This is a genomic window from Paenibacillus agilis (assembly GCF_007786455.1).
Classification (GTDB): domain Bacteria; phylum Bacillota; class Bacilli; order Paenibacillales; family Paenibacillaceae; genus Paenibacillus_B; species Paenibacillus_B agilis.
This window is the reverse complement of record NZ_VNJK01000001.1, coordinates 1,426,431-1,887,803: the sequence shown is the minus strand read 5'-3', so window position 1 is coordinate 1,887,803 and position 461,373 is coordinate 1,426,431. Positions and strand designations below refer to the sequence as shown.

At 43.0% G+C, this 461,373-nt stretch carries 457 protein-coding genes, 1 pseudogene, 2 riboswitches and 1 other annotated feature (2 of these 461 running past the window's edge); of the genes and pseudogenes, 78 read left to right on the top strand and 380 right to left on the bottom strand.

What is annotated here, in order from left to right:
- The 25 genes from FPZ44_RS08575 to metH all read right to left on the bottom strand — a co-directional run.
- Window positions 1–498 carry the 5' portion of a thiazole synthase gene (locus FPZ44_RS08575; protein ID WP_144989272.1) on the bottom strand. 276 nt of this gene lie to the left of the window's left edge, so 498 of the gene's 774 nt are visible here — the first part of the coding sequence; its start codon is at window positions 496–498; its stop codon lies beyond the left edge, outside the window.
- 5 nt (window positions 499–503) lie between these two features.
- The gene (thiS, locus tag FPZ44_RS08570; protein WP_144989270.1) at window positions 504–707 is read right to left on the bottom strand and encodes a sulfur carrier protein ThiS; all 204 of its coding nucleotides are present in this window, start codon (window positions 705–707) and stop codon (window positions 504–506) included.
- Between the two features lie 60 nt (window positions 708–767).
- The gene (gene thiO / locus FPZ44_RS08565; protein ID WP_144989268.1) at window positions 768–1,922 is read right to left on the bottom strand and encodes a glycine oxidase ThiO; all 1,155 of its coding nucleotides are present in this window, start codon (window positions 1,920–1,922) and stop codon (window positions 768–770) included.
- A 20-nt stretch (window positions 1,923–1,942) separates the two neighbouring features.
- Window positions 1,943–2,593, bottom strand: a complete 651-nt coding sequence (locus FPZ44_RS08560; RefSeq protein WP_144989266.1) for a thiamine phosphate synthase — start codon at window positions 2,591–2,593, stop codon at window positions 1,943–1,945.
- Window positions 2,594–2,925: 332 nt separating this feature from the next.
- Window positions 2,926–3,032, bottom strand: a riboswitch (TPP riboswitch).
- Window positions 3,033–3,136: 104 nt separating this feature from the next.
- Window positions 3,137–4,108, bottom strand: a complete 972-nt coding sequence (locus FPZ44_RS08555; RefSeq protein WP_144989264.1) for a hypothetical protein — start codon at window positions 4,106–4,108, stop codon at window positions 3,137–3,139.
- On the bottom strand, window positions 4,095–4,646 hold the full coding sequence (locus FPZ44_RS08550) for a hypothetical protein (RefSeq protein WP_144989262.1): 552 nt from the start codon (window positions 4,644–4,646) through the stop codon (window positions 4,095–4,097). Before FPZ44_RS08550 ends, FPZ44_RS08555 begins: the two co-directional genes overlap by 14 nt.
- Window positions 4,647–4,657: 11 nt before the next feature.
- Window positions 4,658–5,038, bottom strand: a complete 381-nt coding sequence (locus FPZ44_RS08545; protein ID WP_144989260.1) for a hypothetical protein — start codon at window positions 5,036–5,038, stop codon at window positions 4,658–4,660.
- Window positions 5,039–5,094: 56 nt separating this feature from the next.
- Window positions 5,095–5,565: an ABC transporter permease gene (locus FPZ44_RS08540; RefSeq protein WP_144989258.1), complete on the bottom strand. Its 471-nt coding sequence runs from the start codon at window positions 5,563–5,565 to the stop codon at window positions 5,095–5,097.
- A 51-nt stretch (window positions 5,566–5,616) separates the two neighbouring features.
- A complete protein-coding gene (locus FPZ44_RS08535) occupies window positions 5,617–7,713 on the bottom strand; it encodes a GTPase SAR1 (protein ID WP_144989256.1) in 2,097 nt (698 codons plus the stop codon).
- On the bottom strand, window positions 7,700–9,652 hold the full coding sequence (locus FPZ44_RS08530) for an ATPase, T2SS/T4P/T4SS family (protein ID WP_261378253.1): 1,953 nt from the start codon (window positions 9,650–9,652) through the stop codon (window positions 7,700–7,702). The genes FPZ44_RS08535 and FPZ44_RS08530 overlap by 14 nt, the downstream gene beginning before the upstream one ends.
- Complete coding sequence (locus FPZ44_RS08525) at window positions 9,640–10,569, bottom strand: hypothetical protein (RefSeq protein ID WP_144989254.1); 930 nt, start codon at window positions 10,567–10,569, stop codon at window positions 9,640–9,642. The genes FPZ44_RS08530 and FPZ44_RS08525 overlap by 13 nt, the downstream gene beginning before the upstream one ends.
- Window positions 10,556–11,290 (bottom strand): MinD/ParA family ATP-binding protein, encoded by a 735-nt coding sequence (locus FPZ44_RS08520; protein WP_144989252.1) that lies wholly within the window; start codon window positions 11,288–11,290, stop codon window positions 10,556–10,558. The genes FPZ44_RS08525 and FPZ44_RS08520 overlap by 14 nt, the downstream gene beginning before the upstream one ends.
- An 18-nt stretch (window positions 11,291–11,308) precedes the next feature.
- A complete protein-coding gene (locus tag FPZ44_RS08515) occupies window positions 11,309–12,556 on the bottom strand; it encodes an RcpC/CpaB family pilus assembly protein (protein WP_144989250.1) in 1,248 nt (415 codons plus the stop codon).
- A 39-nt stretch (window positions 12,557–12,595) separates the two neighbouring features.
- Window positions 12,596–14,119 (bottom strand): serine/threonine-protein kinase, encoded by a 1,524-nt coding sequence (locus tag FPZ44_RS08510; protein WP_144989248.1) that lies wholly within the window; start codon window positions 14,117–14,119, stop codon window positions 12,596–12,598.
- Between the two features lie 199 nt (window positions 14,120–14,318).
- On the bottom strand, window positions 14,319–15,413 hold the full coding sequence (locus tag FPZ44_RS08505) for an SAM-dependent methyltransferase (RefSeq protein ID WP_144989246.1): 1,095 nt from the start codon (window positions 15,411–15,413) through the stop codon (window positions 14,319–14,321).
- Between the two features lie 22 nt (window positions 15,414–15,435).
- Window positions 15,436–16,203, bottom strand: a complete 768-nt coding sequence (locus FPZ44_RS08500) for an ABC transporter ATP-binding protein (RefSeq protein ID WP_144989244.1) — start codon at window positions 16,201–16,203, stop codon at window positions 15,436–15,438.
- Complete coding sequence (locus FPZ44_RS08495; RefSeq protein ID WP_261378252.1) at window positions 16,187–16,567, bottom strand: thioredoxin family protein; 381 nt, start codon at window positions 16,565–16,567, stop codon at window positions 16,187–16,189. The genes FPZ44_RS08500 and FPZ44_RS08495 overlap by 17 nt, the downstream gene beginning before the upstream one ends.
- Window positions 16,568–16,903, bottom strand: a complete 336-nt coding sequence (locus tag FPZ44_RS08490; protein ID WP_144989242.1) for a cyclic-phosphate processing receiver domain-containing protein — start codon at window positions 16,901–16,903, stop codon at window positions 16,568–16,570. It abuts the gene before it with no gap.
- A gap of 103 nt (window positions 16,904–17,006) precedes the next feature.
- A complete protein-coding gene (locus FPZ44_RS08485; protein WP_186785968.1) occupies window positions 17,007–17,885 on the bottom strand; it encodes a deoxyribonuclease IV in 879 nt (292 codons plus the stop codon).
- Window positions 17,878–18,720 (bottom strand): DNA-formamidopyrimidine glycosylase family protein, encoded by an 843-nt coding sequence (locus FPZ44_RS08480; RefSeq protein ID WP_144989238.1) that lies wholly within the window; start codon window positions 18,718–18,720, stop codon window positions 17,878–17,880. Before FPZ44_RS08480 ends, FPZ44_RS08485 begins: the two co-directional genes overlap by 8 nt.
- Entirely contained in the window at window positions 18,721–19,578 is an 858-nt protein-coding gene (locus FPZ44_RS08475; RefSeq protein ID WP_144989236.1) for an HAD-IIA family hydrolase, read from the bottom strand.
- The gene (locus tag FPZ44_RS08470) at window positions 19,538–20,473 is read right to left on the bottom strand and encodes a DMT family transporter (protein WP_144989234.1); all 936 of its coding nucleotides are present in this window, start codon (window positions 20,471–20,473) and stop codon (window positions 19,538–19,540) included. Before FPZ44_RS08470 ends, FPZ44_RS08475 begins: the two co-directional genes overlap by 41 nt.
- A 33-nt stretch (window positions 20,474–20,506) precedes the next feature.
- On the bottom strand, window positions 20,507–21,598 hold the full coding sequence (locus FPZ44_RS08465; RefSeq protein WP_144989232.1) for a Gfo/Idh/MocA family protein: 1,092 nt from the start codon (window positions 21,596–21,598) through the stop codon (window positions 20,507–20,509).
- Between the two features lie 265 nt (window positions 21,599–21,863).
- Window positions 21,864–22,805 (bottom strand): ribonuclease Z, encoded by a 942-nt coding sequence (gene rnz / locus FPZ44_RS08460; protein WP_144989230.1) that lies wholly within the window; start codon window positions 22,803–22,805, stop codon window positions 21,864–21,866.
- Window positions 22,806–22,954: 149 nt separating this feature from the next.
- Window positions 22,955–26,392, bottom strand: coding sequence for a methionine synthase (metH, locus tag FPZ44_RS08455; protein WP_144989228.1), 3,438 nt, complete (start codon window positions 26,390–26,392; stop codon window positions 22,955–22,957).
- 177 nt (window positions 26,393–26,569) lie between these two features.
- Here metH and FPZ44_RS08450 point away from each other — a divergent pair, with 177 nt between their 5' ends.
- Entirely contained in the window at window positions 26,570–27,109 is a 540-nt protein-coding gene (locus FPZ44_RS08450; RefSeq protein WP_144989226.1) for a 1,2-dihydroxy-3-keto-5-methylthiopentene dioxygenase, read from the top strand.
- An 81-nt stretch (window positions 27,110–27,190) separates the two neighbouring features.
- Here the strand turns inward: FPZ44_RS08450 and FPZ44_RS08445 are convergent, their stop codons facing one another.
- From FPZ44_RS08445 to FPZ44_RS08425, 5 genes are all read right to left on the bottom strand, one after another.
- Window positions 27,191–27,622, bottom strand: a complete 432-nt coding sequence (locus FPZ44_RS08445; RefSeq protein WP_261378251.1) for a FixH family protein — start codon at window positions 27,620–27,622, stop codon at window positions 27,191–27,193.
- A gap of 242 nt (window positions 27,623–27,864) precedes the next feature.
- Entirely contained in the window at window positions 27,865–28,680 is an 816-nt protein-coding gene (locus FPZ44_RS08440; RefSeq protein ID WP_144989224.1) for an HAD family hydrolase, read from the bottom strand.
- A 14-nt stretch (window positions 28,681–28,694) separates the two neighbouring features.
- Window positions 28,695–29,210 (bottom strand): methyltransferase, encoded by a 516-nt coding sequence (locus FPZ44_RS08435; RefSeq protein WP_144989222.1) that lies wholly within the window; start codon window positions 29,208–29,210, stop codon window positions 28,695–28,697.
- A gap of 74 nt (window positions 29,211–29,284) precedes the next feature.
- Window positions 29,285–29,500: a DUF896 domain-containing protein gene (locus tag FPZ44_RS08430; protein WP_144989220.1), complete on the bottom strand. Its 216-nt coding sequence runs from the start codon at window positions 29,498–29,500 to the stop codon at window positions 29,285–29,287.
- A gap of 122 nt (window positions 29,501–29,622) precedes the next feature.
- Entirely contained in the window at window positions 29,623–29,985 is a 363-nt protein-coding gene (locus tag FPZ44_RS08425) for a LysM peptidoglycan-binding domain-containing protein (RefSeq protein ID WP_144989218.1), read from the bottom strand.
- 236 nt (window positions 29,986–30,221) lie between these two features.
- Between FPZ44_RS08425 and lexA the strand changes: the two genes are divergently transcribed.
- Entirely contained in the window at window positions 30,222–30,851 is a 630-nt protein-coding gene (lexA, locus tag FPZ44_RS08420; protein ID WP_144989216.1) for a transcriptional repressor LexA, read from the top strand.
- Window positions 30,852–30,956: 105 nt separating this feature from the next.
- Here the strand turns inward: lexA and FPZ44_RS08415 are convergent, their stop codons facing one another.
- Window positions 30,957–31,439 (bottom strand): hypothetical protein, encoded by a 483-nt coding sequence (locus tag FPZ44_RS08415; protein WP_144989214.1) that lies wholly within the window; start codon window positions 31,437–31,439, stop codon window positions 30,957–30,959.
- Between the two features lie 317 nt (window positions 31,440–31,756).
- Between FPZ44_RS08415 and FPZ44_RS08410 the strand changes: the two genes are divergently transcribed.
- Both FPZ44_RS08410 and FPZ44_RS08405 read left to right on the top strand, forming a co-directional pair.
- Complete coding sequence (locus tag FPZ44_RS08410; RefSeq protein ID WP_186785967.1) at window positions 31,757–32,332, top strand: DUF4352 domain-containing protein; 576 nt, start codon at window positions 31,757–31,759, stop codon at window positions 32,330–32,332.
- A 274-nt stretch (window positions 32,333–32,606) separates the two neighbouring features.
- Entirely contained in the window at window positions 32,607–32,894 is a 288-nt protein-coding gene (locus tag FPZ44_RS08405; RefSeq protein WP_144989210.1) for a phosphatidylinositol kinase, read from the top strand.
- Window positions 32,895–33,247: 353 nt separating this feature from the next.
- On the opposite strand, the gene FPZ44_RS27085 is transcribed toward FPZ44_RS08405, so the two are convergent.
- The 5 genes and pseudogenes from FPZ44_RS27085 to FPZ44_RS08380 all read right to left on the bottom strand — a co-directional run bounded on the left by FPZ44_RS27085 (window position 33,248) and on the right by FPZ44_RS08380 (window position 35,170).
- The gene (locus FPZ44_RS27085; RefSeq protein WP_418789171.1) at window positions 33,248–33,331 is read right to left on the bottom strand and encodes a hypothetical protein; all 84 of its coding nucleotides are present in this window, start codon (window positions 33,329–33,331) and stop codon (window positions 33,248–33,250) included.
- A gap of 430 nt (window positions 33,332–33,761) precedes the next feature.
- Window positions 33,762–34,127 carry a hypothetical protein gene (locus tag FPZ44_RS26810; protein ID WP_261378250.1) on the bottom strand — a complete coding sequence of 122 codons (366 nt, stop codon included), beginning with the start codon at window positions 34,125–34,127 and terminating at the stop codon, window positions 33,762–33,764.
- Between the two features lie 73 nt (window positions 34,128–34,200).
- A pseudogene (locus FPZ44_RS26805) lies at window positions 34,201–34,311 on the bottom strand (helix-turn-helix domain-containing protein); the annotation flags it as partial.
- 178 nt (window positions 34,312–34,489) lie between these two features.
- Entirely contained in the window at window positions 34,490–34,867 is a 378-nt protein-coding gene (locus FPZ44_RS08385; protein WP_144989204.1) for a hypothetical protein, read from the bottom strand.
- A 120-nt stretch (window positions 34,868–34,987) separates the two neighbouring features.
- Window positions 34,988–35,170, bottom strand: a complete 183-nt coding sequence (locus tag FPZ44_RS08380) for a hypothetical protein (protein WP_144989202.1) — start codon at window positions 35,168–35,170, stop codon at window positions 34,988–34,990.
- A 335-nt stretch (window positions 35,171–35,505) separates the two neighbouring features.
- On the opposite strand from FPZ44_RS08380, the gene FPZ44_RS27190 reads away from it, so the two are divergent.
- Window positions 35,506–35,697 carry a DUF6199 family natural product biosynthesis protein gene (locus FPZ44_RS27190; protein ID WP_472795734.1) on the top strand — a complete coding sequence of 64 codons (192 nt, stop codon included), beginning with the start codon at window positions 35,506–35,508 and terminating at the stop codon, window positions 35,695–35,697.
- Window positions 35,698–36,370: 673 nt separating this feature from the next.
- On the opposite strand, the gene FPZ44_RS08375 is transcribed toward FPZ44_RS27190, so the two are convergent.
- Complete coding sequence (locus FPZ44_RS08375; RefSeq protein WP_144989200.1) at window positions 36,371–36,628, bottom strand: hypothetical protein; 258 nt, start codon at window positions 36,626–36,628, stop codon at window positions 36,371–36,373.
- Between the two features lie 108 nt (window positions 36,629–36,736).
- On the opposite strand from FPZ44_RS08375, the gene FPZ44_RS08370 reads away from it, so the two are divergent.
- Window positions 36,737–36,961 (top strand): helix-turn-helix domain-containing protein, encoded by a 225-nt coding sequence (locus tag FPZ44_RS08370; protein WP_144989199.1) that lies wholly within the window; start codon window positions 36,737–36,739, stop codon window positions 36,959–36,961.
- 492 nt (window positions 36,962–37,453) lie between these two features.
- Here the strand turns inward: FPZ44_RS08370 and FPZ44_RS08365 are convergent, their stop codons facing one another.
- Genes FPZ44_RS08365 through FPZ44_RS08355 form a run of 4 tightly spaced genes read right to left on the bottom strand, consistent with a single transcriptional unit; the run spans window position 37,454 to window position 39,486 of the window.
- Window positions 37,454–38,164 carry a hypothetical protein gene (locus FPZ44_RS08365; protein WP_144989197.1) on the bottom strand — a complete coding sequence of 237 codons (711 nt, stop codon included), beginning with the start codon at window positions 38,162–38,164 and terminating at the stop codon, window positions 37,454–37,456.
- A 4-nt stretch (window positions 38,165–38,168) separates the two neighbouring features.
- Window positions 38,169–38,306, bottom strand: a complete 138-nt coding sequence (locus FPZ44_RS26425; RefSeq protein ID WP_186785966.1) for a hypothetical protein — start codon at window positions 38,304–38,306, stop codon at window positions 38,169–38,171.
- A 6-nt stretch (window positions 38,307–38,312) separates the two neighbouring features.
- Window positions 38,313–38,822: an accessory gene regulator B family protein gene (locus FPZ44_RS27080; RefSeq protein ID WP_144989195.1), complete on the bottom strand. Its 510-nt coding sequence runs from the start codon at window positions 38,820–38,822 to the stop codon at window positions 38,313–38,315.
- Window positions 38,779–39,486, bottom strand: a complete 708-nt coding sequence (locus tag FPZ44_RS08355) for a hypothetical protein (protein ID WP_144989193.1) — start codon at window positions 39,484–39,486, stop codon at window positions 38,779–38,781. Before FPZ44_RS08355 ends, FPZ44_RS27080 begins: the two co-directional genes overlap by 44 nt.
- Before the next feature lie 175 nt (window positions 39,487–39,661).
- On the opposite strand from FPZ44_RS08355, the gene FPZ44_RS26670 reads away from it, so the two are divergent.
- The 3 genes from FPZ44_RS26670 to FPZ44_RS08340 all read left to right on the top strand — a co-directional run bounded on the left by FPZ44_RS26670 (window position 39,662) and on the right by FPZ44_RS08340 (window position 41,607).
- Window positions 39,662–40,135, top strand: coding sequence for an excalibur calcium-binding domain-containing protein (locus FPZ44_RS26670; protein WP_222429796.1), 474 nt, complete (start codon window positions 39,662–39,664; stop codon window positions 40,133–40,135).
- A 72-nt stretch (window positions 40,136–40,207) separates the two neighbouring features.
- The gene (locus tag FPZ44_RS08345) at window positions 40,208–40,849 is read left to right on the top strand and encodes a hypothetical protein (protein ID WP_144989191.1); all 642 of its coding nucleotides are present in this window, start codon (window positions 40,208–40,210) and stop codon (window positions 40,847–40,849) included.
- A 23-nt stretch (window positions 40,850–40,872) separates the two neighbouring features.
- Window positions 40,873–41,607: a thermonuclease family protein gene (locus tag FPZ44_RS08340; RefSeq protein WP_144991744.1), complete on the top strand. Its 735-nt coding sequence runs from the start codon at window positions 40,873–40,875 to the stop codon at window positions 41,605–41,607.
- A gap of 83 nt (window positions 41,608–41,690) precedes the next feature.
- Here FPZ44_RS08340 and FPZ44_RS08335 read toward each other — a convergent pair whose 3' ends face one another.
- Together FPZ44_RS08335 and FPZ44_RS08330 are read right to left on the bottom strand one after the other, a co-directional pair.
- Window positions 41,691–42,836: a helix-turn-helix domain-containing protein gene (locus FPZ44_RS08335; RefSeq protein WP_144989189.1), complete on the bottom strand. Its 1,146-nt coding sequence runs from the start codon at window positions 42,834–42,836 to the stop codon at window positions 41,691–41,693.
- Window positions 42,823–43,482, bottom strand: a complete 660-nt coding sequence (locus tag FPZ44_RS08330; protein WP_144989187.1) for a hypothetical protein — start codon at window positions 43,480–43,482, stop codon at window positions 42,823–42,825. Before FPZ44_RS08330 ends, FPZ44_RS08335 begins: the two co-directional genes overlap by 14 nt.
- Window positions 43,483–43,964: 482 nt before the next feature.
- On the opposite strand from FPZ44_RS08330, the gene FPZ44_RS08325 reads away from it, so the two are divergent.
- Window positions 43,965–44,507, top strand: a complete 543-nt coding sequence (locus FPZ44_RS08325) for a hypothetical protein (protein ID WP_144989185.1) — start codon at window positions 43,965–43,967, stop codon at window positions 44,505–44,507.
- A gap of 31 nt (window positions 44,508–44,538) precedes the next feature.
- Here the strand turns inward: FPZ44_RS08325 and FPZ44_RS08320 are convergent, their stop codons facing one another.
- Window positions 44,539–44,760 (bottom strand): transcriptional regulator, encoded by a 222-nt coding sequence (locus FPZ44_RS08320; RefSeq protein ID WP_144989183.1) that lies wholly within the window; start codon window positions 44,758–44,760, stop codon window positions 44,539–44,541.
- Between the two features lie 155 nt (window positions 44,761–44,915).
- Here FPZ44_RS08320 and FPZ44_RS08315 point away from each other — a divergent pair, with 155 nt between their 5' ends.
- From FPZ44_RS08315 to FPZ44_RS08300, 5 genes are all read left to right on the top strand, one after another.
- On the top strand, window positions 44,916–45,131 hold the full coding sequence (locus FPZ44_RS08315) for a hypothetical protein (protein ID WP_144989181.1): 216 nt from the start codon (window positions 44,916–44,918) through the stop codon (window positions 45,129–45,131).
- 167 nt (window positions 45,132–45,298) lie between these two features.
- On the top strand, window positions 45,299–45,472 hold the full coding sequence (locus FPZ44_RS26420; RefSeq protein WP_186785965.1) for a hypothetical protein: 174 nt from the start codon (window positions 45,299–45,301) through the stop codon (window positions 45,470–45,472).
- An 89-nt stretch (window positions 45,473–45,561) separates the two neighbouring features.
- Window positions 45,562–45,753, top strand: coding sequence for a hypothetical protein (locus FPZ44_RS08310; RefSeq protein ID WP_144989179.1), 192 nt, complete (start codon window positions 45,562–45,564; stop codon window positions 45,751–45,753).
- A 79-nt stretch (window positions 45,754–45,832) separates the two neighbouring features.
- Window positions 45,833–46,405: a recombinase family protein gene (locus FPZ44_RS08305; RefSeq protein ID WP_144989177.1), complete on the top strand. Its 573-nt coding sequence runs from the start codon at window positions 45,833–45,835 to the stop codon at window positions 46,403–46,405.
- Between the two features lie 154 nt (window positions 46,406–46,559).
- Window positions 46,560–47,786, top strand: coding sequence for a hypothetical protein (locus FPZ44_RS08300; protein ID WP_144989175.1), 1,227 nt, complete (start codon window positions 46,560–46,562; stop codon window positions 47,784–47,786).
- Window positions 47,787–47,909: 123 nt separating this feature from the next.
- Here the strand turns inward: FPZ44_RS08300 and FPZ44_RS08295 are convergent, their stop codons facing one another.
- The 30 genes from FPZ44_RS08295 to FPZ44_RS08165 all read right to left on the bottom strand — a co-directional run bounded on the left by FPZ44_RS08295 (window position 47,910) and on the right by FPZ44_RS08165 (window position 72,586).
- On the bottom strand, window positions 47,910–49,028 hold the full coding sequence (locus FPZ44_RS08295; protein ID WP_144989173.1) for a GDSL-type esterase/lipase family protein: 1,119 nt from the start codon (window positions 49,026–49,028) through the stop codon (window positions 47,910–47,912).
- Entirely contained in the window at window positions 49,013–49,174 is a 162-nt protein-coding gene (locus FPZ44_RS26415; protein ID WP_186785964.1) for a hypothetical protein, read from the bottom strand. The genes FPZ44_RS08295 and FPZ44_RS26415 overlap by 16 nt, the downstream gene beginning before the upstream one ends.
- A gap of 5 nt (window positions 49,175–49,179) precedes the next feature.
- Complete coding sequence (locus tag FPZ44_RS08290) at window positions 49,180–49,881, bottom strand: N-acetylmuramoyl-L-alanine amidase (RefSeq protein WP_144989171.1); 702 nt, start codon at window positions 49,879–49,881, stop codon at window positions 49,180–49,182.
- A complete protein-coding gene (locus FPZ44_RS08285; protein ID WP_144989169.1) occupies window positions 49,878–50,327 on the bottom strand; it encodes a phage holin family protein in 450 nt (149 codons plus the stop codon). Before FPZ44_RS08285 ends, FPZ44_RS08290 begins: the two co-directional genes overlap by 4 nt.
- A gap of 173 nt (window positions 50,328–50,500) precedes the next feature.
- Window positions 50,501–52,012 carry a phage tail-collar fiber domain-containing protein gene (locus FPZ44_RS08280; RefSeq protein WP_144989168.1) on the bottom strand — a complete coding sequence of 504 codons (1,512 nt, stop codon included), beginning with the start codon at window positions 52,010–52,012 and terminating at the stop codon, window positions 50,501–50,503.
- Window positions 52,012–52,575, bottom strand: a complete 564-nt coding sequence (locus FPZ44_RS08275) for a phage tail protein I (RefSeq protein ID WP_144989166.1) — start codon at window positions 52,573–52,575, stop codon at window positions 52,012–52,014. Before FPZ44_RS08275 ends, FPZ44_RS08280 begins: the two co-directional genes overlap by 1 nt.
- A complete protein-coding gene (locus FPZ44_RS08270) occupies window positions 52,568–53,698 on the bottom strand; it encodes a baseplate assembly protein (protein ID WP_144989164.1) in 1,131 nt (376 codons plus the stop codon). The genes FPZ44_RS08275 and FPZ44_RS08270 overlap by 8 nt, the downstream gene beginning before the upstream one ends.
- On the bottom strand, window positions 53,682–53,981 hold the full coding sequence (locus tag FPZ44_RS08265) for a GPW/gp25 family protein (protein WP_144989162.1): 300 nt from the start codon (window positions 53,979–53,981) through the stop codon (window positions 53,682–53,684). Before FPZ44_RS08265 ends, FPZ44_RS08270 begins: the two co-directional genes overlap by 17 nt.
- Window positions 53,978–54,370: a phage tail protein gene (locus FPZ44_RS08260; protein ID WP_144989160.1), complete on the bottom strand. Its 393-nt coding sequence runs from the start codon at window positions 54,368–54,370 to the stop codon at window positions 53,978–53,980. The genes FPZ44_RS08265 and FPZ44_RS08260 overlap by 4 nt, the downstream gene beginning before the upstream one ends.
- Window positions 54,371–54,382: 12 nt before the next feature.
- On the bottom strand, window positions 54,383–55,942 hold the full coding sequence (locus FPZ44_RS08255; RefSeq protein WP_144989158.1) for a hypothetical protein: 1,560 nt from the start codon (window positions 55,940–55,942) through the stop codon (window positions 54,383–54,385).
- 55 nt (window positions 55,943–55,997) lie between these two features.
- Window positions 55,998–57,011: a phage late control D family protein gene (locus FPZ44_RS08250; protein WP_144989156.1), complete on the bottom strand. Its 1,014-nt coding sequence runs from the start codon at window positions 57,009–57,011 to the stop codon at window positions 55,998–56,000.
- Between the two features lie 3 nt (window positions 57,012–57,014).
- Window positions 57,015–57,221 (bottom strand): tail protein X, encoded by a 207-nt coding sequence (locus FPZ44_RS08245; protein ID WP_144989154.1) that lies wholly within the window; start codon window positions 57,219–57,221, stop codon window positions 57,015–57,017.
- Complete coding sequence (locus FPZ44_RS08240) at window positions 57,208–60,270, bottom strand: phage tail tape measure protein (RefSeq protein ID WP_144989152.1); 3,063 nt, start codon at window positions 60,268–60,270, stop codon at window positions 57,208–57,210. Before FPZ44_RS08240 ends, FPZ44_RS08245 begins: the two co-directional genes overlap by 14 nt.
- A 145-nt stretch (window positions 60,271–60,415) precedes the next feature.
- Window positions 60,416–60,721, bottom strand: a complete 306-nt coding sequence (locus tag FPZ44_RS08235) for a hypothetical protein (protein ID WP_144989150.1) — start codon at window positions 60,719–60,721, stop codon at window positions 60,416–60,418.
- 12 nt (window positions 60,722–60,733) lie between these two features.
- The gene (locus FPZ44_RS08230; protein WP_144989148.1) at window positions 60,734–61,261 is read right to left on the bottom strand and encodes a phage major tail tube protein; all 528 of its coding nucleotides are present in this window, start codon (window positions 61,259–61,261) and stop codon (window positions 60,734–60,736) included.
- A gap of 15 nt (window positions 61,262–61,276) precedes the next feature.
- A complete protein-coding gene (locus tag FPZ44_RS08225; RefSeq protein ID WP_144989146.1) occupies window positions 61,277–62,704 on the bottom strand; it encodes a phage tail sheath family protein in 1,428 nt (475 codons plus the stop codon).
- Window positions 62,694–63,218, bottom strand: a complete 525-nt coding sequence (locus FPZ44_RS08220; RefSeq protein ID WP_144989144.1) for a hypothetical protein — start codon at window positions 63,216–63,218, stop codon at window positions 62,694–62,696. The genes FPZ44_RS08225 and FPZ44_RS08220 overlap by 11 nt, the downstream gene beginning before the upstream one ends.
- Window position 63,219: 1 nt before the next feature.
- Complete coding sequence (locus tag FPZ44_RS08215; RefSeq protein WP_144989142.1) at window positions 63,220–63,786, bottom strand: phage tail protein; 567 nt, start codon at window positions 63,784–63,786, stop codon at window positions 63,220–63,222.
- On the bottom strand, window positions 63,783–64,115 hold the full coding sequence (locus FPZ44_RS08210) for a hypothetical protein (RefSeq protein ID WP_144989140.1): 333 nt from the start codon (window positions 64,113–64,115) through the stop codon (window positions 63,783–63,785). The genes FPZ44_RS08215 and FPZ44_RS08210 overlap by 4 nt, the downstream gene beginning before the upstream one ends.
- Entirely contained in the window at window positions 64,108–64,413 is a 306-nt protein-coding gene (locus FPZ44_RS08205) for a hypothetical protein (RefSeq protein WP_144989138.1), read from the bottom strand. The genes FPZ44_RS08210 and FPZ44_RS08205 overlap by 8 nt, the downstream gene beginning before the upstream one ends.
- A gap of 13 nt (window positions 64,414–64,426) precedes the next feature.
- Window positions 64,427–65,461, bottom strand: coding sequence for a major capsid protein (locus tag FPZ44_RS08200; protein WP_144989136.1), 1,035 nt, complete (start codon window positions 65,459–65,461; stop codon window positions 64,427–64,429).
- Window positions 65,462–65,473: 12 nt separating this feature from the next.
- A complete protein-coding gene (locus tag FPZ44_RS08195) occupies window positions 65,474–65,857 on the bottom strand; it encodes a head decoration protein (RefSeq protein WP_144989134.1) in 384 nt (127 codons plus the stop codon).
- Window positions 65,857–67,023, bottom strand: a complete 1,167-nt coding sequence (locus FPZ44_RS08190; protein WP_144989132.1) for a head maturation protease, ClpP-related — start codon at window positions 67,021–67,023, stop codon at window positions 65,857–65,859. Before FPZ44_RS08190 ends, FPZ44_RS08195 begins: the two co-directional genes overlap by 1 nt.
- On the bottom strand, window positions 67,001–68,446 hold the full coding sequence (locus FPZ44_RS08185) for a phage portal protein (protein WP_261378249.1): 1,446 nt from the start codon (window positions 68,444–68,446) through the stop codon (window positions 67,001–67,003). The genes FPZ44_RS08190 and FPZ44_RS08185 overlap by 23 nt, the downstream gene beginning before the upstream one ends.
- 149 nt (window positions 68,447–68,595) lie before the next feature.
- A complete protein-coding gene (locus tag FPZ44_RS08180) occupies window positions 68,596–68,820 on the bottom strand; it encodes a DUF6148 family protein (RefSeq protein WP_144989128.1) in 225 nt (74 codons plus the stop codon).
- A 23-nt stretch (window positions 68,821–68,843) separates the two neighbouring features.
- A complete protein-coding gene (locus FPZ44_RS08175; protein ID WP_186785963.1) occupies window positions 68,844–70,682 on the bottom strand; it encodes a phage terminase large subunit family protein in 1,839 nt (612 codons plus the stop codon).
- On the bottom strand, window positions 70,660–71,187 hold the full coding sequence (locus FPZ44_RS26410; protein WP_186785962.1) for a hypothetical protein: 528 nt from the start codon (window positions 71,185–71,187) through the stop codon (window positions 70,660–70,662). Before FPZ44_RS26410 ends, FPZ44_RS08175 begins: the two co-directional genes overlap by 23 nt.
- Window positions 71,188–71,450: 263 nt before the next feature.
- Window positions 71,451–71,771 (bottom strand): FmdB family zinc ribbon protein, encoded by a 321-nt coding sequence (locus FPZ44_RS08170; RefSeq protein WP_144989124.1) that lies wholly within the window; start codon window positions 71,769–71,771, stop codon window positions 71,451–71,453.
- Window positions 71,772–71,790: 19 nt separating this feature from the next.
- Window positions 71,791–71,925 carry a hypothetical protein gene (locus tag FPZ44_RS26800; RefSeq protein ID WP_261378248.1) on the bottom strand — a complete coding sequence of 45 codons (135 nt, stop codon included), beginning with the start codon at window positions 71,923–71,925 and terminating at the stop codon, window positions 71,791–71,793.
- 475 nt (window positions 71,926–72,400) lie between these two features.
- A complete protein-coding gene (locus tag FPZ44_RS08165; RefSeq protein WP_144989122.1) occupies window positions 72,401–72,586 on the bottom strand; it encodes a hypothetical protein in 186 nt (61 codons plus the stop codon).
- A gap of 645 nt (window positions 72,587–73,231) precedes the next feature.
- Here FPZ44_RS08165 and FPZ44_RS08160 point away from each other — a divergent pair.
- Window positions 73,232–73,996, top strand: coding sequence for a hypothetical protein (locus FPZ44_RS08160; protein WP_144989120.1), 765 nt, complete (start codon window positions 73,232–73,234; stop codon window positions 73,994–73,996).
- A 426-nt stretch (window positions 73,997–74,422) separates the two neighbouring features.
- Here FPZ44_RS08160 and FPZ44_RS08155 read toward each other — a convergent pair whose 3' ends face one another.
- The 30 genes from FPZ44_RS08155 to FPZ44_RS08015 all read right to left on the bottom strand — a co-directional run bounded on the left by FPZ44_RS08155 (window position 74,423) and on the right by FPZ44_RS08015 (window position 90,448).
- Complete coding sequence (locus tag FPZ44_RS08155; RefSeq protein WP_144989118.1) at window positions 74,423–75,253, bottom strand: hypothetical protein; 831 nt, start codon at window positions 75,251–75,253, stop codon at window positions 74,423–74,425.
- A 266-nt stretch (window positions 75,254–75,519) separates the two neighbouring features.
- Entirely contained in the window at window positions 75,520–76,008 is a 489-nt protein-coding gene (locus tag FPZ44_RS08150; RefSeq protein WP_144989116.1) for a hypothetical protein, read from the bottom strand.
- Between the two features lie 117 nt (window positions 76,009–76,125).
- A complete protein-coding gene (locus FPZ44_RS08145) occupies window positions 76,126–76,488 on the bottom strand; it encodes a hypothetical protein (protein WP_144989114.1) in 363 nt (120 codons plus the stop codon).
- A 5-nt stretch (window positions 76,489–76,493) separates the two neighbouring features.
- Entirely contained in the window at window positions 76,494–76,763 is a 270-nt protein-coding gene (locus FPZ44_RS08140; protein WP_144989112.1) for a hypothetical protein, read from the bottom strand.
- A 5-nt stretch (window positions 76,764–76,768) separates the two neighbouring features.
- A complete protein-coding gene (locus FPZ44_RS08135; RefSeq protein ID WP_144989110.1) occupies window positions 76,769–76,951 on the bottom strand; it encodes a hypothetical protein in 183 nt (60 codons plus the stop codon).
- Complete coding sequence (locus FPZ44_RS08130; RefSeq protein WP_144989108.1) at window positions 76,948–77,562, bottom strand: HNH endonuclease signature motif containing protein; 615 nt, start codon at window positions 77,560–77,562, stop codon at window positions 76,948–76,950. Before FPZ44_RS08130 ends, FPZ44_RS08135 begins: the two co-directional genes overlap by 4 nt.
- Window positions 77,563–77,564: 2 nt before the next feature.
- Window positions 77,565–77,795, bottom strand: a complete 231-nt coding sequence (locus FPZ44_RS08125) for a hypothetical protein (protein ID WP_144989106.1) — start codon at window positions 77,793–77,795, stop codon at window positions 77,565–77,567.
- Window positions 77,792–78,196 (bottom strand): hypothetical protein, encoded by a 405-nt coding sequence (locus FPZ44_RS08120; RefSeq protein ID WP_144989104.1) that lies wholly within the window; start codon window positions 78,194–78,196, stop codon window positions 77,792–77,794. Before FPZ44_RS08120 ends, FPZ44_RS08125 begins: the two co-directional genes overlap by 4 nt.
- 5 nt (window positions 78,197–78,201) lie before the next feature.
- Window positions 78,202–78,828, bottom strand: coding sequence for a hypothetical protein (locus FPZ44_RS08115; protein WP_144989102.1), 627 nt, complete (start codon window positions 78,826–78,828; stop codon window positions 78,202–78,204).
- 94 nt (window positions 78,829–78,922) lie between these two features.
- Entirely contained in the window at window positions 78,923–79,873 is a 951-nt protein-coding gene (locus FPZ44_RS26405; RefSeq protein ID WP_186785961.1) for a hypothetical protein, read from the bottom strand.
- A gap of 1 nt (window position 79,874) precedes the next feature.
- Window positions 79,875–80,408, bottom strand: coding sequence for a crossover junction endodeoxyribonuclease RuvC (locus tag FPZ44_RS08105; protein WP_261378247.1), 534 nt, complete (start codon window positions 80,406–80,408; stop codon window positions 79,875–79,877).
- Window positions 80,405–80,587, bottom strand: coding sequence for a hypothetical protein (locus tag FPZ44_RS08100; RefSeq protein ID WP_144989100.1), 183 nt, complete (start codon window positions 80,585–80,587; stop codon window positions 80,405–80,407). Before FPZ44_RS08100 ends, FPZ44_RS08105 begins: the two co-directional genes overlap by 4 nt.
- Window positions 80,584–80,745, bottom strand: a complete 162-nt coding sequence (locus tag FPZ44_RS26400) for a DUF6906 family protein (protein WP_186785960.1) — start codon at window positions 80,743–80,745, stop codon at window positions 80,584–80,586. Before FPZ44_RS26400 ends, FPZ44_RS08100 begins: the two co-directional genes overlap by 4 nt.
- Entirely contained in the window at window positions 80,742–82,199 is a 1,458-nt protein-coding gene (gene dnaB / locus FPZ44_RS08095) for a replicative DNA helicase (RefSeq protein ID WP_144989098.1), read from the bottom strand. The genes FPZ44_RS26400 and dnaB overlap by 4 nt, the downstream gene beginning before the upstream one ends.
- Entirely contained in the window at window positions 82,192–82,539 is a 348-nt protein-coding gene (locus tag FPZ44_RS08090) for a replicative helicase loader/inhibitor (RefSeq protein ID WP_144989096.1), read from the bottom strand. Before FPZ44_RS08090 ends, dnaB begins: the two co-directional genes overlap by 8 nt.
- Window positions 82,526–83,392 (bottom strand): helix-turn-helix domain-containing protein, encoded by an 867-nt coding sequence (locus tag FPZ44_RS08085; RefSeq protein WP_144989094.1) that lies wholly within the window; start codon window positions 83,390–83,392, stop codon window positions 82,526–82,528. Before FPZ44_RS08085 ends, FPZ44_RS08090 begins: the two co-directional genes overlap by 14 nt.
- Before the next feature lie 16 nt (window positions 83,393–83,408).
- The gene (locus FPZ44_RS08080) at window positions 83,409–83,606 is read right to left on the bottom strand and encodes a hypothetical protein (RefSeq protein WP_144989092.1); all 198 of its coding nucleotides are present in this window, start codon (window positions 83,604–83,606) and stop codon (window positions 83,409–83,411) included.
- Window positions 83,603–83,794: a hypothetical protein gene (locus FPZ44_RS08075; RefSeq protein ID WP_144989090.1), complete on the bottom strand. Its 192-nt coding sequence runs from the start codon at window positions 83,792–83,794 to the stop codon at window positions 83,603–83,605. The genes FPZ44_RS08080 and FPZ44_RS08075 overlap by 4 nt, the downstream gene beginning before the upstream one ends.
- A 7-nt stretch (window positions 83,795–83,801) precedes the next feature.
- Window positions 83,802–84,509, bottom strand: a complete 708-nt coding sequence (locus FPZ44_RS08070; protein ID WP_144989088.1) for an MBL fold metallo-hydrolase — start codon at window positions 84,507–84,509, stop codon at window positions 83,802–83,804.
- Entirely contained in the window at window positions 84,509–85,387 is an 879-nt protein-coding gene (locus tag FPZ44_RS08065; protein WP_144989086.1) for a recombinase RecT, read from the bottom strand. The genes FPZ44_RS08070 and FPZ44_RS08065 overlap by 1 nt, the downstream gene beginning before the upstream one ends.
- The gene (locus FPZ44_RS08060) at window positions 85,380–87,359 is read right to left on the bottom strand and encodes an AAA family ATPase (protein ID WP_144989084.1); all 1,980 of its coding nucleotides are present in this window, start codon (window positions 87,357–87,359) and stop codon (window positions 85,380–85,382) included. The genes FPZ44_RS08065 and FPZ44_RS08060 overlap by 8 nt, the downstream gene beginning before the upstream one ends.
- Window positions 87,346–87,555 (bottom strand): hypothetical protein, encoded by a 210-nt coding sequence (locus FPZ44_RS08055; protein WP_144989082.1) that lies wholly within the window; start codon window positions 87,553–87,555, stop codon window positions 87,346–87,348. The genes FPZ44_RS08060 and FPZ44_RS08055 overlap by 14 nt, the downstream gene beginning before the upstream one ends.
- Window positions 87,556–87,569: 14 nt before the next feature.
- On the bottom strand, window positions 87,570–87,842 hold the full coding sequence (locus tag FPZ44_RS08050; RefSeq protein ID WP_144989080.1) for an AbrB/MazE/SpoVT family DNA-binding domain-containing protein: 273 nt from the start codon (window positions 87,840–87,842) through the stop codon (window positions 87,570–87,572).
- A gap of 105 nt (window positions 87,843–87,947) precedes the next feature.
- Window positions 87,948–88,175: a hypothetical protein gene (locus FPZ44_RS08045; protein WP_144989078.1), complete on the bottom strand. Its 228-nt coding sequence runs from the start codon at window positions 88,173–88,175 to the stop codon at window positions 87,948–87,950.
- Window positions 88,176–88,195: 20 nt separating this feature from the next.
- Entirely contained in the window at window positions 88,196–88,378 is a 183-nt protein-coding gene (locus FPZ44_RS08040; protein WP_144989076.1) for a hypothetical protein, read from the bottom strand.
- 266 nt (window positions 88,379–88,644) lie between these two features.
- The gene (locus FPZ44_RS26395) at window positions 88,645–88,794 is read right to left on the bottom strand and encodes a hypothetical protein (RefSeq protein ID WP_186785959.1); all 150 of its coding nucleotides are present in this window, start codon (window positions 88,792–88,794) and stop codon (window positions 88,645–88,647) included.
- Window positions 88,779–88,940, bottom strand: a complete 162-nt coding sequence (locus FPZ44_RS26390; RefSeq protein WP_186785958.1) for a hypothetical protein — start codon at window positions 88,938–88,940, stop codon at window positions 88,779–88,781. The genes FPZ44_RS26395 and FPZ44_RS26390 overlap by 16 nt, the downstream gene beginning before the upstream one ends.
- Before the next feature lie 294 nt (window positions 88,941–89,234).
- Window positions 89,235–89,432: a hypothetical protein gene (locus FPZ44_RS08030; RefSeq protein ID WP_144989072.1), complete on the bottom strand. Its 198-nt coding sequence runs from the start codon at window positions 89,430–89,432 to the stop codon at window positions 89,235–89,237.
- A gap of 67 nt (window positions 89,433–89,499) precedes the next feature.
- Window positions 89,500–89,745: a hypothetical protein gene (locus tag FPZ44_RS08025; RefSeq protein WP_144989070.1), complete on the bottom strand. Its 246-nt coding sequence runs from the start codon at window positions 89,743–89,745 to the stop codon at window positions 89,500–89,502.
- Between the two features lie 451 nt (window positions 89,746–90,196).
- A complete protein-coding gene (locus FPZ44_RS08015) occupies window positions 90,197–90,448 on the bottom strand; it encodes a helix-turn-helix domain-containing protein (protein WP_261378246.1) in 252 nt (83 codons plus the stop codon).
- A gap of 182 nt (window positions 90,449–90,630) precedes the next feature.
- Between FPZ44_RS08015 and FPZ44_RS08010 the strand changes: the two genes are divergently transcribed.
- Together FPZ44_RS08010 and FPZ44_RS08005 are read left to right on the top strand one after the other, a co-directional pair.
- Window positions 90,631–91,047 carry a helix-turn-helix domain-containing protein gene (locus FPZ44_RS08010; RefSeq protein WP_186785957.1) on the top strand — a complete coding sequence of 139 codons (417 nt, stop codon included), beginning with the start codon at window positions 90,631–90,633 and terminating at the stop codon, window positions 91,045–91,047.
- 86 nt (window positions 91,048–91,133) lie between these two features.
- Window positions 91,134–92,285, top strand: a complete 1,152-nt coding sequence (locus FPZ44_RS08005; protein WP_144991741.1) for a tyrosine-type recombinase/integrase — start codon at window positions 91,134–91,136, stop codon at window positions 92,283–92,285.
- Window positions 92,286–92,386: 101 nt separating this feature from the next.
- On the opposite strand, the gene glnA is transcribed toward FPZ44_RS08005, so the two are convergent.
- The 21 genes from glnA to FPZ44_RS07900 all read right to left on the bottom strand — a co-directional run bounded on the left by glnA (window position 92,387) and on the right by FPZ44_RS07900 (window position 119,769).
- Window positions 92,387–93,715: a type I glutamate--ammonia ligase gene (gene glnA, locus FPZ44_RS08000; RefSeq protein ID WP_144989064.1), complete on the bottom strand. Its 1,329-nt coding sequence runs from the start codon at window positions 93,713–93,715 to the stop codon at window positions 92,387–92,389.
- Window positions 93,716–93,742: 27 nt separating this feature from the next.
- Window positions 93,743–94,153, bottom strand: a complete 411-nt coding sequence (locus tag FPZ44_RS07995) for a MerR family transcriptional regulator (RefSeq protein WP_144989062.1) — start codon at window positions 94,151–94,153, stop codon at window positions 93,743–93,745.
- A 152-nt stretch (window positions 94,154–94,305) separates the two neighbouring features.
- A complete protein-coding gene (locus FPZ44_RS07990; protein WP_144989060.1) occupies window positions 94,306–95,565 on the bottom strand; it encodes a methionine gamma-lyase family protein in 1,260 nt (419 codons plus the stop codon).
- Between the two features lie 141 nt (window positions 95,566–95,706).
- Window positions 95,707–96,996 (bottom strand): GTPase HflX, encoded by a 1,290-nt coding sequence (hflX, locus tag FPZ44_RS07985; RefSeq protein ID WP_144989058.1) that lies wholly within the window; start codon window positions 96,994–96,996, stop codon window positions 95,707–95,709.
- A gap of 52 nt (window positions 96,997–97,048) precedes the next feature.
- Window positions 97,049–98,041: an AAA family ATPase gene (locus FPZ44_RS07980; protein ID WP_144991740.1), complete on the bottom strand. Its 993-nt coding sequence runs from the start codon at window positions 98,039–98,041 to the stop codon at window positions 97,049–97,051.
- Between the two features lie 115 nt (window positions 98,042–98,156).
- A complete protein-coding gene (locus tag FPZ44_RS07975; RefSeq protein ID WP_261378245.1) occupies window positions 98,157–98,792 on the bottom strand; it encodes a YdcF family protein in 636 nt (211 codons plus the stop codon).
- Between the two features lie 135 nt (window positions 98,793–98,927).
- A complete protein-coding gene (locus FPZ44_RS07970; RefSeq protein WP_144989056.1) occupies window positions 98,928–101,633 on the bottom strand; it encodes a PBP1A family penicillin-binding protein in 2,706 nt (901 codons plus the stop codon).
- A 359-nt stretch (window positions 101,634–101,992) separates the two neighbouring features.
- On the bottom strand, window positions 101,993–102,232 hold the full coding sequence (hfq, locus tag FPZ44_RS07965; protein ID WP_028593637.1) for an RNA chaperone Hfq: 240 nt from the start codon (window positions 102,230–102,232) through the stop codon (window positions 101,993–101,995).
- A 52-nt stretch (window positions 102,233–102,284) separates the two neighbouring features.
- Entirely contained in the window at window positions 102,285–103,238 is a 954-nt protein-coding gene (miaA, locus tag FPZ44_RS07960; protein ID WP_144989054.1) for a tRNA (adenosine(37)-N6)-dimethylallyltransferase MiaA, read from the bottom strand.
- The gene (locus tag FPZ44_RS07955) at window positions 103,222–104,007 is read right to left on the bottom strand and encodes a class I SAM-dependent methyltransferase (RefSeq protein WP_144989052.1); all 786 of its coding nucleotides are present in this window, start codon (window positions 104,005–104,007) and stop codon (window positions 103,222–103,224) included. The genes miaA and FPZ44_RS07955 overlap by 17 nt, the downstream gene beginning before the upstream one ends.
- Before the next feature lie 79 nt (window positions 104,008–104,086).
- Window positions 104,087–106,243 carry a DNA mismatch repair endonuclease MutL gene (mutL, locus tag FPZ44_RS07950; protein WP_144989050.1) on the bottom strand — a complete coding sequence of 719 codons (2,157 nt, stop codon included), beginning with the start codon at window positions 106,241–106,243 and terminating at the stop codon, window positions 104,087–104,089.
- A gap of 97 nt (window positions 106,244–106,340) precedes the next feature.
- Window positions 106,341–109,148: a DNA mismatch repair protein MutS gene (mutS, locus tag FPZ44_RS07945; protein WP_144989048.1), complete on the bottom strand. Its 2,808-nt coding sequence runs from the start codon at window positions 109,146–109,148 to the stop codon at window positions 106,341–106,343.
- A gap of 132 nt (window positions 109,149–109,280) precedes the next feature.
- Window positions 109,281–110,819: a putative amidoligase domain-containing protein gene (locus FPZ44_RS07940; protein ID WP_144989046.1), complete on the bottom strand. Its 1,539-nt coding sequence runs from the start codon at window positions 110,817–110,819 to the stop codon at window positions 109,281–109,283.
- A 156-nt stretch (window positions 110,820–110,975) separates the two neighbouring features.
- Window positions 110,976–111,542 carry an outer spore coat protein CotE gene (locus FPZ44_RS07935; RefSeq protein ID WP_144989044.1) on the bottom strand — a complete coding sequence of 189 codons (567 nt, stop codon included), beginning with the start codon at window positions 111,540–111,542 and terminating at the stop codon, window positions 110,976–110,978.
- 310 nt (window positions 111,543–111,852) lie between these two features.
- Window positions 111,853–112,839: an aromatic acid exporter family protein gene (locus FPZ44_RS07930; protein WP_144989042.1), complete on the bottom strand. Its 987-nt coding sequence runs from the start codon at window positions 112,837–112,839 to the stop codon at window positions 111,853–111,855.
- Between the two features lie 286 nt (window positions 112,840–113,125).
- Window positions 113,126–113,752 carry a 50S ribosomal protein L25 gene (locus FPZ44_RS07925; protein ID WP_186785956.1) on the bottom strand — a complete coding sequence of 209 codons (627 nt, stop codon included), beginning with the start codon at window positions 113,750–113,752 and terminating at the stop codon, window positions 113,126–113,128.
- A gap of 191 nt (window positions 113,753–113,943) precedes the next feature.
- The gene (locus FPZ44_RS07920; protein WP_418789170.1) at window positions 113,944–114,741 is read right to left on the bottom strand and encodes an ABC transporter permease; all 798 of its coding nucleotides are present in this window, start codon (window positions 114,739–114,741) and stop codon (window positions 113,944–113,946) included.
- A 62-nt stretch (window positions 114,742–114,803) separates the two neighbouring features.
- Window positions 114,804–115,589 carry an ABC transporter ATP-binding protein gene (locus FPZ44_RS07915; RefSeq protein WP_144989036.1) on the bottom strand — a complete coding sequence of 262 codons (786 nt, stop codon included), beginning with the start codon at window positions 115,587–115,589 and terminating at the stop codon, window positions 114,804–114,806.
- A 40-nt stretch (window positions 115,590–115,629) separates the two neighbouring features.
- Window positions 115,630–116,640 carry an ABC transporter substrate-binding protein gene (locus FPZ44_RS07910; protein WP_144989035.1) on the bottom strand — a complete coding sequence of 337 codons (1,011 nt, stop codon included), beginning with the start codon at window positions 116,638–116,640 and terminating at the stop codon, window positions 115,630–115,632.
- A 225-nt stretch (window positions 116,641–116,865) separates the two neighbouring features.
- Window positions 116,866–117,126, bottom strand: coding sequence for a metal-sensitive transcriptional regulator (locus FPZ44_RS07905; RefSeq protein ID WP_144989033.1), 261 nt, complete (start codon window positions 117,124–117,126; stop codon window positions 116,866–116,868).
- Window positions 117,127–117,162: 36 nt separating this feature from the next.
- Complete coding sequence (locus FPZ44_RS07900; protein ID WP_144989031.1) at window positions 117,163–119,769, bottom strand: CoA-disulfide reductase; 2,607 nt, start codon at window positions 119,767–119,769, stop codon at window positions 117,163–117,165.
- A gap of 242 nt (window positions 119,770–120,011) precedes the next feature.
- Between FPZ44_RS07900 and FPZ44_RS07895 the strand changes: the two genes are divergently transcribed.
- Window positions 120,012–121,130, top strand: coding sequence for a nitric oxide synthase oxygenase (locus FPZ44_RS07895; RefSeq protein ID WP_144989029.1), 1,119 nt, complete (start codon window positions 120,012–120,014; stop codon window positions 121,128–121,130).
- Between the two features lie 130 nt (window positions 121,131–121,260).
- Entirely contained in the window at window positions 121,261–121,794 is a 534-nt protein-coding gene (locus tag FPZ44_RS07890) for a hypothetical protein (RefSeq protein WP_144989027.1), read from the top strand.
- A 122-nt stretch (window positions 121,795–121,916) separates the two neighbouring features.
- Here the strand turns inward: FPZ44_RS07890 and FPZ44_RS07885 are convergent, their stop codons facing one another.
- Window positions 121,917–123,431 (bottom strand): carboxypeptidase M32, encoded by a 1,515-nt coding sequence (locus FPZ44_RS07885; RefSeq protein ID WP_186785955.1) that lies wholly within the window; start codon window positions 123,429–123,431, stop codon window positions 121,917–121,919.
- Between the two features lie 170 nt (window positions 123,432–123,601).
- Here FPZ44_RS07885 and FPZ44_RS07880 point away from each other — a divergent pair, with 170 nt between their 5' ends.
- The 4 genes from FPZ44_RS07880 to FPZ44_RS07865 all read left to right on the top strand — a co-directional run bounded on the left by FPZ44_RS07880 (window position 123,602) and on the right by FPZ44_RS07865 (window position 126,913).
- Window positions 123,602–123,937, top strand: coding sequence for an iron-sulfur cluster biosynthesis family protein (locus FPZ44_RS07880; RefSeq protein ID WP_144989023.1), 336 nt, complete (start codon window positions 123,602–123,604; stop codon window positions 123,935–123,937).
- 18 nt (window positions 123,938–123,955) lie between these two features.
- Window positions 123,956–124,627: a beta-class carbonic anhydrase gene (locus FPZ44_RS07875; RefSeq protein ID WP_144989022.1), complete on the top strand. Its 672-nt coding sequence runs from the start codon at window positions 123,956–123,958 to the stop codon at window positions 124,625–124,627.
- Between the two features lie 104 nt (window positions 124,628–124,731).
- Window positions 124,732–125,784, top strand: coding sequence for a permease (locus FPZ44_RS07870; RefSeq protein ID WP_144989020.1), 1,053 nt, complete (start codon window positions 124,732–124,734; stop codon window positions 125,782–125,784).
- A 73-nt stretch (window positions 125,785–125,857) separates the two neighbouring features.
- A complete protein-coding gene (locus FPZ44_RS07865) occupies window positions 125,858–126,913 on the top strand; it encodes a TIGR03943 family putative permease subunit (RefSeq protein ID WP_144989018.1) in 1,056 nt (351 codons plus the stop codon).
- A gap of 57 nt (window positions 126,914–126,970) precedes the next feature.
- Here the strand turns inward: FPZ44_RS07865 and FPZ44_RS07860 are convergent, their stop codons facing one another.
- The gene (locus FPZ44_RS07860; RefSeq protein WP_186785954.1) at window positions 126,971–128,053 is read right to left on the bottom strand and encodes a CobW family GTP-binding protein; all 1,083 of its coding nucleotides are present in this window, start codon (window positions 128,051–128,053) and stop codon (window positions 126,971–126,973) included.
- Window positions 128,054–128,109: 56 nt separating this feature from the next.
- On the bottom strand, window positions 128,110–129,465 hold the full coding sequence (locus tag FPZ44_RS07855; RefSeq protein WP_261378244.1) for an MFS transporter: 1,356 nt from the start codon (window positions 129,463–129,465) through the stop codon (window positions 128,110–128,112).
- A gap of 219 nt (window positions 129,466–129,684) precedes the next feature.
- On the opposite strand from FPZ44_RS07855, the gene FPZ44_RS07850 reads away from it, so the two are divergent.
- Window positions 129,685–130,236 carry a PadR family transcriptional regulator gene (locus FPZ44_RS07850; RefSeq protein WP_144989014.1) on the top strand — a complete coding sequence of 184 codons (552 nt, stop codon included), beginning with the start codon at window positions 129,685–129,687 and terminating at the stop codon, window positions 130,234–130,236.
- Between the two features lie 49 nt (window positions 130,237–130,285).
- Here FPZ44_RS07850 and FPZ44_RS07845 read toward each other — a convergent pair whose 3' ends face one another.
- The gene (locus FPZ44_RS07845; protein WP_144989012.1) at window positions 130,286–130,825 is read right to left on the bottom strand and encodes a DUF309 domain-containing protein; all 540 of its coding nucleotides are present in this window, start codon (window positions 130,823–130,825) and stop codon (window positions 130,286–130,288) included.
- Window positions 130,826–130,982: 157 nt separating this feature from the next.
- Between FPZ44_RS07845 and FPZ44_RS07840 the strand changes: the two genes are divergently transcribed.
- From FPZ44_RS07840 to FPZ44_RS07830, 3 genes are all read left to right on the top strand, one after another.
- Complete coding sequence (locus FPZ44_RS07840; RefSeq protein WP_144989010.1) at window positions 130,983–131,423, top strand: hypothetical protein; 441 nt, start codon at window positions 130,983–130,985, stop codon at window positions 131,421–131,423.
- Window positions 131,423–131,716: a YxcD family protein gene (locus tag FPZ44_RS07835; RefSeq protein WP_144989008.1), complete on the top strand. Its 294-nt coding sequence runs from the start codon at window positions 131,423–131,425 to the stop codon at window positions 131,714–131,716. The genes FPZ44_RS07840 and FPZ44_RS07835 overlap by 1 nt, the downstream gene beginning before the upstream one ends.
- A 240-nt stretch (window positions 131,717–131,956) precedes the next feature.
- A complete protein-coding gene (locus tag FPZ44_RS07830) occupies window positions 131,957–132,196 on the top strand; it encodes a 3-dehydroquinate dehydratase (protein WP_144989006.1) in 240 nt (79 codons plus the stop codon).
- A gap of 70 nt (window positions 132,197–132,266) precedes the next feature.
- On the opposite strand, the gene FPZ44_RS07825 is transcribed toward FPZ44_RS07830, so the two are convergent.
- The 3 genes from FPZ44_RS07825 to FPZ44_RS07815 form a co-directional block, all read right to left on the bottom strand.
- On the bottom strand, window positions 132,267–133,190 hold the full coding sequence (locus tag FPZ44_RS07825) for a YncE family protein (RefSeq protein WP_144989004.1): 924 nt from the start codon (window positions 133,188–133,190) through the stop codon (window positions 132,267–132,269).
- Window positions 133,191–133,248: 58 nt separating this feature from the next.
- A complete protein-coding gene (locus FPZ44_RS07820; RefSeq protein WP_186785952.1) occupies window positions 133,249–133,872 on the bottom strand; it encodes a DUF1796 family putative cysteine peptidase in 624 nt (207 codons plus the stop codon).
- Window positions 133,873–134,010: 138 nt separating this feature from the next.
- Window positions 134,011–134,424, bottom strand: a complete 414-nt coding sequence (locus tag FPZ44_RS07815) for a hypothetical protein (RefSeq protein WP_144989000.1) — start codon at window positions 134,422–134,424, stop codon at window positions 134,011–134,013.
- A 181-nt stretch (window positions 134,425–134,605) separates the two neighbouring features.
- On the opposite strand from FPZ44_RS07815, the gene FPZ44_RS07810 reads away from it, so the two are divergent.
- Window positions 134,606–134,926 carry a helix-turn-helix domain-containing protein gene (locus tag FPZ44_RS07810; protein ID WP_144988999.1) on the top strand — a complete coding sequence of 107 codons (321 nt, stop codon included), beginning with the start codon at window positions 134,606–134,608 and terminating at the stop codon, window positions 134,924–134,926.
- Here FPZ44_RS07810 and FPZ44_RS07805 read toward each other — a convergent pair.
- A complete protein-coding gene (locus FPZ44_RS07805) occupies window positions 134,921–136,876 on the bottom strand; it encodes a sensor histidine kinase (protein WP_261378243.1) in 1,956 nt (651 codons plus the stop codon). The genes FPZ44_RS07810 and FPZ44_RS07805 overlap by 6 nt on opposite strands.
- A gap of 262 nt (window positions 136,877–137,138) precedes the next feature.
- Between FPZ44_RS07805 and FPZ44_RS07800 the strand changes: the two genes are divergently transcribed.
- The 3 genes from FPZ44_RS07800 to FPZ44_RS07790 all read left to right on the top strand — a co-directional run bounded on the left by FPZ44_RS07800 (window position 137,139) and on the right by FPZ44_RS07790 (window position 139,515).
- A complete protein-coding gene (locus FPZ44_RS07800) occupies window positions 137,139–137,837 on the top strand; it encodes a response regulator transcription factor (RefSeq protein ID WP_144988996.1) in 699 nt (232 codons plus the stop codon).
- 110 nt (window positions 137,838–137,947) lie between these two features.
- Window positions 137,948–138,817 (top strand): class I SAM-dependent methyltransferase, encoded by an 870-nt coding sequence (locus tag FPZ44_RS07795; protein WP_144988993.1) that lies wholly within the window; start codon window positions 137,948–137,950, stop codon window positions 138,815–138,817.
- Window positions 138,817–139,515 (top strand): RluA family pseudouridine synthase, encoded by a 699-nt coding sequence (locus FPZ44_RS07790; RefSeq protein ID WP_144988991.1) that lies wholly within the window; start codon window positions 138,817–138,819, stop codon window positions 139,513–139,515. The genes FPZ44_RS07795 and FPZ44_RS07790 overlap by 1 nt, the downstream gene beginning before the upstream one ends.
- Window positions 139,516–139,793: 278 nt before the next feature.
- On the opposite strand, the gene FPZ44_RS07785 is transcribed toward FPZ44_RS07790, so the two are convergent.
- Window positions 139,794–140,291 (bottom strand): MarR family winged helix-turn-helix transcriptional regulator, encoded by a 498-nt coding sequence (locus FPZ44_RS07785; protein WP_144988988.1) that lies wholly within the window; start codon window positions 140,289–140,291, stop codon window positions 139,794–139,796.
- A gap of 219 nt (window positions 140,292–140,510) precedes the next feature.
- On the opposite strand from FPZ44_RS07785, the gene FPZ44_RS26385 reads away from it, so the two are divergent.
- Window positions 140,511–140,678, top strand: coding sequence for a hypothetical protein (locus FPZ44_RS26385; RefSeq protein ID WP_169449346.1), 168 nt, complete (start codon window positions 140,511–140,513; stop codon window positions 140,676–140,678).
- Between the two features lie 12 nt (window positions 140,679–140,690).
- On the opposite strand, the gene parC is transcribed toward FPZ44_RS26385, so the two are convergent.
- The 5 genes from parC to FPZ44_RS07760 form a co-directional block, all read right to left on the bottom strand.
- Window positions 140,691–143,141, bottom strand: a complete 2,451-nt coding sequence (gene parC / locus FPZ44_RS07780) for a DNA topoisomerase IV subunit A (protein WP_144988985.1) — start codon at window positions 143,139–143,141, stop codon at window positions 140,691–140,693.
- A 14-nt stretch (window positions 143,142–143,155) separates the two neighbouring features.
- Entirely contained in the window at window positions 143,156–145,141 is a 1,986-nt protein-coding gene (gene parE, locus FPZ44_RS07775; protein WP_144988982.1) for a DNA topoisomerase IV subunit B, read from the bottom strand.
- Window positions 145,142–145,288: 147 nt separating this feature from the next.
- Window positions 145,289–146,269 (bottom strand): ABC transporter permease, encoded by a 981-nt coding sequence (locus FPZ44_RS07770; protein ID WP_144988978.1) that lies wholly within the window; start codon window positions 146,267–146,269, stop codon window positions 145,289–145,291.
- Between the two features lies 1 nt (window position 146,270).
- Window positions 146,271–147,236: an ABC transporter ATP-binding protein gene (locus FPZ44_RS07765; protein ID WP_144988976.1), complete on the bottom strand. Its 966-nt coding sequence runs from the start codon at window positions 147,234–147,236 to the stop codon at window positions 146,271–146,273.
- Window positions 147,237–147,300: 64 nt separating this feature from the next.
- Window positions 147,301–148,113, bottom strand: a complete 813-nt coding sequence (locus FPZ44_RS07760) for a GDSL-type esterase/lipase family protein (RefSeq protein WP_261378242.1) — start codon at window positions 148,111–148,113, stop codon at window positions 147,301–147,303.
- Window positions 148,114–148,556: 443 nt separating this feature from the next.
- Here FPZ44_RS07760 and FPZ44_RS27020 point away from each other — a divergent pair, with 443 nt between their 5' ends.
- Both FPZ44_RS27020 and FPZ44_RS07750 read left to right on the top strand, forming a co-directional pair.
- Window positions 148,557–153,071, top strand: coding sequence for a S8 family serine peptidase (locus FPZ44_RS27020; protein ID WP_144988973.1), 4,515 nt, complete (start codon window positions 148,557–148,559; stop codon window positions 153,069–153,071).
- 359 nt (window positions 153,072–153,430) lie between these two features.
- On the top strand, window positions 153,431–155,698 hold the full coding sequence (locus FPZ44_RS07750; RefSeq protein WP_144988969.1) for a S8 family serine peptidase: 2,268 nt from the start codon (window positions 153,431–153,433) through the stop codon (window positions 155,696–155,698).
- A gap of 139 nt (window positions 155,699–155,837) precedes the next feature.
- Here the strand turns inward: FPZ44_RS07750 and FPZ44_RS07745 are convergent, their stop codons facing one another.
- The 13 genes from FPZ44_RS07745 to leuC all read right to left on the bottom strand — a co-directional run bounded on the left by FPZ44_RS07745 (window position 155,838) and on the right by leuC (window position 174,746).
- Window positions 155,838–157,700, bottom strand: a complete 1,863-nt coding sequence (locus FPZ44_RS07745; protein WP_144988966.1) for an ABC transporter ATP-binding protein — start codon at window positions 157,698–157,700, stop codon at window positions 155,838–155,840.
- On the bottom strand, window positions 157,697–159,469 hold the full coding sequence (locus tag FPZ44_RS07740; RefSeq protein ID WP_144988963.1) for an ABC transporter ATP-binding protein: 1,773 nt from the start codon (window positions 159,467–159,469) through the stop codon (window positions 157,697–157,699). The genes FPZ44_RS07745 and FPZ44_RS07740 overlap by 4 nt, the downstream gene beginning before the upstream one ends.
- 272 nt (window positions 159,470–159,741) lie before the next feature.
- Window positions 159,742–163,536, bottom strand: coding sequence for a dynamin family protein (locus FPZ44_RS07735; RefSeq protein WP_186785951.1), 3,795 nt, complete (start codon window positions 163,534–163,536; stop codon window positions 159,742–159,744).
- Between the two features lie 117 nt (window positions 163,537–163,653).
- Complete coding sequence (locus FPZ44_RS07730; protein ID WP_144988957.1) at window positions 163,654–163,926, bottom strand: NAD/NADP transhydrogenase alpha subunit; 273 nt, start codon at window positions 163,924–163,926, stop codon at window positions 163,654–163,656.
- 32 nt (window positions 163,927–163,958) lie between these two features.
- Window positions 163,959–164,624 carry an endonuclease III gene (nth, locus tag FPZ44_RS07725; RefSeq protein WP_144988954.1) on the bottom strand — a complete coding sequence of 222 codons (666 nt, stop codon included), beginning with the start codon at window positions 164,622–164,624 and terminating at the stop codon, window positions 163,959–163,961.
- A gap of 140 nt (window positions 164,625–164,764) precedes the next feature.
- Window positions 164,765–167,512 (bottom strand): S-layer homology domain-containing protein, encoded by a 2,748-nt coding sequence (locus FPZ44_RS07720; RefSeq protein ID WP_144988952.1) that lies wholly within the window; start codon window positions 167,510–167,512, stop codon window positions 164,765–164,767.
- A gap of 125 nt (window positions 167,513–167,637) precedes the next feature.
- Window positions 167,638–168,225, bottom strand: a complete 588-nt coding sequence (locus tag FPZ44_RS07715) for a GerMN domain-containing protein (RefSeq protein ID WP_144988949.1) — start codon at window positions 168,223–168,225, stop codon at window positions 167,638–167,640.
- A gap of 72 nt (window positions 168,226–168,297) precedes the next feature.
- Window positions 168,298–169,812 (bottom strand): N-acetylmuramoyl-L-alanine amidase family protein, encoded by a 1,515-nt coding sequence (locus FPZ44_RS07710; protein ID WP_144988945.1) that lies wholly within the window; start codon window positions 169,810–169,812, stop codon window positions 168,298–168,300.
- Between the two features lie 348 nt (window positions 169,813–170,160).
- Window positions 170,161–171,018: a TIGR02452 family protein gene (locus FPZ44_RS07705; RefSeq protein ID WP_144988942.1), complete on the bottom strand. Its 858-nt coding sequence runs from the start codon at window positions 171,016–171,018 to the stop codon at window positions 170,161–170,163.
- Entirely contained in the window at window positions 171,015–171,581 is a 567-nt protein-coding gene (locus tag FPZ44_RS07700; protein ID WP_144991735.1) for an NADAR family protein, read from the bottom strand. The genes FPZ44_RS07705 and FPZ44_RS07700 overlap by 4 nt, the downstream gene beginning before the upstream one ends.
- Window positions 171,581–172,471 (bottom strand): NUDIX hydrolase, encoded by an 891-nt coding sequence (locus FPZ44_RS07695; RefSeq protein WP_144988939.1) that lies wholly within the window; start codon window positions 172,469–172,471, stop codon window positions 171,581–171,583. The genes FPZ44_RS07700 and FPZ44_RS07695 overlap by 1 nt, the downstream gene beginning before the upstream one ends.
- A gap of 221 nt (window positions 172,472–172,692) precedes the next feature.
- Window positions 172,693–173,307, bottom strand: coding sequence for a 3-isopropylmalate dehydratase small subunit (gene leuD / locus FPZ44_RS07690; RefSeq protein ID WP_144988936.1), 615 nt, complete (start codon window positions 173,305–173,307; stop codon window positions 172,693–172,695).
- Window positions 173,308–173,324: 17 nt separating this feature from the next.
- Window positions 173,325–174,746 (bottom strand): 3-isopropylmalate dehydratase large subunit, encoded by a 1,422-nt coding sequence (leuC, locus tag FPZ44_RS07685; RefSeq protein ID WP_144988934.1) that lies wholly within the window; start codon window positions 174,744–174,746, stop codon window positions 173,325–173,327.
- Between the two features lie 192 nt (window positions 174,747–174,938).
- Between leuC and FPZ44_RS07680 the strand changes: the two genes are divergently transcribed.
- On the top strand, window positions 174,939–175,892 hold the full coding sequence (locus tag FPZ44_RS07680; protein ID WP_144988931.1) for a LysR family transcriptional regulator: 954 nt from the start codon (window positions 174,939–174,941) through the stop codon (window positions 175,890–175,892).
- A gap of 167 nt (window positions 175,893–176,059) precedes the next feature.
- Here FPZ44_RS07680 and FPZ44_RS07675 read toward each other — a convergent pair whose 3' ends face one another.
- Window positions 176,060–176,878 (bottom strand): carbon-nitrogen family hydrolase, encoded by an 819-nt coding sequence (locus FPZ44_RS07675; RefSeq protein ID WP_144988930.1) that lies wholly within the window; start codon window positions 176,876–176,878, stop codon window positions 176,060–176,062.
- A gap of 151 nt (window positions 176,879–177,029) precedes the next feature.
- Between FPZ44_RS07675 and FPZ44_RS07670 the strand changes: the two genes are divergently transcribed.
- From FPZ44_RS07670 to mtnB, 8 genes are all read left to right on the top strand, one after another.
- Window positions 177,030–177,566 (top strand): type IV secretion system protein VirB6, encoded by a 537-nt coding sequence (locus tag FPZ44_RS07670; protein WP_144988926.1) that lies wholly within the window; start codon window positions 177,030–177,032, stop codon window positions 177,564–177,566.
- Window positions 177,567–177,757: 191 nt separating this feature from the next.
- Window positions 177,758–178,954, top strand: a complete 1,197-nt coding sequence (locus tag FPZ44_RS07665; protein WP_144988923.1) for a pyridoxal phosphate-dependent aminotransferase — start codon at window positions 177,758–177,760, stop codon at window positions 178,952–178,954.
- Between the two features lie 648 nt (window positions 178,955–179,602).
- Complete coding sequence (proB, locus tag FPZ44_RS07660) at window positions 179,603–180,703, top strand: glutamate 5-kinase (RefSeq protein ID WP_144988920.1); 1,101 nt, start codon at window positions 179,603–179,605, stop codon at window positions 180,701–180,703.
- Between the two features lie 84 nt (window positions 180,704–180,787).
- Window positions 180,788–182,035 (top strand): glutamate-5-semialdehyde dehydrogenase, encoded by a 1,248-nt coding sequence (locus tag FPZ44_RS07655; protein ID WP_144988917.1) that lies wholly within the window; start codon window positions 180,788–180,790, stop codon window positions 182,033–182,035.
- A gap of 135 nt (window positions 182,036–182,170) precedes the next feature.
- On the top strand, window positions 182,171–183,043 hold the full coding sequence (gene proC, locus FPZ44_RS07650) for a pyrroline-5-carboxylate reductase (protein WP_144988915.1): 873 nt from the start codon (window positions 182,171–182,173) through the stop codon (window positions 183,041–183,043).
- Window positions 183,040–184,257, top strand: a complete 1,218-nt coding sequence (locus FPZ44_RS07645; protein ID WP_144988912.1) for a 2,3-diketo-5-methylthiopentyl-1-phosphate enolase — start codon at window positions 183,040–183,042, stop codon at window positions 184,255–184,257. Before proC ends, FPZ44_RS07645 begins: the two co-directional genes overlap by 4 nt.
- 5 nt (window positions 184,258–184,262) lie before the next feature.
- A complete protein-coding gene (locus tag FPZ44_RS07640; RefSeq protein WP_418789169.1) occupies window positions 184,263–184,931 on the top strand; it encodes a 2-hydroxy-3-keto-5-methylthiopentenyl-1-phosphate phosphatase in 669 nt (222 codons plus the stop codon).
- A 32-nt stretch (window positions 184,932–184,963) separates the two neighbouring features.
- Window positions 184,964–185,602 (top strand): methylthioribulose 1-phosphate dehydratase, encoded by a 639-nt coding sequence (mtnB, locus tag FPZ44_RS07635; RefSeq protein ID WP_144988907.1) that lies wholly within the window; start codon window positions 184,964–184,966, stop codon window positions 185,600–185,602.
- 139 nt (window positions 185,603–185,741) lie between these two features.
- Here mtnB and FPZ44_RS07630 read toward each other — a convergent pair whose 3' ends face one another.
- On the bottom strand, window positions 185,742–187,727 hold the full coding sequence (locus tag FPZ44_RS07630; RefSeq protein ID WP_144988904.1) for a DUF11 domain-containing protein: 1,986 nt from the start codon (window positions 187,725–187,727) through the stop codon (window positions 185,742–185,744).
- 77 nt (window positions 187,728–187,804) lie between these two features.
- Complete coding sequence (locus tag FPZ44_RS07625) at window positions 187,805–196,441, bottom strand: DUF11 domain-containing protein (RefSeq protein ID WP_144988901.1); 8,637 nt, start codon at window positions 196,439–196,441, stop codon at window positions 187,805–187,807.
- Window positions 196,442–196,624: 183 nt separating this feature from the next.
- Here FPZ44_RS07625 and FPZ44_RS07620 point away from each other — a divergent pair, with 183 nt between their 5' ends.
- Window positions 196,625–196,822, top strand: a complete 198-nt coding sequence (locus FPZ44_RS07620; protein WP_144988898.1) for a hypothetical protein — start codon at window positions 196,625–196,627, stop codon at window positions 196,820–196,822.
- A 36-nt stretch (window positions 196,823–196,858) separates the two neighbouring features.
- On the opposite strand, the gene FPZ44_RS07615 is transcribed toward FPZ44_RS07620, so the two are convergent.
- The 6 genes from FPZ44_RS07615 to FPZ44_RS07590 form a co-directional block, all read right to left on the bottom strand.
- A complete protein-coding gene (locus tag FPZ44_RS07615; RefSeq protein WP_144988895.1) occupies window positions 196,859–197,545 on the bottom strand; it encodes a DnaD domain-containing protein in 687 nt (228 codons plus the stop codon).
- Window positions 197,546–197,719: 174 nt separating this feature from the next.
- On the bottom strand, window positions 197,720–199,015 hold the full coding sequence (gene asnS, locus FPZ44_RS07610; protein ID WP_144988892.1) for an asparagine--tRNA ligase: 1,296 nt from the start codon (window positions 199,013–199,015) through the stop codon (window positions 197,720–197,722).
- A 42-nt stretch (window positions 199,016–199,057) separates the two neighbouring features.
- Window positions 199,058–200,263: an acetate/propionate family kinase gene (locus FPZ44_RS07605; RefSeq protein WP_144988890.1), complete on the bottom strand. Its 1,206-nt coding sequence runs from the start codon at window positions 200,261–200,263 to the stop codon at window positions 199,058–199,060.
- Window positions 200,260–201,132: a 3-hydroxyacyl-CoA dehydrogenase family protein gene (locus FPZ44_RS07600; RefSeq protein ID WP_144988887.1), complete on the bottom strand. Its 873-nt coding sequence runs from the start codon at window positions 201,130–201,132 to the stop codon at window positions 200,260–200,262. The genes FPZ44_RS07605 and FPZ44_RS07600 overlap by 4 nt, the downstream gene beginning before the upstream one ends.
- Window positions 201,133–201,272: 140 nt before the next feature.
- A complete protein-coding gene (locus FPZ44_RS07595) occupies window positions 201,273–202,793 on the bottom strand; it encodes an AAA family ATPase (RefSeq protein WP_144988885.1) in 1,521 nt (506 codons plus the stop codon).
- Window positions 202,765–203,328 carry a quinolinate synthase gene (locus FPZ44_RS07590; RefSeq protein ID WP_144988882.1) on the bottom strand — a complete coding sequence of 188 codons (564 nt, stop codon included), beginning with the start codon at window positions 203,326–203,328 and terminating at the stop codon, window positions 202,765–202,767. Before FPZ44_RS07590 ends, FPZ44_RS07595 begins: the two co-directional genes overlap by 29 nt.
- 547 nt (window positions 203,329–203,875) lie before the next feature.
- On the opposite strand from FPZ44_RS07590, the gene FPZ44_RS07585 reads away from it, so the two are divergent.
- Window positions 203,876–205,240 (top strand): lytic polysaccharide monooxygenase, encoded by a 1,365-nt coding sequence (locus FPZ44_RS07585; RefSeq protein ID WP_144988880.1) that lies wholly within the window; start codon window positions 203,876–203,878, stop codon window positions 205,238–205,240.
- A gap of 102 nt (window positions 205,241–205,342) precedes the next feature.
- On the opposite strand, the gene FPZ44_RS07580 is transcribed toward FPZ44_RS07585, so the two are convergent.
- The 53 genes from FPZ44_RS07580 to FPZ44_RS07320 all read right to left on the bottom strand — a co-directional run bounded on the left by FPZ44_RS07580 (window position 205,343) and on the right by FPZ44_RS07320 (window position 253,214).
- Entirely contained in the window at window positions 205,343–205,882 is a 540-nt protein-coding gene (locus FPZ44_RS07580; protein ID WP_144988877.1) for a cell wall elongation regulator TseB-like domain-containing protein, read from the bottom strand.
- 10 nt (window positions 205,883–205,892) lie between these two features.
- Window positions 205,893–207,203: an amidohydrolase gene (locus tag FPZ44_RS07575; protein WP_144988875.1), complete on the bottom strand. Its 1,311-nt coding sequence runs from the start codon at window positions 207,201–207,203 to the stop codon at window positions 205,893–205,895.
- On the bottom strand, window positions 207,178–207,846 hold the full coding sequence (locus tag FPZ44_RS07570; protein ID WP_144988870.1) for a redox-sensing transcriptional repressor Rex: 669 nt from the start codon (window positions 207,844–207,846) through the stop codon (window positions 207,178–207,180). The genes FPZ44_RS07575 and FPZ44_RS07570 overlap by 26 nt, the downstream gene beginning before the upstream one ends.
- 75 nt (window positions 207,847–207,921) lie before the next feature.
- Window positions 207,922–210,777, bottom strand: a complete 2,856-nt coding sequence (dinG, locus tag FPZ44_RS07565; protein ID WP_144991734.1) for an ATP-dependent DNA helicase DinG — start codon at window positions 210,775–210,777, stop codon at window positions 207,922–207,924.
- A 112-nt stretch (window positions 210,778–210,889) separates the two neighbouring features.
- Window positions 210,890–211,570: a tetratricopeptide repeat protein gene (locus FPZ44_RS07560; protein WP_144988868.1), complete on the bottom strand. Its 681-nt coding sequence runs from the start codon at window positions 211,568–211,570 to the stop codon at window positions 210,890–210,892.
- A 118-nt stretch (window positions 211,571–211,688) separates the two neighbouring features.
- The gene (panD, locus tag FPZ44_RS07555; protein ID WP_028593565.1) at window positions 211,689–212,072 is read right to left on the bottom strand and encodes an aspartate 1-decarboxylase; all 384 of its coding nucleotides are present in this window, start codon (window positions 212,070–212,072) and stop codon (window positions 211,689–211,691) included.
- A 46-nt stretch (window positions 212,073–212,118) separates the two neighbouring features.
- Window positions 212,119–212,997, bottom strand: coding sequence for a pantoate--beta-alanine ligase (gene panC / locus FPZ44_RS07550; RefSeq protein ID WP_144988864.1), 879 nt, complete (start codon window positions 212,995–212,997; stop codon window positions 212,119–212,121).
- A complete protein-coding gene (gene panB / locus FPZ44_RS07545) occupies window positions 212,994–213,866 on the bottom strand; it encodes a 3-methyl-2-oxobutanoate hydroxymethyltransferase (protein WP_144988861.1) in 873 nt (290 codons plus the stop codon). Before panB ends, panC begins: the two co-directional genes overlap by 4 nt.
- 253 nt (window positions 213,867–214,119) lie before the next feature.
- Complete coding sequence (locus FPZ44_RS07540; protein ID WP_144988857.1) at window positions 214,120–215,091, bottom strand: biotin--[acetyl-CoA-carboxylase] ligase; 972 nt, start codon at window positions 215,089–215,091, stop codon at window positions 214,120–214,122.
- Window positions 215,088–216,548: a CCA tRNA nucleotidyltransferase gene (locus tag FPZ44_RS07535; RefSeq protein WP_144988854.1), complete on the bottom strand. Its 1,461-nt coding sequence runs from the start codon at window positions 216,546–216,548 to the stop codon at window positions 215,088–215,090. Before FPZ44_RS07535 ends, FPZ44_RS07540 begins: the two co-directional genes overlap by 4 nt.
- A gap of 70 nt (window positions 216,549–216,618) precedes the next feature.
- Window positions 216,619–217,785 carry an N-acetyl-alpha-D-glucosaminyl L-malate synthase BshA gene (gene bshA, locus FPZ44_RS07530; protein WP_144988852.1) on the bottom strand — a complete coding sequence of 389 codons (1,167 nt, stop codon included), beginning with the start codon at window positions 217,783–217,785 and terminating at the stop codon, window positions 216,619–216,621.
- Between the two features lie 93 nt (window positions 217,786–217,878).
- Window positions 217,879–218,589 (bottom strand): bacillithiol biosynthesis deacetylase BshB1, encoded by a 711-nt coding sequence (gene bshB1 / locus FPZ44_RS07525; protein ID WP_144988849.1) that lies wholly within the window; start codon window positions 218,587–218,589, stop codon window positions 217,879–217,881.
- Entirely contained in the window at window positions 218,589–219,014 is a 426-nt protein-coding gene (locus FPZ44_RS07520) for a methylglyoxal synthase (RefSeq protein WP_144988847.1), read from the bottom strand. Before FPZ44_RS07520 ends, bshB1 begins: the two co-directional genes overlap by 1 nt.
- A 73-nt stretch (window positions 219,015–219,087) precedes the next feature.
- On the bottom strand, window positions 219,088–219,888 hold the full coding sequence (gene dapB, locus FPZ44_RS07515) for a 4-hydroxy-tetrahydrodipicolinate reductase (RefSeq protein ID WP_144988844.1): 801 nt from the start codon (window positions 219,886–219,888) through the stop codon (window positions 219,088–219,090).
- Window positions 219,888–220,295 (bottom strand): nucleotide pyrophosphohydrolase, encoded by a 408-nt coding sequence (locus tag FPZ44_RS07510; RefSeq protein ID WP_144988841.1) that lies wholly within the window; start codon window positions 220,293–220,295, stop codon window positions 219,888–219,890. The genes dapB and FPZ44_RS07510 overlap by 1 nt, the downstream gene beginning before the upstream one ends.
- Window positions 220,296–220,501: 206 nt before the next feature.
- Entirely contained in the window at window positions 220,502–221,332 is an 831-nt protein-coding gene (locus FPZ44_RS07505) for a sporulation protein YpjB (RefSeq protein WP_144988838.1), read from the bottom strand.
- A gap of 65 nt (window positions 221,333–221,397) precedes the next feature.
- Window positions 221,398–222,153 carry a class I SAM-dependent methyltransferase gene (locus FPZ44_RS07500; protein WP_186785949.1) on the bottom strand — a complete coding sequence of 252 codons (756 nt, stop codon included), beginning with the start codon at window positions 222,151–222,153 and terminating at the stop codon, window positions 221,398–221,400.
- Between the two features lie 30 nt (window positions 222,154–222,183).
- Window positions 222,184–222,834, bottom strand: coding sequence for a DUF1405 domain-containing protein (locus FPZ44_RS07495; RefSeq protein WP_144988833.1), 651 nt, complete (start codon window positions 222,832–222,834; stop codon window positions 222,184–222,186).
- A gap of 81 nt (window positions 222,835–222,915) precedes the next feature.
- On the bottom strand, window positions 222,916–223,785 hold the full coding sequence (locus FPZ44_RS07490) for a menaquinol-cytochrome c reductase cytochrome b/c subunit (protein ID WP_144988831.1): 870 nt from the start codon (window positions 223,783–223,785) through the stop codon (window positions 222,916–222,918).
- A 16-nt stretch (window positions 223,786–223,801) separates the two neighbouring features.
- Window positions 223,802–224,473 (bottom strand): menaquinol-cytochrome c reductase cytochrome b subunit, encoded by a 672-nt coding sequence (gene qcrB, locus FPZ44_RS07485; RefSeq protein WP_028593553.1) that lies wholly within the window; start codon window positions 224,471–224,473, stop codon window positions 223,802–223,804.
- Window positions 224,474–224,489: 16 nt separating this feature from the next.
- On the bottom strand, window positions 224,490–225,026 hold the full coding sequence (locus FPZ44_RS07480) for a ubiquinol-cytochrome c reductase iron-sulfur subunit (RefSeq protein WP_144988828.1): 537 nt from the start codon (window positions 225,024–225,026) through the stop codon (window positions 224,490–224,492).
- Between the two features lie 164 nt (window positions 225,027–225,190).
- Window positions 225,191–225,649 carry a DUF2487 family protein gene (locus tag FPZ44_RS07475; protein WP_144988826.1) on the bottom strand — a complete coding sequence of 153 codons (459 nt, stop codon included), beginning with the start codon at window positions 225,647–225,649 and terminating at the stop codon, window positions 225,191–225,193.
- Between the two features lie 84 nt (window positions 225,650–225,733).
- Window positions 225,734–225,913 (bottom strand): IDEAL domain-containing protein, encoded by a 180-nt coding sequence (locus FPZ44_RS07470; protein ID WP_028593550.1) that lies wholly within the window; start codon window positions 225,911–225,913, stop codon window positions 225,734–225,736.
- Between the two features lie 24 nt (window positions 225,914–225,937).
- Window positions 225,938–226,444, bottom strand: a complete 507-nt coding sequence (locus FPZ44_RS07465) for a gamma carbonic anhydrase family protein (RefSeq protein WP_144988823.1) — start codon at window positions 226,442–226,444, stop codon at window positions 225,938–225,940.
- Between the two features lie 86 nt (window positions 226,445–226,530).
- Window positions 226,531–227,652, bottom strand: coding sequence for a hypothetical protein (locus tag FPZ44_RS07460; protein ID WP_144988821.1), 1,122 nt, complete (start codon window positions 227,650–227,652; stop codon window positions 226,531–226,533).
- A gap of 233 nt (window positions 227,653–227,885) precedes the next feature.
- Window positions 227,886–228,503, bottom strand: a complete 618-nt coding sequence (locus FPZ44_RS07455; protein ID WP_144988818.1) for a histidine phosphatase family protein — start codon at window positions 228,501–228,503, stop codon at window positions 227,886–227,888.
- 44 nt (window positions 228,504–228,547) lie between these two features.
- Window positions 228,548–229,156 (bottom strand): anti-sigma factor, encoded by a 609-nt coding sequence (locus FPZ44_RS07450; RefSeq protein ID WP_144988816.1) that lies wholly within the window; start codon window positions 229,154–229,156, stop codon window positions 228,548–228,550.
- Between the two features lie 7 nt (window positions 229,157–229,163).
- On the bottom strand, window positions 229,164–229,739 hold the full coding sequence (locus FPZ44_RS07445) for an RNA polymerase sigma factor (protein WP_144988814.1): 576 nt from the start codon (window positions 229,737–229,739) through the stop codon (window positions 229,164–229,166).
- Window positions 229,740–230,511: 772 nt separating this feature from the next.
- Window positions 230,512–231,612: a prephenate dehydrogenase gene (locus tag FPZ44_RS07440; RefSeq protein ID WP_144988811.1), complete on the bottom strand. Its 1,101-nt coding sequence runs from the start codon at window positions 231,610–231,612 to the stop codon at window positions 230,512–230,514.
- Complete coding sequence (gene hisC / locus FPZ44_RS07435; protein ID WP_418789168.1) at window positions 231,609–232,706, bottom strand: histidinol-phosphate transaminase; 1,098 nt, start codon at window positions 232,704–232,706, stop codon at window positions 231,609–231,611. The genes FPZ44_RS07440 and hisC overlap by 4 nt, the downstream gene beginning before the upstream one ends.
- A gap of 47 nt (window positions 232,707–232,753) precedes the next feature.
- Window positions 232,754–233,575, bottom strand: coding sequence for a tryptophan synthase subunit alpha (trpA, locus tag FPZ44_RS07430; protein WP_261378241.1), 822 nt, complete (start codon window positions 233,573–233,575; stop codon window positions 232,754–232,756).
- Window positions 233,568–234,785 (bottom strand): tryptophan synthase subunit beta, encoded by a 1,218-nt coding sequence (trpB, locus tag FPZ44_RS07425; RefSeq protein ID WP_144988806.1) that lies wholly within the window; start codon window positions 234,783–234,785, stop codon window positions 233,568–233,570. The genes trpA and trpB overlap by 8 nt, the downstream gene beginning before the upstream one ends.
- Window positions 234,751–235,458 carry a phosphoribosylanthranilate isomerase gene (locus FPZ44_RS07420; protein ID WP_144988804.1) on the bottom strand — a complete coding sequence of 236 codons (708 nt, stop codon included), beginning with the start codon at window positions 235,456–235,458 and terminating at the stop codon, window positions 234,751–234,753. Before FPZ44_RS07420 ends, trpB begins: the two co-directional genes overlap by 35 nt.
- Window positions 235,455–236,279 carry an indole-3-glycerol phosphate synthase TrpC gene (gene trpC / locus FPZ44_RS07415; protein WP_144988801.1) on the bottom strand — a complete coding sequence of 275 codons (825 nt, stop codon included), beginning with the start codon at window positions 236,277–236,279 and terminating at the stop codon, window positions 235,455–235,457. The genes FPZ44_RS07420 and trpC overlap by 4 nt, the downstream gene beginning before the upstream one ends.
- The gene (trpD, locus tag FPZ44_RS07410) at window positions 236,269–237,309 is read right to left on the bottom strand and encodes an anthranilate phosphoribosyltransferase (RefSeq protein ID WP_144988799.1); all 1,041 of its coding nucleotides are present in this window, start codon (window positions 237,307–237,309) and stop codon (window positions 236,269–236,271) included. The genes trpC and trpD overlap by 11 nt, the downstream gene beginning before the upstream one ends.
- A gap of 680 nt (window positions 237,310–237,989) precedes the next feature.
- On the bottom strand, window positions 237,990–238,364 hold the full coding sequence (gene aroH / locus FPZ44_RS07405; RefSeq protein ID WP_144988796.1) for a chorismate mutase: 375 nt from the start codon (window positions 238,362–238,364) through the stop codon (window positions 237,990–237,992).
- A 2-nt stretch (window positions 238,365–238,366) separates the two neighbouring features.
- Window positions 238,367–239,488 (bottom strand): 3-dehydroquinate synthase, encoded by a 1,122-nt coding sequence (gene aroB, locus FPZ44_RS07400; protein ID WP_144988794.1) that lies wholly within the window; start codon window positions 239,486–239,488, stop codon window positions 238,367–238,369.
- 10 nt (window positions 239,489–239,498) lie between these two features.
- The gene (gene aroC, locus FPZ44_RS07395) at window positions 239,499–240,668 is read right to left on the bottom strand and encodes a chorismate synthase (protein WP_144988791.1); all 1,170 of its coding nucleotides are present in this window, start codon (window positions 240,666–240,668) and stop codon (window positions 239,499–239,501) included.
- Window positions 240,669–240,865: 197 nt separating this feature from the next.
- Window positions 240,866–241,732 (bottom strand): CheR family methyltransferase, encoded by an 867-nt coding sequence (locus FPZ44_RS07390; protein ID WP_144988789.1) that lies wholly within the window; start codon window positions 241,730–241,732, stop codon window positions 240,866–240,868.
- A 134-nt stretch (window positions 241,733–241,866) separates the two neighbouring features.
- Complete coding sequence (ndk, locus tag FPZ44_RS07385) at window positions 241,867–242,310, bottom strand: nucleoside-diphosphate kinase (protein WP_144988787.1); 444 nt, start codon at window positions 242,308–242,310, stop codon at window positions 241,867–241,869.
- A 142-nt stretch (window positions 242,311–242,452) separates the two neighbouring features.
- The gene (hepT, locus tag FPZ44_RS07380) at window positions 242,453–243,427 is read right to left on the bottom strand and encodes a heptaprenyl diphosphate synthase component II (RefSeq protein ID WP_144988785.1); all 975 of its coding nucleotides are present in this window, start codon (window positions 243,425–243,427) and stop codon (window positions 242,453–242,455) included.
- 8 nt (window positions 243,428–243,435) lie between these two features.
- Window positions 243,436–244,308 (bottom strand): menaquinone biosynthetic enzyme MqnA/MqnD family protein, encoded by an 873-nt coding sequence (locus tag FPZ44_RS07375; protein WP_186785948.1) that lies wholly within the window; start codon window positions 244,306–244,308, stop codon window positions 243,436–243,438.
- On the bottom strand, window positions 244,256–244,906 hold the full coding sequence (locus FPZ44_RS07370; RefSeq protein WP_144988783.1) for a UbiX family flavin prenyltransferase: 651 nt from the start codon (window positions 244,904–244,906) through the stop codon (window positions 244,256–244,258). The genes FPZ44_RS07375 and FPZ44_RS07370 overlap by 53 nt, the downstream gene beginning before the upstream one ends.
- Entirely contained in the window at window positions 244,903–245,775 is an 873-nt protein-coding gene (locus tag FPZ44_RS07365) for a UbiA-like polyprenyltransferase (protein ID WP_144988781.1), read from the bottom strand. The genes FPZ44_RS07370 and FPZ44_RS07365 overlap by 4 nt, the downstream gene beginning before the upstream one ends.
- On the bottom strand, window positions 245,768–246,502 hold the full coding sequence (locus tag FPZ44_RS07360; RefSeq protein WP_144988779.1) for a demethylmenaquinone methyltransferase: 735 nt from the start codon (window positions 246,500–246,502) through the stop codon (window positions 245,768–245,770). Before FPZ44_RS07360 ends, FPZ44_RS07365 begins: the two co-directional genes overlap by 8 nt.
- Window positions 246,503–246,593: 91 nt before the next feature.
- Entirely contained in the window at window positions 246,594–247,424 is an 831-nt protein-coding gene (locus FPZ44_RS07355) for a heptaprenyl diphosphate synthase component 1 (protein ID WP_186785947.1), read from the bottom strand.
- 84 nt (window positions 247,425–247,508) lie between these two features.
- Complete coding sequence (locus FPZ44_RS07350) at window positions 247,509–248,075, bottom strand: hypothetical protein (protein ID WP_144988775.1); 567 nt, start codon at window positions 248,073–248,075, stop codon at window positions 247,509–247,511.
- Window positions 248,076–248,195: 120 nt separating this feature from the next.
- Window positions 248,196–248,417 (bottom strand): trp RNA-binding attenuation protein MtrB, encoded by a 222-nt coding sequence (gene mtrB / locus FPZ44_RS07345; protein WP_144988773.1) that lies wholly within the window; start codon window positions 248,415–248,417, stop codon window positions 248,196–248,198.
- 88 nt (window positions 248,418–248,505) lie between these two features.
- Complete coding sequence (locus FPZ44_RS07340) at window positions 248,506–248,778, bottom strand: HU family DNA-binding protein (protein WP_144988771.1); 273 nt, start codon at window positions 248,776–248,778, stop codon at window positions 248,506–248,508.
- Between the two features lie 179 nt (window positions 248,779–248,957).
- Window positions 248,958–249,965 carry an ABC transporter permease gene (locus tag FPZ44_RS07335; RefSeq protein ID WP_144991731.1) on the bottom strand — a complete coding sequence of 336 codons (1,008 nt, stop codon included), beginning with the start codon at window positions 249,963–249,965 and terminating at the stop codon, window positions 248,958–248,960.
- A 14-nt stretch (window positions 249,966–249,979) separates the two neighbouring features.
- The gene (locus tag FPZ44_RS07330; RefSeq protein WP_144991730.1) at window positions 249,980–251,500 is read right to left on the bottom strand and encodes a sugar ABC transporter ATP-binding protein; all 1,521 of its coding nucleotides are present in this window, start codon (window positions 251,498–251,500) and stop codon (window positions 249,980–249,982) included.
- Window positions 251,501–251,605: 105 nt separating this feature from the next.
- Window positions 251,606–252,745 (bottom strand): sugar ABC transporter substrate-binding protein, encoded by a 1,140-nt coding sequence (locus FPZ44_RS07325; protein WP_144988769.1) that lies wholly within the window; start codon window positions 252,743–252,745, stop codon window positions 251,606–251,608.
- A gap of 187 nt (window positions 252,746–252,932) precedes the next feature.
- Window positions 252,933–253,214 carry a hypothetical protein gene (locus tag FPZ44_RS07320; RefSeq protein WP_144988767.1) on the bottom strand — a complete coding sequence of 94 codons (282 nt, stop codon included), beginning with the start codon at window positions 253,212–253,214 and terminating at the stop codon, window positions 252,933–252,935.
- A 176-nt stretch (window positions 253,215–253,390) separates the two neighbouring features.
- Here FPZ44_RS07320 and FPZ44_RS26380 point away from each other — a divergent pair, with 176 nt between their 5' ends.
- From FPZ44_RS26380 to FPZ44_RS07310, 3 genes are all read left to right on the top strand, one after another.
- Window positions 253,391–253,561 (top strand): hypothetical protein, encoded by a 171-nt coding sequence (locus FPZ44_RS26380; protein ID WP_186785946.1) that lies wholly within the window; start codon window positions 253,391–253,393, stop codon window positions 253,559–253,561.
- A gap of 158 nt (window positions 253,562–253,719) precedes the next feature.
- Window positions 253,720–254,766, top strand: a complete 1,047-nt coding sequence (locus FPZ44_RS07315; RefSeq protein WP_261378370.1) for an ArsR/SmtB family transcription factor — start codon at window positions 253,720–253,722, stop codon at window positions 254,764–254,766.
- Window positions 254,767–254,857: 91 nt separating this feature from the next.
- On the top strand, window positions 254,858–256,129 hold the full coding sequence (locus tag FPZ44_RS07310) for an MFS transporter (RefSeq protein WP_144988763.1): 1,272 nt from the start codon (window positions 254,858–254,860) through the stop codon (window positions 256,127–256,129).
- 167 nt (window positions 256,130–256,296) lie between these two features.
- Here FPZ44_RS07310 and spoIVA read toward each other — a convergent pair whose 3' ends face one another.
- The 23 genes from spoIVA to FPZ44_RS07195 form a co-directional block, all read right to left on the bottom strand.
- On the bottom strand, window positions 256,297–257,775 hold the full coding sequence (gene spoIVA / locus FPZ44_RS07305; RefSeq protein WP_144988761.1) for a stage IV sporulation protein A: 1,479 nt from the start codon (window positions 257,773–257,775) through the stop codon (window positions 256,297–256,299).
- A gap of 449 nt (window positions 257,776–258,224) precedes the next feature.
- A complete protein-coding gene (locus tag FPZ44_RS07300; protein WP_144988758.1) occupies window positions 258,225–258,941 on the bottom strand; it encodes a hypothetical protein in 717 nt (238 codons plus the stop codon).
- 19 nt (window positions 258,942–258,960) lie between these two features.
- A complete protein-coding gene (locus tag FPZ44_RS07295) occupies window positions 258,961–259,320 on the bottom strand; it encodes a 2Fe-2S iron-sulfur cluster-binding protein (RefSeq protein WP_144988756.1) in 360 nt (119 codons plus the stop codon).
- 63 nt (window positions 259,321–259,383) lie between these two features.
- The gene (locus tag FPZ44_RS07290; RefSeq protein ID WP_144988754.1) at window positions 259,384–260,007 is read right to left on the bottom strand and encodes a nucleotidyltransferase family protein; all 624 of its coding nucleotides are present in this window, start codon (window positions 260,005–260,007) and stop codon (window positions 259,384–259,386) included.
- A 22-nt stretch (window positions 260,008–260,029) separates the two neighbouring features.
- Entirely contained in the window at window positions 260,030–260,314 is a 285-nt protein-coding gene (locus FPZ44_RS07285; RefSeq protein WP_261378240.1) for a 2Fe-2S iron-sulfur cluster-binding protein, read from the bottom strand.
- Window positions 260,315–260,344: 30 nt separating this feature from the next.
- On the bottom strand, window positions 260,345–260,524 hold the full coding sequence (locus FPZ44_RS07280; RefSeq protein ID WP_144988750.1) for a DUF2768 family protein: 180 nt from the start codon (window positions 260,522–260,524) through the stop codon (window positions 260,345–260,347).
- A gap of 114 nt (window positions 260,525–260,638) precedes the next feature.
- Window positions 260,639–260,917: a stage VI sporulation protein F gene (locus FPZ44_RS07275; protein ID WP_144988748.1), complete on the bottom strand. Its 279-nt coding sequence runs from the start codon at window positions 260,915–260,917 to the stop codon at window positions 260,639–260,641.
- A 96-nt stretch (window positions 260,918–261,013) separates the two neighbouring features.
- Entirely contained in the window at window positions 261,014–262,036 is a 1,023-nt protein-coding gene (locus FPZ44_RS07270; RefSeq protein ID WP_144988746.1) for an NAD(P)H-dependent glycerol-3-phosphate dehydrogenase, read from the bottom strand.
- Window positions 262,026–262,640, bottom strand: a complete 615-nt coding sequence (gene plsY, locus FPZ44_RS07265) for a glycerol-3-phosphate 1-O-acyltransferase PlsY (protein WP_144988744.1) — start codon at window positions 262,638–262,640, stop codon at window positions 262,026–262,028. Before plsY ends, FPZ44_RS07270 begins: the two co-directional genes overlap by 11 nt.
- A gap of 12 nt (window positions 262,641–262,652) precedes the next feature.
- Window positions 262,653–263,975: a ribosome biogenesis GTPase Der gene (gene der / locus FPZ44_RS07260; RefSeq protein ID WP_144988742.1), complete on the bottom strand. Its 1,323-nt coding sequence runs from the start codon at window positions 263,973–263,975 to the stop codon at window positions 262,653–262,655.
- A 73-nt stretch (window positions 263,976–264,048) separates the two neighbouring features.
- Window positions 264,049–264,675, bottom strand: coding sequence for a hypothetical protein (locus FPZ44_RS07255; protein ID WP_144988740.1), 627 nt, complete (start codon window positions 264,673–264,675; stop codon window positions 264,049–264,051).
- A gap of 87 nt (window positions 264,676–264,762) precedes the next feature.
- Window positions 264,763–265,977 (bottom strand): 30S ribosomal protein S1, encoded by a 1,215-nt coding sequence (rpsA, locus tag FPZ44_RS07250; RefSeq protein WP_144988738.1) that lies wholly within the window; start codon window positions 265,975–265,977, stop codon window positions 264,763–264,765.
- A gap of 138 nt (window positions 265,978–266,115) precedes the next feature.
- Window positions 266,116–266,706, bottom strand: coding sequence for a lysophospholipid acyltransferase family protein (locus FPZ44_RS07245; protein ID WP_144988736.1), 591 nt, complete (start codon window positions 266,704–266,706; stop codon window positions 266,116–266,118).
- A gap of 7 nt (window positions 266,707–266,713) precedes the next feature.
- Window positions 266,714–267,412: a (d)CMP kinase gene (gene cmk / locus FPZ44_RS07240; RefSeq protein ID WP_144988734.1), complete on the bottom strand. Its 699-nt coding sequence runs from the start codon at window positions 267,410–267,412 to the stop codon at window positions 266,714–266,716.
- 180 nt (window positions 267,413–267,592) lie between these two features.
- Window positions 267,593–267,838 (bottom strand): hypothetical protein, encoded by a 246-nt coding sequence (locus tag FPZ44_RS07235; RefSeq protein WP_144988732.1) that lies wholly within the window; start codon window positions 267,836–267,838, stop codon window positions 267,593–267,595.
- Between the two features lie 106 nt (window positions 267,839–267,944).
- Window positions 267,945–268,598, bottom strand: a complete 654-nt coding sequence (locus FPZ44_RS07230) for a flagellar brake protein (protein ID WP_144988730.1) — start codon at window positions 268,596–268,598, stop codon at window positions 267,945–267,947.
- A 150-nt stretch (window positions 268,599–268,748) separates the two neighbouring features.
- Window positions 268,749–270,083 (bottom strand): germination protein YpeB, encoded by a 1,335-nt coding sequence (gene ypeB / locus FPZ44_RS07225; RefSeq protein ID WP_144988728.1) that lies wholly within the window; start codon window positions 270,081–270,083, stop codon window positions 268,749–268,751.
- Between the two features lie 301 nt (window positions 270,084–270,384).
- Window positions 270,385–271,110: a glutamic-type intramembrane protease PrsW gene (gene prsW, locus FPZ44_RS07220; RefSeq protein ID WP_144991729.1), complete on the bottom strand. Its 726-nt coding sequence runs from the start codon at window positions 271,108–271,110 to the stop codon at window positions 270,385–270,387.
- Window positions 271,111–271,329: 219 nt separating this feature from the next.
- The gene (locus tag FPZ44_RS07215; protein ID WP_144988726.1) at window positions 271,330–271,944 is read right to left on the bottom strand and encodes a genetic competence negative regulator; all 615 of its coding nucleotides are present in this window, start codon (window positions 271,942–271,944) and stop codon (window positions 271,330–271,332) included.
- Window positions 271,945–272,229: 285 nt separating this feature from the next.
- Window positions 272,230–272,685 (bottom strand): DNA-directed RNA polymerase, encoded by a 456-nt coding sequence (locus FPZ44_RS07210; RefSeq protein ID WP_144988724.1) that lies wholly within the window; start codon window positions 272,683–272,685, stop codon window positions 272,230–272,232.
- An 82-nt stretch (window positions 272,686–272,767) separates the two neighbouring features.
- Complete coding sequence (locus tag FPZ44_RS07205; RefSeq protein WP_144988722.1) at window positions 272,768–273,619, bottom strand: metallophosphoesterase; 852 nt, start codon at window positions 273,617–273,619, stop codon at window positions 272,768–272,770.
- 3 nt (window positions 273,620–273,622) lie between these two features.
- Complete coding sequence (locus FPZ44_RS07200) at window positions 273,623–273,988, bottom strand: hypothetical protein (protein WP_144988720.1); 366 nt, start codon at window positions 273,986–273,988, stop codon at window positions 273,623–273,625.
- A complete protein-coding gene (locus tag FPZ44_RS07195; RefSeq protein ID WP_144988718.1) occupies window positions 273,985–274,575 on the bottom strand; it encodes a CPBP family intramembrane glutamic endopeptidase in 591 nt (196 codons plus the stop codon). The genes FPZ44_RS07200 and FPZ44_RS07195 overlap by 4 nt, the downstream gene beginning before the upstream one ends.
- A gap of 195 nt (window positions 274,576–274,770) precedes the next feature.
- Window positions 274,771–275,020: a binding site (T-box leader), on the top strand.
- Between the two features lie 76 nt (window positions 275,021–275,096).
- Here FPZ44_RS07195 and serA point away from each other — a divergent pair.
- On the top strand, window positions 275,097–276,686 hold the full coding sequence (gene serA / locus FPZ44_RS07190; RefSeq protein WP_144988716.1) for a phosphoglycerate dehydrogenase: 1,590 nt from the start codon (window positions 275,097–275,099) through the stop codon (window positions 276,684–276,686).
- 303 nt (window positions 276,687–276,989) lie between these two features.
- Here the strand turns inward: serA and FPZ44_RS07185 are convergent, their stop codons facing one another.
- The 26 genes from FPZ44_RS07185 to FPZ44_RS07060 form a co-directional block, all read right to left on the bottom strand.
- Window positions 276,990–278,417: an ATP-binding protein gene (locus FPZ44_RS07185; protein WP_144988714.1), complete on the bottom strand. Its 1,428-nt coding sequence runs from the start codon at window positions 278,415–278,417 to the stop codon at window positions 276,990–276,992.
- On the bottom strand, window positions 278,418–279,134 hold the full coding sequence (locus FPZ44_RS07180; protein WP_028593496.1) for a response regulator: 717 nt from the start codon (window positions 279,132–279,134) through the stop codon (window positions 278,418–278,420).
- A gap of 67 nt (window positions 279,135–279,201) precedes the next feature.
- Window positions 279,202–280,455: a cytochrome c biogenesis protein CcsA gene (gene ccsA / locus FPZ44_RS07175; protein ID WP_144988712.1), complete on the bottom strand. Its 1,254-nt coding sequence runs from the start codon at window positions 280,453–280,455 to the stop codon at window positions 279,202–279,204.
- Window positions 280,452–282,122 (bottom strand): cytochrome c biogenesis protein ResB, encoded by a 1,671-nt coding sequence (resB, locus tag FPZ44_RS07170; protein WP_186785945.1) that lies wholly within the window; start codon window positions 282,120–282,122, stop codon window positions 280,452–280,454. The genes ccsA and resB overlap by 4 nt, the downstream gene beginning before the upstream one ends.
- 30 nt (window positions 282,123–282,152) lie before the next feature.
- Window positions 282,153–282,674 carry a thiol-disulfide oxidoreductase ResA gene (resA, locus tag FPZ44_RS07165; protein WP_144988710.1) on the bottom strand — a complete coding sequence of 174 codons (522 nt, stop codon included), beginning with the start codon at window positions 282,672–282,674 and terminating at the stop codon, window positions 282,153–282,155.
- Window positions 282,675–282,878: 204 nt separating this feature from the next.
- Window positions 282,879–283,622 carry a pseudouridine synthase gene (locus FPZ44_RS07160; protein ID WP_144988708.1) on the bottom strand — a complete coding sequence of 248 codons (744 nt, stop codon included), beginning with the start codon at window positions 283,620–283,622 and terminating at the stop codon, window positions 282,879–282,881.
- A 158-nt stretch (window positions 283,623–283,780) separates the two neighbouring features.
- Window positions 283,781–284,314 (bottom strand): spore maturation protein, encoded by a 534-nt coding sequence (locus FPZ44_RS07155; RefSeq protein ID WP_028593491.1) that lies wholly within the window; start codon window positions 284,312–284,314, stop codon window positions 283,781–283,783.
- 53 nt (window positions 284,315–284,367) lie between these two features.
- Complete coding sequence (locus tag FPZ44_RS07150; protein ID WP_144988706.1) at window positions 284,368–284,997, bottom strand: nucleoside recognition domain-containing protein; 630 nt, start codon at window positions 284,995–284,997, stop codon at window positions 284,368–284,370.
- 97 nt (window positions 284,998–285,094) lie between these two features.
- Window positions 285,095–286,264 (bottom strand): D-alanyl-D-alanine carboxypeptidase family protein, encoded by a 1,170-nt coding sequence (locus FPZ44_RS07145; protein WP_261378239.1) that lies wholly within the window; start codon window positions 286,262–286,264, stop codon window positions 285,095–285,097.
- Between the two features lie 240 nt (window positions 286,265–286,504).
- Window positions 286,505–286,969: a GerW family sporulation protein gene (gene ytfJ / locus FPZ44_RS07140; RefSeq protein ID WP_144988704.1), complete on the bottom strand. Its 465-nt coding sequence runs from the start codon at window positions 286,967–286,969 to the stop codon at window positions 286,505–286,507.
- Window positions 286,942–287,634 (bottom strand): DUF2953 domain-containing protein, encoded by a 693-nt coding sequence (locus tag FPZ44_RS07135; RefSeq protein ID WP_144988702.1) that lies wholly within the window; start codon window positions 287,632–287,634, stop codon window positions 286,942–286,944. The genes ytfJ and FPZ44_RS07135 overlap by 28 nt, the downstream gene beginning before the upstream one ends.
- Window positions 287,635–287,815: 181 nt before the next feature.
- Window positions 287,816–288,520 carry a metal-dependent hydrolase gene (locus FPZ44_RS07130; RefSeq protein ID WP_144988700.1) on the bottom strand — a complete coding sequence of 235 codons (705 nt, stop codon included), beginning with the start codon at window positions 288,518–288,520 and terminating at the stop codon, window positions 287,816–287,818.
- On the bottom strand, window positions 288,510–289,130 hold the full coding sequence (scpB, locus tag FPZ44_RS07125) for an SMC-Scp complex subunit ScpB (RefSeq protein ID WP_144988698.1): 621 nt from the start codon (window positions 289,128–289,130) through the stop codon (window positions 288,510–288,512). Before scpB ends, FPZ44_RS07130 begins: the two co-directional genes overlap by 11 nt.
- Window positions 289,099–289,890, bottom strand: a complete 792-nt coding sequence (locus FPZ44_RS07120) for a segregation and condensation protein A (protein ID WP_144988696.1) — start codon at window positions 289,888–289,890, stop codon at window positions 289,099–289,101. Before FPZ44_RS07120 ends, scpB begins: the two co-directional genes overlap by 32 nt.
- A 67-nt stretch (window positions 289,891–289,957) precedes the next feature.
- On the bottom strand, window positions 289,958–290,425 hold the full coding sequence (ribH, locus tag FPZ44_RS07115) for a 6,7-dimethyl-8-ribityllumazine synthase (protein ID WP_144988694.1): 468 nt from the start codon (window positions 290,423–290,425) through the stop codon (window positions 289,958–289,960).
- 52 nt (window positions 290,426–290,477) lie between these two features.
- Entirely contained in the window at window positions 290,478–291,692 is a 1,215-nt protein-coding gene (locus tag FPZ44_RS07110) for a bifunctional 3,4-dihydroxy-2-butanone-4-phosphate synthase/GTP cyclohydrolase II (RefSeq protein WP_261378238.1), read from the bottom strand.
- A 29-nt stretch (window positions 291,693–291,721) separates the two neighbouring features.
- Entirely contained in the window at window positions 291,722–292,411 is a 690-nt protein-coding gene (ribE, locus tag FPZ44_RS07105) for a riboflavin synthase (RefSeq protein ID WP_144988690.1), read from the bottom strand.
- Window positions 292,396–293,553 (bottom strand): bifunctional diaminohydroxyphosphoribosylaminopyrimidine deaminase/5-amino-6-(5-phosphoribosylamino)uracil reductase RibD, encoded by a 1,158-nt coding sequence (ribD, locus tag FPZ44_RS07100; RefSeq protein WP_144988688.1) that lies wholly within the window; start codon window positions 293,551–293,553, stop codon window positions 292,396–292,398. The genes ribE and ribD overlap by 16 nt, the downstream gene beginning before the upstream one ends.
- Before the next feature lie 390 nt (window positions 293,554–293,943).
- A riboswitch (FMN riboswitch) is annotated at window positions 293,944–294,110 on the bottom strand.
- 264 nt (window positions 294,111–294,374) lie between these two features.
- Complete coding sequence (locus tag FPZ44_RS07095; protein WP_144988686.1) at window positions 294,375–294,803, bottom strand: peptidylprolyl isomerase; 429 nt, start codon at window positions 294,801–294,803, stop codon at window positions 294,375–294,377.
- A gap of 219 nt (window positions 294,804–295,022) precedes the next feature.
- A complete protein-coding gene (gene lysA, locus FPZ44_RS07090; RefSeq protein WP_144991726.1) occupies window positions 295,023–296,357 on the bottom strand; it encodes a diaminopimelate decarboxylase in 1,335 nt (444 codons plus the stop codon).
- Window positions 296,358–296,470: 113 nt separating this feature from the next.
- On the bottom strand, window positions 296,471–298,210 hold the full coding sequence (locus FPZ44_RS07085) for a spore germination protein (protein ID WP_418789129.1): 1,740 nt from the start codon (window positions 298,208–298,210) through the stop codon (window positions 296,471–296,473).
- A 219-nt stretch (window positions 298,211–298,429) separates the two neighbouring features.
- The gene (sigF, locus tag FPZ44_RS07080; protein WP_144988684.1) at window positions 298,430–299,185 is read right to left on the bottom strand and encodes an RNA polymerase sporulation sigma factor SigF; all 756 of its coding nucleotides are present in this window, start codon (window positions 299,183–299,185) and stop codon (window positions 298,430–298,432) included.
- Window positions 299,186–299,196: 11 nt separating this feature from the next.
- A complete protein-coding gene (spoIIAB, locus tag FPZ44_RS07075; protein ID WP_144988682.1) occupies window positions 299,197–299,661 on the bottom strand; it encodes an anti-sigma F factor in 465 nt (154 codons plus the stop codon).
- On the bottom strand, window positions 299,658–300,011 hold the full coding sequence (gene spoIIAA / locus FPZ44_RS07070) for an anti-sigma F factor antagonist (protein WP_144988680.1): 354 nt from the start codon (window positions 300,009–300,011) through the stop codon (window positions 299,658–299,660). The genes spoIIAB and spoIIAA overlap by 4 nt, the downstream gene beginning before the upstream one ends.
- 85 nt (window positions 300,012–300,096) lie before the next feature.
- Complete coding sequence (locus FPZ44_RS07065) at window positions 300,097–301,332, bottom strand: D-alanyl-D-alanine carboxypeptidase family protein (protein WP_144991724.1); 1,236 nt, start codon at window positions 301,330–301,332, stop codon at window positions 300,097–300,099.
- A gap of 244 nt (window positions 301,333–301,576) precedes the next feature.
- Entirely contained in the window at window positions 301,577–301,999 is a 423-nt protein-coding gene (locus FPZ44_RS07060; protein ID WP_144988678.1) for a hypothetical protein, read from the bottom strand.
- A gap of 471 nt (window positions 302,000–302,470) precedes the next feature.
- Here FPZ44_RS07060 and FPZ44_RS07055 point away from each other — a divergent pair, with 471 nt between their 5' ends.
- Entirely contained in the window at window positions 302,471–303,739 is a 1,269-nt protein-coding gene (locus FPZ44_RS07055) for a Glu/Leu/Phe/Val family dehydrogenase (RefSeq protein ID WP_144988676.1), read from the top strand.
- Window positions 303,740–303,827: 88 nt separating this feature from the next.
- Here the strand turns inward: FPZ44_RS07055 and FPZ44_RS07050 are convergent, their stop codons facing one another.
- The 5 genes from FPZ44_RS07050 to FPZ44_RS07030 form a co-directional block, all read right to left on the bottom strand.
- Window positions 303,828–305,156 (bottom strand): pyrimidine-nucleoside phosphorylase, encoded by a 1,329-nt coding sequence (locus FPZ44_RS07050; protein WP_144988674.1) that lies wholly within the window; start codon window positions 305,154–305,156, stop codon window positions 303,828–303,830.
- A gap of 67 nt (window positions 305,157–305,223) precedes the next feature.
- Complete coding sequence (locus tag FPZ44_RS07045; protein WP_144988672.1) at window positions 305,224–306,051, bottom strand: purine-nucleoside phosphorylase; 828 nt, start codon at window positions 306,049–306,051, stop codon at window positions 305,224–305,226.
- 60 nt (window positions 306,052–306,111) lie between these two features.
- The gene (gene deoB, locus FPZ44_RS07040) at window positions 306,112–307,290 is read right to left on the bottom strand and encodes a phosphopentomutase (RefSeq protein WP_144988670.1); all 1,179 of its coding nucleotides are present in this window, start codon (window positions 307,288–307,290) and stop codon (window positions 306,112–306,114) included.
- A gap of 69 nt (window positions 307,291–307,359) precedes the next feature.
- The gene (locus tag FPZ44_RS07035; RefSeq protein ID WP_144988668.1) at window positions 307,360–308,289 is read right to left on the bottom strand and encodes a tyrosine recombinase; all 930 of its coding nucleotides are present in this window, start codon (window positions 308,287–308,289) and stop codon (window positions 307,360–307,362) included.
- Window positions 308,290–308,368: 79 nt separating this feature from the next.
- Window positions 308,369–308,605, bottom strand: coding sequence for a DUF4227 family protein (locus FPZ44_RS07030; RefSeq protein WP_144988666.1), 237 nt, complete (start codon window positions 308,603–308,605; stop codon window positions 308,369–308,371).
- A 200-nt stretch (window positions 308,606–308,805) separates the two neighbouring features.
- On the opposite strand from FPZ44_RS07030, the gene FPZ44_RS07025 reads away from it, so the two are divergent.
- Window positions 308,806–310,359: a S8 family peptidase gene (locus tag FPZ44_RS07025; RefSeq protein WP_144988664.1), complete on the top strand. Its 1,554-nt coding sequence runs from the start codon at window positions 308,806–308,808 to the stop codon at window positions 310,357–310,359.
- 122 nt (window positions 310,360–310,481) lie between these two features.
- Here FPZ44_RS07025 and fur read toward each other — a convergent pair whose 3' ends face one another.
- The 4 genes from fur to FPZ44_RS07005 form a co-directional block, all read right to left on the bottom strand.
- Window positions 310,482–310,940 carry a ferric iron uptake transcriptional regulator gene (gene fur, locus FPZ44_RS07020; RefSeq protein WP_144988662.1) on the bottom strand — a complete coding sequence of 153 codons (459 nt, stop codon included), beginning with the start codon at window positions 310,938–310,940 and terminating at the stop codon, window positions 310,482–310,484.
- Window positions 310,941–311,020: 80 nt separating this feature from the next.
- Window positions 311,021–311,662, bottom strand: coding sequence for a stage II sporulation protein M (gene spoIIM, locus FPZ44_RS07015; protein WP_261378236.1), 642 nt, complete (start codon window positions 311,660–311,662; stop codon window positions 311,021–311,023).
- A 97-nt stretch (window positions 311,663–311,759) separates the two neighbouring features.
- Window positions 311,760–312,968, bottom strand: coding sequence for an endonuclease Q family protein (locus FPZ44_RS07010; protein WP_144991722.1), 1,209 nt, complete (start codon window positions 312,966–312,968; stop codon window positions 311,760–311,762).
- Between the two features lie 8 nt (window positions 312,969–312,976).
- Window positions 312,977–313,558: an NUDIX hydrolase gene (locus tag FPZ44_RS07005; RefSeq protein ID WP_144988660.1), complete on the bottom strand. Its 582-nt coding sequence runs from the start codon at window positions 313,556–313,558 to the stop codon at window positions 312,977–312,979.
- A gap of 135 nt (window positions 313,559–313,693) precedes the next feature.
- On the opposite strand from FPZ44_RS07005, the gene FPZ44_RS26375 reads away from it, so the two are divergent.
- From FPZ44_RS26375 to FPZ44_RS06995, 3 genes are all read left to right on the top strand, one after another.
- Window positions 313,694–313,834, top strand: a complete 141-nt coding sequence (locus tag FPZ44_RS26375) for a hypothetical protein (RefSeq protein ID WP_186785944.1) — start codon at window positions 313,694–313,696, stop codon at window positions 313,832–313,834.
- A gap of 111 nt (window positions 313,835–313,945) precedes the next feature.
- Window positions 313,946–314,539: a TetR/AcrR family transcriptional regulator gene (locus tag FPZ44_RS07000; protein WP_144988658.1), complete on the top strand. Its 594-nt coding sequence runs from the start codon at window positions 313,946–313,948 to the stop codon at window positions 314,537–314,539.
- Between the two features lie 97 nt (window positions 314,540–314,636).
- The gene (locus tag FPZ44_RS06995) at window positions 314,637–315,917 is read left to right on the top strand and encodes an MFS transporter (RefSeq protein ID WP_144988656.1); all 1,281 of its coding nucleotides are present in this window, start codon (window positions 314,637–314,639) and stop codon (window positions 315,915–315,917) included.
- Window positions 315,918–316,096: 179 nt separating this feature from the next.
- Here the strand turns inward: FPZ44_RS06995 and FPZ44_RS06990 are convergent, their stop codons facing one another.
- Window positions 316,097–317,227 carry a M20/M25/M40 family metallo-hydrolase gene (locus FPZ44_RS06990; RefSeq protein ID WP_144988654.1) on the bottom strand — a complete coding sequence of 377 codons (1,131 nt, stop codon included), beginning with the start codon at window positions 317,225–317,227 and terminating at the stop codon, window positions 316,097–316,099.
- A 77-nt stretch (window positions 317,228–317,304) separates the two neighbouring features.
- Here FPZ44_RS06990 and prli42 point away from each other — a divergent pair, with 77 nt between their 5' ends.
- Window positions 317,305–317,409 carry a stressosome-associated protein Prli42 gene (prli42, locus tag FPZ44_RS06985; RefSeq protein WP_144988652.1) on the top strand — a complete coding sequence of 35 codons (105 nt, stop codon included), beginning with the start codon at window positions 317,305–317,307 and terminating at the stop codon, window positions 317,407–317,409.
- Between the two features lie 149 nt (window positions 317,410–317,558).
- On the opposite strand, the gene lipB is transcribed toward prli42, so the two are convergent.
- From lipB to lpdA, 5 genes are all read right to left on the bottom strand, one after another.
- Window positions 317,559–318,290: a lipoyl(octanoyl) transferase LipB gene (gene lipB / locus FPZ44_RS06980; RefSeq protein ID WP_261378235.1), complete on the bottom strand. Its 732-nt coding sequence runs from the start codon at window positions 318,288–318,290 to the stop codon at window positions 317,559–317,561.
- Window positions 318,291–318,345: 55 nt separating this feature from the next.
- A complete protein-coding gene (locus tag FPZ44_RS06975; RefSeq protein WP_144988650.1) occupies window positions 318,346–319,869 on the bottom strand; it encodes a dihydrolipoamide acetyltransferase family protein in 1,524 nt (507 codons plus the stop codon).
- Window positions 319,870–319,905: 36 nt separating this feature from the next.
- Complete coding sequence (locus tag FPZ44_RS06970; protein WP_144988648.1) at window positions 319,906–320,889, bottom strand: alpha-ketoacid dehydrogenase subunit beta; 984 nt, start codon at window positions 320,887–320,889, stop codon at window positions 319,906–319,908.
- Window positions 320,876–321,916 carry a thiamine pyrophosphate-dependent dehydrogenase E1 component subunit alpha gene (locus FPZ44_RS06965; RefSeq protein WP_144988646.1) on the bottom strand — a complete coding sequence of 347 codons (1,041 nt, stop codon included), beginning with the start codon at window positions 321,914–321,916 and terminating at the stop codon, window positions 320,876–320,878. Before FPZ44_RS06965 ends, FPZ44_RS06970 begins: the two co-directional genes overlap by 14 nt.
- Window positions 321,917–322,167: 251 nt before the next feature.
- Entirely contained in the window at window positions 322,168–323,589 is a 1,422-nt protein-coding gene (gene lpdA, locus FPZ44_RS06960; RefSeq protein ID WP_144988644.1) for a dihydrolipoyl dehydrogenase, read from the bottom strand.
- 211 nt (window positions 323,590–323,800) lie between these two features.
- Here lpdA and FPZ44_RS06955 point away from each other — a divergent pair, with 211 nt between their 5' ends.
- Complete coding sequence (locus tag FPZ44_RS06955; RefSeq protein WP_144988642.1) at window positions 323,801–324,178, top strand: DUF2627 domain-containing protein; 378 nt, start codon at window positions 323,801–323,803, stop codon at window positions 324,176–324,178.
- 126 nt (window positions 324,179–324,304) lie between these two features.
- On the opposite strand, the gene FPZ44_RS06950 is transcribed toward FPZ44_RS06955, so the two are convergent.
- From FPZ44_RS06950 to FPZ44_RS06930, 5 genes are all read right to left on the bottom strand, one after another.
- Window positions 324,305–324,724 carry a hypothetical protein gene (locus FPZ44_RS06950; RefSeq protein ID WP_144988640.1) on the bottom strand — a complete coding sequence of 140 codons (420 nt, stop codon included), beginning with the start codon at window positions 324,722–324,724 and terminating at the stop codon, window positions 324,305–324,307.
- 96 nt (window positions 324,725–324,820) lie between these two features.
- Window positions 324,821–326,014, bottom strand: coding sequence for a VanZ family protein (locus tag FPZ44_RS06945; RefSeq protein ID WP_144988638.1), 1,194 nt, complete (start codon window positions 326,012–326,014; stop codon window positions 324,821–324,823).
- Window positions 326,015–326,383: 369 nt separating this feature from the next.
- Window positions 326,384–327,166 carry an ABC transporter permease gene (locus tag FPZ44_RS06940; protein ID WP_144988636.1) on the bottom strand — a complete coding sequence of 261 codons (783 nt, stop codon included), beginning with the start codon at window positions 327,164–327,166 and terminating at the stop codon, window positions 326,384–326,386.
- Between the two features lie 15 nt (window positions 327,167–327,181).
- Window positions 327,182–327,961 (bottom strand): ABC transporter permease, encoded by a 780-nt coding sequence (locus FPZ44_RS06935; RefSeq protein ID WP_186785943.1) that lies wholly within the window; start codon window positions 327,959–327,961, stop codon window positions 327,182–327,184.
- A gap of 5 nt (window positions 327,962–327,966) precedes the next feature.
- Window positions 327,967–328,980: an ABC transporter ATP-binding protein gene (locus FPZ44_RS06930; RefSeq protein WP_144988632.1), complete on the bottom strand. Its 1,014-nt coding sequence runs from the start codon at window positions 328,978–328,980 to the stop codon at window positions 327,967–327,969.
- A gap of 734 nt (window positions 328,981–329,714) precedes the next feature.
- Between FPZ44_RS06930 and FPZ44_RS06925 the strand changes: the two genes are divergently transcribed.
- Complete coding sequence (locus tag FPZ44_RS06925) at window positions 329,715–331,028, top strand: amidohydrolase family protein (RefSeq protein WP_144988630.1); 1,314 nt, start codon at window positions 329,715–329,717, stop codon at window positions 331,026–331,028.
- A gap of 114 nt (window positions 331,029–331,142) precedes the next feature.
- Here the strand turns inward: FPZ44_RS06925 and FPZ44_RS06920 are convergent, their stop codons facing one another.
- A complete protein-coding gene (locus FPZ44_RS06920) occupies window positions 331,143–331,313 on the bottom strand; it encodes a nitroreductase family protein (protein WP_186785942.1) in 171 nt (56 codons plus the stop codon).
- 135 nt (window positions 331,314–331,448) lie between these two features.
- Here FPZ44_RS06920 and FPZ44_RS06915 point away from each other — a divergent pair, with 135 nt between their 5' ends.
- Window positions 331,449–331,808, top strand: a complete 360-nt coding sequence (locus FPZ44_RS06915; protein WP_144988628.1) for a winged helix-turn-helix transcriptional regulator — start codon at window positions 331,449–331,451, stop codon at window positions 331,806–331,808.
- 324 nt (window positions 331,809–332,132) lie between these two features.
- Here the strand turns inward: FPZ44_RS06915 and spo0A are convergent, their stop codons facing one another.
- The 25 genes from spo0A to spoIIIAA form a co-directional block, all read right to left on the bottom strand.
- Window positions 332,133–332,945 carry a sporulation transcription factor Spo0A gene (gene spo0A / locus FPZ44_RS06910; protein ID WP_144988626.1) on the bottom strand — a complete coding sequence of 271 codons (813 nt, stop codon included), beginning with the start codon at window positions 332,943–332,945 and terminating at the stop codon, window positions 332,133–332,135.
- A gap of 242 nt (window positions 332,946–333,187) precedes the next feature.
- A complete protein-coding gene (gene spoIVB, locus FPZ44_RS06905; protein WP_261378234.1) occupies window positions 333,188–334,528 on the bottom strand; it encodes a SpoIVB peptidase in 1,341 nt (446 codons plus the stop codon).
- 121 nt (window positions 334,529–334,649) lie between these two features.
- Window positions 334,650–336,371: a DNA repair protein RecN gene (gene recN, locus FPZ44_RS06900; protein WP_144988622.1), complete on the bottom strand. Its 1,722-nt coding sequence runs from the start codon at window positions 336,369–336,371 to the stop codon at window positions 334,650–334,652.
- A gap of 100 nt (window positions 336,372–336,471) precedes the next feature.
- The gene (gene ahrC / locus FPZ44_RS06895) at window positions 336,472–336,921 is read right to left on the bottom strand and encodes a transcriptional regulator AhrC/ArgR (RefSeq protein ID WP_144988620.1); all 450 of its coding nucleotides are present in this window, start codon (window positions 336,919–336,921) and stop codon (window positions 336,472–336,474) included.
- Window positions 336,922–336,964: 43 nt separating this feature from the next.
- Window positions 336,965–337,432 carry a DNA-binding protein gene (locus tag FPZ44_RS06890; protein ID WP_144988618.1) on the bottom strand — a complete coding sequence of 156 codons (468 nt, stop codon included), beginning with the start codon at window positions 337,430–337,432 and terminating at the stop codon, window positions 336,965–336,967.
- Between the two features lie 97 nt (window positions 337,433–337,529).
- On the bottom strand, window positions 337,530–338,363 hold the full coding sequence (locus tag FPZ44_RS06885; RefSeq protein WP_144988616.1) for a TlyA family RNA methyltransferase: 834 nt from the start codon (window positions 338,361–338,363) through the stop codon (window positions 337,530–337,532).
- Between the two features lie 19 nt (window positions 338,364–338,382).
- Entirely contained in the window at window positions 338,383–340,314 is a 1,932-nt protein-coding gene (gene dxs, locus FPZ44_RS06880; RefSeq protein ID WP_261378233.1) for a 1-deoxy-D-xylulose-5-phosphate synthase, read from the bottom strand.
- A gap of 319 nt (window positions 340,315–340,633) precedes the next feature.
- On the bottom strand, window positions 340,634–341,548 hold the full coding sequence (locus FPZ44_RS06875) for a polyprenyl synthetase family protein (protein WP_261378232.1): 915 nt from the start codon (window positions 341,546–341,548) through the stop codon (window positions 340,634–340,636).
- A complete protein-coding gene (xseB, locus tag FPZ44_RS06870) occupies window positions 341,541–341,801 on the bottom strand; it encodes an exodeoxyribonuclease VII small subunit (RefSeq protein ID WP_144988612.1) in 261 nt (86 codons plus the stop codon). Before xseB ends, FPZ44_RS06875 begins: the two co-directional genes overlap by 8 nt.
- Entirely contained in the window at window positions 341,794–343,176 is a 1,383-nt protein-coding gene (gene xseA, locus FPZ44_RS06865; protein WP_186785941.1) for an exodeoxyribonuclease VII large subunit, read from the bottom strand. Before xseA ends, xseB begins: the two co-directional genes overlap by 8 nt.
- A 68-nt stretch (window positions 343,177–343,244) precedes the next feature.
- Entirely contained in the window at window positions 343,245–344,102 is an 858-nt protein-coding gene (gene folD, locus FPZ44_RS06860; RefSeq protein WP_144988608.1) for a bifunctional methylenetetrahydrofolate dehydrogenase/methenyltetrahydrofolate cyclohydrolase FolD, read from the bottom strand.
- A gap of 135 nt (window positions 344,103–344,237) precedes the next feature.
- A complete protein-coding gene (gene nusB / locus FPZ44_RS06855; protein ID WP_144988607.1) occupies window positions 344,238–344,702 on the bottom strand; it encodes a transcription antitermination factor NusB in 465 nt (154 codons plus the stop codon).
- Between the two features lie 154 nt (window positions 344,703–344,856).
- A complete protein-coding gene (locus FPZ44_RS06850; protein WP_144988605.1) occupies window positions 344,857–345,087 on the bottom strand; it encodes a DUF2273 domain-containing protein in 231 nt (76 codons plus the stop codon).
- 15 nt (window positions 345,088–345,102) lie between these two features.
- Window positions 345,103–345,654 carry an alkaline shock response membrane anchor protein AmaP gene (amaP, locus tag FPZ44_RS06845; protein WP_144988603.1) on the bottom strand — a complete coding sequence of 184 codons (552 nt, stop codon included), beginning with the start codon at window positions 345,652–345,654 and terminating at the stop codon, window positions 345,103–345,105.
- A gap of 71 nt (window positions 345,655–345,725) precedes the next feature.
- Entirely contained in the window at window positions 345,726–346,133 is a 408-nt protein-coding gene (locus FPZ44_RS06840; RefSeq protein ID WP_144988601.1) for an Asp23/Gls24 family envelope stress response protein, read from the bottom strand.
- 114 nt (window positions 346,134–346,247) lie between these two features.
- Window positions 346,248–347,591, bottom strand: coding sequence for an acetyl-CoA carboxylase biotin carboxylase subunit (gene accC, locus FPZ44_RS06835; protein ID WP_144988599.1), 1,344 nt, complete (start codon window positions 347,589–347,591; stop codon window positions 346,248–346,250).
- A gap of 48 nt (window positions 347,592–347,639) precedes the next feature.
- The gene (accB, locus tag FPZ44_RS06830) at window positions 347,640–348,134 is read right to left on the bottom strand and encodes an acetyl-CoA carboxylase biotin carboxyl carrier protein (RefSeq protein ID WP_144988597.1); all 495 of its coding nucleotides are present in this window, start codon (window positions 348,132–348,134) and stop codon (window positions 347,640–347,642) included.
- A gap of 159 nt (window positions 348,135–348,293) precedes the next feature.
- A complete protein-coding gene (locus FPZ44_RS06825) occupies window positions 348,294–349,049 on the bottom strand; it encodes a SpoIIIAH-like family protein (RefSeq protein ID WP_144988595.1) in 756 nt (251 codons plus the stop codon).
- Window positions 349,050–349,092: 43 nt separating this feature from the next.
- Complete coding sequence (gene spoIIIAG / locus FPZ44_RS06820) at window positions 349,093–349,767, bottom strand: stage III sporulation protein AG (RefSeq protein ID WP_144988593.1); 675 nt, start codon at window positions 349,765–349,767, stop codon at window positions 349,093–349,095.
- A gap of 127 nt (window positions 349,768–349,894) precedes the next feature.
- Window positions 349,895–350,662: a stage III sporulation protein AF gene (gene spoIIIAF / locus FPZ44_RS06815; protein WP_144988591.1), complete on the bottom strand. Its 768-nt coding sequence runs from the start codon at window positions 350,660–350,662 to the stop codon at window positions 349,895–349,897.
- A 27-nt stretch (window positions 350,663–350,689) separates the two neighbouring features.
- Entirely contained in the window at window positions 350,690–351,982 is a 1,293-nt protein-coding gene (spoIIIAE, locus tag FPZ44_RS06810; protein WP_261378369.1) for a stage III sporulation protein AE, read from the bottom strand.
- Between the two features lie 23 nt (window positions 351,983–352,005).
- Window positions 352,006–352,395: a stage III sporulation protein AD gene (spoIIIAD, locus tag FPZ44_RS06805; protein ID WP_144988589.1), complete on the bottom strand. Its 390-nt coding sequence runs from the start codon at window positions 352,393–352,395 to the stop codon at window positions 352,006–352,008.
- A gap of 9 nt (window positions 352,396–352,404) precedes the next feature.
- Window positions 352,405–352,608, bottom strand: a complete 204-nt coding sequence (spoIIIAC, locus tag FPZ44_RS06800; protein ID WP_005546700.1) for a stage III sporulation protein AC — start codon at window positions 352,606–352,608, stop codon at window positions 352,405–352,407.
- An 11-nt stretch (window positions 352,609–352,619) separates the two neighbouring features.
- Window positions 352,620–353,135, bottom strand: coding sequence for a stage III sporulation protein SpoIIIAB (gene spoIIIAB, locus FPZ44_RS06795; RefSeq protein ID WP_261378231.1), 516 nt, complete (start codon window positions 353,133–353,135; stop codon window positions 352,620–352,622).
- Between the two features lies 1 nt (window position 353,136).
- On the bottom strand, window positions 353,137–354,153 hold the full coding sequence (gene spoIIIAA / locus FPZ44_RS06790; RefSeq protein ID WP_144988585.1) for a stage III sporulation protein AA: 1,017 nt from the start codon (window positions 354,151–354,153) through the stop codon (window positions 353,137–353,139).
- A gap of 570 nt (window positions 354,154–354,723) precedes the next feature.
- Here spoIIIAA and FPZ44_RS06785 point away from each other — a divergent pair.
- Window positions 354,724–355,455, top strand: coding sequence for a 2-phosphosulfolactate phosphatase (locus FPZ44_RS06785; protein ID WP_144988583.1), 732 nt, complete (start codon window positions 354,724–354,726; stop codon window positions 355,453–355,455).
- Window positions 355,456–355,622: 167 nt separating this feature from the next.
- Here FPZ44_RS06785 and FPZ44_RS06780 read toward each other — a convergent pair whose 3' ends face one another.
- From FPZ44_RS06780 to FPZ44_RS06760, 5 genes are all read right to left on the bottom strand, one after another.
- Complete coding sequence (locus FPZ44_RS06780) at window positions 355,623–356,876, bottom strand: aspartate kinase (RefSeq protein ID WP_144988581.1); 1,254 nt, start codon at window positions 356,874–356,876, stop codon at window positions 355,623–355,625.
- Between the two features lie 181 nt (window positions 356,877–357,057).
- Window positions 357,058–357,615, bottom strand: coding sequence for an elongation factor P (efp, locus tag FPZ44_RS06775; protein ID WP_144988579.1), 558 nt, complete (start codon window positions 357,613–357,615; stop codon window positions 357,058–357,060).
- 42 nt (window positions 357,616–357,657) lie between these two features.
- Window positions 357,658–358,728: a M24 family metallopeptidase gene (locus tag FPZ44_RS06770; protein WP_144988577.1), complete on the bottom strand. Its 1,071-nt coding sequence runs from the start codon at window positions 358,726–358,728 to the stop codon at window positions 357,658–357,660.
- A 35-nt stretch (window positions 358,729–358,763) separates the two neighbouring features.
- Window positions 358,764–359,213, bottom strand: a complete 450-nt coding sequence (gene aroQ / locus FPZ44_RS06765) for a type II 3-dehydroquinate dehydratase (protein ID WP_144988575.1) — start codon at window positions 359,211–359,213, stop codon at window positions 358,764–358,766.
- A gap of 136 nt (window positions 359,214–359,349) precedes the next feature.
- Window positions 359,350–359,910, bottom strand: a complete 561-nt coding sequence (locus tag FPZ44_RS06760; RefSeq protein ID WP_144988573.1) for a YqhR family membrane protein — start codon at window positions 359,908–359,910, stop codon at window positions 359,350–359,352.
- Window positions 359,911–360,134: 224 nt separating this feature from the next.
- Between FPZ44_RS06760 and FPZ44_RS06755 the strand changes: the two genes are divergently transcribed.
- The 3 genes from FPZ44_RS06755 (at window position 360,135) to FPZ44_RS06745 (ending at window position 361,947) form a co-directional block, all read left to right on the top strand.
- Window positions 360,135–361,088 (top strand): DUF1385 domain-containing protein, encoded by a 954-nt coding sequence (locus FPZ44_RS06755; RefSeq protein ID WP_144988571.1) that lies wholly within the window; start codon window positions 360,135–360,137, stop codon window positions 361,086–361,088.
- Window positions 361,089–361,114: 26 nt separating this feature from the next.
- Complete coding sequence (locus FPZ44_RS06750) at window positions 361,115–361,477, top strand: hypothetical protein (protein ID WP_144988569.1); 363 nt, start codon at window positions 361,115–361,117, stop codon at window positions 361,475–361,477.
- 125 nt (window positions 361,478–361,602) lie between these two features.
- Entirely contained in the window at window positions 361,603–361,947 is a 345-nt protein-coding gene (locus tag FPZ44_RS06745) for an MmcQ/YjbR family DNA-binding protein (protein WP_144988567.1), read from the top strand.
- Window positions 361,948–362,126: 179 nt separating this feature from the next.
- Here FPZ44_RS06745 and FPZ44_RS06740 read toward each other — a convergent pair whose 3' ends face one another.
- From FPZ44_RS06740 to adhE, 34 genes are all read right to left on the bottom strand, one after another.
- A complete protein-coding gene (locus FPZ44_RS06740; RefSeq protein ID WP_261378230.1) occupies window positions 362,127–362,747 on the bottom strand; it encodes a GNAT family N-acetyltransferase in 621 nt (206 codons plus the stop codon).
- 219 nt (window positions 362,748–362,966) lie between these two features.
- A complete protein-coding gene (locus tag FPZ44_RS06735; protein ID WP_144988565.1) occupies window positions 362,967–363,932 on the bottom strand; it encodes a patatin-like phospholipase family protein in 966 nt (321 codons plus the stop codon).
- A gap of 335 nt (window positions 363,933–364,267) precedes the next feature.
- Window positions 364,268–365,866: a family 10 glycosylhydrolase gene (locus FPZ44_RS06730; protein ID WP_144988563.1), complete on the bottom strand. Its 1,599-nt coding sequence runs from the start codon at window positions 365,864–365,866 to the stop codon at window positions 364,268–364,270.
- Window positions 365,867–365,953: 87 nt separating this feature from the next.
- The gene (gene mntR / locus FPZ44_RS06725) at window positions 365,954–366,379 is read right to left on the bottom strand and encodes a transcriptional regulator MntR (RefSeq protein WP_144991717.1); all 426 of its coding nucleotides are present in this window, start codon (window positions 366,377–366,379) and stop codon (window positions 365,954–365,956) included.
- Between the two features lie 223 nt (window positions 366,380–366,602).
- Complete coding sequence (locus tag FPZ44_RS06720) at window positions 366,603–367,319, bottom strand: cytochrome c biogenesis CcdA family protein (protein WP_144988561.1); 717 nt, start codon at window positions 367,317–367,319, stop codon at window positions 366,603–366,605.
- Between the two features lie 47 nt (window positions 367,320–367,366).
- The gene (locus tag FPZ44_RS06715; RefSeq protein ID WP_144988559.1) at window positions 367,367–368,176 is read right to left on the bottom strand and encodes a metal ABC transporter permease; all 810 of its coding nucleotides are present in this window, start codon (window positions 368,174–368,176) and stop codon (window positions 367,367–367,369) included.
- Between the two features lie 34 nt (window positions 368,177–368,210).
- Entirely contained in the window at window positions 368,211–368,957 is a 747-nt protein-coding gene (locus tag FPZ44_RS06710; RefSeq protein WP_144988557.1) for a metal ABC transporter ATP-binding protein, read from the bottom strand.
- 83 nt (window positions 368,958–369,040) lie between these two features.
- The gene (locus FPZ44_RS06705) at window positions 369,041–370,036 is read right to left on the bottom strand and encodes a metal ABC transporter substrate-binding protein (RefSeq protein WP_144988555.1); all 996 of its coding nucleotides are present in this window, start codon (window positions 370,034–370,036) and stop codon (window positions 369,041–369,043) included.
- A gap of 272 nt (window positions 370,037–370,308) precedes the next feature.
- Window positions 370,309–372,309 carry a methionine--tRNA ligase gene (metG, locus tag FPZ44_RS06700; protein ID WP_144988553.1) on the bottom strand — a complete coding sequence of 667 codons (2,001 nt, stop codon included), beginning with the start codon at window positions 372,307–372,309 and terminating at the stop codon, window positions 370,309–370,311.
- 506 nt (window positions 372,310–372,815) lie between these two features.
- Window positions 372,816–373,133, bottom strand: a complete 318-nt coding sequence (yidD, locus tag FPZ44_RS06695; RefSeq protein WP_144988551.1) for a membrane protein insertion efficiency factor YidD — start codon at window positions 373,131–373,133, stop codon at window positions 372,816–372,818.
- Between the two features lie 6 nt (window positions 373,134–373,139).
- A complete protein-coding gene (locus FPZ44_RS06690) occupies window positions 373,140–373,571 on the bottom strand; it encodes a Fur family transcriptional regulator (RefSeq protein ID WP_144988549.1) in 432 nt (143 codons plus the stop codon).
- 186 nt (window positions 373,572–373,757) lie between these two features.
- A complete protein-coding gene (locus tag FPZ44_RS06685; RefSeq protein ID WP_186785940.1) occupies window positions 373,758–376,037 on the bottom strand; it encodes a copper amine oxidase N-terminal domain-containing protein in 2,280 nt (759 codons plus the stop codon).
- Window positions 376,038–376,333: 296 nt separating this feature from the next.
- Window positions 376,334–377,974 carry a beta-N-acetylhexosaminidase gene (gene nagZ, locus FPZ44_RS06680; protein ID WP_144988545.1) on the bottom strand — a complete coding sequence of 547 codons (1,641 nt, stop codon included), beginning with the start codon at window positions 377,972–377,974 and terminating at the stop codon, window positions 376,334–376,336.
- 37 nt (window positions 377,975–378,011) lie between these two features.
- Window positions 378,012–379,619, bottom strand: coding sequence for a response regulator (locus FPZ44_RS06675; protein WP_144988543.1), 1,608 nt, complete (start codon window positions 379,617–379,619; stop codon window positions 378,012–378,014).
- A complete protein-coding gene (locus FPZ44_RS06670) occupies window positions 379,616–381,547 on the bottom strand; it encodes a sensor histidine kinase (RefSeq protein WP_144988541.1) in 1,932 nt (643 codons plus the stop codon). Before FPZ44_RS06670 ends, FPZ44_RS06675 begins: the two co-directional genes overlap by 4 nt.
- Window positions 381,548–381,652: 105 nt before the next feature.
- A complete protein-coding gene (locus FPZ44_RS06665; protein WP_144988539.1) occupies window positions 381,653–382,483 on the bottom strand; it encodes a carbohydrate ABC transporter permease in 831 nt (276 codons plus the stop codon).
- Window positions 382,483–383,364 (bottom strand): carbohydrate ABC transporter permease, encoded by an 882-nt coding sequence (locus FPZ44_RS06660; RefSeq protein ID WP_144988537.1) that lies wholly within the window; start codon window positions 383,362–383,364, stop codon window positions 382,483–382,485. Before FPZ44_RS06660 ends, FPZ44_RS06665 begins: the two co-directional genes overlap by 1 nt.
- Before the next feature lie 132 nt (window positions 383,365–383,496).
- Window positions 383,497–384,870, bottom strand: coding sequence for an ABC transporter substrate-binding protein (locus FPZ44_RS06655; protein ID WP_144988535.1), 1,374 nt, complete (start codon window positions 384,868–384,870; stop codon window positions 383,497–383,499).
- A gap of 261 nt (window positions 384,871–385,131) precedes the next feature.
- The gene (locus FPZ44_RS06650) at window positions 385,132–386,679 is read right to left on the bottom strand and encodes a class I adenylate-forming enzyme family protein (RefSeq protein WP_144988533.1); all 1,548 of its coding nucleotides are present in this window, start codon (window positions 386,677–386,679) and stop codon (window positions 385,132–385,134) included.
- Entirely contained in the window at window positions 386,676–387,932 is a 1,257-nt protein-coding gene (locus FPZ44_RS06645) for an alanine racemase (RefSeq protein ID WP_144988531.1), read from the bottom strand. The genes FPZ44_RS06650 and FPZ44_RS06645 overlap by 4 nt, the downstream gene beginning before the upstream one ends.
- A 95-nt stretch (window positions 387,933–388,027) precedes the next feature.
- Window positions 388,028–388,852 (bottom strand): sugar phosphate isomerase/epimerase family protein, encoded by an 825-nt coding sequence (locus FPZ44_RS06640; protein ID WP_144988529.1) that lies wholly within the window; start codon window positions 388,850–388,852, stop codon window positions 388,028–388,030.
- Entirely contained in the window at window positions 388,849–389,808 is a 960-nt protein-coding gene (locus tag FPZ44_RS06635) for a C39 family peptidase (protein ID WP_144988527.1), read from the bottom strand. Before FPZ44_RS06635 ends, FPZ44_RS06640 begins: the two co-directional genes overlap by 4 nt.
- Window positions 389,805–390,965: a phenylacetate--CoA ligase family protein gene (locus FPZ44_RS06630; RefSeq protein WP_144988525.1), complete on the bottom strand. Its 1,161-nt coding sequence runs from the start codon at window positions 390,963–390,965 to the stop codon at window positions 389,805–389,807. The genes FPZ44_RS06635 and FPZ44_RS06630 overlap by 4 nt, the downstream gene beginning before the upstream one ends.
- On the bottom strand, window positions 390,962–391,222 hold the full coding sequence (locus FPZ44_RS06625) for a phosphopantetheine-binding protein (protein WP_144988523.1): 261 nt from the start codon (window positions 391,220–391,222) through the stop codon (window positions 390,962–390,964). Before FPZ44_RS06625 ends, FPZ44_RS06630 begins: the two co-directional genes overlap by 4 nt.
- Entirely contained in the window at window positions 391,203–392,759 is a 1,557-nt protein-coding gene (locus FPZ44_RS06620) for a class I adenylate-forming enzyme family protein (protein WP_144988521.1), read from the bottom strand. Before FPZ44_RS06620 ends, FPZ44_RS06625 begins: the two co-directional genes overlap by 20 nt.
- On the bottom strand, window positions 392,759–394,534 hold the full coding sequence (locus FPZ44_RS06615; RefSeq protein WP_144988519.1) for an ABC transporter ATP-binding protein: 1,776 nt from the start codon (window positions 394,532–394,534) through the stop codon (window positions 392,759–392,761). Before FPZ44_RS06615 ends, FPZ44_RS06620 begins: the two co-directional genes overlap by 1 nt.
- Window positions 394,531–395,940: a glycosyltransferase family 4 protein gene (locus tag FPZ44_RS06610; RefSeq protein WP_186785939.1), complete on the bottom strand. Its 1,410-nt coding sequence runs from the start codon at window positions 395,938–395,940 to the stop codon at window positions 394,531–394,533. The genes FPZ44_RS06615 and FPZ44_RS06610 overlap by 4 nt, the downstream gene beginning before the upstream one ends.
- Complete coding sequence (locus FPZ44_RS06605; protein ID WP_222429795.1) at window positions 395,933–396,904, bottom strand: DUF6005 family protein; 972 nt, start codon at window positions 396,902–396,904, stop codon at window positions 395,933–395,935. The genes FPZ44_RS06610 and FPZ44_RS06605 overlap by 8 nt, the downstream gene beginning before the upstream one ends.
- A gap of 8 nt (window positions 396,905–396,912) precedes the next feature.
- Window positions 396,913–397,173, bottom strand: a complete 261-nt coding sequence (locus FPZ44_RS06600; protein WP_144988513.1) for an acyl carrier protein — start codon at window positions 397,171–397,173, stop codon at window positions 396,913–396,915.
- 64 nt (window positions 397,174–397,237) lie between these two features.
- The gene (locus tag FPZ44_RS06595) at window positions 397,238–397,510 is read right to left on the bottom strand and encodes a phosphopantetheine-binding protein (RefSeq protein WP_144988511.1); all 273 of its coding nucleotides are present in this window, start codon (window positions 397,508–397,510) and stop codon (window positions 397,238–397,240) included.
- A 1-nt stretch (window position 397,511) separates the two neighbouring features.
- Complete coding sequence (locus tag FPZ44_RS06590; RefSeq protein WP_144988509.1) at window positions 397,512–398,753, bottom strand: AMP-binding protein; 1,242 nt, start codon at window positions 398,751–398,753, stop codon at window positions 397,512–397,514.
- Between the two features lie 525 nt (window positions 398,754–399,278).
- Window positions 399,279–400,052 carry a pyruvate formate-lyase-activating protein gene (pflA, locus tag FPZ44_RS06585; RefSeq protein ID WP_144988507.1) on the bottom strand — a complete coding sequence of 258 codons (774 nt, stop codon included), beginning with the start codon at window positions 400,050–400,052 and terminating at the stop codon, window positions 399,279–399,281.
- Between the two features lie 191 nt (window positions 400,053–400,243).
- The gene (pflB, locus tag FPZ44_RS06580) at window positions 400,244–402,511 is read right to left on the bottom strand and encodes a formate C-acetyltransferase (protein ID WP_144988505.1); all 2,268 of its coding nucleotides are present in this window, start codon (window positions 402,509–402,511) and stop codon (window positions 400,244–400,246) included.
- Between the two features lie 258 nt (window positions 402,512–402,769).
- On the bottom strand, window positions 402,770–405,391 hold the full coding sequence (gene adhE, locus FPZ44_RS06575) for a bifunctional acetaldehyde-CoA/alcohol dehydrogenase (RefSeq protein WP_144988504.1): 2,622 nt from the start codon (window positions 405,389–405,391) through the stop codon (window positions 402,770–402,772).
- A gap of 459 nt (window positions 405,392–405,850) precedes the next feature.
- On the opposite strand from adhE, the gene FPZ44_RS06570 reads away from it, so the two are divergent.
- Window positions 405,851–406,567, top strand: coding sequence for a Crp/Fnr family transcriptional regulator (locus tag FPZ44_RS06570; protein ID WP_144988502.1), 717 nt, complete (start codon window positions 405,851–405,853; stop codon window positions 406,565–406,567).
- A gap of 82 nt (window positions 406,568–406,649) precedes the next feature.
- Here FPZ44_RS06570 and FPZ44_RS06565 read toward each other — a convergent pair whose 3' ends face one another.
- The 5 genes from FPZ44_RS06565 to FPZ44_RS06545 form a co-directional block, all read right to left on the bottom strand.
- Window positions 406,650–407,405, bottom strand: coding sequence for a hypothetical protein (locus FPZ44_RS06565; protein ID WP_144988500.1), 756 nt, complete (start codon window positions 407,403–407,405; stop codon window positions 406,650–406,652).
- Window positions 407,406–407,579: 174 nt separating this feature from the next.
- Complete coding sequence (locus FPZ44_RS06560) at window positions 407,580–409,517, bottom strand: ABC transporter permease (protein ID WP_144988498.1); 1,938 nt, start codon at window positions 409,515–409,517, stop codon at window positions 407,580–407,582.
- The gene (locus tag FPZ44_RS06555) at window positions 409,489–410,271 is read right to left on the bottom strand and encodes an ABC transporter ATP-binding protein (protein WP_144988496.1); all 783 of its coding nucleotides are present in this window, start codon (window positions 410,269–410,271) and stop codon (window positions 409,489–409,491) included. The genes FPZ44_RS06560 and FPZ44_RS06555 overlap by 29 nt, the downstream gene beginning before the upstream one ends.
- 36 nt (window positions 410,272–410,307) lie before the next feature.
- A complete protein-coding gene (locus FPZ44_RS06550; RefSeq protein ID WP_144988494.1) occupies window positions 410,308–411,369 on the bottom strand; it encodes a sensor histidine kinase in 1,062 nt (353 codons plus the stop codon).
- Window positions 411,366–412,082: a response regulator transcription factor gene (locus FPZ44_RS06545; protein ID WP_144988492.1), complete on the bottom strand. Its 717-nt coding sequence runs from the start codon at window positions 412,080–412,082 to the stop codon at window positions 411,366–411,368. Before FPZ44_RS06545 ends, FPZ44_RS06550 begins: the two co-directional genes overlap by 4 nt.
- Before the next feature lie 292 nt (window positions 412,083–412,374).
- Between FPZ44_RS06545 and FPZ44_RS06540 the strand changes: the two genes are divergently transcribed.
- The 3 genes from FPZ44_RS06540 to FPZ44_RS06530 all read left to right on the top strand — a co-directional run bounded on the left by FPZ44_RS06540 (window position 412,375) and on the right by FPZ44_RS06530 (window position 415,402).
- Window positions 412,375–412,686, top strand: coding sequence for a DUF485 domain-containing protein (locus FPZ44_RS06540; protein WP_144988490.1), 312 nt, complete (start codon window positions 412,375–412,377; stop codon window positions 412,684–412,686).
- Window positions 412,683–414,227 carry a solute symporter family protein gene (locus tag FPZ44_RS06535; RefSeq protein ID WP_144988488.1) on the top strand — a complete coding sequence of 515 codons (1,545 nt, stop codon included), beginning with the start codon at window positions 412,683–412,685 and terminating at the stop codon, window positions 414,225–414,227. The genes FPZ44_RS06540 and FPZ44_RS06535 overlap by 4 nt, the downstream gene beginning before the upstream one ends.
- Window positions 414,228–414,502: 275 nt before the next feature.
- Window positions 414,503–415,402, top strand: coding sequence for a LysR family transcriptional regulator (locus FPZ44_RS06530; protein ID WP_144988486.1), 900 nt, complete (start codon window positions 414,503–414,505; stop codon window positions 415,400–415,402).
- A gap of 203 nt (window positions 415,403–415,605) precedes the next feature.
- On the opposite strand, the gene FPZ44_RS06525 is transcribed toward FPZ44_RS06530, so the two are convergent.
- The 11 genes from FPZ44_RS06525 to FPZ44_RS06475 all read right to left on the bottom strand — a co-directional run bounded on the left by FPZ44_RS06525 (window position 415,606) and on the right by FPZ44_RS06475 (window position 426,201).
- Window positions 415,606–416,736 carry an alpha/beta fold hydrolase gene (locus tag FPZ44_RS06525; protein ID WP_144991716.1) on the bottom strand — a complete coding sequence of 377 codons (1,131 nt, stop codon included), beginning with the start codon at window positions 416,734–416,736 and terminating at the stop codon, window positions 415,606–415,608.
- A 57-nt stretch (window positions 416,737–416,793) separates the two neighbouring features.
- Complete coding sequence (locus tag FPZ44_RS06520; protein ID WP_144988484.1) at window positions 416,794–418,029, bottom strand: MFS transporter; 1,236 nt, start codon at window positions 418,027–418,029, stop codon at window positions 416,794–416,796.
- A gap of 46 nt (window positions 418,030–418,075) precedes the next feature.
- Complete coding sequence (locus FPZ44_RS06515; RefSeq protein ID WP_144988482.1) at window positions 418,076–419,704, bottom strand: acyl CoA:acetate/3-ketoacid CoA transferase; 1,629 nt, start codon at window positions 419,702–419,704, stop codon at window positions 418,076–418,078.
- Window positions 419,705–419,762: 58 nt separating this feature from the next.
- Window positions 419,763–420,977, bottom strand: a complete 1,215-nt coding sequence (locus FPZ44_RS06510; protein WP_144988480.1) for an acetyl-CoA C-acetyltransferase — start codon at window positions 420,975–420,977, stop codon at window positions 419,763–419,765.
- A gap of 14 nt (window positions 420,978–420,991) precedes the next feature.
- Window positions 420,992–421,717, bottom strand: coding sequence for a 3-oxoacyl-ACP reductase FabG (gene fabG, locus FPZ44_RS06505; protein WP_144988478.1), 726 nt, complete (start codon window positions 421,715–421,717; stop codon window positions 420,992–420,994).
- Window positions 421,718–421,954: 237 nt separating this feature from the next.
- Entirely contained in the window at window positions 421,955–422,824 is an 870-nt protein-coding gene (locus tag FPZ44_RS06500; RefSeq protein ID WP_144988476.1) for a DegV family protein, read from the bottom strand.
- Window positions 422,825–422,949: 125 nt separating this feature from the next.
- Window positions 422,950–423,363 carry a DUF350 domain-containing protein gene (locus tag FPZ44_RS06495; RefSeq protein WP_144988474.1) on the bottom strand — a complete coding sequence of 138 codons (414 nt, stop codon included), beginning with the start codon at window positions 423,361–423,363 and terminating at the stop codon, window positions 422,950–422,952.
- A gap of 31 nt (window positions 423,364–423,394) precedes the next feature.
- Window positions 423,395–424,783, bottom strand: a complete 1,389-nt coding sequence (locus FPZ44_RS06490; RefSeq protein WP_144988472.1) for a glutathionylspermidine synthase family protein — start codon at window positions 424,781–424,783, stop codon at window positions 423,395–423,397.
- Between the two features lie 2 nt (window positions 424,784–424,785).
- Complete coding sequence (locus FPZ44_RS06485; RefSeq protein ID WP_144988470.1) at window positions 424,786–425,124, bottom strand: hypothetical protein; 339 nt, start codon at window positions 425,122–425,124, stop codon at window positions 424,786–424,788.
- A gap of 58 nt (window positions 425,125–425,182) precedes the next feature.
- Complete coding sequence (locus FPZ44_RS06480; protein WP_144988468.1) at window positions 425,183–425,674, bottom strand: hypothetical protein; 492 nt, start codon at window positions 425,672–425,674, stop codon at window positions 425,183–425,185.
- Window positions 425,675–425,841: 167 nt separating this feature from the next.
- Window positions 425,842–426,201, bottom strand: a complete 360-nt coding sequence (locus tag FPZ44_RS06475) for a winged helix-turn-helix transcriptional regulator (RefSeq protein WP_144988466.1) — start codon at window positions 426,199–426,201, stop codon at window positions 425,842–425,844.
- Window positions 426,202–426,359: 158 nt separating this feature from the next.
- On the opposite strand from FPZ44_RS06475, the gene rbsK reads away from it, so the two are divergent.
- Both rbsK and FPZ44_RS06465 read left to right on the top strand, forming a co-directional pair.
- On the top strand, window positions 426,360–427,313 hold the full coding sequence (gene rbsK / locus FPZ44_RS06470) for a ribokinase (protein ID WP_144988464.1): 954 nt from the start codon (window positions 426,360–426,362) through the stop codon (window positions 427,311–427,313).
- A gap of 115 nt (window positions 427,314–427,428) precedes the next feature.
- Entirely contained in the window at window positions 427,429–428,463 is a 1,035-nt protein-coding gene (locus tag FPZ44_RS06465; RefSeq protein WP_144988462.1) for a LacI family DNA-binding transcriptional regulator, read from the top strand.
- Between the two features lie 235 nt (window positions 428,464–428,698).
- On the opposite strand, the gene FPZ44_RS06460 is transcribed toward FPZ44_RS06465, so the two are convergent.
- From FPZ44_RS06460 to FPZ44_RS06440, 5 genes are all read right to left on the bottom strand, one after another.
- Complete coding sequence (locus FPZ44_RS06460) at window positions 428,699–429,574, bottom strand: carbohydrate ABC transporter permease (RefSeq protein ID WP_144988459.1); 876 nt, start codon at window positions 429,572–429,574, stop codon at window positions 428,699–428,701.
- Window positions 429,575–429,624: 50 nt separating this feature from the next.
- A complete protein-coding gene (locus tag FPZ44_RS06455) occupies window positions 429,625–430,500 on the bottom strand; it encodes a carbohydrate ABC transporter permease (protein ID WP_144988457.1) in 876 nt (291 codons plus the stop codon).
- A 92-nt stretch (window positions 430,501–430,592) separates the two neighbouring features.
- Window positions 430,593–431,909: an extracellular solute-binding protein gene (locus tag FPZ44_RS06450; protein WP_144988455.1), complete on the bottom strand. Its 1,317-nt coding sequence runs from the start codon at window positions 431,907–431,909 to the stop codon at window positions 430,593–430,595.
- 125 nt (window positions 431,910–432,034) lie between these two features.
- Entirely contained in the window at window positions 432,035–433,603 is a 1,569-nt protein-coding gene (locus FPZ44_RS06445) for a response regulator transcription factor (RefSeq protein WP_144988453.1), read from the bottom strand.
- A gap of 77 nt (window positions 433,604–433,680) precedes the next feature.
- Window positions 433,681–435,483: a cache domain-containing sensor histidine kinase gene (locus FPZ44_RS06440; protein ID WP_144988451.1), complete on the bottom strand. Its 1,803-nt coding sequence runs from the start codon at window positions 435,481–435,483 to the stop codon at window positions 433,681–433,683.
- 175 nt (window positions 435,484–435,658) lie between these two features.
- Between FPZ44_RS06440 and FPZ44_RS06435 the strand changes: the two genes are divergently transcribed.
- From FPZ44_RS06435 to nhaC, 5 genes are all read left to right on the top strand, one after another.
- Window positions 435,659–436,309: a helix-turn-helix transcriptional regulator gene (locus tag FPZ44_RS06435; protein ID WP_144988449.1), complete on the top strand. Its 651-nt coding sequence runs from the start codon at window positions 435,659–435,661 to the stop codon at window positions 436,307–436,309.
- Between the two features lie 2 nt (window positions 436,310–436,311).
- On the top strand, window positions 436,312–437,484 hold the full coding sequence (locus FPZ44_RS06430) for an alanine racemase (protein ID WP_144988447.1): 1,173 nt from the start codon (window positions 436,312–436,314) through the stop codon (window positions 437,482–437,484).
- 71 nt (window positions 437,485–437,555) lie between these two features.
- Window positions 437,556–439,184: an N-acyl-D-amino-acid deacylase family protein gene (locus tag FPZ44_RS06425; RefSeq protein ID WP_144988445.1), complete on the top strand. Its 1,629-nt coding sequence runs from the start codon at window positions 437,556–437,558 to the stop codon at window positions 439,182–439,184.
- An 81-nt stretch (window positions 439,185–439,265) separates the two neighbouring features.
- The gene (locus FPZ44_RS06420; protein WP_144988443.1) at window positions 439,266–439,733 is read left to right on the top strand and encodes a RidA family protein; all 468 of its coding nucleotides are present in this window, start codon (window positions 439,266–439,268) and stop codon (window positions 439,731–439,733) included.
- A gap of 286 nt (window positions 439,734–440,019) precedes the next feature.
- Window positions 440,020–441,423 (top strand): Na+/H+ antiporter NhaC, encoded by a 1,404-nt coding sequence (gene nhaC, locus FPZ44_RS06415; RefSeq protein ID WP_144988441.1) that lies wholly within the window; start codon window positions 440,020–440,022, stop codon window positions 441,421–441,423.
- 194 nt (window positions 441,424–441,617) lie between these two features.
- Here the strand turns inward: nhaC and FPZ44_RS06410 are convergent, their stop codons facing one another.
- Entirely contained in the window at window positions 441,618–442,328 is a 711-nt protein-coding gene (locus tag FPZ44_RS06410) for a TerC family protein (protein ID WP_144988439.1), read from the bottom strand.
- Window positions 442,329–442,721: 393 nt separating this feature from the next.
- Here FPZ44_RS06410 and msrA point away from each other — a divergent pair, with 393 nt between their 5' ends.
- The gene (gene msrA / locus FPZ44_RS06405; protein WP_418789127.1) at window positions 442,722–443,696 is read left to right on the top strand and encodes a peptide-methionine (S)-S-oxide reductase MsrA; all 975 of its coding nucleotides are present in this window, start codon (window positions 442,722–442,724) and stop codon (window positions 443,694–443,696) included.
- 158 nt (window positions 443,697–443,854) lie between these two features.
- Here msrA and FPZ44_RS06400 read toward each other — a convergent pair whose 3' ends face one another.
- Together FPZ44_RS06400 and FPZ44_RS06395 are read right to left on the bottom strand one after the other, a co-directional pair.
- Entirely contained in the window at window positions 443,855–444,097 is a 243-nt protein-coding gene (locus FPZ44_RS06400; RefSeq protein ID WP_144988437.1) for an acyl carrier protein, read from the bottom strand.
- 37 nt (window positions 444,098–444,134) lie between these two features.
- Window positions 444,135–445,127: a hypothetical protein gene (locus tag FPZ44_RS06395; RefSeq protein ID WP_144988435.1), complete on the bottom strand. Its 993-nt coding sequence runs from the start codon at window positions 445,125–445,127 to the stop codon at window positions 444,135–444,137.
- Between the two features lie 721 nt (window positions 445,128–445,848).
- Here FPZ44_RS06395 and FPZ44_RS06390 point away from each other — a divergent pair.
- Window positions 445,849–446,745 (top strand): glycosyltransferase, encoded by an 897-nt coding sequence (locus tag FPZ44_RS06390; RefSeq protein ID WP_186785938.1) that lies wholly within the window; start codon window positions 445,849–445,851, stop codon window positions 446,743–446,745.
- Between the two features lie 79 nt (window positions 446,746–446,824).
- Here the strand turns inward: FPZ44_RS06390 and FPZ44_RS06385 are convergent, their stop codons facing one another.
- Entirely contained in the window at window positions 446,825–447,871 is a 1,047-nt protein-coding gene (locus FPZ44_RS06385; RefSeq protein WP_144988431.1) for an SGNH/GDSL hydrolase family protein, read from the bottom strand.
- Window positions 447,872–448,107: 236 nt separating this feature from the next.
- Here FPZ44_RS06385 and FPZ44_RS06380 point away from each other — a divergent pair, with 236 nt between their 5' ends.
- A complete protein-coding gene (locus FPZ44_RS06380) occupies window positions 448,108–449,736 on the top strand; it encodes a glycoside hydrolase family 9 protein (RefSeq protein WP_144988429.1) in 1,629 nt (542 codons plus the stop codon).
- 81 nt (window positions 449,737–449,817) lie between these two features.
- Here FPZ44_RS06380 and FPZ44_RS06375 read toward each other — a convergent pair whose 3' ends face one another.
- Entirely contained in the window at window positions 449,818–451,512 is a 1,695-nt protein-coding gene (locus FPZ44_RS06375; protein WP_144988427.1) for a discoidin domain-containing protein, read from the bottom strand.
- Between the two features lie 235 nt (window positions 451,513–451,747).
- On the bottom strand, window positions 451,748–452,314 hold the full coding sequence (locus FPZ44_RS06370) for a hypothetical protein (RefSeq protein ID WP_144988425.1): 567 nt from the start codon (window positions 452,312–452,314) through the stop codon (window positions 451,748–451,750).
- Window positions 452,315–452,626: 312 nt separating this feature from the next.
- On the opposite strand from FPZ44_RS06370, the gene FPZ44_RS06365 reads away from it, so the two are divergent.
- The gene (locus tag FPZ44_RS06365; protein ID WP_144988423.1) at window positions 452,627–453,484 is read left to right on the top strand and encodes a DegV family protein; all 858 of its coding nucleotides are present in this window, start codon (window positions 452,627–452,629) and stop codon (window positions 453,482–453,484) included.
- Between the two features lie 97 nt (window positions 453,485–453,581).
- Here the strand turns inward: FPZ44_RS06365 and FPZ44_RS06360 are convergent, their stop codons facing one another.
- From FPZ44_RS06360 to FPZ44_RS06340, 5 genes are all read right to left on the bottom strand, one after another.
- Entirely contained in the window at window positions 453,582–454,172 is a 591-nt protein-coding gene (locus FPZ44_RS06360) for a GNAT family N-acetyltransferase (protein WP_144988421.1), read from the bottom strand.
- A gap of 79 nt (window positions 454,173–454,251) precedes the next feature.
- Window positions 454,252–456,396: a penicillin-binding transpeptidase domain-containing protein gene (locus FPZ44_RS06355; RefSeq protein WP_144988419.1), complete on the bottom strand. Its 2,145-nt coding sequence runs from the start codon at window positions 456,394–456,396 to the stop codon at window positions 454,252–454,254.
- 191 nt (window positions 456,397–456,587) lie between these two features.
- Window positions 456,588–458,336, bottom strand: coding sequence for a cache domain-containing sensor histidine kinase (locus tag FPZ44_RS06350; RefSeq protein WP_144988417.1), 1,749 nt, complete (start codon window positions 458,334–458,336; stop codon window positions 456,588–456,590).
- Window positions 458,337–458,349: 13 nt separating this feature from the next.
- Window positions 458,350–459,936 (bottom strand): response regulator, encoded by a 1,587-nt coding sequence (locus FPZ44_RS06345; protein ID WP_144988415.1) that lies wholly within the window; start codon window positions 459,934–459,936, stop codon window positions 458,350–458,352.
- A gap of 216 nt (window positions 459,937–460,152) precedes the next feature.
- On the bottom strand, window positions 460,153–461,373 hold the 3' portion of the coding sequence (locus tag FPZ44_RS06340; RefSeq protein WP_144988413.1) for an extracellular solute-binding protein. It continues 438 nt past the right edge of the window; only the last 1,221 of its 1,659 coding nucleotides appear in the window; the start codon falls outside the window, past its right edge; its stop codon occupies window positions 460,153–460,155.

Below are 461,373 nucleotides of genomic sequence, written 5' to 3'. Positions count from 1 at the left end.
TAGCAATCCGAGTCCTGTTCCAATCGGAGATGCACCAGGCATTACGGCGTGTACACCAAGTTCTTGCAATCTTCTAGCCAAAATCACATCATCTGATATGTATGGCAGTACGATAAAGCCTTCATCCAACAAAATCTCACAAGCACGATAGGTTTCTAATGGATCAGGCAAAAGGGTTTTAGCATCACCGATGACTTCTACTTTGATCATATCGCATAGTTCGGACGCCTTCGCCAGACGAGCAATACGTACAGCTTCTTCAGCTGTAGATGCACCTGCTGTATTTGGCAAAAGTGTGTATTTATTTAGATCTAAGCTCTCTAGAAAATTAGGTTGGGTTGGCTCAAATACATTCATTCTTCTAATAGCAAACGTTAATATTTCCGTCTTGGACACTTCCACTGCTTTACGCTGAATATCAAAGTCAGGGAACTTTCCAGTTCCTAATAGCAATCTCGATTCAAATGTATGCGGTCCGATACGTAAAGGTGATTTCATTATTTTTATCCCCCTCCAACAAAATGTACAATTTCGATCCGATCCTCATCGGACAATAGCGTTGTTTCATATGCTGACTTGGAAATGATATTTCCATTAAGCTCCACAATCACGATTCGCTGTTCCATTTGTAAATGACAAAGCAACTGATAGATGTGACCTTGTTGCTCAGGAAAAACAATCGATTCTCCGTTTATAATAAGTTTCAATTTCATCCAACCTTTCTAACTGCCTAACGATGATAATACCTCACCTATACCACCACATTTTCAATGAACAACCTGCGGCATTACCGTATGACGAAGCGGATCAAAAGCGTTCATCCAGGCCCACGGCATCTTACCTGAATGAATCCAAGAAGCAACACCAATCCCAGTTGCTGCACTTAGTAGTATGCCATTGCGGTAATGGCCTGCCGCCAACCATAGTCCTTTAATATGGGAGACCGGCCCAATATAGGGAAGACCATCAGAAGTGGCTGGCCTGAGACCGGCCCATGCAGTAACAAGTTCTGCTTCATACAAACTTGGAATGTACGAAATCGCGCTCTGAATCAAGTTGGTGATTGATCCCACGTTTACTTTCCGATCATAACGGTGCGGATGAGAAGTGGCACCTATGTATATATGACCACCACTTTTCGGGACTATATATGTTCCATTACCATACAGGATCGAATCAAACACATAGTCCGTGCGTACAACCGCCAACTCTCCTTTAACAGGGAAAAAATTGGTGCGAATATCCGTCTGCTCATTAAAGCTGTCGCTGTTTACGCCAGCACATATAATTACATGCTCTGCGCTCCATGTCCCCTCAGCTGTTTGGACACCACGAATGACACTATTTTCATAAATGATTTTCTTTACTTCCTGATACTCCTTAAACTGAACGCCTCTTTTTCGCGAACCAGCTATTAATGCTTCCATCAACTTCACAGGTGACACATGTCCTTCGTGAGGTACTTCATATACTCCGTATACCGTAGGAGTGATATATGGATACATTCCCGCTTCAGCAAGTAAGTTACGCCACTGTATATGTCCGCTTGCTCCTGTCTCTGCAACTTCCGCAGCAATTTGAAGTTCTGTACCGACTAGAGTCTGTTCCTGTTGTGAATGCACAGGAATAAGCAGACCCTTCCGTCTAAGCTCCAAGTCCACTCCACTATCCAACCATAGTTGTTCTGCCCAACCGGAAAAAAGATCTAGACTGGTATAAGCAAAATGTGCAAGGTCTTTATTCTCAAATCGTTCAGCAGTTGGTGCCAACATACCAGCCGCAGCTCTAGAAGTTCCATGACTCAATACATCTCGTTCTAGTACAGTTACCCTCATCCCAAGCTTCGCACATTCATAAGCTACCGAGCACCCAATAACACTACCGCCCACTACCAAAACATCTGAATGTCTTGAAAGGTCCATATCTCCCCACCCCTTCCATGCTACTCCCTTGAATAACTTCTTTCATGAACCGCATATTGCGCGCTGCTCAGCACTGCTTCCCGATAGGCACGAGCAGCTAATCCAGGTGATTCTGCGTTCCAAATACCTGACATAACTGCGACGCCTGAACCGCCAGCTAGAACGACTTTCATAATATGATTCGGCGTAATGCCTCCTATCGCAATGATAGGAACATCAACTACCTCTCGGCATGCCTGCAGACCACCTAAACCACGCCCTGGAACCCCTGATTTGCAAGAAGTTTCAAACAAATGACCATATAATAAATAATCAGCGCCATCTTGTTCCGCAATTGCAGCCTCATTTTCGTTATGCACAGATACTCCTACAGATAATTGCGGGTACATCCGTCTAACAACTCTACACGGTAATGAATGATAGGCGAGTTGAACCCCTTTTACTTGAGTCGATGCCGCAACATCACATCTGTCATTGATGATCCATTTTTGTGTAGGTATGCCGGAGTGCCTGCAGCTTGCAATTACCTCCCACAACTTTCTTGCTGACCATTCTTTCTGCCGGAGGTGTATGAAATCTACATTGTCTGCTATCTCAATAGCTATACGTATGACCTCATCTACCTTTTGCACTGGTGGGGTTATTACATGTAGCCAAGGTACAATCATCATTCGTTATGCCTCCTCAACCAACGATAATTCTCTTTCTGTGTGAAGGAATTCGAGGAAGTGATGATGAAAATCCAAGACAAAAAGGACCACTCTATAGAAAGAGTGGTCCTTGGTCTGAGCAATCCGATAGCTATAACGCAATAAATTCACGTAATAGGCACATGTCATCCGCTCACGATAACGTATCTACTGGCTACGTATGTCGTGCAACTTATCGTAAGGGCATATTTACGATATATACGCTTAGATCAGCATATTGTTACAATCAAGCTAGTAAGCTGTATGCTGAGCAAAGGGTACACGTGCCCTTTAGTTAGACATGCCGGTCTTCATCATCCCAATCCACACTTCCCTACGCTGGTATAATCCAGATCAGGTCGTTAAGAGTCCGAAGCCTATGCTTCATCTCAGCCGATAACCGGCCCCCCTAGTGTTGGATAGTTCTGGTATGTTTTTGCACCGTAAGTGTACCATGAATAAGATGTTTTGGAAAGAGAGGAATGACATCATCGATCACCACTTCAAATCATATGATGCTCCCCCTCAATAACATCTCTTCACATAATATCCTTTGCTGGCAGCATCACGATCACTCGAAAAAGTTTCAATGTACTTTGAAGGCGCACAACGTTCTGGATAAGCGACCTTGACATTGTTTTGAATCGAAGCATACCATGTATCACGCTGCAAAATCCGTGAACCTCCCAGCGCATAGTGATTATAAGTAAATGCACCAACCGACATCCCTTGTATAAATGACATAATACTTATATCGTTAATCGTATTATTCCACTGCTCGGTTGGTATGGTTGGCATCGTAAAAAGATATGACACTCCATTACGCCGCGCCCACTCATTATGCCGATTTATATAGTGCTCAAGTTTTTGTTGAATTGTTTGAATAATCGTCATTCGCCGTACATCATCGAATCGCACATCATCTTGAAGAAGAGAAAGACTTGAGCGGAGCTTCAGCTCATGCTGATAACCACTTATCCATTTACGTGCCGATGAATCATACACTGTTACATAATCATCCAATGTGAACGTGTACACGTTACCATGTTGATCTACATAAGAATAAGGGTGCACAGGTTTCCATACATGTTCGATTCTCTCAGACCCTTGCATTGTCGAAAAGCGTTCATTTACATAGAAGTAAGCGCCATCGTAACCAACTATAGTGATTGCAGGGATATAAAAAAATAAGGCCTGTTGAGCAACTACGTCGTCTTCGATATTCAAATTAACGTAAATAGAATGAAGTAAAGTAGTTACCGCATGCTGTTTATTAAGAATTAGCTGTTTGTTCGATTCATAGGAGTCATCGGTTGCTTTCCAAGCAGCTGTTTCTTTTAATACTTGTGCTGCATCATCCACCGCTGTGTTCATCCATCGATTATACTGCTCTTCTACAATAAGTTTATGGCGATACTCCTTAACTTGCTGCCGATGCGTCCAACTAAATGGAAGTATGATGCAAGCGAAAAAGATTGCCCACTTAATGAGTCTCATTTCGCACCATTCCTCCTATTGGTATACTGAAAGCAGCAACAGGATCTGCATCAAACGTCAACCACCGAGTTAATCTACTCGAACGAGTTTCATCAAGCCTGTTTAGTGTAACTTGAAAATAGTCCCCTGCCTTTAAGTGATACAGACGAGAAGAGTCAGAAATACCAATCGATGTATTAGGAAATAGTTTATTCATCATGTCCTTATGATGGACCAATTGATAGTGCGTCATAAACTCATTTTGAAAGGAATTGTGCTGTACCGGATCATTATATATAGGAACATAATATTTCTCGTAATGCTCCATCTCAATGTCATAAACGTAACCTGTTCGATAAAGATCCTCTATTAACGAATTCCACATTTGAGGAGTAATTACACCTTTATCTCGAATAGCATCCACGTACGCAGTGGCAACCTTCATTGCAACTAACTCACTCATCTCATCATGTCGCTGAAAAGTATCCCGTAATGGAAATATGAACAACAACAACATGACCAACATTAAAGCGAGCCAAACTCGCATGGCATCTACCATATACTCACCTCTTATCTGTATTGAATCCGAAGCAAGCGGCCAGATGCATCACGGTTATGCTCAGGCACATACATTCGATTAACATTTATAAAAGAAACCGGCATATCCTCAAGCTCCATCTCTGGAAGAAAAGAGTAACCATCCACTTCAATGGCTACATTAGAATCTTTCAAGTGTGTCAACATAGAAACAATATCAGCTCCTTTTATCGTAGGTGGAGCAGTGATTTCAAAGTTCTCATGGATTGTCCGATCTTGCCTCCTTGTATCTAGCACCAATGCGTTCAACAACCCAGCAGAGCTCTGGTAGTAGTTGACGGCCATACTTAAAGCACCTACAAATATAAGGATAGCGCAGGAAAAGGCGATAAGTTCTCGAACATTTTCGTTCATATTGTTTAGTCAACTCCTGCGCATTTTTATATATCCATAAACGATTGCCCATCTTATTACTGCTGTTCGAACACAATCGCTCTCGTCACATTAGAAGAATCTACAATTAATTTGGCAAGAAACTTTCCACTCGGATTTACATAAGTATCTAAAGCTTCCTGCATCGCCAATTCAATTTTATCATTACGAGTATTATTGGATATCTTTCCGTCTGAATCAACATTAGCTCCATAGAACATTCCAGCACTATTCGCTGACTTGTCCTTACCTGTTTTCACCCAAATTCCAAACTGGTCCTTTTGATGGAACTTGCGAATCGCATTTATAACTTGAGAGCCACTTACCGTTGTGTTGTCGTACACGGTGAAGGATGCTTTGCTTAACTCCGTCTGAATAGATGAAAACTCATTCTGTGCCGTTTTGGTTGCCTCTTGAGCGGATACAAATAGAAGAACAACAATTGTAATTAGAGCAATGGTTAGAAATATACCTGCAGCTACCTTTAACGCGGATTGAGCATTATTCATTGAACATATCTCCTTTTATAAATAAGTTGAAGTTAAAAGTACTGAATATTATTACAGCCTCTGAATTTGGCTAAATGAGTGAGTCATTTGTTGCGCGCTAAGCCAAACCAAAGGAATGACAAGATACAAAAATACAATGGCATACATAGGAGCAAATCCAAACCACCGCCCCCAGACAGCTTTTGATTCTATTATTTTTTCTTCTTCTTGCTTACGCATATCTTGCTCAAACCACCATGATTGCTCAGCATCATCAAATGCTTGCTTGATCGGAATTTGATCAAACCCCAGTTCCAACTGATCAACGAAACGTACAAAATCAGGGTATGGTATATCCTCTCTCAATTGCTGTAAAGATTGCTCAGGACCACTGTCCCAATGAAGCAAACATCGGTGAATAGCTTCTTTGCAGCAAACAGAGCTTCGCATCATCCAATCAAGCATCTGCTCAGAGGTCATTCGCTCAAACGCACGGAGCAGAAGCGCCAAAGAATAAAAATGGCTTAATTCAAGTCGTATTTCCATATTCCGTAATCTCTTTTTAAAAATCATCATACCCAATGGGGTATAGTACGCTAAAACACTCAGCGCAAAAGCCACCAGCAACTCCCACCACCATAGCAAGCCTATTTCCTGCTCATAAGCTAGATTTAGCAAATGCTTGCTTAATTGCAACACCCGCTCCTGCGACCAGCTTGGATATTTTAGTGAAGCTAGCTCTTGTATTAATAGTTCTTGTTCTTCACGGTTCGAGCTTTTTGTTAGAACATCACCCACCCATTTCTTATGAAGCTCAGCCTGTTCAGTGTTCCATTCAGAGCTTGTTGGCTGGCTATAAGAAGAGCCGTCCCATTGTACTGTGCTTTTTGCATCACCTCTTGGCAATACTCCCCAGAGTGGAGAAAATGACTGCTGTTGCTGTATGACGACATGGATAATAATTGCCATGCTAATCGATATCAGCATTGTTACAGACGCATATACTAATCTTTTCGCATACCATCGCTCTAGAGATAACGGCTCGTTGGCATCTTTAAGGAGATATGCGTTTGCACTTAATCGTGATGCAGATATACCTCTCATCCAGCGGTAAACAATAGAACGGACGAACTTTAAACGTAAAATATCGATATGTTTCCTCGCCTCTTCGTTTTTCGATTTTTCAGCAATACTTTTTCTCCATTGAAGCTGCTCTAATAGCCAGTGACTCACAATAACAGTCAAAAGAACAATTACTTGTACATACCATCCGATTCGACTATCGTAGAACCGTGCCATATCAGGGAAATATGCTCTCCCCCATTGTTCGATAGGATTCGCAAATAAGATTGGAATGACTGCGATAATTTTTAATCCCTTTAAGAAAGTATCCAGCTTCATTCGCATTAGATGCTCTGACTGCATATCACGAATCATCATTGACAACCCCTGTAGAAATGAAGAGCGATTATCCTCTTTAGGGTCACCATACTCTGCTACTAATCGAGCTAGTCGTGCAAATAAGCGGTAATGACGATTCGGTGCTGCATCATCATACTTCACAAGGGCTGCATCCGTATCATACTCATATATACAAGCTAGCAATCTTGTCAGATGAGGCCTTATTAATGGCGAAGACCGTTCCAGCGCTTCTTCAACAGCGAGCTCAACCATTTGATGACGTTGATAAGCATGTCTAATCGTAGAAAAAGCTTGTGCTGATTGGCTAAGAACCTTTAACTCGGCTTGCTGAGCGAACATCTGTATACATAAGTCATCTGCTACGCGAAGTACGAGTATAAGCATGAGGAGAGAAACCCAATCTTGTTTAAAACTGATAAATACGAGTAATATTCCACTTAGAACAATAATGATAGCCCATATTACTGTAGCAACCTTCTCTCGTAACAATCGTTCATCATACCCATATATCACTAATAATTGTTGATAAACCTTTGCTCGCTTGTGCTTCAGCCCAATAATTCGACCGAACCAATAGTAACTGCGCTGTAAAAATATTTTAATTATATTTGTTTGTTGGTTTCTGCTCTTAAAAACGAGTTTGTTCATCCACGGCTGACGCATCATACGCTCGGATAGCTTCCATAATAGCAGCCCAATAAGCGCGAAAATAATTGCTGCTGACAGTAACGAATTAAGCGACAACATACTCCCCCCTCGATGCCATCCATCCTCTAAATGACTCTTGATCATAGTCTGTCATCTGCGAGAGCATCGCTTGCATATGTACGTCGGAAATTTCATTTACCCACACGTATCTACCATTTTGAAACTCGATAATGTTTTTGTACGTATAAGAGCTACTGTTAATTTGATCATCATAATATTGAATAGCTGCATTTCTGTAGTCCATCCAAGAGTTTGACGAAGGAATTGACACGTCCTGTTGATTCATATCCTCCCTTACTAACAGTCCCTTGTGTGATTGAATGCCTTTTGTCATTTCTGAGGGAACACATTCTGTAATCCGTTCAATATAACGTGTCCCATTTGCATTTTTATTTAAATGAATATTAAAATGTATCACTTGCACCACCTGTTGCTCTGCAATACGTTCATTATGAAACATACCCGTCTTCAACAAGGAATTGCGCAAGGCACCAATCAAATCAGGAAACGTCTTAGCGTGATGTGTAAATATCGTAAATAGACTCGCCACTTGCGCCATTTGAATCATCCACGCTGCTACTGGATCAGTTGCCACTTCCCCAAGAATATGAACAACTCCATCAGTCTTCTTCTGCACATCCAAACCTGATTGCCCAGAAATGCTTTCTGTTTCTCTCAAGGTTAAAATATTTCGATGTGGATACAGCTGCCTTAAATGCAGCTCGAATGCCTGCTCCTGAACTCGCAAAGGATAAAAAGCATAGATGGATTGAACTAACGCCATTAAAAGCGTCGTCTTGCCAGACCCTTGTGCGCCAGTAACAGCGGTAATGCGGGCTCCTTTCATTAAAAATTGGAGCAGACGAATTACATCTTCAGCACCATTAGCTGTAATAAGACGCGATAACGAAGGCTGCTCACGCTCAAACTTTCGTACAAAAAATGCCCAAGACTCTGAAAATGGCGGTCGCATAACAACTACGCGCGAACCATCCTTCATGTCATTAACACGATAACCATCTACTTCTGTCAACGGCCCTGGTGCACCATGTTTGTAAATGGTTTGACATACACGCTTCAGCTCTCTTTCACTATCGAAGCTAAGAAATCCGAGTCGTATAGACTTACCTTGATAAAACATCCATACACTGTCATACGAGTGTGGCACTTTTGAAGCTTGAACCGCATTTCTTGAAGCTCCGTAATACGAGCCTGCAGATGAACCGGTAGGCACGAGCGGAGTAGCTTGGATCAAGCCATTCACCCCTCCTGATACCCCCTCAATTCTCATATCACGCAATTCATCGATAACAGACAATCCTTTATATCGCTCATAGATACGTTGAGCAATGATTCTAATCCGCTCTTCATGCTTCACAACGGGACGTTCTTGGCGATAAGCTTGACTGATATCATCCTCGTCTACGGCATAACTTTGCTCCTGTTCACCTTCTGAACCAAACTGATCCTTTAATTGATCCCAACCGTAACGCTGTACGATTTCATGCATAGCTTCTAAACCATAGCGTTGGAAATAAATATATAGTAAAATATCGAACTTATCTTTTGCCGAAAGCTGAATGGGATCATCGAATGGGATAAGCATCTTCCAACAGTCATTGGAAGGTTTCAAAAATGGTCGTATAATCTCTACAATAATGTCCTTCACATATTCCTTTTGTAAGCGATCCCCGCTATGACAGGAGCGCAGTGATTGTCTGATCATTGATCGCCTCATTAGCTCCCTGCGATATGGTTCGTCATTTGCGAAGTGATCCAAATAAGGGTCAGATGTCCATTTTTGTAGCTGATCACGAACGATCTGATCGATCTCCTCCCAAGTCAGTGCAGATGGCACAGCTGCTTCCACGATAGATTTTTGTTTTAAACGAAGCCTATACAGCATCCCTAATGCAAAAAGCAACACAACACCCGTCGACATCAATAACTGTATAGAGTATTCACTTATCCATTCCATCTTCTTCCCCCTTCATTTGCTTTGCGATTAGGGAGAACTGCCTCCGATAATAATTGTTCTGCAAGCTGATCAACATAATTCAGTAACCTTGAAGCTCCATGCTTGTTATTACGGTACTGCTGTTGGAGGACGTAATGAACAAGATGGCCTTCATTGGCGTAATGTCTCAGCTGCGCATCGTATGGCACTGCATATATCAACATTCCTCGCATATGCTTTTTCAGGTTGGCTAGATTTAAATGCGCCTCTGGATCATAAGAAGATACAACCCAAATCTTCTTTTGCTCGAACCCATTATTTCCATGCCGGCACTTGGGATCACGCCATAAATTCACGTCTCTAAGATCTTGAGTAAGTAATGTAATGGTTCCAGTACTATAGGCTTGCTCCTGTTCATGATCGTGCATTTCCGTCTTTCTATCACTTTGCAGCTCTAATCTGGTGTCCTGCCGTGGAAGTGGTCGATTCCAATCCCAAAGAACAACATCATAGGCATTAGCGGAATACTGCATAAGTGTACGCACATCACGTTCAGAGCTGAATCGTTCATGTGTTGCTCCTCGTTCAATTCTATTCTCACAACTATCTGTTACACGAAGCACGTCTAGTCCAGGAATTATCGGTGAGGTACAAGCCACAAACATAGGTATATCCATCAATTCATTTTGAACGAGTCTTTTATATTCTCCCCAACCATCCGGCACTGACAGTTGAGCTAGCCTTTCATCACTGCTTCCTGTATGCATAGAAGAACGAATGAAATATTCAATACCATCCCCCTCGTCATCCTGGTGAATAAGCAGCACCTTAAGTCCAAAACGTGTAACTAATTCGATACCAAGCAGTACCGTCGTTAATGATGATCCTAATGCCCGTCGCGAACCGTTTTTTATTAACCAATGTTTACATGGCTTCATGCCACCATCGCCCTTTCTTATCGCTTCGCAGCAGTTTTCGCCAATTACGATCAGATATTGGTCCGCAACTACGTTCTAGCCATATACGCCATACAGTACGTGCTATTTTCGTATACTTAGACAAATCCGTCCTCTCATTCACTTCGTTATAGAGATATGCTGCCCAATTTTCTTCGTCAAATGGTATGAACGTAGCTTCTTCTTTAGGAGTGACATATATAGATTGCAAATGCTCCATGATATAAGCGACTTCTTTAACATGATCGACTGTATTTAAAATAAGTAGTCGTATTTCACGGTTTAAATCTACATCATGAAGCAGGCGAAATGACTTTATCCATTCCATATTTCGATGGATGGCATAGGCCTCTACCGTTTGTACCATGACACGTTCACGAGCACTCATAAAGGTAGTGGCATCGCAGAATGTAAGTCGATCTGTATCTATCAATACGTCATCATATGAATCAAGATCAATTTCTTGCTGTCGGCTAATTTGGATCAATTCTTCCCAATGAAGGATGCCTGATATAGTGTCCATTCCATTCCAACGACACCATTTCTCCTTATTAATCCAAGTTTGATTTCGATAAGTTAACCATGGCATGTTCATCGCATCAACAAGTAGTACACGTCTTCCAGCCCGCGAAAGTAGAGTAGCTAATCCAAGTACGAAATCTTGCTTACTACATGAGCCTATGAAAAAGCTAATATTAGACATCTTAAATCACCCCTTGATTCACGGTGCAACCGGCAAATCGGACCTCTCATTCTGATAACCTTCAACTTCAACCAGTTCTTTATATGCTGAGGTATTGCTTTGATTGATACTTGGATTTGTGTAGTTACTGTTTGAATCAATGCCATTCATTGATTTCACAGGAGGTTCATTTTGCTTAGCAGCTCCTTCTTTGTTATTGGAAGGATGCTGATTATGTACTCCCTGCTTCTCTGCCTGCTGTCCTTGTTGATCCCGTTCCGTCTGCCCTACCTGTTCTGCAGGAGTAGGTTGTCCAACAAATGGAGCTTCACGGTTCGGAGACTTACTTTGTCCAGTAAAAGGAGATAAGTTTGAAGAGGTGGTGCCAGCTCCATTACCGCCATTTGATACTGCTGTGCTATTTGTCCCATTAGTTGAAGGCAACGCTCTTAAATCAGTGTCTATACTAGAAATCGATTGGGCTTGGCTATGCTTAACTAAGTCTCCCTCCAAACGCTTTCTCGCTTGTGCGGACATTACGATGTTCGCATCCTTGATCAAATTTGGATTATTGTTTATTAATTGTGTTACATGTTGATTTACTGGATAATTAACGATTGCTTGCTCCTGTACATAGGCATCGACATAACGAACAGCGTATATTTGCCCGCCGTTCAAGTAAGCATCTACACAAGCGCTGGACATCGTTAACAATTCATGCTCTGACATATGAAACCAAACTGTAGTGCCTTGAATACGGTGTACTTTCTTATGAGACAGGACAACATAGTCTTGTCCATCAGGGTAGCGAATCCGTACATCAATCACCTGATCGGGTTCAAGTGCGAGCGGCAGTTGAATGACTGAGGTTTCAATCCAACGAATATCCTGACCGGTCGAACCTTCACTGCCTATCATAGAATCTATTAAAGGTATATTAGCCGCCAAGTCTATTTTTGCAATGGTTCCTTTCAAATCTTTAGGTTCGAGCACGTGCTTCGGAATTAACCTTTTCGGCAACTCTATTTGTCTTAAATCCGATGTATGCAGTCTTGAACCTGCAACTTTGGATTTAGCAAGTACCCAAACTTGCTGTTTCTCTTCTTTCCCATACCCCTGAATGATTTGTTCACTTAACTGAGCTTTCTTAATCCAATCTTCTCGCTCGATTTGCCAATTACGTTCAATCCAAAAAATATAACCTCCACTAACTGTTGCCATGATGGAAGCTGTAATTACTACACCAACTGCAACCTGTTTCGTTCGCCTTGACCATCTGCCAATCAAGCAAGAGCCCCCTCTCAATGAATCCCACGGTTAATCTTTTTATTTCCTTTTGCGCCAAGAGAACCATTTTCGCTTCTGTTCATGTACCTTCATCCAAGATTGCATCCATTCTTCTATATCCGCTGTACCCTTAAATGGGTTAGAACAGGTTGGAACCGAGATAATGCTATGGCATTTCATCTGCAAACGAGGAGAGCGTAATTCTTCCTCTTTAGCATGTGGCAGTGCAAAAATCCATTGTTGATAATTTAATTCAAGCAGATTGTTCAATGCTGCTTTGATGTCATCATCCCTCCAAGGGGCAGTTGAACCTATTAGCAAGCTATATGAAGCACGAACAAATTCCTCATCTAATCTGCGCTTTGCTCCAATTACGCCTAAATCCATGATAATAAAGTCATATTCCATCTGTAGCTGTGTTACCGAGGATGTTGTAAGCCCTCTAGAGTGTTCGCCTAATTCAATGTAGGAGACCCCTTGCCACTGCCAAACTTTGTTATTCCAATCTTCCGCACAATTTCCTTCAACTGATGAAAGGATAGAATGGACTACAGAGCGGTTCGACTCCGCATTAGATACATAAGCAACCTTTCCACGGTTACTTCTTGCCAGTCGATGTGCAATCATTAAGCTCATATGAGTGCATCCTAATCCTGAAGCTATCCCAGTAACTGCAATCGTGACCGCACGCTGCAAACCATTATTGGCATTACCGTGTTGATTACGTTGTCCTTTATCCATAAATTCATAGGCTGCAGGAAGCACCTCACTATTGGCGTGCACTATTAGCGCTCTTTTTAATTCGTCTGCAGATTGATATCTTGCATTAGGATTTACTTCCATCAACTTGGTGAGAATACCATAAAATGATTTAGGAACATCCTCATTAAGCATCTGTGTGCGAAATGGTTCCATCCCACGCCAGCGCCCTTCAGTCAACACGTATGCTAACAATGCACCTATACCGTATAAATCAGTACGCGCGTCACTTTGCTTGCCTTCATGCTGTTCAGGTGCAGCAAAGCCAACTGTTCCTAACTTCATCGTATCTGCTAACTCAGAAGGCTTTACTTGCCTAGCAATTCCAAAGTCAATCAACTTTATTCGATGCTGCTCAGCTAACATAACATTAGAGGGCTTCATATCACGGTATATAATCGGCGGTGTACATCCATGCAAGTAACTTAATGCGTCACACAGCTGGAGACTGTACGCAATCGTCTCATCAAATGAGATAGGAGTTCGCTTCAATTTCTCAGCTATCGTTTCTCCTTCGATGTATTCCATGACCAAATAGGCATGCCCATCTTCATCAGGTGAAAAAAAATCGACGATAAGAGGGAGGTTAGGATGTCTAAGCTCAATGAGCCATTGGGCCTCCCTAATGAGATGTTCACGATCATGAGCAAGAGGGATTGATTCTTTAATCGCCCAGTACTTTCCCATCAATCGCTCATCTTGCGCCAAGTACACATAACTCATTCCGCCAACACCAATCAAACGCTTAATTCGATAACGCTCGTGCAACAATGCACCAGCCATTAACTTCGTAGGAGCACGCACTCCACAAACCTCCTTGAAGTAGCCGTTGTGAGATGAATGAACTCGACAGATTAGTTCCGAAACGCAAAAAACCCGAATACAGCCGTATAGGCGTATTCGGGATGCTTTCCCTGAAAAGGTTACGTTTATGTTGTTATTGATGTCATTATAGATTTAATTCCATCATTTGTCTATAGCTTGTTTGTAAAAATAATACGGTTTAATTTTTAAGCATATACAGCGTGATTTCATCACGGTTATGGAACAATTGCTTCGCACGAACGATCGTTGCATGCTTCTCAAACATCTCCATACAATCACGTATCGTTTGCAGCGGCTTCTTGTGCATAAGTTTTACAGTAACAATCAAAGTACCACCATAAACAAGAGAATCAAGCAATTGAATCACTAGCTGTGCAGTATGCTTCGGGCTCCAACTCATATCACATACAATTAAATCAAACTCATTTGGTTCAAAAACAACCTCAGCTGCATTTCGCCCATAATAAGTAAAGTTCGGGTGATCCATGAGAGAAGGATGCATTTTAGCCGGATCCACTGCTGTTACATGAATTCCACGCTCAAGTAACAAACTGCTCCAGCCCCCTGGTGCTGCACCTACATCCAAACCATTTCGATATGCAGAGAAGTCCAATCCAAATACCTGCTCTGCTTCTAACAGCTTAAATTTTGCACGAGAAATTTGTCCATCTTCACGGCGGAAACGGATGGCTCCACCTGGCCAATCCGATTGTTGATCGGCGAAAGCTGCTAATCCTACGTACACTTGTTGCTCATGCTCAAATAAAGTTAAGATGAAATCCGGTTGTTGAACGGCCGCAGTAATATTTTGCTTTGACCACACTAATTGAATAGCAGAGCGCCATTGGAATACAGCTTCTTTATCACTAGCATCTTCTGTCTTCACTTTTTTAGGCGATGTTCGTACATGAACAGCCCCTGACGATTTACCTTCTAAAGACAAACCACTTCTCTCTAAAAGCTCACCCCATAATTGCTCGGCATCTTCTTCACTAGAGACAGCATCGACGGGTAGAATAATATGAACTGGATAGGCATCACGAATAAAAATAGCTGGTTCACGACGAAGAAGATCCCACACCGCTCCTTCTGATTCAGGAAGTTCCATGAAAGCAACTTCACCAGAAACAAGAATCGTACTCTTCAAATAATTATATTTCCGGCGCAATTCTTCCTGCGCATATGGGATATAGCCATGATTAGCTGTAACGATCCAATGGGATCCTAGTTCATAATTACGTGTTGGGTGTATTTCATTACTAATAACTGACAACTTATTTTTCCTCCAAGCATTACTACGACTTTATGCGCGCCCAAGGCCGGCCGTCCATCCAATTTACTGCAATAGGCAGATCAAAAGTTTTGGAGAGCTTTTCTGGAGACAGCACTTCTTCTTTAGGACCAGCGGCTACAAGTTTTCCTTTGTGCAGCAAAGCTACATGTGTAAATAACGGTACAATTTCTTCAAGATGATGCGTAACATGAACGAGATGTACATCATTTGCGAGTAAATTTGACAGGTCTGTAAGCCACATCTCTCTTTCATAGAGATCGAGTCCTGCACAAGCTTCATCCATAACGAGCAACTTAGGATTATTCATCATGACACGAGCCAGCAGAATCTTCTTGCGTTCCCCTTGCGAGCACAACCCAAAAGACTGTTCTGCCAAATGAGCAAGTCTAACCATACGAAGTTGTTCTACTGCTCTTTCCTTCAGGATATCTGTTTCCTTATCAAACAAACGCAAATGTGCTTGCATGCCTGTAGCGACGATCTCCCACACAGGATCACGCATTGTTAATTTTTCCACAAGTGATTGACTTATATAACCAATCTGTTTTCGAATTTCCCGAACGTCACAACGACCATATGTATGACCTAGAACACGAACTTTACCTGAGGTAGGAAAATGGTATCCTAGAATCATTTCAAGCAGCGTTGATTTGCCAGAACCATTTCTGCCAAGAATCGTCCAGTGTTCTCCAGCTTTCATTTGCCACTGTAACGGATAAATGATTGTGCGATCTTGACGTTCAAATGTTACATCATCGAGATGAATCATCCATGCCGCCTCCTCTTAGCCGCTCATACAGATATGGGATAGAATGAAAAGCATATATTTTCTGAGGATACACGAAGACATTGTGCGAAATCAAATCTTGTTGATTTCGTTTCACTTCAATTGTACGCCAAATCAAAAGACAAGGCACACTTTCAACTTGATACGCCTGAGCCAGATCAGGCACTTCATTAACATTCAAACGTTCAAATCGCAGTTCGGGCAGTAAATGCTCAACAACATCCAGCATCCGACTAGCTACATTGCATGTTCCACACAATGGACTATACAAATATAAAAGATCGATATCAGACGGAACTTGTCCATTCATTATGGCTTCACGTAGTTGTTGAATAACAATGCTCATTTAACTTAGGCTCCGAACTTGCTCGAGTAAATGAAGAGGCATAGGCCCATTATGCAGTTCAACATCATTCGGCTTGTTCATATACAGCATCTCATACATACGACGGCGCCCTCTATCACAGGACGTATGCAAATAAATCTGTTTTGCATATAAACCACGATTGACCATCTCTGCCACTAACTCTGTACCTGTCGGTTCATCAGGCCCCAAATCGTGATCCAGCGATAAAATATCAACTTCTGCACCTTCAAGGAGCAATATGCATTCCTCCATATTCCGCGCTAGTACAAATCCATCCGGGCATTTGCGCCAATCATCAAGATACACATGGATCATCTTCGCACCCTCTCTATATTACAACGTTTTTCAATATTTCGTATAATTAATTAACACCATTAATTATACGAGGCAAATTGATTGTGAATATCATACATACAGCTTAATTCGAATAATGCAGCTGCCTCAAGATTTCCCATTCCGGCTGATGAAATGACACATCACTTGCAGGTGTCTCCAATACATTCATCACTCCGTGTAGCTGCGACGCAGATAGCAGCTCTTTCATCGCCGCCAATGATATATGCCCTGTGCCAAGCTGAGCATGACGGTCTCTCATAGAGCCAAACGGTTCTGCTGCATCATTCACATGAACGACTTCTACATCATCCCAGTAGCCCAATCGATCTCCATCTCGTAAAAGTTGTTCCGTACCTAATTGATTATCCGCATGCCATAAGCCACTCACATAGGCATGACATGTATCAAAGCAAAATCCAACCCGTTCCGGGTCGATACATAATTGCTTGATTTGAACATGTTCTTCGAATGTTGAGCCAATACCACCATACAGGCCCGCTTGGTTTTCCAATAAAATAAGCGCTGGCCCCTTATACATAGCCAGCACGGTATTTAATGTGGTTAATATATCTTGATAGCCTGCCAGACGGTTAGATTTCTTTGCAACTCCAAAATGTACAACGACTCCAATTGCACCTGTTACCTCGGCAATTTCCAGGTCATTACACAAGCTTTGAATATGTTGTATGGCCGCCTCAGGTTGATCATGAATCGATATCGCCAAGTTCAAAGGATAGGCAGAATGAATAACCGAGCGCAATCGGTAATGTTCCATCAATTGACGACAACGCTCGGCCTCTGCTGTTACAAATTGCTTCACCTGCAAACTGCGTGGGTTCTTTGCAAAAAACTGAAAGCTCGAACAGCCTTCCTGTTCATACAGAGCGATTGCCCTTTCTGCCATGCGAACATAACCGCCACTTAACTTAATGTGGCAGCCATAGCTAAGCTCATTAGCCATGTGTACAGACAGCTTCAGGAGCATGTTCATGCTGACAGGAAGAACAGTATACAGAAACTTTTCCACTTATCAGTACATCAGACAACTCCGTCCGACATTTACTACATGCCTCACCTTGTCGACCGCTAACTGCATAAGTAGGAGCTCCTGGCTGTTCAATAGCTTCTTGAAGCCATTGAACCATGCTTGTGTATATCGCTTCCCAATCGCAGGACGATAACGTCTCTGTTTTTACAGTCGGCATAATACCTGCTCCAAAACAAATCTCATCAGCAATTGCAGGAGAAATACCAGCAATCAAAGCTTGATTCGTGAGAGCTGTGCGAAGTGCTGTCCGCCTCTTTGCAAATCGACTTTGGAACAAAGCTGCATTTAAATTGCGACTAAGCGGCTCAAGTCCCCATTCTTTCGCAATATCATCCATTTCTTTGGCACTCAGCCACTGGAGTGAAAGAGTACGCGCGCCAGTCACATTCCAGCTTCCTTGATCAAATGAAATAAGCAATTGTGGTTGAACAGTAACACTTGCGATTGCATCTATAGAGTCAGCACTATCAGTCATACCAGCTTCTGTATCTGCTGAAGTTGTTGTATGGAACAGCGCTCCATTCCCTACTGTTAATAATAATCTTCTGCCATCGTCTAAATGAAATACAATTCCTTTAGCACGACGCTCTACGTATAACAGCTGTCTTCCTACTAATCCTTGCTCTAATTGCTCAATGGATACATTCGCCCAAGATTCCTTCAACAGTGAAATCGCTCTAAATCGTTGCCCTACAAACAACTGATTCATCTTTTTACGCTCTCGCTCTAATTCAGGTAGTTCTGCCATCTATTCCAACGCCCTCTCTGTATCATTATTTTCATAATTCTGCTCGAACAGCAGCCTAACTTGCTCAAGATTATCAAATACATAATCCGGAAGGTCATTACTGTTCTCTCTATACGATGCATAAGATGACTTTGAGGTCACTCCTGTAAGCACTAATGCCGTAAGACATTTTGCTCGAATACCCGCCTGGATGTCTGTTAACAAATTATCTCCAACCACGATCGCCTCAGATGCTGTGCACTCAAGTTGTTTAAGCGCCACTTGCATAATAATCGCTTCTGGCTTTCCGATACAAACAGGTTCTACGCCTGAAGCAGCCTGTATAGCCGCAGCAATTGTGCCTGCACCAGGAGAAATTCCTTTATCTGAAGGCAGCTGTACATCTGGATTCGTCACAATAGAAGCTGCGCCTTTACGAATTGCAATCGAAGCAACTTCCAGTTTATTATAAGTAAATTGTCGATCAAGTCCTTGAACGACAACATCAATTTGCTTCTGTTCTGCTATTGAAGGATCACTTGTCCATCGAATATTACAATCCGATAACGCCTGCTGTAATCCCTCTTCACCAATCATAAAGACAAATGGATCTTTATAATGATCTCGAATAAACATGGCCGCCGCCTGCGCAGAAGTCAGTACATCCTCTGTTCTTGCTTGAATGCCCATTTTCTCCATTAGCGCTGCTATTTGCTGCGGGGTACGAGTAGAGTTATTGGTCACAAACAAATAAGGCACTTTCCACTCTTGCAAGCACTCAATTAAACGATCAGCTCCATCTATAGCTTGAGATCCGTGAAACATCGTCCCGTCCAAGTCAATGAACGCATGAAGCTTGTTCGGCATTGTTTTGCTCATGGCGTCTTTGTTCCTCTCTAGTTGTTTTTATTCCGATAATGGTAAAAGCAAATACCCCACAAAGTACAATAATTGCACCGATCCATTGCTGCATTGTCATCTGCTCATTCAATATCAAGTACGCAAACACCCCGGTAAATATTGGGTTTAAATTTAGAAACATTCCTGCTTGTGTTCCTCCTACACGCTGTACTCCAATGTTCCAGAACATCATAGCTGCAACTGTAGCACCAACACTTGTATAGGCAATACCTATCCAGAACCAGGTATCCCCTGTCGTTGAGATCAAGTTTCGCCACTCCAACGGAAGCATGAACAGTACACCGATAATACCTCCCCAGAACGTGGACAAAAACGGTGATATATACATCATAGCCCATTTTGATGCAATTGAATATATGCCCCAAATGAGAACGGAGCCTAGCATCCATAGATCTCCAATATTAAATGACATTAACCATAAACGTGATAAATCACCTTGTAGGATGAAATAAATAACCCCGCTAAAAGAAACACACATGGCAACGATTTGCAGCGTATGTAAACGATCACGATAAATGATAAAGCTCAAAAGAGCAATCATAATAGGATTTAAGGCTGAAATTAAACCTGTATTCGTAGCTGTTGTGTGCTCCAGTGCATAGAACATGCATACATTGAACAGCAACACTCCTGTAAGCCCCATTAACAGAAGCGGCAGCCAAGCAGCACGAGGAGGAAGTATTTTCCTCTCTTTTTTCAATACAATAGGCAGCCATACGATAATCGCTATTCCCCATCGAAATAAGACTAGAGTCAGCGGCTCCGCATGATCGACAAGTAATTTACTCGCTACAAAATTGCCTCCCCACAACATGCTTGTAAGGATAAGAAGTGTGTAGATGAATCCTTTCATACGTTTCCTTCTCTCTTAGTCGTATACCGAACCTTATTGGTCCGTTTGTTTGGAAGAAGCGATTACTTTATCCACCCAGCGTTCAACAGCATATCCATCTGACAAGGTCGGTGCAATATCAGCCCAACGATTATCTCCCGTCATTCTCAAAATAAAATGATGAAGAGCGGCAAAATGGCTGTCCTGAAACACACCAAGTGTAGCCTTCTCATCCGGCAGCAGTTCTAGGCTATCTGGTATTGGTAGGCTTGGCACAACACCACTTATTAAATGTACATCGGGCATCCGATCTTTTTCCAAATCACATGTCATACTTCCTTTAGTACCGACGATATGAATACGGAAAGCATCTGATCCGTAAGCAATGCGAGATACTTCTATAGAGCCACGTATACCCGTTTCTGTTTCTATATGCATCGAAGCCCAGTCATCTACATGCACTTCAACTTGTTCCGTAGAATGCACAGATACAGGTCTATTTTTAACAAACGTATGTGTACGACCATCTACTTGTTTAAAATTCCCAAACCAATGACGAACTAGATCAAGCGCGTGGACACCTATATCCGTAATCGCCCCACCACCAGATAATTCATCACTTAATCGCCAACTGAATGGACGGTCTGCATTCAAATAACCTGAACGCATGTACGCAATGTTGCACTGTAGCACATCACCGATGATTCCTTCCTTAAGACACTCACGTATTCGCATCACGGCTGGATGATATCGGAATGTAAAAGCTAGTTGTTGCGGGTAGTGTGCTGGTACAGTAGCCAATAACTTAGCTGTTTGCTCAGCTGACTCTGTTACAGGCTTCTCGCAATACACGGCTTGATTGAAACTCATTGCAGTCTTTACCTGCTCAGCGTGAAGTGCATTAGGTGTACAAATACTTACTGCCTGTGATTGACCACGTTCTAACGCAGTTTCCAGTTTATCTGTCACAAAATGAAAGCCAATTTGCTTCGCTTGTTCCGCCAAAGCCTCTGGTCTTCTCGTTACTAATGAATCCAATACGGGAGTGACCGGCAATCGTTTAATGATAGGCAATGTACGTAGCGCTACAAGATGTGTCTTTGCAATCGTACCAAACCCAACAATCGTAAAACCAATATGATGCATGGTGTGTGTCCACCTTTCTTTTCTAAACCATATGTAACTTAACTTTAGCTCGTTGATGGCCTCATGTTGTAAGTTGCTTCATTTATTGTAAATAACGCAAAGCAGCGTTGCAAGCACGTTCTATATCCAATCCTTCGACATCATGAGATATAGCAACCTGTCGAAATGGTGCACGCGGTTATTTATTCAGTCGCTTTTTCATCTAACTGTCATATCCTGCGCTTTCCCGGAAAATAATTCGTATTTGCGATATGAAAAAAACGGCTTACGCCGTTCCTTCCGCGCCTTCTGCAATTGTAACAACATGATGTTCCAATGCAAGTACCGTGTTGGGAAATACACTCTGTGCCTCCGTTAGAAGCTCATCCATCTGTTCCCCTTCTTTATATCTGGAACTGAAGTGGTTCAGCGCAAGCTTCTTCGCACCAGCTTCCCTTGCAATTTCTGCAGCTTGCTGTGCCGTACTATGACCATATTCATTCGCATTATCAGCCTTGTCATGCATATAAGTAGCCTCATGGACAAGTAAATCAGCGTTCCGAGCTAAACGTACTGCATTATCACAAGGTTTCGTATCTCCCAAAATAGCAACCGTTCGACCTGGTAATGGTTCTCCCAACACGGAGGTAGCAAACAATAACTCCCCATTCGGCAACTGCACATCTTTACCTTGTTTAAGCTGACCATATACTGGTCCTGGTGGAATCCCTTTATCACGCAACAATTCGAACTTTAGTTTACCAGGACGATCCTTCTCCACAATACGATAACCAAGTGTAGGAATTCGATGCGAGAGCTGCATCGCGGTTACAATGAATTGATCATCTTCCCATACGACTCCTGGTTCAATCTCCTTGATAAGCAGCGGATAGGAAACCTCGGTTCGGCTTACTCCGAAACAGACTTTCATGTAATCGCCAATACCTTTAGGCCCAAATACCGTTAATGGAGTCTGTCCTCCTTGATATGAGCGGCTTGAAAGAAATCCCGGTAGCCCAAATAGATGGTCACCATGTAAATGCGTAATAAATATAAATTCACATTTGCTCATTTTTAATGGCGAATGCAGAAGTTGATGCTGGGTACCTTCGCCACAGTCAAACAACCAAAATGTTCCTCTCTCCTCTGTCAAGCGAAGTGCGAGGCTGCTAACATTCCGCGTTGTCGATGGCATACCTGCCCCTGTCCCCAGAAAATAAATGTCCACACTAACACCCCTCTCAAACTTATGAGTCTCATTGCGTATACGTTTTCTGACCCACTTGTAGACGATAAATATATTGAGCTTGTAATAAAGCCCCTGCACCGTAATGACGGACAGAGGCTTCTTATCCTAATACTATTATGATTCCTATATCACGCTTTATCTACATTAAAATATTGAGCTTGCGGATGCGCAAACACCATAGCACTAACAGATGCTTCTGGCTCCATCATAAATCCTTCAGTTAGTAGGACACCTATATCTTCCGGCATCATAAGCTTGAACAATGGCTCCTGGTCTTCTAGATCCGGACAAGCTGGATAGCCAAAGGAAACTCGAATACCTTGATAGCGGGCGCCAAAGCGCTCCTTCATAGTCATCGTATCAGGATCTGGATAGCCCCATACTTCCCGCATCATATGATGAATCCGCTCTGCCAATGCTTCCGCCAATTCTAATGCTAAGGATTGCAAAGCATGTGAACGCAGATATTGTCCCTCTTGCTTCCACAGCTCAGCTTGATCCCGGATTCCTTCACCTGCAGTAACTACAAGGAAACCAACATAATCCATAACACCACTTTCTTTCGAACGAAGGAAGTCCGAAAGACACAAATACGGTGCTACTTTCTGACGAGGGAAAGTAAATGTATGGAGTACTTCCTCTAGACGATCTGGATTGTAGATATGAATCGAGTTCCCTTCAGATTGCGCTGGGAAGAAACGATACATAGCATTAGCACGCAATTGCCCCGTTTGTTCACCATGTATAAGAAGTTCATCAATCGTCGCCTTTAATTCCACTGCCTTTGGATCTTTAGCAGCCAAGAGCTTGTCTATTGTTCCCTTTAGACCCAAATGATGACCTAATAACATTTGCATATTCACATAAGGTACAAGCTGCTTTGTTGGAATGTCACGAATAACGTGACGGTTCAAGTCAGGTGGCAAATACACCTGCGCCTCACCAATAGCAGATCGTTCCACTCTCGTTAATTCAGGCAGTACCTGTTCTTCTTCCGTCTCACGAGCTAACCTTTCCTTATGTGCTCTTAGTTCTTCCACCAATATAGACCGTTCATTCGCATCCATTAGTTTATTAGCCAAGTCCAATCCATCCATTGCATCTTTTGCATAGAGAACAAGACCATCGTATTCTGGACTAATGCGATTTTTCGTGAACTTCCGTGTCAATGCAGCTCCGCCCACTAAAATAGGAACATCGATTCCTGCACTGCGCATATCTTGAGCTGTGATAACCATCTGTTGTGCTGATTTTACAAGCAAACCAGATAGCCCGATTGCATCCGGCTTCTCCTTGCGATACGCTTCGATCAGCTGATCAGGCGGGACTTTGATACCTAGATTCACAATCTGATATCCATTATTAGATAGTATGATTTCCACTAGATTTTTACCAATATCATGTACATCGCCTTTTACAGTCGCCAACAAGATTTTACCCTTTACAGCACTCTCGTTCTTCTCCATAAAGTTTTCTAGATGAGCAACAGAGGCTTTCATGACTTCAGCACTTTGCAATACTTCCGCAACGATAAGCTCGTTGTTGTTGAATAATCGGCCTACCTCTTCCATGCCTTTCATCAACGGCCCGTTAATAATCTCAAGCGGCATATATTTTTCCAAGGCCAATGTTAGATCAGGTATGAGTCCTTCTTTTGTTCCTTCTACAACGTAAGATGCAAGACGTTCTTCCAATGTAAGATTGCTTATCTTTTCTTTCTTTTCAACCTTACGATTACGAAATGCTGCTACGAACTCTGCTAAAGTCGCATCATTTGTGTTATACAGCAGCTCTTCAGACAGCTTGCGTTCATGCTCAGGGATCGATGCATAACGCTCAAGCTTTTCTGTATTTACGATTGCGTAATCCAGCCCTGCCTTTGTACATTCATATAAAAATACGGAGTTAAGCACCTCACGACCAGCCTCTGGAAGACCGAAGGAAATGTTACTAACTCCCAATATAATTTGACATTTTGGCAACGCTTGTTTAATTAATCGGATACCTTCAATTGTTTCTTTGGCAGACCCAATATACTGTTCATCACCAGTACCTACCGGGAACACAAGTGGATCAAAAATAATATCTTCGGATTGTATTCCAAAATCATTTACTAGAATGTCGTGAGACCTCTTCGCTACTTCTAATTTATCTTCTCGTGTAATAGCTTGTCCACGTTCATCGATCGTACCAACAACTAATGCTCCCCCATACCGATGGACGATCGGCACTACTTGCTCGAATTTTTCCAAGCCATCTTCAAGATTAATGGAGTTAATTATCGCTTTACCTTGTGTATGCTTCAGAGACATCTCGATTACTTTCGCATCGGTCGTATCTATAACTAGAGGCACTTTTACTTTCTTAACAACTTCTTGTAAAAAGGCAGCCATATCTGTTGCTTCATCCCGATCAGGATCCTGCAAACAAACATCGATGACATGCGCCCCATTCTTAACTTGCGCACGGGCAACTTCAGCAGCTTCTTCAATTTTGCCTTCGGAAATTAATCGCTTGAACTTGCGTGAACCTAATACATTTGTTCGCTCTCCAACCATATAAGGGCGACCGCTATCTTCTATGTACACTGTCTCAATACCCGATACAGCTGGGGGATGATCACCATAGACTCTTCTCGGTTCATACTTTGATAACGTCTCTGCAAGCACACGAATATGCTCCGGAGTCGTACCGCAGCACCCTCCAGCTACGTTAAGCCAGCCTTGTTCAGCAAAGGCAGCAATTTTTCGTGCAAGAGATTCAGGAGATTCATGATACAAACCATTTTCGTCGGGTAAGCCCGCATTTGGATAACAGCTAATTGCCGTCTTTCCAATTCCCGCTAACGTTCTTATATGATCGCGCATAAATTCTGGACCAGTTGCACAGTTCAAACCTACCATTATTGGTTGCAAATGCTCAAGAGATATGTAGAAGGACTCTATATTCTGCCCTGCTAACGTCGTACCCATTGGCTCAATCGTACCAGATATCATTAACGGCAGCTTTTTCCCTGTTGCCTCCATAGCACGCTGGATACCAATAGATCCCGCCTTAACATTCAATGTGTCCTGTGATGTCTCTAACAACATGACATCAACACCTGCTTCAATTAACGCCAGCGCCTGATCATAATACGTTTCGATTAGCTCATCGAACGTAACGCCACCAGTAACGGATAACGTCTTTGTCGTTGGTCCCATAGCACCAATAACATAACGAGGATGTTCAGGAGTCGAATATTTCTCCGCCGCCTCAACTGCTAATCGAGCAGCTTCTAAGTTCAACTCTCTTGCACGATCTTGAATATCATACTCCGCTAATACAAGACTTGTAGAACCAAACGTATTCGTTGATATCAAGTCTGCACCCGCAGCCAAGTATTGTTCATGAATATCTCGAATGACATCAGGACGAGTAACAACTAATATTTCATTACAACCGTCCAAATGCTCTCCACCAAAATCTTCAGCAATCAAATCAGCTTGTTGAATCATAGTGCCCATTGCACCATCTAGTATAAGAATGCGCTCTTGCATACGCGCGGTTAATAATGGTTTCGTCATCCGCCTGCCCACCTCTGTCTCAAAACGTTAGAACTAAGTGTAGCAGAAGTCCAACCAATAGGAAAGAATAGGTTTTCGGGTGTGAATAAAAATGTTTCTTGCCCAATCATTTCCTCTGTACTATAATACCAAGTAAACCTAATGGAATAATACAATTGGAGAAGCGAGGGATCGGCTATGGCACAAATTCGAATCCGTAACACGAATGAAACGATAACTGGAGTAGAGCCAATACGGGAGTATTTGAATAGTGTTGGAGTTTTGTATGAACATTGGGAAGGAGATAAACTTCCTGCTGCACTTAAGGAAAAGTTTATTCTCTCTGATGAAGAGAAACAACAAATTCTATCCGTGTACGACGAGGAAATTCGCGATTTAGCATCCCGTCGTGGCTATTTAACCTGGGATATAGTCGCATTGTCTGATGCTACTCCCAATATCGAAGAACTATTAAAGAAATTTGAACAGGTTCATACTCACACAGAGGATGAGGTTCGTGCCATAACAGCAGGCGAAGGTTATTTCATTATTAAAGCATCTGAAGAGATCGGTTATATTGATGTGCTAGTGGAATTAGGAGATGTCATTTCTGTACCTGAAAATATTCCTCATTTCTTTACATTATCAGATAAACGTCAAATTGTAGCTGTTCGTCTATTTATTGAGACAGAAGGATGGATTGCTCATCCTTATGCGGACCCTGCATTTGTAAAATAAAAATAATCAGCAGCCCCTAATACCCTCGTGGTACAGGGGCTTTTCTATCTAATATAGAGGTAGATTTTTTTATCTCACCTATTACTTAACCTTAAATTGTTTTTTAGGCATAGAATGAAGATCTCTTGCATCAACGTGAGAAATGACAGTATACGCTCCAGGCTTATCGAAAGTGTGTGTAAACTCATACTTTCCATCTTCGCCCCATTTCCCTTCATTGCGTTGATGCTCTTCTCCATCTAACCACCATTCAAACACAACCTTCGCATCATCAACGGCTGCTTCCTTTTGCGTAACACGAGCAATAATAGTTACTTCTTTATTTGCCGTCACGGTTTCAGGTACTGTAAGATCTACTTGTATCGGAATAAGCTGAGCTGCTGGCGCTGATGAGTCTGCTTGCTGCTTTGCATGAGCATTGTGTCCCTTGCCAGCTCCATCGTCATTGCTACAACCTGCTAGCAATGTCATTGCAAAGATAAGTAAAGCCATAACTTTACGCAAAAGATACACCTTCCTTGTTCTACAATATCCATTCATATGTAATTACGTTAACACACCCTACTATAACAAAATATGGATAACTCGATACAGCTACTTCTGAGCACATATGTGAACAGTTTATGACATAAATTAGATTAACCAATGAATGAAATTAACCAGCAAGCATGAAGCAGGCCTGTACTTTACGGCAAGCATAATTAATATTAGTAAAACTTGTAACAAAAAAAGCCCGCCATATGACGGACTTCCCCTTAATTAACGATCTCCTGTTGCTTGTTAATGGATTCAATTACTTCAAACAAGTCATGCAAAGATTGTATAGAATACTCGGGTCTAATTTCCCCCGTCAATGGCTTATCATTTCGATTCAACCATGCGTTATGCATTCCTATACTAACAGATCCTTGAATGTCCGTCGTTAGCTTATCTCCCACCATCAAACCTTCATGAGGACGTATATTTAATAACTTCATAGCATGTTCAAACACGATTCTCGACGGCTTCCCTTCAGAAAAACGCCCCGAGATAACCACATGATCAAAGTAGCTCGATATAGCGGGTACGCCATCCAACTTTTCTTGTTGTAAACACGGAGCACCATTTGTTAGTAACAAGAGTGGATAATTGGCTTTGAGCTTCTTCAGAACCTCGAAAGTATCCTCATAAACATATGGTCTTTTTCGACGCTCTTCCATAAATCTCTCGGCACAAGCTTGTCCTAATTTCTCGTTATCAACACCTAGGTTTCTAAGCCCTTCTGTCCAAGCCGCTACACGATACTGTGGTGCCAACTTTTGTAGAATACGGAATTCTTCATGCTCACCGCCAGTGAAATGAGCCCACAAAGCTTCAAATGGATTAATTCCAATATTCTGAGTGAATGCATATGTCTCATAAGTAGCATATAATTGCCGAGCAGCAGCACGAACGGCTTCTTCCAACTGCTTCGGGTCTACACCTGACTGTTCATTTGCATACTGACACGTTGCATCAAATGCTTCTTCTACACTGCGTTCATCCCACAATAACGTATCGTCTAAATCAAACAATACCGCCTTAATCGTCATCGTTCCCAACTCCATTACTTCGACAATTTTTCGTATGCGATACCATGCTGCTCAGCAAATTTAATTAAACGCTCACCCATTGCGTCTGTATCATACCGATTCATAACGCGCGAGAATACCCAATTTGCGCCTTTCTTCTCAGGCCAAATTACAATATAACCAGGTTGAATCGTAATTTTCTTAATATCCTTAGCTGAAAGGACACGAAGTCGATTCCACTTTGGAGTAGAAAGATAGTCTTTCGCTACTTTTAAATACGGTCGACGCACAAACAAAATAATCCCGAGTGCGACATAGGCTATAACGGTCACCCAATATAATGTAGGAGACTGAGCCATTGCCACTGCGTTACCAAGGAATGCATATAATAAAGATACAAAGATCAGAGTAGACGGTAAAATAAAGTTACGACCCTTGAACTCATCGTATTGTTCGCTACCTACTTTAATCTCTTTCTGGCCTGATTTTTGACGCTGCTTGTTGAGTGCAGAGCTATTTTTACGTACTTTTCGTTCCCAACTGCGAGACATTGCGGTCCGACCTCCTACTATAATCACTATAGCATATCAACATAAACTGATTCTTCAATTAAGGACGTAAATAATTAATGTACGATATCTGATGAGGAGCCATTACCATTTTCCTCTTCATCTTCTACCCATTTTACAGTATCCAAATTGTTGCGAACCTGTTGACGGAATAGTACCAAGTATTCTTCGCGCAATTTCGCACGCTCAGCAGTTTCTTCTTCATTCAAACCAATTGTCTTATGTTTGCGAGCCAACTCATTAATGCGCGCAATCATGTCATCGATGTTCATTGTATTACCTCCGTCTTTACTAGCATATCCTTTACTTTGACACGGTAGCTGGTTAATGTCAAGCAAACTGAGGCTAATAAAAGGAGTGCCACAACCATACATTGTGGCACTCAACGATTGATTCAACGATCTAATGAAGAAACGAATGGAATTTCAATTACTTCCCCCACTTGCAGGTGCCTTCCAACTAAATTGTTATGCTGTAAGATATCATATACATGCTGTCTAATATCATCCCCATCATTTATGTATTCCTTAGCTAGATCCCATACCGTATCCCCCGGCTGAACAATTACTTGCAACATATTTTCTTGACTTCCCGCTCCCCCCGACCAAGCCTGAACAATAGAGCCAAAAGCTACAGATAATACAAGAACTAATACAGTAAATAATCCAAGCCTCTTTCCATTAAGAAAATGACGTCTCTTTGGTGTATGTAAATGAGTCTCACGTTGATTATAAATGGATTGATAAGTTGTGCGCATACGAACTCCTCCAAACGCTTGTTCTTATTTTCAGCCAATAATGTAACACGAACATTTGTTTGAGTCAATGCTTTTCAAGAACCTATGTTCCCTTTATTTTGATTATGAAGGTATGATCACTACTCGATCTTCTATTTATTTATTGAAACAGACTATTTTTTAGAACTTACGTTTGTACGAACGGTAGTTCTATGGTATAATTTCTGACAAAAGTGTACTCATTGGAGTTGATAACTTTGTCAAAAATATCGAGCCGTCAACAAGCGATACTCGAATTCATAAGAAATGAAGTCCGTCTTAAAGGATATCCACCTTCCGTAAGAGAGATTGGAGAGGCTGTAGGTTTAGCATCTAGCTCAACTGTACACGGTCATCTTGATCGCCTTGAGAAGAAAGGATTCATTCGCAGAGACCCAACTAAACCTCGCGCTATTGAATTGCTCAGTCATGAACAATCTGAGCGTATGCATGATTTCTCGAACACCATCGCTCGAGTTCCAGTAGTTGGAAAGGTAACTGCCGGTGAGCCTATCACAGCAACTGAAAATATTGAAGATTATTTCCCGTTACCTATTCATATGGTAGGAGACGATTCAAATACGTTTATGTTGACTGTTTCAGGTAGCTCGATGATCGAAGCAGGCATACATAACGGAGACTATGTCATCGTTCGCCAACAGCAAACCGCTTCTAACGGGGATATCGTTGTTGCTATGACGGAAGATAACGAAGCGACTGTGAAAACCTTCTACAAGGAGAAGGATCATATACGCCTTCAACCGGAGAACTCCAGCATGGAGGCTATCCGTCTTAAACATGTTACGATCCTAGGCAAGGTAGTTGGCCTATTCCGTGATTTCCATTAATAAAACTATCATTTACACATCAGCTATGTGAACAAATTACAACAATTACAAATAGAAAAAGGAGCTTTCCACAATTGGGTTTCAGCCAATGGGAAGCTCCTTTTTCTATTGGTTTACATCAAATGGTGGAGGTGTAGTTTCGTGAACGCTTGTTGTATATAGTTCATTTATGTCTGTTCCTGAATTATGGGGAATCACATTCCACAAAAACGTTGCCCCAGGATTTATAGCTACTCTTTGAAGACCCTCAGCTTTACCAGGTCCTGCATCATGTAAATAAAATGCTGGAGTGTACGATCCATTGGCATCACGAAACATATACTGAAAATCTACATTTAATGTTGAGGAGGAACTCGGATATACAGTGAAAGCAATGTACATCATTTCCGACGTTTCATTCTTTACCGCGTACCAATCATTATCATTGGCCCCTAGATAAGTCTGCCACGAACTGTTTAAAGGAATATGAAATGGTGTAAGATGGCTATCTGCAAATCCCGGTTCTGCTGCTACTGGGTTAGAAAAACCAGAGAAACCAAATACAGTTACAGCAGTTACAACTGCCACTAAAACTTTTTTCAATTTCACACTATCATCTCCTATTAATTGTATTTACAAGAGTATAATACCATAAAATTCCTGTAAATTAAACTTCAAGAGATGGTCTCTATTTACACATCACAGCTGATTTTTTTTAAGCATATCCATTCTTTTTACTACATCAAAAAATATCAAGCAAGGAATTACAATGTGCAGCCTAAACTTTATTAGAACTATATCCAATCAACTCTACCGATTAATCAATTAGTCCTATGAACCAAAAGTCCCAGTTTTTTCATGGTACTGTTTGTAACATTCTGATATTATACAGGCTGTATGTAAATATAACCAAAGGGGAGTATTCCATGAAAAAGCCGTTCTACAAAAAATGGTGGGTATGGTTGCTAGTTATTTTTATTGCAGCTGGTATCGCAGGACAACAAGGTGGTAGCAATACTACAGGAACCGCAGCACCAGATACAAGTGGAAAAGGAAGCTCAGATGTTAAAGCAGCAGAGAGCCAACAAGAAAAACAGCCTCAACTTAAAGCTATAGGCGAAGAGCTTCAAGTGGGAGATGTTGTATTTAAAGTAAATAAAGTGTCCACTACTAAAGAGATTAAAGACGGCCAATTCTTGAGTTATAAACCTGACTCGGATGGCAGCGTATATTACATAGTTAATGTAACTGTTAAAAATGCAGGGAATGAAATGATTAATACAGACTCATCATTTTTCCAACTTAAGAAGGGCGAAGTAACTTATGCCCCTTCAATCTTAATTACTACGTCCAAGGACTTCTTCATGTTTGAAGGTATAAATCCAGGACTAGCTAAGACTGGTAATGTCGCTTTTGAAGTGCCAAAAGACGCTAAAGATTTTGTCTTGAACGTTCAAACTGGCTTTTTCGGAACAGAGCAAGGTCAAATTAAATTGAAGTAATTTCAGAAAAAGAGTCTAGGAGCTAATCCTGTGGCTCTTTTTTATTAACTTCAAGACTTATTTCTTACCTCCACATCTTTGCGATATGGTAAGGACTTAAGCTTTTTTCCAACTGGAGCCTACCACCTCTGCCTTAATCTCATTTGTGTGCCCTTTATTTATCCACTGTGAGCCACGAGGGAATAATATCATTTTCACCAATGGGCAAATACCGTGAGCATAATAGGTAATAACCCCATAGACTAATGTAGATTATACGTTTAGGAGGACTAGAATGGATCAGAACTTTTTAAAGCAAGCCTGTTGGAACAGTATGAACAAATATGTTGGTATTCAGACAAATGACGGTCAATCACATGATGGTTTTATTGCTCATGTCGATGAAAACTACGTTACCTTGGCTATACCTACTAATGAGGTCCTAACTGGTAAGCCCACAGAAAATTCAGCAAACAGACAATTTGGCTTCCATCCCGGCTTTTTCCCTAGACGTCGCTTCTTCTTCCGCCGCTTTCCATTCCCCTTTGTTACATCTTTATTTTTGTTACCGTTTTTCATCTAATAAATTCATCGAGAATCATGGAGTATGATGCATTCTTATCCTTACACTATTAGTAAAGATTGTTGTGCGTCACCTGAGAATTAATACAGTAGAAGCTCTAGATTGCTCTAGGGCTTTTGTTGTTTTCAGGAAATGTTGAAAGACTATTTTAAATCCATCGGATGTAATGACCTACGCTGCAATATGAATTGGCAGAATCAGAATAAACTCATATTAAAATAATGTAGATAAGATCGTAATTATATATCCAAGCCTTCGCTATTCAACGCATACTCTAAAATATTAAAATGAGCTGAACCTCCACTACTCCCAATACACTACTTCGATACCCTTGAATAGCTTTAAATAAAGCCCTATCTTGCAAGCTGATTCCGGTACTTGACCGGAGCCAGCTTGTTTAGTTTTCTCTGTGGTGAATTATGATTATAAAAATGGATGTATTCTTCAATTCTGCTTTGTGCTTCTTAGATTGATTGGATAAGGATAGAATGCTTCTGTCTTTAGATGGGAGAAAAAGCTCTCCATTGAGGCGTTATCATAACAATTCCCTCGACGAGACATGCTGATTTGGGCGCCAACTTTTGGCAGCATGTCGTGGTAATCGAAGGACGTGTACGGAGTCCCCTGCTCCCTGTGAACGATCAGTCCAGTCACGTCTTTCTTTTTTTCCAAATGCCTTTGCGAATGTCTGAAGTACAAGTTCCTTATCATTGCGTAAGCTCATGTTGTATGCCACGATTGCGTTTTGGCACAAGTCTTTGATCGCAGAGAGATACAACCATGTTTCGCCCACGTTATACTATATAATGTCTATTACCCATTTTTGATTAGGGACATCTGCCTTGAAATCGCGATTCAAGAGGTTTCTTACGGCTCTGTCACCATGATTCCATTCACTATGATAACGGAATTTACGGCGAATTTTAGCTCGTAGCCCCAGCTCTTGCATGAGATGGTGTACCTTTTGTGATTCATCCATATCCCGTGATCTTGATACATAAACAATTGAATTTGTCGACCTCCATATATTCCTTTGTAGCGTTCATAAGTAGTATGAAGCATCTCTTTGAAAAACTGATCCTTAGCTACAGCTTTTCGTTTGAGATAAGCATAGAATCCACTTCTGGCTAGACCGACCTCTTTGCACAGCTCTGCAACGGTAAAATACTCTCGCAGCTCTTCGACGAGCCAACATTTCTCTGGTACACCCCCGCTTTCGTAATGGCCAACCACTTTTTAGGACCGCATTCTCCATTTCGAGCCGCTTCACATAGCGATTCTCATCGATGTATTCTTTTCGCTTTCCACGCGTGTCTGTAAGTCCGGAATCTCCCATCTGGTTGTAACGACGCATCCAGACTTTTAAGCGTCCCACATCGGCAATACCTAATTCCCTAGCTACCTTCTCTTTTGTCATACCTTGTAGTCGTATCTCAATTGCTATCTTTATCGTTTCAAAAAAAACTGTACGTTAGATACTTTCGTCATAACGAAAAGCACCCCCTATAGTTTTCATCGGTATAAACACTAGGGTGTTTTTCCAATGTCCACTATAAGGGGTGCGCTTTACTTTTTGTGAGATGCATTTTGTTCAATTATGGTGAAATTGTGGGATCATCTTGATTTTTCATACTCTCTTCTATTCTCTTCATGAGTTCATTTATATCAGTTTCATCTTCTGGTTCTTCAATTACTTCTACTAAGGTATCTGGTGTCATTTTTATATAGGATTCAGCCTCAACGCCTTCTGAAACATCTTTTTCATAAACGATTTCTTGTTCTTGTGAGAAACCTAAAAAGTCGTTCAGAACTAATAAATTATCCATGTACAACTCACCATTTTTCGTAATGTCTAAAGTTCCACTTGGTGAATCATATGTTAGTCCCTGGAATCCCGGGCTACTAACTAAAACAATATCATATTTAGATACATGCTTTATTAAACTACCAGTTGATTCTGCAACTACCCTCAAAGGAATACCCTTTAGGTCACGATCCGCCCGGAGAAGGAGGAAAGTATAGTTTAGTAAGCTGTTATTTTCGTAGACTTGTGTAAGAGTCTATATATATAAGTGGCTTTCGTAAGGGGAAAACTATGCAACCCTATACACTATTTTTCCGTCGATTTCTTTTTCTTTTATGTGCACTTTCCCAACACGGACAAAATCAAATAAAATTGTGATTGTTTCTGATATAGTAATACCTTCCTTTACTTTCAAAAATACTTTTTGTGCTTCAACTTCATTAAAGTGATTTTCCTCAAAAGAACTCTCCATAAGTACTAGAAACACCTTCTGTTTTTTACCAATCAATACAGTCCGCCCGTGAGAGGTTAGTTGATTTCTAAACATAAATAATTTCGTGTCATTTTCTGTATAGATTTTCTATTTCTTATCTTTTAACTGTTCAGCATGTTCTTTGAACTGTTTCTTGATATCATTTAACGTTTCTGGTTCTAAACCATCTACGGTTTTAGTACTTTCTTCTATTTTCTTCGCGGCAGTTTCTAACTGAATTTCCTCCTTGCATTGTGGAACATTTTGTAGTTATTAGCGTACCTATCTCTATAGGAGTTGATACTGTGTTCAATTTCATCCTGATAAGTGTATTGATGATTTTGATAGGTTTGTTTGCCATTAAAAATCCAGAATCATGGTGGTTTAAGAAAATAGGAGATGATTCCGAGCCTAATGATGAATATCTTGCCTCAATACGCTTTAGAGGAAAGTTATTCATTGGACTTTCCCTTCTTATCATCGCAACATTTCTTTGTTTGATCTTGTCCACCCTTATAGGGCCATAAGGCCTTTAGCCATCATATTTTTTTATCCCTGATATGTTTATGTAATTTAGATATTCCATTTCCCATCGCCGTACCCACTCTTGTTTGCACTGTTCGACATATGTTCCTTTACGTATCAGGCCGAACAATTGGTGATCTGCCATTCGCTTGATGACATAATTAATATCTCGTACATTGGCGGTTATGTTTGTCTCTCCTTATAAGGACATAAGCTCCACAAAATAAGTATATATGTTCGTTTTAAGTATTGTAAAAGCCCGTTCCAGCATGGGTTGTAGTGAAGTATGATAAATATAAGGACAAGCTCAATACATTCTTTGTTGGCTATCAGAAAAAGTAATTGGGCATTTGTTGGACATTGCGCAATCAACAGCTTCAAACCCAAAAACGTCCAACAACATAAAAACCCCCAAAGCCTTACGGCTCTAGGGGTTGAGATGATTAATATAAGGTCATGTATTGATCGCGTTCCCATTGGTGAACTTGAGTTCTGTTAATGAACCACCTTTAAATATCGTTAAATAAAGTTCGTAAATATGCACTAGATATGCTTTTCTTCTACCGACCTTCAATAGTTGATAATAGTCTGTAATGGAAAGTTGGGCATTTATTGGGCAGATAGTTGGGTATTATTTAAAAGGCAAGAGAACTCATTTAATTGGGTGCTCTTGTCTTATTTGTATATCGACAACGCTAGATCAAAAGCTTCATTAAATGCCCGATTGTATACTTCAGTAGCAATGTTCTCACTTTGATAGTTAAGCAACTCTTCAAGTTCCAATAGTAAAGCATTAGCCTCTTTACAATCCAATTTTTCTTTTAATAGATTCATGTTTTGAGTAAATTTATCATATGTTTCTTTTGATTCACATTCTGCTGCTATTTCTTCTGATCTCATTTTTACCCATGGCACTAAACATTCTTTCAACATCAGGCTCATCCCCTTGTCTAGTTGTGTACATTTTAACAAGAATGCCTAAACATCCACACAAAACATGATATAATTGCACTAAACTTGCTTATCCCCGAAGGAGATCTCATGTTTAAGATCACTAGGGGGCGCTGTCTGTTAAAAATGCGAATTAGTGATGCTAAAACCACTCAAGCTAAATTGGCGCGAAAAACTGGATATTCGGAACAAAGAATTTCTAATTGGGCAAATGGCCGTGAACCAATCCCATACGATGTAATCGTACTTTTCGCGCACATCCTTGAATGTCACGCCGAAGATTTCTATAAGTGGACCATCACTGAGGAAGCCTAAACAGGCGCCCCTCTAGTTAAAAACTATAGATATATCTATAGTACAACCAGTCACTTCCCCCTTATTTCCACCACCCTGTGTGTAATGTAAATTCACGTACTTTGCTATCGATACTCAATAACATCGGATCGTATGTTTGTATTCAAGGTTAAAAATCCCCGTTATAGATGACTTATCACCTACATAAATCACAATATTAATGCATCACCACCTAGCTATTGAATGCTGCTATGCAGCTTAAATTATGGATCATTGGCTGACTGTTGCTTTTTAATTTGGAAAGTCAAAATGAGAAGAATTTAAATCGAGTGGAGCTGAGGTATATTGGGGCATCACTCCCTGTTGTGTGTATGTGTTTGCATATAGATCATACCAAAAAGGAAAGGAATATTTTGTCGAATTCCGACGATTAGTTTTTTTTGCGCTAGGGGGGGTTGAAAATTCTTGACAATAGACAAATCCTGTGTTAATCAAAAAGACTCGCTATTTTATTTAGCGAGTCTCAATTATGGGTACGATGCCTCGAAAACGTTTCGCCATCGTTTTACCTATTGAAGTTGTATATTCACTGTCATAGAAGTGTACTACTTGACCGTATGGGGTTATTTCGATCTGTTTAATGTTTTCTACATTCGCTAATACTCCACTATCTATTTGCGTTAAAAAAGGAAAAACATCTTTACACTGCCTTAATGTAAGACCGGGCTCATACAAACCTAAATGAGTTAGAAAACTTGGGACTCGATATCCATTTTTAGTATCGAACAATTCAATTACACATACATCTTTGAGTGCTAAAACGACAACTTTTCTAGTTTCTACTTCTACGGCAAATACATGTCTCGTTTCCTCAGTTGTGTTAACTAAATCGATGATCTCATATTTAGCATTAGAAATGCTTATCTTTAAATCAATGCTCTTAAACGAAATCATATGTCCATAATTTTCTGACTCAATCTTAGCTATTAAAGCCTTGTTTACAAGATGCCAGGGTTGCACAAGTTCAAAGCTCTGTAACCCCTCGTCGCAATTCTCCAAAGATAACGGAACGGTATATAAGCCCTTTTTGGTAAAGTATCTTGGAACCTCGACCTTTTTAAATGGATTCCAGTTCTGCACGAATAACAGGTCATTAACTGTGAATGAAAAATCATCGTTACCTTCATCGAGAGGGACGGAAAAATAAGATTTCATGTAATGCATAGCTTTATTTAGCCTTCTCTATTAGCTGCTTTAAAGAATGCGGAACTGCCAGTGCTCCAAATACGCTCTTTTTCCTTTTGGCTTGGTTTACTGCCTCTTTTTCGGAGCTTTTAATAATTAATTTAGAAAGTTTAATATTCATCGTCTCTCACCTCCTCCACTTAATAATGGTTAGACCTTGAACGAAAAAAATGATTGTTAAAATACTTGATTGGAAATAGAAATTGCTCGCTACAACTAAACTCGAGAATAATTTTAATTGGTCGTCATTTCGCTCAACAACTAATTCTTCATACACATTTGGAGCCCACACTATATACATAAATAATGATAGAGCCGTAAAAATAATTTTAATTTCCATTTCTAGTTGAACTAACGGTAACAATCCACAAAACAATGATGTCACGATTGCACAAACTGTAAGGGATTTAAAATGAACCCCTCCTGATAATGTTCTTATCACTTTCAATGCTACAAGCGCAAATAAAGCTTCTAAAATGTGACCCAGCAAAAAACCTATTAGAAACGTGAATAAATTTATTGTGTACCTGCATAAGCGATTTGTAAGACCGTATGTAATAACCTCAAGATCGGCCTCACTATCTGCAGAATTATTAATAGCTTTTATTGCGATACTGCGCGATAGCCTTTCTAGCATTCTCGGCCTCACTCCGATCAGAGAAATAATATGCAGTCACAAAGGTCACTAAGGACAGTACCATAATTCCAATATAGAGTTGCGCAAACAACAGCGCCAGAGTTACAAAAATCGTCACTGTCGATATTGCTGCACTAATAATAGCAACTCTATTACCATACTCAGCGTAGTTCTCCTTGAAAAAGAAGTCATGTGGTGGCACTAATATAAATGAGAATCCTCTACCTGTAACCCATAAGAATAAGCTTATTAATAGTGCAACAGTAATTGAAGATATTTGGATAATGTATACTGATAACCCTGCAGTATCGAAAATAACCGTATTATTAGAAAGACCAGCCCATGATGTTAAATGATAAATAATCATTTGGAGAGATATATAAGCTGACCACCCTGAACCAAGTATGAACGCCGATAAGTGCATTCTATATTTGAGTGTATACCTATAGAAAAGCAGAAATAGAACGAATTGAATAGGAAGGTCCCACTCAGGTTGGCCGACTGCTATTCGCATAGTGAATGAGACAATTGCAATAATGCCGCAGAATATTAGTATCTGAAATATATATTTTCTGACTGGAAGACGGTACAGCTTGAGAATCAGCAAGTTTACTGCAAGCGCATCCAAAACACTTAAACCTATGTATGATAAAGTCGGGTCCACATGTACACCACCCTATTAGTATATAAATCCATTATAATGTGTGATTGAAAATATTACATGAGAAATTGATAGATTAGTCCTACACAAACAAAAGACCCAAAATTTTCATGGTACAATTAGTAACATTTTGGTAACCTACTCAAGTACATATTATAAAAAAGGGGCTAGAACATCTATGAATTGGGTTTTTCTTAGTTTAGGCGTTGTATGTTTAATAGGTACATTTTTCTTCACTATTGCATCACTAATATCTGCAGTAAAAAGAGATGGCAGAGCCAAAAAGAAATTCAAACAATCAGTTATATCTACTCTAGTGGCTACTCTGCTAATAACAGTCGCAGCTTTACTGACTCCACCCCTTCCGAAACAGGAAGAGCCAGTGGTTGCTGAAAAACAAGAAAAGCCTGTAACTAAACAAGATGAAGAATCAGATGATAATGACGAAGACACCAAACCAAAAAAGCCTGCACCCAAACCGCAGCCAAAACCTGAACCTAAGCCAGAACCGAAAGAAGAACCAAAACAAGAATTTGTATATTATAAAAACTGTAAAGCCGCTAAAGCAGCAGGAGCTGCGCCGTTGTACGCAGGAGATCCGGGATACAGCTCGAAATTGGATCGAGATGGCGATGGCGTAGCATGCGAGTAATTACAGCAAAAGCCCCTTAACCGGGGCTGCCTTTTCATACGATCATCAAATATATATAAAGGGGTCCTACACATGCAAAAGAAGAAAAAACCTATTTTTAAACGCTGGTGGTTTTGGATAATCATCGCTCCTATTGGTATACGTATTATGCTTGATATTAATGAAGATTTAAAAGGTGGAACTGATCAAGCAGCTAAATCAACAAGTACAATTCAAGAGAACAAACAGAATAAAAGTACATCACCCTTGTCAATAGGCATGATACAGGATGAATTTGTAAAAGCATTTAATTCAAAGGTTAAAGAACTAGACTCGAATAATCTCAGGATTGAGAATTTAAAAGTGAAAAAAGGCACTGAAAATGACACTTTCCAGCACAGCTTTACTAAGACCTTTTTTATCGAGGGGACAGTACATAAAAAAACTGGAGAAATTCGTGACTTGATGTTAGTAGGCTCTGGGGACGGAACACTTACATCCGTTGCTGACATTTTTGTTTCCATTGGCGCTATTGTGGCAGTAACAAATCCTGAACTCAAAAAAGAAGAACGAGGCGATGTATTAAATGAAATAGGATTAACTGATCCAAACGCTGATATTATCGGCCTTAAAAGTGCATCTATTCGCAACGGAATCAAATATAGTATAAATGCAGCTACTGAATTAGGTATAGTTTTCATAGTCGCACATGAAAATCAGAGATATTCTAAATAACCAAATGAGGTGCTTAGGTTAGCATGAAAAATAGGGTTTGGATTTGGCTAGTAGCATTGGCTCTTATCACTGCCGGGTGTACTACTGATAAAACGCAAACCGTAACCGCCAGCAAGCCAGTTGCAGCAACTAAACAAGAGCATGAAAATAAGAACCGCATCAAAGCCAAGGTGACAAAAGTTTCTGACGGGGACACAATCAAAGTCGATCTAAATGGGAAGATTGAGGATGTGCGTTTATTGCTAGTAGATACTCCCGAGACTCAGCACCCTGGCAAGCCTGTGCAGCCATTCGGTCCAGAGGCTTCCGAATTTTCCAAAAAGACACTTGATGGTAAAGAAATTGAACTTGAGCTTGACGTGAGCGAACGAGAAAAGTACGGCAGGCTGCTTGCTTACGTATGGATTGGCGATAAAATGTTTAACGAGATGTTATTAGAAGAAGGTTTGGCACGGGTTGCTTATGTCTACCCGCCTAACATTAAGTACGTTGACCATTTTCGCGAGGTCCAAGACAAAGCACGTAAAGCTGAGATAGGTATATGGAGCATCGAGAACTACGCGACCGATGCGGGCTTTGATGATACGGTAGCAGAGAATCAGACAAACTCCTACACAGAGACCATGACGACCGTTTACACCGTGAACTACAAGAACTGCAAGGCTGCCAAAGATGATGGCGCTGCTCCATTACGAAAAGGCGATCCAGGATACAGTAGCCAGTTGGATCGGGACGGAGACGGCGTAGCGTGTGAATAGATATAACAAAAGCCCCTACATACAGGGGCTCATTTAAATCCATTCATTAAACAAAAAGCATAGGATTAATCCCGTGCCAAAGTTTACTGTTTAAACCTAATTGGAATCACTTTTGCCGATTCATTTTGAAGTAAGTAGCCACTATAGAGATTTGCGATAGCTTCAATCTCTTCTCTGTGTATACCTACATCACTAACAAAATCTTGTTTTGTTTTGATGCGATTATCAATCACTGCTTCTATAGCTTGCTTCAACAATACAGGTTCTTCAAATGGAAGTTCATCATCTAATGGTTCTTTTGTCAGCCATTTATTTTTTGCCATTTTACTTCTCATGTTAATGTACTGATAATCACTAAAAATGTCTAAATCTTTGGATCTATAAGACATAGCTCCAATAGATACCTTCCAACGCTTTTTTAGTGAGATAAAGTGTTCTAAGGAGGTCGACAAAACTTCCGTTCCGAAGCTAGGTGAAGGCAATAAAAATGCTCCTGCAAAACGATGAGCTTCATTCTCTATTGCTTTGTAGTTCTCTTTGTTATTGAATTCCGTCTGACTGATTTTTGAATGTAGCACAAGATGTGCAAGTTCATGCGCAACATCAAAACGAGACCGCGCAGCTGTCTTATCATTGCTTAACAACATAATAGGCCTCTCATCATCTATCCAGAAAGAACAAGCATCAATACTATAATCAGAAAAAGATGAGCGCCCCACAATCACACCCATCTTCTCTAGTAGTAAGACAACGTTACTAATAGGGCCATTACCAAGCCCCCATAATTCACGTACTTTTAATGCCATCTCATCAATCTCAGTATAATCTGTGGGAATATACCGTTCTCTAGTTATAAACCTAGGGATATTAACCTGCGGAAGTTCTAGAAATTGTTCAAGGTAATCAGCAATTTCTTTTATCCACTTTATTTTGTGAGAATGTACTTTTTTAGACTTAACAGTAGCTGCTGATTTACTTCTAAAAAATACAACTGAGTCATTACCTTCAACTTGTGGCTTATAAAAGAAAGTCGCAGGTAATTCTAATGCAGTTGAAATACTCTCAAGTGTATCAAATGTAGGAACGGCGCCCTCATTCTCATACTTGGAAACAGATTGTTGTGAAACCCCAATGAGTTTTGCCAACTCCGTTGTGGTCATTCCTCTAATTTCTCTTGCTTCAATCAATCGGCTTGCAACAAATTTGGTGAATCGATTACTTACCTCCACCTTCTTCCACCTCTTTTACAAACTGTTTTAGACCAATAAGGTTCTCTTGTTGAATAACTTCTTCTTTATCGATGTCTTGGCCATCAATTTGAACCAAATGAGGTTCAGAGAGTAAATTCACCTTTTCAATCCATGCATCTTTTCCTGGCATTCCAATATTGATAAATCTTGGTGTTTCTCCACCAGAGCTATAAGTCAACAACATATAATACTCTGGGCTATCATTCAAAATCATTTCCTCATTAAAAAGATTGAAGCGAATTTGATTTGTTTCTTGCAGCTTATCTCTAAAAAAAGCTGGCCTAGCCACTGACTTACTTGTACTGGTTTGACTTAGTGTCATTTTCACATTTCCTTTTTGGAACACTAAGTATTTATGACTCTTATTCTTATTAAATTCGTACGAGTAAGACAACGGAAGAAGATTCTGCTCTATATCTTTTTTAAAGAGATAGTTAATTGCTAACGGCCTAAGATATCCTTCATGTCTCTTTCCTAGATCCCAATTTAAAAATGATACATGACGAGTAGCCTCATTAGCAAGTATGTATCCCTGTTCGACTAGCTTGATAATTCTGGAACGAACACTTCGACTATACTCAAGTTTTATGATTTCAGCAGCATCTACTGGAACTATTAAATTCACACTCAATCCCCCTTGAAAATTATTCCTTACAACCATTTTACTAAAAAACTTAGAATTTTACAACCGAAACAAATCATCAAAACGGATTAACAACAGCACAGGATTATTCCCGTGGCTTTTCTTTGCTTGCTCATTTCGAAAAAGATCTGCTATCTGCTGGCTTATCTCAGCATGTGAGCACCATAAAGCATAGAGTGCACACATATGCTCTTTCAATCCTTTCAGACCTGTTTTGCAGTGGCACAAATTAATATTATCCCGCTTAGACTTCTTCTTTCCCTCCGTATAGATTTATTCCGGCCATTCACTCATTTCACACCAACCAGAAGAGATCATTAGTTCTTATTTCATCCAGTTAGTTTATTTTTAGAATTCCAATTCTTAATCCAAGAAAACTCTATCCTGATGCTCAATAAAGAGGATGAGAGAAAAACATGTTGAATAGTAATTCAAACAACTATGTAAGCGAAGGATGATTTCTAATGGAAGTATGGATAGGTTTAATAGGTGCTCTTATTGGAGGAGTAGCAACATATTTAGGAGCACGATATCAAGCTAAAAATCAATTCAAGATTTTAGAACTACAAGAAAATTCAAAAATTTCTGAAGAAAAAGAAAAAGCAAACGATATTATTAAGGTGTTCTTAGAAAACGAAATCGTGCTTAATTCGAATAAGTTAATGTATTTGAAGGAATACTTGATAGTCGGTTATGATGCATTTCATGCATCTGGTGATATAATCACACTGCAAAATGATTTACAAATAAATGAATACAACTCAGCAAAATACGATCTACTAAAAGTCAATACACTCTCATCAATCATGACAATTGAGTTGTATCAATCATTCTTACTTGTTATGAGATATGAGGGAGGGCTTCTAAGTGAATTATCTAGGGATGAATTTAATTTTCTAAAATCCAAAGTAAAGGATTGGGAAAAAGCGATTGAGAATTCTTATAAAACTAGCTATCTAGTACAAAGATTTAAGGAAGTTGAAGAACGAAACAAGAAACAAACATAATCTTAATATATACATAATAAAAGAGCCCAGACTATTCCTGTGGCTCTTTTTTATTGCACTTATTTTCATCACGTTCAATTTTTTCTTCTATTGATTTAATTATATATTCATTCAGACTATATCCAGCTTTCGTAGCCGCAGCTTCATACACTTCTTTTCTTCCCTTTGGGGCGTAAGGATACAAACGATCATAATTTGCAGCGTTGTATTTATTTTTAGCGCGGGTTGCAGGTGTACCCTTCTTTTCGTCCATACTCATCTTTCCTTTCTTACTACAATCTTATCACTCAAGGTTTCCTCACGCAAGTATATGAAACACCCGAAAAATATACTAGCGCAAGTATAAATACTTATTGACTATGTACTCACGCAAGTATATTATAGAAAATGTAGAGAGGAGGTGAAACGATGGCAAAGCGAAAACACAAGAAACATAGACCTGAGCAAGCACAGGTAAAGGAATTAGTAGAACCACATACTGAGGAAGAACAGCCAGAGCAACAACAAACACAGCAAAAAGACGACCGATCCAAGATCAAAGAGATAATCCCACTTCTCACGGCGATGATTAATCTCTTGATTGCAGTGATCACCCTAGTCATTTTCTTATTAAAAGAAAAATGATTAGAAAGTGCTTGCCCCTTCGGGGGCAGGCACCCAAGGTCGGTCGTCTTATCCACAGTATATCATAACTAGGAGGTTTTTATGATGAGCAAGATGCAACGAGCAACATTTGCCGTAATGCTATCCACCACCCTTGTCCTTCTAGCATTGCTTTGGGTGGTAGTAAAATGAGCACATTAGAGGGCGCCTTTGAAAAGAAGATAAAACGACATGTAATGAGTATTAAGTTTTGGATGCGCGAGGATAATCTAACTGTAGATGAAGCAATCAGCCGCGTACGTGCCGGCAGCTGTTTGGGTGCTACTACGTGGGATGAAATAGAAAGACGTGTTAAACAATAGAGGGGCTTCGGTCCCTCAATATTTTTAAGACCGCACCTACTCCATAATCGATCCACACAATGCGGTTAGATATGGGAGGAATTAAGTATATGCGTATAGATGTTTTACAAACGTCTTGCCAATTATGTTGGCAGCCGTTTCACGATATTGTTTTAATCGATACAAAAAAATGTCCCCACTGCCTTGCAAGCACGGAAAACTGTCAGTTTGAACGTATTGCTGCAACCTACAGCTTAGATATAAACCATATTACTGGAGATTTAACATTGACAAAATTATAAATTAATTCATTTCCTTATCACCTTCTCCGATGTTAAACTTTGGTTATGAAAATAGTAAAAATATTAAGGAGAGTGTTGTATGAAAGCAGTTATCTACGCACGTGCTCGAGATTTAATTTCTGTTCAGAAACAAATAGAGTTGTGCAATAACTTTGCAAAAGTAACTGAATATGAAGTTATTGAAATATTCCAAGACGTTAACGTAAACGTTTCTGACAAACATTCTTCTTTCAACAAGATGAAAACCTTGATTGATCAACATAAAGAGCTTGTAGTGATTTGTGCTAGCTTGGATAGATTGTATAGAGATTCATTAAAAGTAGCCGAGTTTATTCACTTCCTAGAGAAAAATAACTCGGTAATCAAATCAGCTAGTTATCCGCTGGGTCATGATCATTTGAAAAAGATGTTCAGCCTAGCGAACTTTGTGCGCGAAGCAACAGAAGAGGCCGTGGTGCGACATGGCTTCGAATTTCCTGAGCAAGGTACGGAAGTAGGATCAAAAGTACTAGTTAGCTTTAACGGCAAGCCGCAGATTGAATACCATGGCACTATCGTAAGATCCGATGACGTGGAGCCGTTTAATACAATCATCAAATTAGATGATGGCCGATATATACTCGACACTGAGTGTGCGTTCGAATTAATTTAACTTTTAAATGTAGCCTTCGAAAAAAGTTTGTGCATGGAGTATCGAAACAGCCCCAATGGATGTAGTGCCGTGGGGCTGTTTTATATGGCATAACATGTAACATTTTGGTATCATTCTAGATATCTAACGAAACCAAAACAAATGGGGCGTTTAAATGGAGATTACCTTTTGTACACATGATTTGGAGAAAAAATTCAATGAGATTAAAGAGTTTTGCGATGAATACGGAATCTTGATTTCGTATGATAATAAGGAGAAATTCTATAATGAATTTATAAAAATTAGTAAGGAGACGGAACTAGTGGTTCTTCTACCAGGAGAAAGTGCTATTTTTTCTCTTACTGAACGTACTAACTTCCTAGAATTCCATAACCTAATTAACGATGCGAAAAACGGGAAAATAGTTAATGATTCCAAATTTATTAGTTCGAATCGAGTTCTAGTCTATACTGACTGTCATGAGAAATATGAACTTGACTTTATACCTGTAGATGAGTTGAAAATTACTGATATATGGAATTCAAAAAAAATAACAGTGTCCTTAAGAAATGGATTAAATTGTTATAGCCTGCGTCTAACTATGGATCGGCTTTATGATAAATATTTCCCTCCACTACTAGAGTCAGATCTTTTTATAGAAATCACATCATCCGAAACAATAGAAGAAGAATCAATCGACGCTATTGTCCAGGCTTTCATTTTTGAATTAGGAACTAGTTTGGGATTAAATCTATACACCCCCAACAGACAAAATTTCATAGGGGAAGATATTGAGGAAGATGAGTTTAACGATGACCCGATTAGATTAAGACCTTTGTTACAAGGAAAGGGGCTATCTGATGTTATTAACATTTACAATTCCGCTAATGAGATTCGTGATCCTGAATTTCTAATCCTTATGTACACTAAAGTCATTGAATATGTATCCCAAACGGTTTTACGTAAAGAAATGGTCGATTCAATTACTAAAAAACTTCATAGTCCTACCTCACTAAAACCAGACGCTAATTTCATACTTGAGCTTGAAAAATTATATGATGAACATAAACTTAGAACTAAAGATAGCCAAGCAATTAAATTGACTATTGAAACATGCTGTGACATTATGGATTTGGTATCATTCGCTCCCCCATTTTTAAAGAAAATTAAAAAATTCGATTTAAGCAGTAGCAAAGAAGAAAGATCAAAATGTCTTGAAGAATTAGCCTCAGCAATTTCAGATACAAGGAACAGGATTGCTCATGCAAAAACTAATTATAGGTTAAAGGGGTATGAATGCCCTGAAGATCAATTAGGTGACTTTGCTACCTGCCTTAAAACAGTGGCCAGTCAAATAATTCGTTGGTTTGCTAGACAATCTGAAGAAAGTAGAATTATTTGATATGTATTTCAAATAGAAAAAGAGCCGCTAGGGACAAATCCCTTGCGGCTCTTTTTAATGCCGAAAGTGTATGGAACAAGATTATCACCTAATCGTTGTAATGTCTATGTTTAATTACTTACCTTAGAGATTTTCAACAATACGTGGATTGGCTATTCGCAGCGTGAATGAATCAACGGATTGGCCGAAGGTTATCCACTCCGTGCTAACCGTTCCAGCAGGCACAGCAATATCAGCCGTGACTCTCAGCCTGTCTATTCTCCTAAGCGTTGGAGACCTAAGCAGATACACAGCTCCATTTAGCACCACGCCCGCTGCACTCTTGAACTGGAAATATGAAGTGCATACGGAGTCCAAGTTGCTCCTAAAGTCCATGTCCATTTCCACTCTGTATGACCTATTTTCGACCAGGCTTGATGGAAGCTTGACTTGGAAGCCGCCCGTTTGCAATGCGTTGCCTATATCCTTCTCAACTGTCTGCCAACCGTCTGCTCGATTAAACTTTAGCAGATTCCCCGCGCTGCCGTACTTCCCCCAACCCGCTGCTACTTCGTGGGTACCAGTTGCAAAGAGTGGATTAGGCACAGTTGTCGAAGTGTCTCCTTTTGCTACTACTGGAAGCAACTTGGTTGTTGGCAAATGCGCGGCAATAGTCTCGGCAATAACTCTCATTCCGAGCTGCGTCGGGTGTAGCTTGTCTGTCAGCAAATAGCCTGGCTTAGGCAATCCTTTTTCATCAGCAAACACGGAAAATAAATCAATAAATATAAAACCTTGCTGCAGACAAAATGTTTGCAGCCATTCATTCAAGCGATATATGAATGGCATGATTGCTAGGTTGTCATCTCGCGGCAGAACTGAACAAATTATCGGATCAATGTTATTGGCGACAAGTTTGGCTGTAATGGCTTTGAAGTCTGCTGCAACTGCTTGCAATGGCCGTCCACTGTTTCCGTCATTGGTTCCACCGCAGATTATACAACTACCTGGGCGATGAGCAATCACGTCTATATCCAGCCTAGCAAGCATTTGATCTAATCTATTTCCGTTTACCCCTGCATTGATAACCATACTGTTGGTTGCCCATGATAACCATGTTGGATACTGGCGGACATTTGCTTCATTGCCAAACGTTATCGAGTCCCCGAGCGCCACCTTCTTCGAGCTACGAATCTGTGGCTTCTGGTATCTCATAACCATAGACTTAGCTACCGCTGCTACCATGCCTAAATTCTGTGCCATTCACCCTCACCCCAACGGAATACTTCGCCAGTGTCAAGTATTAAGGCTTCGCTTCCATCGTTGTGATCTTTCAAATCTGGTAGTTTATCAAAGCTCTTCGCTTGAATTTCAACTTTACTTGAAGGCGTTATAAATTTTACGGCCATGCTCCTCAACCCTCCCGAGGAGTTAATTTGACCGTCTTGTTCTTCTCGTTCCAATCTACCACCGCGCCCAAAGCTTCCCCCACTACTCGGACGGGAACGTAGGTTATGCCGTTGACTAATAGTCCTTCCCCAACTTTTTTGCCGTTAACATCAACCTTTACTTTTTCCAACATTTCTTCTTCCCCTTTCAATACTTGATATAGTCTATCCCACGGAAACCTAGGACCAGGGCAGCTTGCTTTTCGAATCGGATCGATGTGACAATGTCCGATAACGTGCCGAGCGTCGAGTTTGATAATTTTGCCCCATATCCGTTTAACTTCTGCTTGGATATGACCGTGAAGCCAAACAGATGCTGTGAACTGTGCTTCGGTTAGATTTCCGTCTGTGCCTTCGTGCTCAATGCTGATTGTGTATAAGTTCGGATTGACCTTCATTTCTTTAACAACAATGGATGGAGCATTAGGAATAGCCGCTGCCTTTAAACCATTAGCCCAAGCAGCAAGCTTGATATCGACATACTGGTGTACGCGTCCGTCTTTGGACACACCGAAATGAGCAGATGAAACCTCGTTCCCGCTGCTGCGGAACCAGTTATCCATACTGCTCATAGTGCTTGAACTTATGTGATTTACAATTACAAACGGAACATGCCCCTTACGGCTGCTAGAATTGGTATGCTCATTTCCCATCTGGGCGATTTTCATCGTTTACCACCTTCCTTGTCCTTCAAGATTTCTATTGCCTTTCGGATGACAGATGGAACAGGAACGCCCATACGACCTGCATTCTCGATAATGGAGAGTAGTTCGTTAGCCATGTAGAAGAAAATCGTCGCGTCTCGTATCATGTGCTGATCACCTAGCACAAGATCTACTTGGTGAGCTATGGCAACAATAAGAAAAATGAGTATCTTTCTAGCGATACCAATAAATCCAATTCCGCTGCGTAAAGTTCCTGTCAATCCTGCTGCAGTAATTCCAGATACATAATCGATGATGACCATCATAAGTAACACCTGCAGCAATGTTGGCCATCCTCCAAACATATAAGCGGCCATTGTTCCGAACGCCCCGACCGTTGCTGTTGCTGCTACTTGCTCCGTTGTCTTAAAGCCGATCGTTTCAGCAATTAATTTCGTAAATTGATTCATGTCATTTCCCCCGATTTTCATATTCCTGATCGGCTCAGGAGCAACTAAAACTTGAGAACACAAAAATAACGCTCATGCTCTGCATGGCGCTTTACTGAATTAATGAAATAGGTAGAGTTGCCAACCCGAACCCCATAGAAATCAATTATCCTTTTTGCTCCATTTTCACCCTCCTATTCATAGAATGTCATATTGACCGCTCGTTCACCCCATGCGTTGCCAGGTGTAAAAATCGCTGGACCATATAGCTTAATATACACACGACCGGGATTAGTACCGAACGGTATGGATATAGATGTCTCAAAGATTGTACGTCCATAGTTAGAAAGATAATTTGTATTCCTATTATTTAGTAGGTTTAAATTTATGATGTCTCCCGTAGAGCCTCCAAAATACCCATTTAACTCCGTGATTACAAGAGACGGTACGAATGGAACCTCTGCCGCAGTAAATTCCGCCCATACAAAACCGTCCTCGGGAACAATCTCTGATCTTGTGAGTATCCTACGTTCCACTCGGGCTGTTCGTCGTCCCGGTTGCAATGTACCTTTAACTCCTTTTAAGACTTCTATACCCGCTCGGACATGTTGAGCTTTAAGGTTAGGTGCATCTATGGTAAACTCACCGTTCGTGCTGTACGCCCCCGCTCTGGGTTGGACATAGATCTTATATCCCTCTTCCACTCTGTAAGATAAAGGAGACCAAAGACCTCCAGCTCTGAAGTCGGGGAACGTGCCTACTTGCGGAACTCCACTGTCATTGGTAAAAGTCTTATCTTGCAGTACGTCGTGAACCTGAGCATTACCAGAGCCTCTTACGACATTGGCTATTTTCCCGAACAAAGCTGTGATCGATTCAGTTGCACTTGCCGATACATTTTTATCGATAAGATTCCTAGCCCCTAAAGCTTTTGCATCATTAATAACCTTCGCCAATTGGTCGCCTGTGTCATTAGCTCCAGCAGGAGCACCAATAGCAACAGCGACCTTTTGCTTGATGCTATTGGCAAGCGACTTTAAACCACGAAGTACTCCCATCAACGTTGTTTCTCCTGGGAAGTCCGCATCGGAGACAGTAATGATGGTCGCTGGATGCGTTGGAGGATGAGTGTAGTTATTTGCGCTAGCCGCTACACCAGCAAGCTTCAGCTTTTCTGCGGTCGTATAGTCCTCGGTGGAGAGCTGCCTGCCAGGAACCTTGTCCACTTTAGTTGCGAGCTCAGTATGAGTTGCCCAGACAAGAGAGTTATCGATTGTCGCGGTGATATTCGTCGCCTGATCAACAATGACTCCCGTATCGATAGCTTTCTCAATGATGTCTGCCCCACCCCTCGGAGGGATAAATTCCGCATTTACGCCTGCATTACCATAGCAGTATAGGATTTCGCCTTCCTGCGGGTCCGTCGCAAAGATACCCAGCTCTCTAAAGAAAAAACCAACCGTAACATCTTGATTGGAAAGATTAGCTCCTACTACGGCCTTGCCTTGAGATTGCATAATCAGCTTAATAACAGGCAGCGATTTTTTCTCGCTAATAAGTGCGTTAAGTGTAGGAATTGTCTGGCCGTTAGCAAGTTGGCCGTCCCCGATTGCTACTCTCGTAAACTTCAGTTGCACACCTGTCTGTGCTTTGGCTAATAGGTTAAGACCTTTGGCCGTGAACTGTAAACCTCCGAATCCTGCCATTATCTCACCATCTCTACTGTCATTTTTTCACCCATGTGTAATACAGCCGCGTACATGATTTGCATGCTTTCGGTTTGGTTGATGATCACCCGCTCCAGCTTGGCAGAAGCTCGTTTTACGGAGTCCACTGCGTCAATGAAGTCTTGAGCTCGTTCGGCGGTAACGCCAGGATTATTGGTGACAACTCGAAAGTGGTGAGGCTGCCCACCATATTCGAACCATTCTTCTACTTTCCCATCCCCGAATAGAGTTACAACCAGTTCCTCGACCGCAACTGGTGTACCCTTTTGCCTGTGCCATTTAATTGCGTTGCGTACAAGCTCTCTGCGCTGGGGTAGTGGTAATGATGGATCGTAGAAGTCCACATGAAATTGCCATGCAAGCTCATTCGTCTCATCATTCGTCCACTGGTCTGAGTGTTTAAATATAGAAAGTCGCTGCACCATCTCAGTTATGCCTTGAAGCTCTTTGTCAATCGCTTTAGCTGCTGCAACTACTGAATCATCCCCGCGCAGGCTGTGCGGCAATATATCTAAGAGGCTTAAGTTAATTAACTCAGTCATCTACAAGCCCCCCGAATGTAATCGTGACTGTTGCGTCCTGTGCTACCTGCAGCGAGCTTACATCCGTAAATACTGGTGAGGTTACATTCAACCGAAAAGCTCCGGCGGTCATAACACGTGAAATAAGCTCGGATGGATTGATATCCCTTCCGAGCTTCGACTTTTGCCATAATCGGTATTTATCAACTGCCGCAGAAACAGCAGACTGAATACTAATTGATTCTGCTGCCCTTGTTCTATTGATGTAGTATGTCAGCGCGATATTATACGATATCGTCGTCGGGGCAATAGCTGACACCTTATCAGTCAGGGGCCGTATTCGGCGGTCGTGACAAGCAAGGAGCACTGCGTCCAATACATCTTGAGTTGGTAAGGCTCCGTCCGCCATCAATGGCACAAGTGTGATTACACCGGGGCTGGGAGAATCAACACCCACATCCACAATTCCTGATCCTGCTGTCAATGCCCAGAAACGATACGCTTCAAACGGGCCCGCTGTTGAAAATGATTCAGGAGCTGCCCGTATTCGTTCGCGAAAAGCGTCATCTGATTCGATTTCTGCGCCGCCCGAGCTGGCTGTCGTGTTATTGACACTAAGTACAAATGGTATCGGATCGATCAGCACATTGAGTTGTCCAGGAATAAAACCATTGCCACCGATACCAGTCACAGAGCATTCGGCCAACACTTTTCCTGTTAGTTCCCCTGGCTTAATCTCTAACACTTCAGTTGTCGCGAAGTAGATAGCACCACCGCCGCCCTGTGCTCCAATCCGTGTACCAATTGGAATAATTGTTGCAGATGTGCGAGGGAGGGAAAGAGTAAATTCCATTGTCACTCTAGCGGCATCCGCAGGCAATCGCTTCACATTGAACATTTCTCCGATGAAATCAATAATCTCACCCCTAGCGAAACGAAGGAATACTTCTTTGGCCGTCTGATTAATGAGCACTCGCTGCTGACTCAATATTGAGGCAATAGCCAACAAAAAGAGGCGCACAGGATCAGCTGGATACAGCTTACGGCCTGATAGCGCCTCGTAGGTAGTGATTAAGTTTGAAACAGTCTTGTTAACATCTTCGTCAACAAAGCTGATGTCCGGGAGATCATTCAGTGTCCTCACCCTCTTCCACCATTACATATTTAACTTTGGGCTTTATCTTGCCATCCTCGCCTGCCGGGAAATAAACCTCCGTGACTTGGACTCGCGGTTCATGCTCTTGGATTGCAGTTATGACTTTATTAGTCATTCGAGCCTCAATTAAATTATCCAACGAATCTACATCCGTCTTGTCTAAGCCAAAGCCACGCGCAAGAGGCGCAGTTCCTTGGATCGTTTCTAAGATGCAGTCAATGTTCTGTTCGATTTCTTCACGTAAGCTTGTAGGAGCAAAGTTAACCTTCATCGTGCATACTCCTTTAGTCGGACACTGACATCCGCGGAAAGAATAAGACCTTTATTACTCACTGCGACATGCTTTTCCTCAAATCCAACGAGCACCCACTTGTATGTGCCAATTGCCTTCTTGCCGATTGTTAAGACGAACGGTTTCCCGCTTCGCTGCATGTTAACCAATCTATCAATTTCATAGCGTGGATCGATCCCGAGTGATAGACGGAAAGACATCGAGAATGATATCTCGTCTAAGCCTGGTCCGATAAATTGTGAAACTGGCTTTTTGCCGATTACCTCATGATCTGCCCAGCGCGGCGAACACGTTCGAACAAAGTCGTCATAGGTTCGGATTTTCTCGTTTGTCACTAGGAAATTCACTTCTCCAAATGCACCGATCATATTCCATCACTCCTAACACCGATCCAACACGATTTTTGCCGATACATACTCGTTTGAGCCTAACGCACCATAGACCCCGCTTGGAGTAATGGTAGCGTTAATTGTAAGCTGCCGACTACTACCGTCTGCTAGTTTTCCGATCACGGCCAGAATTACGGTGTTATCTGGAGTCCATGTATTATCAGGGAAATTAACATTGAAATCTGTTGAGCCCGCCAAGAAGTCAACTTTCAAAGTCGTCTTCTTATAAATTGATTTTCCATCAACAGAAATACCCTTCCGCGGATGAATCTCCATCTCGGTTTTTTTTAGTTTACGGATAGTCACTTTTACATTTCTGTAGTACGTGAAATTCAGCTTGATACGCAAACCTTCTACAGTCCAACGATGTTCCCTGTCCTTTAGAGGCTCATCGTAATAGTCTGTCTTGCCTTGTAAAAATACTACCTCCATATTGCTCTTATTCCAGGTTGCATCAGGAAACGGAATAATGATAAAGTCCTGAGCCTGTGGATTGATGTCGAGAGTCTTTCTTTCTAACTCCTCAAATGATGCTAGTGTTGTAACACCGTCTTGATTAATGCGAAGCAACGACTGCCAATTCTCCACATATGGACGGACGAAACTTCCCAAGCGCTTGAATACAAACTCGCACTTGTCTAAATCCGCTCTATTGCTCCACGGATCGAAGGTGCCATGTGCGAAATAGTTAATCGGACTTTGCATCCCATAGTAATAGCCAGGTAGTTGGTCCTCATCCTTATTCCACAATCCATGTTGGGTATTCCATAACATTGCATTGTACAAGTAGCCATACTCCTGCACAGGTCTATCAGGGTTTTCACTCTTGCCGCTAAAGCGCCCCAACGATACACGATTAAACGGCGAAATCCCTGCACCGTCAATTTCAAAGCCAGCTCCACCGATGGTCATCCCACCGTAGGAATCGCACATGAAGTGGTTATTCCACCCTAACATGACGCCATATTCACGCCATGTACCATCTGGGAGCTGCACCCCAATATCCTCACCCGTTTGATCGCGCATCGGATCACCGACAGCGTATGCCTTTTTCCCATTCGCTTTCCACAAATTCACACCCTGATTGATGAAGTCACCGATCGTCTCCTCGCCGGGGTAAGTGCCGCCGCCCTGGAGTTGCCATCCAAAGCTGAAGTTATCGACATTTACGCGTTTAAAGCGCTTGGTATCGTAGTCATACCAGGCGTTGACTAAAATCCATATCTCGGTGTATTCAACTCCGCCGCGCTGCCCCTCCACTACTGCGAAATTATAGGGCGCATTTTTTTGATTACTATTAGGCGCCCGAAATCCAATCGTGCTGTTAATCATGGGATTATCAAGCCAAGTCGCTTGCGATCCGTCTTTACTAAGCGGTTTTGTTTCGCTTGCCACGTAGTAAGTTCCAACACAAAAACCACTATTGGAATTGGGCAAAAATAAACATAAAACGCTGTCCCCAACTGATGGGAGCGAATATGTTCCGTGCTGCACCAATACGGGCAGCATATCACTTACCATATCGTCACGTCCCGCGAATGTAACACGCACGGCAGCCTGCTCGGGATGCACCGATGATACTACGCCCACCCGTATTGCGCTCATACTACCACCCCAATATTTTTCTCAAATCCATTCTAGTATTGTAGCCGCCGCCACCAACTGTATGGTTAGCCTTGTCCACAATATACTTGCCGTCAAATCTACCAAAACCTTTAATAGTTATAATTACGCCAGCAGCAATACGAACGTCACCGACAATCGTCATGGTTGCTAGATTTGCCTGCTTGTTTTTTTCGCGCAGCCGGTTCTTGCCGATACGGAGAGCGTCCGCTTGTGACTTGGCACTTTCCTGGACACGCAAAACAGGCCCGGTCGATGGTGCGCCGGGCGGTGTATATGTTGCTTTGCTGGTCTTCTTTTTATCGACTTCCTCGTAAGTAACCTCGCAAGCTCGATACGCACAATTTGCTGCAGACCACGAAAAGCTATAATCAAGAATGTTGGACTTTCCTCGTTCGAATGTAGCCACTGATTTGCCTCGTTCAAACTTGGATTCATCGAAGAGAACAAGCTGCCCGCTTACCACCTTGCAAGCAATTCCTTCTTGCTTAGTCAGCTCCAGCAAGAACGAGAAGTCAGACTTGTCCATTTGCTCAATCCTGTCGTAAGAAGGGTCAATGTCCACCTCGTTAGCGAGTTTAAGCTTCGCACGCCGCGCGATCTCTCCCGCTATCGTGGAGAGCTTCACCTTTTCCCATACCTTTGTTCGCCGCTCCTGGCGCGCAGTCGAAGACACCGGGAATGAAGCAGCTCGCACACTCACTTCGTCGGGGACGCCAGAGAAAGTAAGCTCATCCACATGAAAGCTGCCACAATTGTACTTCTTCGATTGCCCCTCTCGCTGCCAGTCAAACACTTCTATGGCGGCGCTGATGACATCACCCTCAGCAGGCATCCATGAAGCCTGGAACTTACGATCCTTATCCGATAAACGAAGCGATAAATCATCGAGCTCACCACTACCCGAGTCTGTGTAAGAAAAGTCTAAAACGTGGTCCATAAAACTCTTGTCCATTTTCTTTCCATTGTAGTTAACATGAAGCATAACTCGCCTCATAATTCACCTCTTCCACGGCGGCAAGTCTTCCGAAATCTCTTCAGGAGCTGCCGGAACAAACAAGGTAACTCCCGCGTCAAACCTGACCTTTGTTGCATGCTGGGGATTCGCGTTAATCAGCAAGGGAAACAAAGACTCGTTTCCATATTGCTTGTACGCAATGATATCCCATGTATCTCCTTGGACGGTTGTGTAATTAGCTCGATCCATTGAAACTCAACCTCGCTTGCTGCCTATAAACATCGGCCATTATTTTTGGGAGTTGGCTATATATCCGTTCCGCTTCCTGCTTCACTGCATCCTTTATGGCCGCCACTGTATTGCTATCTGCATTTCCTTGCACGACTACAGTTGGGTTGCTCTCAATCTTGACGACAATTGGCTCAGTTCCGGATCCTGAAGAAGCTGCACCAGAAGGTGTAGCTGTGTATCCCATCATCTTGTTTGTCTGCTGGAGCAAGGCATGAGAACGCGGTTTATTATTGATCGGGATAAATGCTTCGGGTCCTGCTTCGCCGTAAATACCAAAGTGCGCTCCGCTGACAATATCGCCTTTTGCGTATTTAGTAACGCCAGGCATTTTTAATTTTGGAATGAATCCGTTGTATTGTTCCAGATTCGGCATCGGCTTGCCTATTTCTTGATATACAAACTGGATATCAACCTTTTTCTCGGTAGGAATCAATTCCATCTCGACATTAAGCCGAGCGAGCTTTTCAAGCGATTCATCAAAAAGCTTTTTTTGTTCGTCCGTCATATTTTTATATTTTTTTGCCTGCTCCTCAATAGATCCTCCGAGGTTAAGCTCAATCAATTCCACCTGTTTGTCATACAGACTTTGAATTCCAGATTCCGCTTTCCCCAGTTCCTCTTCTGTTTTCAGGAGCATCTTATGGTTGTACTCAAGTTTTTCTTTAGTGCTGGCAACTGTTTTCTCCAACTGCCCCCACTTGTCATAACCGGAGAATTTTTTGCCTGTCTCGTTCTCAATCTCGTTACTAAGAGCATCTAGCTTTGCTTTCTTCTGCTCATCACTGAGACTCGGATCCTCCGAAATTGATTTTTGACGACTTGAATAATCATTGAATTTAACATAAGAGTCTTTATATCGGTAGTAGGATCTGTTGTAAAACTCTTTATCCCCACCGAGTTTCTCGTATTCACTTTGCAGCTCGGGCAACTTTTCTTTTTCGTTTATGATCGTATGCTCTAGATCACGCTTAGCTGACTCTAACTTGGTACTCTTTAGTTTTTCAGCCAGTTCTATTTGCTCGCGGAACTTCCCGCTCTTCGCATCTTCAGCTTTCAAAATCTCAGGATTTAATTCTATTAATTGCTGTTCAACTACCTTTAGCTTCCGTCGTGCTTCAGTCAACTCATTTGCAGGGGTCTTGGAATCATTAATTTTGCCAGTTAATCGATCGTACTCAGCGGCTAACTCCTTCGTTTCTTTAGCTTGTCTTTCGACATCCTGATAATTGGAGAAGGCAGTTTCGAGCGTCTCTTTCATGTTCAAAAGTTCTTGTCTAGCTTTTTCTTGGGCACGACTATATGTGTATAACCCCGCCCCCAGTAACCCAACTGCCCCCACTGCGAGTCCGATTGGATTAGTTAAAAATGCGGCAGCTCTACCTAGCATTCCAATTCCGTCAGTCGCACCCGTGCCGGCTACCGTCACCTGCTTAAGACCTTTGGCGAATTCTACAGTACTGCTTATTGCACTTACGATTTTGAACCCTGCGAAAGCAGACGCAGCTGCCATTGCTAGTTCAGGAAGTGCCTCAAGGATAGGCATTATTACTTCGCCCCACGCCTTAGCTTGGTCAGTATCGAGCCATTTTTTGAAATCTTCCGCTGCTTCTGCGGCTGCGAGTGCCGTCTTTTTGATCAATGGAAGCGTTGGCTCTAACAATGCGATCTGCAATGTCTCCATCGCACCATTAAACTGTTCAAGCGCACCCTTAGCATTGTCCATTTTGGCTTTTGCGACATCCAACGCCGTAACCTTGGACATCTCGCCATTAAATTTCTTAACGCCTTCGGCACCTTCCTTGTAAAGAATGTTTGCCGCACGAATCGCATCTGTACCAAACATTATTTCCAATGCCATCTGCCTCTGGGCATCATTCAAACCAGTCAGACTCTTCTTAAGAGTTCCAGCAATAACGTCCAAGTTATGAAGCGAGCCTTTGGCATCATAAAACGCAGATGACATTGCTCCCGTTTGCATGGCAAGCTTGGTATACTCGTCATGCGCTTTGTCTGATCCTAACTTAGCTCCCGCTTGCGTGGCGGCATATTGTCGTAACGCCTTGTCGACATCTTCAAACGACTTCGATGCAACCTTGACCCCATTTTTACTCAAGTACTGCATGGCTTTGTTGGTGTCGTATGTCATCAAACCGAGTCGTTCAAACTCGTTGTATTGAGCCTTTGTTGATGGCAGTAAGTTAAGAAGCATTGTTTTCAGGGAAGTACCAGCATCGGAACCTTTAAGGCCATTATTGGCAAATAGCCCGATTGCGATGTTCGTATCTCGAAACGACTGTCCCACACCAGAAGCAACCGCGGAGACCGCAGAGAGTGAGTATCGCATCTCCTGGACACTGGTTGCCGATGCGTTGGCCGTTCCCGCTAATATGTTGGATGCCTCTGCGGCTGACATAGCATCTCGCTTATATGCATTCATTGCAGTGCTCATTATTTCAGCAGCTTCAGCCAATTCTAGGCCGCCAGCTGTTGCCAAATTAAGTGATGCTTCTAATCCTCCGCCCATCACTTGGTCGACGGTCATCCCCGCTTTTATTAGCTCTTCCATACCCGCGGCTGCTTCTAAAGCAGAGTACTTAGTCTGAGAACCCATTTGCATCGCCAAGTCATTAATTTTTTTCATTTCATGACTAGCGAGCCCACCCAAGGCTTGTATTGAATCAAGCTGCGCTTCGAAGTTCATTGACTTTTTAAAGGAATCAAGCGCAAGCGCTCCAGCACCTAAACCCACCGAGAGAGGAAGGAAGGTACGACCAAGCGCCCCTTGCATCTGACCAAATATTCCATTCGTTTCGCGCATCTCTTTTTGAGTGCGTATCAAGTCATCTCTGACAGATCGCGTAGTTTTTGCTGGACCAGGACTCTGATGTAATTTCTTTGCGTCATTATACAAATCACGCATGTCGTTAGAAGCTCCGGTTATAGTTCGTTTAAACGTAGATTCCAACACGCCTGACAGCTTAAACTCAACTTCGTATTCCCTTGTCATTCAACCCCCCTCCCCTCTTTGATGACCTCATGCCAGTCGGAAAGCTCCCTAATGGTGAGCCCGAGAAAGAATGTTGCAGGTGTGTAAGTCTCCCTACACAAAAAAGCGACAGCTCTCATGAGCTGCCGCGCGTTTAAACCTATACCTATCCTAAAAAAAAATTCTGAGCATTTACTGTTAGTACTACAAAATCCTTGCCCTTGACTTTATCAGCAAATTCAAACGGCAATCCTGCTGCTCTCGCTGCTGTAAGTATTTGATAATGCTTTGAATACTCCCTCACAGCAAGTGCCTGATCTATGGTGGTAGATTCATTGGCTCTAGTAAATATGTTGTCGATTTCAATTAAATCAGCAGCCGTCAATGAATCAAAATCAAGGCTTACTTTTTCAATCCTTTCTCCATTAAGCTTAACAGGAGAACGGAGGTCATAATTTATTACTGTACTCATCAAATCAGCCCCCTATAAGCCCAAAATGCTGCGACGACGGGCAAGATAATCTTTGCCATTGACATTGTAAATAGAATTGAGCTGGTCTATTTCGTATAGCACGCGGCTGTCTTCCTCGTTTTTGAGGTAACTACAGGACATAACAGTATTTCCATCCATTGCTGAAGCTCCTTCAACTTTACCAAGAGCATGGCTTATAGTAGTTGCTCGGAATGTAACTGTTTTACCGACTTCTAGCGTCTCCTGTGCAACCTTATCGAAAACTTGAATGGCCGCTCTAAGCACAATGAAATGCGAATTAGGTGCTAGTAACCTTGTCGCCTCTTGTGTTGACGTTGTACGCCAGTTCATTGTAAGTGTCATAGGTTCAAAATACCCAGGTGTGGTGGATTCAATTACACCAGCAATTCCGGCCCCTTTTAGACTTTCCGTTGGCATCTTAATTTCTGGTAATTGCACAAGTGCTGTCCCCAGATGCGTATTCCCATTCAACCAAACGGTATACTGAATTACTTTTTCATCGATCCGTGTAAGACTCATGATTTCCTCTCCTTTCTATGCCGCCAATTCAAGCGCTTGGATATACGCTGTGTCAAATTCAAAATCAAATTGAATATTTTCACCGATACCAGGGAAGCCGACTCTTACATGGAAACGAATCTTGCCTTCGATAATTTGTGACGCCGGATTGCTATCAGTACTAAACGTGCATTCTCCGCCAATAATTGCCCCCATGGAAACGAGGCTGTTGAAATACATGTTGTGCTTGGAGACCACCATCTCAATAAAACGACGAGTGATGTTCGCGTCCACATTTGCCCAAGTCTCAGTTATAAGACGGTTTCCAATCCAAAACATCATCCGCTTTGCGTGGATGAAGACATCTTTCATGCTTGTTACATTTGAGTCCGGGAAAATAGATGTGCGATTACCCCACGCTCTCTGGCCGCCAATGAACGACAACATCGTCGAGATGCCCGCTCCGTTAAGCTCGTTGGCTTCGTCAATCCCGAGATCTACAGGCGTTCCATCTGCAAGCACAAGTCCATCAATATTGGCGCTTCTATTTGATGGCGAAGTGTACGGAATTCCTTGGTTGCTCAAGTCCATCTGACTAATTACACCCGCCATATGGGTGCTCATATGATATATGAGACCGCTCTTCATGACTTTCGGCCAGTACAACAATTGTCCTGGGTCTCCGACTGGCTTGGACTCAATAGCCTTTTGACGTGTCTTAATTGTTTTGGAGTCAACGTCTACAAGCGTTATGGCCTTAAAAAGACCGTTGATCTTTTGCGATTTTACTCTCATCGCCGTTGCGACGGCTGCATCTACAGAAAACTTAGGAGCCAGCACCACGCTAGGAACAAGGTGTAATTTCGGAACGATCGTATCGAATAATTCAAAGCCAGTACGCTTGCCCGTTGTGGCATCCACGGCACCAATAAAGTCAGTACCTTTAACTTTTGTCGGATCAAACACGTCATAAGACAGTGCAAGGCCCGTCGTTGGAAGAGTGACGGAACTGCCCGCAAGAATCGTAATGACAAGCTTTCCGTCCTTGTTGAGTTCAGCTGAATAGTCGGTACCTTTCACAAGATCGGCTGTACCTTTCTTGATTTTTACGCTTTCGATGTTCGGGTACTCGATATCAGTAACCGTTACATTTTCAGCTATATCCAAGGTGCCTGTCGTAGCTTTTTTATGCACTGCTTTATCAGCTACGTTTATGAAGATAGCGTGCGATTGCCCATATAACCCAAAGTGAGATTGCAAGCACTCTGACACCGTATAAGTTTCAAAGTCCTTCGAATAACCAAACACCTTTACGCCTTCATCAAAGGACTTTATTACCACTGGCGTCTGCACTGGACCCAACGGAGCTGTTACATAAAAGACCGTTACAGATGACTTCAAACTATTCTGTACGGTCTGTTTTACTTCCAATTCGTTTACATACACACCATGTTTAAATGCCATGAATTATCTCAACTCCTCGTTCTGGAATTACGCCTTGACAATTCCATGTAGTGAACGCTTGTCCGAACCACATTGGATAAGCTTGTTCGTCTGGAATTTCCCATTTATACGGCATGCTTAGTTCATATCGTCTATCGATAATCCCCTGCCTAAGTAGAGCTATTTTTACACGTTCCATTAAATTGATAAGGTCATATGCTCCGTCGGCAGATAGCTGCGAGGATTTGTCATCCGATATGCTGTATACACCGAAAGTAATCAGCACATCGATTTTAGATGATAGAATGCCTGCTTCTGGACCGCTTTCAATTCCGCTCAATGCCCGGACAAACACATACGGAAAGTCGTCCTTTTTCACGTTGGCTGGGTCGGGCTTAGGATCTTTGAAAGGCGTTGACCAATCAAAGATGTTGGGCGGTTTGAATGTGCCGTCTTTGCCTTGAACGGCAGCATAATTAGATAATTCCAATCGAAGATAATCGTTCAGTGCCTTTACTAACAATGGCGCTGTCATTCTACTTCATCCTTTCAAAAACCCGCTTCATCTCATGATCTAGGCGTTCACCCATTCTACGCTTTGATTCATCCTGCATATGCTCGACAACTCCTGGCTCCCCTAACATACTAGGGATTGATGGACCATGAAGCTGCTCAACTTTCGCACGACGAGCCGGGCCTGTTCTAATAAAAACACCTGGTGCATACTTGCCGAGATTCGCGACAAATGCACCAGGTACATTCTTCATTCCACCTCGTTTAACAGCCGCTCTCAACATACGCGGCTGTTTTCGCGGGGGCTTGCCGGGTGTAGTTTTAAACTGTATCAGGGGGATGTTTCTTCCGCTTGCATGGAGAATCGCTGTTAATCTCGTAGGATTCGCTTTGATGACGCGAATCTCACGAAGTACTGTGCCATACTTGATGTTGTAAGTCTCTTTGATCTTCCTAGCAGCCTCTGTTCGTACCCCCGGCGCAGTTCGATTTAAGGCAGCAGAAAAAGCCCTCGGCACAGCTTTCTCAACGCGCTTCAGGCTTTTGGTTACTCCTATTAAATCATCAAAGGTTTGTGTTAAACGGATCATGACTGATTACAATCAAGCATAACCTCGACTATGCCCACGTTTGGAATTACCTTTCTCACGGTACAAAGCAGCCCGTCAAATTCCATCGGTTGGTTTTCAACTGGTATATAACCGAGATCGATTTCCTTAATAAAGAATGTAATATTGGTCAGATACACCCCGTGAGCATCAAAATCATTACTACCCGATGTGGAGAGTGATGGCCGCTCATGGATAATCTCGTTATCAACGACGACTGTGTAAATCTTGCCATCTATGTTGTGGGGCTCGCCAAATTCGTCGGGATTGATAAAGACGGCCATGTCTGCAGCAACGATATTCTTAAACATCGCTGTTCAGCCAATCCTCGTATTGCTTCACGCGATCTTCTGCTTTTCCTGCTGGTTCCATGCCACGAAGCTCAAGGTATTTCTTCTGATCAGGAGCTCCCAAGCCAGCAAACTCCTCCACAGTCACATCGACATCATCAGTGATGTCGATGATATCCAAATCAAGTCGCTCGGCTGCGCCCACATCAATCAAACGCTGAGCTTCTTCTTCTGTTAAATTCCTAATTGGCTCGCCGGGAGCACTTTTCTTACCATTATGAGAAACTATAAATTTAGCTTTTAATGTTGTTGTGGTCATTAGATACCCTCCCCTATAGGACTTTGGCTACTACCCATCCGTCCACATTGGCCGGAACAGCTAATGGACGCGACAGCATCTGTAACCAACGTTGTGCTGGCTCAATTGTCACCCAAGTTTGCGGCGTGATTTTACCCATGACTCGCATGAATTCCTCCGTTTTCTTATCCATAATAATATTTGCACCATAATGGATAGAAAACTTCTCTTGACTAGAAAGCATTGCAAGTGTTCCTGCTGGAATGAATGGTACCTCTTTATTCTCATCGTTTGTGTACTTGCCAGTGTAACTGTAAATATGAACCCCCACATCTCGTAAGTATCCATGATAAGTGACACCTCTAGGCAACAATGTAGTGTCAATTTTACCAATATCAAGCCCATCATTTTTAGCAAGTTCAAGGATTTTAGGATGACGAACGATAGATACCGCAGTGTTATAGTCAGTTAATACAACGTCTGGCGTCGATGCTTCTTTATCTACAATCATTTGACGCCATTCTGTTAAAAACTTAATTGGATCGGAGGCTGGATTACTGAACAAATCAGTACCAGAGAGTGTAACAAAGTTAGTGAAGTCATAGTCAATTACTTGGCTAACACCTTCACCGATTTGTGTTACTTTACCAGTAAACATTAATTCCGCAGCTTGCTGTATCAATCGACGCGTGATTGCATCTCTCAAATCGATAATATCTTTCGCCAACAACCTACGGGCACGAACTTCTGGAGGAATAGGGTTAATTAGACTTTCGCCCGCGCTTCGTGTTCGCAAGTCAATGGACGTTATTGGTATAGCTGGTTTGATCAATGCTGGTTTATATTGATTTGCTGTAAATCCTGTGCGCAGAATAACTTTACCTGGTTGTAGTTCAGAAACATACGGCGCTATCGATTTACTACCCTTTACAGTTTGAACTTCTACATATTCAGTTTCAAACTCTTCGCCATCTTGAAAAAATGTATCAAGTATATAAGTATTGGGTGATGGGAGTGCCCCGATTACTTTTAATAGTGTAGGAAAAGAGTAAATATCTTTGATACCCATGTAAAACCCTCCTTATTTTACGACCCGCTTCGTATAGATTTTTGCATTGTTAAGTGCTGCCTCATGGATTGCGATTGAATCCGTACCCCCAAATTTCAGCGCTTCACGGTTAAACTCACCTGATGTATAAGCCGTTGCACGCTGCTTTGTTAATGTGGCGTCAACCTCTACGTCAGCCAATACCCCAACAGGCACTTTTGCTTCAGCTGCCGTCGCGGCAGAATTAACAATCGTACATATCCATGTACCATCAACTTCAAAACCTGTGCGAGCCAACACCGTTCCTCGGTCATACTTCGCCCCTGCCGCTTGGTTAATAACGATAGACTGAGTGACTATCGGTTGAACCATACCCGCGATTAAATTATCATAAGGTACGCTTTGATATGCTGGCATTACTTACGACCTCCTAACATATTATCGATTTCACTTTTGATAGCTTCGGCTTCAGCATCAGAAACAGCATCTTGATTTTGATCCAAAGGTGCCTCATCTGATTCGACTTGATGAGCTCCGCTATTTTGTGAGTCTTTCAGGCGCTTATCTCCTTGCTCCGTAACTCTTGCCGCTGAAGCTTGTACGATCTTGATAGCCGCTTCACCCGCTGTTGTCCCATTCTCGATTGCTGCGGCTACTATTTCAGCAGCTCCCGGCGAATTAGCTAGTGCGTTCAGAGCAGTGATTCGAGAGCGTTCTGCATCTTGTCCCTCTTTAAATGCTGCGTTGAAGATATCGGGGTACTGTGCTTTTAATTGATCCAAATCCATATTCTTCGGTTCCTCCTTCGTTTCCGGTTCTTGATCGGAATTGCATTCCTCAATACTGTTCGTTAATTGAGTTAAATCTGTTATGTTTGGAAAAATTGCGGACAAATCTAAGCCTTCGAACGGATTTTTCTCTCCATTACTACCACTCTTGACATCAACTCCACCCTTAAGCATTGCTGAAATCACTACGTCACGGAGTTTTGCTTCTACATCAGGCGGAATTTCACCGCTAGTCAGGCTGTTGGAAACAGCAATGAGTGAGTTAGTTTCATCGAAAAGGATTCCATCAGCAAAGCCTAACTCAACTGCCATTTGTGGATTCATCCAAGTTGTTTTATTCATCAAATCAAGTAATTCATCTGTACTCTTGCCTGTTTTAAGTCGATATGCATTGGTTATTGCAACATCTGTGCTTTTTAACATTTCAACATTACTGGAATGAGTATTTTTATCCCCTTCAGTCCATGTACTAGCATTGTGAATCATCAACTGCGATGTCGGCGACATCATAAGAACGTCAACACCCATTAAAAAAAATGAAGCAGCACTAGCCGCAAAACCCGTAACTTTTCCCGTCTTCTTTCCTGTATACTCTTTCAATATTGTATAGACTTCGGAGCCGGCAGACACAGAGCCCCCTGGAGAATTGACATAGAGTTCAACATCTTCTCCACGCGCATCATCTAACTCTTTTGAAAGCTTAGACGCACTAATACAAGGCATCCCGAGCCAGTCATACAACCAAGTGCTGCCGTCGCCAATTACGGGTCCGTTAAGTTTGATCTTCTTCGGCATTTTCTTCTTCACCCCCCTCCGCGATGTTCTTGTCAACGGTTAATCCATATTGCTCACGCAAGTCCTTCTCATAAGCAAGCTGGCGTACGTTGGATTCGTACTCTGTTCCTGTCAGCTCAGCAGCTTCACGCTGCCTTGTACTAAATCCATTTTCAACACGAATAACAGCCGCATTAGCTTCCTTGACTGGATCAAGCTGCCCTTGAGATGGACCGTGCCATTCCGCCTGAGTGTAAGCTTTAAAGATGATAGGATCATCGAAGAAGCCCGGCGCATCGATGCGCCCCTTGATTACTGCTTCTGCAAACCATTCCTCATAAATCGGCTGACAAAAGTCCCACGCCATCCAAGCTCGGCGCATGCGGAACATCTTCCAGGCTTCGAGCAAGGCTGCGCGAGATGCGGAGTATGAAGCCGTGAAGTGCTTAAGTAGCAACTCATACGGAACTTCTAGTGACGCCCCAACTTGCCGAAGTATCGACGTTACAAATGGATCAAACTGAGCATTTGGACGACCAGGATTAGCTATGTTCACCTTCTCGCCAGGGCGCAAAATTTGGACAGCGCCATTACCTAGGCGCAGCTCATCGTCGCTAGTTGGTATTGGTTCACCAGTCGGATTATCTGTTGGAGGGACAGCGAACTCATCAGGATCATCAGTTTCAGACTCAATAAATACTGTAAACATCCCGCTAATGACAGCTGCCATCAACTCCGCTTCCGTGTACCGCTCTAATTGCTTCAAAGACTCGATAACGGGAGCAAGAATTGGAACACCCCGGCGTTGCTCTGGTCGTTCTGCCTCCATCAAATGCAGCACGTTTCTGCGTCCACTCTCTTTGCCTACCACTTCTACCCGCTGCCACTTCATCGGCTTCAGGTTATACGATCCCGGATGCTTGTCTGAAAACCAATAAGCAGAGACCATGCCGTCTTTATCGACTTCAACACCATTGCTGATACGACCGTATTTGCTAACATCCAGATTTCGAGGATTACTGCATCGGTCAGCCTCAAGAATGCGTACACGAAGGTCATACAAAGCGTGTTTCCGTGGTAGCAAAGGAAGTAAGGCGAACACGTCACCGCTCATCATCTTGGACAAGAAAGCCAGTTGCTGTAACTCGTAGAAATTGTGCATGCCTGCAGCATCACAATCCTTCGATTCAGCCCATAGAGCAAATTCACGCTCTATCTGACGCTTCAACTTCTTAGCATCTTCCTCACTTAGACGCAAAAAATCGGCATCAAAGGATGGCTTTAAACGCAACCCCGTGCCGATAACATTTGTTCTTAGTGTTTTTAATGCCCCGTTCGATAAAGCACCACCCATAAATAGATCACGTGCTCGCGGTCTGAGCGCTTCAAGGTTTTCGTGAATATCAGCTTCTGCATCACCAGCACTAGGATTCCATGCTTTCATGGACTTCTTGCTCCTGCTTGCTCCGTGATCTCCATAGCCTTGATTGACAATCTGTAGTAGTTTTTGATTTTGATAAGCCTCTAAGCGAGCCCGCTCCCTTTTGGCTGCCCATCTTGGCGATACAGCGCTAATTGCACTTTCTATCCAATTCATGAATCGATAGGAACATAGCGTCTCATCCTGCTTTTGCGCCTGCCACTTGCAAGATTCACTTGATTCTGCCAGTAGCTAATTTGTCGTCTGACTTCACCAACATTCGCACGTGTTAGCATATGTGTCCCTATTTTGTAAGACTGAGATGTTGAAAGTGCTAAGTCAGCCGCAAGCCATGCGTCCAAGTGCTTCTGTGCTACCTCTTTCGTATATAGTGCCATTCCTTTTTCACCCCCATTGTAGGTTAAACGCTGCTAGAAGTGCCGCGGCGTCGATTTGAAGACCTTGCTACTACCTGGCGCTGTGGATCGAAACAATACGGAGCCATTCTATTCAAGTCAAATTTCAAAAGCTCGATTACACCACGATTATAGACGGCTAAGTCAAACGGCTCGTTCCGGTCCCTTATTTGTACCCAAGTCCTATACTCGACTCCGTCCATTCGCTTTTTCTTCTGAACTTCTGAGAGCAAGCCAAGAAAATATTCGTGCGTATAGCCCTTTTCCTCTCGCGGGAAATGACAATATAACGGTCCCGGTTCTTCAACTTTCAAACTGTCCATAACTTTTGTTTTTCCGTCGTCAACTCCGAGGGATATCAACGTAGCTTTCTGCAACTGAGTTTTCGAGTGGCCTGCTATAAACGGTATGTACTTGGCCGTCTTAGGTCCTATTCCTCGGCCTTTAATTGCAAAAATCTTTCTTGAATTACGAGGTGCCGTGAACTCATAGACCTCTTTCGTGAAGTGTCCGCCCGAATCTATGAATGCTCCCACTATCGGAAATTCTTTGCCATCGAAGCCTGTCCATCTACGCTTTAGGTACTCATCTAACTCATTCCATGCAGTATCTTGGTGTAAGTCCCCATAGATACGGTGGTATTCGATGCGCCAAGATTCTTTTCCAGCGCCCCACCCAATAACTTCAACTTCAAAACGGTCATTTTGTGTATCGACTGCTGCTGTGAGCACTTTTACACCTTCAGGCACATCGTATTCATAGGTTTCCTGACGATTCATCAAGACAGTTTCATCGATTTTGGTTTTGTTTTCTTCCCAAGGCTCGCCTAAAACGGTGTTGATGAAAACTTTTAACTTGTCCACGCCTTCGCGTTTCGCAATCAAGAATTTCTTTGCTACCTCACGCCAGTCAGACCAGGGGCTCGCTAATTGGTTGATATGAAAGCCCCGCCGCTTTGTGTGTATTTTTGCCGCAATCCATGCGCCTTGGCCCCGCTTCCAATCCTTCTCGCTGCCTAATAATCCACAAAATTCACATCGGCACTCTGCTTTAGTTACAACAATTTCGCCACTTTCAGATTCGTAATGCTCAAACACAATTCGATCTTTAAATTTTAGCGGCTGTAACTCACCACAATGAGGACAAGGCAAGTTCCACTGCTCCATTGAGCTGTCCTTGTATAGCTCATAAATGCGTGATGTTTCTGCATCAACGGGAGTTGAAACGAACAAATGACGCCGCTTGTGTTTAAATGTTGTCGTCCGTGCGATAGCTAGTGAAATCGGGTCTCCTTCTTTTCCTGATGAAACAGGGAACCTGTCCACCTCATCACAAAGGACAACTTGAACTGGTCGTGAGGATAGGTCAGCAGGTACGTTCGCTCCAACGATGGTTACATACCCACCTGGGAACGACTTATCCTCTATGGTGTTGCTACTATCTCGCGACTTAGATACCCCGACCTTCGCCCGTAATGCATCACTGCTATTAATCATTGGTGTAAGACGTTTTTTTGAGTAAGCTTGAATCAAGGAATCGTTCGGCAAAACATGCATTATTGGACAAGGATCCTGATCGATGTACGAACCTGTCACATTTAACAGAAATTCTGTTTTCCCGACTTGAGCCGATGCCATAATAGCGACTTCTTCCCACGTTTCAATCGAATCCATGATTTCTCGTTGATAGGGCGCACGGTCAGTTCTCCACGGTCCTGCTTCCGCGCTGCTCTCGGTAGTCAAGATGCGGTTAGCATCAGCCCACTGGGACACTGTTAATCTACGCTTAGGCTCCCAGTCCTTATTTGCTTGTGCAAATAGTTCAATTGTCTTTTGAGATACCATCGCCAATTTCGCCCCCAATCTTGTCCGGGGTGTACTTCGCCAAAGAAGACAGCGCAACCTCGATATCTCGTCGAACAATCGCTTCAACCACATCAGCAGTTTCATTTTCACACTCCGTTGCAATTCTACTAGGCACGCCTAACAATCTTGATTTTGTAGTCAAGATCAGATCAGCCAGCAACGCTTCAACGTCAGAAGCAACATGCAATTCATTTTTTAACCTTAAGAGTTCGAGTTCTGCCTTCTCAGCCTTTGTCTTTTCTAGTGCCGTCTTAAAATCAATAAGGCGTGGCTTCTCGTCTTCTTCTTTTCCACCCGCTACATGTTCGCAATAAGCTTGGATAGATTCGCCTAGCAAATACTTTCCACGACCATACTTTTTCAACACCCCATCCCGCGTAAGCTGGCGTATCCACTGAGGAGTTTTTCCGACGATAGCAGCTAATTCAGACGTTTGCACTTCCGTATCAACGATGTTTTCCACTTTCGCTTTTTCCTTGGACACTTTTCCCGCCTCACTTTCGCTTTTGAATGGATTTTAGTTATGTTGAAAATCGGTGCATTAGATGAAGAAAAAATTAAAAAAGCCTTCGATCTGAGCTGCCCTAAACGAAAGCGAAAGTGAAAATTTTCAACTAAAACTAGCGGCATTTCGGGGTCGCACGCACCCGCACCTATTTTGAGACCCCCAAAGGACCCGTCTTTTGCCCCTATTTGCCCCGCTGATGGGTGGTGTAATGGTGCAGATCATCCAGATACATCAACGCCTTACGTACGCTTCTGATTGATCGTTTGCTTAAGCTCTTCCATCATCTTACCAAGCTGTTCCTTTGCTTCATCGATGCGCTTGTTCAGTTCGTCCAATGCATCCATGGTCTTTGTTCTTGGCAGCCTAGCATATAAAGCTCTCAACTTACGCTGCTGCTCTCTAATAGATGGATCGCTATAACAAACGTTGAACTCTCCACCACAATGAGGACAAATGAAATACGTCTCCTCTATGTTAGAGTCATCTTCCAACCGACGCGTAAGAGCATTGACTTCGAACTCTTCCTTACAACTACTACAATCTACTATCCTATCCTTCATGAGCCTGAATCCAGTAATGTTAATCACCCCAAGTATCCAAGTGTACAAGTACTGCTACAACTATAAGAACGATTACCAACCATAATGGCCAGTAATATATGAGCTTCTGCCCTTCTGTCATATGGATCATGTCATGAATGAACGTTTCGATCATTTCCATTCACCTCTAATACAGCGCGGTATCTTACATATCTGCTTATAACCCAACCATTCGCCCCATACGCATCCTTTACATAAAACAGGCTGCTGCTGCTTTTGCTTTTGAGGGGATGCTTTATTTCTGTTTTTCTTACGCTGCTTACTCATATGACTGCTCCTTTCGTGGCAATAAAAAAACCACCCCGTTATGGAGTGGTTAGAACGTGCTATATGTGATTTAAGAGATTTAAAGATTTAAGGTCAAAGGCTTGCGTCCGTAAACGTCCGCTGCAAAATTGCTGCGCTCTTTGCTTTAAAAGCATACGTACTTTGTAACTATGGAGTAAGTACAAGACTATTTTACAAAGCCCCGAAAATACGAGTCAAGTTGGTGTAATTGCACCCTTTGTTAAATAGTCAATAAAATCATTCATTTGTTGCTGATAGCTCGTTAATTCGATACAAACGATTACTTGCAACGAACCATAACCCTACCTTTGCATTTCTGAAATAAGAGCTGCCATTTGCGTTCCATTGAATCCGCGTTGGGACATGACAACTGCTACGGCCTTTAGAATTGCAATGGCATCATCGTGACATATTGGATAGTCATTTAATAATCTGGCGTATTCATCTGCCTGTCCTTCAGATAAAACCATATCTGCTAAACCTTCCATTATGTTCACCCTCTATTAATTTATTTTTCTAAATAGAGTCACAATTCAAAACATTTATCGATATTTGATCTACGTAAACAGCTCGCCACAAAATGAACCCCTATTTCGATATCTAGGGTGAGAGGACTGCAGGCTTCTCACAAGTGGTGTAGCTAAATCCAAATTCGATAAAGGTGGTAATTTATATGTTTGAAGAAATCATCATGCAATTCATCAGCTTTGTTTCAAGCCTACTATTGTGGTGCATTGAGAACCCTGACAAAATCTACTATGCCGTCAGCTTTGCATTTCTGTTCAAAAGAAAACGAAAGGATGATGATCAGCCAAAGACGTAGTTTTGATTGAATGAAAAAGGCGAGATGAGTAACGCCCCGGTTAACACTGCTGGTAGCAGCCGTGCGTGTCAATCTCGCCTAATTCGATGTCTACAATATAACATGGGAAATGCACCATGTGGTCGTCAACAATCCCTCTTATTTATCATCCTTTCATCAAAAAAACAGATTACGTATTCACGCTTAACCGACAAAAGGCGCCATATTGCGATAAATCCATTTTAAACCTTTTGAACCATGGATCACCATTAGATGAAAAGATATACTTCTCTATGCAATGAATATATCTAATTTGAGAGGAATGGTATTTTTGAAGAAGTCACTATCTCGTGTTTTGTCATTACTTTTAGTAGTATGCATTGTGTTGGCCGCAGTACCAGTTTCAGCAGCAGCGTCTAGCAACGGTAACACACATGTAGTTTACAAGGACTATACTGACCTCGACGGGAACATAGTCGGTAAACAGAAAAAAGAGTTTACTATTGGCTCTCCTGTTATCGATTCCAACGGAACAAAACACACAACAGTTAATGAAACTATATCCTATGAACTAAATGATAATTTCGACTTGAAAGATAAATTTACTACTACAACTCGTACAACTATCTTTTCCCAAGATGCACAAGGAAATAATTACATCAATAACGAGATAGTTAAACCTCTTGAAGTAAACGATCAAGTTTCTCCTCTTGACACTGGAGGTCATTGGAAATATACTTCCTATGATTGTGATTCTCCAACCCAATGCTACTTATACACTGGATCTGCGGTATCATTCGATTTAAAAGATGTCACTAATGCTTATAAAGCTAAATATGTACTTAAAAACACCACGAACAATCCTATGATATCTGACTTCAAACTCTACGCAACACAAGCCAATAATGCGGTTGGCGCATACTATACTGCCGGAACTGCTTACGCACTTGCTATTGCCGGAATAGCAGCTTTACCATTTGCAGGTGCTATTGGGGTGATAGTTGCTGGTGGAGGAGCTATAGCTTCTGCGTATCAAGGTTATAGTGCATGGAAAGACTTGAACGATGCAATGGCAAATGCTTATTCAATACTCTAATACAAAAAGAATGAAGTCCTTGCACTGTCGAGGACTTCATTCTTTAACTAAAATGTGAGGTGACATCGTTATATGTTTTTGCTTGCCCAATTTATTGCATCCGCAGGGATAGCCGTTAGCATCTACAGTATAATTGATTCAATCTCTGATGGTAGATCATATGGCTTACATATTTTAAATTTAATCTTATGGGTTGTGTATATCCTCTCTCTCTACACACCTTCACAAAAAAAGAAACGAGAACAACTCAAGGCTGATGAAGAAAAGTAACTATCTTATTATCAGCCCTGCTTTTACCTATTACTTGTATTTTGCCTTTCAAAAAAAGCCACGGGATTTGCTTCAAGTGTTCGTCATAAAAATTCATTCATTCCCACAGTATACTCAAAAATTTTTACTGTAAGTACAGGGAGGTCTGTATTTGTTTTAATCAAGTTCTTCTATAAAATCTTTAACAAGGTAGACGTAATTTATAAAAAAGGACATCAGGGTCGTATTATCACCCGAGCCAACTTCAACATTTGTATCACGTTGAAGAGTATTTCCTAGCAGACAAATTAATTCTCCGTCCCTAACAATATAGAGGGATTTCCCAGAACCCGCTAAAACTGTAGTGCCATCCCAATCTCCGGTCTTGTCATCCATTTCTAGAGGAAATTCTTTCATCCTAATGAGTTCACCATTTCGAAAAAGATAGACATACGAATCACCAGGTGCTGTTAATAAAGTAGCATCTGTCCATCCAGTGTCTTTTCCCTCTTCTATGTTAGTTATGGCATTCATCCGAATTAATTCATCACCTCTTACAATATAGAGGTGTTGTCCCGAACCATCCATAAGTTTTGCATCTTCCCAACGTGAACCATCTGGATCATTAGGATCATCGGGAAGAGGAACAGTTTCAAGTTCAAAGTTCAATTTAATAAGCTTACCATCTTTAATCACAAAAATATGCTGACCATCAGCACCAGCAATAAGTTTAGTGTCCCTATAACCTGGAACTGTTTTAAGTATTTCGAGTTCAGGGACAGTTTCTAATTTGTATAGATTATCCCCCACAACCAAAAAAACATATCGGTAATAAGCTAGTAGTGCAGTTGTGGTGTCATCTGAATTCTGTGTGTCATCCGGCACTGGGATACTTTGAATAATATTTCTAAGGTTATTTTGGTCTATTTTATATAAAATCTCATTTCGTCTTGGTTCAGGTATTAGACCTGTTGAATCATTTGGACTTATTGAATCTTTTTTATACATATGTCTATACAACTCCAGTCATTTATATTGCGTATTATCAACAGCAACATTTTATTCAGCTTCAAAACAATGACTAATACGGCCTCCGTTAGAATATCTTGTTTTCACAAAAATATTCGTCTCAAAACCGAAGTCAGTAAAATTTAGCCTATAAAAAGGACCTCATCCTCCATTTGGCGGTGGAATTTGAGGTCCTTTCGTTCATAGATTGCAATGTTCCCATTTCATGCGAACACTTTTGGGAGATCCTCTTTCAACTCTTATTTCTATACATTTTCTCGTTCGAAAAATCCCCACGTTTTCAACGTATTCGCTATAGCCTCAATACCTTTTTCAACTCTTCTATCTACCGTGCTGTCACTGTACCCGTCGGATTTGATTTTAGAAATAGCTTCCCCTCGACTCAGACCATGTATGTAGCGAAATTCAATTGCCTTTCTCGCCTCTGGAGTCCGTATAATACCTATAGCTCGTTTTAGAGTCATAGTGTAGAATACATATTCTTTGTAGACCCAACGCTGCTTTTCCATCAAAAGAACAGCATTTGAACTTTTGTCTGCATACAGGTCTTCTTGATCAATCCTTCGAGCTACCTCGCCATCGATTCCAACTTGCTGCAGTTCTTTTTCATATATTTCGAAGTCCTGTATCAATGAAACCATATCTATATACTTTTCGAGTAGGAACTTCGTGCGAGCTATCTCTTCTTTATTTGCCACAGCAAAAAGTTCACCTTGTCCCCACACCATCGCCATTCCCCTCATTCCTCTCGATATGTTAATATACATGAGAGGAAATCTCGCGCAACCCACCCTGTAGCCCGGCCAAGGATCAGCGGGGTGGGTTGCTTCTTTCTATAGCTAGGTGACGCTTCATTGCTTCCGTTCCCCGTAACGAGCCATCCTAGCAACAAAATGCGCCTTAGCAGCTTCGGTGTATGCTTCACTGCCCTTCGTGATGTTCATAATTTCTTCTAGCGCCTTATTCAATCTATTCAACTCTCCTTCCAAGACTGGCGCTTTCTCACATCGTTCCTTCTTCATCCTTTCAACAACCACATCCATTTGATCAAAATTGACATGTTGGAGAATAGTAGAGCTGGACGAAATAATCTCGGCCGCTACCGGGATTCCGTAGCCGTTTCTCTTAATATTGAAACTCTTAAGTTCCAAACTCTTAAGTTCCAAACTAACAACCTGTCCACTACGCAAATAAAAATCATACATTTTCGCCATCTGTATCAGCTCCTACTATTTTTTTGTCGTACCGCTGTCCTTAAAGACGAGAGTTCACAAAACCATTCTTCGTCGTTGGTGCTTAAAGCTAAATCAACAAGAAACGGATCGTACTCTCTTTGTGTACTGCTCAATAATTTTAAATGTCTGACTTTAGCTGTCCCCGAACAATCAGCATCTACGAAAAAGACCCTTGCGAGCTCTTCATCTGGAAGCATTTCTAAGACAAATCCATTTCCGAAACGTTCATATTCAACCCAATCGCCTACCTCCATTCAATCTAACCTCCGATTCTATTGTTCAAGATATCTAGCGCTTCACGATCAGTAAGACCGTGCTTGTCCCTAATTTCTTTGCCCAACTCTTTAAATTCTCCTATGGTCTTTATGGATTCCCTACGATGTTGATAGTCGGTAACTTGTTCCAAAGTGATATTTTTAAAGCCGTCACTTCTGTTCATCATCTCTTTTCTCTCCCTTTGCCCGACTTGGTCTTTCTTTTTCTCGCACTTCCAATACTCCGATAGATATCTGCTATAATGATGCCCGTTCTAGTCAGCTCCGCATTTTTCTGAATCAAGCCGTTCTTATTCATTACAGCGAGCTGCTGTCTGGATACTAAAATTAAATTACTTAGCTCGAAGTTGCGTCGATTTCCATCCCCAAAGATGACAATGTGACCTTTCGGAACTGCACCATTGTGTTGCTCCCAAATCAGAATGTGTTTACTTTTCCACTTGTTTGGGTCCGCTACTTTCACATCCACATAATCATCACCATTTACTCTTTCGGATCCCACTGGCCTGTAATTATGCGGTCTATGCCCCTTTTTAAATTGAGTGGCTTCACCGCCCTTATAAAGCCCTTTTGTACCTTTATTTGCAGGCTCATGACCTTTATTAAACCTTGCATCGATACCACTCTTAAGTCCATGATTCCTAATAAACGCTCTAATATGACTATTTTTACGAGTGGTACCAAACTGTACATTGAACAAATCAGTAAGCTCATTGACGTAACGCCCACTAACATTGTTGGTGATAAACTTAATCATCTCAGTTGTATAGCGGAACATGGTTATCCCTCCAACATCTTAGGCACAACGGTATCGGCATTCATCCTGTCATCCGCAAGTTTCTTCGCTTCCAGCACCAATGCCCCATTTGCTATAATTTGAGATGCAACACTTGTTACGGCCTTCGCTCTGTTAATCTCTTCTGCAAGTTTTTCACTAGTAAGGTCTTCTTCAGACAAGCGCTCCAGTTGAGCAAACAAATGGTTGTTTAAATCACCGAGTGTATTTTTCATGTCGAACTCGCCCCTTCTTCATCAAGCGGCTCTACTCGGAACCGCTTGCCTAGTATTTGAATCACATCGCCGCTTTTCGCTCCGTACAATTGCGCTTCTATAAACGTTAATTCGTTCAAATATTGCTCAGCCAATTTAGGCTCGGGAGCTTCCTGTATTTTGCGCCCAAGAGTTACTCCGTCCCACAATTCTCGTATCTCATCGACTTTGTGTAACACCTGGCCGAGCATCGGCTTCGATATTCTTGGATGACAACTGATAGCATCAATGAAGTGAGTCATTGCTGTTCCATATCCACAAGAGATATAGAAGTTTGCCCGGTCTATAAACTGCTCCAGCGTCATCCATTTGATATCCTGAAATTCTCTGACAATCATGCGTTCTTGCTTTTCTTTATCCATCCGAATCACCCTCCAGCTAAACGGTCAGCGACAAAGAAGTTGCCCCACTCATCACGTTCGAGATGAACATCTGTTGCTTGGCGAACTTTCATGAATTGGCCGCAATCGTAGCATTCGACATATGTCTCGCTAGGCGTTATATAGTGCTGTCCTTTTTTCTTGTTGCAACTCTTGTTTTTGCAAAAGTAAACGCAGCGATAATGAGGAACCCCATCTTTGTACTTGATCCCCGTTTTGTACCATTTAGGCTCTTCGCCGTTTTCTTCAACAGCTGCAGCAAGCTTTTCACCGACCGTCACGCCCAAGGTTCTCTCTGAGTTAATTAACGGGGGCTTAATTTTGCCGCCAGTAACCTCAATGGCCGTCAGTACATCTTTCATAGACATAGATAATTCGTTTCGCAATGAGATAGGAATATTGTTGATAGGAATAACGCGCTCTTCGGATAAAGCAGTAGCAGAAGCAGCATTGTTTACTACTATCATTGTTGGTTCTTTTAATTGTTCAGTTGGATTTTCAAATACACTGAACAATTTTGAGACAATTCCGCGTACATCTTCAGGCGTTGCACCCTTCATCTCGACTTCGCCCCGCGCTTTTCCTGTATTGACCTTTACTTTAATCCAGTTCATTTTCGTTCCTCATTTCCCCATGAGATGATAAAAATAAGATCGTACGTTCTGGATCAGGGCCGCAAAGGTTCCAACTCGCGGCCCCAAAACCCCGTTACTCGGATTTATTGATTATGAGTTTAGCAACTTCCTCTTTGTATTTGTTCCAACCTTTGCTGAGTTTGGAACTTGAAAGACCTAAGCCCTTACCGATCTCCATCCAAGTTACTTTGTTTTTTCGCTTAGTGAAGCACTCAGCCCAATCGATCGTCTTCCCGTCTACATCCGTACCTTCGATGACAGGCTTGTGCTCCAGGATGTAAGCTTCGATTTCTTCATCAGGGACTTCAATCTTATCGGCTGCATGTTCGGTTTCAGCTTCAGGAGTCGCTTGCTGCTGGCTATCAGTTTCCTCAGACGTTTCAGCCTGCTGTTCATCTTCTTGCTCATTCTGATTTTCATCAGGTGATTCAGTGGCTTCGGTTTTTGCAACTGCTTGTCCCTGACCTTGTCGCCATTCATCCCATGGCACCGCTAGTGGAGCGACACGCTTCCGGTACTCATCAAAGATGTCTGCAACCTTGCTCGCATCTACTCCTATTTCTTCGGCGAAGCTCATGTAAGTCTCTCCTCGACGTAAACGTTGAACCAAGGATGGGAAATAGTAAGGCATATCTTCGTAAGTTGTTGCCATACCTTCAGCGATAAAATCATCAACGATTTCCTTATCTATCTCGTGCTGCTCTTGCTTGATTTTTGTCTTGCCTTTAGGAGCGCCTTCAAGTTCCAATTCCAACTGTTCACCATCAGGCTTAACCTCAGACACAACCCCTGTATTATCAACCGTGTACGTTTTAATAGGCTTGTTCGTTTGGGCATTTACCGGAACGCTATAGCGGACAATAGTCGGATCCACACTCACCCGAACTTCGATGCCTAACATTTCATTCAAACGTTCAAATTGCCCTCTCAGCTCAGCACCTTCAACATTCAGAACAATCTCAACATCCCCATCTGGCTTCATCGTTGCCTTCTTTGTTAATGCTACGAAATCAATGTATCCCATTTTAAACAGCTCCTCTTAATTTATCGTTGTAAGCGCAGCATAGTGCTAATGCATCGGATGGGTCGAAGAGCCGATCTTTAACTTCGCCCTTCCTGCCTTTCTTACTGTCAACCTTGTACAAGACAGGAACCGCAAGTTCGTCATAATCAAGACCGAAGCGCATTTGCATCTCTTGAGCAACAACATCTTTGTCTGCATTCCCTTTGCCCGTAAGATTTTTAATGTCGGTTGGTCTGAGGTGCTCAATACGTATGTTTAAGTCCAACGCAGCCATTGTTACGCTAGTAAACGCACCCACTAAAGCTATTACTGAGTTAGCATTTTGAAAATGTACAGGCCGTTCAAGCACCAGCACATCGGGTTTTTCCTGCTCTAGAAGCCTGAAAGTATCTGTGTATATCTCAGTAAGGACAAACGGCATATCAATTTGTGTAAAATCCTTTATTCCGATGTCAATTGGCTTTCCGTTTCGCATCGTCGCCCATCCAGCAAAGTTCGTTCCGTGGTCGTATCCCATGATCTTTATGTTCTTCATCGTTGTCCCCCTATGCCAAGAAGAGCTTCAAATTCCGCGATTCCTTCATCCAGCTCTTCTTTTTCGATCCCCTCAAATTCTTGCTCCAGCTCATCACGCTCCGGTATGTTGCCAGCAAGACGATAACGATTTTTCATATATTCGAAGACAGTCCAGCGACTGCAAGCACGCCCGTTCATACTGCCCTCTTGATGGTGCGAGTTGTTTTATCCGAGAAGCGATGCTTCAGGACCATCGCTTCTGTCGTGGTACGTTCAACAAACCAATTTTCAGGATTGAGCCCGTTCTGTTTAATCTCATCCATTTGCTTCCGTGTCGGTCGTTTCCCCTGCTTCATTCGTCCTCATCCTTCCTACGCCGATTGTTCTTATTAAAACGATTGCCGCCGTTCCATGGCGGTCGCGATTGTTTAGGAGGCTGCTTTTCCTCCGGTGGAGCGATTTGTTCCTGGTGCTTCCGATCGATGTTTGCGAACTTGTTGAAGTTCTTCAGGAATGCAAGCTCGACCGTTCCAACTGCTCCGTTACGCTGCTTTGCTATGATGATTTCGATAATGTTTTTCTTATCTGATTCCTTGTCGTAGTAATCATCGCGATACAAGAAAGCAACGATATCGGCATCCTGTTCGATGGAACCCGATTCACGAAGGTCGGACATCATCGGACGCTTGTCCTGGCGTTGCTCTACTCCCCGGCTGAGTTGTGACAGTGCGATAACTGGCACTTCAAGTTCACGTGCAAGTTGTTTTAGTAGGCGAGATATCTCTGAAACTTCCTGCTGACGGTTCTCGCCAGCCTTACCGCGACCTGAAATTAGCTGCAAGTAATCTATCACGATCATTCCTAATCCATGTTCCTTCTTCAAACGGCGACACTTGGAACGAATATCGTATACGTTTATACCTGCTGTATCATCGATGAAGATATTTGTTTCACCGAGGATGCCAATCCCCGTCGTTAAGTTGGTCCAGTCTGAATCCTCTAGATATCCCGTTCGCATTCGGTTAGCGTCGACCATCGACTCTGCGCAGATCATACGTTGTACAAGTTGAGCCGCAGACATCTCTAGACTGAAGATAGCAACAGGTGCTTTAGAACGAATACCGACATTCTGTGCTACATTCAGCGCGAAAGCTGTCTTACCGACTGAGGGGCGAGCTGCCACTATAATCAAGTCGCTTTTCTGGAAACCGGAGGTCATCTTGTCCAAGTCTACAAATCCAGATGCAAGCCCCGTTATCCCTTGATTTACCTCGCGATTCTCGTAACGCTTCTCAGTTTCCTCGTAGACGTCTACCACTACATTAAGGATCTTTTTGAAGTCCTGAGTTGGCGCTGCTATGTCTGACAATCTGTTAGCAGTTAATTGCAATTTTGTAATGACTTCAGTCGGGTCGTTTGAAGCTGCGGCTTGCTGAATCAGCGCCATGCTTTGCTTCATGCTCTCTCGAAGCAAGTACTTGTTCTTAACGATGTCTACATACTGGTCGAGGTTGGCTGTGCTTGGGACGCTACCTGCAAGCCTTGAAAGGTATGACACTCCACCTATCTTCTCGATTTCGTTGTGTTGGTTCAGCTTGTCGCTTAAGGTCACAATGTCGATAGGTTCCTCGTCACTTGCCATCTCACACATCCGCTTGAAGATGGTTACATGTGACTTGTTGTCGAACTCTTCACCGCGCAACTTCTCGCGGACCGTGTCTACTAATTCAGTATCTAGTAATAACGATCCTAGTATTGCTTGTTCCGCTGCTAGATCGATGGGCAGCTCAATGCCGAACACGTTATCCATCGCTGCCGTCAACTCCTAGCATTCGTTTGATTTTTTCAAGATTGCCCGGCGGAGGCGGTGCAGCGTTTAAACGTGCCACTTCAAGTTGTGCAAAGTAGTCTTCTGTTGCCTCCTGTGCTCTCTTACGCTCCAGTTGCTCTCCTAGCTTGCCGCGAATGTTTGCTATCTTCGGCGGAAACTCGTCCGTTAGAATGTGCCGCCGGATATTTTCCATTGCTGCATCTAACGGGAAATCTTGTAGGAACGAGTAGTAACGTTCAGCCTCTTCATCGCTAGTATCAAAGTTGGGATAATTCGCTTTTATCTCAATCATTAATTCAAACACTTCAGCCCTGTTCACGCTTTCTTGCCTCCTCAGCTCTTCGGCGTAAATCGTCAAGCTCTCGCTGTTTCTTGCTGCGTACTTCACGTTGCGGGGAAGGAGAGCCAAGGGCGACTGTCCCCTTCGAGGGACTAGTTATGGCCTTCTCCGTTTCCCAAGCTTCCAAAATTGCGTCTCTGTAATAACTGAAGGCGCGAGCCTTTCCACCGCGTTCTTGGTAAATGGTCTCCATAACCCGAATGATTAGGGAGGTCGGCACTCCCAGGGCGATCATCTGTTGCATAGCAGTTACGTCCAAAGCTTTAACGTGAATATCTAATTTGCCATGTATCCTGCAATATGCCTGGAATACATTTTCGAATCGTTCTGTTTCAGATTCAGTCGAATCAGTAGTAGTAGTATTGTGTATCCTTGTAATATCTTTATTGGATCGGAAGTTTTCTTCCGATCTCTCGGAAAAATTTTTCCGATCACTACCTTTCTGATCGGTAATTTTCTTCCGATCACCGTCGACTGATCGGAAGTTTTCTTCCGATGACTCAGGTTGCTTATTCCGGAATTTCTTCGAATTTCGAACTGTGAAAATTAAACCTTGAGGAGCCCTGGTCACACGAATGTATTCATGTTCTTCAAGCGTCTTAATCCAAGTCCTCACCGTTCGCTCAGTCACTCCGAATTTTTCAACTATTTCTGGTATCTTGATAGGTTTGTTACCAAGCACTACGCCCCATGTCGTGCCGTCCCTCTCGATGTCTTTGGTCGTGGAGCTGACGAACCAGAGGAACAGCCATATCGCAGTGCCTATTTGCTTATAGTGCTTTGGCTCCAGCAGACCTGAATAAGTTGGGAACGGGTAACTCTTATCGGGCATAAGCTTCATCCCCTAATCATATTGCGCGTTCAGCTTTCGTTTTCTCTTGCCATGCTTTATCCCATGTACAACGTTTGGCACTTATCTCGAAGTGCCGTCGTCCTAGTACGAATGATACGAATTTATTAGTGCTTTTCTCGTAGTACATGCCGTTAAGCTCAGGTGGTGGATCTGCTGCAGGTTCGAATAGGTCCATCTGAATCCACTCGTTCACATACCATTCCTCCTATCGTCACGGAGGTAAACAAGAGGATACTTCACTTTAACAACTGTCCAACCTGGATAACCGCGAGCGAAGTAATTTGTCACCTCATGCTTGAATGCTTCAGTATCCGAATCTTTCAACATCCAAATTCGCATCGATACAGTACTTTTCATAATGACTTCATTTGCTAGAGTCATATGTTCATCACCTTTGAGCCACGATTACATGCTTGCCAGTCAACTCTTGTATCTTTCGCTTGAACAATTCCTCATCGCTATTGCTATCAGACAAGTGCAGGAGCCAAATCTCTTGAACTCGCCTCAGATCATTTGCCCGGAGAAAGTCTTTCATGTTCTCAAGGCTGAAATGTGACCGCAACAAGCGACTCTTCATTATGCTGGGCGTCCTGCCGGAGATAATATTTTCATTCAGGATCTCGAGCGAATAGTTGCACTCGACCATGATGTGAGTCAGGCCCTTGAAGCGATACCTAATGTAATAGGTGTCTGTTGCAAACAGCAACTTGTCCCCGTCCTGGTTAGCGAGCAGGAAACCCAATGGCTCATCAACATCATGCTCAACCTCGAAGGGCAATATGGTCCACGAACCAATCTGGAACTCCTTGCGGGCTTCGATCACCTTCACACGATGCCCTGAGAGCCCCAAGGCTTCCGCCGTCCCTTCTGAGGTGTAAATACTCACTCCTGCCCTCATAACGTCCTTAGTTGCCTTGCTGTGATCTCCGTGATCGTGTGTGATGAGGCAGCCTGCTATCTCCGTCATGCGAAAGTGTAAAGCTTGTTGCAACTGTCTGTATGGCAAGCCTGCTTCGATGAGTAAAGCGGTTCGCCCATCAGATACCCGATAGGCGTTTCCCTCGCTGCTTGATCCTAAAGCTTCAATTTCAATCATTAGAAGCCGCGTTCCGACTTGGTGTCGTGAAGAACACCTTGGAAGTCAATTTCATCTTGCGAAATATTTGATGTTTTCTCAGGCTCGCTTGCATTCTGAGGGGTAACATCGATCACTTCACCATTTGCATACTCTGAAAGCTCTTCTTCGAGTTCAGCTTCCGTCACTGAATCATCCTGTCGGTTAAAGGTCTGCATAATTAAGCTGCCGTCATCCGAAGTGTTCATATAGGATTTGCAAGTGCGGTTGATTACTGTTCGCTTCGCCATCTCGCCAGGAAACTCGTTATGCGTGCTTCCTTCTTTATCTGGATTTTGCTTCGACTTTTTCCAAGCTTGTCGAATCTCTTTCGCTGTCATGACTTCTGAATACTCTTTACCGTCTTCCCAGTAAATTGTGCAGTAGGCGCCTGCGATCTTGTTGTCATCAATATTTTTAAAGTGGGACTTGTGTTTAGTAATCTTCTTACGCCCGCGCACTACTTCAAACTCGAATTCATCATCTTCATAAATGACCTGGGCATCGATTTCTTGAGCCCCGGTTACTCTTTTCGTGACAGCCATTGTGCCGAAGTAGCTTCTTTGGAAACTCAGGGTATTTCCATATACGATAAAGTAACCTTGTTTCTTTGCTGGGTTCAGGCCTTGAACTACCATGTCCAGCAAAGCGTTGGCAATACTATCACGAGTACAAACCTCTAAAGCAGGCTTTTGATTTCTGTCCTTAGTAGTCTGCATAATAAGCCACGCAGACTTCATTGCATTTTCAGGACTGTAGTTTGCAGGGAAGTTAATCTGACCTTTCTCTTGAAACTCCCTGATCTTGCTAGCAACCACATCCACTGTATCTTTCTTTAAAACCGCTAATTGATTACTCATATTGACCTCCTGCTACAACTCGAAGTTTTTTATCCGGTTCGCTAACAACCAGCCTTATAATCTGTGCTTTTGTTTCTATTAGTTCTGTGACTGCTTCAGCGTTATCTATAAAGATTGGAGCTGAGAAGCCATAGTGCTCGGATAAGGTGTTGATGATATCGAGACCTACATTGATCCGCGCAGCGTTATTAAGCCCACTGTCATACGCAATACCGTTGTATAGTGTGTCGCAAACCTCTTCCAGTCCGCCGTTGATCTGTGGCTTAAACAGTCGGAATCTAGCATATTTGAATTTTGAGTTAATCTTGGATTCTAGCAGCGTAACTTTCGTTCGCACGAACTCTTCCATCAAGAACATTTGTTGTTCGAGCTGTTCGTACTCACTGGCAAGCTTCCGTTCTTGTTCCTCAAGCTCTGCGACGCGATTGTTGGCCGCTTTAGCTTGTTCTATCTTTGCGTAGTCAGATTCAAGTGAAGCAACTTCTCTACGAATCTCTTCAATCTCTCGCATTACTTTGTTGATAGATTCGATTGCAGATGAACGCAGTAACTCAAGTTCACGTTGAACCTGACCCTTTTCATTACTGAACTGCTTGTATGCAGGGTCTGTTGTTGGTTCTTGAACTTCCGATCTCAAGCGTTCAAGAACTGCTTCTGTTTCTTTCAAGGCTTCTTGTTTTTCATTGAGTTGAGGAGCCAGCGCTTCAAGTTCTACATTGTTCCTCTTAACTGAGGCATTCAAGTCATCGAGTTCCCCTCTCGCTAACTTTCCTCTATTGGATATCTCAGTCAGTTTGCAAGACTTATCTCCGTTAAATGCTGTGAACGCCTTGTTTCTTGCTACTTGTATCTGATCGTCCGGCAGCTCTTGTCCACATGAAGGACAATTTTCTTCGTGAATATGGTCTGGAAATTCAATGGAATTAATCGAGTCCCATTCTGATCGTAGACGTTCTACCTCTGCTTCTTTCGCCTGTATTAACCGCATTCCATGCTTGATTTTGAAATCAAGGTCATCGATTTTACGAGTTAAATAATCAATCTCTCGATGGATGCTATCTACTTGCCGCCGTGCATCTGTAACCCGGTCAAGTGCTGTCGATTGTAATCGTGTCTTGATCTCCAACAACTCTGAATCGATTTCTCGAAGAAGTTTTTCCTTCACACTGACTTCGCCACCGCTTTGGATGCGCGACAACTCCGCTTCCTTTGCTGATATTCGTTCGCGCAGCGTTTGGATATCCTCTTGAAGCATTTCACCGTCAAGCTCTGATGCATCAGGTGCATTACGCCTTGCTTCATCGATACGGATCGGGATGTTGTTCATTTCTTTATTGATGAGCTTCTTCCGCTCCGCTAGATATGCACGGTGTTTTTCAATGGTGCGACCCTCAATAATTTCTTTAAATCGATCCAACTCTTTGTTGCTATGAATAACTTCGTCGTCCGATATATCGCCCGCTACATCAAGCAGGATTTTCCGTCGCTCCTCTTTTTTGAGTTGTTCATTGAAATATGCCGGGTTAGTGAGTAGCTTGAAAATGTCCTCTTTGATAATCGCGTTTACTTCTGCAGCAAACTCAGTTTGTTTGACTGGCACGTCATCCACGTAATAGCTAGTAGTATGGCCGTGAAGTTCCTCTGTCGCCTTCCCTCGGGTCTTGACCCATTTCTCTGCATAGACACGCTTCAAGGTCTTGCACCTGCCGTTCACGATGAATCGTCCCGAAACCTCATGGCTAAGTCCGTGCTGTGCAACCCGCCCCATCCCATCAAGCTCTTTAATATCGAAGCTAGAACGATTGCTGCTGTCCTTTCCAAACAGCAACCATATGAAGCCATCAAACAAAGTTGTCTTGCCAGTACCGTTATTACCGTATACATCAACGTTCCCACCCTGCGTGCTAAGGGTGAAGGAACGAAGTCCTTTAAAGTAACTGAACGTAAGGCGCTCAAGTTCAATCCGTGTCATGTGCAACCTCCTGAGTTGAATATTTAACTGAATCAAGATGTTGTTTTATTGCATGCTCAATTTCGGCCAGTTGATCGTCATCCGCTTGGATTTCTACTATCCCTGTTGCTGTTCTTACCGAGAGTATGGAAGGCGTATAGTTCATCTTTGGAGTCACTACTACCTCTATCTGCTCTCTCGTGACGTTAAGCGACATCGCTGCTCCCATACTTAGTTACCAGCGAGAAGCTTGTCTTGATCACGAACGATGATACCAATACATGCTGTGCAAATACGTTGTTCTGGAAAAAGTGTTTTCAAAGGTCGATCAACACTTGAACATAACGTGCAACCAGGCTTGTATTTTTTAAGAAAAACACCATTGTTTGATGAAAAGATTTCGATTGGATCGCCATCTTTAATATCTAACGTTTTGCGAAGTTCCTTCGGAATTACAACACGTCCTAATTCATCGATGCGACGTACAATACCAGTAGCTTTCATAAGTACCTCCATGATTTCCGATTGCATGAATCGGTTGATAGTGTTAAACTGACCGTGAATATTGTTTTAAATGCGCTTGGATGACCCGCGGCAACGGGTCATTTTTCATTCCATGGTAAGTCGACCACCACACAAGCCGAGCGATAGATACTCATCGGTGACACGATTCTCCACAACAAGATAGTCGTCATTTTGAATATCAGGACCACTGTCTTCGTCATCAGCCCAATACGGGGCTAGAACAGCTTCTTTTGCATCTTTCGTGAATCCTATACAGATGTAACTTACTTCATCGTGGACATAGCCCACATTCTTCACGAAACCTTCTGTCACGGTTGTTCCTCCCTACTTTATTAATCAAGCGAAATAAGTTCATCTTCCATAGAGGTCCAGTACTCATTGCCCATGTTGTCTCTGATTCTGATTTCAACACTCCCGCCCTCATATTCCCTAGCACCGATAATTTCAAAGTTGCGAGTAATGCTTCCAGTTTGACCGATCAAATCATCGCGTTTCTTAAAAGTAGCAGCCGTCATGTCGTCTCTCCTTTCAATTTATTGATGCGTCAGCCGCATCTCTCGAAGCCAGGCACCATAGCGAGGAGGTGCTGAAGGAACCCGACTCCGAGAGACAAGGCCGACAACCTTGTCATGATATGCTGTTGTCCTTTGCTTTAGCTTGTCTCATAAGCTTGCGATACTCGTTATAGGTACAGTTCGAAGCGAATCTGAACTGTGGTGACTTTCCTATTGGATAAACAGTCTCGCCTCCTACCGCAATCAAGCAACGCATAGCCGTCGGATCATCTACTGCCTTTACGCGAACAGATAGCCTCATATGCCTTATCCTCATATTTGTTAGTAGCCATCGCGGCCCCGAGTATAAATCCAACCGAACCGCTTAGTGATATCAAACCTAAGCCGATAATGACTAGAATCAGCACGCCATCCATAAGGTTATTTCCTCCCCATACATCTCACGTTCGATCTGAGCTATCTCGCCACTTAACCAATCGTATGCAGCTTCTAAGATGTGTGGGCTTTGGCGCATTCGTCTAAGCTCAGACAAGTACTGTTCTATCAAGTGCTTGTCCTTCATTTCAATTCCTCGTTTCTTGTTATTGTCTGGAAATCAATCCTCCTAGCCGATAGAATGAAAGTGTCCAGCTTGTCATTCCACGAAGAAAGGAGGTGTAAATTTGAACACATGCGGCCTAAGTGAATCTGATGTGAAAGTATTATTAAAACAAAGCCTTAATGAACGTTTATCTACTGTCAGTGAAGATGATTTAACTGTCATAATTAATGCCATCTCCAAGGTCATTGTGAAAAACAACCGAAGAGTTAGCAGTGATCTAGATGCAGAATTAAGGAATAGAATCCAAAGAGGTTATTAGAACTCTGAAAAATGATATCTTTGAACAACTTGTGCTGAAGAAGAAACGATTCTTTCTAAGAGCATCGTTTCTTCTTTGTTCAAAGCTTCCTTACTTTGAAGCCGTTCGATCGCCCAGCGTTGTGCAACCAACAACACCTCTTCAGATGATTCAGCAATCTCTTGCGTTGACGAACCCTTTTTGATTTCAGTCATTTTTTTACCTCACTTTCTAACGTGTGTTTTTCTATTTGGTATTGCCCCTCGGACAGTTACTTGTCCATCATGACCATTCTTGGATTTGATGATCGAGCATAGCGACTAATATTTTTGCTGTTTTTTCAGTAAGCTTTATAGCCGTTTGCCCTACTTCTACAGGGCAAAGAATCATTGTGTGGGTTAGATCGTCGGGTATTATAGCAAACAAGACTCCAAGCTCTTCCGGGCTGACCGCCATTGGTGCTTCATTGGTGGTCACTTCTTTTTTTACTTCCAGCTGCTTAACTATATGGGAATTTGTCGGATTCATTTTCTATCCCCTTTCTACTGTCCCTTCTCATTTTTTTCTTTCTCCTGCTTTGCGCGGTTTGCTTTAATTTCTTTTGCTAGCATTTTTATTGCCTGCAACTCGTATTTGGTAAGCTTGATATTCTCATTCATGGTCATCCCTCCTTTCATGCACTTGCTCCTTTCAAGAGGTACTTTGTTCTGATAACCAAACTAATAGAAAATCTCTAGTTTCTTTTGCAGGAAAAAGCCACTTAGTTCCGACTTTGAATTTAGAAAACCTTGGGTCATAAAAAAACTTTTGCTGAATAAAAGGCCAGCTCATACACGTTCTGCGTTCAAGTTCATTTCGATCCCAGAACACATAATCAGATTCAACTTCTTGAATTAGAGCCGATATTCGTTCTCTGCAAAGCTCCTTTACTTTTGCTTCATCGATATTGATGGAAAGCAATTTAACTCCCCCATCCCTATTAAGCCGTATGTAGTTTCGAATTCGAAACCTGAGGGTTTAAAAAATATTCATCCGCACTAATCTTATATTTAATGCAAATAGTCCGTACCTCAGATAAAGAAAAATCTCCACCTGTACCATTTAAATTCTGATTTAGAGCGGAATTAGACTTACCAAGTAATTTTGCTACTTCACTTTGTTTAACACCTTTTTCGTTTAAGAAAGCTTTAAACTTTGTGTATGGTGTATGCCTTCGGTTCAAGGATTTCACAGTTATCACCTCCTTGATGACTTGATGGTATCGAATTCGAAACCCTGTGAGACGAGTATATCCCCCTCTAGGTTTCGAAGTCAATAACTTTTTTTCTGTTTTACTGAAAATATATTGCGGTTTCGAAACTGATATAGTACTATACTGTTTAGATGGATCTAAATGTGAGGGAGATATGTAGAATGTACTCATTCGGAGAAAAATTAAGAGAATTAAGAACAAAAACTGAACTATCTCAAGGGGAATTAGCGAAAGTTCTTAATACAGAGTATGGAACATCAATGAATAAAGGAATGATATCAAAGTGGGAAAATGAGCGCGAAGAGCCGCGTATGGATACAATTCGAATTCTTGCTGCTTTTTTCAATGTAACGTTGGATGAATTAATGGGACTCAATATTGATGAGACTAATGACCTACCAAAAGAAAGCCCCGTTGATATTGCTGACGAACTAGAGAAGTTAATTAATCATCTTAAGTCAGATGAAGTTTTATATTTTCAAGGATTAGACATGAACAAGAATATTAAAGATACACTCAAGGTGTCACTTGATAATCTAATGTTGTTGACAAAGCAAATAACCAATTCTAGCGAGTAACATCTGCCATAAATTAACCTCTCAAATTCCCAGCTATAAAGCTGTTTATATAAATATCTTAATGAATTTATAAAGGAGTGATATTTATCGCAACATTTACAAAGCACAGTACGGGTTGGGAATATCGCTATGTTTACAAAGATCCTATTACCAAGAAGAAACGTGAAAAATCAAAAAGGGGCTTTGCCAGGAAAGCAGATGCAGAAAATGACCTAGTTGAATTTAAACGACAATTAGCGATCGGTATAGAAGTAATAGATATGCCATTGAAAGATTACTTGGCTAGCTGGTTAAACGATTATAAAAAAGGGACCGTTAGAAAAAACACACTACTCTCACACCAAAACAACATTAATACACATATAATTCCCTATTTCAAAAACATCTTGCTCAAAGAAATCAAACCTATTATGTATCAAAAATTTATCAACAGTCTTTTAGAAAACGAGTATAGCCGCCGTACTGTCGAAATAGTCCATAGCACTATGCATAATGATCTTGAAAAAGCAGTTACAATTGGAAAATTGGAAAAGAACCCTTGTAACGGTGTAGAGATCAAGGGCCCAAGAAAGAAAAAGGGAGAAATTAAATTCATCGACTCTGACAAAGTTCCTGATCTTTTAAAAGCCGCTTATGAATACGGTTATATTTACTGGATTTTCATAAAAGTATTATTAGAAACTGGAATGAGAAAAGGAGAAGCAGCAGCGCTGCAATGGACTGATATTAACTTAAAGGAAATGACAATAGACATTAATAAAACCCTTGATTTCTCAGCAGATGAAGACGAGGAGCTATTTGGCGACACCAAAACATTTAACTCCCCGAGAATAATAAAAATTAGCCAATCTCTAGTAAATGATCTAAAGGATCATATAAAATATCAAAACCGAAATAAATTAAACATGAATGATAATTATCACCATGAGTTAAATCTAGTACTGTGTAGAGATAATGGTAATTTCATGCCTAAATCAAGCCTATTCAACGCATTTGAGCGAATATTGAAGCGTGCAGATTTGCCTTCAGTACCAATTCACGGGCTTAGACATACACACGCAGTAATAATGCTTGAGGCTGAAGTGGATATGAAGTACCTTCAAGAGAGACTTGGACATGGGAGTATGCGAATCACTTCAGATGTATATTTGCACATTTCTAAAAAGTTAGAAGCGAGGAACATGGATAAATATGAGGACAAGCTCAATACACTCTTTGTTGGCTCTCAGAAAAAGTAGTTGGGCATTTGTTGGGCATTTAGAAACAAACTCCTTTATCCCCGTAAACGCCCAACAACATAAAAACCCCCAAAGCCTTGCGGCTCTAGGGGCTGGAATGATTAATATAAGGTCATGTATTGATCGCGTTCCCATTGGTGAACTTGGGTTCTGTACATATCCCACTCGATTTCTTTCAGTTCGAAGAAATGTTGTGTCGCATGTTCGCCAAGCGCGCTGGTAATCACTTCGTCTTTCAACATTTCATTCAAAGCTTCCTTCAAGTTTGCAGGCAAGCTAGGAATGCCTTCCGCTATACGCTCTTCTTCTGTCATCACATAAATGTTACGGTCAGTAGGAGCTGGAAGCTTCGTATTTTTCGTAATACCGTCAAGACCAGCTTTCAAAATAACTGCCAAAGCCAAGTATGGGTTAGCAGACGGGTCTGGATTACGTACTTCTACACGTGTACTCAAGCCACGTGAAGCAGGGATACGAATCATCGGACTACGGTTGCTCGCAGACCATGCAACGTAACAAGGAGCTTCGTAACCAGGTACGAGACGCTTGTAGGAGTTAACTGTAGGATTCGTGATCGCTGCAAAGCCGCGTGCGTGTTCAATTACACCAGCCATGAAGGAACGAGCATCTTTGCTCAAGCCAAGCACATCTGATTCATCTACGAACGCATTTTCTTGTCCATTGAACAAGGAGATGTTGCAGTGCATACCAGAACCATTTACACCGAATAGTGGCTTAGCCATAAACGTTGCATGCAAGCCATGTTGACGAGCAATCGTCTTAACAACAAGCTTGAACGTTTGAATTTGGTCTGCTGCTTTAATTGCATTTGCATATTTGAAATCAATCTCATGCTGACCAGGAGCAACTTCATGGTGAGAAGCTTCAATTTCGAAGCCCATCTCTTCAAGCTTCAACACGATCTCACGGCGACAGTTCTCACCAAGATCAGTAGGCGCAAGGTCGAAGTAACCACCTTGGTCATTCAGTTCCATCGTTGGATTGCCTTTTTCATCCGTTTTGAACAAGAAGAATTCTGGCTCAGGACCAACATTCATAGCTGTGTAGCCTAATTGTTCTGCTTCTTTAAGCGCACGCTTCAAAATACCGCGTGGACAACCAGCAAATGGAGTTCCATCTGGCATATAAACATCACAGATTAGACGCGCTACACGGTCTTCTTGTACCCAAGGGAAGATAACCCATGTATCCAAATCTGGCACGAGATACATATCGGATTCTTCAATACGCACATAACCTTCGATAGAAGAACCATCAAACATCATCTTATTATCCAATGCTTTTGGAAGCTGGCTTACTGGAATCTCAACGTTCTTGATAGTCCCAAGCAAGTCTGTGAATTGAAGACGAATGAAACGAACATTTTGTTCTTTAGCAATCTGTAAAATATCTTCTCTTGAATAACCCACGTGGAACCTCTCCTTCACCTATACATTTTATTTCCTAAAGAAACGGGACAACTCGCCTTGAATAAGTGATACCTGTCCCGGTCTCTTGCCGGCTAATAATTGCTGTTTCAGCATCCGATGTAATTGTAGATCTGACATTTCTTTGCGTTTAGATTCAGAATCTTCACTTAGTACAGTTGCTTCATCTGAGCCCTTGGACATCGGATTCAAAACTTGTTTAATTCCTGCGATATTGACGCCCTTCTCTATCAACGCCTTAATTTCAAGCAAACGCTCTACATCATTAAACGAAAAAAGACGTTGGTTGCCTGATGTACGTGCTGGCATTATCAACTCATGTTGTTCATAGTAACGAACCTGACGTGCCGTCAAATCCGTCAACTTCATGACGATACCGATTGGGAACAACGCCATATTTCTGCGAATTTCATCGCCCATCGCTCATCAACCTTCCTCATTCATTCATCACGAATTACCTTTATTTTACCGTTGGGAAGCAAATGTGTCAATCGATGTTAGCAAAACTAACAAAGAAATTTTATACATATGTCTCCGCCTCTATTTTAGCCGTTATTAAATAGCATAAACAACTACTCAATTGTGAGTAAGTTACGATCAATCATCGTTTGTACCGCGATCAAAGCACCAAGTTTGGCATGTGCATAAGTCAAGCCACCTTGCATGTACGCTGTATAAGGTTCACGGATTGGCGCATCCGCCGATAACTCGAGACTTCCACCTTGCATAAATGTACCCGCTGCCATAATAACTGGATGCTCATAACCAGGCATGTCCCAAGGCTCTGGCACAACATGAGCATCTACTGCGGAAGCTTTTTGAATACCTTGAACGAATGCAATCAAGTGATCAGCGGAATGGAAACGAATCGCTTGAATGAGATCCGTGCGAGGAGCAGTCCACTTTGGCGATGTAAGGAATCCAAGCTTTTCAAACAACGCCGCCGCAAATACACTTCCTCGTACTGCTTGTCCAACAATACTAGGTGCAAGGAATAGACCTTGATAAATAGAACGAGTTGTTCCAAGCATTGCGCCAACCTCACTGCCGATACCCGGTGCCGTTAAGCGCTGTGCTGCTTTATCGACGTAACACTTTTTACCTACAATATAGCCGCCCGTTGCAACAATACCACCGCCAGGGTTTTTAATTAATGATCCTGCCATGATATCAACACCGTGCTCAGTAGGCTCTGACTGCTCGGTAAATTCACCATAGCAATTGTCTACAAACACAATAACATCAGGTTTAATTTGCTTAACCCGCTTAACCATCTCAGCAATCTGTTCTACCGTAAAGGATGCGCGCCACCCATACCCGCGAGAGCGTTGGGTTCCTATCACTTTTGTTTCAGGACGAATGGCCTTCTCTACTGCTTCCCAATCAATATTATCTTGATCATTAAGTGCTACTTCATCATAGAGAATACCCCAGTCACGCAGCGAACCTGCTCCATCTCCTTCTTTGCCTATTACCTTGTGTAAGGTATCGTACGGCGTTCCGCTAATATATAATAACTGCTCCCCTGGTCTAAGCACGGCAAATAGCGCCGTAGCAATGGTGTGCGTTCCTGACACAAAGTGCGGCCGCACCAATCCTGCCTCAGCGCCAAAGACATCAGCATATACTTCATCCAATACTTCTCTGCCTCGATCATTGTATCCATAACCTGTTGAGCCTGCAAAATGATAATCGCTTACTCGATGCTTTTGAAACGCCTGAATAACTTTCCACTGATTACGCTCAGCAATCTTCTCTATTCCGCGAACTTCTACTGCTATTTGATCTTCTACTAGCTGTTCATAATGTTGTAACTGTGATGACAATTGCATAACATAATTTCCCCTTGTTATCATTTAAACTAATTCATATATAAACATAATACGGAGCACATATGCGCTGTGCACCATTCATCAAGTATTTCGATTTCTCATTGTGTTTCAGATATATGTTATACATGAGCTATCGCCAGTTTACCTATGAATAACATAAGATGCAAGCTTATGCCCCTGAACTTCTGCATCTGCTTTGTCCAATCGAACACGAAGACGAACTCCATCTTCATCATGATCCTGTTCCAGCACTTCACCTAGACGATATGCAAGAGCTATCAAATCACCACGTTCCGGAGGAATGTAATAGGTAACCGTCTTCCCTACTAGCTGCTCTTGAACAGCTAATGCTACACGCTCTAGATCCTTCTTATCAAGCGCACTGATCAGCATGTGCGTGCGGTCTTGGTGCAGCAATTGCAATCGTTCCTCCGAACAGAGATCCCGCTTATTATATAAAATAATTTCTTGTTTAGAGCCAGCCCCCAGTTGTTGCAAAATATCATTTACAACACCCATTTGATCTTCTCTCATCTCACTAGAGGCATCTACAATATGTAAAATCAAATCCGCCTCGTTCACTTCCTCTAAAGTCGCCCGGAACGCCGCAACCAGATCATGAGGCAGATTTTGAATGAAGCCAACGGTATCGGTCAGCACAATTTCCTTCCCATTGGGCAACCGCCAATTTCTTGAGGTTGGGTCCAACGTAGCAAACAACTGATTCTCTACATACACATCAGCCGCTGTCAATTCGCGCAGAAGTGTGGACTTGCCAGCATTCGTATATCCGACCAAAGCCACTTGAATTACACCACTCTTCTTCCTCCGCTCACGATGAAGCGTGCGATGTCGTACAACCTCTTTAAGCTGGCGCTTCAGATCAGTAATTCGATTACGGATATGTCTGCGATCAGTTTCAAGCTTCGATTCACCCGGCCCTCTCGTACCGATTCCACCACCAAGGCGCGAGAGGTTTTTTCCATGTCCAGATAGACGAGGTAGCAAGTAAGATAGCTGTGCCAATTCAACTTGAATGATACCTTCTCTTGTTTTCGCGCGCTGGGCAAAAATGTCCAATATGAGTTGGGTACGATCAATAATTTTTGCGTCTAATATTTCTTCCAAGTTTCGTACTTGCGCACCCGATAAATCCTGATCAAAAATAGCGGTGTTAGCCCCAAGCTCATCCATAACTGCCCTAAGCTCTTGCACTTTCCCCTTCCCGATGAACCACTTAGGATCTCTCGTGTCTTTTGATTGCGTCATCGTCGTAACTACGTCTACACCAGCAGTCTCTGCCAATTGCACAAGCTCTTCTAGCGAGTAAAATGGATCAATGCCGCTTCGCTTCACTTCATCCGTTATAAGACTTACAAGTACAGCGCGATGTAAAGTCGTCGTTTGCGTATCATGAGTCGTTGTTCGCATTCGTATAAGGATTCTCCTTTTGACGTCAGAATCGATTAGTAATCAGTATACCTTATTTTCGCTCAACCATTAAATCATCGATCCTTAACGTCATTAGTTCTTGCTTGCTAGGAGACTTAACCGGATACTGCTGCAGCAGTCTGACCGCTTGATTGCGCATCGCCTTTTCCATTACATTGCGCACATATCGAGCATTACTAAAAATATGAGAAGATTGTATTTTTTCTGTAATGATCATTTCCTTCAACTGTTCCAATGCCTGGGGCATGAGCACATAATCTTGTTCTTTTGAGATGGATTCAGCAATTTGAATTAATTGATCAACCTGATAATCTGGAAAGTCGATTTGAATCGGAAACCGAGAAGGTAACCCTGAATTTGTCTGCATAAACCAATCCATTTCATCGCAGTACCCAGCCAATATAAGCACAAACTGATTTTTATGATCTTCCATCGCTTTTACGAGACAATCAATACACTCTTTGCCAAAATCTTTTTCCCCACCGCGAGCTAAACTATAGGCTTCGTCAATAAACAATACGCCGCCCATCGCCTTTTTAATTAAATCCCTTGTCTTTTGTGCAGAATGCCCGATATATTCCCCGACTAAGTCAGCACGCTCCACCTCAAGCAGATGACCCTTGCTCAATATACCAAGCTTTTGGAACATCTTTGCCATAATGCGCGCAACCGAAGTTTTACCTGTTCCTGGATTTCCTTTAAAAAGCATGTGATAGACATGGGACGGGCTAAGCAGCCCTGCTTCCTGCCGCCTTTGATTCATTTGAATGACAGCGTACAGCTCGAATGCAATATCTTTAATATGCTGCAATCCGATAAGACGATCGAATTCTTGACGCACTTCGCCAAAAGCACTGTGTTGAGACTGAGTGAGTATTGCCGCTTCAGCAAGCTCTGTTGTAGCAGCCGCAGATTCTGTTCGAGGAGCTGACGCCTGCTCGTTTGGTCGCAATACAATATTAATTTGGCGTGAAGGACGCGATTTAGCCATCGCCATCTGAGACGCTGAAGATACATTACCCATCTGCACCCTATTCACCTCATTGTTAAATGTTCAATTCGGTATCGACCACTAATTGTATGTATACAAGCGGTCACGTACTCAGCTTATTCGGCTAAACATGTCCATATGTTTGTCACTACAACCACAACCTGTCCCATTTCCATTTCGTATAGGCTAAGCTTTCTCGCAAAGGATGCCATACCGGTGATAACACCTTACTTTCGATGGTTTCAACTTCTATTTCAGCATACTGTAGTGTTTCTGCTATTTCACGCGCTCTTGTACCATGGAAATCGTGAGTAATAATCGTAATGCTATCCCATTGATTATTCGAAATGATCGTCTTGGAATACAACAAATTTTCTAAAGTACTAGTGGACTTGTCCTCTTCTAGCACACGTTCTTTCGGTATCCCTTGTTTAACTAAATAACGCTTACTACCCTCTGCCTCAGAATACAAATCTTGCGAGCCGCCTTTCCCTCCTGTAACGAGAATATAGCCAAACCTTCCCTCTTGATATAATTTCACAGCTAAATCCAGCCGTTCTCTTAGCCCAGGGCTAGGGTTAGCACCCCACATTGACGCGCCAAGGACGATACCTACATCCGTTTTCTCACCAGTTGACACTCCGCCTGCTTGCCCAATTTTAAATTGCGTATAACCGAACCACACACAGCCTAATAGTAAAAAAATGGTGAGTAGAATTATGATTCGTTTAAGCGCTGTTCTCCACAGACTTGACCGTTTGCTCGAATGCCTTGATTTCATCATATATCCTCCTGTTAATTCGTCGGTTAAAGGTACAGACAAAAAAAGAGACACGCAGCATTTCATTTGTGCGTGTCTCTGTAAGCTTACTCATTTCAATTGTTACCTGTTCAATAAAATGAACTTACAATATTGTAATTAGGCAACAAATCTCTCATTCATTCTATTCATACCTGTTGTACCTGGAACTGATGGAGTTCCTTCAGTCGGCGGTTGTTCCGGAATCATTTGCCCATCGGTAGAATTCGTACTTGGTGTCCCCCCGCCTTCTATAGGGTCAGTAACCTCACTGGAACCACCGTTTGGACCACCATTACCGTTTCCATTACCGTTATTACCTTGGCCATTTCCATTATTCCCGCCGTTATTGCCGTTTCCGTTGCCATTTCCATTGTTTTGCCCATTATTCTGCCCGTTGTTATTTCCACTATTGTTGCCGTTGTTAGTGCCATCACCTTCGCCTGTTCCTGGCTCATTTCCTTCTCCACCTGTACCCGGTTGCTCTGGAACTTCCGGCACAGTGGGATCAACAGGCGGTTGGATTGGATCCACCGGCGGTTCAATTGGTTGCTCTTCAACAGCAATTGCAACAGAAACCTCGCTAGACTTCGCTTCACCTTCTATTTTGCTTGAAGTCGCTACTACGTAATACGTGTACGTTTCGCCTGGGAACACGCCGATATCTTCAACATTCGTTGTTTTTAAATCGCCTAGCAATTTCACGAACTGCTGCTCTTTACTAGACTTGCGATACAGTTGATAAACAACATCATCGCCTGGCAGAGCACTCCAATTCAACGACACCGTCTTCGTATTCTCCGAGTATGCAGCAGTTAAGCCTGTAACTGTAGCCGGCGGCTTAGGAGGCTCGGGACGCTTCACATTATCAGGCCTGTGGAACGATCCTGCATCTGTACCTTGAAGCGCCTTACTCATTACTTCAGAGAATAGTTTGGCAGGCTGTGAAGAACTTCCGCGCAATACATGATCACGGTCAGTTCGGTCATAACCCATCCATACAGATGCTGTCCATTGTGGTGTATAACCAACAAACCAAAAGTCACGAGCACCTGGTCCATCATAGCCTGGAATACCATGCTGAGAAGAACCTGTTTTACCTGCTACAGGTCGACTCATTTGTGCAGCAGTACCTGTACCACTGTTTACTACTTCCTGCATCATTTGCGTCATATAGTAAGAAGTTTGCTCACTCATTACCTGTTCGGCTTGAACCTTAAGCTTATAAACATCTTTGCCTTTGCCGTCCTTAACGAGCTTAATCGTATAGCCATCATAGTATTTACCGCCATTTGCAAATGCATTGTATGCCCGCGTCATTTCCAGCGGAGACGTACCATGCGTCATACCACCCAACGTCAAGGCCAAAGAATAATCATCTTTATGCAAATCAATACCTAGTTTTTGAGCGAACTCATAGCCTTGTTTCAAGCCAATTTCATTCAACAACCATACGGAAGGCAAGTTCGTTGAACGCTTCACTGCTGTCGTCATATCAATCGCGCCAACATATTTGTTGCGGCCGAGGTCAGTTGGACAATAGTTACCGAAGCATTGTTTGTCATCACGCAATGTCGACCATGGATACCAGTCTCCAGTATCAACAGCAGGGCCATAGGTCGCAATCGGCTTCATTGTCGAGCCCGGTTGACGCTTATCCGTTACACGGTTGCGGCCTTTCTTTTCGTAATCACGACCACCCATCATCGCCATAATAGCACCATTGGAATGGTCAGTAATAATCATTGCTGCTTGCGATTGGATTTCATCTTTACTCTTTTCAAAGTTGCTATCATCATTGAATTCATCATACATAACTTGCTGCGCATGAGCATCCATCGTCGTGTATATGGTATAGCCACCACGATACAATTGATCCTCTGTAAGACCAGTTACCGTTTCCGCTTCTTGAACCATGTAATCAAGATAAGATTGGTATGCTGGATTCGTCTTCGACTTCTCTTGATTCTGCTTACCTACACTAGGATCATAATCAACAGCTGCAGCTTCCTTCATCTGTTCATCCGTGATGTAGTTCTCATCTCGCATTAATTTCAAGACGACCTGTCTGCGCTGTTTCGATTGCTCCGGCTTCGATATCGGATTGTAATGGGATGGCGCCTTAGGTATAGCTGCTAAGGTAGCAATTTCCCATAGCTTGAGATCATTCAGATTGTCTTTGCCAAAGTACGTCTTTGCCGCTGATTTGACACCATAAGCCCCTTTACCGAAGTAAATTCGGTTCAAATACATCGTCAATATTTCTTCCTTCGTGTAATGATTCTCCAAGGATACTGCTATCGATACTTCCGTTGCTTTACGGAAAAACGTTTTGTCACTTGTTAAGAACATGTTTTTAGCAAGCTGCTGAGTTATCGTACTACCACCCTCAACGAGACTACCTGCCATAACATCTCGCACCATCGCACGACCGATCGACCACAAATCCACACCCTGGTGGTTCATAAATCGCTTATCTTCCGTTGCAATAAAAGCTTGGGCTAGCAGGTCAGGTATATCCTTGCTCTCCACTACTTCACGGTTGCTAACCTGATGACCTAGTTTAGCAATTTGTTTCCCGTTACGGTCCAATACGACAGAAGCTTCTGCCATTTTAAACATATCAGCTTCTTTATATTCCTTCATTAGCCGTTCACCATTTAACATGATAAACAAATATCCACCAACCGCACAAAAGATCGCGAAAGCAGTCGTGAAGAAGAACAACCACCACGTTTTCTTCCACGTCCACGATTTCTTTTTGCTTGCCGTCGGCTTTGGCTTTCTCGGTGATTGCATTCGAGATAGTTTATCTTGATTTGCCATTTCTTCCGACTCCCCTTACATCATTCTTGCGTCTCCAGCATACAGTAGGTCTGAAGCGCAACTTTATGTCTTTACCCTTACATCAATTGTCTAGAAACATCTTACACAAGCACAGCAGACAATAATTTGACGACAGACGAATACAAGTTCCCTTCATTGAAACATAATACACGAAAATAAACGTACTGTATAATCACCTGAAAATGATAAATACCTGCTTTATCGTTCACTCACAGCCCATTCGCCCCAGTAATGAAAAGAACAACCCGTTGGGGTTGTTCTTAAGCACTACTATACATATGACGTACTGTGCCTTTAAAAAGTTTCATTTCAAATGCTAGATCCGATATCTGACAATATTAATTGTCATTTTGTTGATCTTGCATTAGGGATACGTTACGCAGCGGCGTAAATGTTGAGATAGCATGCTTGTATACCATCTGCTGGCGACCGTCGCTGTCAATAACGATTGTGAAGTTGTCAAATGCACGAATTACACCGCGAATTTGGAACCCGTTCGTTAAGTACACCGTTACAGGTATGCTTTCTTTGCGAAGCTGATTTAGGAATGTATCTTGGATATTGATGGATTTGTTCATCGTCCGTACCCCCATATCATGAGATTGATTGTGTTGAAATATATTCAACCTGTTATCGAAACTTTCCTGCTAACAAACTGCAAATTTCTAAGAAATGTTCTTCTGCTTGATTTCCATCTGTCACATCTACCCAATGAATATCTTTCATTCGGCGGAACCATGACAATTGGCGTTTAGCAAAGTGGCGCGTGTCTCTCTTCAACAATTCCACTGCCGATTCGTAGGACCGTTCACCAGCTAAATACGAAGCTATTTCTTTGTAGCCTAAACCTTGCATAGCAACAAGTGAACGCTCATAGCCTGCTTGCAGCAGACTTTCTACTTCCTGGACAAGTCCTTGTTCCAGCATTTCATCAACACGTGCCTCTATACGTTTATATAGCAGTGCCCTATCCATTGTCAAACCTATTATACATAATTCATAGGGAGAAACACGTTGCTGCCCCTCCAATTGCTCGGACATTGTGCGCCCAGTCATGTGAAATACTTCCAAAGCTCTTATCACTCTTCGCGTATCGTTTGGGTGCAGACGCGCAGAAGAAGATGGATCAATTGCTGCTAAACGGTCATGCAGTGCCTGTGCGCCAAACTGTTCGGCGTACGCTGCCATTTCCGTCCGAAAAGACTCATCTCCGCCACTCTCCGAAAATTCAAAACCATACGCGACAGATTCGACATACAGTCCAGTTCCGCCAACGATAAACGGAAGCTTATTTCGTGATGAAATATCTTCGATTAAAGAAGTGCATCGCGTTTGGAATTCAGCAACAGAGAAGGACTCATCCGGATTGTGAATATCCATCATATGATGCGGGATTCCTTCACGATCATTCACTGCCAGCTTCGCTGTTCCGATGTCCATCCCTCGATATACCTGCATACTGTCTCCAGATATAATCTCTGCATCAAACTTCTTGGCGATATCCAAGCTCAATCGGGTCTTACCTACAGCTGTTGGTCCGACTAATACAAGAAGAGGTGTTCGAGTATTACTTGTCGTTGTCAATTGCAATCACTCCATACGCCAGTTTAGAGCCGGTTTGTACCGTTTCTTCGAATCCGAGTCTCTTGAATTCACCGCTATATTTCAACTCTTTCAAGACAATAGAGCGGCGCGCTACTCGTTTCGCCTCTTCGATAACTTCCTCGTGAAGAGCCTCATGATTCGCTACATTTCGCAGCGGATCAATAGCTGCCGAAGTACGAACAGGCTTCCGGAACATCGGATCAAAATATACGACGTCCACTGAACGCTCTGGAAGGGACTTGAGCAAGTCCAAGTGATTACTATGAATCATTTCAATACGACGCATCGCTTCGTTGACTACTTCCATTTCCGTCGTATAAGTTTGCAAACCCTCTCGTACAAGTGCATACATGGCCAACTCACTCTCACAAGCGATTACCCGGCCCGAAGCTCCTGCTGCGACCGCAAATACAAGCGCGTCTGAGCCTAGCCCAGCGGTACAGTCAAGGATTGTGTCACCTGCTTGTACCTTCGCCGCTCGAATCATGACATCTTCTATCCCACTAAGATGCCGCTTAATTCGCAAATAGGCCATGCTCGGATGATAGAATAAATCTGTTTTGCCAACCTGTGTGAAACGCACTTCATCATCGGTAAGGACAATGAATTGATCATCGCCAAGCCTCTTCATCATGCGAGGCAAAGACTGTTTTCTGCGTTCGACAAATGGGACTTCAATATGCTTCGCCAACTGCTTTGCCCGTTCTACCAAGGCATCCGAAGTCATATCCCCTGTCGTAATAATCATAGGTTCCTCCTCATTATAAACGGTTTTGAAACATAAACACAAATGATCATGCTGTTTGAAGAACCTAACTTCAACGCTATTACATAATTCGCTTGAACATTTTTTCCAAATCCGTAGTTGTAAATTTAATAATTATTGGTCGTCCGTGTGGACATGTATACGGCTGTATACATGCACCAAGTTGAGCTAATAAAGCATTTACTTCAAGCTCTGTAATACGCTGATTTGCCTTAATCGAGGCTTTACAAGAACACATAATAGCCGCAGCTTCACGAATTTTACCAATGTCAATCGCTTTCTCTTCAAGTACCCAGTCGATCATTTCTTGAATAATAGCTTCCTCTTCCCCTTGCGGGAACCAGTAAGGGTGCGAACGCACTAAAAATGTTTGTTGACCAAAGGGCTCAAGGCCTATTCCGACTTGTTCTAGCAAGGGCATTTTTTCGAGAATCCGTTTGGCCTCATTCGGCGTAAACTCAATCGTCAACGGGATTAACAGCTCTTGTGATGCATCTGCCGGTTTCGCGAATTTTTCGCGGAAGCGTTCATAATTCACACGTTCATGAGCAGCATGCTGATCAATAATATATAAGCCCTCTTCATTACTGCATAATAAATATGTGCCGTGTACTTGGCCTACATATTGAAGTGCTGGGAATGCCGGCAAAGTCACCTCATCAGCTGGCAGCTGTGAGACAGCCTGATTCCAACTAGCAGTCGGTGTACGATAAGCCTCTTTCGAGCCTAGCGATGTTCCATTCCTATTAGACTGCTTATTCGAAGCACGAGCAGTGTTTCGATTATACTCAGAACTCCCCCGTGACTCTCGCCACGTTTCAGGCGGAGACGGTATAGGCGAATCATTCGCTGTTGATCGCGGACGCTGCTCATCATAATGGGACTTATTGGACTTGTTTGCATGTAGCCGTTCAGAAGCTTTGTCATCCACACTGCCCGTATCATTTCCCCTATCTTTCAGTGCCGAATGTTTCAAATTCACTTCAGCTCTCAAAGTATGTGGTAATGTTTCAGCTTCAGCAGGTTCACGCCTTGATTGAGTATCAAATGATGGTAGTTGCTCGCTCGCTTGCACATGCGTTTTCACCATTGGCTCTGGTGGAGCTGACAAAGCTCCCCTGCCTATTTGCGGCTCATTGCCGTTTACATTTGAAGCCGTCCAATCTAAGCTAACTTGCTCAACCATGGTGCGAACTTTTGCCTTTGGAGGTGCTGCCAACGGTATCAAAGGCTGCCCAAGCAGCTGATTATGAATCTCTTGTTCAACGAACTGGACAAGCTCTGCTTCCTTACTGAAGCGAACTTCCATTTTCGAAGGGTGAACATTGACATCAACCAATGTAGGATGCATCGTCACCTGCATCACAAGTAACGGATATCGATTAATGGGCAGCAAGGTATGATAAGCTCGAAGAACAGCCTGATTTAATGGAAAACTACGTACATAACGACCATTAACAAACCAAGACATCGCATTGCGATTCGATCTAGTAAGCTCAGGCTTCCCTACATAGCCCTCTAGACGATAATCCAAATGTTCGGCTTCAATACGAACCATTTGTTTCGCGGTATGCACCCCATATATCGCAGCAATTACTTGCAGCAAGTCGCCGTTCCCTACAGTCTGTAATAACGAATTCCCATTATGCTTCAATGTAAATCCGATATTTGGATATGCCAGCGCCATTCTATACAAATAATCAGAAATATGGCCAAGTTCAGTCTGAATCGATTTCATATATTTCAATCGTGCAGGTGTATTATAGAACAGCTCTCGAATCGTAAACACTGTTCCTTGCATCGATTGCATATCCTCATTTACAATGCGCTGGCCGCCCTCAATCACGAAACGACGACCCAAGCCCGTCGTTTCAGAGGACGTAATCACTTCCACCTTGGACACCGCCGCGATACTCGGCAGTGCTTCTCCACGGAAACCAAGACTGCGGATGGCAAACAGATCCCGATTCGTACGGATTTTACTGGTTGCATGGCGCTCAAACGCCGTCTCCACGTCTTCCGCTTGAATACCTGAGCCGTTATCCTTTACTTGAATAAGCTGAAGTCCGCCTTCCTCGACGCTTACATCAATATGTCTTGCACCAGCATCAATTGCATTTTCAACAAGCTCTTTGACAACGGATGCCGGTCGCTCAACAACTTCCCCAGCTGCGATTTGGTTTGCCAACTGCTCGTCCATCACTTGGATAATACCCATATTTGTTCCCTCCCCGCAGTCTGTTATCTTCACTATTAATATACATATGAAGCATGGTATCAACATAAAATGCACAACATGCATCCGTCTCTATTTGCTAACGCTTCATCGCCTGACGTGCCTCGCGCATAAGCGCATGCAGCTGATTCATCGCTTCAAGCGGAGTCAACTCCAGCACATCTATTTCACTCAACTTTTCGATCAGCTGACGATATTCATTGTTGCCCACCGAAGCAGCAGCCTCTGCGGAAGCCGCCGCTTCTCTTTCATACGAAACAGCTGACTCGTGAATACTTTGGGCTTCATTCTTCGCTGCTGCTGCAACCGAAACCGAAACTCCCTTAGATGGTGCAGCATGCACAGCCTCGCTTCTTTCGCCAAACAAATCAAGCTGCTCGATAGCCACTACTTCATGCTGAACAGGAACCTGCTGCTCCTGCTGGCCTTGCCTATCCGTTTGTTCATCACGCTCAAGCACAGAATGCTCTGCCTTAACAAAGTGAGCCTGATTTGGCACTTCAGACTCATAATCCGTTAGTAAATCATATGCCCGATCAATAATGGATTCAGGCAACCCTGCCAATTTGGCACAATAAATACCGTAACTTGTGCTCGCAGCTCCATCTACCAACTTGCGCAAAAATGTGACATCATTGCCGCTCTCTTGCACAGCCATCGATACATTGTGCAGCTTGTCCAAATGGTCTGCAAGATGTGCGAGCTCATGGAAATGTGTCGATACGAGCGCCTTGCATCCAATATGATGATGAACATATTCAATAACCGCTTGCGCGATGGACATCCCTTCACTTGTTGAAGTGCCACGCCCAAGCTCATCTATAATAACAAGACTGCGCTTCGTTGCCTTCGCAGTCATCACTTGAATGTCCATCATTTCAACCATGAACGTACTTTGACCGCCGATCAAATCATCTGCTGCGCCAATACGGGTAAAAATACGGTCAACCAGCGGAATCACCGCATGCTCCGCAGGCACGAAGCATCCAATCTGGGCCATCACATGCAGCAAAGCCACTTGACGCATATACGTACTCTTACCTGCCATGTTTGGTCCGGTAATAAGCAGCATCGAAGCTGTTTCATCACTCAGTTGCGCATCATTCGCCATAAAGCTGCCTTGCTGCATAACTGCCTCAACGACTGGATGGCGGCCATTCTTCACATCAAGATGGTAGCCCTCATGAACTTGCGGCTTCACAAATCGCTGCTTCGCACTAACCGCCGCTAGCGATTGATACACATCAAGTTGGGCAATCGCCTCAGCCAAATGCTGCAATCTGCGAACATGACTATTGATTCGCTGGCGGAGCTCGCTAAATAGCTCATATTCTAAACCAACCATTTTATCCTCCGCCTCAAGTATGAGCGCTTCCCGCTCCTTGAGCTCTGGAGTCACGAATCTTTCAGCATTAGCCAACGTCTGCTTGCGCTCATATCGCCCATCTGGCAAAGAGGATAGATTGGACTTGGTCACCTCAATAAAGTAGCCAAACACCTTATTAAAGCCCACTTTGAGTGACTTAACCCCTGTCACTTCACGCTCTTTGCGTTCCAATTCAGCAATCCAACGCTTGCCGTTAACACTTGCTTCACGGAGCTTGTCCAAATAATCGTGATAACCATCTTTAATAAGGTTACCTTCACGAACGGAGATCGGCGGCTCGTCTTTAATCGCATTCTCAATCCATTCCTTAATATCCGCACAAGGATCCATCGATTGCGCTAACTGCTGCAGTGTGTTGGAAGACGTCGCCATACAACGCTCCATCAGAGAAGGCACTCGCTCCAATGAAACCTTTAATGCCGTTAAATCTCTGCCATTCGCCGTACCAAACGCAATACGTCCTACGAGACGCTCCAAATCATAAACGGACGACAATTGCTCCCGTAGCTCTTCACGTGCAATAAAATCATTGTATAGCGACTCCACAGCCTCAAGACGTTGATCGATCGATTTTCGATTCAGCAGCGGTTTATCAATCCAGCGACGAAGCATACGACCGCCCATGGACGTTTCTGTATGATCTAGGAGCCATAGCAATGACCCTTTCTTCGCTCTTTCTCGCACCGTCTCGGTTAATTCCAGGTTGCGTCGAGTAAATGGATCTAGAACGAGATATTGATCAGGCTCCAGTTCTTGAATTGTTGTAAACTGACTCAAAGAACGCTTTTGTGTCTCATGCAAATACGACATCAGCAAACTGACAACCTTCTGCCGTTCTTTGTCCAAACGAGTCCACGCAGCTTCTCCAAACTGCTGACGTGTCAATGTTTCATTCGTATCTTTCCATGCCGTGAACAACACTTGACGATTCCAAGTCATCGTCAGCGGCTTTACCGTTTCCAGCAGATGCTCATCGCCTATCATTTCACTAGGAACATATACGTTTACCTCATCGAGCAACCAATTTCCTTCCATAGGTGCAGAAGATACCGTAAGCTCGCCTGTAGACAAGTCGCACGCAGCCCAAGCATGCTTTCCTTCCAGTTCCGTAACGGCCAGCAAATAACGATTGGCCTTCTCTTCAATCGTCTTGCCATCCATCACCGTACCCGGGGTCACAATACGAACAATCTCGCGACGTACAACTCCCTTCGCCTCAGATGGATCCTCTACTTGCTCGCATATTGCAACTTTGTAGCCTTTCTCGATCAAACGCTGAATATAGTTTTCAGCAGCGTGATGAGGCACGCCGCACATCGGGATCCGTTCCTCAGATCCTCCTCCACGGCCAGTCAATGTTATCTCCAACTCTCTTGATGCCAACAATGCATCATCAAAGAAGAGCTCATAAAAATCTCCTAGACGGAAAAATAAAAAGGCGTCCTTCGCCTGTTCCTTAACTTTTAAATATTGTTGAATCATTGGCGTGTATGTGGCCATCGTCAACCCCCATTGCCATTCTTAAATTACTTTTTCTCATATAGCATTTATTGAATAATCTCTTTAACTTATCTAGTATAACAAAAAAAGCACAGGACCTCACCCCGTACTTTTCAACGTTTCGTTCTATGACTAAGCATGTATCCAAGCAATCCTGACATCCGTATGTTCTTTCCAGGTCCATTCTTCACGCAATCGTTGAATCAATTGAGATAATAATAATTGCTGCTTATCCTCTGCGAACATTTTCAGCTCTGTTAATCGATTAATGGCGAGCTCTTTATAGACATGCCGCGAATCTTCGTTATAAGCAGCGATAATAGGATCACGGGCAGCTTCCCGTCCTGGCAGTTTCCAATAATGACGTACGATGATCTCAAATGCACTCAGCAGCTCCGCACTTAAGGACGGATCAACTAGAAAGTTCCATAATGTTCGGTATTCAAAGCCACCTGCGCCATTATGAGGGTGTTGACGAACATCACCTAGTGTTCCATAGCCTGCTCTTCGCCTATGTTCGCTCCGCTCTCTCCTCTGTTCAAGAAGAGAACAAGGCAATGCTAAATAGGTGTCCAGCGCACGAATAAGCTCAGTGGTGCACATTTTGCCTGCCACATGCAAATGAGCTCCGATGGGAAAGCGATTTAAAGGCTTCGACCCTGCTAAACAAGCGATCATTGAGCCATTCTCACGATCCACATTATTTACTGATATGGAAGCAGCACGCATCAATTTACGGATTGTAGGCACTAACGCAGCAGCATAATCACCCGGCTGCGGACGTAGTTCCATAATTGGATACATCACCTTTCCATTTACCCGTACCGCATCACACCCAATTTCACCAGCAAGATCAAAGAATCGAGAAGCTGGTATAATTTTTCGGCGTTCAGCATGATATAAAATAAACTCTGCATCTAAACCAAATGATAAGTCTAATCCTTGCCGGTGTTCATTGCTGCGCTCTTCACCTAATAACAGCGCATCTTGGTGGATTCGCTCCTCATACGTCCTCCACACCCACTCCGGATCCCTCCGAGTAACTGGGGCTGCTCGTACAATGGAGTCACCTTCCTGCGGCTCATCCAAGGCATAGCTCCGCGGATTCGAACTCGTGTCATTCTGTATGGATATGACATTTGCATCGCTTGTACTTTGTATAGTAACCGAGCACGTATCCCAACCAAGTGCGTAAGCAGCCCGCTCCGCCATCCGTGCCAACCTGCGATATGGTGGATCAGACCATTTGGCAATAGGCCGATGCATACCAATCACCTGCGGCATGCTGTGGCAGTGGGCTGCAGCTATAACCTCGCACTGGTATACCCAAAAAGTTACGGTGCGGACATACTGAGAATCTTTGGTGCGATACGATTCATTCCACACCGCGTCATAAGAAGTCGGCAATGCAAACTGCCGCATCCTTCTAACCATCGTTCCACTTTGCCATGGACGCGCATAGCGATTCAGCACGAGCGTTCTGCCCTGCGGATGAGCTGCATCCAATTGTTTTGAAATATCCGTATAGTTCCCTGCTGTTCCAATAAGCCAATGGATTTCCATCTGATGCGCACGATCTTCCAACGAGTTGAGCCGTTTGATGTTAATGCTAGAAGATCGATTAAGCTCCCACGGCAGCCAATTTGTTCGAAAAGTGGTCGTCTTCGCCACCGAATGAACCTCCTTTTACTAAACACCTCAAATAAGCAGCTAATGCATTACATATTTAGAAAAAAAGAGGGCTCCCGCCCTCGTCGAACATGCTGCCTATGCATATAGTGTGTTGTACAGGAAACAAGAAGCCGCCGCATACGGCTGCGGCGAGCTTTATGTTTCATCATCAGGCAAATATGGCTCTAAATCTTCATAGTCGTCACTTGAACTCGTGCTGTTAAAATCTAAATATTTGTCTTCCAGCTCGGATGCGCCATTTGGATTTACAACGACCCAAACTTTCGTTTCAGCGATCATTTCTACAAGAAACTCTCGCTCAACTCGAATAATAACACTTGTTCCATTTGAAGATACCGTCGCTTCCACACAGCTAGGTTCTTGCGTAGCTTCCGCTGATACTTCTACCGTAGCTGCACGGTGATGCGGATCAACATAAGCTAACGATACGAGATCAGCGTAAGATACCGTCTCTTTAGCAACATCGGTTTGTGAGTTATTATTGTAGGAATACCAGATGTTGATATCGTAAGTACCTATTACCTCAATCCCGTCCCCCGCCCGCACCGCCTCATATTGATGGTTTATAATCCATGCCCCCAATATGCTGGTCGGATTGTGAGGCGGAGTGACCGTATGTGTGACGACGGAGAACTTGCGACCTTTGCCGCAAATCGCTTTCGTAATGATTTCACGGCTGTGGTTCTTATCTCGAATTGCCATCCTATGGACCTCCTCCATACAATCATTCTTTTAAAGTGTATGCAGGACATAGGCGAATGTTGATAAAATGACGCACACTAAAATTATTTTCCTTGTCCATCGCCGTTGTCAGCCTTCTTGTTCCGTTCTATTCACACAGCAGAACCATTGTAGAAATCCCTATTTCCTTATACATAATATGATTTTCTCGCTCGTCACATGCAGTTGAAGTACCTCCAATAGAAAGCACATAACAGCATAAACAATAAAAAGCCGACCCATCAGGATCGGCTTTTCTTTCTTTTGTAAATACATTTCGTTCAACAGCCTGTTACCCTTCAATTGTCAGCTCTTTCTTATCTTTCTTTGCCACCTTCAAATATACTCGGAGCTCACGGAATACTTGAAGAATGGCTGCTCGAACCTCCAACTCCTCACGTGTCGTAGGTAGCGGAAGTTCACGAAATTGCGGTTCAAGATCATTAAGCAAGCGTTCCGTCGTTCCCGTGTACAGTGGATGCTTTACATCTTCACTCAATTGCTCAAATAAGTTGGCCACGAGTTGGTTGTATGGCATCGTCTGATAAATTTGCGACAGCAGCTGCATCAAATTTTGAATAGAGTCCAATTGTGTTTTACGCATATAAAAATATAGCAGCCACTTCTCTTCAACCTTCTCCTCTTCAGAAGGCAGCAGCCGGTTCTCCAGCGCCTTAGAGGCCGTTGCGATACCGCCCTCAATATTGGCAGCTGTATCGATCATTTCTTTGCCATCCCATACATAAGAGGCATCCCTTAAATTGCGGCTAATTTGCAAGAAAATAGCGGAGAAGCAAGCATCGACTTCTTTGCGAATTTCCCACAGCTTTTCATGTTCTTTTGGCATGTAAGCCAAATTTACGAGTGTGGCCGCACCTAGACCGCAGCTAAGCAGCAACACTTCGTTCCAAAGAATATCAAGCGTTACTTGACCTTCCGCATAAAGATGAAATACAACTACGGCACTCGTAACGATACCTTGCTTGAAATTCAAACGCGCCACTAGTGGGAACGTTAACAATATGTACGCCGCCAGCACCCACAAATGAAAGCCAAATAGTACGAACAAGCACGATGCAACGGCAAGACTGACAATTGAAGCGAAAAACCTGGCTGAGGTTGAGCTGATACTTTTTTTACGAGTAACTTCTACCGCGAGTATAGACAACGTCCCTGCACCAAGATGGTTATCCAATCCAAGCAGATCTGCTACGATAATGGCTAGAATTGCTGCAATGGCTGTCTTAATGACACGAAAGCCTACGAATCCAAATAACATGATGTTCACCCTCTATCGCTTGGATCGTTTATCGTTAGTATGTAACTACTTTTCATCATCATACCATGTAATCGTGCAACCTGTCCGCATCTAACAGCCTTTGCCTTCACTTCCCTTCATACTTATATTAGATAAGTATAAGCACGAATCTATATGGCTTACAAAAACCCCCAAACAAACATTTCGCTCTCATTTCCTCTAGCGCTACTTACAAAGTGGACAAAACAAAAGCGTTCCTTTTCAGGAACGCCCATGCTAAGTATGTTAATTTGCATCATCACATCAACTAAGAAGTTGCTTCCGTTTCTTGAGCTACAGCTTGGCTGCTAGCTTCATCATTCGCTTCCAACGTACTTGGCAGTACAACTGAAGCAAGAATAATATCTGCTTGCGTGAGCAATGATACATGTTCAGGCCATGGCACATCCTTGACAAGTAACTTCTCGCTAATATCAAGAGAAGATACGTCTATGGCGATAGATGCTGGAATGTGGTCAGGCAAGCCCTCCACTTCCACACTTGTTTCTTGGATATCCAGTATGCCGCCACTTTTCGTACCTGGAGCAGTCCCTATATATTCGAGCGGTACTCGAACTTTAATCGGCTTATTCTTATCAATTTTAATCAAATCCACATGCAGCCAGTTGGCATCTTGCCGCTGTACATCTTTAATCATAACAGGAATCGATTTTTTGCCATCTACAGCTAAATGAATGACATCGGTTAAGCCCTTATAGCGAACATAATTAATAAACTCTCTAGCATCAACACTAAGGGATGTACTCTCAATTCCTTGCCCATATACAACAGCAGGCAATCGCCCTTGTTTCCGTAACCTTTTCGAGGATGAACCACCCTCAATTTTTCTGTGTTCCGCTTTTAGTTGGAAAGACGTGCTTGTCGTGCTCATCATTAACAACCTCCTCGTCGGCAGCTCCTCACAGTTGGCCATCTTATCGATGCCAAACATCGTGAGTGAAAATTGGTATACAGATATTTACCCAGTTCCTTAGCGCTTATAACCGAACAAGAAGAAATTATTTGGTACACAATGAGCAAAGTTCTATTTCACCAATGCTAATCTCCATCTACCACGCCGTACTTTTACTTATAGTTTGCATTACCAATAAGTCTCCGCTCCAAATAGGAAACGGCTTCATACATAATCGTGGCGACAATCGCAATCAGCACGAGAGAAGAAAGGACCAGCGTAAAGTTAAACACTTGGAACCCGTATATGATTAAATAGCCAAGCCCTACTTTGGATACAAGAAACTCGCCGACGATGACGCCGACCCAAGCAAGACCTACGTTCACCTTTAATGTAGACACAATGGACGGAATCGTTGCGGGGAAAATAACTTTACGAAATACAACACTTTTGCTGCCGCCAAATACCTTTACAACTTTCACATAGTTGGAATCAACCTCGCGAAATGCATTATATACAACAAGTGTCGTAATAAGCACCGTGATCGACAACGTTGTAACGACAATGGCTGTGAAGCCAGGACCGAAGCCAACGATAAATAACGGGCCTAAGGCAACTTTAGGCATACTATTAAACACGACCATGTAAGGATCAAGTACATTCGCTAAGTACCGTGACCACCAAATCGCGACTGCCAGTAAAGTACCAAATACCGTACCAAGCACAAAGCCCACTAACGTCTCTCCCACTGTCATCAATAAATGCGGCCATATACTTCCGTCCGCAAAATCTTTCCACAGCTGCGCTCCTACTTTGGAAGGATAACTGAAAAGAAGTACGTCAATCCACTTAAAGCGGCCGGCCAGCTCCCAACATACGAGCATCGCTGCCAACAAACTAAACTGTGTGACCGTGACACGTGTTCGATGTGAGCGTTCTGATTTTTGATATTTGGTATACGTATCCGCCATCAATGCCTTTGCTTCCGGAGAATAGTTGATAGCTGATGTTTCCGCTCGTTCCCTGCTCATTTTCACATCCCTCCCGTCTCATTATCAGAGGCTTCAAGTTCCTTCCACAGCTCGTGGAACCAATCATTGAAACCTGCTTGCTCACGGGCAAAAAATGGTGTTGCAGAGCGAATTGGTTCCGGAACATCAAATACGCGCCGAATGCTGCCTGGATTGCGATTCATTACAAATACACGATCGCTGACAGCCAACGCCTCGGACAAGTCATGCGTCACGAGAATTGCGGTCTTCTCATGCGCCTTTAACGTGTCTACAACTAAATCTTCAAGCTGCAGCTTCGTCTGATAATCGAGCGCCGAGAATGGTTCGTCGAGCAGAAACAGCTCTGGTTCGGTGGCCATCGTCCGGATAAGCGCGACACGCTGACGCATTCCCCCTGACAATTGATGCGGATAAAGTCGTTCGGTCCCCTCTAGTCCCATCCCTTCAAGCATTCGCACAACGCGTGATCGACTAGCCTCATTCAGCTGATTCGTTAGTTCTAGACCCATACATGCATTGTCCAAAATAGTCCGCCATGGAAACAAGTAATCTTGCTGCAGCATGTAGCCTACTCGCGAGGAACTGCCCACGACAACTTCTCCATCTACAAATACTTTGCCTCTAGTAGGAAATACGAGCCCCGCAATCAAAGACAACAAGCTGGTTTTCCCGCATCCACTTGGGCCTACAATGCTCACAAATTCACCAGGATATATGTTTAACGATACATCTTCTAATGCAAGCTGAGCCCCTCGCCCTGTAACATAAACATGCGAAACATCTTGAATTTCTACCATTGCGTGCATGCAGCTGCCTCCTTTCGGCTCATACTAAACGTACATGGTCTCATTTCACTGTTTGCTTCGCCTGCTCTGCGAAGCGGTTATTAACTAGGTGTTCAAGTGGAACATCCTGCTTCAATTCGCCAGCAGTCCGTAGTACATCATGTAAGTTGCTCCATTCCTCTTGCTCAAACACGCCATCTATAGCATAAGAGCCTTGCTCTTTATATCGTTTAACTGCATCGATAACAATTGCACGATCTGCATCTTTAAAATAAGGAAGAATCGTATCAGCAATATTCTCTGCAGAGTTATTAGCTACCCACCGTTGAGCCTGCTGCAATGCGTTCGTGAATTTCTGCACTACATCAGCCTTTTCATCCAAATAACTGCCTTTAGCCATATATGCCGTATATGGTAAACGGCCGCTTTCCACGCCGAAGGAGGCAACAACCTTACCGCGCCCTTCTCGTTCGAATATCGAAGCCTGAGGTTCAAACAACTGAACATATTGCCCTGTACCCGATGCATACGCAGAAGCAATATTCGCAAAATCAATATTTTGAATTAAATTCAAGTCCTTCTGAGGATCGATGCCATGCTTGCGCAGGGTAAACTCCCCAGCCATTTGCGGCATACCGCCTTTACGCTGACCAAGAAACTCACTTCCTTTTAAATCATTCCAGTCGAATGTCCCGTCATGCTCTCTCTCCATTAAAAAGGTACCATCTGTCTGCGTCAGTTGAGCGAAGTTGATAACAGGATTATCTGCCCCCTGCTGAAATACGTATATAGAAGTTTCCGAACCTACCAAAGCAATATCAATACCCCCGGACAGCAGCGCCGTCATCGTCTTGTCTCCGCCGGCAGTCGTCTGCAGCTCCACATCAATTCCTTGTTCAGCAAAAAAACCTTTAGCTAGTGCGACATACTGCGGAGCGTAAAAGATCGTGCGAGCTACTTCGCCTACTCGGACCTTTGGCTTACCGCTGTCATTGCCGCAAGCGGCAGCAAAGATAGGCAGCATTAACATGACAATCAAAGCACATGCATAGAATCGAAAGCGCAGCCGCATTGTCATAACCTCCTTCGTAAGTTGCTTGATATAGTCATACAGCTTATGCAACAGCAGAAGTGATGGTTAATGCCTATAACATTTCTCAATTCCGAGGTAGTCTCGCCACATCGCATAACAAAAAGCCGCTCTGCTCGCATATCGCAAACAGAACGACTTCACCATTAACATTTATTTTCCATTATCAAACACGTCAAGAAATATCATTATTAGTTATATTAGCGATTAGCGACTCTTCACTAACATAGAAATCGCCTCTTGAATCACTTCATCTGGGTTCTCACCAGCTTCAAGCTGCTCTTGCACACACTTTGCCAAGTTTGCACCGATAACGAGTCCGATCGTTCTGTCTACAGCTGTGCGTGCAGCTGACAGCTGAGTAACAACATCACGGCAATCCTCACCGCGCTCTAACATACTAAGAACTCCTCGAATTTGACCTTCCACCCGCTTCAGTCGATTGCGTATCGCATCTTGATGTTCCAATTTTACACACCTCCTGCTGCCACTAAGCTATATAAATCAGATAAACAAATTCAGTCCAGCATCTTCTGCATCCCCAAGATAGGTAGCAACTCCGCCCAGTTCTACACCATCAATAAGCTCTTGATGCTCAATGCCCATCAATTCCATGCTCATCGTACAAGCTACGAACTTGACTCCTAGCTGTTGCGCATTACGAATCATCGTCTCCAAATCATCCACGTTGTTGCGCTTCATCACATTTTGAATCATTTTTGGCCCAATGCCAGCAAAATTCATTTTCGATAATGGAAGGCTGTCCGCACTTTTCGGCATCATCATACCAAACATTTTACCAAACATATCTTTATCCGTTTGAGCGGCGTGCTTCCGTTTCAACATATTTAAGCCCCAGAACGTAAAGAACATCGTCACCTGCTTGCCCATCGCTGCTGCTCCAGTAGCTATAATAAAGCTAGCAATCGCTTTATCCAAATCACCGCTGAATACGACCAATGTCGCATTATTTTTCTCAGCGATTTGACTAGAAGTAGGTGCAAGCTTAGTCGAATTTATTTCCGCTGAGTCTGGCCTGGGACTTTGCCCTTTTTGTACATATGCAACAAGTTCATGATTTACATTCTCGGCATGCAGCATCGTGTTTCCTGTCTTCTCCGTCCATTGCTTCACATCTGATGCGAATCCTGGATCAGTTGCCTTAATTTCAATTATATCACCCTCGTCCGCTCGCTCTACCGCCTGATAAAGCTGTACAATTGGGCCTGGGCATTGCAATCCCCTTGCATCGATCACTTGTTTAGGCGCAGTCATTTGCCCAGACGGAGAAGCAGCTTCTCCTTGTGATGAAGAAACATTTACTGTTGGGGAGTCAGCCCCAACTTGGTGAGAGCTCTCACCCTTTGTATCGAGTTTGGGTGCTGCAGCCATATGAGCTCCTTCCGAATTCGATCCTGATTGGTTCGACTGGGTAGCATCTTTTTCTTTTCGCATATAGCTATAAGTCTTATATCCACCATCAACGTTATACACCTTAAAACCGTACTGCTCAAGCATTCTTGACGCAATATAGCCTCTTAAGCCCACTTGGCACGATACGTAGATCGGCTGATCTTTTGGCAACGTGTGATGAGCTTGACGCAGATCATTCAGCGAAATATTCGTGGAGCCCGGGATGTTCCCTGCTTGTACTTCCAATGGCTCGCGCACATCAATAACAAGTGCTCCCGATGCGATCAAATCATCCACTTCATGCCATTGAACGGTATCCACAAGCTCGTCCATCATATTCGATGCGATATAACCCAACATATTAACAGGGTCTTTAGCAGAAGAATATGGTGGCGCATAGCACAACTCTAGATCAGAAAGATCATATACCGTTAATCCACCGCGAATCGCTGTTGCCAAAACGTCAATACGTTTATCTACACCATCAGCCCCAACACCTTGAGCACCTAGTATACGGCCATCTTCAGGCGAGAAAATGAGCTTCAATGAAATAGCCGCTGCGCCTGGATAGTAGCCAGCATGCGAAACAGGGTGAGTATGAACGACGCGATATGGAATGGAAAGACGTTTAAGCGTCTTCTCATTGTTGCCTGTTGAAGCGACTGTAAGCTGAAATACTTTTGCAATAGAAGAACCATAAGCACCCTCGTATCGCGCTGGGCGGCCTTGAATAATATCAGCTACAAGACGCCCTTGGCGGTTCGCCCCCCAAGCAAGCGGCACATAAGTCGGCTGCCCATTCACACGGTCTTTGACTTCAATCGCATCACCAAGTGCATAAATGGACGGATCACTTGTCTGCAACTGCTCATTCACGCGAATAGCACCACGTTGTCCAAGCTCTAAGCCCGCTTCCTTAGCAAGTTCATTTTCTGGCTGAACACCGATTGCTAATACAATCATGTCTGTGTCCACACGTCGACCACTTTCGCAAACAACGGACTTGCCTTCATTTTCAAATGCGGAGACACCTTCGCCCAGCAACAGTTCTACACCGTGTGCACGCATATGCTGGTGTACAATCACAGCCATTTCCTCATCGATAGGATTCATCACCTGATTGCCACGTTCAATCATCGTTACTTCCAAACCACGCTCACGCAAGTTCTCTGCCATCTCTACACCGATAAAGCCACCGCCAATAACGACTGCTCTTTTCGGTTGCTGTTCATCCACATAAGCTTTAATACGATCCGTGTCTGGAATATTTCTTAGTGTAAATAATGCCTTAGTATCCTCAATACCTGGAATATCCGGTCGAATCGGCTTAGCCCCTGGTGACAAAATAAGAATGTCATACGATTGTTCATAAACGGTACCATCTTGTACACGTCGTATTTCCAAGACTTTGCGATCACGATCAATGCGCACAGCTTCACTCCAATTACGAATGTCCATCTGGAAGCGCTCGGACATTCCTTTTACAGTCTGAACGAGCAGCTTACTGCGCTGCTGGATCGCACCGCCTATATAATAAGGAAGCCCGCAGTTGGCAAAAGAAATATGCTCACCGCGTTCCAACAAAATAATATTGTCTTTCTCATTCAACCGTCGCAAGCGTGCAGCTGCTGAAGCTCCTCCAGCTACTCCGCCAACGATAACGATCGTACGTGCTTGATTCTTTTGTGATTGATTCATAATTATATCCCCTCTCACTAATGCACAATTTAATAATTTCCATACCCCCATGGGTATATTTATGTGTAAAAAAATATCTAAATACCTATAGGGGTATCCTAGCATTATTCATAACTCGTGTCAAATGCTGCGATTTGTTACAGCCTGTTCACACACGACGCATCTCATTTCCTCGATTATGTGATACGCTTTGACCAAGATAGATAGACTAACCATGTATATGTACACAAGGAAGTGATTTCATGAGCATCATTCAAACTAACCAGCTGCGTCCAGAACTACAATACGTATGGGAAGAAGCCCAGTCTTTTGTAAACAGCAGTTACGCTGAGTTAGGACATGCAGCTGACATTATACATCAACGACTAAGCAGCATCATCAAAGAACTGCATGAAACAGGCACGTACACACATACAACCGAAGAGATTGAATATGGCGCAAAGGTAGCTTGGCGCAACAGCAATCGCTGTATCGGAAGGCTGTTCTGGCAGTCTTTGACTGTATTTGATGCCCGTCATCTTGATACACCAGAACAATATGTCGAAGCTATGCTTACACATATCCGCTTTGCCACAAATGAAGGGCGTATTCGCCCAACTGTGACTATCTTCCGTCCTAAGGTGCCTGGCGAGCCCGCTCCGATGCGTATTTTAAATTATCAGCTTATCCGCTATGCGGGATATGAGACAGATACAGGCGTTATCGGTGATCCTCACTCTGTAGCCTTAACGAAGCAATGTGAGCTACTCGGATGGGTCGGCAAGCAGAGCCACTTCGACCTCTTGCCGATTGTACTTCAACAGGCAGGTGAACCTCCACAATGGTTCGAGTTTCCTGAGCAAGAGATTAAACAAGTGAAACTACGCCATCCATCATACGATTGGTTCGCTGATCTTGAACTGCAATGGTATGGCGTTCCTATTGTATCCAATATGCGGCTAGAAATCGGAGGTATTTCTTACGAAGCAGCGCCTTTCAATGGCTGGTATATGGGAACTGAAATTGGTGCTCGCAATCTAGCCGATACGGACAGGTACAATATGCTGCCAGTTATTGCAGAGCGCATGGGTCTGGATATGTCCTCACTTGCTACACTGTGGAAAGATAGAGCGCTCGTGGAGCTTAATGCCGCGGTACTCCACTCCTTCAAAACAGACGGCGTCAGTATTGTAGACCATCATACGGCTGCATTGCAGTTCGCTCAGTTCGAGAAACGTGAGCAGGATCAGGGCCGAAACGTTACGGGAGACTGGACATGGCTCATTCCTCCAGTGTCGCCGGCAACGACACATATTTTCCATAAATCTTATGACAATACAAACATTCGTCCGAACTTCTTCTACATGGATGAAACAAATTAGGCATGTGACAAGAGCAGACTCTACCTTTATGCTGAAAGGCATTGGAAGTTGGAGTCTGCTTTATATGTATAATGATCTTGATCATTCTTCCATCATTTTCTAAAATGTAGAGTGAAGGAGTGATTATATATTGTTGATTACATGGCATCATCATGATTCTGCCTTATTAGATCTGAATGATAATCAATTGGTGCAAGCGTGCTTCCAACCCCTTATTGAAGCTTTCAAAGAATTACGGGTTGCCAATGGGGATGAAGCTGCATTTTACGAAGAGCTAACGAGTGGACAGCAAGCTTTGTTTATGTTTCGAGTTTATTTTGATCACGCAATTGTATCACGCGAGGAGTTATATTGGTGGAGCGCTTATTTCTATGCCCAGCCTCGCAAATGGACTGCACTGAAGCAAGGAATCGAATATTTCGATGCAAAGGACACATTGCGGATTCTCACAAACATCGAAAGCCTACTTACCACTAAAGCATATCCTCGACATCTAGACAGCTTCACCATGACAATGAAAGATCTTGAGCAAGATTCCTCATTGATGACAGCCTTTGATGATTTCTATGCTGAGTTCCAACAATCAGTTGCTTCTGCAATCCGACATGCAGCTCAACATATTCGCAGCAACCAGAACGAGTTTGTACAAGCAACATCCAATTAATTACATTTACTAGTACCAACATAATTAAAAAGCGCCTTGACCGTGATGGTCATGGCGCTTTGATTTAGATGAAATGAGATGCAACTGTCCATTCGTAACCTAATGAAACGAATGTATTGCAATTACAGCTTATAGATATCTTTCGTTTTAGCTGTCAAATAATCAACAAGATATTGCGGATTCAATGACTCGCCTGTCATTTTCTCGATAATTTCAGCAGGCGTTAGCAAGGAACCATATTGATACACATGCTCTGTGAACCAGTCTTTAATCGGCAGCAAATCACCCGCTTCAATCTTCGCGTCCACATCCGGCATTTCTTGACGCAGCTTATTCATCATTTGCGCGCCGTACATGTTACCCAGCGAGTAAGATGGGAAGTATCCCAATCCACCGAACGACCAGTGCACATCTTGCAGCACGCCTTCTCCATCATGAGAAGGACGAATACCCAAGTAGCTCTCGTACTTGCTGTTCCAAGCTTCAGGAAGCTCCTCAACCGACAAGTTGTCATTGATTAGCATTTTCTCAAGCTCATAACGAATGATGATATGTAAGTTGTACGTAACCTCATCCGCTTCAATACGAATCAATGATGGTTCAACACGATTGATTGCACAGTAGAACTGTTCTACATCAACATTTCCTAACTGCTCTGGATATCTGCGCTGCAACTCACCATAGTAGCGTTTCCAGAACTCACGACTGCGACCCACGATATTTTCCCATAGACGGGATTGAGACTCATGGATACCCATGGAGGTACCTGTAGCAAGCGAAGTGCGAGCAAGCTCAGGACTGATATTCTGCTCATACAAAGCGTGACCGCCTTCATGCAGAGAGCTGAACACCGCACTCGTCACATCGTTTTCCAAATATTTAGTTGTGATACGAATATCTTGTGTGTTTAGTCCGATCATAAATGGATGCGCGCTCTCATCCAATCTGCCTGCTTCGAAATCATATCCAATCTCACCAAGCAAATACGAGCTGAAATCCTTCTGTGTTTCGATGTTATAAGCCTCTTGCAGGAAGCTAGCATCTGGTTTGTTCGTCGATTGCTGCACTTCATGTACAAGTGGTACCAGCTTATCTTTGAGCTGACCAAAAATGCCGTCCAGCTGAGCTGTAGTCAAATTCGGCTCGTACATATCAAGGAGCGTATCATAGCGAGTATCTTTAACTCCCCAGTAATCGATGAACTGCTGCGTCATTTTAATAATATTTTGCAAGTACGGCTTAAACAGCTCAAAGTCACCTTTGTCCTTCGCTTCTTCCCAGATTGTTTCCGCTTTGGATGTCAGGACAACATATTCTTCATACAACGTTGGCGGGATCAGCTTGCTGCGGTTGTATTCTTTACGAGCGTCTTTCACCATCTTCTTCATTGGTGCATCAAGAGAATCAAACTGCGATTCCAATTGATCCAAGCACTCGCCCATCTCTTCCGAAACAGAGAGTTTGAACACTTCTGATGAAATCTTACCAATTGCTTCAGAGCGAAGCTCTGCCCCTTTGCGTGGCGCTCCTGTGCGTAAATCCCATTGCATGAGTGAAACAGCCTCACTATATGCTTTCATCTTCGAAATGATATCCAAAAATTGCTGTTCTACTGTTGATAGCGTTGTCATTTCCATCCACTCCCTGTTGTAATAGGCTACCTCTTGATGATACGCCCTACACCATATATAATCAACAAGCAAAAGGACAAGAACAACATCATTTATTCATCTATGTAAGATGGTAGATATCTTTGGATGGAGTCAAATTTACATAGCTGAAATATTTGGAAAGGAGCGTTGTCGCTATGGATTTGCAATTTACTGAACCAGCGCTCCAAGCCATCATGAATCGCGGAGTCGATGAACACGCAGTGATCAAGCTCGCCTATGATACCGAAGGCTGTGGTTGTGCAGTCAATGGAGTGCCGGCCCTATGGATTATGACAGAGGAAGATTTGAGCTCCTCTGATGAGCTTATTAGCTCTAATGCACCTTGCCCGATTTTTATTCATCGTCAGCATGCTGTATTTTATGAAGATTACTTAACACTGGATTTGACAGCTGACAAGTCATTCCGCCTGTATGGCAGAGGACAGACTTATTCGAACCATGTACGCTGCGAGGACAAACGTCTTCGCTGAATAAAAGGGGGAATTGATTTGACAAACCAACAACCACTTCACGAGTCTCAAGACGCGACTGCTACGAACTTAACCAGTATTTTGGAGTATAATGAGCAGTTCGTAAATCGACATGAGTATGAGCAATATTTGACGGACAAGTTTCCAGACAAGAAGATGGTCATTTTCACATGTATGGATACTCGTTTAGTTGAACTATTGCCAAAAGCGATGAACCTACGCAACGGTGATGTCAAAATTATTAAAAATGCAGGGGCTATCATTTCTCAGCCATTCGGCTCTGTTGTGCGCAGTGTGCTCGTTGCGATTTATGAGCTAGAGGCAAACGAAGTCGTCGTAGTTGGACATTATGAGTGCGGTATGACAGGCTTGAATTCGGAACGTATCGTGGAAAAAGCCAAGCAGCGCGGTGTAGATGACCTCGTTCTGGACACACTTACAAACTCCGGGATCAAGCTGCATCACTGGCTGCGCGGCTTCGACAATGTGCAAGAGGGCGTACTGAACAGTGTTAGCATTTTGCGCAACCATCCATTGCTGCCTGCTGATATTCCTGTACATGGAATGATTATTGACCCGAAAACAGGCAAGTTGGACCTCGTTGCAGACGGATATGAATATTTAGAGCAAAAGTCAAAAGGAATCCATGCCAATCACGACTCTAACGACAGCACTTGCTCTACACGTTAATATAACTACAAAGCACGAACTGGTAAGGGGTTGTTCGCAGCCCCTTTTTCTGGTACTCTTAATCGTAATTATTACTTTTAATATCAAAAAGGAGGCCACGCCGGTTGCTATCATCTACTAAACGATCTGATGATCCTACAGCCCATCCTTCTCCTACCTTACCGCAACTACCGCTATTACTCCCATTTCTACTATTGCTCGCTCTAGCTGGAGTGCTGGCTGTACAGCCGCTCTCGGCAAACACCGAACTTTGGCGCACATTTACAACCGTGTTCGTCAGTATTTTACTTGAAGCAATGCCGTTTCTTTTATTGGGCATCATTCTGTCATCGCTCGTTCATGTATTTATTGCCCCAGACTTCTTTCGTAAAATTGCTGTTAAGTGGCCACGACCATTATTAATTGTTTTCGCAGCATTAGGCGGTATTTTACTGCCCCTCTGTGAATGTGGCATGATTCCTGTCGTACGAAAATTCATGCAAAAAGGACTTCCTCCCGCAGCAGCCGTAACCTATATGTGCGCAGCTCCTATCCTTAATCCGATCGTGTACGCTTCAACAGCCACTGCATTTCCAAGTGCGCCCTGGATGGCAGTCGGACGTATGGCTGTAGCCTTTTTCGTCGTTCTAACAATCGGATGGATCGTGTCGTTGATCGTACGCCGCAGTCATTCTTTCTTACTCTTGCAAATAGATTCATATAGAGAGACAAGCACTCATTCTGGGAATCAACCTTTCATACCACTCCCTATCAAATTAAGGCATGCAACCGAGCATATGGGTAAAGAGTGGATGGAGACAACTGTCTATTTAACGTTCGGCGCATGTATCACAGCTTTGTTTCAGACCTCATTTCCACGCAACTTAATTGTTGATGCACCATGGATGAATCCCGCCCTAGAACATGTTGGTTTAATAACCCTGGCTTATTTGCTATCACTCTGTTCCACATCAGACGCCTTTATCGCCGCTTCGTTTACGAGCATGCTTGCACCAGCATCCTTACTTAGTTTTCTTGTGTTTGGTCCCATGATGGATCTAAAAACAACGCTCATGATGATGACCGTATTTCGGAAACGTTTTATTTTATTGCTAGCGTTAGTGCTGCTCATCATTGTACCGTTATTTGCAGCTTTATTTATCTCCGTTGTTTTGTAGCGCACTGAAATGTTATTAACCAATGTATAACCTCGTGGAAAATTTGGACAGGAATACAAAGGAGTGACAACGATTGAGTGAGGATCGCAATTTACGGACAGCTGAGCGCAAAATGAAGCTGTTTTGTGCATGTTTATTACTTGGATGGAGCTTTTTGATCGTATACATTACAAAACAACAACTCATGCCTCTATATGTAGCACCGAGGATGGAATGGCTCGTAAAAGGCTCAGCACTTGTTTGTTACATCCTTGGGATATTCCAAGTTTATATGGCATTCGTTCCAGACAAACGTAGCGATCCATCTGCCTGTAATTGCACAGCAATAGAAATAAAGCACAAACGCGGATTTGCGAGTTCATTGTCCTCTTGTTCTGCTGCAATTACGCTGTTGCTGCCCTTCATCTTGACCTATGTTTGGCCGCCAATGCCATTGTCCAGCCAGGCAGCTGCTCTTAAAGGCATTCAATATGCACCTTCTGCTTCGCTAAAGCAATGGACTACTGGTCCAACCTCATCTCTTCTGGCATCGAAGGATAACACAACGCCTTCAAATCCAACAGCTGAGTCATTACCCCCAGATTCTAGTTCCTCTTCTAATGCAGCTACGGAACAATCGGATACAATAGAACCATCAGGAGTCGTTAGCAAGGAACAAGAACAACTACCTGCAACTAGTACTAAAGTTCCTACTTTCGAAGCGGATGAATTTACTCAAATATATGCCGACTTAGCTAAACAGCTATACAACAAAGAAGTAATTGTCGTCACAGAAGAACAATATATGGAAATTATATTGACGTTGGATTTATTTAAAGAGCAATTCGCAGGTAAGCGTATTAGAATACCTGGATTTGTATATCAAGACAAAGAAATGGAGAAAGGAAGATTTGCTATCGCCCGCTTTTCCATGCAATGCTGTACTGCTGATGCGTCGCCATTCGGCATATTGTCTATTAACCATACAAAACAAAATGTCAAAGCAGATGAGTGGGTTGAGGGAGAAGGTGTGCTTACAATCGCAAAGCATGAAAATAATCAGGTTATGCTGCTTAAGATCGATTCACTGCGGTCGATACCTGCCAAAGAAGATCCTTACGTTTATCCAGACTTCAATTTCGGCTCTTAACTATAAAAAGGGTGCTCCCGTCAACTTGGACGAGACAGCACCCTTTTCTATTACCGTTTATGCTCGAAGCATCTCTTGAAGCTCCACATACAATTGCTCAGCATCCATTTGCTCACCGATTAAGACGATGACATCGTCAATATCGCCTTGTGGTCTAATAGGGATAAATTCCGTCTGCCTGTACGCAAATTGAAACATATAACGCTTTGTAGTATCACTAAACGTTACAATTCCTTTAGCCCGGTATACATGCTGCGGCAGCCCCTTCAGCCACAGCTCAAAAGTATGGCTGTCAACAGCTGTAGGCAGTGCACGTGTCCAGACAGTTACATGCGCATGTGAAGAGTGATGATGCGTACGTGCTTCACAACCAACATCGTGTCCATTATCTATTTGGCAGGAACAAGTAGGAGGAATCGTAGGTGTCTGTTCTGCTTGAGCAGAAAGTTTACTCAACTCATCACTTAACACGAAGCTGCGCTGCCACAACTCATGCTTCACTTGTGCTTGTTCTGCATAAACAATCGTCGTTTCCTTGTTCCATTGTTTTAATTGCTGCTCTACTCGCTGAATATCATGCTCCTGCACAAGATCACATTTGTTCACAATTAGCAAATTCGCAGCCCGAATCTGCTCTTGCAGCAAATGCATCATCTTACGACTCGGCTTGTTAACCGAAACAGTTTCATCTATCCAATGCGACATTTGCAATGCATCTACCAATGTCACAATATGTGTCAATTGAACTGGCGCATAGAGAGAAACATCCGTTAACGCATCTACAAGCTCCATAGGTTCCGCAATGCCTGTACATTCCACGTATACAACATCAGGCTGATGCTCCTGAACAAGTTCCAATAACTTCATGCCAAAGTCGCCTCGGATGGAGCAGCATATGCAGCCACCAAGTAACTCCTCCATATTCACATCCTCAGGCAGCAGCTGCCCGTCCAGATTTACATCACCTGCTTCATTCATAATTACCGCAGGTTTCATACCTTGCTGCAAGCATTGCTGCGTCCACTGCTGTAGAAGCGTTGTCTTGCCGCTTCCTAGAAATCCAGCCAAAATAACAACCGGTATATCGTGTCGCTCACTAGAGGAAGTAATTAAGTCCATTATTGAATGTTTATGCTCCATATAACTCTCTCTTTCTCTGTTGCAGTCTTCAAATTATAGTTATTATAGTTATGCCGCTATCCACCGTTCATTATAGGCGATGCTGGTGACATTTGTCTCCTATTGTTACGTAATAGCCACCATATTGGAATTAACATGAGTATAAATACGATCGAAACCCAAAAAGCGGCTTGAATACGGCTTACGGTCACTAACGTTCCTTCAACGGAATTGTGACCCAACATGACAATTGACGAATATATAGCTATTGAGCAGGCACTTAACAATTGCTTCAGCCAATTGGACAGAGCTGATCCTTGAGCTATATGTTCATTTGCCAGACAAACCATGCCCATATGATTGCCGGGGGTCGTTACTAAGCTAACACCAACGCTGCGAATAAACATCGCACTGATGATCGAAAGAACCGAGGCACCGCTATCCAGAGAAGCTAACAGCAGTGATCCAATAAGCATTAGCAACAATCCTGAAAACATGAGTCTCAACGGCCCTACCACATCATACAATCTCCCAACTACTGGTGCAAGCAAGACCATGATGAACGAGGGAAACAGCATGATCCAGCCGCTGTCAGCCGCGTTCCATCCTTGTACATCCATCAAATAGAGCGGAATCAAGTATGTACCTGCATAAAGCGCCAGCGTTACGATCCCATTCCATAACATTGTAAGCGTCCATAGTCGATATTTGAATAATGGCCAATGAAGTAAGGGCTGCTTATCTGCTGCACTAATTTGAACAAGTCGTACGAGCATTCCTCCTCCTGCCAACGCGACCATACCATAACCCCAGCCGGCTCCAATCCAATAATGCACTTGACTTAAGCCAATAATTACACTTGCACTTCCCGTACCAGCGAGAATGAATTGTCTCAATGGGAAAGGAGTGTAGGATGTGGATATAGATTGTCGGGGTATTCGGCGAAGACAGCCTAACATAAACATACTGAGTAATCCCGAGAACAGAAATAAACTTGACCACCCAAACTGAACGTACAGCCATCCACTTATAACAGGGCCAACAGCAGGTCCCAGCATGGCTGCCATCGACCACCAGCCCATCGCTAATGCTCTTTTTTGTTCAGGTAAGTATTGATAGATCAGAGAAACGGTTAACGGTGTAATCATTCCCGCGCATAGCCCCAACACGATACGGATGCCAACGATTGATCCCCAATCTGTTAATAGGCCTCCAACAACTGAAGCTATCGCAGATAGGGCCGTCACAACCACTAGCACCCTGCGTATCCCCCACCGCTTCACCATGTATCCAGATAACGTCATCGAAACACCTGCCGCAGCCATAAATCCAATTAAAGACCATTGAGCATAATCAACGGTTAAGCCCCAATGGGCCTTCCAGATCGGAATCATGACCGTATAACCGCTTATTCCATACATCGACATGAACACGCCAATTAGAGCACATAACAAAAGCGAAATTTCTAATATTTTTCTGTTATGTATAAAAATCCGCCCCTTTTCAACTTAATCTCGACTTTTATGATTAAAATACTTGCCTATTAGATTTTTTTTCTTATAATGTAGTTGTTCCCATCTCGCACGGCACGTTCAGTGAGGTACATGTATGGATGAACGATATCAACTTCGAATTAGGAAGGAGTTCCTGATATGTTAAATACGTTATCCTATGGTTTGTTGGGCTTGTTAGCCAAAGAGCCGTGTTCTGGGTATGATTTAATGCTGCGTATTCAACCATTCTGGCAAGCGAAACATAGTCAAATTTATCCGTTGCTCGCCAAGCTGGAACGTGAGAACTACGTACAATATGAACGCATCGAGCAAAGAGACAAGCCTGATAAGAAAGTGTACACGATAACCGATGTGGGACGTGAAGCTGTTATGGAGTGGCTTGGCGAACCGCCAGCCGAAACCGCTTTCCGTGACGAATTAAGCCTAAAAGCAAATTGCATCTGGATGACTGACCGCAATACAGCAGCCCCTCTATTCCTCGCTCGCATGAAGCAGCTAGAGACCAAGATTGCCTATTACGAAAAGTTATTGACTCGCATCCCTGAAGAAGAGCGTCATATTCGTTCCAAACATTTTGGAGATTATATTTTGTTGAATCGTGCGGTTTCTCTCGCAGAAGGACAAATCGAGTGGTGTAATTGGGTTATTCAAATGCTTGAGGACGGACAAGATGTGTTAACAAGCGATTAATTAAAGTGAGAACAACCGCAGATTATCCCAACGGACACTGCGGTTGTTATTATTGCTGTCTTTGCTGCATCGCAGCATGACGAGCTGCAATGACTTCTGAACGGTCTCTAAGACTGTGACGATGAATGAGATCTTCACTCCAGATGGGAGGATCCAGCTTCCAGTCCAGAGATTCGCTGAGGCACTGCGCTTTGCACTGCTCCAAAAGACTTTCATCTGAGATAGGAAGATTCATCACTTCAAAAACTTCGACGTGATTAGATTGTATACTTTGTTCAGCATCTTTCTTAACTTTCTCAACACGTTGTTTAATTTGCACGAACAGCTTTTCTTTATCCAAGCCTATAGAACACCAATCTAAATCTTTGGCATCACTTTGAACGAGAGTCAGCATTTTAAGAGCCCCTTTGCTGTTTCCTCTTCGCTCATGGTACAGTCCAACTGCAATTCTTACGAGTGATAGCCATAATGCCCGTTTATTCGCATCTGTCTCGGCCTTCCACATTTCTTCCATAATTTCATGGCATTCGAACCAGTCACGTGTAACGTGAAACTCTATTAAATAACGAACATAATCGTGATTATACATATGTCACCAGCTTCCCACAGAGCATTATTTTTACCTATATTCAACTTCCATGATTATTGTAACAATTACAAATGTTTTTTGAAACCATTCGTAACTTTATCCGTAAACAATCTTAAGGAAAACAAAATTATATGATTCATCATCTGAGGAGGCAATTATGCGTAAATTAATGGCAGCTTTCATGGCTATTACACTTCTATTCGCCGTAACGGCACCTGGTATCGTTGATGCTAAGAAGCGCAGCGGTGGCGGTTTCAGCTCTGGAGTTAAGAAATACAACCCAGCGCCGACAAAGAACGATTCCGGCGTATCTTCTACGAACAAAGCAAACCAACCAACGAACAAAGCTACAACAACAACTCCACCAAAGACTTCTAAGCCTAGCTTTGGCGGCAGCTTCCTTAAAGGGATGATGATTGGTGGACTTGCTGGAATGCTATTTGGCGGATTGTTCGGTGACTTGGGAATGTTGGGTAACATTCTAGGCCTTATGGTTAACGTATTTGCAATCGTGCTTCTATTCATGGTTGGATCCATCATATTCCGCAAGTGGCGCGATCAACGTAAAGCTCGTTCTTCACACGGAGGATTCAACTAATGACACTGCGATTGTCTATGGACGAGCTTGTTAATGCAGTGTGTCTCAATATGGCAATGCGCCGACAAGTTCAACCTGCAGATGTCGAGGTAGAATTATGCTGGGATGAAGAATACGGCTTTACAGCTCAAGTATGGATTCAAGGTCGACAGCAATATTTAGTAGAGATGAATCTACTAGAAGCGATTGAGCAATATGTTCATCAACAATACGGACATCGTGTTTTCCGTTCTGATATCAAGCTTGATCTCAATGATGATGAAATGTGGGCTGACATTAACGTCTCCGCTTAATCATCACTATAGCAACATTCTATAAAGAAGCGACTTTCTACGATGTTACATCGATAGAAAGTCGCTTTTTTAATTTGCTGTATGTTGGCAGATTGACGTAAAATCCGCTTCTATTAAATAATTTTAATCAAAAACGCTAGTTTTGTTACAACATTGTCTTCTCTTTTTAAGGTTGGTTTAATGTTGACTGTTTATTATAAAGTCATAGGTAACATATACGTTGTAATGGAGGTACATTCTATGTTGAAGAAAACCGTATATATTGAATTTCAAGATCGCCAAATCCCAGTGTTTTGCACAACTATTTCACATAAGAACACATTCTCGCTACTTAAAGATGCATTGAATCGTAAGCTATTCTCAGGCAAACGTGCCATTAAGAAATGTCTTGATACACTAATCAGTATTGAGATTGTTGGCTCAGAAGCTATCTTACACTCGAAGTGGGAAAATGACACACTTGCTTTATCTTTGTACTAATTTGTACTAAGTAGAACTAAGCGGTATTTAACTAACGACCCCGACTAATGAGTCTGTCACACTCTGAAGCTCACTTTCCATTGAGTGCAACGACACGGAGTGGCTTGCCCGGCAACGGCGTAATAGGCAACATGGTCTCGCTGTTTATGTTCCACCAAGCGATATATGGGTCTATACTTACGCCTGACAGAAGAATGTAATGATTAACCCAACGATGAATACGAATAGAAGAATGGCGCGTTGCTCCTTCAAGAGTAATGCGCTTTCTTATTTTACCATCTAGCATCCCCCGCATTTCAAGCGCAGCATCATCTGCACAGTAGATGAGCAATTGCTCAGGATGATCCCGTGAGGTTACGATTTGCTCAGGCCCTTCCCCAGTATGAATGAGTCGTGAAGGAACGTGCAGCGAATTCAGGTTCCAAATGCGCAATGAATTCTCCATGGCACTACATGCGTATATTAAGCTATTATCAACACTTACGCCTGCATCTGCCACCAATGCGCCAGATGGGATTGTATGTGTTATTTCTCCAGTCGCAATATCTAATATCTTCATTGTCGACGAGGTATGGCTCGTAAATAGTATCCTTTTCCCGTCTTGCAACGAACGCATTAGATGCGGTATAAAGCCGATACCATATGGTCCACTCACATGTACCTTCTTTTCTTTTAAAGCAATTAAACGTAATTGTTGAGATGCTGCGACCATTCCTGCAAAGCAACTTTCTTCAAACTCTTTCGTAAATGATATAATGCTGTCAAAGGGATAGCTCTCGTCTTCTACTGTATAACGCTCAACCTGACCAGTCAAAAGACATAACTGTATCCATTGCCTTCCACCCTGCTCCATTACTGTTAAATGATTTCCATGATCCTCTTTTTCTAAAGCGATTAACCTGCCTTGCCTCCACTCCCAGCGCCAAACTATCTTTAAGTTCTCATCTAAGAGAACAATCTTATTGGGCTCACATAATACAGCGAATCGGATCATACGCATCACCTGTATAATTAAAGTATTGCTCACGCTCATTCATACCATTTTATCTTCCTTATTCCTCTATCAGTAACACTTCGCAAGCTAGTTTCACCCAAGCGTCGTCATTTCCATACCATGACGGACCAGTTGGCATGAGATATTGCAACGTGCTTTTATGCTTGGCAATCAGCTCTGGTTGTTTACATGCATGAGACTCCTTTATTAACAACAATTCGAACGGAAATTGGCGTGCCGTAGTTATCGCGTTTTCTAAAATCGGTATGTCCTGATGTTCATAGCCCATCCTTATTAGTGTAACTGGCTTATCCATCCTCAAATCATCTAAAAATCTACGAATTCTTTTCTGCAAGGTTTGATAATAAAGCTCATAGTTATACAAAGGGGATTCTCCCTCAACAATAGGAAAGTCATGAAAGGAATGACAATTCCATTTTCGATCTACTACATGGTAGTACAACCCATTGTCAGTGATACCGAGAATATCCAAATTGTCTCGTTCCATAAACGAAGAGAAATTAGATTGAATAAGTGAAGCTGTCAACCCTGCATCAGGCATTGCGAACCAGTCTAATGGATAAGCAGCTTGTCGCAAACCTAAGCGTCTTATTTGATAAGCTACCGAACAATCCCCACCTAAGCCGATAACAACACGATTATAACTAGAGCAGCCTCTCACTATCCGACCCCCTTCCTCTGTTCTGTATATTATGCAGCTCAAACGACAAGCGAATGTGTATACAACGCGGCCACATAAGAAAAGGGGATGAGCCCAATGGCCCTCCCCTATCTAAACCTAATAAACATGAGACAACAATTAGTTAGAAGAAGCTACTGCGCTAAAGCTTTCTGGACCTGTGCGATTCGCGAGATTGATACCACTACCGAGAACAAAGGCAGAATAGATTGGGAAGCTAGGAGTTGTTGGAACGTTAAAGTCAGTTGCTGAAACCGTAAAAGTAAGGGTATCCAAAGCGTTAACAGGAAGTGCCGTTGTGGCCGAATAAATTAGAGTTGTGTCCCGGAAGATCAGAATAGTAACCGTTCCTAATACCGCTAACAATGTGGTAACTCCAACGGTTGCACTCAACTCTACTCGAGTATTTGTTGTAGCTGTTGCTAGATTTATTCCTAGTGTACCAAATAGAGCAGGGGTTGCAGTTAGTGGAACCGCAATGGAACCTGCATAACTCGCATTTTGCGAAACTTGACTATCTACAAATGTAGACATTGGCTTCACCTCCACTATTACTATATGTATTTTATAAACTCTCGCTTGGACCAATGCTAGACTTATAAAAAAATAGACAGCAAAATATTCTTGACACGATACATTTTGTATCATAAAGTACAACTATCAGCTACATAATTCCCCATATCTGACTAATCTAATAAACGAAGGAGTATCTCATATGACGATCGGAGAAAGATTGCGACGCTTGCGTATTTCTCGCAAACTATCGCAAGAGGAAGTAGCAAGATATATTGGCGTGACACGCTCGGCATACAGCCATTACGAGATTAATAGCCGTCAGCCTGTTTATGATACAGTTCGTAAACTATCGAATTTATTCGATGTATCCATTGATTATCTTATAAACTCCGACCTGCAAGATCATGAGCCTCAAGAAACAAAAAGACTGCTTCAACTATGGCAAGCCATGGATGAGCAGTCACGCGAGCAAACTCTTCATATGATGCACGCTATGAAACAATCTAATTCAAAATTATAAATCATACACAGGAAGCTCAATATGAAAAGTACTTCCTTGTCCATATGAACTCTGCGCCCATATTCGACCATGGTGAAGTTCTACAATTTCTTTGGCAATAGATAAGCCTAACCCACTGCCACCTACAGCTGAATTGCGAGATTTATCTCTTTTATAAAAGCGATCAAAAATATAGGGCAAGTCTTCCGGATCAATTCCAACCCCTGTATCGTTAATTGAAATCTGTATGCATGATTTAGATATCACATATTGAAAGCGTATGCTAATCTTTCCTCCGGTTGGGGTGAACTTGACGGCATTGTATATTATATTATCAAATACTTGTATCATTCTGTCCAAGTCCATTCTAAGATTCAAACTTACCGGAGGGGCATCTCGATACGTCAAATTGTAACAAGCAAACAGCAGACCCCTTGCACGCAATTCTAATTCATACTGTTCTTCAATATGGGAAATGAAACGCTCCAAACGCACATCTACCATTTCAACGTTGACCTGGCGAGCCTCCAACTTAGATAATTCAAACAAATCCTCAATCAAATGATTTAAGCTATTCACTTTGTTAAGCATCAGTTTCATATATTTTTTTTGTTCGTCAGGCTCAACAATGACATCGTCATAGAGTGCTTCCAAATATCCTCTAATTAACGTCATCGGAGTTCGCAAGTCATGAGATATATTCGATAACAAATGTCTTCGCGAGCGTTCCATTCGTTCCAGCTCATCATTTTTGGATTCTAAGCTTTCATTCATCCGCACTAATTCTGAAGTACGATGTTCAATCCTCGTTTCAAGCCCAGCATTTAACTCTCGCAATTCGTAGTAGAGCGATTCTACATCCCCCATTGCCTTTGAAATACGTCTAGACAGCATTAAAGAGTGTATGAATACGCAAACGACAAGACCAAATGGAGCCAAATCACGAATAGGAGCAAACCCTTGATAGTATAAAATATCGTTAAAAATAAGAACCGCAAAAATAATAAATCCTAATAATGTAATCGTGGCCCCCGTCCGCTGACTCTGGATTGCGCGAACCGTGACGATGATTGAAAAAACGACTGCAAAAACGATATAAATTTGGTACATAATAAGAATCGATGTAAAGAATAATGAAGATAGAGTCAAGCTAATGAGCAAAAATACAAAACCAGACCCAATCAATGTGTAGTAGTACTTTTGAAGTGTATCTTCCTTAAATAAATAATGGACAAAGCTGACACCTGCCATTACAGCTATCGTAATTAGACAATAATCCAGTCTTATGACACCAGTCCATCGATACCATGAGGTCCAATACATAAGCATCACATCGCCTAAAGTGAGCATTCTTACAGCAATAGCGATACAAAGTAGACCAAAAAAGAATGTAAACTTTTCTTTACGCCGCCCCATAAACATTCCAAACTGATACAGACCAATAATAAACAAGCATCCGAAAATAAGGGAATCCTTCGCCGTCTCCAGCTTGCTTTTACGGGTCATTTGATTCACAGTGCCAATCTCCGGTGCAACTGAAATCCCACCCTTATAATGAGCAAAGTTTGCTACCTGTATGACGATGTCCAGTTTGTCTTTTGGTGCAGGAATCATAATTAATCGATTTCTGAAAGAAGGGACGGCTTCTTCAGCGTTATTTGCCACTACACCTTCTTTTATGTAAAGCTTACCATTGATCCAAATATTATAGGAGCTGAATGTGCCTGGCATCCATAAACCAAGAAGGACTTCAGATGAGTTCTTAAATATTTGAATTCGATAAGAAGCGTAGCCTGTACCGCTAAGCGGCACCCCATTCAGTTCAACTTGATTCCACAACTTAGGGACCGATACATAGTGCTGATCTTTGCCTGTGGCGAACATTTCTGGTGTACGCAGCTCATTCCAATTAAACTCCCATTTTCCATTAAGAGTAACAGGTCCGTCTCTTTCAAAATTCCAAGTTTTCAAGTTCAGTACACCATACTGTACTTGTGGTGCAATTTTGGAATACGAGATATCTCCTATAAGTTGAATCACAATGACAACTAATACCGCTAGTGCTACAAATGCATGAAAGGATAGCTTTTTAATGCGAAAACACCCCCAGTACACTTACTCGCTGCAATATATAAACCAATACTTGGCTCATTCGACAACTGCTCTCACTTACTGAGTTGTCATCTTCTACCATTGTTCGCTATAATATGAGATGTGGAGGTGAATAGCCAAGATGAGTACTTCTAGAATACTTGTAGTAGATGATGAAACTGAGATTACAGAGTTAATCTCCTTGTATTTAAGACGGGAAGGATTCCAGGTCATAATTGCTGACAATGGCTATGACGCACTGCAGCTCGCCGCTGAAGTGAAGCCCGATCTTATTATACTTGATATTTTACTAAAATCATTAGACGGGATTGAAGTTTGTAAAGAAATTAGAAAGACTTCAAACGTCCCCGTCCTCTTTATCAGTTGTAAAAGCGATGACGTTGATATTATTTTAGGTCTGACCATTGGCGGAGATGACTACATAACAAAACCATTTAGTCCAAGCCAATTAGTTGCGCGAGTAAAGGCGCATCTTCGACGTACGACTTTGCATAAATCAGCAGAAAACAACAGCACACTACTTGCCTACCCCGGTTTAGAAATCGATCTCAATAGTCATACTGTCAAAACAAATGGACGTCTCATCTCTTTATCATCCAAAGAGTTCGACTTGCTTTCCCACTTAGCTCAGACTCCGAATAAAGTTTTTCGTTTGGAACAATTGTACCAGCTAATTTGGAATTCAGAAAGCTTTGGCGATACAAGAACGTTAATGGTTCATATAAGCAATCTTCGTAAAAAAATAGAACCCGATCCCACCAACCCGCGATATATTGTAACGGTTAGAGGTGTAGGCTACAAATTCCTTGCGAATGAGTAGCTTTTTTATCTATGTCTCACCTTTCCTTATCTCACAGTAGAATGAACCCCTTCTTTTGTAGTACAATAAGATTTAGTGATTTTTTTGATGATAAGGAAGGAAGACTGAATATGCTATACATGGAGCAAAACTGGAAAGACTACGAATTAATAGATACTGGCAATGGTGAAAAATTGGAGCGCTGGGGCGATGTCGTTCTGCGTCGTCCAGATCCGCAAATTATATGGCCGATCTCTAATGAGAATCATCAATGGAAAAATGTACACGGACATTATTCTCGCAGTTCTTCTGGTGGTGGACAATGGAACATGAAGAAGCCTATCCCAGATCGCTGGTCGATTCAATACCGTGATTTGAAGTTCCATATCAAGCCAACTAGCTTTAAACATACGGGACTATTCCCTGAACAAGCAGTGAACTGGGCATGGATGATGGACAAAATAGCAAATGCGAATCGTCCCATTAAAGTGCTTAATCTGTTCGCTTATACGGGTGGAGCTACTTTAGCATGCGCTTCAGCAGGAGCAGAGGTCTGTCATGTCGATGCAGCTAAAGGCATGGTTCAGTGGGCAAAAGAAAATGCTCAGCTATCTGGCCTTGCAGACCGTCCTATACGTTTTATTACGGATGATGTATTCAAGTTCGTACAGCGTGAGCAGCGTCGTGGCAATAAATACGATGCGATTATTATGGACCCGCCTTCTTATGGCCGCGGACCTAATGGTGAAACGTGGAAACTAGAAGAAAGTCTCTATCCATTCTTGGAATTCTGTACAACAATTATGTCGGACAATCCTTTGTTCATGTTAATTAACTCCTATACGACAGGTCTTTCCCCGACTGTATTGGAAAATTTATTAACAATGACGATGAAAAATCGTTATGAGGGAAAAATTACATGCGGTGAGATCGGATTGCCAATTACAAACTCCGGCATGGTGCTGCCTTGCGGTATATTAGGACGTTGGGAGTCTTCATAATGAGTAACTCCTACCCATCTGTCCCCATTCTTTTTGAGGATAATCATATTCTTGTTGTAGAAAAGCCTGTGAACATATTGTCACAGGCTGATTCTACTCAAGATGTAGATATGCTCACCATACTTAAACATGATGTGAAAGCTCGCTATAACAAGCCTGGCAATGTGTATATGGGGCTCGTACATCGACTAGATCGTCCTGTAGGTGGAGCAATGGTATTTGCCAAGACGTCCAAAGCAGCTTCCCGCTTGTCTGATACCGTTCGCAAGCATGAGCTAGACAAGCAGTATGTAACGGTCGTACACGGCCGTCCTGCCTCTTCCTCGGGAAGCCTGATACATTATTTGCTGAAAGACACACGCACAAATAACGTGAGTGCTGTACCCGCTCATGCACCAGGAGCCAAAGAAGCTCGTTTGGACTATGAAGTGTTAGAGCATAAGGACGGGCTGTCCCTAATACGCATTCAGCTTCATACAGGCAGATCACATCAAATTCGAGTTCAAATGCAAACGATTGGCTGCCCGCTGTATGGAGATCAACGATATGGGGCTAGTGTGAACAAGCCAGGTCAGCAAATTGCCTTGTGGTCCTACAAACTAGCATTCCCACATCCAACATTGAAGGAACAGATGAGCTTCACATGCAGTCCCCCACAAGTTTATCCGTGGGATATGTGGGGGAGTTTGCAGCGTTAAGATACAATAGCCAACGCATGTATAACTGTTCCTGCAGAAGCAAGACAATTAGTAAACGTTCTACTATGTACAAACAATAGGTTGCGGCGGCTGTGCTTATGTCACAGCTACTGCAACCTATTATTTGTTACTTTGAAAAAATTTTAATTTTATAATAACTAACGAAGTATGCCTGCTTACTTACTATATTCATTGTATATAACTAAATAGGAATACAAGCCATGATAGTAAATAGATAAGGGGCATAGCTTCAAGCTGCTAATCCCAGGATGTCAAAATTACTTATGAGCGGATTCAGGCAAAGAAGAAGCTAATACGCTAGTCAACTCCGCTGATTGTTTCTTCGTTGAGTTCGTGAGTTGATCGATCGGTGATTGAGTGAGCTTATGGAGTAATAACAATAACAGTTGTTGATTGTGTGATGATATTCGACTTAATAGTTCATTCCAGTAAGATTCACGGGCAGCCAAACCTCTGTTCATTTCTTGTTCCCCGAAAGAAGTTAAACTGACCCATACGATACGTCGATCTTCTTTATCGCGTTCGCGGCTGATTAATGCATTCTTCTCCATGCGGTCTAACAATGTCGTGACAGCTGCTGCTGTCGTTTCTAAATAAGGAATTAAAGCAGAAGGCTTTAACCGCTTATGCTCCGACACCTTTTCCAATACAATAAGTTGACTGTCCGTCAAACTAGGGGCTAACGCCTCGTCCATAACGTTGCGATAATCTTTCGTTAATTTAGACCATACTTTCGCAAAATCGTGAGCATGCATTCGATCACCCTCTCCAACACTGTCCCGTTCCTCCAAAAACAACTAAATTATACCACAGTTGTCATTCATGGTCACGTTTCCTTTCACATATGTTTACAAATGCAACAAATCAAAACCGTTCAGCATAATGTCAAACTTGTCATATTGTTCACACTGCGCCTAATACCTTCATACAATAAAGTAGGCAATCTCATTTCTGAAAACGAAAGGAGCATGAGGATGGATACGTGGAAGCTGGACTTATTCAACCGCGCAGTACGTGCCGGCATTATAAAAGACCCACAGTGGCAAGACCGATTGGATGAACCGGTACCACTGTGGGTCGTGTTAGAGCTAACTATGAAATTGAATGAACTGTTAGACCCGCCTCATAAACCTTATGACTGATCCAGCATCGTTCTATTCATGCTGAGGAGGATGGAGCGCAAATACATCGATCAACTGCTCATCCTTCTCCAATGGAAGCAATACTTTACCTATAGACTTACGATCCATTAGCGGAGCCCGCTCGGTTAACACAGATAGCATACGACCACCATTGGTTAAAGCTATGATTGGATAAGCTTCTTTACTAAAGAATGCGCCCATAATAACTGAACCATTTGGTTTTACACGTTTGCCTTCTTTGAACTCAAAGCTAGCCATCCCTTTGCCGCCTCGACCTTGCTGGACATAATCCAGCAGTAAAGAGCGCTTGCCCCACCCTAAATCGGTTAAGATCGTAATTTCCCCTTCATCTCCATGCACGCTAAGCGCAGTTGCAATACAATCGTCATCCTTCAGCTGGATGCCACGTACACCAGCAGCTGCTCGTCCCATCGGATTGATTTCATTTTCTGCAAAACGAATGGACATGCCTTGCTTCGTGACAAGAAGCAAATCATTGGACATATCTGAACCATAAACATGGATAATCTCATCATGGTCAGCCACTTTACATGCGACGACAGCAGCACTTCGATTTGTTTCATACTCTTTAAGCAACGTACGCTTGACTTGACCTCGCTTCGTAACGAATACGAGTGATTGCGATTCATCTTCGAATGACTTGACTGGAATTACACTGACAAGTCGATCCTCTTTAGCAATTGGAATCACGTTGACAATAGCTGTTCCATTGTCTTTCCACTTAAACTCAGGCACAAGATGTACAGGGAGTGAGAAGTATTGACCCCGTTGTGTAAACAACAACAATCGATCAAGTGTGTTCACTTCGAACACATGCCTGATTTGGTCCCCTTCCTTCACACCGGAGCCGTTCCATTCTCCGCCAGAACGATTAAATGAAAGCATACTCGTACGCTTAACATAACCATCGTTTGAAACCGTTACGATGACATCTTCGGAATTCACCATAACTTCAAGATTGACTTTAATCTCTTCAATTTCGCCTTGTACAACTGAACGACGATCGATGCCAAAACGATTGCGGATGTCTGTCATTTCTTTCTTTATCACTTGCAGCAGCTTGCGCTCGTTACTTAAAATAAGTTGGAGATCTTCTACCTTTTTCTTAATTTCATCGAGTTCTTTCGTTAATGACGTTAATTCTAAATTCGTTAAACGATACAACTGAAGGGTTAAGATTGCATCTGCTTGACGTTCTGTGAACCCGAATTGGTTAACGAGATTAAGTTGCGCATCTTGACGATTTTTCGATGCTTTAATCGTTGCGATTACTTCGTCCAAAATATTTAGCGCCTTAACTAAACCTTCTAATACGTGCGAACGATCTAACGCTTTATTCAAATCATATTGTGTACGAGCGGTTACCACATCACGCTGATGTTGAATATAAGCTTTCAATATTTGAATTATGCCAAGTTGCTGTGGCGCTTTATTCACGATCGCAACCATATTGAAGTTATAAGTAACTTGTAGATCCGTCTTCTTGAACAAATAGTTCAGAATCCCCTGCGCATCCGCTTCTTTCTTTAGCTCAACCACAATACGCAGTCCATCACGGCCACTCTCATCTCGAACTTCAGCAATCCCATCCACTTTCTTCTCCAAGCGAATGTTCTCCATAGCTGTAACAAGACGAGACTTTACAACTTGATATGGAATTTCCGTAATGACGATTTGTTGCTTGCCACCGCGCAAATCTTCGATTTCGGTCTTGGAGCGGATGTAAATTCGCCCTTTACCAGTCCGATACGCTTCACGTATTCCTTCTTCGCCCATAATAATGCCGCCGGTAGGGAAATCAGGACCTTGAACGATCTGCATGATTTCATCAAGTTCCATGAACGGTTTATCTATAAGAGCAACACAAGCATCGATAATTTCACGCAAACTATGTGTAGGTATCTCGGTAGCAAATCCCGACGAAATACCGCTGACACCGTTTACGAGCAAATTTGGGAAACGTGCAGGCAGAACGGACGGTTCTTCTGTCGTATTGTCAAAATTCGATCGAAAAGATACGGTATCTTTATCAATATCACGAAGCAATTCATTCGCAATTGGAGACAATCTTGCCTCTGTATAACGCATTGCTGCTGCTGGATCATCATCCAGTGAACCCCAGTTACCATGTCCATCTACAAGTACATGCGACATCTTCCAAGGTTGTGCCATACGAACCATTCCATCATAAATAGATGAGTCTCCGTGTGGGTGATAATTACCCATTACGTCACCGACGGTTTTCGCGGATTTGCGATAAGGCTTATCCGACGTGTTTCCAGACTCATACATAGAAAATAAAATGCGCCGTTGAACTGGCTTCAAGCCATCCCTAACATCTGGAATGGCTCTATCTTGTATAATGTATTTGGAGTATCTACCGAATCGGTCACCGACTACGTCTTCAAGAAACGCAGGCTTAAACTGTTCCGATACGCTCATCACTAATCACCCTTCTATTCTTCGAACTCCGTAAAGTCCACGTTCTCTACAATCCAACGCTTTCTCGGTTCGACTTTATCTCCCATTAGCGTCGATACTCGACGCTCCGCCTTAGCAGCATCCTCAATCTGTACCTGTAACAATGTTCGTGTTTCTGGATCCATCGTCGTTTCCCACAGTTGATCGGGATTCATCTCACCAAGTCCTTTATAGCGCTGAATTTCAGATTGTGAACCTAACTGTTTCAAGTAATTGTTCAGCTGCTCATCTGTCCATGCGTATCTAACAGAAGTGTGCTTCCCTTTTTTGTGAGTTATCTTGAACAGCGGCGGTTGAGCAATGTAAACTCGTCCCGCGTCAATTAATGGTTTCATATAGCGATAGAAGAATGTTAGCAGCAATACTTGGATATGTGCTCCATCCGTATCGGCATCGGTCATAATGATGATTTTGGAATAGTTGCATTCGTCCAGCTCAAACTCAGATCCAACGCCTGCTCCGATCGCGTGAATGATAGTCCGGTACTCGTCATTTTTAAGAATATCCGCAAGCTTGGACTTCTCTGGGTTCATCGGTTTACCTTTGAGCGGCAGGATTGCTTGTGTCTTAGAATCACGCCCTTGCTTCGCAGATCCACCTGCTGAATCACCCTCGACGATAAACAGCTCAGTACGAGTAGCGTCTTTGGATTGTGCTGGTGTCAGCTTGCCACCCAAATTCGTACTCTCGCTGCGCTTTCTGCCCGAGCGTACTTCTTCTCTCGCTTTGCGCGCAGCTTCCCTAGCCTTAGAAGCTTGAACGGCCTTCTTAACCAACGATTGAGCAATTTGTGGATTCTCTTCTAGGAAGATTTGCATCTGCTCCGTTACGACGGCATCAACGACGCCACGTGCTGAAGCGCTGCCTAGTTGGTCTTTTGTCTGCCCGACAAATTCCACATCAGACATTTTCACGCTTACGATTGCCATCATACCTTCGCGCAAATCATTACCTTCGAGATTTTTATCTTTTTCCTTCAACAAGCTGCTTTTACGAGCATATTCATTCATCACTCGTGTATATGCCGTTTTGAAGCCGGTCTCGTGCGTACCGCCGCCTCTTGTTGAAATGGAGTTAACGAACGATGCAATCGTCTCCGTATATCCATCATTGTATTGCATCGCGATTTCTACTTCGATCTCGTCTCTTTCACCTGTGAAGTGAATCACTTCATGAAGTACACTTTTGTTCTCATTTAAGTACTGCACGAATTCACTTGCACCGCCAGCATAGCGGAACTGATCTTGCTTGCCAGAACGTTCGTCCTTTACATTGACTTCCAAGCCAGAATTCAGGAAGGCTATCTCCTGCAGACGCTCACTCAACGTATCAAAATTCAGATGAATATTGCCGTGAAATACTTTCGTATCAGGCTTAAAAGTTACTTTCGTTCCTGTGCGATTCGTATTTCCGGTAACTTCCAAGCCAGTAACAGGCTCACCTACATGCTCCATTCCAGCGGCATCCGTCCATGACTCAAAGCGTTGGCGATGAATCTTACCGTCTCGATAAATCTCTACTTGCAGCCATTCTGATAAAGCATTCGTAACCGAGGCACCAACCCCGTGCAATCCCCCGGATTTCTTATATCCTGCTCCACCGAACTTTCCACCTGCATGCAAGATCGTAAATACGACCTGTGGAGTCGGTACACCTGTCTTATGTATTCCCGTCGGAATACCACGTCCATTGTCTCGTACAGTCACGGAATTATCCGCGTGTATGGTGACATCTATAACAGAGCAGTATCTGGCAAGATGCTCATCGACGGCATTGTCCACGATTTCCCAAACAAGATGATGAAGACCCGAGGAGCTTGTACTTCCTATGTACATCCCCGGTCTCTTACGTACCGCTACAAGCCCTTCGAGCACTTGAATGTCGTCAGCGCCATATTCCATTATCGTGCCTGCACCTTGTTGCTCAGGCTTCCCGCCGAACATATCGACTTGGTCGACCATTCATGCTCCCCCTTTGTTTAAACTATTGATGATTATCGAATTTCCGAAATCAAAAGAAAATCTGTCGCACCCAGACGTCTTCGACAACGCCTCCAGCCTTTCGGCAACCGTCAGGATGCAAACAGATGTTTCGCTTTCTTAACTATTTTAATTCATCATGTCCTGTTTCGTAAAGACACTGAAAGCAATAAACAGTGCACAAATCGCCCATACGCTTAGTACAGCCAAGGAAAACGGAAGTGTCATACCGTCCACTGGCGTTGGAGTTCCTGCCAAATAATCCGTTAATTTCAAATTAATCATAAACAAATATTTTGCAGTTGGCCACGAAGCTGCCATATTATACAAAATTGTACCCGCAATGAGCGTAGCCATTAGTGTCACGATGCTGGCAGCTGTGCTGCGGACCAATACGGATATCATAAATCCAAGAGCAGCAACAACAATACTAGCAAACCAGATTAGCCCACATTGCATGAGTACATATAGCCATGCCGGCACGATATGAACATCATTATAATCTACACTCGTCCCCGATATATCAAAACCTGTAAATAACGGTATCGTCCAGCCTCCATATCCAAAGACGGCACCTGAAATGACATAAGAGAGCAGTGCGGTCACAAATACAATGATCCCCGTGAACATCATGAGCACTATCCATTTACTCATTAATATTTTCCATCTTCTCACAGGCCTAGTAAGCAGCATCTTAATCGTACCTGTAGAACGCTCGGAAGATACGATATCACTCGCAATAGCCATGACAAGCAGGGGTATAAATAGATTTACCGAATTGTCCATAAATGTACGTGTAAATGTTACACCATTGGGCTCTTTCGGATTGACATCATGATCAAGATAATATTGAAGCTGTTGCAATATAATTCTTCTGAACTTTTTCCATTCTTCAGGTACTCGGTCACTACCCAACGAGTTCTGCAAATCTGTAATTTGCTGCGTAAGTTCTCTACGCCAGTCCTGATCAAATTTCTCCAGACTATTTTGAGCCACTTTCATTTGCGCGTATGTAAACACAGGTATGAGTATTAGTAGAATAAGAAGTACGACATAGAAGCGTCGTTTCTTCAATACTTTTATCGTTTCATTCTGAATAAGCGCCAACATATTATTCGATGTGCCCCCCTTCTGTCATTTCTAAGAAGAGCTGCTCCAACGTAGGCATTACACGCTGAATACCATTCACATGTACACCATGCTCCAGCAACAGTCGATTCAAGTCAGCAATGTGATCCGGGTGTGTATCTGTCAACACGCGACTCTCTGGTAAACCTATCAATATAGACTCATCGATGATTGCATCTTTTTCATTTACAATACGAGTGAATCCACTCTGCTTCAAAACCTTTGCAGCCTGTTCTATATCGGATACAAACCATATCACATATTGATTTCTTCCAAGTAAAAGATTATTAACATCATCTACTGCGAGTACTTTACCATTGCTAATAATCGCAACACGATCACACATTAACTGAATTTCGCTGAGCAAATGACTTGATACAAATACAGCCATTCCGCTTTCGGCAAGCACACGGATAAATTGGCGCAACTCTTTAATACCTAACGGATCCAATCCATTTGTCGGCTCATCGAGAATAAGCAGCTTCGGTCGAACTAGCAACGCTTGTGCGATACCGAGACGCTGTCTCATACCTAGGGAATAAGTGCCTACTTTGTCGTGGATGCGTTTGGACATACCAACAATTGCAACTACTTCTTCGATCCGCTTCTCATCTACATCAGGTACCATTCGTGCAAACTGCTCTAAATTTTCCCAACCCGTTAAAAAGTTATACATTTCAGGGTTTTCAACAATAGCACCAACGAAACGAAGTGCTTTCTCTGGTTCTTTATTTACATCATAGCCACATACTTGAATTTTGCCTTCTGTCGGTTTAATGAGGTCCACCAACATACGTATCGTTGTTGTCTTCCCTGCACCGTTCGGACCAAGAAAGCCAAATATTTCACCTTTGTGCACGTCAAACGATACATCATGTATAATCCACTTCTTGCCCACACGCTTCTTCACTTGCTGTACGGACAAGACAGGAATCGACTGCTCCGTCATATGACCGCCTCCTGTTTACGTGACTAACGAGTCACTACGTTCAAATCGATTGCTTTCACTTTCCTTACTTGATACTTTGCACCACTCGTGTAGCAATCGCCTCATATCCTGCTCCATTCGGATGAAAATGATCAGAGGCCAAATACTTTCCTATATTACGTTCAAATAAATCTTGCGTCGGAATCATAATCATATTTGAATCTTTATTTATGGCATTAAACATCGTTTCATTCCATTGCTGCACGACTTCATTACCATCTTGATGCATTTCTTTCAAATCAGAAAATGGATTGTACAATCCCACATATACGATAAGCGCCGATTCATTCCATTTTCGAATCTGTTTCAGCACTTGGATCGCATCATTCGTCCCCTTCTCTACTTTCGCTTTGAGAGATTCTGCACTTAAGGGATTGTTGCTCATCTGATCATCGCGTGCACTTTGAAATAAATCATTCCCGCCTATTGTTAAAAAAATAACGTTCGCTTGCTTCAATGTATTGCCGACCGACTGCTGTTTCAAACGTTCAACAAGTTGATCCGCACGCTGTCCATTGATCGCTAAATTATTTACGAGATTAACTGGCTTGCTTTGTTCCTTAGACAGCTGAGCGACAGCACGACGAACATAACCTTGACCAGTCTCATCCCCTGTCCCACGCGTTAACGAGTCGCCTAAGGAGACAATGTTTATTTCTTTTTCCGAACGTTCTGTTTCAACAAGTGGTGCTTGGGACTCAGGTTTCTCCGTAAATGGTATGGATGCAGGAGCAACGATATCTGCGACACCCAAACCAAAGCCGAGGAGAAACAACAACGTCGTCCCTATTCCCCCCGCCATAACAACCGACCAAAGCCGAGACTGTTTTCGCTTCAAAAATACCCCTCGCTTCTTTGTTCAAATCACATCCGCTATGCAATCAACTAAGCACTTAAGTACGACTTTGCACATGACTACATCGCTTCATATCGATATTTTTCCAATCAATATCTTTACATTACCTATTTCCTTGAAACAATGCAAACATAACCAGTTCATTCCATTTGACAAAAAACATGCTTTTTCTTCATTTTTCGTCTAACTTGTCGAACGAAATTCAGGACTTTTTTCTATATAATTAGGAATATAATCCATGTACACTGGTCAATTCTCACATTAAAATAGGAAGTATTACCTCTTAGACAAGCACACCTTAGAATCGTACTCAGTTAGTTGCAGTTCACTTCACCCTCGAAAGGAGGTTCTGCGCTTTCCTTCATGCCTCACTGTTCTAACTCTATCATCGTATTATAACCCCATTTATTGAAGGAGGATTTTATTTGAGTACAACTTCCTACCGCAAAACATTAGCTACATTTATGAGCATAACACTGACTGCAAGCCTATTGTTTCCAACTTTAGCAGCAGCTGAGCAAGCAGGGCAACCTTCCAAGCAGTCAGAAATTGAGATAATTAAAAACTTAAAGGTAGCATCCAAACTACCACAGGACACCAAGTTACAATTACCAAAGTTAGAACCCCAAAATTATTTGCCTCAAGCTTATTCCGAAAGCAATCAGCCAATCACTGTTATCGTAGAACTTCAAACAGAGCCTGTGAAAGTTCAACAGACTCAGCAAAACCCTGGAATTCTATCGAATGATGAGGACACAATTCAACAATTGCAAGTTGAACAAGCACAATTTAAATACGCGCTCCAATCCGAGTTAAACGGTAAAATTAATCGACAATTCTCACAAGTATTCAATGGCTTTGCAGTCGAGATTAACGGTCAGCAAGTAAATGACCTACTTAAACTACCTGGTGTAAAAGCGATTTATCCAAACCAGACCTTCTATGCATTGCCATTCCAAGATGAAGCGAACGTGAATCCATTTATGGATGAATCGTCTAAGCATATTGGTGCCCCAGTGTATTGGAATGCTGGTGTTACAGGTAAAAACATTAAGGTCGGCGTACTCGATACAGGGGTTGATTACAATCACCCAAGCTTAAAGGATGCCTACAAAGGCGGATATGATGCTATCGACAACGATAACGATCCTTACGAAACTAAGCCTAATCCGGCCAAACCACCAAGAAACGGTAGAAACGTGGAAACCTCTCATGGAACACATGTCTCCGGAACGATTGTAGGACGAGGAAATCCCGATATCCCTAACTATGATAAAGGCTGGGTGCGCGGTGTTGCTCCGGAAGCCGATTTGTATGCTTATCGCGTACTTGGTGAATATGGTGGCGGTACAACCGCTTCCGTCATCGCAGGTATCGAGCGAGCGGTTCAAGATGGTATGGACGTTCTGAATCTGTCCTTAGGCTCACCTACTAACTTCGAATATACCGCAGATTCCGTAGCTGCTAACAATGCTGCTATTGTAGGAGTCCCCGTAGTTATTTCGAACGGAAATTCAGGCCCTAACGGTTATACCGTTGGTAGTCCAGGTGCTGCGCATCAAGCGATTTCTGTCGGCGCATCTACACCACCACTAAAAGCTGCTAATTTCCACGGCGTTGGTACAACTGCTATTCACGGTAATATTGCTACATATGAGAAGTTCCTACAAGAGAATCAAGAGCTTGAGGTCGCTTTCGCGGGACTTGGTAAAACTTCTGATTTTACAAGTAAAGATGTTAAAGGAAAGCTGGTTCTTATCTCCCGCGGAGAGATTACATTTGCTGAAAAAGCGCTTAATGCTACAGCTGCAGGTGCCGCTGCCGTTCTTATTCATAACAATGCTGACGGCGAGCTAAGCCCATCTGTACCTGATCCTAAATCCGTTCCTACATTCGGTATTACGAAGAAAGATGGAGAAGCGATTAAAGCGAAGCTCGCTGCTGGAACAACAAAGCTAAAATACCAAACAATTACCGAAAAGGACCTAGTGGCTGGCTTTAGTTCACGCGGCCCTGCTTTGCCGGGATATGCGATTAAACCTGATATTCTCGCACCTGGTGTAGCGATCCGTTCCTCTGTCCCAGCCTTTGACGGCAAGTACGAAAAAGCTTATGAAGATAACAATGGTACAAGTATGGCCGCTCCTCACATCGCTGGTGTCGTAGCCCTATTGCAGGAAAAAGCCGAGAAGGAACAAAAAGAATTAAATCCAGATCTGATCAAGTCACTCATTACGAATAACGCAGTTTCTGTCAAAACACGCGAAGGTCAAACCTATGATATTGCTTCACAAGGTGCAGGTCGTGTGGACCTTCCTAGAATACTAAAAGCAGAGGCCGTTGCTTCAGTAGGTTACACGACAGATGCAACAAAAGATTATGTACCTGATGATTATTCCACTGGTAGTGTTTCATTTGGACAGGTAAATATCGGTGCAGCATCTGAAAAGCAAGTAACACTTAAAGATATTGCCAACAAAGGCCAAGTGTATGATGTTTCTCTAGAAACAATTAGCGGGTCCCCAAATGTTACAGTAACTGCGGATCAAACACAGGTGAACCTTCTAGCTGGCGCTCAAGCTTCATTCAAACTTACGCTGAATGTGCCTGCTAATGCTGCCAAAGGTGTATATGAAGGGGCTGTATTACTAAAAGAAACAACCAGCAATCATACATTACGTCTCCCATACAGCGCTTATGTTGGTGACGATTATGTTCTGCCATCAGTACCTACTGTCACTCCTTCTAAACTTTTCTTCTCTCCAAATGGAGATGGCGTGCAAGATGTTATTGATGTTGAGTATGGGGTTGCTGAAAAAGTAAATCAATTAGCTATCAGTGTGGTTGATGCTGTTTACAACGAACAAGGTACGATTCTAGAATCAAATGGCAGTGTCAATAAAGGATATTATGAATTCAGCAAATGGAATGGAACAGTGAAGAAAGACAATGCATCCGTTTCGCTTAAAGATGGTTTCTATTATTTAGTTCCTAAAGTCGATTCTAAGCTTTTACTAAATGCTAGAAGTGGACTTATTGTAGATAAAACAGCTCCAGTTTATAAATTAAATGAAATCGGAGTAATTCAAGGAAAGCCTACTCATGGTAAGATTAGTGGTACAATCGATAGCGATTTACTCATCGATCTACTACCTGCAACAGAACCACTTAAAAATATCATTGGTGTACAACTAGCAGTTATCAATCCAGATGGTAGTGCGAGCATTATTGCGGGTGAAGTTCATAACAATGGTGATTTCACCGTAGATGTGCCATTAAAGTCTGGCGCGAATGTTCTGGGGTTATTTGTACACGATCTGGCTGGAAACGGACAGACTGACCCACAAATTATTGAATTTGATTATGAGCCTGACTCACCAGCACTAGGAGCCGTTTCATCTGCTTCTGAAGTTAAGGTCGGAGATACGTTCCGCGTAGATGTAAAGGTTACAGCTACAGAGGCTGTTTATGCAGCTAACTTTAGCGTCTTGTACGATAAAAAGTTTGAGTTAGAACTTAGTAATATTCAGCAGAGTGTAACGTTGGCCACCTATCAACAGCAACATAATCCTGGTGTACCGTTATCGATCCAATCAAACATTGTTGATTTTGGTCCTAATAAAAAGAGACTCGATTATGCAGTAAGCCTTTCTAATGGGGCTGCTAAAGGTGTCGATAATCTAGTTAGCCTAACGTTCAAAGCAAAAGAAGCAGGCACTTATTTATTCGATGTCCAAAACATTAAGTTGTTAAGTTCAGCTAATAAAATAGAGGCTGCTGTACCTTTTGCACCTATCTTAGTAAAAGTAGTAAAACCTACACCTGAAAAACCAAATCCAGGTAACAGTTACTCAGGCGGCGGATTCTACCCTTCCACACCATCTGGTACAAAACTTAATGCAGGAACTTTAACTGAGTCAACCAAAGAAAGCAAGAAGAACGGTGTCTTAACGGTAGAAGATAGTGTAATTAAAGCTCAATTGGATAACAAAGACGTGAAACAAGTTCAGCTTGATGTATCTGACTTGGACTTCACGAAATATGAACAAGTTGAGCTGCGCCTATCCAATGCTATTGCTAAAGCTTTAGTTGATTCGAAGAAAGCACTTCGTATTAACGGCACTACACTAGATATCCAAGCTTCCAACGAAACATTGGGCGAGCTTGCAGATACGGACGGCATTAAGTTCATTGTATCTCAAAAGAACAATGCTTCCACATCTGCTATCGCTGGGGTGAATCACTCTGCACCAACTTTGAAGATTTCAACAAACAAGCAAACATGGAAAACACCATTACTTGTTGGTCTCAAAATCGATACAGCGGTTAAAGATCCACGTAAAGTAGGTGTTTACGACGCAACTTACAGCGACAAACTATCTTACTTGAATGCTGGTCTTAAGCCAGCGACAGGTTATCTACATGTTAATGTAGATAAATCTGGCACTATCTTCACATTGGGTTCTTATGAAAAATCTTTCTCTGACCTTGCGAAGCATTGGGCAAAAGATCGTATCGAAGTGCTTGCGGCTCATCATTTGATCGCAGGCAAGACGACTCCTAACACATTCAAACCGAACGACAATGTAAATCAGGCTGAATGGCTGTCCTTGTTGGATCGTTTACTTGGCTCATCATTGAAGTGGAATGATCGTGCGAAAGAAAAAGGCGCATTCACGAATCTTACTCGTGAACAAGTTACTGTATTGCTTGTTCAAGCGTTGAAAGCCGATCTTAAATCAACGACGAAAAAACTTACTTTCAAAGACAGCAACAAAATTAACGTTGATGCTCAAGCTTCAATTGCTTATGCAGTAGAACAAGGCTTTATCCGCGGCACAGACAAAAATCTATTCAACCCTAAAGCACTAGTAACACGTGCTGAAGCTGCTGCTATTCTTCATCGTGTATTGGAGCATTTGCAACACCAGCATAAGTAATTTTTAAACACTGTCAACAAAAAAGAGGCTATTCCTCGTAGAATTTCTACGAGGAATAGCCTCTTTTCTTTTCCTGATTGTTGTCGAATAACACCAGCACAAGCTACTGATTCGCCCCGCTTAACGATACAAATATACTCTTACCACGACATGTAAAAATTCAATTATCTCTATATTCGAATTAGCTGTATACATATGAATCACTTACATCTTTATCTTTAATATAAACGTGTTTCATCACTTACTAATGAGGGTAATTAATTTCCAGGACTCTGATTACCTGTACCCTGTTTCGCCCTAGTGAATACGCCTCATTCATTAAACACTTATTGAGAACAAGATAATAGGAGGACATATTTATGAGTCAAACAAAAAACAAATGGTATTGGAAACTATTAAGTATTAGCTTATGTATTGGAATCCTACTCCCCCCACCCAGCCTATCTGCATTTCAACGATCGCGAATCCCGCTACCCGATCTATCAACGGAGCCTAAAAGTTATGTAACAAGCTACGACAAAACGAGCAATGCGCCAATTACCGTTCTTGTTGAATTACATAGTGAGCCGTTGAAAGTATACGACAACAAAGTAAAAGATAAACTCACCCTACGTTCGCAATCTTATACGCAACAAATAATAAGTGAGCAAGCTGATTTCAAACAATCGCTGATCCAAAGCTCACAAGCAAAAATTAATCATCAATATGTACAAGTGTTTAACGGTGTATCTATTCAACTTCCACAGCATGAAGTAGATCAATTACTGCAGCTGCCACATGTGAAAGCGATTTATCCGAATCAAACTTTTCATGAAGTGCCATTAACATTAACGAATTCAGAAGCTAAGCTGCAAAACTTGGCATCCGATACAACGCTAAGCCAAGATATAATTGGACTCTCTGAACTTTGGAAATTAGGTTATAAAGGAAAAGGAATACGTATCGGGATCATTGATTCTGGCGTCGATTATCGCCATCCAAGCTTAGCCAAGGCTTATCGAGGAGGATATGATTTCGTTGATAACGATAACGATCCAATGGAAACAATGCCTCTGCCTGACCTTACAGCTGAAGAAAATGCGAAATACGCGACGGTGCATGGGACATTCGTAGCTGGTGTATTGGTAGGTCGCGGTAACCCAAGCACACCAAATGGTCCGTACGGTTCTGTTCGTGGAGTTGCACCTGAAGCAGAGCTCTACGCTTATCGCGTTCTTGGTCCTTATAAAAAAGGCACAACCGAACATATCGTTGCGGCGATTGAACAAGCTGTAAAAGACGACATGGACATCATCAATCTATCTTTAAGCGGCGAAAGCAATTCACAATATACAGCAGACACAGTCGCTTTAAATAACGCTGCTATGGCAGGTGTGATTGCGGTAACCTCTAATGGCAATCGCGGCCCAAATGAGTATAGTGTCACCCACCCAACTGGTGCACATCAAGCAATTGCTGTAGGGGCATCCACAAGTACAAGCATCGATCAACAGCAGGTTGCAGCCTTTAGCTCTCGTGGACCATCATTGCCAGATTACGAGATTAAGCCAGATCTATTAGCTCCCGGCACGAAAATTCGTTCGACGGTTCCTTCATGGAATGGGGACTATTCCAATGCCTACAAAGAAACGAATGGAACGAGTATGGCTGCTCCGCATGTCGCCGGCACTGCAGCGCTGCTCTTGAACAAAGCAGAAATAGAAGGCAACTATTATGAACCAGGAGAAATCAAATCCATACTTATGAATAATGCAGTACCGCTTGCAGATACAGCTGGAACACGGTACAAAGTCTATGACCAAGGAGCAGGCCGATTATCCATTCCGAACATACTGCAAGCTGAAGCAGTTGCACTCATACAAGCAACAACCGATGTTACAAATAGCGCTCAACCTGATGAGTATTACACAGGCAGCCTTTCTTTTGGACAAGTTATCCCTGGTGCGAACGTGCAACGTGAACTGCTGCTTAAAGATATCGTAGATACAGACCAAATGTACAACATAAACATCCAATTTGATGAACCAAACCACCATATAGCAAAACCTAGCAACGAGGCTTCTGAACAACAGAACTACAAGTCAGCTGTCACTATATCAACAAATGATACATCCATCCCATTACATGCTGGACAACAAGCTTCTATTTCGATTCACCTACACGTACCTCCATATGCAAACGAAGGAAGCCACTTTGGACACATTATCCTTACAGAAGCGACAAGCGGACACATCTTGCGAGTTCCCTTCAGTATGCATATTGGAGACCTGTATACGCTGCCACCCATCTTTTCGCTTAAAATGACACCAAATGTATTAAACACAAACCAGCAGACAGCAAATATTGAGTATAGTGTACGTGAATCTATAGAATATTTGAATGTAAGTGTTCAACATGCAGTATACGGAGATATGGGCTCTATCCAAGAGCGAACTGATATCACAAAGCGCGGACACTATGAAATACGTAATTGGGACGGAAGCGTGATAAAAGACGGTAACAAAGTGCATCTATCTGACGGAGAATATAAAATGATCCCCATCGTAGGAAGCCATCAAACACCGCTCCCGCTTGCCACAACAGCGATCTCATTTACGATAAACCGTGGCATAATCGCATTACAGTAAACAATCACGATTAATGTAATAAAAAATCTCTATACGTAAAAGAAGCTGCTCCTCACCCGCCGATTGGGTTAGAACAGCTTCTTTTTTATAAGATTCTACTTAGTCTACTTCGCAATGGTAGGTTACGCTCAATACATGATTACATGTATTTAAATTGTGCTGCTACTAAACCATAATACGTACCTTGTGTATCCATGAGCTGATCATGCGTGCCTTGTTCTTGAATAACACCTTGATTCAGTACAATAATACGATCGCAATCTCGAATCGTGGACAAACGATGAGCGATGATGAAGGACGTGCGCCCCTTAAGCAACGTTTTCAACGCATTTTGAATTTTAATTTCCGTATCGGTATCAATACTTGCTGTCGCCTCATCCAAAATAAGAATTCTCGGATCTGCGAGCAACGCTCTAGCAAACGACAACAACTGCCGCTGCCCCATAGAAAGGGCACTACCTCGCTCCTGCACTTCTGTATCATAGCCCATTGGCAACTGATCGATAAACTCATGAGCATGTACGGACCTTGCAGCTGCTTCCACTTCCTCATCTGTTGCATCTAGCCGACCAAAGCGAATGTTGTCGCGGATCGTACCTGAGAATATAAACGTATCCTGCATTACGATACCGATCTGCGTCCGCAAGCTATTCAACTGCACATGGCGAATATCTTGACCATCAACCAGTACACGCCCCTCTGTAGGGTCATAGAAACGACTGATTAAGCTAATAATCGTCGTTTTGCCTGAGCCTGTATGACCAACAAGGGCGATGGACTGCCCTGCTTCCACATCGAAGGAAATATTACGGATTGCTGGACGGCCTGCTTCATATTCAAACACTACGCTATCGAGCTGAATGTCTCCTTTAACAACAGGAAGCTGCTTCGCTTGTTTATTTTCGTCCACATTGGGCTTCTCATCCATAAATTCAAATATGCGCTCAGAGGAAGCCATAGCAATCAACATTTGGGAATACATCATACCAAGACGGTTAATCGGCTCCCAGAAGTTCCCCACATATTGAGCAAATGCGAACAATACCCCAACTGTGATAGCTCCAACTTGGATTAAATGAGAACCATACCAGAATAAAATAAATCCACCGATCGCGCTCGTCACTTCAATAATTGGACTGAATGTCTGATTCATCATGGAAGCACGGTCGAAAGACGCTTTATTGATGCGGTTCATTTTATCAAAAAACTTCATATTCTCTTGTTCTTGCGCATAAGCCTGTGTCACTCGCATCCCTTGAATCGCTTCATTCAAATGAGAATTTATGCGAGACTGCTTAATTCGAACATCCTGCCAAGCCATCCGAATATGGCGGCGCAAACGAGTAGATACAACGAACATAATCGGTACGGTAATCATAACCGCAATCGCCAATTTCACATTCAAGAACATTAATATAATGACGATTCCCACCAATTGGAGCAAATCAACTAAAACGTTTATAGCTCCGTTCGTAAACAAATCTTGTAACGAGTTCACATCATTCGTAATACGTACAAGCACGGAACCTGCAGGACGCTTATCATAGAAACGGAAAGACAGCGTCTGAATATGCTTGAACAAATCGGCACGCAAATCATAAATAATACGTTGGCCAATCATACTCATGAACTTAATGCGATATGTATTTGCAGCCCATTGTACAATGTACAAGCCAAGTATCGTACCAGCCACAATATAAAGCATTCTCAAGGATGGGTCCATATCCTTTGGCGCAATGGCCGAGTCAATCGCATAACTAATGAGAAACGGTATCGACAACTTCGTCAGTGTATCCACTATGATAAGTACGATCAATGCAGGAAGCAGCTGACGCTTGTACGGGCGCATATACGCGAACAACCTGCGCATTTGAGCCCAGTTAAACGGTTTCTCAATCAGCTCATCATCTGGATAATAAAATCGTGAAGGTTGTTGTTTCACCTCATTGGCATGCGCTGCTGATTCATGCTCTGTAGATGATGCATTTGCTGCGGTTCTCATGAGCTCACCTCACTATAAACCCCTTGTTTCGCAAGGTTTAAATAATCTGCATATTGAATATGATACGTATCTTGATACATACCTGACTGCTGAATAAGCTCCTCATGTGTTCCACGCTGAACAATTTTACCTTTATCCAAAATGAGAATTTCATCAGCATGTCGCAGTGAAGAAATCCGATGGGCAATAATAAATACGGTACGCCCCTTCATCACTTCTTGGAAACCAGCTTGGATGGAATGCTCCGTCTCCATGTCGACTGCACTCGTAGCATCATCCAGCACTAGAATTTTAGGATCACACAACATTGCACGCGCTATCGCAATACGCTGCTTTTGACCTCCTGACAGCCCAAGTCCGCGTTCACCAACTAGCGTATCATATCCTAATGGCAGCTCCATAATAAAGTCATGTGCTTGAGCCAGCTTCGCAACGCGAATAATTTCATCCATACTTACATCATTACGGCCATATGCGATATTATTTCGTATCGTTGAAGAGAACAAGAACGTTTCTTGAAATACAATTGCAACTTGACTGCGCAAACTTGTAATTTCAATATCCTTGATATTTCTACCATCTAGCGTTATAGCTCCCTCATTCACATCATAAGCTCGCATAAGCAGCTGAATAATCGTAGACTTACCAGCCCCCGTGCCTCCCATCAAGCCAATTACTTTACCTGGGGTAGCATTAAAGTCAATCTGGCTCACTGCCTCTGCATCTTCCTCATATTTGAAAGAAACATTGTGGAATTGTACATGCCCTTCCACCTTATTGCCATCCAACACATAAGTAGTATCGCTGTTTTGGATGTCTATATGGGAGTTTAATAATTCCAATATGCGCTCCCCAGAGGACTTCGCTTGCGTATAGTTGTTAATATGAAACCCAATTCCCCACATCGGGCCAATGATGTACCATATCATACTGAAAAATGCGACTAGTTCCCCGAGAGACAACTGTTTCTTTATTACCATGGTTCCACCTACAGTAAGAAGCAGAACAACACATAATAAAGATAGAAGCTCCATTACCGGAAAATATCCACCCCACAGGTTGGCTGCGCGAAGCTGATTATTTTTGTACGCCTCATTGCGGCTTGAGAATTTATCCACTTCATGTCTTTCTCGTGCGAATGATTTTACAGTACGCATCCCTGTTATGTTTTCTTGAACTGCTGTGTTAAGCTCACTGAACGTCTGTCGCATCTCTTGAAAGGCAGGATGAATTTTGGCTTGGAACTTGGATACCGTAAAGACGAGTATTGGCATCGTAACCATTGTAATCAAAGTGAGCTGCCAATTGAGCGACATCATCATCGCAGCTCCAAACACAACCATTAAGAACAGATTCAATAATTGCGCAAAGCCGAATCCAATAAACAATCGTATTCCTTCCAAATCAGCAGTTAGCCTTGACATTAAATCACCGGTACGTGCTTTGTCATAGTACCGATAAGATAACGTTTGCAACTTCTCATAAGAAGCGTTTCGCATCTCATAGGCAACATGATTGGCTACTCTTCCCCCTAGAAATCCGTGCAGGAACTGCATCGAACCTTTTAGCAGTACGACGAGAACTACTCCTCCCGCCAGCCAAGGGACCCAATGAAACTGTTCCTTTCCAATGACATCATCGATAAGGATGCGCAGCAAGTTAGGATAAACAAGACCAAGCGCAGTTGCTACCACTAAGCATAACAGTGATCCCAGTATCATTTTCCTTTGTGACCAATAGTACGGACGTAATTGACCAAAAATATTCATGACAACCTCCCTCCTCCTACTCCTGTGTTATGTATTATCGGAGTTTAACACCAGCTTGTAGCAACAGCAAAACGCGCATTATCTCATATTTAAGCGGAATATGCGAAATAGAGAGATTTTGCATATATATACCCATATATTTCTTTTAATTCATTGTATTTTCTCAGATAATATCCAGTTTCCTTCAATATGCACAAACTGCCCCGATATATCGGGGCAGCAGTTCAAGCGATTCATATCAAATAAATATAAGAATGACAAAAAAGATATTTTTATACGCTCATTTCGCGCTGACGATTCACTTGCTGAATAGCATCTTGAAGCACTTCAAGCGATATTGTATCCGAAGTAACGGAACACAAACGGTTATAGTGTGCATGCCATACTTCTCTCGCTTCATTTTCTAGTTGAGTCATTTCATTCTGGAAGCAAGATGTTATATGCGAAATGAGCATCTGCTGCATGTTATGCACCTCAATCTTCATTGCTTCCATGCACATCACTTCCAAATGCTGTTTCAAACTATCACGCCCACCCGCTTCAAAGAAATGCTTCGCGTTCTTATACCATTTACGAAGCTCTTTGACTTCCATCTGAAGTTGAGGCAGCTTTGCTTCTACATGAGGTGTAGTCCAAGAATCCAATGGAGGCCACTCGTAAACATATCCTTCGAACCTTGCCATCATAAAGGAGGAAGCATCTCCAATATGCTGAACGATGAGCCGCTTTGCATGCTGTTCTAGGCGTAAACTTGTAGCCAATACTTCATTCGTCAACTCTACTTCCAAATGCCGTCTCCAATCTTGGAATGCGAGCCGTAATGCGAGATCAAGATCCGATTGATCAGCTCGCAGCGATGCCGGATTGAAAGCATAGGCAAATCCATCATTGAAACGATATTGAATACGCTGACGAACGTGATACAGCAACTCTTCACATTCTTGGGTCATAGATCGGCTTTCATCCGTTTCAGCCAGTAAATTCAATTGGTGTTCAACTTCTGACCAAGATTGAGCAATTTGTTGCTGTTGCTGTTCCCGATCTGCTGCATTAGATAACAGTGCCCGCTCCAAAGCTTGCAATTGCCCATGTGCCCGCTGTATGTCAGCATAAGCTCGCTCCATACTCATCGCAGCTAGTTCATTCACAGCAAATGACATAAACCGTTCTTCAAACGCTTCAAAGCCAGCGGCACGGATCTGGGCTTTATCATCTGCCAATTTACCCTCAAGTGCACGTAAACTGGACACTGCATTCAATCTTGGCGAACGAATTCCAAACTCCAGCAACCTGCCTTCTACATAGGTCATGACACTTTCCAACTCGTCCTTACTTGCGGCGAGATCTGCTGCATTAACGATAAAGAACATCTTATCCATTTCGAATGCATCTTTAACTCGACCGAGCTGCGTAAGAAACTGTCGATCTGCTTGAGAGAAGGCATGATTATAATAAGTAACAAATAAAATCATGTCCGCATTTTTGATATACTCAAAGGCTACTCCTGTATGTCGTGCATTAATAGAATCCGCACCAGGCGTATCCACGAATACGAAGCCTTGACGTGTCCATTCACAGTCATACATATATTCAATATGTTCAACAAAAGCAGAACGAGATTCATCTGCTACATAAGATCGATATTCAGCTTCCTCAACAAGTATTTCTTTACCTATATGTTCTTTAACATGGGCATAGCCTGTCGATATAGCTTGTATAAAGCTGTAATGCGGGCGTCCAGAAGGATGCAGCATGTCAGGATTCCAACGCGATAATGAAGCTATAGCTTCCTCTAACGAATAATGAACTGCGTTAGCATCGCCCATTTGTACCAAAGCATAGCGCATATCTTCCAAAAGTCGCTGCTCGCTCTTTAATCGAATCAAAGCAGTGCCATGAGGCCGCTCTGCCGTTGGCGCAGTAATCGTATTAATTGCTGCGGTCGTTGGATTAGGCGATACTGGCAGCGCATTAGCACCAATAAGTGCGTTAGCAAACGATGACTTACCTGCGCTAAATGCTCCGAATAACGCGACTGTAAAGCGGTTATTCGAAAGCCGCTCCGCTTTGTTGCGATAGTCAGCAGCGAGCGCGGACATTGAATCGATACGCTCCAATTGCTTTGAAGTTGAACGCAGCGCTTCTACAGCAGCAGCAATGCCGCTCCGCACATTAGCTGGTTCCAACACCGGCGCTGCGGCATATGCTTGCCCCTCTGCGGCTTCAGCCTGTAGCTTCGTATCCGTGCTGACAGATGTAATATACATTTCATCTGCATGTGCCATCTGCTCTGACACTCCGCCCTCAGCATATTGCTCATCAAGCTCATTCCGTCTCGCTTCAATTAACTTACAAGATTGATCTCTAACATAATGAATAACGTGCTGAAGCAACTGCAAATCATCTTTTGCTTCACTGCCACTACTATTATGTTTCAACTGTGCTTGCAACTGATTCACTTTTAACTTCACTTCGTTTAAACGAGCTTCCAATTGATGCAAGGCGGCGAGTTGCTGTTTCATATGTTCAAACTGCTCTTCTTGCTGATGAATCAATTCCGAATCTCTATCGCTTATTTGTTCAAACAACTTATCAGAACCTGCAAGCACCGTGCGCCGCACTGCCGCTTTCATCTCTTCAGCACGAGATAAGCAATAATTCATCGTATATTCGCCGCTGCCTGCTGAAGACTCCTGTACATGCTGTTTAAGCATATCACTTGTAAAATGAGGCAACTCATCCTCTAGCACTTGAACAGATAGGCGCTCATCCGCTCCTGCTTCACGAGCAAGCGTGCGATACATAGGCAGCAAATGCGCATATACATGTGCACGCAGTTCTTCATTCCATTTTGCAGTAAGCTGCTCTAGACGGCGCTCCCGCTCCGCTTCTGTCTTTGCTGCAGTAAAGAGGAGTCCAACCTTGAAGCCAGGCTTACGACTGTCCAAATATTGCTGTGCTGCATCACGAAGTACAGCAGGAGTTAGAATTGCATCACGGAGCAGACGCGTTAGCGCTTGCATCCATTCATTTTGCTGTTTCGTGATCTGGCCCCGCAATTTCTCTAATTGAGATGCTGCTGCATCATACTCCCCTTGCAGCGCCTGTACAGCTTCTTTACCGCCAACTTGCTCTTCCCATTGCTCTCTTTCTTCTGCGATTGGCTGACTAGCCCACGCCTCATATTCTTTTACAATTTCCTGAGAGGCTCTTACCGCTCCAACTTGAACAAATGGTGCTCGATGTTCTACAAGTAAACTGAGCGCCGATTGCGCAGCCATCCACTCATTGCACGGATGCTCAGGCTGGCGCATTGATACATAATATATAGCTGCGGGTGCAATATTCCACGCTTGCAAGGCAGCTTCAACGCTATCACGATAGCTTTTGAATGACAGCTCTTGTTCACGATGTTTGTCAATTTGATTCACAATCCAAATGAGCGGCTTACCCGCATCTGCAACTTTTTTAGCAAAAGTAAAATTCAACTCAGATTGTACATGATTATAGTCCGTCACATAGACGACAACATCAGCCAGATGCAGAGCTGATTCTGTTGCTGCCCGGTGAGCATCGTCTGTAGAATCTACACCAGGCGTATCAAGCAATACAGCTCCTTGACGAAGCCATTCTACTTCTTCAAATAGAACGATTCGCTCGATCGCTTCTCCATCGCGGCAAGCGGCCTGCAACTGCGTCAGTGGAATCTGCTCAGCAGAGGTTCCGCCTTCAGCATTATGACGATATATCTCGGCACGACTCGTTCCATACCGCACTTCAACAATATTGGCACTTGTCGGTATCGGACTAGACGGGAGCAACGCTCTACCGCTTAGCCGGTTAATTACGGTGGACTTACCTGCAGAGAAATGACCGCACATCGCAATGTATATAGATTGCTCGCGCCATTTAGCAGCCACTTCTTTCATTTTAGATGATGCAGTAGAGTTTCCAGCCGCTTCGAGTTGAACAGCTAGATCTTCCAGCTGCTTATCGAAGCTTATTGAATCTATACCTGAATGTATTACGGATTGAAGCGTTTCTGAGATGCGATCCCTGTTATGCACAATACCCATTCCCCCATCTATAAGCTCCATGACTTTTAGCAAGACATGGTAATTCAATTTTTTGCATGAAAAAACCGAGTATGCTCGGCTTCCTCATTTTGCCTACAAACTCGGTTATTAGTGTACCATATTTTGTTCTTCTGGGAGAAGAATTTCAAACTGTTTAGCATGCTGTAGAATAATAATGCCTTGATTCTTGTCACGCATAACAACGACATTATTTTTCTGTTTCATCCGATCCACATATTGTTCAGGCACACTGCCTGCTCCATACACCGTTACGCCGTCCACTTCGATTTCCTCATCGTCTTGGACAGGTTGTTCCAGCAACTTCAAGTATATATCCGAGAATTGTTCGAAGTTATCCGTATATACTGAGATGCACTTCATTTCGATCGCCACCTATCCGTGTAAATAGTATATTATCCATTCTTTCTTCCTTTAGCCGCTTTCATACGCCCTTTGCCAAATTTACATATCTCTAGCAATGGACATACTTCACAGCGCGGGGACTGAGCTTTGCAGTGATATCTTCCAAAAAAAATAAGTCTATGATGCGTATCCGTCCATTCCTCTTTCGGGATTTTTCGCATAAGTTTCTTTTCAACTTCCAACACACTATCTTCATCATTAGCAAGGCCTAAGCGCTTAGATACACGCTCAACATGTGTATCAACTGCAATCGCAGGTACACCGAAAGCATTCGAAACTACGACATTCGCAGTCTTACGCCCTACTCCTGGCAATGTTGTTAATTGGTCGTGCTGACGCGGAACTTCACCATCATAACTCTCTAGTAGCATATGGCACAGTTTCTGAATGTTCTTCGCTTTATTTCGAAATAATCCAATTCGTCTAATATCCTGTTCCAATTCATCTAGAGGCACTGCAATATAGTCTTCTGGTCGCTTGTATTTGCGGAACAAATCAACTGTGACCTTGTTGACCATCTCATCGGTACATTGCGCAGATAGCAGAACCGCAATCGTCAACTCAAATGGATTGGAATGAATTAATTCACAATGCGCATCCGGGAACATTTCCCCAAACGTATCCAATATGCGGCGCACACGTGCGCTTGTTGCCATTTAAATCCCTCTCTTCTTTTCTTACCCAAGAATATATTATACCATGCTACAAGCTCTTATGGCTAGTAAATGTCGCTTAACTTCAAATAAAAAGTCAAAAGAGCTCGGTCTATGATGACCAAGCTCTTTCATTCGTTGAACTAGTTTTTCTCTACTTCAACAACTTTGCCATTCATAAGATAAACCGTAATACTGTCACCATTTTTAAATGATGACCAATTTAGTGTCTGACCTTTACTATGAACAACCGCTTCTGGCAAAACAATGAGGCGAGGCTGCGAGCCACTTACGCTAGAACGTTGTACAAACAATTCCTTTGTATTCGCATCATATTTCCAGAAGTTATGCTTTTCACCTTGCATCACCTTCAATACGGTGGTATTATTTGCATCTTTACGGATTTCGATACGTTCTCCTACTTGTAACGCCGATGGATTACTAGTTGTCGTACCATTCGCTGCAATAATGGTCACACCATTATTAATCGGATGAGTGGACGTCTGACCTTTGTAATCTTTGATCGTCACAATACCCGCATTTACATCAACCGCTTCAACACGCCCCGTATTTACTGCTACTTTGCGCAATTCTACCAAGCTTCGTCCATTAAAGACGGCATTGACAACTTCGTCTGTACGCAAGTCAGATACAGTAAGTTTTTCATTGTTAAAGCCGTATACAGGAACCGACAATACGGAATGCTCCTCAACTTGTCGACTTGTATCACGTAAAGTAACACGACCTGTTGATGTATTTACCGTCGCTACTTCGAACTGCTTGTAGGTACGCACAGCTAGCGACATCGCACTAGCCTGATCTTGGGATAGTACAATCATAACTTCTTGTCCTGGTTTCACATCAGCAAGTGTAGCACCACTTTTACCATACATATCGACCACAAAATAATTCGCCATATATGGAATCGTAATAATCTGATTATTAGCCAGCTTTAGTGTGATCATTCGTGAAGATGTACTCACATTCACTACTGTACCTTCATATTTATGAGCGAAGGAGACGAGGAGCACTTTGTCACCCGTAAATTGAATATTTACCTTGCGTTTCCCATTCAACATTGGAATAACAGCCGCACCTATAACACTATTACCGTCCAGCTCATACTTTGTATCATCTGTTAGATAGAAACTCTTTACGCCGATATTATCGGCAACGACCGTCAGTAATTTCTTCTCCGCATTATAGTATTCTACTTGAGCACCGATAAGCGTCTCTACTTTGCGGCTAAGCACCTCAATACGAGTAACCTTGTCCTCACCGTCAATGGTTAGTTTGACACGGTCTCCATATTCTCCAGCAAGCAAGTTATCCACGCTCGACTGTTTCATACCATTGATGACAACTTCAACATTGCTAGCGATCATCTTTGCTTCCAATCTGTTGTCGTCTTTCAAAATAGTAATGCTCGTCTTAGCAGGCCCCATCGCTTGAATCTTGCCGTCAATCGTATAGGAAGGAGAACTGTTTAACGTGATTCCAGTTATAACACTATTTTTAACTGTGAACGTAATCGGATCGTTCACTTTCAAATCTTCAAACTTAAATAGCTGGTTCGCATAACTAACGACAGCCTGCTCATCTACTCGGAATGTCTCGCTTGCACCATTTTCAAGTTTAACCGTTACATTGCGAGTCGTTTTATTAATTTCAGTGATGGTACCTTTAGCAGTCTTATTGACAGGACCTGATTTGACTTGAATTTCAAGCACACGACGATCTTCAGAGAACGTTTCACGCATAAGAGTCAATTCCGAATCTGCTGTCAGTTTGTCCACCGTGATTGTATTTCCGCTCGCATCTTTCAAAATCGTATTTTGCTCATATTTCACCTGCTGCAAATCTTCGCTGCCTGCTACTTTCAAATAGAGCTTATTCTCTGATGGAACCACATATTTCAATGTAGCTTGTACATTCTCAACCTGAGGCGCTGCATCTATCAACTCTACATAAGCCGCATTGTTAGCTTCTCCAATAACACGAACTTTTGTATAAGCTGGAATATCTTTAGCTGCAATAGGCTTAGCATTGCTGTAATATACCGTTTTCGCATCGACGCGATAGTTAACCCATTGATTGTCCTGATTAAACAAACGAATAGAGTTATCTGTTATACCACCGGAAATACCATGGTATTCATTCGCATATTGAATATCAAGCACGCTCTCACCACGGCTGAAGAATGAAGCGATTTGTGCACGAGTTACTATATCCTTTGGAAGGAAGCGATTTTTGTCCATGCCTGTCGCGAGCTTTAGATGTGTAGCCACATTCACATAGCCCAGCGCATTAGCAGAAATATCATTGTTATCTGCAAATGTCGTCGCTTGTTTCATGGCTTCTTGAGCGTCGGCATCTTTACCCATCGCGCGAACTAAGATTTTAGTAACCCATTCACGTGTAGCTTTCTGCTCTCCCCATGTTCCTTTTGCTTTTGGATCAAGTGCAGCTGCTTCTTCGGTCTTATTGATCAATCCCTTTTGGATGGCCAATGCTGCATATGGCTTAAAATGATTACCCACTTTAATACCTTCTGGAAGCACAACCTCGTCAGCATTCGGAAGCTCACTCTTCACATTCATATATTGTAGTGCTATCGTAATCGCTTCTTGTTGGGTAACAGGATCATCCGGACGGAATTTTCCATTGTATCCTTTCAAGATACCTAGTGCTGCTAGTTTATGTATATGAGCTTCACCCCAATGTCCTGACTTCAAGTCTGAAAACATGGGACTGAAACCGCTCGTTTTTGCTGTAGTCGCAGTTGAAGTAGTCTCAGCTGCCAATGCCGCAGGAACGGTTGACATCGTTAACGATAAAGCCAGTATCGCACTTGTTGCAATGCGGATCGGCTTACGAGTTTGATTTACCATGACGCATCTCCTTAATCTCCCAATTATCTAATCGTCCAAATATGTACTTATTCGACAACAACAGGGGCATCTCCTGCCCCTGTTGTCGATTGTCATACATATTTAACTACCCGTTAAACATCATTTTACGGTCGCTTGATTGGATGTTCCAATGTCACATGCCCCATCAAACTCTCTGTTGCTTGACCATCTATTAAAATATCAATTGCTTTCACATCTTCAAATTGGAACAATGTTTGAGTCAAAGCATCAAGTGCAAATTGCTCTCCGCCTGAACCAAGGTTTGCTCCTTCAGGAATATGAATGTCAATCGTTAACGTACCGTTATCGAACTTGTGAGACTTAAACTGAATTTGCTCCCACAATGCATACGTATTAGGCACGTCCGTTTTTTGCAATGCCGCTAGCACTGCATCAAATCTTTCCTTGTCAGTCGTGTAGGAGAACGATTTATCGTATGATTTCAATTCCATCAACTGATCGTCAGAAATATATACTTTAATCGTCTGTTCTTTTTTCTCTGGTTTTGGCGTTTCCTCTGGCTTCTGCTCAGGCTGCACAGGAGTCTGCTCACCCGTTGTTGGCGGAGGATTCTGACCGGTCGTCGCTGGCGGTTCTGCCGGAGCAGGCGCAGTCGACTTATTGCCGCAAGCAGATACGATGCTCATTGCAAGCACAAGCGTCGCTAGAATGATCCAGTTCCTACGTTTCATGTAACATGACCTCCTTTTATACCATATTAAACGTTTTTACATATGTTCAGGTTGCAAAATTATTAAGATGAATTATTTTACATTAAGATAATCTTTAATTCCATTAACAATTTGCCCTGCTACACGGTTTTGGAATTCCGCGCTGAACATCTTCTGCTCATCGCTTACATTCGTTAGGAAGCCTAGTTCTAACAGTACACCAGGCATTTTCGTGTTTCGAATAACGTGGAAGTTACCTTTCTTCACGCCTCGATCACGCATGTCCGTTCCGTTCATGATGTACTTATGCATTACCTCAGCAAGTGCTTTGCTTTCTGGACGATAATAATAAGTCTCGATACCATTCACACTAGGAACGGCAATACTGTTGCCATGGAAAGAAATAAACAAATCAGCATTTAAATCATTTGCGATCTTAACACGGTCCTTAAGCTCAAGGAATCTATCCTCTTCACGAGTCATTACCACATGGAAACGACTATCCTTGCGAAGGATCTCTGCTGTCTTCTTCGCCATTTGCAGGTTAAAATCCTTCTCGTAGCGTTTCTTGACACTTACAGCACCCGAATCATGTGCTCCATGACCTGCATCAAGAACGACTACATACTTGCCATCTGGACGTGTTGGTTTCGACGGATCAACTGGTGGTTTCACAGAGCCGCCTCCATCGCCACCACTGTTACCATTGTTGGAACCACCGTTATTATTACCTTGTCCTGTCCCATGCTCAAGAGTTATCGATACCAGACCTTGAGTAGATGTGCTCACACGATAACTGAGAGCTTGCGTTGCATCAATGACAAAGCGAACCGTGTTTGGAGAATTGCTGAAGAGTGAGAATCGAATTTGCTTCACATCTGGATAATCAGAAACCGAGAATGTGCCTTGTCCCATATGATCCTCGAACCCAAACTTCTCTCTAAACTGTTTTGAAAAGTTTGCTTTAGGAAAGTCTATAACGATGCGCTCTGGATTACTCATCGTCATAATCTTAGGTGTAACTTCTCGATCCAGAGCAACATGTAACGTGTTCTCATAGAAATTCATATCAATGACTTCAGTATCATCAGAATTCGGCTTACCAGTTGTATTGCCGTCCTCGCCTTCACCAGGCGTTGTAGGTGGCTCAGGCACTTCATTTCCACTTCCATCAGGTGTGAACAAATATACAGACTTCGTTTCGTTATCCCAATCAACTACCAGTCCGAACGTTTCACCAATAAATCGAAGCGGAACCAGGGTTGTCCCATTTACGACCTTAGGAGCTACAGCAAGATCAATCACTTGACCATTGACATATCCCTTTTTATGACCTACTTCCAAAGTAATATCTTTGTAGTTGTCAGAGATACGTACCTTCTGCTCCTTGCCTCCCTCCCAATTGACACGGTAACCCAGTTCTTCAGATACGACCCGAATAGGTACCATTACCACGCCTTGAATGATTTGAATCGATTCATCCGTATGTAAGGAACTCCCATCCAAGTATAAACGCGCTTCTGCTTGCGCTTGTGCCCAGCCTGGAATAACTAGACACATAATCATAACTAAGAACAAACCAACACTGAACTTTCTTTCTCGCTGCATCTTCACCTCTACATCCTTTCATGTTGTTCTGTCTCTTTGAACTTATGAGAACAATTTCAATGATACAGACGTAAGATTAGACGTGAAATAATGCAAAAAGTTGCGAGATTTTAATAAGTGGCATTATCATACAGCTTACCTGATTTCATTGTTAAATGCTGGGTTTAGATCCAAGCGTTAGGGTCATGATCTGCAATAATTATCGTATTTCTACGTGCATATAGTGCAAATAAAGTTCTCAGACGCTCCGCCTCAAAGGATCGACATGCTTCAATGGCTCGTCTCCATAACAATAATAGAAGGCGCACCTAGAAAAGCCTGCGCCAACATAACTCGCCCTCATCAGGATCAGATGCGGTAGCAACTAGCTCTAGAAAAGCTGACTCTGCCAAAAGCATCTTCAAATGCTCGTATACATGCTCCACCCTTTGTGTTATCCAGAACTGCAAACACGATCTCATCAAATAACTTGCTGTAGCCATCATCTTCGAGCAATTCTTTCCACCATCCAGCCACCTCAACTGGATGGTTGCGGAATACACCACAGCCATACGCTCCAAGAATCAAGTATTTATCCCCTCTATCCGCGAAAATAGCCAAAGCAAGACGCATCCGATCCTTCATCACCCGCTTAGCTTCGTTGCTATCTTCACCTTTTAATAACACTTGTCCGTAGTTAACGGCAGGCAGTGTCAATACAGAAGCTATTACCGGCTGCTCCAGCAATACAAACCGCTCATCTCGAAAAAATACAACATTGGGAGAATAAATAGCATAGTCGGTATACATCATTGTGTTGCAAGCACGGTTAGCCAAATAATACTCCTCATTACGTAGCTGAGTTCGATATAGGCCACTGGAAGCAGCCAGACTTTCCTCCTGCGCCATAGCGCCGTTCAGGAATCCACCGCCGGGGTTTTTCGCACTTGCGAAGTTAAGTAACCCGACTCCACTAGCCCCTCTGTTAGCAAAGTCCAGTATCGTTTTTACCGTAGCCTCTCTAGTAACTCGCTGCTCCGCTCGTTTCCCTTCTGCCGGCGGCTCGCAACCCCGTACCAGTTCTACTCCCCGCTCGGGTGTGATAAGAATACTATTATCCTCTGAATATTTCTGCAAATTAGAGAACTCTATTTTCTGGCCATTGATTGCATAATAGCCCTGCTCCATATAACGAAGCGTATCTTGTGCAATTTGCTTGCGACTCATATTACTCCCCTTTCTTTCTCTAATAACTGATCTCTTACCTCTGTCAGAGCAAACCCGAGTAAATTGGTTCCTCTCCATTTCATAGGATTGCTTGCGGCGGGATCTCCCTGAGCCATTCCGATACCCCAAATCCGATCAACAGGGCTCGCTTCTACCAATATTCTATTTTCCGTCGTTCTCAAATAACGCCAAAGTTCTATATTTTGTGAAAACTTTGCATAGTTGCCGCGCTTCACAATGTCATAGCCGTTACGATTCCAAATGTCGTTATCAAAGTTTCTTACCGCACGGCCGTATGCTTTCATTTCCTTCGGATGTTTGGCATTCATAATCTTCTTCAGCATTTCAACATCCTGAAACAGCCGTGCCTTCTCCGCCATCATGAACTGCTCGGTGCAGCTATATGTTTCACCATCTACAGTGAAATGACACTTCCACCACTGGCTGAAACAGCTTTGATTGATGCTACCGTTAGCAGGAGCCCTGTGCCCCCAGAAAAACAAATACTTGTATTTTTTGCCCGCCTGATAGGCTTGCTTCAAATCTACTAAAGAGTAAATCATCATATCCCCTCACGATTTCTCCTGAACAACCGCGATGGACGGTGCCCAGCATTTTCAGTGTAGTGATCGGTTTCCTCCACGAGATAAGCTACTTTACGTCGGAAAGCCGCCTTCAACAATTGTTTGTCCAGAATGACCTCATACACTTGCTGTAAGTTCGTTAAAGTGAACAACTTAGGCATTAGATGCAGCGCAATATCCGTATATTCTACCTTCCCCCGCAGACGCTCAATGGCATAGCTAATGATCTTGGCATGATCGAAGGCCAGGCCTTCATTCGAAATAATTGAATATTTCATAGCAGATGTAGCTTCCGTCGATGTCATCGTGCACTCTACCACGGATGTTAGCGTCACATCATGACCAATAAGCTTTAACTCATACTGCTTAGTCTTAATAAATCCGTCCTCCAGAAGCTCCTTCTGCTCCTTCAATAATCGGTAGTTCACGCTAAACCATGAAGCTTTATCTGCATCATCCCCAGCCTTAACCTGTACCTTAGAGCTGTCTATCAACGCCATGTAGGAACAGCTCATAACCCATGTACGCGGATCACGTCCCGGATCACTGAATGTGTACAACTGCTCCAAGTAGACATTGTCCACATTCGTCTCTTCTTTCAGTTCACGCAGTGCTGCCTGTTCCGTCGTCTCCGTAGGACGAACAAAGCCACCTGGCAGTGCCCAATTCCCCAGGTAAGGATGCCCTCCACGCTGAATAAGCAAGATTTGCAGCTCTTTCTTCGGCAGCTTGCGGTAATTGCTCTCTTCGGAATCCGTAACGGTGAAAATCGCCATATCCGTAGCAACTGAAGGGCGTTCATAATCACCCGCTCGATATTGCTTCAAAAATTCTTGTTCAGTCAGTCCGTTCATATCCCTTTGCTCCATATCACTACCACCTGTTAGTAACTTTTAGTTATTATCAACTTGTTAATATCAAAATACACAATTATCCACAGTTTGTAAAGGCTAATTTTCTTACTTCAATAAATCTTCAACGTAAGATAACAACACTTCTATAGGATTTCCAATCCAAAAAGATGATGACATGAACAAAAAAACCGCATTTTATGCGGTTTTTAATGTCCCTATGTTCTTATCACCCAAAATTAAGCTTGAACTGGATACGCAAGACGATCTTGATGGGATGCTTCATATGCAGCAATCTTGTCATCATGTTTTAGCGTCAAGCCGATATCGTCAAGGCCTTGGAGAAGGAATTGACGGCGATGCTCATCTAGATCAAAGGAATAAGAAAGTCCATGTTCATCTGAAATCGATTTGTTATCCAAATCAATTTGAAGTTGATAACCTTCATGCTTATCCGCACGTTGGAATAACTCCTCTACTTGCTCCTCTGAAAGGATAATAGGAAGAATACCATTCTTGAAGCAGTTGTTATAAAAAATGTCCGCATACGATGGCGCAATTACACAGCGGAAGCCAAAATCCAAGATCGCCCATGGAGCATGCTCACGTGAAGAACCACAGCCAAAGTTTGCTCTCGAGAGCAATACCGATGCGCCTTGGTAGCGCGGTTTATTCAGATTAAACGATTCAATCGTATTTCCTTGCTCATCGAATCTCCATTCAAAGAACAAGAACTGGCCAAAGCCGCTGCGTTCAATTCGCTTCAGAAATTGCTTAGGAATAATGGCATCTGTATCAACGTTGACTCGGTCTACAGGAGCAACAAGTCCTGTTAGTTTCGTAAATGGTTGCATCTGTTCGTCCTCCTCTACTAGTTCAACACTTCTGCTTTGAATTCCCAACTGCGTACATCAACGAATCGACCCTTAATCGCAGCTGCTGCTGCCATTGCAGGAGATACGAGATGCGTACGTCCACCACGGCCTTGACGGCCTTCAAAGTTACGGTTCGACGTGGATGCGCAGCGCTGACCTGGTTGAAGTACGTCTGGGTTCATCGCTAAGCACATACTGCAACCCGCTTCACGCCACTCAAATCCTGCTTCAGTAAAAATGCGGTCAAGACCTTCACGTTCCGCCTGCATCTTAACACGACCTGAGCCCGGTACAACGATTGCGGTTACGCGTTCACTAACCGTATGACCTTTAGCCACAGCAGCAGCCGCGCGCAAGTCTTCTATACGTCCATTTGTACATGATCCGATGAATACATAATCAATTTCAATCTCTGTCATTGGTGTACCTGGCGTAAGCGCCATATATTCCAACGCCTTCTCAGATGCTTTACGCTCGTTCTCTGTCTCGAAGTCAGCAGGGTTTGGAACAGAGGCAGTAATGTCTGTACCCATACCTGGACTCGTTCCCCATGTTACTTGTGGAATTAACGATTCAACATCGAACTCGATGACAACATCATAGAAAGCTCCCTCGTCGGTTACAAAATGCTTCCAACGCTCAACTGCTGCATCGTAAGCTTCGTCTTGCGGCACATATTGACGACCCCGTAAATAATTGAAAGTAGTCTCATCCGGCGCAATTAGACCAGCACGGGCTCCACCCTCGATAGACATGTTACAAACCGTCATACGCTCTTCCATCGTAAGCTCACGAATGGCATCACCTGTATATTCAATAACGTATCCAGTTGCAAAGTCCGTTCCGTACTTAGCAATAACGCCAAGAATCATATCCTTAGCCGTTACCCCTGCATTGCGCTTGCCTATAAAGCGAATTTCCATCGTCTTAGACGTAGCTTGCTGCAAGCATTGCGTCGCCAATACGTGTTCCACTTCACTCGTTCCAATACCAAATGCCAATGCTCCAAACGCACCGTGCGTAGAAGTATGGCTGTCGCCGCAAACGATGGTCTTACCTGGATGCGTCAATCCAATTTCCGGTCCCATTACGTGAACAACACCTTGATCGATATCATTCAAATCGAACAAACGAACACCGAAATCAGCACAGTTCTGTGAAAGTGTATCAATTTGCTGCTTGGAAATTGGGTCTGTAATGTTGAAGCGATCTTTCGTTGGAACGTTATGATCCATAGTCGCATAAGTCAATTCCGGACGACGAACTTGGCGACCGCTCAAACGCAAGCCTTCAAATGCTTGCGGGGAAGTAACCTCATGAACGAGATGCAAGTCGATATATAGAATGCTAGGCTTTCCTGTTTCCTGTACAATGACATGCTGATCCCAAATTTTCTCGTATAGCGTCTTCTTTGACATGTTTCCTCACCTCATCAAGTGATATGCAGCTTTTCTCTCTTTACAATTCTCTGTGAATCAGATGCGTTCGTCCCGCATTGACTGCGCCAATCTATTTATCTTGGGACTCAATATATCATTTCTTTCTTAATTGTTCCAAGATATAATATCTATAATATTGATAGGTTAAGACTATAAAGAGGAGGAAATACGGTGGAGATACGACAATTACAATACGCCATTCAGATTGCGGAAGAGCGTAATTTCTCACGCGCTGCGGAAAAGCTTCATATTGCGCAGCCTTCATTGAGTCAACAGCTATCCAAGTTGGAGAAAGAAATAGGCGTCCTATTGTTCCAACGAACGACCAATTCTGTAGAGCTCACACATGCTGGAACGGTATTCGTTGAACGAGCACAAGCGATTATCGACTCCTTGGAACAGCTCAAAAAAGAAATGTTTGATATTTCGCAAACCAAGGCCGGAAAGGTCACAATAGGCACGATGCCTATTACAGGCTCACACCTGCTGCCGCATGTGCTGCCCTCTTTCCATCGCAGATATCCTGATATTGAACTTGTCCTTACCGAAGAACCGTCGACTTCAAATCTAGTGAAACTGACAGCACAAGGCAAAAACGATCTTTGCCTGCTATCGCTTCCTTTGTCAGATCCATCGCTCGAATATGAGCCTATATTGGAAGAAGAAATTGTGCTGGCTGTACCGAGAAATCACCGATTAGCTGCGGCGACTATTTCTGAATTATCAACTGGAATACCACTAGCAGATGTTAAGGATGAGCCTTTTATTTTTTTAAAACGAGGACAAGGGTTCCGACAGATTACGATGGATTTATGCAGTCAAGCTGGCTTCGAGCCACGGATCGTGTTTGAGAGCAGCAATATTGAAACAGTTCAATCCCTTGTGGCTACTGGAATGGGCGTGGCACTTGTTCCAGCCTTTATTGCAACAGCACCGCGCAGTGAGTTCGTTCCACAATATGTTGCGCTTGAAGGACAGCCTTCTCGTACGCTCGTACTTGCCTATCGGAGTGGTAGATATATGTCTAAGGCAGCGGAAGCTTTTAAAGAAACGCTGCAAGATACGTTAGGTGCTCAATTTGGCAATCGCGTCCGGGCAGCTACGACAAATGCCAATATAACATAGCGGAATTTCACAGAGGCGGATGAAAGTAAGTCAGTTGAAGAAGATAGCATTTCATGATTCACAATTGGACCGAATGATAATGGAGAGTGGAAAATAATTGGTATAGATTAAAAAGAGGAGGGACAGCCCTCCTCCCTAACTATATTTTAGGTATATACGCTCCCGAACTACTTCTGCAATCGATATAGACTTTCACGTCTATCCTCGAATACTGGAATTCGGCTGCGGACTTCTTGTACCAATGAAATCGAGAGTTCGCCGTGAACCAGACGCTCCTGGTCATCTCCTTCTGCGATCAACTCTCCCCACGGATCTATAATCGTGGAGTGTCCAAAGAAAGAAGTTGGCTTGCCGTCCGACCCGATACTCGTACCCATCCGATTGCAAGCAACTACATACATTTGGTTCTCAATCGCCCGTGCTGTCAACAAGGTTTTCCAATGATGAAGTCGCGGATTAGGCCACTGAGCAGGGACAAATAGCACTTCAATCTGCTGCAAAGCCAAACTGCGGATATATTCCGGGAAACGTAAATCATAGCAAATGATAATTCCGCATTTTACTCCATCCAATTCGAAAATACCCAGCTCATTCCCACTATGTAAGTAAACATGTTCGTCCATTAATTTAAATAAGTGTGCTTTGTCATAGGAATAAATCAACTTGCCTTCTTTACTAACAACATAAGACCGATTCCGAATTTGTCCGTCTTCTTTTATTGCTACAGATCCCCCAACAATATGAACATGATGCAAAGATGCCAATTCTGTCAGCAGCTGCAATGTTTGCTTGCCACCCTCATCTGCCAGCTCATGCACACGGTCAAGTGCATAGCCTGTATTCCACATTTCAGGAAGAACAATAACATCAGGTTGATGAGCTGCAACTGCCGCTTCAATCTGCTTTATAACTTCATCTACATTACGTTCCGGCTCTCCAATTCGAATATTCATTTGAATGGCACATACGTTCCACATCTTATTCATCGACAACCCTCCAAAATATGTAGTTTCTACCATCATACCCTTTCATGGAAACACGTCAAGCTGGGTACAGTAAGGAAAGCAGTTTCATGTTCACAATTTGTTGTTTTCTTAATGATTTCGCCACTATAGATCCATGGTTAGGAGTTGAAGTATGAATTTTACAGCTGCACAAGTCAAAACTTTACGCAAAATATGTACCTTACTATGTGCTGCCCTGCTTGTCGTAATGCCGAATGCTGTTGGCGCGATTGCAGAACATCAACATATGACGAAAACGCGATTTGCTCCTGCTACCTCACCTGAGCAGACATCACAACCTTTGCCGCAAGTTCAACTATTTGATATGCAGCAAGAGCGGATCGTAAAGACGTTACCTAACACGCCTGCCGTTCAAGCAGAAGCGACAAAATGGCTGCAATCGGTCACCGGCCTATCTCCACAGTTAAATATAGGAAGTAAGTGTGGTTACATCGTTCGTATCGCCCTTGCCAATCCATTTCAGGTGAAGCTGCCAAGAATTGATTTTCAAACCAATGATGTATTTCTCATTTATTGTCCGGACAAGAAGCCTTTGTTACTCGTATTTACACCTGAGCGGAAACCGTTCCTACTCGAATTTAAACATAATGTCCAACCATTTATGGAAGAGCTGATGAAGCCAATGCTTCCGGGCGCGGAACAACAATAATAGTTAGGATGAATAGCTTCAAAATTGAGGATCGTTAATTTGTGCAAAAAAGCTGTACACACTAGGAAAAACATGCTAAATTATCGATTTAAGGCAAGTATTATAGATGCCTAATCGCTGAAGCTAACATTGCACCAATCACGTGCATAAGCATGGCATGTCAAATTATATTCCGGAGTGTGAGAGAAAAAATGACCATAAGCTCTAAAAGTTCCTTTCCTATCGTTCCTGCGTCGCGCATGCAGCATTTGCCGACGCAGTTTTTTGCACAATTGGTAAAAAAAGCGAATGCACGCATGGCAGCAGGTTATGATGTCATTAATCTAGGTCAAGGTAATCCTGACCTTCCCACACCCGATCATATTGTTCAAGCGATGAAGACGGCGGCAGAGAAGCCTATATATCATCGCTACCCACCCTTCAGCGGCTTTTCTTTTTTGAAGGAAGCTGTTGCTAAACGATACTTCGAAGATTATCAAGTTGAACTTGATCCTGAGACTGAAGTAGCCGTTTTGTTTGGCGGAAAGACAGGGCTCGTTGAACTTAGTCAAATATTGCTCAATCCAGGGGATGTATGCTTAGTTCCCGATCCTGGTTACCCAGATTATTGGTCTGGCGTTGTCCTATCTGGCGCTGAAATGTCTATGATGCCTTTAACGGAATCCAATGACTATTTGCCAGATTATGATGCCATTTCAAGCGAAACTTTAAAACGTGCTAAGTTGATGTTTTTAAATTACCCAAACAATCCGACATCAGCGATCGCGAATGCAGCCTTTTATAAACAAACCGTAGAGTTTGCAGAGCGCAATCAAATTGTTGTGGCGAGCGACTTTGCTTATGGCGCCATCGGCTTTGATGGCCATACACCTGTTAGCTTCCTTCAAACCCCTGGTGCAAAGGAAGTGGGTATTGAATTCTACACGATGTCCAAAACGTATAGCATGGCAGGGTGGCGTGTAGCATTTGCTGTCGGTAATCCTGAATTAATAAAACTCATTAACCTGATGCAGGATCATATGTATGTTAGTTTGTTCGGAGCGGTTCAAGATGCTGCAGCTGCGGCTCTTAACGGACCACAACAATGTGTACATGATCTTGTTCATACGTACGAGACACGACGCAACACACTATTCGATAGCATGAAATCAATTGGTTGGGAAGCCAAACCTTCACCAGGTTCCTTTTTTGCCTGGCTGCCTGTTCCTTCTGGCTACAGTTCTGCTTCCTTTGCCGATTTGCTCCTGGAACAAGCAAACGTCGTCGTGGCAGCTGGAATTGGCTTCGGAACACATGGCGAAGGCTATGTACGTGTTGGCCTACTCGCTGATCAGTCACGATTGCAAGAAGCTATAGACCGTATAGGTAAGCTGAAATTATTTGGTTAATCAGTGATAATAACTGCTGTAATCCAACATATATTTTTTCAATGATGTCAAATCTAATATTGTTCGCTCTAGTCGCGCAAACTGATTGTAATAAAAACGCTGGCGTTTCACTCCTTTACAGCGATGTTATCTCATGGTAAACTACTGAGAAATTAAGCAGTGGAAATACAAGAAATCTAATCTTGAAACGCGATGACAGGACCAGTACATGAGCAAGGCACGATTAGAGAGCGGGAGCCACCGGCTGAAAGCCCCGCCGTAGCCCCTCGTCGAAACCTACCCTTGAGCGGTCAGCATGGATTCATGTCGCCATGGCAATATGCCATCTCATGTGGAGTTACATGTATGCGATGAGTCCTGACCTGAACGGAACTCCTCCGTTATTGGATAAAGCAGGAAGAACCCTGGGATGTTATCTAGATCTACATAACACATTCCGTTTCTTCAACTAAGGTGGTACCGCGGAAGCCAAGACTTTCGTCCTTTATTGGATGAAAGTCTTTTTTTGTTTGTTAATGGCAGCTCCATAAACAACTAAACAACTTTCCGGATATAGCTACTCTCTGCTTAGGTAAAGCGTCAGATTAGATTTAGATGGCTTGTACCTATTTCACTTGCAAACCTAAAGAATTATTGAAGGTGAATCCGATGAATCAACGTATTGTCGTCAAAATAGGCAGCAGCTCACTAACGTCCGAACAAGGCGGATTAGATCGCAGCAAAATTGCCTTCTATGCTAATGAGCTCCTTTCAATCATAGCGAATGGACACCAAGTCGTTCTAGTCACATCTGGTGCAGTTGCAGCAGGTTTTACGCAAATCGGCTACAGCACTCGTCCAAAACAACTTCATGAGAAGCAGGCAGCTGCAGCAGTCGGTCAAGCGCTCCTCATGCAAGCGTATCAAGAACAACTTAATTCACAAGGCGTCACTGCTGCGCAAATTTTACTGACAAGACAGGACTTTGCGAATCGCAAGCGTGGACATAATGCATGGATGACTATTGAAGAATTAATCAAACAAGGCGTCATTCCTATCGTCAACGAAAATGATACCGTATCTGTCGATGAGCTGAAGTTCGGTGATAATGACACATTATCAGCACTTGTAGCTAATCTCGTACATGCAAACCAGCTAGTCATTATTACAGATACAGATGGACTGTATACAGCAGACCCACGCAAGGATCCGGATGCTAAGAAGTTTGAACATATTGAAACGATTACCGAAGAAATCTACGGTTATGCTGGTGGAGCTGGAAGCTCTGTTGGTACAGGCGGGATGCGCTCTAAATTGGATGCTGCTAAAATCGCAATGCGAGGCGGTGTTAAGGCATTCGTTGGAAGCGTTCAACAAGATGGGGATTTGAGACGTGCGGTAGAAGGAATTGGTGCAGGCACATACTTTGCAACAAAACAGAACGGCCTACCTGTCAAGAAACAATGGCTGGGCTTCCACTCTACTCCGCTCGGCACGATCGTCGTAGACGCAGGTGCAGAGCAAGCCTTACTAGGCAAAGGCTCCAGCTTGCTCCCTGTAGGTGTGCATCTTGTTCAAGGAGACTTTCACGCAGGAGATGTTGTTGAAGTAACCGGTATCGACGGCAAAGTCATCGGTCGAGGAATCGTCAATTATGAACATGACCAATTGATGCAAGTGGCGGGCTGCACAACTGCTGATGTATTGAAGAAACTAAACGTACCTCGGATTGAAGTTATCCATAGAGATGAATGGGTTACATTGCGCTAAGCACAATTCATTACCGGGATTACCCGGTTATCATAATTATTTAACTGAATAATAGAAGGACAGTTGTAAGAGGAGGAACCAGAGATGAGTGAAGTTAAAAACAAGGCGCTGCTTGCCAAGCAAGCGGCGGTCATTATGAATCGTTTAACGACAGAGGAGAAAAATAACGCCTTGCTGCGCATGGCCGACCAACTCATTACGGATCAACAATCGATTATCGAAGCAAATAAACTCGATTTGGAACGTGGCAGAACAAATGGAACCAGCGCATCGCTGCTTGATCGACTCGCCCTCAATGAAGAACGTATTGCTGACATTGCACAAGGTCTTCGCCTTATCGTAAATCTGCAAGATCCTGTTGGCGATGTTCTACACGCATTCGAGCGCCCGAATGGCTTGAAGATCGAGCAAATACGTGTACCTCTCGGTGTCATCGGCATGATTTACGAAGCACGCCCTAACGTAACAGTCGATGCTGCAGGACTTTGTCTTAAGACGGGAAATACGGTAGTTCTCCGCGGTGGCTCAGCTGCCCTTGAAACGAACAAACGTATCGTAGCTGTACTTCATCAAGCATTACGCGAAACAGCAATTCCTGTAAATGCTTTGCAGTATATTGAAGATGCAGATCGTGCATCTGTAGATGAAATGCTGACTTTAAACGGAATCTTAGATGTAGTCATCCCTCGTGGAGGAGCTTCCTTAATTCAAAATGTAGTGCGCAATGCCACTGTGCCGGTAATTGAGACAGGTGCAGGCATTTGTCACACGTTTATCGATGTAAGTGCTAACGCTGAGATGGCTCATCAGATCGCTTACAATGCTAAAGTTCAGCGTCCATCCGTTTGCAATTCTATGGAGACGCTGCTTATCCATCGCGACTATGATGTGGAGCAGACCCAGAAGCTGCTGCAAGCCTTCCAAGAACGTGATGTAGAATTGCGAGGTTGTCCGCGTACACAACAACTTGTTGAAACTATCACACTTGCAACCGATCAAGACTACAAAACCGAGTATAACGATTATATTCTTAACGTTCGCATCGTCGATTCTCTCGAAGAAGCACTGCAGCATATCTCCCAATTCGGGACGAAGCATTCTGAGTGCATTGTTACAGAGAGTGACGAGCATGCAGCACGCTTCTTACAAGAAGTTGATGCTGCTGCTGTATACCATAATGCATCTACTCGCTTTACAGATGGTTTCGAGTTCGGCTTCGGCGCTGAAATCGGAATCAGTACTCAGAAGCTGCACGCTCGTGGACCGATGGGTCTGCCTGCATTGACATCTAGTAAGTACAGAATAAGCGGCACTGGACAAATTAGAGGTTAATCTCAAGTGTAATTCGTCATAAGTGCCTTCACCCGTCATCCCCTCCTCCACCTTAAACGTCATGAGGATCTGGAATGACGGGTTACTTGTATACAAATAACTGCACACATATTTGACTTAGGAGGTTTTCATACAATGAACCAATCCACTGTAAATTCAATGACAAGCAACAAAGCACTAACCTACTGCTTCTTTGGTGCCGGGTCCCAAGCTGAAGCGATCGTCCGCGGCATGCTGAAGCAATCCATAACGGCTCCTAGCCAAATTCAAATGATTAATCGAAGTAACCAAGAGCGCTTAGCTGAGTTGCGCCAACGCTATGAAATCCAAGCTGATAACGATATCGATACAAAGCGCCGCTGGCTCAGCGAGGCAGACATTATTATTTTAGCGATGAAGCCAAAAGATGTACGAGAAGCCTGTCATGAATTGCGCTCGCTTTTGCGCAAAGACTGCCTTGTCGTCTCTGTCATCGCAGGACTTTCCATTGAGTCGCTACAACGCATGCTCGGTACGATCGCGGTTGTACGCACGATGCCGAACACTTCCAGCACAATTGGACTTGGCGCGACAGGTGTAAGCTACTCTTCCGAGGTTACTGCAGAGCAGCGTGAGATTGCGATAAATCTGCTGCAGGCGATTGGTATTGTCGCAGAAGTGGAAGAAGTTTCGATTGATGCGATAACAGGGGTTTCCGGGAGTGGCCCTGCTTATGTATACTATTTAATGGAAGCCATGATTGAAGCGGGCATCCAAGAAGGATTAGAGCCTGAGCAAGCCCATGATTTAGTCGTACAAACTGTTCGTGGAGCTGCTGAAATGGTACGACTTACGGGCGAATCACCTGCCGAATTGCGACGCAAAGTATGTTCACCTGGCGGAGCAACACTAGCAGCTCTCACCATTATGGATCAAAACGGTGTTGGAGAGGCGGTGAAATCGGCAGTACATCGCGCTCGAACTCGTGCCGCTGAAATGGGCGAAGAGATTGGGAGGGAGATACATTGAGTGACACTTGCGTAGCAACATATCGCTTATATGATGATCGTGCCGATTTTCATAAAAAAGCAGAAAGTATTGCAGTTGGATTAACCGTCGGCAGTTGGACTGACATTCCAGAGACGAAGAAGGCCTCGATGCAAAAGCATCTGGGCCGTGTCGTTGATGTACATATTCACGAAAGCGACGTACCTAATGAACGCTATGCTGATGTTCGCATCGCTTATCCAGATGTGAATTTCAGCCGTGATATCCCCGCACTGCTCGTAACCGTATTTGGTAAGTTATCCATGGATGGACGCGTCAAGTTGCTTGATCTGGATTGGTCATCTACGTTCCAACAAGCCTTTTCAGGACCAAAGTTCGGAATCGCAGGCATTCGAGAACAACTGGGTGTACACAATCGCCCATTGCTTATGAGCATTTTCAAGTCTGTTATCGGTCATGACCTTAGCGCACTGCGAGAACAATTCCATCAGCAAGCGTTAGGCGGTGTCGATCTCATTAAGGATGACGAAATATTATTCGAAAATCCGCTGACACCAATTCAAGACCGCGTCAAAGTTTGTCTTGAAGCCGCTAAACAAGTGGAAGAAGAAACAGGCAAAAAGCTGCTATATGCTGCGAACTTGACAGGACCAACCTTCGAACTGCGTGATCAAGCACGTCGTGCTATTGACGCAGGTGCAAATGCTTTGTTGTTCAATGTACTTAGCTATGGATATGATGCCCTGCACGGATTGTCTTCTGATCCTGATATTTCAGTACCGATCATGGCTCATCCGGCTATGGCAGGAGCGCTTTACCCATCGCCGCACTATGGAATATCAGCTCGATTATTGCTAGGCAAGCTCCTTCGCTTAGCTGGAGCTGACTTCGTACTGTTCCCTTCACCATATGGATCAGTGACGATGCCTCAGGAAGATACACAAGGTATACGCGAAGCTTGTCTAGATACAGATCGACCAATGAAGCAAAGCTTCCCAGTCCCATCTGCAGGCATTCATCCTGGACTCGTTCCGCTTATCATTCGCGACTTCGGTATTGATGTGGTCGTCAATGCAGGCGGCGGTGTCCATGGACACCCACTCGGAGCTGCAGGAGGCGGTCAAGCATTCGTTCAAGCCATTGATGCTGTACTGCAAGGGACAAGCCTTAAAGATTACGCCCAAAATCACGAAGCATTGCATCACGCGATTCAAATATGGGGGACAAAAGAGTGAACAACATGAAGAAGAAAGTCATCTTTTGTGATTTTGATGGAACGATTACGGCCAATGACAATATCGTAGCGCTTATTAAGCACTTTAATCCGGACGGATGGAGGGACATCGTTGAGGATGTGCTAGCAGAACGCATCACCATTCGCGATGGTGTCGGTCAAATGTTCGCCTTACTCCCCGCTTCAATGAAAGATCAGGTCATTCGCCAAGCTATTGACCAGGCCATTATTCGACCTGGCTTCAAGGAGTTTCTAGACTTTTGCAAGAAAAACGAGATTGAATTTTATGTTACAAGTGGTGGAATCGACTTCTTCGTCTACCCGCTGCTGGAACCATTTGATATACCGCACAATCATATTTATTGCAACGGCAGCGACTTCAGCGGTGAATGTATCCGAATCACATGGCCGCATGCATGCCAAGAGCCTTGTACGAATGATTGCGGAATGTGCAAAACAACGATCGTGCGTCAATTCCCTGCTGATCAATATGAACGCATCGTAATTGGCGATAGTGTAACAGACTTTGCTGCAGCTAAGCTCGTGGAATTTGTTTATGCGCGTGCCGAGCTTATCAATAAATGCGAGGAACTTGAATTAGCACATGCAACTTTCGACACATTCTATGATATTGTCGAACATTTATCTGCCACTATTAATTCCCGAACTTCATAAATCTATCTGATTCACGAAGGGAGCTCTATGCGTTGATCACACTATCATCCGAACAGAAACAACATGCTTTTCAGCAACTACGCTCTATTAAAGAACAATTCGCAGCACGTCATTGGTTTCCAGGAACGAGCGGCAACTTATCTGTTAGAGTTGGAGATATAGCAGATGGACAGTTTCAATTTGCTATTACAGCAAGCGGCAAGGACAAGTCAGTTCATACGCCTGAGGACTTTTTGCTCGTCAACGAGAATGGTGTGCCTACAGACGCTACTTCATTGAAGCCAAGCGCCGAGACACTCATTCACTGCGAAATCTATCGGTTAACTGGCTGTGGTGCCATTTTTCATGTGCATACGGTATTTAACAGTATCGTTTCTGAATTATATGGTGATCAAGGCTATGTTCCCGTACAAGCTGTGGAATTAATTAAAGCATTTAATATTTGGGAAGAGAATGCCCGCATCGAAATTCCAATTGTACCAAATTACGCACACATTCCGAGCATCGTTCCTGAGGTCACGCAAAGCTTAAATCCTAGTATTCCTGGAATTGTACTGCGCAATCATGGCATCTATGCGTGGGGTGCTGACAGCTTTGAAGCAAAGCGTCATTTGGAAGCTTTTGAGTTCTTGTTTGAATATGTGTATCGTATGGACTTGCTGCGTAAATAAGATACTTTCTATTATCATTCACATACTAAAAACACAAACATCCCGCTTCACTTTTCAGTGATATACGGGATGTTTGTTTATTATTTACCAACAACGAGCGTGCATTTATTTATAGATAAATACGCACATAACCTCTAGCCTATTCTTCGTCCTCAACCAATTTAATCTCAATCGTATTCGAATGGTATGAGAATTCTCTAACTACGTTATCAACAATTGCTGTTGCAACAACAAAAGCAGCATTTGATATTGCACGCCCACTCGCGTATGTTACTACGGCTGTAAATCGAATACGATGTGCCACCCCTGGTTCAGCATCTAAAATGGTAATTCCATCACTCAACTCACGATCGTTAACGATGACCCCGTTTACCGTTAGTTTATTTGGGATGAGTTTTAAATTAGATGCTAACTTATCTGTCGCAGTTAGGTTCAACGGTATATTACCCGTATTTTGAATCGAGATGTCATACTGAATAATATCTCCCACCATTACAACCTTCGCAGAAGTGAATTTTACAACATCTACCGAAGCATCATATAAGCGATAAATGGTTGGGATGGCAACCACTTGCTCCGAAATGACTGCTCCATTAATTCCACGATAGTTATAGTCTGCGCTAGCCCCTACTACGAGTCGACTGCCATCGCCTGCACCTACAATCCGTATTTGGAAACGGACTTCAATTCTCTCACCGATCTTCAATTGTGGAATAATAAAACCGTCAAATGGATTATCATTAAGTGAGATGCCATTTACATACAAGCTGCCAATAACAAATGCCCCATTTTGATTCATCGTAAACTTCAGCAGCAGCTGAAATAAATCATCTTCTGAAATATTTTCAAGGATATATTGAAAATTAATAACACTTCCAACAAATACAGGCTCAGTTATACTAGGCGACGCTACATACAACCTCAGCTTGGGATCAACAGGCGGCGGAGGCTTAGGCGGATCAGGATTAGCGACTATCGTTACGATGTTAGACAGCACAGAACCTCGATTGTATTCGACCCAATAATGAACTGCAGCTTGATTGGTAATAAGCATATTCGGCTCATATTGAGTAAGCCTCGCTCGAAATGCAATCGTTATAGTTGCCCCTGCTTCGATTGTCCCCAGTTGTATACCAGAAGTGAGATCATTTACATTGGGATCTGGCCAACCATTGATAGCCACACTGCCCAGAACTAACTGCAAACTGCTCGGCAGTAGATCAACAACAAATAACTCATTTAGCGCGTATGCCATAACGTTCGTAATCGCAATCGTATATCCAACTTCCTCACCCAGTGAAATAGCAGATGTAGAAGCCGATTTTCGAACGACAAGCGGCTCTGCTACAACGATTTGCTCTGCTTGTGCATCATAAGTACTGACAGCTTTACGGCCACTCGGTAATTGTACCGTAAACAACGCGTCAACCTCGTTTACTAGCTTTCCAGTAAGCGGTCTTGCTTTTACCGTCACATCAAAACTCACTCTTACCAATTGTCCAACCATAAATGGATCCCACTTAATTCCTGTTTCTGGCGTTTCATCTCGTCGCAGTTCACCATTAACAACTAAACTACCTGATATAAACTCCACTTCGCTCGGCAGCTTATCAATAAGCAGCAGTTGCCCAGAAAATACTCCAAAATGAACAGCATTAATGTAATACGTAACACGACTTCCAACGATGACCGTTGATACGTTCGATTCCTTCGATAATTGCACGGCTGATGGAAATAATTCAATATGAACGATGTTGGAGCTTATGATTGACGGATCCGAACTCACCTGATATGACAGGCTCGCTTGTGTACTTGTCATAATCCTGTCCGGTACATAAGTAATTAACGCACGATACGAGATAACGATTCTTTCTCCTGGTTCCAACACGCCAATTGTAATGGCATACGGGGTTGTATAAGGCTGCCGTACACCTTGAACAACAACACTGCCAGAAATGAACTGATAATATTCAGCAAGCACATCAGAAAGTAATGCCTGATTCAATGTTCTTGTTGAATCATTTTGAATAACAATCGTAAATAAAACGAATTCACCCGCAATCGCATCTATAACATCGGCTATCTTAGTCAGGCTGACGGCAGAGTCATAAACCGGAACGACCACTTGATTGGATAAAGTCTCCGTATAGACCGTTCTTCCGCCATAAGGCTCAAATTCAATCGCAGCCGCTACCTCATTCGTCAGCCTGTCAAGGGGGGGACCGATGTCACTTCAACTTGGAAAGTAACCGTCGTCGACGTCCCTGGGGCAACATTACTCAATGTAATCCCTGTTTGTGGATTAGAAGCTGGAGACGGGATACCATTAATGGTAACAGTGCCAGGAACAAAAGTACCTCCTTCTGCAATCGGATCTGTTAAAACCGTTGAGGCTCCTATATTGCCTTCATTTTGTGCTACAAGTGTATACGTTACAATATCCCCTACTGTAGCCTCTGTTTGACTTACGGTCTTCGTCACGGTAATAATCGGCTGAACAACCGCAACGGTTACCGTATTTGACACCGAACTGCCCGTGAACGTTCCAGATGTAAAGCTCACAGTAGCGCGGTTTGATAATGTAGGTGGATTAGGCAGAGAAACCACTCTCACTTGGAATGTAGCCGTCTCTGTCTGCCCCGGTGCAATCGCAAATAGATCAATCCCCGACGTAGGTTGGCTATCAGGGACACTTATTCCATTAACCGTCACACTACCCGCTACAAATACACTGCCCGCTGGAATCGGATCAAATACAACTGCGTTATTGACCGTTTCAATTCCGTTATTAGTAACGGTAATGGAATAAATCACAACATCATTAAACACCGCAACCGAAACGTTGGCTGATTTCTGTATTGTTACGTCAGGTGATGATATTGGGATGGTTACAATGTTAGATTGAGCCGTACCTGAAATGCTGCGTCCAGAAGGTAAAGAATAGCTGTAACTTATATTGGCCTGATTAAGCAGTTCCTGCGAAGGTGGTAAAGATACAATGTTAACCTGGAAGCCTACGGTTACCGACCCATTTGCTGCAATCGTTCCTAAAGTCACGCCTACATTCGGATCCACTCCTGGCTGAGAAACTCCATTGATAGTGACACTACCTGGTACAAATACGCTGCCCGTCGGTGTTGTATCCGTCAATACTCCTGTAGCTGCTGTATTCCCTACATTTGAGACAATAATCGTATACAGCAAAGTATCACCTATCGTCGCCACGGTCTGCGAAGCACTCTTCAGCGCTGTAATCGATGCTTCATACACAGGAACAGAAACCGGATTCGATGGTACTGTCGAGCTATACGTTCCTAAAGAGAAAGTTGCACTCGCTAAATTATCAATGGACTGCGAAGGTGGTAGTGAAATAACCTGTAGCTGATAGGTAACCGTAGCGCTAGCACTCTGGGCGATTACCCCGACAAATATTCCTGTCGCTGGATTTGCTGTTGGTAGAGGTGTGCCGTTCACTGTCACACTACCCGCTACAAAATTAGCCCCACTCGGCAGCGGATCATTTACAATCACGTTCGTAATTGCCTCTATACTTTCATTTGTAAGCAGCACGCTGTATGTTATGGTATCCCCGATAGCTGCTTCTGTAGCTTGTGTGCTCTTGACTACAGAAAGACTAGGTAAAGATACTGGTATTGTTACGATATTAGAATTAACACTGCCGCTCTTTGTTCTTCCATCCGGCAATTGGAATGTAAATGCAGCTGTAGCCTGATTGCTCATATCGCCACCATCTGGAGTAGTGATAATATTCATTTGGAAGGTGACCGTAACGCTTGAAGTTGGGCTAACTGTAATCGATATGCCTGTTGTAGGATTGACACCTGCTGCTGGTACCCCATCAATCGTTACACTATTAGGAATAAAGACAGCATTTCCTGGAACGGGATCCGTCACAACTGTAGTGGCTGCTATATTGCCCGTGTTAGATACGACAACAGAATACGTAATTGTATCGCCTACACTGGCAACCGTTTGATTGGCGCTTTTCACAGCTGCAAGCGTCGCTTGGAACACAGGTATGCGAAGCGGATCTGCTACCGTAGAACCAGAGAATGTTCCTCTTGTGAATGACACCGTCGGCTGCGTAAGCACCTCTGGAGGTGTCGGCAATGCATTTACTTGCAGCTGATAAGTCACTAGCACGGATTGCCCTGTGCCTAATGTACCTAGTACAATGCCTGATGCAGGATTTGCTCCCGGTACTGGTGTTCCATTTACGGTTACACTTCCTGGTACAAATGACGTACCTGGTGGAATAATTTCCGTCAATTGAACTGCTGTTAGTCCTTCGAATCCATTGTTAGTTGCCGTAACAGAGTACGTAATGACATCGCCCACTGCTACACTGGTTTGATTAGCAGTCTGGGTAAGCGAAACATCTGGCACAGAAATAGGAACATTTACGACATTGGATTGTGCATTTCCACTTAATGTTCTTCCATCTGGCAAGGTAAATGTAAATGAAGCTGCTGCTTGGTTTGACAATACAGGTGGTGTCGGCTGGTTGGTGACATTGACTTGAAAACTAACTGGCACATTCGAATTGACTCCTAGGCTTCCAATACTGAATCCAACCTGCGGATCTGCGCCAGGAAGAGGTGCTCCTCCTACAAGTACAGAATTGGGAACAAAGACAGCTCCATTTGGTATCGCATCCGTAATTGAAATGTTTGCATCAATATTACCAGCATTACTAACTTGAATCGTGTACGTAAATGTATCTCCTACTGTCGCGTTCGACAATTCCGAACTCTTCACTAAGGTAAGTGCAGGCTGAAATACATTCACTTGTACGGTATTGGAAGTTGAAGTACCCGTAAACGTACCTGAAGTAAAGGAAGCTGTAGCCTGATTCACTAAAGTTGGAGGAACGGGAACAGCATTCACATTTACCTGGAACGTAACGGGAACCGTTACACTTGGAGCGATCGATCCAACAAGGATACCCGACTGTGGGTCTGCTCCTGGAGCAGGGACTCCGTTAATCGTTACGCTTCCTGGCACAAATGACGTACCAGTTGGAATCGGATCAGTTAGGCTCACATCTGTGACATCTTCAATGCCACTATTGGTCAGGTTTATCGAGTAAGTAATGTTATCGCCAATGCCCACAGAACTGTAGTTGGAGGACTTAGCCAAAGACAAATTTGGTGCAGACACAGGAATCGTAACCGTATTCGATTGAACAGAGTCAATGAGTGTGCGTCCATCAGGCGTATGATACGCATAGCCCACCGTAGATTGATTGACAAGCTCTTGCGGAGATGGAAGCGACGTGACATTCACTTTGAAAGAAACATTCGCTGTACCACCCGCTTCAATCGTCCCCAATGGAATGCCTGTAGCAGGGTTCACTCCTGGCTGCGGCACTCCGTTAACAATTACACTGTTCCCCAGTAATACAGCGCCTGGCGGCACATTATCAATTAAGGTTCCCGTGACGATCAGATTGCCCGTATTGTTGACAACAATCGTATACGTAACGATATCCCCAACCGTTGCTACCGTTTGATTCGCCTGCTTATTCGCTGTAATAATTGGCTGAAACACAGGGATAGAAAGTGAATTCGACCAAGTAGAGCCCGTAAACGTACCCGAAGAGAAACTGACCGTTGCTTGATCCGTTAGTTCCCCTGATACAGGAAGTGAAACGACGTTAACCGTAAAACTGACATTGACTGTTTGGCCTGGCACGATCGTACCTAATGAAATGCCGTTAGTAGGGCTCTCATTTAGCCTTGGGAATCCATCAACCGTAACACTGTCTGTTACAAAAGTAGAGCCTGCGGCGATAGGATCAACAAGCACCGCATTCGTTACATTTTCAATCCCTCTATTACGAACTGCGAAGCTATAAACAATCTGGTCACCGACAACAACTGCATTCACATTAGATGACTTCGTCACACTAACATCTGGGGATGATACTGGAATCGTAACCGTATTGGTCGTCGATGATCGGGAAACGATTCGACTTGAAGGTAATGTGAAAGAATAGGCTATGGCTGCGCTGTTGCTAATCGCCTGCAGTACCGGCACAGATACAACATTCAATTGAAACGTTAATACCGAAGTCGTGTTAGGTGCAACCAACCCAATATTGACTCCATTATCGATACGAGCTCCTGGAACTGGGATACCGTTTATCGTTACCGTGTTTGGTACAAAAACCGTTCCATCAGGAATCGGGTCGGTTATCGTTGTATTTGCTGAGATATCACCACTGTTGCTAGCAGATATTGTATACGTGATCGTATCGCCCACAGTAGCATTAGCGGAATTAGCAGACTTCGTCGACTGTATAATGGCTTCATAAACAGGTACAGAACTCGTATTCGAAGTTGAGCTGCCTGTAAATGTCCCTGCTGTAAAACTGACCGTTGCCGTGTTCGTTAGTATTGGTGGTGCGGGTAGTGACGTTACTTGAACTTGAAACACGACATTCAACGTCTGGCCGGGTACAATCGTTCCGACATTAATACCGCTGCTTGGATTCGCAGTCGGACGGCTTATTCCACCTACAATCACACTGCCCGGTACAAAAGATGATCCTGATGCGATAGAGTCACTTACAATTGCATTTGTAACATTTTCAAAGCCATCGTTCGTAATCGCTAACGTATAAGTCAAACTATCATTCAGTGCAGCTTCATTTGCACTGACGCTTTTCACAATGGATACGTTTGGCGCAGACACAGGAATAGTTAGTAGGTTGGAAGTAATGCTCCGGTTGATAGCCCTACCGGATGGCAGCTGATAGTTATAGGCAATAGATGCTTGGTTGTTCAATGTTTGAGGGTTCGGTAACGATGTAACGTTCACTTGGAACGTAACGATCACGTTCTCCCCTGCTAATACTGAACCTAGCGCGATTCCAGTAGCAGGGTCGGCATTAGGCTGTGGCACACCTGAAATGATAACCGTATTGGGCACAAATGTCGTCCCCGATGGTATCGTGTCTGTCAAAATAGAGCTCGCGGCATAATTTCCCGTATTCGTGATTGAGATGGAATAGGTGATTGTATCTCCTACAGTCGATCTTGTAAGATTGGCACTTTTAACCGCTGTGACAATAGGTTGGTATACAGGAATAGTGAGTGAGTTGGAAGCTGATGTTCCCGAAAATGTACCGGCTGTATAGGAAACGATGGCTTGCGTAGTCAATTGTGCAGGGTTTGGAAGTGTATCAACGCTCACCTGGAAAGTAACCGGAATCGATTGCCCAGCTGTAATAACCCCAATTGGAATACCGCTGCGTGGATCTTCTGCTGGAGCTGATACTCCGTTTACCACTACACTTCCGGGAATAAATGAAGTTCCTGCTGCCAACTGATCGGAAGCAATAACTGCACTAATATTAGCAATTCCAGCGTTATTGGTATTAATAGTGTAGGTGATAATATCCCCCACTGTTACATCTGGCAAATTCGCAGACAATGTAACATTCACCGTAGGAGATGATACTGGTATCGATGACGTACTTGATAAAGCTGTTCCTGTTAAAGTACGTCCATCAGGAAGCAGGTACGAATAGCTGATCGTTGCCTGATTGGATAGAATCTGTGGAGTAGGCAAAGAAGCAACATTGACTTGAAACGTAACCGTCACGCTTCCACCTGGAGCAATAACGCCGGCTGGAATGCCTGTGCCCGGTGAAGTTCCAGGCTGTGGCACACCATTTACGACAACACTGTTCGCGATAAAAGCTGTTCCTGCTGGTATCGTATCTGTCACCGTAGCAGTAGCCGCATAATTTCCCGTATTCTGTATCGAGATCGTATATGTCAGTGTATCGCCTACTGTGGCTCGGGATTCACTTCCCTGCTTTGTCGCACTTATGATCGGCTGGTATACCGGAATACTTACCGTGTTGGATGTCGAAGTCCCCGTAAACGTTCCTGCTGTAAAGGACACATTGCTCTGATTCAGTAAAATGCCCGATGGCTGAGGGATAGAGTCAACTCTAACTTGAAATGTAACTGGAATCGTCAGACCAGGAGTGATGGTCCCAATTGTTATTCCTAGCGAAGGATCTAAGCCAGGCCGGGAGACTCCATTTACGCTGACACTATTCGGAACGAATGAAGAGCCACTTGCAATCGTATCTGTCAAAACGGCGCTGGTTACATTCTCAACACCTTGATTTCTAACATTAATCGTGTAAGTAATAAGGTCGCCAACGGCTGCTGCTGTCCCACTTACTGCTTTCGTTACGGAAACATTTGGTGCAGAAACAGGAACAGTTACCGTATTTGAGCTCGCATTACGCGTAATTGTTCTGCCATCCGGTGGTTGGAATGTATATGCAACAGAGGCTTGATTGTTAATTTGTTGTGACGGTGCAACCGAAACAACGTTTACCTGGAATGTAACCGTTGCGCTTGCTCCTGCGGCAACAGCAGGTACCTGCACACCTATCGATGGATTAGCTCCTGTTTGGGTGACTCCATTCACTTTCACACTGTTAGGCACGAATACAGTTCCCGTTGGAATCGTATCCGTCAGAACCATCGTAGATGATAGGTTACCCGCATTTGAGAGCTGTACAGTGAATGTGAGCGTATCTCCCACCTGTGCAACAGACTGGCTTGCACTTTTAACGGCTGTTACAGTGGAATTGTATATCGGCAGCACTAGCAGGTTAGAAGTTGACGTTCCTGTAAATGTTCCCGATGTAAAGCTTAATGTGGCTTGATTGTTCCAGTTGCTAGGTGATGATGGTAATGCATTAACTGCGAATTGAAACGTTACTGGAATTGTCTGTCCGGGCGTTATCGTTCCGATCGCAATTCCTGTAGTAGGATTCGCCAATGGCTGGGGTACCCCAGCTATCGTAACACTTCCCGCTACAAAAGATCCTGTGCCTGGAACAGGGTCAATAAGCACGGCGTTCGTTACGTTGGCAATCCCGTTGTTCGTTACGTTTACCGCGAAAGTAACGGTATCCCCCACTACTGCATCGATAGCAGATGTGCTTTTGACTACACTGACATTTGGCGCGGATACAGGAATAGACAAACTGTTCGATTGAGAAGATCCGCTTATCGTCCTACCGTCTGGCGGCTGGAACGTATATGCGGCGGATGCTTGGTTTGTCAACTGCTGGGGTGTCGGAACTTGAGTTACATTTACATCAAAGCTCACGTTCACCGTACCGTTAGGGGGTACGTTCCCCGAATTGATTCCTGACACTGGATTCCCTCCTGGAACCGGCACGCCTCCAACCCGTACACTGTTCGGTACAAAGACTGAACCGCTTGGGATAGGATCGGTTACCGTTACATTGGCACTAATGCTACCTGTATTTCGAACTGCAATGGTATAAGTGATAGTATCACCTACGGTAGCAGCAGTAGAACTACCTGACTTCACTAGACTAATAATCGGTGCTAATACTGGAACACTGCTTACATTCGATACAGAAGAGCCTGAAACAGTAGCCCCTCCAGTTATACTTTGGAAAGAATAGCTAACTACCGCCTGATTATTTTCTTGAAATCCAGTTGGAACTGACCCGACATTGATCGTGAATTGAATCGTGTTCGTGCTTCCTGGTGCCAAAGTTCCTAGTGAAATACCTGAGCTCAAATTTGGATTGCTCAATGTTGTCCCATTCAATCTGACACTATTGGCAACAAGTGTTGTACCTGAAGGAATTAGGTCCGTGAAAACCGCACTGGTTGCATTTAAAGATCCAGTATTCGTAATGACAACCGTATACGTAATGTTATCTCCGACTACAGCAAAGGTGGACGATGTAGATTTGGTTACATTTACTTGGGGAGAATTGATATTAATTTGCAGCGCATTGGCGCTGACTAAATAGGCATCACCAGAGGAAGTTAGTTGAAGTACGGCACTGGTTTGATTGTTGCTTAGCGTAGAAGAAACATCGACATTTGTAATGTCCCACCCTTGTCTTCCCCCTGAAATATTGGTCCCAGGTGCACCATTTATCGCATTTCTAGTTCCAAAGGTTCCGCTTGTGTCTAACGTTCCGTCATCCTTATTAATTTGAGAGGCAAAGAAGTTATTAGCAAAATTGTTTGGCCCGCTTAATATCGTTAAATTACTTGTATTTGGTCCAAACTTGGCTTGATCTCCCGTCCTATTGGCATCCCCTTCTTGCGCACTAAACAACGCTCTTCCTGAAACGGTTCCAGACGTCGGTGTAGCGAATCCTGTAATTGAAGTAGATACAGCTGAACCTCCAGCACTGATGTATAAAGAGCCTACTCGTAGAGACATATTGCGAAATGGAAGCGTAGGATTTAGATAGACGACAGCAAGCGTCCAACCTGCATGATTGGATGTGTCATCTGGAACGACGATGGTGCCAACTACGTTCCCAACGGTATAGGTACCAGCCCCTGTACTGCTTATAATCGATGTAATGTTGGCTGACCTTACGTAACCATAGATGCCTGTAGCCATTGTCACGCTTTGCGCAGTCGTGCTATCTGGTTGAATGCTGTAAGATGTGCCAGTTGCTGTTCGAAGGGTAACAGGATTATTGATACTTGTCGTTAAATTGACATTACCGTTGATATAAGTGCCGCCCCAAATTAATTCAGCGTACAATACGGTACTACCAGAGGGAATGACTAACACTGCGGCAGAGCTGTTTAGTGTATAGTTTGAGGTCGTCCCGGCAGGATAAGAGCCGAATTGTAAAGTGGTGTCGACGGTCGTGAAGGCACCTATGCTATCTAACGTTCCCGGTACGCCCACCGTATCTGATCGACTAAGGCCTAGCGTGTTCCCTGTAAATGTGATGGCGCCTCTCTGATTATCACTATACCTGACAACAAAAGCCATCCCTTCACCGCCCTGTCGTTATTCGTTCTCATTCTATGAAAAGACAAGAATCGAATATAACCCTATCTTTCAAACAATCGACGGCTTTGCAACAAAAATTGGTGTAAACTACACGGTTAGATTGTCCATTTCACCTTCCATACACTTTCATACAATATTAGTAACGTACTAAGGAGGGTTAACATGTCTCAAGACGTAGTTTCTCTGCAAATTTATGCGCAAGTAAGCAGTCCAGAAGAGAAAAAGCTGCTAGATGATCTGCACCAGCATCTCATTCGCCATGTTGTACAACTTAACTTATCTGGATTCGCCTCTGTTACCTTGCAAAATGTTGTGACCCCAACAGATGCGAGTTTATCTCCTGATACATCAAACAAATAATTTAAGCCCGCTGCCAATAAGTAGCAGCGGGCTTCATTATGATCGGCCAGTACCGCGAAACTTTTGAGTAAAGTTACGGGCATCTTCAACCGTCCGTATTTTGTTGCGACTCCATTCCAATAAAATGCGATCGACATAACGGAAATGCACTTTTCCAGCAAATACAGCTTCTTTTAAAGCCATAAGAATGATTGGTTCCGAATAATGATCGTCATCAATCCAACCTGCAATCGTCTCACATTCCATCGGTGATAATGGCCTGCCGAATTCTTTCTCGAAGATATCAAACAAGTTAGGCGCGTTCTTCTCTGAACGATTTCCAGTCTGCTGCTTTTGTCGTTGACGTTCCTCTCGAATATCTTCTGCAAGAATGACTGCCAGTCTCTCCCATAACCCTTCAAGATTGTAACATTCTCCCTGCACTCGGGTGATTGGATCTATTTGTTCATCAATCGATAGGAAACCCTCTTTAATTAAGCGCTGCAGGGCTGAAATAACTACCGTTTCCGTTGAACTCATACGTTCTTGTATCTCATCAATGGTAGGGAATTCTTTATATTCATTCTGTTTGAAGTCCATTAAGTGAATAAGCAGCATCACTTCAATATCTGTTAATTGGAGACGTTTATAATGCGTAAACAAAGTGGCAGGAAGTGAGAGTTGTCCACTTTGCATCTGTAGGGCGATGCCCTTCGCATAAGCTCGCCATGCATCTGCGCTCATACGTTCCCCTCCCGTTCCTTCATCAGCAACCATTCAACTTCAAGGCAGCTTTCTTTAAAGACTTCCACCTTTGTCCTATTGTCTCATAATTTGCTCATTTTTGTAATGGAAAAGACAATACATCCCGTACCACAAAAGTAGTACGGGATGTATGTATTCATCTTTATGAAGATGTTATGGATACAAGCGATATAACGTACGTGGGAATGCAATCGTCTCACGAACATGATCAAGACCACAGATCCAAGCGACAGTACGCTCCAATCCAAGACCGAATCCTGAGTGAGGAACCGTTCCGTATTTACGAAGATCCATGTACCATTGGTACGCTTCTGTGGACAACTCATGCTCACGGAAACGTTCTTCCATAAGAGCAGGATCGTCGATACGCTGGGATCCACCGATAATCTCTCCGTATCCTTCTGGTGCGATCATGTCTGCACAGAGCACAACATCAGGACGATTAGGATCTGGCTTCATATAGAATGCCTTAATTGTCGTTGGATAATGCGTAATAAATACCGGTGTCTCATATTTCTCAGCAATCGCTGTTTCATGAGGAGCACCGAAATCTTCACCCCATGGAATATCAAAGCCTTGCTCTTGCAAGAATTTAATCGCGTCGTCATAAGTGATGCGTGGGAATGGAGCGACAACTTTTTCAAGCTTGGAAACGTCACGTCCCAATGTCTCCAACTCCGCACGGCAGTTTTTCAACACGGTTTGAACCACATAAGAAACGAACTGCTCTTGAACACGAAGGTTCTCTTCATGATCAACGAATGCCATCTCAGGCTCAATCATCCAGAACTCGATCAAGTGACGACGAGTTTTCGACTTCTCTGCACGGAACGTTGGACCGAAGGAATATACTTTCCCTAGAGCCATTGCCGCTGCTTCCATGTAAAGCTGACCACTTTGTGTCAAGAAAGCATCCTCTTCGAAATACTTCGTATGGAACAAATTCGTCGTACCTTCGCAAGAAGAAGGTGTCAAGATTGGCGGATCAACAAGTGCAAAACCACGCTCATCGAAAAATTGCTGAACCGCACGAATAATTTCCGCACGAACCGTTAGAATCGCACGCTGCTTCGGTGCACGGATCCAAAGGTGGCGATGATCCATCAAGAAGTCAACACCATGCTCCTTCGGCGTAATCGGATAATCTTCCGTAATCTGAATAATTTCGATGCCCGTTACCGTCATCTCATATCCAGACTTGGAGCGCTCTTCTGCACGAATCGTTCCTGTTACGTACAAGGAACTTTCTTGTGTTAGGCTCTTTGCCGCTTCCCATACTTCCTCTGGCAAGTCGCTGCGTACTGCTACACCTTGAATATAGCCTGATCCATCACGCAGCTGTAGAAATTGAATCTTGCCGCTGGAGCGCTTATTATGAAGCCAGCAACCGATGCGGACTTCTTCGCCCACATGGCGGCTAACTTCACGAATGACACAAGTTGTTGCCATTGTCTTCGTTCTCTCCCTTGTTATGCTTATACGTTATGCGATTTACTTCGCGTTGTTAGCAAGACGATACGTATCACGTGCAATCATGAGCTCTTCATTCGTAGGAATGACGAGTACCGCAATTTTAGAGTTCGGTGTCGAAATATAACGAGGCTCTTTAGAGCGGATTTTATTTAACTCTTGGTCAATTTCAACGCCCAAGAATGTCAATTTCTCACAAACACGTTGGCGAACTGTAGCCGAGTTCTCTCCTACACCCGCTGTAAATACGATTACGTCTGCTCCGTCCATAGCCGCTGCATAAGCACCGATATATTTGCGGATACGATATTCGTACATTTCGAATGCCAATGTTGCATTCGGTTCACCATTTTGCATGCCTTCTTCAATCTCACGCATATCACTGGATGTACCCGAGATTGCTTGCAAACCACTGTGCTTGTTCAACATAGAGTTTACTTCATTTACAGTAAGATCCTCTTTGCTCATTGTATATGGCACGATTGCAGGGTCCAAGTCACCAGAGCGAGTACCCATCATCAGACCTTCAAGCGGTGTCATACCCATCGTAGTATCGACAGATTTACCACCTTGAACAGCCGTCAAGCTTCCGCCATTACCGATATGACAAGTAATGATCTTCAAGTCTTCAAGCGGACGGTTCACAACTGCCGCAGCTTGCTTACTTACATAGTCATGAGATGTACCATGGAAACCGTAACGGCGAATCTTATGCTTCTTGTAAAGTACTTGCGGAATCGCGTACATATAAGATCTTGCTGGCATCGATTGATGGAATGCCGTATCGAATACACAAACTTGTGGAACATTCGGCATATTCGATTCTGCTGCTTTAATACCCATCATACATGCTGGGTTATGAAGCGGTGCCAAGTCGAATAGACGACGAATTTCTGCCTTAACTTCTGAAGTAACAAGTACGGATCCTTTGAAGGTTTCACCGCCGTGAACGACACGATGTCCAACAGCTTCGATTTCATCAATGGATTTCACTACTCCAACTTCCGCATCTGTCAACTTGTCCAAGACTTTACGGATTGCAGTCGTGTGGTCAAGGATTTCACTTACTTCTGATGTCTCGTCTGTATGATGAGGCTCATGAACGAGAATAGATGAATCCATGCCAATACGCTCAACGCGACCACTCGCTAGAGCTGTTTCACTTGACATATCATATACTTGGTATTTCAACGACGAGCTTCCTGCGTTTATTACGAGAATTTTCATAGTCTATCCCCATCCTTGTCATACTTGAAAAATCCAGCGCCAGTCTTAACGCCTAGTTGATTTGCACGCACCATTTTTTTCAACAACACAGACGGACGATACTTGATATCCCCGAACTCACGGAACATTCCTTCCATCGCTGCCAATACCGAGTCAAGTCCAAAGTGATCTGCCATTTCAAGCGGACCATATTGGAAATTATAACCGATTTTCATTGCATTGTCGACGTCTTCAGGTGTAGCAACACCTTCTTGAAGAACGTGAAGAGCTTCGTTAATAAGCACGCAAATAAGCCGTGTAGTTACGAAACCAGGCGATTCATATACCATTACGCCCTTCTTCTGAACAACTTCTTCTACAAAACGTTTCGTTTCGGAGAATGTTTCTTCAGATGTTTTCAAACCACGGATAATTTCAACCAAATCAATTTTGGATACCGGATAAATAAAGTGCATGCCGATTACACGCCCAGGATATTTCGTCGTGCTAGCCAGCTCAGTAAGAGATAATGTAGAAGTATTGCTCGCTAATATAATGTTACTTGGGCAAACGCGATCCAATTCTGCAAATACTGCTTTCTTTGCATCAAGATCTTCAGAAATGGTCTCGATAACCATATCGCAAGAACTTAGTTCTGCCAAGTGAGTAACCTTATCGATACGAGACAAGATCAGTTTTTTTTCTGCTTGGGTAATTGCCCATTTCTCTAACTGCTTGTCCAAGCTCAGTTCGATCATGGAATAAGCATGGTCTAATTTTTCTGGCGTTTGCTCAACAAGCAATACATCTAGACCTTTAACAGCAAGCATCTCTGCAATGCCTTGGCCCATTGTACCGCCGCCAATGACGCCTATCTTTTTGAAAAACATGGTCTCTTCCACCTTTCATGTTGCTACGCTCTCCCGATATTGTACCCGAAGGACAGGTATCGTTATCAGCATAAATTGCATAGGTAACTAACCATATCTTATCATTTTTCATGAATATGCAGTGAAAAAACCAGTGATTTTCACACTGGTATTTTCTTACTGTCACAAAATAGACACCTAAATGCATTGCCATCAAGTCTTTCGTCTTGTAGAAGCGGTAAAATAGCTTGATCGAACACAGCTCTATTTTGTTCCAATTGTTCTCGAACCTTACTATGAAGTTCTTCTAATATACGATTCATTTCAGCCGTTAATTTTTCATTAGATACATGCTTCAAACGTACAATACCTAATTCTGTGAGCCCCGCGTTAACCATCGTTTCTACAATGTTCAATGCTTGATCGAAATCTCCCTGAGAACCGGTAGAGCGATCACCGTAGAACATTTCTTCAGCTACAGCTCCGCCTAAAGCAATCATAATTTGCTCTTCCAAAAAGGGCTTTGTATAAATATAACGGTCCTGCAGCGGTTGATGTCGAACGTAGCCAAGCGCTTGACCACGTGGACTTAGTGAAATTTGGGATACACTTCCCGGACGAACTGCTTCGGCAGCAATAGCATGACCAAGTTCGTGTACAGCTACACGGAATCGTTCATCTTGCGCTGTTTCACGATCCGTTTTTTCACCCATCATTACTTTATCAATCGCTTGCGTGAGGTGCTTCATCTGGATCTGCTCGTCCGCTTCACGCATGGCATAAATCGCACCTTCGTTAAGAACACTTTCCAACTGTGCGCCAGAGAAACCGAATGTTTCTTCTGCAATACGCTCTAAGTTGACATCATCAGCCATCGGTTTATTTTTCGCATGCAGCTGCAAAATGTGTGTACGGCCATTTTTATCAGGCAGATCGACTTGAATATGGCGGTCAAAACGACCAGGACGCAGTAAAGCAGGATCCAGCATTTCTTTACGGTTTGTTGCTGCTATAATTAATAGTTGTGGATTTTCATTCCCATATAAACCATCCATTTCCGTTAGCAGCTGATTCAACGTCTGGTCATATTCTCGCTGCTGACCACCGTCTCGCTTGCCCCCAATGACATCGATTTCATCGATAAAAATGACGGCACTTTCTTTCTTCAACTTTTTAGCCTGTTGGCGCGCTTCCTTGAAAAGTTCACGAATACGCCCTGCACCAACACCGACGTACATCTCGACAAACTCACTTCCTGATGCACCTAGGAATACGGCATCGGCATAGTTTGCAGCAGCCTTCGCCATTAAGGTTTTCCCTGTTCCGGGAGGACCTGTTAACAACAAACCTTTAAGTGGACGAATACCGAACTTGCGTATATCCTCTCTCTTTACAAGAAAGTCCAATGCTTCTATGAGCTCTTGCTTGGCACGCTCTTGCCCGCCAATATCATGAAAATGTAAAGATTTATCCGTGATCATTCCTGATTTTGTACGAGAAGCATTTCCTTCATATCTGCTCATTACTTGACCTCTACGTTTAGCAACGAAAGCCAGTAAGCTGATCGCCGCTACAGCAAATACAACAGGCCAAACGTTAAAACCAATGTATGCCAAAAATGCTGTCAACGGAATTAATATGCCAACTCCGACCTCAAGCCATCGTTTTGTTCGATTGTTCATTTGGCCACACCCCCATAGACTCCCCATTGAGCGGCAGCAACATAATTTTGCTTCCTTTTCCCTTCTCTGCTGTCAGTGTCACATATACATATTCGTTATCCATTTCTGTCTTTACAGCAACTCCGCTTCCCTCGGCAAGTTTATTCAATTGAACAGGGATATCACCGTAGTTACGATGTGCCATTGCTTCTGTCACTGGAAACAGCGCTTGTGACCACCAATGTTCAAGTTCTGGAGTTGTATGCTCATTATTTATTTTTATAGTAACTTTACGCTTATTTTGCTCATTGTTAGCCTGTCGTTTCACTTCCTGTACAACAGTACGAACGTCAGCACCTGGATCAATAGAAAGCTCTATTTCAACTTGCTTAGGATCCCAAACTACTTTTGCTTGCTGAACTTTATCTATTTGCTGAATCGTTGATTGCAATGGTGTCTCAATCATTTGATGACGATAAAAAGACCAACCGCCGAACAAAACAATCGAACTGACCGCCATTGTCGCAACCAAGGCTGCCCAACGTTTATTTTGCATGATCTTCACTCCTTGATAGGGATAAGTTAAATCTTCGACGGTATTACTTTATTTATTAAGTGTGTATACAGAAGTATATCATAATGATATATCATTATTTGAATGTAATGATTGGATCTTCAAACTCAAAACCATTTGTCAAAATATATCTGAAATCGTTTACAATAGTCGAACTTTGGTTTATACTTCATCTTACCAAATGTAATAGATTGACAATGAAGTCGATCAAAATACATATTTCCTCAAATTCCAACACGAGTTTCCGCACCTATGATCACAACAATCAATCATTTCTATATTCCAATTCACTTTACTGTCTTTATTTTCAATGTCCATTTTCACTACCCGTTTTGTTGCGCACGGTATAAGCTCACATTGAGTTTATATAGATTTATTACACCTAATACATAGGGAGTTGATAGCGGTAACCGAGAGAAAACCATATTATTTTATCGCCAAGTTTGTGGAGGAGGTTCTGACGTTCTATTTCGGACGAAGAAGTATCTGTAATTTTCCAATTAGGAACTCACATTTTAGGAGGTAATTAATGATGCAATTACGTTTATCCAACCCTGTACTTAGCAAACTTTTGGTCGCTACGGGTGTTACTGTGCTAGTGACTGCGTGTACGCTTATGTTCGCTGATAAGGTTTCCGCTCACGGTTATGTTCTAGATCCGAAGAGCCGTACTAGTTTGTGTGCTACCGGTGTCAATACGAACTGTGGCCCTGTGCAATATGAACCACAAAGCCTTGAAGGACCCAAAGGCTTCCCAGCTGCTGGTCCATCAGATGGAAAACTTGCGAGTGCTGCTGATCCTAGATTCTCGGCAATGGACGAGCAATCTGCTACACGTTGGTCCAAAGTCAATTTGACTGGCGGTCCGACAACATTCGCTTGGAAGAAGACAGCTAACCATGCAACAACAAACTGGAAGTACTATCTTACGAAACCTAACTGGAATCAGAATGCTGCATTGACTCGTGATTCCTTCAATTTGACTCCTTTCTGTACGGCTGATGGCGGTGGCAAACAACCACCAAAAGACTTCTCTCACAGCTGCAACGTTCCTACAGATCGCACTGGGTACCATGTAATTCTTGCTGTTTGGGAAATCGCTGATACACCAAATGCATTCTATAATGTTATCGATGTAAACTTCGGTGGCCAAGCACCAACAGACACTGTTGCTCCTACTGCACCTGCGAGCTTAAGCGCTACTGGTACAACGACAACTAGCGTCTCCCTTGCTTGGAACGCTGCTTCTGACAATGTTGGTGTGACTGGCTACCAAATTTTTAACGGCTCTACTTTGATCGGTTCTGTATCTGGTTCTACGTTGAACTACACAGCTGCTGGATTGACTTCAAATACGGCTTACACGTTTACTGTTAAAGCTGTCGATGCTGCAGGCAATGTATCTGGAGCTAGTAACGCTGTAAGTGCAACAACTGCTCCTGTTGCTAATGATACTACTGCTCCTACTGCACCAACTTATTTGCACAAAATGACTGTTACAGCTAACAGCGTATCCTTAATGTGGACAGAATCAACTGATAATGTTGGTGTTACCGGCTACCAAGTCTACAACGGCAATACACTAGTTGCAACTGTTCCAGGGACTGCAATCGAGTATAACGTAACAGGTCTAACTGCAAATACAGCTTACTCTTTCAAAGTTCGTGCAATCGATGCAGCTGGAAACGTTTCCGCTGACAGCAACATTTTGACTGTAACTACTACTTCTGCTGGTACTGGAACTCCAGGCGCTGCTGCGTGGGCTCCTAACACGGCTTATGCTGTAGGAACAGAAGTAACTTTCAACAATGTTACTTACGTTTGCCGCCTTGCTCATACTTCCCTTAATGGCTGGGAGCCAACAAACACTCCAGCATTGTGGCAAGTAAAATAATTAAATACGAACTATTCGAGGAAGGAGGGCTCTTGATAGCCCTCCTTTTTTTACATCAAAAAAAGCGTAAACGCTCACTTGCATGAACGCTTACGCTTTGGGCTATTGGTTAGGCATCGGATATCCTTCACCTATCCGTTGACCATTATCGAAACGGAAGAAGTGATAGTAATGGCGCTTCGTTCCTTCTTCATCTTTGCGATAGACGAATGCTTGGTAAACGAGCTCTCCATCTTTAATACCAGGCTTTATTTGCTTAATTTCCGCATCCAAATAGCTCGACAGGATTTGATCCGCAATAAACGCTTTATCCACCCCGTCAGCTGCTCGTTTCACGTCTACCTTTTCCTTGCCTACCCAAACAATTTGGTCGGTATTCGATGCATCTTTTCCATGAATAACAAAGATTGTATCATACCAAACAAACTTTTCTACTTCATCAACACTTATAAGCTGAATCGCTTCATTCGCTCTTTGAATCGCGGCTGCTTCCTTAGCATCTTCCTCACGATTCACCGAATTCAAAAAATATACGAGGAGACTAATAACCAACACCAGTGCTAACATTATACCAGACACGACCCAGCGCCAACGTGGATTACGTCTACGTCGTGGTCGACTTCTAGTCATATGAAGATCCATCTACTGCCTCCTAGCGTTCAAGCAAGTTTCGGAAGCATTGTTCCGCTTCATGCTTAATACGCTCTTCATCCATTGTCAAGCATTCACCATTTTTAACAACTTGGTTTCCGTCAACCCATACATGCTGAACGTCTTTAGCACTAGCGGAGTACACCATATGAGATACAAGATCTGTATGAGGATATAAATGCGGTTGGTCGATATCGACCGCAATAAAGTCAGCTTTCATCCCAACCTGCAACAAACCTACATCATTCATATGAAGCGTGCGTGCTCCATTCACCGTAGCCATTCTCATTGCATCTGCAGCAGGAACAGCCGTCGGATCACCAGATACCCCTTTATGTATAAGGGCAGCTAGTCGCATTTCTTCGAACATATCCAAGTTGTTATTGCTCGCTGCACCATCGGTACCTAGAGATACAACCACTCCAGCTCGCTGCAAATCAACGACACGGGCAACGCCGCTTGCCAATTTGAGATTACTGCCTGGATTATGAGATACACCGACATTGTGCTTCGCCAATGTTGCGATTTCTTCATCATTCAAATGTACGCCATGTGCAATAAACGAAGGACGGCTAAACAAACCAAGCTTCTCCAAGTGAGCTACAGGACGTAGTCCATATTCCTTTACATTTTGCTCTACTTCTGCTGCTGTCTCAGACATATGTGTATGCAGCATCAAATCTAGCTCGTGAGCAGCCTCTACGAACTTTTCAATAAATGCCGGCGGACATGTATAAGGAGCATGTGGTGCAAGCAAAGTTGTAATTCTGCCATTTGCTTGTCCGTTCCAGTCTTTAGCAAATTGAACAGCCTCATTCAATTTCATGCGCTGTACGTCTTCACTGCATAAACCAATCGCACCACGCATCAAAGCAGCGCGAATGCCGGATTCCTCACTTACTTTTGCAACTTGGTCCATATGATCATACATATCGACGAATAGCGTAGTACCGCCTTTAAGCATTTCGATAACAGACAATGCTGTACCCCAATATACATCGTTGCCCGTAAATTTAGCTTCCATTGGCCACATTTTCTCCTGTAACCAGCTTTGGAGAACCATATCATCACCGTAACCACGGAGCAACGACATAGCAGCATGACCATGCGTATTAATTAAGCCAGGCATGAAAAACAAGCCTTTGCCATCTATATATTCAACTTCACCTTGTTCATAGACTTCAGGAAGTGTTTCACCGATATAAACGATTCGATCTTGTTCTACCACCATGTAGCCTTTGATTGTAGTTTGAGCTAGGCCCTCTTGCAATTGTGCAAATAATCCGTTACGTATGATCAATCGTTGTGTCATTCAATACAACTTCCTTTCCTTCATTAGGTAAATAGTAAGCTAAGCTGAACAAATCTGTTGAGAAATCAGCTGTATGCACACGCACATGTGCAGGCACCTTTAAAATAACCGGAGCAAAGTTCAAAATCGCCTCTACACCAGCCTCAACAAAACGATCAGCTACCTGCTGCGCTTCTAATGCAGGTACGGTAATAATGCCGATACGAATGTTATTTGCTTCAACGCTCTCTTTCAGCTCTTCCATTGGCTGAACCTGAAGATCACGAATAGCAGTCTCTATCCTCGCAGGAAATGCATCAAATACGGCAACAATTTTCATATTGTCATTAAAGAAGCCAGAATAGTTACATAATGCTTGTCCAAGTTTACCTGCACCAACTAGAGCAACATTAATTTGCTGATCCAGCTTAAGTATATGTCTAATCTGCTCAATTAGATAAGAGACATCATATCCGATCCCTTTCCGGCCAAAGTCGCCGAAATAAGCTAAATCCTTTCGAATTTGGGCTGGATTCAGATCTAGTTTCTGTCCCAAATCCTGAGACGATATGGTTAGTACTTCACTCTGTTTTAGTTCTTTCAGATGTCGCAAATAAACCGGCAATCTGCGCACGACAGCTTCAGAAATTTTTAGTGTTTTCATATACCAGTCCCCCTTTCGTTCTCTATCAACATGCCAACTCTTATTATAATAAACCTTTTACATTTCCACTACTGGTTACTGCTGTTCCTCTTTTAGCCACGTTTCCACTCTCGGAACAACATGCTCTGTAGCCATATGTTCCATTTTTGGACCAGGCAGTGAATACAGAAAATGCTTCCCATAGCTTGTTTCAATAACACGCGTGTCGTAAATAAGTACTATTCCTTTATCCTGTGTCGTTCGAATAAGACGACCAAAGCCCTGCTTGAATCGAATAACAGCTTGAGGCACCGAATATTTACGGAAAGGATTTTGTTTGCGTCGCTTTAATAAATCACACTTTGCTTCAACCAGCGGATGATTAGGCGGTTGGAATGGCAAACGAACAATTGCCAAACAGGTCAAAGCGTCACCTGGAATATCTACACCTTCCCAGAAGCTGCTTGTACCGAGAAGCACTGATGCAGATTGTTCCTGAAAACGACGTGTAAGCTTACTACGGTTCCCGCTATCCATCCCTTGACCAAGCACTTGAATTCCGTGAGGCTTCAAATGTTCCTTCAAGGGCTCATATACGTCCTTGAGCATACGATACGAGGTAAACAGAACAAGCATTCTACCTTTCGTCACCTTGGCGATTTCTGCTAAAGAGGTAGTCAAGTTTGAATTAAAATGAGGGTCGCTTGAGCCTTTCACTGTCGGGAAATCACGCGGGATAATTACCAGAGCCTGTTCACGATAGTTAAATGGAGAAGGCAAAATAACTGTATTCAAGCGCCCATCCCTAGCGGCATCTTTCAAACCAATCTGTTCTTCCACAAAGCTGAAAGATTTATCTACAGACAAGGTCGCAGATGTAAGAATAACACTCTTTTTCGGTTCAAAGAAATACCGATTAAGCGCTTCACTAACATCCACGGGTACTGCATACATATTCATGGATTTATGCTTGTATTGCTGATTACCTTCCATCCAATAAACAGTCTCAGGATCATTAACTTGAACGAACATACGGAATTCATCTTTAACATTCGCCAAATCTTTTAGCAATCCTGTTACATCTGTAATAACACCCTGTAATTCCTCGTCATCAGCATCTTTCCATTCTTGAGTCAGTTTCTCGCCGGTACGCACGATTTCATTTAGTCTTGTATGAATTTCCTGTTCCATTTCAGAAATGGCTGACCATGCTTCAGGCTTATTTGATGATTGTAGTCTTAATACAGCCTGTCCCACTTCAGCTTGACCCGCTTCTGGTGCTGGAAGCAACTGATACATGGCCTCATGTAATCGATCCCAACTGTCCTTCATCTCAACAATTTGGTTCATTAGCTTATCAATGCCTTCTGCCCAAACCAATGATTTCTCGCTGCCTGATAATCGTAAGCGAGTTTGGAGAATAACAAGGGAGCCGTTCTTACTATCTTTATACAAACGTACGAGTGGATGTATCAATGAGAAATATTGCACATGAACCCCAAGATGCTTTCCGGCCGTCTCTTCAAAATGATGTGCCTCATCAATGACCAAATGCTCATATGCAGGCAGCAATCTATGCTCCGCAATCACATCAGTAAACAGTAGGGAGTGATTCGTAATAATGACGTCCGATAAATTTGCACTGTTCTTGGCACGATGATAATAGCAACGTCGGAACCACGGACAGGCACGATTTAAGCAAGAATCGCTGTCGCTTGAGACCGTATCCCAAAAATCAGGCCCCTTATGAACCAAGTGAAGCTCTTCATCATCACCATGTTCGGTCTGACTCAACCAAACAACCATTTGCGCAGCTGTGATGAGATCATCGCGAGCATGTACAAACTCTCTATGATTTATTTTATGTTCAAACTTTCTCAAACACAAATAGTGACTGCGGCCTTTTAATACCGAAGCTTTGAATGGCACAGGCATAATCTTGTCGAGCAGCGGCAAATCCCGCTGGCGTAATTGTTCTTGTAAGTTTATTGTATGTGTACTGACAATGACTTTCTTGTCGTTCTTCACACTGTGATACAGAGCCGGGAGTAAATAGCCAAGAGACTTCCCTGTTCCCGTACCTGCTTCAATAAGTAAGTGCTTGTCTTCATCCAAACATTCCATAACATCGTCAAACATTTGCTCTTGCGCAGATCGAGGTTCATAGTTGCTAAACCGCTGTTTGAGATTATCTTTCACTTGATCCATAAAGGAACGGAAAGAAACATCTTCTAACGCTTGATCTTTCATGCCCTCGCGCGGTGGTAGCTCATCTGACCATTCATCCGTCTTAAAGCTAAGCTGACGGTACGAATGCTGATCATGACGATCATTGAACCGAGTTGCGTCTTGTTCAATACGTGCAAGCTCAGACTGCAACAACCATGCAAGGTCATTATCTTCATTTGCAAATAGCTCAACGATACGCTGCAGCGTCAGTAGCGGAAGATCACGAATTGCTTCTATGCAACGAACAAATATGTGCGCAGTTGCCAATGCATCACTATCTGCCTGATGCGGCCGCTCATGTTCGACTCCAAATGTCTGCGCAACCGAGCCTAACTGGTAAGACGTTAAGGACGGGAACAAGATTCGCAGCATTTCAATTGTATCCAAAATGCGACCTGTAAAAGGCAAATAACCCGTCTGCTCAAGGGCATTCCGGAGAAATTGATAATCAAAAGCCACATGATGACCCACCAACGCCACATCGCTTAATAATGGCACAAGCCCTGTCATCGCCTCATCCAAGTCAGGAGCATCAGCAACCATTTCATCAGTAATTCCTGTTAATTGTGTAATGAAAGCAGGAATCGGGATGGAAGGACGGACAAGTGTATGATATTGCTGTTCAATCGACAGCTGTTCATTTAGTACAACGAAGCCAATCTGTATAATTTCATCGCCAGGCTGATTGCCTGTCGTTTCAAAGTCCAATACGGCAAATCTCATCATTTACATATTCCTCTCACCCAATTCTGTTTATATAGCATAACAGATGTTCGGTTTTTTGGAAATGAGTAGAGGGGAACATCTTGCGAAAAGATGTTCCCCTCTTGTAATTTCATCCCATATGAACCATTCGCTTTTCTCCAAGTTGGAGACAGCCATGATTGTCTAAACATACTTGTAAATTAGCAATTGGCTCGGGAATCGTTGGATCAGCGACATGTGCTTGGTGAAAATAGTGCTGCGCTTTCTCCGTATTTCGATCCATTGCTTGAATACAACCTAATGCATTGTAAGCCAATGCCTTTAACATTGCATCTTCCGTCAAAGGAATAATAAAATGAAAATGACGGCATGCTTCCTGCTTGCGACCAAGATGCAAATAAGACAACCCCAAGTATGCTCTTACTAATAATCGTTCAGGTTGCTGCAGGGCAGCCTGTTCAAATTGGGGGGCCGCTTGATGATACATCAAAAGCGTAAAGTAACCTTGCCCCCGTTGAAACGGATCACTGTAATCCAAATCCAACATTGACTGCTGTACAGAGGGCTCTTTTTTGGAAACGATACTTTTTAGACTGTTGCTTGGGCTATTATGCTCGCCTTCCTCTTGCTTACGAAGTAATGCCAGCTTCTCTTCAAACCGAAGCCATTCTTCCAGAAAATGATCACTCATGGAAGTGAGCAGTTGAATTTGATGGTTCAGCTCCTCACGCATTTGCCCCTTCGCTTTCGGATAGTGCTTCATGATATCATCCAACTGATCATTCATCGTCGCGAACATGTGCTGCAACACGATTCATCCCACCTCTACATGTGATGCTTTGCGTTGTTGTTTGGCTCACGTTCATTGTGTGTATCCACGATGCTTTTCATGCGGGATGGCATTGATTCAACAATACTGCCTCATGCTGTTATCGAATTGTCGCATGAATCTCGACGCCTGCTGTTTCTGTAGGACGATTGCGCTCATCAACAAAGACGATGCGAGGCTCATATTGTCGCGCTTCTTCATTTGTCATGCCAGCATAGGAAATAATTATGACGTTATCTCCAGGCTGAACAAGTCGGGCCGCTGCACCATTCAAACAAATAACACCAGAATGACGCGCGCCACGGATCACATACGTTTCGAGTCGGGCACCATTATTATTATTTACGATTTGAACTTTCTCATTCGGCAGTAGGTCTGCTAATTCCATAAGATGCTCATCAATCGTAATGCTTCCGACATAGTTCAAATTCGCTTCAGTTACCGTTGCACGATGAATTTTTGATTTCATCATTTCACGAATCACGGCATAATCCCCATTTCTTTATGATTCATATATTTGAAAGTCAATCTTATAATTGATATGGCAAGTATAAGTTATCAATCAATCTCGTATTTCCAAATCTGACAGCAAGCGCGATTAATATGTCAGACTTTTGTTCACCTAACTTCACAGATGCAGCAAAGCGTTCCATACTTGGATACTGAACAATTTCTACATAATCAATATCTGCAATCGGCATCGCCTGAATATGTTTAACAATCACGTCATTCAGCTCGGCCGCTGTAATGGTAGACTGTTCACGAATTAGCGAATGAGCCATTTGTAATGACTCAGATAAAACAAGCGCCTGTCTACGTTCTTCATCCGATAGGTACACATTACGTGAACTAAGCGCCAGGCCATCTGTTTCTCTGACAATCGGACATGGAATAATTTGCACATCCATGTTAAGGTCATTTACCATCTGTTGAATAACAGCCACTTGCTGCGCATCTTTTAAACCAAAATACGCGCGATCCGGTTTAACCATATTAAATAATTTGGCTACGACTGTCGTTACTCCATCAAAATGACCAGGCCTAGATGCACCGCATAATCCTTCCGTTACTTCAGCAACTCTGATCTTAGTCTTTGTCGCTTGCGGGTACATGACTTCAACTGATGGCAAAAATACGATATCAATACCACATTGCCCTGCCAGCTGAAGATCTCCAGACTCATTTCGAGGATAGCGCTCTAAATCTTCGTTTGGACCAAATTGAATCGGATTTACAAAAATACTAAGCACAGAGATCTCATTTTGCTCAGCCGACTTGCGCATCAGACTTGCATGTCCTTCATGCAAATAGCCCATCGTCGGTACAAAACCAACTGTACTATTAGGGCGATTAGTGCGCAATTGCTGCACCGCCGCTCTTATTTCTTCAACCGTACGTGCTACGATCAACGAACTTCCACCTTTCCTGGGCCATACAAATGCTCTACAACATTATCTTCTGCACGGAAGCTGTTCACTTCTGCTGGGAATGCACGTGTCTTAACATCTTGTACATATGATTGGATGCCTTCTCTTATTGTTGTTCCGATATCGGCATATGTTTTAACGAAACGCTTCTCGCGGTAATCTGGTGAGAAGCGAACAATATCATGGAAGACAAGCACTTGGCCATCACAGCCTGCACCTGCACCAATACCAATAGTAGGAATGCTCAAGCGCTCACTGATATAAGCAGCCACTTGATCCGTTACTAATTCAAGCACAATTGCGAATGCACCCGCACGCTCTAATGCAAGCGCATCTTGCAGCAAGCGATCCGCATCTTCTTTTGTTTTTCCTTGAATGCGGTAGCCACCAAGCTGATGTACAGATTGAGGCGTTAGTCCAATATGTCCTAGAACAGGAACTCCTGCCTTAACACAAGCGTCTACCATTAACGTAATTTCAGCGCCGCCTTCCATTTTAACAGCGTTTGCATGACCTTCTTGCATGAGGCGACGAACGTCATTCAACGTCTCTGCAACCGTGCTGTGATAGGTCATGAACGGCATATCGGCAACGATAAATGTATTAGGCGCTCCACGGCGTGCAGCGCGTGTATGGTAAACCATATCATCAATAGTGACTGGCAATGTGGAATCGTATCCAAGAACGACATTTCCAAGCGAGTCTCCAACAAGAATCGTATCTACTCCAGCTTGTTCGACAAGCGCTGCCGTTGGATAATCATACGCGGTAACCATTGTAATGGGGTCTTTATTTTCTTTCATATTCTTCAGTTTAACAATGCTTACAGGCTGTTTTTTGACTACTGACATGTAAGTCAACTCCTTTGGTTTTTCCTTTTTAGTTTACGCAAAACAAAAAAACCTTTTAGCGTTTCCACTAAAAAGGTCCCAAAGCAAAAAAGAAGTCACATGCGGACGTCTTTCTGTCTCGGTCCCTTCGGCTCAGAGCAGAAATGTGCAGCACAGCTACTATGCAATTAAAGGCACAAATCCGTTGCTTTGCGAGTGCGGTTCCAGTTGGATACCGCCTACATAGCTAGTATACCAGAAATGCGCCTTCAAATCATGTGCTAAATTGCACGTCTCCAGAAAATACTTTCTTATAACAGCCATCCGCATCCAACAATATAAGTGCGCCGGATTCATCCAACCCTTGTGCGACACCGCTAACTTGTCCGAAAGGTGTATCTACGTTAAGCGCTCGGCCAATTGTTATGCTTTGCGCTTCCCATAGCGAGCGAATCGGACCAAAACCTTGCTCTTCATAGAGGCGGTACAATTGCTCCCATTCGAACAACACCTCGGCAAGCAATGCAGCGCGGTCTACTTCTTGTCCACTTTCACGACGCAACGAAGTCACCACTTGTCGAAGCTCTTCTGGAAAGTCATCTGCTTCTAAATTAACGCTAATGCCCACACCAGCGATAACACTAAGCAATCGCTCGTCTTCTGCTTGGGACTCCAGCAAAATACCACATACTTTTCGATCATCTACGAGTAGATCATTCGGCCATTTTATACCTACCGGCAAGGAGACAATACGTTTGATAGCTCGACATATGGCTACTGCAGTGAGCAGCGTTAAATGAGGAGTGAAATGCAGCGGTATACGGGGCTTAAGCACGAGACTCATCCAAATACCTTTACCTGCAGGCGAATGCCACGCCCTTCCCCGACGACCTCGTCCTTCCCCTTGCTCTTCAGCAATGACTACCGCTCCCTCTTCTGCCCCTTCTAGAGCCCAAGAAAGTGCTACGTTTTGAGTAGAATCTACACGTTCAAGCAGCTTCATCTGTTGACCAAAGCTGCTTGTTTTAAGATGCTCTCTAATCGAAGATTCATCAAGCTTAGTAGGCTTGCCGATAAGGCGGTATCCAAGCTTCGGAACCGCCTCAAATTGATAGCCTTTTTTGCGCAAACGATTAATTTGCTTCCAAACCGCTGTGCGCGATATGGACAGCTCACGACTAATCTCTTCGCCTGATATATATTGGTCTTGATGGGATTGGAACCATCCTAATAGCGGATCGCTCACGCTGTATCCTCACCTTTCGTTGCTTCATTCATTAAAGCATCGCGCTCATTCGGGAGCGCACCGATTGCCACCTCTAGCCAGACACGTTCTAGGATAGCTCGTATCCATGGGCCCGCAGGACGATCGCTAGCAGCGAGGATGTCGCGGCCCTTAATGGCTAGGTCCGACAGCTGCCGGGCAGGCATTGCCTCGAGCCATTGCGGCGCCATACGCAGCAGCGAGCAATCAGACTGCGGCGGTGCGTATGACTGCTGTAGTTCGTCTGCGGCCTGTTGCTGCGCGTCTGTGGCCTCTGGCTGTATGTGTGCTTGCAACTGCGAGTCTACGGACTCTGGCTGTATGTGTGCTTGCAGCGCTGCCGCAGGCTGCTTGCCTTCGCTTACGCCTAGCATCGCTTGGCGGCAAGCAAGGGCTCCGCGCACAGCCGTTTCGCCATAGGCGAGTACGGCTTGCGCGAACGCGCGGCGCAGCGCAGCTTCGCCAGCGCTAGCGGCGCCTTGCGCTGGCGAAGCTGCGGCGGATGCCGCTTGCGCCGCAGCAGCGAGCTGCGCATGGGCGCGCAGGACGGGCAATATGCCGTCCTGCTGCGCGCCTGAGAGGCGCAGGGCCAGGCATACAGCCTGCGCCTCTTCCGCGCTTGCGCCATGCACAAGCGCAAGCAGCGCGAAGCGCAGCTCGGGCGTCTCCATTTGCCCGAGCACCGCCAAGGCGCTTTGCCAGCGGGCGCTCCATGGGTGCGCCAAGAACAGAAGCGGCTCTTTCGCATATGCGAGTATGCCGCTTCGCACAACGAACGCCCAGCCCCTAGCAGGGTCTGGCCCAGCGGTAAGCTTCCACAGCTCTTCGCGCACACGTTCCATCGCGACAGGAGCCAATCCAGGGCGAAGCTTCACCAACGCGCGCCATGTCCCCTTCGCGATCCGCATCTGTAACACAGATGCAAAACGAATCGCTCGCAGCATACGAAGTGCATCCTCGCTGAATCGCTCATCTGCTTTACCAACTGTGCGGACACGATACGCACGTAAATCAACTTGTCCAGCAAATGGATCCAGCAACGTGCCATCAGCATCAACGGCCATTGCATTCATAGTAAAGTCTCTGCGACGTAAATCTTCCGTCACATCCGTAATAAATTCCACGGACTCCGGGCGACGATTGTCCACATAGCCGCCCTCACGTCGGAACGTTGTCACTTCATAATTACCATATTTCGTAACAACCGTAACCGTTCCATGCTGCAAACCTGTCGGTATAACACGCTCAAACATCTCACATACTTGATCAGGCTCTGCCGAAGTAGCAATATCGATATCGTGTATGGGACGTCCTAGTATCGTATCACGCACACATCCGCCTACCATATAAGCTTGATGACCATGCTGATCTAGCATGCGAAGGACGTCTCGTGCTCCTTCAGCCAGGTCACTTTCCAACTGTAGTTGAAACATATCCATTCAGGCCTTTCTTGACATTGGATTTACGTCAGAATGCCGACATTAACCAAATGTATATCGTTCCTTACATTTACGTGCACACAGGCTGCTCCAAATTTACTTCCCGATTCAATACACGATAATATATTTTCTCATATTCATGAGTAATAAGGTCATTACAGAACACGTGACGAGCTCTATGCAAGCACGCTTCACGCATACGCTCTGCCAGAGCATCATCCGTCAACAATCGGATCGCATAAGCTGCCATCGCATCGGTATCCCCGACTGGTGCCAAAAATCCCGTCTCTTCATGAGTTACCAGTTCAGGTATGCCGCCTGCAATCGAACCGATGGTCGGAACCCCACAAGCCATTGCTTCCAAGGCAACCAAGCCAAAGCTTTCTTTCTCCGAAGGTAACAGCAAAACGTCAGCCAAAGAAATGACTTGAGCGATCTCATCCTGCTTTCCAAGGAAATGAACGCGATCTTCCAATCCCATAGCCATAATTTTGTGCTGCACTTTCGGCATATCAGGTCCTTCACCAACAAACACAAGTCGTGAAGGCACTTTTTCCGCCATTTTTGCAAATGTATCAACTACATCACATACCCGCTTCACCGGGCGGAAATTAGATATATGCATTACGATTTTCTCATCTGGGTAAGCAAACTCTGAACGCAAGTGAGAAATATCCCGCGGATAATACACACGCTTATCGATAAAGTTATAAGTCAAGTCAATATGACGATCAATATCAAGCAGTTCTCTCGTTTCGGCAATCAAATCTTGGGAAACTGCCGTGACAGCATCACTTTGATTAATCGCAAACCGGATCATATCCTTTAACGTTTCATCCTGCGCTAATACGGTAATATCTGTACCATGAAGAGTAGTGACCACTTTAAGATCCGAAGTGCTCATTTGCTTTGCCAAATAAGCGCATACAGCATGTGGGACTGCATAATGAACATGAAGCAGATCCAACTGCTGCATTTTTGCCACTTGTGCCATTTTACTAGCTAATGACAAATCATAAGGAGGATAACGGAACACATAATAATCGTTTACATCCACCTCATGATAATAAATATTTTTTTGAAAAGAAGTCCCTAAGCGAAACGGAATATTGTGTGTAATAAAATGAACTTGATGTCCACGCTCAGCCAACAGTTTGCCAAGCTCCGTTGCAACAACACCTGACCCTCCAAGTGAAGGGTAGCATGTTATTCCTATTTTCAAAGGCTCCTGTGTCATACTCTGACCTCCCTTACACTGCTGCTCTTTACAACAACGGTTTCCTGCTGCTGCATCAATGAAGGATTATATGCCTTCGTTATATTTACGTATTTATGATTCCCGTTCTAACAAATATGCAACATGATAAGGACCCTTATAAATAAAACCTTCTGCATACACAATTCCTCTTGCCTGTCCTATAAGCGCATCGCGAGCAGCAACCCGTTCTACGTATCCTTGATTTAAAGGAGTCGGTACGATATCTTCTCCACTTTTTTCACTTAAGAACTGGGACTGATATGCATGGAGAGCTGCCTGCTTCCGATCATAAACATCGGTTACATCGACGATAAGATCAGCTGGTGCTAAGTCGTTAATGAAATAAAAATATACGTGTTCAGGCTGATGCGCAGCCAACTCCGGCATATACCGGCGCAGCTTTGCGTTAAACAGTGCTTCTTGGACGATACGGCTGCACATGACATGGTCAGGATGCCTATCTTCCCAATACGGTACAAATACAATACGAGGCCTATAGGTTCGAATCGCTTTGACAACTTCATCAACATGCGACTTATCTAGCTTCAATCCCCGATCCGGCAACCCCAAATTCAAACGAAAGGACACCCCCAGCGCTACATCAGCTGCCTTCGCTTCCTGTTGACGTATATCTACCGTTCCATTAGAGGACATCTCGGCATACGTCATATCCACGATACCGATGCTAAAGCCTGCTTGCTGATGCTTGGCCAGTGTACCACCCATCCCAATTTCTACATCATCAGGATGAGCTCCGAATGCCAATAAATCCACCTGATTCATTAAGCTTCATCTACTCCCGGTTTATATTTATCAGTTAGCTCTCGCCAAGCAAAATCTCCGCGTTCTAATGCACGTACGAGCAGCTCTGCAGTAGCAATATTGGTCGCTACCGGTATACCTTGCACATCGCATAGACGAAGCAGCGCGATTATATCTGGCTCGTGTGGTTGCGCCATGAGCGGATCACGCAAGAAAATAATAAGATCCATCTCATTTTCAGCAACCAAGGCACCAATCTGTTGATCTCCACCGAGTGGTCCAGACTGGAAACGATGAATATCTAAACTCGTAGCTGCCATAATACGACTTCCTGTCGTACCCGTTGAATAAAGTGTATGACCTTGAAATACATATTCGTAAGCAATTACAAAGTTGACCATTTCATCTTTTTTGCGATCATGCGAAATGAATGCGATGTTTAGCATAGTTAATTACCTCCGTCTATCTGCGATGTATACAAGTTTGAATACCATGAACTGCATGAATCGAAAAAGTCTATTAGTCCATCATGTGCTCAAAACCATAAATTAATTCTTCTATTTCCATGACTTTCTTTACAGCTACATTAACTCCAGGCATATAGCCTGCACGCTCATATGAATCATGACGTATTTTTAATGATTGGCCATAACCACCGAAAATAACTTCTTGTTGTGCAAACACACCAGGTAAACGAACACTGTGAATTCGGAATCCATTGTAGTATCCACCGCGTGCTCCATCAATTGTCTCCTCTTCGTTCGGATTGCCCTGGCGGTGCTCTTTACGAACTTGAGAGATCAATTCTGCCGTTTTAACAGCTGTACCTGATGGTGCATCCAGCTTCTGATCACCATGATACTCGATAATTTCGAGATCTGGGAAATACTTCGATGCCTGCTGAGCGAATTTCATCATTAAAATTGCTCCAATAGAGAAGTTAGGTGCAATTAAGCCTCCAAGCTTCTTCTCTCTGCACATTTGCTGCAGCTCTTCAATCTGTTCTGTCGTAAATCCAGTTGCCCCTACTACAGGCCTTACACCATATCGAATAGCAAGCAATGTATTATCCATGACTACATGCGGAGTAGTAAAATCAACAAGCACATCCGGGCTTGTCTGTTCCAATGCTCGTTCCAAATCATTTGTCACGATAACACCACTTGCTGGCAAACCAACTAGTTGTGCAGCATCTATAGCACCAGAAGATCTATCAATTGCTGCTGCTAGTTCAAGTGTATCATCTTCTAGAACCATTTTAACAACTTCGCGGCCCATGCGGCCACCCGCTCCCGTTACAGCAACTCTTATCTTTTTCACTATTCATCAACCTTTCCGTTATCGGCATGTTCAACGTTCGATGATTGTTTAATTCGAGTCCATCGATCCGCATCACGTGTGTTGAATTTATTCATTACTTTATCGTGAGCTTCTGTCAAATCAATTCCTAAGGAGTTGGAAAAGCATATTAGAATAAAGAGAACATCCCCTAGCTCCATTTCAATGGAATTATCAGCTTCTGAGGATTTCTTCGGTTTCTCGCCATAGAAATGATTCACCTCACGAGCTAATTCTCCTGCTTCCTCCGTCAATCTAGCAAGCATTGCTAATGGACTGAAGTATCCTTCTTTAAACTGGGATATGTATTGATCGACTTCGCGCTGCATTTCAGCCAGTGGCTTATCGCGAAGATTTTCTAATGAAAAAGGGCGTTGATGTTCCGACATGGTCAATCCTTTCTGTACATGCACATGTTGTATGCCTGCACGATGCCTAATATAGCTAATATGTTATCGCAAAGCATCATGGAAAACAAATGCTTTTTAAGCCCATTTATTGTTGCTGTGCAGGATTGAAGCATGTTAGCAAGGCTATTATCGTTAAATAATAAAAAAGATGACTTCTGCTTCCAGAAGTCATCTTACATTTCATTTTATAACGAATCCCAAGGGCTATTATGAATACCATCTCGATCATAGCGATACTTTTGATACGCCACATACGCTAACGTAACCGTAACAATGCACCCTAACCATATTAGCACTTGCATCGGAATCGGTTCCTCTACAATAGGTGCAATCGTCTCTAAATCCTTCGTTGATCCAAACAAGTTATCTAATATGATGGATTCATAATCTTTTAAAGCTCGCTGTACATCTTCATGCTTCACTTCATCACGTATGCCCTTATTCACAAGCGCAATCATAGAAGATGCCATTTCAATTACTTCTGTAGGACGATCAACGGAAGCAGCAGGTAGCAACCTGTCCATATGTTCCAGCCATTGTAAGGATACCTGCTTCCATACAACAGCAGATTTCGCCTCAGCCATCTGCTTCATCTCATCCATGATAACTGCTGCATACTGCCGCCACATCGCATCCTGTTCATGCGTAACAGCATCAATGACTAACCGTAATCGAGCAGCCGCTCGTTCAAGTTGCTGTTCATCTTGTTTTGCAGCAACCAGCGTCTGCTTAAAGCGGATCACACTATCGGTAATCGCCTTCATTTGCTCGTAGGTCATATGATCGAACATGCCTGGTGCTGATAATACCGTGGTGAAACTTTTCATATTGGCATGAATATTTGTCATGTTTCCATTCACGCTATCTTTATACATTGCTGCAGCAAGCCTGTCAGCCTCTTTCCAATTCAGGATGTTTACATCCGATTGTTTATTAACGGCAGCTTGTACGTACGGAGGCATGGACATTATGGCCCATACAAGTACGAAACAGATAACGATACGCAGTGCATGCATGTACACCCCTCCCCTTCATTAACCTATGGGGAAGAAGACAAATGTAGAACAATTCAAGCAGACAACTATCTTTTTCTTGCAGCAATCACAATACTAATCGATTTCCCTGTCAAAGGTTGCTCTTTCCACCCGCCCCACATATGAAGCAGTTCAAATCCACTAGCGTCCATCAGACGGACCAATTCCTGCGGGAATGTATAACGTAAATCAATATAGGTTGTATCCTCACTATCCATCTGATCATTTACATAGTAGGTTCTAACCGTTTTGTACCGTTGAATTTGACTAACCGCATCATAGCTGCTCTGATAAGCAACTTCACATACTCGACCATCTGCGCATGTGTATTTATGATCAACGAGCAGCTCATCTGGCTGAAAGATCTCATCGGCCAACGGGAATCTCGTGTCAAATATACAAATGCCTCCTGGCTTCAGCACTCGATGAAAAGATTGCAGCAACCGACTTTGTGAATCATTTGTTAGAAAATGTTGAAATGCATTTCCCACCATGGAAACGAGCTGAAATTTATTGTCCCCGGGCAATTCTTCACAGTCAGCTTGTTGCCAAGCAATATCCAAATTTAGCTCAGCAGACTTTTGAGCAGCATGATCCAGCATCCCTTGATGAAGATCAACTCCTACAACGTCATACCCTTCCTGTGCTAAAGGTATTGCAATTCTACCTGTACCTGTTGCCGCATCCAACACAGGACCTTCTGACAATTTACACATTTTCAAAATAGTTGCCAGTTCGTAAGTACCTTTATTCTCTTCGTCATATCGGATTACATCTGCATATTCTTGTAAGTTATGATTCATTTCGTTCCTCCGCATGTGCGATATGTATATTTAAAACCATCGAACTATCTTTAAAGAAGTTTGTTTCTCCATAATTGCCAATCGCGCTGCTGCAACACTAAGACCTGTAAGTATAAATGTAAAGATGCAAATCGCGGTCAAGTCATCCATTAATACTTGAGATAAACTAGGAAATACACCAAACATGTAATCAACGGCATCATTTAGCCACGTCCAAGTTGCTGCAACCATAATGCTTATCGCCCCATAACGGAACCATTTCGCATACAATAGTGCCTCGATCGCCATAGCCAAGTGAGAAGAGATTAACATCCAGTCCTGCCAGAGCATGTCCTGTCCTTGGTAGGTAGCGCTAAAGATCATTACGCACGCCCAAATCCCATATTTTATTGAAGTAACCACAGCTAAAGCCTCGATAATTCCCCTGAATGCAAGTAAAACAACACTTGTACCTTTGGGAGGAAATAATAAGAAAAGAAGAGATATTGTGAAAAACAAACTTGCTGTAGGACTGTCTGGCACGAATACAATCTGCCATTTCGGAAGATCCATCCACGTGTAAATAAGTTGTTCTTTGTACCAATAATACCCATAAATTGTACCTAATGCATTTGACCAGAACAACGCCCACAATACCCAGCGATTCGTGAGAAGAGCTTGATTACCTATAGGATGTGCCATATTACTCCTCCAAACAGTCGAAATGATCGTAGAAAGCCTGACCGCAAGATTGCGATCAGGCCTGCATTTTGGATATTTCTACTACTCTTTCTTCTGCTTCGCAAGCCAGTCAGCCAGCTTATCTAACTCTTCTTCTGTTACACCTGCTTTAGTCGCTGTATCCAGCATCGCTGGCATCGCGCCACGACCATCTTTAATAACGGTCAAAATTTCTTCTTTCGATAAACGATCTCCTACGCCGAGCAAGGAAGGAGCTCCACCACCTTCAAGTTCCCCACCATGACACGCGATACAAGTCGCTTTCTTATACGTTTCCATAGCTGGATCATCAGCAGCTACTAATGCAACCGAATCGTTAGGCTTCGGATGATTGTAAGGCTTACCTGCAAGCGCATTCTTCTCTGCTTCACGAGCACGCTTATGATGTTCCGGTTCAATCTTCATCACTTCAAGCTCATGCTGGTATGCGTCCCATGAAACTACAGTCAAATAGACACAAGCAGCCAAAGACACAAGCATAAGCCACGATGCGATTGGACGTTTATAGAAGCGGCGCTCCTTGCCAGTATCCAAAAACGGAGCAAGCATTAAACCACCAAATGCAATACCTGGTATAAGAACAGTACCGATAATTACATAATCACCAGCAGCATATGGATACTTAAGCAATTGATATAAAAATAAGAAATACCAGTCAGGGATCGGAATAAATGCGGTATTGTTTGGATCAGCTGGATAACCTAACGGAGGAGCCTCCGAAATGGTTAAAACAAGAAATCCAACAAGTACAACCGCGCCTACCATCCACTCTTTTAATAAAAAGTTAGGAATGAAGGCTTCCGATTTGCCAGGATAAGAAGAATAGTCCGGCTGAAGCGGTTGATGACTTTTCTTCTTGACACGAGAATCACCGACGTACACGACTTTTTCATCTTTAGAACCATGTGCCATCTCTTCTCCCCCTCTCTTATAGCGGTCCTGATATGCCTTGACGGCGTATCATGAAGAAATGTGCTCCTAACAATCCTAGTAGAGCTGCAGGTAAGAAGAAAACGTGTATAGCAAAAAATCTAGTTAGTGTCTGCGCACCAACAATTTCGCCGCCTTGCATTAATTCTTTTAAGTATGGCCCGATATATGGAACTGTATCGGCAATCTCCATACCAACTTTTGTTGCAAAATAAGCTTTGTTGTCCCAAGGAAGTAAGTAGCCTGTGAAACCGAGTCCTAGCATGACAAAGAAGATAAGCATACCAACTACCCAGTTCATCTCACGTGGAGCTTTGTATGAACCTGTGAAGAAAACACGGAGTGTATGTAAGAACATCATAACAATTACTAGTGATGCTCCCCAGTGATGCATTCCGCGAACGATACCACCGAATGCAACTCGTTGTTGTAAATATTCTACGCTGTAATATGCATTTTGAATATCTGGCACATAACTCATCGTTAGAAACATACCCGACAAAATTTGAATAACGGTGATGAAAAATGTTAATCCACCAAAGCAATACACAAACGCTGAAAAATGATGTGCAGGATTAACGTGCTCCGGCACTTCATGATCGGCCACATCACGCCATATCGGCGTGATGTCCAGACGTTCGTCTATCCAGTTGTAAACGCCTTTAAACATCTGTCATTACGCCTCCTTATTTCACGCGTGTATTTGGTTTTATTGCTCCTAAGTAGACAATACCATTGTCAACTTTTACCTCGTATTCGTCCAATGGAGCACGTGCGATTGCCATTTGTTTGCCGTCTTTAGTGTAAAACGCTCCATGACACGGACAAAAATACTGGTCTTTATGAGCGGCACTATTATTCCAGCCAACGGTACAGCCTAAATGCTTGCATACTGGGGATAATGCTAAAATCCCACTCTCATCCTTCGTAATCCAAGCTTTCAACTTTGCTTCATTTTCATACCAACCATCAACTTGCAATCTTTTAAAAGAAAATTCTTGCGGTTCAGCGGTCAATTTGCTCTCTTCTACTACCTTAATGTACTCGGCTCCAGCCTTTTCCTGAAGCAAAGGATCGACAGCAAAGCGAACCATTGGTAGTGCCGCTCCACCCATCATAAACGCGCCAGCCCCACCTAGCGTGTAGGAAAGAAATTGTCGACGGGACATTTCTTTACGAGTTGCCGGTTTGTGAGGTTGCTTGTTCTCAAGCGGTTGACTCATCCTCTCTAACCCCCTTTACCAACCGTTGTTACAGCTAATTATGAGATTTATTACCATCTAACTAAGACATCCCTATAATATCCCAGCACTATGTAAGCGTCAATAATTTACCAGATTAATTGGAACTATCAACCATTAATACTTCAATAATTGTTGATAATTTGTCACATTTGGTGATCGAATTGTGACTGATTCCACATTTCGCTCACTTGAATTTCTATCATTTCAGCTATACTTTTCCCTTCTTCCACCCTTACCGAATATGGCGTTACTATTAAATCAGCCTCAGACAGGTTCTCTTTAGTAATGTGAGGCTGACAAGACATAATAATGACATATTTAAAGCCTATTCGTTTCACCATTCTTACTACTTCTTGTATCGCGACCAATGTATCTTTATTATCGTTCATTCCATAGCTGCTATAATGATATGCAGGATAAGTCACAACTCTACCGTGAAAAGGAGTTTCGACTAATTCTAACCAATCTCTCAATTCTTCTAATCGATCTGCAGCCTCCACTGGAGACTCAAGCCCATTTAACCCTGTAATCGGTAAAAGGCAAGTATCTAGGTACGGTCTCCACTCTGTCCATTGTTCTCTAGTCAAGTCACTAAATTTCATGATTACCCCTCCGCGATTGCCAACTTGTTCCTATTCCATTATACCTCCTCAAACAAAAAAATGAAGAACCGCAAAATGCGTTCTTCATTGAAGCGTTTTTAACTCATTTGTAAGTTGATGAAAGGTGTTTTCATCCCCCGCTGCGAGTGCTTTATCAATTTCTTCGTAAATACGTAATGTTCGATGCTTTTTTATCGCCTCGTCCCACACCATTTCAGCAGTCAGACTTAGCATTGCTTCATACGTTACTTTCATTTTGTCCATAGGATGCACCTCCAACCATAACGATTAAGAGCCCCTATATTCCTTTCCTTTCACCACATAGCTTTCGGCTGTTCGTTTCATACGTTGTAAATCTTCCTCCGTCAGTTCTCGAATAACTCGGGCCGGTGAACCGATGGAAAGAGTATAGGCCGGGATTGATTTGTTTTCGGTTACAACCGATCCTGCCCCTATTAAAGCATATTCACCGATGTCAGCCCCGTTCAGTACAATCGCCCCCATCCCGATTAATGTACCTTTGCCTAGTGTACAACCATGGATGATCGCCGCGTGTCCCACAGACACTTCTGAGCCTACAATTAACGGCTGATTAGTATTAACGTGACCGATGACTCCATCTTGAATATTAGCGGATTCTCCGATGATAATAGGTGCCAAATCCCCACGCAGTACCGAATTAAACCATATGGTCGACTGCGCTCCAACCGTTACGTCTCCAATTATTTTAGCTCCATCTGCAACATATACCGATTGATGAATGTTCGGCATGATATGATTGTAAGGAATGAGCATCGCTTTCCCCTCCGCGTCGGCATGAATAGTTCACTATCAACATAGCCGTCAATTTGGGTTCATCGTAACAATGCTGCATTTTATTGTCAACCTAGCTTAATTTTATCCTCGTGTGTAATAATTACACCTTTAACTAGAAGATTTCCCCGTTTCGACATTTGAACAGATGTCCCCGTCTTTGCATCTTCACCTATTTTCAGCAGACCAAGATGAACTAACATCTGAATAATCCGCTGCCTAATGATAGACTGTGGTTCATCATAGAAAAAAGGCTTTACATAGGGAGTCAACGCTTGTTCCATCGATTCAACGGTCGTCCATTTTGCAGCACATAAGTGAATCCAATGAACGATAGCTGACAAATTAGGTATTGCATTTTTATACAACTTTAACCAAAACCGATAGATGGGCTGTATCGGCTCATAAGCTGTACCTTTTTCAAGCCGTTCGAGCCCCGACGTTGAAACAATAAGCTTTCCTGCATGTTCTTCTATCCATCCTTGATAGAACACGTAGTCGTACAATAGGGACAAACGATTTGGATAATTGTGAAATCGTCTTCCATATCCGAAGCGCCATTCTCCTTTGGATACGGTCTCTTCCATGACAGACATTTTTTCGATCAGTAACTGCTGCGTCTTCTTGTACATAACTCCCTCAGGGTTAAGCGGTACGTTGCCTGCTTCATGAAAATAACGAAGCATGGTAACCACATCCTCGCCTATACGACCATCTTCGTCCCGATATGCCTCAGGCTCTTGAACAGATACAAGCTCTTGCTCCATTCGTCTTTTCATAACAAGCTTGAAGCGTTCTTTGAGATCTTCCGGAACTTGGAAGAGGTACTTGGTTTGCTGGCTAGCTCCATTGAACAACCATCCACTCTGCCTCATTTTCACAATCATATCGCGCGGACTAGAAGATTGCGTTTGTTCATCTCGTTCAAATCGCGTCTGTTGAACTCTCGCAATTAACTCTTCTAGACTAAACAACGATCGCTGCTCAAACAGCAATGAATTAATAAAGCGAAGCTCCTCTACGCTCATCTCATTTATGAATTGCTCAAACCAATCTTTGCGCCCTATCTTCGTCAAAATGGATTGAATCAATTCACGCTTCGAATGGGCATCACACTCGCAATCGTATCTTTTCGCAATGCTAACGAGCTGCTGAATATCTGCATAGCTAAGCATATCGGCTAAGTTCATGAGCCACCTCCAATCGTCCCGTCGTCCATCGCCGATTCTCGTTGTCTAGAATCCATTATTGGACAATTCTGCTCGTTTATACGAATGATCAGAAAAAAATATGATAAACAGAGATGAACAACTGAAGGTTCTCCACAAAGTTACGTTTTCACAAAATAAAAAAAGGTTGTTCCAACGCTGTTAAACAGCCTGTGGAACAACCAACTCATAAAAACTCACAAACATTATTCAATTTATCGCACCTTTTGCGATACCTCAAAAGTCGTCTCTGCCATATGACGAGAACAGTTCAGCAGCAAAGCTTCCCAATTCTGCTCATGTCTCTCAACGACCGTAAATGACAAGTTTCCGATATGACTCGTACATTCTTCTCCGAACCAAGTATAGAACAGCTGAGCCAACCAGCTTCCGTGACTAATTATGAGTATATTGCGCTCTGGCCATTGATTAGCAATAAAGTTCACAGCTTCTACCGCTCTCAACCTAATAGCACGATCTGTCTCTTGACCAACATCTTGAGCTTTCCAGTCCACTCCCCATCTAGAAGTTCTTTCTTCTAGTGTGGTTCCTTCCGCGAGTCCAAATGCTCTCTCCAGTAAACCTGCATGCGGCTCCAATAACGGAATCGCCAGGTGTGATGCAATGATAGCAGCTGTTTCTTCAGCACGTTGCAGACCACTTGAGATAACGGCATCAAAGCGATAAGGCTCGTGCAACAAACGTGCAGCAAGCTTCATCGCCTGATCTCTACCGATATCATTAAGTGGAATATCGGTCTGACCCTGAATACGACCTAACGCATTCCAATCAGTCTGTCCATGCCTTACTAATCCTATTTGTTGTCTATTCATTAGATTCTCCTGCCTGTTCAAAATGATAGCATCATCTTACCACATTAACGCCTGATACGCGCTAAATAATGATACAGCAAGGAGGCAATGATGATCCCCACAAGGGAATAAACAATCCAGTACTCTGGAATTGTTGGGACAACTTGTAGAATTAGCGGTTCACTCGTTTCAGAATAAGGAACATCCCCAATTGTGATGTCCAATTCCGATGAATTACTGCCTGCTATTGCGGTTGGTATAATGCCACTCTGATCAGATGGATCCGTTTCCGCTTTGTTTGGGTAAACAGCCATCACAACCAGACTGCTCATAAATACAACAATACAAAATGACATTACCCCAACTAAAATGTTACGCATCTTAAGCGACATCACATGAGAACGTCTATGGACCGGCATAAGCCATTCTTGTTCACTGTATATGCGGTCCATCACGAGAGAGGAGTCAAACGTAATAGGCCCGTTCATCTCTGCCTCTGCTAAGCTTGACTCTACTAAGTCATCAGTCCATGCCTCACTCGCCGCCCAAATCTGATACTCTTCCGCACAGCCTTCACAAACTGACAAATGACCTTGAATGCTAAGACGTTGCGGATCGTCTTCTGGCATATCGCTGTAAACCGATATCCATTCGAGCGCTTCCGCACATTTCATTTTCCGTTCATCCCTTCAATCCCGGGTCAGTTATGTATCCTTCCATTTGACATTTAATACTTGTACGAGCCCGGAACAACAATGATTTTACTGAGCTTACCGTCTGTCCTAGCTCATTAGCTATCTCTTGGTAATCCAGTTGGTCATATTCACGCAGGATGATGGCAGAACGCTGCTTCTCAGGCAAATTGTTAATCGCTTCCCTAACGAGCTGTACCTTCTCATTACGAAGAGCTGTATATTCAGGTGTAAGTTCCCTAGGTGCTTCAGGTACGATGCTATTATCTTCATCAAGTGATACTTGAAGGCTTCGTTGCTTACGAAGCTCACTTAACACCGTATTACGAGCTATCGTATAGAGCCATGTAGAGAACGATGCCTCTGCTTCTCTAAACGTATGTAAGCTGCGGTATGCCTTATAGAATGTCTCTGCACACAAGTCCTCTGCAAGTAATTCCAACTGAGAATTACGAAGCATGTGATAAATAAAAGCTAAAACTTTACGGTGATAACGATTCATCAAATCCGCATACAAGTCAGTATTTCCTTCTTTGATTTCACGGATAATTAGGGAGTCAGTCATGGATTGCGGTCCTCCTTGCTTTCCATTTCGTCCCCGATGCGCTACCTTTAAGGATATTATACATCACAGAACAATAAAAAGTTGCGAATCGGATACTACTTATATTTAAAAAACGAATAGTCAATTTCCAACAATACGACAATAAATCCTATGATTTTACATCTTTGTTTACTACATTGCTATTTTAGCATAAGACATACGTGCGTAATGTTAATTTTTCTTAAGATTCTTTTAAGGTTGAACATTTGCACAAAAAAGAACCTCTTCGTAATGAAGCGGTTCCGCGCCTTACATATTAACACATATTATACATCAGTAGTACAAAATTGGAGAATTACAAGCATGGTAATTAATGTTTCTTTAAGCTTTTATCCGTTGCTGCCTTTGTAGACTTGCACAATAATTTAAGAAAAATGATTCCGAGTTTATCCTCAATAACCTCACATCATTAGCTTAAAGATGTTAATTACATTGAATCACATACTGTTTTCTAATGACACTACGACCATTGGGTACATTATGTTTCTCATGCATCTCGAATGCCACATAAGTCCAGAATCGTTCAATCTAGATCAAGACAAAAAAAGAACCACTCCATAATGGAGTGGTTGCACAAAGTGCATATTTGGATAGGAGTGGAGAGAAACCATACTGTAGTTATAGTATAATGTATACGTTTTCATTCTGTCAATAACTTCTACCGAAAAAATTTCATCTCTTATCAAATTTTTCCGTTTCCACGTAAAAAAGCCCTTTCACAAGGGCTTTTTTACTATACGTATACTTCATATCCTAATGCTCGCAGGCACACCTGCGCACGCTCCCAGTTCCGCTCTTCTCGGAATGAAAGTCGCAGTACGCCTGGGACATCTTCTCTACTTTCAATAATTTGAAGATTGCTAAGATTAATCTCCTCTTGTCCCAGTTGGGTTGCAATACGACCAATAACACCAGGGGTATCAGGTATGTCCATATATACATCATAAAGTGCATGGATAGCCCCTTTACGTCGTTCAGGCATTTGATTGCGAAAATCTCCTGAGAGACGGAATGACTCTTCAATCCATTCGCCATCTTCACGCAGCAATACATCTTTCCATTCCTCGACTTTATCCTGCCAATCTTGAAGCAAATCAAGCATTACTTGCCGATTATTAATCAAAATATCTCGCCAGACAGTAGGATCACTGGATGCGATGCGAGTAATGTCACGGAACCCGCCAGCTGCAAGTACGAGATGCAGCTCATTAGAATCATTGTACTGGCGTACTTGGTTGACTAAAGCAGTCGCCACAATGTGAGGCAGATGACTAATCGCTCCAACAACACGATCATGCTCTTCTGCATTCATTTGGATAATATGAGCTCGTGTATGATGGAGCAATTGACGAAGTTCATGAATAACACTTTCCGGACAATCGTTTGTAGGAGTCAATACATAATATGCATTCTCGAACAACAATACGGAAGCTGCTTCCACACCAGAACGCTCAGATCCTGCCATCGGATGACCACCAACAAAATAAACTTCATTCCAATTTAGCTTACTCGCACACGCTGTAACAGATGCCTTTGTACTGCCAACATCCGTAATGACACAACCGCGTCTAAGCGTTAAAGCATTTAGTTGAAAAAGAGTATCCTCTAGCATGCCTACGGGAGAACAAATAAATATATAGTTCGCATCTTTTACTGCTTCTTCAAGATCCGTCGTTGCTTCATCAACAACACCGCGCTCCACATATTTCTCAGCTGATGCAGTTCTAGGCGAATATCCAATTACATGAAGCCCTGACTTACCTTTAAAACATAATGCAAGCGAGCCTCCGATGAGGCCCACTCCAAGAATTGCAATCTTTGTAGTCGTAGTCATAGGTCCACCTTACATTCTAATAAAATTTGTTCTATAGCTTGAATAAATGCATTATTCTGCTCACGACTACCTACCGTGACACGAATAGCATTCGGATAATGACGGAATCCTGCTCGGACGATAATCCCTTTGGAAACCAACTGTTCGAACATGACCTTACCAAGCATCGGAACTTCGATCATAATAAAATTACCGTGTGCTGGCATTGTACGTAATTCTAACCTCTCACACTGCTCTTGTAAATACCCTAGACCTTCCGCATTCCGTTGCTTGCAGTGTGTTACATATTCCTGATCTTGAATCGCAGCTATCCCTGCTGCTTGTGCAAAGCGCGACGTATTAAATGGCTCTCTGACTTGATTAATAGAGCGAATCACCTCAGGATGGCCTATACCATAGCCAAGCCGTAATGACGCTAAGCCATGAATTTTAGAAAATGTACGGAGTGCAACAAGGTTTGGATAATTCGTAATGAGTTCAATTGAATTAGGATAGCTTGCATCCGTCACATATTCACAATACGCTTCATCCAGAGCAACTAGCACATGTGAAGGAACCCGATCCATGAACGCAATAAGCTGATCTTTTGTAACTATCGTTCCCGTTGGATTGTTAGGGCTGCATATCCACACTACTTTCGTTCGCTCTGTAATAGCAGCGAGCATACCTTCTAAATCATGTTTGCCTTCCTTTAATGGAACTTCAATGGTACGAGCTCCCTCAATCTCAGCATTATGCTTATACTGAGGAAAAGTTTGATCTGCGGCAATAGACTCATCATTCGCAGTTAGAAACGCACGACAAATCATGAGTATAACGTCATCAGAACCCGCTCCAAATATAAGCTGATTGCTGCTAACTTGCAACTGTTCTGCTACTGCCTGTTTCAGCTTAAGTGAAGCTCCATCGGGATATAGACTCAGCTTACTTATTTCTTCTTCGAGCGCCTGTTTAACTTGGACCGAGCAACCGTACGGATTTTCGTTGGATGCTAGCTTAACGACGTTATCAATTCCGTATTCACGCTTCACATCCTCAGCAGATAAACCAGGCTGATAGACAGGAAGCTTCGCGACGATGTCTTTCGTTCTGATACGCATCCAATCACACCTCTCCACTTCAGGGTATCAACTTGCTAAAGTTATGATTTTAATTCTCTCACAAACTTGCAAATTTGCAATACCCCATCTTGCGCTGTCTGTGGTGATTGTAGCAATGGCAACGCCTCTTCGATTCGACGAACAATCGCACTGCCAACCACAACTCCATCACATTGCGAAGAGAATCTACGTACATGCTCTGCATTCGAGATACCAAATCCGATCGCGATAGGCAGATCGGAAGCTGTACGGACTTCATCCAAAAAATCTTCTATATTCGCAGCAAATGAACTCCGAACCCCTGTAACACCTAAGGAGGACACACAATAAATAAAACCTCGGGCATGCTGTGCGATTTGTTTGACCCGCTCCTTCGAGGTTGGTGCGACTAGCGGCACAAGATGAATCGAGTAACGATCTGCTATTTCACGAATAGGCGTACTCTCTTCAAGAGGCAAATCAGGTATAATAATGCCGCTTATTTCGGAGTCTACCATTTCATTAAATAATTTCTCCGCCCCATATTGGAGTACAGGATTGTAGTAAGTGAACAGAACGTAAGGTATGGACGCACCGCGCTCCCTAGCTTTTTTCGCTACCTGTAAACTATCTCGAATCGTAATATGATTTTGCAGCGCACGGGCTGAAGCACGTTCGATAACAGGCCCATCAGCAAGCGGATCTGAATAAGGGACGCCTAACTCAATAATATCCGCCCCTGACCGTTCCATTCCTAGCAACAGCTCTAACGTAATATCGATATGAGGATCTCCAACTGTAATAAATGGAATAAGGGCAGATTTCCCTTCTGACTTTAACTTTTCGAATGCTGCATCCATACGATTCATGACGGCATTATTCATGTTTATTCCCCCCTAGTACTTCCATGATCGTACCCACATCCTTATCCCCACGACCTGATAAGCAGATTACTAACAACTCATCTTGCTTCATCGTAGGAGCGATCTTTATCGCTTGGGCTACGGCATGAGAGGACTCCAACGCAGGAATAATTCCTTCTGTACGACACATAAATTGAAGGGCATCTAGTGCTTCTTTATCTGTAATCGGTGCGTATGTTGCTCTGCCGGATGCATTCAAGTGAGCATGTTCTGGCCCTACGCCTGGATAATCAAGCCCCGCAGAAATGGAGTGAGCTGGCTGCACTTGACCAAACTCATCCTGTAACAAATAGCTTAACGAACCCTGAAACACACCTGGTGTACCCAAAGTCATTGTAGCCGCATGCTCTTTCGTATCGACACCTCGACCAGCAGCTTCCACACCTACGAGATTCACACTAAGATCATTAATAAATGGATAGAACATCCCCATCGCATTGCTTCCACCGCCAACAGCAGCAACGCATACATCCGGCAATCTTCCTTCTAGTTCTTGTATTTGCCTTTTCGTCTCATCCCCGATAATACGTTGAAAGTCACGAACGATCATCGGATAAGGATGAGGCCCTACTACAGAACCTAAAATATAGAAAGTATCCATCACATTAGAAACCCAATAACGCAATGCTTCATTTCCAGCATCCTTCAATGTTCTTGTACCGGAAATGACGGGTACGACCTCCGCACCAAGCAGCTCCATACGGAAAACATTAAGACGTTGACGTCTCATATCTTCCTCGCCCATAAATACTTTGCATTCTAATCCAAGCAACGCACAAACGGTAGCTGTAGCTACGCCATGCTGACCAGCCCCAGTCTCCGCAATCACCTTCTTCTTGCCCATCCGCTTGGCAAGTAATGCCTGACCAATGGTGTTATTTATTTTGTGAGCACCTGTATGGTTCAAATCTTCACGTTTTAAATAAATTTTTGCTCCACCGAGCTCCTTCGTCATGCGCTCTGCATAATAAAGAGATGTCGGACGGCCTGAATAGCTTTGCAGCAGCTGCTTGTACTCTATCTGAAACTGCTCATCGTGCCGGTAAGTTTCATAAGCTTGCTCAAGCTCGATTAAAGCATTCATCAACGTTTCAGGGACATATTTTCCGCCAAACTGGCCATAACGCCCGTTCGCATCAGGATAACGGTAAACTTCTTCTTGTACGGACATGTTGTCTCACCCTTCCTATAAATGTATCTACTTTGCTCATGTCTTTGCTTCCATCTGTTTCGACGCCACTGGAAACGTCTACGCCATCAAGCTCATAGCGTGATAGCAAACTGTTAATGTTGTCAGGATTCAGTCCGCCAGCAACATACAACGGCACACCTATTTGTTTAGCACGGGATTGATAATACGGGATCACATCCCACTGAAACACTTTCCCCGAGCCTCCACCCTGAACCGGATCATGAGTGTCAAGCAGCAATAAGTCAATGTATGGAGCTGCTGTAGATAAGCGTTCAAACTGATGATTCAATTCATCTTCAAAATCTATTCTATCAACGTTAGATATTGGCAATGTTAGCCAAACGTTCATGTTACTATTTTCTTTCACCCATCGACATTTGTCCAGCTGATCGTTGGCATGAAATTGCAACGCCTGCACTGTACAGGACTGAATAACTGGCTTCAAAAGTTCAGTATCCACGTGCGCGAATACACCGACCGTATGAGGAATGCGAACTTGTTCCTCTTGTAACTGATTGAGTATCCATTGTACGGCATCTGGACTCACTTGCCTGCGACTTTTCGCAAATACAAATCCGATATGGTCAGGATTGTATGCGATGACGTCTCTTGTCATTTCTAAAGACGTCATCCCGCATATTTTAACGTTCATGAACTCACACTTCCTGAAGCAGAAGAAGCCTGCTCAACGGGTTGCATCAGCTTGTTAACAGCCTCACCAATGTCGTCGTTTCGCATAAAATGCTCACCGATAAGCACTGCATCGACACTGGACTCATATAAATGAGCAATATGTTCAGGCAAGTGGATACCACTCTCACTCACTAATGTGCAGTGGCTAGGAACCAATTTACGTAATTGATCGGTTTGAGCCAAGTCTGTAACAAAGGTGTGCAAATTGCGGTTGTTAATGCCAATCAGCTCAACATGCTCCAATTTCAATACACGAAGCAGTTCACTTTCTTCATGTACTTCGATTAATGCTTCCATTCCTAATTCTCTGCTTTGCTCAAATAATTCCTTAAGCTGCGCATCATCCAAAATAGCAGCAATGAGCAATACAGCGTCCGCCCCAATTAATCTTGCTTCAAGCAACTGCTCGCGACTTATAATAAAATCTTTGCGCAACATAGGAACATCAACTTGCGAGCGAACTTGCTTAAATATATCGATTCCACCCTGGAAGTAGGAAACATCGGTCAACACAGATAATGCGTCAGCACCCGCATGAACGTAGCTTTGCGCAATCTCTACTGGATTAAAATGCTCTCGAATAATCCCTTTAGAAGGGGATGCTTTTTTTACTTCTGCTATTAATCCCACTCCACGATTACGATTCGCCGTAATCGCTTTTCTTAGTGATCGCACTGGCATGAACCTTGAAATATCTGCTTCCGCTTGAGCAACATTCAAGGTCTTCTGCAGTTGCTCAACTTCTGACTGCTTCGTTTCTACAATACGATTAAGAAACATGACTCATCCCTCCAGTTGTCTCTATCAATTGTTGCAGCTTACTATGTGCCTTTCCAGTATCTATCATATCAGCAGCAATTTGTACCCCTTCGCGTATGGAATCAGCTTGACCGGATACATAAATGCAAGCACCTGCGTTTGCAAGTACGATATCCCGATGCGCCCCGCGTTCGCCTTTTAAAATGTTCAATATAATTTTTGCATTGTCAGACGCTTCGCCGCCAAGTACGTCACTCAACGACTGCGTTCGTAAGCCCATATCTTCAGGGGTAAGTTCATACGTGCGCAGGTCTCCATTTCGCAGTTCACTAATACGAGTGGGTGCAGACAAGCTAATCTCGTCTAACCCATCGAGACTGGATACAACCATAGCCCGCTTCAAACCAAGTTCGCGCAGAACAGCTGCGACAGTTTCCGTTTTCGTTTTGTCATAAATGCCAAGCAGTTGGCGATCTGCTCCAGCTGGATTCGTCAAGGGGCCAAGCATATTAAATACGGTACGTATGCCAAGCTCTCTACGAGGCGCTGCTGCATATTTCATTGCAGGATGGAACATTTGCGCAAACATAAAGCATATCCCAATCCGATCCAAACATTCTGCAGCATTCTCACTGGATAAATGGATATTCACACCCAGTGCTTCCAACACATCTGCACTGCCTGAACGACTGGAAGCCGATCGATTGCCATGTTTAGCTACACGAACAGATGAGGACGCCGCAATAATAGCGGATACTGTCGATACGTTGAGCTTATGAATGCCGGAGCCTCCAGTACCACATGTATCAAGCAATTGTTCACGGGATGTGTTCACCTGCTTCGCAGCATTTCGCATTCCTTCTGCCAACCCTGTTATCTCATCTACCGTTTCGCCTTTTAGACGAAGACCAGCAAGTAACGCTCCGATTTGAGCAGGCGTTACATCACCACGCATAATATCTTCCATTACATGCCGAGCTTCTTCCCTTGATAGGCTATCTCCGCTCAGCAACTTACTTAAAGCTTCTTTTACACGATAATCGTTTGTCATATGATCCTCTCCTTTTCGTTTCTTGTTTCTATTAGTAACTGTATTAGCCTTACTATCTCAGTTCGTTTGTGAAGAGATGTTCATTGCTAGTTTCCTAATTGAACCTTAATGAATAGCTTCTTGTTAGCGAGCTAAACGGTATGACGTTCGCCAATCTTCTATTGGTAAACTCGGTATACGTGAGAAACGAAAAAGAGAAGATATTGAACTCGTGGGATCATTCCTTAGTTCGATCATTGGAGGAATCATCGCGCACACTCCTTTCCCATACTTGCATGGATAGGGAGAGATAGCTGTTCAACAACAAAAAAACCTCTGCTTCCGCAGAGGTGTGTTGAACGCGATGATAATATTGAAGAAATAAAAGGTGTTGTTATCAGGATGCAAGGTAGATTGAATAAAGGCATAAAGCCAATACACCACCTATGCACACATAAGTATGGACGTATAGAAGGTATGCCAATGAATGCATCACTCTTGTTATACAACAAGACTAAGGATACATAGCATTGTAAATACTTCTTATCTCCATCTAAATCTGATAGCCAATAACACGCTTATACTCAACTCTACTCATCTAATCTCATCTCAACTACACTATGCTCAACTCTGCTAATGCCAACTATACACTAGCATGTGGAAGTCGTCAATGACCTACTCACATGCCTATAGCCACTTCATTACGAAGCAGGTCCTGCCAAATCAGGACGCAGTTGTGCCGACTCCTTTAAATATACATGCTGGATAGCCTTTTGTGATTTATCAGTATTAATATGAACCAGCAATCGTATACATTTAGGCAAACTACCCTCAACCGGTATTTCCAACGCACACATAATAGGGACAAGTTCCCAATTCGGTAATGTACGAATAGCACGAGCTGGGAACGTTGCATTTAAATCTTCAGTCATTGTAATCCAGACACTAGCAATAGATTCTGGCTCGACACCATTACGCTGAACGATTTCATCAAGCAGTTCTGATGTCGCTTGTAAAATCTCATCCGCATCATTTGCTTGCACGGTTGTTGCTCCACGTATTCCTCTCACCCACATGGTTAAGCCGACTCTCCTTTCAATTTATCCACTACACTGCGCACAAGCTCAATAGATATATCATGTCTAATATCTACTTGGCCCACCGCGGTTGGAATAACAAATGTCGTTCTGCCACCGCTGAATTTCTTATCGTGCATCATAGCTGACAGGATAGCATCTGTATCATAATGTGACGGGATGGATGTAGGCAATCCGAATGCCTCCAATATGCGACGTGTGTATGTGACAAGCTGAGAATCTTCCCCCAGCAGCACAGCCAACTCCGCTGATCCCACCATACCAATAGAAATCGCCTCACCGTGAAGCAGTTCACCGTACTGGCCTACTGCTTCAAGCGCATGGCCAATCGTATGCCCTAAATTCAAAATTGCGCGTAAGTTTTGTTCACGCTCGTCTTTAGAAACGACCTGCGCTTTAACATTACATCCCATATAAATGCCATATGCAAGTTTCGCCTGGTCTAGAGCAACTAAATCATCCGCATGTTCCAAGCACCAATCCGAAAATGCTTCATCCCAGATCAGACCATGCTTAATCATCTCAGCAAGACCAGCACGAACTTCTCTAATTGGAAGCGTATGAAGCGTCTCCAAATCAAAAATGACCGCCTCAGGCTGATGAAAAGCACCGATCATATTTTTGGCCAACGCATGATTAACCGCTACTTTACCGCCTACACTGCTGTCATGAGCTAAAATAGTAGTAGGAAGTTGAATGAATTTAACACCTCTCATATATGTAGCGGCAACAAATCCTGCCAAATCTCCAACTACACCGCCACCAAGCGCAAGTACAGTCGATTTCCGATCCAATCCCGCCTCGATAGCAGTTGTCATGCATGCTTCATAATGCGTTAAAGATTTAGATGATTCTCCCGATGGAACAATATGTACAACAGTATTATAGCCCCCTTCTTGCAAAGCTTGTTGTACAGTCGCTAGATGATGCTTAGCAACCTGCTCGTCGGATACTAGCAAGAGCGGACTCCCGTTTGATATACCACGTTCAAGCAGTAATGCGCTTAAGCGAGGGAGTAGACCACTCCCTATCCATATTGGATAGGAGCGATCCTCCAAAGAGACGATAAGTTCACGACATCCCAAAGATTGATTAGTGTCCATATCTATCACCTTAGTACTGTGCTAGTTGATTCAAGTAATTTTCGTAGTTGGCACGAATTTCTTCCATGGAATCTCCACCAAACTTCTCAAGAAATGCTTTAGCTATTTCCCAAGCAACGACATGCTCCATCACTACACTTGCAGCAGGCACTGCGCAAGCATCTGAACGCTCTACTTGTGCTGTGAACGCTTCTTTTGTATCAATATCCACACTACGCAACGGCTTATACAAGGTTGGTATCGGCTTCATTACCCCGCGAACAACAACAGGCATGCCATTTGTCATGCCACCTTCAAAACCGCCTAAGCGATTCGATGCCCGTGTATATCCATTTTCCCCGTGCTCAATCTCATCGTGAACCTGTGAGCCGCGAAGAATACCTGCTTCAAATCCGATTCCAATCTCAACGCCTTTAAAAGCATTAATGGACATTACTCCTTGCGCAATTCGACCATCCAACTTACGATCATATTGAACATGACTTCCTAATCCGACAGGAAGCCCTTCGACGATACACTCGACAATGCCGCCGATAGAATCGCCCTCTTTTTTAATTTGATCGATGTAAGCTTCCATTTTCTTTTCTGTTTCTTCATCAACGACACGCACAGATGACTGCTCTGTACGCTCGATTAATGCATCAATTGAAATATCTCCTACTGGAGGTGCCTCAATTTCTCCAATACGAATAACATGACCCGCAATTTTGATACCAAATTGCTCAAGGAGCTGTCGAGCCAAAGCACCACAAGCTACTCTTGCAGCAGTCTCACGTGCACTTGAGCGCTCCAATACATTGCGCAAATCTTTCAAGTTATATTTTAATCCACCGTTCAAATCCGCATGTCCAGGACGTGGGCGGTGTACGCGGCGCTTCTCTTCGTCGGTTCCCTCGATTGGCTCAACGTTCATAATGGAAGTCCAATGCTTCCAATCCTTGTTCTCAACAACAAGTGCAATAGGTGCACCTGTCGTACGACCATGGCGAACACCACCTACGATTTGTGCAGTATCTGTTTCAATTTGCATACGACGACCACGGCCGTAGCCTTTTTGACGACGTAGCAAATGATTATTAAGCTGTTCAAAATCTACAGTCATATTACTAGGCATACCTTCTATAATAGCGGTTAATTGCGGACCGTGTGTTTCACCAGCTGTCAAAAATCGTAGACTCATTTACTGTTCCTCCTTTAAGCTGTGATGCTGTGAATGGCTAAAATCTCAGACTCTTTGCTCATTATAGTATAGGTGACATCGTTTGACAAGAAAGCATCAACCGCGTTTAATAAGCTCCCGCCTTAGAGAATCAAGGATTGCAGGCAATTTATTACTGCTACTTGAACGATATACCTCACATTTCTGCTAGACTCTGACTACAATTTGCGATAGAAGAATGTCTCTTGTGTTTCCAAGCCATATTGCGCTGGGTTAAAGATTTGTTCCGTGCTGCCTACAAACAGAATTCCACCTGGTCGAAGCGCCTGGGAGAACTTTTTATAAAGTTCATGTTTTGCTTCTTCCGTAAAATAGATCATAACGTTGCGGCAAATAATCAGATCCAAATTCGTTTCGAACTTGTCCAACAATAAGTTTTGCTTTCGAAATTGAACATGCGGCTTCAACATTTCATGTACGCGATACATATCTCCATCTGGCTTGAAATACTTTTGTTGAAATGCAGGCGGAACATCCTTTAATGCCCGTTCGATATAAATACCATCCTTTGCACGCTGCAATGCATTTTCATCAATGTCAGATGCAAAGAGAGTTGTGTTCTTAAAACAATTTTTATCATCAAGAATCATCGCAAGCGTATAAGGTTCTTCACCCGTTGAACATGCAGCACTCCAACAACGAAGCTGTTTACTTTCTGCCATTAATGCTGGAAGAACGCGATCTTTCAACACTTCCCAACGGTTTGGATTCCGCCAAAATTCGGATACGTTGATCGTCATACGGTCCAAAAACTCATAAAACAGCTTTTTGTCTGCATTCATGGCATTCGCAAATTGTTCGAAGGTAGAGTGACCATTCTTTACACGTAATGTCGTAAGTCGACGGCGCATCTGCGCTTCTTTGTATTGGGAAAGATCAATTCCTGTCTTCTGCTTAATTAGCTGTATGAATATCGCATAATCAGCATCTTCTTCTTGAGAATATACGATTGTGCGTGTTGGAATATCTGCTAGCGCAGCCAACTTATCTGCTTTTGTCTGATCTTGGTATGTAGGTCTCTCCATCTGCTGCTTCTCCCATCATTTTTCATATGTACTGTTTCTTCACTTATATCATACTAGCAAGGACTATGCACCAATTAAAAAAGACACGACGAAAAAATTTCGTCATGCCTGTCCGTATAACATCATTATTTAGCTTAAATCCACGGTTCAATTGACCGAGTATATCCAAGCAACTCGCTATCATTGAACATATTGGCAATCTCGCGCTCTGCACTTTCAGGTGCATCCGAACCATGCACAAGATTGAAGTTCGTATGCGCAGCATAATCACCACGAATCGTTCCTGGCAATGCATCCGCAACCTTCGTCTTACCAATCATAAGTCGAGATAACGAGATGACATCGTCACCTTCCCACACCATCGCGAACACTGGACCAGAAGTGATGAAGTCTACCAATTCTCCGAAAAATGGCTTTTCTGCATGCTCGGCGTAATGACGCTCTGCTTGATCACGCTCAATAATCATCAACTTACCTGCTGCTAATTTAAATCCCTTGCGTTCAAATCGGCTTACGATTTCACCAATCAGGCCACGCTGCACGCCGTCTGGCTTAACCATGATGAATGTGCGTTCCATACGTTCACTCCTTGATACCTATGTGAAGTTGTCCAACACAGAAAATTATACCAGATTTTGTTTGTAAGCGCATCCTTTTCTAAAAATATAGCCTATGCATTTATAGCATAACGAATGTAATGCTAATGCATAAGCTCTATTTTTAGTGATTTCGATTTGCGATGAAATGTGCGATATCTTTTAAATTCCGCTTTGCCCGTTGATTAGGCAGTTCCGCGAGTGCATCCATTGCCTTTTGTATGTAGCGATCTGCTAGCTGCTCCGCAATCTTAATTCCATTACTATATCGAATTAAATCAAGTGCTTTCGTCGCATCCGAATGACCATTGTTCAAACGTATTTCGTCAATGTGCTTTAGCAATGGTTCCTGCAAACGAGGTTCTTGCAGTGCGTACAAGACAGGAAGCGTAATGTTCCCTTGTAAAATATCATTACCCGGCGGTTTGCCCAACTGTGATTCAGTACCAATCAAGTCAAGCACATCATCACGAATTTGGAATGCCATCCCAACGTTGTATCCATAGCGATACAATAGTCGGCTCACATTTTGATCTGCACCAGCTGCCAAAGCTCCCAGTTGACAACTGATGGCGATTAGCAATGCCGTCTTTCTACGGATACGCAGCAAATACTGGCGAACAGACTGACCCGTGTTAAAGAAATCACGGATTTGTTCCATTTCACCTAGACACATCTCAACCATTGCTTTAGAGAGGATAAGATGAATATCTGGATTTTTCAATTCCGTTACAAGAGTTAATGCTTTCCCGTAAATAAAGTCACCCGTATACATGGCAATGCGATTATCCCATTTTGACTTAACCGTCATGCTGCCTCTACGTGTATTCGCGTCATCTATGACATCATCATGCACGAGGGAGGCCATATGAATCAATTCCAGCGGCACAGCAACTTTTTTGAGTTGCTCCAAATCGTATGTGCCAAACTTACCAGAGAGCAAAACAAATACAGGCCGTATTCGCTTGCCTCCTGCTTTTAATAAATGAAGTGTCGTTTCATTAAGCAATTCATGATCAGATACGACAGTACGCTCCAATTCACGCTCAATATAGGACACGTCATTTTTCATAGTTGCATAAATATCCCACAATTTCATACCGTCACCTAACCAACCTTATTTTCAGACCATATATCAAGTTGAACATGATGATCAATAAGACCTAGCTCATATGCATATTTAAAATACAACTGCAACCCCTGTTGCTGTCTTGGACCAAAATCATAGTTCAAGTTTGCAAAATAGTGACGCCAAAACTGCTCCGTACCACCGACTCTTTGTACGGCCGTTTGAATAAGGGGATCAGGGCTGTGAATGCTTTTCTGCTTACTTTGCTCAAAAGCTTCGACGATGCGACCAATGTCAGAAGGATGACTAACGAGTGCCTGTTTGCGAACAGCCCAGACTGCGAATGTCATCCAATGCCCTGTCCATTCTTGCCACATCTGCCCTAAATCCAACACCTGATAGCGACCATGTTGTTCATTATCCCAATAAGCTCGAATCGCATGATCACCTATCAATAATGCCGCATCAGCATTTTCCATCATTCGATCAAGTTGGGGATCCATCGGAATATAGTTCGGTTGAGCGCCATAGCGCTTTTTAGCTATTATTTTGAACAAATTAATGGAGGTAGCAGAAGACGTAGTCAATGCAATCGTGCCTTCTAGCGCTTCTATCAATGGCTTATTCAAAAATAGCAAAATGGAATTAACAGCCCCGTAGGCACTAACCGACAAATCAGGAAATAACACATAGTCTTTACTGGATACGCCATACGCAAACGCTGAAATAGGACCCATATCGATATTTCCTTCCTTCATCGCCTTATTCAAGGTCGATGGAACAGCAGGGACAAGCTCGACAGGTGACAACGTTTGTTCAGGCCTAAAGTGATAGAAAATGGGCCAAACGTTCGTATAATCAATTTGGCCGATTCGTATCGTACTCATCTGTGGATTCAACGGAATGCTCATTCGGCTCTCCCCACCTTGTAAACAGTTGATGATCAATGTCCAAGCTGTCTAATACCTTTCCAACAAGGAAGTTTACGATGTCATCCAATGTCTGTGGACGATAATAAAAGGCAGGCATTGCAGGGACTATTTTCACACCTAATCGGGACAGCTTAAGCATATTCTCAAGGTGTATGGCATGCATTGGCGTTTCACGAGGAACTAAGACGAGAGGTCTTCCTTCCTTGATCATGACATCAGCTGCACGTGCCATCAAATTATCTGATGTTCCATGGGCAATGGCAGACAGCGTTCCCATCGAACACGGCATAATAATCATTCCTTTAACGCGGAACGATCCACTCGCAATACTTGCTCCAATATCTTGAATAGGATGATATTGAATTCGTTCAGCAGCATCACCGAACGCTTCCTTGATGGCTTCTTGCCTTCTAGTCACTTGCCAGTCCAGCTCTTCTTTAAGTACACGCCAGCCAGCGTCAGAAATGAGCAAATGAACGAAGTGACCAGCAGCTAGCAAAGATTGAACAAGACGTACACCATATATAGCGCCGCTTGCTCCTGTAATGCCTACGATCCAACGTTCAGGATTACTCATGAACGCAGCACCACCAAGTCAAGTAAACTAAACACGAACACGACGACACTGAGCACACCATTCATGGTGAAAAATGCAGTGTTCAAGCGTGTCAAATCATTCGGCTTCACGATAAGATGCTCATAAATCATCAAGCCTGCAGCAATTAATGTACCAATGAGATACAACCAGCTCAGCTCAGTCATAAACGTTAACGATATGAACCCGACTGCTGTTACAATATGAAAACCTCGAGCAATCATAAGCGATCTTGCAATACCAAATCGAACAGGAATGGAGTGTAAGCCTGCCTTCTTGTCGAATTCATAGTCTTGACATGCATACACAATATCAAACCCTGCCGTCCAAAAAGCAACTGTCAAGAAAAAGACCATTGCTGTCCAATCGATGACATTCGTTACCGCAACCCAGCCACCAAGCGGTGCAAGTGCAATTGTAAACCCGAGAATAACATGACAGAGCCAAGTAAAGCGCTTCGTAAACGAATAAAATACGAGCATAAACACAGCAATAGGTAATAATACAAAGGATAATGGCTGTAACTCATAGGCTGCCCATATTAATAATCCAAACGAAACAATTGTAAATACGATTACTTCACCAAACTTTAACAATCCGGCTGGAATCGCTCGATTGGCTGTACGAGGATTTTTCGCATCGTACGCTGCATCAATAACACGATTCAACGCCATAGCAGCACTGCGTGCGCCAATCATAGCAACTAAAACCCAACCAATCTCTGTCCAGCTCGGCATTCTGCTTTGTAAGGTCATCGCGCCTAGAATAGAGCCCATAAACGCAAATGGCAGTGCAAAAAGCGTATGCTCGAACTTGATCATTTCAAGAATTATTTTTATTTTATTAAACATGCTCGTTCCCCTTCGTCCCCATATGAAGCGCAGCTACACCCATAAAGAATGGCTTCACTTCAACTCTCTCCAATCCCGCTTCCTCAAACATACGGGCCAATTGTATATGGTCAGGGAATGAAGCCTGGGATTCTGACAGCCACTGGTATTGTTCATATCGCTTCGCAACCAATTTACCTAACATCGGCATAAACTTCTGGAAGTAAAGATTATAAATACCTTTAAAGGGCTGCGTAGAAGGCTTGGAAGTCTCTAAACAAACGACTTTTCCACCTGGTTTGACGACTCGACGCATCTCACGAATAACCTGCATGTAGTCAGGCACATTCCTCAAGCCGAATCCAATCGTCACATAATCAAACGTATTGTCTTCAAACGGAAGTTCCATAGCATTACCTTGTACAAGCGTTATTTGCTTGTCCAATCCTAGCTTGTCTACTTTGTTCTTCCCGTGAGCTAACATATTCGCACTAAAATCTAAACCGTAAACAGCTCCCGTTTCCGTTGCTTGTGCGAGTTGGATCGTCCAGTCACAAGTACCGCAGCATAAATCGAGAGCCGTTTGACCTCGTTGTACGTTCATCTTCTTCATCGTGAACGTTCTCCATGCTTTGTGGCGACGGAAGCTTATGATATCGTTCATCACATCGTATTTCGGTGCGATATTTTCAAATACCGCGTGTACATGTTGCTCTTTAGCTTTGCCTTCCTTCGGCGAATGTGTCATCACGTCACGTCACCTAGTCCTTTCATCGCCTATTTTACAACTGATCCGTCACTTCACGGCGTTGAGCTGCAGCTTGTACGCACATTTAAACCTATATCGCTAGTTCAGAAACAATTGATTCTACAAGAGAAGACTGCGTATCGCTCACGATTGTACCTAATACGATTGACAATCGCTCTTCAACAGACTTCATTCTCTCTTGCAAGATCACTTCTGGCCTGCATTGGCTCAGCAATTCATCCCACTCTTGTTGCACAATAGCTTCATGTTGCCAACGACTGCGCTGAGCGGATGAAGCATGTTCCATAACTAACCAGTACGTCCAACTATGAGAATCCACAGCATGCTGCTTCACATTCTCCAACTCTTCTTGAATCACTTCTCGTTCACTAATTAAATCAAGCAATTGCTCGTATAACTCAACATCAGCACGATTAAGCCATTCATTAAAAGCGTGGAACAAACACTGTTTTATTTTCACTGCATGCTCATAATAGCGGCTGTGATTCATAGAACCATCACGCACGCTAGCAGCTACGGTCATTTTCAAGCGATTTACTTCACAAACTGCTCGACTGAGCAGCTGAATCGCCTCAATTTGTCCTGCTTCGGCTAACATTTGATAAAAGCGACTGCTAAAATAGTCTCCTGCCAGCACTTTGAGCTGTCTAGAGCGCATATTTCGATCACTGGTGGAACTGGTCGCATATTCAACCGTATTGTGCGTGTCAATTCCAAGCTGTACAAGCAGCGTCACAGCTGCCATACGTTCCGTAAACTGCTGATTGTCTTCGTTCCGCTTCAAAAAGGCGTACAGCAAAGCTATCCGCTCATTCGCGAACGACGGCAGCTTCGTGTGCGCCTGAATCATGTCATGTGCGACATAACGCTTTACTTCTTGCGGAATAGCATATCCTTTCATCCTCGTGCCTCCGAATGCATTCATCCTTTTGGATGTCGTGATCTTGATTATTATAGCATATTGTCAGTAAGACGGTGATATTTTTTATAGCTTCGCTCGCACTCCAAATTGTTCAGTCCACAATGTTGTATAACTCAACCGCATGGCTCTGATCGCTTGGATGGAAGGTGGATGTCCGTTTCGGACGAGCTCATTCAAATCGGATTCGGTCACTTGATTGCGAAGTGTATCCAATGCGAGAAGAATTTGCTTTTGACGGCGCTCTTTATTTTCAATAACGACTCTCAATTCCAAACGGTTAACATTATCCGTCTCATAGAAACTAAAGTGTAGCCAACGATACAATTCTTCATAAATGATTCTTGGATGATGAATACTAGAAGCTACTCGGATGTCCAGTGAGAGTACGCCCGGTTCACTCCATTGCACACGGCTAATAGGTAATTGAGTAGGCAGAGCGAGCAGCGTATCTACAAGCCCATCATCTGTTACATGCTTGATGGGACTAACTGTACTCATTACTGGAATCGTTCTCCGCTCATTGCCATGCAAGCTGCGCTCTGAGGAAAGAATCCCTAGAACATAAACTACTGAAGTGACGCATAATACGTACATCGTCGTTATTCGGAGTGCCTTTTGCCATCTACGCAACTATATACACCCTTTCGTCTTCCACTAAGTCATCGCAAGATATACTAACAGTGTCGACGGACGAACTTATGTCCATACCTCATTCTATAATGAAAAAAAGCAGGCTATGCCTGCCTTACTCTATTCGTCTTTATCTGTATGAACCGTACCATGCTTGCTCATAATCATAGCCTTGCCGCGAATCTTAATTGCAGATGTATGATCCGTGAATTGTGCAATGAGAACCTCGTTTTTGTCTAATTTCTCCGTGTGATGAAACTTCGTATCTTGTCCTCTTGTCAATCCGATAACTTGTACCCCTTGTTCTTTCGCCTTAATAACAATAAAATCGGTTTGTTCCACGTTAATCCCTCCTTATTGAATAAGTGTAACACATAAAGTAAGCCGTGACATTCGTCACGGCTGAGCAAAGACATTCCTATGTAAAAGCTTATTTGATGCCTTCCTTCAACGCTTTGCCTGGTTTGAACGCAGGGATCTTGCTAGCAGGGATCTCGATCTCTTCACCCGTTTGCGGGTTACGGCCCTTACGAGCGGAACGCTCACGAACCTCGAAGTTACCGAAGCCTACCAACTGAACCTTATCGCCCTCTTGCAGAGCAGTAGAAATCGCTTCGAATACTGCGTCTACAACTTTTGTTACATCTTTCTTAGAAAGTTCGGTCGACTCAACGACTTCCGTAATCAATTCGGACTTGTTCATGTATGCTCACCTCCCGATTCAAGTATGTGGTTATCCATTGTTTACACTAGTTCCTATAAAAATATACATGAGTATATCCTATACGAAGTCCCTTAGCATGTAATAGTGCATCTGGAACAAATTTATAGTAATATACCATTTGATCAATTGCAAGTAGCGATGTGACAGCAATCTTACAATTACGATGAAGAAGAGCGTCCTCGATTTACAACATAAAACGTAATCGAAAGAGCCAGCACGAGAACAGTTCCCTTAATAATATCATGCGTGTAGTATTGCAAGTTCATCATCGTCAACCCGTTAACTAACACACCTATTAGTAATGCACCTACAAAAGTCCCAAATACATTCGGCTTCCCTGCTCCAAAAACAGAAAAGCCAACAAATACGGCCGCAACCGCCTCCATCAAAAGCGGTGCACCAGCATCAATTTCCCCTGTTCCTACTCTTGATGTAAATAAAATACCACCAATTGCAGCACAAACCCCTGAAATGACATACGCAAGTGTCCGAATCCGATTGACTCGAATACCCGATAAACGCGCTGCCTCACGATTTCCACCAGTCATGTATAGCTGTCTGCCGAAACGAGTATAGCGCAATAGTAAATGCGCGGCCACAATGGCCAACAGCATGAAAATTACAGGTATAGGAACTGTAAAGCTGCCGATATAAAACTCTCCCTGACCAATCGTCTGGAACGACGTTGAAATGACACCTGGCGCTTTGGAGCCGTCAGGGAATAACATATGGTCATTAATAGAGTAACCTTTAGTATAAGTCTTGTGAATACCTGCAATAATGTACATTACCGCTAGCGTCGCTAATAGATCGGGAATACGAAATTTAATAATAAAAAGTGCGTTCAACAAACCTACCAATGCACCAATTAAGAGTGGTACTCCAATTACGACGAGCATCGGCATTTCATACCAAACCATCATCGATGCGGTTACAACGGTAGTAAGTGAAACCGTAGAGCCTACTGACAAATCAAATCCATCCACAATAAGTGAAAAAGTAACACCCAGCGCAACAAAGGTGACGATCGATATGGAGGCCATAATATCCCCAATATTAGATGCCGTCAAAAAATTATCCAACCGCAGCGAAAAATAAATAAACACGCCAATGACTACAAAAATTGCTCCATAACGGAATAAAAAGTGCAACAGTTTGTGTTTGATACCTGCTTCCATGCTTATAGCTCCCCTTCTTTGCCGGCGCTAGCGTAGAACAAGAGTTGTTCTTGGGTCGCGGCTTGTCGATCAAATTCTTGAACAATCTTACCGTCACACATCACAAGAATTCGATCTGCAATCCCTATCGCTTCTGCAAATTCGCAAGTAAAGTACAGAATAGCATGCCCCTGCTTTGCTAATCCGCCGATAATTTGGAATATATCCTCTTTGGCACCAACATCAACACCTTTAGTAGGCTCATCAAATACGTATACATCCGCACCGGATTCCAGCCATTTTCCGATTGCTATTTTTTGTTGATTTCCACCGCTCAAATATTGAACCAGTGTCTGCACGGATGCTGTTTTAATTCGAAGTTTTTCGACTATTTCTGCAGCAAGTTGACGCTCTATTTTGCCGTTGAGCCACCCGCTCCAGTTCGACAGTCGTTTTAGTATGGGAAGACTAAGATTGGTCTCCACCGATTCATGCACAACAAGCCCTTGTTTGCGCCGCTCTTCAGGTACAAGTACTACTCCTTTGGCGATCGCATCTGCAGGTTCCTTAAACCGAACCGATTGTCCTTTAATAGAAATGGACCCTTGTTCTATCTGATCCACACCCGTCAGCAATCTTGAAGTCTCGGTTTTCCCTGCCCCAACGATACCAACCACGGCTACTATCTCGCCTTTACGAGCCGCAAGATTAACACCACGAACTCTATTACCAGCTACAAGGTTTTTCGCTTCCAGAACTATATCTCCAATCGGTACGACTTGCTTCGGCACCTGCTCTGCAAGTGTACGTCCAAGCATATGACCGACGACATCCTGTATGGATGTCCTCGCCACATGATCGGTGTATACCCTAACCCCATCTCTCATAACGGTAATCCGATCGCAAATGGCAAATACTTCAGGCAAACGATGAGATATAAAAATGACGACCAGCCCTTGTTCTTTCATCAGCTGCATAACAGCAAACAGTCGTACAGCCTCTTCCTGACTAAGCGGTGCTGTAGGTTCATCAAAAATAACTACTTTGGCCTGCTCCACAAGCGTCCTTGCAATGAGAACCATCTGCTTCTCTGCCAATGAAAGCTCCGACACAAGTTTCGTTAGTGGCAGCTCGACCCCGAGCTTAGCACATGCAACAGCCGCTTGCCGATACTGATGTGCAGGACTGACCCACCACGATGCGGTGTCTTTTGCCATTTGATCCAGCATAATATTTTCTGCGACAGTTAATTGTGGGACAAGAGCTGTATCCACTTCTTGATAAACACAGTAAATCCCCACACTGCGAGCGTCTTTCGGCTGATCAATCTGAAGTTTCATACCGTGGAGCTCAATATGGCCTGCATCAGAAGAATAGGCGCCGGAGAGCACATTCATCAGCGTGCTCTTCCCAGCCCCATTTGCTCCCAATAATGCATGAATCTCTCCGCTGTAAGCTTCAAAATCAACCTGCTTTAGTGTCGGTATCCCATTAAAACTCTTTTCTATACCCACCATGCGTAATAAGGAGCGAGGGATATCCATATCACACTCGCTTCTTTGCTCCTTATATGCAACAGTGGGAGAAGATTCTGTTGCATATTGTGTTGACAGCGTCATATCAGTCCCACCTTTGCTGTATGTTGGAACTTATTTGTATTTATACAATTTCATCCATTCTTTCTCACCTTGCTTACTGCCGCTCCACCCTTGTACATACTGTCCTAGCTCATTTGTTGATACTTGTTTGTCTTTTGGCAAATCATCTCGCTGTACAAATATCGGTTCAAGAACAACACGATCTTCTGTTTTTTCACCGTACAGCTTTTGATAAAGATAACGAGCTTGTACGCGGCCAATGTCTTTTGGATCTACAGCAGCCGTTGCTATCCATGGGCTAGTCGGATCTTGAAGCATTTGCAAATCCTCATCACTCATGTCGATGCCATATACTTTGATTTCATCACGGCCTGCTTGCTTGATCGCTCGTGAAGCACCTTTGGCGAATTCATCCCAGGCAGCCCAAACTGCTGTAATGTCACCCTTATTAGGATACTGCTTTAAAATAGCCTCCATCTTAGCTTGTGTATCCAATGCTGTACTGCTGGATGCAGCACCAAATGCAGCAATCTCTTTAATTTCCGGATACTTTTGTTGGAAAGCTGCATACGCCGTCTGACGACGTTCCATTGGAGCAAAGCCAGCTACCCAGATTTTCACGATATTTCCTTTTCCACCGGCATCTGCTGCCAGCTGCTCCAATGTCAACTCAGCCATTTTCTCATCCCCTTGTTCGAGGACCGTTACACCTGGAATGTCTAATAGTGCGTCGAAGGCAACGACAGGAATATTATTTTCCTGTGCCTTTTTAATTCCTTTTGTCAATGCTTCTGGTGTGCCGTGATCCGTTAAAATACCATCAAATTTCTGATTCACAGCCATATTTACGTATGTAGCCATCTTAGATTTATCTCGTTCAGCGACAAATACTGTCAACTCTCCACCAAATCGCTCCACTTCTTCCTTAACACCTTCAGCATATTGCTGCGAGAACGTCCCTGTATTTAATTCCATAACAAGCGCAATCCGCTTTCCTTTAAGATCCTTAACCTTATCGTCTTTATTTTCTTCCTGATTATTTGCAGGTGCAGTTGTTTGTGTCTTTCCGGCCTCACTCCCGGCTGTCGTCTGTCCTGCCGATTTAATCCCGCACGCAGAAATAATGATAGAAAAGCATAGAATTGCAGTAAGTATTCCCCACATACGTCCTCGTCTCAACGTTGTCCCCATCTCAACATCCCCTTTTAAATAATTAGCGTGCTTGTAACCAACATTTTCCGCACAACTATTAGACAATAATATATACGCTATTTCCTAGTATGTAAATCGGTTTTAATGCATTTAATCATTTTTCACTCGATATTACATAAAAAAAGGGCGTTTACCCTCTAAACGGTAAACAACCCTTGAGTTATAATTATATTGTTTCGCTTGCTTGTAGTGCCGCTTCCAATAATGTATCGAACAAGTCATCATCTTCTTCCAAACGTTCATCTAACTTCAATAATTCTTCTTCCCCACCACTATCAGACGTATAATGAAGACTATAATCCCACTCTTTCCCCTTCTTGCTAAACACCGTTAATTCATACGGATGCTGGTAGCCTTCAAGCTTGAAAACAACCGTCCCAAGGTATGCACCTTCCGCATCTGTTTTCATTTGCGCTGACACAATATGTACTTCATTTTGCACACTCATCAAAAATCCCTCACTCTTCTTATCCTGCTCCCCAAAAATTAGGGACTTACTATAAGTATACCATTTTCTTATTTAAACTTCATGAAAGCCACTTGACAGATACAGGAATTGCCATTAAATTAATTATCACAGACATCGAAATAGACATTAGATGAGTACCGAAGAGAGGTGTTATCATGATCAAGCAATTTAAATCCAGTATTTTCAATGCAAAAAGACGTGTACTTCCAGTCACTGCTCTATACAAACTATTTGCCGACAAAAATTCACAACGAACAGAATTTGCAGTATCTCAGCACTTAACAGTAGCAAGAATCACCATTACAGTATATTCTAATCTGAAATAACATTCGATATTGATCGAAAGATAGATACGAACCTAATAGGTAATCTATCTTTTCCTACAAAATCAGTACAAACAAAACAATTGACATTACCATTTATTATCATTATATTTTAATCTGGAATAACATTCGATAGATATCAAAAAGGAGATTCGAACTTGGTGAACAATCATGCAGCAATCCCACTAAATACAAGTAGCTCTATTACGGTTGAACTATTAGCAGCACTATTTCGACTTACGAACCATGACCAATTGGTACCGCAGCATCCATCCATGCAGTTACACCAAGATAATCAACTCAATCAATATATTCAAGAAGCACAACTAAAGCTGCCGAAAGACACATTGGAACAAATTCAATTATTTTTCCATCAAGATAATTCTTGCGGCACATCTGTACTGCCTACTATTATTCGAAATAACATGACCATCGAAAATCTTTTTCAATGGATAGAACAAATGCCGTCCAATGAGCTTTTTCTTCAATTTTTGAATTATAGTTTAGATCCAGAAATTAGCACTATTTCTGAGCTCACTACAAGCAATATCCTTGAACGGTTAGAACAAACTACATTACCAGAAAAAGATCGTTGGAAAATGCTCTATTTCTTTGCAGATCCTGATCGCATGAAGAGCAAATATCTAGAACTGCTGAACATTTTCTATAATATTGTTTTCAAGTTCTGGGAAGATGAACTGACTGCACGATTAGAGCAAAGCTTGCTTCGACTCCGTCAAATGATTCAAGAAAACGGCGTGAAGCAGTTGAACAAAGCTCTAAGAACAGACATCGTACCTAATACGATGAACGATCTTCCGATTCATGTATTTCCTTCTTATTTTATGAACACAGCAGCGTTCATTTATGATAACGAAGAAGGATTTATATGCTTACTAGGGATCAATCGTCTGGATATGATAAGCAAACATGATATCACTCATCAGCAAATTGGTGACTCTCTAAAAGTACTGTCAGACGAAAAGCGAATTCATATTATTCAACTATTGAACCGCGCACCTAGATATGGGCATGAACTTGCTAAAGAACTAAACCTTACAAACTCTACAATTTCTCACCATCTCAACTCATTAACGACGACAGGATTTGTAAAAGCCATCCGTCAAGAAAATAAAGTTTATTACCATACAGATAAAGAGCGTATCGCAGAAATACTTCAGAATTTAACACAGTTGCTAACCGAATAACACAGCTTCAGCGCTGTGTTATTCTTTTGGAAGGATATTCGATATACATCGAAAGTTATATTTCATAAAAACAGAAGAAGGGTGATTGTTAATGAAAAACTTTTTACGCCGAAACCCAATGTTTCTTCGCTTCTGGCTTGCTGCATGGTCTTCTGAATTTGGTGATAACATCCGCAACACTGCACTCTTATTCGTAATTTTAGAGCAATTCGCTGATAAAGCTGCATCCGCCATTTCCATCAATCTTATATTAGAATATGCCCCGATTTTTTTACTCGGTCCTATCATTGGCGTATTTGCAGATCGCTTTGATCGCAAAAAGTCATTGTCTGGCGCATTGCTGTTCAGAGCTGTAGTTATGCTGTTATTTATCGGCGCGATTGCGGTTAATTCCGTGATTTTGATTTACATAGGCTCATTTTTGTCCGCCATCTCTACACTCGTCTTTCGTGCTTCCCAGCCTGCTTTTACAATGACTCTTGTTCAAAGTGAAGACAGACTGTCTGCTGCAAGCTATCGTCAAATGTCCGTTAGCTTCACGAACATTATCGGACCTGCTGTTGCTATCATGTTATACGGGGCAATTGGCTCAAGTTTCATGATTGTTATCTCGACTTGTCTCTTTATTATTGCTGCCATTGCCATTACTCGAATACCCACTCAGCAACAACCAAGTGAGTTAACAACAAGTACGAACAAGGATACACTAACGTTTCACTCGGTTTGGAACGACTTAAAGCTCGGCTTTCGATTCGCGATGAACCACAATATTGTTAAGATCGTAACGCTTAGTAATGTGGCATTCGGATTGGTAGCGGGCGTATATAATGTGATGCAAATGTTCCTTATTACAGAATATTTGGGACTCCCTAAAGAATCTCTATCCTGGTTTACCCCAATCATTGGCGTAACTATGCTTGTTGGCTCTCTCGTTGTCCCAAAAACAAACATTCAATCTGAACGTTTGTTAACGATATCTGTTTTCCTACTTGCCATTGGATTAGCAGGAATGACCATTATTCCAAATATCATTATCGCTGTCGCGGCAACGGTTATATTCTTTACTGGTATCGTCTCTTATAACATAACAACCTCATCTCTTATACAGACTCATGTTGAAATAGAATATCAAGGAAGAGTGAGTACATTCATTCAATTGGCTTGGATGGGGCCTATGTTGCTTATGTCACTTATAATCGGTCAACTGTATCCAGCCGTTTCGATCAGCTACTTATTTATCGGAACAGGATGTCTTGTATTCCTGCTTGCGATTGCGGTGGCTTATCGAATCGCCAAATTGCAAGCCAACCCTCGTCCACTCTCTATAGCTATGGAACAAAATAAGCTGTCACAATCTTCATGAAAAAACTTCTACACTTCTACTTCTATTGAAGTCCGTTGAGATGAGCGAAAGCATAAAGTGAATGCTCTTGCCGCAAATAAACACCCCCTTCATTTATGGAGGCTCTCAAATGAGCTGTCTACCATATGAAGGGGGTTGCTTATTTAGAGCATGAATGGTTAACGAGGTTATAATATGATAGCTATCAAGCCACCAGATCCTTCGTTAATAATACGACCGAGCGTTTCTTGCAGCTTGTATCGAGCGTTATCCGGCATCATAGCAATCTTACCCTGAATGCCTTCACGCACGATGGAATGAAGCGAACGGCCAAATATGTCGGACTCCCAAATCTTCGTAGGATCATTCTCGAAGTCCTGCATAAGATAGCGCATAAGCTCCTCACTTTGTCTCTCCGTACCAATAATCGGAGCAAACTCTGACTCCACATCGACACGTATCATATGTATCGACGGAGCAGTTGCTTTCAGACGAACACCAAAGCGAGAGCCTTGACGGATGAGTTCGGGCTCATCAAGAGCCATCTCAGCAAGAGTAGGCGCAGCAATACCATACCCTGTTGTCTTCACCATTTCTAATGCCTCTTCGAAGCGATCAAATTCTTTCTTCGCATGAGCGAACTGCTGCATCAGTTGAAGCAAATGATCTTTGCCGCGAATTTCGACGCCGACTACTTCCATTAGGATTTGATCGTACAACTCATCTGGAGCATACAAATCAATCTCTGCAACGCCTTGACCCATATCCATGCCACTCAATCCGGCACGTGCAATAAAGTCATATTCCGTGAACTGTTGCACGATACGATCCACATCACGCAAGCGACGAATATCTTTCACCGTATCACGGACCGAACTCTCATAGCTGGAACGAAGCCAATGCTGCTCATTCAGGACCATTACCCAGCTAGGCAAGTTCACGTTTACTTCATGCACAGGGAATTCGTACAGCACTTCGCGCAATACGCCAATTACATCATCTTCACCCATCGTAGCAGCACTTAGCGCCAACACAGGTATATCGTATTTCGCATGCAATTCATTACGAAGCGCCTGCGTTTCTTCACTGCGCGGTTTCGTCGAGTTGATAATCAACACAAATGGCTTGCCGACTTCCTTCAACTCATTAATGACGCGTTCTTCAGACTCCACATAGGAGTGACGTGGGATTTCTGCGATCGTTCCATCTGTTGTCACTACTACACCTAACGTTGAGTGTTCCTGTATCACCTTACGAGTTCCTATTTCCGCCGCTTCCTGGAACGGAATCGGATCCTCAAACCATGGCGTATTAATCATACGCGGACCGCTTTCATCCTCGTATCCTTTTGCACCTTCCACAGCATAACCTACACAGTCTACCAATCTTACATTCACTTCTAGACCATCTGCTACTTTAATCTGAACCGCATTGTTCGGGACGAACTTAGGTTCTGTTGTCATAATCGTCTTACCAGCCGCACTTTGTGGAAGTTCATCCACGGCGCGAATGCGATCGGATTCGTTTGTAATATTCGGCAGCACGACCGTTTCCATGAAACGTTTTATAAATGTTGATTTACCCGTGCGGACCGCACCAACGACCCCGAGGTAAATATCCCCGCCGGTACGCTCGGCAATGTCCTTAAAAATGTCTACTTTCTCCAATTGATATCCCCTCCTCAAATAATTCCCGACGGACATGAAGGCAGCGTCCGCCTTCCGCCCTTCAGAAACAATTAGCACCGTTGCTGGAATTGAGCTGTTGCCGTTGTCGCTAGTGTTCGCCGCCCGGTTCATATTCAGCAATGAGCAAGCGATGCAACCTGTACATGCTTTGGACTAGTAACATCATATGATAGAACGCCATAAATATGACGATCAGCCACACTTTTTTTACTATCGCTGCTCATAATGTTAGTAAATAACTATGAGGGGCTCTTCAGCAGAGCGACGCCTTCCTACACAGGTATATGTTTTTTGTTCAAATATATGACAACCATTATGTATTTCTGCATAAGAAAAACGTAGATATAAAAAAAACAAGTACAGCATCTTATCTGCACTTGCTTCTATTTGCTATAGGATTGACTAGACTTCACTCATGTGCCGATACTTTACTTGGGCCAAGGTGCGTTGTCTCTCCATTCATAAACAGGAGATTTAACAGGCACAAACAAACCTTCCGTTACGAGTAACTCCTGAACCTGATCCGTTTTGTCAGCAGGTTTCTTACCCGATTTCTCAACAGCCTTCATTATGTCTGGAGCATAATCAGCAAATACATTACCTTGCTCATTCATAATAAAGGTGAGGGTATCACCACTGTAGGGACTTCGAACCTCAACAGGGCGAGCACCTATCTTTTCTAGTGATATCTCGTAAAATCCGGGATACAATTGTTCTTTGCTTGGCAGTTGCCCTGTATTCTTCTCTATGTACATGGTAACGGCTCTCTGCAAATCATTTACCCTTTGAGCTGTAGGAAGATGCATAAGACGAACCGTAGGTTTCTTCTCTTCGTTAACGATTAGGTAAACCCCAGTCCCACCGTTCTCAAAAGCATTCGCAGGAATTGCGCCAAGCACTTCACTAGCCAGCAAAACTTCAAAGTCAATTCTGAATTTCTCGTATCTCGGTACAGTTTGGTCAGCCGTAATGATGGGAAGTAATGAATTTCGTTGCTGATATTCATCAACTGCATTCTGTACAAGCAAAATTCCATCTTTAGCAGAAGCTTGATTCTCTTTTCGAAGCTCATTCGGGTACATACATCCTTGCAAGAGCAAACATACAATGAGAATGATGCTGACTACGAACTTAGTACGACTCAATCCGCCTCTCCTCCCCCGCCTACCATAAGCGGTCTTCCTCTTGCTGCTCCAGTAGTCGTTTACGAACTGCCGCCTTTAAAGGATCTTCCGGCACATGAACGACCACTTTACCATTTGAAGAACCAATAATACGAGCCTGACAGGCTAATCGCTCTCCACAAGTTGAGAAAAAACCCATCTTACGTTGCTCTGCCTCAGTTGGGGAATGAATTAGCCCCTCATCAGCTTCTATCGTTACTTTGCATTGCAAACACCCTGCTTTGCCTTCACAACGAGTTCGAATGGAGACACGCGCTTTACGCGCAGCCTCCAACACGCTCATTCCTTGCTTAATTTCAATCTGTTTGCCATCTGGTTCAAACTGAATGCTAACGCTCATGCAGCACCTCCTTCATGTGGATGCTGGTAGAGTTGTTCTAACAACACACTGTAGAATACTCACTTAATCATTGCTGTGTACGTTAACTTCATACGTATCTAGGCATAGTTCAGGTAATACATGTTGAATGTTCATATATGCGCTAGAGGATGGCTCGCATCTAGATAATACATTTGCCAAAACCTTTACATGCTCCTGGGGATTGCATCGGATTGCCGCTGCGATTGCATCTACACGCTCTGCTCTTCCCCTCAGCATATTAAAAAGCAGTTCGTGTATAAGAGGTGTCAATCTAATGGATTGTGCCCCAACTATCGCAGATGGCGCATACTGCCACAAACCCGATCTAACTTCCATCTGGTAACTGCACCATTCATTCTTAATATTGAATTGTCCAACAAGTTCTACAGAGTAACAATTTATCTCGTAATGGCTTAACAACGAGCGGTACATTTCTGTCTCATTCCAAGCCGCGTCATCCGTAGATTTGCTCCGCCATAATTGATGCAGCACTTCTGCATCGCCTTGATCAGCGAATACATCAATATCATTTGGCGGAGCCAGTAGCTCCACTCCTTGTAACAATAGGCTGCAACTGCCACCTATCATCCATTTCGATGATTCATTTGAATGACTTGCAAGCCATTCAATCGCATGAGCCATCGTTTCTGTCATTTGTTGATGCATAGTAAACCCCGTCACGATTTCATTAGTAATATGGTGCAAACTTCGCTGTTACTGTCGTGTCAGCATCTATCACTTTTGCCTGACATGCTAATCGGTAACCTTCCCGCAGCTCATCTTCGTCCATTCGATCCCATTCAGCATCTGTTATTTCGCTTAATTGGAGATGTCCTTCCTCAACCAGACAGCGGCACTGTGCACACGTTCCTCGTTCACATCTATATTGCCAGTCTAATTGAAGCTCAATCGCTGATTGCAGCAGCGTTTTGCCTACAATGATAGCGGCTTGTCCTTCTCTTGTTCGACCCATTAATCTCAGTTCTCCCATTGTGCTGAGCCCCTATACAATTGAAATAAAGCTGTATAACATTCCGAGCAAAAGTATGACAAATGCGACTAACGTTAATATTCCCTTAATCCATCCACGAGTCTTGGATCGGGCAAACACAACGAGGATTGCTGATAAAGCCATGAGACCAATTCCGATAAAAGAAACCCACATCTTCGTTAAACCATCCATGCCAACGTCTCCCATTCTTCCAAACTGAACCTATTATAACATCCGCCATAAAGAAACAAAAGACGACATATTGGTTGATTTCACCAACATGTCGCCTCTACGATTAGCGGCCGCCTATTTCTTCATCATCAACTTCATCAATGACTCAAGACTGCCCCCGTTTATCCCGCTCTTTTTCACGGTAGTTATAATCTCATTCACCGTTGACTCCGTAACCGGCACATTGGCCATCATAGCGACCTGCTTAATGAGCTGTCGAAGCTGAGCCTCACTCTGCATCGTTTCTGAAGTTACAGTACTCGCCACGTTTTTGATCTGATTTTCTGAGATAGGCTTGCTAATTTTCTTATTAATTGCTTGGAGTGCATCTTTAGGAACTTTCCCCTTCGACATGTCACTTGTCCCTCCTCAACTGAACTCTTCATAGTGTATGAAAGAGTAAGCATGAAGGTGAGGCTCGTTACCATGTCCAATTGAAATCATGTCCCGTTAGAACGAGATATCTTCAATCTCATTTTTCCGAACACGGCCCATTAATTTCTCTACAGCAGTTTTAGGATCCAGTTGTTCGAACAGAACTCGGTATAACTGCTCTGTGATTGGCATTTGTACATCGTGCTTCTCAGCCAATATATGAGCCGCCTTCGTTGTACGAATACCTTCCACAACCATACCCATCTGCTTAAGAACTTCATCAATAGGCATTCCCTGTCCAATCATAGACCCAGCACGCCAATTCCGACTGTGCTGACTTGTGCAAGTCACAACTAAGTCACCAACGCCTGCTAAGCCAGCAAACGTTAATGGGTTGGCTCCCATTGCTGTTCCAAGACGGACAATTTCGGCTAATCCGCGCGTAATAAGTGCTGCTTTGCCATTATCACCAAATTTAAGACCATCTGAGAGTCCCGCACCCAATGCTATGATGTTCTTAAGCGCACCAGCCAGTTCTACACCAACTACATCTGAGTTCGTATACACACGGAAATAAGAATCATTCATAAATAAATCTTGTGCCTTCGCAGCCGTTTCCAGTGAAGCTGAAGCTATAACGACCGTTGTCGGGCATTGACTAATTACTTCTTCCGCATGGCTTGGGCCAGATAACACTGCAATCCGTTCTTCACCACATTGAAGTTCGTCATTTAGCACCTCAGACATTCTAGCAAGTGTTTCGGTTTCAAAGCCTTTAACCGCATGTACGATAAACATATCGCTATGCCAATACTGCTTCATCTGTGCTGCCACAGCCCGCAACGCGGCAGAAGGTGCCACGATCAAACATGCATAAGCACCTTTCATCGCATCCTCAACTGAGGTCGTTGCCCGAATAGCTGGATTAAGCACAGCATTTGGCAAATATTTTTCATTCGTGTGCCGTTCATTGATCTCTACAGCTTGCTGCTCGCTGCGTGTCCAGACGACTACCTCATGTTGATTGTCAGCCAATACTTGGCATAACGCTGTTCCCCAACTCCCAGCTACAAATACAGCAACCTTTTTAACGGACACGTGCTTCTCCTCCCTTGCTGGATCCGAGACGATTCTCTGTACCCTTCATCAACTTCACAATATTATTGCGATGAGCGAAGAAAGCAAACAGACAAAGTAACACACTACCTAAAAAGATACTACTGTCGTATTTATATAACCAAATAAACACTGGCGTCAAAAATGCAAATACTAGCGAACCAAGAGATACGTACCTTTTCCATACGATGGTCAATATCGCAAATACGGATGCTGACAGCGCAGCCCAAAATGCCAATACAGCAAGAACCCCAATTGTCGTAGCTATCCCCTTCCCACCACGGAAACGGAAAAAGATCGGCCAATTGTGACCAGCAATAGCAGCGATTCCACAAACTACAGCTACCCAAGAGGCATCCGATACGAGGTAGCCCAACAAAACAGCAGAAATACCCTTCAAAGCATCGAGCAACAGCACGCAAAAAGCAGGACCTTTTCCTAATATACGCAGTGTATTGGTCGCGCCTGCGTTGCCGCTGCCATGCTGCCGAATATCAATACCACGGAGCCACTTGGCAAACAGCACACTGAAACTGATAGAGCCAATCAAATAGCTGCCGATTATAGAAAGTATGGGTAACGTCACCTTAGATCGCTCCTAACTCTCGTCTGATTTGCGACGCGTGAACAATCGCATCGGCGTTCCTTCGAAGTCAAACGAAGCGCGAATACGGTTCTCTAGATAACGCTCGTACGAGAAGTGCATAAGCTCTGGGTCGTTTACAAAAATAACCATCGTAGGCGGTTTAACCGCCACTTGAGTGGCATAGTTGATCCGAAGACGACGACCTTTGTCTGTCGGCGGCGGGTTGTAAGCAACCGCATCAGAAATCACGTCGTTCAGCAAATGAGTTGGAATACGTCTAGCATGCTGTTGCGCTACATGTTGAATAACTGGCAGCAGTTTATGTAAGCGCTGCTTCGTTTTTGCTGACAAGAACACAATTGGAGCATACGACATGAACAAGAAGTTATCACGAATGTTCTGCTCATTCTGATGCATCGTCTTGTCATCCTTCTCAACCGCATCCCATTTGTTTACAACGAATAGTGCTGCTTTACCTGCTTCATGAGCATAACCTGCAATATGCTTGTCTTGATCAATGATTCCTTCTTCACCATTAATAACAACCAACACAACATCTGCTCGCTCAATAGCTTTAAGAGAACGCATTACACTATACTTTTCTGTAGTTTCATATACTTTTCCACGCTTGCGCATACCTGCTGTATCAATAATGACATATTTTTGACCGTCTTTTTCAAACGGTGTGTCAATTGCATCACGTGTGGTACCAGCAACTTCACTTACAATAACTCGATCTTCACCTAGAATTGCGTTGACTAGAGAAGACTTACCAACATTCGGACGACCGATTAAGGCTACTTTAATGACATCATCTTCATACTCTTCTTCAGTCAAATCAGGCAGATTTTTCACAATTTCGTCCAACAAATCGCCGATTCCTGTTCCGTGAGAACCCGATATAGCCACAGGGTCACCGAACCCAAGAGAATAAAATTCGTAAATATCATCCATACGGCGCATGTTATCCACTTTGTTAACTGCTAAAATAACAGGTTTACCAGAACGGAATAGAATTTGTGCTACTTCTTCATCCGACTGTGTTACGCCGCTTTTAGCCTCACACATAAATACGATAACATCCGCTTCTTCAATCGCCAATTCTGCTTGTACACGAATGGAACGAAGAATATGATCGACACCGTCAATCTCGATTCCACCTGTATCAATAATGCTGAACGTCTTCCCGTTCCATTCGCCCGAGCCATAAATACGATCTCTAGTAACGCCGGGCTTGTCTTCCACAATTGCCAATCGATCGCCGATGACACGGTTAAAAATGGTCGATTTCCCGACATTCGGCCTTCCGACGATGGCAACAACGGGTTTTGCCATGCAGTTCACTCCTTCATTTACCTAAACAATATACACGTACAACATCATATCAGAAAAATCACGGATTGGCTAACTATTCCCGACGCATATACATGAAAAACCGCTCTGCATAGAGTAGTATTAATGCGCTGAATCGGCAAACAACATAGGTCATCCACCACTCATCTGCTGTTGATAATGTGCCAAATAACATAACAAGCGTTGCTTTATCGCGTACTTGCACTAACCATTCTTTACATAAAAGAACACCTGTCACAACGATAAATGAACGGCTTGCAGACGAGTACATAATCCCGACAATTACTCCAACAATTACACTTACCAATAACGGAGTAAAAGAATGGGCCCACGTGTCTCCTGCTTCACGTAATAAATCTACGATCATCCATAATGCGGCGATGATCGATATCTGTCCACAAAGCACGATGCAGTCTGAAAAACTCATGCCTTCTCGCCATAGCTGCACGAACATGACTATTGCAACGAGGCAAATAAGCAGCCATCCTAAGTCCCAAATTGTTTCACCTACTCTAAACTGTAGTCCCGTCACCCACAGCCAAGTTCCAATACCGAGGATGAGCACATAACTTGACGCATGAGGCAAAATCACCTGCCTCCAGCCAGTAAATACGAGGATGATGGAACAGACCGCACATAATGCAGCGACGGTCCCTGGCACTGAAGCAAACTGTAGCCCCATCTTACATCCCTCCATTCCATGTTAGGATGGGATAAAGCAGGACAAAATAAACGGCAATCCTCATGAGGATTGCCGTTCGTGTACTTATTATTTCAAGTTGTTCAACTTGTCGCCGAAGCGTTCAGCCAATGTGAAGCTCATCGTCTCATTGCTCAAGGAAACATTTGGATTGTTCAGCTCTTCTTTTACCTTTTTCTCAGGTTTCTCAGTATGAGCTGGTGCCTCTTCTGTTTCTTTGATGCTTAAGCTAACACGCTTCTCAGCAGGGTTGAAGTCTAATACTTTAACTTGAACCTCTTGACCTTCCTTCAAGACTTCATGGGGAGTGCCAATATGACGATGTGAAATTTGGGAGATGTGCACCAATCCTTCCACACCCGCCGCTACTTCAACGAAAGCGCCAAATGCAACCAAACGTCTTACTACGCCAGTCAATACGTCACCGATATTGATGGAGCCTCCAGCTTGTTCCCATGGGCCAGGTTGAGTAGCTTTCATACTCAAGCTGATTTTGCCATTAGCCGGATCAACCTTAAGTACTTTAACTCGTACTTGCTGCCCCTCTTGTACAACATCAGCAGGCTTCTCAACATGCTGCCACGCCAATTCGGATACATGAACAAGGCCGTCAACCCCGCCTACATCAACAAATGCACCGAATTGAGTTAAACGCTGTACAGTACCTTCAAGTTCTTGACCTTCTTTAAGACCTTCGATCACTTGCTTTTTACTTGCTTCGAACTCTTCATCAAGCACATCTTTCTGAGAAAGAATAAGCTTGTTGTTCTCGCGATCAACCTCTTTAACTCTCACACGCAAAGTACGACCTTTATAATCGCTGAAGTCTTCTACAAAATGACGTTCTACCATGGAAGCTGGGATAAAGGCACGAACGCCAACATCTGCTACAATGCCACCTTTAACAACATCAGCAACCGTTACTTCGAATACTTCTCTGTTCTCGAAGCGCGCTTGCAACGTTTCCCATGCAGATTCGCTATCGATAATACGTTTCGACAAAATCAAGCTTTCTTTGCCATCATTAATGCTGACAACTTTAGCTTCAACTTCTTGACCAATTGTTACAGCATCAGAAGCTTTCTCTACTGATACCGATGATAATTCGCGAACCGGAATAATGCCGTCGTATTTATATCCAATACTTACATACGCTTGATTGTCATCAATCTTGACAATCGTGCCTTTGACGGTATCTCCTTTTTTCAAAGTCACGATGCTGTCCACCGTTTGTTCAGTAGCATTTTCAGTTACGGTTTCAACTTGTTTCGTTTCTTCAGACATGTCCATACCTCCTCGATTAGAACCCCATTTATAGAAAGCTGCTTGATATAGCAGCGTCCATAACGACTTGGCTTACACACATAAATTCGAAAATAATACCAATAGTATTAAACGTCGACCTATAATTCATGCATAATCTTACTGCTCTTGCGACTTGGAATCGATTAAAGCATAAATATGCTTCATAATCCGCTCCGTTGCTTGCTCTAGCATATCGCTATCTTTGGCATCAAGCAAATCCTGCATGTCAATTGGCGGACCATAAGTTACAGTTACCTTACCAAAAAGCTTATACGAGCCGGAAATCGAAACTGGAACAACTGCTGCACCACTTTTCAGCGCAATCATGGCTGCACCCTTTTTAGCTGCAACATCCCCCGACATGTTTCGAGTTCCTTCAGGAAATATCCCCATAATTTCGCCTGAGCGCAACAACTGGAAAGCGGTCTTAATTGCTTCCTTACCTACACCGCCCCGCTTGACTGGAAAAGCACCTAGTGCTGAAATAATAGAACCAAGAACAGGTACTTTAAACAGCTCCGCCTTAGCCATAAATCGAACCTTTCGCTTTAAAGCAATGCCGATTGTAGGAGGATCAAAATTACTTATATGATTGGCACATAGTACAACGCCACCTGTCTGCGGCACATGATGCTTCCCTTTCACTTCCAATCGGAAGAAAAAGCGATAAAGAACATATAAAAGATTTTTACAGAATGTATAGAACATATGCCTATCACTCACCATCCAATATGGAGTTAGCTTGCTTAACCATGCGTTGAACAATCTCATCAATGCTCATATAAGTTGTGTCCAACAACATAGCGTCGTCGGCTTGCTTTAAAGGTGAGATGGCGCGTGTAGCATCTTGGTGATCACGTTCAGCAATATCCTTTATGAGCTGTTCCATCGTAATTTGTTCTTTTCCCTGCCATTCCACATAGCGGCGGCGGGCTCTCTCTTCCACCGTAGCAGTTAAGAACCACTTCTGTTCTGCATGCGGCAGCACATGCGTACCAATGTCTCTGCCATCCATAACCGTGCCTTTGCGTTCCGCGAGTTGACGCTGCATATGAACGAGCGTCTCTCGAATTAACGCAATTTGAGCAAATTTAGAGGCTTGAAGGCTTACTTCAGGTGTACGAATTAATTCCGTAACATCTTCGCCATTTAACAATATAGATTGTCGATCGTCACCGGGTATTAGTTCCACCTGTAACTGCTTCATTTCCTCAGTAGCTCGTTCAGGCTCGTCTGGAGAGATGCCTCTCCGATTCATATGTAACGCAACAGCTCGATACATTGCTCCTGTATCAATATAAACATAACTAAGTTCACGAGCAACATGTCGTGCAACTGTGCTTTTGCCTGCGCCTGCTGGCCCGTCGATGGCAATATTAATTCTTGCTTGAGTGGATCGTGACGCTTGCTTCAACGAGTCTACCCCTTTCTATCCGATGACACTTCACTATGTTTCATGAGTTTCAATAAAAAAGCAGGCATTGCCTGCAGACGTAAAAATTATACCACACCTTCTAAAAAGGATGCAAAAGGCCCAAAGACCGATATGAACAGTGAATTCAGCACAAGATTTGCTTCTCCGCCGGCTTTGCATTTATTTGTATGGAACACCTTCAAGTCTCTCTACTAGGCTAAACCAGTTCCGAAATAGAGGGATATGCATACTAACTTGAGTAATAACCCCGAACAAACTAACGATTAGGAGTAATTTCAGCAGCCTTGAGCTCAACTTATCTATCCGACACATCCATTGACGACGAGCATTAGCCATTTCGTCTTCTTCACATTGCTCATGCTTCTCAGAACCGAAAGGCAATTGCTCTTGCTCACTGTTCTTCACCTTGACACACCCTAACCATAGAATAATTGGGATTAGTGTGCGGAAATACTAACAAACTTATGTATACGCATGTTATGTATGTGCAATTTCAGTAAATTACTTATGTTTATACACGACGTTGGACGAGCTGTCTTTCAAAACAAAAACGGATTATTTTCTGCTGATCAGATGCACTAATCTGATGGAACTTAATCATAATTAATCTCTTCGCAGCAAATTCATCCTCCTGCACAATACGTATCACTTCAGCTACAAAAGGAATATGTTCATATTCACCATTGCGAAAAGGAGCAACCATCCAGCAGTGTATCTGCTCCTCCAATTGGATCGTTTCGTTTTGTGTTGGGACAGTAAACGACATCCCTCCACCACTTATATCTTCGGTAATAGCCAACAGCTTTTGTCCACTGCTCGTACGAACTGCAATCTCCAATTCTGCATTTACTCTTAGAAAGGAACGCTGATGAGACGAACGAATATCTTCGGCAGCTGGCTTTCTAATGCCAAACATTCTTACACCAGCTTCCTTTCGAGCAACGATATTAGACATAAACTGAAATACGGTGCCTTCATGTTTACTATAGCGAATTTGCAGCACTTCCGTATTCACAAATATCCCGTATTTACCTGTATCGTGATTTAGCGGAATTTCGATCCATATGTGCGTATCATCCAAATCCAGCACACGCGCCTTATAGTCCCCTGGATGATTGGCAGAATCAGTTTGAATGATTAAAGTATCATTAATAGTTGGAAACATAATTGGACTCCCCTCCGCCCTAATTATACCATTCAAGATACTTTAGCTCCATAAATATATAGTATAAAAGTCACAGATGTGCACAAAAAATCGCCCTATCCAATTGATAAGGCGATTTCCTTCGATTCCTCTTCGTCGTTATCGCTTACATTACTTCAATGTTTCAATTGATTCTTCCTCACCCGTGTTTGCATTGATATAGACTCGGTACTTTTGATTTCCTTGTTTACCAACAAACTCATAGCATAGTACAGGCTTCGACAATTCATTTTTTATAACAGCCAAATTACTGTCTTCGATGTTTATATCCTTGTTCAATCGTTTTAGCGCCTCTGCTTCTGTTAACTTCGGCTTCAAGGAAACCGATTTCACTTCCTCTGATCCATAGAGATAATCTGTTGCTTGAATCCCTGTAATATCACCATTATCCAGTGCTACTCTTACTTGAATTTGCTGAGGGTATAAATAAACATCTTGCTTCTCAGGTACGAACGTGAAGCTAGCGATATTTTGGTGGTCATGATATCGAACTGCCTCAAAATCATCATATCCATGCTTCTCCAGATACTTTTCAGCTTTAGATTCAGCCGTCTCTATGGACACACGAGAACCTTTCACAGTTCTTGTATCCATATAAGACATTGCTTGACCTTGCTTCGTAAAGTCAATCATAATGCCGCCGTCTCCGTGCTTATGATCAGCGCTTACCGTATACGTTTCATGTTCTTGGCTATTGCCGTTCTTTTTAACCCGAACATTTGTAACCGAATGCGGTTTCATTAATTCAAGCGCTTTCTTCTTCATCTCTTCTTGTGAAGCTGGCGGTCCTTGCAGCATTCGAACAGAACGCTTCGTATATATACTGGAAACGGACGGCCCCCAGTTAATTTCAGGATATTCATTTACCTTTTTATCAACGGTCTTAAAACCATCAATAATCGTATTATTGGATTGCTCATTTTCGGTTGCCATCGCTACTTCTACATCCATCCAGCGAAGGTTGTTGCTCAGTACTTTTGTTCGAACCTGTTCAAGATCTTTTGATATCGTAGCCGAGTTCGCATAGAGTGTCTTTAACGTTTTCACTTCGTCATCCGTCAGCGGTTCCTTCGTCATATCACGAACTGCTGCACGGTACGAGAAACTAGATATGCGAGATAAGAAATCTTCCGTTTCGCTAAAAGGAAGGAGGGTCAAAGGCAATTGATTAATCTCATTTTGCGCTTCACTAGTTAAACGCCACACATTGACTAGTCCTTTGCGCTGCATCCCTTGCGAAGATGAATGGACGGCCAACGTTTGACCAATTTGGTCATGCAGTTTATCTACATGGAACGTTAAGTCATGAAAAGCACGCTGATACTGATTCTCAGCTTTTAGCAAGATTGCAGTTTTTTCTTGATTCTCTTGATACCCCCACACTACTGCACCAATAAGCAAAAGCGTGACGATCGGAAACATCACGGCACTAAATCGTTTATACATCGTACAAACGTCTCCTTTCACAGCTCCAAGTTAATCGTGTTAGTATTGTGCTGGAAATGGATTCAGATTATACATGCCATGGCATCCATCGTCACGCTCTATTCAGCTTGTTCTTCTACAGCAAAGTGCTCGCGATTATCGCATAGGCACTGCTTAAATCCTGTTTCAATCTTGCCTTTCTCGCGTTTGCCTCGCAAGATAAATTTTTCCCCACATAAATTGCATCTTATTGTGACTTTAACTCGCACAGTAACACTCCCTCTACGGAATAAACAGTACGAGTTCAGTGTTACCATTTTTTTCATGGTCTAAACTGACTTGGATCCTCTTCATGCTTTACCATACGAAGCGGCGATCCAGCATTTGCCTTTCTCACCTTTCCCATACCGAAATACCAAAGGAATACCATAAGAGGAACAACAAACCATAACCAATACTTTGTCATCGTCATCAAGATAATGTCATATACGCCATGCCAGAACCATGGTACGAGGAAAGAAAAAGCAAGCAACTTCTTCTTGTCTTTTTCCATTGTAAATTTGCTTTTACCCATATAATAACCCATCAGCACCCCAAAGAGCGCGTGACCAGATACAGGCAGCAAGGCACGCATAAGTAAAAAAGCAAATGAAGCTTGATTCAGCCATGCATATAAGATGTTCTCGATTGTAGCAAATCCTAAGGATATGGCTACCGCATATAAAATGCCATCATAATGTTCGTCAAATTCTACATGGTTGTAAATCATATGGTACAAGACAAACCACTTTACTCCCTCTTCAACGAAAGCAGAAATGACGAAAGAAAATACAAATGGCTGTTTACCCCATGACAATACTAATCCATGCTGAATAATCATAATCGGCAAAACGATAAGAAATCCGATTAAGAATAAGCGTACAACTACATGTATGGGTTCAGCATGATATCGGTCCTTCAAATAAAAATAAACCAAAAGTGCAATTCCAGGCGCTACTGCCGCGGTAATAAGCGAAAATAAAGGGGTGGATATTTCATTTGACTGCATCGTATTCATGGATAATGACATCTGGTGGAGCATATCTAACACAGCCATCTCTAACCTCCTACGGAATCACATGCTGCAACCCAACAGTGTCCATATCCAACTGCTATGCATATACTAGCAACATATTGTATTTATTTTAACACAATAACGAGCATGTAATTACTCAAAAAAAGAGTCCTCGATCATTGACCGAGGACTCTTACTAAACCAGACATACACTTATGTCCCGCGCGGTTTGAAGTATTCGCACGTCAGGGTAATTGCATGCTCAGGCATAATGCATGACCCATACTCTTCCAACACTGCAGTCGTTACTGAGGTTGCCTCACCAAACTCCGCCAGCAAAGCGACAAGCGCTTGCAAACGGCTCTGTTCTATGGAAGCGCCGTCCAAATGATACATATACTGACCATTATATAGGTATAGTGCGCCCGACACGTCGAAACGACCATTGACTTCGTGAGCAGCATCAATAAAATGTTCAAAGTCACGGAAAGCAAACAACACGGTATCGCTCTCCTCTAACGTAACTTCCATTTCATATACGCCTTCCATATCTTCATCGTCATGACTTGAAATATTCAAGTTATCAAGACGAGTTCGAGTTACAATAACAACCATTCCTTGTGCTGGCATAGCAAATACTTCAACAGCTAGCGGGCCCGTTGCGTCAAATCCGAGTTCGGTATAGGCCTGATCCATCATCTCGGCAAACAGATCCTGTAGCTTTGACATCTCTCGCCACAGATCATCCCGCTGGATCCCGCGCTCTGATAAATCATCAAACGTAAGGAAAATACGAATCTTATCTTGACTTAAACGTTCGATTTTCATGACAGGACCCTCCTTTACAACATCGGTTATAACAGATTATGAAGCAACATATAATATGTGCTGAAAATAGTTCTATGTAATTCATGTTATCATGGTTTCCAACGTTTTGCACGTATTAAAATGATCTTCCATGATCAATATCATACACGATAAAATATAAAGAGCCACTTCTGATCTTCTCAGAAGTGGCATCTTCTTAGCCTAGTGCATTGTTTAGTTAATCACTCATGAACTATGCTTCCTACGTATCCGTTTGGCACGAGGAGCACGTTCCTTCTTACGCTTTCAATGAGACGATTGATGATGTGCAGATGTTTTTTGGCTCGATTTTGCAGCTTCATGCGCCACTACAGCAGGCACATGAGTTTCACTTGCGCTTAAGGCGCGTGCAGCTCCACTCTCACGCAGAATGGCATCTACTTGTCGTTTTACTTCCGGGTCCCGATCAATCAATTCCTTAATCTGATCAAGACGCGGAGTATGATGCTCTTTCGATACAGCAGCAGCCGTTGAAACCTGGTTGGCTTTCACTTGAGTGCTGCCCACAGAGCTTGAGCTTTGTGCGAACGAATCGAGCGCAGTCTCCACAACTCGATTTTTTGCCATACCTACTACATCATTTACTACATCCCCTGCAGTTTGCAGCTTAGACTGCAATTGCTCAAATGAGCGGCGATCTGCTAAATAAATACCAGCCAATGCCCCAATCGTCAACCCTGTAAGAAACGTCGTCACCCTCACTACTGTTCCCTCCTTACTATGATAGGATCAGTTCTTAGTGTGGGTTGATTTCCGTCTCTACATGCGCTTCAAATTAAGGAAGCTATGGGCAACGCCGTAACGTAATAAAATGACCCTGTGGCTTAGCATTCCAACGCATCGGCACATGTGATGTACCAAATCCGTTACTAATAAACAACCGATAAGCGTGATTCGGGACGTGTTTGGAAATAATCTCATACCATCCAGACAAATATCGACGATAAAAATGATTTAATCTTAACGGTCCATAAATCGGCAGTCTAATTTGTCCACCATGAGTGTGCCCTGTCAGTACCAGCTTCACATAAGAAGGCAACTTCTCGCGAATAACTACCGGATCATGAGCTAATACGATCGCACAGCTTGGTTCTGAATTGGATGGTGCAAATGCTGATCTCACATCAGCATATCCGCTGCTGCTGTCACCGATCCCACACAGCCAAATCGATTCCCCATCCTTCACAAGGCGCATTGCTGTGTTATCTAATATTTTGACTCCGACTTTTGTAAGTTCAGCATCCAGCTGAGCAGTATTATACTTGTGATCATGATTACCATGAACCATCACAATAGGCGCAATCTTACTTAATTGATCAATACTTGTCATAGCCTGTTCAAGTGCTACACCTTGTTCAATAATGTCACCGCCCAACAATACAAGCTCTGCACTTGGATGACGAGCGACGAGACTTACATGCTCAGCAGTGAACGGTCTCCTATGCAAATCAGTAATCAAGAACAGCCTTGCACCATCCCAAGTATGCGGTAAATCATTAATAAAAACTTCTTCTTCCGTAACGGTAAAACTGCTTGCTTCCTTTTTCATACTAAGCATCAGCAATATCAATATTAGACCCGCACCAATGATAGCTGCGCATACAACGAGTAAAATCTCGGCAGCTAGGCCTGTCATCCGTTACGATCCCTCCACAATCTGACGTCCCCATATTAATAAAGCAATTAATAAGGCAACAAATAAAATAAACAAAAGATTATAAAACCACTTCGATAATCGCCCAGAGCTTGATGGATACAGCGCACTGCGTGGGGGAAGTGTACGATCTTCTTCTTCCCTAGCTGCGATTAACTCATGCATAGCTTCAGCAGGCAAACCTTGTTCTGTAGTATCCTCCACCTGAACATGTTCCGTATTGCTTTTTTTAAGCAGCTTTAGTGCTTTTAATGCTTGACTGCTGCTATGTTCTGACTTCATCGCATACGTTCTACGTCTCTGAGGGGTTGGTTCTAAATCTGTTCTATAAAGTTGTTCTTGCTCGGTCATGCTTCCCTCCGATAACGCAATATTAATCCCATAACAAAATCAATTACAAAATGCGCCATAATCGGCGCCCAAAGTGATCCCGTCCATTCATACATTAGACCCATCGCATAGCTAATACTAAACACAAGAGCGGTAGGAACCCAATGTCGTAAATAACGAACATGTATAGCTGCAAATAAAATACTCGTCCAATAAGGCCCTATCGCGAATTGAATCGCACCACGAAACAGCAGTTCCTCACAAATACTGACGATTAGCGCTATGATAAATATATGCCAGACTGGCCGATCGCGGAACAGCCGCTCATTTACACCTCCATCATCGGTAACATCATCTGGAACGAATCTGGAGATTAGCAAGTCAACGACTATTACAATTACCGCCAGGCCGATTCCCCACAACCAGGGCTGAGCGTGACTTGGCAACTGCAGCAGTTCAAATGGATTGCGCTGTTGAAACCATATCCACACAACCCCAATGATAAGTGTAATCGCTTGAGTCAAATATAAATTCAACAGTAACGTTCGATCATCCAATTCGCCAATTCGTGCTTGCTGTTCTTTGAACGCTTTCCACTTTTGCTTCATTCCATCCCTACTGTTCTATGTAGCTTATGGCTGTTCTTGTCGATAATAAGCCATAAATGTATCATATCAAATACAAGAATACTCGTACAACTACAGGAATTAGGAAGTGATCTGACAACTTCTGCGAATTTGGCAATTGTTATGATTGACACGATTTCTGAACCGTGTTAAAGTTAGAAAAAATTTCATGTTCGTAAAAGTACGATGAAGGAAACGAGCAGTTATGAAGCTTACAGAGAGCCGATGGAAGGTGCGAATCGGTGGTGGATGATCTTGCTCTAGCGTTCCCGAGTAATTGGGCTGAACCTTTCTACTTCTGTTGAGTATTAGTAGGTCCAATCGGCTAGAATCCGTTACCATTCTCATCTCTTAGAGATGACAAGGTTGACCGTGTGAACGGACAACGAACTAGGGTGGCACCACGATCTAAACTCTCGTCCCTTACTACGGAAGTAGTATGTGGATGAGAGTTTTTTTATATTTTTCACAATTATATAGGTGCACAAAAGGGAGGAACTACAATGTTTAAAGTATTGGTATCGGATCCGATTAGCGACTTCGGAATCCAGCAATTAATGGATGCTCCAGATATACAGGTAGATAAAAATACCGGTTTATCTGAAGATGAACTCGTAGCAATTATTGGGCAATATGATGCACTGCTCGTTCGCAGCCAAACAAAAGTAACTCCACGCATCATGGAAGCTGGCACAAAATTGCGGGTAATCGGACGCGCTGGTGTTGGCGTCGATAATATTGATCTACAAGCAGCTACACAGCGTGGTATTATTGTTATAAACGCTCCGGATGGAAATACAATCACAACTTGTGAACATGCCTTTGCGATGATGATGGCTATCGCACGACACATTCCTCAAGCTTATGAAAAGACGATCAAGGGAATATGGGATCGCAAGTCATTCTTAGGTGTGGAGCTGCGCAACAAGACGCTTGGTGTATTGGGAATGGGACGTATCGGAAGCGAAGTGGCTAAGCGTGCAAAAGCATTCGGCATGAACATCATTGGATATGATCCATTCATGACAGATGAAAGAGCTGACAAGCTAGGCATCAAGCTAGGATCTGTCGATGATATTATCCGACAAGCTGATTTTATTACGGTTCATACACCACTTACCCCTGAGACGAAACATATGATTGCAAGACCTCAATTTGAAGTCATGAAACCTGGTATGCGCATTATTAACTGTGCTCGCGGAGGTGTCATTGATGAGTTGGCACTCGTTGAGGCTATTGATCGCGGTATCGTAGCTGGTGCAGCATTTGACGTGTTTGAAGTTGAGCCGCCTGCACCTGATCATCCATTCTTGAGTAATCCCAACATCATTGTTACACCTCACCTAGGCGCATCCACCGTTGAAGCTCAAGAAAATGTTGCAATCGACGTTTCAGAACAAGTAATTTGTATCTTAAGAGATCAACCATTTAAAAATGCAGTCAATATGCCTCCAGTTCCAGCGGATGTATTAAACAAAATTCAACCTTACTTTGAGTTGGGTGAGAAGCTAGGTATTTTTGTTTCTCAATTGTCTAAAGGTCCAGTTGTTGAGATTATCGTTAACTATTCCGGTGAATTGGCAGAAGTAGATACTCAACCTTTGACTCGCTATATTGTTAAGGGAGTATTGCAGCAGCATCTAGGCTCGAATGTTAATGTTGTTAACTCGATGCACTTAGCTAAAGTTCGCGATATTAATATTCTTGTTCAAAAGTCTAATGTTGCAAAAGGCTTTACGAACTTAATTACAGTTACCCTTCGTACGAACGAAGATGAGCGTCTAGTTGCTGGTACCCTATTGAATGGTTATGGTGAGCGAATTGTTCAAATCGATAAATACCCAGTAGATGTTGCACCAGAAGGCCATCTGTTATTGGTGAAGCACAATGATAAGCCAGGTATGATCGGTTCTGTAGGTACATTGCTAGGCAACAACGATATCAACATCGCAACGATGCAAGTTGGACGTAAAATTGTCGGCGGATCAGCTATCATGGTATTGTCCGTAGATCGTGCTGTTCCAAAAGAAGTTATTGAACAATTGAAAACAACACCTCAAATTAATAAAGCAAAAGAAATTGTATTCCAATAATACGAGAACACGCAGCGAATCAAAATAAATAAACTTAGCACTATTTATGTTTTATTATCTTAACTAATTTATAATTACGTACTGTTCCACGAACAACAAGATTTACAACGCAAAAATGACGTCTGACTACGGCAGACGTCATTTTTGCTGTTTACCCCTTACTTGTCGACAAATCTTATTTCGTGATTCTGTTCCGTTCGTCAACTTCTACTACTTTCATAAAGCAAAAAAGAACCTTTACAGCAACAGTTCTATCGACTATTGCTGTAAAGGTTCCTTCTAAATCTAATACTTAGACTTAAGTTAATTAACGATGACGAACGGCAATGAAATAGAAAAGGTCGTTCCCGCCCCTACCTTGCTGCTCACTTCAATCTTACCCTGATGTGCCTCAACAATATTTTTGACGATGGCGAGACCCAATCCAGTTCCACCCGTAACTCCGCGTGTACGAGCTTTATCTGCTTTATAGAATCGTTCAAAAATATACGATAAGTCTTGAGATGGAATTCCTTGACCATGATCACGAACATGTATAACAAGCCATTCTTGTCTCGAGTCTGCAATTACTTCCGTCTCAATTTGTATCAATTGCTCAGCCTGCGAATGCCGAAAGGCGTTATCCAACAAGTTCGTTAATACTTGCTCCAAACGATCCTCATCGGCTTTAGCCAAAATATATCGCTTGGCTTTAAGTTCCACTCCTAGTGGAATGGCCTGTTCTTTTGCTAATACGGAATACTTCCGTATAACACGATGGATGAGTTCATTAGCATCTACTTCTGCCCAATGCATTTGCAGGTGGCCAGCTTCCATACGAGCAAGATCCAATAAATCTTTCACAAGCCGTCCCATACGGAGGGACTCGTCATGAATAACTTGTACAAGCTCTCGTCTTTCCTCTGGAGAAGTAACAATATCATCCAGTAACGCCTCACTATAGCCTTGAAGCATCGATAATGGCGTTCTAATCTCGTGAGAGATATTGGCGATAAAGTCTTTTCGCATTTTCTCCAAGCGAACTTCTTCTGTCACATTTCGCAGTACAGCAACAGCGCCACGAACACCATTAACATTATGCAGAGGTCCCATTACAACAGACCACACTTCTTGTTTCACATGAATACGTGTCGTTACCTCTACCGCTTGGCTTATCACTTCATGAAACAGTGGACGCAGTGGGCCTGGCACGGACTGATCCAGCTCATACTCCTCCATCTCGTTCCATTCAAGCGTATTCCATTTCTCAAGTTGTGCTTGGCCTTGAGGATTGGTGGATAGCACACATCCTACTGCATCGAACGTAATAACCGCATCCGTCATACTGCGCAGTATGCTTGATAAATGTTCTTTCTCATGTTGCAAATCTTGAATGACTAAATCAAGTTCTTCTGCCATATGATTGAATGTCTGCGCGAGTTCACCTATTTCGTCCGTAGAGCGAATAGGTACGACTCGCGAAGAGTAGTCTCCTTGACGAATCGTTTCTGCAGCCGACTTCAGCAAGCGCATCGGTTGTGTAATCTTCGTAAACAGAAAAAAGGCAAAAAATGTTGTTAGCGAAAACCCTACTATTGCCGTATATACAAATAGCCGTTTTACATCATTCGGATGCGCAAAATTACTATCGATATACGGGAGAAGGTACACACCTAAAAATAGTAGGATCGTAGCAACCAATCCAATGATCGTGATCCATAGCTTACCAACTACACTTCGCCAAAGTTTCACTTACTTCGGTACCTCCAATTTATAGCCGACTCCCCACACGGTTGTAATCATGGTAGCTGCTTCAGGAGATACTTTATTTAATTTCTCACGCAAACGTTTTACATGTGTATCCACCGTACGCAAATCCCCGAAGAACTCGTAATTCCAAACATCTTTCAATAGTTCTTCGCGTGAAAATACTTTATCAGGTGAAACTGCCAAGTAATGAAGCAGTTCATACTCTTTAGGAGTCAAGCTAACTTCCTGTCCACCTGCCGTAACTCGATGAGCATCATGTTCAATAATTAGATTAGGGAACACGATATTGTTGCTTGTCTTTGGATCATTCGTCAAAAAGGCCGTAGCAGAAGAACGGCGAAGTACCGCTTTCACACGATAAATGACTTCACGTGGACTGAATGGCTTGACCACATAATCGTCAGCTCCTACTTCAAAGCCCTGCACGCGATTCATCTCTTCCCCTTTAGCCGTGAGAATGATGACCGGTGTAGCTTTTACTTGACGAAGTCTTGTGCATACTTCTATACCATCTATACCTGGGAGCATTAAGTCGAGCAGGATGAGGTCAAAGTCATCATTGACCGCTTTGTTCAAAGCTTCCTCCCCATCTTCTGCCTCATCAATTTCGTACCCTTCTTTTTCCAAGTACATTCTCAACAATCGCCGAATACGTTCCTCATCATCCACGACAAGAATGCGATTTATTTGTTCTGACATGACTGACTCCCCTTTCAACACCACTAACAATACGTTCCTCTATATCATACTGCATAATTCCTTAGGTTTACACCCCTGCATATGAATGAAGTCCGACAATTAGCAAATTCACACCAACCAATGTAAACATAACGATAATAAAGCCAATAACGACTAGCCACGCCGACTTCTCACCATGATAGCCGCGTGATAAACGCAAGTGAAGATACGCACTGTAGAACAACCAAGTAATTAATGCCCATACTTCCTTCGGATCCCATGCCCAGAATCGCCCCCAAGCCTCTTGTGCCCAAATCATCGCAAAAATAAGGCCGCCTAGCGTAAAGACTGGGAATGCTATTGCTGTTGCCCGATAGCTAATCTCATCCAGATCGTCGGCATTCATACCGCGAAGAAGAGGCTGAAGTGCTTTGGCAATAGGCTTGCGAATAATTAATCGAATCAGTCCATAAAGCAATAAGCCTGACATCAGAGACCAAGTCACCGTATTCATCTTACGTGCAGTCTTATGACTATCCATCGCTGCTGGAACTTCCATAAGCGGAAGCTGCATTCCTAAAAACTTCTCATCTCCAACAACCTTACTATTAGAAGCTGCAAAAATCGGTGGCAATGTGTAGGAAATAGAATCCGATTTATTATTAATTTGTGTGTTGTTGTCTATTGTTTCAACCACTTCAACCGTGCGCTGCAATTCCACCTCATAACCAGCTGCACGATAGCCGAAAACAGCAACAACATACCCTAAAATGATAATGACGGTGAACAAACTGAATTCCAATGCGATCTGAGATTTACGCTTTGAAGCATCATCCCAGCGCATCGTATGAACCAAGTACATAATCCCAGCTACGAAACCGACTGCAAAAAACGCTTCACTCGCACCCACCATCGATACGTGCAAAATAAGCCAAATGGATTTGAGCTGTGGAATCAATGGCTGAACTTCGTTAGGAAACACAGAAGCATATCCCATCATTAAAATAGCCAACGGAACTGCAAACAATCCAAGTGCAGCTGAACGATAAATGAAATGCATGACAATATAAGCTGCTACTATCATAATCGCCAAAAATGACATGAATTCGTACATATTACTAAGTGGAATATGCCCTGAACCTATCCACCGTGTTATAAAGTAAACCAGTTGAGCAACAAACCCTAATACAGTAACGGCAAAAGAAATCGTTCCCCATTTTTTAAGATGTGCTTCTTGATTTTTTCTGCGTCCTGCTAAAGTAAAAACATATAAAATAAGGGCGAAGCAAAAAAGGAAAAAGGAAGTTAAATAGGAGTTCTGGCTGAACTCTAATATGTTCATGACTTGTCCCCTCCACGATCAATAGCATTCACATCGACTTCAAGATCTGTCTCTCGCAATATGCGAGCTACTTCGTTACGCATTCCATACCAATTCTTGTTCGTATGTGCCCCGAGCAGCAATTGCTTCCCATTTAGTCGCAGCCAAATGCGTCGATGCTGCCAATAGAAGCCCATGACCAAACCAATCATAGATATTCCCGCTCCCACCCAAATATAAGGGAGAGCCTTTTCGATTCGAACATTCAAGTAGCTTAAAGATTCTTGGATGGTGACATCTGCCATAGATTGAACGTCGATTTGAATTTTTTGCATAATATCCTTATTCAACACATCTTCACGGAAACGCTGTTTGTCTTTCTGAAGCGGGAAGTAGAAGTATGGCTCACCTGTCTCTTCCAATCCTGGTCCTTTGATCATGAATAAAAATGCTGGTGCATTAGGATTAGGAGTTTTCGTTATTGGCTTGCCATCCTTGCCTAAGTCAAAGTCCATGTATTTCTCACGAAGCTCCAATGTATATGGGCCAACGATATACTTCGGTTCGGACTTACTTATTTTTAATTCAAAAGAACCGTATACTTCGTTTGTCTTCGTGTTTTTGAGTACAGGCTTAACAGCAACAAGCTTTGGTGTCAGATCAAAATCATATTGAAATATCATCAGATCTTCATACTTCAACGGCTCATTTACCCTTATGTTATGTTTATAAACTTCCTCCAACTTTGGTTCTGCCAGAGGTTCATCACAATTGGCCGCACAACGGTATAAGGTAGCTTGTGTCTCAAACAGTTTAGGAATGACACGACCTTCCTTTGCAAACTGTTCTGGCATTTCTTCTAACGTATAGTATTCAACGGTAAATTTATTATTTTCCAAATAATAGGGAGTGTTCTCGATCGGGCGTGGTTCGTTATGCGGAAAAGCTGCATAATATTCTAAATTCCAGCCAGGAATGCTGCGAGCCAGCACAGCTAATAAAAAAATAATTAACCCAATATGGTTAATATACGGCCCCCAACGACTGAAACGGTTCTTCTCCGCTAGTATTGCACCATCCTGCTCATAGACACGATAGCCTTTGCGCTTAAGAGCCTTCTTAGCTTTCTGTATCCAATCCTCCTGATTCATAGCTTCAGGAAATTGCTGTTCATAGACGATGCGTTGACGACGCAGAAACTGATCATGCTTGCGAATTTTTTGCTTGTGTAGGGCACGATAAAGTGGCAATACCCGATCCAAGCTGCAAATGACCAATGAAGCACCAATCATAACAAGCAACGTTATAAACCACCATGATTCGTATGTATGTGACAATCCGAGTAAGTAATAAATATGTCCTATCGTACCGTAGTTTTCTTTGTAGTAAGTCGAGGGATCAAAGTTGATGAACTGGCTCTCTTGAGGATAAATCGTTCCCAGCGACGCACCAATGAGTGTAATAATAATGATGACAACTGCTATTTTTACAGAAGAGAAAAAATTCCACACACGGTCAATCACACTTGGATTTGCTTTTTGAGATTTTCGGGCAACACCATCATATCTCATTTCTAATACTGATGTTTCCATATCACTTTCATGTAAAGGCTTACCACAAGCTTCGCATAGTATTGTCTGAGTGGGGTTTTGATGCCCGCATTCACATTTCGTATTTTGAAATTCCAAGGATGTAGCCCCCTTGCGTTATGCACTTGGTTAGCTAGTAATTTCCTTTATCTGTGTCTGCAGCACAGATTCTTCTACTTCACCTAATATGATATTGTGTACGGTACCATCCGGCTTAATAAAGAAAGTGGTAGGAAGTGGTCGAATACCATACGCTTTGGCAGCTGATTTCTTACTGTCCAGCCAAATAGGAAACGTAATATTCATAGCGTTAACATAGTTGTTTACAGTAATCGGATCTTCACCATTGTTGACAGCTATAATAGAAACGCCTTTGTCTTTCCATTCCTCATGAGCACGTTGAAAGGCTGGCATCTCACGTGTACAAGGCTCACACCATGTACCCCAGAAATTCAGCACAATGGCCTCGCCTTTTAGATCAGCAAGCTCTTGCACATCCCCATTCAATTGCTGTAGCTTTATATTCGGAACTTTACTTCCTACAACAGGAACTGAATCATTCGCGAATAAAGCCGAACCAATGGCGAATCCGCCAAGAAGTATAATGGCTGCAAGAATAACCATTTGAAGTGATTTATTTCGTTTTCCCATCTTAATTCGCCCTTTCTATGACAAATTTCACAATTAGGCGGCGCAGTTCAAACAATTCGATTACACCGAACACGTCCATTATAATCCATATACGCAAGGACACATCTTCCTTTTTATGAAATTTATGTGTCATAGAAGGGCGACACGTTTGCTAAATGCTATTAGATGCCACAAATTGTTCACGCATCTTGTAACGCCAGCATGTTATTTTAAGCGTTCCGTTTTGACAGGTGATTGCTTGAGTTCGTTGATCTCAGCCTTCGTCAATAGACGATGCTTACCTCGAACAAGACCTTGCAGCGTAATATTTCCAAATTGAACACGCTTCAGACGCGTTACCGGATGTCCAATTGCTTCAAACATCCTTCTCACTTGACGGTTACGACCTTCATAAATCGTCATACTAATCGTTGCGACATTTTGCTCCAAGTCAACATCGAAATACTCAACTTCTGCAGGCTGAGTCATTCCATCATCAAGCATAATGCCTTTCTTAAGCATCTCTAGCTTATCGCCATGTGGAATACCTTTAACCGTAGCTCGATAAATCTTGCCAACGTGGTGGCGTGGATGTGTCAGCCAATTCGCCAATTCACCATCGTTTGTCAGAATTAACAATCCTTCGGTGTCATAGTCCAAACGACCAACCGGATATACACGAGTCTTTATCTTTTTAAGAAAATCCTTAACCGTCTTACGGCCCTCAGGATCTGACATCGATGTAATTACACCTTTCGGTTTATAGAAAGCGATAACGACTTTCTCAGCCGCCTTTCTCAACGGACGGCCATTCACTGTAATCTCATCCGTATCAGGATTCGCTTTGACGCCAAGTGTCAACACAAGCTCACCGTTTACTTCTACTTTTCCATCTAATATCAATTGCTCACATTTGCGGCGAGACGCTATACCTGCATTCGCCATAACTTTTTGAAGACGTTCTTCCATTTGTGTCATTCACCTCAAACCTATGATATCCGTTCGTGAACAAGTCCACAAGCGAAACTGATAAAAACATGTCGAAACAAGAAAAAACACCCTGTTTTAGGTGCATATCACCTAGAAACTGGGCGTCTCTATCACATTATAACACATTTACGCATCCATTATACAAATATAAGCATACAAATGATAATGGCCGCTACAAATCCTACAATATCTGAAAATAGCCCTACTTTTAATGCGTAGCGTCCTTTGCGAATACCAATGGCCCCGAAATAGACAGTTAGCACATATAACGTAGTATCTGTACTTCCTTGAATCGTAGAGGCAATTCGACCAATGAGCGAATCAGGGCCGTACGTTTTAATCAAATCCGTTGTGAACGCGAGCGAGCCGGCTCCTGTAATAGGTCTAAGAAACGCTAATGGCATAACTTCACTTGGTATTCCGAACCAATCGAGCAGTGGTCTCATCAGCCCCACAAGCCAATCCATTGCACCCGATGCTCGAAATACACTAATGGCGACCATCATACCAACTAAAGTCGGAATGATGTTGATCGATGTCTGGAACCCATCCTTGGCACCTTCGACAAACGATTCATACACCGGAACTCGCTTCATATATGCGTATAGGGGGATGAAGACGATAATGGCTGGAATCGCCCAAGTAGAAATGGTTGTCAAGAACGCATACAAGCTCCATCATCCTTTCTGCACACGCATTACCGTATTAGACAGCTGTTAACAAGCTATGGTCCTGCTGGCACAGAATTCGATTCATGATGTTGGGTATGCGGCGGGCTTTTTGTTCGAGATCGGTACCAACGATCTGCAGCGATGGCAGCTATTGTAGCAACCATTGTAGCTAATAAAGTCGTTCCAACGATTTCAGCCGGATTAGCGGAATCAAAGTTCATGCGAATGGCTATTAATGTGGTTGGTATTAACGTGATACTTGAGGTGTTAATCGCCAAAAGGGTACACATTGCTGGTGTGGCCGTTGATTTATCAGGATTCAGTTTCTGCAGCTCCTGCATAGCTCGAATGCCCATTGGGGTAGCTGCATTACCCAACCCTAATAAATTGGCGCTCATATTTGACATAATGAAACCTAACGCAGGATGGTTGCGCGGAACATCCGGGAATAAATAACGCACCACAGGTCCAAGCAATTTAGCTAATGACTTTAGCAAGCCCGCATCCTCTGCTATGCGCATCATCCCCAGCCAAAATACCATAACGCTGATAAGGCCGAAACTTACCGTAACACCCGTCTTAGCACCATCAAATACAGCTTCGGTTACAGCTTCGATTCGCCCTTGTGCAGCAGCTGCAATAAATCCTACAACCAGCATAAAAATCCATATCGCATTAACCATGCTGCTCCCCCTCATTCACTTAATGTGAAACTTGTCCAGCGCACTCACCTCTCCCTGATTCTGTGCGCTACACATAAAGCAATAAGCTCTTTAATGTTTATTGGGTATTTCTCTGATTCGCTTCTGCTTGTTCTGTTTTCATTTGCATTGATTGCTTAATCGGTATTGATCCAATCAACTTATCCTCTAACCAAATGGATAGCTTGCCACGATGACCTAGTCGATAATCAAGAGAATTTGGTTGAAACCATTCAACTTTTTGCTGGATTTTCGACTGTTCCTCTGAACGTAAAGGATAGCTCCACGACGCATCCATCTCATATGGTTGTCCTTCCAGTTTATAACCTTTTTCAATGACGTTCGTTAATGGATAGTGTGTAAACCCATAGTCAAGCAAAGCTTGATGATCATTCCAATCATCGCCATCATTCAATGTAACTACAGCAAGCTGTTGTCCATTACGGGTAGCAGAGCTTACTAAACAACGCAGCGCATCGCTCGTATATCCCGTCTTAACGCCATCCGCTCCAGCGTAGAAACGAAGCATCTTGTTTTTATTTGTCCATTTGTAATCCCATTTTTCAATTGGATTTGGGACAACCTTAACTTTCGTCTTTACAATTGTTTGAAAATGCTTGTTATGCAACGCATACGCACTTATTCGTGCAAGATCATGCGCGGAAGTGTAGTGTTCTTTTTGGTCCAACCCATGTGGATTGCGAAAACTCGTATTTTCAAGACCAAGCTCCTCCGACTTTTGATTCATCATATAAACAAAGCCGTCTTCTGAGCCGCCAACATGTTCTGCGATTGCTACAGCCGCATCATTTCCAGAGCGAAGCATCAGACCATATATCAAATGCTGCAGCGTCATTTCTTCACCTAAACGCAAATATATCGATGATCCTTCTTTGCCAACTGCGCGCTTACTCGTTTTCACTTTGTCATTTAACTTTCCAGACTCCAACGCCACAATCGCGGTCATAATTTTTGTTGTACTAGCCATAGGCAGACGCGTTTCCCCGTTATCACTATGAAGAATCCTGCCAGTTGACACATCGATTAAGGCAAACGCTTTTGCTCCCGTTCTAGGTGCTTCTGAAGAATTGCTTTTGCTTTTCTTCTTATTGCTTTTCTTTTTTTCTTTGCTCACTGTTATAACTTCATACTGATCGTTCATTTTTATCGCTTCTGCATTACCCAGTTGGAAGATAGGGTTCCATAGCAGTACAAGGGCAATGACGGCTGCTAGCTTCCGATGAATCATTAATTCGTAATCCTCCTTCATGATGTCAGAACATGGAGTTCAGTCTGGATAAGACCTGCTCCTCACGCCGTAATTCATATGTATGCGAATACGATGCTACGTATGTCCAACATTTTGTCCAAGCTATTCCCATGTAAAATGGTTCAAAAAAAGCGCCATACCCACGCAGCCGCATGTTGCTTCAGCCAAACGACTGAATGACAGCTCGAGTTTATTGACGCTTTTGATTTCATACAGTCACTATGAATCGGCATGTGTGTTATGGTTATGTGTTGTTTGCTTCTGAGCGTGACTATCTTTACGCTTAAATAGAGATTCAAGTCGATCAATAATTTGCGGAGTCGAATCGATAATTTTTTCTAACAAGTGAGTATTGTTATCCATCGATACAACCTGCACATTTTGTTTTCCTACTACAAGGAAGCCAATCGGGTTCATATATACACCGCCCCCGCTTCCTCCTCCGAACGGTTGCTGTGGCGGATAGCGATGTACTTGCTGGTTTTGATTTTGTGACTTTTCACCGTTAATAATTCGATAGTCACTTCCCCCTGCCGCAAATCCGATACCAACCCTGCTAATTGGAATGATGACAGAACCATCTGGCGTTTGTACAGGATCACCGACAATTGCATTAACATCGATCATCCCTTTAATATTTTCCAGAGCGACTTGCATCAAGCCTTCGATTGGATGCTCCGCCATTGCTTAACTCCTCCTTCAGCCCGCTTGATGCGGAAAATGAGCACAATCACTGCAAAAATAGCATGTACGACACGAATTCGACCTATGCACAGAAACCTTGTGGAAAATACAGGACAATCAAATCGAGGAACGACTTCTACATCAGGTAAGCGTCGGAAGGTCAGCAGTTGGGTAATAAAGCCTGTTACTCCACCAATTACAGCCCATGCTAATCCATACAGCATCCCCGTATGGGCAGCATTTGTCGTTCCGTATTCGGTATCCCATATGTAGCTGTCCACTTCAATATGATCTAGTGTTTGTAAACCCCACTTTTCAAATCCATATGTACGAGCGACCACACGCACTATTTCTTTGTTCCACTTCTTAATGGTTTCAGCTCCGATAAAATTACGCATTCGTTCTTTGTGTTTGCCCGCCCAAGACTGCTCTTTCTGCTTGGACTTCATACTGAACCCTTGCTTAAAATTTTGAAATTGAATGCTGCGGATCTCATATCGCCAACGAACGATTCCATAGACGGCTCTAATCCCAATCCATACCCGCTCGTGCTTGCCCTGTTTTGAGATAACTAGCTTTACCTCCAGATGAGACATCAGTACGGTCACATTAAAGCCAATTACGATTGCCGCAGCAAGCAAGAAGCTCCATAGCCATATGAGCATCTGCAAGTCACCCCTCTTCCTGCAATGCTCGTATTATAGCCACATGTATCCAACTCCATGCAGGGCAACTAAGAATACATATAAAATAGAAAAAGAGCTACCCCATTAGCAGCATTAGCTACTATGGAACAGCTCTCTTTTTCAACATTTCATTCAAACAAATAACTAAACATTATACCTTCTATACGAATTGCCACGTAGATGTATCCAGCACTTGGCCAGGCTCCATAACAATCCCTTTAATACCGAACTGCTTTAGCTTCTCAGCATACTCATGTCCATCTTGTTCAATAAGCGAGAACGTATTGTAATGAATAGGGACAACAACCTTAGCTTGTAACCATTGTGCCGCAAGCAGCGCGTCCGTAGGATCCATCGTAAAATGGCTGCCAATCGGCAAAAATGCAATATCCGGTGCATATCGTTCCCCGATAAGTTTCATATCCGAGAACAAGGCCGTATCTCCTGCATGATATATCGTTACGCCCTCCATTTGAAGAACGAAGCCTGCTGGGTTACCTAAATAAATAATCTCTCCATCCACAATAGCCGATGAACTATGCAAAGCTGGCACCCATTTTAGTTCCCCAAACGGGAATGAGGCGCCACCGCCGATATTCATAGGCACAACGGATTCAAGACCTTGCAGAGATAAATAAGCTGCAAGTTCAACTATCGTAATGACAGTCGCATCGTTTCGCTTCGCTATATTGATTGCATCCCCAGTATGATCATCATGACCATGTGTCAGAAGAATCGTATCCGCTTGAATCGTTTCTGCAGATTCTACAGCGACAGGATTACCTGTCAAGAAAGGATCAACAAGGATGGAATGTTCTTGCCCAGTAATTTGAATACATGCATGTCCATGAAATTTAATCTGCATCTTCCTGATTCCCTCCAACATCTTCAATAGTTAGCTGCCTACTATCTAACTTCGCGAATAGAAGCTGGGTTTCCTCCTCCAAGCCATCTGTTTGCTCAAATTGAGCTGCCTCAGGCAATTCTTCCAAGCTGGAAAGAGCGAAATAATCAAGAAATGATTTTGTCGTACCATAAAGAATCGGACGCCCAATCGCCTCCGCACGGCCAACCTCTTCAATAAGATCTTTATTAACAAGCGTTTGAATCGCCCGATCAGACTTGACTCCACGCACTTCTTCGATCTCAACGCGGGTAATCGGCTGTCTATACGCCACGATGGATAATGTCTCTAGCGCTGCTTGAGACAAAGATGCACGAGCAGGTGAATACGCCATCTTTTCAAAATAAGGCACATGTTCAGGCAGCGTCGCTAAATGATACATGCCTGCTATCACAAGAACTTGAATACCGCGCTTATTTCGCTCAAAGTCTCCTTTTAAATCTTGCACTGCTTCCTCAACGACTTCCACACGCTGCTCCGTAATTTCGGCCATATGCTTGGTACTTAATCCTTCTTCTCCTGCCATAAACAGCAGGCCTTCAATAATCGACTTCAACTCTTGAAAGTTCATCTGTGTCCACCTCACCTTGCCACTGAATGACGATATCCTCAAATCGCTGATCTTGATGGCAGCGAATATGTTTTGTTTTCATTAACTCCAATAGTGCTAAGAAAGTGACCACAATCTCATGACGTGCCATTTCTTCACTTAATAGCTTGGAGAACATGACCTTACTTCCTTTTCCTGAAGGCTTGAGCATACCAACAATATCGCGTATTCGATCCTTAACGGATATTTCATCACGATGAATGGTTGCTACTTGCTCTTTGCGCTGAGATTTGCTGAGCGCTTTTTGGAACGCACGAACAAGATCTGCCACATGCAATCCTTCAACTGGATTAGCAGGAGCAGACGGCAAATATGTGCTTAAATCCTCGGCTTCCTTTGTGAAAATGTGACTTCTTACGGTTTCCTTTTCGCGCAAATGTTGAGCAATGCCCTTAAATTTACGGTACTCGATCAGCTTGCGAATAAGCTCATCACGAGGATCTTCTTCTTCCTCTTCGTACTCAGGATAGTCTTCCCATTCCATAACAGGAGGTTTGGGCAGCAACTGCTTGGACTTCATAGATAATAATGTAGCCGCCATAACGAGGAACTCACTCGTAATATCCAACTCTAGCTCCTGCATACTTTGCAAATATTCCATATATTGATCAGTAATTTCGCTAATAGAGATGTCTTGAATATCAATTTCAGACTTGTCCACTAAGTGAAGCAACAGATCAAGCGGACCTTCGAAATGATCAAGCTTATATGTAACGGACACCCCGTAATTCCCCCTGAAAAAAACAAATGTAGCACCCCAGGTAAAAGGGTACTACATTAACTAAGCACTATTTTAACTGTTTCGTCAAGTTAGCCATCTCGATCGCAGTCGCTGCTGCTTCCCATCCCTTATTGCCTGCCTTTGTACCCGCTCGCTCAATCGCTTGCTCAATTGAATCCGTTGTAAGTACGCCGAATATCGTAGGAACCCCAGTTTTCAAGCCTATTTGCGCAACTCCTTTTGCCACTTCATTGCAAACATAGTCGAAATGCGGTGTCGAGCCTCGGATGACAGCTCCAAGTGTGATAATCGCGTCATACTTTCCACTTTCCGCTAATTTTTGTGTAATTAATGGTATTTCAAACGCCCCAGGTACCCAAGCAATATCAATCTCGTCATCCTGCACACCGTGACGCTTCAACGCATCCAATGCACCTGAAACAAGTTTGGATACGATAAATTCATTGAACCTTCCAGCTACGACACCGTACTTAAGACCTTCCGAAATGAGATGACCTTCAAAAATATGCGGCATAATAACAACCTCCTATTATAATAGATAATTCGTATAAATGAGCACTAGACCGTTAGGACGAGTAGTCAAACAAATGTCCAAGCTTCTCTTTCTTTGTATGAAGATAACGACGATTCGATGTATTTTCTGGCATTTGCAGCGGGACTCTTTCCGCAATTTGCAGTCCATATCCTTCTAGTCCAGTAATTTTTCTCGGATTATTGCTCATAAGTCGGATGCTCCGGACCCCGATATCCTTCAATATTTGTGCACCAATTCCGTAATCTCTTAGATCTGCAGCAAACCCCAGCTTCGTATTCGCATCAACTGTGTCATAGCCTTCTTCTTGCAAATTGTAAGCTCGAAGCTTATTAATTAACCCAATTCCTCGGCCCTCTTGGCGCATGTACAGCAGCACTCCACTGCCTGCTTCTTCAATATGTTGCAAGGCTGCTGCCAACTGCGGTCCACAGTCACATCGATGTGAATGGAAGATGTCTCCCGTTAAACACTCAGAATGTACACGTACAAGCACAGGCTGAGAGGGATCAATTTCTCCCTTTACCATTGCAATATGCTCTTTATTGTCAACGGCATTCGTATAAGCAATCATGCGAAATTGTCCGTATTCCGTCGGCATGCTCGCCTCGACTTCACGTTGAATTAGCTTTTCCTGCGAATGCCGATATTGAATCAGATCCCGAATGCAAATTAACTTCAGGCCATGCTTCTCTTTCAGCTCAATCAAATCTGGCAGCCTCGCCATCGTTCCATCTTCATTCATAATCTCACAAATGACGCCAGCTGGAGCTGAACCGCTCATACGTGCCAGATCAACTGCAGCCTCTGTATGACCGGCACGACGCAGCACTCCACCCTTTTTCGCTACTAGCGGAAATATATGACCAGGACGTCTAAAATCGTCCGCCTTTGAAGCAGGATCGATAAGTGCCTGTATCGTTAACGATCGTTCATGTGCAGAAATGCCTGTCGTTGTGTTCATATGATCGACCGAGATCGTGAACGCTGTACCATGAAAATCGGTATTATGGCTAACCATAGGAGGAAGATTAAGCTCTACGGCCCGTTCAGGTGTAATCGGAACACAAACGAGTCCGCGCCCCTCTGTTATCATAAAATTAATGACGTCAGGTGCAGCCTTGTCTGCTAGCGCGATGAAATCTCCTTCATTTTCACGATCCTCATCATCTACTACAATAATGACTTTCCCTGCTTTCAAATCTTCCACTGCTGCTTCAATCGGATCGAAATAAAATGGCTCGCTCACGGGCATTCCCCTCCTTAATCCGTTAATTGTTAAAAGAATCCGTGCTCAGCAAGAAAACTCTCTGTCAATTGCGATGATTTCGAACTGGAGTGCTCCAAATTATCACCAACGCCGTGGTCGTTTGTACTTGCGAAGCGAAGTAGTCTTTCAACGTATTTGCCTAGTACGTCGCACTCTACATTCACCGTGTCACCCATCTTTTTATGAGCTAGCGAAGTTTTACTCAATGTATGCGGGATAATAGATACAGCAAAGTTGCTATCATCCGCTTGTATAAGTGTCAAACTAATGCCGTCAATTGTGATTGAACCTTTCGGAATCATATATCGCTCTATGCCTGGCTGCTCTAGTTGAAATTCGAATACGATGGCATTGGCATCAACTACTCGATTCACAATAACGGCCGTCCCGTCAATATGACCTTGGACAATATGACCACCAAATCGTCCATTAGCAGCCATCGCTCGCTCCAAATTAATAGATACACCAGGACGCAGCTGTTTCAAGTTCGTATGACGATACGTTTGTGGCATAACATCTGCATGGAACGATGCGCCACTATATGCTGTCACCGTCAAGCAAACACCATTGACCGCAATACTATCTCCGAGCTTCACTCCTTCGAGCACTTGGTTAGCGCGGATGCAAAGCACCAGGGCTTCTCCCTGCTTGCTAACCGAATGAAGTGTGCCAACTTCTTCAACTAAACCTGTGAACAAGCTGCATTCACCTCCTGCGCATCTTGTAACTCTCTTAATTTTCGGTTCAACGGGCTGCCGCTAATGATGACGTTGTCCCCAATCGTTTCCACTTGCAAACCCTCCAACTGCAGTGCATCTTGCATGCTCTCTACTCCTTCAAAATTGAAGACAGATGGAGCCTTAGGATGACCGACAATTTTGGGAGCTACCATAAGTAGAACGCGATCGATAAGCCCAGCCTTAAGCATGGCGCCATTCAACGTGCCTCCACCTTCAAGTAAAATAGACCCGATCTCTTCCTTAGCACAAAGCTTCATAGCTAACGTAAGATCAACAACTGGTCCGTCATTTACTCGAATGATGCGTACCCCCCGCTCCTCTAATCCGTATGCAGTGTGCTCATTTGCTCGGGTTGTCGTAAGTACCCAAGTCGGTGCTGCTTCATCCTTCACAAGGCGAGCATCCAACGGCATTCTTAGCTTAGAGTCGACGATGATTCGAATTGGATTCAACGCTGGCACCGACAGCCGAGTTGTCAGTGATGGATTATCCTGCAACACCGTCTCAATTCCAACCATAATCGCTTGATGGCGATGACGCAGTGCATGGACACGTTCACGAACATCTGCGTTCGTAATCCATTTGCTGTCGCCTGTATGCGTGGCAATTTTCCCGTCCAGCGTGGATGCTGTCTTCATCGTCACATACGGCAGTTTCGTCAACATAAACTTTGCAAACATCGTAATGAGCGATTTGGCTTCTTCCTGCAATACACCAACAGCCACTTCGATTCCATTATCATGTAATGCCGTTAACCCACGACCTGCAACTTGCGGATTAGGGTCAACACAGCCAACAACAACTCGCTTAACACCCGCCTCAATCAATCGCAAGCAGCATGGAGGCGTACGGCCATAATGGCTGCAAGGTTCCAACGTTACATAGGCAGTTGCCCCTTTCGTAAGCTCACCCGCCATTTGCAAAGCATGAACTTCTGCATGCCCTTCGCCGCGCATCAAATGCGCACCCATGCCCACAACACGGCCTCCATGGACGATGACACAGCCTACAGGCGGATTAATGCTCGTTTGGCCAATGACACGCTCTGCCAATTGAATCGCTAATTGCATGTAGAACTCATCATCAAGCCGTGGAATCATACAAACACCTCCTCTTCACATTTCTCGAAAATGTACGAGCTAAACTTGCCGATGTAGTTGCGTACAACTACAAACGAACAACAGAAAAACCCCTCGGAACAATACTCCGAAGGGTCATTAGGTCGAATAATCAGGTATGTACGATGCTTCACATGAACGGCAAATGCTTGTAGGCAGCGACAAAACTACTTTATCAGCATAAGCAAATAAACCGATGTCAATTTACCTGCATAGAGCAAATAAACTACAGCGTTAGGCCAAAAATGACCGTCATGTAAAATACAGCGCGTCGAAAATGAAATGCATCTACATCTGCTCCGTCCTAATTGATATGATAACCAAATATCATAGCCAAATAAGAGCAAGCAGCAGTCACACTCCACCTGTCCTGATATCCTTCTCCCATCCAGACTATACTGTCGGCTCTGGAGTTGCACCAGATCCACCGTCTACGATATTCAACCGCATCCGGGTCACGGACTAAGCATAAAGAGCAAATATCGCACTCTTAATACATCACCGCCGGTTGGGACTTTCACCCGACCCCGAAGGATAAATCATATAAAATTGTGTTATTTCCGAACTGCAATACCATGCAGCAAGGAAATATGACATCGACTATACAAGTCTTGCCATGTATGTTACACCCGCATTTCGAAAATTGCAATAGTCTCTCCACATATTGCCGTATGTACTCCTTCAAAACAAAATGAATCAACGACAAAAAGCCCTAGCTGCCCATTGCTTAAAACAATGGATAACTAAGGCTTTAATTAACGTACTAACGCACATTAGCAGTTAGCATCTTTAATGAGCTATTATTAAGCTACTGTTACGGACTTCATTTTGTCACCTTGTTTGATTTGGTCAACAAGTTCCATACCTTCTGTTACTTGGCCAAATACAGTATGAACGCCATCCAAATGCGGGAATGGAGCGTAGCAAATGAAGAACTGGCTTCCGCCTGTGTCTTTACCTGCATGTGCCATAGACAATGCACCGCGCACATGCTTGTGCGTGTTGCCAGCTGTCTCACATTTGATTGTGTAGCCAGGGCCGCCTGTGCCTGTACCGTGCGGACATCCGCCTTGAGCGACGAAGTCTTTAATAACGCGGTGGAACGTCAAACCGTTATAGAAACCTTCGTTAGCCAATTTCTCAAAGTTTGCAACAGTTCCTGGAGCTTCTTGATCGAATAACTCGATTACAACGTTTCCGCCTTTTTCTAGTTCAAATGTAGCTGTTTTCATATGTAAACATCCCTTCTGTATTGCGAGTCTAAAACACAATGAAAATAGTATAGCATTTAAGCTTCCAAGGCTCAACCCAAATAAACTGGATCAACATTACTATGAAAGGTATAAGCAACAATCCGTCCTATATACGCTGCTTAACTAAACAATATAAAAAGCCAGTCGAAACCAAACCGTCCTCGACGATTTGGTTAACGACCAGCTTCTGGCTATACATTAAACTTGAACTGCACTCTTCTTCTGAAGGCGAGCAGGGATCACATCTTTCCCTACAATATCCTGATGCGTCTCACGTTCTACAACTACATCAGCCTGACCCTCGTGCACAAACAAAACAGCAGGACGACGGATACGGTTGTAGTTGTTTGCCATTGCATAGTTGTATGCACCTGTACATGAAACAGCAAGTAAATCATCTTGTTTTACTTTTGGCAAAGAAAGATCCCAAATGAGCATATCTCCACTCTCACAGCATTTACCAGCGATAGATACGACTTCTTCAGTCGCATCGTTTGCACGGTTGGCAAGCACTGCTTCGTAACGGGACTCATATAGAGCAGGACGCGGGTTATCCGTCATACCGCCATCTACAGCTACATACTTGCGTACACCAGGAATTTCTTTTACAGAACCTACTGTGTACAGCGTTGTACCTGCTTCACCGACGATACTACGGCCTGGTTCAACCCAGATCTCAGGCAACGTTGGGCCAATTCCTGCAAAATGTTGTTTCACACCATCTGTAATCGCCTTGACGTAGTCGGATACAGCCAATGGAGTATCTCCATCCACATAGCGAATACCAAACCCTCCGCCCAAGTTTACTACTTTGAACGTAGTGCCTGTCTGCTCTTTAATAGAGCGAGCAAATTGAGCAACGCGTTCTACTGCCATTTGGAAACCTTGTACCTCAAAGATTTGCGAGCCGATATGAGAATGAATACCGAGCAAATCAATATGATCCGCATTTGCTGCTTCTTGAACAGCAACAGCAGCCGTACCGTTACCAATATCAAAGCCAAACTTCGAATCTGTCTGGCCTGTTGAAATATATTCATGCGTATGCGCTTCAACACCTGGTGTTACACGAAGCAGCACATTAACACGAACGCCGCGTTCCTTAGCGATCGCATTCAATAACTGAAGCTCATTGAAGTTGTCCACGACAAAGCAGCCAATTTGTGCGTCGATAGCCATTTCAATCTCATCAGGAGTCTTGTTGTTACCATGGAAATGGATACGTTGTGCAGGGAACCCTGCCTGTAATGCCGTAAACAGCTCTCCATCTGAAACGACATCAAGCGACAATCCTTCTTCTTCAGCAAGTCTGCACATCGCCATTACACAGAAAGCTTTACTTGCATATGCCACTTGGAAAGTCAGGCCAGAAGCACGAAATGCTTCCATATATTGACGACAACGCTCACGAACAAGCGCCTCATCAACTATATAAAGAGGTGTGCCGAATTGAGCCTTCAATGCGGTCACATCACAGCCACCAATCGTTAGATGCCCCTCATTATTGATAGTACTCGTTCCATGTAGATACATCGTTTTATTCCCCATTTCTACGCGATATACTGGTTTTGGTACCATGATTATAGCAACTCTTGGTGTTGTTTACCAATGGACTAAATTGTGTTTCATTTGCATTTTATGCGATTTTATTTTTGTTTGTTACGCATTTTCGTACGGTCTTTTGGTTTGTTTAAGCTTGGTCGATCCTTGTTGTTGAGCACAGGCTGACGAACAAAAATATTGAACATCGCCTTTGCATTAAATGGTATAAACGGCCACAGGTAGGACGAATTGTACGAGCGATGTAAAGTTAAAACGATTATATATATCGTGATCCCAATAATCAAGCCATGCACCTTGAAGAAGGCAACCGCAAAAAGCAAAATTAACCTGACTATGCGATTGGCGAGTGCTAACTCATAGCTCGGTGTCGCAAACATTCCTACAGCTGCAAAAGCCATGTAGAGTATGACCTCATACACAAAAACACCTGTCTTAACAGCTATTTCTCCAAGCAGTATGGCAGCCACCAAAGTCATTGCTGTTGCTAACGGAGCTGGTGTATGAATGGACGCCATCCTCATTAAGTCAACCCCAAATTCCGCAAGAACAAACTGCAGAAGGAGAGGAAGCTTACCTGTCTCTTGTGGGCCTAGTATTTGTAGATAGGCTGGCTTCAAGCCCGGCTCTATAACTAACAACAACCAGAGCGGAAGCAAAAACAATGAAGCAAATATACCCAAAAATCTGATCCAGCGCAAGTAGGTACCCATAAATGCTGTCTGGCGATTTTCTTCTGCGTGCTGACAAAGATCAAAAAATGTCGTAGGCATTATCATGACAGACGGAGAAGTATCAACCAGAATGACCACACTTCCGTCCAACAGATGATCGGCAACGACATCAGGTCGTTCGGAGTAACGAACAAGCGGATATGGATTCCATCCCTTCTGAATGATTGCTTCTTCCAGCTGTTTATCCGCTAACGGAAGTCCGTAGACATCGACTGCCTGTATTTTTTTTCGTATCGACTCTACAAGACGAATGTCTGCAATATCATCGATATAAAGAATGGACACGTCGGTTTGTGTTCGGCGCCCAACTTGCATGATTTCTACCTTCAATCCCGGATCACGAACTCTTCGCCGCACAAGTGCCACATTCGTTAGCAGGGTCTCGTTAAATCCATCTCTTGCTCCTCGTACCACTTTTTCCAATGAAGGCTCATCTGGTCCACGTGCGGGATAGTTACGGGTATCTAGCACAATAGAAGTAGATTCCTGCTCTATGTAGAATACGCTGTAACCTTGGAATACTTTGTTTATAGTCTGACTCATTGAAGTCATAAGCTCAACTTGAATATGTGGAATGTAAAGGTCAAAAAAAGCTCTGAGCGCATCTGCACTTATTTGCTTCTCATCCAACATACTCAGCCGCGCTAGTACAATTTGCATGATGTTGTCTTTTGCAAAGCCAGATACAAAGAAATAACCAAACTTACGTCCTGCAAATGTCATTTCTCGGAAAACGAGATCGAATGATTCGCCTAGCCCCGAGACATCCTTTAACGTCCCTTTTACCTTTTCAATATCAGTCGGAATCTTATCATCGCCTTGCCAATACTTTACCGATTCCACCAAGCTGTTTGAATACTCTTGCTTGCGCTTCCTAGCGTGCTCTGGACTCTCCTTACCAACAGGACTGCCTGCAGTTCGATCTGGAATTTGATTTGATGCCTGATTCGCATTCGGTGCCCGCTCCTGCTCCCCCTGTTGTTCAGAAGATTTTGACGTATTTCGTTCTTCAGTGTGTGATGAATCCTGGTCATCGGAAACTGTATCTTTTTGCTCTCCATCTTGCTGCTCTGTATCCCGTGTATCAGCCACCGTCTTCCCTCCTTCTTACCTTCAACTTCACATTTACCTAGATCAATATCTAGATGGACATTCCTTAGTATGGAACAGAAGGAAGAAGTTCATGAATGCATACCGCAATAATTAATAGGACCGCACAAAAAAACAACCGCTCTCCCCACTGAAGGGAAGAAGCGGCTGCTAATTCGCACATAACGTTCTACTTATTCAGTTATACAATTTGTATGTTCATTACTGAGCGATTTGTGACTTAATGGTCTGTAATATTTTTTTCTCCAGCCTTGACACTTGCACTTGAGAAATGCCAAGCCGGCTTGCAACTTCAGACTGCGTCTGGTCTCGGAAGTATCTCAAATACACAATTAGACGTTCACGCTCATTTAGTCCCTCAATCGCCTCATTAAGAGCAAGCTTATCAAACCACTTCTCTTGTGACTCATCTGCAATTTGGTCCATTAGCGTTATCGGATCGCCATCATTTTCGAATACCGTCTCATGGATCGATGTCGGCGGCTTGTTCGCTTCCTGAGCAAATACAACATCCTCTGGAGAAACCCCGAGCTCTTCCGCCACTTCCTTAATCGTCGGTAATCTATTCAGCCTCTTGGACAGCTCGTCCTTCGTCTTACGGACTTTGTTCGCCATCTCCTTAAGGGAACGACTGACCTTAAGTGTTCCATCATCACGCAAAAAGCGTTGAATTTCCCCAATAATCATCGGTACGGCATAAGTCGAAAACTTCACGTCGTAAGACAAATCGAACTTATCCACTGATTTCAACAACCCAATGCATCCGATCTGGAACAAATCATCAGGCTCATATCCACGATTCATAAAACGCTGCACAACAGACCATACGAGCCGAATATTACAATTTACCAACGTCTCACGAGCCAGACTATCACCAGATTGGCTGAGCGCAATGAGACGTTTTACTTCTGCGTCGTCTAAGTAGCCGGGTGATGATTGTCTCATATCGGCCTCCATTGCTCCAACCTCTAGTTATAGAGCGCTTTTTTTGATTCAATCCGCTTTTTCATACGGATGCTTGTTCCTGCACCATGCTCGCTATTCACTTCAAACTCATCCATGAAATTTTCCATAATGGTGAAACCCATTCCTGAGCGCTCCATGTCTGGTTTGGATGTATACAGCGGCTGACGTGCCATTTCGAGATCTTCGATTCCATTGCCTTCATCCGAAACATAGATCGTTACTTCTTCCCCTACGATTTCAGCAGAAATCGTTACGACTCCGTTTGGATTATTGTCATACCCGTGAATAATAGAGTTCGTAACCGCTTCCGAGATTACCGTTTTCAAGTCTGTCAACTCGTCCATTGTAGGATCCAACTGAGATACAAATGCCGCAACTGTAACTCGAGCAAATGCTTCGTTCTCAGACCGGCTGGCAAATTGCAGTTTCATATGATTCGTGTGATTCGTGGTAGACAGCTCATTCATGAGACGACCTCCAGACCAGTAAGTGCTGTATGCTCACTATCATAAACGTTCATAATCTTAAACAACCCGGAAAGCTCAAATAGTCGACGAACTGCAGGGTTCATATCGCAAACGACCATCTTTCCGCCTTTTCCTTTAAGCAACTTGTAGCGTCCCAATATGACACCAAGTCCGGAACTATCCATAAACGAAAGCTCCTTCAAACTTAGTACGACATGATTGACCTGACCACGTTGAATCGCTTCGTCCAATTGAGCACGCACCAACTCTGCAGTATGATGATCCAATTCTCCCTTTAGCCGGGTAATTAGAACATTACGTTGATGCTCAAGCTCTACATGCAAATTCATGCTTTCACTCTCCTCCCACATTGCCGAACCTTTTCGTTGCCGAAACCTCTAATTCCTGCCCGCCGACAAAACTAGAACCTCCCCATCAATCATTGACAAAAAACAACTTAGAAGTTGCCCGTTTAAGCAGTGTCCACCAGCCAGCTTTCGCAATATCACGATCTGATTCGACAGGAATCTCGCGAATGACTTGTTCTCCCTGATAGACGACAATTTTCCCAATCGATTGTCCCTTGGCAATGGGAGCCGATAAAGATTCAGGTGCGGATAGCTCGAAGCGAACTTTATCTTTGCTAGCCCCTTTTTTAAGCAACAGATGATACGGTTGCTCTGCTTTTAGCTCCAGCTTGGACTGCATGCCCTTCTCGATCTGAACTTCGCCAATGCGATCCCCTTTTTTAAGAAGAGGAACATTCATATATTGAGCAAATGCATAGTCGAACATCTGTGTCACTTCTGCATTGCGTGTTTTCGTATTCGGCTCACCTAACACGACTGCAACAACACGTAAATTATCCCGCTTCGCAGTTGCGGACAAACAATATTTAGCTTCTGATGTGTAGCCTGTCTTCAATCCGTCAGCACCGCTATAGAAGCGAACAAGCTTGTTTGTGTTGACAAGCCAAAACTTCTTATCCGTATGTTGTCGCAAATAGTCTTCGTAGGCACCTGTAAACTTTGTTACTTCCGGATATTTCAACAGCTCACGAGACATAATCGCAATATCTTTCGCGGAAGTATAATGATTGTTTGCTGGTAGGCCATTGCAATTTACGAAATTGGTATTGTTCATTCCGATTTTCTTGGCCTTCTCATTCATAAGCTGAACAAATGCTTGCTCGGAACCTGCTATCTTCTCCGCAATTGCTACTGAGGCATCATTTCCGGAAGCCATTGCGATTCCTTTGAGAATATCGCGTACGCTCATTTCTTCACCAGGTTCTAAAAAGATCTGGGACCCACCCATGGAAGCGGCATATTCACTCGTCGAAACTTTGTCATCCCATTTTATTTTCCCATCCTGTATAGCCTCCATAGCAAGCAACATCGTCATAATCTTTGTAATGCTTGCAGGAGGCAGGCGATCATTGCTGTTTTTCTCATAAATGATAGTTCCCGTATCTGCATCCATAAGCACGGCAGATCGAGCATTGGATGCTAGCTGTAAAGCATCTGTACTTGTTGAGACTTCCGTAACTGGGCTTGTATCTGCTGCCTGATTCGTATTCGTATTCACAGGTGGCAGATCGAGCCCATACACTGCTGATGATCCTGTTAGAATCAATGCTCCACACAATGTGATACAGACAAAGAGCTGCATCGTTCGGCTTTTACGACTCATGTCGTTTCCCTCCTCATTGATTGTCTATCCACTCTAACTCTCTAAACCTGCATAAGATTATGTATGTACATTCTCGCAAAATGAATAGTTGTCATTCATAGCGATTACGAATACATAAGAGAGAAAGAATGCCTTTTCACATTGTCGACCTCTTGCGCCTAAAATATTCCACACATAAAAAAAAGCACAGCACGCATAATGCGTAACTGTGCTTTCTTCCCTATTATCTAGTTCTAGACGATTTTCTACGAATAACACGAGTAAACTCTGAGTTGAGTACACGATGCGTAGGATTCAAGTTGCCTCCCGCTGTTTTACCAAATACACCTAGAAGCGCGCTGCGGCCAGTAATTTTGATTTCTACCTCAAATTGCAAAACGTTGCGGTTCAAGTTAACCGAAAGAAAATCAGACGATCCTGGAGCAAGGGTTACGGAATCTCTCGTAATAAGTTTTTTCTTACCGTTTAGCCTAAATACAGACACCTCGGCTTTAACTTGGCCAGTACCGTTATTCAAAACTTTTGCAATTACACTAGTAGAACGATTGTTTGCCGCATTTTCTAGTGGACCTGTGGAAAATGTCCTAGAAGTAGAGGTATTAGTAGTAGTTGCTCCTGCAGTCTCACTATTACTGCTGAATCCCATATAAACAACTCCTTTATGTTTTATCCCTACTATAAGATGCAGCATCACTCTTTTTTGAAAGGTACATTCGTTGGAAGGTACATTCACCTTACTAGATATGAGCAGAGATATAAGCAGATTCAAAGACGATTTAACGATCTCGACGGGATTGACAGACAATGATCTGGTATTTTGAAAATGTATAATTATGCATGCACTGTATTGTGATAAAGCTTTAATTGTCTTATAAAATATGGTTTCTCGTTGTCCCATGCCACCTAACAAACATAGAAATATAAAGGTCCATAAAGATTTCTTTTATGCTCATATAAAAAATTTCATTCACATCGATAGCAAGTTTATAAGTTGACCGACCGCATATTTATGATAAAATACAAGAAAATATTTAGATAGTGCAAATGAAAGGACCTATTCCAGGAATCCTTTCAAATAACTTACACCATTGAAAAATAAATAATTTGGAGGAGAACCATGGCTATTACATCAACAGCAGTTAAGCAAGAGACATTGAATCCTTACGAGATTGTACAGAGGCAGATCGAAATTGCGGCATCTCACTTGAATTTGCCACAGCAAGAAATCGAATTTTTGAAGCGTCCTATGCGTGTACTCACTGTTAACTTTGCAGTAAAGATGGATGATGGTTCTGTAAAAGTATTTGAAGGCTATCGTTCGCAGCATAATGATGCAATCGGACCAACAAAAGGCGGCATCCGTTTTCACCCAGATGTAACACTCGATGAAGTAAAAGCTTTGTCTATGTGGATGAGCTTCAAATGTGGCGTTGTCAGCTTGCCATACGGCGGCGGTAAAGGCGGAGTCATCTGTAACCCTGCGGAGATGAGCAAAGGCGAACTGGAGCGTCTCAGCCGCGGATTTATGGAAGCAATCGCTGACTTCGTAGGCCCTGACAAAGACATTCCAGCTCCGGATGTTTATACAAACGCTCAAGTCATGGCTTGGATGGTGGATACCTACAGCAAAAAGAAAGGCTCCTTCCAACCTGGTGTCATTACAGGTAAACCGATTATTCTTGGTGGCTCTAAAGGGCGCAATGAAGCTACTGCTCGTGGCTGCGTATTTACGATTCTAGAAGCTCTTGAAGAATTGGGTAAGAAGCCAAACGAAGCAACCGTTGCGATTCAAGGCTACGGCAATGCAGGACGTATCGCTGCGGAGTTGCTAACAGAGCTTGGATTTACTATCGTGGCAGTTAGCGATTCGAAGGGTGCTATTTACAATCAGAACGGTCTAGACCTAGAAGCAGTTAATGCGTGTAAAGACGCAGGATCATTGGCTAATTACGATAAAAAGTATCAAATCACTGCGGAAAGCATTTTAGAGCTGGATGTAGATGTGCTCATCCCTGCTGCATTGGAGAACGTAATTACATCTGTGAATGCCGATAATGTTAAAGCTAAAATTGTCGCTGAAGCAGCAAACGGCCCTACAACACCAGAAGCAGATAAAATTTTGAGCGAAAAGGGAGTCTTGGTCATTCCAGACATCCTTGCTAATGCAGGCGGTGTAACCGTATCCTACTTTGAATGGGTACAAAACTTAATGAGCTTCTATTGGAGCGAAGAAGAAGTAAATGAGAAGCTTCAAGTGAAAATGGTAGAAGCTTACCGTGAGGTTCGTTTCTTAGCTAAAGAACATCAAACCGATCTGCGTACAGCTGCGTTTATGATTTCGATCAAGCGCATCGCAGAAGCAATGCGCATTCGTGGTTGGGTGTAATAGATAGAAATAAATAAGAAAGCTGCTTATTCCCTCGAAGGGAACAAGCAGCTTTTCTTGTAGTTATTTAATAAATATAAAGATTAGACTATACAAAACGTTGTACGCCATCTTTTGTTACGATCGCATAAACGAGTGGTTTCTCTTCAACTGGCTCTGCAGACAGCTGATATGCTTGGATAATACGCTGCTTGGATTCTTCTACACGTGATTCATCATTCACATGAAGGATAGCAAGCACATCGCCTTTTTTCACTTCGTCAGCTACCTTTTTACGAAGGTCAAGTCCAACAGCCAAATCGATGACACTTTCCTTCGTCTCACGGCCAGCACCTAACAGCATAGCCGCAATTCCGATGCTCTCCGCTTCGATGCTTGAAACGTAACCATCATTTTCAGCAAGGACTTCAATACGTTTAGCTGCATGAGGAAGCTTAGCTGTATCTTCAACCATAGCTACATCTCCGCCTTGCGCTTCAACAAGCTGTTTCAAGCGCTCGAATGCTGAACCGTCAGCAATCGTTTTCTCAAGAATCTCACGTGCTTCTTCCGTAGTAGTAGCTTGTTTGCCAAGCACGACCATATGAGAACCTAGAATCATAGACAATTCATGAAGATCCTCGGGGCCTTTGCCATGCAGTGTCGCAATCGCTTCTTCTACTTCAAGACCGTTACCAATAAGATGTCCCAATGGTTGATCCATATCAGAAATAATCGCAACGGTATCACGACCTACCTCTGTTCCGATATCAACCATCGCTTGTGCAAGTGCAATGGAATCATCAAGCGTTTTCATAAATGCACCGCTACCTGTCTTAACATCAAGTACGATCGCATCTGCACCAGCCGCAATCTTCTTACTCATAACAGAGCTTGCGATAAGCGGAATCGATTCTACTGTTGCTGTTACGTCACGTAATGCATAAAGCTTCTTATCAGCCGGTGTGATATTGCCGCTCTGACCGATCAAGGATACACCGATTTCATTCACTTGCTTAATGAACGTTTCACGCGGAAGCTCAACTTGGTAACCTGCAATCGCTTCCAACTTGTCTATCGTTCCACCTGTGTGTCCAAGCCCGCGTCCTGACATTTTTGCTACAGGAACACCTGCTGCTGCAACCATAGGTGCAAGAATTAAAGTTGTTTTGTCGCCAACACCACCAGTAGAGTGCTTGTCTACTTTGACACCAGCAATTGGGCTCAAATCAATCTGATCGCCAGACTTCGCCATTTCCAATGTCAATTGTGCAGTTTCCTTAGCACTCATACCTTGGAAGTAAATAGCCATAGCCCATGCTGCTACTTGATAGTCAGGGACATTCCCTTCACTGTATCCACGCACCATAAATGTAATTTCTTCTGGTGTAAGTTCCTTACCTTCACGCTTCTTCTGAATAATGTCTACTGCTCTCATGTTAATTCCTCCTACCTGAGGTTGTTCTTGTTGTTCAATTGCATTAATTGCATGATAACCTCGGCGATTACATTGCAGGTATGATATCTAGCACAAGCCCTAGGAATTGCTCCTTAACCTGTTCTGCTGTCTCCATAACTTCTTCGTGTGAAAGTGGCTGATCAAGGATTCCGGCTGCCATATTGCTAATACAAGATATCCCTAGCACTTCAAGGCCAGCGTGTCTTGCTACGATAACCTCCGACACGGTCGACATACCCACCGCATCAGCTCCAAGTGTACGCATCATTCGAATCTCGGCAGGTGTCTCATAGTTAGGTCCTAGTAGACCAACATAGACACCTTCCTGGAACGTAAATGAATGACGCGCGGCAACTTCTTTAGCAATGGCACGCAAGCGCTTACTATAAGCTTCCGACATATCAGGAAAACGAACGCCAAATTGCTCATCATTTGGACCGATGAGCGGATTACGCGCAGTCAGGTTCAAATGATCGCTGATAAGCATTAAATCACCTGCATGATAAGCAGTATTAATGCCTCCTGCTGCATTCGTTACAAGCAACTGCTTAACACCAACTGCCTTCATGACACGTACTGGGAATGCAGTAAGCTCTGGACCGTATCCTTCATAAATATGAAAGCGACCTTTCATTAACATAACGGTTCGTCCACGAATCGTACCAATCAGCAATTCACCAGCATGACCTTCAACCGTTGACTTCGGAAAGTGCGGGATATCTTCATATGCAATAGTAGTCGGGTTCTCAACTAAGTTGCTGAGAACCCCCAATCCTGACCCAAGAATCAAACCAATCTCAGGTTGATGGGAAGTACGGCTTTGAATATAAGCCGCAGCTTCCTGCACTTGATTATACGTTGTTACTAAACTCATCACTTAACATCCTCCCTAATATGTATTAAGGAGCTAGATGCACTCTCATGATGTATATTCTTATAGCTCCGACAAGAAGCTTGTTCCGATCTCTGGAAGCTTCGCTCCAAAGTTATCAGCTACTGTAGCACCCAAATCCGCGAATGTCGCACGAATTCCAAGCGAGCGACCTGGCTCAATAGATGGGCTGTATACCAACAAAGGTACATATTCACGCGTATGATCTGTACCTGGGTGGATTGGGTCATTCCCGTGGTCAGCTGTAATGATAAGCAGATCGTCAGGACCTGTCATTTCCAACAATTTTGGAACAGCAGCATCGAACTCTTCCAATGCGCCTGCGTAGCCCTCTGGATCACGACGATGCCCGAATAAGGAATCAAAGTCTACCAAGTTTGTGAACAACAAACCTTCGAAAGATTGTCCCATCACATCAATCGTCGTTTCGATACCATGTGCGTTGCTCTTCGTTGGGTATGAAGCAGTAATACCTTCGCCACTGAAAATATCGTTAATTTTGCCGACGGAAATGACATCCTTACCAACTTCTTTAAGCGCATCCAATACCGTTGGTGACGGCGGAGATACCGCATAGTCATGACGGTTAGGCGTACGCTTGAAGTTGCCTGGAGTTCCAACATACGGTCTTGCAATTACACGACCAACCATGAATTCTTCCTGCAGCGTAAGCTCACGAGCAATTTCACAAGCACGGTACAATTCATCTAGCGGGATAATTTCTTCATGAGCCGCAAGCTGGAATACACTGTCAGCAGATGTATATACGATCCAGCTGCCAGTCTTCATTTGCTCTTCGCCATATTGATCCAATACTTCAGTACCAGAAGCAGGCTTGTTGCAAAGTACTTTGCGGCCTGTTTTTTCTTCAAATTGACGAAGCAATGCTTCCGGGAAACCATCTGGGTATGTTTGGAATGGAGTCGTGATGTTTAGACCCATCAATTCCCAATGGCCAGTCATTGTATCTTTACCAACGGAGATTTCGGCCATTTTGCCATATACTCCTGTTGGTGCATCTACAGGTTTCAACGCGCCCAAGTCAGCAATGGATCCCAAGCCGAGTTGATTCATGTGTGGAATCTTAACAGCTGGAACTCGTTCAATAATATGACCTAGTGTATGCGAGCCTTTATCGCCAAAAGATTCAGCATCAGGAAGCTCACCAATACCGACACTATCCAACACGATAACGGTTACTTTTTTGAATTTGCGTGACATCGTACCACTCCTCTTTGTCTCTTTGCTATTGTGCTTAGGGCACGTCATGCTCATACGCAATATAGCAGCTTACTTATTTTTCTTAGCTCTCGGATGAGCAGATGAATATACTTCCTTCATATTTGGCTTCTCAGGAATGGAGGCGTAACGCTGTGTCGTTGCCGCATCCGCATGGCCAAGCAGTTCTTGTACAACACGAATATCAGCCCCATTGTTCAACAAATGAACAGCAAAAGTCTGACGAAGCATTTGCAAAGTCAGATCTGGCATATCTGGTATATGTGCTGCATACGTGCGAAGACGCTTCCAGAACCCTTGTCGAGTCATCCGCTGTCCATGACGATTTAGAAATAGAGCTTGTCCTTCCTGCATTTTATCTCCAGATGACTGGGACTGCAAGTCTTCTCTGCTCTTCTCCAAATAAATTCGAATCGCTTCAATGGCTACTTCCCCGAGTGGAACTATGCGCTCCTTGCGATTCATCACACAACGAACGAATCCCAATTGCAAATTCACATCCGATATGTTCAAATCCAACAGCTCAGATACACGGGCACCTGTTCCATAAAGCGTTTCCAGCATGGCACGATCTCGAATTCCTTGCGGTGTGTGCAGCGAAGGCGCTTCCAATAGCCTGCCAACTTGTTCAATCGACAGTACCGTTAACTGCTTAGGGTCGCTTTTAGGAACTTCAAGATCCATTGTTGGATCCTTACTAGCTTCCCCTTCCCGAATCAAATAACGATAGAAGGCACGAAGAGCGGCCTTATGTCTCGTAATCGTCGATGCAGCCCGTCCTTGCCTTCTTAGCCAACTCACATAATGAAATAAATGTACAGGAAGCACTTCATTTGCTTGCTCGATACCTTCAGCTGACAAGTGACGAACAAAAGATTGAATATCCCGCTCGTATGCATCTTTCGTATGAGGGGATATTTGACGTTCGTCGGTTAGATACTGCATATATTGCGCCATTTGTCGTTCCAACGTCGTCTTCATCTTCGTCAATCTCCTTCTCTTACACTTTAACACCATTTATGTACGACTTCCACCACAAAGAAGGCAATATTAATTGCCGTTATTCTCCAAGCCAGTAATACAACTTCAAACGTTCACGAAATTGTTCGGGTTCCATATCTAAGTCCACGTTAGGATGGAACACTTTTACAGCACGGCCTTGCGGCTCACGGTACTTATTCACCGGAGCGATCCAAACCGAAACAAAACTAAGCAGTTGTACCACTACATACGTAGCCAAGAAAAAAATGACAATAAATCTTAAGCGCTGCATGAGAGATCGAATGGATACAATCAACGTCTACACACCTTTCCAAAATGGAATGACACACCGAGAATGAAAATTCCGAACCATTTTTCATCTATCATAATCAACGTATGTCCACTCTAGATTGGTTATACCCCATTGTGTATAAATGTGCATGTAAACAGGCTCACCTGAATCGGTTGCTGTTCATAAAATAGGAGACCAGACAGCATCGTGAGAGGAGCTACGTCATGCGATCGTTATCCGCTTATATGAAGGCCCATATTCAATCCCAGCCTCATAAATACAGTGTTCGTAAAATGATTGTGTGCCGCAATCGTGAAGCTTATGAGAATTGGCTGCATGAGCTTCATAAGCAGGGCATTACTCCCCTGAAGCAGATCCCTTCTGCTCTCACCATATGTTGTCATATGAATCCCGATAAGGAGCTCCATACATCAAGTTACCATCCAAGCATCCGCAAAGTAGAAACAGATAGGCAGGCTCGCATTCATCGTTGGTCGAATGGATGGGTACGTCCACTCGCCTCCGCTGCTGATGCCTATTCGCCTACCTTCACTTCAAAGTCGATGAAGGAGGTTAAAGTCAAGCTTCCACAAATCCCGTGGAACATTCACGCCGTAGAAGCCCCAAAAGTTTGGAAGCAGACAAAGGGAGAAGGCATTAAGATTGCAATCATTGACACCGGGATATCAGAGCATCCTAATTTAAAAATTGCTGGCGGCATAAATATGATCAATCGGCTTGAATCCTATGAGGACGATAATGGCCACGGAACTCATGTCGCAGGTATAGCTGCGGCTATAGGGCATCAAAGAATGCCATTTGGCGTAGCACCGGATATTCAACTATACGGCATAAAAGCTCTTGATAATACCGGAACAGGCTATGTATCCGACATTGTAGACGCGATCGAATGGTGTATTCATCAGCGCATCCATATCATTAATATGAGTCTTGGCTTGGATGATCCTAGTGATGTCCTTCGTCGCTCTATTATAAGAGCCAATCAAAAAGGAATTATTGTGGTTGCTTCAGCCGGAAACGATGGTCCAGACACCCTATCAGTAGATGAACCTGCAAAATATCCGGAAACGATCGCTGTCGCCGCTATGAACGCAAAGCATGAAGTTGCCTCCTTCAGCAGCAGAGGCAAAGAGGTGGATGTCATCGCTCCAGGTGAGCACATCGTTTCAACGAACCATAAAAATGGCTTCGCAATCGAATCTGGAACTTCTATGGCAGCTCCGCACGTTGCTGGCGCAGTTGCGCTGTTATTGTCATTGCATGGGGCTTTAAGTCCTGATGAGGTGCTAAAATTGTTGATGAATACAGCTGAGCCTCTGAAAAATACAAATGAACGCTCACAAGGCAGTGGTCTTATTCAAACGATGAAAGCACTCCAAGCAGCGCCTCAACACGCAACGGTCAGCAGACGTTCTTTCTCCAGAAGATTGACAGCTGCCTATAAGCTGGAACGTACACGTTCAAAAAGAGGGAAACCACAACCTATTTACTCACGCCCCATTTTTGGAATCGCTTTGTCTAAAAATATGAAATATAGGGCTAAAGCCAGTGCGAAAGTAACTTCAAGACACAGAGGAGACAAAACAAACGTTCAAGCAAAACGAGAGAAAGTAATAAAAAAGCCGGTGCGCTCAATTAAGTCAAACACGAAAAAGAAATCTGCTCACATTAGAAAGCAACTCGCTTCTCCCTCTCCTCTGAAAAAACAAATGAACATTCAATCGGCTCCTAAACGGCGTTGGCGTTATAGTAAATAAGCATGGGCTACCAACGTAAAAGGGCTGCCCTAGTCATTGTACATGACTTATCGGACAGCCCCTTGCTAATAAGCGGATGTAATTGTTGTGTAACAGCAGTTGCATATTTAAAATAACATGAACTACTGTCCTTGTTTGGACTCTTTCTCCTGACATTTATTACAAATGCCTTGGAAATCCAAACGATGATCGAGTACATGGAAATTGTATTCTTGTGCTAACCGCTCTTCCAACGGTCCCAGCCAGTCATCCAAAATTTCTTGCATCGTACCGCACTGCACGCAGATCAAGTGATGGTGATGATGCTTACTGCTATCGCCACGCAAATCGTAGCGAGCAACCCCATCCCCAAAGTTCAACTTCTGTACCACATGCAATTCACTAAGAAGCTCTAACGTACGGTAAACGGTGGCAAGACCAATTTCGGGAGCTTTCTCCTTGACAAGCATGAAGACATCCTCTGCACTTAGATGGTCCTCTTCATTCTCGAGCAGCACGCGCACAGTTGCTTCACGCTGCGGTGTCAGTTTATATCCTTGGGATTGCAGTTGTTGTTTAATAGTATCAATCCGCGACTCCATGGTCTCCCCCCTTGCCGCCTATCCGCAATTCAACTCACTTCTATTATTATAGGGGGACTATCTAATCAGTGTCAAATTATTTAGGAGATCTTTAAAGCACTCTCGACATCAATTATCGTCGAAGACATCCAATTCATGAGATAAGGACTTACCCATGTCATAATAACGGCAACTGCCATCATTCCTATACATACCCCAGCTTGCGTCGTCAAGTAATCTAGAAACGGCTTTTTTAAAGAACGCATCTTCGGTACGAACAGCCTGTCCTTCATCACATGAATAGCAAAAGAGAGGGCTGATACGCTTGCTATAAGCATAAGCGGAATGGCGATTATATTGTGAGGTGCCACACCAAGCAGGGCAACAAACATTCCTTTCCATGAGAACTGGCTGACTAGTGTTCCTACCGTAAATCCAATGAGTACGCCTTTTGCAAAGTCAAGAATCAAAATAAGCGGAAATCCTACAATAGAGATGCCAAGCACGGCAATAAGCAATATCCACCGCCAATACATCCAGAGTGACGACCAGAATTCAGCGCTGTCAGCAGAATCTCCTGCTGTTAGAAATATTTGCTCTAATTGACGCGATAGCTCCTCTTGCTGGTCATACGTTAACGAATTGACCAATAAAGCACCAAACACAACGCCTACGACAAATATCAATGAGACGAACACGTACAAATATAAATGTTTCTTTATATCCGGCATGATTGATAACAAGGTCAACGTCTCCTTTCTCCATGCGGAAAGCTTGTCCGATTTGACGTTTGCTCCATGTATATGCAAATACATGCCGTTATATGATGATGCGAACGATTTAATCTTGCTTGTTCATGACTCCCCCATATGTACCTCCACCGCCGCTTCTAAGCTCCAGCGTCCCTGTGCGTGCGGCGTGAATCAATGATGCTATTTTGTCTCCTACAACAGCACGAAGATCATCCATACTTGCTCGATGCAAAATATTCATTTCCGTACCAAACTGCTGCAGCATCTTCCTCATCGTACTAGGTCCAACTCCAGGTAAATACTCTAGCGGAACCTGATGAACATAAGGAGTCTGATCAGGCCTTACAGCCGCTTCTACACCTCGATCTGCAATAGATGCAATCCGATCATACACACCGCCGACGACTACTTTACTGCCACACGTTGGACATGGATGAGACAAATGTTCCCCAGACGAATGATTCCCCTCTAATAAAAAGTGACCATTGCCGCATGTTGTCCGATGATATTTTCCAAGACGCGGATTTAGACCGTAATTCGATACGATACTGCGCCCTTCCTGTTTACGAAGCACTTTACACCATTCTGCAAAATTTGGTTCCGCCATTGCAAACGCATTGTATTCCCTGCCAATTTTCGATAACGAGTGCGCATCCGAGTTCGTTAACAGCGGAAACGAGTCCAGTTCCGAAATACGCGCTGCCATGTCACGATCTGCGCTTAGACCAACCTCAACAGCATCGATTAGCTGCATATCCAGAACTTCCTCCATGCGATCTGTACAGCTGCCGTATATGCTTTTGTGCGGTGTGAAAATATGTGCAGGAACGAATACTCCCCCGTATGCAGCAACTTCCTGCTGCAGCTGTTCAGCCTCTACATAAATTCGCTGAGTGGACAGATGGATATTACGCATATGTGCTGACATCCACTGAGAAAAGCGCTTCATCGCTTCAAGGCTTGGCATATAGCATAGAACATGCGCCGTACCTTTTCCACTAGGCTTAATCTCGATTTCACTCCCCAATAAAATGGTCGTATTTTTATACCGAATTCCACCCTGTGGGAGTTCCTCCATTTCCCCTTGAGCGATTAGGCGATCGATATCAGCAAGCACACCAGGTGATTGCGCATCAATAATCCCGATTAGATCTATGCCCTTTCGATCGGCTGCTTCACGAGCAATCGCCTCGAAAGTTAAATTTCTACTGGCACTTATTTTAACAGGTCGTCCTTCTGAAGTTGCGCCGATATGAACGTGTAGATCCGCATAGTACGTATTTAGATTAGGGCTCATTTTCTCACTCACAAAGGCCATTGTCCCGTCAGCTTCTTAATTTGCCATGCATAAACCGCACTTATCGTCTTAGCATCACTAATGCGTTCTGCACGAATCGCTTCGAAAGCTTCATCCAGAGTTAATGCTGTGACCTCAAGAAATTCATCCTCATCCGTGTGCATTGAACCGTCTACAAGCTGCTCAGCAACAAACACGTGGATAATTTCGTCAGCAAAACCTGGCGAAGTGTAAAAAGAAGTTAGCGGAATTAGCGATTCTGCTTGATATCCTGTCTCTTCCTCCAATTCCCTTTTCGCCGCTGCTTCCGGCTGTTCTCCAGCATCGAGCTTACCTGCAGGTATTTCGACTTGAGATTTCCCAAGCGGCTTACGGTACTGTTCAACAACAATCATCTTGTCGTCACGAATCGCAAGTACAGCTACTGCTCCTGGATGCTTCACAATTTCACGAGTGGCTGTCGTTCCATCAGGTAAAGACACCGTATCTACTTGCAACGTAATCACTTTTCCATCGAATATTTTCTTCGTCTCTATCGTTACTTCTTCAAAAAGCTTACCCGCTTCATATTGATTATTCGAACTGTTCATTCTCTTCATCTCCTTATCCATCTGCGAAATCTACTTTATCTATTATTTTTCACATATGCACGCAATCTATTACATACAAATTATATCAGATGACTTTCACAAACACGATGGAAGACAAGGAGATGAGATCAAGCCATGAAAAAATTTCGTACAAATAAACAATTGTGGCTTTCTGGTAAAGGCTACGATATAAGCGCAACTTTACGACGCATGATGATGAAAGAAGGAAAAGACGCGAAAATATCGGATATATTAAGTAAGCCGCAAAAAAAATAACGGATTTATGACGAAATCAATCCGCTTTTATTCAGCTTGACACTTCCTCCCAATCAAGCTAAGATTGAATTATACTGACCGATCGTTCTAATAAATGGAGGATACTTATTCATGGCACGTCGAACTGCAGAAGAAGCCGAACAGACTAAGCAAGCAATAGCCGCCGCTGCGAAGCAGCTCTTTATTCAACAAGGATACCAAGCCACTTCTATGGAGCAGATTCGAGAATCATCTGGCATGAGTAAAGGCAGCATTTACTATCATTTCAAAAGTAAAGAGCAGCTATTTATGTACTTACTTGAGTTAAATATGGTCGATTGGATCTATAAATGCACAGAACGATTCAAACTTGCTTCAACCGCGACCGAGAAGCTTTATGCGATCGCACATCATTTCGCTCATGATTTTGAAAATCCGTTAATGCAAGCATCGATGGAATTTTCCGGGACAAAAGGTGCAGATCCTGAAGTGATCGAGAAAATTGTGGAAATGTCAAAATTCCCGCTTCCGCTTATTCTTGATGTGATTCAAGAAGGCATCAAACTGAAGGAATTCGCTGAGGATGATCCAGAGAAGCTAGCCTTGTTGCTGTATAGTATTTTAGGAGGGCTAGGCATCATTCAATTTGACAACTACTCACTCGAAGAAATTGAATCGATACATCGCAAGGCGATCGATGTGTTCCTTAACGGTATTCGCGCATAATATAGGATGAAATAGATGGATGAAAAGATCCATCTTTATTTTCACCCATTATTAAACCGGACAGTCAGTATAATTTTATTTAGGGGGATAATGAATCATGTCAAGCACTGCTACACCTGTAGCCGCACCACCTTCTTTATGGACCAATCGAGTTTTCCTAATCGTAGCTTCTGCTGATTTACTCCAACAAATTGGCATATGGGTACGAAATATGGCACTTCTATTCGCAGTAACGGAGATGACGAATGGCAACGCAGTAGCCATTTCCTTGCTCACTGTATTTGAAATGGCACCGATATTTATCTTTTCCTTAATCGGCGGTGTATTCGCGGATCGCTGGAATCCGAAATGGACAGTCGTAATCGGCGACTTGCTCAGTGCCTTGTCGATCGTCGTCATCATGCTCTGTCTCGCATCAGGCATTTGGCAAGCCGTATTTCTAGCTACCGTAGTCTCTGCGATTGTGAGCCAATTTTCAGTACCTTCTTCTTCCGTACTGTTCAAGAGACACGTTCCTGAATCCCAAGTGCCAACTGCAATGGGAATTACGCAAGGTCTTCAATCTATTTTCGTCATCGTGGGCCCTATTATCGGAGCTAGCCTATATACATTGATAGGTTTGCAAGGCTCTTTAATCGTACTATGCTGTATTTTTACATTAGCATCACTTATTCAGCTTGCTCTACCCTCCTATAAGCGAGAGAAGAAAGAGGCTACACCGGTGCTGGATGATATTAAAGCAGGCTTTACCTATGTATGGACACAATCTAGCCTGCGCCTACTAACTCTTACTCAAATTGTCATCGGTCTTGGAATTGGATTGATTCAACCTCTAGAAATTTTTATCGTAACAGAACGGCTTGGTCTGCCTAAAGAAGCATTGCCATGGATAACGACGGCTGCTGGTGTTGGTTTGTTCGTCGGTATTAGCATCGCATCTGCATGCGGAGCATTTATTCAGAAGCACCGCAAAATCATTCTAGCCATTTCTATATTAGGATTAGCCATATCGTTAGTTGTTGAAGGATGGTCCACGATTTTATGGTTAACACTAGGCATTCGTTTCCTGAGTGGTTTGCTGCTTGCAGCACTGCAAGTTATTTTGAGTACATGGTACATTCAGTTTGTGGACGAAAATTATATTGGACGTGTAAGCGGAATTACAGCACCTATGTTTACTGCAAGCATTATGATTTCTTCCGCGATGGCTGGATTTATTAAGGAACAGTACTCACTCGTTGTTGTCTTTACACTTGCAGGTATCGTAGTCGCTTTTGGTGCGTGGCTGAGCCTTTACATCAATTTATCTTCATCTAAGCAGCCTACCAAAGAAGCAGAAAACGTAGAAGTTGGTAAATCGTTAAGCACAGCAAAGTGATTACTCCAGCTTTCCAACGGATTCGAATAACGCAGCAAAAAGAGAAGCATCCTCTTTCACTAGAAAAAAGTGAATAAGGATGCTTCTTTCGTCTAATAATCTTGCTGATGCAAAATACATTAAATACATTATGCACAGCACCATACGTTAGATAACTTTAGTTGAGAATTCGTTTCAGGCTACGCTTTAATTGCTTCTTCAATAATCGCAACAACAAGCTCAGTTGTCTTCACCAAATCCGAAGTGTGGATATGCTCATTCGTCGTATGGATATCTTTGTAGCCAACTGCAAGGTTAACGGTAGGAACTCCATGACCGTTGAAAATATTTGCATCGCTGCCGCCGCCGGAATGGAACACACTTGTCTTCACGCCAATTTTCTCATTCGCACGAGCAACCAGCTGCACAACTTCATCTTCTTCTGTGAAGTTAAAGGCTGGGTACATCACTTCACTTGTGAAATTAGCACGAGCGCCGTACTCCGTAGCTGCTGATTCAAGCGCTTCCTTCATAGCAGCTGTTTGCTTATCCATCTTATCTTGAACGATACTTCTCGCTTCAGCTGTCAGCTTGACATAATCGCATACGATGTTCGTCGCACCGCCACCTTCGAAGCGTCCGATGTTCGCTGTCGTCTCGTGATCGATACGACCAAGCGGCATGCGTGCCACAGCTTTACCTGCCACTTGAATTGCGCTGATACCATATTCAGGGTTAACGCCAGCATGTGCAGACTTCCCGAAAATCTCCATCGTAATCTTCGCTTGTGTTGGTGCAGCAACTGCAATAGAACCGATCTCACCGTTCGAATCCAATGCATAACCCAAATCAGCCTTCAAGAGGGATGCATCCATAACACGAGCACCATTTAGGCCTGATTCTTCTCCTACCGTAATGACGAATTGAATTTGACCATGTGCTTTGCCGGATTCTTGCACTACACGAATCGCTTCGAACATAGCAGCAAGACCTGCTTTGTCATCCGCTCCAAGAATGGTTGTGCCATCGCTGCGAATCATGCCATCTGCATCGATAACAGGCTTAATGCCTTTACCAGGTGTTACTGTATCCATATGCGAAGTGAAGAAAATGCGCTTCGCCTGCTCTTGCCCTTCAGATGCTGGCCACGTTACAATTAGGTTGCCTGCGCCATGTCCAGACTTCTCTTCTGTATCATCTTCGTATACGTCAAGTCCAAGATCGCTGAACTGTTTTTTTAGCAAATCACAGATTTCACGCTCATAGCGTGTTTCACTATCTACTTGAACCAATTGCAAAAAATGTTGTACTAATCGTTCTTGTTGTACCATGGTATCTTTCCTCCACACTCATTTTTCGTTAGAATAAATAGTATATCATTGATTTAGAGAGAAAGGAGTGCTTTCCTATGCAATCCAAACGTTGGTTTAAGATCATTGTCTACGTCATGCTCATCGCTATGATCGCTTCCACTTTAATCTTCCTTATTGAACCGATACTATATGGTCTATAAGATATCGCTTTGAGAAGTTTCCAAGCACCATTCGGTTCGGTCGTATAGAATCGTTCAGGCAGGACAAGCCTGCTTGCTAATTGTCCACACATCTTTACATGTACCTACGGATGAAGCCATGCTATCAGCATGGCTTTCAACGTGTTATGTTAGGAGATGGAATGATGAATGATCTCAGGATATCCAAATACATTCATAAAATGAGGCAGCAATTCCTGCCCTACCTGCTCTACCGTAAAGGTTAGACCTGTTACATCTTCTAATGACGTTACTCCGAATTGTTGAATGCCGCACGGAACGATTCCGGTAAATCCAGTATGCTGAATTCCTTGCTTAATATTAAAAGCAAACCCATGACTCGTAACAAATCCTCTGCGGCTTCTACACTTGTTGAACTTAACTCCGATCGCTGCAATCTTTTCATTGCCGACCCATACACCAGTAAAATCTGGCTTGCGATCCCCAACGATACCATAGGAAGCAAGATACTGAATCATCATTTCTTCCAAGTTTCTTAAGTATCCATGTAAGTCCAAGCTTGGACCTTCAAGCAGCAGCATAGGATAACCAACTAGCTGACCTGGCCCATGATACGTAATATCACCGCCACGATCAATTTCGTAAACAGAAATTCCCTGTTTCTCCAACTGTTCGGCGGATAAGAGCAAATGCTCAGGGTTACGCTGAGAACCAATCGTATAGGTTGGTGGATGCTCCAGCAAAAACAATGTATCCTTCGCTAAACCTTTATCGATCTGCTTTACAATGTCTTTCTGCATATCCCATGCATGCTTATAATCCAATTTTCCATAGGTATGTAGGTGCAGCGCCTGAGTGTTAGTCGTTTCCAAACTGATCTGATCCTGCTGTCTGTTCATCATGCTATCACTCTTTCTTCTCTGACATCCTACTCTAGTATACCACGGAATGAACCCATCAATATAATTTCGTATCCGAATTATAGCTTTCCAAATTTTCTTTTACACGTTGGAGGAATCGACCGCAAATGACACCATCCAAAATACGATGATCGAGAGACAAGCACATATTGGCCATTGATCGAACCCCGATCATATCATTAATAACAACCGGACGCTTCACAATTGATTCAAAGGTAATGATTGCAGCTTGCGGATAGTTAATAATTGGATATGATTGGATGGAACCAAATGAACCTGTATTGTTGAACGTAAATGTACCGCCTTGCATGTCCTCCAGAGTGAGCTTGCCTTCACGTGTGCGACGTGCCAAGTCATCTATTTCTCTAGCCAAACCTGCAATGTTTTTCTGATCCGCTTTTTTAATAACCGGAACCATGACGGAATCTTCTGTGCCCACAGACAATGAAATATTTACGTCACGCTTCACAATAATCTTATCAACGGCCCACACCGAATTCATAATCGGGTAATCTTTGATCGCATTTACAACTGCTTTAAGAACAAATGCCAAATAAGTCAGATTGACGCCTTCTTTGCGTCGGAATTCATCCTTCCACTTATTGCGAAGCTCTACCAAGTTTGTAACATCAACCTCAATCATCGTCCACGCATGAGGGATTTCAGAGACACTCTGGCGCATACGTGTTGCGATCGTATTACGGATTGGTGTTACATTGATAAAGTGCTCACCATCGCCTACAGTCTGCGGCCTCTCCACATCGATATGCGGTACTCGCGGAGATTCCGACAGATGCAGACCCGAACTCCGAACCGGCAGGCTGACTGAGCTTGCATCTGCAGCCAAGCTTTGATCAAGACCAGCCAATTGTTCTTCATTCTGCTGGTACTGGAGCTGACTATTTTTCATTTCTACTGGTACAACTGCAGATAAACCGCCATTTATAACATCTGCGCCTTGCTTCAACGCTTCATGCGTAACATTGCCGCGAAGCTCAATAAATTGCAAAACGTCCTTACGGGTAATACGTCCGCCAAGGCCTGATCCTTGAACATTTTTCAAATCAACATCATATTCACTCGCCAGCCGCTGTACAGCAGGAGATAATCGCGCACGCATCGGAGCATTTTCATTGTTGTATAGCATGCCAACCTGTTCGGCAACAGACCTAAGCTTGTCTGCTGTAATTTCTGTGGAACTGGAAATTGACGCAGCATGATGCTGTCCTGCACCTACTCTTACTGCACCCGTTCCATTCACAACCTTCTCGCCTGCTCCAGCTGCCTCAGATGAAGCATCTACTTTAGCACCTGTAAGATACGTACAAATAACTTTACCTACTTCAACCACATCGCCCTCATGCACGAGATGCATGCCCATAACCCCGCTTTCGGTAGCGGGAATCTCAGCGACGACTTTCTCCGTAAACACTTCACAGATCGGTTCATAAGCTTCAAACGCTTCGCCAGGCTGCTTCAACCACTTATTGAGTGTCGCTGATACGAGGGATTCCGCAAGCTGCGGCATCGTAATCTCCTTCGTTAATCCATTGTCTGACATCGATCACTTCACTCCCGTCTTTCGGCTATTTCACAATTAGTATTGAGCGAGCTTACGCATCGCTTCTTTAAGCTTGTCTTTGTTTAACATAAATTCTCGCTCTAGCGGAGGACTGATCGGCATCGCCGGAACGTCAGGGCCGCATAGACGCATTATCGGTGCATCCAGTTCATGCAGCAATTCTTCAGCAATAATCGCAGACACTTCTGCACCAATACCGCCCGTCTTATTATCTTCATGAACGATCAATACTTTTCCTGTCTTCGCCACCGCTTCTAAAATGCCTTCCTTATCAAGCGGCTGCAGTGTGCGCAGATCGAGAATATGAGCGCTTATTCCTTCTGACACCAATTCTTCAGCGGCCTGCATAGCGAAATGAAGCGGTAAGCTATAGCCAATGACAGTGATGTCTTCTCCCTCACGTATCACGTTTGCTTTACCAATAGGAACGATATAATCGGTTTCAGGAACTTCACCCTTGATCATCCGATAGCACTTTTTATTTTCAAAGAAAATGACTGGATCTGGATCACGTATCGCTGCTTTGAGCAGCCCTTTGGCATCATATGCCGTATAAGGTGCAACAATTTTCAAGCCCGGTGTACCAAAGAACACCGATTCCGGACACTGGGAATGATACAGTCCACCAAATATACCTCCACCAATCGGTGCTCGAATGACAACTGGACAGTTCCAGTCATTGTTTGAGCGATAACGAATCTTGGCTGCTTCGCTAATTATTTGGTTCGCTGCCGGGAACATGAAGTCCGAATATTGCATTTCAGCAATTGGCTTCATGCCTACCATGGCAGCTCCAATCGCCACTCCAGCAATAGCAGACTCAGCCAATGGAGTATCCAATGCACGAGCTTCACCAAACTGCTCGTACAACCCTTTGGTTGTTGTAAAGACACCGCCCTTTACCCCAACATCTTCTCCCAACACGAATACTTCTGGATCGCGCTCCATTTCCTCTTTCATTGCCAAGCGAATGGCATCAATATATTCAATAACGGCCATTGGACGCTCCTCCTTCCGATTCAGCATACACATGCGTATAGGTTTCATCAGGATGAGGGTAAGGAGCTTCCTCTGCATAAGCCGTAGCTTCGTTGATAATCGCTAACAATTCTTTCACTAAAGCCTCTTCTTGGGCTTCTGACCATATACCACAATCTATCAAATATTGCTTAAAACGGGGAAGCCCGTCATTTGCACGATGCTGCTCTACTTCTTCCTTTGTCCGATATGCTAGATCGTTATCCGAAGTAGAATGCGGCTGCAATCGATACATAACCGATTCAATAAGTGTCGGTCCCTCTCCACGAATGGCACGTTCGCGCGCTTCCTTTACGACTCTATATACTTCTAGTGGATCTGTTCCATCAACACGCACACCCGGGAAACCATAACCTGCTGCCCGATCGCTTATTTGTCCAGCCGTCTGCTTGGCTAAAGGCACAGAAATCGCGTATTGATTGTTCTGACACATTATAATAACGGGAAGACGATGAACGCCAGCAAAGTTGCAGCCTTCATGAAAATCTCCTTGATTGCTCGAGCCCTCACCGAACGTTACATACGATACGATATCCTGCTTGCGCATTTTAGCAGCCAATGCAATACCTACGGCATGCGGCACTTGCGTTGTAACTGGGCTTGACCCTGTCACAATGCGATGACGCTTCGATCCGAAATGACCCGGCATCTGGCGTCCTCCGCTGCTAATATCTTCTGCTTTCGCAAATATAGAGAGCATCAAGTCCTTTACCGTCACACCAACCGATAGTACAAAGCCATAGTCACGGTAATAAGGCAGAAAATAATCCCTCTCCCGATCCAAGGCAAAAGCTGCTGCGACTTGTGTCATTTCTTGGCCGATTCCTGATACATGAAATCCAACCTTGCCAGCGCGCTGCAGAAGCAAGCCCCTCTCGTCGTATTTGCGTGCAAGTACCATCATACGATACATCTCCAAAGCTTGATCATCCGAGATTCCTAGCTGCTCATGGCGTGAACGCTCACGAACCGTTACATCTGGTGTCATGGAGTGATCCCCCTTTTCCACATGTCCTAATCACGTTAACTTACATGTAACTACAAAATTTATCATCAACATCTAATACCAGGTACTAATTTTCTGGTTAAGTGTATTATACCCTCTTGCTGAGCAAAAAGAAAATGTTAAACGTCATATCGTTACAATGACAGTTGCGATGACTTCCTAATTAGAAACGCCTCGACCCTTTTCCTAGTTCAACGCATGCCATCAACAAGTTAGGCTTTTTACGCGGAATTTTACAGGATGTGAGATCGACCTTGTACAGCTAGCATTGCTTCCTGTACAGCTTCTGACAAAGAAGGGTGCGGATGAATAACTTGTCCAATCTCCCAAGGAGTACCATCCAAAAGTTGTGCTACTGCAGCTTCACTGATAAGTTCTGTCGCGTGCGGTCCAATCATATGAACACCCAGAACATCGTTCGTAGTTTGATCCGCGATCACTTTGACAAAGCCTGCTGTTTCACCATATACAAGTGCTTTACCGATTGCTTGGAAAGGAATTTTTCCAACTTTAACATCATGACCAGCAGCACGAGCCTCTGCTTCCGTCATACCAATTGAAGCCGTTTCTGGTCTCGCATAAACACAGCGTGGTACCATTCGAGATTGAAGCGCCAAGCCTTTATGCCCACTTAAATGCTCAACCGCAGCTATTCCCTCTGCTGATGCTACGTGCGCAAGCTGTAGTCCGCCAATACAATCACCAATTGCATAAATATGCGGTTCATTTGTCTGCAAATGTTCGTTCACTCGGATGACGCCGTTTTCAACTTGAACATTCGTCTGCTCCAAGCCAAGTTTCTCCACATTAGCTACACGGCCAATGGACACAAGCATACGGTCTACTTGCAGATGAATCGTCTCATCCGCACACGTCACCAAAATATCCATCCCAGCTTCATCTTTGCGGGTTCCTTCCGCATCAATGGTACAATTCGTATAGATCGTGACGCCTCGATCAGCAAGCTGCTTATGCATCTCTTTTGCAACATCTTCATCCTCGGAAGGGAGAATCCGCTCACCCGCTTCTATCATTGTTACTTCAACGCCAAAGTCCACCATCATCGATGCCCACTCGACGCCAATTACTCCACCGCCAACGATAGCGATACGCTGCGGCAGCGTGTCCCATTCAAGAGCTTCATCACTCGTGAACACATACCGTCCATCTGGTTCTAAGCCACGCAGCAGTCGTGGACGAGAGCCTGTTGCAATAATCAGGTACTTCGGTACAATCGTTTCCGACTCACCATTTTCCAATTCAACTGCTACCGAACCGCTTTGTGGTGAAAATATTGAAGGACCCATTACACGTCCATTTCCATGTATCACTTCAATTTTATGTTTATTCATCAAATATTGAACGCCGCGATGCAATTGCTCTACAATTCGTTGTTTGCGAGCTTGAACTTCATCGAAGTGCAGCTTAACCCCTTCTGTATGCACGCCAAACTGAGCACTTTCCTTAGCTAGCACATATACTTCTGCACTGCGCAGCAGCGCCTTGCTCGGAATACAACCACGATGGAGACAAGTACCTCCCAGCTGCTGTTTTTCTATAACTACAACATGATGACCTGCCTGTGCCGCTGCAATCGCAGCCACATAGCCACCTGTTCCTCCGCCGATAATGGCAACGTCTACTTGCTTTGTCATGAAATTTTTCACTCCTCGCTATATCTTGGTGATATTGTAACTCCTTTTTACGTTCCAGCCAATTGCATAACTATCGGACAAGTACCTTCTTCTCAATAAATATGACCAAAAAGCAAAATTAGACATATTTCCATAGTCAAGGTAAGATGAAAAGAGCAGAAAAATATGTAAACGACATACACATCCTCTTATAAAGGAATGAGAGCTACCGATGGCAAATGCAAATGTTAAATTAACCATATCTCGTTTTATTGCGATAATGATGCTTGTGATTCCTGGCGTGCTTGCAACAGCTGGATTTTTGTACATGAAAGATGCCATTTATCAATATATTGTTGACAAAGGAAATCCCGCTTTAACCGATATATCATTCGGATGGCTACCTTTCTTAGGAGGTTTATTTCTCTTTGCCATTGGAGTTGGCTTCATTGGAGGCTGGATCTTTTTCCGTGATCGCAAGCACAACTATGTTGCACCCCGTTTCCGTGAAAAGAAGCCGCGCGGACCTCGTCCGGACTTTCGTCAACAAGCGACACGCTCCCAGCACAATTCTGGAGATAACCCGTCTGCTGAAGCAAATACGAAGTAATCATTCATTTATTTTTTCATTCTACGGTGATTCAAACCGTTATCTTCTATAAATAAAGCAAAAGTCCGCGGCATCTACCACGGACTTTCTTTCGTATTTTGTTGAAACTATTACATACGCCTCGTTCTATCCACCAGCTTCAGGAGGAGCGGCTCCTTCTGGCCCTTCTCCAAGACCCGGGAATAGCCCCGTATCCTCCAATGCCTCGAATAAACCAACATTCTCTTCATTCAAAAATTCTGGACGAATTCCAAATTTCCCGAAATCACCAGCTAAAATAACTTGAACGGTTTTATTTCGATTTATGATAACCGTCTCGACAATAAGCCAATCTTTTAACACAGCTGCCAGAAGAACTGCCTTCTGCAACGTGATCGGAGGAATCGGCGGAGGTTTGTTTGGATACCCCTTACCATCTGGACCAGGAGGATATGGACCCTTTCCCTCCCCATCATTGTTGTGTAGGTAAGCTTCTTTCTGCCTACGACCATTGCGTTGATCCCGACGACTTCTCCGATATGGGTTCTGTTTACGACGCCTATTCATATGAAGCCGCCTTTCTCGTCCATCTAGGCACCAGAGCTGACAACAAGACTCCATACAGTATAGTACGCTGAAGCCTAAATGGTGAAAGGCAGTTCACTAGCTGGACGTTTCTTTTCGCTCCGTAATGACATTCCGTGTATGGCTCCACTTTTCGTAAAACAATCGTTTATCTCGCGTAAAGAAATTCACGATAAGATGAAGCACCAGCAATCCGCCAATACCAAAATATAAGAAAAGAGCGCTCAGCAAAATGATCGGAGATAAATCTGTAAAACTAAATATGAATCCAAATACATAATTATAGCCAATAATAATCGTATACAAGAGACTGTATCGATGGAACAACGCTCTAGCTGTAATCGTTCGCCCCTGCTGTTCATCTTGCAGTCTATCATCTACGACATGAATTCGAGTAATCCATTTCCCAACCGTTCGACCATTCGTCAGTGTAGGCACAATAACGAAGTAAATAAGCACACCTACAACGCTTATCAAGGCATATAAAATCCAAGCCAACACTGTATCCGTTCCTTGATTTGAAAGACTTTGATACAAAAAGACCCCTATTCCAAGTGTAAATATACCAGTAATCGCCGTATAAACAATCGTATCTATAAGAAAAGCAACTAAGCGACGTACATAACCGACTGTCATTTGTGACAGCTGTACATCTTCGTCTAACTTCTCAGAACGAGGCAAGAAAAATGTTAGGAGTGGTGTAAGGAAATAACCTATCAATCCACCTGTCGTATTCAAGAAGAAATCGTCAACATCAAATAAGCGATATGGACAATCAAAAATACCAAACAATCCCGTAATCTGTGTCATTTCAAATAAACATGCAGCAGCAAATGCTATACATCCTGTCTGAAATGCCGTTCGTCTAAAATAATATCTCGCATACACACCAAGCGGAATCGTTAAAAACACATTAAATATCGCTTGGAGAAACGCTTTTTCTTTTACTAACTGTATAAACGTACTAGGTTGTGTCCAATTCACCTGGGTATGATTCAAAATTTCCGTCATAAACGTAAACGGAACTAATTGTGAATACGTCCAAAATGCACCTTCACGGATACAATTATCCGTACTGCTCGGAAATGGTAAAATGACTAAAAAATAAGCAGATATCATGTACAGTAACATCGAATAAAGGACAGCAGCACGTAGTTTGTTGACATATCCGTATCTACGATACTGTACGACAAGAAATGGTAGAGTTAGCGCTAGCGCGAAGAATGGAAAAAATAGAGCCGCATCCATAAGAGGCTTAATATAAGCTTGCATTCAAAATGGTCCTTCCTTCCCTAAGATGTATTTCGTACCTTCGAGATGTTGTTCTAGTTGATCAACCTATGTATTCGCTTAGTAAATGATCTTATAGCAGCAACGCTAGTATTCGAAGTTCAAATAATCATATATTTTAACGGAAATGACCCCTAATTTGCAACTAATATCACTAAAATTTACAATATAAACAAGATACCTTTATCCTAACTCTCTTTGTTAGTAAACGTAAAAAAAACCGTACGAGACGATGTTTACACATCGTGAACTGTACGGGTTGTTTATGGAATACAATTTGATTTTGTCCTTATTTTACAAAATAAAGAATTAAGGAATTACTTCTTTATTGCTTGCTGCATTCATGTCGCCTCAACTGCCCGCTCCTTGGTATTGATGAATGCCACGATGCCAGATGAATATGGTCAGTAATAAGAATAGCGGCCCTATAACGGGTACAAGTAATAATGCTATGTTGTCCGCTTTATCTAATAAATAGAGCGCAGGAAAGTAATTAATGAAGGCAAGCGGCATAATCCATGTTAGAACAATCTGGATTACCGCTGTATAGGCCGAGATCGGATAATTGATCACATCTTTTATTTTAAAATATAAATCGCCCATGAACTGCGACTTCATAAAATACAAGCTCCAACTGCCGATTAAAATGAGACCCCCCGCCTGCAGCATCGAACCGCTTAGCAAGGTGAACATGAAATAGATAGATTCGAAGACGCCCCAATGCACGTCTAGGTTCCTTAGCGACCAGATTAATAGAACAACGGAAATAAGAATATGCGCAATATAGCCAAAGTTAAAGAAGCTTGCAATTAAATATGTGAAGGGATTGATGGGCTTAATCAAATATTTATCCAGATCCCCTTTTATAATTAGTTGCTCTAAGCTCAACATCGGAGAGTATGTAAATGACGCTCCAATCGCATACGTCAGCACATTGACACTAATGAGGAACGCCATTTCTGGCCAAGCCCAGCCTTCAATTAAAGTAAATCGATTCAGCAGAAGCCACACGATTAAATAATTGGCGGCATATCCGAGTATTTGCCCTACCATTCCAAGCAGAAAGTCAGCCCGATATTCCATCCGTGTCCGCATTATAATTTTTAGAAAATGAAAAAACAGTTTAACTGACATATTACCACCTCATTATTAACCGCCTTGTACGATTAAACGTTTAATGGCCTTCCACCACAACAGATTGACAACAAGTAGTAAAGTAGCTGCCCATCCACATCCTTGTAGCAATATTAGGTACGGCTGCTCAATTTTCCCTAAATAAATGGCGGATGGAATATATCCTAAATACTGAAACGGAAGCATATTCGCTAGCTCCGCCCAGAATGGGTTAAAGAACCAAATTGGTACAAAAACACCCGAGAAAACGGTCATTAAGGCACCTAATGTCCAATTCAAAGCAAAAGTCGTAAGAAACCAAAAAGCAATAAGTGCAACCAAATAACCAATGAGAAACGAGATAATCATCGCTAAAAATAAACTGATTAGAAACGGAAGGAGGTTTGAAGCTTCTGGAAGTTGAATACCGAACAGCAGCAGAGCAATTAGTATGGAAGGAACGACATTAAATAGCAATTGAAATCCCACCGTACCAAGTTGTTCGAAAAATAAGTACCACGGATAGCTGATCGGTTTCTGCAAATCAGAACAAATATCGCCCGACTGTAATTTGGAGTCTATGGATTGATATACTCTAGTCATGAGCAGATTCATGACGGAAGTTGTAATTACAGAGTAGGTAACCATTTCGCTTATATTAAGCATATGGGAAGGAGAGCTAGCTGCAAGTGACTTCCATATTGAGACCTGAATGAACATGATGACGATGTTCCCAATAATTCGAAGCCACACCTCAGAACGGTAACTAATATGTTTGGAAAAAGATTTCCCGCAGTACGCCAAGTAAGCTCTCATTGTCATCACACTCTAATTTTCGAATTTTGATTCAAATTTACGAAAGCCTTATGTATAATCTCTTCAATGCTCATATCCTCAATTGAAATATCTTTAATTTGGTCTACATTAGGGATGCTCATTATAGACCGCATGAGTGAATTTTCTTCCCCCTCGTGATGAATAAATTCATATTTCTTTCGTACACCTTCATCACGAATGAGCAGCGCATTGGGAAACGCTATTTCGCCCGGATCGATGTGAAACTCGATCGTAACTTGCTTATTGATTCCACCAATCTCCCTCTTCAAATGATGAACATCACCATCAAACACGGACTTGCCATGGTTCACAATAATAATGCGATCACAGATCTCCTCAATGTCTTTCAAATCATGAGTCGTCAGCATAATGGCTACATTCGTTTCTTGATTAACTTGGCGCAGAAATGTACGGATATTATGTTTAGCGATTACGTCCAACCCAATCGTTGGCTCGTCCAAAAATAGTATCTCGGGATTATGCAGGAGCGCTAACGCTATCTCAGCGCGCATTCGTTGTCCCAAGCTCAGCTGCCTAACAGGCTTATTGACAAAGCTCCCCATATCCAACAGTTCAATATATTGCTGTACCCTGCTGTTGTAATCACTATCGCTAATATTGTAAATATGCTTATGTAGCTCAAAAGAGTCTACCACAGGCAAGTCCCACCACAATTGACTGCGCTGTCCAAAAACGACCCCAATCTTCCTCGCTATTTCTTTGCGATGACGGTAAGGTATCTTCCCATCTACTTGAATATCACCTGCGGTCGGGACAAGGATGCCTGTTAACATCTTAATCATCGTAGATTTGCCTGCCCCATTCGGTCCTAAATACCCAACCGATTCGCCGGAATCGATACTGAACGATATCCCATCCACAGCTCTCGTGTTTACATATTCCGTACTTAACAGTGACTTAATTAAGCCAAACGGTCCCGTGAAGCGCTTATTCGTGCGGTATTCCTTTACTAATTGATTGATTTGAATAATGGCCATATGCTTATCCCCACCTACCTGTTTTAGAGATAAATTCCATTATGCGCATAAGTTTTGCTATTTCATATAGGTGAAAGCAACGATCTGTTATACTTTACAACGATTCACATAGTAGTGGGGAAAAGAAAAAACCACTACCTATCGACTCGAGATGAGTGCGATTAAAGTGGTTTGGGTTGATCGTAGAGCATCAAAGCTACTTAATGAAGATATTAGGCCAAGGGCTACATGTACATGTAATTGATATTTCACTGTAGATCTTTACTTTGTAGTATTCAATAGCAGCAACCGTTTTTCAAATCCTCCACGTTCCTTATGCTTTGCTTGCCGAAGTTGCTCCACCTTCTCCATTTCATTTTCAATGCCTACTTTCACGAATCTCATCCTTTTGAGTTGATAATGAATATATTCGCATAATACCATAGCTGTATTTTTCAATTTTCACTGTTTCAAGTCCCTTGATGTCCGTGCCAAACTTTTATTGAAAATGACATGAAAATTAAAAAAAGTAAAATGAACGTTTGATTTCCCAAACATAATATGGTAACTTATTCTTGTATCTTGAATTCAAGATATGAGGAGGTGCATGCAATTATCTTGATCGATATTCCTGATTATCACCGTTTGTACTGAGATGCATGTTGCATGCCCCAATTCGCAACAGAAATTTGCAGGTGTTTTAAGATTGAAGCTATCCCGTATCTCAAAATCATTCACATTTGGGAGGTATACCTATGTCAACGATCTTAATACAACGCGCGCATATTTTATCAATGGATACTCAAATTGGAGAAATTATGGATGGAGACATACTGATCGAGAACGATACAATTAAGCAAGTAGGAATCCATATTGAACCTACGGAGGAGATGGAAGTAATCGACGGGGCCGGCTATATTGTAATGCCTGGTTTCGTGGATACTCACCGACATGTTTATCAGCAGCTTTTCAGTCAAGCATTTACTAACTGGTCGCTGATGGACTACTTCACACGGTTTCTTGATGATATCGGATCACGGCTTCGCCCGCAGGATATTTACGTAGGCAGTTACATCGGATACTTGGAAGCGCTCAATTCCGGTGTTACAACCGTGCTACACTGGGCGAATTCCACGAATACGTATGAACATGGTCTTGAAATATTGAAAGCAAACTCGCAAATCAATATGAGAACGATTATCGCCATAGCAGATTCTGTACAACAACTAGATGAGGACGCGAACTTTAGGAAGATGCTGCGGTTGCGAGACACTAACAGTAATCCCCTGACTCAGATTGCACTTGGCGCCATCAGCCTGGATGTTGAAAGGTTTAAACGCAGCATTAGCGAAGCTCATGCGGAAAATGTATTTGCTACGTCACATGTGGGAGGAGCTCCAGGTGAAGAGGGGCTGATCGAGCATTTATACGAAGAAGGCCTGCCGCTCAATTACATTAACTTTGCCCACTGCAACCAGCTCTCAGACAAAGATTATGAGATATTTGCAAAAGAAAACATTTCGGTTTCCATTACACCAGAGATCGAGATGCTGATGGGTCACGGGTATCCGCCATTTTACCAGATCCTAAGTAAGGGCGGCAGACCATCGATCGGAGCGGACACAACCTCTGTCGTTGGAGCAGATATGATCACGCAATTGCGAGTGGGATTGGCCTACACCCACAGCGTGCACAATGAGCTGGTTAACATCAAGGGAGAAGAGCCTAGCCTCGGTGTATTTAATGCCAAGAGTGTACTTGAAATGGGTACCATTGACGGAGCACGCGCATTGAGGATGGAGGACCAGATCGGCAGCCTGATACCAGGCAAAAAGGCCGACTTGATCATGATTAACACCACACATCACCAGACTGCCCCGCTATACGATCCTTATAATTATGTACTGATGAACGCTCATGCAGGAAATATTGAACAGGTAATGATCAACGGCCATTGGGTCAAAAAGAATGGCAGGCTCAACAATGCTCCTGTAGATATTGATTTGTTAAATGACAGCACGCGCTTTATGAGACAGGAACTGGAGAAATACCAAGGCGTACGTGTCTGATTGATATAAATAAAAATAGGAATAGGCGCTCTGCGGAGCGTTTTTTCCTATTGGCTATATACAAAGAATGGAGCATGACCGTGGAATCCTTTGTAGTACGAGAAATAATTTTTATTAAACTCTGGCATTCCAATACGTCACTTCATCAACACATAGTCGCACTGTAGAATGAGCAGGTGCTGCAGCTTTTCCTACCGTTATCATCAGAACATAAACTAAGTTGTCGGAAACAAAAAATCCCTTACGGAACTGTTCCACATGATAACCAAGCATCGCTACTGTCATATCCTCTTGCTTTTGCAGCCAGCATCAGTTGCTGACAAAAATTATTATGATATAGTACAAATAGAGTGAGAAGTACGCACTTTTTCGTGATATAGGTACGAAAAGTGTTTTTTGGACAACTAAAGGAGTTATCGTATGAAGAAAGAATTCAACAATAGATGTGAAGTCGTTTTGAACTTGCTCAGTGGGAAATGGAAAGCGCACATTTTGTACTTCCTAACAAAAGGGCCTGCACGAACAAGCGAATTAAAACGATTAGTTACGGGAATTTCACAAAAAATGCTTACGGAACAGTTAAAAGAGCTCGAACGCGATGGCTTAGTTGCCAGAAAAGTGTTTAATCAAATCCCGCCAAAAGTTGAATACTCGCTTACCGAACATGGCTCCTCGTTAACTAAGGTGTTAGGCGAGATTGTTGAGTGGACAGAAAATTACGTGGAGCAAAGGCATCCTGACGGTGAAGTAGTCTTTCATGATAATGATGATGGGCTCTAATTGTCACATAATCAGGTCATTTATTATTGAAGAGCCCATAAAGAATGCCTACTCCTGTAAGGTTCTCCTTATAAGAGTAGGCATTCTTTGATTAGCTATCATTATATTCAGATATGCAGACAGCTTTTTATTAGTTTTTAGAGGCTCAATGAGTAATGTGTCCATGCAAGATACTCCCTCACAAAAAACCAAAACCCGATAAATCACGAAGATTTATCGGGTCAGGTGGAGATAGATATTATAACTTTATGACGAATTGGTTGGCTTTCATAGTTGGTATGTAAAGCACTCGTAGCAACCTTCAATCCGCTCCAGTACGTCATTTTATGATACCTTATGCTCGATTCTAAGCTTATCTGCAACCATCGCGATGAATTCGCTGTTGGTAGGTTTCGACTTGCTGATGTTGATCGTGTAGCCAAATAGACGGCTAATGCTGTCGATGTTGCCGCGTGTCCAAGCGACCTCAATCGCATGACGAATCGCACGCTCGACGCGAGATGGCGTTGTTTTGTATTTTTCAGCGATTGCTGGATAAAGCGTTTTCGTAATAGAACCAAGAATTTCGATATTGTTATACACCATTGTGATCGCTTCGCGCAAATATTGATAGCCTTTAATATGCGCAGGTACGCCGATCTCATGAATAATGGTTGTAATATTAGCATCAAGATTCTTCGTCTTAGCCAAAGGTACAACATTGGACTTAATTGAGCTGCTTACATAAGCAGATGAACCTGTCAGAGAAGGTGCTGTGGAACCAGCTAGTTGACGAATTCGATTCGCTAGCACATCCATATCAAACGGTTTCAAAATATAATAAGAAGCACCAAGTTGTACAGCACGCTGTGTAATACTCTCTTGCCCGAAAGCAGTCAGCATGATGATTTTAGGCTGTGGTGACAATTGCAGTTCTCTAAGGCGTTCCAACACACCAAGGCCGTCTAGATGAGGCATAATGATATCGAGAATAAGTACATCCGGTACCGTCCTCGTTTGCTCCAAAAATTGCAGCACCTCTTCGCCGTTATAGGCTACTCCACTTACGGTCATGTCATCCTGCTCGGATAAGAAATCCGCCAATAAATTCGTGAACTCCCGATTGTCATCAGCCAATAAAACTTCAATTTTTTGCAACTTAATGATCCTCCCTTAACCCGTTTTGCAGCGTCTCGTCAGCATATCTCCAATTGTGACGTGAACATTTCGCTTACAAGTTATACTTATTCGACAAGGCCACAAGAATTCCTTCTGTCGAATAACTTTTTTTCTTTCTTTTTTTAACAAAATCATTTATAATAATAAATTTGTTTATATTTCTACACCGTTCACGCTCATTCATGTCGAGATCCTAACATTCGACAAGCGGTAAAAAAGATTCACGCCGGGACGTGAACCTTTTTCGTAGTCTTCCATTGAGATTGTGTTAATACAACACCAGCATCCTGAAGCATCCATTCTATAAAACATCCATAGCCAGAGCTCGGATTGTTGACGAATACATGTGTCACCGCACCAATCAGCTTATTATTTTGAATGATCGGGCTGCCTGACATTCCTTGAACGATACCGCCTGTTTTTTGCAGAAGACGTGGATCGGTTATTTTAATAACCATTCCTTTCGTTGCAGGAGCAGTCTGTCTTGTAACATGGACAATCTCAATTTTGAATCGCTCCACTTCTTGACCATTAACAACTGTCAACATTTCCGCTGGACCTTCACGAACTTCCTCATTGAAGGCAATCGGAATACCTTTTTTGAACAGGCTATGATCAGGATTACTCTTCATCTTTCCGAATATGCCAAACGGTGTATTCCGTTCTACATTTCCAAGCACACGTCCTTCTTTCAAGAAATGAGCACGTTTTTCACCTGGTTCTCCATTTTGACTCTTGGATATCGAAGTAACATTTGATTGCAAGATCTCCCCACGCCCCACTTCAATAGGTGTTTGGGTATCGAGATCCGTAATAACATGTCCCAATGCACCATAGACACCTTGATCTGGGGCATAGAATGTTAATGTACCTACTCCTGCTGCTGAATCACGAATATATAATCCTAAACGCCATGTTTTATCTTCTGCATCATAAGCAGGACGCAGCTCAGTATTGAGTAATTGGCCATTGCGCCGAACTTCCAGCTTCAAAGGTTTCTTCCCTTCCCCTGCTGCCTTCACTAACGATCCAACCTGGGATAAATCTTGGATACGTTCTTCGTTGATGCGTACAATAAGATCACCCAATTTTACGCCTGCTTCTTCACCAGGAGATACCTTACGATTGTCTTCAACTTGAACAAGATGATGACCTACTACTAAAATGCCGTTGGATTTAACTTTAACTCCAATTGTTTGACCTCCAGGGATGACACGGAGATCAGGTACGACGTTTACCTTTAAGCTTCGAAGTGGAATGCGATTAAACAACTTAAGCTTCAGTTCTGCCTGACCTACTTGCTTTGGCTGCAGCGCCAGTGGTTGATTCAGCGAAACATTCATTACCGCTTCCTTATTGCCATTCACTTGCAATATTTCTGGGTGATCAATGGTAGCCTTAGCCATAACAGGCATAGACAAGTTCAAATGTTTCTGCTGACCTTCGAACAACCTTAATTGCTGAGGCCAAGTGACATAAGCACGAAACGAAGGTGTAGTACTGCCAGCACAAATGATGATTACAAGCATAAGACCTATTAGCCGTTTAACGTAAGGGGTCAAGGGGTCACACTCCTTTGTAGCAATTCGAAGCATACCGTCGTCGATGGCAGCCCCTAATCAGTAACATTAAGTTAACCCCGACCCTTACCTTTTATGAGTGAAAATGATTCCTTACCTTGATTTACGCCCCTTTTTGTCGTTCAGCCAACTTTAGCATTTCTTGTGCATGATGTATGGTTTTCTCAGTGACTTCAACACCACCAAGCATACGCGCCAATTCCTGGATTCGGCCCTCTTCATTTAACGCTGTAACCCGTGTAGCAGTACGTTCATTTTCAACTTGTTTCTCAATATAATATTGATGATCGGCCATACAAGCGACTTGTGGCAAATGAGTAATTGCAAATACTTGCCCATTCGCAGCTACCTCGACCAATTTCTCGGCAATGGCTTGTGCTGCGCGTCCGCTAACACCTGTGTCCACCTCATCAAATATAAGTACTGGAATGCGATCCAATTCCGAAAAAATCGCTTTCAAAGCAAGCATAATACGTGATAGCTCACCACCAGATGCAATCTTGTGCAGTGGTCTAAGCGGCTCACCTGGATTCGGTGTAATCAGAAACTCAACATCATCCCAGCCGTGCTGGGTCAGTCTCGTACCAATACCGTCTACTTCTGGTCCGTTATTATCCTGTAGTCGTTCCATACGAACTCCCATACGAGTACGTTCCATATGTAAATGTTTAAGCTCTGCTTCAATCCGCTTCGTAAGCTGATCCGCAAGTAATCGCCGCTGCTCACTCAACAGCTTCGCTTCCTTTACAACAAGTACAAGCTGCTTCGCAAGCTCAGCATCCAGCTTTTCTAAACGCTCATCCTTGTTTTCAAGCTTGTCTGCTTCATCCGTAATCTTTTCTAAGTATTGCGTCATATCTTCAACCGTAGAACCATATTTACGCTTCAATGAAGTTAACAGATCAAGTCTCTCTTCAATTTGCTCCAACCGTGCGGGATTGAATTCAATCTGTTCACGGTAATCACGCAGCTGAAAAGAAGCATCCTCCAATTGGTAAAAAGCATTTTGCAAATGTTCTACAATGGGCTGGAATTTCTCCGGATCTACATGAACAATCTGTTCCAGCTTGTCCACCGCCAACGTGACTGCATCCATCGCGCCCTGACCATATAAATGCTCATAAGCTCGATTAACACTGTCCATGAGCTTTTCCGCATTGGCTAGTTTGCCCTTTTCATCTGCTAATGTTTCATCTTCGCCCAATTTCAACTTCGCAGCTGACAGTTCTTCGATCTGGAATCGATATAAATCAAGCATCCGATACGTTTCTTGGCTAGTTTGACGAAGCTGTTCGGCTTCACGATGCAACGTTCTATATGCACGATACTGTTCACGATAACGTGATTTAATTTGAGCTAATGATTCACCGCCATAAGCATCCAGCCATTCGATATGCTTCTCTACCTTAAGCAAAGATTGATGCTCATGCTGTCCATGTATATTAATCAATTGGTCTCCGACTTCACGAAGCATACTTAAATTAACCATTTGCCCGTTGATTCGAGCATAACTCTTCCCTTGAGCCGTCAGCTCACGACGAATAATTAACATTTCCTCTCGTGAAGCGTGAATGCCAAGTTTCTCAATTATCCCCCAAGTTGGGTGATCAGAAGGAAGATCGAAGGAGGCTTCGACCTCAGCACGCTCACAGCCATATCGTACGAAGTCAGCAGAACCTCTGCCTCCAGCAGTGAGCCCCAGCGCATCAATAATAATTGATTTACCTGCACCTGTTTCCCCTGTCAGCACATGAAATCCTTGATGGAACTGCAGCTGTACATACTCAATAACGGCCAAATTGCGAATAGACATAGCAACTAACATCCAACATCTCCTCCTGAACCTAACAAGCCACAAGCCTATTTTAAGATCAGCCGTCATCTTGAGTTCTAAATCCTAAAATATTAGCTTCTGTGCAATGATATTATGAAATATAGCTCATCACTTGATCAATTACTTTTTTGCTGCTGTCTTTAGAGCGAGCAACAATAAGAATCGTATCGTCTCCACATACTGTCCCTAAAATATCCGGCCATTCAATGGAATCCATCAATACTGCAATCGCATTTGAAGTGCCCGGCAAACATTTCATGACGACAAGATTTTCAGCGAAATCGATGCTAACGAAATTATCCAGCAAGGCTCGCTTCAACTTTTGAGCTGGATTAAAACGCTGATCGATCGGGAGTGAATATTTATAGCGTCCATTATCCATCGGAACTTTAATGAGATGCAGTTCCTTCATATCACGAGACACAGTAGCCTGTGTGACTTGAAAACCTGCTTTACGCAAAGAATCCACAAGCTCGTCCTGTGTTTCGATATCATTATTCATTACGATTTCTCTAATTTTAATATGTCGTTGACCTTTCATAAAAAAGACCCTCCACCTTGTATTCAAACATCTTGATGTATGTTTATTCGCCAGATGCAATCGGTTCTCCTACGTGCATACGAATAAGCTTAACAGAACGGTCCGCTTGATTGACAATTAACAGCCCTTCACAATCGGGAAAAGCGATCTTATAGCTTAGCCATAATTTGCGAACGCCATTTGTCGTCCAATCCAACTGCATCCGCTCACGTACTAACCGGACTACATACCAATTGTTGTGCTTCGTAACGATCAAGTCAACCCATATCCGACTCATCTGCTCATCCTGGTTGTCCATTTGGATATAGAGTGGAACATAGAATTTGCCGCCTACGACGTCATATCCTTCCCTTTCCAACAATGTCTCCACTTCTTCATCGTGTACCATATGCTCACTAATATATAGCTGCTCCATCGGCTCTTCTCGATTCCAATACCGATACGCAGCAACTAGTCCCCATACTACAAGGCCCACAATAATAATGACGAGAACAAAGGAATCACCGAGCATTCATAAGCCTCCTTATAAAAGGACTTACTCGCAAAAGAAACTCACCCGTAGGACCGTTCCTAGCCGGATGAGTTTCATTCAAGTCGCTATAGGTCCATTATACAGATCGGAATTGCGTGTTGGCTTCCTTAACTAAATCATGAATTAGCTCACGTGATACGTTCGGCTGCTCCAGTTGTTCTGCTGGGTCTGGTACCGTCCAATAAGCAAGGAACTCGATGTTCCCTTCTCCCCCTGTAATCGGAGAATAAGTTACACCTTCAAGAACAAATCCGAGTTCACGTGCGAAATCCAACACTTCCCTCAGCACCTCTTCATGAGTACGAGGATCCCGCACAACACCAGACTTGCCAACCTTCTCTCTACCCGCTTCAAACTGTGGTTTAATGAGTGCAATAACCTGGCCCGGTTTTTGCAGCAGCGCCTTCAATGGCGGCAAGATCAGCTTTAACGAAATGAAAGATACATCAATCGTTGCGATATTAGGTCTAGGTCCATCCAAATGCTCAGCCTCGACATAACGGAAGTTCGTTCGCTCCATGACAATTACACGCTCATCATTCCGGAGTGACCAATCCAATTGATTGTAACCTACATCGATGGCATACACACGTTCAGCACCATTCTGCAGAGCACAATCAGTAAACCCACCCGTTGATGCACCAATATCTATCATGGTCACACCTTCAAGCTGCAAGTCGAATTGTTTAATCGCTTTCTCCAGCTTCAGCCCCCCACGGCTTACGTAAGGGTGAGGTGCTCCTTTAACCGTAATGGAGGCTGCACGCGGAACTTTCATTCCTGCTTTTTCTATCCGTTCTCCGTCCGCAATGACGAGACCTGCCATAATCGCCGCTTTCGCTTTCTCACGGCTTTCGTAGTAGGCTTGCTCAACGAGCAAAATGTCAATGCGCTCTTTCGGTGTAGACATGCTTCATCTCCTAATTCTTTTATGCCCGTGTAAGACGATTATCGCTACGCGCGATCAGCAACCGCTTCACTTCACTAGCTAGGTGCTCTCCCGTCAAACCTACCTCTTCACGCTGCTGTTGAATGCTGCCATGCTCAATAAAGGCATCAGGCACACCAATTGGCACAATGGTTTGATCAAAAATGTGACGTTCAGCGTAGAATTCCAGCACCGCGCTGCCAAATCCGCCGCGTACAGTACCTTCTTCCATCACAAACATCGGCAATTGCTCTTTAGCCAAACTTAACAGCATTTCTTCATCCATCGGCTTAATGAAGCGAGCATTAATGATGCGAAGGTTCACGCCCTCACGCTTCAATAATTCAGCAGCCTCTTCAGCTGCTTGGATCATCGGACCTATCGCAAGAACGACTGCAGAGTCGCCTTCGCGCACAGTTTCCCATGTACCAAGCGGGATTGGCTTCATCACATCATCTATTTCAACGCCTGGGACGTTAATACGCGGATAACGAATCGCAATCGGACCATCATTATAATCAACGGCAGTCTTCATCATATTGCGAAGTTCATTTTCATCTTTAGGCATCATAAGAACGATGTTCGGCAGATGACGCAGATACGCAATATCATATACACCATGATGGGTTTCACCATCAGGTCCTACGAATCCAGCACGATCGATAGCAAATACAACGTTCGCATGTTGACGGCAAATATCATGCAGCACTTGATCATAAGCACGTTGCAAGAAAGTAGAATATACCGCATAGACAGGCTTCATGCCTTCCATAGCCAACGCAGCACAGAATGTAGCTGCATGCTGCTCCGCTATTCCTACGTCGACCATTCTTCCAGGGAAGCGATCAGCAAATTTCAGCAGTCCAGAACCACCAGGCATTGCAGGTGTAACTGCAACGATGCGCTCATCTTGCTCAGCAAGTTCAATAAGCGCGTTGCCGAAAACTTCTGTATACATCGGGTTGCCTGCAGACTTCACAACTTGACCAGATTCCATCTTATAAGGTGTAATGCCATGCCATTTATGTGAATCTGCTTCAGCGGGCGAGTACCCTTTTCCTTTGCGTGTAATCACATGAACAAGCACTGGCCCTTCAATCTTATTCGCTTGTTCAAATAGCTCAATCAGCTTAGGAATATCGTGACCATCAACAGGTCCCAAATAGGTAAAGCCAAGCTCTTCAAACAAGACACCTGACACCACTAAATATTTCAAACCATCTTTAACGCGCTCGGCTGTCTTTGCTAGCTTACCGCCGATCGCAGGAATTTTCTTTAGTAAATATTCGACTTCATCCTTCAGCTTCGCATAAGTGCGATCTGAACGAATCTTGCCCAAATATTGATGCATGGCACCTACATTAGGTGCGATAGACATTTCATTGTCATTTAACACGACGATCATTTTTGTCTTCTCATGACCAATATGGTTTAAGGCTTCAAATGCCATTCCTCCTGTTAACGCTCCATCTCCAATAACAGCAAGAACTTGATTGTCTTCATTCTTATAGTCGCGAGCTTTTGCCATTCCTGCAGCCGCAGACAATGATGTACTACTATGTCCCGCTTCCCATACATCATGCTCACTTTCAGCACGTTTCACAAAACCGCACAAACCTTTATGTTTTCTCAAGGTATCGAAACGATCTTTACGATTTGTCAATATTTTATGGACATAAGCTTGATGTCCGACGTCAAAAATAAATTTGTCTTTCGGACTGTTATATAAGTAATGCATCACGATCGTAAGCTCAACGACGCCTAAGTTGGGAGCTAAATGACCGCCAGTTACTGATAGTTTCTCGATCAGAAATTGACGAATATCTGCTGCCAGCTGTGGCAACTGTTCGACCTTTAATTGTTTCAGATCACTCGGTTGGTTGATTTGTTCGAGCAGCACGGGATTTCCCTCGCTTTCGTTGATTAGAACCATAGTACATGAACAGCTTACTCATTTATTAGCATGTATCTATTTATAACTAATAATAACCTGTACTCGGCTCAACTATCAAAAAACATTCCGCATCATACGAGCAGCTTACGCCAAGCTGATTGCTCAGTTGCTAATTCCCCACCTCGACGCTGCAATCATGCATGTAGGAACTCAGCATATAATCCGGCGAAATACCAACGCTCAATTGTACGGAATGTTTACTGTAAGACTAAAATTATCATTACCATCCCTTAACTTTTAAGAACGGCAAGCACACATTTGTACATGATTATAACATAGAGTATTACGAATCATGTACTTAATGGTTTCGTTTCATGAGGTAATCAGCAAGTTGTAATAACCGTTCTGGGTAAGGAATCGATCCAGCTGTGAGCGCTTCCTTAGCTTCGCAAGTCAATTGCTCAATTTCACGCTTAGATGCATCCATGCCCATAAAATACGGGAATGTTACCTTTCCACTCTTCTCATCACTACCTACTGGTTTACCTATCATAGCTTGCTCACCTTCGACATCAAGAACATCGTCTTGAATTTGGAAGGCCATGCCGATTTTTCTGCCAAACGTTGTCAAGGCCTCTATCTGTTCCGCATTAGCTCCAGCGATATGCCCACCAGCACGTAATGAGGCAACAATGAGATCCCCAGTTTTATGTTCATGGATATACTGAAGCTGCTCCAGCGTTGTTTGACCTTGCTCACCAAGCATATCTGCCGCTTGCCCGCCCACCATACCTGAGAGACCAGCATATTGTGCCAGCTCTTCAACTACAGTAAGCACCGCTTCTGCAGAAGCTCCATGCTTTCTAGAAGCTTGAACAACGGTATAGAAAGCATGGGTCAGTAGTGCATCCCCTGCCAATATAGCCATTGCTTCGCCATACAGCTTATGGTTCGTTGGTTTGCCACGTCTAAAATCATCGTTATCCATGGCTGGCAAATCGTCATGTACAAGCGAGTAGGTATGTATCATCTCAATTGCGCATGCTGCTGGAAGCGCAGTTTCTGCTTGACCTCCTACACTTTCAGCGGCTGCAAGCACCAATATCGGTCTTAGACGTTTTCCTCCAGCCATTAGTGAGTACAAAAATGATTCACGAAGTGAGCTAGGGATGTCCCAATTTGCAGGAACGTATCCAGGAAGCGCTTGTTCGACTTCCTGAACGTTACTTTTCAAATACTGTTCAAAAGAGAGTTCACCGTTAGGATTACTCACTTCCTTCACCCGCTTCCGCTTGGAACGGCTGTCTGTCCCATTCTCCATGCTGTTCGGTTAACACTTCAATACGGCGTTCCACTTGTTCTAGCTTGGAAGAGCAGGTTTTAGACAAATGCATACCTTCTTGGAATAGTTCAATCGCTTGTTCCAACGGTACGTCCCCGCTTTCCAATTGATTGACGATTTGCTCAAGCCGCTCCATAGCTGCTTCAAAACTTAATGCTTGATGCTGCTCTTCTATATTACTCATGAGCGTCCCTCCCTTTCATCGACCACACTTGGCAGTCCAATTGTCCGTCCGTTACATTCACTTTTACAATATCACCGAGCTGAACGTCTTCCATCTTTCGAATGAGCTTTTTTTCCTGCTCATCATAAACGAGACTATACCCTCGAGACATTACTTTGAGTGGGCTTAACGCATCCAATTGCCTAATTGTACCGTGCAGCTGCTGCGCATGTCGTTGTGACAAGACAGCCATCGCATTACGTAAGTGTTTGGATTGTACGCCAAGTTGAGAACGAGCGAATTTAGCTTGATGCCTTGGGCTTTGCTCACGTAAACGGCCTGTCCAACGCTGAAGCCTTTGGCTCGCTTTATCCAGCACGAGCTGGCCACGATGTCGAAGCCTTTCTTGCTGAATGAATAACCGTTCCCGATGCTGTTCTATGGTTTGCTTTGGCTTGCGCATAACCGAGGATTGCTGAACTCTTAGCAATCGTTCCTGCTGAACGTGAACCGTACGAATAGCCGCCTGCTCCAGCCGACGTGCCATATGGTTCAAATGCTGTCGCAGATCATCCTGATGCATAACAGCTAATTCCGCAGCAGCAGTAGGTGTAGGTGCACGCATATCCGCCACGAAATCAGCGATTGTAAAGTCCGTCTCGTGCCCAACTGCAGATATAATTGGAATCGATGAAGCAGCGATTGCTCGAGCCACAATTTCTTCGTTAAAAGCCCACAGCTCTTCGAGTGAACCGCCTCCACGACCAACGATAAGTAGATCGACCTCACCATAACGGTTAAAAGATTCAATCGCCTGAACAATGGAAGGTGCCGCTTGCTGACCTTGTACAAGTACAGGGTACAACAAGATGGGCACACCAGGCTGTCTGCGTTGGATCGTCGTGATTATATCCCGAACAGCAGCTCCTGTTGCCGACGTTACAACCCCAACTGCTCTAGGAAATTTCGGTAATGGCTGCTTACGCTCAAGATCAAACAGCCCTTCCTCGTTAAGCTTCTGCTTCAGCTGCTCGTACGCTAAATACAGGCTTCCGATACCATCCGGCTGCATTTGCTGCGCGTAGAACTGGTACTGACCATCTCGTTCATATACCGTTACTTGCCCTCTCGCGATGACTCGCGTGCCTTCCTTCGGTCGGAACGCGAGTCTCTGGTTATAAGAGGCGAACATAATGGCGCGGATTCGACTATCCTTATCCTTCAGAGTGAAGTACATATGCCCGCTGGAATGATGAGTAAAATTAGATATTTCCCCACGAATCCATACATCCTGCAAAGTTGTATCTCCGTCCAGCTTCATCCGAATATATTTATTCAAATCTTTAATACTTAAAATGCGTTCTTCACTCACAGCGACGATTGCACCTCCTCTCATCCATTACAACGCATAATTAGCATGACTATAAATTATATAAATAACGTTAATTATTATATTCGTTCGTACTATCCAAGGTTGTGAATCCGTTTAGCTGCCTTCAATGTATTTTGCATCAGCATGGTAATCGTCAATGGTCCTACCCCACCAGGTACAGGCGTAAGTAAGGAACTAATCTCCGATACATCATCAAAATGAACATCACCAGCTAGCTTGCCGTTATCCAGTCGATTTACACCAACATCAATAACAACTGCTCCCGGCTTTACAAAAGAACGATCTACAAAGTTTGCTTTACCAATAGCAACAACCAGAATATCAGCTTGCTTCGTAAGTTCTTTCATGTTCGCAGTACGAGAGTGACACATTGTTACCGTTGCATGTTCACGCTGCAACAATAAAGACACTGGTTTACCCACAATGTTGCTTCTTCCAATAACGACAGCATGTTTACCTGCAATCTCTACATCATAACGTTTCAACAGCTCTATAACACCAGCAGGTGTACATGGAAGGAGAGAATCATCGCCAATTATCATGTTACCAACGCTCATCGGATGGAAACCATCAACATCTTTTTCTACGGCAATAGCATCAATGATAGCCTTCTCTTCAATATGCTTCGGAAGTGGCAATTGAACGAGTATACCATGAATATTTGACTGTGCATTCAACGTACCTACAAGCTCAAGCAAATGCTCTTGTGTTGTATCTTCAGGCAAACGATGCACTTCAGAGTAGTAACCCAGCTCTAGACAGGTCTTATGTTTGCTGTTCACGTAGACTTGTGATGCTGGATCTTCACCTACAATTACAACCGCTAATCCAGGCTGTACACCCGCTGATTGCAATTTCTGAACTTCTTGCTTCATTTCTTCCCGCATAGCTTGCGCTACCGCCTTACCGTTCATCAAAGATGCTGTCATTACTCTCTCCCCCAACCTTATTTATCATATAATTTAAAAATATATATAGAGCTACATGTAAATATAGCAATACATAAAAAGCGAATATGCCTAACGCAACTTGTGTAAAATTACGGTAGGCAACACTTATCTCGATTATTTCTGTTCTGAATCCTGCGCTTCTACCCCTTCGCGTTGGCGCAGCATTTGACCTAGTACACCATTTACGAATTTTCCTGATTCGTCAGTACCAAAGTATTTTGCCAATAGAACAGCCTCATTGACAGCAACCTTAGGTGGTACATCTTCTTTATGCAATAACTCATAGCATGCAAAGCGAAGCACTTGACGGTCTACACGAGATAGACGGTCTACTTGCCAACCCTTCAAATAGCGAGCTAGCTCTTTATCAAGCTCTTCACGATGTTCCCACGTGCTTGTTACCCAACCCAATACTTCATTTTTCAGCTTACCGACATGCTTCGTCTCAATACCCATTTCATTATCTTCGGTTTGAGCTTCGTCAATAACCATCTCTACAGCTTGCATTGCTGTAACGCCGGTCATTTCCAATTGATATAAACTTTGAATAGCCAATTCTCTGGCAATACGTCTTTTCATGATAGTTCCTCCTGCATATGTTGCTTGCAATTGTATTGGGCTTGAGATCGAGATTAAAGTATTATGGCACACGCCACAAAAAAATCCTATGCGCGCTCCGATCGTCCCATCGGGTTGACCGACAGTTCCGCAGTCGTTCGGAGCGTCCATAGGACTACTTCAACCATCTCCAACGGTCAGACAGCCATACGGCAATACGCTGCCAAGGTATTATCGGACCTACATTCAAATCTTTATTTTTACCTATGGTGTAACAAGTAAATACGAGCAGTGCAACAAACAGCATATCCCAAAATCCTGATAGCAAGTAGACTATTCCGAGCCCAATTCCTGCCACAATACCGATGATGCGTCCACTGTGACTCTCCCATAACTGTTCCCACATCGGAAAGCTCACCACCTATTCAACGCGTGCTTTGAAAGTCTGGGTTTGAACAATATTTGCCACGTAAACAGATACGAGTGATACAGGTATACCTGTAATGTCTTGAACATACTCTTTCACATTACGCTGAACCTCAGCTGTCATTTCCGGAATCGAAGTTTCTCCATCTACAACAGCACGTATCGTAATATCCAATCCTGAGTCAATCGCACGAATACGAGCTTTCAGATCCTTTGTACCACGCACGCGAGCAGCTGCCTTCAAGGATACGTTCTCAATCGTTTCTAGTGAAATTTTAATATCACCAAATTCAGTACGCTGATCAATGGAAGTCATCGCCGAGCTATCACGCTTGATAGACAAAATAAACATCCGCAAGCTAATAAGAAACACAACTGCCGCAACGATTATAATCGCCAATTGCAGCCAAGCTGGTTGCGACAAATCCAAATAAACTTCAGATGTATCCGTCAAAAGTCCACTAGCGCCAACGATTGCGGCTGCCGACAACGTACCGATCGTCAAACTGTACACAAACAATAGCAATCTGTCTACTATACGTCCCATGTGTCGTACTGCCTCCTTGTTGAATTGCAGGTAAACCCCCTGCCATCAGGAGGGGGTTCTCTCATGCAGCATTATTTAACGCGTGACTGAGCTTCAATCTCTTCTTGCTTTTCTTGAGACTTGAAGTGTACATCATGTACATGCACGTTTACTTCAACAACGTGAAGACCTGTCATCATTTCGATCGATTTTTTCACATTGGCTTGAATACTAGCAGAAACTTCAGGGATACGATGTCCATATTCTACAATAATGGATACATCCACTGCTGCTTCACGCTGACCAACCTCAACCTTAACACCTTTAGAAAGGTTTTTACGTCCTAGAAGCTCAGCAATACCGCCTGCGAACCCGCCGCTCATGCCAGCTACACCTTCTATTTCAATGGTCGCAAGACCTGCAATAACTTCAATAACTTCTGGTGCAATTTGAATATTCCCCAAATCTGTGCGTTCAAAATCAGAAATTGCTTGACTCATCCATCACCACTCCTCACATATTCATCCCACAAGGTTAATCGTTACCCTGTCCGCTTATTACTCATAACTATATCATTTGTCCATTTTTATGACAAACAATCGACGAAATAACGATTATACCTCATTCTCTTCTAAGAACTTAATGTCAAAATCACCACGTAAAAACGTTGGGTGCTGCAAGAGACGACTATGAAACGGAATCGTAGTGTGGATACCTTCAATGGCAAATTCCGATAACGCACGCTTCATTCGCTCGATTGCTTCTTCTCTTGTTGTTCCCCATACGATAAGCTTCGCAATCATCGAATCATAATGCGGTGAAATTACATATCCCGGATAAGCAGCGCTGTCTACACGGACACCGAAGCCACCAGGAGGCAAGTAAAAGTTAATCTTACCGGCAGAAGGCATAAAGTTACGCGATGGATCTTCTGCGTTAATACGGCACTCAATCGCCCAGCCGTTAATACGAATATCTTCTTGTCTCACGGAAAGCGGTTCTCCTTGAGCGACCATAATCATTTCCTTGATAATATCAAGTCCAGTGATCATTTCCGTTACAGGGTGTTCCACTTGAATACGTGTATTCATTTCCATGAAATAAAATTGTCCGTCAGGTGCCAGCAAGAACTCAAGTGTTCCTGCTCCCGAATAGTTTACAGCTAGCGCTGCACGAACCGCAGCGGCACCCATTTTCTCACGAATTTCTGGCGTAAGGATTGGACAAGGCGCCTCTTCGACAAGCTTCTGACGACGTCGCTGCACCGAACAATCACGTTCTCCAAGATGAACAACGTTCCCGTGCTTATCAGCAACAATTTGAATCTCAACGTGCTTCATGCCCGTTAGGAACTTTTCTAAATAGACGCCTGCATTACCGAAAGCTTTCTCTGCTTCCTGCTGTGCATTCGTGATTTGCTTAACTAGTGATTCTTCATCTTCAGCAATACGAATACCTTTGCCTCCGCCACCAGCTGTAGCCTTAATAATAACTGGATAGCCGATGTCCCGGGCAATCATAATCGCATCGTCCATATTTTCAACTAAGCCATCTGATCCAGGAATAATCGGAACATTGGCATCTTTCATTGTCTGCTTAGCAACGGCCTTATCACCCATGCGTTCAATCGCATTTGGAGAAGGGCCAATAAACGTAATCCCGCAAGAATCACAAATCTCAGCAAAGTCTGCGTTCTCGGCTAAAAATCCATATCCCGGATGAACAGCATCGCATTCGGTTAGCGTTGCAACACTCATCAAATTGGTAAAGTTCAAATAACTATCCTTTGACGCAGTAGGGCCAATACAATATGCCTCGTCCGCCAAACGAACGTGCAATGAATCTCGATCGGCTTCAGAATATACCGCTACACTGGCAATTCCGAGCTCTCGGCACGCGCGAATAATCCGCACGGCTATTTCTCCGCGATTCGCGACGAGCACTTTGTGAAATGTCATCGTTCAACCTCCTTGACTTGGCTGCCATTAGGGCATTATAAGCTAACGTTATTCCGCTTTTACCAAGAATAGCGGCTGTCCGAATTCGACTAATTGACCGTTCTCCACAAGAACTTCTACAATTTGTCCCTTCACTTCCGCCTCCAGCTCATTCATCAGCTTCATCGCTTCTAGAATGCAAACGACAGTCTTTTCGCTCACTTTGGAACCTACAGAAACGAATGCATCAGCATCAGGTGACGGAGAAGAATAGAACGTACCTACCATCGGCGACACAATTTTGTGAAGGCCCGCTGTGTTATCAACAGCCGCTGGTGCAGCCTCTTGCTTGACAGGAACAGCTTGTTCTACCGCAGCTACCGGCGACTGCACAGGTGCAGGCGTATATGTATGGGCTGCTGGAGCTGATTGAATCGTAACTACCTCAGATTTGCCTGGCTTACGAATCGCGATGCGACAGCCTTCATTTTCAATTTCCAGCTCGTGAACAGAAGTCTGATCCACAAGTTTAATGAGTTCTTTAATCTCGCTTATTTTGAACAATTCATTCACTCCTCGTGACTGTTGTATCATTAAGGGATTACCGCTAATAGATGGACAATCAATATGGACGTATGTATTATAACACAATCGAACCAAATGGAAAGAGCCCAGTTTCGGGAACTGGGCTGACCATTGTTTTCAATTTCAAGATTACAGACATTATTCAGTAACGTATTGTACACTTACTTTATCTTGTGTTACTTGAAGCTCATTAATAATTTTGTCAATAATATCAACCGCTTGTCTAGCTTCCATCTTCTCAGCTTGTACGATGACTTTGACATTGTTGTTTTCCTCACTAATGACAACATTAGGATAATCTTTTTGCAGTTCTGCCTCTAAAGCGGTAATTTTTTGCTCCTTGTCTTCTAGACGCCCCATGTCATCATACAACTTCGTCATTTCTTCTGAGCTTACTTTCGAACCATTTAATTTCGTTAAAATATTTTCTAGCTGCTGCTGATACTGCTCTGAACGTTCCATTGCCTTTTGTTCAATTGTACTGCGGGACATAACTCCTTCTGCAGCAACCTGATCCAAAATGGCCTTGTCACCTTCTGTGAGCGTTTGCTTACTATCTTTAGCTGCTGATTCGTTCGATGGTGTTGGGCTTTCCGACTTCGTCGTGGAAGCATCAACTGGTTCATTTGTTCCAGGTGTTTCAGGAGATGTAGATGCGCCATCCGCCTTTCCTTCTGCATTCGGTTGTACTTCTGTACCTCCCACTTGAGTTACTTCAACCTTGGGTAATTGCTCAACAGCAGTCCCAGCTTCTCCAGCTGCCTGATTCACAGCAGCTACTCCTGCTGCTGGGTCAGGTTTGGCAGGCTCCTCAGTAAACAAATAATACGCAGACAGTACGACCATAAGGCTCAACATTGACACTAACCAGATTGTTTGTCGTTTGGTGTTCATTAACATAAACCCTCCTTTTAATTAACATCTCGCTGTTCTCGTCTTACTCCGATATTTTGCGCGGCACAACCGATATCCGGTGGGATGGCACATTTAATCCTTTCTCCACCGCATCTACGATCATTTGATTCACCACGGCATTCTCAGCGCCTTTAGCAACGACGATAACGCCTCTAACTTTAGGTTTCACTCGTTTTGTCACGATAGGTGACTGACGCTCTGATGTTTCAGTCATCACAATTTCACCATCACGAGAGGTTTGCGTGACGTGACGTTTGCCTCCATTCGCATCCGTCTCTTCCGTAACTTGTTGACTATCCTTCATATTGCGCTGAATAACTAACTCTTCGGTGGAATCGACGGTTACCATCACCTGCACCTGATCGACACCAACAATCTCTTCAAGGACCGCTTTTATGCGAGCTTCAAATGATTGCTCAATCGTTGCAAATGGATTATTGGGATCAGGCGTTGCGGCAGAAGCTCGGCCGTCATTTAGCTCCTGTTCACTCATCACACCTGTCACAGCAGGAGGTTCTCTGCCTGAGCTGCCCATCAACCAGTTGTTAGTTCCAGGCCCACTCGAGAACGAGCTAAATAAGATGAGCGCCGCACCGACGAGACCGAATAGGAGCAGCCAACGAAATGCTTTCACTCGTTTCGGTCCGTTAGATCCGCTTCCAAGGATAGATTCAATTTTTTGCAGCCATTTCGCCATGAGCGCTACCCACCCTCCTTAAACTGATATAGTTGTGCTCCATCTTGTCCTTATTTCACCTATACGCTGCTTGTCTAAAAATATGACTATCAATTACGATTTCTTAGCATGTTAAGGCGCATTATTTCTATATTTTTTTCCACTCAATTTGTATCTCTTCTGGTTTAACAAGCCAGCTTGAAGTAAGCATGTCGATAATTCGCTTATCCCATATCTTCGCCACATTGTGTTCAACGGTGGATTTCCTATTCTGATCAGATGCACGATCACCGATAGATTCAGCTTGTACATCAACTGCCTGAACCTGTTCTACTGGCATAATTCCTTCCGTTTTTTCATTTTGTTTCGAAAGAGGGGGGACTGTTTGATTGCTATATGTCATAGAAACTGTAATCGATTGTATCGAAGGCTCCGCTTGTTGTGCTGACACTCCCAGCTTCACTCTGACCATCTCTGCTTGAATACCATAATCGTCAGTAGGAATCACTATCGCAACGCTTTCAGCTTGCAAGGATTCATCCCGCTGACTCGCGTTTGTTCCTACTGCCAATTCATTCAGCTGCTTTATCATTTGAGACTCCAGTTGAGACTCTGCGAGTTCGCTCACCTTCATTTGACGCTGGTGCTGCAAACGAGCGGCATCTCGTTGAATACTAGTCAATGAAGCAAATGCAATCGTTGTAGGATTGGATTGCTCCCATTCAGCTGCCACTTGTTCCGCTAAATCTTTGTCGAATAACTTCATAATCGGTGAGAGCAAAGCCAATAAAATGATCAGGCTGAGCATGAGCTTTACATACCGCTGCATTTTTGCGCTTGGCAGCAGTAAGTCGACAAAAGCCGCCAGCAAAATAAGCATAATGATCTCTTTCAACCATTCACTGAGCCAGCTCATACTCACCCCTCCTCCTTGGACTTGCTATCATCGCATCATCACGGTTACATTACCTGCTGTCAGCAATATCGTAATGGCTAAAAAGAACATAAGTCCTACTGCTGCAAGCGCAGCAAAGACATAAATCATGCTTTTTCCTACCGTTTGCAGACAGCCGACGACTGGACTATTGCCAAGTGGCTGCATAATGGCAGCTGACACGTTATAAATGAGCGCCAACGTTAGAATTTTCAATGCTGGAAATGCACAAAGGAACAACAAGATAATGACCCCAGTAAGTCCCACTGCATTTTTCACGAGCAAGGAAGCCGTTATGACGGTATCTGTCGCATCCGAGAACACCCTTCCCACGACAGGTACAAAATTGCCCGTAATATATTTAGCGGTACGTATCGCCACCCCGTCTGTTACCGAACTGGTTATTCCTTGTACAGAAATAACACCGAGAAATACAGTGAGTAATATACCTAGCAGTCCTACACTGATGTTTCTAAGAAGGTTGGCGAGCTGAGTCACTTTATACTTGTCCGTGAGTGAACTGACGATATGCAGAACTGCCGAGAAAAATAGCATTGGGAAGACTACTGTGTAAATAATCGTGCCTACCAAATGAATCATAAATACGATAAGAGGATGCAGCACGGATACCGTTACAACATTGCCTAATGACGCAAGCAGTGTAAATAATACCGGCACCATAGCCATCATGAAATGGATCATGCCTGATATCGCATCTTTCGCATAACCGATTGCCACATTAAAGCTATTAATGGCCAAAATAATAATGACCATGTAGGAAACGGAATACGCAATTTTGCTAACCGTATTGCGTTCGAAAGCAGTTTGCAACGTTTCTAGCACCATGCTAAATACGGCAAGAATGACGATAGTAACAATTAGTTTTCCATTCGTAATCACTTCTTGCATGAGAAACTTGCCTAACGCCTTAAACGTATTGCTTATCGTCAATTTTTCCCCACCTGGGAGCAGCAGATCTGCAAAGTTCGGCAGTGAATCTCGTGGAAAGAAACCACCGTATTTGTTCAACAGTTCCTGCCAATATCCCTCAACCTCACTTGTTGGCAGCTGCTTTGTCTGCTCTTTAATCCAGCTATCTGTCGAGGCAGCTGCCGGCGCAGTAGTTGACGAATCTGGGCTTGTCCCTTCAGAAGCAGCTTGTACCGATGCGGAAAGTACTGCCTCCTTTGCTGTAGAGTCCGAAGAGGCATAAGCGCCAGACACACAAGCGAGAAGTGATAGGATGAGCACGAATACATATAAAGGTATAAATTTGTTAGATCTCGTCGTGCGCTCGTACAGCTCGTTCACAGCCTCTCCCTCCATCAAGCTGGCAGCAGCTTCATAACGGTTTCAATGATGACGCTAATAATCGGAATGGCCATGACGATAATCAATACTTTGCCTGCCAACTCAATCTTTGATGCAATTCCATCCTGACCGGCATCTCTTACCACCTGAGCGCCAAATTCAGCAATATATGCAATTCCGATAATTTTCAAAATCGTTTTCACGTAAACAGGCTCGATGCCTGAACGTTCAGCCAAAGAATTGAGCACTTCAATTACTGTCTCAATTTTGCCAATCAAGAATAAAAAGATGACAATGCCAGCGAAAGCCGATATGAGAAAGGCAAACATCGGCTTTTGTTCTTTAACGACTAGTACGAGTATGGCCGCAATAAGGCCAAGGCCGACAATCTGCACAATCTCCATCAACATCACCTACTGAAATAAAAAAATGGTTTTGATTTCTTGGAATAAATGATCCAGCAATCGAACGACCATAAATAGAACGACGACAAATCCGATAACTGTGACCCAATGTGCCATATCCTCCTTGCCCATCTGCTTCAGGACCGTATGGATCATAGCAATGATGATGCCGATTCCGGCGATCTGAAATATCGCGCTCACATCCACATTCATAATCAGGCACCTCAATACATTAAAATGACAGCTAAAATACCACTTAGTACACCTATACTCCGGTACATTCTTACATACCGCCCCGCTTCATCGCTTGCATTGGCTTCTTCTTGCTCTATTCGCTTCATTGCATGGCGGATATGATTGCGCTGATCTTCTCGGTCACTTATACCGAGGCTCATGCCGAGATCATATAAAATACGGACATCTTGCGACTTTAAGGCACTGTGCGGCGCTTCTGATTGAAGGGCTGCATGCCAGGCAGATTTGGCCGTCTGAATATGTCCATCCCTTGCACGCATCCCTGCTGCCGCTTTTGCGAACAGCTTGTTCAGGGGGGGCGGCACTTGCGCACTCAGTTGTTCACAAGCTTCATCAAGTGGAGTATGCCCATACATGACTGATGTCTCTAAGCGTTGAAGGGCAATCAGCAGCTGTCTGAGTTGACGAGGGCGGGCCGCATAGTGAGAGGCTTGTATCCACCCAATTGCACCTGCTGCGGTAATGACTATAGCAGCTCCGAGCAACTTAATAATGAGCTTCCCCCTCCCTTCCGCTACGATGGGATACAGGCGTTTGCAGAGCTCGCTGCTTCTCGTCATAGACACGAAGAGTCCATTGCTTTCTTACTCTTTTGAGTACGACTATGCGAGTAAAAATACCAGCTTCAACAAGCGGCCCAATGCCAGGTCTGCGTGCGATTTCCTTCACATCTGCCCCGTGTGCCGATGCGACTACACGTACACCTGCATGTATCGCTTCATTCATCGCCGATACATCTTCTTCACGGCCAAACTCATCGACGACAAGTACATCTGGCGACATCGAGCGGATAAGCATCATCATTCCTTCCGCTTTCGGGCAGCCATCAAGCACGTCCGTTCTAGCTCCTACGTCAAAGCAGGGGACACCACGTACACAACCAGCAATTTCCGAGCGCTCATCCACGATGCCAACCTTTAACCCCCTCCAATTCACATCTGGGTGGTTCCACCGTCCATCGGATATAGATCTAGCCATATCACGAAGCATTGTGGTCTTGCCATGTTGAGGCGGAGATACGATGAGTGTGTGGTGAATAGACTGCTGTCTAAAGTCTAGTAAAAGCGGCATTAAACTAGTCGATATCCCCTGCTTCTCACGAGCGATCCGAATATTAAACCCTGCAATATCACGCAGGTGACTAACCTTTCCATTTGTCAGTACCGTTCTTCCAGCTAGTCCTATCCGATGTCCGCCTGCAATCGTCACATAGCCGCGTCTAAGCTGTTCTTCCATCGTGTATAGCGAGTGATTGGTCAATACATCTAACAACTGGTGACCGTCTTCGCGAACAGGTATATATGCCTCATGAATTTGACTTGTCAGTATGCCTTCTGCCGTAACGAAATAATACTCACCCATGAAGCCAATTTCCAACGGGCGACCCTCTCGAATCCGTACTTCTTCCAGTTCATTCAGCACTTGAGCAGGAATGTTGGCGAGAATGGAACGAAGAGCAGGCGGCAAGACATGAATCCATCCTGAAGCAGTTGCTACTGCCATATGGTCCTCCCTTCTTGAGATAGGCGAATTTGCAAAAGGTCGATCATGCGTTTCGGTCTGTTCTGCAGGCTTGGCCGCTTACTCCCATATGTATGATCGTTGTTGCTAATTATGACTTGTCTCATCTACTTGCTTATGGAGTGGTATTATTTTTCGAGCACAATAGCGGCACATGCCCGCCCTGTTCTTCTGTCATCTATCCATGCATATAGGCACCTGTCATTGGAACAACGCATATATTGAACTTGTATTCGGAGGCAGTGTATGCACACGCGGCATGAGTCAAAAAGAGGGGAAGCTCCAAATCGCTCCTATCAGCAGGCATGGATCTTATTTAATTTCATATGATTTCAGAAACAGGCTTCAATGTTTGCTAGGTACTGGAAATACGAATTCAGGTTTCATTTAGAAAAATAGAGTGGGGAGAGCATGTTATATGCAAGTGATATTTACATTTACAAAATTAATGAACAACAGGTGTACTCAAATCGCCAACATCGTTAATATATGTTCCTTCAGCTGAATACGTACAAGCACCTTCACCCATATAGCAAGGAGAGGAGGAAGCTTATGCAGTTACAAGTTGATGTCATTGCTAGTATCGGTGAAGCGAGAGCAGTAGACCTTAATCAGCACACTGTCATTGTTATTGACGTTTTACGGGCGACAAGCACGATCATTACAGCACTAGCAAATGGCGCCGCATCTGTATTGCCTGTAGAAACGGTCGGTCAAGCGAGGCAGCAATACGCAGAAGGTGATGTTCTAGGAGGAGAACGATTTTGCAAAAAAATAGCCGGTTTCGACCTTGGCAATTCTCCACATGAATATACGTCTAGCTGGTGTCTAAATAAACGCATCGTTCTTACTACCTCTAACGGTACACGTGCAATACAAAAGGCAGTACGTGCCGAACATGTTCTTGCAGGTGCATTTTTAAATGCATCCGCATGTGCCCGACTCGCACTAAGCTTGCGAAGAAACGTCGCCTTGCTCTGTACAGGAACCCAGGACGCTTTTGCGTTTGAAGACGCACTTTGCGCAGGGATGATACTACATGAGATGATGTCTGACCACCGTGCCGGAACAATCGTAACGAACGACCTTGGCATGCTTGCCCTTAGTGCATATAAGCAGCATAAGGGTCATATCCATGACGCAGTAAGACAATGCTCCAGTGGCAAGCGCCTGCTCAAGCTAGGGTTCAGTGACGATGTTGAATATTGCTCACTTACGAATCAAGTTCACCTCGTTCCAACGCTGCACGAACATCTCTTGATTCCACATCGTGAATCATCTTAATCCTTCATCCTTAATCCGGATACCAGTGATATACACCAAAAAACCCCCGAGACCATTTCATACAATGGACATCGGAGGTTTTTTATTTGTATTCGATGATTTATTTTAGTTAAAAGATAAGAGCTTTATCTGGCTGTTATCGATATATGGAAATACTCTAACTTATATTAACGTCGATCTTGTGGGCCACCAACAAACACATCTTCTACCGTATCCAAGCCATATGCGGTATGAAGAGCACGAACAACTTCGGCAAGCTGATAATTGGAAATGACACAAGAAACTTTAATTTCTGAAGTGCTTACCATTTTAATACTAATTCCAAGTTTAGAAATAACCTCAAACATTTTCGCTGCTACGCCAGGATGGCTGACCATACCTGCGCCAACAATAGAAATTTTAATTAGATCAACCTCAGAGGATACATTATGATAAGGCACTTGTGGGCGGAAGCTTTCGATCACTTGAAGTGCTCTCTCTCTATCATCTAGAGCAGTTGTGAAACTGAAATCAGCTGTTCCGTCCTGAACACCGCTCTGTACGATAATATCGACATCGATACTTGCATCAGCCAACTTACCAAATACAGTAGCTAATACCCCTGGTTCATCAGGTACTCCCATAATACTGATTCGTGCCACATTTTTATCATAAGCAATACCGCTAACGACAACTCCCTGCTCCATCACTGCTTCCTCCTTCACCGTTGTACCTTCATTATGATTAAAGCTAGATCGAACAACCAAACATACCTTATTATGCTTCGCATATTCAACAGCACGTGGATGAAGTACAGCAGCACCTAAGTGAGCAAGCTCAAGCATCTCATCGTACGAAATTTCATTAAGTTTGCGAGCACAGCGCACAAGCCGTGGATCAGTTGAATAGATACCATCTACATCGGTATAAATTTCACAAACATCAGCCTGGATAGCTGCGGCTAATGCTACAGCAGTTGTATCAGATCCTCCCCGGCCTAATGTTGTAATTTCCCCAGCATCAGAAGCACCTTGGAAACCAGCTACGATAACGATTTGTCCATTATCGAGCGACTGTTTCACCCGTGCTGGATCAATATCCACGATACGAGCTTTACCATGAGTTTGATCCGTTAGGAATCCAGCCTGCCAGCCTGTATACGAAACAGCCTCGTGCCCAAGTTGATGTACCGCAATAGACAATAGGGATACACTAATTTGTTCCCCTGTAGTCAATAACATGTCCATCTCTCGCGCAGGTGGCGTACTGTTCAGCAGTTTAGCCTTATCAATCAAGTCATCCGTCGTATCCCCCATTGCAGATACAACGACCACACATTGGTGGCCATCTAGTTTCTTCTCAACAATTCGTTTGGCGACTCTCTGCATACGCTCGACATCACCAACTGAACTACCACCAAACTTCATGACGAACAAAGCCACACTGCTCACTCCCAATCCTCGGAATGTATCTTTTCATTTAATTGTGTATTATAGCACGTTTACATATGTAGTGGTGGAAAAATATATGAATTAAATATACGAAAATTTGCACTAAAAAAGCTCTGCATACCTAAATAGGATGCAGAGCTTTCTCACTTATACATATGATGACGATTGATTATTACGCGCGGGAAATGTACTTACCTTCGCGTGTATCTATAAGCAATACATCTTCTTCGTTAATGAAGAGTGGAACTTGAACATTCAAGCCAGTTTCAAGTTTAGCGTTCTTCGTAGCACCAGTTGCCGTGTTACCTTTAATTCCTGGCTCTGTTTCAACAACTTTCAATTCAACGCTGTTCGGCATAGTGATTCCAAGAATCTCGCCTTGGTAGCTAGAAATATTAACTACCATGTTGTCTTTAAGGAAGTTCAATTCCCACTCCAATTGTTGCTGAGTCAAGTTGAACTGGTCATACGTTTCGTTATCCATGAACGTGTACTCGTCACCGCTGTTGTAAAGGTATTGAACTTGTTGGTTATCGATTTGTGCGCGGCCAATTGTTTCACCTGCACGGAATGTTCTTTCTACTGTGTTTCCGTTACGCAAGTTGCGAAGCTTGGAGCGCACGAATGCTGCACCTTTACCTGGCTTAACGTGTTGGAAATCAAGTACTGTGAAGATATCCCCTTCTACTAGTACAGTAAGTCCTGTCTTAAAATCGTTAACTGAAATCACGATATTCCCTCCTAAGGTCGTTCGAGCTCGTCCGAGTTCATTCTAGATGACGAGCAATTGTTTCGTTGAATGTGTTATTATTTCAATCCCGTTCTCCGTGATGACAATGTCATCTTCAATGCGAACACCGCCGAATCCAGGTATATAAATACCAGGCTCAACAGTTACGGTCATTCCGGGAGTTAACACCGTATTATCACTCATAGCCAAGCGCGGGTACTCATGTACTTCCATCCCTAAGCCATGACCAAGACTATGGCCAAATTGAGGGCCATATCCATGTTTGACAATGATGTCACGTGCAAGCGCATCTGCTTCTCGTCCTGTCATACCAGGACGAATATGCTCTAGAGCATGAAGCTGTGCCTCAAGCACAATGTTGTAAATTTCACGATGGCGATCAGTCGGTTCCCCTACTACAATGGTCCGAGTTATATCGGAACAATAACCTTTGTAGTAAGCACCAAAATCTAGCTTAACGAATTCATTTGTGCCAATAATACGATCGCTTGCTACACCGTGAGGCAATGCTGAACGTTCGCCAGAAGCAACGATAGTGTCAAAAGAGCTTGATGTCGCCCCATGCTTACGCATGAAGTATTCCATCTCCAGTGCAACATCCATCTCTGAGATACCTGGTTTGATGAAAGAAAGGATATGACTAAATGTACGATCTGCTAGGTCTGCAGCTTCCCGCATAATAGCCAACTCATTCTCGTCCTTCACCATACGAAGCTGCTCAACCAATCCGCTAACTGGTACAAGCTCTACTCCATCCAACGCTTCTCCATATTTAGCGTATACACCATAACTCATATGATCCTGCTCAAATGCAATTCGGCTAAGGCCAGCTTCTTTTAGCAGTGATGCCAAGGTATCCGTAACTTTTGGAGCATGCTCCAAAACTTCGAATCCGATCGCTTGTTCAGGAGCTTGTGTCATATAGCGGAAATCCGTCAGTAAGACAGCACGATCTGCAGTAATGAATACATATCCCGCCGATCCCGTAAATCCTGTCATATACCGTCTATTATACTCACTTGCGATCCATATGCCTTCGAGCCCTCGTTGTTCCAACTCCTTACGAAGACGTTCCACGCGAGCATTACTCATCTGAATCCTCTCCTGTCCGCTAATGTTCGTGCTGCTTATTCCTCTGATTGATTGCACACGATATGGTGCAAGGCCTGTAAACCCAATTCATAACTATAAGCACCTAAGCCGCATATTTGACCTGCCGCAATTGGAGCAATAACCGAAACATGACGAAACGCCTCGCGCTTATGTATGTTTGATAAATGGACTTCGATAACAGGGATTGCTACCGCACTTAGCGCATCACGGATGGCATAGCTGTAATGCGTCCATGCTCCAGGATTAATCAATATACCGTCACACTGTCCATAAGCAGCATGAATGCGATCGATTAATACCCCTTCATGGTTTGTCTGCATGAATTCCAGCTCTACTTGCAGTTGTGCCGCCAATTGCTGTAAGCGCTCCTCAATATCCTGAAGCGTTGTCGCACCGTAAACACCTGGTTCACGTATACCAAGCATATTTAAGTTCGGTCCGTTCAATACCAAGTAACGTGCCATTGTATCCCACCTGTCTTAATAAGCATTCGGATAACCGAGCGCTAATAGAAGATACTCATCAGACCAATACTCACGTATTTTATCATAGGAACAAGCACTTGAGAAGCATCATCGTAGCGTAACTAGGATTAACCGTTCATGAGGAGGCATTCGCTGCAGCCTGAGAAGTATCATCCGATACGCTTTCTTCTTCGTTTTCCGGCTCTCTCAAGCGCTCATCATTGAATTCGGTTGCCGCAGTATAACCAATGAACAACCCCCATAACAAAAAAATGCATAAATCTGTCGTTATCGAATTATAAGTAGTTTGGGTTACGGGAAGAACCAGCCCAAGCGCCGGACCAACCGCTACAAATAACAGTACCCACCAGAGAATGCCAAACAAGATACCTGGCCAAGGACCTTTTCGTTTCCTCATTGTAAATGTGTAAAGCAGACTGCATAGAATTGAGAACAAAATAAACGCTCCCCATCCCGCGAATCTGCCCTGTTGACTTTTCAAAAAGCTATTTAGCAAAAAAGGTTCCAGCAAAAAACCCGGGACATTCACAGTGAAATGCAGTTCGTATGAGATAATTCGCATCCCTCCCCATAAAAGCCCTGCATAAAATCCAAGTTGCAGCGCAAACCACCACGGGTTCGTCTTAGGCTGATCATTCTGCTGATTTTGTTTGTTTCTTGATTGATGTTGTGTCACTTTACCTGCTCCTTATCCATCATGTGTAATTGCTCCCAACTTGAAACTTCTTAGTAGTATGCGCGGAAGCAAGACAGATTAACGAAGCTTATAACGGTTTGGCTTACTGAAATAGGTTCTCTTCTGGAAAAAGAACGGCAAATCCTATACAATATATAAAAAGGATTCTACTAGGATTTTAAATTTACATTTTATAACTAATATGGCGGGAAGGTGTGAACGGATTGTCAGAACAACCGAAATCCATTTACGGCGGACAAGCGGTTATTGAGGGCGTTATGTTTGCAGGGAAGCATGTAAATGTAACAGCTGTTCGCCGAAAGAATAAGGAACTGTCTTTTTATGAAGTTCCGCGCGAGGATAAGAAATGGGTAACAGCTTTGAAGAAAATCCCCTTTATTCGCGGCTTAGTCGGTATTATAGAAGCTAGTGCAAGAGGTGCTCAGCATTTGAACTTTGCAACTGAGAAGTATGCTGAGGATGAAGAAGGCCCCCCAGACCCAGATCAAAAATCAAGTAAGCTTTGGGATATTGGAATGATTCTTAGCGTTGCCGTTGTAGGTATTTTGTCATTTGTCTTCAGTAAAGTTATTTTTACAGCAGTGCCTGTTGTTATTGAAGAGTTCCTCTTCGGCAAAGCATTCGATAATCGAGTGCTTCATACGATTATTGAAGGAATTATTAAACTATTTATGCTTCTTATCTATTTGTGGTTTATATCCCAAACTAAGCTTATTAAACGTCTGTTCCAATATCACGGTGCAGAGCATAAAGTGATAAGTGCCTATGAAGCAGGTAAAGAGCTTACCGTCAGCAACGTACAAAAGTTCACTCGCTTGCATTATCGTTGTGGCAGCAGCTTTATGATTCTAACGATTATCGTCGGTATCTTTATTTATAGCTTCGTACCTTATGATTCAATGATTGATCGAATTATTGGTCGTTTGCTTCTGCTTCCCGTTGTAATCGGTGTTTCTTATGAAATTTTGCGATTTACAAATGCATTACGCGACGTTCCTGTACTCCGCTTTTTAGGATATCCAGGCTTGTGGCTGCAACTTCTTACAACAAAAGAACCAACAGATGATCAAGTTGAGGTATCTATCGCCTCATTTGAGCGCATGCTTGAATTAGATCATACAATTGGTGCAGAAAGAAGTGCTCGTACAAGCGCTTAACTATGAAATGGAAAGGGGTTAGCGAGATGAATCGAGTACCAAATTGGCTTGTATATGTCGTACTTGGGTGTGCAGCTCTAGGATTTGTAATCGGATTTTCATCTAATCCTATCGCTTATTCGATCCCACTCGTTTTAGCGGCGATCATTTTCATTTTCTATCGTCTTGGTCCAAAGCGTACAACGTCACACCCACGTGTGAAAAAGTCAGCCGCGACGGAAGCAAAGATGAAAGCGATGCGAAATGCGAAACACACCAAAAACGTCAAAAATCATAAGCCAATAAAGACTCGACGTTCTTCTGCTTCCCTAACCGTTATTGATGGAAACAAGGGAAAGAATTCTTCAAGTCATTCCATAGAAAAATCTTCGACAGGTGAAACTCAATGACATAAACATGTTTCAGCATCATGTTGTTGACATGAGCGCTAGCAGCCCTTTCACTTCCTAGATGGTAGTTGGAAGGGTTTTTTAATTACTACGTACATAAGTTAGCAATGAGGAGGCAGCCAATCATGAACAAGTGGATTGAACTTTGTATGACCAAAAGAGGGACTAGCCTGACAAATCCTTTTGGACCAGAAGTTGATGTAATGAAAGTAGGCACCAAAATGTATGCTCTCTTCTCAACAGATGGAGCACCAACAGTGAGTCTAAAATGCGAACCTTTCCGAGCCGATTCATTACGCGAGCAGTATCCAGAAATAAAGCCAGGCTATCACCTTAATAAAAAACATTGGAACACTGTTTCCCTAGACGGAAATTTGACAGATGAAGAAATAGAGGCCATGATTGATCATTCGTACGATCTAGTTATACTTAGCATGACGAAAAATGAGCGGAGCAATATCGGTACTTAGTTGTAAAGCTTACTATTTACATTGTCTTTTATAACGTAAAAGAGTCAGTAAGAAATCAGCTGCGCGTACGCATGCCTGATCACTTACCGACTCTTCCCCAACCTTACCCATTTAAATAAATCTAGCTAGAACCATTATTGTATATATGAAATTCAACCACTCCAATGTCCGTGTTCATGCTAGCGATTATACACCATGCAATACTGTTCCAGTTCGCTGTCAGGCATGTTGATCGTATCTACAAGCTCGAACCCATACCTGCCGTATAACGGCACATTGTTTGGATTTTGTGTTTCTAACGTACATGCCACATCATTAGCAGTACATTCATCGATAAGCGGCATTACCATCTTCGTAACGACCCCAGTACCACGGTACTGTTGCTGAACAACAAGCATATCCATATGCACATATGGCCGTTCTTCCAACATACTAAGCCATGCTGAGCTCATATTTTTCAGAATGGATACACCTCTAAGTAATCCTTTTACCCCGATATATTTACAAGCTGGCAACGACTTCAGGATCGCGACTACAATTCTTCTCAAATAGTTCATCTGAGCTAACCTCGAGCTGCCAAACTTCTCAGAACGAAATACAAGCATTACTCCTTCTAGCTGTGTTGAACTTGCATATAAATCTGAATAAGGATAAAGCATGTCCAAATAATTACGAAAAAAGATACGCAGTACATTTAGTCTTGTACGTTGATTAGGCAATATAAAAATATATAGCGGATCTTCCATAAACTGCTCGGCAAATATAGCAGCTGCTTGCGGTATATCTCTTCGTTGTAACAATACTAAGCTGTTGCTGGAAATAGTTCCACCCCGGATCCAAAAGAATCCCCTCTTCTGCCGGTATCCAATAAGCATGTTTAGCTCTTTCAGAAAAGGAGTCTATGGATTAGGTTACTCTTTACAGGCTTCCACGTCAAATTTACACTTTCCCTAAGGTTTTACCTCGTAACGACCACACATTCCAATATCCCGACATTTCCAGTGCGCCCAAAAGAGCTCTTATTTTCGTCGTTGCTTCGTATGAAGAAGCTTTTGTTCATATTGCTTCTCATCCCAATCATGAAAGAACTCATTGCCACTAAGCAAGCCAGATTCAAACAACGCCAGACTTTTTTCAAGCGTAATATTGAACTCGGTTATACCTACACTAAGAGTAGGAATCTTCACAGTACGAAAACGGTTATGCTGTTCAATGTAACGTTCATCATGGGCAGATATCATCGTATCGACGATTGCCTGGAGCATCGAGATTACCCCATTGATTTGATGCGGCTGATTGGGTGTCTTGCCAACCATTTGAAAACCTACAGTAGGAATAAGCCGTCTTGTTTCAGGGTGGCAGTCATCATCGAATAACCACAGCGGAAAATTGCTAAGCATCCCCCCGTCGACTACATAAGTAAACTGCTGCTTGAACGCTTTCTTTCTGTCGGCCGACAAACTCTGCCGCAATATAACGGGATCAAAGAAATAGGGAATACTCGTGCTCATACGAACCGCCTTACATACAGAAAAGCGCTTCGGGTTCACTCCATACTGCGCCATATCATCAGGCAGTACCATCAATCTCCCGTTTGTAATATCAGAAGCGATAATGCGCAACTGATTATCTTCCAAATCCCCAAATGTCCGCACGCCTTTGGCTTCTAGTAAAGAACACATCCAGCGTTCAAGTGCTTCGCCTGAATAAAGACCCTTTTTCATTAATAACCGCATTGCAGGTCCAATCCATTTTACATTAAATATAGGCGCCCTCTTTAGAAAAGAAGAAAATGGCATGTCAATAATAAGACGCTTCATCTCATCTGCACTGTAGCCAGCCGCGATTAAAGAGGCAACGATTGATCCTGAAGAGGTCCCTGCCACTTTTCGAAACTTTATTCCATTTAATTCAGCCGCTTTAACAGCTCCAACCAGTGATATTCCCCTTACACCCCCGCCTTCAAACACACCATTGATATACATGTGCGCAAGATCCTCCTCACGCTGCATACCCCTTCTATGCAGACATCGTAGTTGTTTAGTCGATGTGTATGAGTGGAGGTGAATATTTATGAACAATAGAAAAAGGAAAGAACCATATGGTTCTTTCCTTAGATGTTAGATAGATACGTAGATACGATACAATTATATAATTAAAATGCCTATTGTTGTTGGCTCAATCGTTTATACGTGGTGAGTGAATCTCCCCATTCACCCACCTATAAATCAGTTCCCCGTAAAAAATATATAGTACGTTTCGACTGACATGTTGTTAATTCTATTTAGAAACTAGACAATTTAAATTTAGAATGATAAAATTATTGCCTTTTCTCTGCGTCTTGCTCAGCGTAATAAGAGCTTAATTGATCTGCGACTTGCTTCGTATTTCTCATTATATCTTTTGCACTGAAGAAAATACTGCCTTCAACATCACCCTTGTATCTTTCATTGTAACGGAGTTGTTCTATTAATATTTCAGCGCTCGACCAATCTTTTTCTTTTGGATCTGCTAATTTGTAGGCCGCATGACCAATGTACAAGTCAACATCTGTTCCTTCCGTCTCCTTCATCCACCAATCGACCAAGGTATCATAGGAAGCCGCTTTATGTCCAATATGCCAATAAATTTGCGGTGCTACATAGTCAATCCAGCTGCTCTGAATCCATTTGCGGACATCTGCATGCAGCGAATCATAGCTAGTTACCCCTGCGCTCGTTGCCGATCCTGTTGGGTCTACACTTTTATTACGCCACACTCCAAATGGACTGATGCCAAATGAAACATTAGGTTTGGTTATTTCAATACGTTCAGATAATTCCTGCACGAACAAGTTGACATTGTTGCGTCTCCAGTCGTTCTTGTTGTTGAACACTTTGTTGTATGTACGATATGACGCATCATCTAGGAAAGGCTCACGTTCCTGGCCATAAGGATAGAAATAATCATCTAAATGAACGCCATCAATATTATAATTTTCCACGACTTCCATGATCGAATCAAGGATGAATTCCCTTGCCGCTGGAACTCCCGGATCAAACAGCAGCTTGCCTGAATGCTTTACGACCCAATCCGGATTTTTGCGTGCAGGGTGAGATTCAACTAATTTAGTTACATCGCCTTGCACACTGATTCGATAAGGATTGAACCATGCGTGGAATTGCATGCCTCGCTTATGTGTTTCTTCTACCATAAAGGCAAGTGGATCATAACCAGGATCTTTTCCCTGCTTGCCTGTCAACCACTCTGACCAAGGAAGCATAGTTGATGGATAAAATGCATCGGCTGTTGGTCGAACTTGAACAAATACGGTATTCAAACCAGATTGCTGCAGCTTATCCAACAACGCTGTATATTCCTGCTTCTGCTTCTCTGCATTGAAAGATTTTCGAGGGTCACTTGGCCAGTCAATATTGTAAACGGTCGATACCCATGTACCGCGCAATGCTGGAATTTCAATTACCTCGCCATCTTCCATAGTCATAATTACGGTACGTGACTTAGCATCCCAATGCACGGCTGCACCTAAGTTTTCACTCACAAAGCGTAATGGAACCATCACTCGCCCTGCCTTCATTTGGGCACTTACATCCAATGACTTCCGCTGTCCATCTACTATTGCAGAATCACTGCCTTCCTTCAATACAATCGTACGTCCATTCTTCTCAAACATAACTTCTTTACTCGCAGGATTCCAATCTACTGTAGCTCCTATCCCTTCCCCTATCGTGCGAAATGGCAGCATCGTCACATTTTTAGAAGGAATAATATAAGGAGGAACATCACTTTTCAAACGTTGATCATTTAGTAAAATCTTAATTTCATTGGATTTCTCAGCAAAGGCTTGCATGGGCATAATCGTTGTACTCAGCAAAGCTGCTGTACAAGCAATAGCCAGTATACGTTTTTTTATATTCATATTTGTACTCTCCCATTTCTTAAAATACAAACTTATATATACTTAGACGTCAAAAATAAAGCATCTGTTTCGGTAGAAACAGATGCTTTAGGAATCATTATCTAATTCACTCTGTATTCGGCGTAAATCCGCTATACGAGTAGGGTCTTGATTGAAATAAGCAACCAATGCTTCGATACAAGTAATGGAGTTCCAACTTAGATGATGTTCGATACCTTCTACATCTTGATAAATAAGGTCTTCTTGTACTCCTATTGTAGTAAGAAAATCCTCCAACAGCTGATGTCTATCCACCAACCGTTTACCAATTTTCTTTCCCTTACTAGTAAGTACCAATCCACGGTACTTTTCATATATTAAGTACTGATCCTTATCCAGCTTTTGAATCATCTTCGTAACCGATGAAGGATGTACTTCTAACCCTTCTGCAATATCCGAAACTCGAGCATATCCTTTTTCATCGATTAATTTGTAGATGCGCTCCAAATAATCTTCCATACTGGGTGTTGGCATCATTTTCCCTCTTTTCCACTTCAACATCATCTTCTGCCACAAAGGCTCTTCTAGTTTACATGGTTTGACCTGCAAGTTCAACCTTAGTTGAACCATCAACCACTGCTAGCATTTACCTTCTAATCATCACTAGGTACAAACTTATGTAAAAATGTATAACTACAAAGGCAAATAACAATAGCTGCATGCTATAAAGACGAGCTTGCAGCTACCGATATTTGAATTACATTAAATTGTACAACCATTCGGGTGTTACCCCTTGCAGCCAAGCGTTCATTCTCGCCATCTGATCTGTGAACAATAATATACCCATCACAATCATCAGTACTCCGCCTACCTTCATCAGGACACCTGAATATTTCACAAGCCAACGTGTTGAACTAATGAAGAAGCCAAGTACGAAGAACGGCAGTGCAAACCCGATTGCATAAACGGTAGACAACCAGAACCAAGAACCAGGATCTTGTGCAGCTAAACCAAGAATAGCTCCAAGTATAGGTCCAACGCACGGTGACCAGCCTGCTGAGAAACCAATTCCGAATAAGAATGAGCCCCCATAACTGCCACGCTTGCCAGCAACGTTCCATTTACGTTCCTTCATTAATAACTGAGGTTGAAAAATACCCAATAGCATTAATCCCATCACGATAATGAATATCGCTGCGACTTGACGCACCAGCTCACGATATTGGACAAGCATTGAACCGAATACGCCAGCTACCAACCCTAACGTGTAGAATACGACGCTAAAGCCGAGGATAAAGAATAAGGTATGGAGCATAATTTTCTTGCGAACTTCCCGCTTCGAATGCTCCTCTTTCAATTGCTGCACAGACATTCCTGTAATAAGAGATAAGTACGATGGATAAAGCGGCAAACAGCATGGAGAAAAGAACGAAGCTATCCCCGCTAAAAATGCAATGCCAATAGAAATCGTCATGCATATGCCTCCACAATTGAAACATGATGTAAACTACTCTATCCAGTTTATACCTTTACTCCTCTACGTACAAGCATTGTCACAATTAGGACAAGGATTAGAAACAGAACAATAGTCGCACCAGGCGCCAAATTCCAAACACCTGCAACAAGCAAACCTACAATAACAGCTAGTTCTGAGATAAACACGGATACGATAATCGCCCTTTTGAAGCTACGAGCCATCAGTAAGCTGATTGCTACTGGAATCGTAAGTAAAGCCGATACGAGCAATGCACCCACAATTTTGATCGCCGCGCTTATAACAAGTGCTGTAAGTACAGTCATAGCTATATTTAGCCATCGTACAGGAAGTCCATTCACGGCAGCTGCATCTTCGTCAAAAGTAAGCAAGAACATTTCTTTATAAAAGACTAGCATAAAGCCAATTACGATCACGGTGACACCACCGATCACATACAAATCTACAGGGGCAAGCGTATAAATGCTGCCAAAGAAATAGCTTGTTACGTTGGCATTAAAGCTCATCCCAAGTGTAAAAAATAGCGAAGCTAGAGCCACGCCACCCGACATAATGACCGCAATCGACAGCTCCGCATACGTCTTATACGATTTGCGCAGCTTTTCCACTGCGATCGAGCCAATCAACGCGAAAATAAGCCCGACTGCAAGTGGATACACATTAATTAAAAATCCTAATGCAACACCAGCGATCGTTACATGAGCAAGCGTATCTCCTATCATAGATAATCGCCGCAGTACGAGGAACATCCCCATTAAGGGAGCTGTAATTCCTATTAAGAGCCCACCTATTAGAGCTCGTTGAAAAAATTGAGATGATAATAAATCGATTAACATAGTTACTCTCCTACTCCTAACGAGAACTTCTTACTTAGACGAACACACCATGTACGAAGTCTTCTTCCTGACACACCTGCTCATGAGAATGCTTCCGATAAAAACTAAACTTGCCACTGCGATGCACAGGTTCACTTCCGAACCATGCATTAACCATTTCCATGTCATGAGACACCATAATAATGGTCATGTTGTGATGCTCGTGTAAATGCTGCAGCAAATTAAAGAAATCACGCTGAGTCTCAGCGTCAATACCTACCGTAGGCTCATCCAAAATAAGCAGCTCCGGTTTATTTACCATAGCACGCGCGAGAAAGACTCGCTGTTGCTGGCCACCTGACAGTTGACCGATCCGCTTGTTCGCTAAATTCTCAATACGCATTACTTTCATCGCGTCTTGAATCTTTGTACGATCTGCCTGCGACAAACGACGGAATATCTTGCTGCGGCTGTACACACCAGACTCCACAACTTCCATGACCGTTGCTGGAAACAGTGGATTGAAGTTGTTTTTCTGCGGCACATATCCAATACGCTCCCATGCTTTGAACTGCTGGATCGGTGTATTAAATAAGCGCACTTCCCCTGCAGTTGGCTTTAATAAACCCACCATTAAGCGCATCAGCGTCGTCTTTCCTGCACCATTTGAACCGATAACTCCAACAAAGTCTCGTTCATAAATTTCAAAGCTTACATCTTGAAATACATGCTGATCTTCGTACTTAAAGCCAAGCTGATCCAATGTAACGACCTGATTATGACAGGCACGATTGTCACTCATCTATTGTCACTTCCTTAATCCGAACGATGTAAGGTGAATGATAACGTATGTATCATTCACCTCGATCGATTCATTCCCATTTATTATTGCAGAGCCTTCAGCAAGTGCTGAAGGTTTCGTTCCATCAGCGTTAAATAATTATCTCCTGCAGCTTCCTGCTCTTTTGTTAAACCTTCTAGTGGGTTCAGCACAAGTGTTTCTACCTTTGCCTCACTAGCCAGCGTCTTCGCTAATGTATCCGAAACAAGCTCCTCAAAGAAGATGTATTTGATTTGTTTCTCCTCTACTAGCTTCGTCAAACGTAAAATGTCCTGCGCACGTGGTTCAGCGTTTGGTGCGATTCCCATAATCGCATGCTGATTGATCCCATAATCACGAGCCAAATATCCAAATGCATGATGGGAAACGATAATATCTTTCTTGCTTGTTTGTTTGATCGAGTCTGAATATTGTTTATCCAATGTAACAAGCTTATCATGAAGTTGTTTATGACGCTCTTCATAGTAAGCTTTATTGCTGCTGTCTGCATCAATTAGTGCTTTTTTCACATTTTCAGCCATCACTATTGCTGACTTCGGGCTGACCCATGTATGAGGATCAACTCCACCTTCATGACTATGTCCCTCTTCATTTTCATGATGATGCCCTGACTCTTCATTGTGCCCATGTTCATGCCCATGTCCGGACTCTTCCTCAGCATTAGTTCCCTCAATTAACGAAATTCCTTTGCTTGCTTCAATTAGCTTCACCTTAGAATTGTTATCCAATCCATTTTTAAAATCGCCAATCCAACCTTCGAATCCAGCGCCCTGATACAGCATAATTTGCGCTTGCGAAACGTTCTGAAGGTCTACACTTTTCGGTGTCCAATCATGAGGCTCTACCCCTGATGGTATTAAGTTCATTACATTAACATGATCTCCGCCGATCTCTTTAGCCATATAATACAGAGGATAGAAACTCGTAACAATATTCACTTTTCCTTCCTCAATCTTCACAGCTGAAGAATTCCCACAGGCAGTTGTCAAAATAATGACAGCTCCAAGCAGTATAGTCAACCAAGTCTTGCTTTTTTTCATCTGTACAACTTCCTCTCTCTCTCATAACCTGATGATATTTATTAAAGGAGCAAAAACTCAGCTCACTCTTCTTCGTAATCATTACTATTAAGATTATAGACACCTACCTAACATGTGTCAACCAAAAATGATGCTCTACTAAATAGAATTATTGCATGTATGTACGGATGCATATCCTAGTATGCCCGTTATAGGAAAAGAGAAGAACCTCTGTCCTCTCTTCGATTTGGAAGAGAACACAGAGGCTCCTATATGGTTTATTTCAATCCAACTTATTTTACAACCGCACCATTTGGCATCGAATCCGGAACCGTAGCAAGCGTAAGCTGGCCTTCATGAGATGCGGCCAACACCATCCCCTGAGAGAGAACACCACGCAGCTTCACTGGCTTCAGGTTAGTCACAACAATAACTTTGCGTCCGATTAACTCCTCAGGACGGTAGTATTGAGCAATACCAGATACAACTTGGCGCTCCTCGAAGCCAAGATCAAGCTCCAAGCGAAGCAGCTTATCCGCCTTAGGAACTGGTTCCGCATGCTTCACTTGTGCCACACGAAGTTCTACCTTCGCAAAGTCATCGATGCTGATTTCCTCTTTCAATTCCGCCGCTTCAACAGCTTTGCTTGCATTTTGAGCGTCACCTGCTTGTGCCGCAGTTTCTGACTTAGCAGCATCCGCTTGTTGAACACCGCCGCTCATACTTTCAGCAATGGCTGCCACTTCTACTTCAACTTCCAAACGAGGGAAGATTGGATCGCCTTTCTCTACTTTCGTACCAGCAGGAATGACGCCGAATGTGCGCAACTGCTCCCATGTCGCATGCTCTTGATTAATACCTAGCTGAGACCAAATACGTGCTGGAGTTTGCGTTAAGAACGGTTGAAGCATCGTTGAAATGATTCTCAGACTCTCTGCCAAGTGGTTCATGACAGAAGCCAAGTCAGCACGATTCGCTTCTTCCTTAGCAAGCGTCCAAGGCTGTGTTTCATCGATATATTTGTTTGAACGACTTACAAACTGCCACAATGCCGTCAGCGCAACAGAGAACTCCATTTTCTCCATAGCTTCTTCGAAACGATCAACGGTTTGAATAGCGAACAATTCCAAGTTCTCATCGTAAGCAGTAACTTTGCCTTCGTAAGAAGGAATCACACCATCGAAATACTTATTGATCATAGCAACCGTACGATTTAGCAAGTTGCCGAGATCGTTAGCCAAGTCAAAGTTTACACGCTCTACGAAGCTTTCTGGTGTAAAGCTGCCATCTGATCCGAATGGAACTTCACGCAGCAAGTAATAACGAAGTGCATCCAAACCATAGCGATCAATCAATACGACTGGGTCAACGACATTACCTTTAGACTTGGACATTTTACCGTCCTTCATAAGCAACCAGCCATGACCGAATACTTTCTTAGGCAGAGGAAGCTTCAATGCCATCAACATAATCGGCCAATAAATCGTGTGGAAACGAATAATCTCCTTACCAACCAAATGCACGTCTGCTGGCCAATAGCGCTCATACAATTCCGTATTTTCCGAACCATATCCAAGTGCTGAAATATAGTTGGATAACGCATCGATCCACACGTAAACGACGTGCTTCGGGTCACCTTTTACTTTAACGCCCCATTCAAACGAGGTGCGGGATACTGCAAGATCCTCAAGCCCTGGCTTAATGAAGTTGTTTATCATTTCATTTTTACGGGATTCCGGCTGAATAAAATCAGCATGGTTTTCATAGTACTCCAACAACTGATCCGCATATTTGCTCATACGGAAGAAGTAGCTTTCCTCTTTTACTAGTTCCACGGAACGACCACAATCTGGGCAATTGCCATCTGTCAGCTGGCGCTCAGTAAAGAACGATTCACAAGGCGTACAATACCAACCTTCATATGTACCCTTATAAATATCATCTTGCGCAACCAGCTGATCAAAAATTTGTTGAACAACTACTTTATGACGATCTTCTGTTGTGCGAATAAAGTCATCATAAGAAATATCGAGCTTTTTCCACAGATCCTTGATGCCTGTTACGATGTCATCTACGAACTGTTGAGGTGTTTTTCCCGCTTCAGCTGCTTTGCGCTCAATTTTCTGTCCATGCTCATCAGTACCAGTCAAATAACGTACATCGAAGCCGCGAAGACGCTTATAACGTGCCATTGCATCCCCTGCAACTGTTGTATAAGCATGACCAATGTGCAGCTTATCACTTGGATAATAAATAGGTGTAGTGATGTAGAACGTATTGCTAGGTTTAGACATATTACTTCCTCCTTGAATTACATCTATATCTATATAAGTTGGAACACACAGTAAACCATGTACCTTATGCGGACACAAAAAAACCCTCATCCGCTTGGGACGAGAGTTATCCTCACGTGGTACCACCCAAATTTCCGGCACCATCCGATACAAACATCCGTTTGTAAGATCAGCCAGCTTCATTGTCGCTGCATACAGGCAGCACAGCATTCGATAATGAGAATGACTCACTGAAAGCTCACTATTCTCACACTCTTAATGAAAATAAAGAGTTGAAACGAAGCTCACTTCCAGAACCTCCGAGACCATCTTCCACCGTGTAGCTATACCGGATCACAGCAATTCCCGGCTCTCTGCAATAGCACGACTGTGTACTCATCTCATCATCAGCATCTGATATAAATATTCACATTTGCAAATGAACACATTATTACTCAATATAGCTTGAACTGCGTCCACTGTCAATTATCATACATCCATTTCTAAACTTCTTCACTCGGCTTAACTCAAGACTGGCTAGAATGACCTGAATTGTGGGAATATCCATCTTCAGCAGTTTCGTCTGACTTTCCAGCTCTTATATCTTCATGCTTAGGCGGTACTGGATCGTAACCACCACGATGAAATGGGTGACAACAAGCTATTCGTTTCATCGCCAACCACGAACCCTTCGCAGCACCGTGAACATCAATTGCTTCCAATGCATATTGCGAGCAAGTCGGATAGAATCTACAGCTAGGCGGCTTCAACGGTGAGAGAAACCGACGATAGAAATGGATCGGTGCCTTAAGCGTAACCGTTGTCCATGTCTTGGCTCGTTTCATTTCCTGTTACACCTGCTCTTCCTTGTATTGACAAGTTTCACAGTACCCAAACACCTCAAACTTATGCTTCACAACGTGAAAACGCTCAGGTACATCCGTTAAAGCTGGCATCGGACAATAATGAATCGGGTACGTCTTCTCACATTGCAAGCAAATCATATGATGATGGTGATGGCTGGCCGAACAATGCGCCTTAAATTTCATGCCATCCTCAAATATAACTTGTTCTAACACACCTAATTCATGCATCACGCGCAAATTACGATATACCGTATCAAAGCTAAGTCCTGAATATTGCTGTCCCATATATTCATATACATCTTTCGGTGTTAAGTAACCTTCCGTCTCAGCAAAGAGCCTAGCTAATGTGCGGCGCTGCTCTGTAATTCGCAAACCTTGACTCGACATCTTTTGCAGCATTTGCTCAGTCTTCAGCATCTTCGTCCCCCCTATCTTTATAATGCGTTAAGGTTGACACCTTGTCAAACAGCAAGAAAGCCGCTGCAAGTTGCAGCGACTTCCGAATGAGATAAACGATAGCAATAAGAACATTTATAAGACCGAATATTAAATTTGCTATTTATAAATGATTGTACGCTACACCGTCACTTGTAAGTACGTTGCTTACGTACGCTTCGGTGGAAGCTGAGTCATGAACACGTTCAATGGCATCGTACTTGCTGCTGCAGGCGTAAACCAAATCTCTACCTTCTCTTCACGATCGCCTGTACGATAGATTGGGACTGCTTCATCTTTACCTTTCAGGATGCCATTAATCGGCAATCCTATTTCCTGACCGTTAACTAATATAGAGCCGGAGTATTGGCCACCACGGGCGTTAACACCAATTAGTGTATTCGGTGCAACACGATCCAAAACAACACGATATAGAACGCCGTAGTTACCTGCATTGTTTACATCTGTATTGGAAGTTGTATCCCAGCCTCCAATCGTTTTGTCAGATTTATTATCACCAAATACAATACGTGAAGGCTCTTCTCCCACTAGCTCAGATACCGTCAATGTGCGGTCTGCATTATTGAATGATCCACGGATGTGTGTACCATCAGACGGGAGTACTTGCAAGTTCGGAAGCTCTTTCCAAATATCCTTGCTCGCATCAAGTGCAATTATTTTATATTCTAAATTGTTGTCTCCCAAGAAATCAGCATACATCGTATATACTTGCTGCGGTTTAATTGCTCTGCTGCTCATTTCAGGCATTAATAGCGCAGACTCTTTAGGTTTCAATGTTTGTTCCGATATAATACCATGCTCACGGAAAGACTGGAAATAGCGCTGTGCTGCAGCTTTACCCGTTTGCTGTGGATGTAGACTTGGACCTGCTGCACCAGCTCGCTCCACTCGTACAACCGCATCTTCATCTGAAATATTTTTAACGACTACATACAATTTGATGTCCGTAGACTTGGCATTTTTGTGGTGCATCAATATTCGAGTTCCACCGGCAATATGATCTTTATAAAGGATACCATCTTGTACGATAGACTCTGGGCTATTCGAACGGTACAATGTACGCTGACCATGTCGCAATTGTGGAGTTAATTCCTTCATTCCCAAAATAGTGGAACCATCTATTGGGTAAACATATCCTACTTGCGTATAAATCTTATTGAACTCATCGAACGTATAAAGTGTTTCATTTGTAATCGTAACGGATTTTGTAATTTCTGCCGACAAGCCATGTTTATCTGTAACTTTCAACGTTACTTGCTGTTCGCCAGGTGTAAAGAACGCTTGCTTATTGTTCGTCCATTCTACTTTTTCAATCGCATCTTCATCATCATAACTTTCATTATGATACTCGATGAGCTCACCCATCTTATACTCGGTTTTATTGGTTGTAAAGTCCACAACCGGCGGCATATTAGGCGGCTGGACATTGATCGTCACGCTGTATGGCTCACTCCATACTCCTTTTTCATCAAGAACACGAAGTGAAATTGTATATTGGCCTTCCACAGAATAGAACGATTCTAGTCCTGTCCACTCATAATCAATAATTTGCAATCCACGTGGGTGGAAAGATTGGTTCTCAACCACAACTTCTGTTTGGCCTGCAAAAATATGTTCAGGTGTTACTTTGAACTTAGCTACAGGTGCAGCGGACATTTGCACAATAATACGCTTAGTTTGTTGCTCCCACTCGTACTTTATCTGCATCGCTTGAAGCGCAGACGTTAGAGGGACCATAAACGTATTGTTCTGCAAGTAGGAAGCACCGCTCATTTTGGTTGACTCACCATTAACTCGGTAGACATTCGATTTATCTTTATATCGTAGTTCGCGGTCTCCCTGCCTTATGATCGTTTCTTTTGTTGTATTATCGAAATCAAGCTGAAAGCCAAAACGTTCTACTAAGCCACGAACGGAAATGTAAGATACACCCTTTTTAACGGTAATAGGCTCTTTGGAATAATAGGTTACATTGTTATGTACAATAACATTGCTATTAGCCAAAATAACGAGCACATCTGAGCCATAAATAGTTGTATCTATATTATGCTCCTTGGTTTTAGGTTCTGTTGTGTTCGGATTTTCAATAGATGAACCATCCGTTGCATTAGGATCACCAGTTGTTTCATCAGTAGGTTGACCAGTTTCTGAAGATGTAGAACCATCAACATTAGGATTTACGCTTTCTCCACTCGTTGACCCGCCTTCAGTAGTAGTTCCATTGTCACTCGTTTGCTCCGTACCATTCAGGTCTTGTCCATCAATTGGTGACTGGTAACCATCTACAGTTTGCGATTCAACTGTTTGAACTTGTGTAACATCAATCATTTCTCTCTGCTCTAATGCACTAGCTACTGGGACTACAGCAGCACATTGTAGTGCTACCAAAGCCATAGCAACTGTGCGTTTCCATCTAAAATGACTCATTCCTTCTCTCCTTACTCCTAAAGTATTCCTCGTCTGCACTCGTAACGTCGTTGGACCGATTATCTTGTTCAAGGAGACATAGTAATAGACGTCACAATGAATAGAAAAGTTTCTATAAATATGCTCATTTGTGTAAAGACACATTCTACCTTTCTTTACAGCACAATTCCTACTATTATACCTGAGTTTTTTCTATTAACCTAGCACTATTTAACTCTTATGCAAAACAATTACACACAAAAGACCCGCACATCATTATGGATGCGGGTCTTAACACTAATTTTCAAATTATTATACTATGATATCGTCTGCTTGCTGCCGTTAATACCATGCCCATAAGGATATTCCGCATTAATCGTAACAGGAAGTTTACCTTCGGCTTGCTTGCGTCCTACCAATACTTCTGCTAATGCCGTCATCGATGCAGGACGATTCTCGTAACAACACAAGTACGTTTTAACGGAATCAAATTGATTTAGATCATAAGGGTTACGGGACGATGCAACAATTACACGCTCATGCTGATTTATAAGCTGTTTTACAATTTCAACTTGGCCCTCATGTAATTGGGAAACCGCATTGTAAGTAACAACTACAATTTGCTCATAGTCGGCAGCAAATTGGACCGCAGCTGCAACATCATCTGCATTCGGATACGTTCCAATACGGTATTCAGTTACATCCTTGATATAAGGTTGCAATCCCGTAGCAACTGTATACATCTGCTCAATTGGTTCATCAACTTCAGTGTGCTCACGAACTTCTGGCCAAATAACCAACGTTTTCAGTTCTGGTTGCAGCGGAAGCAATCCTTCATCTTTAATAAGGGTAATACTCTTCTCACAAATTTGTTCAACAACGGCCTTTGAAGTCGGAGTAGCAAACTGCTCAGCAAAGTCAGCTGTTATTTCAGGCAATATATCCATTTGGCGACGCTGCTTCAAATTAAGAATACGTTCTACAGATGCATCGATTTGAGCTTCAGAAATACGGCCTGAACGAGCGGCAGCAACAAGTGCTTCAAACGCAGCTGTTTGCTCTTCAAATCTATGGCTAACGAGTACAATATCAGCACCCGCTTCTACAGACAGAACTGCACCTTCTGCAACACCATACACAGCAGATATAGCTTTCATTTCCAAACAATCCGTTACAATGATGCCTTGGTACTGCAATCTATTGCGCAGCAAATCAGTCAGAACTCGACGCGATACCGTAGCAGGACGCTGTTCTGGTTCGAAAGCTGGGAACATCACATGTGCTGTCATAATCAGATCAACACCTGCAGAAATCGCTTGAACGAATGGAACAAGTTCTAGATTAGTCAATCGTTGTTCATCATGTGCTACAGAAGCTAGACCATGGTGAGAATCAACTGCCGTGTCACCGTGTCCAGGGAAATGCTTTGCAGTAGCGGATACATTCGCATCCTGTAGACCACGGATCTGAGCATTTCCAAGCTCAGTAACCAAATCAGGACGCTCTCCATAGGATCGAACCCCGATAACTGGGTTATTCGCATTATTGTTAATATCAACACTCGGAGCGAAGTTCATATTGATCCCCATCTTCAATAATTCTTCTCCGCAAATACGAGCCGCGTCGTATGCTAGCAGCGCATCACGAGTTGCACCTAGAGCCATATTTCCCGGAATCAAAGTGACATCATCCCAGTCAATACGCGCTACCATTCCACCCTCTTGATCGATACAAACAAAGAGCGGAATATCCGTTTTCTTCTTCGAAATTAATTGCAAATCACGTGACAACTTGCAAGTTTGCTCTTTGTTATCCAAATTGCGGCGGAAATAAATAATGCCCCCAAGATGATGCTTTTCGATCAATGTCGTAATATTTTCGTCAACCTCTAGTCCTTTAAATCCACACATGACCATCTGTCCGATTTTCTGCTCCAGCGTTAGTTCACTAATATTCATAATGAATCCCATCCTTATGAAATAATATTTTTATAGTTTATACACTTGAACTCTGAGCTTCTTTCTCACGATATTCGGAAGGCGTCAACCCCGTATATTTCTGAAATACCCTGGAGAAATATCGACGTTCTGAATATCCGACCAAGCTGCCAATCTGGGTGATGTTCTTATCGGTCATGAGCAACATGGATTTTGCTAGTTCCATACGCTGTTTGGTTACATATTCTACAAAGGTCTCACTATAATAATTTTTGAACAATAAACTAAAATAACTGCAGCTTATGCCCAAATAATCAGCAATCTCATCAATACCAATATCTGAACTTAAATTGCGTTGAATATAGTCTTTAGCAGCTATCATCATTAGCTCGCTCGACTTTTTATTCATTGCATGTTCCTTCGTCTGTACAACAAGTTGAGAAATGACGATCATTAAATCTTTTACACTTACACAGTACTGAAGCCGATCCCATGCCTGCTCTTCTTCTTGCTTACTAAGCAGCTCTAACTCACGCATTTCCCTCAACAGATGAATAATAACGTAGTGCAGGAACTTCTCAGCACGTACAATAGAATGCTCTGACATTTGCAAAAGACTGGATTGAAGCGTCGCAAGGCCTTGTTCGATCTTCTTTTTATCGTTCTGCTTCATGCCTGATACGATTTCCTCAACGGGTTGCCACTGTGATACAGAAGCAGCTTGTCGAGCGATAGAGCTCTCATCAACCGATACAAGTACTTCATCATCAGGATGGAGAAGCAGGACGCGCTGGAGGCGCTTAAACGTACTCGACAATCCCGTCATCGGTACAGGTCCAGAATCCCACGCAAGACTGACTGTAAACTTGATGTGATTTCGTACTGCATCTTGAATCATCGATGCCCAGTTTGCCACATCATTTTCTTCAATTTCGAAGCGATCTTTATAAAATTGGACAAGAATACACCATTCGCCTTCACGTGTTTGAAGTACAGCATATTTAAGCCATTCATCACCTTGCAGCGCGTCTTGCAGGACATTGCGTACAGCAAAATTCCAAAGCCTGCGCTCATTATCACTCCAAGAAACCGTCTGCTGTGCGTATTGATCCAAGTCTACAAGTAACAAAGTATATACAAGCTGATCAGCCTGATCCTTATCATCTACAGTAAAATAACTTGGATGACCAGCAGAGAAGCCCATAATCACATCAAACATCATCTTCTCATAAGCAAGGCTGATGACTTTGCCCCAACGACGCTCCGCCATCTTCTTCTCCATCTTGCGATTACGTATGATATCTGCAACTTTGCGTACCGTATTTTCCAACTCTTCATAGTTAATTGGTTTTAAAATATAATCTCTTACACTATGCTGGAGTGCAATACGGGCATATTCAAACTCCTGATATCCGGTGAGCATGAGCACTTCTACTTCTCCGCCCAACTGCCTCACTTCCTTCAGGAATTCCATCCCGTCCATTACTGGCATGCGTATATCACATAGAATCAAATCAGGCTCATGCTCTCGGACAAGGTTCAGCCCTTCTACTCCATTACGAGCAGTACCAACAATTTGAATTTGCATATCTTCCCATGGAAGCACAATTTTCAAGTTGTTTAGAATCGGAGCTTCATCGTCAATTAAAATAGCCTTCACACTCATTTGTTCTCACCCTGCTCATATCTCGGTATTGTACATTGTATGATCGTTCCTTCATTAGGAGCCGAACAAATAAACAATCCATATTGACTACCATATTGGATGCGTATGCGATCAGCCACACTGCGTACGCCTAATCCTCGTCGCTCCATATTTAACGCCTTTTCTTCCTGTGGAATTAGCGATCTTGAATCATCATCCTGCATATATTGGAATCGCATTAATTGTTTTGCGGGAATTCCTACCCCGTTGTCTTCTACTTTCAAAATGATTCTTCCATCTATCGAACATGCAGATATACGAATCAATCCTGTATAAGAAATGCCATCAAATCCATGCTGAATGCAATTTTCAACAAGCGGCTGCAGCGTTAATTTTTGAATCATACAGTGCATTAACTCATCAGGCACATCGAACTCAAAATTAAATACATCTTCAAACCGAAACTTTTGTATTTCCAAATAGCTCATTAAATACTCAAGTTCCTGACGGATTGTAATTTCTTCTTTATCCTGTATGCTAATGCGCAATATATTTCCCAACCTATGTACCATATGACTTACTTTACGGCCTTCATTCTGTATAGCAAGCACATTGATCGATTCTAATGTATTGAATAGGAAATGGGGCTTGATTTGAGCTTGAAGCACACGCATTTCAGCTTTATTTTTCTGCTGTTGCTCTTGCTTCACTTGCTCTAGCAAATCAGTTACTCTATCAATAAGGCGGTTGAAGCCACGCGATAATAAGCGAAGCTCATCTTGTCCTTCCTCATCTACGCGCGCTTGCAAATCTCCCTCTTCTACTCTCCGCATGAATCTCACCGTACGAACGATATGCTTCGTAACCCGATTCATGAACAAAAATAAGAATAACAGAGCACCCAACACACAAATAAGCATAATGATCGATACCCATTTAATATATTCCATCATCTCATTAGATAAGGAATTCCAAGAATGGACAGATACCAAATGCCAGCCGTATTCTGGAATCTCATAAAATGAAAGGACACTATCCTGATCATTAAACTTGTCTTTGTAACTGTGATAGCCTTCCTTCATCTCAATCGGCTTGGCTAAATAATTAGGAAGTTTATTACCATTCAATTTTTTTTCATTATCGAACAATATTAACCCATTCTCATTAACGATGAAAAATCTAGAATTTCGCATTTGTTCCACATGATAAAAGTTATTAAAGAAGGTCTCGATATCCCAATCATTTACTTGGACGATGAGAACCCCTAAGTTTTTGAGCGTGTACAAATCCTTAACTACTTTAATTTGTGTAAACACTTGCTCAGACCCCGTCAGCTCAGGTATTTCATTTGGTCCAAGCCAAACCGGTGACCCCTTGCTGTTCATTACTTCATCATAGATAGGATGCTTGATAAATTCTTCGAAAGGCATCGTTTTAAAGTTTTCTTTGGCGAATATTGGGATAATGTCAGTATAACCTGACCCTGGATAATATGTATAGCCCTTTAGATTATACAAAAAGGCATAACTAATAGAAGGATGATTGAACAATAGCCGCCGAAATATCTGCTGTCGGTCATTCATCTCTAAATAGTCAATCCCTTTTAAATCAGTAGCCTTTAACGACGGTTGAACAGGTAAAGTACCGTCCCCTCTATTTATATCAAAATCGTTATCTTTCTCTTGGACTAAGTCTTGATCTTTCTCATTCGGAGAAATTAACGCAAGTTGAAAAATATTATTGGCTATACCGTTATCAATAATCTTCTCGACTTCTTTAAATACGGATCGAATGCTATGTCCCATCGCCTGCATAGAGAATTCGGTTTGCTCACTATACTTTTTCTCTATCATTTGAAACGTAATTGTAAACGTTATCGTCCCCAATAAAAATAAAGGGATAATGATCAGAAGAACAAAGCCGCTAAATAATTTATAACGTAAGTTCATTCCTCTCACTACCCCTTTAGTCTCTATTTTTGTGACGAACCTTTTCCAGTTTACCACTTAATAGAGAACAATTCACTTCTATTATTCGATTATTTTTAACTTTTTTTAACCTTTTACTCCGCCCGCTGTTAGACCTTCAATGATCTTCTCTTGCAAGAATGCGTAGATGACCATTACAGGAACAACACTGTATACGATACCGGCACTCATTTGAGCATAGTTCGTATTGTAAGCATCACGGAAGCCTACCATACCTACCGGCAATGTACGCCATGTATCATCACTCAGGAAGTAGTTCGCAAGCAAGAATTCATTCCAGTTACTCATAAAGTTTACGATAAATACGGTTACTAGTGCTGGAACACTCAGAGGCATCACAACTCTAGTAAAAATACCAGGTGCTCTCAAGCCGTCGATAACAGCTGCTTCTTCAATTTCTGAAGGTATCGAGCGCATAAATGCAGCCAATATAATAACCGTAAACGGAATTGCAGACGCTGTGTAAGGGAGAAGCAAAGCCATTGGTGTATTCAACCAATCAAGTTGTTTGAGAATACCATATATAGGCAACAGCAAAGCGTTTCCTGGAATCAACAAACCTAGTAATATAAATTGGAAAGTAACGAAACTCAGCTTGTTATAACGCATACGAGTAATTGCAAATGATGCGAGTGAGCCAATAATCAATGTAGCTATGGTAGCTACAGTTGAAATCCACAAACTGTTCCAGAAGTATCCACCAATATTCGCATTTACCCATGCTTTCACATAATTGTCCCAAGCAAATTCTGTCGGTATACCGAACGGATTGCTAGAAATTGCACCATTGTCTGTTTTGACAGATGAGAATAGGACGAATAAGAATGGGAATAAAATAATGAGCAAGTACCCTAGTAGGAAAATATGATTTACACTTTTCTTTAGTAGTTTGACCATTAGTATTCAATCCTTTCTGCTCTACGTGCAATCAAGAACTGATATGCAAGCGTAATGAGGAGCGTGAAGATGAAAATAAGGACTGAAATACTATAACCATAGCCGTATTTAAAGCTAGCAATCGAGTGTTTCATCATGTACGTTGTCATAACATCAGTAGAACCAGCAGGTCCGCCTTTTGTCATAACGATAATAATATCTGCTGCTTTCATCGCACCAGCAATGGAAAGCATGATAACCACAGACACGATAGGCATAATCAATGGAACCGTAATTTTAAGAGCTCTTTGAATACCTGTTGCTCCATCGATCATAGCAGCTTCATCTAATTCTTTAGGAATAGAGAGGATTGCTGCCAACACCATAACGATATAGAATCCGGTCCACTGCCAAGCGTTTGTAATAAGAATCGCGATCATTGCCCACTTTTCATCGGACAACCACATGATCGGATCTATGCCGAACACTCCCAATATCTTGTTCAACAAACCGACATCTGGGTCATAGATGAAACCCCACAAAATCCCGATTACCGCTGTAGACATAACAGATGGCATAAATACAGCCGTCTTATATAGACCTCTCAAACGCTTGACATTGGAGATGAGCAGTGAAAAGAAAATAATTAACGGAACTTGAATGAAACAAGAGAACAAAATAAAGAATCCGTTATTTTTGACCGACGCCCAGAAGTCAGCCTTGCTCATCACTCTAATATAGTTATCGAATCCGATAAACTTGTAGTTCGCAAATCCGTTCCAGTTCGTAAAGCTATAATAAATAGCTACGATTACAGGATAAATAAAGAATGCAATAAACAGCACAAGTGCTGGAAGCAAGAATAAGAAATACGTTAATGGATTTCTAAGTGCTTGATTCATGATTTCCCTCCGTCCGTTCCAAATATCGAGAGATGTACCCCGAAATAACAGACTATAATGTAGAGAGCACCACCCCCTGTTAAGTAGGGCGGTGCTCGTGTAGTAGATTTATTCTACTTTTTGTATAGATGATTATTGAGCAGCATTTGCCTCATCTTGGACTTTTTGTACTTCGTCGCCCACTTGTTGAGGTGTTGCTTGACCACTGATCATTTTTTGAATTTGTTGGCTAAGTGCTGTGTTCACGTCTGCTTGTACAAGAGCGTCGAATGCAGGCCATGTGTATTTAACATCGCCCATTTGAGCTAGAATAGCTTCAAGCAAGTCGTTGCCTTTAACTGTTTCGTTCAACTTCGCTTGTTCGATTTTCATGGAAGGAATAACTCCATCTTCTTTCAAGCCGCGAAGCTGCATTTCTTCATTGTATAAGTTTTTGATGAACGCTTTGATAGCTTCACGCTTCTTCGGATCATCGATTGCTTTTTGAGAGAACGCATATCCGTTGTTAGAGTCGAACATGATGCTGTATCCGTCGCCTGCATTAAGAGGTGGCATCATGAAGAAACCAACTTTTCCGTGCATTTTACCGGATTGAGCTTTGTCAGCAAATACGGATGTAGCCCAAGAGCCATCGTACATCATAATTGCTTCTTCGTTGATGATTTGGTTACGTTGAGTAGCGTACTCAAGACCAAGTTCACCTTGTTTGAAGTAGCCCTTTTTCAACCAATCAGCATGTTTAGCAAAAGCTTCGATCATTTTCGGATCGTTCCACTTAGACTCGCCTTTAGCGAATCCTTTAGTAACATCAGCACCTGCATAGTAAGTCCACAGGTTGTTTGTAGTCATCAACGGAACCCAAGCATCTTTGGAAGCGATAGCGAATGGAATTTTTCCATCCTTTTTCACTTTCTCAGCGATAGCATCTAGTTCAGCCAATGTTTTAGGAATTTCGATTTTGTTCTTTTCGAAGTATTCTTTGTTGTAGAAGTAACCTTCGATAGAAGCACCTACTGGCAAGCCGTAGATTTTACCGTCTTTTTCCCATTGTGTATGAGATAGGAACTGGTCCTTGATACCCAACTCATCAAGAATTGGCGCGATATCAGCAACTAGTCCGTTTTCAGCATAAAGCTTAACGTCTGGGCTACCGAAAGCATCGAAAATATCAGGTGGATCACCGTTTGTCATCTCGGCACGTAGTTTTTCTTTACGGTTAACTTCTGATTCGACACCGTCTAACTTGACGGACAAACCAGCAATTTCACCTTCTGTTGTCTTAACTACGTCTTGCAAAATGTTAAAGCGGTTTTTCTTCGACTCACCTACTTGCGTATGGCGAAGCTTCAATTCAAATGGCTCACTGCTTGTTTCTGTCTTTGTTTCTGTTTGTGGCGTAGTAGTGCCGTTTGAAGAACCGCTTTCTTTAGCGCCTCCGCCGCAACCCGTCAAAGCAGTTGTAGCGATGAACAAAAGTGTCGTTAATAGAACTAGACCTTTTTTCATCTCATGACCTCCCTTAAAGTGTTTGTTAAGGTTTTTTAATACGCTTTCATTATAAACCGCGATGTTAATACTTGTAAGGATGATAATTCGACAGCAGAGGGATAAAATTATCTACTCTCCAAATAAAATTGTGCACCCTAACAAAAAAAGACCCTCATATAACGACTATAGAACTAGTCTATAAGCCATCTGAGAGCCCTATTTACTATAATATGCGACCTTTTTACAACTTAACAGCAGACCTTCATACCTATAATTATTTTATGTAACCTGATCATGGTATGGTTCCATCGACAATCTAAGTGCCTGCTTATCGATTTTCCCATTCAATGTAGTTGGAAAAGCATCAAGAACGACGATCCGTTCAGGCAGCTTATAGTACTCTAGTTGTTCTGCCATAAACAGTAGCAATTCTCGCTCATCTACCTCACCCGTAACAGCAAGCACACATTCATGCTGTTCATCCGGCTTCAATAGGACAGCCAGCCGAATTCCTGGGTGACTCAATGCTGTCTCTTCAATTTCAATTGCACTCACACGATACCCTTGCTGTTTAAATACATCGTCGGACCTACCCTGATAATAGAGATAGCCCTCTTCATCTGCATAGAAAAAGTCGCCTGTATACAATTGCCGCTCACCCGTATCATTGGATGTGTCGAATCTTTTAGCCGTAAGTTCAGGAAGTTTCCAATATCCTGACATCACATGAGGACCGCTAACGACAAGCTCACCTATTTCAAATGGCGCTGCCTCGTTCCCATCCTTATTTATCACCTTGCAAGTTGTACCAGGAATAGGCTTGCCAACCGAACCAACCTTCACACGTGCCTCTTCAGCTGGTAAAATAGCAACCCGCTTGCATTCCGTCAATCCATACATCAAAAATATACTGCATTCCGGGTATAGATTGCTTAATGTATCCACATAGGAAGATGGGAAAGCCGCACCTGTATTGGTTACAAAGCGCAAAGCTGGCAGTTGAGAACGTGGCCTTTGGGACAGCTTCAGCAGTCCATCCGCCATTGCTGGCATCAACGGAAGACCTGTAACTCCCCATGCGTAGAGCTTTTTCAGCCACATTGGACCGATATCCTTCTTATGACCTAAGGCAAGCGTAGCTCCTTCATAACAGACTAGAAACATCTGATACAAACCATAGTCAAAAGAGAGCGGCAAAAAGTTTCCGACAATATCATCATGCCGTACCTGCAAACATTGCTGAATGGAGCCGGCAGCGAACAGAACTTGCTTATGAGTAGATATAACCGCTTTCGGATTGCCTGTACTTCCAGATGTATAAATAAACAAAACAGGCTGTTCCGAAGTTACTTCCGTTTCTCGTTCTGGGAATACTCCTTGATCTGCAGTTGCAAACTCAGACTGCTCGTTCTCTAAACGAAACAGGTCCCATAATGATGCTTCATCATCCGTGTCCAGCACCACAACCGTTGAGTATCCAGAGTCAATCAAACCAGCTATTGATGGTGCCGCAAAAATGATTTTGGGTTCACAATCGCTAACAATATAGGATAAGTTTTTACTCTTCAATTCTTCATGTATGGGTACAAATATGGCACCGAGTCGAGAAGCAGCAAATAAGGCGGCGAGTACAAAGCTGCTGTTTGGCATTGCACACAAAATGCGTTCTCCCGCTTGCACGTTTTGCGTTTTCAACCATTTGTATAATTGGCTGCTCCTTTGCTGCAAGTCGGTGTAACTCCACGAAGAGGACTCTGTAACAACAGCCACTTTATCTGGATAACGAGATACCGCAGTGTCCAGCAGATCATGGATATAATGGTTCATCGTAATATCGACTCCTCCCTAAGCGGACTGATCAAACTAATGTCACGCAAGGTGTCATCCTGTGTGAGCAGTAATTCGGGCGGCAGTCGATGTGATAAAAAATGGACATTTGCATACGTAAGACCATACGCACCAGAATTGGAGAATACGATCAGATCACCTTGATTAACCTTTGCAAAATCAACACCGCTTTGCATGACATCCATTGGTGTGCAAAGTGGTCCTACTACGGTGTAAGAGGTGGAATTTGGCTGTTCGCCGGAACCCTCCATTTGTCCATCGGCTGATATTTTGACTAGGGGAAGCGGTTTCTTAAATGTCCTTCCGAGACCAGCACGTTGATTCGTACCACCGTCAATGATCAAGTAATTTTTGTCCTTAGATTGCTTCGCATATAGTACACTGGACACGAAATACCCCATCCGAGATACGATATACCGTCCTGATTCAATAAATACGTTTGGAATTTCAAGATCTGCATGTTCATTCAACTTCTGCCGCAGCATTTGCTCATACATTTCGATTGAAAATGGTTCATCTTCAATAAATGCCGGAACTCCATAACCTCCGCCAAGACCAAGCGTAGTAAGCTGGAACTGATAAACTTGCTGCAACTTTCGATACCAATAGAGCATCCGCTCTGTAGCTTGTTCATAATATTCGATACTAAAATTTTGGGTACCTTGATGTGTATGAATACCAACAAGCTTAAGATGGTTGCACTCATTAATAATAGAAACAGCTTCTTCAATACATTCTTCATCAATGCCGAATGGACTTGCACCACCGCCTGCTGCCATGCGAGAACCTGTTGAATCAAGACTTAAATTCAGACGCAATGTAATCGACGCGACCAGATCGAGCTGAGCAGCAACCTGCTCTACGACAGCGAGCTCTTCCAGATGCTCTACGTTAATAATTCCGATACCTTTACGCAAGCAGATTTCAATATCCTCAGCCGTCTTACCTGGCCCTGTAAATACGATACTCGCCACATTCGCTCCTAGCTCGATCGCACGTTGAAACTCACCAATCGAAGCAATCTCCAACTGTGCCCCCCATTTTAGCAAGTGCTGAATAACAGTCGGATTCGGATTCGCTTTCATAGAATAGTACAAAGACACAGATGATGGTAGATAATTGCGAAGCTGCTCATAATCCAACTTCAGCTGAACTTCATCGAACAAATAGAAGGGCGTCCCATATTGAGCACTTGCTGTGTTGAGCGCTTGAATAATTCTATCATTCATCATTTTTATCTCCTTATATTCTAGTCTATTTGAAATCGTTGCTTGTGAATGTGTGATAACTGAATCAGATTACTAGTATGGAGAGCGGTAGACAACTTTTAGACAAGCTGCTGTATCCATTGTCTTTCTTGAGCCAAGTAACGAAGCGGATCGTCACCAAACCATTCCAACGAGGCATTTTTACCAGACTTATGAATTGCTTTTATTATAGATGCATAGTCTACTTGACCATCAGAAAGCGGAACAATTCCAGAACGACTGCCACTTGGTGCATACACATTATTGGAATCAAAAACCGTACAATTCTCAAGGGAAGTGATGTTTTTTAAGTGGAAGTTCTCGACCCAATTATGCAATTGTCCATAGCTTGCCAACGGATCATCTCCCGCTTCCCACAAATGAAGGAAATCCAGATTAACTTTTACCGCTTCGTGGTTGACTTCCTTCATTAACAGCAATGTGGACTCTGTATTATCAGCAATTGTATTCGGATGCGTCTCGATTAGAAGCATAATTCCTGCAGCTGCACAACGCTCCCCGATAACTCGAAGATGATTCACAACCATCTCACGTTCATGTTTATTCACGGATTGGCTCGGTGCTTTGCCAGCAAAAGTACGGATCTTATTCGTACCAAATTGCTGTGCTAATGCTATAAGTTCATCACACTTCAATATCGACGACTTCATATCGGCTTGTGGTGAGACATCTATGTAGTCACTAATCATAGAAATCTCAATTTGATAAAGCTTTAATAAATAACGACAATGTTCGATGACAGCCGCTCCACCCTGAGAAAGTGATTTTGCATGTACTCCCCACAATTCAATCGCCTGAAATCGTTGCTCATGAACAAATTGAGCAATATCTGCAAATGACAGGAGCATGTGCCTAAACGATATCGTACAGACCGATACATTCATGAAGACACCTCTTGGGATATAATGTTTTGTATGAAAGCTTCTTCTTCTCTTCTCACCGCGCGAACAAGTTCTTCAACCCTATTTATTAACGCTGAATCATCATTCATCTTATACTTCAATAGCAGGAAGCTAATACCGTTCCACAGTTTAATAATTTGCTTATGTTGAAGCTGCAACGCTTCCTTTGCTCCTCTTGGTATACTGCGAAGGTGAGTCATATACTCCCATACAATCGTTCTCATTTTAATCAATGAAGCGATAGACAATATGTTACGCTCCGTCCATAATCTCCGTCGTGAAGCATCCCATTCTCGCCCTACATGTAAATGCTGAATAAATTGATCGAACGCTTGCACATCGTAATGCAGCGTTAAATATTTATTTACAGGCACAGAATCAGCATACTGAGGAAGAGATGGCTGGCTTGTCCCTTCTCCAAATGGTTGTATCATAAAGCAATAATATTGCTGCTCAACCATTGCCGCTGCTTCGAGCTGTTTTCGAGTGACTAATCCAATATGCTCACAAATAGGATCTGTTACGTAAAAAGAATCAGTATCCTCGTCATATCCAGACACTAATACATAGTGGTCAAATCCGTTCGCTTCAAAATTCAGCATGTTGCGAGGAAAAAACGGCAGCTGCGAAGCTCTGCATTGGTACAGAAATAAGCAGCCACTTTTTAATTGCTGCTGCATCTCTAGTAAACTTCCTCTGCAAATTTGAAACTGTAAGCTACAATTCCCAAACGTTTCGATTCGGCTCCTCATCACATTTCGTCCCGCATAGAGAACGTCACGATAATAAGTCATATTCCAATAATGCATTAATAAACGGCCAGGATCCCTGCCTATCAATTTCAATGCAGTTGCAATAGACGACATTGCACATTCTAAAGCACCAAGCTTTACAAGATGTGCGGGATTTACTTCACCATAGGGCAATGTTTTACTCATATCATTACTCCTCTCTCCGCCTGCTCTGTTTGTACTTGCGTAACGAAAAAAGGAACCTTACCACTTTCGGAATGTGAAAGAATACGAGATACACGTTCGAGCGATACATTCACTTCGACATGCAAATAATTGCTTAGCAGTGTATGTAGACTTTTTTCCAGATGATCAAGCTGAACAAGTTCATCCGCTGCAACCCGGAGGGTAAAAGAAGTATATGCCGTTTGTACAATTTGAAATTGACGAATGCTTTGCTGCTTGAACAAATCATAAAAAAACTTATCAAAGTATCGAAAAAATGCTGCGTTTACTCGTTTATCAGGTAGAACGATTTGTGACATTCTCATCGGCATAAGTTGGATGCACAACGACCCCGTTTGATCATCTCTCCATATTTTCCCGATATCACCTGTTCGGTATCGAACATAGGGAACGGTACGCATCACGAGTGAAGTTACAACAATTTCCCCATACTCTCCATCACTGACCGGCTCAAGCGTATCAGGATCAATAACTTCTACGAAGACGACCTGTTCATCAACTAAAAATCGTCCATCAGGTGCTTCAAATGCAATGAGCCACATTTCTTCCAATCCGTAATAGTCAGCCAAACGTACACCGAAGGCCGCTTCCACAAATGCTCGTTGTGACGGAATAATTGATTCTCCCCAGTTCTGGATAAATAACAGGCTAGGTGGCGGTTCGATCTGCTTATCTGTCATATACTGAGCTAATTGATACAGAGAAGAAAAGCGTCCTTGAATAAAATGCGGCTGCTGAATGCTCATTTGTTGTACATAATGCTCCATCATTTTAGGTTCATCACTCATGCGATTGCTTAACAGCAGCATACGGTGGCGGAGCGGAATTCCCCACCGCCGTCGATTGCGAAATATTGCGGCTGATAGCTTGCATTGTTCTTCAGCAGAACGAATGCAGCGATAAGGAATACCTGTCGTTCCAGATGTATAGGATTCATATGTCTTGCCTTGAGGCAATCGCTCAAGCTGATCCCGATGCTCATTTATCAAGTGCTTGTTTGAGAATGGGAGATCACGAAACGTAAACTCTTTATTGCCCCACGGGAAGTAGTAGGGAACTTGATGAGCGAGCTCATGCTTCATTTGTTCTACTATAGTAATGATACTTGGGTTACTCATGCCTGCACTCTATCTTTCACAAAGGCTACTGTAGAGTGGACGGAATGAAAATACTCAGGATCAAAATCATCAATAGAAAGCTCGAATCCAAATTTTGCTTCCAATTCAGCAAGCAAATCAAGAAATAGCAAGGAGTCCAATCCTAAATCTTCAATTAACTGGTGATCATCCACAATGTTTTCTGGGCTCTTTTTCACAATTTTCCCGATCACATGAACAACCTGATTATAAATAGAATCAATGGACGTATTTGTCATGATGTACCTCCAAATACAATGGTTTAAGCGCTGTACGATTAATTTTGCCGCTACTCGTCTTTGGAATCGTTGAGACGACTACAATTTCCTTAGGACGTTGAGCTGGCTGAAGCTTTTGTTGACAGTACGAATATAATTCTTGCTCACTGTTATCTTTCTGATGGCAAACGATCAAAGCTATAATTCTTTCTCCCCAATGCGCATCTTCAATGGACAGTACAGCTGCTTCGGCAATCATCGGATGTATGGACAACACTAGCTCGATCGACTCGGGATAAAGGGTATGACCGCCTACATTCATCGCATTATCTGCACGCCCTGTCACGTATAAATACCCATCATCGTCCATGTGACCGATGTCATTCGTCCTCAATCCGTATTCGGTTAGCACTGCTTTACTGCGCACCTCATCCTTATAATAGCCAAGCATGACATTAGGACCCTGCACATAAATTTCACCCGTTGTTCCAGGCTGAACTTCGCCAAACTCATCTCGAATTTGCATTACAATACCATCTAGTGGCAATCCTGCTGCTCCTGCTTTGTCAGGAACATCATTTAAAATAAAACTACATACTCTTGGCGCTGCTTCTGTCAAACCGTAACCAATCATGACTTGTGTACTCGGTATTCTTTCGAGGAGAGACTGTACCGTGTTATGTGCCGCTTTCCCCCCGATAATTAGCAGTTTCCTCAAACTGCCCATGGAAGGAAATGACCACGAACGATTTTTGTCCAAAGCTGTGATTAAAGCGGGTACCGTACAAACATATGAAATTTGCAGCTTGTCTACAAAACGAATCAGCTCAAGTGGATGCCGTACGGAGCATAAGTAGATCGATGCTCCGGCAAGCATCGCGAGCAATAATTCCCCTGTAAACGTTGAGCTATAGCCTAATGATTTAAATAATAGAACACGATCTTTAGCTTCCAACTGTACATCTCTTTGAATTTGCATCAAGTTTGCCATAATATTGGCATCACTTAACATAATTCCTTTAGGCAAACCTGTAGAGCCAGAAGATAGAAAAATAATCGCGGCTTGATCCAACTGTGAAGAACTGTATTCTCGTTCAAAAGATGTCGTTTTCTCACCATGAAAACACCATTGATCCTTCCCGCTAATCTCTATAACGCGGTATCCCTTATATTTACCCTCTAGTTGTAGCTCGCCGTCTATATGCTGTAACTTCGAATCAGGTAATATAATAAGATCAGGCTCAATCCAATCCACGATACGGATAACTTCATCGGGAACGGTATACTCATGAAGCGGTATGGGAATGCCGCCAGACAATATAACGGCGAATAAAGATGTGATTGAGCGAATCGACTGATCCATCCATACTAACGCTATAAATGGAGAGTCTCCCGCACCCAGCTCATTCCTCCAGCCAACAGCCCATTGCTCAGCTGTAGCAATCATGTCACGATAACTGACATAGTTAATTACATCGCCGCTGCCTGTTTCGTAAATTCCAGCGTCCTCATTCCAGCCATGTGATTGTAACCAAGACTTCAACGTTGTCATATTCATCACACACGCTCCAGTACTCGAGGCTCGGACAAATCTTCCTGACGATACGTCGTAAGTAACTCGAAGTATAGTTCACCTCGCTGCATGAGCTCCTCATGACTTCCCTGCTCTACAACACGTCCCGCATCCATGACAACGATGACATCGGCTTCAGCTACCGTTTGCAAACGATGGGTAGAAAATAGTACGGTCTTATTCGAAGCACGTGCACGCAGCTTATCCATGACATGCCGCTCCGTTTCCACATCAAGTGCTGAAGTAGGCTCATCCAAAATTAAAATGTCTGCATTTTTGACCAACGCCCTAGCAATTCCGATACGCTGCCTTTGCCCCCCAGACAATTGAAAGCCTTTATGGTAAATATGAGTGTGAAGTCCGTCTGCCAGCGAAGCAATTTTCTCATCCAAGCGAACGGCTCGCACGGCCTCCATCACTTCCTCCTCTGTCACTTCCTCGTTGCCTAGTGCTATGTTTTCATAGATCGTACCTGGAAATAGAAACGGCTCTTGAAATACGATGGCTACCTGTTCTTGAATTTGTCGACGTGAGAGCAAATCATGGCGCTGATCGAACAATGTAATGGACCCTGCTGTAGGCTCATGGAAACCAACTAGTGAGTAAAATAAAGTGGATTTTCCTGATCCACTTCTTCCTATAATTGCGACTGTCTGGCCTCTCTGAATGGTCAAACTCATATTATCGATAATCGACTTATCGTCGAGTACAATTGAGAGATTTTCCAATTCAATAGCTGGTCCACTTTCATCCTCACGACGGATGATGCCGTTTGACTCAGAAACAGTCCGCGCATGCTCGACAGGCACATTGAAAAACTGCTGCACCCGTTCCAATGCTACCTCTGCTTGCTTGACCTGTGTAATAGTTTGGTTAATTGCACGCAAAGGATGAAGCACATTATTCAGATAAGCGGCAGCTGCGACGAGCATACCGACCTTCAACACGCCATCATTAACCAAAAATCCTCCAATGCCATACATAGCGACTACAATTAAACTAATGACAATTAAAGTCGTCTGTGTAGAAAACATTTGGAACATTGTCTCTTTGGTACTTGCCTGCACCAATCCTTTGTACATAGCTGCATTTCTTTTATGCTCCCATTTTTCAAGACCAAAGGCGCGAATTTCCTTTGATCCTTCAACGCATTCATACAAATGTGTGCCAATATCTTCGTTATGGGTTCGTATAAAATGAGCATATCTAGATAATGACTTCTCAAATAGTTTGGGGATAACCAGTACGATTGGGATTGTAATCAGCGCCAACAAGCCGAGCTTCCAATCTAGCGCAAAAATCATTACAATCGCAAAGCAAATCGTAAACCATTGGGTCACATATTCAACAACGACATGGTTCACATAATTCGCCATCGTAAAAGAATCAAAACCAATTAAGGCTGCATATTTGCCGGCACCATGCTTGTCTATTTCATGGATTGGAATAGAACGAGTATGAGCTACGAGCTTCTCACGGATATCCAATGTATGAGATATCGTTAAGTTCCGGAAGATGGTGTAGCATACAATAGAAGCGCCTGCGCTAACAGCTGCGCATAAAATAGTTAACGCTAAGTATTGAAACAGTAAAGTCGCATCAAATCGAACTAAAATATGATCAATAATAAAGCCGAATAGCAGCGGCTGCAGCATCGATGCAATTAATGAAAGGATTAAGGCTGCATATGCCAATACTGTTTTACCAGTTCTAGGGGTTAAGTAAATACGAATCTCCTGAAGCAACTGGTATCGATTCATGTTATTCCTCCATCGGCAAAATGCCCAATAATCGGCTTGCACAACGGCATCCACTGTTCATAGCTGCATACAGAAGGCTCCGCTAGCAATGAAAGGATATTTCGATGTTCCCAGTTCAAATGATGCAAGAACGATGTCGAATAAGCGTGAATCTCTGAGAGCGGCTGAAGCAGCAAGCCCTCGCTTGGCGGATCAAATGTGATCATAGAAAGGCTCGTTTGCGTTGCAAGATGTTCTATGATGCGAGGCATAACGAGCTTGTAGTCAAAGGTATTCACATGTCCTTTAGCCTCATTGCGCATATTCGCCAGCAATTGCTCATCTGAAAGTAGATTACAGACGATAGAGACTCCTGTATGAACATCAATTTGTGGAATGTCGGCTTCCCAATGCACGGGAATAAACACACCATCTACATGCTCCGTTACAATATCCTTGAAACCATCCCACTTTGTACAAACGACAGGAATGCCTGCCGCTTTCGCTTCTAGCAAATTATATCCAAATGTCTCACCAGGATCAGTAGATAAGTTAAGCAAAATATCCGTTTCAACCAATAATTGCTCCTTTTGCGAACCGTATACGGCTCCAGTCCATGTAACATAGGATGAGCATTCATATTGATTCTCTAGTTCTTGCATACGATTTCGATAATGCTCAATTTGAGCATTATTGGCACCCGTGTATTCACCTGCAATCGTCAAGTGAACATTATGCCCCTTTGCTCTTACATGGTGTACAAGCTCCATAACATGATGAATATTTTTGACATCTTCGATCCTACCGATGCAGAGCAGCTGCCTTGCGCCCCCCTCATCTCTTTGCATAGGATTGGGCTCATCCTTATCAGGAATAGAAATACATAACGGCTCCTGCAGACACATCTCATAAATGGGGGATATATTCAAGAGAGCACGATAGGCACTGTTCGTCGTACATAACAACGTGTCTTCCCGCTGGAGCAAAGGCGCTATCGCAACCCATTGCTTGATCCAATATTCAGACCCCACCGAATGAGCGATAATAAAAAATCGAAGCGGAATATGGCCTTGATTGCGAGCATGCATTAAATAAGGGATGAGGGCTGGCACATTGACATAAATGGTGTTCACACCTGTTTGTTGGACCCACAATCGCAGACGTTCTACTAACACAGCTGTTGAGTGTGGATATTGATCATGCCAATGAGGAAGGGAGCCTCCGAATAGCTTCATCATCTGAAAAGGCTTGATGGCTACAAGTTCAGCATGTTCCTTCATAAAGGTAACCCATTGGTCATCTACAGCTCGTTCATTAACTCGTTTCGGTTGACCATCTATATACCCAATTCGAAGTGAATGTGATGGTAATCGAGACTGTGCACAAGCCTGCGACGAAGCTAACAAATCACCTTGAACACTAGACATGGAATTGCTCCTGCCTGCATGTTGTCTTCCATTGCCCGTAGATTTCATGCAGATCCCGCTTGATGCTCATCTCCAATTCATCTAATACGTCCAACTTCTGAGTAAGAAGCTCCATCATCTGTGCACTCCCTGTTACTGATACTTTTATCGCCGAATATTGCAAAGAAGTCCAACCTTTTACTAGCTTCTTTACTTTAGCCAGCATCTCTTCATATGCCGGTTCATCTAGTTGCAGTGCAGTGTTAAAGTATGAAAATGCGTATTCGTAGCTATGTTTACGAAGAACGATTAACCCTAGTTGCTTAACAGCAGGCATAAGTAATTGTATTGATTTTCCTTCTCGCTCTTCTATCATGTCATGAAACAACTGCTTCACACTCTTCGGCAGCTCATTACAATCCTTTTTGAATTGAGTATCAAAGTAATAGATAATATCCGAATAGTCCGGTTCTCGTACCTCTGTATGATCAATATAGAAACCGCCACCATATTGGTTTTTCAAAAAGGCTTCGGCTACATGATATTCTTCAACTTCACCCTCCCATTCAAAGTCAGGATCATGCATATACAATGCGCCCGATGGGAGTCGCTGTAAGATTACATAGTGAGGCAGCTGTTGTTTATGATAGAAGAGCGTCATATGAGGCATATAATACATATCAAGCTGAGCAATAATAGAACGAGATTCCGGTCGACGACGCAAGTATTGGTGCAGCTTTCGATAATTTTGCTGTCGATCTTGACCGTGATCATACCATTGTGTAACAGCAACTTTGAACAGTTGTGTAAACCAATTGACCTCGTGATCGTGATGAATCTTGTCTGAATAATACGTAATGATTCCTTGCTCTGTAATTTCAAATGGAGCATCCCACGCACCGAAAAACATGGGCCTCGTATCTACCTTATTCATTTTTTCTAATATGTGAGAAAAGCAGCTAAGTAAACAATGGACCTGTTCCATGTTGCGGATTAACTGCTAACCGAGATTTTTTCAGAAATCAATGCCGCAATGTCTTGAACAGAATTAAAGCGCTCCACCGTCATTTCATCATCTTCTAGGAAAATATCAAATTTTTGCTCAATCTCTACTACTAGGTTGATAAGAGTTACTGAATCTATACCCAGCCCGCTAATTTCCGTTGCTTCTGTCATTGTCTCCACAGCTTGTGGCTTAGTTGACATCGCCTTTACTCTCTCCATTAAGAACTGTACGATCTCCTGCTTTTGCATACTAACTCCTCCTCATGTTTTGAGCATTATATATTGAAATAAATGATGAAGCCTTGTCCATAAATCATGAATTGCTAACGTGAACCGTTCGTGGCTCTAGCGTGTTCATAAACTCAATAAGTGATTGGACTGTCACAAATATAGAAGGATCAAGCTCATCTTCTGGAACGATTAATGATAAGTCTTCTTCTATATGGACAATCAATTGCAGCAGCATTACAGAATCAATACCTAGATCATCATGTAGATGCATCGTTGGGCTCAATTCTGGGACATCTTGCAGCTTAAGCTTGTCTACCATTAGTTGCTGGAGCTGTTCTAATCTTGAAATTTGCATGCTAGCTTCCCCCTTTTTCTAGTAACCTTCGAGATATTTTACCCGATGGCATCTTTCGTATTTCAGTAACGATCTCGATTTCAGCAGGTACTTTGTATGGTGGCAACTGTTGTATGCACCAATCTCGAATCGCCTTTACTTCTAATGGCGCTTCCAGCACAACCTGTGCCTGCACACATTCACCTATAATCGGATGGATGCCTCGGTAAACAACAACTTCATTAACTTCAGGCAGCATACCTATAATCGTCTCTACCTCTTGTGGAAAAACTTTGAGACCTGACACATTAATTACATCGTCCATACGGCCCACTACTTGCAGCTGCCCATCATAACTCCAGAATCCTATATCTTTTGTGCCATGAGTCCAATTACCGACAACTATCTCGATTTCACTCGGATTGTCAGCACTATCTCCTGTATGTACTTGTAAATGACGCAATGGTGTTCCAATATCACTGCTGGAGCTCACTTGCTGTGATAGGCTGATACAACCTATTTCGGAACAACCATATTGCTGCATCACATCATTTGCACGAACTTGAAGCTGACTCAATAACGAATCTAGCATCGGTGCACCGGAACTCATGACACGATCCATTCTCGTCGTTTCCGAACTGAAACCCAGTAGTACATGATATAGTGAGGGAATTCCGTATACGATATGCTTTGGGTTCTCACGAATGATACTCCATGTTAGTTTTGGATTTCGATTGGTAATCATGATAGGTGTGGCTCCTCGTGCCAAAGAGGCAAGCACACCACATATTAGACCATAAGAATGAGACATGGGCACAAGAACAATAGGAACTTCCTCTGCACTCCCACCCAACGCTTGGTTGTACGCAGCTATTTCCGTTTCAATGTGTGTCCATTTGCGCTTAATCAATTTTGCATCGCCTGTTGTTCCCGAACTGTATTGATAAAGAAATGCATCTTCTTGCATGGCGGCAGAAGGATCTACTGGGATATAGGTATCATAACTGCCCCATAGTAATCCATGACATCCCGCTTGTTGAGCAAGCTGAATAGCTCGCTGTTGAGGCGTTTCCCCATGTAGAAGTAGTATTGATCCACGTTGACTGCGAAGATATTGAATACAGGCAAGCAGATGAGCTGGATCAGAAATGCAAAGCGCTAGTATTTTTCCCGTAACATCCTTCATTACTTGTTGTTGACCAACCTTGAACAGTAATTGTTCGAAGTCTTTTCTCGTCACTTCCATACGATTTACTCGGATCATGTAAGCTCCTCCATATGGTTGTATTAAAAGTAGGCTCGGCACATGATAATATCAGCAGTTGTGGATGTACACGAATTTCAGTAATAACTACTACAAATTCTCTCAGCTAATGTTTGAATGGTTGAAAAAAATAGCAGGATATCACGTATGTATAACACACCCCTGCCAGTTCCGTTATGTAAGAATAAATATAATGATTGCTTGGGAGTTGAGAAAGTAAGCGCTTTAAAATTGAGTGTCGTGTGAAGTTAGTTATTCTAAGATGGGCATCGCAGTATGATGTGAAACGTAATTGAAAATTCAGAAGTATATGTAAATTGAGAGAGAAAATTATGCGAGTTGCCGTTGGTGAGGGTCTATAATTAAGTGTGATTATATGACGAGTTGATCACGTTGCGTAAGGGATATATTTCTACATAAATAGGATAAAATCTTCATACAATCATACACCTTGTGGTGGAAATTGTAAACAGCGCAACCCTTTCTCACCAAGAGCTGCGCCTAGTTTCTTTACGAGTTGTGCGACTATGAAACAGATGGATATATTTTATTCGTATCTTTACCTGTATCTTTATTTTTATCTTGCCGCCCCTTCTCAATTAGCTGAACAGCTCGCTCTATTTCTTGATCAGTTGGAGAAGCCACACCTGCTAATGGATAATCCAATCCTAATTCTTCCCACTTGAACGTCCCCATTTGATGATAAGGCAGCAGTTCAAACTTCTCTACACCATTCAAAGACCCAATAAATCGTCCCAAATCTAATAAATCCTGTTCATCATCACATTTCGTCGGAACGAAAACATGGCGAATCCACATTCTTTTACCGTTTTCCGACAACCAACGGGCCGTTTCCAATGTTCTTGCATTCGATACAGCCGTTAAGTCCATATGTTTTTTATTATCGATATGCTTTATATCGAGCAGGACAAGATCGGTCACTTCATAAAGCTCTTTGAGCTTATTCACATCATTGACCCCGTTCGTGTCCAATGTCGTATGAAGGTTCCACCGTTTCTTTACTTCACGAAACAGTTCGGTGACAAACGGAGCTTGCAGCGTTGGCTCTCCTCCAGTTACTGTCAATCCACCATTAGAGGACCTGTAATAGCTTAAGTAAGGCTCAATTTCATTCAAAACTTCATCTATAGTCATAACCTTGCCGCCTGCCAGGTTCCATGTATCACGATTATGGCAATATTGACACTGAAGTGCACAGCCTTGCAAAAATAAAACGAAGCGAATCCCGGGTCCATCTACAGTCCCAAACGTTTCAATGGAGTGTACTCGTGCGTTCATCTGCGATCCATCCCTTTCCCCTCTTGAGCACGCAACTCGCATTCAAGTCTATTTTCATTGACAAAAAGGGCGCAGCCGCCAGGTTCACGACCGAGACGGTTCGTTTATTCCGACTTTTTGCGCCCTGCCCTGTTACTTCTACCTTCACTTCATCATTTAGTCAAAACCTTTATTCGAACGATTTATCTCTGTTACATAGAGCCGTGGAATGTACGATTAATAACATCCATCTGCTGCTCACGAGTTAGTTTAATAAAGTTAACCGCATATCCAGATACACGAATGGTTAGCTGAGGATAGTTTTCTGGGTGCTCCATCGCATCCATTAGCTGCTCACGGTCAAACACGTTCACATTTAAATGATGCGCACCACGTCCAAAGTATCCATCCATCATCGCTACCAAGTTAGACGTACGACCATCCATATCTTTGCCTAGCGCCTTCGGTACAATCGAGAACGTATTCGAAATGCCATCTAAGCTGTGTTCATACGGCAGCTTCGCAACCGAGTTAAGGGATGCAAGCGCACCTTTCTTATCACGGCCATGCATTGGATTCGCACCAGGTGCGAATGGCTCTCCTGCCTTACGTCCATCTGGCGTAGTACCCGTTTTCTTACCGTATACAACATTCGATGTAATCGTCAGCACCGATTGGGTTGGAAGCGCATTGCGATAAGCTTTGTGCTTGCGAATCATGTTCATAAACGATTCAACCAATTCAATAGCGATGCCATCAACTCGGTCATCATTATTGCCGTAGCAAGGATATTCGCCTTCTACTTCGAAGTCGATCGCAATACCTTGTTCATTGCGAATTGGTTTTACTTTCGCATGTTTAATTGCACTTAAGGAATCCGCTGCAACCGAGAGCCCAGCAATACCGCAAGCCATCGTGCGCAAAATTTCTCTGTCATGCAATGCCATTTCGATACGCTCATAAGCGTATTTATCATGCATGTAGTGAATGACGTTCAACGTGTTCATATACAGTTTCGCCAGCCACTCCATCATTTGCTTAAAGCGTTTCATCACTTCATCGTAGTTCAAATACTCACTCGTAATCGGAGGAAGCTCAGGACCAACCTGAATACCTAGCTTCTCGTCTTTACCTCCATTAATCGCATATAGCAATGCTTTCGCCAAGTTGGCACGAGCTCCAAAGAATTGCATTTGCTTACCAATTCGCATCGCGGATACACAGCATGCAATACCATAGTCATCTCCGAAGAATGGACGCATTAAGTCATCATTCTCATACTGGATAGAACTTGTTTCAATCGAAGCTTTTGCACAATATTTTTTGAATGCTTCAGGAAGCTGCTCTGACCAAAGCACGGTCAAGTTCGGTTCTGGTGCAGGTCCTAAATTAAATAATGTATGCAAGAAACGGAAACTGTTCTTCGTTACGCGAGTCGTACCGTTCATCGCCATACCACCAATTGATTCCGTTACCCAAGTTGGGTCACCTGAGAACAATTCATTATAGTCAGGAGTACGAAGGAACTTTACGATACGCAGTTTCATAACGAAATGGTCAACGAGCTCTTGCGCCTCTTCTTCCGTTAGTGTACCTTCTTTCAAATCACGCTCAATATAGATATCAAGGAACGAGGACACACGTCCAAGTGACATCGCTGCACCGTTCTGTTCTTTAATCGCTGCTAAATAAGCGAAGTACAGCCATTGGAATGCCTCAGTAGCGTTCATTGCGGGCTTCGACATATCAAAGCCATGCATTTCAGCAAGATGCTTCAATTCGCCCAATGCGCGAATTTGTTCAGAAGTTTCCTCTCGATCGCGAATCGTGTCTTGATCCAATGCATCCAACTCGAGATTCAGCAAATCCTGCTTCTTCTGCTTAATTAGAAAATCTACACCGTACAAAGCTGGGCGACGATAGTCACCGATAATCCGGCCGCGTCCGTATGCATCAGGCAAGCCCGTAATAACACCCGATTTGCGAGCTAAACGCATGTCAGAAGTATAAGCATCGAATACACCTTGGTTATGTGTTTTACGAATGTTCGTAAAGATATCAATGACTTCTTGCGGCATTTCAAAGCCGTAAGCTTTACAAGCATCGATCATCATCTTGATGCCGCCAAATGGTTGAATTGCACGACGGAATGGAGCATCTGTTTGTACCCCAACTACTTTTTCCTTCTCTTTATCTAAATATCCAGGTTGATGCGACACGATAGAAGAAGGTGTATTTACATCCACATCCCAAACGCCACCACGTTCACGCTCTTCTTTGGATAGCTGGCTGACAATATCCCATAGTTGTTTCGTATTTTGCGTAGCGCCTTGTAAAAAGGATTCATCCCCGTGATAAGGTGCAATATTTTGTTCGATGAAATCATTTACGTTAACTTCTCTGCCCCATTTACCTGTTACAAATCCACGCCATGGTTGAACTGCTTCTGCTGCTTTCAAATCTTTTTCAGCTACCGACATCTGAATCCCTCCAAATTGAGTAGATTTTCTATTTATATCCTGCTTATGCTATAAGCGATTTGCTATGGCTTTATTGTAATACTTTTCACAAAGTTATTATGTGATTTATATCATAATGTAGTTGTTTTCTTCTTTCTTACTCACTATTACAAAATGTATCAGTTGTATGGCCTGCACAGAACCAAGCAGTTATTAGATGGTCGTCTCATTGAAAAAGAAGAGACAGCAGAACGTAACATCCTGCTGTCTCTTTATTACTTAGAAGCGGCCATAGAAAGCATTGCGGTACACATCTGCAAGTTCCGTTACTAGTGGAAGCTTCGGATTCGCTGTTGTACATTGGTCTTCAAATGCACGGTCAGCCAAGTAATCTACTTTCGCTTCGAATTGTTTCGCTTCAAAGCCAATTGCTTGGAAGCTCTCTGGAATACCCAACTCGCGATTTAATTCGCGTATAGCTGCGATTAAGCTGTTCACTCCCTCTTCCGTTGTGCCTGCTGGCAATCCAAGAATTCGTGCAATCTCAGCATAGCGCTTATCTGCCACAAAGTGGTCGTATTTCGGGAACGAAGCAAACTTAGTCGGCATTTTCGCATTGTAGCGGATGACGTGCGGCAGTAATATCGCATTTGTACGTCCGTGCGCTGTATGGTACTCTGCCCCCCATTTATGAGCTAAGCTATGGTTTATGCCTAAGAATGCATTGGCAAATGCCATACCTGCGATCGTTGATGCGTTATGCATTTTCTCACGCGCAAGCGGGCAAGCTTCGTTAGCCGATTTTACCAAATACTCAAACACAAGCTGAATCGCTTTTATTGCTAATCCATCTGTATAATCATTTGCCATGACAGACACATAAGCTTCAATCGCATGTGTCAGTACGTCCATCCCTGTATCCGCAACAGCTACGCGAGGAAGCGAGTACACAAACTCTGGATCGACAATTGCTACGTCAGGCGTCAATTCGTAATCTGCTAGTGGGTATTTGGTATTTCCGTGCTCTTTATCCGTAATAACAGCAAACGATGTAACTTCCGATCCCGTGCCCGACGTTGTCGGAATGGCTACGAACTTCGCCTTTTGTCCAAGGCGTGGGTATTTAAATGTGCGCTTGCGGATGTCTAGGAACTTCTGTTTCAAGTTATTGAAATCTGTATCTGGATATTCATAGAACAACCACATCGCCTTCGCAGCATCCATAGGTGAACCCCCACCAAGTGCAATAATGCAGTCTGGCTTGAACTGTGCCATTAATTCCGTACCTTTGCGAACCGTAACCGTCGATGGATCTGGCTCGACGTCGGAGAATACTTCGATAGCTACTGGATTGCGACGTTGACGAAGATAGTGCTCCACCTTTTCTACATAACCAAGCTTCACCATCATTTCATCCGTCACAATTAATACGCGGCTAATATCCTGCATTTTCGCAAGGTATTGGGTAGCTCCTTTTTCAAAATAAATCTTGTTCGGCACTTTGAACCATTGCATATTCACTGTACGCTTCGCCACCCGTTTAATATTGATTAAGTTGACTGCCGTAACATTATTCGATGTGGAGTTGCGGCCATAAGAACCGCATCCAAGTGTCAATGATGGAATGTTCGTGTTGTACAAGTCGCCAATCGCTCCGTGTGTAGATGGAGAATTGACTAATATACGACCTGTTTGCAAGCGATCACCGAACTTGGCGATGACTTCATCATCGTTGGAATGAATGACGGAAGAATGACCCATCCCGCCGAATGCTACAACTTCAGCTGCTCGATTGATACCTTCTTCAGCCGTCTTAACTTTGTAGCAAGCTAATATTGGACTAAGCTTCTCAGCAGACAGTGGGAATTTAGGTCCTACACCATCGATTTCTGCAATAAGAATTTTCGTGTTTGCAGGTACATTCAACCCAGCAAGCTCAGCAATCTTCACAGCAGACTGACCCACGATGGTTGGATTGACCGCACAAGTTTCGTTTTTAATTGCCATCGCCTGAAGTTTAGCCGTTTCTTCTTTGTTGGTGAAATAACAGCCGTATTTCTGAAGCAGCTGCTTCACTTCTTTATATACAGGTTCTTCGATAATGACAGCCTGCTCGGAAGCGCAGATCATGCCATTGTCGAACGTCTTCGAAAGTATTAAATCTGTTACAGCCTGTTCCAGATTGGCCGTCTTCTCAATAAAGCATGGTACGTTACCAGGACCGACACCAAGTGCTGGCTTACCTGCGCTGTACGCTGCGCGAACCATGCCTGATCCACCTGTAGCAAGTATTAACGCCACATCTGGGTGGTTCATCAATGCATTTGTTGCTTCCATCGAAGGGAGCTCAATCCATTGTATACAGTGCTCTGGCGCTCCATATTTCACTGCAGCTTCTGCCAACGTTTTCGCCGCCTCTGCACTGCATCGTTGGGCTGACGGATGGAAGGCAAATATAATTGGGTTACGAGTTTTGATGGAGATTAGCGCTTTGAACATTGTCGTCGAAGTCGGGTTTGTTACTGGAGTTACCCCCATCACAATGCCAACGGGCTCAGCTATTTTCACACAGCTTTCATACGCATTGTCTTCGATGACGCCGACTGTCTTTGTATACTTGATGTGATTGTAGATATATTCGGTAGCAAAAATATTTTTCGTGATCTTGTCTTCGTACACGCCACGGCCGGTTTCTTCTACAGCTAATTTTGCCAGTTCCATATGACGATCCAAGCCTGCTAATGCCATTTGTCGAACGACAAGGTCCACTTGCTCTTGGTTCATATTCATAAATGCTGTATGTGCTTTTTTAGCACGATCAATCAGTTGTTGAATATGTGTTTCTACATTTGGAGTTCCTTTTTTATCTGCAATTTGTTTCACATCAGTTTTTGTTGACATCGTTCTCCGCCTCCATATTTGGATTCACGCCTGAGGTCGAGACAAGTAAGGGAGATACTTTATCGAACCAGGCTGATTACCTCATTTTGTATGTGAATCATTTCACAAATCAAGTGTACCTCATCTTTATTTGTTTGGATGTGATCTATATCACACCTATAAAAGCATAAAAAATAGTATAATTTTACACAAGTTCTGTTACGCCCTGTTAGCTCTTTACAAGAGCTAGCAATATTACAAAATATACATATATCGAAACTATGTCAAAGTAATGAATATCACTTCATTTTATAAAATATTTGAAATTTTAATTGTTAATTAAATTGACAATACTAACGTGAACGTCCAATATAGAAGTATCATAAGATATAGTGAAAGATGTCACAAAGTTAGCGGAACTGTAATTTATTTAACTCTACCCTTTTACACATAGATAACTTTAAGAACGGAGTGGACGATATGACAATGACAACCCCTTACGACGAGCATAGCAACATTATGTGTTTCTCGGAACAGAACAGAGAGCGATTAATGGAGATAGCTAAAGAACGGAACTATCCAGAAGGATCTCATTTGTTCTGGGAAGGAGATACAGCCGATAAATTGTATTTTCTAAAAAGTGGTCGCGTCAAAGTCACGAAGTCAACAGATGAAGGAAAAGAACTCATCCTTTATATGTATCATGCTGGGGATATTGTAGGTCAAGTCGATCCCTTTCTTGCAGGTAAGCACAGTTTTACAGCGGAAGTGCTGGAGGAATGTGAAGTTGCTGTTATCGAGCAGCGTGATTTAGAACTCGTTATTTGCCAACATTGCGACTTTTCACTTGATTTTATGAAATGGATGAGTGTTCACCATCGTCTCACACAAACAAAGGTTAGAGACTTGATGCTGTATGGTAAGCCTGGAGCACTCTGCTCTACCCTAATTCGGCTATCCAATACGTACGGGGAAGATTTAAAAGACGGGGGCATCCTTATTAATAAAAAGGTTACACATACAGACCTTTCAAATATGATTGGTGCAACTCGAGAAAGTGTGAATCGCATGTTAAGTGATTTGCGCAAGAAGAACGTGCTTGAATATGATAACGGCATGATTATCATTCGTGAGCTGGAACATCTGCAAGAAGTATGTCATTGTGAAATGTGTCCAAAAGCGATTTGCCGTATCTAAATGATAAGATATAACGCAATCTGAAAAAACCTCCAGGCTCCACGAAATCCGTGGAACTTGGAGGTTCTTGTATTTGGCGTCATTATGAGCTTGTCTTCGGCTTCAATTCTAGAACGATGTGATCGTTCGCATTAATGGTCATATTTAGAACGTCTTTATGCTGCATTTGTTCTCCATTTACCTTTAGAGATATCTTGTACTTCTCATCTAATTCATGCTTGCCAAACTTGATGATGCGTTGCTTGTCATCAGACAGCTTTACCAAATCAAATTCTGCGAATACACCTGCTAATGTATCCGACTGCTTCCAAGGAATGAGATAAGAATTGGAGATTTCATTCAGTTCAGTCCCACCATCTATCGTCAAAGTTACACTTGGCTCAGTAGCACCACTCGTGCCCACATCCAACTTCTTCGCATAAACCGTTATTTTATCATTCAGAGATATAACGGAGTCAAACGATTGGCGAGCTGTAATCTCCTTATCATTGAGCATAACGCTCCATTTTGTCTTGGAATCTAATCCAACATCTACGACAGACGCAATCCCCGCTCCATCCTCATTCATCTTAATCTTGCCTGTACTTAACAAAGCTTCTCTAAGCGTTAATTGTTCATGCCAGTCTATTTGAACGCGGTCCTTCACATTAGGTACGTAGGTTCCGCCATCTATAACAAGTTCCACTTGTTGCTTGCTTACTTCACTTGCCTGAGTCTGCAAAGCAGCTTGTGATGGATGTTCAGAAACGTTTGCTTCTGTCGAACAGCCCATTACAAATAGTGTTAATAAGCAGCATATCCACCCTGTCATCCTCTTATGTCGTTGTGGTGTTCTCATAGTCTCCTCTCACTTTCCGGCTTACGAGTCACCAAGCCTGCCTCTTATTGACTATATTATGCACGAAATGTTGGACAAAAAAGTTTCAAACCCGTTACAATCCGCAGCGCATGCCATTTTTTAGTGAAATGACGGTATTTGAATGACTGTAAACTATCCTACGAGGATAACGCTTTATCTTGTAATCCCTTGTAAAATAACTCGTAAATACGCCCTTCTTGATGCCCAAAAATATAAGGTCTGCATAACTATGAATATAAGTACAATTGTAAATCCATAGTTCATAGCATCTACGTTCATAAGATTACTTAGCGTCTTCATCGCAAACATCGTATGTAAGCTTCCGATCATGCAAGGCAGGAAAAAGATGATGCCAACCTGCACATTTACAACTCGCTTTATTTCCTGAATAGAAAGACCAATTCGCACCAGGGATTGATAGTAGCTTTTGTCCTCTTGTAAATCGTTGAACATTTTGAAATAAATAATACTGCCACTCGCCACAAAGAACAACAGGCTGATAAAGATCCCGATGAAAAATCCAAGCGACGATGTTTGCTGAACCTCATAATTATCAGTGATTCGACTTGTCATATAGTATGAGCTAGGCGCATCAGCCAATCGCTCTAATTCCTTCACTAACCAATAGGACTGTTCCCAATCGGTCCAATCCACCATCATCACATTGCTTATAAGTTTAGGTGATGCCTGTTTATATAATTGTTCCCACTGACGATCCGGTAAAGCTAGTACGTCTCCACCTGCATATCTGCTAGGAATTAGTGTAGAATCTATTTTTTGTTTAATTTTAAACTCTAATGACTCATCCAATCCTTTTAGTTTGATTTCAATTGTTTCTGGATTGATTTTTCGCCCAACCTGAAACAGCTCCGCAACTCTTTGATCAATCCAATATACATCCTCATCGAGTGGTTCCACTGTTTGTTTTCCTAATGTGGCATACAATCGATTCAGGTCAGATTGACGAATAAGAGATACGGATCCTAAATAACCGTAAATGCTGCTCGACTCAGCATCAATCATTTTTAACGTTTCAACTGCCGTGATTTGATGTTTATATTGCTCGGCAACCGTCTTAACTTGATCAATCGTTAGCAAAAAAGGCTTGTCATGAACCTCTAACATGGAAAACGCAAATGAATGTGATGCACGACTAAACTGGTACATAGATCGATCCAAAGCATAGACAGAGGCGGAGGAAGTCAACACGACCGCGACCAAAATGGAAATGTTAAAGAGCACGCGCGCATTCTCTTTTACGCGATGTGCCGCACGTGATATATTCAATAAATTTGTCCCATTATAGTACCATCTGCGATTCAGCTTCAGCAGCTGAACGATTAAGATACTAAACTGTGTATATAAAAAGTAAGTCCCCGCTATAGCAAGCACGAATATAGGTAGCATTTTCGATTCAAGATGCTCCCAATGTGTATGCCATGCTAAATAATAGCTGTAAACTAGGCTGGCAATAGCCAATATGCCTAATAACCAAGAAAAGCGTAGTTTCTGATCATTCCCTTTCTCAGAACGAATCAATTCTACGAGTTCCTTCTTGCCTACTTTGCGTAATGTCCACAACGTAATAAGTCCAAACAATGCCATATATGCAACAGCTGTAAATATCGCGGCATCAATAGGAAAATAAAATGGCAGAGGTGATTCGAGAATCATGTAGTAAGACATGCTCATCAAGAAAAGCTTTAATAAGATCGTACCTGTTCCTATGCCCACTGCTATAGATGCTACGGCGATAAATAAGTTTTCATATACAAACATAAGCCGCAGCTGCCATTTCGACATCCCGAAGAGAGAGAACAATCCCACTTCTTTTTGACGGGAACGTATAAATCCCGAAGACGAATAGAGCACAAAGAAAAACGAAATTCCAAAAATGAGAACCGAACATGTCGCGATGATACCTTTTCCAATATCTCCAAGCTGGCCCTGTATTTTAACAAGCTCGGGATGATACATATACGATGCATACAAAAAGAATATCGTCACGGAAAACGCGCAGCTCAAAAAATAGGCACTGTACCGATGCCAGTTGGAGGAAATATTACGAAAGGCGAGTGCTCGGAACGTCATCGAAATTACCTCCCAACAAGCTCAATGTATCAAGAATTTGTTGGAAGAAGGCTGGCCTGTTTGAGCCACGTCTTATTTCAGTAAATAGCTTTCCATCTTTAATAAACAAAATGCGCTTGCAATAGCTTGCAGTAAACGGATCATGGGTAACGACAAGCACAGTAGTTCCCAGCTCCGTATTTAACTGCTCTAAAGCATCCATAACAGATTTGGCAGCCCTCGAATCCAAATTTCCTGTTAACTCGTCTGCAAGCAATACGGACGGCTCGTGAATAACAGCACGGGCAATCGCCGTTCGCTGCTTCTGTCCACCGGATATTTCATACGTTCGTTTATCCAATATATCTTCAATGCCAAGGCGAGTCGCTACAAACTGCACTCGGCGCTCAATTTCACTACTTGATACTTTGTCCAGCGCTAATGGGAGAATAATATTTTCTTTGATCGATAAAGAATCGATAAGATTAAAATCTTGAAACACATATCCAAGCTCGCGACGGCGAAACCTCGATAGATCATTATTGGACATTTTTAACGGGTTGTGGCCATTTATTGAGATTCGCCCAGCGGTCGGCTTATCAATCGTTGCTAAAATATTGAGCAAAGTCGTCTTGCCACTGCCAGACGGTCCCATAATACCAACAAATTCGCCTTGTTCTGCCTGTAAATTTACATCATTCAGCGCTGTATAGGTCATTTTGCCTCTGGAAGCATATATTTTTGTTATTTGTTCGACCTTCAAAACTGTCGTCATTGATTTGCTCCTTCTTTCACGTACATATTCAGTCCATTAAAAAAATCCTTTATGAATCGTGCGTGATTCAAATCCGATGCTGACTTTCGTTCCGATTCCGATTTCGGATGTAATCTGTATTCTATGACCCAGTCGATTGCAAACTTGCTTCACCAAATAAAGCCCCATTCCGGTTGCATCCCCTTCCTTACGCCCGTTCTCGCCCGTAAAGAAAGGTTCAAATACACGTGGGATATCATGCGCTGCAATACCTATACCCTCATCAATCACATGCAGCCACACGGTATCATCATTCTCTTCCACTTCAAAACTCAACGACTTAGATCCTTCTTTATCTTTCGAATACTTGATCGCATTCGTCACAAGCTGAGTTACAATAAAGCTTAGCCATTTGCTGTCACTTTCTACGAGCCTATCTTCACCAACAACTTTCGGGAAAATGCGGTAACGAATAAACATCTTCTTATGTTGGTTAATAACTTGCCTTATATTTTGGTGTGTTGATACTTGCGAGACATGTAGATCAAGCTCAAACTTATCCAATCGAGCTGTATGTAACATAAGCTCCAACCCCCCTGCAAGGCGGTCGGTCTCTTCACTTACATTTGCCAACAGTGCACGAGCTTCCTCTTCATCCATCCGTTGCGCAGGCTGCTGTGTGATCAAATGAAGTACGGATACAGGCGTCTTCATATGATGAACCCATTGATTCGTAAAATGTACATGCTGCTCGCGCTGCTGCCTCATAAGCATAATTTGATCCATAAATGCGCTGTATTGGCGCTGCATGAGCTGGTACATGACCTTCTGTTCTTCGCTTACTGGATTCTGTAAACATAACGAGAACTCATTGTCATTTTCATGCATACGAGCATAATTTATTTCTTTGTACCATTCCCGCTGCCGCAAATAGTCATAAATAATCCCTACACCGATAATAAATACGCCGAGTACAAACACGTACACAAGACTGCTATTGCGAAGCACACGCGCGCCAATTTGAATATCAAAATGAACAACGATTAACGACATAATAAGGGATAGCAGCCATGCTAAAATAAGCAGGAACCGATCTTTTACATACTTCCAAAAGCTCATTCGACTACCCCGTCTTCATTCCAATTGGTCAACAGTCGGTAACCTTGTCCACGAACCGTTTCAATCACTTTGTGCAACCCGAGTTCCTCCATCTTCTTGCGAACACGAGTAACATTGACCGTCAACGTATTGTCATCTACGAAATCTACATCGTCCCACAATGCCTCAAGCAACGTGTCGCGCGACACAATCGTATCCGCCTTCTCCATGAGGCAGCCAAGTAACAGAGATTCATTTTTAGTCAAATCTACACGCTTGCTCTGCCACTCCAACGTATTTTTCGTCCGATGCAGCAGTAAGCCATTCAGATTTAATTCCTCACCGTTATTAGCGCTCACAGCGGCATATTCGCCATAGGTGCGACGAAGTACGCTTTTCACCTTAGCTAACAGAATATCTAAATGGAATGGCTTCGTAATATAATCATCTCCACCATTTTCGATCGCCATGACTTGATCCATCTCACCTGCACGTGCCGATACGAAAATAATAGGTGCGTTTGTAACCGTACGAAATTGTCTGCACCAATAAAATCCGTCATAAGCAGGCAGATGAATATCGAGCAAAATAAGGTCTGGTTGTATACTAATCAAATCGTCCTTTAACGCTTTAAAATTTGTAGCCCTCGTAGCCAAATAATTATATTTTTCTAACGATGATTGAAGCATGGAAGCAATCTTGTCATCGTCCTCCACAATCATGATGCGATACATCCTTGTTCCTCCGTTCATGAATCTTTCTGTTTAACAACCCTAGTTTGTAAGTAATGAAGCAAGTTTCATTCATGAAACACTCCCTATTCATCATAGCATAATGCAGTATCGGATAAAACTTACTCCAAATTATCAATATTCCACTTATTGTAATTAATTTGACATAATTATGAACTTTCCTTATACTCGGAAAAGGAGGTGAAAGCGCTTACTAAATAGATGCAAAGGTAACCACCAAGAACTACACCTAACGCTAATAAACATAGGTATAGACAGGAGGTTAAATACATTTATGAAATCCGATATTAATTATGCTGAAATCGCTCAATCCGCGCAGTTCAAGTCACTGATGAGGAGAAAAAAGAAATTTATTCTGCCAATGACCTTATTTTTCTTCGCCTTTTACTTCACCCTTCCTATCCTTACTTCTTACACAACCGTATTGAATCAATCTGCATGGGGACCTATCACATGGGCGTGGGTGTTTGCCTTTGCTCAATTCATTATGACGTGGGCGCTCTGTATGATCTACGCCCATCGTGCTGCCCGCTTTGACCAGGATGTGCAGCAGTTGAAAAACGAATGGGGTGGTGAGCGAGGATGAACATGACCGCATTCCTGCTATTTTGCGTTATTGTACTGCTTACGATGGTGATTACCTACTTTGCTTCTAAGAAAACGAACTCCGCTTCAGACTTTTACACAGCGGGCGGTGGACTAACAGGCTGGCAAAATGGACTCGCCATTGCTGGCGACTATATGTCAGCAGCTTCTTTTCTAGGGATTGCGGGCTCCATCGCGCTCGTCGGATTCGACGGCTTCTTTTATTCCATCGGATTCCTTGTCGCTTATCTCGTCGTCTTATATCTCGTTGCAGAGCCGCTTCGTAATCTAGGGAAATACACGTTAGCCGATATGATTGCCGCACGTTTCCAAGCAAACAAAGTACGCGGTGTTGCTGCCCTCAATACGATTACGATCTCCACCTTTTATATGATTGCCCAACTCGTTGGCGCAGGTGCGCTCATCAAACTATTACTTGGGATCGACTATGTGTGGTCGGTTATCATTGTAGGTTGTCTTATGACCTTGTACGTTGTGTTTGGCGGTATGCATGCTACATCATGGGTGCAAATTATTAAAGCTGTTCTCCTGATGGGCGGTACGTTCCTGCTCTCCATGATCGTATTCTACAAATTCGACTTTAACCTAATTAAAATGTTCGAAGAAATGAAGAGTGCCACTCCTCTCGGTGATAAATTTTTAAATCCCGGCAACAAGTATACGAATTCATTAGACACCTTATCACTGAATTTAGGCCTCGTGCTTGGTACTGCGGGCCTGCCTCATATTCTCATTCGTTTCTTTACCGTTAAAGATGCGCCCACAGCTCGTTCCTCCGTTGTATACGCAACATGGATCATCGGTCTTTTCTATGTCATGACCATCTTTTTAGGATTTGGTGCAGCTGCGTTTGTCGGAGCAGATCTGATTACAGCAGTAGATAAAGGTGGTAATATGGCTGCCCCACTATTAGCTCGTGAGCTTGGTGGAGACTTCTTCTTTGCTCTTATTTCAGCTGTCGCTTTCGCAACGATACTAGCGGTTGTCACAGGCCTTGTCCTATCAGCTGCATCTGCTTTTGCACATGACTTTTACAATCATATCGTTCGAAAAGGTGCGGCAAGTGAAAAGGAGCAAATGTCAGCAGCACGTTGGGCGTCGATTGGGGTGTCTATATTATCGATCATTTTAGCTTTGCTTGCTTCGAAGCTAAATGTAGCCTTCCTTGTTGGTTTGGCATTTGCCGTTGCCGCCAGCGCTAATCTTCCTGTTATCCTATTTACTGTATTTTGGAGAAGATTCAATACGGCCGGAGCGATTGCAGGTATGTTGACTGGATTAATCTCTGCTATCATCCTAGTTGCGATTAGTCCAAGTGTATGGGGACCCGAAGGCAAGGCGATCTTTGTCGGGCAGCCACTAATTACGTTAACGAATCCAGGTATTATCTCTATACCTCTTGGCTTCATCGGAGCATGGCTTGGTACGATATTAACCACAAGATCTGCGGATAAAGATAAAAACCGGGATGCCAAGTTTGACGAAGTGCTCGTTAAAGCAAATACAGGGATTCATATGTAACTCAGTTACATAATTCGGTTACGGAAAAGCTCTTTCACAGCTTCCGCTGCTGCTGCGGAAGCTTTTTTGCGCTATCTACACGAGCATACGATGTTCAGACTTGCTTGCAAATATGCAAGCTGTGCAAGTCATTATACTGCGTGTTCCAGAACTGCATTCCCTTGCAGAATACAGGTATTAAAAGTATCAGTGTAGAATTTAAATTATAGTAATACCATCAATGAACTAGGTTCCTTTACATAAGTGTAATCGTGATACATATAAGGGGGATTCAGATGGATATCCGGCAATTAACATACTTCGTACAAGTAGCCAAATGCTTGAATATGACGCAGGCAGCAAAGAAATTGCATGTCTCCCAGCCAGCATTAAGCAAAGTTATAAAAAATTTAGAAAATGAATTGGATGTTACCTTAATTGATCGTTCTAGTAATCCACTTACTCTCACCGATGCAGGTGCTGTATTGGCGGCTGAAGCTGAACAACTAATTCAATCCTTCGATGCATTATCTCAGTCGTTATATGATACGGTACGGCTAAATAAAGGCAACATCCGCATAGGAATTCCACCGGTTATCGGAACAAGCTTCTTCCCTGCCATTATCGCATCATTCCGTGAAAAGTATCCTGGTATTCAACTAACGCTTATTGAAGAAGGCGCCAAGACGGTAGAGCGCAGCCTGCTTGACGGCACGATTGAGCTTGGGATCGTTATTTTACCTGTAAATGAAGAAAGAATTACGGCTATTCCCATTGTAGAGGAGACCTATATGCTCGTCGTCCCTCACTCCCATCCACTCACAAAGTATGAATACGTGCGTGTGCAAGATCTAAAACATGAATCGTTCGTCCTTTTAAATCAAACGTTTATGCTTCATGATCATATTTTGTCCGTATGTAACCAGGCCGGGTTCGTGCCGCGCGTAACTTTTCAAAGCTCTCAATGGGATTTTCTTATTGAACTAGTGGGATTACAGCAAGGAGTAACCATTTTGCCACGTCCCATTCTTACACGCGTTCAGTCGAATTTAGTGAAACAAATACCTATTGATCATCCTACGTTTCGATGGAGAGTGGCGATTGTTTATAAAAAGCAGCGATATGTATCCTATTCCATGAAAGCTTTCATTGAACATACGCAAGAAGTGATGTCCAGCTTATTCCCATCTAAGTAAACATCACTTGGAAACTAGTCATGATCTCATTTTCCCATCCATTCATTCATCGAATAACTAAACACAAAAGGCAGTTCTCCCCTTCTCACATCACATAAGAGGAAATCTGCCTTCTTTAGTTATCGGTAGCTATCCCTGTCAATCTACATATACAGCCAATTAACTGCTATCTATTTTCTATTATCCACTATCTATGTTCTAAATTAATTGCTTCCTATTTGTACTCCAGCCTTCAACCATGCCTTCACTTCATTTTCAAAAAGATGAGGTTCTAGCACACCTGCCATATGTCCTTTGTCACTTCGGATCATGTGGAGATCCGCCTCTTTGCCTTGCTTTTTCAATATATCAACTACTTTCTGACTATACTCCGGCGGCTGCAGCAAATCTTGCTCACATGGAATCATTAGTACACGCGCTTGGATGCGAGATAGGGCTTCTTCTAAAGAATCAAATCCTCGTGATACATCCTGCATCATCGTAGCTCGGGCTGTATACAGCCAATGATTCGCATCAATCAATGGAATGTTTATCGCAATCTTATCATACAGCGCACATTCATAGGAGGTCATCGTCTCTATACACGCATAGGGCGCCGCTTCCTTACTGTCACGTGGATATGCACTTTCCTGATAACTAGCCGTAAATGCGTTAATATTCATCATCTGAATAGCCAAATGCAGTCCCTCTAGCGGCTCCTGCTGCTCACTATATTCTCCATTATTCCAGTTTGAATCAAGCTTAATAGTTCGCATCGCATGCTGCAGCACATTAAATGAGGTCATAATCGGATTCTGTGCCGCTGTATTCACACCAATGACATGATCCATCATTGTTGGGTATTGCACAGCCCAATGCAGAGCAATCATTCCGCCAGCAGACGGCCCCATCACCGCTACAAGATGACGAATATCTAACTGCTTCATCAATTCGTATTGAATGCCTGCCATATCACGAAATGTAAACGCAGGGAACGTCATCCCATAGGATCTGCCTGTCTCAGGATTTATACTTTTCGGACCTGTTGTAATAACTAGAGGATTTTTGGCCTGCACGTTGCAAAGATTATCGGTACAAATAACGAAATATTTATCCGTATCTACCGCTTTCCCAGGCCCAATCAGTCCATCCCACCAGCCGGGCAAGCTATCATCAGGACTATATTTACCAGCTGCATGTGAATTTGCGCTAAAATAGTGACATACAAGAATTACGTTATTTTTCTGTTCGTTTAAGGTACCGTACGTCTCATACCCTAACGTAACAGGTATCGTAGCCCCTCCCTCTAATGTATACGCTTCCAATGAAAACGATCGCTTCACCACTCGCTGCATATCCATACTCGTCTCCTCCATTTCATCAACACTAACCATTGATTAAGACTATTTCGCCTATGCAGTTGGCTGCACTTGTGCCGCTTCAGCCACTGTCCTGCGCTTACCTGTCTCAGGGAGCAAAAAAGAACCGATAAAGAACGTCAAGCTGAATCCGATTGCTAAGTAAATGCCAGATTGAAAACCGCCCATATCTATCGTGATGCCAACTAAATAATAGAGTATCGTTTCGATGATATACGCAAATGACCAAAAGAATCCCATAATGATTGTCACTTTGGATGGAGTCATGCCAGGCAGCTCCTGCGGAATCGTAACAAGTGTCGTCATTGGCAGGAAGGTAAAAAATCCGAGTAAAAATGCCGCTATTAATGAGAAAATGGGTGAACTCGTCGTTACCATAAATAGAGCAGATATGGTCATCGCTAATCCCGACCAACGGATAACAGGCAGTCGTAAGGCAAACTTTTTGACCGCCATAATACCAAATACCGTGCCTACACACCCGGCAATGGCCATAACAGCTGTTAACGTCTTCGCATCTATCGAATTCGTTTGTGATAGTGGAAATATCGTCAAAATGACCAAGTACAATAACAAACATCCCGAGTAAGTGAACGGATAAATATAATTAAACTTATCTTTTAGTCCTTCTTTAAATGTATACCTTTGTCCCCCGACATCTGCAGCCTGCAGTTTATTCTGGTGAAGTTCAAAATCCTCCCCTACGATCAGCCATGCGATAAATAAGAGGAAGCTCGTTCCAGCAAATACAAGGATCGTATTTTGCCATGAATCCAGCGCTAAAATTACAGGTGTTACTACTAACATCGCAATAAGACTACCAACGTTATAGGCAACAGAGTTAACCCCATTGATCATCGGACGCTGCTTAGCCGTGAAATAGTTGAACACAATAGGCCCAAAGTAAACGATGAACAAAGCTCCGCCGATGCCCATAATAAATCTAGTCAGTACAAAAATCCAATAGCTCGTTGCAAATGCTCCTAGGGCCGATAAACTAATCAAAATACTGCCTAATGCGATTGCTTTTTTCGGCTTGAGTTTAATAAGCACCCATGCGGCCATTAAGTTACCTACTATTTTAGCAACGGTGATCGCGTTGTTAATTAAACTAGCATTAGCAAATGTCTTAATATCAAAGCTCTCCATAATTTGCGGTGTCAATGTCGATCCTGCGACCCACGAGACAGCAAACAAAGCGTACGTCAAAAACATAATCATTTCAATCAAGTAAGCCCTTATCGATTTCTGATTACTCGAATTGGTCATAAACATATAACCTCCTCATGTTTATCTGCACTAGCAATAGTTCTCGTTACATGACGACACTGACATCCGCCGTTGTTCCTTTCTCCTCCGCTCCACCAAGGTCTTTAATTGTCCCGAATACCAACCCCATCCGCTGGTCGCAGAAAATGCGAACATCCATCCAACGAAGCGGCTCCGCTATATGTGGGCGAAATTCCATCTGTGCAAAAATATCTCGTTCTAAATCAATGCCAGGTGCAACCTCAATAAGCGTTAACCCTTCTTCTTTTAGCTCAAATACAGCACGCTCTGTTACATACAACACACGCTGCTTATACATTTGGGCTACTTCGCCGCTGAACGTAATCTGCTCTACGCTCTGTATAAATTTTTTAGCCCGCCCTTCTTGCACAATGACTAGCTTCCCATCCTCAGCTTTAACCTTCAATCCTCCAGCTGTAAATGTCCCGCAAAACACCATCTCCCTCGCATTTTGCGTTATATTAATGAAACCGCCACAGCCAGCTATTTTAGGCCCGAATTGGGAAACATTAATATTGCCCTGTCTATCGCACTGGGCCATTCCTAGGAAAGCAGCATCGATACCTCCTCCATCGTAAAAGTCGAACATGATCGATTGATCGATAATGGCATCCGGAACGATCGCGCAGCCAAAATCAAGTCCACCCACAGGCCTTCCCCCGAAAACGCCGGGCTCTATCGTAGGAACGAACCATCCATCCTGACCTTCTTCTTTTAATACTTCTGCAATTACTTCTGGAATGCCAATACCGTAATTCAACACCCGCTTGTCACTATTCAAAACCATCGCGGCACGACGAGCAATCATTTTTCGTTCATTCAACGGGTAATCAGCTTCTATCGGCTGGACCACAATATCGCTGCGAATGAAAGCTTCGTTGTGCATCGTTCCAAATGTCTGCATATGATTGGCCATATCGCGAACCACTACAACAGCATCCACGAAAATATAAGGAATTTTAACCGACTTCGGATCGATGGTCCCGTTTTTGACTATACGCTCAACTTGTACAATAACGATACCCCCATTGTTTTTGGCATTGATCGCCATAGAGAGTACGTCTAATGTTAATGGTTCCTTTGCAAAGCTAATGTTGCCAGCTTCATCGGATTCCGTTCCTTTCAAGATCGCAGCAGTAAGACGAGGAGCTTGATACGCTAAATAAGGCTTACCCTCCACAGATATTTTAGTAACGATGTCATCCTTCGTTCGATCATTTAACTTGCCACCCTGCAGATCAGGATCGACGAACGTGCCAAGCCCAACATGTGTAACGAGTAACGGACGTCCAGCTGCTCCTTCACGAAACAATTGGGCAATAACCCCTTGCGGCAGATTATACGCCTCGATCTTATTCTCAGCTACTAATGGCTGCAGCTTGGGAGCCATCCCCCAATGACCGCCGATAACCCGTTTAATTAATCGCTCATGTGCATAATGATTTAAACCTCTCGTTTGACCATCTCCAATGCCCGCCGCGTACAATAGAGTTAACTGCTCTGGCTTGCCCGTCGTAACAAATCGGCGTTCAACCGCGTCATGTATTTCTTCCGCTACACCGGCCCCAATAAAGCCCCCGATGCCTAGCACAGCATCATCTGGAATCATGGCCGCCGCTTGCTCCGCGCTCAGCACTCGAACCTGTCGTTTCATCTGTTCCTTCCCCCTTGCGTTAGCATAAATAGACTGGATATTGCTGCTAAGGTCTTGATTATGAGAAAGATACTCGCTTCACGATTATCGCTGTACCCATGCCACCACCGACGCACAGCGTAGCAAGACCATAGGTCACGTTCCGCTTCATCATCTCATAAAGCAGCGTCGTTGCAATGCGCGCACCAGAGGCACCTAACGGATGTCCTAGTGCAATTGCACCTCCATTAACGTTCACGCGCTCCTCCAAAAATGCATCGCTCACATGGTGCTGCCTCTTCAACTCCTCCATCACACCGAGTGATTGTGCGGCGAACGCTTCATTCAGTTCTATCAGCTCTATTTGATCTAGGGTCATGCCACATGCCTTAAGCGCAGCTGCTGTTGCAGGTACAGGGCCCATACCCATGATTTCTGGATTAACTCCGCCCTGGCCAACTGCAATAAGCTCAGCAAGCGGTTCAAGGTCATATTGTCTTACTGCTTGTTCTGATGCAAGCAAAAGCACACTCACACCGTCATTTAATCCTGATGCATTACCTGCCGTTACCGTACCATCTTGCTCAAAGGCAGGTCGTAGCTTGGCGAGTTTATCCAGTGATGTTGCCCGATTCGGATATTCATCTTCGCCTACAACAATCGACTCCTTTTTATGCACAACTTCAATAGGTACTATCTCATCTCGAAAACGGCCAGCATCTTGTGCAGCAATGGCCTTCGCTTGAGATTTCATAGCAAATTGGTCCTGCATCTCCCTCGTAATACGATAGTGCCGAGCAATATTTTCTGCCGTTACGCCCATATGGTAATGATGAAACGCGTCTGTCAATCCATCATGCAGCAGAGAGTCAACCATGCTCAACGCCCCCATCTTATGCCCGTTTCGCACACGCTCTGGCAGCAGGAACGGACTTTGCGACATCACTTCTACACCACCAGCTACGATGATATTAGACATACCGACCTTGATCTGTGTATAAGCAGACATAACTGAACGCATGCCGCTGCCGCACAGCATATTTATCGTATAGGCCGGCACTTCTGCTGCTATTCCAGCCTGCATAGCAGCTTGCCGAGCTGAGTTCTGACCATGTCCTGCCGCCAGTACATGACCAAGAATCACTTCATCCGTTGCAGCAGTTAAAGAACCAGCTGCTGCAAACAGATCTTTTATGACGCACGCTGTCAGCTGCGACGGTGAAATGCTAGATAAACCACCAAGAAAAGAACCGATTGGACTGCGCTTCGCCTGTATAATAAATACTCGATTCATATGCATATCCTCCTTTACAAACGCAAGCCACCGTCAACAGACAGCACATGCCCATTCACGAAGCTCGAATCATCGCTTGCCAGAAATAAAGCTGCATTGGCGATATCCGCTGGCTTGCCAAGCCTACCAAGCGGTGTGCGTTCCCGAATCGGCTGCAGTACTTTTTCCGGTACAGAGTCTAGCATCTCCGTATGAATAAAGCCTGGAGCAATCGCATTCGTTCGCACGTATGCTCCTTTACGAGTAAACTCTTTCGCCCAGGTATAAGTCATTCCAATCACACCTGATTTGGTCGCCGCATAATTCGTCTGTCCGATATTTCCGTACAAGCCGACGATTGAAGATATATTAATAATGGAGCCTTGTCCCTGATTCATCATCATAGGAGCAATCGCCTGTGTCATCTGGAATACACCTTTCAAATTCACGTCGATAACCTGATCCCACATCTCTGACGATATATTATGAATAAGTCCATCTCTCGTAATGCCTGCATTATTAACAAGGACATCAATTGGGAGATTCAATTCAGCCAATTTGCCTATGAACCTTTCAATGTCATTACGCTCCAGCACGTTCAATACTACATGTTCCAATTGTTCATGCTGTTCCTCGCCGATGTTCATATCGATGGAATAAACTTTACGAGCACCTTCCCGTAAAAACACCCGACATATTTCTTGTCCAATCCCTCTTGCGCCGCCTGTTACTACTGCAATCTTGTTTGTCATTTTCCCCATGCTTGCAGCCTCTTTTCAGTGTTTATTTGCAAACGCTTACACAAAAGAGTCTAACGAATGGATCAAAAAAAAGGAAATACCTAGTTGGCATTCCCGGTATAACTAAAAGTTATGAGACAAACGAAAAAAACCTCTCGCCTCCTGTCATCGAATAAGACAAGCAAGGGCTCGTAACAGCCCTTACTCCCCTACGCTGACCATAAGCAAGAGGTTCTATGGATTAATAACCACGTCCGATTATTCCTTCGTTGCTGCATCCGATTGAGAGAAAGTAACGAGTAAGCCACCTTCACCTGCATACGTTCCAATTACAGCACCCATGTTCACAAGCAGAACATTTTTGAACGGATAGCTTTCTTGAATCATATTCATAAATTCACGAGCGCGCTCTTCGCAGTTAGAATGAGCAAACGCAATCCATTCACGATCAGCGTGCTGATGCCATGCTTCTTCCACTTTATCAATAAGACGCTTTACCGCTCGCTGTGTGCCACGAACTTTTTCGATCATTTCAACAGATCCGTCATCAGCAGCACGCATAATTAGCTTAATATTCAACATCGAAGCAACAGAGCCTTTCAAACGGCTCAAGCGACCACCGCGAATAACGTTCTCCAACGTATCCAACGAAAAGAACGTATTCGTTTGCTTCGCCAGCTGCTTCATTGTGTCGTTCAATTCTTGAAGACTTTCGCCTGCCTTAGCCATGATCGTAGCGCGGACAGCAAGCAATCCTAGACCGATCGAAGTTGTCTTTGCGTCAATCACTTCAACCTTGTTCGAATGTCCTTCTTCTTCGTACATTTCTTTTGCCATTAGAGCATGATTATATGTGCTGCTCAGTGTAGCAGACAAGCATAGAACAAAAATGTCTTTATCGGCATCAAGAGACTTGAACATATTATAGAAGGCAGCTGGAGATGGACTCGACGTCTTAGGCAGCTCACTCTCTTCCTTCATACGTTGGTAAAAAAGCTTGGATTCCATGTCTGAGGTATACATGTCATCTCCGAATTGGACATTCAACGGAACGATGTGTATTCCGAACTTACTAGCCAATTCCGGTGTCAAATCAGAGCTACCATCCGTGATGATATGAATAGTCATGATAATCTCCTGTCTATCGTAGTGTTTACAGCATCTTCTTTGTTTGTACCATTCTATTATTATAAAGGTGCTAGCTTCATCTTGACAACGGTAAAAAGAAGGCATAAAACACCAGACTTACCCACTTACATTAACAGGGTACCTACAACAATTGAGATACCAATAATAATGCAGCGGAGCAATTGGGCAACTGCGATATTGCCTTTTTCGATTTCCTCACATACTCGGAACGCCGGAAGGAGCTTATCTACAAGGAAATATACAAGGCATAAAACAAGAATACCAACGGCTGACCATGCCAACATCATTAACCAATCACTACTCGAATACGATACCATTGCCACAATAATACACAAGCCTAACAGCTTGCTGCCCATATAAATACCAGCCGCTTCATTCCCTTTTTCGATTTCCTTTTTATCATCAAAACGAGTCAATCGACTAAATACCCAAGCACCTACCAAAAGAATGACAGTAAGAAGCAGCAACCCTATTCCTACATTACCCAAATCTACTAAAAATGAATTTAATGAACTCACTTCTTTTCCTCCTCTATTTCATCAGCTTAATTTATATATTTGTTCGCTTCCATACGGCCGCTGGGCAATAACGTGCCAAATCTCCAGTAATTCTTCCGCCTAATCTAGGCAGTATACCTCCAAAACGACCGTTCGGCGTGTAAATCCCCGTCAGTACGAAGCCATCAATCACACCTTCGTCCGTCACCAATTGAGCAGCTTCCATAGGAACATACTGCTGATATATTTTGAGCTGGTCGTTATAATATCGCATTACTTCTTCTTGTTCTTCTACTGTGCATTCCGATAAATCAACCTTGCGGATCGTATCTTCTGTCTGCAATTGCTTACCGTCTTCCCCATAAATGCTCGTTCCCTTTCCTTCACGTCCCCAGATGCTTTTTTGAACATATGGCAATTGTTGTTCGAGGAATGGGGTTTCGTTCAAGTACGTTGGCAGCAAATAACGCTCAATGACAGTTCGTTCTTCCTCGCTATAAAGCGGTTCCCCTCTTGCTTCGCTTAACGTATCATGATGTTCGAAGCACGCCCACACAAAGGCAAGAAGTGCTTTGCTTTGCAAGATAATCGATTGAGGCGGATTAATAATCGCGAGGCGTCCTTCCTTCGCAAGTGCTAACACAGCTTCACCAACGGGAAAGCCATCAGGGGCAAGATCATCCATTAAATACTCCAATGGATATAAACGGTACCAAATATCAACAGGACGATCATATGCAATGAGTCCACGCGCGGGCTCCACTCGAAGTTCTTCAAGCGGACAATACTCTACGTCCCATCCTAGTTGCTGCATAAGTCGCATCAAATATACCGTATTGGCTTTATCTTCTTCGTGATTCGCAAATGAGCTGCATACTACGCGCCTTCCAAATCCCAGCTCCCGATACTGATCTAACATTTCTCCTAAAGCTTGCTGCAAGCGATACTCCAATTCAGCTGAAGGGTTATGTAAATGAGTTTCGTACGAGTAAACGGCTGCACGACTATCTGCCAGCAGCTGTTCGGCTAAGTATGCTGTCTCAGGTATGCCTGTAGGCGTATCCGCATTATTCTCGATACACTTCCAGCCCTCAGGCCCTTTAATCCAGTCTTGTCGGGCTATTCCGCTAAAGGAAAAAGGTATTCGAGCGCTTTCCAATAGCTTAACGGGTATCCCTAACTGCTGCATAAGTATTTCATCTGGCAATTCGTCCTGTATAAGGCGGAGTGCTTTCATAAAAATAGCATGAAGCTGCTCTGAAGCTATGCTCAGTTCTGCTATTTCATCCTCCGTATAAAGCATGGCATGCGTTGTACAATATTCCTGCTGATGCATCTGAACATAAGGAACATGCTGCAAGCGCTCTGCGTGAAATGCCTCGCTCGCTGTTAGCGGTAAGCTCATTGTCGGTCGCATACGCGTAGCTTCTTTACGTTCCATTTCTATCCCCCGCTTGAATAGCCGCTTTTACCGATACCAGAATAAGAGTTATAAAATGACGTGCCCTTCTTCGCATAGGAGGACTTCGAACTATACCCATTCATGACGTACCAGTTACTACTACCGCTTCCACCACTGCCGCTACTTCCGCTTCCATCATCATCACAATCAATTTCCCAACGTCCGTTTTTCTCTTTTTCATATACACATTCCTCATAAGCAGTCGGCTCTACATCTGCATCTCCACAAGCCGTCAATGCAAGTGGCATACAACCGAGCAAAGCATAGGCCCAAGCTCGCTTCTTTTTCGAACTTACAGCTGTTGCTCCTTCTTCTTTCATTTCAATTCCTCTTTTCCTCATTTGCTTTTTTACATACGAACATCATCCACATGTTAGGCTAGACTGGCTTTGCGAACAGCAATAAGGTATTCCGGTCCGTATCCAATACGGTTAGCAACATTTCCACTTCCCGTTCATCCACAAAAGCATAATGATCAAGCAGCAATGAAGCTGCATCCAATGGTCCTTGAGGTTGATAAGAAGTTAGGAGATGAAAACGTTGTTCCTTCCATAAATGCCATTCAACTGTAAATTGCTCCGCAACCTGACATTGCCCATCAAAAATAGTGGTTTGAATCTCTGAAATATAATCTTTCACATTTATTCCGAGAAATGGTATAACATAAATAGCTGCCTGCTGCAAATGATTCGTCTCATGAGATACATGCTCCCATAGTCGATTACGAATGAGGACTGCATCGGTCAGCTTGCAGACGAACATATAGTCACGTGTGACATTCCAGTTCGAGACAATCCCCTTCTCCTGCATCAAGACGGAATCCCATTCTATATAATGCAACTGAATCGTACTTGGTTGAATATTACTCACCTCCCTCTCCACCTTAACATACGTGTCATTTTAATGTCGGTTCCTAAATTTATACATTCCCATCCCTTATGCGATACGCCTCCAGACAGAAATAAGACCGGAGGGTTTCCCACGGTCTTGTTGGCTATACCTTTAAGATATAGGTGTACTCGATTCGATGTTGATGACTATGATTGATCCTTTGGAGTGCATCCGGACTGAGTAAGCTCCTGGTCATCTAGCCACTGTGCTGCCCACTGCTGAACAGCTTCCATAACCGGCGTCAATGCCTGCCCCTTCTCCGTTAGTTCATATTCAATACGAACCGGTGTTTCTGGGTAGACATTTCGAACAATAATGCCTGCTGTCTCTAGATCCTTCATACGTTCGCTCAACATTTTGTCGCTCATCGTCGGAATAAGCGTAGAAATATCTTTGAAGCGTTTTGGCCCTGAGACAAGTGCATGAATAAGCAATCCATTCCAACGTTTTCCTAAAATGCAAAAAGCAGCCTCAAACCTTGGACATAGTAACGGTTGGTGTTCCATCTAAACCATCCCTCCTTATCGCTAACAAAATGTAAGTATATTTCATGTTATCATAGTTCAAAGGAAAAATAAATATCTCGCAACCTAACTTTGACTGTTTCTGGTATTCAAGATACAGTAATACAGCATGGCAATCAGGAAGGAGCAACAATTTTCAGATGACACAACTACAAATAACGTCACAGCCCCGCATCACGGTGATTGGCAGCTTGAATATGGACTTGGTGACGGTAACCTCTAATATGCCTAATGCAGGCGAGACCGTTCACGGTGAACGATTCGCAACAACTTGTGGCGGCAAAGGTGCCAATCAAGCTGTCGCTTGTGCCCGACTCGGCGCTCAAGTAACTATGATTGGCTGCGTCGGTGACGATGCTTTTGGTACTATGATGCTAAATAACCTTCGCAATGAAGGCGTAAATACGGATGGGATTCGAATCATTCCCAATCAAACATCCGGCATAGCAGCTATTACGATTGCCGATGGTGACAATCGAATCATTATCGTGGCAGGAGCAAATGAAGAAGTCACCCCTGCGTACATTCAAGAGTATGAGTCCATCATCGCGCAATCCGATCTCGTGCTAACCCAACTGGAAATCCCTCAAGATGCTGTTGAGAGAGCGGTTGCAATTGCTAATCAACATCAGGTGCCAATTATGCTAAATCCTGCACCAGCGATTCATCTTGACGAGTCATTTCTTGCTCAATTGAGCTGGATCACACCAAATGAACATGAATTGGACATCGTAACTGGATCACAACCTATTTCAACACCAGATGATGCATCTTGGCAAGAAAAACTTAGCAAGGCACCAACACGCATCATTATGACAAAAGGAGCAGATGGGGCCTATTGGGCAGACGAATCTGGTCATATCCATCATAGCGCAGGACACAAAGTTACCGTTGTTGATACAACGGGAGCAGGTGACACCTTTAACGCTGCATTAGCTGTCGCATTAGCGGAACAACGCAGCCTGCCAGAAGCGATGCAGTGGGCAACTGCAGCTGGTGCGATGTCTGTTACGAAGTTCGGAGCACAAGCTGGAATGCCATCTCGCGAGCAGTTAAACAACTGGATTCTACAATCTTCTACAAAAAAATGTTAGTCTAATCACAAACATCCTGCTTTAATCCTCTTGCCCTTATGGAAATGTTGGAATAAAATAAAATCGGTATAACTTTACAATTCAGGCATCATTCCACAAGGGCAGGAGAATCGTCATGGCAACTATCTACGATATTGCAAAGCAAGCGAACGTTTCAGCAATGACAGTATCACGTGTCATCAATAACACAGGACGCGTGAGCGAAAAGACTCGTACAAAGGTCAAGCAAGTCATGGAAGAAATGCACTACATCCCTAACTCCGTCGCAAGATGCCTCGTCACGCAAGAGAGCAAAGTGTTATCCCTACTTATTACGGACATTTCGAATCCATTCTTTACGATGATGGCACGCGGTGCGGAAGATATGGCACATAAATACGGCTATCGCCTTATGTTTGGCAATAGCGATGAGAACCTAGACAAAGAGCGTCAGTATGTTGAAATGATCTTATCTATGCGTGTCGATGGCGTATTATTCGCACCAAGCAATGATATGTCGATTGAGCATTTGCGCTGGCTTGAGCGTCAAAACGTTCCATTCGTCTTGCTTGATCGCGAAGTTCCTGGTATTACATGTGACACCGTGCTTGGTGACAGCCGTATAGGTGCCAAGCAGCTAGTACGAGAACTTATTAAGCGAGGGCATCGCAGAATCGCTCTTGTAAACGGTTTAGAAAATGTCTCGACAGCGAGAGAACGTCGGCTCGGTTATGAGGATGCTCTTGTAGAAGCTGGGTTACCGATTGAAGAAAACTTTATGATGAGTTCAAGTTATGTGCACGACAAGCAGCAATTCACCTTATCACATTGGCTTCATGCTGAACCGGACAAGCGTCCAACTGCAATTTTCGCTGCGAACAATATGTTGGCAATGAGTGTACTTAACAAATTGGAAGAAGAGGGCGTAAAAGTACCAGAACAAATTTCGGTTGCCAGTTATGATGATCTAGGTATGCTGGAACAGGTTAATCCATTCCTTAGCGTCGTATCCCAACCCGCTTACGAATTCGGACAGCAAGGTATCCAGATGCTGTTAGAACGTATTCGCAATCGCAACCAAGGGCCTCAGTCCGTTAAACTACCATGTGAAATTCATATTAATCGTTCCGTACAAGATCTTGCTGCTTCATCACTTATTGCAACTTACTAAATGTATAAAGGAGCTACTTGATAGCCCGCTAGAGTGACTTTCCCCTAGTCTATCATTCGTTTATTCGACCTCCTATACATGCCTCATATGATGATCTAACTTCAGGCGTTCCATTAAAGGCCCCATCGATTATTGTTGATGAAATACAAAAGCTGGACGTCGCCATCGTTCAGGCACGTCCAGCTCTATATGCAGAACCAGTTGAAATCGATATAAACTTAGTTAAATGATACCGTCATCCTTTAACTGACCCTGCTGCCATCCCTTTCATCACTTGTTCTTGGAACATTAAGTACACAATAATTGTCGGCAAGGATGCCATCGATAGTGCGGCCATCGTTAAACTATAGTCTGTCGTAAATCCATCAGCAAATACGGACAAGCTCAATGGCAATGTCTTAAGATTAGGGTCATTAATAAAGACTAATGCGAACGCAAAGTCATTCCAAAAGCGAAGAAATCCTAAAATAGATACCGTAGACAATGCTGGAAGCGTAATGGGGAGAATGAGACGAAGAAATATTCCCGTATAGCCCGCTCCATCAACAAGCGCCGCTTCTTCCATTTCCTTTGGTATATTAGCTAAGTAAGCCGTAATAATGAATACAGCAATCGGCAGTTCGAATGCGGTATATGGCAAAATAAGTGCAGCATGTGTATCAAAAATGCCCATCATATTCATCATGCTAAACAATGGAACCAACGTGCTATGAATCGGTATTAACAATCCAAGCAACAACAAGCTATACAATATTCCTCTGCCCTTAAACTCAAACCTAGAGATGATATAGGCAGTTAATGCTCCGAAGAATAGTGTTAGAACCAACGATACAAAGGTCACGAATAGGGAGTTCATAGTCGCCTTGCCCATTCCGGATACTTCCCATGCACGAGCAAAGTTGCTCCAATTCCATGTAGTCGGCAGCGAAAATGGATTGGCAAAAAAGTCTGCGTTCGTCTTGAACGCACTCATAAACATCCAGAATAATGGATACAGTGTCACTAATGCATAGAAGCCAAGCAATATATTCCGAATCGCTCTTCTCCACCATTTATACTGCCGTTGCGTCTTATGCAACCCCGTGCCCAGTGTTGGCATCGACGTATTCATAGGCTGCACTCCTCTCTATAACAGAACCGAATCATTGCATCTCACCTAGGCTATTGATTGTTGCGCCGCATAAGGAACTGCGACCCTGCAATTAAGATTAGACTAATAATCACGATAAGCGTCGAGACTGCACTTCCGTACCCATAACGATATACATTGAATGTATTGTTATACATGTAAGAAGCCAATAACTCAGTGGCGTGTGCCGGGCCTCCTTTTGTCATAACATAAATAAGGTCAAATGCCTTAAGACTTCCGGAAATACACAACACAACCGCTACTTTTATCGTATCCCATATCATGGGCAGTGTTATCGAGAACAACCTACGGGTTCTTGTCGCTCCGTCAATGGCAGCTGCGTCATTTAGTTCCTGCGGGATGCTGCTCAAGGCGGCAAGAAACATAATTAAATACGGTCCAATGAAATTCCAAATGATCGGTATAGCAATCATCCACATCGCAATGCTTGGGTCAGAAAGCCATGCACGTTTCCATTCTTCCAACCCTACAAAAGAAAGAATGCCATTTAGCAACCCTATTTGCGGCTGATAAATATAGGACCAAATAATACCGATGACTACAGAAGAAAGCACCATAGGCATGAACACGGAAGCCCGCACGAAGCGCTGAAACCATGTGCCTTGACTAAGCAATAACGCTAATAATAAGGCAAGTGGAACCTGTCCAAATACGGAAGCCGCAACGACAATTAAGTTATTGCCGAGCGATTGCCAAAAAATATCATGTGATAGAGCTTCTACGTAGTTGTCAAGACCGATAAAACGCGCTTCACCTATCCCTTTCCAATCCATGAAACCATAATATGCTGACCAGAATACTGGCACGATAACAAACACGGCATATAGCAGCACAGATGGAAGAAGGCCGAATCCGACAAATAGTTTTCTAGCTGTTCCAATTCGCATCGTGCACCTCCTCTTCTATGATTGGCAATGCCTTGTAATGATGATGCCTTTTAGCAAGGCATTGCCATATCATCCTTTAGACTTCATGTACGTTATTTGCCGAGTGATTTAGCCTGTGCCTCTTGAATCTTTGCAGCTATCTCTTTCGGATCTCCCCCCATAAGGAGCTCTTGAATGCCATTGTTCACTACATCTGCACCTGCGCTCGTAAGCATGCCATCGTATACAGGCGTAAATTGAATATCATTAACCAGTTCATAAACTTTGGAGAAAATCGGCGATACTTTGCTCTTATCCAGTTCAACTTTATAGCTGACCAATTGATTCGCTTCCAAAGTGCGCTTCTGAGCCTCAGGCCCAGACATTGCAAAAATTAATTTATGTGCGGCCTCTTTAACCTTGCCCTCTGTTTTTGCACTCAAGCCAAGTCCAACCCCAACTACACCTGAAGTCGTATTTGGATCACCTTTACCATCAGCTATACTAGGCAGTACCGTTACGCCCATTTGTTTAATTGCATCTGGTGTAGCATTTGCCGTTAAATTCGTCAAAGCCCACCCGCCATCAATCATCATAGCCGCTTGACCATGAGCGAACATCATTTCCATCTGTGTATTATCCATACTATTAAAGCCTTCTTGGAATGCGCCTTCTTGTTGCAGCTGCTGGAGCAGTTCAAGTGCACGTACGAACTCTGGATCTGTGAATTTTGCGCCGTCTTGTGCAGCGGCTTTGATAAACCATTCGGTACCTGTAACACGATCAGCCAACGAACTGAGAATACTAGATTGAGCCAACCACGCCGCTTTATTGCCAAGTGCTATTGGTGTTACATTAGCAGCCTTTAACGTGCGAACCGCCTGCAGCAGTTCATCCCACGTTTGCGGTACTTTCACACCGTGCTTATCAAGAATGGACTGGTTGTAATAAAGAATAGATGTCGGAGTTAAGCTCATTGGAGCACTGTACACTTTGTCACTGATCGTGAAATTATCAAATGAGCCTGGCAAAAATCCATCTTTCCAAGCTGCGTTCGCTTGCAGCAGCTCATCTACAGGTTGAATGAGATTTCCTCCTTGGAACTCCTTCGTCATTGCCCCTGGCCACATAATAAATACATCTGGCATTTCATTTGCTGCTGCCACGGTTTTGAGTCTTGCTCTATAACCGTCTGGTGGGATAGCCTGCACGTTCAGCTTAATACCCGGATTAGCCGTTTCGAACTCGCTAATTATCTCTCTCATCGTTCGAGCACGAAGATCGTCCCCCGTGAAATTGTGCCACAGTGACAACTTGACACTATCCCCTTCAGCACCTTTAGTACCAGTCGCTCCCTTATCTCCAGAGCATCCTGCAAACATCGTAACTACGATAAGCAAAGTGAGTACGATCATCCAATTTCTACGCATTAACAATCCCCCCGGTTTAGATAGTACTTCCTCTCCTGTCGTGCAGGAGCAGGTAATGAGTCAATTATAAGGAAGCGCTTACTTTTAGCGTGAGGGATATTTTTCTGATGAGTACGGGAACTTTTTCAGGCTTTTAGGCGATAATCAGAAGGCGTGCATTTCATATAACGCTTAAACAACTGGGCGAAATATTTAACATCCTCATATCCAACGATTCTAGCGATCTCGCTCACCATCAGCTCTGTATTTTGCAGCAGCTCACAAGCACGTTCTATTCGTATCATTGTCACAAATTCTATATAGTTCATCCCTGTTTCGGCCTTAAAGCGTTCGCTCAAATGATGAGGATGGACATGTACAAAGTCAGCAACACGCTTCAACGTCAGCGTGCCATCAGCATGTTCTCGAATATACTGCTTTGCTTTTAAAATTACAGACTGTGAGGTACGGCTTACTAGATGGATATATCTTTGCATGGCATGCTGTAAAGCAGCATAAATCTCTCTTTCCCATTGTTCTCTATTCATCGATTCTGCATTGCCTACCATGGTCATCTGCCAAGTTGATTCATGCACGTTATCAGTAGCATCTTCTGCCATTCGTTCCATCCAACGCTGAAGACCTATAAATAATGAGCTCGCATAACTTTGCAGCGATTGTGGTGTCGCTTGCGGGTGGCTAGTAAGCCGATCCACAAAATTTGATATCCAGCACCTCAACTCGCTAGCATTACCAGACTTCAATTGTTGAATAAGACCAGCCTCATCTTCCGCATGTCTTAGCAGAGGAAGTCCTGTTCGCATTTCCGCCTCTTCGATCCTCATTGTTCTCTGTTTAGCTGCAATAATGTGATAGGAGGTTGCTTTAGCTGCACCCACTGCAGAATGACATACTCCTTCGACTAAAGATGTCGCACGCCCTATCCCTGCAAACAGTTTGCACTTTAGCTGCTGCTCAATCATAAAGATCAGCCTTTCCCACTCATGTACCCATGATTGGGAAGCTTCATAGCGAACAACAATTAATCGAGTATGATTTCGTAATACATCACATCGGATCGTATCACGCAGCATATTGCTGACTGCAAATAAAAGCAGTGATTCTTCCTTAGAACCCCAGCCTTCCACTTTCAATTCTGCAACTTCATAGTATCCTTTATCTTGAGCTGTACTAGCATTACTAGACAAACTTGTTTTATGAATTAGCAATTCAGCAGCATGTTTAGACTCCTCGACAGATAACTGACCAGATAGCCATCGGCTCAATAGTTGATCGCGGTATGACCCTTCTCTTTTCGCATGTTCGGCCTGCTCCATACGACGAGACTCTATTCTTTCTCGCGCCTTGAGCGCTGCACGTACGATATCATCCGGTCGCGTCGTCTTTAATAAATAATCCGATACTCCCTGACGGATCGCTTGCTGCGCATAATTAAAGTCATCATAACCGGTATATACTATCGTTTCCGTTAGCGGACTGCATTCACGAATGTAACCAGCAAGCGTTAAACCATCGACACCACTCATTCGAATGTCAGTCAATACGAGCTCTGGCTTCTCCTCTGCTATCATTTTCATCGCTTCTTCAGCTGATTGGCATGGAGTAAGCAGCTCAAATCCAAGCTCTTGCCAAGGAATTACTTGAGATAATCCATTTCGAATAATGACCTCATCATCTACGATTAATGCCTTCATTCCATATCCCCCCGCCACTCATGATGGAATTGCTGTCATTGTATTTGCGTTCCCCTCAAACTGTTTAAGCTGAAAAACTACCATTCCCCTTTAAAACGCAGTATAATGCATGTTCCGTGTTCCATTTGGCTGGTGATGCTTACTTGCGAAGATACTCCATAATGGAGCATAAGACGCTGCTGCACATTCATCAGCCCATATCCGCTCCCATGTGTTGCCAGTTCCATTTCTAGCAATGGATCAATAGGAATGAAACTTCCACGTCTACCATCAGCGATGCTCATCATATACGCTTGCAAAGATTGGAGGCGTTCCACCGACATACCAACACCGTTGTCACACACTTGGCACTCCATCCATCCTTCTTCGCATTCACGTATATCTATCATAATTTGTCCCCGCTGCTTCATTGAGTCCTTAAGTAAGCCGTGAAGCAGTGCATTTTCTACAAGCGGCTGCAGCAGCAGTTTTAATATCGGCTTCTCCAATAAAGTTGGGGGCGCATTCACCTCCATATCGAAGCGATCCGGATAGCGAATAGCTTGAATATTCATATAATTTCGAACATGCTCGATTTCCTGCCTAACACTGCACACTTCAACACCACGATTTAAGCTGAATCGTAAGAAATCACTAAGAGACCCTACCATTTCTGCAATCTGGTCTTGTTTATTCATCCACGCCATCCACTGTATCGAAGAAAGCGTATTGTACAGAAAATGTGGTTGAATCTGAGCTTGGAGCGCTTTCAAATCAGCCTCTTTCTTCATAGCCTCGTTGATCTTCACCTGTTCAGTAAGCTGGCCAATATTTTCACTTAATCGATTATACGTTTTAATAAGTTGTCCAATCTCATCGGGTGTCTCAATAGGCAATCGGCGATATACACTGTCTGGATTTATCGTTGCTAAATATCGCGTAAGCCTTACCAAGGGCTTAGTCACCTGCTTCACAAAGAACATGACTGCAAATGCTGTAATCAGGAGAGCTAGTCCAACCGCGACAGCTGTCAGCAATAAAACATATCGATTTTGCGAACTCATCGCATCGTAAGGTATGACCGTATATGCCTGCCAAGATGAAATAAGCGGGACGCCCGCTGCGATTACAATATGGCGACCTGAGCCGCTATCCATCTCCCACATTTGTTCAGAATAGCTATTCATTTTAGGCTGCTGTCTTATCATCGTGAGCAGATCATGATCGAGATCAGATGTACTGGATGCGATGATTTGACCCTTATCATTTTGCAGAAACATGACTCCATGCTCCTGTACTGCCGCACGCAGCTGCTCACTCACCTCCGCAGTATCAATACCGATTGACAGCATGCCCAATGTTTTAAATGTATTCAAGTCGCGAATTGGTCTTACAAGAAAGACAGAACGCTTTTTCCCTGCACTCGTGGTGGATTCTAGTGGTGGCGACCACCATTTAGGATTCTCTTGCCAATACGTTTCAGACATATCAGCAACTTGAAATAAAGAGGATTCAAGAATCGTATTGTTGCTGACCTCTGGCATACCTTGCAGCGATATAATACGAATTTCAGAAATATACCTTTTGGAAAATGCAAGATTCGTCAAAAAACCTGTCATATTTAAATATTCGGTTGCATTCGCTCTCGTTTTACTAAGATAAGTTTGGACTTGTTCTTGTCCAATAAGAAAGACCGACATGTTCTCCACATCCTGCACGATGGTCTCCATATACGAGTTGATTTGCCGCAACGTATTTAGATTGGACATCGTCACTTTTTCTTCGGTTATTTTTGATGCTGTGTGATAGGAAATGAAGCCTAGTAACACTATGGGAACCATAGTTGCAAAAATAAGAACAAACGACATTTTGCGATGAAGCGAACGAACAATCCACTGCACGCTGCTATCCCCTCGCCTTCCTTTTGATGAATGATTGTATCATGATGTTTTTTTGTTAGGTAGGAAAACTTTTTGTTTGATCAGCTAAAAAAGTATGTTAAGCTATAGTCGATCATTACCAAATTTTTCTGATATACCTATCATTATTGTACGCTGAGAGGGAGGTCAAGCGATAGTGGAATCGATACAAGACGAGCTCCCGTTTCTTCAAGCGCTAGTGAAAGGCATCTCCGCGCAATTCGGCGAGAATTGTGAGGTTGTGCTGCATGACCTGACACTTCCGTATGATAGAACGATTGTTGCGATCGAAAATGGCCATGTCACAGGCAGAAAAATTGGAGATCCAGGTACTAATCTTGGCTTGGAGCTGCTTCGCGGCTCTACAGAGAATGGTCATAAGCTGAATTATGTCACGCAAACGAAAGACGGGCGTTTACTTCGCTCGACCTCTCTCTATATGAATAACCAAGATGGAACTATTATCGGATCACTTTGCATCAACTTTGATATTACTAGCCTGATGATTGCAGAGAAGACGCTGCAGTCTATTACAATGACCAATTTGCAGACGGATATCAAAGAATCTTTCGTTACTAATGTTAACGACTTGCTGGACGTGCTTATTCAAGAAACACAAGATGTAATTGGTAAGCCTGTAGCTGCCATGGGCAAGGAAGATAAAATGAAAATGATTGCTCTATTGGACCAGAAGGGTGCTTTTCTTATTAAGAAATCCAGTGAGAAAATTTGTCTCTACCTAGGGATATCCAAGTATTCGCTCTATAGCTATCTAGATGAAGTTAAACAATGGAATGCGGAGGAATAGCGATGGAACACAGCGACTTGACTCAATCAAGTGGAATTCAAACCTGTGATAGTACCGATGCAATCAATACATTTCCTGTTTTAACGGAAGCCGAAACACCGTTTGTTCTGATTGATGATCGTATCGTAGATCTTAATTTGAAGCGAATGGCTGAACAGGCGAACAAGCTGGGTGTTAAGCTTAGGCCTCATATTAAGACACATAAAATGCCTTATTTTGCACAGAAACAGCTGGATATGGGCGCTGTAGGAATTACGGTAGCCAAAGTTTCTGAAGCAGAAGTTATGGTCGAGCAAGGCATTACAGATATTTTTATCGCTTATCCTATCGTCACGCCATCTAAAATACGTCGAGCAGCTGCCCTGCAAGAACGCGCACGCATTATTATTGGTGTAGATAGTGAAGCTGGTGCAAATATACTCAATCAAATCGCCGAAGAACTTCAAGTTCGCTTTGAAGTTAGACTGGAAATAGACACAGGACTTCGCCGGGCAGGGGTTAGCGGTGATGCAATCGTTCGAACTGCAGATCGTATTGCCTCTTATCCTCATTTGGATTTAACAGGAATTTTTACATTTAGAGGTGCGATACTTGCTGGTCAAGCAACAACTGATCTGTACGCTGCAGGCGTGGAGGAAAGCGAATTAATGCTGGCTACAGCTGAGACCTTGCGCCAAGCGGGTCATGATATTAAGGAAATTAGTGTAGGCTCCTCTCCTACAGGGCTAACTGCGGGTACAGTAGCTGGCGTGTCCGAGATTAGACCAGGCACTTATATTTTCAATGATCGTATGCAAGTAATGTTTGATCTTGTGGATTGGCGTGATTGTGCCGCAGTTATCGTTGTAACGGTTGTCAGTTGCCCGTATGACGATCAGATTGTGATCGATGGCGGCAGCAAAGCTTTTGCTACTGATGTCCAGCCTAACGGCGCTCCTCTCTTTATGAAAGGATTCGGGCATATTGTGGAATATCCCGATGCCGTGTTAGAGCGGCTCTCAGAAGAGCATGGCGTCATTCGCATTCAGCCTGGTCATTCTTTACAGGTTGGAGATCGACTACATATTATTCCGAACCACATTTGCAGTTCTTTAAATTTGTATAACAACGTCTGGATACATGGCACAGAAAGTCCTTATCAAATGAAAATCGCAGCTAGAGGCCATAACTGGTAGTTGTTGAGTAGTCATACATGAGTTCTACATCTTATTACACATACAACTTGGGATGAAGGAGCGAGGGCGCCATGCTCGATTTGATTGTGAAACAGGCTCGAATTGCTGATGGATCAGGGAATCCATGGTACTGGGGAGAAGTAGGAGTTAAAGACGGTATTATTACACATGTGGGAGGTCCCGGATCTGTTGATGTCAGTGCTGCTCAAATCATTGATGCCAAAGGCGAATTGTTAACACCAGGCTTTATTGATGGGCACTGTCATTCTGACTTAATGATTATGGACTATCCTGAAAGCGGTATTAAAATGCAGCAAGGTGTTACGGCAGAAGTTGTCGGTAACTGCGGTCTTGCTCCCGCACCGTTCGTTCCAGAGCGGGCTGCTATGCTGCAGGAGTATATAACACCTGTAATCGGTACGACGAAACACCAATGGAGTTGGAACACCGTAGGCGAATATATGGATGCCATTCATAAATTGAAGCCAGCTGAGCATATGGCGACTTATGTCGCTCACGGCGCATTGCGCATCGGTGTGATGGGCTTTGACAATCGCCCACCTTCTGCGGAAGAACTAGAAGCGATGAAGGCCATTGTAAAAGAAGGAATGGAAGCTGGCGCAATCGGGCTATCTATCGGGCTGCTTTATGCGCCTGGCAGCTATGCCAACCGTCATGAAATCGCTGAATTATGCCGTGTCGTTGCTCAATATGGCGGATTGCTATCCACCCATATACGCGGTGAAGGGCGTCACCTCTTGCCGTCTATCGACGAAGTGATTTGGATCGCGGAGCAATCCGGTGTATCACTTCATATTAGTCATCTCAAAGCTGCTGGTAAACGCAGCTGGGGACAAGTACAAGAAGCGATGGAACGTATCGATCAAGCGCGGGCACGCGGCATGGATGTGACTTGTGATGTATATCCATATCATGCTGGATCGACAACTTTGACTACGGTACTGCCACCGTGGCTGCTCCAAGGAGGACTTGCTGGTGTACTAGAGGCTCTTCAGCAGCCTAGCATTCGCCAACGTCTTCATGAAGAGTTGGCTGAAGAACAAGATGACTGGGACAATCTAGTTGCTTCAACAGGTTGGCACAGTGTCGTCGTTTCTGCCGTACACAGCGATAACAACAAATCACTGGAAGGTTTGTCAATTGCCGAGATAGCTGAGAAACGTAACGTTCATCCTGTTGACGCTATGATGGATCTTCTACTAGAAGAGCAAGCGAAAGTAACGATAGTCTATTATCATATGGCAACTGATGACGTAGATGCGGTCGTTCGCTACCCTTACTCTCTAGTCGCTTCCGATAGTCTTCACTGTGAGACAGGCAAACCGCATCCACGTTTGTATGGTACGTTCCCTCGTATTTTCTCCAAGTACGTACGAGAACGTAAAATCATTACACTTGAGGATGCTGTACGCAAGTTAACATCGTATCCTGCTGCACGTTTCCGTCTTGGTAAACGCGGCCTGTTAGTACCTGGTTATGCCGCAGACATGGTTATTTTTAATCCCGAAACGATTGAAGATACGGCAACCTTTGAAGATCCAAGACAATACCCACACGGTATATCACATGTCTTCGTCAACGGGCAATGGACAATGGAACACGGCCAGTTCCGTAATGTATATGCTGGCGAGATGCTGCGAGCTGCTCGCCAAGTCCGTCATTGCTGTGGTGGACACTAATCAAGCAGGAACGTGATTTGAGAGGTAATCGATAAATTGATCCCCTGCTTCAATCAACGGATACTAAAGGAGATGAATGTAATGTCACGTATTGAACAACGTCTACAAGAGCTAGGAATTACTTTGCCAGAGGTAGGAGAGCCAAAATTCTCTTACATACCAAGCCGCCAAACAGGTAACCTTGTTTACACTTCAGGTATGGACTGTCGTGTTGATGGCGTACTTATCTATGAAGGTAAAGTAGGCAGTGACTTGACGATCGAGCAAGGTCAAGAATGCGCGCGTCAATGTATTATTAACGCACTAGCTGTTATCAAAAAACAAGTAGGCAATCTTGATCGTGTAAAACAAGTCGTGAAGATGCTTGCATTCGTTAACAGTGCTCCTGGATTTGCTGATCAGCCGTATGTAATCAACGGTGCATCCAACCTGCTCATCGACATCTTCGGGGATGCAGGACGCCATGCACGTTCAGCTATCGGAACTAGCGATCTTCCGTTCCATACTCCTGTAGAGATCGAGATTATCGTTGAAGTTGAAGACAACTAATCAGACAGCCTTAATTATTTAGAAATAATAATTATGTAATTATTATTATGTTTATTGAATATATAATTTAGAAGTAATTCATAAAACCTTCCTTGTCCCAATGTGGATGCGGGAGGTTTTTTATTATGATTTGTATATTTACCTATTTTTTCTATTGACGAATAATAGAAAGAGAAGTAAATTTAAATATGTATTCATTAACTTTAGCACATAAAAGCGTGTAAGCGTGCAAGTGAAAAAGCAATGTCTTAACCAATATAGAACATCTAGATTAGGAGAATGCATCATGAATCAAACTAACACAGAACAGCCTCACCCATCTTCATTGTCTTGGCAACAAGGAGCTATCATCTTTGTCCTTGTCCTTGGGTGGCTGTTGTATGCGATACTCGGCTTGCAAGCTCAACCGCATATGCCTTTGTTGATTGCAGCAATCGGTACAGCACTTGCCTTGAAATTATGCGGTCAGAACTGGAAGATGATTGAACAATCCGCCGTACGCGGCTTAAAAGACTCCATTCAACCTGTCATGCTGTTATCACTGATCGGTATTCTTATCGGGGCATGGATGATGAGTGGAACTGTCCCAGCGATGCTTGTATACGGTACCAGCTTATTTTTACCTGAATGGTTTGCTTTAAGTGCAATGCTGTTGACTGTGGTTGTATCCATGAGCATCGGCAGTTCGATTACAACGGTAGCTACATTCGGGGTCGCAATTATCGCAATTGCTGAAGCGATGGGTGCAAATTCTGCTCTAGTAGCAGGTGCTGTTGTTTCAGGTGCTTGCTTCGGTGACAAGATGTCCCCATTATCAGATACGACGAACTTTGCAGCAGCTGTTTCACGAGTTAGCATTACCAGTCATATTCGCAATATGACTAAAACAACAATACCTGCCTTTATTATCACGATTATCGCTTTTGCAGTACTTGGACATAACACAGCTAATGATCTAAGCTCCATTACTGCGATGAAACATGAACTGCAACAAGTATTTCATATTCATCCGTTGAATTTACTTCCGTTAGTTGTCGTTCTTATCGCATCTTTGAAACGTATCCCAATCTTGTTAACGATGCTAATGGGAATCGGCTCGGGCTTACTTATAACTGGCTTTGTTCAAGGGAATTGGAACTTATCCATGTGGATGCAAACGATGCAAAGTGGCTTGAAAGTCAACTTTAATCTTGAAACGCTTGCTCCTGTCATTAACCGCGGAGGAATCGATTCCATGATGTGGTCCATCTCATTGATCGGTATTGCATTTGTATTCGGTGGACTACTGCAGCACGGTGGGGTTATTCGCTCTTGGATCGAGCCGTTAATGACTCGCATTAAACGTAAACAAACGATGGTGGTAACAACGGGATTGAGTTCCATTGGCGTTAACTTTATGACTGGAGAACAATACATGTCCATTCTTATCCCAGGACAAATGTTCCAAGAACAATATGAACAACGACGCATCCCCCGTCTAACACTATCGCGAACATTAGAGGATTGCGGCACGCTTGTAAATCCATTAGTTCCATGGGGCGTTAGCGGTGCAATGATGACTAGCGCAATCGGGATGGATGTTCTCACCTATGCACCATTTGCATTGTTCCTTTGGATATCTCCATTGTGTACATTTGCGTTCGCACTTATTCCAGGCTTGAACCGTCGTACCCTTCATGAAACAGAATAGAAAATGACTGAAGCCCTCCACTCTTTTGAGTGGAGGGCTTCATTTATGTTTACATGTTAATACGAACCATATTCGCATGTTAAGCCTGTAGCGAATGCGAAGTCCATGAACTTCATCCCTACACACTGCATATCTTAATGAATCGCAATAAAAAAGGCTGAGACAGGTATTTCCCTGCTCAGCCTTGTATAAAATTAGTTAGCACGCTTATGTGCAGTTTCAGCTGTTTGCGCAGCTTTCTTTGCAGCGCGGCTACGTTTAATAAGAAGACCAGTAGCTACTACAAGAACTACAACAGCTGCTTCGAAGCTGTATTTTGCAACCGGATTTTCGAAGTATGGCTTCAAGAAGGCTTCGCCAACGAACATTTTGGATGCTGTAAACGCAAGAATTGCAGCGCCGATTGTAATAACAACTGGGAAACGATCGATAAGCTTGATAACAAGCGTACTTCCCCAAACAACGATTGGAACGGAAATCAAAAGACCGATAATAACAAGCATATTGTCATGGTTTGCAGCACCTGCAACCGCGATAACATTGTCGATACCCATCGCAGCATCTGCGATAATAATTGTACGAATAGCGCCCATTAATGTACTAGCCGCTTTGACTTCTTCATGTCCTTTGTCCTCAAGCATTAACTTAAGAGCGATCCAGAGAAGAAGCAAACCACCTACTACCATTAACCCTGGAATATTGAGCAATTGAACAACGAAGATCGTTGCTACCGCACGAATAGCTACCGCTCCAAAAGTTCCCCAGAAAATAACTTTCTTCTGCTCTTCTTTCTTCAAGTTACGAGCAGCCATACCGATAACGAGTGCGTTATCACCTGCTAGGACAAGGTCCAGCAAAATAATACTAAGTAATGCCCCGAACCATTCCACTGAAAATAGTTCCATTGTAATCCCCCTCATTTGGTCGTTGTACCTTATATCGTTTGCATATAAAAGCGCCGCTACCCAAAAAAGTAACGGCGCACGTAAAAGAGACCTTTACCTTTTTTTCGGCAAGGTCTCGCAAACAACGAATTCGTTGCCAGCATAGCCGAGGTGCACGCCCGCGCAACCTGGAATGACGACTATACTGTATAGCTACTCCCCTTATGGAGTTATGAAGTTGTATAAATACCAACCGATACGTGCTTTAACGTGTAATAATAATATCACGGGTATGCCATAAGTTCAAGAGTATTTTTACCGACTTTTCAACTTTATTGAGTTTGGTTGGGCAATTGCAATATCGGGTATGATTTGGTTATGATGATAACAAAATAACTTGGAGAGGTGATTGCTGTGAGCAATAATCCTGCTGCGTCTAACTTAGAAAAAGCAACTTTCGCTGGCGGCTGCTTCTGGTGCATGGTGACACCATTCGAACAGCTTCCTGGCATACACGGGATCGTCTCTGGTTATATTGGCGGTCATACCGAAAATCCCACTTATCAAGAAGTATGTTCGGAAACAACTGGTCATGCCGAAGCTGTGCAAATTACATATGATCCGCATGTTTTCCCTTACCAAAAGCTGCTCGAACTTTTTTGGCAGCAAATCGACCCAACAGATAATGGCGGACAATTTTATGATCGTGGGCGCTCTTATCGGACAGCTATTTTTTATCACAATGAACAGCAACATGAGTTAGCGGTGCATTCCAAACAACAGCTTGAAGCAAGCGGAAGATTTAACAAACCAATCGCAACTGAGATCGTGCCTGCTACAACTTTCTATGAAGCTGAAGAGTATCACCAAAATTACCATAAGAAAAATCCAGCCCATTATAAGCGATATCGCAAAGGTTCAGGGCGTGATGCATTTATTACAGAGCATTGGGGAGTCAATGATGAAGAGCGACTTCAATTGAGAGAAACATTAAATCCCATGCAATATCACGTAACGCAAAATAACGGCACTGAACCCCCTTTCCAAAATGAATTCTGGAATCATGAAGAAGAAGGCATTTATGTAGATATCGTCTCTGGCGAGCCATTATTTAGTTCCAAGGACAAGTACGACTCTGGATGTGGCTGGCCAAGCTTTACAAAGCCGCTTCAGCCTTTTAACGTTACAGAGGAACTGGATTTGGCACATGGTATGATTAGAACAGAGGTCCGTAGTCGTTTCGGAGATTCCCATCTCGGACATGTGTTTGATGATGGCCCAACACCAGCAGGACTTCGTTATTGTATAAACTCTGCTTCATTACGCTTTATTCCTGTTTCAAGACTGAAGGAAGAAGGCTATGAGCAGTTCATATCTATGTTTGCTTGAGCTTGAGATATAATAAAAAGCATCATTTTAACTTGCACAACTCGTGCCCATCCAATAAATAAAACGAGCACCTTTCAATCCATATCATGTATGGCCGAAAAGGTGCTCTTTGGGCAGAACAAATCTATTCATTCGGTTGTATGTTAATCACCCGCAAATTACGCTGATTTTTGCTTAACGAATACTACGATATTATTGAATGTCGTTAGATCAGAAAATAAAAAATCTTCATCCGTAATTTTAAAGTTGTATTCCTGCGCGATCGTAGTCAGTATTTGTACATGAGTTATGGAATCGACGCCCCACAGCTCATCAAGTGGCGTATCCAACTCTTCCTCAGACATAACAACGCTGTATGATTTAAATATTTCACGCATTCTCGATTCTACTGTTATTTCCATCCTTATCACCCCATAAATATTTGTTAGAATTACTAGGTTATTTGGCAACTGCTAATGTAAGCGACCACATTCCTTTTTCTATTTCCAGCAGTTCTTTCGCTTTTGCATGTATCAGGCTCAAATTCAACTTTTTATCGTCTGATAGCGTTTTGTTGATGAAAATTTGCTTGATAGCTTTCCAGCCTTGTTGAATGCGCTTGTTTTCCCGACTCATTTCTTTGCCTAATGCTTCATCAATCTGGTCTAATTCTACCAATGACTGAATCAAATAACTGTTTCCAAGATGGCGATTTTCAATAATATTTATGCCAATCAGAGATATACTAATATAATCATCAAACTGATCTGTTTCTGGAATATTCCACAATCCATCGAACGAAAATTGAGATAGCTCTTCCACTAATCGCTCTGCATTGCACCTTACATCTTGAATCAATAGCTTGTATGGCTCAATATCATCATTGAATTGATAAGTAAAAGCATGTGGCTCTCCACTGGCTGGAGTTGTCACTGCTGTAGAATTCATAAACGAGCGAATGAGCCTTTCCTCCGGCACTTCATGAGTACGATAGCCTTCAATATCATCGTCTAAGACCGCATACATATTCGTCTCAGGGTTATATCCATTGATTATGGAATAATGACTCATATGGAACTTTTCCCACGCGATATTTTTAGGCAGCCAATAAAATAAGTCAACATGAATCTTAACGAGCTGCTTCTTTTCCACAATAATATGCTTAAGCTCTTCTATAAAATTATCCATATCTTTAAAGAAAATGGGCTCTTCTTTCACAATGACTTTACTCAATATGTAGTTATCCCAATTCGTGCTGTAATCCAACACCTCAATAGTAGGCGTCATAAACGCATAATCAATAGCTGCCCCCCATGTTTTATACGAATAATCATTCATATACGAAGCATATTTGTAGCTTGGTTCTAATTGATTGGCAATCGTATAGTGGGAGTTCAAAATGCAATTCATCCAAAAGTCATTGTACGGTGTTAACGGAATGGAATACTGCATGTACGAGCACCTCTTTCCTTATGATCGAATGATTGGCGTTGTGTTGTCAGTCATCAGGTCTATTAAGACAGATTAACTTGTAATCATGACTTTCAGCATGTGAGCAGCATCTTAGTTGGATAAAGAAATAATTCGAAGCAAATAGTGTGACCTTACATGAGGAAATATCTACGATGTAGTCTAATAGAATAACGCAGCCTGCTAATAAAACCATTAAGCATTCCTTGATAAGAAAGATGTTATAAATATACGATTATATACATAAATGTTCATCCGATAGATAAAAACCAAAGTACACTTAATCAACGAGTCAGTCGCCTTCCAAGTAATTATTAAGCAAATGACTCAATGACATGTTGGATGAGAATTACTTTCTGAAATTGTTTAGATTTCCTAAATTCAACCTAAAGATAAGCCAATAAATTGTAAATATTATTGATTCTCTTAAATAGATTGTTTATACTTTTAAATAAATCATCAAAAGCATGAAAATATTTCTATAAAGTTGCTATATCTAGAAGAATACTGCTAACTATATCTTCTGTCAATTGTTATAGCGCTTGAACTTTGGAATTTATTTACCATCTACTTTACATATTGTTTCATAACTACTATCCTATTTACTTCTTTGATTTACACAGAAATGATAGTAACTGAAATGGCTTCTCGATTAATTGTTTATTCACATTTTATACATATATAAATGAGTGGAGGGCTTTTAATGGAACACATCTATTCAGCTTCAGTTATCATTCCTACCTACAATCGTATTAACAATTTAAAACGCTCATTGGATTCTTTAGTAGAGCAGCAGCTTCCTAAAGATGAATTTGAAGTTCTTATTTGTGACGATGGATCAAGTGAAGATACGTTAGGATTAGTTAAACAGTACGATGACTTATTGAACATTAAATACTTTTTTCAAGAGGACAAAGGTTTCAGAGCTGCAGCAGCACGTAACCTAGGTATTAGCAATGCTGAAGGAAACATATGCATTTTCATTGATAATGGTATTATCCTACACAAAAATGCTATTCAAGAACATATCAAAGCCCACCAAGAAAGCAGCAAGGCAAGTGCTGTGCTCGGCTATGTTTACGGTTACGATATGGCAACTAGCAATCATGAGGAAATACGAGGTGTTGTCGAGCAGAACTCTATCGATGGTGCTATAGATACATTGCGCAACATGAAAATTCTTGATATTCGAGAAAAGATCTATCTTGAGTTCGGTGATGATCTCGAAACTTGGCCTGCCCCATTTGTTGTTTTCTGGACATGCAATGTTTCTGTGCCGCGGGAAACACTACTCGAGATTGGGATGTTTGACGAGAGTTACACCACTTGGGGTGGAGAAGATATCGACTTGGGGCTAGCTCTTTTACAGCACGGGGCTAGCATTAAATTAGCGAGAAGTTCGATGAGTATTCATTTCCCACATGAGAAAGAGCATGACTGGGAAATTGACGAAGATAAAGGCGAAATAGAGCTGAAGAAAAAGAAAGAATATTTGGTTAGCAAATATTCTTCCCCAGAACTGAAACGATGGATGGAAATAAACGACATCGATAAACTCAATCGAGTACTACTAGCAGAACGACAGAACAGCGCGATATAGCTAAATAGATTCATGAATTGTTTTAGACAATAACAGGAGGATGCACTCAGCATCCTCCCTATTGTTTTCTGGCACCATTTTACCAGCCCATTATTCGCTTAATCTCATGAATTAACTGATCTGCCATTTTAGCATGTGTAACCGTAGTTGGATGTCCCTCTTCCCCAAGACCATCCCGCTGCGTATCTATTAAATCAAATATAAGTGAGTAAATGTTCAAATCGCCAGCTGCACGAAGCTGTTCACAAGCCTGCACAACATAATCTTTTAGCGGCCATTGTTGAAAAGGACCAAGTGTCATTACTACTTTCGCATGAGGATAATTACCGCGTATTCGTGTTACAAATTCACAGTATGTAGTTACGAATTGTTGTTGATCGATGGCAAAGTTATTATCATTTGTGCCAAGATTTATAACAACGAGATCAGGAGTCCAGTTGAAAAAATCCCATCTTGATTCAGGTAGGATAGGATTTAGCCTTTCATATTGTACAGGCATCGTATGATCTCGATCATTATCATAGTTAACGACCAAACCGATCCCAGACACAGCGATCGTGTGATGTTCAGCTTCAAGTTCAAGGGCGGCAATCGTACCATAAGCTAGGTAGTTATTTTCATTTTCTGGTTTCGTAAGATCCTCTTCCCGACCTTCATTACCTGAACCACAACTTATTGAATCCCCGATAATTTCTACTCTGCGGTTGAATCGTGCCGGCGGCTCTAGAAAAGTTCCACCGTCCGAAAGTGTGAAGCCCATAAACTGAATACTTCCGAACATGCCCTCTGTCCGTTTATATACCTCAATTGTATGTACCCCTTCACTAAGATCTGTTGCCAGCGTGTAGACGGATACCCCTGCATCAATGTACAGTTTGAACGGCTCGCCGCCATCAATACTCACATGAACCCAAGAGTGATCTCGATGCTTCACCGTCATATACATCGTAATGGAAGAGCCTTGAAAACGAGCTGTAATCGAACTGCCCGGCCAAGATAGAACAGGTCCACCATCATCGGACCAATCTATTCTCCCCACATAACGTGCACTATTGTGAATATCAAATCGAGCGCTTCTTAACTGCTCTTCGCTCGGTCGTACTATTGGTTGCCAGTACTTGTTCATTATGTCCACTCCTTAAGCAATCGCTAGCGTTATCTTCAGATATACGCGACAACAGCTGTCATATCTCTATTATTACCATGCATACTAGCTAGCACATAAGTAACTAGCAACAAACAAATGGAAGATATACGTAAATATTGTAACATATAAGAAGCAATAAATAGGAATTTTAAGCTATAATAAGATCAGTTTTCTTCAATTACTTGGAAGTTAAAAGCAGAAAGGAGCCTCATCCCATGACTCGTAGTACGATGCGCGGCATTACTGTTAACCAGATTGGTTATCCTCTCTATAGCAATAAACATGCTGTTTTCACGAAAGAAGGAACATTTCAAGTAATCGAAGAAGGTAGTGGGGAAATTGTCTTTACTGGACAAACCGGTCCATTGAAAAATGATGATGCTAGCGGTCACATGGTCGCCTTCGGTGATTTTAGCGCCGTGAACGACGTTGGTAGATTCTATATACGACATGAAATGGATAGCGTGACTTCCGCCACATTTTCAATCCTCCAGCGTCCTTATACCGAACTTCATCATGGACTGCTAAAAGCGTTCTATTATTTTCGCTGTGGGCAAGAACTTACACCAGAATTCGCTGGTCCTTGGCACCATAGTGCCTGCCATCTAGCGAAGGGATTCGTTTATGACAATCATAAACAGCTATTGGATTGCTCTGGAGGTTGGCATGATGCTGGCGACTACGGAAAATATGTAGTTCCCGGAGCTAAAGCTGTTGCAGATCTACTACTTGCTTACGAGCTGTATCCGAGTGCATTTAATCGTCCTACTCCTATTCCAGAGACAGATGGAATCATCCCAGATGTACTACATGAATGCCGTTGGGAATTAGACTGGATGTTTAAAATGCAAGACCCGTCCGGAGGAGTGTTTCACAAACTTACTACACATCAGTTCCCTCCACTTAGCACTTTGCCAGAGCATGATCTAGAGCCTCTTGTATTTTCCCCCATCTCGTCAACAGCAACTGGTTGCTTTGCAGCAGTAATGGCGAAGGCTGCGCGAATCTATCAACCTTTTGACGCTGATTTTGCACATAAGTGTAAACAAGCAGCTGTTCTTTCATGGGGCTGGTTAGTGAACAATCCAGATGTAATTGCATTCCATAATCCGCCTGACATAGCCACTGGCGATTACAGTGATCAACAAGATATTGACGATCGTTATTGGGCAGCTTGCGAATTGTACGGTACAACACATGATCCTATTTATCACCACGCGCTTTTGACTATCCACAAAGAACCGTTTCATAAGTTTGGGCTATGTTGGTCAAATATAGGTGGATATGGCAGCTTAGCCTATCTTCTTAGCAATTCAACACAAACCGATCTTGAATTATACGAGCAGTTATTGAGCGACCTTCGAAAGGAAGCTGATTATATGCTCTGGAAAAGCACAACAGACGGACATGGCATTTCATTGCTTAAAGATGAGTACATTTGGGGCAGCAATAAAGTAGTGATGAACAACGCAATGCTGTTATTAATAGCCTATCGCTTTTTTAAAGACAAACGATACGAAGCAGCGGCATTGAATCATGTTCATTACCTATTAGGGCGTAATTCACTGGATTTAAGCTTTGTAACAGGCTTTGGAGATCATTCTGTCCAACATCCGCATTATCGCCCAAGTATTGCCGACGATATTAATAGCCCTGTGCCTGGCCTTGTTAGTGGCGGGCCTAATGCCGGCTTACATGATGACATCTCAAAGAAAAGACTTCAAGGTCTGCCACCTGCTCAATGCTTTATCGATCATGAAGACAGCTACGCCACCAATGAAGTAGCTGTCTATTGGAATTCTCCCGCTTTATTCGTGCTTTCTCATTGGGAGCAGCAACAATAGAGAAAAAGATACTCCGTCATTCAAATAATCGCTACATTACTGAATGACGGAAGTTACGCTTCTCACTTTTTCTCATGAGAACTAAACCTCGCATAACGACTCGCTTGCTACCTTTTGTCCATATACATGTACATTCCATATTGAAAAGCCATAGGTGGTTTCCCTTTCTAACATGAGGATGCGAACATATCTCCCCTCTCCATTGCAAACAATGACCTCTTCGCTCACTTCTACCTCTTCTTCACCTTCTCTTCTCTCTTTCTCTTTTGTACTTATCGTTGACCATGTTTCATTATCAGCAGACACTTGGATTTCATACTTCGTTGCAAAAGAATACTCCCACTGAACAACAACGCGTGAGATTGCAACTTTCTCTTCTAAGTCAATACAAAGCCACTGTGGTGCAGAGAATTCGCTGCTCCATCTTGTTGAACTATTTCCATTTACCACATGGCTGGCTGGAAAAGTCATGCCATCAAAGCCTGGTTCAACGGATGATGCTAATACTGCTTTATTTAGGGCCCAATCCTTCCCTAGTAAGTTAGGCTCTGTTCTCACTTCAATCTCTGCTTGCAATTGCGACACGTTTCCGTAAATATCTTTTGATCTAACTACGATACGATAGTCTGAATCCGGATTTAAGTTCTGAAATTTGAATCTTGTTACTCTAGTTTCATAAACCATGTCATTTATAACAATTTCAAATGCTATGACGTGATCAGCCAACATCGATGCTCCCCATTCAATAGCAACACTATCGCTCGTGACTGACAGCGCTCTTAATTGAGACGGACCATTTACTAATTGCTCGGGCTTGTTCCATGAGGATGCCTCGATATCCTTAGCTACTTCTTTTTTCAAAACAAGTAGTGTTAATCGCTCATATTCTCGCAACCAATCCAATCTTTCAATTACATCATCGATTTGTACAGACTGTTTTAAAATATGGATTTGTGCTTCTTTTTTGATAATTACATTTTTAAGGGCTTCCGCCAGATCGGAACAGTAATGCAGCATATCTGTCACATACGAGGGAACTTGAAGAAGTTTTACATAACAGGAGAACATATATCTTGAGCCACATAGAACGACAAACAACTGCAACAGAGTTTGAAAAATTTCTTTCCTTTCTTCCATACTTACATGCGGCAGCTGCTTAATCATTTCTACAGCTTTATCAAACAACCTACTGCTTCCATTTTCCTGCATAATTTGCTGTATCGCTCTATTGAGGAATAATTGTTTTGATTCAGGAGAGAACTCGATGTCTTGCACACGCATAGAAAACAGCGGATACTCTAATTGACTGACAACATTGAGCACAAATTCAGCATCGTACGTTTCACCAGCAACATGTCGAATATCATTTAATACAGCATGTTCACGATTCACAAATTGCTCTATCATCATATAATGCGTAGATTCTCCATCCATAAAATGAAGCTCTGGGAAATACTTTGGCTTTAATCCAGCGAACACGACATTTCCATCATGCAAATTCGATTCTATAAACTGTACAGCTCCACTAATAGATGAACCTTCGAAATCAGTAAACTTTACGCCTACTTGCAAAAGGTCATTGTCCTCAAGGCATTCCATAGTAAAAAGCCAAAATCCCTTTTTCTCTTCTAGTAGTTCTTTGTATATTTTATCAGCACTTTCATAGGAATTATAAAAAAGATGTTCTGCTTGATGTCCACAATTAATTAAAAGATGAGCAACTGAAATCCTGTAACAATTGAGATGACTTCTACGATAGAACAAATAATGATTCATACCATCACCCTCTTCTCGAACGTTTATTATTCCGTATGATAAGTATTCAATAGCGACAAATTTGAATATGGATCATGTAATTTCATTATATTTATAAAATAATGAAATTGTTTATCATATCTTGTTGTCGAATTTTCGGTTATTAGGCAATAAAAAAATCCCCGCTTTGTTCATCACCTCTATGAGAGCATGAATGGTCTCAGGTAACTAGTTAAAGTGGGGATACAATATCTCTTTACTTTTCAGCTGCAATCGCAGCTGCTTGTTTAAACAATGCAATAACCATAACTGTCAGGACAACATACAAAAATGACATTGGTTGTCCAAGCAATTTGTATATGGATGGCGAAACAATGGAAAAGGCCAGCATAATTACTGTACCAAATAAGTTAACTACCCCATAAAACAAACCTCGCCGCTTAGCTGTATCCGCTAATTTTGATAAAGATCTGCTATTCGCCCACTCACGCACTCCTGAACTAAGCAGCCAGATTAAATAGATATTTGTTGCCAAAATAGCTATACTTTGAATAATCGCAGACCACAACCATAATTGTTGACCCATTGCCCCTGCAACAAACGGCCCAATAAGCTCGTAACCAGTCAGTATGAGCACTACAGGCATAAAGCGCTTGGCGCGATAGAAGGAAGGAGCTGTTTGTTGCAACTCAGACAAAGACTTCCAAACTAATAGCATTCCAAATATATCGGGAAGGATATCCAAGAATCCCCACAACCGTATATCAATTAAGAAAATTAGCCCCCACATTATCCTTTTAAATGCTTGTTGTTCATGGTTCATAAGCCAACCGACTCCCTTGTTGAAATAATCTCCTGTTGTCTCTTCATCTCTAATTACAATTACCGTTGCACACATAGAATATTGCATACGTGAACCAGTATACCGCTGATTAAGCAGTCAAGCAACGAACAAGAACGTTTGATCATGCAATTAAAATAAGTTAACATACAATCAGTGTCTTCCCATCCATAATTAGGGTCTATATTTAAGCGTGAATGAAATGATGAATTGAAGTATAATAGAAACGATGTCTTTATGAGAGAATTCATTATATAATAGATAGATTGTCAGATTGCTGCAGGAGGTTAAACAATGGCATCGATCAAAATATTTTCTGATAGTACATGCGACCTACCACCATCACTAATTGAACAACATGATATCGGAATTGTCCCCCTTTATGTGACATTCGGTGATCAAGCGTTCCAAGATGGTGTGGATATGGACCCTGCCAAGCTTTATGAAATGGTAGACAAGGGAGGTCAGCTGCCTAAAACCGCTGCACCATCTCCAGGTGACTTTGTCGCAAAGTTCGAACCGTTCGTTAAAGCTGGACAACATATCATCTATATCGGCCTTTCTACAGAGCTTTCTTCGACCATTCAAAATGCGATCATCGCAGCTCAAATGCTTGAAGAACATTCTGGCCGTATTTACGTTATTGATTCCATGAATTTATCAACAGGAATTGGTATTCAAGTACTGCGTGCCGCACGCATGGCCGAAGCTGGAAACAGCATAGAAGATATCATCGCACACATACAAGAAATGAGAAAGCATATCGAAACCGAATTCATTATCGATACGCTCGACTATTTACACAAAGGTGGCAGATGCAGCAGCTTGCAGAACATCATCGGTACACTGCTGCGTATTCGACCAGTTATTAAAGTTGTAGATGGAAAAATGATTGCAGCCAGCAAAGTTCGCGGTAAACGCGAAAAAGCACTGGAGCAGCTTCTAAGCAATCCATTGAACTTGAAAAATCAAATGGATAATGACACGATATTCGTGACTCATTCCTATTCTGATGAAGATGCAGCCTATGTGGTAGAGCAACTTAAGCTGCTAACAGGGGCTAAGCATGTGTACACTTCGTATACAGGCTGTGTCATTTCAAGCCATTGTGGACCGAATACCATCGGTATCGTCTTCGCAACAAACAGCTAGAATATTTACTACACATACGAAGCTACAAAAAGAGGGAAGATATACGACAATAGTTGTCGCTTATCTTCCCTCTTTTCCTTACATGATAGCAAATATCCTATGTTGCTTGTGAATTCCAAGCCGCCAGTTTCCTAAATACTTGGTTCCGTTCATCCTGATCAAATTCTGGACGCAATATGCCCATAGCGATGAAGTCAAGATACATTCCGTCTCGATATATTCGCTCTCTCAAACGACCTTCCTCTGTAAACCCACATCGAATATAACAGCGGTATGCACGTTCATTGTTGCTGATTACATCGAGCTGCAGACGATGCAAGCCTAATTGATCAAAAGCAAATACCATCAACAGACGCAATGCTTCCTCACCATAACCAGCTCCATGATAAGCTTTATTACCAATCACGACCCCAAAAGCACCCGTTCGATTGTTCCAATCGACCTGCAAATCGACTTGTCCAATGTAAGCCTCTGAATCCAGCTCAGCAATAACGAAGCCGTACTCCTTGTGCGAAGGTTTCATTCTCATTTCTACAAAGGATTCTGTCATACTCATCGATTGGGGTACTTGAAAAAGATCATGAAGTCCAGAGGTAACGGTTCCGTCATTTACCCATTTGCGAATCTCTTCTATATCTTCTTTACGATACTCTCTTAACCGAATCCTCTGGCCCAAAATATGCGGCATCGCAAGCCCCTCCGTCTCTATATGTTTAAATTGATATAAAAATATTAAGAGGGATTGTAACAACTACCCATCATTATTGTCAACCAGAATCTGGAGCTTGTGCAGCTTCGGTTCGAGATGCCAGCTTCAACATCACTTCCGTCGGCTGACCCTCTGATGAAATTTTTGTCTGCTCAGTCACATACCCTTCCCCTTCTACACGCACTTTGATGCCGAGGAAGGAGCTTATTGCAAGTACATCCCGGAGCGACAACCCATCAAATACAGGCGTCGGAATATTTTCAGGCTTGTCTGTCAAAATATACACCGTCGATCCTTTTGAAAGGGCTGTTTGCGCGGATGGATATTGCTTCAACACCTTATCCCCTTGGCCGAATCGACGAATCTTCATCCCTTCTGCTTGAATGGCCTTTACCGCATCTCCAACGGGCTTGGATGTTACATCCGGCATTTTACGTTGATACCTGGTAGCAGCCTTAGCCTTCTCTTCGGTTGAGGGCACTACACCACTTAAACGCAAACTTCGCTCCATAGTTGACTTGAATACAGGCATCGCAACTTGGCTCGCCAGCGTATAGTCCCCGCCTAATTGCGGATCATCTACAAAAATGCCAATGACATACTTTGGATCTTCAACAGGGGCATAGCCTGCAAAGGAGACCATCCATGTATGATCGGAGTATCCACCGCCATTTTTTGGTCTTTGGGCCGTACCTGTCTTCCCCGCTACTCGAATACCAGGTATTTGTGCAGTCTGCCCAGTTCCATCAAGTACTACCTCCTCTAATATCTCAGACACTTGTTTAGCTGATGCAACGGATATGACTCGCCTACGCTCATCCTTATGCTCATTGCTATCACTAGGTGGAATATCACTCTTAATCAGTTGAGGTGTCATCCATTCACCACCATTGGCAACAGCCGCATAGGCAGACGTCATTTGAAGCCCATTAATAACTACGCCGCCCTGACCAAAGGTGGTTGTTGCAAATTCTACTGGTCGGTTATACCTGACAAAACCCGCTACATCGCCTAATTCAACCCCCGTATTTCCATTCATGCCAAAAGCATCGGCATAGCTCATAAACATATCTTCTCCAAGAGCCTGACCCATTTTAACGAAACCAACATTACTTGATTTTTTAACTCCTGTTAAATAGTCTATTGTGCCCCAGCCACCTCTTTTGACATCACGAAGTCTATCAACTCCGACCTTAATTTCACCAGATAGAAACTTGTCTTCAGCATTAAACTTCTTCTCTTCCACAGCTGCAGCCAACGTCACAAGTTTGAAAGTTGATCCCGGTTCAAAACGTGAGTAAAGTGCATTGTTCTTCATATCTCGTATCGGATCTGAATCCCAATACGAATTCGGATTGAACGTCGGCGCACTTGCCATCGCTAATATTTCCATCGTCTTCGGATCCATGACGTAGCCTACTGCAAACTTTGGATTCCATTTCCGCAACATATCTCGCATAGAATCCTCTAAAATTTTCTGAATATCAACATCGATCGTTAATTGAACCTGCTGCCCATCTTTCGGTTGAACGACTTCTGGCTTCGATTGCGGCAATGGATAACCCCGGAGATCGCGCTGTCCCTTTACAGAGCCGTCCTTGCCAGACAAGATGTTATCTAGTTCAGCTTCAACACCCATAATCGGTTTACCTTCTCGATCGATATAACCCAGAATATGTGCAGCTGTTTCATTATAGGGATAATAACGCTTCGTATCTCTCTGCAATCGCACACCGTACTCATAGAACACAATGTCTTGTCCTTGGATACGAGACTGTCCAAATGTTTGATTGAACTCTTCCAGCCTGTCATAAGGTAAGTTGCGTCCTTGTGGGTGTAATTCAACTTGCGTCTTTTTTTTATTAACGAGCTCCATTACCTTGGACTCTGTTGTTCCTAATAGTCGTGATAGTTCACGTGCAACATCAGCTTCACGTTTGTTATCTCTCACCATTTCAGGATGCAGTACGACATGATAAGATGGTGCGCTTGCAGCAAGCACCTTCCCATTGCGGTCAACAATATCACCACGATGTGCAGGCATTTTAACCTCATAAGCCCAAGTCTTGTTGTTATGCTTTTCATAAAATTCAAAATTGACGACTTGAATCCAGAAAAGTCTTATCAGAATAACGGCAACACATATTATGAAGAAGCCGCCTAGAACGAGTGAACGAATACGGATTCGTTTATTATGTAACATCGCCTGTCACCATGCTCATTCGTTTACATACGCATATTGCTTTATGACTGAGATGGATCAAATACGGTCGTACATATAAGCAAAATAGACGCATCATACGAAGCAGCCCTCCATATAAATGATAGAATCATAAAAATGTGTACAGTCAGCAAATCGGAAAAGACCTACACCTTTAAACATATATAACCATATTATCGTCTAACAGCCGGAACTGAGATTTCAACAACGGTTCCGATTCCGATTCGGCTAAAAATGTTAACTCCATATTGTTCACCATACTGCAACCGTATGCGCTGATGAACATTACGAATTCCATACCCACCGTTCACATGGTCTTGCGAATCAAAAATATGACTAATGCGTTCCATTGTCATTCCGACGCCATCATCAATAATCCTAATTTTGATCTGCTCCTCCATACATTGAACTTCAATACGAACATGAATCCGATCCCCGCACCATGCATGCTCGAATACATTTTCAAGAAACGGCTGTACGATTAACTTAATCGTTTGATAAGGCCATATATCACTATCTATTAAAAATAGCACGTCCATCCGTTCGCCGAATTTAATTTTCTGAATCTCAATATAAGCTTGTGCTTGCTCTAGTTCCGTAGCTAGTGGAATATTCGTCCTACCGTCATTCAACGTTAAGCGATAAAACTTTGCCAATCCCATCACCATTTGATGTAATCTTTCTGTATCCCCGAACTTGGCCAATCTACTAATTGATGATAGTGTGTTGTACAAGAAATGAGGATTGATCTGAGCCTGTAAAGATTCTAGTTCAGCTTCTTTCTTCTGAAGTTGAGTCACATACACTTCTTTGATTAAATCCCCAATGTTTTCTCCCATCTCATTAATCGCATTTCCGATTTCAGAGAATTCATCTTTGTTGCGTAAATGGACTCGTTTATGGAGGTCCCCTTCACGGAATGCATTCAATATGGTAATTAATTTATTGACTCGCAATGAAAAATGCCTAGAGATGAAAATAGCCGCGAACGTACATATGATGAGGCAGGAAAGACCTACCCATATCGTAAACATTCGAATACGCTTCGCGTCTTGCTCTACGATCGTAGTAGGTATCGATGCGGTTAATACCCATCCACCGTCATCTAACGCTTCTTCAATCGTCATAAACGTTTCATCATTTACACGTGAGTGATCTTCGGCTGAACTAGCTGCAGAACGATAGACAGTATTTCCGTATCTATCCCTAACCGTCAATATACTTCCATCGCCAATTTTAGCGTAATCGACACTTTCGAATAAATCAGACAACTTAATACTAATTCTCACAAATCCAATTTCTTTCATATCTAAGGGCTGCTGAATATCAACGATTCTACGAAGCAAAGAGATTCTTCCAAAATCAGCATCAGACTGCACTTGTCTCCACGCCCATGTTCTACTGTACTGTTCAACAGGATGTTCCTGGTACCAAGATTGTTCTTTTATTCGTTTTGTGTGAAAAATGTTATAGGTTCGCCCAGTCTCATCTGGTTGTTCATTCATGAAGGATTGATAATATATTTCTGGAAGTGTTTCATTATGAAAAAAAACAGACGCCCATATTTTCAAGTTTGTTGAAGTAATGGCATTATGCAAGGTAGGTACGATAATCTTAATTGTTTTCTCATGCGTTTCCCAGCCTTCTTCATAGTAGCGAATCGCATCAGCTAAGTTATAATCATAATAAATGGTGGATGATACCCTTATCACATCATTAATTCGATAATGAATATTATCCTTAATTTGCTGCAATGTACCGTGAATCGTAGTCTGTGTCTGCTTGCGCACCGATTCAACATACATACTATAGGATACGATTCCAATGACAATTAGAGGAACAATAATGAATATGGCATACGTCACTAACAATTTGTAACCAAACGGAAAATATCCTGTTCGATGATGCTGTAAAGCCCTCATCCTCTCCACATCCTCATAACTTCTTACGGAACTCCATTGGAGTCGTACCGTACGTTTCTTTGAACTGTCTACTGAAATACGGCAAATATCGATAACCTACTTGATTAGCCACCTCGTAAATTTTCATGGAAGGATCTTTGAGTAGCTCTTTCGCCCTTTCCATACGTAATTGAAACAGCGTCTCACTGAACGACTTTCCTACTTCCTCCTTAAAGAGGAATCCTAAATAGTTAGGGGAGAAGGAAAATTGAAGAGCGATATCTTTAAGCGCAATATTTTCATGCAAATTATCTTCCATGACTTTAATAATTTCTCGAATCAAGCGACTATTTTTAGAAAGAGACTTTTGTTGTAAAGATTCCGAGATATAAAACACTTGCCGAACAAGCCAAGAACGTATATCACTCGTCGTTTCGAACTTCTGGAGGATGTCTAGATTATGAAGCTGCATACCTAGCATGCGAAATACATCCTCATCCATCGATTGTAGATGTTGATCCAGCTTCATAACGAGATATAATGCTAGGTTATGTACGGTAAATTTAGAACGAATACTGGCAACTGAGCGGAATAAATTATCAATCTCATCATGAATTCGCACCAGATCATATTCTGAAATGGCTTGACACATCGCATCTACTCGAATATCGAGCGTTCGGGCATCTTCCATCTCAGGCGTACGCTTTACATCCATATATGGGATGACTTTTCCTTTTCCAAGGAACATTTTACCCTCGACAGCCTCAATAGCTTGCTGATAAGAAACACTTAATTGGTCTACTTCATGTACAGCTTCACCTATCCCTACTGTAAATGTAAACGGATATTTCGACTGAACATGATTCACCATTGCATGCATACAATCTGCTACATGCTCACTAGTCATCAGAATAGCAAGCCGTTGTTTGGATAATTGACAATTATGTATCGTGCCGCAGCTTTGACAGACTTCTTGCATGTCCTGACTAAATGTCTGCTGCCATTGCAGTTTCTCTTCTGACGAATATGTACCAAATATGCCGCTTGTGCTTGCATCATCTACTTCGACAACAGCAACCTGCAAGGGCCATTGAAGCTTGTGCAGTCCAACCGATTTCGACAATTTATCCAATTCAACCAAAGTCAGCCTCTTGTAATCCCCCTCTAATAATCGAGTCATCAATTCATTTTTGGCCATGGGGCGCATGACTTCATACGACTCTTCCGCTTCTTTACGCCTTCTATCTTCGTTAAGTTCCTTCGTCACTTTATTTAGAGACTGGATAAGCTCCTCATCATCCATCGGCTTTAGCACGTAACTACAAGCATTCATGGATAATGCCTGCTTTACATACTGAAAATCTTGGTAACCGCTTACAAAAATGATACGCATATCTTGTTTATGTTCCAATGCGCGTCGTGCCAGCTCTAGACCAGACATATTCGGCATATGTACATCTGTTACAAGGATATCTACAGGTTGTTGTTGTATGAGTTCATAGGCCGAGAACCCATTATTCACGGCACCCACTATTTCCAACCCCAGCTCATTCCAAGGAATAAACTGTCTCATTCCTTCTAGATCCAGCACTTCATCATCTGCTAACAACACTTTGTACATGTCAGGACCCCCTCGAAATATATAAATACCAAGTAAAAACGGTTTATAATTTGTAAACGGACACATGAGTAAATATCAAAATTAGTTCACGCACTATTCCAACTTATGGATCTATTGTAACATGAGCTATTCTTTGACACGACCATTGTTTTAATAAAAAACAAAAAAAGTTAAGTCTATACGAGTGTATAGACTTAACTCCTCTATAACATATTCTTATTTACCAAGTTTTTGTTTGTTTTCTAGCCACATTTTTGTTTTGTACTCAAGCACTGTGCTGTAACCAACAGCATCTGCATCAGCGTGAGCTTTGTCTAGCACTTTCAATACATCTTCCTCGCTCTTCGCGTATAAAGCTTGAGAACGAGCTTCCAAGTAGATATCTTCTACTGCCTGTCTTGCGATACCTTCATCAGATTCTTTTGATGGATCAAGATTTTGGAACTCAGTAGCGTTGTATTGAGTTTTCCAAGTGATTTCGGATTGCCATCTTGTTTCCCATGTACGTTTTTCTGGTGGAAGCTGAAGCTCGAACTTGGACTTAGCAGGATCGATGTATCCCGTGTTACCAGCCCATTGGAAGTTAACCAACTTATCCATCAGATCTTGACGTTCTTTTTCTTTTGTGAAGTAATCATCTTTCAATTTCGGTACTCCGTCAGCATCTACACCTTCCCAGTATAGACCTTCAGGTCCCCAGAACAATACACGGAATCCTTCAGGACCAGTCATGTAATCCCAGAATGCGAATACTGCTTCTGGATTCTCTGCGGAAGTTGTGATTACGCTTACGTTCCAACCCAAAGAGTTGTAGTGACCAGGATTAATTTTATCTTTAGGAATTCCAGCTTTAGCAAATGGCCAGATCATGAAGTATCCATCATTCGGATCTTTCTTTGTCAATGCCGCATGACCCATACTTCCGAACTTTGTCGTATCTGCAGAAGAATAAACAGCTACTCGACCATTCATAACTTTTTCTTTAACTTGGTCTTCTGTTTGCGTCAATGCATCTTTTGCTACCAAGCCTTCGCGATACAGTTTGTTAATAAATTGCATCGATTCACGATAAGTTGGATCCAAGAAGAGCGATGTCAACTTGTCACCATTAGGTACAGCACGCATCGAGATGTGAGTTGGCGGGTTAGATTCTTTAAACGCAGAGTAAAGCGTATCGAATCCTTGTGCCTCTAAGCCTGGCTCGAATGGAATTACGTTAGGATACTTCGCTTTAACTAATTTCAAGTAGTTATAGAAGTCATCCAATGTTTCGATTTTAGGCTCACCAAGCTCTTTATACATTTTAATATTCAACATGTAGCCACCGTTACCATTTGGCTCTTTTGTATACCAGTTCGGGAACTGATACAATTTGCCGTCTGGAGAACGAAGCATGTTAAGTGTATCTTCGCCAGCCCACTCTTTCAGGTTCGGATA

Bases quoted from the DNA above. Each gene is read 5' to 3' on its own strand.
- thiO (WP_144989268.1), bottom strand. From the start codon at position 1,922: ATGGACCTTTCAAGACATTCAGATGTTTTGGTAGTGGGCGGTAGTGTT.
- FPZ44_RS08560 (WP_144989266.1), bottom strand. From the start codon at position 2,593: ATGATGATTGTACCTTGGCTACATGTAATAACCCCACCAGTGCAAAAG.
- FPZ44_RS08555 (WP_144989264.1), bottom strand. From the start codon at position 4,108: ATGAGACTCATTAAGTGGGCAATCTTTTTCGCTTGCATCATACTTCCA.
- FPZ44_RS08550 (WP_144989262.1), bottom strand. From the start codon at position 4,646: ATGGTAGATGCCATGCGAGTTTGGCTCGCTTTAATGTTGGTCATGTTG.
- FPZ44_RS08545 (WP_144989260.1), bottom strand. From the start codon at position 5,038: ATGAACGAAAATGTTCGAGAACTTATCGCCTTTTCCTGCGCTATCCTT.
- FPZ44_RS08540 (WP_144989258.1), bottom strand. From the start codon at position 5,565: ATGAATAATGCTCAATCCGCGTTAAAGGTAGCTGCAGGTATATTTCTA.
- FPZ44_RS08535 (WP_144989256.1), bottom strand. From the start codon at position 7,713: ATGTTGTCGCTTAATTCGTTACTGTCAGCAGCAATTATTTTCGCGCTT.
- FPZ44_RS08530 (WP_261378253.1), bottom strand. From the start codon at position 9,652: ATGGAATGGATAAGTGAATACTCTATACAGTTATTGATGTCGACGGGT.
- FPZ44_RS08525 (WP_144989254.1), bottom strand. From the start codon at position 10,569: ATGAAGCCATGTAAACATTGGTTAATAAAAAACGGTTCGCGACGGGCA.
- FPZ44_RS08520 (WP_144989252.1), bottom strand. From the start codon at position 11,290: ATGTCTAATATTAGCTTTTTCATAGGCTCATGTAGTAAGCAAGATTTC.
- FPZ44_RS08500 (WP_144989244.1), bottom strand. From the start codon at position 16,203: ATGATTCATCTCGATGATGTAACATTTGAACGTCAAGATCGCACAATC.
- FPZ44_RS08495 (WP_261378252.1), bottom strand. From the start codon at position 16,567: ATGAGCATTGTTATTCAACAACTACGTGAAGCCATAATGAATGGACAA.
- FPZ44_RS08490 (WP_144989242.1), bottom strand. From the start codon at position 16,903: ATGATCCATGTGTATCTTGATGATTGGCGCAAATGCCCGGATGGATTT.
- FPZ44_RS08485 (WP_186785968.1), bottom strand. From the start codon at position 17,885: ATGGCTAATGAGCTTAGCTATGGCTGCCACATTAAGTTAAGTGGCGGT.
- FPZ44_RS08480 (WP_144989238.1), bottom strand. From the start codon at position 18,720: ATGGCAGAACTACCTGAATTAGAGCGAGAGCGTAAAAAGATGAATCAG.
- FPZ44_RS08475 (WP_144989236.1), bottom strand. From the start codon at position 19,578: ATGAGCAAAACAATGCCGAACAAGCTTCATGCGTTCATTGACTTGGAC.
- FPZ44_RS08470 (WP_144989234.1), bottom strand. From the start codon at position 20,473: ATGAAAGGATTCATCTACACACTTCTTATCCTTACAAGCATGTTGTGG.
- FPZ44_RS08465 (WP_144989232.1), bottom strand. From the start codon at position 21,598: ATGCATCATATTGGTTTTACGATTGTTGGGTTTGGTACGATTGCAAAG.
- metH (WP_144989228.1), bottom strand. From the start codon at position 26,392: ATGACGAAACCATTATTAACCGCGCGTATGCAAGAGCGCATTCTTATA.
- FPZ44_RS08450 (WP_144989226.1), top strand. From the start codon at position 26,570: ATGGCACAAATTCGAATCCGTAACACGAATGAAACGATAACTGGAGTA.
- FPZ44_RS08440 (WP_144989224.1), bottom strand. From the start codon at position 28,680: ATGACGATTAAGGCGGTATTGTTTGATTTAGACGATACGTTATTGTGG.
- FPZ44_RS08435 (WP_144989222.1), bottom strand. From the start codon at position 29,210: ATGTCTCGCAGTTGGGAACGAAAAGTACGTAAAAATAGCTCTGCACTC.
- FPZ44_RS08430 (WP_144989220.1), bottom strand. From the start codon at position 29,500: ATGAACATCGATGACATGATTGCGCGCATTAATGAGTTGGCTCGCAAA.
- FPZ44_RS08425 (WP_144989218.1), bottom strand. From the start codon at position 29,985: ATGCGCACAACTTATCAATCCATTTATAATCAACGTGAGACTCATTTA.
- FPZ44_RS08410 (WP_186785967.1), top strand. From the start codon at position 31,757: ATGAAAAAGCCGTTCTACAAAAAATGGTGGGTATGGTTGCTAGTTATT.
- FPZ44_RS08405 (WP_144989210.1), top strand. From the start codon at position 32,607: ATGGATCAGAACTTTTTAAAGCAAGCCTGTTGGAACAGTATGAACAAA.
- FPZ44_RS08380 (WP_144989202.1), bottom strand. From the start codon at position 35,170: ATGGAGAGTTCTTTTGAGGAAAATCACTTTAATGAAGTTGAAGCACAA.
- FPZ44_RS27190 (WP_472795734.1), top strand. From the start codon at position 35,506: ATGATTTTGATAGGTTTGTTTGCCATTAAAAATCCAGAATCATGGTGG.
- FPZ44_RS08375 (WP_144989200.1), bottom strand. From the start codon at position 36,628: ATGTTGAAAGAATGTTTAGTGCCATGGGTAAAAATGAGATCAGAAGAA.
- FPZ44_RS08370 (WP_144989199.1), top strand. From the start codon at position 36,737: ATGTTTAAGATCACTAGGGGGCGCTGTCTGTTAAAAATGCGAATTAGT.
- FPZ44_RS08365 (WP_144989197.1), bottom strand. From the start codon at position 38,164: ATGCATTACATGAAATCTTATTTTTCCGTCCCTCTCGATGAAGGTAAC.
- FPZ44_RS26425 (WP_186785966.1), bottom strand. From the start codon at position 38,306: ATGAATATTAAACTTTCTAAATTAATTATTAAAAGCTCCGAAAAAGAG.
- FPZ44_RS27080 (WP_144989195.1), bottom strand. From the start codon at position 38,822: ATGCTAGAAAGGCTATCGCGCAGTATCGCAATAAAAGCTATTAATAAT.
- FPZ44_RS26670 (WP_222429796.1), top strand. From the start codon at position 39,662: ATGAATTGGGTTTTTCTTAGTTTAGGCGTTGTATGTTTAATAGGTACA.
- FPZ44_RS08345 (WP_144989191.1), top strand. From the start codon at position 40,208: ATGCAAAAGAAGAAAAAACCTATTTTTAAACGCTGGTGGTTTTGGATA.
- FPZ44_RS08340 (WP_144991744.1), top strand. From the start codon at position 40,873: ATGAAAAATAGGGTTTGGATTTGGCTAGTAGCATTGGCTCTTATCACT.
- FPZ44_RS08325 (WP_144989185.1), top strand. From the start codon at position 43,965: ATGGAAGTATGGATAGGTTTAATAGGTGCTCTTATTGGAGGAGTAGCA.
- FPZ44_RS08320 (WP_144989183.1), bottom strand. From the start codon at position 44,760: ATGGACGAAAAGAAGGGTACACCTGCAACCCGCGCTAAAAATAAATAC.
- FPZ44_RS08315 (WP_144989181.1), top strand. From the start codon at position 44,916: ATGGCAAAGCGAAAACACAAGAAACATAGACCTGAGCAAGCACAGGTA.
- FPZ44_RS26420 (WP_186785965.1), top strand. From the start codon at position 45,299: ATGAGCACATTAGAGGGCGCCTTTGAAAAGAAGATAAAACGACATGTA.
- FPZ44_RS08310 (WP_144989179.1), top strand. From the start codon at position 45,562: ATGCGTATAGATGTTTTACAAACGTCTTGCCAATTATGTTGGCAGCCG.
- FPZ44_RS08305 (WP_144989177.1), top strand. From the start codon at position 45,833: ATGAAAGCAGTTATCTACGCACGTGCTCGAGATTTAATTTCTGTTCAG.
- FPZ44_RS08300 (WP_144989175.1), top strand. From the start codon at position 46,560: ATGGAGATTACCTTTTGTACACATGATTTGGAGAAAAAATTCAATGAG.
- FPZ44_RS08295 (WP_144989173.1), bottom strand. From the start codon at position 49,028: ATGGCACAGAATTTAGGCATGGTAGCAGCGGTAGCTAAGTCTATGGTT.
- FPZ44_RS26415 (WP_186785964.1), bottom strand. From the start codon at position 49,174: ATGGCCGTAAAATTTATAACGCCTTCAAGTAAAGTTGAAATTCAAGCG.
- FPZ44_RS08290 (WP_144989171.1), bottom strand. From the start codon at position 49,881: ATGAAAATCGCCCAGATGGGAAATGAGCATACCAATTCTAGCAGCCGT.
- FPZ44_RS08285 (WP_144989169.1), bottom strand. From the start codon at position 50,327: ATGAATCAATTTACGAAATTAATTGCTGAAACGATCGGCTTTAAGACA.
- FPZ44_RS08280 (WP_144989168.1), bottom strand. From the start codon at position 52,012: ATGGCAGGATTCGGAGGTTTACAGTTCACGGCCAAAGGTCTTAACCTA.
- FPZ44_RS08275 (WP_144989166.1), bottom strand. From the start codon at position 52,575: ATGACTGAGTTAATTAACTTAAGCCTCTTAGATATATTGCCGCACAGC.
- FPZ44_RS08265 (WP_144989162.1), bottom strand. From the start codon at position 53,981: ATGAAGGTTAACTTTGCTCCTACAAGCTTACGTGAAGAAATCGAACAG.
- FPZ44_RS08260 (WP_144989160.1), bottom strand. From the start codon at position 54,370: ATGATCGGTGCATTTGGAGAAGTGAATTTCCTAGTGACAAACGAGAAA.
- FPZ44_RS08250 (WP_144989156.1), bottom strand. From the start codon at position 57,011: ATGAGGCGAGTTATGCTTCATGTTAACTACAATGGAAAGAAAATGGAC.
- FPZ44_RS08245 (WP_144989154.1), bottom strand. From the start codon at position 57,221: ATGGATCGAGCTAATTACACAACCGTCCAAGGAGATACATGGGATATC.
- FPZ44_RS08240 (WP_144989152.1), bottom strand. From the start codon at position 60,270: ATGACAAGGGAATACGAAGTTGAGTTTAAGCTGTCAGGCGTGTTGGAA.
- FPZ44_RS08235 (WP_144989150.1), bottom strand. From the start codon at position 60,721: ATGAGTACAGTAATAAATTATGACCTCCGTTCTCCTGTTAAGCTTAAT.
- FPZ44_RS08230 (WP_144989148.1), bottom strand. From the start codon at position 61,261: ATGAGTCTTACACGGATCGATGAAAAAGTAATTCAGTATACCGTTTGG.
- FPZ44_RS08225 (WP_144989146.1), bottom strand. From the start codon at position 62,704: ATGGCATTTAAACATGGTGTGTATGTAAACGAATTGGAAGTAAAACAG.
- FPZ44_RS08220 (WP_144989144.1), bottom strand. From the start codon at position 63,218: ATGACAGCGCCATTGTTAGTAAAGGCACTGAACGATTATCTTCGATTG.
- FPZ44_RS08215 (WP_144989142.1), bottom strand. From the start codon at position 63,786: ATGATCCGTTTAACACAAACCTTTGATGATTTAATAGGAGTAACCAAA.
- FPZ44_RS08210 (WP_144989140.1), bottom strand. From the start codon at position 64,115: ATGTTTAAGAATATCGTTGCTGCAGACATGGCCGTCTTTATCAATCCC.
- FPZ44_RS08205 (WP_144989138.1), bottom strand. From the start codon at position 64,413: ATGACCACAACAACATTAAAAGCTAAATTTATAGTTTCTCATAATGGT.
- FPZ44_RS08200 (WP_144989136.1), bottom strand. From the start codon at position 65,461: ATGGGTATCAAAGATATTTACTCTTTTCCTACACTATTAAAAGTAATC.
- FPZ44_RS08195 (WP_144989134.1), bottom strand. From the start codon at position 65,857: ATGCCAGCATATCAAAGCGTACCTTATGATAATTTAATCGCGGGTATG.
- FPZ44_RS08190 (WP_144989132.1), bottom strand. From the start codon at position 67,023: ATGCCGAAGAAGATCAAACTTAACGGACCCGTAATTGGCGACGGCAGC.
- FPZ44_RS08185 (WP_261378249.1), bottom strand. From the start codon at position 68,446: ATGAAAGCATGGAATCCTAGTGCTGGTGATGCAGAAGCTGATATTCAC.
- FPZ44_RS08180 (WP_144989128.1), bottom strand. From the start codon at position 68,820: ATGGCACTATATACGAAAGAGGTAGCACAGAAGCACTTGGACGCATGG.
- FPZ44_RS08175 (WP_186785963.1), bottom strand. From the start codon at position 70,682: ATGGTATCTCAAAAGACAATTGAACTATTTGCACAAGCAAATAAGGAC.
- FPZ44_RS08170 (WP_144989124.1), bottom strand. From the start codon at position 71,771: ATGAAGGATAGGATAGTAGATTGTAGTAGTTGTAAGGAAGAGTTCGAA.
- FPZ44_RS26800 (WP_261378248.1), bottom strand. From the start codon at position 71,925: ATGATCGAAACGTTCATTCATGACATGATCCATATGACAGAAGGGCAG.
- FPZ44_RS08165 (WP_144989122.1), bottom strand. From the start codon at position 72,586: ATGGAAGGTTTAGCAGATATGGTTTTATCTGAAGGACAGGCAGATGAA.
- FPZ44_RS08155 (WP_144989118.1), bottom strand. From the start codon at position 75,253: ATGTATAAAAAAGATTCAATAAGTCCAAATGATTCAACAGGTCTAATA.
- FPZ44_RS08150 (WP_144989116.1), bottom strand. From the start codon at position 76,008: ATGGCGATGGTGTGGGGACAAGGTGAACTTTTTGCTGTGGCAAATAAA.
- FPZ44_RS08145 (WP_144989114.1), bottom strand. From the start codon at position 76,488: ATGGCGAAAATGTATGATTTTTATTTGCGTAGTGGACAGGTTGTTAGT.
- FPZ44_RS08140 (WP_144989112.1), bottom strand. From the start codon at position 76,763: ATGGAGGTAGGCGATTGGGTTGAATATGAACGTTTCGGAAATGGATTT.
- FPZ44_RS08135 (WP_144989110.1), bottom strand. From the start codon at position 76,951: ATGATGAACAGAAGTGACGGCTTTAAAAATATCACTTTGGAACAAGTT.
- FPZ44_RS08130 (WP_144989108.1), bottom strand. From the start codon at position 77,562: ATGTTCCGCTATACAACTGAGATGATTAAGTTTATCACCAACAATGTT.
- FPZ44_RS08125 (WP_144989106.1), bottom strand. From the start codon at position 77,795: ATGAAAAATACACTCGGTGATTTAAACAACCATTTGTTTGCTCAACTG.
- FPZ44_RS08120 (WP_144989104.1), bottom strand. From the start codon at position 78,196: ATGGATAAAGAAAAGCAAGAACGCATGATTGTCAGAGAATTTCAGGAT.
- FPZ44_RS08115 (WP_144989102.1), bottom strand. From the start codon at position 78,828: ATGAACTGGATTAAAGTAAAGGTCAATACAGGAAAAGCGCGGGGCGAA.
- FPZ44_RS26405 (WP_186785961.1), bottom strand. From the start codon at position 79,873: ATGGGATACATTGATTTCGTAGCATTAACAAAGAAGGCAACGATGAAG.
- FPZ44_RS08105 (WP_261378247.1), bottom strand. From the start codon at position 80,408: ATGAAGAACATAAAGATCATGGGATACGACCACGGAACGAACTTTGCT.
- FPZ44_RS08100 (WP_144989100.1), bottom strand. From the start codon at position 80,587: ATGAACGGGCGTGCTTGCAGTCGCTGGACTGTCTTCGAATATATGAAA.
- FPZ44_RS26400 (WP_186785960.1), bottom strand. From the start codon at position 80,745: ATGAAGCAGGGGAAACGACCGACACGGAAGCAAATGGATGAGATTAAA.
- dnaB (WP_144989098.1), bottom strand. From the start codon at position 82,199: ATGGATAACGTGTTCGGCATTGAGCTGCCCATCGATCTAGCAGCGGAA.
- FPZ44_RS08085 (WP_144989094.1), bottom strand. From the start codon at position 83,392: ATGCCCGATAAGAGTTACCCGTTCCCAACTTATTCAGGTCTGCTGGAG.
- FPZ44_RS08075 (WP_144989090.1), bottom strand. From the start codon at position 83,794: ATGACTCTAGCAAATGAAGTCATTATGAAAAGTACTGTATCGATGCGA.
- FPZ44_RS08070 (WP_144989088.1), bottom strand. From the start codon at position 84,509: ATGATTGAAATTGAAGCTTTAGGATCAAGCAGCGAGGGAAACGCCTAT.
- FPZ44_RS08065 (WP_144989086.1), bottom strand. From the start codon at position 85,387: ATGAGTAATCAATTAGCGGTTTTAAAGAAAGATACAGTGGATGTGGTT.
- FPZ44_RS08060 (WP_144989084.1), bottom strand. From the start codon at position 87,359: ATGACACGGATTGAACTTGAGCGCCTTACGTTCAGTTACTTTAAAGGA.
- FPZ44_RS08055 (WP_144989082.1), bottom strand. From the start codon at position 87,555: ATGTCGCTTAACGTCACGAGAGAGCAGATAGAGGTAGTAGTGACTCCA.
- FPZ44_RS08050 (WP_144989080.1), bottom strand. From the start codon at position 87,842: ATGAAAGCTACTGGTATTGTACGTCGCATCGATGAATTAGGACGTGTT.
- FPZ44_RS08040 (WP_144989076.1), bottom strand. From the start codon at position 88,378: ATGACGGCTGCTACTTTTAAGAAACGCGATGATTTGATCGGTCAAACT.
- FPZ44_RS26395 (WP_186785959.1), bottom strand. From the start codon at position 88,794: ATGGATGGCGTGCTGATTCTAGTCATTATCGGCTTAGGTTTGATATCA.
- FPZ44_RS26390 (WP_186785958.1), bottom strand. From the start codon at position 88,940: ATGAAGGACAAGCACTTGATAGAACAGTACTTGTCTGAGCTTAGACGA.
- FPZ44_RS08030 (WP_144989072.1), bottom strand. From the start codon at position 89,432: ATGACTGAAATCAAAAAGGGTTCGTCAACGCAAGAGATTGCTGAATCA.
- FPZ44_RS08025 (WP_144989070.1), bottom strand. From the start codon at position 89,745: ATGAATCCGACAAATTCCCATATAGTTAAGCAGCTGGAAGTAAAAAAA.
- FPZ44_RS08010 (WP_186785957.1), top strand. From the start codon at position 90,631: ATGTACTCATTCGGAGAAAAATTAAGAGAATTAAGAACAAAAACTGAA.
- FPZ44_RS07995 (WP_144989062.1), bottom strand. From the start codon at position 94,153: ATGGGCGATGAAATTCGCAGAAATATGGCGTTGTTCCCAATCGGTATC.
- FPZ44_RS07990 (WP_144989060.1), bottom strand. From the start codon at position 95,565: ATGCAATTGTCATCACAGTTACAACATTATGAACAGCTAGTAGAAGAT.
- hflX (WP_144989058.1), bottom strand. From the start codon at position 96,996: ATGCGAACAACGACTCATGATACGCAAACGACGACTTTACATCGCGCT.
- FPZ44_RS07980 (WP_144991740.1), bottom strand. From the start codon at position 98,041: ATGGGTAATGTATCTTCAGCGTCTCAGATGGCGATGGCTAAATCGCGT.
- FPZ44_RS07975 (WP_261378245.1), bottom strand. From the start codon at position 98,792: ATGATGAAATCAAGGCATTCGAGCAAACGGTCAAGTCTGTGGAGAACA.
- FPZ44_RS07970 (WP_144989056.1), bottom strand. From the start codon at position 101,633: ATGGCAAATCAAGATAAACTATCTCGAATGCAATCACCGAGAAAGCCA.
- hfq (WP_028593637.1), bottom strand. From the start codon at position 102,232: ATGAACAAATCCATCAATATCCAAGATACATTCCTAAATCAGCTTCGC.
- FPZ44_RS07955 (WP_144989052.1), bottom strand. From the start codon at position 104,007: ATGATTATTACGACAGGGGATATGACTTCGGATGCCTTGGTAGAACGG.
- mutL (WP_144989050.1), bottom strand. From the start codon at position 106,243: ATGGGTATTATCCAAGTGATGGACGAGCAGTTGGCAAACCAAATCGCA.
- mutS (WP_144989048.1), bottom strand. From the start codon at position 109,148: ATGGCCACATACACGCCAATGATTCAACAATATTTAAAAGTTAAGGAA.
- FPZ44_RS07935 (WP_144989044.1), bottom strand. From the start codon at position 111,542: ATGGCAATTCGAGATAAGAACCACAGCCGTGAAATCATTACGAAAGCG.
- FPZ44_RS07930 (WP_144989042.1), bottom strand. From the start codon at position 112,839: ATGTTATTTGGATTCGTAGGCTTTCGTGTCATTAAGACAGCCATTGCA.
- FPZ44_RS07925 (WP_186785956.1), bottom strand. From the start codon at position 113,752: ATGATGAGCACGACAAGCACGTCTTTCCAACTAAAAGCGGAACACAGA.
- FPZ44_RS07920 (WP_418789170.1), bottom strand. From the start codon at position 114,741: ATGGCGGATACGTATACCAAATATCAAAAATCAGAACGCTCACATCGA.
- FPZ44_RS07915 (WP_144989036.1), bottom strand. From the start codon at position 115,589: ATGCACGCAATGGTAGAAATTCAAGATGTTTCGCATGTTTATGTTACA.
- FPZ44_RS07910 (WP_144989035.1), bottom strand. From the start codon at position 116,640: ATGCGGCTGCGCTTTCGATTCTATGCATGTGCTTTGATTGTCATGTTA.
- FPZ44_RS07900 (WP_144989031.1), bottom strand. From the start codon at position 119,769: ATGAATCAATCACAAAAGAATCAAGCACGTACGATCGTTATCGTTGGC.
- FPZ44_RS07895 (WP_144989029.1), top strand. From the start codon at position 120,012: ATGAGCATCATTCAAACTAACCAGCTGCGTCCAGAACTACAATACGTA.
- FPZ44_RS07885 (WP_186785955.1), bottom strand. From the start codon at position 123,431: ATGGAAATGACAACGCTATCAACAGTAGAACAGCAATTTTTGGATATC.
- FPZ44_RS07880 (WP_144989023.1), top strand. From the start codon at position 123,602: ATGGATTTGCAATTTACTGAACCAGCGCTCCAAGCCATCATGAATCGC.
- FPZ44_RS07860 (WP_186785954.1), bottom strand. From the start codon at position 128,053: ATGGAGCATAAACATTCAATAATGGACTTAATTACTTCCTCTAGTGAG.
- FPZ44_RS07850 (WP_144989014.1), top strand. From the start codon at position 129,685: ATGTTAAATACGTTATCCTATGGTTTGTTGGGCTTGTTAGCCAAAGAG.
- FPZ44_RS07845 (WP_144989012.1), bottom strand. From the start codon at position 130,825: ATGTATAATCACGATTATGTTCGTTATTTAATAGAGTTTCACGTTACA.
- FPZ44_RS07840 (WP_144989010.1), top strand. From the start codon at position 130,983: ATGCGTAAATTAATGGCAGCTTTCATGGCTATTACACTTCTATTCGCC.
- FPZ44_RS07835 (WP_144989008.1), top strand. From the start codon at position 131,423: ATGACACTGCGATTGTCTATGGACGAGCTTGTTAATGCAGTGTGTCTC.
- FPZ44_RS07830 (WP_144989006.1), top strand. From the start codon at position 131,957: ATGTTGAAGAAAACCGTATATATTGAATTTCAAGATCGCCAAATCCCA.
- FPZ44_RS07825 (WP_144989004.1), bottom strand. From the start codon at position 133,190: ATGATCCGATTCGCTGTATTATGTGAGCCCAATAAGATTGTTCTCTTA.
- FPZ44_RS07815 (WP_144989000.1), bottom strand. From the start codon at position 134,424: ATGTCTACATTTGTAGATAGTCAAGTTTCGCAAAATGCGAGTTATGCA.
- FPZ44_RS07810 (WP_144988999.1), top strand. From the start codon at position 134,606: ATGACGATCGGAGAAAGATTGCGACGCTTGCGTATTTCTCGCAAACTA.
- FPZ44_RS07800 (WP_144988996.1), top strand. From the start codon at position 137,139: ATGAGTACTTCTAGAATACTTGTAGTAGATGATGAAACTGAGATTACA.
- FPZ44_RS07795 (WP_144988993.1), top strand. From the start codon at position 137,948: ATGCTATACATGGAGCAAAACTGGAAAGACTACGAATTAATAGATACT.
- FPZ44_RS07790 (WP_144988991.1), top strand. From the start codon at position 138,817: ATGAGTAACTCCTACCCATCTGTCCCCATTCTTTTTGAGGATAATCAT.
- FPZ44_RS07785 (WP_144988988.1), bottom strand. From the start codon at position 140,291: ATGCATGCTCACGATTTTGCGAAAGTATGGTCTAAATTAACGAAAGAT.
- FPZ44_RS26385 (WP_169449346.1), top strand. From the start codon at position 140,511: ATGGATACGTGGAAGCTGGACTTATTCAACCGCGCAGTACGTGCCGGC.
- parC (WP_144988985.1), bottom strand. From the start codon at position 143,141: ATGAGCGTATCGGAACAGTTTAAGCCTGCGTTTCTTGAAGACGTAGTC.
- parE (WP_144988982.1), bottom strand. From the start codon at position 145,141: ATGGTCGACCAAGTCGATATGTTCGGCGGGAAGCCTGAGCAACAAGGT.
- FPZ44_RS07770 (WP_144988978.1), bottom strand. From the start codon at position 146,269: ATGTTGGCGCTTATTCAGAATGAAACGATAAAAGTATTGAAGAAACGA.
- FPZ44_RS07765 (WP_144988976.1), bottom strand. From the start codon at position 147,236: ATGACGGAGCAGTCGATTCCTGTCTTGTCCGTACAGCAAGTGAAGAAG.
- FPZ44_RS07750 (WP_144988969.1), top strand. From the start codon at position 153,431: ATGAGTCAAACAAAAAACAAATGGTATTGGAAACTATTAAGTATTAGC.
- FPZ44_RS07745 (WP_144988966.1), bottom strand. From the start codon at position 157,700: ATGAGAACCGCAGCAAATGCATCATCTACAGAGCATGAATCAGCAGCG.
- FPZ44_RS07740 (WP_144988963.1), bottom strand. From the start codon at position 159,469: ATGAATATTTTTGGTCAATTACGTCCGTACTATTGGTCACAAAGGAAA.
- FPZ44_RS07730 (WP_144988957.1), bottom strand. From the start codon at position 163,926: ATGAAGTGCATCTCAGTATATACGGATAACTTCGAACAATTCTCGGAT.
- nth (WP_144988954.1), bottom strand. From the start codon at position 164,624: ATGGCAACAAGCGCACGTGTGCGCCGCATATTGGATACGTTTGGGGAA.
- FPZ44_RS07720 (WP_144988952.1), bottom strand. From the start codon at position 167,512: ATGGTAAATCAAACTCGTAAGCCGATCCGCATTGCAACAAGTGCGATA.
- FPZ44_RS07715 (WP_144988949.1), bottom strand. From the start codon at position 168,225: ATGAAACGTAGGAACTGGATCATTCTAGCGACGCTTGTGCTTGCAATG.
- FPZ44_RS07710 (WP_144988945.1), bottom strand. From the start codon at position 169,812: ATGCAGCGAGAAAGAAAGTTCAGTGTTGGTTTGTTCTTAGTTATGATT.
- FPZ44_RS07705 (WP_144988942.1), bottom strand. From the start codon at position 171,018: ATGAGTCGCAAGCAAATTGCACAAGATACGCTTCGTTATATGGAGCAG.
- FPZ44_RS07700 (WP_144991735.1), bottom strand. From the start codon at position 171,581: ATGATTTACTCTTTAGTAGATTTGAAGCAAGCCTATCAGGCGGGCAAA.
- FPZ44_RS07695 (WP_144988939.1), bottom strand. From the start codon at position 172,471: ATGGAGCAAAGGGATATGAACGGACTGACTGAACAAGAATTTTTGAAG.
- leuD (WP_144988936.1), bottom strand. From the start codon at position 173,307: ATGCAACCATTTACGAAACTAACAGGACTTGTTGCTCCTGTAGACCGA.
- leuC (WP_144988934.1), bottom strand. From the start codon at position 174,746: ATGTCAAAGAAGACGCTATACGAGAAAATTTGGGATCAGCATGTCATT.
- FPZ44_RS07675 (WP_144988930.1), bottom strand. From the start codon at position 176,878: ATGAATAAGATGTGGAACGTATGTGCCATTCAAATGAATATTCGAATT.
- FPZ44_RS07670 (WP_144988926.1), top strand. From the start codon at position 177,030: ATGAATTTTACAGCTGCACAAGTCAAAACTTTACGCAAAATATGTACC.
- FPZ44_RS07665 (WP_144988923.1), top strand. From the start codon at position 177,758: ATGACCATAAGCTCTAAAAGTTCCTTTCCTATCGTTCCTGCGTCGCGC.
- proB (WP_144988920.1), top strand. From the start codon at position 179,603: ATGAATCAACGTATTGTCGTCAAAATAGGCAGCAGCTCACTAACGTCC.
- FPZ44_RS07655 (WP_144988917.1), top strand. From the start codon at position 180,788: ATGAGTGAAGTTAAAAACAAGGCGCTGCTTGCCAAGCAAGCGGCGGTC.
- proC (WP_144988915.1), top strand. From the start codon at position 182,171: ATGAACCAATCCACTGTAAATTCAATGACAAGCAACAAAGCACTAACC.
- FPZ44_RS07640 (WP_418789169.1), top strand. From the start codon at position 184,263: ATGAAGAAGAAAGTCATCTTTTGTGATTTTGATGGAACGATTACGGCC.
- FPZ44_RS07625 (WP_144988901.1), bottom strand. From the start codon at position 196,441: ATGGCTTTTGTTGTCAGGTATAGTGATAATCAGAGAGGCGCCATCACA.
- FPZ44_RS07620 (WP_144988898.1), top strand. From the start codon at position 196,625: ATGTCTCAAGACGTAGTTTCTCTGCAAATTTATGCGCAAGTAAGCAGT.
- FPZ44_RS07615 (WP_144988895.1), bottom strand. From the start codon at position 197,545: ATGAGCGCAGATGCATGGCGAGCTTATGCGAAGGGCATCGCCCTACAG.
- asnS (WP_144988892.1), bottom strand. From the start codon at position 199,015: ATGGCAACAACTTGTGTCATTCGTGAAGTTAGCCGCCATGTGGGCGAA.
- FPZ44_RS07605 (WP_144988890.1), bottom strand. From the start codon at position 200,263: ATGAAAATTCTCGTAATAAACGCAGGAAGCTCGTCGTTGAAATACCAA.
- FPZ44_RS07600 (WP_144988887.1), bottom strand. From the start codon at position 201,132: ATGTTTTTCAAAAAGATAGGCGTCATTGGCGGCGGTACAATGGGCCAA.
- FPZ44_RS07595 (WP_144988885.1), bottom strand. From the start codon at position 202,793: ATGAACAATCGAACAAAACGATGGCTTGAGGTCGGAGTTGGCATATTA.
- FPZ44_RS07590 (WP_144988882.1), bottom strand. From the start codon at position 203,328: ATGCAAAATAAACGTTGGGCAGCCTTGGTTGCGACAATGGCGGTCAGT.
- FPZ44_RS07585 (WP_144988880.1), top strand. From the start codon at position 203,876: ATGATGCAATTACGTTTATCCAACCCTGTACTTAGCAAACTTTTGGTC.
- FPZ44_RS07580 (WP_144988877.1), bottom strand. From the start codon at position 205,882: ATGGATCTTCATATGACTAGAAGTCGACCACGACGTAGACGTAATCCA.
- FPZ44_RS07575 (WP_144988875.1), bottom strand. From the start codon at position 207,203: ATGACACAACGATTGATCATACGTAACGGATTATTTGCACAATTGCAA.
- FPZ44_RS07570 (WP_144988870.1), bottom strand. From the start codon at position 207,846: ATGAAAACACTAAAAATTTCTGAAGCTGTCGTGCGCAGATTGCCGGTT.
- dinG (WP_144991734.1), bottom strand. From the start codon at position 210,777: ATGAGATTTGCCGTATTGGACTTTGAAACGACAGGCAATCAGCCTGGC.
- panB (WP_144988861.1), bottom strand. From the start codon at position 213,866: ATGTCAGTAGTCAAAAAACAGCCTGTAAGCATTGTTAAACTGAAGAAT.
- FPZ44_RS07535 (WP_144988854.1), bottom strand. From the start codon at position 216,548: ATGGATATGTTTCAACTACAGTTGGAAAGTGACCTGGCTGAAGGAGCA.
- bshA (WP_144988852.1), bottom strand. From the start codon at position 217,785: ATGACACAGGAGCCTTTGAAAATAGGAATAACATGCTACCCTTCACTT.
- bshB1 (WP_144988849.1), bottom strand. From the start codon at position 218,589: ATGAATCAGGTGGATTTATTGGCATTCGGAGCTCATCCTGATGATGTA.
- FPZ44_RS07520 (WP_144988847.1), bottom strand. From the start codon at position 219,014: ATGCTAAACATCGCATTCATTTCGCATGATCGCAAAAAAGATGAAATG.
- FPZ44_RS07510 (WP_144988841.1), bottom strand. From the start codon at position 220,295: ATGTCGGAACATCAACGCCCTTTTTCATTAGAAAATCTTCGCGATAAG.
- FPZ44_RS07505 (WP_144988838.1), bottom strand. From the start codon at position 221,332: ATGCATGCACTGCGTATCGTTATCTGTTTCGTACTTGTATGGGCCATA.
- FPZ44_RS07500 (WP_186785949.1), bottom strand. From the start codon at position 222,153: ATGAATCATAACTTACAAGAATATGCAGATGTAATCCGATATGACGAA.
- FPZ44_RS07495 (WP_144988833.1), bottom strand. From the start codon at position 222,834: ATGGCACATCCTATAGGTAATCAAGCTCTTCTCACGAATCGCTGGGTA.
- FPZ44_RS07490 (WP_144988831.1), bottom strand. From the start codon at position 223,785: ATGGCACATGGTTCTAAAGATGAAAAAGTCGTGTACGTCGGTGATTCT.
- qcrB (WP_028593553.1), bottom strand. From the start codon at position 224,473: ATGTTTAAAGGCGTTTACAACTGGATAGACGAACGTCTGGACATCACG.
- FPZ44_RS07480 (WP_144988828.1), bottom strand. From the start codon at position 225,026: ATGAGTCAACCGCTTGAGAACAAGCAACCTCACAAACCGGCAACTCGT.
- FPZ44_RS07475 (WP_144988826.1), bottom strand. From the start codon at position 225,649: ATGAAATTTAGTGACTTGACTAGAGAACAATGGACAGAGTGGAGACCG.
- FPZ44_RS07470 (WP_028593550.1), bottom strand. From the start codon at position 225,913: ATGGACAAAATGAAAGTAACGTATGAAGCAATGCTAAGTCTGACTGCT.
- FPZ44_RS07465 (WP_144988823.1), bottom strand. From the start codon at position 226,444: ATGCTCATTCCTTACAATCATATCATGCCGAACATTCATCAATCGGTA.
- FPZ44_RS07460 (WP_144988821.1), bottom strand. From the start codon at position 227,652: ATGAACTTAGCCGATATGCTTAGCTATGCAGATATTCAGCAGCTCGTT.
- FPZ44_RS07455 (WP_144988818.1), bottom strand. From the start codon at position 228,503: ATGAATAGACAACAAATAGGATTAGTAAGGCATGGACAGACTGATTGG.
- FPZ44_RS07450 (WP_144988816.1), bottom strand. From the start codon at position 229,156: ATGAAATGTGCGGAAGCGCTCGAATGGATATCGGTTTACAGCGATATG.
- FPZ44_RS07445 (WP_144988814.1), bottom strand. From the start codon at position 229,739: ATGACTGACTCCCTAATTATCCGTGAAATCAAAGAAGGAAATACTGAC.
- FPZ44_RS07440 (WP_144988811.1), bottom strand. From the start codon at position 231,612: ATGACTACGACTACAAAGATTGCAATTCTTGGAGTGGGCCTCATCGGA.
- trpA (WP_261378241.1), bottom strand. From the start codon at position 233,575: ATGAATAATGCCGTCATGAATCGTATGGATGCAGCATTCGAAAAGTTA.
- trpB (WP_144988806.1), bottom strand. From the start codon at position 234,785: ATGTCCGTACAAGAAGAAGTTTACCGTTATCCTGATGCGAACGGGCGT.
- FPZ44_RS07420 (WP_144988804.1), bottom strand. From the start codon at position 235,458: ATGAACGTTAAAATATGCGGGATGACGTCTTTAGAAATGACAAGAGAC.
- trpC (WP_144988801.1), bottom strand. From the start codon at position 236,279: ATGTTTCTTAATCGTATTGTAGAAACGAAGCAGTCAGAAGTTGAGCAA.
- trpD (WP_144988799.1), bottom strand. From the start codon at position 237,309: ATGACAAACGATTATCGTGTAAAAGAAGCTTTAAGTAAGTTGCTGAGC.
- aroH (WP_144988796.1), bottom strand. From the start codon at position 238,364: ATGTGGGTGAGAGGAATACGTGGAGCAACAACCGTGCAAGCAAATGAT.
- aroB (WP_144988794.1), bottom strand. From the start codon at position 239,488: ATGGACACTAATCAATCTTTGGGATGTCGTGAACTTATCGTCTCTTTG.
- aroC (WP_144988791.1), bottom strand. From the start codon at position 240,668: ATGAGTCTACGATTTTTGACAGCTGGTGAAACACACGGTCCGCAATTA.
- FPZ44_RS07390 (WP_144988789.1), bottom strand. From the start codon at position 241,732: ATGGAGAGACCTACATACCAAGATCAGACAAAAGCAGATAAGTTGGCT.
- ndk (WP_144988787.1), bottom strand. From the start codon at position 242,310: ATGGAACGCACATTCATCATGGTTAAGCCAGACGGCGTGCAGCGTGGC.
- hepT (WP_144988785.1), bottom strand. From the start codon at position 243,427: ATGAAATTGTGGGATATTTATGCAACTATGAAAAATGACGTGTCCTAT.
- FPZ44_RS07375 (WP_186785948.1), bottom strand. From the start codon at position 244,308: ATGAGCATTCCGTTGAATCCACAGATGAGTACGATACGAATCGGCCAA.
- FPZ44_RS07370 (WP_144988783.1), bottom strand. From the start codon at position 244,906: ATGAGTAATCCTGAACGTTGGATCGTAGGCATTACAGGAGCAAGCGGC.
- FPZ44_RS07365 (WP_144988781.1), bottom strand. From the start codon at position 245,775: ATGTTTAATAAAATAAAAATAATTCTTGAAATGATCAAGTTCGAGCAT.
- FPZ44_RS07360 (WP_144988779.1), bottom strand. From the start codon at position 246,502: ATGACACATTCGCCGAAGGAAGGCAAAGCTAAAGAGCAACATGTACAC.
- FPZ44_RS07355 (WP_186785947.1), bottom strand. From the start codon at position 247,424: ATGAAAGGATATGCTATTCCGCAAGAAGTAAAGCGTTATGTCGCACAT.
- FPZ44_RS07340 (WP_144988771.1), bottom strand. From the start codon at position 248,778: ATGAACAAGTCCGAATTGATTACGGAAGTCGTTGAGTCGACCGAACTT.
- FPZ44_RS07330 (WP_144991730.1), bottom strand. From the start codon at position 251,500: ATGGATATCCCTCGCTCCTTATTACGCATGGTGGGTATAGAAAAGAGT.
- FPZ44_RS07325 (WP_144988769.1), bottom strand. From the start codon at position 252,745: ATGGGGACAACGTTGAGACGAGGACGTATGTGGGGAATACTTACTGCA.
- FPZ44_RS07320 (WP_144988767.1), bottom strand. From the start codon at position 253,214: ATGAGTGTGCAAAATGAAGTACATATTGTGTCAGCGCAAATGAAAACA.
- FPZ44_RS26380 (WP_186785946.1), top strand. From the start codon at position 253,391: ATGATCAAGCAATTTAAATCCAGTATTTTCAATGCAAAAAGACGTGTA.
- FPZ44_RS07310 (WP_144988763.1), top strand. From the start codon at position 254,858: ATGAAAAACTTTTTACGCCGAAACCCAATGTTTCTTCGCTTCTGGCTT.
- FPZ44_RS07295 (WP_144988756.1), bottom strand. From the start codon at position 259,320: ATGAGCGTTAGCATTCAGTTTGAACCAGATGGCAAACAGATTGAAATT.
- FPZ44_RS07290 (WP_144988754.1), bottom strand. From the start codon at position 260,007: ATGCATCAACAAATGACAGAAACGATGGCTCATGCGATTGAATGGCTT.
- FPZ44_RS07285 (WP_261378240.1), bottom strand. From the start codon at position 260,314: ATGGGTCGAACAAGAGAAGGACAAGCCGCTATCATTGTAGGCAAAACG.
- FPZ44_RS07280 (WP_144988750.1), bottom strand. From the start codon at position 260,524: ATGGATGGTTTAACGAAGATGTGGGTTTCTTTTATCGGAATTGGTCTC.
- FPZ44_RS07275 (WP_144988748.1), bottom strand. From the start codon at position 260,917: ATGTCGAAGGGGAAAGTTCCTAAAGATGCACTCCAAGCAATTAATAAG.
- der (WP_144988742.1), bottom strand. From the start codon at position 263,975: ATGGCAAAACCCGTTGTTGCCATCGTCGGAAGGCCGAATGTCGGGAAA.
- FPZ44_RS07255 (WP_144988740.1), bottom strand. From the start codon at position 264,675: ATGGGGCTACAGTTTGCTTCAGTGCCAGGGACCGTCGCTGCATTATGT.
- rpsA (WP_144988738.1), bottom strand. From the start codon at position 265,977: ATGTCTGAAGAAACGAAACAAGTTGAAACCGTAACTGAAAATGCTACT.
- FPZ44_RS07245 (WP_144988736.1), bottom strand. From the start codon at position 266,706: ATGTTCTATACATTCTGTAAAAATCTTTTATATGTTCTTTATCGCTTT.
- FPZ44_RS07230 (WP_144988730.1), bottom strand. From the start codon at position 268,598: ATGTTTCCAACTATTAATGATACTTTAATCATTCAAACTGATTCTGCC.
- ypeB (WP_144988728.1), bottom strand. From the start codon at position 270,083: ATGTATAAACGATTTAGTGCCGTGATGTTTCCGATCGTCACGCTTTTG.
- prsW (WP_144991729.1), bottom strand. From the start codon at position 271,110: ATGCAGTCAAATGAAATATCCACCCCTTTATTTTCGCTTATTACCGCG.
- FPZ44_RS07215 (WP_144988726.1), bottom strand. From the start codon at position 271,944: ATGAAAATCGAACGTTTAAGTCAAGATAAGATTCGTATTTTCCTTACG.
- FPZ44_RS07205 (WP_144988722.1), bottom strand. From the start codon at position 273,619: ATGACAGGCCTAGCTGCCGAGATTTTACTCGTTGTATGCGCAGCTATC.
- FPZ44_RS07200 (WP_144988720.1), bottom strand. From the start codon at position 273,988: ATGACCGAGCAAGAACAACTTTATAGAACAGATTTAGAACCAACCCCT.
- FPZ44_RS07195 (WP_144988718.1), bottom strand. From the start codon at position 274,575: ATGAAGCAAAAGTGGAAAGCGTTCAAAGAACAGCAAGCACGAATTGGC.
- serA (WP_144988716.1), top strand. From the start codon at position 275,097: ATGTTTAAAGTATTGGTATCGGATCCGATTAGCGACTTCGGAATCCAG.
- FPZ44_RS07180 (WP_028593496.1), bottom strand. From the start codon at position 279,134: ATGTCAGAACAAATAAATCGCATTCTTGTCGTGGATGATGAGGAACGT.
- ccsA (WP_144988712.1), bottom strand. From the start codon at position 280,455: ATGAACATATTAGAGTTCAGCCAGAACTCCTATTTAACTTCCTTTTTC.
- resA (WP_144988710.1), bottom strand. From the start codon at position 282,674: ATGGGAAAACGAAATAAATCACTTCAAATGGTTATTCTTGCAGCCATT.
- FPZ44_RS07160 (WP_144988708.1), bottom strand. From the start codon at position 283,622: ATGGAAGAACGTCTTCAAAAAGTTATGGCGAATGCAGGTATAGCGTCT.
- FPZ44_RS07150 (WP_144988706.1), bottom strand. From the start codon at position 284,997: ATGGTTAATGCGATATGGATTTTTATGCTGGTTGTAGGATTTATTGCA.
- FPZ44_RS07145 (WP_261378239.1), bottom strand. From the start codon at position 286,264: ATGATTCATCGGAAGCTAGCAGCCGTCATTGCCCTTGTACTGCTATGG.
- ytfJ (WP_144988704.1), bottom strand. From the start codon at position 286,969: ATGGCGGAGCATCCAATCGAAGGCTTGATGCAAGTCGCTCTGGAAAAT.
- FPZ44_RS07135 (WP_144988702.1), bottom strand. From the start codon at position 287,634: ATGCTCATATGGCTATGGAGCTTCTTGCTTGCTGCGGCAATCGTAATT.
- FPZ44_RS07130 (WP_144988700.1), bottom strand. From the start codon at position 288,520: ATGCAGATTAAATTTCATGGACATGCATGTATTCAAATTACTGGGCAA.
- scpB (WP_144988698.1), bottom strand. From the start codon at position 289,130: ATGAACTTTCAAGAGTTGAAGTCGATTATTGAAGGCCTGCTGTTTATG.
- ribH (WP_144988694.1), bottom strand. From the start codon at position 290,425: ATGCCGCATATTTTTGAAGGTCATCTCATTTCGGAAGGTCTTAAGTAC.
- ribD (WP_144988688.1), bottom strand. From the start codon at position 293,553: ATGATTCCACGGCTTGATGATGAGTTCTACATGCAATTAGCGATTCAA.
- FPZ44_RS07095 (WP_144988686.1), bottom strand. From the start codon at position 294,803: ATGAAAACAGCTACATTTGAACTAGAAAAAGGCGGAAACGTTGTAATC.
- lysA (WP_144991726.1), bottom strand. From the start codon at position 296,357: ATGTATCTACATGGAACGAGTACTATCAATAATGAGGGGCATCTAACG.
- sigF (WP_144988684.1), bottom strand. From the start codon at position 299,185: ATGGAGGCCGATATGAGACAATCATCACCCGGCTACTTAGACGACGCA.
- spoIIAB (WP_144988682.1), bottom strand. From the start codon at position 299,661: ATGAATGAGCTGTCTACCACGAATCACACGAATCATATGAAACTGCAA.
- spoIIAA (WP_144988680.1), bottom strand. From the start codon at position 300,011: ATGAATTTGCATGTAGAGCTTGAGCATCAACGTAATGTTCTAATTACC.
- FPZ44_RS07065 (WP_144991724.1), bottom strand. From the start codon at position 301,332: ATGCAGCTCTTTGTCTGTATCACATTGTGTGGAGCATTGATTCTAACA.
- FPZ44_RS07060 (WP_144988678.1), bottom strand. From the start codon at position 301,999: ATGGGATTCAGCAGTAATAGTGAGACTGCAGGAGCAACTACTACTAAT.
- FPZ44_RS07055 (WP_144988676.1), top strand. From the start codon at position 302,471: ATGGCTATTACATCAACAGCAGTTAAGCAAGAGACATTGAATCCTTAC.
- FPZ44_RS07050 (WP_144988674.1), bottom strand. From the start codon at position 305,156: ATGAGAGCAGTAGACATTATTCAGAAGAAGCGTGAAGGTAAGGAACTT.
- FPZ44_RS07045 (WP_144988672.1), bottom strand. From the start codon at position 306,051: ATGAGTTTAGTAACAACGTATAATCAAGTGCAGGAAGCTGCGGCTTAT.
- deoB (WP_144988670.1), bottom strand. From the start codon at position 307,290: ATGTCACGCAAATTCAAAAAAGTAACCGTTATCGTGTTGGATAGTGTC.
- FPZ44_RS07035 (WP_144988668.1), bottom strand. From the start codon at position 308,289: ATGAAGACGACGTTGGAACGACAAATGGCGCAATATATGCAGTATCTA.
- FPZ44_RS07025 (WP_144988664.1), top strand. From the start codon at position 308,806: ATGCGATCGTTATCCGCTTATATGAAGGCCCATATTCAATCCCAGCCT.
- fur (WP_144988662.1), bottom strand. From the start codon at position 310,940: ATGGAGTCGCGGATTGATACTATTAAACAACAACTGCAATCCCAAGGA.
- FPZ44_RS07010 (WP_144991722.1), bottom strand. From the start codon at position 312,968: ATGAGCCCTAATCTAAATACGTACTATGCGGATCTACACGTTCATATC.
- FPZ44_RS07005 (WP_144988660.1), bottom strand. From the start codon at position 313,558: ATGAACAGTTCGAATAATCAATATGAAGCGGGTAAGCTTTTTGAAGAA.
- FPZ44_RS26375 (WP_186785944.1), top strand. From the start codon at position 313,694: ATGAAAAAATTTCGTACAAATAAACAATTGTGGCTTTCTGGTAAAGGC.
- FPZ44_RS07000 (WP_144988658.1), top strand. From the start codon at position 313,946: ATGGCACGTCGAACTGCAGAAGAAGCCGAACAGACTAAGCAAGCAATA.
- FPZ44_RS06995 (WP_144988656.1), top strand. From the start codon at position 314,637: ATGTCAAGCACTGCTACACCTGTAGCCGCACCACCTTCTTTATGGACC.
- FPZ44_RS06990 (WP_144988654.1), bottom strand. From the start codon at position 317,227: ATGGTACAACAAGAACGATTAGTACAACATTTTTTGCAATTGGTTCAA.
- prli42 (WP_144988652.1), top strand. From the start codon at position 317,305: ATGCAATCCAAACGTTGGTTTAAGATCATTGTCTACGTCATGCTCATC.
- lipB (WP_261378235.1), bottom strand. From the start codon at position 318,290: ATGATGAACAGACAGCAGGATCAGATCAGTTTGGAAACGACTAACACT.
- FPZ44_RS06975 (WP_144988650.1), bottom strand. From the start codon at position 319,869: ATGTCAGACAATGGATTAACGAAGGAGATTACGATGCCGCAGCTTGCG.
- FPZ44_RS06970 (WP_144988648.1), bottom strand. From the start codon at position 320,889: ATGGCCGTTATTGAATATATTGATGCCATTCGCTTGGCAATGAAAGAG.
- FPZ44_RS06965 (WP_144988646.1), bottom strand. From the start codon at position 321,916: ATGACACCAGATGTAACGGTTCGTGAGCGTTCACGCCATGAGCAGCTA.
- lpdA (WP_144988644.1), bottom strand. From the start codon at position 323,589: ATGACAAAGCAAGTAGACGTTGCCATTATCGGCGGAGGAACAGGTGGC.
- FPZ44_RS06955 (WP_144988642.1), top strand. From the start codon at position 323,801: ATGGCAAATGCAAATGTTAAATTAACCATATCTCGTTTTATTGCGATA.
- FPZ44_RS06950 (WP_144988640.1), bottom strand. From the start codon at position 324,724: ATGAATAGGCGTCGTAAACAGAACCCATATCGGAGAAGTCGTCGGGAT.
- FPZ44_RS06945 (WP_144988638.1), bottom strand. From the start codon at position 326,014: ATGCAAGCTTATATTAAGCCTCTTATGGATGCGGCTCTATTTTTTCCA.
- FPZ44_RS06940 (WP_144988636.1), bottom strand. From the start codon at position 327,166: ATGTCAGTTAAACTGTTTTTTCATTTTCTAAAAATTATAATGCGGACA.
- FPZ44_RS06935 (WP_186785943.1), bottom strand. From the start codon at position 327,961: ATGAGAGCTTACTTGGCGTACTGCGGGAAATCTTTTTCCAAACATATT.
- FPZ44_RS06930 (WP_144988632.1), bottom strand. From the start codon at position 328,980: ATGGCCATTATTCAAATCAATCAATTAGTAAAGGAATACCGCACGAAT.
- FPZ44_RS06925 (WP_144988630.1), top strand. From the start codon at position 329,715: ATGTCAACGATCTTAATACAACGCGCGCATATTTTATCAATGGATACT.
- FPZ44_RS06920 (WP_186785942.1), bottom strand. From the start codon at position 331,313: ATGACAGTAGCGATGCTTGGTTATCATGTGGAACAGTTCCGTAAGGGA.
- FPZ44_RS06915 (WP_144988628.1), top strand. From the start codon at position 331,449: ATGAAGAAAGAATTCAACAATAGATGTGAAGTCGTTTTGAACTTGCTC.
- recN (WP_144988622.1), bottom strand. From the start codon at position 336,371: ATGTTAGTTGCTATGTCTATTCGCAATTTGGCCGTTATTGAGTATGTA.
- ahrC (WP_144988620.1), bottom strand. From the start codon at position 336,921: ATGAAAGGTCAACGACATATTAAAATTAGAGAAATCGTAATGAATAAT.
- FPZ44_RS06890 (WP_144988618.1), bottom strand. From the start codon at position 337,432: ATGCTCGGTGATTCCTTTGTTCTCGTCATTATTATTGTGGGCCTTGTA.
- FPZ44_RS06885 (WP_144988616.1), bottom strand. From the start codon at position 338,363: ATGTCTACACCGAAAGAGCGCATTGACATTTTGCTCGTTGAGCAAGCC.
- dxs (WP_261378233.1), bottom strand. From the start codon at position 340,314: ATGGTTCTAATCAACGAAAGCGAGGGAAATCCCGTGCTGCTCGAACAA.
- xseB (WP_144988612.1), bottom strand. From the start codon at position 341,801: ATGAGTAATATAGAAGAGCAGCATCAAGCATTAAGTTTTGAAGCAGCT.
- xseA (WP_186785941.1), bottom strand. From the start codon at position 343,176: ATGAGAGGAGGTGCAATCGTCGCTGTGAGTGAAGAACGCATTTTAAGT.
- folD (WP_144988608.1), bottom strand. From the start codon at position 344,102: ATGACAGCATCTTTGATGAACGGTAAGGCGGTAGCGCAAGCTATGCGG.
- nusB (WP_144988607.1), bottom strand. From the start codon at position 344,702: ATGAAAAGACGTATTGCCAGAGAATTGGCTATTCAAAGTTTATATCAA.
- FPZ44_RS06850 (WP_144988605.1), bottom strand. From the start codon at position 345,087: ATGTGGGAACAGTTATGGGAGAGTCACAGTGGACGCATCATCGGTATT.
- amaP (WP_144988603.1), bottom strand. From the start codon at position 345,654: ATGGGACGTATAGTAGACAGATTGCTATTGTTTGTGTACAGTTTGACG.
- FPZ44_RS06840 (WP_144988601.1), bottom strand. From the start codon at position 346,133: ATGAGTCAAGCAATTTCTGATTTTGAACGCACAGATTTGGGGAATATT.
- accC (WP_144988599.1), bottom strand. From the start codon at position 347,591: ATGACATTTCACAAAGTGCTCGTCGCGAATCGCGGAGAAATAGCCGTG.
- FPZ44_RS06825 (WP_144988595.1), bottom strand. From the start codon at position 349,049: ATGAACACCAAACGACAAACAATCTGGTTAGTGTCAATGTTGAGCCTT.
- spoIIIAG (WP_144988593.1), bottom strand. From the start codon at position 349,767: ATGGCGAAATGGCTGCAAAAAATTGAATCTATCCTTGGAAGCGGATCT.
- spoIIIAF (WP_144988591.1), bottom strand. From the start codon at position 350,662: ATGAGCTGGCTCAGTGAATGGTTGAAAGAGATCATTATGCTTATTTTG.
- spoIIIAD (WP_144988589.1), bottom strand. From the start codon at position 352,395: ATGGAGATTGTGCAGATTGTCGGCCTTGGCCTTATTGCGGCCATACTC.
- spoIIIAC (WP_005546700.1), bottom strand. From the start codon at position 352,608: ATGAATGTGGATGTGAGCGCGATATTTCAGATCGCCGGAATCGGCATC.
- spoIIIAA (WP_144988585.1), bottom strand. From the start codon at position 354,153: ATGGCAGTAGCAACTGCTTCAGGATGGATTCATGTCTTGCCGCCTGCT.
- FPZ44_RS06785 (WP_144988583.1), top strand. From the start codon at position 354,724: ATGCAGTTACAAGTTGATGTCATTGCTAGTATCGGTGAAGCGAGAGCA.
- FPZ44_RS06770 (WP_144988577.1), bottom strand. From the start codon at position 358,728: ATGAGTAATGCTCGCGTGGAACGTCTTCGTAAGGAGTTGGAACAACGA.
- aroQ (WP_144988575.1), bottom strand. From the start codon at position 359,213: ATGGCACGTTACTTGGTATTGAACGGACCGAACTTAAATATGCTTGGT.
- FPZ44_RS06750 (WP_144988569.1), top strand. From the start codon at position 361,115: ATGAATCGAGTACCAAATTGGCTTGTATATGTCGTACTTGGGTGTGCA.
- FPZ44_RS06745 (WP_144988567.1), top strand. From the start codon at position 361,603: ATGAACAAGTGGATTGAACTTTGTATGACCAAAAGAGGGACTAGCCTG.
- FPZ44_RS06735 (WP_144988565.1), bottom strand. From the start codon at position 363,932: ATGTATATCAATGGTGTGTTTGAAGGCGGGGGTGTAAGGGGAATATCA.
- FPZ44_RS06730 (WP_144988563.1), bottom strand. From the start codon at position 365,866: ATGAATATAAAAAAACGTATACTGGCTATTGCTTGTACAGCAGCTTTG.
- mntR (WP_144991717.1), bottom strand. From the start codon at position 366,379: ATGCCAACACCCAGTATGGAAGATTATTTGGAGCGCATCTACAAATTA.
- FPZ44_RS06720 (WP_144988561.1), bottom strand. From the start codon at position 367,319: ATGACGATTTCTATTGGCATTGCATTTTTAGCGGGGATAGCTTCGTTC.
- FPZ44_RS06715 (WP_144988559.1), bottom strand. From the start codon at position 368,176: ATGTTAATCGATTTATTATCATCTCAATTTTTTCAACGAGCTCTAATA.
- FPZ44_RS06710 (WP_144988557.1), bottom strand. From the start codon at position 368,957: ATGAGTGACAATCGTGCCTGTCATAATCAGGTCGTTACATTGGATCAG.
- FPZ44_RS06705 (WP_144988555.1), bottom strand. From the start codon at position 370,036: ATGAAAAAAAGCAAGACTTGGTTGACTATACTGCTTGGAGCTGTCATT.
- metG (WP_144988553.1), bottom strand. From the start codon at position 372,309: ATGTCTAAACCTAGCAATACGTTCTACATCACTACACCTATTTATTAT.
- yidD (WP_144988551.1), bottom strand. From the start codon at position 373,133: ATGAAACGAGCCAAGACATGGACAACGGTTACGCTTAAGGCACCGATC.
- FPZ44_RS06690 (WP_144988549.1), bottom strand. From the start codon at position 373,571: ATGCTGAAGACTGAGCAAATGCTGCAAAAGATGTCGAGTCAAGGTTTG.
- FPZ44_RS06685 (WP_186785940.1), bottom strand. From the start codon at position 376,037: ATGAGTCATTTTAGATGGAAACGCACAGTTGCTATGGCTTTGGTAGCA.
- nagZ (WP_144988545.1), bottom strand. From the start codon at position 377,974: ATGAATATTAGTGAACTAACGCTGGAGCAGAAAATCGGACAGATGGTC.
- FPZ44_RS06675 (WP_144988543.1), bottom strand. From the start codon at position 379,619: ATGAGTGTGAAGGCTATTTTAATTGACGATGAAGCTCCGATTCTAAAC.
- FPZ44_RS06670 (WP_144988541.1), bottom strand. From the start codon at position 381,547: ATGAACTTACGTTATAAATTATTTAGCGGCTTTGTTCTTCTGATCATT.
- FPZ44_RS06665 (WP_144988539.1), bottom strand. From the start codon at position 382,483: ATGGTCAAACTACTAAAGAAAAGTGTAAATCATATTTTCCTACTAGGG.
- FPZ44_RS06660 (WP_144988537.1), bottom strand. From the start codon at position 383,364: ATGAATCAAGCACTTAGAAATCCATTAACGTATTTCTTATTCTTGCTT.
- FPZ44_RS06655 (WP_144988535.1), bottom strand. From the start codon at position 384,870: ATGAAAAAAGGTCTAGTTCTATTAACGACACTTTTGTTCATCGCTACA.
- FPZ44_RS06650 (WP_144988533.1), bottom strand. From the start codon at position 386,679: ATGAACCATTATATCCATGATCTGCTGGACACTGCGGTATCTCGTTAT.
- FPZ44_RS06645 (WP_144988531.1), bottom strand. From the start codon at position 387,932: ATGATGAATGATAGAATTATTCAAGCGCTCAACACAGCAAGTGCTCAA.
- FPZ44_RS06640 (WP_144988529.1), bottom strand. From the start codon at position 388,852: ATGAATGTATCGGTCTGTACGATATCGTTTAGGCACATGCTCCTGTCA.
- FPZ44_RS06635 (WP_144988527.1), bottom strand. From the start codon at position 389,808: ATGAGTAAAACATTGCCCTATGGTGAAGTAAATCCCGCACATCTTGTA.
- FPZ44_RS06630 (WP_144988525.1), bottom strand. From the start codon at position 390,965: ATGAGTAACCCAAGTATCATTACTATAGTAGAACAAATGAAGCATGAG.
- FPZ44_RS06625 (WP_144988523.1), bottom strand. From the start codon at position 391,222: ATGACAAATACGTCCATTGATTCTATTTATAATCAGGTTGTTCATGTG.
- FPZ44_RS06620 (WP_144988521.1), bottom strand. From the start codon at position 392,759: ATGAATATGACAACGTTGAAGTCTTGGTTACAATCACATGGCTGGAAT.
- FPZ44_RS06615 (WP_144988519.1), bottom strand. From the start codon at position 394,534: ATGAATCGATACCAGTTGCTTCAGGAGATTCGTATTTACTTAACCCCT.
- FPZ44_RS06610 (WP_186785939.1), bottom strand. From the start codon at position 395,940: ATGTCTAGTGTTCAAGGTGATTTGTTAGCTTCGTCGCAGGCTTGTGCA.
- FPZ44_RS06605 (WP_222429795.1), bottom strand. From the start codon at position 396,904: ATGGAACAGGTCCATTGTTTACTTAGCTGCTTTTCTCACATATTAGAA.
- FPZ44_RS06600 (WP_144988513.1), bottom strand. From the start codon at position 397,173: ATGCAAAAGCAGGAGATCGTACAGTTCTTAATGGAGAGAGTAAAGGCG.
- FPZ44_RS06595 (WP_144988511.1), bottom strand. From the start codon at position 397,510: ATGCAAATTTCAAGATTAGAACAGCTCCAGCAACTAATGGTAGACAAG.
- FPZ44_RS06590 (WP_144988509.1), bottom strand. From the start codon at position 398,753: ATGATCCGAGTAAATCGTATGGAAGTGACGAGAAAAGACTTCGAACAA.
- pflA (WP_144988507.1), bottom strand. From the start codon at position 400,052: ATGAACGCACGAGTACACTCCATTGAAACGTTTGGGACTGTAGATGGA.
- pflB (WP_144988505.1), bottom strand. From the start codon at position 402,511: ATGTCGGTAGCTGAAAAAGATTTGAAAGCAGCAGAAGCAGTTCAACCA.
- adhE (WP_144988504.1), bottom strand. From the start codon at position 405,391: ATGTCAACAAAAACTGATGTGAAACAAATTGCAGATAAAAAAGGAACT.
- FPZ44_RS06570 (WP_144988502.1), top strand. From the start codon at position 405,851: ATGACAATGACAACCCCTTACGACGAGCATAGCAACATTATGTGTTTC.
- FPZ44_RS06565 (WP_144988500.1), bottom strand. From the start codon at position 407,405: ATGAGAACACCACAACGACATAAGAGGATGACAGGGTGGATATGCTGC.
- FPZ44_RS06560 (WP_144988498.1), bottom strand. From the start codon at position 409,517: ATGACGTTCCGAGCACTCGCCTTTCGTAATATTTCCTCCAACTGGCAT.
- FPZ44_RS06555 (WP_144988496.1), bottom strand. From the start codon at position 410,271: ATGACGACAGTTTTGAAGGTCGAACAAATAACAAAAATATATGCTTCC.
- FPZ44_RS06550 (WP_144988494.1), bottom strand. From the start codon at position 411,369: ATGAGCTTTTGGAAGTATGTAAAAGATCGGTTCCTGCTTATTTTAGCA.
- FPZ44_RS06545 (WP_144988492.1), bottom strand. From the start codon at position 412,082: ATGTATCGCATCATGATTGTGGAGGACGATGACAAGATTGCTTCCATG.
- FPZ44_RS06540 (WP_144988490.1), top strand. From the start codon at position 412,375: ATGAAATCCGATATTAATTATGCTGAAATCGCTCAATCCGCGCAGTTC.
- FPZ44_RS06535 (WP_144988488.1), top strand. From the start codon at position 412,683: ATGAACATGACCGCATTCCTGCTATTTTGCGTTATTGTACTGCTTACG.
- FPZ44_RS06530 (WP_144988486.1), top strand. From the start codon at position 414,503: ATGGATATCCGGCAATTAACATACTTCGTACAAGTAGCCAAATGCTTG.
- FPZ44_RS06525 (WP_144991716.1), bottom strand. From the start codon at position 416,736: ATGCAGCGAGTGGTGAAGCGATCGTTTTCATTGGAAGCGTATACATTA.
- FPZ44_RS06520 (WP_144988484.1), bottom strand. From the start codon at position 418,029: ATGACCAATTCGAGTAATCAGAAATCGATAAGGGCTTACTTGATTGAA.
- FPZ44_RS06515 (WP_144988482.1), bottom strand. From the start codon at position 419,704: ATGAAACGACAGGTTCGAGTGCTGAGCGCGGAGCAAGCGGCGGCCATG.
- FPZ44_RS06510 (WP_144988480.1), bottom strand. From the start codon at position 420,977: ATGAATCGAGTATTTATTATACAGGCGAAGCGCAGTCCAATCGGTTCT.
- fabG (WP_144988478.1), bottom strand. From the start codon at position 421,717: ATGGGGAAAATGACAAACAAGATTGCAGTAGTAACAGGCGGCGCAAGA.
- FPZ44_RS06500 (WP_144988476.1), bottom strand. From the start codon at position 422,824: ATGACTATTCATATCATCACGGATGGTAGCTCTGATTTGACACCGGAA.
- FPZ44_RS06490 (WP_144988472.1), bottom strand. From the start codon at position 424,783: ATGGAACGTAAAGAAGCTACGCGTATGCGACCGACAATGAGCTTACCG.
- FPZ44_RS06485 (WP_144988470.1), bottom strand. From the start codon at position 425,124: ATGAAAGAAGAAGGAGCAACAGCTGTAAGTTCGAAAAAGAAGCGAGCT.
- FPZ44_RS06475 (WP_144988466.1), bottom strand. From the start codon at position 426,201: ATGGAACACCAACCGTTACTATGTCCAAGGTTTGAGGCTGCTTTTTGC.
- rbsK (WP_144988464.1), top strand. From the start codon at position 426,360: ATGACACAACTACAAATAACGTCACAGCCCCGCATCACGGTGATTGGC.
- FPZ44_RS06465 (WP_144988462.1), top strand. From the start codon at position 427,429: ATGGCAACTATCTACGATATTGCAAAGCAAGCGAACGTTTCAGCAATG.
- FPZ44_RS06460 (WP_144988459.1), bottom strand. From the start codon at position 429,574: ATGAATACGTCGATGCCAACACTGGGCACGGGGTTGCATAAGACGCAA.
- FPZ44_RS06455 (WP_144988457.1), bottom strand. From the start codon at position 430,500: ATGCGAATTGGAACAGCTAGAAAACTATTTGTCGGATTCGGCCTTCTT.
- FPZ44_RS06450 (WP_144988455.1), bottom strand. From the start codon at position 431,909: ATGCGTAGAAATTGGATGATCGTACTCACTTTGCTTATCGTAGTTACG.
- FPZ44_RS06445 (WP_144988453.1), bottom strand. From the start codon at position 433,603: ATGAAGGCATTAATCGTAGATGATGAGGTCATTATTCGAAATGGATTA.
- FPZ44_RS06430 (WP_144988447.1), top strand. From the start codon at position 436,312: ATGGAACACAGCGACTTGACTCAATCAAGTGGAATTCAAACCTGTGAT.
- FPZ44_RS06425 (WP_144988445.1), top strand. From the start codon at position 437,556: ATGCTCGATTTGATTGTGAAACAGGCTCGAATTGCTGATGGATCAGGG.
- FPZ44_RS06420 (WP_144988443.1), top strand. From the start codon at position 439,266: ATGTCACGTATTGAACAACGTCTACAAGAGCTAGGAATTACTTTGCCA.
- nhaC (WP_144988441.1), top strand. From the start codon at position 440,020: ATGAATCAAACTAACACAGAACAGCCTCACCCATCTTCATTGTCTTGG.
- FPZ44_RS06410 (WP_144988439.1), bottom strand. From the start codon at position 442,328: ATGGAACTATTTTCAGTGGAATGGTTCGGGGCATTACTTAGTATTATT.
- FPZ44_RS06400 (WP_144988437.1), bottom strand. From the start codon at position 444,097: ATGGAAATAACAGTAGAATCGAGAATGCGTGAAATATTTAAATCATAC.
- FPZ44_RS06395 (WP_144988435.1), bottom strand. From the start codon at position 445,127: ATGCAGTATTCCATTCCGTTAACACCGTACAATGACTTTTGGATGAAT.
- FPZ44_RS06390 (WP_186785938.1), top strand. From the start codon at position 445,849: ATGGAACACATCTATTCAGCTTCAGTTATCATTCCTACCTACAATCGT.
- FPZ44_RS06385 (WP_144988431.1), bottom strand. From the start codon at position 447,871: ATGAACAAGTACTGGCAACCAATAGTACGACCGAGCGAAGAGCAGTTA.
- FPZ44_RS06380 (WP_144988429.1), top strand. From the start codon at position 448,108: ATGACTCGTAGTACGATGCGCGGCATTACTGTTAACCAGATTGGTTAT.
- FPZ44_RS06375 (WP_144988427.1), bottom strand. From the start codon at position 451,512: ATGAATCATTATTTGTTCTATCGTAGAAGTCATCTCAATTGTTACAGG.
- FPZ44_RS06370 (WP_144988425.1), bottom strand. From the start codon at position 452,314: ATGAACCATGAACAACAAGCATTTAAAAGGATAATGTGGGGGCTAATT.
- FPZ44_RS06365 (WP_144988423.1), top strand. From the start codon at position 452,627: ATGGCATCGATCAAAATATTTTCTGATAGTACATGCGACCTACCACCA.
- FPZ44_RS06360 (WP_144988421.1), bottom strand. From the start codon at position 454,172: ATGCCGCATATTTTGGGCCAGAGGATTCGGTTAAGAGAGTATCGTAAA.
- FPZ44_RS06355 (WP_144988419.1), bottom strand. From the start codon at position 456,396: ATGTTACATAATAAACGAATCCGTATTCGTTCACTCGTTCTAGGCGGC.
- FPZ44_RS06350 (WP_144988417.1), bottom strand. From the start codon at position 458,336: ATGAGGGCTTTACAGCATCATCGAACAGGATATTTTCCGTTTGGTTAC.
- FPZ44_RS06345 (WP_144988415.1), bottom strand. From the start codon at position 459,936: ATGTACAAAGTGTTGTTAGCAGATGATGAAGTGCTGGATCTAGAAGGA.